Origin of the sequence: Marinomonas rhizomae (assembly GCF_024397855.1) — a bacterium.
Lineage (GTDB): Bacteria > Pseudomonadota > Gammaproteobacteria > Pseudomonadales > Marinomonadaceae > Marinomonas > Marinomonas rhizomae_A.
The window spans coordinates 3,516,686-3,978,058 of sequence record NZ_CP073343.1 but is presented as its reverse complement, the minus strand read 5'-3'; the positions used below and the strand labels follow the sequence as shown (position 1 = coordinate 3,978,058).

The following is a 461,373-nucleotide window of genomic DNA, read 5'->3' as shown; positions in this document are numbered from 1 at the left end:
AGTCAGCTTGGCGACACAGCTTGAGCGGGAAAATAAATGATTTCCACACGTCATTGGATTATTGCAGGTGGCTTGGCTATTTCTGTTCATACAGCTGCTTTCTATGCGGTATTTTACGCGCCATCCGTAGGTAGTCAGTCTGTGGGTTCACAAGGTATTGAGTTCGATCTAGGCATGGTTGGTGATCTTGGTGCTGCAGCTCAATCGACAGCCGCTCAAGAAGAAGTGAAAGAAGTTGATGAAGCAGTAGAAGAACCGATTGAAAAGGAAGAGGTTCAAGAAGAGGTAGAGCCAGACCCCGTTGTTGAGCCAGAACCAGAACCTGTGGTTGAGCCAGAGCCAGAACCTGTAGTTGAGCCAGAGCCAGAACCTGTAGTTGAACCAAAGCCAGTTGTTGAACCAGAACCTGAGCCTGTTGAAGTTAAGCAGGCGTCTCCAATTGAAGTGAAAAAGCCAGAGCCTAAGCCTAAGCCTAAGCCTAAGCCTAAGCCTAAGCCTAAACCAGAACCTAAACCAGAGCCAGAACCTAAACCAGAGCCGAAAAAAGAAGCGCCAGTTGTTAAAGCGGCTCCTAAGCAAGTTTCACCACCATCAATGGCGAACCAAAAAGCCACAACGGGAAGCGCAGCGGCTGCAACCAGTGGCGGTAATCCAGGCGCTAAAGCAAACTATTTTACCAAGCTAACATCGGTTTTAGCCCAGAATAAACGTTACCCAAGAGCGTCTCGTCGTCGTAATGAAGAAGGCGTTGTTTCCTTATCATTCGTGGCGCATGCGGATGGCTCTGTATCAAATGTAAAAATCACAGAGAGTTCTGGCCATAAGCGTTTGGATAATGCGGTATTGGACATGATAAAACGCTCAACGCCTTTGCCTAAATTCTCAAAGGATATGGTTGAAACGGAATTGCGAATTAACTTGCCAGTGTCCTTTAAGCTAAGTGATCTTAGATAAGATAGTGAACCTGAGATACTGAAGAATAAAAACGCCGCACTTTAATACTCAAAGCGCGGCGTTTTTGTTTCAAAAATAGCTTACTGAGCAATGAGAATTTTCGGCGCTGGATTCTTTGGTAGTAATAACCAAACCTTGCCAAAATGCTTTAGCTGGCCCGCATGGAAGTGCGCTTCTTCGCCTATCCCTTGGTACCAATCAATGTGCCCCGGCCCTTTGATCGCACCGCCTTTATCTTGCGCTAGCAAAAGACGAAACTCATGGCCAACTAGGTTACCGTAAGTGTCTAGCTTCGGAACTTGTGCCAATAAAATGGAGCCAAGTGGAATGACATTGGGGTCAACTGCGGCGGAATACAAAGGCGTTAATGGCACGTTAGCCGCACCAACTGGGCTTTTGGGGCCTTCGCTAAAAAACAAATAACTTGGGTTAGTGGATAAAATTTCACGGTTTCTATCTGGGTGATCACTTAGCCATTGGCGAATGCTTTGGGCGGAAATATGGGCTCGATCGATTTCACCTCGCTCAATCAGTTCTTTTCCTAAACTGCGATAAGCATGACCGTTTACTCCGCCCCAAGACAAGAGCTTCTGCTCACCATCTTCATATTGAACGACGCCAGAACCTTGCACATGCAAGAAAAAATTGTCGACCAAACTAGAGGTGTAAGCAATTTCTAATCCTTGTCCTGCGAGGGCATTTTCAAAATCTATTTCTTCGCGAGAAGGGTAAGTTCCGTCAACATTTCGTTGTGCCGGTTTACGATAAAGTGGGTAGCGATAGACCTCATCCGGTAAGTGTCGCACCGGTAAAACAGGTACATAGTATCCTGTGATTTGCACGTTGCCTCTTTGGTCTTGCCCTGATAATTGATGAGCAATGAGTTGCGGCTGTTGTGCGGGGTTGTGCAACCATTTACCAATTTCTTGAGCAACGATTTTTAAATCTGCCGCACTGGTTTGCGTGTTCTCAAGTACGAAATCTTTATCGCCAATGCGGTTCAAGTATTTTAGTTGTTGCTGTAAGCCATTTTCGAAGCTCTCGTCAGGCATGGGCAAGCCCGGTGGCAGACTTTCTTTCAAATACAATGTCTCACGTTTCAGTGACGTTGTGTCTCGGCCATTGTTTTCAAAGTCATTGGAGCTATCAATCTCGTTAACACTGCAGCTGCTCAATAAGGTAAAAGAAATGAGACAAAGAGGACGAATTAGGAAGCGGCGATGTGTTTTAGGCGGTAAAAGGTGTCGTAAAAAAGAAGAAAAAATCATAAGCCCTATTTCTATAAAATGAATCGGTAAAATAATAAATAGTTGAGTTTTGACCACGCCTGTTTTGACAATGAATAGCGGGCGAGGTTCATCTTGTGTTTTTATAGAAATGAAAGCAACGATAGGGAAAGGCTTTTACACTTTGCCAACGCCATAGAGATCAGAACATGAGGTATTCATAGGCTTGTCTGAGTCCAATGAAGATATCTTGGTCGCCACCTCTGTCTGGGTGATGCTTCTGTGCGAGCTTACGATACTGTTGCTTGATAATCGTCTTGGTAGGGTTGTTGCTGTCTATTTGCAGGGTTTTTAAGGCCGAATCTCGATTGCCCGATAAGCTTATTCCTTTGTAAAAACTATTAAGAAGGCGAGAAACTTCATCTTCATCGGTTTTTTCGTATTCTTCCCAGTCTAAGTAGTAAGCCGCTAACTTTGCATCGACGCTGTCGTTTAAACTGGTACTAGCAGACAATTGAATATCGGATGCGCTAACTAGGTGAATTCGAAGTGCACTGATGTTTAGCATCAGCTTTTCTTCTTGCCAGAGACTGCTTTGCAATTGATACAAAGCATTCATAATGAGAAAGTGCTGACGAAACAGTTGTAAATTAGGATCGTCCGCGAGCTGACTAAATTCTGTTAGCTGGATCTTTAGCTCTTTTAGTATGTCAAACTCACTCATACCATTTGGGTGGTTTTTTAGGATCGCGAGAATCGGACCAACTAAAGGATTTTTCATATCTAGCTCGTATACTTTAGGTATTTACTACAGTGTATGTGATGAACCTAAAAATGGTCAAAGTTGAGCCGGAACTTTTTTAACTTGGGTAATAGAAAGACAACGTTATGTTATGGATTGTGGGTATTGTTATCGCTCTTTTATTGTTTGTTGGGCCAAGCGCGTGGGTAAAATATACCTTAAAGCGCTACGCCACGGATCGCGAAGATTTACCTGGAACAGGCGGTGAGCTGGCGACACATTTGGTGAAACGCTTTGAACTAAATGAAGTAAAAGTAGAAGCCGCACAAGAAGGCCATGATCATTTTGACTTTGGTCAACATGCGGTTCGCCTTAGTCCGAGTGTCCTTAGTGGTCGCTCTTTAACGGCGGTTGCTGTGGCGGCTCACGAAGTAGGACATGCCATTGCCCACGAGAAGAAGCAAAAAATTTCCCACCTCAGCACTCGCTATTTGCCCTTGGCGCATTTTGCTCGACGAATCACCGCAGGTTTATTACTTGGCTGGCCCGCCTTGAGCTTGCTGCTACATATTCCCTACGCTGTGCCTTTGCATGCCTTGGTTGTTGGTTTATCCGGATTATTAGCGGTTATCGTGCAACTAGCGATATTGCCAGAAGAATGGGACGCCAGCTTCAACAAAGCACTTCCCATTTTGAGAGAAGGCAACTACATCCCACAGGAAGACCTACCCAAAGTGAAGAAAATCCTCACCGCCTGCGCCATGACCTACGTCGCTGCCGCACTTATCAAAGTACTCTTCGTATGGCGCTGGTTTAAGCGATAACTTACTTCTTCCCCCCACCTCGTAGGTCGGGATGAGGGAGGCACGACCGTGATCCGACATGTCACGTCCTCACAATACTCGAACCAAACGGCGTTTATCTTCGAAACTACCGCCTACCTCATCAAAACGCCGTTTGGTTCTTGCTCGCTTTTTACTGGTAGAAAGTAGGTAAGCGTTTTAGTATCAGTGAATAAGGATTAATGATTAGCTCAAAATAGGAATATTCATGAAATACCGAGAAAGCGATAAAGATAAAAAGCTAAGAGATTGGTTTTCAAATGACTACAGTCACGGACTTCTCAAACGAATTGAGCTAAAGAAAGGTAAGCTGCGAGGCTTGAGTGAAATGGATCTCAGCTTTGATTACCCAATTACTGCGATAGCGGGAAAAAATGGAGCCGGCAAATCAACTATTTTAGCTTTAGCTTGTTGTGCTTTCCATAACAAAAAAAAGGCATATAAGCTCAAAGATAGAAAAGCTACTTATTATACTTTTTCAGATTTTTTTATTCAGCATAGTAGCGAAATTTCTCCAGTAGGGGTTGAAATCAACTATTCTATTGCCTTTGATAGTTGGAAAAAATCACCAAGCCTACCAAACGGTTTGGGTGTTGGAGTACAAAAACGTTTTAAGAAGGAGGCTGGTAAATGGAATTACTATGCTGGTCGTGTTCATAGGACTGTTGTTTTTATTGGTATTAGCCGTGTAGTTCCTCATAGTGAAAGAAGCCAATCACGATCATACTCTAAACAGTTTTCGGAACAGGCTCCACTTGGATGGGAAGATGAAGTCAAAGATACTGTTGGCTATATCTTAGGTAAAAATTACGAATCATTGAGGTTCCTAGAACACTCCAAATATACACTACCAGTTGTGGAGGTGGCAGGAGTGAAATATTCAGGTTTGAATATGGGAGCAGGTGAAAACGCGCTATTCGAAATTTTTAGAGTTTTATATTCTGCAGGTAAGGGGGCCTTACTCGTTATTGATGAGATTGAATTAGGGCTTCATGCTGACGCTCAGCGAAAGCTAATTCAGAAGTTAAAAGAGTCCTGTATAAAACAAAAATCGCAAGTCATATGCACTACACATTCTAAGATTGTTTTCCAACAATTACCTCCCGATGGGCGTAGATATATAGAAGCGATTGGTGGTAAAACCAAAGTAACGTATTCTATTTCTCCTGAGTTTGCTATGGCAAAGATGGGAGCTAAAGAGGACGAAGAGCTAGAAATTTTCGTTGAAGATGGAGTGGCAAAGTCTCTTCTTTCTGCGTTACTACCAACAAAGCTTAGATCAAGGGTGTCAATTCGAGTGATTGGGTCTGCTGCTGCATTATCAAGACAGCTTGCGGCTGCATTCCTTAGACATCCTGAGAAATTAGTGTTGGCTATATTCGATGGCGACCAAAAAAATAAATACAATCAGCTGCTGAAGCATGCAAAAGATATGTCGGAAACAAGCAGCCCTGAGTTTGTTGAATGGTTTAAAGAAAAAGTATCTTTTTTGCCTGGAGATACTTGGCCAGAAGCTTGGATCGTTCAAAAGAACATTGAAACTTCGCAAACTTTAGCTCAGCAAGTAGATGCGGATGAGGATGAGCTATGTGAATTTTTGGAATATGGTCTTCAGGCCGGAAAACATAATGAATTTTATGAGATCGCTGAGCAATTAGGCTTCGACGAATTACATTGCATTCAAATTTTAACTTCGAATATTAAACAAAATTTCGAAACTGATTTTCGTGACATTTTTACCAAAATTGAAACTGCTTTACTTTAGATTAATAACTACATCAACTAAAGAAGAGGTCTTTAGTTGAAATAACTAAACCTTCTCAAAACCAACTGTCACAAAAAAGGCATGAAGTTCGCATAAAATCGTCTTACTATAAAAACTGACTTTTTGGTTAGTATTTTTTAATAAGAAAGATCTTTGTGAATGGAGTATTTTCATGACGTTTTTTGTTCCTAAGGGCGCGACTGTGTTCGCCTCTTCTTTGCTGTTTGCTGCGATGGCACAGGCTTCTACCATTGACCTGCGAGTCATGGAAACCACAGATATTCACATGAATTTAGTGGATTACGATTACTACGGCGATAAGCAAAGCGATGCAGTTGGCTTGTCTCGTGTGGCGACTTTGATTAAAGCTGCGCGTGGGGAAGTGACGAACTCTGTATTGGTGGATAACGGTGACTTATTACAGGGCACGCCGTTGGGTGATTATGTGGCGAAAGGTCGTGTATTGCGCTTCGGTGAAACGCACCCGGCGTTTAAAGCGATGAACTTGTTGGATTACGATGTGGGTAATATCGGTAACCACGAATTTAACTATGGCTTAGATTTTTTAATGAAAAGTTTAAGTGGCGCTAATTTCCCTTATGTTAACTCGAATGTGTATGTAGACGACGGTGACAACGATGCGTCTAACGATCAGCCGTATTTCCAGCCTTATCTGATTCAAGACAAAACCTTCGTCGATTCTGACGGCAAAGAACAAACGGTCAAAGTAGGTTACATTGGCTTTGTGCCACCACAAATTATGACGTGGGATAAAGACAATTTAACCCATAAAGTCATCGCCAAAGACATTATCGAAACCGCCAACAAATACATTCCTGAAATGAAAGCCAAAGGCGCGGATGTGATTATCGCGATTCCGCACAGTGGCATGATGAATTCCCCTTATATGAAAGGCGAAGAAAACGCGTCTTATCATCTTGCAAAAGTCGATGGTATTGATGCGATTTTGTTTGGTCACTCGCATCGAATATTCCCTGGCGACAAAGCATTAGACGCCTTTGAAGGTGTGGATGGCGAAAAAGGCACGGTATTTGGGAAACCTGCAACTATGCCCGGTTTTTGGGGTTCTCACCTTGGGGTGATTGATCTGAAACTTGAGCCTGCTGGCAATGGTTGGAAAGTCGCCGGTGGCAAAGCAGAAGTGCGCGCCATTGCGCGTCGTGAAGGCCGTAATACGGTGGCTTTGGTTGAAGCCGATGCGAGCATTAATGACGCGGTGAAAACCGAACACGAAGGTACTTTGGCTTATATGCGTCGCAAAGTGGGTGAATCCACTGCAGACATTAATAGCTTCTTTGCTCTCGTGCAAGATGATCCATCGATCCAGATCGTGAATAATGCGCAGATTTGGTACGTGGAAAATATTGTTCGTGGTACGTCTTATGAAGGTTTGCCTATCTTGTCTGCCGCAGCGCCGTTTAAGGCGGGTGGTCGCGGCGGTCCAGAGTATTATACCGATGTGCCAAAGGGTGACATTGCGTTGAAAAACGTCAGTGATTTGTACATCTATCCAAACGATTTAAAAGTCGTGAAGTTGACTGGCGAACAAGTAGTTGAGTGGTTAGAAGCGGCTGCCGGCCAGTTTAATCAAATCGATGCTAGCTCTGCTAAGTCACAAGAACTGGTAAATCAATCTTTCCCAACTTATAACTTTGATGTAATCGACGGTATCTCGTACAAGATCGATGTCACCCAGCCTGCTCGTTACAATGCGGACGGTGAGGTGGTTAATAAAGACGCACATCGCATTACCAAGGCGATGTTTAACGGTGAACCGTTAAGAATGAAAGATGAGTTCTTGGTGGCAACCAACAATTATCGTGCGGGCGGTGGTGGCCATTTCCCTAACCTTAATGGCGAGACCATTGTTATTGATGCGCCAGATAAGAACCGCGATGTGGTGGCAAATTACTTATTGAGCCAGACAACCATAAATCCAGCGGCCGACGGTAACTGGACGTTTGCGAGTTTCGGTAAAGCGAAGGTGTTGTTTACTACGTCGCCAAAAGCCAAAGAGGCAGCGAGTAAAAACATGTCCTACCAGTCTTTAGACGACAATGGTTTTGCTGTGTTTCAGATTAAATAGCTGAATTGAAATAACGGCTATTGAAATAGAGCGAAGCGCTTAAACGAAAAACGCCTGCTAGGATTTAGCAGGCGTTTTTTTATGGGCTTTTTTACTTTGTTATTAGCGCTGTTTGCTTTCAAACTCTGGGTGAATCCAAACGGGCGCATCTAAGCTTGGTAACGCTGCTTTGCCAAGAATCATGTCGGCGGCTTTTTCTGCCACCATGATGGTTGGCGCATTCAAGTTACCGTTGGTGATGGTCGGGAAAATAGACGAATCCACCACGCGAAGGCTTTCGATACCGCGCACTTGGCATTGCTCGTTCAGCACGGCCATTGGGTCGTTGTCATCGCCCATCTTACAAGTACAAGATGGATGATAAGCACTTTCGACGTTTTCTTTTACCCACTGGTCGATTTCTTCGTCGCTTTGGACGTTCATACCCGGCTGAATTTCATCGCCACGGTAATCGTCTAGTGCAGATTGTTGCAGCACTTCACGAGTTAGGCGAATCGTATCACGCCAGTCTTGTTTGTCTTGCTCGGTCGAAATGTAGTTGAACAAGATACGCGGCTTCGCCGCTGGGTTAGCAGATTCAATCCACACTTTTCCTCGGCTTTCAGGTTTGTTTGGACCAACGTGTACTTGGAAACCATGACCTTCAACTGCGGCTTGACCATCGTAACGCATGGCCGCTGGCAAGAAATGGTATTGGATATTTGGCGCTTTTAGTCCAGCACGAGAGCGAATAAAACCACAAGATTCAAAGTGGTTAGTCGCGCCAAGGCCCGTTTTGAAAAGCATCCAGCGTGTACCGATCAAGCCTTTGCTGATCAAACCAAGCTTGCTGTTTAGCGTCACAGGCTTCTTACAGTAGTATTGGAAGTAGACTTCCAAGTGGTCTTGCAGGTTTTCACCAACGCCCTGCAGTTCGTGAAGCACTGGTACGCCGGCTTTATCTAAGACGTCTTTCGGACCTATGCCAGACAGTTGTAATAACTGTGGTGAGCCAACTGAGCCAGCCGATAGAATCACTTCTTTGCTGGCGATAGCTTGCTGAGTTTGGCCGTTTTTGCTGAACTCAATGCCTGTGGCTTTTTTACCTTCAAAGATGACTTTGTGGCTCAATACACCCGTTTTGAGTGTCAGGTTAGGGCGTTGCATGGCACGACGTAAATAGGCGTTCGACGTAGAAGCACGCACACCATTTTTTACCGTCATGTGCATTGGGCCAAAGCCTTCTTGGCGGTAACCGTTGTAGTCGTCGGTTTTGCCGTAACCTGCTTCTTCGCCTGCATCGATAAAGGCTTGGTAAAGCGGGTTGTAAGTCATGTCGTTGCCGTTGTTGGTCGACAATGGGCCTTCGCCGCCACGGTATAAATCCGCACCGCCTTTCCATGTTTCGGCTTTTTTGAAGTAAGGCAGGCAAGTTTGGTAATTCCAGCCTTTGGCGCCGTTTTCTTCCCATTGGTCGAAATCACAGGCGTGGCCACGCACATAGACCATGCCGTTAATAGATGACGAACCGCCTAATACTTTGCCGCGTGGACAATGCATTTCGCGACCATCAAGACCTGGCTCTTTGTCTGTGTGGAACTGCCACGCGTATTTTGTCGTGTTCATTGGATAAGACAAGGCGGTTGGCATCTGGATAAAGACGCTCTTATCTGAGCCGCCCATTTCCAGTAGCAATACCTTGTGTTCGCCACTTTCTGTCAGTCGGTCTGCCAGCACACACCCTGCGGAGCCAGCACCGACGATAATGTAATCGTACGTTTCGTTTGCCATGACCTTTCTCATCTATTAAAAGTTAAGCGACCCGCCTAGTAAGGGCTTTGAATGTCGTTCAGATCGACAAAGACGCTTTTGTTTTGAGTGTAGTGGTACAAGGTCTCGATGCCATTTTCACGACCGATACCAGATTCTTTGTAACCACCTACAGGCATTTCAGCGGGTGAAGCACCCCATGAGTTGATCCAGCAAATACCGGCTTGTAGCTGGTTAATTACACGGTGAGCGCGAGCGAAGTCTTTAGTAAATACGCCAGCGGCCAAGCCTAGCTTGGTGTCGTTAGCACGAGCGATGGCTTCGTCTTCGTCGGTGAAGCTAAGTACAGACATTACTGGGCCGAAGATTTCGTCGCGAACTTGTGGCATGTCGTCGGTGCAATCCGTGAACACAGTCGGAGCAACAAAGGCGCCTTTGTCTAAGCCGTTTTCCGTGACTTGGTAACCACCACACAATAATGTCGCGCCTGCGTCTTTAGCGGCTTGAATGTAGCCAAGTACTTTTTGCATGTGGTCTTTGGAAATCAAGGCACCCACTTGCGTGTCCATGTCCATCGGGTCGCCAATGATCATAGCTTCGGTGCGTTCTTTTAATTCCTTGGTGAAAGCGTCCAACATGTCGGCGTGAACGAAAACTCGAGTACCATTAGTACATACTTCGCCTTGGGTGTAGAAGTTGGCGAGCATGGCGGCAGAAACGGCTTGATCTACTGGCATGTCAGGGAAGATGATCATAGGCGATTTACCGCCAAGTTCCATGGTCACTTGCTTCAAGGATTGCGCAGAAGCCGTCATGACTTTTTTGCCTGTGCCCACTTCACCAGTGAAAGAGACTTTGTCTATCCCTGGGTGAGCTGTGATCATTTGACCGGTGCGAGCATCGCCTTGAATGACGTTGAAAACGCCGTCGGGCAAGCCTGCTTGGGTAAATATTTCAGCTAATTTAAGAGCGGTAAGCGGCGTTTCTTCGGATGGTTTGAAGATCATGGCGTTACCCGCTGCCAGCGCTGGGCCAGATTTCCACATGGCGATTTGAATTGGGTAGTTCCATGCGCCAATGCCAGCGCAAATACCTAATGGCTCACGACGAGTGTAGAAGAAATTACCATTGCCAAGGTCTTGGTAATCGCCTTGGATCTTGTCGGTAAGACCTGCGTAATATTCGATTACGTCAGCGCCTGTTTGAATGTCTACGCAAATAGCTTCTTGAAGTGGCTTGCCTGTGTCTAATACTTCTAGACGGGCAAGTTCTTCGTTGTTTTCACGCAATAGTTCCGCCGCTCTTTTTAGAATACGGCCGCGCTCTACTGGGCTCATTGCTGCCCATACTTTTTGACCTTGTTTTGCAGACTCTACAGCAGCATCTAGTTCAGCTTGTCCTGCGTGTTCGACTGTTGCAATCACTTCGCCTGTGGCTGGGTTGATCGTCTCAAAGTGTTCTCCGCTGGTGGATGCATGGTAGCGGCCGTGAATGTATTGCTGCTGATGTGCCATGATGTGCCTCTTTAAGTCTGTTTTAACGACTCTGTTTAGAGTTGTTAAGGTATTTGATTTTTTATTAAACGCGCGTTCAATAAAAACAATTGTACATATTTTGGCTATAAATTGCAGCTCGAATCCATGAATTAGTGTCTTTGAGCAAAAAAATGACGTTATGGTGTCCGCTGTTAAGGGCGAATTTGAGAGGAAAAAAGAGGGAAATCGAGAGGTTAACGCCTCCACGTGAAATATGGAGGCGCATTGCCAGTGGCTTCTTTTAAGCTAAAATCGACTATTACAGGCTGATGACGCCGTTTGTGTCGTAGCTTATTGGGCTGGGAACATAGGCATCAGCCATGTCATCGTTTAGCCATTGTGTGTCGTCCAGAACATAGCGAAATTGGTACGAGGTTTCGATATCCAAGTTAAGCGTTGACGCAAAAACACCTGATTTTTGCTTTTTCATCGGGTTGGCTGAACTGTCCCAATTATTAAAGTCTCCAACCACAGAGACATGCTTGGCATCGCCAATAACGTCCGCAGGTAAGGCGAATTTTACTTTGCATTCGGGCTTTGTTTTCAAATACGTTTTTTCAATCATTTCCAGCTCCATGGTCTAACGATAGACAAATGTGTAAGGCTACTGCAAAAGCCTGAGGTCGTTGTTGAGCCCTGCGATTAAGCAGGCGTTTAGAATGAACTCTTTTTTAAAGACTCTTTTAGAAGTGAAGCAAAGCTTACGCCATATTTTCTAACTGATTAATTTCAATATTAAAAACCGTTATGCCTACGATTTAGGTTAGCCCTTTATAACCACTTTAGTCCCTGAAATAACGCTAAATGCGCTATTTCAGGGCTTAAGACAAATCCCTACAAACTTAAGACGTAAATTCACATTCAACGCCGTTTTCATGTCCTATACTCAAATGACACCAACAAAAATAATGAGGTGTTTTTATGGATATTCAAATGGTCGTTCTTATTGTGTTAAGTATTATGCTGGTCATTAAGATTGTTTATTTGGTTGTCTTTAAGCATTCTGAACAAGAAGCGGATGATCATTTCCATGACCATCATTCGCGCGTTCATCATTCGCGCGTTCATCATTCTCACAGTCGTCATTATCGTGATCATCACCATGATTCGTGATTATTAACTAAGCTTGAGAGCCATCGTTGTGACCTCGGTAACGTTTGTTTTTCGCTTCTTTGACTGTATTCAGGTCTACTAGGACCAAACCGTCCACGCAGTAGCCAAAGTCGGCATCGACACCAAAGTCTAAGAAGCGAACTCCGCCCGTTTCGCACAATTCACTGTATTGTTTGAACAGTGTTGGTACGCTGGCGCCAAAGTGGCTGAGCTGCTCTTTTAGTATCCTAAAGTCTTCTTCATAGTTATCGCCGCTGAACATGGCTGAAATAATATCAGCGTGTTCTGTGTTAACTTGATAAGGCGTGAAAGAGCGCGCTAAGTGTTCCTTATCGGCATAATAGAGTTGGTAAAAGGAAACAATGAAATCTTTTGCCACTTGAGGGTAGCTGTTGCTCAAACTCACAGGCCCAAACATGTAGCGAATTTCAGGGTGTCTGTCTAAATAGGCGCCAATGCCATACCACAAATAATCTAGGCTGCGTTTGCCCCAATATTTTGGTTGGATAAAGCTACGCCCGAGCTCAATACCTTGTTCAAAATAAGGTTCCATGTCGCACGAGTATTGGAACAGCTCAGAGCTATAGATGCGATTTGGTTTGTCTGACTTCATGTAGCGTGCGACTTCGCCAATACGATAAGCACCAACAATTTCTAGCTCTTCTTCATCCCATAGAATCAAATGGCGATAGTATTGGTCGAACTTATCTAAATCTGAACGCTCGCCAGTACCTTCACCTACTTTTCGGAAGGCAATTTCGCGTAAGCGCCCAATCTCTTTCATCGTCACCGACATTGGGTCGTAATCAAACAGGTAGATTTGCTTGTTGTCTTTGGTACTACCAAGATGTTCGGCTATTTTTAGTTCTTGTTTGATCATCTGTCTATTTTGCGGATGCTCAACGGTCTTTTCGGTTTTAAGTAGCGGTTTTTTGCCTTTGGCAATACGGTATAAATGGCGCTTTACGAGTTTGTTTTTTTCTTTATCGCTTAGTGGAAGTTGGGCTAGCTCTTGAATAGGAATGGCTTGGCCAACTTGCATGGGAATTTTGCGATTGCGTTGACGAAACATTTCGTTGGCGAGCTGAATGGTTGATAGTGGTCGATATAAAAGCGAGCTGGTGTAAAACAACATGGAGTTTCGTCCGCCAATATGAACCGGCAGTAACGGGCTGTTGGTCTTTTGCGCCAGCTTTAGATAGTTCTGATTCCATTGTTGATCTTTTACGCCGCTTGGCGACATGCGAGATACTTCGCCGGCAGGGAAAATAATCACCGCTTCTTCATTATGTAAGCAGCTCATGATGGCTTTGAGTTGCTGGCGTCCGGTTTTTCCACCGAGATTATCGACGGGAAGGACAAGTTGTTTTAAACCGTCAAATCCCATTAATAAATCATTAGCTACGATTTTCACGTCTGGGCGGATTTCACCGATTAATCTGAGTAAAGCGAGGCCATCTAAGGCGCCAAGAGGGTGATTAGCGATGATCATTACCCGGCCGCTGGCGGGAATGTTTCGACGATCAACTTGGCTTACTTGATAGCTAAAATTGAAGTGATCCAGAACTCGATCAATAAATTCGAAGCCGACACAGCCGTGGTTTTTTTCCAGGAATTGGTTTACTTCACTTTCGTGGAATAAGCGTTTTAACACGCTTAACGTTGGGCGAGTGATAAATGGGCTTTTGTCGAAAAAGTGAGGAGATTTACTGGCAATCATTTGCTCGACTTGTATCACAGTGACGCTCCGCTCTAATAAGTTTTTAGGTATCTTATTAATGAGAGTAGAGCGTTAATATGACAGCGTCGTGACGTTTATGTGTCGAAATTATGACCAGTTAATAAAGACGTTTGCGACTATTTTTTCGCCAACCATTAGTGAAAAGCCGCCAAATAATAAATAAGGCTAGATTATTTAGACGCTTGCTTTGCTGATTAGCTTGCTGGTGTGTTGTCTTCGTCTGTTTCTTCTTCAAACTTATAAAAGAAGTTCCATAGACAATATAGCGTGATGCCCGCTGCAATCATCGCCCAAATAGGTTCATTCGATACCCATTCAAGAATCGTCCATGCGAAACAGAATAAAGTCACAGTGACTCGACGCCATTTAGGGCGGAAAAACGCGCGATCAGATTCGCTCAGCATAATGTTCCTGTATCAATAAAAATTCTATTATTGTTTTCTTACATATTGTTAGTCACTTTTATAGACTAACTATTTGATTCGCCAATCTATTTACGTTTTACAGGAAGGCCTTGAAATCGCGTTTATAGAGTTGGCGTACAAACGAAAATAGCGAGGGATATTTACCGTTAGTAAAGTATCCCCAAAGCTTATTGTGCTTTCGTTTTGCTATTTCCTAGGGAAATGTGACGTGATCCTGTTAGCTGAGATTGTCCACTAACTCCTGAATCGATTTTATCTATGTGTCCACCGCGAGCTAGAAACTCTTGCATTTGCTTTTCAATGGATTCCGAGGTTTCCGAAGCGGCCGGCTGTTTCTTCTTAGTTGCCATGATAAATAGTCCTTGTTTTTAGTTTGAACAAGGACTATACCAGATTTTCACAATATTTGCTTGTTATTGGCTAACGTCTGCAAACGTGTACCTATCGTTGGCTTTACTGATAGGCACAGTGTCTGCATTAAGCGGAATGCGGATGGTATCGGCGAATGATAGGATTCAGTAGGCGCGTTAACCAGCCAGTAAATTCAATCGGTGCGTCTAACACGGTTAAACAGATGCATTCTGCATCTTTGGTGACGATTGGCTTATGTTTGTGGCTAGCGTCACGATTAATAAAATCACCTTGACGATAGACACCGCTTTCATCGGAAAAAGCCCCCTCTAATACAAGGGTAATTTCATCACCTGTATGAGTGTGAGTTGGCATGTGAGCGCCTGCTTTTACTCTGGTCAGTGCAATCTGAGCGCCGCCTTCTTCGTTATAAAGTGTGGCGATCTTGAAAGAAGGCGATAAGCGCATCCAATTTAGGTCGTCATAACTTTTTTTGATAAATTGACGAAGACTATTAGGAATGGTGTAGCTGTCCCAATCAACCGCAGTGGGTTCTTCTTCGATCTGCTGCGTCTCGTTTACTTGCTCGGCCTGTGCATTTAATTTTTCGAAAAAGCTGTCTTTTAAGTTGCTCAGCTGACGACTGTCTGTCTTCGTCTGATCAAAAAGGTGTGAGCCAAGCATCTCCAGCTTGCGAATTTGCTGTTGGCATTCATGGCAACGTTCCAGATGTGTAGAAACACATAAAGAATGAGCTAATGGTAATGAGCCGGCGGAGTAGTCGGTCAATATTTCAATCGATGGATGGTAGTTAATCATCGATACTACCTCTTAACGTAAATAGTGAGTTTGTGCAAAGCAAGGCGAACTCGAGACTTAATCGTTCCGAGAGGAAGAGATAACTCTTCCGCTGCTTCTTTGTGGGTTTTGCCTTCTAAGTAGACTTTGGCCAAAACCTGTTTTTGATCCGCAGGCAATTTGTCTAAGCCTTGTTGAATCCGTTCTTGATCTCTTTTTTGCTGAGCGTCTTTAAATGGGTCGGCATTTTCGTCGACAACATTTTGCCAAAGATACTCTGGGTCAATATCTGACTGATGGCGGCTGTTTTTACGCAAATAATCGATACGTGCGTTTCTTGCAAGCGTAAACACCCAAGTGTTCAAAGACGCGGATTCTGGCTTGTATGTGTGAGCCTTGTTCCATATGCGAATCATCACTTCTTGAGCAATGTCATCGGCCATTAAGTTGGCGCCAGGTTGTGCCGCGAGACAGAACGCTCTTACTTTTGGAACATAGTGATCAAATAGGCGAACGAGTGCCGTTTGGTCTCTGTGTTGTGCAATCGCAAAGATGTCCGCTACGCGTTGTTCATCTGGTTCTGTTTGTATTGCGCGTTCCATTTATTGCTCCAAAAGGAAGGCTGACATGTTGTTTCTAAGATATACGTGATAGATAGAAGCATGGATCACATTCTATCTATTTAATAGTAAAAAATTTCAGCTCTTCAATTCGTGAAAATAGAGTGATCCATAATTGGCTTCAGTGCGTTTAATCAGAATAAATGAAACGAGTTGATTCTCGGTCAATTCTCCATATCAAGATGGCTAAGGTAAGTGATGGACATGGCGGACTCTAAAGTGGATCCCAATTCTTTGTTGATAGAGCGTTTTAAGGCGTTTTATCTTGATGTGAAACATCCAAAGCTCGACAAAATAGATGAAGTGTACACAGAAGATGTATTGTTCAAAGATCCTGTCCATGAGTTACGTGGCGCAGACAAGTTACATGCTTATTTGTCTGAGATGTGTGTCAATGTTCACAGTGGCCGCTTTGAATACTTGGATCAAATTGTGTCCGAAAATACGGCGTACATAAAATGGAACATGCATTTTAAACACCCAAAATTAGGTAATAAAACCATTACGGTGCGTGGCATCAGTCAGGTGCAATTTAATGACCGTATCTACTTTCATGAAGATGTTTATGACCTGGGCCAGTTGATTTATGAACATGTGCCCCTGTTGGGTGCAATGGTGAAAGGCCTAAAGAAGCGCCTAGCGAATTAAGGAGAGCATTATGAGTCATGCCACGGATAAAAAAGTCGTTTGGATCACCGGAGCGAGTTCTGGTATAGGACTTGCTTTAACTAAGCGTTATCTAGAAGACGGCTGGCGAGTGTTGGCCAGCGCAAGAAAGTCCGGTGAGCTTGAGGGTCTATTGGAAGCCTTTGATAGTTTAACCTTTGTGCCCTTTGATATGACTGATGACAGTCAGATTGAAGCCGTTCACGATACTTTGAGTTCCTATTCTGCTCATTTAGATTGTGCTGTATTGAATGCCGGAACATGTGAATATTTAGAGATTAATGAGCCAGATTGGAAAATGATGGATCGCATTATGTCGGTTAATTTTTTGGGCTTAGTGAACAGTGTTGAAGTGTGTTTGCCTTTGCTTAAAAACGCATCAAGTCCGCATTTGGTGGGGGTGAGTTCTCAAGCGGTACAAGCCGCTTTCCCTCAAGCAGAAGCCTATGGCGCTAGTAAAGCGGCTATTCGATATTTCTTATCTTCTTTACGCATGGATCTGAAGCAGTTCAATGTGGATGTTACCTGTCTGTTACCTGGGTTTGTTGATACGCCTTTGACACAAAAAAATACTTTCGATATGCCATTTTTGATGTCGCCTGAAGAAGCCGCAAAGCGCATGTTTGGCGCCTTGAAATCTCGTCCGTATGAATTTGCTTTTCCTAAGCGATTAACCGCTATGTTATGGGTTGGACGACACTTTCCAAAGTTATGGCTTGATAAGTTAGCGCCGAAAAAATAACGATTTCACATTTAAAAAAACCAGTTTGGCTGGTCATAAAAATATGTTTTAAGGGGACAATGAGTGAAAATTGCCATTATTGGATCAGGGATTTCCGGTCTGACCAGTGCTTATCTTTTACAGCAACAACATGATGTGACGGTGTTTGAATCCGCAGAGCGTATTGGCGGTCATACTGCGACGGTACAAGTAGAAGAAGCCGGCAGTACTCGGGCAATTGATACCGGTTTTATTGTCTTTAATGACTGGACGTATCCAAACTTTATTCGTTTGATGGACGAGTTGGGAGTGAAGTCTAAAGCCACCGAAATGAGCTTTAGTGTTAGCTGTCAGCGTACAGGGTTAGAGTATGGTGGCAATAATCTAAACACCTTGTTTGCTCAGCGTCGCAACCTGTTGAACTTCTCTTTTATGGGGATGTTAAAAGACATCTTGCGTTTTAACAAAGAAGCCATCCTAGACTTAGAAAGCGGCCAATTGAAAGAAGGCGTGACGCTTGGTGAATATCTAAAAGAAAAAGGTTATGGCAATCGGTTTGCGAGCCATTATCTCATTCCTATGGGCAGCGCTATCTGGTCGTCTACTTTGGATGAAATGATGGAATTTCCATTGGTGTTTTTCGTTCGTTTCTTTAAAAATCACGGTTTGTTAAGTGTGAACGATCGCCCACAATGGCGTGTTATTGAAGGCGGATCGTCGGCGTATTTGCAGCCATTGGTGGAAACATTCGAAGATCGTATCCAGCTTGGGGCGGATATTACTCAAGTTCACCGCTCTGAAGATAAAGTCATCATTCATTTTGGTGATGGCTCTGCACAGATTTTTGATCAAGTGGTGTTTGCTTGTCACAGTGACGAAGCGTTGGCTTTGTTAGGGGACCCGTCTGCCGATGAGCAAGCCATTTTGGGCGCGATTCCTTATCGAAATAACGATGTGGTACTGCACACAGACACACGACTATTGCCAAAGAAAAAACTAGCTTGGTCGAGCTGGAACTATCATTTGGGTTCTGATCGGACTAAGCCAGCAACCCTCAGTTATAACATGAATATTCTGCAGCACTTTTCCAGTGATACAACCTATGTCGTCACCTTAAACCAGACGGATATGATCGCGGAAGACAAAATAGTTGGGCGCTTTCAGTATTCTCATCCTACCTTTACTTTGGAAGGTATCAAGGCTCAGGATCGTTGGTCAGAGATTAATGGTGTCAACAAAACATGGTTTTGTGGTGCGTATTGGCGTAACGGCTTCCATGAAGATGGTTGCTGGAGCGGTGTTCGTGTTGCGAATGGACTAGGTATTTCATGGTAGATTTTGTTCCTAAGCACAGTGCTATTTATCACGGCATGGTGCGACACCGCCGGTTTACCCCACGCGCACATGCGTTCCGCTATCGTGTTTTTATGATGTATTTCGATTTAGACGAGTTAGACGATGTGCTGGCGATGAGTCCTTGGTGGTCAATGAAGAATTGGTCTCTCGCTCGATTCTCGCGAAAGGATTATTTCGGGAGCCAATCTCTTTCCATTAAACAAGCGGTGTTGTCGGAAGTGAATGATCGTCTGGGGCTGAATTTATCGGGCTCAGTTCGTATGCTGACCAATTGCCGTTACTTTGGCTTCATCATTAACCCCATTACCATCTATTACTGCTTTGATGAAAATGAGCAACTGCAAGCCATGTTGCTTGAAGTGACTAACACTCCTTGGAAAGAGAAAATCCCTTACGTTTTAAAATGTGATCCAAGTGATCAAATGCAGCGTATTCAATTCAATAAGGCAATGCATGTGTCTCCGTTTCACCCGATGGAGCATTTTTATGATTGGCGCAGCAGTGTTCCGAGTAAAAAATTAGCGGTACACATGCAGAACAAAGAATTAGAGGGTGAGCAATGTGTGTTTGACGCCACATTGTCGCTAACTCGAATGACTCTAACATCAAGCTCTATGGCTAGGGTGTTGTTTCGTTATCCAGTCATGACCATGCAAGTGGCATTTGGTATTTATTGGCAAGCACTTAAGCTTTGGATGAAGAAAGTCCCTTTTTATTCACATCCGAATTCATCGTCTAACACGGCTACTAACAAAAGTAATAAGTAGCAAAATGCATTAGGAGACTAACAAGTATGAACTCCGTCAGTATGGATAATCAAAAAGTGAGAAAAAATCGCACGACAACATGGTTTGATAATGTGGCCCGTAAGATGGTTTTTACTATGTTGGGCAAATTAGAAGTGGGTCATCTTACTTTAGAAGAGAACGGTGAAACTTATTCTTTTGGGGAATCGAAAGATCATACTCAATATATTGCTCATATTCATGTTCACGATATTCATGCTTACCGCGATGTATTCCAAAATAGCAGTATTGGTGCTGGTGAAGCTTACATGAAAGGCTGGTGGTCTTCTTCAGACGTGGTTGGTGTTATTCGTTTGATGGTCGCTAACCTGAATTTAATTAATAAAATGGATGCGAAACGCCCTATCTGGAGCCGTATCGGTGCCAAAATTGTACACAAGTTAAATGCCAATACGAAGAAAGGCTCAAAAGATAACATTTCTGCCCATTATGATTTGGGTAATGATTTCTTCTCATTGTTTTTAGATCCGACCATGATGTATTCCTCTGCGGTATATCCTCAGGTGAATTCTTCTTTAGAAGAAGCCTCGGTGAATAAATTGGATCGAATTTGCCAAAAACTTCAGCTTAGCAAAGAGGATCACTTGTTAGAGATCGGTACTGGCTGGGGGGGAATGGCGATTCATGCCGCAAAACACTATGGTTGCCAAGTAACGACGACGACAATATCGAAAGAGCAGTACGAATTTGCCAAAGCTCGAGTGGAAGCGGAAGGCCTGCAAGACAAGGTTACTTTATTGCTTGAAGATTATCGTGATCTGCAAGGCCAATATGACAAGCTAGTGTCGATCGAGATGATTGAAGCCGTTGGTCACGAATACTACGACAGTTATTTCTCCAAATGCAGTGCACTATTGAAGCCGCACGGAGTAATGGTGATCCAAGCCATCACCATTGCTGATCAGCGTTACGATTATGCTCGCAGTTCAGTGGACTTCATTCAGCGCTACATCTTTCCAGGTGGTTGTTTGCCATCCAATCAAGTGATCGCTCATAAGATTGCTTCTAAAACTGACATGCAGATCGTCGGCTTAGAAGACATTACTGAACATTACGCGAAAACCCTTGCCGATTGGCGCACACGTTTTCATGCGGCACGTCGTGAAGTGACCGATATGGGATTTGACGATGTGTTTTGTCGCATGTGGGATTTCTATCTCGCCTACTGTGAAGGTGGTTTTAAAGAACGAGCGATCAGTACTGGGCAGTTTGTTTTTGCCAAACCTGATCATCGTTTGTCGATTTAACGGGTATGAAAGGAGTAAATGGCATGAAACCTGTGATGAATGCCATTTTGTTTCAAGTCGTTTGGTTCGTCTGTTTATTGGCGGGTAGCGCTTGGGCGCTTATCGCGACGGTTTGCTACTTGTCGTTACATCATCGCTATTTTATGACGGATCGAAGAGAGTGGCGTTTGTTGTTTGTCTTCTTAATCCTTGGTTTACTGATAGACGGAAGCCTATTTCAACTAGGTATTTTCTCGACAAGCACCGAGGTGCTAAGTGATATTAAAGTACCACCTGTGTGGTTACTGTGCCTTTGGGTTAGTGTCGGTACCTTGTTTGCTCATAGTTTGACTTTTCTACGCTCACGTTATCTTTTCAGTGCGTTACTTGGCGCGGTTGGGCCAACAATGAGTTATTTTGCTGGGGCAAATCTAGCAGGTATTGCATTGGCTGAGCCTGTTATTTTGAGTTTGTGCGTTGTCGCTATCGTCTGGTCTATGGTGTTACCACTGGGCGTATGGCTTTGTGAAAAATGGGCATTATTTCCAAAAGAAGGAGAAAAAAGGTAATGAAAGGTTTTCCTGCTCTACCGTTACCAACGCGGTCTCTTGTTATTGTTGCGTTGGCTGCTTTATGTAGTTCTTTTAGTTTCGCTGATGACGCTTTTTCTAAACTGGTTGGTAGTGCTTACAATATCGAAACCGGGGCCTTGCTTTATCGAGAAACACATCAAAAAATCAGCAAAGATATTTATAAAGTTGAATACTCTGAGCCTGATGGACGAGTGTTTGCGAATAAAACGATCGATTTTTCCAAGTCACAAACCACCCCTAGTTTTTCACAGCTTAATAAACGTAACGGTGAAAAAATTGATGTCACTCAGAGTGGTAATCAACTCCAAATACGTTATCAAGAAAACAGTAACGAAAAAGTTGAAAAAGACTCGGTGACATTGGCCCAAGGCATGGTGGTTGATGCGGGCTTTGATGCTTTTGTAAAACAATATTGGGATACCTTAATCTCTGGAAAAGAGATGGACATTGAGTATCTTGTGCCCAGTAGGCAGTCAACTTTTAGTTTTCGTTTTAGTCAGATTACCTGTGTAGACGGTACAAAAGAGGGGGCTATGTGTTTTGCCCTCAAGCCTGTTTCTTGGTTTGTTAGGATGGCGGTAGACCCTATTGTGGTCGCTTATGATCCAGTCGATAAGAGGCTATTGCGATTTACAGGACGAACCAATATTTGTGATGAGCAGGGTAAGTACTTAACCGCGGATATTAAATATCATTACATGTAGTTGTTTATTTAGTTTATAGGGGAAGCAATATGAGTTACTTATGGCGATCAATTTCGGGCAAAATGTCTATTTTATTGTGCGCGTTGTTGCTGACGGCTTGTTCTACACCTGAGGTGTCTTTATATGCCAAGAATGAACCTAAATTTGATATTCAGTCGTTTTTTTCTGGTTCTTTAACCGCTCATGGCACCCTGAAAAATCGCAGTGGCGAAGTAACTCGCTATTTCAATGCAACCTTAGAAGGTAGCTGGGATAAAGGGGTTGGAACGCTTGCTGAAGTGTTTGTGTTTGATGATGGTGAAGTGCAAAAAAGAACCTGGATAATGACACCAGATGCGCAAGGTAAATACACCGCAACCGCAAATGATGTGATCGGGAAAGGTGACATTAAAATTGCTGGCAATGCCTTGTTTATGAAGTATGTTCTACAAGTGCCTTACGATGGTGATTTAATAGAAGTGAATGTGGACGATCGCATGTACATGGTGAAAGACGGTGTCGTGATGAATGAATCAATTATGACTAAGTTTGGTTTTGAAGTAGGCTACTTGTCGATTGTTATACAAAAAACGCCACAGTAACGCTCGTTATTTGAGCGAATCCTAACAACTCATACAAAAATGAATAATGCTTCCAACGCTTTATCAATTAGTTGAATAGAGGTATCGGGTAAAGCACTTATTTTCGATGATATTAATAAAAGGCTGCCTTCGGGTAGCCTTTTTTATTGGTACATTTCAATATCTATGTAATTATCAACATATGCATACAATATATCTGTAAAAAAGTGCTTTTTTAGATCAGAGGGTAAGGACAAAAGGGGTTGCTTAGTGTTTAAAAACATCATAGAAGTAGTGCCTTCGAGAAAAAGGGTCACCTTTTTTTATGGCTTCTTTTCTTTGTTTATTATCCTCTTCGCTTTTACCCTCGGCCTGTATTTATCTTTATTGAATGACTTAGACGCTCGTACGGAGGCGGCGAAAAAAGCTTTGTCAGATAGAATGGATAATATTTTCACTGAGTTAAAACAAGTTGCAGAAGATAGTCGTTTGTCCTGTGAAAAGCCTGATTTAAAGCGCTTACGGCGCGCCACGTTTTATTCTCCTACCTTAAAAGAAATTGGCTTATTCAACTCGAATTTTGTTGTGTACTGTTCAAGTCTAGGGCCAACTAAGATCACAATTTATGACTCTATAGCCTCTAGAATCACCAATAGTGAAGGCCGTAAAACGGTCTCTTTGGTGAAGTCTAATACGCTGAGTGAGTCAACGTTCTTTGCTTTTTATCAAAGAATGGATGGCCTTGGTGTAAATGGATTAGCGCCGCCAGAGAGTATTGCTGTTAGTGTGGACCAAGTTTTATTACCTGATTATTTCTATGAATTGATGATTGGCAAGCAAGTCTTCTCTTCAAATAGAGAAGGGATGGATTCGAATGTAATTGCTAAGCAGGAGGTGTCGTTAGCTGATTGGTCAATGACACTAACTGTGTTTTTCCCAGCGAGCTTGTACTGGCAGAGTTTATGTTCGCTTTGGCCATTTATGTTATTGAGCTGGGGAGGCTTGTTCGCGGCTTTTTATATTGGTCATTTAGTATTGATTTATTATCGTCGTTCTTTGCGTCACTGTATTAAACGGGCAATAAAGAAAAATGCTATGGAGGTGTATTTCCAGCCTGTTGTGTCTTTAAAAGACGGTGGGTTTCATGAAATGGAAGCGCTGATCCGCTGGCGTTCCTTTCGTCATGGTCAGGTTTCACCATTAGTGATTGTTGATATGGCGGATAGACTTGGCTTGATTGATGATCTTACTTGGATGGTGGTTCGTAAGGTTGGGGAATTTTATCGAGAATACCCTGAGCAACTAAAACACATTAAAATCTCCGTCAATGTTGATAGGCATAGTTTACTTAAAGAATGTTTTGCGCTGAATTTGTCTCATATTCTTGATGAGTATCCTGAATTAAAAGGTAGACTTGGTCTTGAAGTAACCGAAACCAGCGCGCTAGATTCTGCTGAGTTACCTTTGATGGTGAGTCGTTTTGAACACATTAAAGCGATGGGGATTGGCTTATCCGTCGATGATTTTGGTACTGGTTATGCTGGGTTGGACTTTTTACGCCGTTTCCCATACGACACATTAAAGTTAGATCAAATATTTATCGCCAGCTTAAAAGATGACCAATTTACTCGTCAGATACTTACCTCGGTTACCAAATTAGCAAAAGAGCTAAACATGGAATTGGTGGCTGAAGGGGTTGAACGCGAAGATCAATTAAATGCGGTTCGAGAGCTTGGAGTGGATAGAGTACAAGGTTATTACTTCTGTCGCCCACTACCAAAAGATCAAGTGATTACTTGGCTCGAAGAAAACACCACAAAATAAACGCACTGCCATAATACTAGATTGTATTCTGAGTCGGCTTCTCTTACCCTCTACCGCTCAATTTCTATGCTCAAGGTCTTATCATATGGCAACTCTGGTTTTTCGGCTGAAATATGTCCCGGATGAAGAAGCGGACGATATTCGTCAATTATTAGCTGATCATGATATTGCCTTCTATGAAACTACCGCAGGACGCTGGCAAATTTCCATGGCTGGGTTGTGGGTAAAAGACAAAGAACAAGCCATTAAAGCGCGGGAGTTGATTCATCAAGACCAAATGGCTCGTGCTCAAACCATGCGCCCCATCACTTTTGGGCAATGGATATTGGGATATTTACAACACGCTCGTCAAAATCCAGCAGAAGCGTTTTTTACTCTGATTGCTGTGTTGATTATTTTAGGTATTTCCATCATTCCATTTACGTTATGGCTTTAATCGCTAAGTGTTGTGATAGAAAGCACCATCAATGAAAAGCTAAGTTGCTTCATTTAATGACAATGTTATTACTGCGGCTTTACGCTGAGCTCTAGCACTAATCAATTGAACGTTAATCGCGCTGACGATAACAATCAACATGCCAAATAAGCTTAGCCAATCAGCATGAGATGAGCTAATACTGTTTTTCCACCAACCAAGGGCGACACAGGATTCCGTTAGAATGAACGCCATTACAGGTGTTAATGCTACGGAAGCGCTTACTTGGACGGTTTGCCAATAGCGCATGGCTTGCGCAAATGCACCATAAGCGATGAGTGTATTAAGGCAGCAGAATGCCGCAATCCAAACCTCATCAGAAGACATTTTCAGTAGTTCACTTGGTGACGAAAACGGCAGCATAACGACCAAAGCGTAGGCATAAATCGCCAGTAAAATATTGGAAGGCGCTAAACGTTTGAACAAGGACTTTTGCAGTAACGCGTACATTGACCAAGCCGCGGCAGACATTTGCACAATAGCGAAGCCTACCCAGATAGAGCCTTGACCACCTTGCCCAAAAATAGGGTGGAAGAAAACTAGCATGCCCAAACCTATTCCCACAAAACATAGCCATTGCTGCCAGTTAATGCTTTCTTTTAAAAAGAATAAACCGCCCAAGGCGAGAAATAGCGGTGCAATTTGAAAACTCAGTTGTGCCGAGCCGGGTAACAAAAAATTTAAGCTCCACGCAAAGCTGGTGTAGTTCACAATCAAAAACGTGCCAGCAGCAACAAGGCGCAGCCAGTCATTTTTAGACAGGGACTTAAATTCGCCTAATTTTCCACGCTGCCATTGCCATAACCCCAAAATGATCCCCGCAACTGAAAAGCGTAACCAAGTCAGCGTGATAGGATCGGAAAAACCACCAGACAGCTTGAGAGCGATGGGCAGCATTCCCCAAAACAGCACTGTGACGGAGCTAAATAATAGTCCGTATAAGAAAGTCTGTTTGGCAGTTGGCATGGCTATGACCTTTTAATATGAAAAGAGACGGAGAGTTCATAATGGCTTTTCCTCTTTATTAAATCCAATGCATAATAGTTCTAATCATTATGCATAAATCGAGATTTAGTCATGATCCCCAACTCACTTCAACACTTGGATCTTAAGTCTTTAACTGGGCTTTTGTACTTATTGGAAGAGCGTAATGTTGGACGGGCGGCAGATCGATTGTATTTAAGCCAATCTGCTATGAGTCGGTTGCTAAATCGACTGCGTGATGCTTTTGACGATCCTTTGTTTATTCGTACCTCAAAAGGCATGGTGCCCACGTCAAAAGCCTTAATGTTAGAAGCACCATTAAAGTTAATGCTAGAACAGATTTCAGGGCTGGAATCCCCGCCAGACTTTCAGCCGCAAAGTAGTAATCGTGTATTTCGTTTACAAACAACGCACTATCAGGCCCAAGCTTACGTGCCAGCAATCGCTGAACGCTTTTACCAAGAAGCGCCATTAGCCTCGTTGGAAACGACGACGATCACAGAGACCAGCTTGGTCAGTCAAACTGAGCATTCTGCCGATGTCGTATTGTGTAGCGAATACATTGAAATCCCCAATACCTATCGCAAAGTATTATTGGGACGCGAAAAATTTCGCTGCATCATGTCGAATAACCACCCGCTGGCCAAACAAGATAAGATCAGCCTTGATGAGTATTTAAGCTTTTCTCATGTCTTGGTGAGTATGGGTGGAAATCGGCGCGTAGTGAGTGATTTGGTCTTGGCGGATAGGGCACATGAGCGGCGTTTTGCTTTTCGCACACCGTATTTTTTGTCGGCACTAGAAACAGTAGGTCGCACCTCGTTGCTGATTAGTACCAGTGGTTTACTTGCTGAGCGTTTCTGTGAACAGTTTAATCTCACTATGAAGCCGCTGCCTATTGAGTTTCCTGATTCTAAGTATTTTTTAAGCTGGCCAAAAAGTATCGAACGTGACCCAGCCGTTGAATGGTTTAGACGATTAACCGAAGAAGTGGTAAAAGGCTTGATTCCTTATCCTGAGTCGTAACTTTTAGAGTTATTACGAGTTAGCCCTGTGACATCTCAGCACATTTAGTCCAAGCCGAGGAATTCGGTTATACTCGCATTTTGGTTTAAAACAATGGCATTACAGTGGTCTTAAAAAGCAAGAATACGAAAAGCAAACGCAACAATAAATTAGAGCTTCATCCTCGTAACCCGCATCGTGCGCGTTATGATTTTGCTCTGTTGGCGGATTCTTGCCCTGAACTTTCTGGTTTTATTCAACTCAATCAATATGGCAATGAATCCGTTGATTTTGCCAACCCTGCTGCGGTGAAAACTTTAAACCGTGCTTTATTAAGTCATTTTTATGGTGTCGCTTTTTGGGATATTCCACCAGGCTATCTTTGCCCACCCATTCCTGGTCGAGCGGATTACATTCATTATTTAGCTGACTTGCTAGCGACCAGTAATCAGGGCGTTATTCCCCGTGGAAAAGGCATAAAAGTCTTAGATGTGGGCGTCGGGGCGAACTGTGTGTATCCGATTATTGGTCATCAAGAATATGGCTGGCAGTTTATCGGTTCCGATGTGAATCCTGTAGCCGTGGCGACCTGTGACACCATAGTGAAATCTAATCCTTGCTTGAAGGGCGCGATTAGTACGCGACTACAAACTCAGCCGGCTAAGCTGTTTGATGGTGTGTGGAAGGAAAAAGATCGCTTTGATTTGACCTTATGCAATCCGCCTTTTCATACCAGTGAGTCAGCGATGATCGACGAGTCCCAGCGCAAATGGCGCGGCGTTAAAGGCAAAAAACTGACAACCGAAAAACCGGTACTGAACTTTGGTGGAACGGCGGCCGAGTTATGGTGTGATGGTGGTGAAGCGGGTTTCGTCTCGCGCATGGTAAAAGAAAGTGTGCAATACGCTGATCGTTGCTTTTGGTTCACTTCTTTGGTGGCGCGTCAGGGAAATTTAGATGCGATTTATCGGATGTTAAAAGAAGTTGGCGCTCGCCAAGTGAAAACCATTGAAATGGCGCAAGGTCAGAAAATCAGTCGATTTGTCGCGTGGAGTTTCCTTGCTGATGACCAAATTGACTACTGGAAAGACAACTACTGGCAAAATTAAACGCATGCCAATAGTTGTCTCGCAGAATTTATAGCGCCGCTGCAATCTCGGCAGCAAGGCGAGCGTTGTTAAACACCAGCTGGATATTACTTGCTAAGCTGTCTCCACCTGTTAGTTCCGCTACCCGTGCCAGCAAGAATGGTGTGGACTCTTTACCGGCCACACCTTGTTCTTCCATTTCCGCTAATGCTTGATTAATGGCTGCATCTATAGCGGCTTTATCCATCGCAAATTCTTCAGGAATCGGGTTGGCGATAATCGCCCCACCGTGCAGCTGCATTTCCCATTTTGCCTTGATGAAATCTGCAATATCGCCAGCAGATTGCATATTATAATCCACCGTCTGATCACTTTCACGAGTATAAAAAGCAGGCAGTACATCTGTTTTATAGCCCAATACTGGCACGCCTTGCGTTTCCAAATATTCGCGTGTAAGCGCAAGGTCCAGAATCGATTTCGCCCCAGCACAAACAACCGCCACATCGGTTTTTGCTAGCTCTTGTAAATCCGCTGAAATATCAAATGTTTGTTGCGCGCCACGGTGCACACCACCAATGCCACCCGTAGCAAACACTTTAATACCCGCCATTGCCGCAATAATCATTGTCGCTGCAACCGTCGTTGCACCGTGTTGTTTTTGTGCGACAACAAGGGGTAAATCACGGCGTGAGCATTTGGTCACAGACAAGCCAGCTTTCGCTAAGGTGTCAATTTCGTCATTGCTTAGTCCCGCTTTCAGGCGACCATCAATGATCGCGATAGTCGCAGGAACGGCGCCATTATCACGGATGATTTGCTCTACTTTCTTGGCCGTTTCGGCATTTTGTGGCCACGGCATACCATGAGAAATAATGGTGCTTTCTAAGGCGACAACAGGTTTTCCTGCTGCAATGGCGGCGGCTACATCTGGGTTGATATCTAGGTATTGGTTCATAGTTTTTCTATCCATTGGGTGACATGTTGAATGGTAAGTTCTGGGTGATTGGCGTAAGGGCTTTCTAGTGTCATAGCGGCACAAGCTAATGCAAAAGACAAAGACTGGTCGAGATTTTTATTTTGCTGACGAGCGCTTAAATAGCCGGCCAATAATGCATCACCTGCGCCACTGTCGCTGACAGGGCAGCTCGGGTAACAAGCTTTACGTTGGCACTCGGTTGCGCTGAAAAATAAAACGCCTTCACTGCCTAAACTGAGTAATACTTCTTCTACGCCAGTATCAAGTATGGCTTTTGCAAGTTTTTCTGGGTCTGTTTCGTCGCAATCTAGAATGGCTCTGGCTTCGTCTTGATTGACTTTTAATAGTGCTAGTTGCGGTAAAATAGAGCGTAAGCGAGGTGCTTTTGCTGTGGATACCGCATCGGCAATGAAGCGAGTTGTTAGTGTTTGCTGTGCTAACCAAGAGATCACTTCGGCAGATAAATTAGCATCGACGATAATGCGATAAGCGCTCTGTAATAAAGACTGCTTACTGCTTAGTTTTTGCTGGTCTAATGTGTCAATGATACGCATATCGGCAATGGCCGCTTGCAGTTCACCATTGTCATTATTGATGGCTAAATATGTGCCTGTAGGTAAGGTATCAAGGCGCAGTACGTGATGCGTGTCGACACCGCTTAAGCGGGTTTGCTCAATGAGCCAGTCACCGCGCTGATCTAATCCAATAGGGGCAACCAGATGTACATTTTCTCCGAGCCGAGCCAAGTTCTCAGCGATATTACGGCCGACGCCTCCAGGGCTTTGGTTGATGGTTCCTGGGTTCGAATCATAGGGAGTTAAGTCAGTACTGCTGCGACCATGGATGTCGACATTGGCACCACCTATAACAACGTATGTGTTTTGTTCGGCGAGTAGGTAGCCTTTTCCTAGAATATACCCTTGTCGAGTGAGTTGCATGATGTGGCCAGCAACGGATTCTCTACTCATATTGAGTCGATCTGCAAGAGCTTGCTGCGATGCCAAAGGGTCGAGCTTGATGGCTTCGTATACGCGATAAGTTTGGTCTTTCATAAGGCTTATAACAGAAGTTTAAATAAATAACATATGTTATGATGAATAAATATACAAGAGCTTTGGGCTGATATGGTAAAAAAATGTTATAACCCCTATTATTGATTGCCACCTTATTGAGTTTTTGTCTCGTCAGCTGGCCACTTAAGGGCAGTATTAAAGAGGTTTTATAGTGTTAAAAAGCTTTCAAGCACGACTCATTATGTTTGTCTTAGTGTTGCTTGCATTGGTCCAGCTAGGAACAGCGTTAGCTGTTTTATCGTCGTTAAAAGAAGATAACTATAAACAGGGTGTTCATTCTATTGATGTATCACGCAACGTCTTTGATTTGTTTTTAGAAGCTCGTGCCGAACAGTTAACCAAGGGCGTTGAGATTTTGACTTCTGACTTTGGTTTTAAACAAGCAGTCGCAACCAGAGAAACGGGTACGATTCGTTCGGTGCTGCAAAACCATGGTGGCCGTATCAATGCGGATATCTCTCTTCTTGTTTCCCCGCAAGGTGAACTCATTACTGCTACCCAAGAACTGAGTATTAGTAATGCCATTGCGGAACTTGTCTTTGCTGCTCGCCGTTCTGGTGGTTCATCCATCAGTACCATGATTGCCTTTGATAATCGTGCTTATCAGTTGGTTTTAGTGCCGATTAAAGCTCCCAACGTGGTGGCATGGGTTGGTATGGCTTTTTTGCTGGACCAAGCCTTGGCTGAGCAGATTAAAAATGTAACGGGATTAGATATCAGCTTTGTCTATGAAGTGGATGATGAACACACTCTTGCTGGTGGATCGACCCTTCCATTAGACGAAAAAGAACGGTTACTGAAGGATATTGGAAACGTTGAAAGTATTCTCAAATCCCCCGTCTTTTCTAGTGATGAAAAGTATTTATCTCTTGGTGTGGATCTTGGTATGCCAAATCAATGGGGCATTATCCATTTGCCTTATGGCCCTTGGTTAGAAAGTTATCGCGACACACGTAATCAACTGATATTGATTTTTACTGGTGCCTTAGCTTTGGCCTTGTTTTTTGGTATCGCGTTGGCCCGAAATATGACGAAGCCGATCGGTCGTTTGGTAGATTACGCCCAACAAATTGGCTTGGGTGGAACGAAAGATAAAGTGAGTGCGCCGGATGTCGGTGGCGAGTTTGGTGTTTTGTCTCATACCATGAAAACGATGCAGGACTCTATCATCAGTAGGGAAGAAGAACTCAACTATCGGGCCTCCCATGATCAGCTGACAGGGTTATTCAATCAGAGTGCGGTAGAGCAGTATTTAAGCGACACCTTACCCAAAGAACAGGGAGGTTTAGTGCTGGTTAACATTCGTCACTTTAAAGATATCAATAATATGCTGGGTTTTGATGTCGGCAACTTGTTGTTATCAAAAGTGGCGGAGCGTCTTCAAGCGTGGGGACATGATGCCAAGAAGCTAGCAAGATTGAATGCAGATAAGTTTTTGCTGATTTTTGATCGCTCCATTACTCAGCAAGATTGTAGTGATTTAAAAGGCTTTTTTAATAACGAATTTGAGGTCGAAAAAGGTTCGGGTATTCGCTTAGATATCAGCATAGCCGTGCTTCCTTTTGAGCACGCTACGACAACGGTAAATAGTGCCATGCGACGTTTAGACATCGTTGCCGATGAAGCGCGTGAATCAAGTGATTTATGTGTTTTTTATGAAGTGGGTCAGGATGAAAACCATCGCCGTCAGCTGACAATTATTCGAGATCTACCGGCTGCGCTAGAAGGCGGTCAATTGTTTGTTGTTTATCAGCCCAAGGTTGGTTTAGCAGGTGATGATTGCCACGAAGCCGAAGCGCTAATTCGTTGGATTCATCCAGAGCTTGGTTTCCTTCCTCCCGATGAGTTTATTTCTTTGTTAGAACACGCCGGTAGCATCCAGCAGTTAACTAAGTGGGTGCTTAATACGGTTTTGTCTCAACTAAGCAAGTGGTGGACACAAGGGCATGAAATACGTGTTGCCGTGAACTTATCAGCCCATGACTTGTTAGATGATCAGTTGCCATTTATTGTCTCTGAAGCCTTGCAGGCGAATCGTTTACCGACTCGTGCACTGGCATTAGAAGTGACAGAAAGTGCGGTGATGAAAGACCGAGCGAAAGTTATTAATGTCTTGAAAGCATTTCAAAAAATGGGCATTCATCTTGCTATTGATGACTTTGGTACTGGGCAATCATCTTTATCTTACCTACGCGAATTGCCAGTTAATGAAGTGAAAATAGACCGAGCCTTTATTCAATATATTGATACGAATAAAGGGGATGAATTTATTACTAAGGCGACGATTGAACTGTCTCAGAGTTTAGGTTTTAAAGTGACTGCAGAAGGCGCAGAAAATGCCGCTGGCGTGGCGCTTTTAAGGCAGTATCATTGTGATAAAATACAAGGCTATTTTTTCTCTAAGCCTTTGGTTGCAGAAGAGTTTTTTAAATGGCGTGAGACATTTCATTCGCGTTAATCTCTAACCAATCTTACACGCTGTTAATGTGAGGTTTATTCCAATATGTTGCTTTTGATACGGATGACATTGCTATTATTGTTGGTGGTAGGCGTAACCCTTCTGGGGATTGTGTTTTGCCTGCTTACCTTATGGTCAAAAAATCGCGTGTACTATTTGGGCCGTGTGTTTGCAAAAGTCGGCCCTTTGTTTGGATTGTCGGTCGAAGGTCGAGTGGCTGAATCTGCAAAAAATATCCCCCAAGCTGTTTACGTGGCAAACCATCAGAATAATTTTGATTTGTTTACCTTAGCTGTCGTCGTACCCAAAGGGGTGGTTACCGTGGGCAAAACTAGCTTGCGATGGATTCCTTTCTTTGGTGCTTTGTATTGGGCCAGTGGTAATTTTTTGATCAACCGAGAGGATCGTAAGCAGGCGATAGCTACCATTGATCAGATCGTCTCTAGCATGAAAAAGACAGGCTTATCTATTTGGATGTTTCCAGAAGGCACTCGCAGCCGCGGACGTGGTTGGTTGCCGTTTAAACGCGGTGCTTTTCACGCTGCGGTTCAAGCGGGCGTCCCCGTTATTCCTGTTGTGTGCAGCAGTACGCATGGACAAATTGGTTTGAATCGTTGGAATAATGGCAAGGTGATCGTTGAAATGCTGCCACCAATTGATACAAGCGGCATGCATGAAACCGATGTGGTGAACTTATTAAAATCCTGTGAAGAGCAAATGCATAAAACTCAGCAGAGTTTGGATCAGGAATTGCTCAATCATTAACGTGAGTCTGGGGTTTTACTAAAACTCTTATCTGAATTCAGTGCTTTTTCTAACACTTGCTGTAAATCTTGCTTGCTTGGGAGAGAGTCAGACAAGGTCTGGTTTTCCCATTCTGGATGTTGCTGAGCCTGTTTCCAATAAGGTTTTATTTGATCAATAAGTTCATCGTCTTGGGTTTGGTTCGCCAGCTCGTAGGCTTGCTGTGAAGCGTGACCACGTTGATGCAAATGCCGGATGGCAGTCAAACCTCGAAGACACAGCAGAGTCAGTGTCGCTTTATCAAGACACAAATAATAACGCTTGGTGAATTTACTTTTTAGCGTGTCTTTATAATGTTGGCCTGTTTTCCATGTGGCACCTAAAATAGCACCAATCGTTGTTGCTGTGCCTAGCGTTAACCCTGCAGACATGACATCAATGCCCGCGCCAATCGCCGCACCCGTTAAGGCGCTGGTACTGGTTTCAACGCCCCATTCTTTTAGCGTTTCAGCATCAAAAATGTCTTGTTGCCAGCGGTCATTTTTAATGGCGAGCGGGGTGGCTTTTAAGTCTTCTGCTTGGAACTCATAAAGTCGCAGCAAGTTTTTAATGTAGCGACTTTCTAGAGCGCGTACTTTTTCTTCGAAAACGGAGGATTCCTCAGGCTTTGGTGGGTAACTTGAACATTCAAGACGAGTGCTCGCCGCTTTTAGTATTAATTCTGACAATTGGTTAGCCGCCATTGTCTGGCGAAGTTGTGCCGCTTCTTCTCGGGATTCGATAAGGTGTTTAATTGCGTCATACTTTTCTGGCATGAGGCTTTGAATGCTTTGATACAGACGTTTTTCATCCTCGAAATAAAACGCCACCGTGTCGTATTTTATCACCGCATGCAAATGGCGTTCTGCTAAGACTTTGCGCCAAGCTTCTAAATGTGCGCTGGGTGATGCACTAAAGTTTAAAATAGGAATAATGGGTTTGTTTGCACTGGCCAGTAACGCCAGTTCATCTAAATATTTACCCAGAGGGGCTTGGCGAATGTCTATCACGTATAAAATGATATCGGCTTGGGTTAATTGCTTAAGAATTTTTGCTTCTTGTTCAAACTCATCCTGCGCAAAGTGGCTTTCACAAAATGGCTTTAACCAATCGGCTCCTTGATATGAGCTAAAGGTGTCTGAATGGCGAATTTGCCAAAGGCCAATGGAATCTTCAAAGCCGGGTGTATCGGTTAAGGTAATAATGGCTTCTTGGCCAATATTGATCTTCACGCTTTCTACATGACGAGTGGTTCCAGCTCTATCGCTGACTTCGCCAAAGTCTTGTTTACGCAACAGGGTGCGGATCAATGAGGTTTTGCCTGTGTTTGCGTGGCCAACGACCAAGAGAGATATCGACACGGCTTAGTCCTTCTGCTTGAGTTGGGTAGAGTAAATGTGCGCTTCTTTGGCTAGGCGTTGCCAATCTTCAATAAATTTAGCCTGGCCTTGATCAGCAATGACCATGGTTAAAGCTGAATACACCTTGCTGACTTGGGTGAAAAATCGTCGTGTGCCACGATCTGGACTTTGCTCTGCATTGACCAAAATATACATAGTCTCGTCATTCGCAGAAGCAAGAAACCGATCTTGTTCTTCTCGACCATTTAATAAGGAAACAGAGCGAGCTGCGTGTAGATAATCCGGTCGCGCCTGGCTCCATTCAAACAAGGCCCAATGTTGTGAAAAAGCATCTTCTGCTAGTGTGTTGCTATTTGTGTCATTTGCAGGAGCCGACGAACCAGAGCGATGATGATCGGCATCTAAGATATTTCGGCTTTGCTTTTCTTGTTGTCGGTAACGATTCTGAATAATTTTCTCTTGTGTACTGAGTGGCTGAGCCGCTCGTTTGAGGTGATACATGGCCAAACAGGCGATGGTAAAAATCACCCTTGGTAAGACGCCGTAAAGGAAAATACTCGCGAGCAGGAAATTTGCCCAGTGTTGTCGAGTGGATGCCGTTTGTGAAACAAGATCGACACGGCTAGCGAGAATGTCCACTTGGTTTGGAAGGGCAATACCAAACCATTGTGGAATAGCGCTGAGCGTTTGCGTCAGCTGTACAAAGGCGTCGTCGCTTAATAGCGTGGTTTCCCAGACAAAGTTTACCTGATTGGTAAGTAGTAATAACAACGTCATGATCCAGCCTGCGAATAAATAACAACCCCAGGCACCATGAGAAATACTGCTGATTAACCATTTATTCGAGTGAGCGGGGCATTGCCAATGGATGTAAGCAGTACTCACGTCCGTGTTGATATGTGAGTGCTTACTTATTTTCCGATTTAAGAAAATCAGCAGGCTTAATAGCATGCCTTTGCTTTCAGTTTGCTGTTTCATGGTTGCCATCATGGTGACAAACCAAACGATAAAGTTCAGCGCATGGAAGCCTAATAGAATAATAAACAGCCAGAAAATATTGACCTGATTCGATTGGCTGGTGGCAAAGGCGGGCGGTACCGCCATTAAACCTAACAACAAAGAAACGATCAGCAAACCTAAAATTGCACGATTAAAGTATTGCTTTAGCTGTGTAAATTGAGCCAAGTAGCTAGTAGATTTAGGATATGTTTCTAGCTCTTTTAGTGCACTAGGTAGATCATTTGCGTGAGCTGACAAGCGAAACTCTGTATGAGTTTCTAGCCAAGCTGCTAGGGCAAGTTTTGCGTTAAGTGTTGGGAAAGTCATGTTATCGCGTTGCTCTTTTCATAGATTCGTATGCACTCCATTGTCCTCTTTATTACTTTGTTTTACTTGATGTTATTGATAAAGGCAAAGGTCAGTCACCTATCTTTAATTAAGTCTAATGTTAATGTTGTTGAGCTATATCAACAGGATAGTATTTATAAGTTAGTAAATGCAGTCTAAATGTAGGTAATTGTTAACCTCGATTGATTCCTCGGGCACAGTCAACCTAATATAAGGATATATTATGTAGGCACAGTGATTGTTGTTGGAGACAAAGTTATGCGTTTAAATTCTATTAGGGTGAAGAGCTCTTTGCCCGTACTTGTGATGAGCCTTACCTTTATTGCTGCTTTAGCTTCAATGGTATATATCATTAGTCAGCTAAGCGATGCTCTTAATGCGCAGGCTGACTCTTACGGAAAAGCCTCTGCAGTTATTCTGAATGCGGATAGAGATCTTTATCAGGCTAAGCTTGCTGAGCAGCGCCTTGTCGTAGGTGTTGGTAAGCGTGATGACGAAGAAAAGGATCGTGTTGAAAATGCCCAACAAGTAAAAGATCGTTTTAACCTTTTCCGTCAGTACCTGTCTGCAGAGCCTCAAGTCTATAAGTCTTTAGGGGACTTTGATAAAGCCTTTACTACTTGGTTAAACTCTTCTAATGCCTTTGTCGCACTAGACAAAGACGCACCGACTTTCAAAGCAGCAGAGCAAAAAGCCAATGCAGACTTTAGCGCTTTAAGGGGCATTCTTGATAAAGCGGGTGAAGCGGTAAATAACCATGCGGAAATGTCTAAAAAAGCCGTAATAGAAGAGGAAAAAGCTTTTGAGAAAATGGCGATTGTTGTTGTGGTTATCGGTTTGGTAATAGCTGCTTGGTTCAGCTACAAAACACCTAAAACGCTTACTAATCAAGTACGTTACTTAGGACAGCGTATTCGTGAAATATCGGAAGGTGATGGTGATTTAACTCAACGTATCGAGTTTTCTACTAAAGATGAACTGGGTGACTTAGCCAATGAATTTAACGACTTTATAGAGCGTCTAAGAAGCATCATCGGCAGTATTCATAAGCAGTCTGACTCCTTGGGGGAAATGACAGAACAGCTTAATAGTGTTGCTACTCAGACGTCTGGAATCACCACAGCATTGGCAAATGCATCCTCCTCTATTGTGAGCGCAGGCCATGAAATGGATATGTCTAATCAGCAAATGGCAACAGTGGCACGTGATACTGCAGACGAAGCGAAAAACTCTAACAGTTTGACGCAAAATGGTATGTCAGCCGTCAATAAATCTCAGCATGCAATTACCACACTAGTGGCTGATATCGAGATTGCTCTGGGTCGTTCTGGCGAGCTAGAGAAAAGCTCGGAAAGTATTGCGTCGGTATTAGAGGTGATTCGTAACATTGCAGAACAGACCAACTTGTTGGCATTGAACGCAGCCATTGAGGCTGCTCGTGCCGGTGAGCAAGGGCGTGGTTTTGCTGTGGTTGCGGATGAAGTTCGCACCTTAGCAACGCGTACCCAAGACAGTACCAATGAAATCGAAGGCATGATTGAGCAGCTAAAAATCAATGTGGCTGAATCTTCTAAAGCGATACAAAACAGCCGCGACAATGCAGGTTCTACCGTGGAGAATTTTGGTGAAGTAACCAGCGTTTTCAATAGTTTGCAGGAATCCTTCGCGAAAGTTCAGGAAATGGCGGCACAAACGGCACAAGCAACGCAGGAGCAATCCATTGTTGCTAACGACATCAATCAAAATATGGTGTCACTAAAGGATCAGACGGACTCTGTCCAGTCGGTATCTAATCTTATACAACAACAGTCAAAAGATATTACTAAGTTGTATAAAGCACTGGATCAACAGGTAGGGAGCTTTAAGGTTTAACCAAGCGCAGCCTTAGTATTGTTAAAACCGCTTATTGAAAAATAGGCGGTTTTTTTCGTTTATAGTCCAAGATAAGTCGTTTAAGACATTCTTGTTAATGGCAATGGTGCTGCCGTTTTTACAGAGCGAATGGCAAAATGACTTTGAATGTCTTTCACATGAGGTAAAGACTGTAGGGCTTTTAGAATACGCTCGTAGTCTTGTAAATCCACCGCGACCACTTCTAACCGATAATCTGCAATGCCAGAGACTAAGTGCGCGCTGATGATGTCTTCCATTTCTAAAATCGCTTGCTCAAACACGATGTGTTTGTCGTCTGCATGGCTTTTTAAGCGTACCTCGACAAATACCGTCATCGAGAATCCAGCTTTTTGGCGATCAATCCGTGCGTTATAGCCTTCGATCACGCCAGTGTCTTCAAGTTGTTTAACGCGACGTAAACAAGGCGAGGGTGATAAATGAATTTCCTCCGCTAAAGCAACGTTGGTTAGGCGTCCATCAGATTGCAAATGGGAAAGAATATCTCGGTCTGTTTTGTCCATATTGGCACACTCAGTCATTTATAGGTTTTAATTGGGTGTTATATGCTAAAAAATATCCTTTATTAAGGGTAAATAGCAAGGACATGCTCGGGAGTGAGGGTCGATAATAAGATGATCGATTTCCCACGAGGTAGTTATGCCCCAAACAGCGACACAAAACACATCATCCATATCGGCTGAAGAGCCACCAAAATACAAACAATACGCCACAGGTTGGGGTTTTCGTCTTGGTTTATTGGCTGCCTTTGTGAGTATTTTGATTTGGGCGTCTTGGTTGGTGAGTATGCGAGCTGGCATGATAAATACCTTGACGGCGTTTGATCTAGGCGTTTTGCGTTTCTCTCCACCAGCCTTATTGTTGCTTCCTTTTTTGTGGCGCGGTAGGGCGCAAGTCAAAGCGGTTTCTCCGATACTTTTGTTGGGTATTGTCTGTGGTGCCGGTTTGCCGTTTTTTTATCTCAGTGCGACAGGTTTGAAATACGCGCCAGCGTCTCATGCAGGTTTATTGATTCTTGGTGCCTTTCCTTTCTTTGTTACCTTGCTGGCTGTGCTTTTCTATCAAGAAAAAGTCAGCCGTGAACGCAAGATTGGTTTGAGTTTGGTTTGCATTGGCGTGATTGTTTTACTCAGCTTGTCATTGCTCACCGCGCCAGAAAACACCTGGAAAGGGGATTTATTATTGCTGGGGGCGAGCTTCTTCTGGGCTGTGTATACCGTCAGTTTGCGGATTGCTGGCTTACCGCCTTTGGTCTCAACCGCCTTGATGGGCTTGGTCTCCTTGATCGCGCTGGCTTTCTTATGGGCAACTGGGTTGGCCTCTAGCGGTTTGGCTGAGGCTTCTTGGGACATGCTGGCAGGACAAATCCTTGTACAAAGCCTACTGGTTGGTTTAATGACGGGATTCTCCTATGGCTACGCCATCCAAAAACTCGGTGCGGAAAACATGGCCGCCATCGGCGCCTTCACACCAGTACTCGCGGCACTCATCGCCATCCCCGTACTTGGCGAACATCTAGAAGGCTACTCCATCGCCGGACTCACCTTTGTTAGCATTGGTGTGGTTATCGCCAGTGGAATTTTTAAGAAGCGGTAGTTTTGTTGGTCTGACCAGACTTCTTTAACCGGAAATACTCAACCCTGTTTGCCAATGGTAAGCAGGGTTTTGTTTTTTATAGAGATTTTTATTTTCCTCGAAGTCATAGCTATTTATTTTAAGGGTTATTGGAGTTATTGTTCGTTTGGTTCAAAAAATAACCTATTGGAATTTTTGAAAACAAGCTCAGCTCAACTAGTTCATTAGTGGCTTTAGCAGCTTTAGCAGAGGTACGATCAATGAAATACCCAATTGTATTACATACCGACAATGGCGTTAGTTATGGCGTGACAGTGCCAGATGTGCCCGGCTGTTTTTCTGCTGGCGATACATTTGATGAAGCACTAGAAATGGCCGAAGAAGCAATCTTTTCTCACCTTGAACTCTTATTAGAAGATGGTGAAGACATTCCGACCGCAAGCCCAATCGCTACTCATAAAGAGAACCCAGACTTCGCTGATGGCGTGTGGGCGGTTGTGAATATAGATATCACGCCATTGCTGGGTAAAAGCGAGAAAATTAACGTGACCTTGCCGCATTTGCTCATTACCAAAATCGATAAAATGGTGGCCGCGAATCCGAAATACAAATCGCGTTCTGGGTTCTTGGCGGAAGCATCTAAGAAAGTTTTACAGCTAAGTTAAATGACTAAAAGGAGATCAACAGAAGTGAGTCATGTTCTGATTATAGGTAATGGGTTTGATTTAAATTTAAGGTTGAAAACCAGTTATCGAGATTTCATCGGTTCTACGTTTTTTACTAGAAACTTAGTGGATAGTAGTCTGCCGTTGTTTAAACACTTGGAAAAAATGGATAAAACCAACTGGATTGATATAGAGAAAGAGTTGGAAAGTTATTCTAAGAGTGAAGTTGAGACTTATGCTTTTTTATTGGAGTACAAGAAGCTATGTGAAGAGCTTAAATCCTATATAAAATCTATTAAACTTGAAGATGTGGATCAAAGCTCACATGCGTATCGGTTACTAGATAATATTAAAGGAGAGCAGTTCTTGATACTTAATTTCAACTATACAAATTCAGTTGAAGTTATTTTGAATAACTTAGGTGTGCCTAAGTACAAGATTGATAAATCAATTATTCATGTGCATGGAAGTGTTAAACAGGACGACATTATTTTCGGAGTCGATGATGATGCTTGTATAAATAACGAACACTCATTTTTAAGAAAAACCAGTAGTTCGCTTTATGATGGTGAGCAAGTTATGCAAGCGCTTAATGATTTTGAAAGCTTGTCAATATTTGGGCACTCTCTAGGTGAGTCAGACCATATGTACTTCAAATGCTTTCAAGATTTAGCTATAGGAAGGCAATCTCGAGCTAGAAACCAACGGGAAAGCCTAAATCTTTATTACTATGATGAGATGGCTAAATATCAGTTATTGTCACAAATTTATACATTAAGTGGACGCCAAATGGGGCAACTAAAAGATAACTTAGCATCATTTAAAGAGATAGATGTGTCGAAATAAAAAAGCCGCTCCAATGGAAACGGCTCTTTTATTTTCTAGGCGAAGTTGAACGAATTAAGCATCAATACGTTTGTATTTGATACGAGTTGGTGTGGCTTCGTTGCCGGTACGTTGTTTGTAGTCGGCTTCGTATTCTGCGTAATTACCTTCGAAGAAGACGGCTTTAGAATCGCCTTCGTACGCTAGGATGTGTGTCGCGATACGGTCTAGGAACCAACGGTCATGGGAAATAACAATCGCGGCGCCTGGGAAGGCCAATAGGGCGTCTTCCAGTGCACGTAAAGTTTCTACGTCAAGGTCGTTGGTCGGCTCATCCAGTAGCAATACGTTGCCGCCTTCTTTAAGCAGTTTGGCAAGGTGCAAACGGTTACGCTCACCACCAGACAAGTGCTTAACCAATTTTTGTTGATCTGACCCTTTGAAGTTAAAGCGACCAATGTAAGCACGAGACGGCACTTTGTAGTTGTGAACCGTGATCATGTCTTGGCCGTCGGCGATCTCTTCGAAGACGGTTTTGTCACCGTCGAGTTCACGCATTTGGTCAACGTAAGCAAGCTGAACGGTTTCGCCTATGGTGACGGTACCTGAATCAGGTTGCTCGATGCCGGCGATCATTTTGAATAGGGTAGATTTACCTGCACCGTTACCACCAACAACACCGACGATAGCGCCTTGTGGCACAACCATGTTGAAGTCTTCTAGTAGCATCTTGTGTTCGAAGCTTTTGCTAACGCCTTCGATTTCGATGACTTTAGAACCAAGGCGTGGTCCCGGTGGAATGTACAATTCGTTGGTTTCGTTACGATCTTGGAACTCTTGCGAGTTCATTTCTTCGAAGCGAGCCAAACGGGCTTTGGATTTAGACTGACGACCTTTGGCGTTTTGGCGAACCCACTCAAGTTCCGATTTAATGGCTTTTTGGTGAGAGGCTTGTTGCTTCGCTTCGGTTTGTAGACGCGCGTCTTTTTGCTCTAACCAAGAAGAGTAGTTGCCTTCGTATGGAATACCATGGCCACGGTCAAGTTCCAGAATCCAGCCAGCGGCGTTGTCTAGGAAGTAACGGTCATGGGTAATCGCCACAACAGTGCCTGGGTAATCTTTTAGGAAGCGCTCTAGCCAAGCAACGGATTCCGCATCCAAATGGTTTGTTGGCTCGTCTAGAAGGATCATATCTGGCTTGTTAAGCAATAGACGACATAAGGCAACACGACGACGCTCACCACCAGAAAGATGTTCTACTTTTGCATCCCAATGAGGCAGACGTAGTGCGTCGGCAGCAACTTCAAGAGCACGCTCTAGATTGTGGCCTTCTTTTGCTTCGATCAAGGCTTCAAGTTGGCCTTGTTCTTTTGCTAGGGCATCAAAGTCTGCGTCTGGCTCTGCGTATTCTGCGTAAACTGCATCCAAACGTGCCATGGCTTCGATAACGTCAGTGAAGGCTTCTTCAACGATGCCGCGCACGTTCTTTTCTGGATCAAGATGCGGCTCTTGCTCCAAGTAGCCGATTTTGATGCCCGGCATTGGACGTGCTTCACCATTATGCTCGGTATCAACACCCGCCATAATGCGAAGTAGAGTCGATTTACCAGAACCGTTAAGACCCAATACACCGATCTTAGCGCCAGGGAAGAATGAAAGAGAAATATCTTTTAGAATCTCACGTTTTGGGGGAACAACTTTCCCAACGCGGTTCATGCTGTATACAAACTGAGCCATAAAGAGTCAACTTATCCTGTTATTGAAGACCCTTGAACGAGTGTCATCGTGCAAGGGTTTCGTTAAAACGCTCCACGGGATTGCTAGAAAGGTCTAGCAAGTCGATGGAGAGCCAAATGCAATTAGTGAGGTAAGGATAGCACAGGGGATGATTGGGAAAAATACAGAGGTGAGTAAGAACCGCTATTTATTGTGGCGGTTCTTACTGCGCTTTTTTTACTAAGATGGTTTAGAGCTTAAAGTTTGATAAATCACTGTTAATGCTGGAGCTAAGAGAGTCGAGCTGATCACTCAGCTGTTCGATACTTGCTGCATTGTCGGTAATCACAATGGTGGCATTATTAATGATCAGCACTTTGTCGCTAACTTCAGATGCCACAGAGCTTTGTTCTTCTGTGGCGGTTGCTACTTGGGCGTTCATATCATTGATGACCACAATGTCCTGAATAATATCGTCTAGAGCGGTGATGGCGCCACCGGATTCATCAATGGTCTTTTGCAGCGTTGCGCTGGTGGATTGCATTAGCTTACTAGCGCCTTCCGAAGCGGACTGCAAATTGTTAATGATGCCTTCAATTTCTGTGGTTGAATCTTGAGTTCGTTGCGCTAATGAACGCACTTCATCGGCGACGACCGCGAAGCCGCGGCCCTGCTCGCCAGCACGTGCGGCTTCTATCGCGGCGTTCAGTGCCAGCAAGTTGGTTTGTTCTGCAACGCCTTTGATGACATCCAATACCGTATTGATTTGCGCACTTTGGTCTTTCAATTCAATGATTTTGTCAGACGTTGAATTAATTTCTTGGCCTAAGTTGTGAATATCATTGATGGTGTTTTTGACAATGGTATTGCCTTTGAGCGCCAGCTCGTTACAGCGTTGGGTTTTATCGGCCGTTTCGTTTGCGTTTCTAGCGACTTCTTGAGTGGCTGATGACATTTCGTTAAGTGCAGTAGCAACTTGTTCAATTTCTAACAACTGTTGCTCAGTGGACTTGGTGTTTTCATTAGCATTGGACTTTATACTTTGAGAACAATTTGATAGCTCGTTATTTGAATTAACAATTTTTTGTACCAAGGTATGAAGATTGGAAATGAAAGTATCAAAACCATGGGCCAGCGCACCCACTTCATCTTTACTCTGAATGTTTAGGCGTCTTGTTAAGTCACCGCCACCTTGTGCGATTTCAGCCATGGCGCTAGCAACCACTTTGATTGGGTTTACGACATAGCGAGTTAAAACGAACCAGTTGGTTACTTGTAGCACCAGCAATAAAATCACACCGATTAACAAAAACATAATCTGTATGGATGAAAGTAATTCTGCATTACTGTCCATTCGGTAGGTCACTTCAAGATGACCAATGACGCTTTTGTCACTCCAAACGATATCTATAGTATCGACACGTAAGTCCTTGGAGTCTGCTTTGGTACTTTGATCATCTTTCGCTGTACCTAGTAGCTTATCTCTTTGATCATACGCTTTGATGCCGTCAACAAAAGGGAGATTCATAAACGAGGACATGATGCGCTCAATAAGACCCGAATCATAAGAAAATATCGGCTCTTGCAGCGCAATCGATAAGGTGTTGTTTAAACCTTTTATTTGTTTGTTTAATGCTTCTTCAAAATGATTTTTTGCCAACATGTAACTACTGGAAAAAATAATCACCATCACGAGTAGTGAGGCTGTAGAAAGGAAAAGCATGGATTTCTGTTTGATTGAATTCATTTCTATCTCGTATCGTTGCTTTGGGAGTAAGGAATATGCCGTTAAATAGTTGGTTTAAAGGTTGTCTAAATCTAACCAAAATTCTTTGCGGTCAAAGGGCGTATCTGGATGCATGGTGGCATTTTTGATACGAATGACTGTACGTTGCTTTAAGTTGGCTTGCTCTAACACATCTTTAATCATCGGATGATTGAAGAAGAGTTTGTTATAGCTGCCATCAGCGATAGCCATTTCAAAGCCTTTGTAAATTTTGTCGTGCAACGTTTTGTTGGATTTTTCGACATAGAAATATTGCGCGAATGGGTAAATCAGCATGAGATGTTTTTCAATGGCTAAGTTCAGCTCCGGACGAGATTTTACTTCTACCCAAGGTTCATGAAGCGCTCTGGGGAAGTAGTCGAAACGGCCGCCTTCTAGCATCAAAAATAAGTTAGGGTATTTCATCGTAGTGACCGTCGGGATGTCGGCTAATTTCATTACCTTTGTGTCACCCCAAAGTTTGCCTAAGCCAGCATCGAGTTTCTTTAAATCTTCCAAAGAATGTATTTGGTTGAATTTTTCTTGGTCACTGGCGCGAATAATAAAGATTCGGTGTCCGAGCAGCCCTTTCAGTGCGGGAATTCGGATTGGGAGCATTTTATCTTCGTAAGTGGAGGTGGAGCCTCCCCACATTACATCGAGTTTTTTGGATTCGACGGCACCAATGGCTCGAGCTGTGTTTAGCTCTTGGTCGTTTTGAACGAAGGTAGTGTCAGGGTCAACCTTACTCATAACGAGCTTAAGGACATTAAACATAAGCGCTTCTTTTTCACCTACCACTTTGTTGACGTGGATGGTTTCGGCGCTTATTGAATAAAGGGAATGAAGCATCAGAGCTATCACTCCGATATATCTCAATATAATCACGTGATCTTATTTCCTTATTATTTTTTACATAAAATTACAATACTCTCAATCTTATGTCTTATAGCTTTTCTATTTCAAGTTAAACTTTTGATTCCTTCGTAATTAATTACTCTATGAGGTTAATGGCTTAGTAGAATAAGAAGAGCCGCACCAGCAAAAACGAAAATCGCACCAATCCATGCGCCAAATGCAGGACGTTGACCTGTGGTAATCCACAAGCCCGGCAGAATGAGTACAGGAACAACCGCAGACAGCGTGGTGACTATGCCCACATTAGCGTTGCCGACGCCCCAGACTAGGACGCTCATGCCGATTACCATACCAATGGTTGCGAGGGCCGCTATACCTATAAAATCAGAGCGAGTAAGTAACGCAAATGGAATCGCGTCGGCAGGTTGTTTGTGTCGATAGTACAAACCGTATGCTAGCGCTAGAGCGAAAGCGGCCGTGCCAACTCGCAATGCGGAGACGGCAATCGGATCGGCACCATCAATTAAAGCGGGTTTGCTAAGCAAGGCACCACTGGCCTGACCAAGCGCTGCGCCAAGAGCAAGCAAAATTCCAATGCTTAATTTGCCTTTAGTTTGCTCCCAAGCGTGAAGACTGACTCTACGGCCAAATAGAATAGCGATCACTACACCCATAAGCACTAAACCGCAGGCAAAGAGTTGATTAAAAGAAAGGTTTTCCCCTAAAAATAGCCAACCCAATAGAATCGACATGGGCGCGTTGGTAGCGAACAGAACCCCTGTGCGTCGAGGGCCAAGGCGATGAACCGCGGTAAACAACATGGTATCGCCAATGAAAATCCCCAACAGCCCAGACAGCATGACGATCTCAGCGTGTTGCCACAAAGTTGCATTGAAGCGTTGAGTGATTAAGCAAATGGCTAACAGAATCGAACTGGCAATCACAATACGAAAGGTATTAAAGCGCATGGTACCAAAGCGTTGGATCAAGTTTGGCGCCATCAGGCTCGAAATAGTCCAACACAAGGCGGCAATTAAGCCCGATAATTCTGCGAACGGCATATAAATCCTTATAAAATCATTCACTCTTATATAGAAGAATGATGCAAGCGCACACAGTCGCTTTGTAGCTATATTATGGCGGGGTTGGTATGATTTCACCCATCACGCGATGGCCTAGTCTAAGGCATTCTTACACCAAATTAGCGATATTGGAAGCACTATGCGATGCCCTTTTTGTGGAACTCAAGATACTAAAGTAGTGGATTCTCGATTGGTTTCTGAAGGCGCACAAGTGCGTCGCCGTCGTACCTGTAGTCATTGCCAAGAGCGTTTTACCACCTTTGAAGTGGCTGAATTGCAAATGCCAAAACTGATCAAAAGTGATGGCAGTCGAGAGGCATTCGATGAAGACAAGTTACGCAACGGGATAATTAAAGCCATTGAAAAACGTCCTGTTAGCATTGAAGCGGTAGAAACTGCGATCACCCGAATTAAAGAAAAAATGCAAGCGACTGGTGAGCGAGAATTACCGTCTCGTTGGACTGGTGAAGCGGTAATGGAAGAATTGAAGCGTCTTGATCAAGTGGCCTATGTGCGTTTTGCTTCTGTGTACCGAAGCTTCAAAGACATTAGCGAGTTCCGCGAGGAAATAGATCGTCTAGAAAACCACAGCATCTCTGTCCCAGAGTCGAAAAAAACTGCCCCAGAATTTAAAAAAGAAGATAAAGCATGACCGTTTACAACCACGAACATTGGATGGCGAAAGCCATTCAATTAGCGAAAAAAGGCCGCTATACGACTCATCCAAACCCACGTGTTGGTTGTGTATTAGTTAAAGATCAACAAATCATTGGGCAAGGCTTTCATGTAAAAGCCGGAGAAGGCCATGCGGAAGTCAATGCCTTGGCGGATGCGAACCAAGACGCTGTTGGCGCAACGGCTTATGTCACCTTGGAACCTTGCAGTCACCAAGGCAAAACGCCGCCTTGTGCCGATGCCTTAATTAAAGCGGGCGTTGCGTGTGTTGTTTACGGCATGCAAGATCCGAATCCTGAAGTGTCTGGCAATGGTCTGGCGAAAATCAAAAAAGCCGGTATCGAAGTAATTGGGCCAGTTTTAGAAGCGGAATGCGAAGCGCTTAACCCTGGTTTTATTAAGCGTATGCGAGAAGGTCTTCCTTATGTGCGAGTGAAGCTTGCCATGAGCATGGATGGCCGCACAGCAATGGAATCTGGCGAGAGTCAGTGGATTACTGATTCCGCTGCGCGTCTTGATGTACAGCGTTTGCGTGCGCAAAGTGATGCTATTGTGACGGGGATTGGCTCGGTGTTGGCAGACAACCCAAGCATGACAGTGCGTATCGACAATGATGACCAAGAAGCCGATCCGAAAAGCGTGCGTCAGCCGATTCGTGTTATTATGGATACGGCTTTGTCGATTCTTCCTGAAGCGAAAATCCTTTACCCTGGCAATCAAGCTTGGATGTTTTCGGTAGAAGAAGAGGTGGAAGCTGAGCATGTAGAAGTGCTCACTAAAAAAGGCGTGACGGTGCGCTTTGCCCCACGCGGTGAAGATGGTCGTCTCGACTTATTGGACGCGATGGAGCAACTTGCTGATGCAGGCATCAACGAAGTTTTATTAGAGGCAGGCGCGGAATTGGCTGGTGGCTTTTTGGAAGCCGGTTTGATCGACGAAATTGTTGTCTACATGGCGCCGAAACTATTGGGCTCCAGCGCACGTCCGTTATTCAAATTGCCTCTAGAGGCGATGGACGAAGCCGTTGATCTCACCCTTAAATCGGTTCGCCAAGTTGGTCAAGATGTACGTTTGGTTTATTTGCCAAAATACCTAGATGAAGATTTCGAAGGCGATTTTGACGAATAGTCAAAAGCTGAGTCATTGCTTTTTCAGGCTTTTTTTCAGAAAAGCCTGAAAATTGTTTTTTCTTACCAATATTTCGCCAACTTTGCCGAGAAACCTAGAATAAATGTTGCTATAATCGCCGCCTAAGACAACCCATATATTCGTACCTTTGGTCGATATGACTCAGCTGCTGTCTAAAGGCAGTAGCTAATATAGCTCTTTAACAACCAAGGGTACTTTCAAACAGACCAAAGCGTCAGCCCATAAGGCGGCGTAGTCTGGACAATTGAGGCAAAAAATGAGCGAAGTGGAAACAGCAAACGACCAAACTCCAGCACCAAAACGTAAAGAGAAAAAACCTTCACGTTCGCAATTGCGCAGTGCTTCTCGTCGTTTGGCATTACAAGCGGTCTATCAATGGCAGATGAACCAATCTGCAGTGAGCGAGATCGAAACTCAATTCGTGATGAACCAAGATCAAGAAATGGATTCTTGTGACAAAGTCTACTTCCGCGAATTACTACAAGGTGTAACAGCTAGCGCCAAAAAATTGGACGCTTTGTTTGAAGAACTATTAGACCGCCCATTAAGCGAACTAGACCCAATCGAATTGGCCGTTATGCGCATTGGTGCATTTGAATTGTCTCAGCGTTTAGACGTGCCATACCGAGTTGCGATCAACGAAAGCGTAGAGCTAGCAAAAGGCTTCGGCGCGACGGAAAGCCACAAATACGTAAACGGCATTCTAGACAAACTTGCACAGCGCGTGCGCCGCGAAGAAATCGCCGCTCGTCGAGATGCGAATAAAGAGTCGAAGAAGTAATCGATAGACGATTATTTAAACGCTTTTGAAAGAATTTCTGAAAGCGTAATTAAAAGACAGCTAAGAGCCCCGTTATTACTTGTTAATAACGGGGCTTTTTTATGCGCCATGGTTTTTACTGGCTCATACCCCTGAATACTCAATTCAATTAAAACGTGTGAGATAAGCAGCAACTCTAAATATTGTCTGTGTACGTTTTTGTCGGGTCTTATCGACTGAACGATGGCATAAGATTTTGCAGTATGTGTTGAACTTAATACTGTGACTAAAGACTAATTTTATGTGTGAAGATAATTTAATGACGAGTACAAGGATATAAAATGAGCTCAGATGCCGTTTTGTTGATGGTGTATATAGTTTCTGCAATAGGTTTTTCATTTCTCTGTTCTGTGGCGGAAGCGGTGCTATTAAGTATTACGCCTTCTTATATTGAAGGGCAGAAAGAAAAAGCACCAAAATACGCTGCGCGTTTGAAGCGACTAAAGCAAGACAATATTGACCAATCTCTTGCGGCTATTTTGACACTTAATACTATTGCACATACAGCTGGGGCGATTGGCGCAGGTGCAAAAGCTACTGCAGTATTTGGCAGCGCGTGGTTTGGTTTTTTTTCGGCATGCATGACCATGGCTATTTTATTTTTATCGGAAATTGTACCAAAAACCATCGGTGCTATTTATTGGCCAAAACTGGTTGTACCGACAATGTACTTTGTGCAGGGTCTTATCGTCATTCTGTACCCTATTGTATGGATTTCAGAAAAGCTGACTAAGCTGATAGCACACGGAAAAGAGATACAGCATTTTAACCGAGATGAATTTATTGCTATGGCAGAGCTTGGCAAAGAGGGCGGGCATATTAATGATAGAGAATCTCGAATCCTCGGCAATTTGTTTCGCTATGGTTCTGTGAAAGTGATGGATGTGATGACGCCTCGTATCGTTGCGTTTGTACTTTCAGAAGAAAAAACAGTGTCGGAAGTGTTTGAGCTTATTAAGAACAAGCCATTTTCACGTTTACCTGTGTATAAGTCAGGCTTTGACGATATTACCGGCTTTGTTCTTAGAGATGATATCTTATTAAGTAAAGCATCGGATCGACATGGCGAAACACTTAAGTCTTTAAGGCGTGATATTACAGCTGTTCCTGAAAAGGTGTCATTACCCATGCTATTGGATAGTTTTCTGAATGAGCGCCAGCATATTGCTTTGGTTGTCGACGAGTATGGCAGATCGAAAGGAATTGTGACTCTTGAAGATTTGGTTGAGACTTTACTTGGTGTGGAAATTATGGACGAAATGGACAGTGTTGAAAACATGCGAGTATTGGCGCGTAAAATGTGGGCGGTGCGGGCTAAAGCGCTTGGTATCGATGTTGAACGCATAGAATAGTAGAGCGCAGTTATTTATTGATAGCTGGATTATTCTTAACCCGTTATCATAGGGTATCAAGGTGGTTGTTACGCTGCCTTATCCAATATTTTTAGGATCATAATGAAAAAGAACTTTGTATTGTCTCACCCCAAAAAACCATATCAGCGCATTATTGAAGAAGCGAAAAATGAGGTTAAGCAATACATCAAAGCAGAGCGTAAAAAAGCCTTGCCTGATGGTGCGGATTTTTGGGGATTTAACTGCAAATTTGGTCAAACGGCTGATAAGGCAAGAGCTATTCATGAAGGTGATATCAATACCAACATTAGCTCGGCACAAAGCCAGCATTGGAAGACTTTTTATCTAGAAGTCATTCCAACGCCTAAACAGCGTGCTAAGCGTTCAGAAGACGAATAAAACGGCGAGTTTTTAGCCAAGGATTGACGATAAAAAAGGCAGATCTGCGTAAGTGGTCTGCCTTTTTTTGTTTCTAGCGATGGTGATATCTTTCCTATTCGCTTCTGACATCTTGCTGACAATACGGTATCCTCTTGGTCATTAAACTGGCTTGTCTTGATCGCTAGACGAATGTCTTGGTTGAGCCATTAATTAGGATAAAAGGATCTTCTGTTGAAAGAATTCGAGTTGATACAAAACATCTTTCAAGCGTCTGTGATGGCAAGCACGCAGGGACGTGGAGATCTTTTGTTGGGCATTGGTGATGATTGTGCTCAGGTGCAAGTGCCGCAAGGTCAGAGCTTGGTGTTTTCTATGGATACCTTGGTCGAAGGTCGACATTTTCCTTTCGATGCGGATCCTGTGGATATTGGTTATCGTGCGGTGGCAAGCTGCGTCAGTGACTTGGCCGCGATGGGCGCGAAACCGGCGTTTTTCACTTTGGGACTAACGCTTCCTGAATCTGATCCGCAATGGTTAGCAGGCTTGGCGCAAGGTATGGCAGAACTGGCTGAGCCGATCGGTTTGGCCTTGGTTGGCGGCGATACTACCAAAGGGCCGCTAACCATTACGCTGCAAGTGCATGGTTATGTAGAGCCAGACATGGCGGTAAAACGCAGTGGGGCAAAAGTCGGTGATGATATTTACGTCACTGGATTACTTGGCGATGCCGCAGCAGCGGTGCCGATTGTCACGGGTGAGTTGCAAGTATCGAGTGAGCGTTTTGATTATTTCTATGACCGCTTCTGGAGGCCAAAGCCAAGGCTGATAGCAGGCATGGCACTGAAGCGTGTAGTGCATGCGATGATGGATATTTCCGATGGTCTTGCTCAAGATATCCAGCATATACTTAAAGCCTCTGGCGTTGGAGCGAATATCGATGCTAATCGTGTGCCGGTTTCCTCTGAGTTAAGTCGTTGGCAGCCTGAAACAGCGGTGGCTTTGGCGTTAACGGGTGGCGATGATTACGAATTGTGTTTCACCGCACCAAAAGCACAAGCTGCTGAAATATCGTTGATTACTCAAACACTTAGCTTGCCTTGTACCAAGGTGGGGGAAATTGTCGAGAATGGTTTTGCGATTCAAAACTATGATGGCGACGTAACAGGTTGGCAACATTTTTAGGGGCCGTTACAGCGTCTACAAAATCTTTTAGTTTTTAATTTAAATAGGTAATGGTTTCATGGTGAATTCAGCCCCAGCGTCGGTATGGCGTAATCCGATACATTTTTTGGCGTTTGGCCTTGGTTCTGGTGCCGCGCCAAAAGCGCCGGGAACCTTTGGCACATTGGCCGCAGTGCCTTTGTTTATCTGGTTCCTACAAGATTTAACCGCAACCTCGTACTTCATTGTGCTGGTAGTGACATCGCTGGTGGGAATTTACCTTTGTGGTAAAACCTCGAAAGACATGGGCGTGCACGACCATGCTGGCATCGTCTGGGACGAATTCGTAGGTTTCTGGATCACTATGTGGCTTGCGCCAGCGGGGTGGTTTTATATCGTGCTGGGTTTTGTATTGTTTCGCCTATTCGATATTTTGAAACCTTGGCCTATCTCATGGGTGGATAAAAACGTCCACGGCGGCTTCGGCATCATGCTAGATGATATTCTGGCGGGGATTATGTCTTTTGTCGTACTACAGGCTTTGATCGAATTTGTTTTTTAGCTCTTGAACTGCCGCTCATCACCCCCTCCCAGCCTCTCCCTTAAAGACACAAGGGGGAGGAGCAGACCTGAACTGTTCCTTCCCCTTATTACTTCCAAGGGGAAGGCTAGGATGGGGTTGTTTTTGCTTATCTTTAACGCACAACTGCTTTGGGTTTGTTCAGTTCTTTGCGTTTTCTTAGGGCTTCGTAATAAGGTGCGTAAGCTGGACGATCTATGTATTTCCCATCGCCAGATTTGGTAAGTATTACATTGTCATGCCACGCAAGTTTGCCATTACAAATAGTCGTTTCTGGTACGCCATGGATTTCCATGCCTTCAAATATACTGTGCTCGATTTTCGAATGATGGGTTTTCGCGGAAATCGTTTTAGTTGCGGCAGGGTTCCAAATCACCAAGTCAGCATCAGCCCCAACACGAATGCAGCCTTTGTTTGGATACATGTTGAAGATTTTGGCTGTGTTAGTCGAGGTTAAGGCGACAAATTCATTCATGGTGATTTTGCCTTCGTTGACGCCTTTTTCCCATAACACCATCATGCGTTCTTCTACGCCCGCTGTGCCATTAGGAATTTGTGCAAAATTGTCTTTGCCCATGGCTTTTTGTTCCGCACAGAAAGCGCAATGGTCGGTGGCGGTGGTTTGCAATGTTCCCGCTTGTACACCCTTCCAAAGCGCGTCTTGGTGGTGTTTGGGTCTAAACGGAGGACTCATTACATGCGCTGCGGCCGTTGCCCAATCTGGGTTCTGATAAACGCTTTCATCCACGGTAAGATGTCCCGCCAGCACTTCGCCAAATACGGTTTGACCGTGATCTTTTGCGTAGCGAATGGCGTCGACCGCTTCTTCGGTGGAAACATGTACAAGGTAAATTGGCGCGCCAAGAGTGTTGGCAATGCTAATGGCTCTGTTAGCCGCTTCGCCTTCCACAGAAGAAGGACGAGACAGCGGATGGGCTTCTGGCCCCGTCATGCCTTCCGAAATGAGTTTGTTTTGTAAGTGATAAACCAGCTCACCATTTTCGGCGTGAACAGTGGGAATAGCGCCAAGCTCCAAGCATTTGGTGAAGCTCGACACCAAAATGTCATCGGTTGCCATGATGGCATTTTTGTAAGCCATGAAGTGTTTGAAGCTGTTTACGCCATGATCGCGTACCAGAATATTCATTTCTTCTGCGACGGTATCGTCCCACCAGGTAATCGCCACATGAAAGGTGTAGTTTGAATGGGCTTTTTTCGCCCAATCACGCCATTGATGGTAGGCATCTAATAATGACTGCTGAGGATTGGGAATCACGAAGTCGATTATCGTCGTGGTACCGCCTGCCAACGCAGCGACGGTGCCCGAAGCAAAGTCATCTTTTGCGACAGTGCCCATAAAAGGCAACTGCATGTGAGTATGTGGATCAATCCCGCCAGGCATAATGAGTTTGCCTGTGGCATCAATGGTTTCAACATCTTTTGGCAGTACGCTGATGTCACCTAGCTCGACGATTTTGTTGCCCTTACAAAGAATATCTGCTTTGAAGCTTTCTTCGTGGGTGACGATAGTCCCACCTTTTATTAATAGACTACTCATGTGTCGTCCTTTTCCAGTTGAGAAATATAAGCGGCACCGTAAGGCGCCGCTGAGAGAATGATGGTTAAGACTGCAACGCGTCAGTTTGAGTGGCAGAAGCGGTTTGCATGTTGGCAAGTACGAAGTACACAATCGCACCAGTAAATGCGCCAGTGAACCAGCCGTAGTTATAGAACCAGCCAAGCGCAGGCATATTCAGCGCCACTAGCGTAATCAATACAGGAACCGCAAAAGCAATTAGACCTGCGCTATTGAAGGCAGGGTAAAGGCTGTCTTTGGTATACAGTGCAACCAAATCTAAATGCTGACGTTTTATCAAAAAATAATCGACAATCATGATGCCAGCGATAGGGCCAAGTAAGCTTGAATAGCCCAGCAGCCAGTTGGAATACATTCCTTCAACACTGACATCAGATTCCAATAGACCTAACTTTTTGAGTAATTCCCAACCCATCAGCAAAATACCAATCAAGCCTGTGAGCAAAGCGCCACGAGTATGATTAATCAGCTTTGGTGCAATGTTTTGAAAGTCATTGGTAGGGGAAACCACGTTAGCAGCGGTGTTGGTAGACAGTGTCGCAATAACGATCAATATCATGGCTACGGCTACCCAAAATGGGCTATCGATTTTACCAATCAACGAAATCGGATCTGAAATGGGTTCACCCACCAGCGTTGTCGATGCTGCGGTGAGTACCACGCCCAAAGCGGCGAAGAAGAACATGGTGATAGGCAAACCAACAATCTGACCAATGACCTGATCTTTTTGTGATTTTGCATAGCGGCTAAAGTCTGGAATGTTCAGCGACAAGGTCGCCCAGAAGCCAACCATGGCCGTTAGACCGCCTAGAAAATACCCCATAAAACCAGCGTCTTCAGGACGGCTTGCTGGTGTGGCCAGTAGTTCAGTAAAAGATACCTTGTCGCTTGCCCAAAACATTAGGCCAATGGCAACGAGCAATAATAATGGCGCGGATAAGGTTTCCATCCATTTAATCGACTCTGCACCACGGATCACCACGTACATGTTCAGCGCCCAGAAAATGAAGAAGCCAATCACCTCGCCGACGCCACCCAAACTTGCCCAACCATCAGACACGGCAGACAAGAATAAATGAATTGCCAAACCACCGAACATGGTTTGAATACCGAACCAACCACAGGCCACCAAGGCGCGGATTAAACAGGGGAAGTTAGAGCCAATCATGCCAAAGGATGAACGTAATAACACAGGAAAAGGGATACCGAACTTAGTGCCAGGGTAGGCGTTTAGTGTTAGTGGCACCAGCAAGATAATGTTAGCGATAAGAATGGTGAATAACGCCTCCATTACCGACAGCCCAAAATAAGCCGTTAATACACCACCTAAAGTATAAGTTGGCACACAAATCGACATACCCACCCATAACGCGGCGATATTCCATTTGCTCCATGTGCGGTCTTTTACGTTGGTTGGCGCTAAATCGTCGTTATACGCTGAACTTTGCTGGAGATCGCTGTCGACCTCCAGCTCATAAAACTCACCTTGTTTAACAGACTTGCTGGTCATTGTTGCCACCTCTTCTATTTTTTGATTATGGGGTTGTTTTCATTCAATGGTTCTTTGCTTTCTTCATTTATTGGTCATCATCATTTATTAGCCATCATTAGTTATTGATGTTCTTTGGCGATGCGGTCACTGGCTTCGAGCATGGCGTGCAGTAGCACGTTGGCGCCAGCGGCACATTCTTCTGGCGAACTGTATTCAGCTTCGTTATGACTGATGCCATTCAAACAAGGCGTAAAAATCATCCCTGTTGGCACCAGATCCGCCATGTAGCAAGCGTCGTGTCCCGCGCCCGCGTAAATGTCCATATGGCTGTAACCGAGCTTTTCTGTGGCGGCTTTTACGTCGTCGGAAGCGTTAAACTCAACAGGTGCGAAATACCAGAAAGGATCAAGATTGACTTCTAGTTCATGCTCTAAGGCGATTTCCTTGCAAAACGCCACGAGTTCTTCGTGCATGGTGAGCAAAACATCAGGGTTTGGATTACGCAGGTCGGCGCTGAATTTCACATTGCCCGGAATGGTGTTGCGGGAGTTTGGCCAAACTTGCATAAAGCCCACTGTGCCTAAGCCGTTTTCATGGCGCAGTGCGATGGCATTCATTTCCGTCACAATGGCGGAAGCTGCGAGCATCGCGTCTTTACGTAAGTGCATAGGCGTAGTGCCAGAATGAGAAGGGCGACCGACCACTTCGACGTTGTACCAGCGAATGCCTTGGCCCAGTCGCACTATGCCAATGGCTTTTTTCTCGTCTTCAAGAATAGGCCCTTGTTCGATGTGCGCTTCGAAAAATGCGCCCATGTGTCGGCTACCCAGCTCCATGTCACCTAAATAACCAATGCGTTCCAACTCGTCGCCAAGGCGAATGCCATTGACGTCGGTTTTATTCAATTCTGTTTGCAGATCGAAGCGGCCAACATAGGTGCCAGACCCTTGCATCGCAGGTTGAAAGCGTGAGCCTTCTTCGTTGGTCCAAACAGAAAATTCCATGGCGGTAGGTGTTTCAATGTTGTTTTCATGAAGTGTGCGTAATACTTCAACACCAGAAAGAACGCCAAACACACCATCGAACTTGCCGCCCGTTGGTTGAGTATCAAGGTGGCTGCCAGTGCCGACGGCAGGTAAATCATTGTTTATTCCCGCGCGACGGGCGAAGATATTGCCGATCTTATCGACCTCAACGGAACAGCCGCAGGCTTCACACCAAGCAACAAACAGGTCGCGGGCTTGCTTGTCTAAGTCTGTTCCTGCAAGACGGTTGCAGCCGCCTTTTTCAGTACCGCCAATGTCACCCATTTCCATTAAAGTGTCCCAAAGGCGTTGTTCGTTGATATGAAGGTCTTGCATTACTAACTCCTACTTCTGCTTCCAATACCTTTACCAAAAGGTAAAAAATGACGATAAAAAAATATCAGACAACTTGTCTTTCCGGTCAGCAATAAGCAGGCCAAGTTTTAATCAAGTTTGCTGATAAAAACTCGTTTGAGTCATCTGAGTGTGTTATTTTAAAATTTAAAAATAAGATAATGTTTAATAAAAACAGCGTCTTATAGTACTCATTGGCGATATGAACTTTTTTATGGAAGGCGGATCAGGTTTTGACCGATAACAAAATAAAACGTACTAAGCAGTCGATTAATCGAGAAGAATTAGAGTCTCGGATATTGCGTTGTGCCGAGGTGGTGTTTGCTGAAAAAGGCTATAACGGTTCGTCGATGGAAGCGATTGCCGCCGCCGCCAGTATTTCCAAGCAAAACCTGATTTATTACTTTGCTAACAAAGAGTTACTGTATCAACGAGTGTTAAAAGAAATGCTCGATATTTGGATAGAAAAGCTTTCTTTTCTAGAAACTCAAGGCGAGACTCCCGAAGCGGTTATTCGTCGTTATGTACGTGAAAAAATGCAGCTCTCTCGGCTCTATCCGAATGGATCTAAAGTCTTTGCACATGAAATTATAAGCGGTGCGCCCGTCTTAAAAGAGTACCTAATTAGTCATTTAAAACCTCAGTTCGATCGTGATGTCGAATTAGTTAAGTTATGGATAAGTAAGGGATTAGTTGACGATATAGACCCTGAACATTTGTTTTTTACTATCTGGGCTGCCACCCAAACTTATGCAGATTTCTCGGTGCAAATGGAAGTGCTATTAGGTAAACATCGTTTGGATGAAGCCGACTTTGAACGAGCAGAATCAGCGGTGACGGATTTTGTTGTGCGCGCTCTTGGTGCCAAAAAAAATAATTAAAAATAATTCCGACTGATTTTCTTCCTTTATTCACGCTAGGGTGTCTGCTTTTTGTACAGTTAAAATGTGCAAAAAAACGCCACATTTCATCATCTTAACCTTTTGGTTAACTTTTCACTTAACTGAACTTTAGGGCGCTAGCCCTTTATCGGTGCGTGTTTTGCACTAATAAAAACAATTTACTCTACGCAAAATGATTGCTATTAATTTTTATACCAAATGGTAAAAAGTTAATTTAATCTCATTTAATTATTAAAGCGTGGAGTGACTATGATCTCTGATTCTGAAGCCATATCTTATGAGTTTGCGACTGGGCCAGACTTATACTCACTCTGCCAAGAAGCCGCTACAGCGCGTGATAATGCGTGGGGTAAACAGCTGACTTACTCAAAGAAAGTATTTATCCCACTGACGAATATGTGTCGCGACACCTGCGGTTATTGCACCTTTGTACAATCACCAGATTCACCTCATGCTAACTATATGACGCCAGAGCAAGTGCTAAACACCGCACACGAAGGTGCTGCGTTAGATTGCAAAGAAGCCTTGTTCAGTTTGGGCGAGCGACCAGAAGAACGTCATCAGAAAGCTCGCGAGATGTTGGCCAATCTTGGTTACGTCAGTACCTTAGATTATCTGCATGACCAATGTGAAAGTGTCTTAACGCACACCAGTTTATTACCTCACGTCAATGCAGGTGCTTTGTCTTTCGATGAGCTGAAACGCCTAAAGCCGGTTGCCGCTAGCATGGGCATGATGTTGGAAAACGTCTCCAACGATTTACTCAAAAAAGGCCAAGCCCATCATGCTTGCCCAGATAAAACCCCAAAACGTCGACTCGACACCATAGAGCAAGCAGGTCGCCTTGATATCGCCTTTACTACGGGGATTTTGATTGGCATCGGTGAAAGCTGGACAGATCGAGTGAACAGCCTTATTGCCATACGTGATCGTCATCTTGCTTATGGGCACATTCAAGAAGTCATCATTCAGAACTTTCGTGCCAAAGCAGGCACCGCCATGGCTGGTTATCAAGAACCGAATTTAGACGACATGAAACGCACCATCGCTATTGCCCGTTTGATCTTACCTGATGACATCAGCATACAAGCACCGCCCAATTTGGAAGTTGAATACGGTAGTTACATCAATGCTGGCATCAACGATTGGGGCGGCATCTCGCCTTTGACCAAAGACTTTATTAATCCAGAAAGAGCCTGGCCGCAGATCAGCAGTGTCGCTCAAGCTTGTGAAGGACTGGGTTATTCGCTGGCAGAACGCTTGACCATTTATGACCGTTTCCAGCAGCAGGACAATAAATACCTAACCCCTAATTTAACCCAACGAGTCGCGTCGCTGGTTAGCCGTGCTGCTCAAGTAAATGGAGGAGTCATCGCATGAACCTATTTCCGTTAATGCCAAACAATGCCCAAGTGAGCGACACCGTTCGAACAATTTTAGAAAGATCTTTGCAGGGTGAAGAACTGAATGTCGAAGACGCTTGTGTGCTGTTTGCTACGCAAGGCGCAGAAGCCCAAGCCGTATTAGACACCGCCGACAGAGTGCGTGAAAAACGCGTCGGCAATGTCGGAACCTTTGTGATTACGCGCAATATCAATTTCACTAACGTGTGTTACATGGGTTGCCGATTTTGCAATTTCGCCAAAGAAAAAGGCGACAAAGAAGCGGAATTCCTAACGATCGAACAAGTGGCAGATCGAGCCGAAGAAGCGTGGAATCGAGGCGCGACAGAAGTCTGTATTCAAGGTGGATTGCATCCAGACATAGGCGCTGATTATTACCGTAACCTCATAATCGCCGTGAAAAAGCGTGTGCCAGAGATTCATATTCACGCCTTTTCTCCGTTTGAAATTTGGTATGGCTGCAAAAAAGGTCGCCTTGAGCCAGAAGCCTTTTTGACCGAGTTAAAGAACCTTGGTTTGGGTTCTATGCCGGGCACAGCGGCAGAGATTCTAGATACCGAAGTACGTAAACAATTGACCAAAAATAAACTCACTACAGAAGAGTGGGTGCGCATTATCAAAGCCGCCCATTATGTTGGCGTGCCAACAACCTCGACCATTATGTACGGTCATGTGGATCAGCCAATTCATTGGGCAAATCACCTCAAATTATTGCGCGATATTCAAAAAGAAACCGGCGGATTTACCGAGTTTGTTCCCTTAGGTTTTATCCATTACGAAACCCGTTTATACAAGGACAACCCAGACAAGGTTCGCCCTGGCCCAACCCAAGACGAGCATTTTAAAATGCACGCCATTGCTCGCCTGATGCTGCAAGGTCATATCGATAACATCCAAGCCTCATGGGTGAAAATGGGCCCTGATGTGGCTGCCAGAATGCTACGTTCAGGTGCCAATGATTTGGGCGGCACTTTGATGAATGAAAGTATTTCTCGCGCGGCTGGGGCGACACATGGGCAAGAAGTTTTCCCAGAAGACATGGTTGCTAATATTCATGCAGCAGGTTTGCATGCAGTACAGCGCAGCACCAAATATGACATCGTAAAAGACTATCCAATAGCCGCCACTAGCATCAAAGCGCCATTAACGAACCGCATTGCGATTCAAGGAGTGGCTTAATGACCAGCTTAAATATCACCTTGTTGGCGGGTGGCGTAGGGGGTGCGAAAGCCGCCGAAGGTTTGGCAAAAAGCCAATACGCCAGCTCGACCAAGATCATTGGCAACATTGCTGACGACGATGAGTTTCATGGTCTTTGGGTCTCGCCAGATATCGATACGCTGATTTATTCCTTAGGCGATCAGATCGACCGCCAGCAAGGTTGGGGACGTAAAAACGAAACTCACCAAGTACTCACCGAGCTAAAAGCCTTAGGGCAAGACACTTGGATGACCCTGGGGGATTTGGATCTCGCCACGCATATTTACCGAACGAATTTAAAACACCAAGGCGTCAGCGCCAGTGAGATTACCAAATGCTTGGCGAAACGTCATGGCGTCAGCGTGCCGATTTTGTTGCCGACTAACGATGTGGTGCAAACCCGAGTGAAGACACCTCAAGGATGGTTGTCTTTCCAAGAGTTTTTTGTACGTGAGCATTGTCAGTCCGACGTGCTGGATATTGAATATCAAGGCATCGCAAACGCCAAGCCGACTCCTGAAGCCTTAGAGAAAATTGCTAACAGTGATCTGATTATCATCGCGCCGAGCAATCCTATCGTCAGTATTGGTGCCATTCTCGCTGTGCCGGATATTCAGCAAGCGATGGAAAAAAGCGGTGCTTATATCATTGCTATTTCGCCATTAATTGGCGGAAAAACGGTAAAAGGCCCTGCGGATAAAATGCTCGAAAGTGCGGGTAAAAGCATTGATTCAAAAGGTATTTATGACTGTTACAACACATTCTTGCAGGCCATGGTGATTGATGATGTTGATCAGCAAGAGGCCACTTGGTTGCAAGGGCAAGGCCTAGATGTCTTGGTCACGCCAACCCTAATGAAAACCCCTGAAGACAAAACAGCGTTGCTTACCAAAGTGGTTGAGTTCGCTCTATCTTGTAAAAAGCAGAGGGCGGCCTAATGACACATCATTCAGCTATGTATTCGCCAAGTATTTATCACTTAATCGATAAGCTTTGCGTAGTGATTCCGATGAAATCGCCCAAGCGTTCCAAACAAAGGTTGGTTGGCAGCTTGTCAGACTCAGCCCGTGAAAAGCTGTCTTTGACCTTGTTTGAAAACACCTTGGCGTTTTTTCAACGACATTTCCCCATGCTGGATGTGCTGGTGGTGAGCGAGTCCCTTGAAGTGCTTTCTCTTGCTCAATCCTATGAAGCCAATACCTTGTTTGATGATGGAGAGAAGGGCCTAAACAGTGCGTTAGATTTTGCCTGCGATTGGGTCAAACAGACGGGCTACGACAGCATGCTGATTGTGCCGAGTGATATTGCCATACTCGATCCTGCGGAGTTTGTCGCTCTAATGTCTGCAGCAGGAGACACAAACGTCATTATTGCGGTCGCCAAAGACGGCGGCACCAATGCGTTATTAACATCGCCTCCAGATGCGATTCACTTTGAATATGGTTGTGATTCGGCGTCTGCTCATAAGGCCAATGCTGTGAATAATCGTTTGGCCTGCCGTAGTTTGCATTTAGCGAATCTCGCGTTGGATATTGATCACAGCGAAGACCTGCAAGTAGCGGTGATTCGTCAACCTGAACGCTTCAAAGCATGGCGCGACAGTGGATCGCTATTCATAAATAAATCGCACATTAAGGAGCGTCACTATGCCTGACTCTATGAGCATGTTTCGTCTGATGGGCTTACCGAACTTTCGGGAAGGTGATGATTTAGCACAAAAAATTATTGATACCTTAACTACGCAAAATCAAACGCTGGTAGCTGGCGACATTCTGGTGATCGCGCAAAAAGTGGTGTCGAAAAGCGAAGGTGCATTTGCTTATCTAGATGACATCACGCCCAGCGAAGAAGCAATCGAGTTAGCGAAAACGGTTAATAAAGACCCACGCAAAGTCGAAGTTATTCTTTCGCAATCGACGCGCATTGTGCGAGCAATGAAGCGACCAGATCAAGAAGAAGGCGTGCTGATCGCCGAGCATAAAAATGGCTACATCTGCGCCAATGCGGCGGTGGATGAATCCAATGCTGACCATCCCGGCCAACTAATTTTACTTCCCGAAGACCCAGACAAAAGTGCGCGATTACTGTGTCACAAATTAGAAGCCCATTTTGGCTGTGATTTAGGTGTGGTGATCAGCGACACCTTTGGTCGTCCTTGGCGGTTGGGGCAAACCAACGTGGCGATTGGCTTAGCGAATGTGCCAGGCGTGACGCACATGTTGGGTGAGTTAGATGCTTATGGACGACCTTTGAGTGTTACCGCACCCGCCTTTGCTGATGAACTGGCAGCGGCGTCTGGGTTGTTAATGGAGAAAAGTGCGAAATCGCCAGTGATTATTTTTCGTGGCCTATCTTGGTCAAAAACCGACAGTTCGAGCCGTGACCTGATTCGTGCTCATAACGAGGATCTTTTTAGATGAAAAACGAAGTAAGCAATAAAGTCGCCATTATTGGCGGAACAGGCCCGCAAGGGAAAGGACTTGCGCTGCGTTTGGCGCTGGCTGGCGTCAACGTGGTATTAGGTTCTCGCGATCCTGCCAAGGCAGCAGAAACTGCGCAGCAGCTCATCGCCACCTTGGCAGAGCAGGATTGCAAGGCGGACATTACTGGCTTGTCGATGGAAGACGCGGCCAAAGCTGCAGAAGATCTGGTGATCTTATCAGTTCCTTATAGTGGTCACGATGCCACTTTGACCGCATTAGCGCCATTGCTCGTTGGTAAAACCTTGGTCGACATCGTTGTGCCATTGGCTCCGGGTAACCCAAAAGCCGTGGTGATGCCAGCAGCTGGCTCGGTGACAGAATCGGCTCAATTGCTATTGGGCGACGACATCCCGGTTGTTGGTGCCTTACATAACGTGTCAGCGGTGACCTTGAATGATTTATCGCGTGGCATCAATTGCGACATTTTGGTGTGCGGCAATGACCTTGATGCCAAAAAACGCGTCATGGCTTTGATCGAAAAAATGGGCACCAAAGCCTATAACGCGGGTTTGGCCGAAAGCGCCCGTTGCGTTGAAGCGCTAACGCCGATTTTGATTCGTCTGAATATTTCGAAAGAGGTGCCGTTTAGTCATGCGGGGGTGCGTATCTGCCCACCAGATGGACACTAGTTTATGGCTACTGCGCTCACCAATACTTTGTTAAAAACAGACTCGAAATGCTCATTTATGACTTATAAACTCCGCTTTCTAGTCTGTTTTTGCCTTGTCTTGGTTTTGCTCGTAACGCCCTAAAAGCGCCATCTAACTGTTAATAAAAAAATCTATTAAAAACATAATCACAAGAGGAACACATTATGGAATTCGGTATTACGTTTAAAGGCTTCGTCAGCCCAGATCGCGCACGAAATCTTGTTCGTCAGGCGGAAGCGGCTGGCTTCACTTATTGTTGGTTTTACGATTCTCACATTCTTTGGCGTGAGTCATTTGTGGCCATGGCAATGTGTATGGAGCACACCAAAACTATGCGTTTTGGCCCTTGTGTGACTAACCCAAATATTCGTGATTGGTCTTTGTCTGCCAGCTTGTACGCGAGCTTGGCGCATCAAAGTAATGGTCGTTTCGACATCGGCCTTGGTCGTGGCGATTCTTCCATGCGTGTCATGGGTAAAAAACCAGCGACGCTAGCGCGCCTCGCGGAATTTACCACCAAGGTAAAAGCCATGGTGCGCGGTGAAGAAGTGGAATATGGCGAATGCCCAGAACCAGTAAAATTGCCTTGGGCGACAGGCTATGAATTGCCTGTTTGGATTGGCGCTTATGGCCCGAAAGCCTTGGCGACAGCAGGCGAAGTAGGCGATGGTTTGATATTGCAGATTGGTGATCCAGATTTAGTAAAATGGTTTAAAGATCAATCTATTACGGCTGGTGAAGCTGCTGGACGTGATATGTCTAACTTTAAAGTCCAAGCCGCCGCGCCTGCTTACTTCGGCGACATGGATTATTGTATCGAACACACTAAATGGTTTCCTGCCATGGTGGGTAACCACGTAGCAGACATCGTTGAAAAATACGGCAGCGACTCCGGTTTAGTGCCAAAAAGCTTGACGGATTATATCGAAAAACGCCGTGGTTACGATTATTCAAAACATGGCCAAAGCGACAATCCATTCTTGGATTTCATTACCGAAGACATAGTGAAAAGCTTCTGTGTATTGGGTACACCAGAAGATCACATCGCTAAGATTAAAGACCTAGAAGCAGCGGGAACCACGCAGTTTAACATCTACCTAGACAGCGGCGACGAAGAAGAAATCATCGCCAAATACGGCAGAGAAATCATCCCCGTGTTTAATGGCTAAGCTACTGTTGTAATCATAGAGCGAATAACATTCTTTCTCGAAACTACCGCCTACCTCGTCGGAATGTTATTCGCTCATGATGTTTGAGTCAGCGGATATGTCTTTGCGGTCATCGACCGAATAACATTTCTCCTCGAAACTACCGCCTCCTTCGTCGAAATGTTATTCGCTCATGACTGCGGGCTATTGGCGGCGGATTTATTTTTGTTTTCATGTACAGCATTCAAAAGCCAACTTAGCGTTGGTTTTTTTGTGGTGGAAAGTGGAAAAGCGTCTTAGTATAAATTTGGAAGTGAACTTTTATAAAATGATAGACGTTTAAAAAGGATATTAAGGATGGGATGGAAAGGAACAGTTCGTTCAATTGGTGCTGCGGTTCGTGCAGCAGAGCGCGATGCCAAAAAGAGGCAGAGAGAGCTTGAAAGGCAGCACAAACAATACGATAAAATGCAGGCGCTTGAGCAAGCAGCATATGAGGTTGAGCTCTATGAAAATCAAATAGACATCATTCAGTCAGTCCATAAAGAGTGTAGCACTTCAATAGATTGGCATGAGATTGCTTTATCAAAACAGCCTCATAAACCTCAAATTGATAATGAAAAAGAATTAGAAGCACTTAAAGTATTAGAAGATTATAAACCTAGCTTTGTAGACCGATTATTTAAGCGAGAGGTAAGGAAAAAAGAACTATTTCAACAAAAAGTGACTGAAGCTATTGAAATTGATAAAGATCAGTATGAGCATGAATATGCTAAGTGGCAGGAACTCTTTGAAGAGTGGAAAGAAAGAGTAGAGATAGCTAAGGATCTTTTACTTGGTAAAGTGGAGACTAAAAAGGATGTCATTAAAAGTCTCGATCCGTTTTCAGAGATTTCAAATCTTGGATCAAGTTTAGAAATTTCTTTCTATGGTAATGGTGTTCTAGAAGCAACGATAAATGTGCACGGTACTGAAATAGTGCCAAGTAAATCAAAAAGTTTACTTGCAAGTGGTAAGTTATCTATTAAATCTATGCCAAAGGGGAGGTTTAATGAAATATATCAAGACTATGTTTGCAGTTGTGTATTACGTGTAGCTAATGAACTTTTTGCAACTCTTCCTGACGATTTAGTCGTCGTGACTGCTGTTGATGAATTACTTAATACACAGACAGGTCACTTAGAAGAAGCTCCCATTTTATCGGTATTAGTATCACGTAATACAATAAAGCGCCTCAATTTAGAATCTATTGATCCATCAGATTCTATGTCTAATTTTAAACATAATATGGAGTTCAAGAAAACTAAGGGATTTAGTCGTGTTGAACGAATCAATGTAGAAGAATTAGCTCTCGTTTAATCATTGTGCATTCCTTTAATTAGAATAGAGATAGTTACTCAGTTGTGTCTCTAGTCAATGATGATCATTGCGTCTTAAATGTGCTTCAAAGGCTCGGATCATGAGCGATAAGCTGAGTGTGAGTATGAGGTACATGAAGGCGACGACGTTGTAGGTTTCGAAGAATTGGAAGGTGGAGGAGCTGAATACTTTGCCGAGTTGGGTGATGTCTTGTACGCCGAGTACTGAAACTAGGGCAGAGTCTTTGATCATGGCGACAAGGTCGTTGCCAAGGGGCGGTAAGATTTTACGCATGGCTTGGGGTAGGGTGATAAGGCGGAAGCGGTGCCAGTTTGATAAGCCGAGTGCTTTGGCGGCTTCAATTTGACCTTTGCCGACTTCTTGAATACCTGCGCGGAATACTTCGGCAATGAAAGCGCTGTAGCTGATGGCTAAGGCAATAATGGCGCGCCACAGTAGGGTGAAGTCCCGTGTGCGGGCTTTTTCTATCCAGCCAGCTTCAATCGGAACTTGTAATACCCAGTTATAGAGTTTTACCATTTCCGGTGCGCCAACAAAGGCGATGTAGAACAGCAGTACGAGAACCGGCACGCCGCGGAAGATTTCTACATAAAAGCGGGCGAATTCACGAAGTATGCGATGACGAGAAAATCCTGCCAGTGCAATGAGTAACCCAAGTAAGCTTGCCAGTATAAAAGCGGTGAATGTTACGCCGATTGTGGTCAGTAACCCTTCGCTTAGTGCGCCTGCGATGCGTTGGTAGCTTTGGTCGGAAATCATGTTCCATAACAAAACCAGAGCGATAATGATGATGGTGACGAGCCACCACGGCGTGCGTTCTAGGGATTTCTTAAAGGGCATAATCAATTCATATTAGGACCATTCCTTGGTCATCTTCAATTAATAACGGAAGGCCTTGAGTAGACGTTCCGTTACTGTGTGGTTGTTTCTATTTACCGGAATTTTTTACTGGTTATAGTCGAAGAACCATTTTTTATTCAGCGCTTCTAAGGTGCCGTCTTGTTTCATGCTTTTGATTGCCGCATTGATCGGTTTAACAAGATCAGAACCTGGTGCCAAAATGAATCCAAAATCTTCAGACCCCAACGGGCCACCAACAATTTTAAATGCGCCAGGATTCGCTCCGATGTAACCGCGAGCTGAGGCTGCATCCATTAATACGCTGTCCACATCGCCAGATTTAAGTGCTTGGACTGACGCGCCAAAAGTGTCCAACAAGGTGATGCGAGGGTTGTTTTCATCACCATCAAGCACGTCGTATACCGCGACATAGAAATTAGTCGTGCCCGCTTGTGCGCCAAATTGTAGATCTGTGTTGGCGGCAAAGGATTCTGCATCGTTAAAACGATCTTCATCGGCGCGCACTAACATGAATTGCTGAGAGGTCATGTAAGGAATGGTGAAGTCGATTTGCGCGGCACGTTCTTCATTAATGGTAATGCCGTCCATGCCGACGTCGTATTGGCCTTGTTTGACGGCTTGAATCATGGTGTCCCAGCTGCTTAGGTGCCATTCAATGTTGGCGTTTAGGCGTTTGCCAATTTCGTTCATGGCATCGTATTCCCAACCAATACCTTCACCTGTTGCTGGGTCGACAAAGTTCAGTGGCGTGTAGGCATTTTCGGTGACAGCTAAAATAGTGCGACCTTTAAGGTCTGGCAAGCTGTCGGCGAAGCTGAGGCTGCTAATCGAAACGGCCGCGATCATCATCAAACGAGATAATAAGTGTGTCATGCTTTTACCTTTTATAGGGCGTTATATTAGGGAAATAGTTTAATAGGTTCAAAATTGGTTGCGATTATACACAGCCATCGTGCAAATATCTCTAGCAAGCTTCAGGCCATCAAGTGGCATCTCACGACGTAAGCGGGTATATTTGCTTACCAACATTCAATTCAATGAATGTGCACTTTTACGACTGCGATTAAGGTTATTATGTCCCGCGAATTACCACCTCAACAGGCTTTTCAAACGCATTGCTTAGCGCAAATGGGCGTGGTGTCTTGGTTGGCTGCTGCGGACAATGTAACTGGGACGGTTTTTATGCCGCCTCAGCCTTGGCCAATTGATATTGATGTCGCGGCGGATATCGCTTCGGTGCCGTCGTCAATGGGTTTTAAAGCGGCGGATCCTGAGCCTGCTCCTGTCCCTAAATTATCGCCAGAAGAAAAAGAGCCTTTGGTTCATAATCTTCGTGAGCAGTTAAATTCAGGACCGGAAATTATTGTGGAAGATTTACAGCCAATCGAAGAGTTGGCTGTCGATATCGTGGTTGAGCCAGATCCAACGCTAAATACCCAAATTACGCGATTGAATATTCACGCTTATGCTTTGTCTAATAAACTCTTGATTTTAAGTGATGTGCCTCAGGTGTTTTCTCAGGCGGAAGACATTGAGCGCTTGGCGTTAAAAATGGGACAAGCTTTGTTAAAGCAGCCGATTGATGAATGGCAGGGCAGTGCCTTTACTTGGCCTGGGCAGTTGCGTAACCCGTACTTTTTGAATCGTACTGATTGGCTGTTTGGCGCGTTAGAGAGCTATGTGGGGCGTTTGGTAAAAGGCTTCCCTGAAACACCATGGTTAGTACTCGCAGGTGCGCAAATTACTCAGTTGGTGGAAGATTTACCGCCTGAAAGTCTATTAAAGCAATATCCTACTGCACACATTGTTAGCTTGTCTGAATTACATCGTATTCCTGAACTGCGCAAAGAGGCGTGGCAAGTTATGCAGGCAAGCTTTTTCCGTTAATCTCTTTGCCTTTAATGAGGCGTGAAATTTTATGATTCCTTCCGTTTCTTTCCGTCTGGCGACCGAGTCAGATTTGTTTTCTATTGTTCAACTCGATGCCTTGTCTAACCCTCATCCTTGGGGGGAAAGTTTGATCACTGACGCCTTAAAAACGCGCAAAAATTGGGTGGTTGAGTTAGGTGATGCAACGCAAAAATCCATTGTTGGTTGGTTAACGGCTTCTGTGGTGCTTGATCAATCCGAATTAGAATTAATTGTGATTGATTCCTCTGTCCGTAGACAGGGGCTAGCCAGACAGTTGATGATGGTTTGGTCAGAAGCGGTCGTGCAGTTAGATGTCAGCGAGCTGTTATTGGAGGTGCGCGAGTCGAATCTAGGGGCTATTTCCTTGTATGAGTCTTTGGGGTTCGAACTGGTCGGTCGCCGCAAAAATTATTATCAAATAGAAAAAACAGGACAGACCGAGCAAGGTCAAGAAGCGGCCTGTTTGTTTACACTGAAAATAGAAAGGTCTTTAAACGAAGCTGTCGTAGAGACCTTAATGAATTAATGTATTTGAAAGAGGTGAAAGTATGAGCAAGGTATTAGTTCCTATTGCTAACGGCAATGAAGATATTGAAGCCATTACGATTATCGATGTGTTACGACGCGGTGGTGTCGATGTTACTGTCGCGAGTATTCATGAATCGAAGCAAATTGTTATGGCTCACGGTATTAAACTAGAAGCCGATGTTTTATTGACGGATGTGGCGGATCAGATTTTTGATGCTGTCGTGTTGGCGGGCGGTATGCCTGGAGCAGAGCATTTGCGTGATTGCGAGTTACTGATCGACATGCTGGAAAAACATGATATTGAAGATGCTTTATTAGCGGCTATTTGTGCATCACCCGCTGTGGTATTCGGTACCCATGGCTTTGTGGTGGACAAACAAGCGACCTGTTACCCAGGGTTTGAGGATGGGTTGACGGGGGCAGAGTATCTTGCCGATGAACCTGTTGTGATGGATGACAATATTTTGACTGGTAGCGGGCCTGCCGCTGCGATGGTGTTTTCATTGACAGTGTTGGGTAACTTAAAGGGATACGATGCAGCCAAAAATGTCGCTGATGGATTGTTGTGCTAAGCGATTAATTGACTTTATGCTTATTCTTGACTAAGAAGTCAAGAAAAAATACGTTGAAAAGCCGTGTTTTTGCCTGTTTTCTTGGCAATTCGGTGGACGCAAAATCCGTATCAGAGTAGAATTAGGCAGATTTTTTGAACGCGAGATCCATTGGTTATCCATCAATGGATGAACGGCAAAAACGCAATTTCTTAAAAGCGAGATGAGCCGCCGGTTTATCTCGCTTTTTTGCAACCTGATAGTCTCTAAATGGGAGGTTCCTTTGGCAACATCAGCGATTCTGGCTCTGGAAGACGGCACGATTTTTAAAGGGGTGTCGATCGGAGCAGATGGCTCCTCAACTGCCGAGGTGGTTTTCAACACCTCGATGACTGGTTATCAAGAAATTCTTACCGATCCTTCCTATGCTCGACAAATGGTCACCTTGACCTATCCCCACATCGGGAATACTGGCGTTAACTCTGAAGATGAAGAATCCGATAAAGTGTGGTGTGAAGGTTTGATCATTCGTGATCTTCCTTTGGTTGCTAGTAGCTGGCGCTCTGAAGAGTCTCTAGATTCTTACTTGAAACGCAAAGGCGTGGTTGGTATTGCCGATATTGATACGCGTAAATTGACTCGTATCCTTCGTGAAAAAGGCGCGCAAGCGGGTTGTATCATGGCAGGTGAAAACCTAGATGAAGCCGCTGCCGTTGCTGCTGCCAAAGCGTTCCCTGGCTTGAAAGGCATGGATTTAGCGAAAGAAGTTACTGTTGAAAAAGCGTACGAGTGGACGGAGTCTACTTGGGATCTTGTAAATGGTCATACGACGCCTGAATCTTTTGACTTCCACGTAGTGGCTTACGACTACGGTGTGAAACGTAACATTCTACGTATGTTGGTTGAGCGTGGTTGCCGTTTGACTGTTGTTCCTGCAAAAACGCCAGCAAGTGATGTTTTGGCGCTAAATCCAGATGGCGTATTTCTTTCCAATGGACCTGGTGACCCAGAGCCATGTGATTACGCGATTCAAGCCATTAAAGAGATCCTAGAAACCGAGATTCCTGTCTTTGGTATTTGTCTTGGTCATCAACTTTTGGCTTTGGCTTCTGGTGCGAAAACCAAGAAAATGAAGTTTGGTCACCATGGTGCAAACCATCCGGTACAAGCAATTGAAAAAGGCACAGTGATGATCACCAGCCAAAACCACGGTTTTGCGGTAGACGAAGACACTTTGCCAGCTAACCTTGTGATGACTCACAAATCTTTGTTCGATGGCTCTTTGCAAGGCATCGCACGTACAGATAAGAGTGCATTCAGCTTCCAAGGTCACCCTGAAGCGAGCCCGGGGCCACACGATGTTGCGCCGCTGTTCGATCAGTTCATTGAAAACATCAAAGCCACTAAAGCCTAAAAGTAGGAGCGGAGCGAAATATTATGCCAAAACGTACTGACATAAAAAGCGTCTTAATTTTAGGTGCTGGCCCGATTGTTATCGGTCAGGCTTGTGAGTTTGACTATTCTGGTGCGCAAGCGTGTAAAGCACTTCGTGAAGAAGGGTTCCGCGTTATTCTGGTGAATTCAAACCCAGCGACCATTATGACAGATCCATCAATGGCGGATGCGACTTACATCGAGCCAGTTGAATGGAAAACTGTTGAAAAAATTATCGAGAAAGAACGTCCAGACGCGGTTTTACCGACGATGGGTGGTCAAACGGCATTGAACTGTGCGTTGGATCTTGAACGTCACGGTGTGCTAGAAAAATACAATGTTGAAATGATCGGTGCGACAGCTGACGCCATTGATAAAGCGGAAGATCGTAGCCGTTTTGATCTAGCGATGCGTGCCATTGGCCTTGAATGTCCGCGTGCGGGTATTGCCCACAACATGGAAGAAGCGCTTAAAGTTCAAGCTGAAGTTGGCTTCCCTTGTATTATTCGTCCTTCTTTCACCATGGGCGGCACCGGTGGCGGTATCGCATACAACATGGAAGAGTTCGACGAAATCTGTACTCGTGGTTTGGATCTGTCTCCAACCAATGAATTGCTAATCGATGAATCTTTGATCGGTTGGAAAGAGTATGAGATGGAAGTTGTCCGCGACAAAAAAGACAACTGCATCATCGTTTGTGCAATTGAAAACTTCGACGCAATGGGTGTTCACACAGGTGACTCTATTACCGTTGCGCCAGCACAAACCTTGACTGACAAAGAATATCAAATCATGCGTAACGCCTCTTTGGCAGTATTGCGTGAGATCGGCGTAGAAACCGGTGGTTCTAACGTACAGTTTGGTATGGATCCACAAACAGGTCGTCTTGTGGTTATTGAGATGAACCCTCGTGTATCTCGTTCGTCTGCCTTGGCATCGAAAGCAACGGGTTTCCCAATTGCGAAAATCGCTGCGAAATTGGCGATTGGTTACACCCTTGATGAGTTGCAAAACGACATCACTGGCGGCCAAACGCCAGCGAGCTTCGAGCCAGCAATCGACTACGTTGTGACTAAGATTCCTCGTTTCACTTTCGAGAAATTCCCAACTGCTAATGATCGTCTAACGACGCAAATGAAATCTGTTGGTGAAGTCATGGCGATTGGCCGTACTTTCCAAGAGTCTTTGCAAAAGGCGCTTCGCGGTCTAGAAACTGGCTCCGATGGCTTTAACCCTCAGCTAGATTTCTCTGAAGAAAACAGCAAAGAGAAATTGGCTTACGAGCTTCAATCTCCAGGTTCTGATCGTATTTGGTACATTGGTGATGCTTTCCGTTCTGGCATGACGGTTGACGAAGTATACGCTGCAACAGGCGTTGATCATTGGTTCTTGGTACAAATCGAAGATTTGATCAAAGAAGAATTGGCGTTGGCAGACAAAGGTCTGATCGACATGACTTACGACGTAATTCGTCGTTTGAAGCGTAAAGGTTTCTCTGACGCGCGTCTTGCTAGCTTGTTAAGTGTGACTGAGAAGTCTATGCGTGAGCGTCGTTATTTGATGGATGTTCACCCAGTTTACAAACGTGTAGATACTTGTTCTGCTGAGTTTGCGACTGATACAGCTTACATGTACTCAACGTACGAAGATGAATGTGAAGCAGCCCCAACGGATCGCGATAAAATCATCATCCTTGGTGGTGGTCCAAACCGTATCGGTCAAGGTATTGAATTTGATTACTGCTGTGTACACGCAGCACTAGGTCTACGTGAAGACGGTTACGAAACCATCATGGTGAACTGTAACCCTGAAACCGTATCGACTGACTACGATACATCTGATCGTTTGTATTTCGAGCCAGTAACGCTTGAAGACGTGTTGGAAATCGTACGTAAAGAAAAACCAAAAGGCGTTATTGTGCAGTTCGGTGGTCAAACACCACTTAAAATTGCTCGTGCTTTGCAAAACGAAGGCGTGCCAATCATTGGTACAACGCCAGAGTCTATTGACCGTGCAGAAGATCGTGAGCGTTTCCAAAGCATGATCCAGCGTTTGGGCTACAAGCAGCCTCATAACGCGACAGTGCGTAGTATTGAGCAAGCTGCAGCGAAAGCCGCCGTAATCGGTTACCCACTTGTGGTTCGTCCTTCTTATGTATTGGGCGGCCGCGCGATGGAAATCGTGTACAACGAAAAAGAATTGATGCGTTACATGACCAGTGCTGTGAAAGTGTCTAACGATAGCCCTGTGTTGCTAGATCACTTCTTGAATGCCGCGATTGAGATTGATATCGACTGTATTAGCGATGGTAATCAAGTGGTTATCGGCGGCATCATGCAGCATATCGAGCAAGCGGGTGTTCACTCTGGTGACTCTGCGTGTTCTTTGCCTCCATACTCTTTGTCAAAAGAAGTGCAAGACGATATTCGTGAGATGATCACCAACATGGCGCTAGAACTTGGCGTTGTTGGTTTGATGAACACTCAGCTTGCCGTTCAGGATGGTGAAATTTACGTGATCGAGGTGAACCCTCGTGCATCACGTACTGTGCCTTTCGTGTCTAAGTGTATAGGTCGTTCTTTGGCGCAAGTGGCTGCCTTGGTTATGGCGGGTAAAACACTGGAAGAGCTTGGTTTCACCAAAGAAATCATTCCTTCTTACTACAGCGTGAAAGAAGCCGTTTTCCCATTCAACAAGTTCCAGGGCGTCGATCCGATTCTTGGGCCTGAAATGAAGTCTACGGGCGAAGTGATGGGTGTGGGTGATACCTTCGCTGAAGCATTCGGTAAAGCGGTTCTTGGTGGTGGTACGGAATTACCAACATCTGGTCGTGCTTTCATCAGTGTTCGCGATATGGACAAAGAAGGCGCGGTAGACGTCGCTCGTCGTTTGGCTGAACTAGGTTTCGATCTTGTCGGCACCGAAGGCACAGCGAAATATCTAACGGAACGTGGCGTTGAAGTTCGTAAAGTGAACAAGGTGAATGAAGGTCGTCCGCATATCGTTGATATGATGAAAAATGGCGAAATTGATTACATCATCAACACCACGTCAGGTACGCAAGCGATTGCAGATTCTTCTGTTATTCGTCGTACAGCTTTACAGCGTAAGGTTTGTTACACTACGACATTGGCTGGAGCTGAAGCAACGAGTATGGCGATTAGCCTAACAGGTGAAACGAAAGTTAGAAGACTGCAAGATTTGCACTTGGGGAAATAATGAAAAAAGTACCAATGACAGTAGAGGGTGAAGCTCGTCTTAGAGAAGAGCTTAATCACTTGAAAACTGTCGTCCGTCCTCGCGTGATTGCGGATATCGCAACCGCGCGTGAGCATGGCGACTTAAAAGAAAACGCAGAATATCACGCCGCTCGTGAAGAGCAGGGATTCGCTGAAGGTCGTATTAAAGAGATCGAAGGCAAACTTGCAGATTCACAAGTGATTGACGTGAAAACGCTGCCAGCATCAGGCAAAGTTATTTTTGGCACAACAGTGACACTTTTCAATGTTGATACCGAAGAGACGGTTACTTACAAAATTGTTGGTGACGACGAATCCGATGTGAAAGAGAAAAAAATCTCTTACGCTTCACCTATCGCGAAAGCAATCATAGGGAAAGAAGAAGGCGACGAAGTTGTCGTTAAAATCCCTAGTGGTGAAGCAACCTACGAAGTTGAGAAAGTCGAATACATCTGATGTGTTAGATCTTCTCTTAAAAACCACGGTGTGAAAGCACCGTGGTTTTTTTATATCTGAGAAAACGTTATAAAGATAGCTGATTTTTAAGCTTACTCCTTTTGTGACAAGAGAAATTGCCATGGCAAGCCGAATTTTGATCTCCCATTCTAATAATCCTCACTTTAACCTCGCGGTGGAAGATTGTATTTTCCGCTCCATGTCAGCAGACCAGCGCGTGTTGTTTCTATGGCGTAATGCCGACACGGTAGTGATTGGTCGCTCTCAAAATCCTTGGAAAGAATGCAATATTAATAAGATGGAGCAAGATAGTATTCATCTTGCTCGTCGCCAAAGTGGCGGTGGAGCTGTCTTCCATGATTTGGGTAATACCAACTTCACCTTCATGGCGGGTAAACCTGAATACAACAAAGAAGTGTCGACTGAGATCGTTCTGCAAGGCTTGAAGAGGCTTGGTATTGAAGGCTACGCTAATGGTCGAAATGACTTAGTGGTGGGGGAAGGCGAAGAAATGCGTAAATTCTCCGGCTCTGCTTATAAAGAAACCAAAGACCGAGGTTTTCACCATGGCACCTTATTACTGCATGCAGACTTAAGCCGTTTAGCCAATTACCTAAATCCAGATGTGAAAAAGCTCCAATCAAAAGGTATTACTTCTGTTCGATCTCGTGTGACCAACCTTGATTCGCTTTATCCACAGATTAACCATCAACTGGTGTGTGACGCTATTGTCGAAGCGTTTTGTGAATACTTTGATGAAACGCCAACCATAGAAGAAATTTCTCCTGAAGCCTTACCAGATCTGCCTGGCTTCCTTGAGAAATTCGAACAACAACAAAGCTGGGATTGGAACTTTGGCAAATCGCCCCAATTTACCCACACGCTAGACGAACGCTTCAAATGGGGCGGCGTAGAGGTTCACCTTGACCTGAGTAACGCGAAAATTACCGCCGCGCAAACCTTCACCGACAGCTTGTTCCCAGATCCAATTGAGCTGCTTGCGGATAAACTCGTTGGCGTTACCTACCGACCAGACGCCATTGCCACTTGTGTCGACTTGGTTATTGAAAGCTATCTAGACCATAGAGCGGATTTGGAAGAAATGAAAGCGTGGTTGGTTAAGGCGGTTTCTTAGCTATTTAGACTGAGCTGAGCCAAATAATAGCTTTATTCGGCTCATAAAGTAATGATATTCTGAGCCGAATAACTCACTTAATCGGCTCATACTATGAAATATAGCTGGCAACATCCTGATTGGCCAAACTTTACTTTTGACGAAACTCAATGCCGAGACGCTTTGTATCAGTATGCGCTAGAGGCTGGTCGTTTGTCCGGCGGAATGAGTCAGCTTGAAAATACTTTGCAGTACGATGCCTATATCGACCTCATGGTTAGCGAAGCCATCAACACCAGCCAGATAGAAGGCGAGCGTTTGGATCGAGAAGACGTGCGTTCCTCTATTAAGAACTTTTTAGGCTTGAGTAATCCACCAACGCGAGTCGCCGATCCACGGGCAGAGGGTATGGCCGCCTTGATGGTCGACGTGCGTAATAGCTTCGCTGGCGAGCTTACAAAAGCCACTTTGTTTCACTGGCATCAATTAGTCCTTCCACAACAAGAAAATAGCCTATTAGCTCGTAACCTCAACGTCGGCCAATGGCGAGATTCCGAAGAGCCTATGCAAATTGTCTCAGGCCCAATTGGCTATGAAAAAGTCCATTACGAAGCGCCGCCAGCACATCAAGTCGATACAGAAATAAACCGATTTCTAGATTGGTTTAACCGCTCCAACCCATTAAAAGCAGAGAAAGACATTGTTCTTTCTGGGCCTGTTCGCTCGGCTATTGCGCACTTGTGGTTTGAAACTATCCACCCATTTGACGATGGTAATGGCCGAGTGGGACGAGCGATTGCCGAAATGGCCTTGGCTCAAGACCTCAACCGCCCGCCATTACTCAGCTTGTCGACGATAATCGAGAAAGACAAAAACGCTTATTACGATAGACTAAACAAAGCCAGCCAACTCAATTTGGATATTACCGACTGGGTAAAATGGTTTGTCGACTCAGTTCTATTAGCGCAGCAAGAAGCTGCTCAGAAAGTCGACTTTGTATTGAAGAAAGCCAAATTCTGGGAAAAACATCAACACACTGAATTAAATGAACGCCAAAAGAAGGTGCTTAAGAAACTCTTTAATGCAGGATCTGACGGATTCGAAGGTGGACTCAGCGCCAAAAAATACATGGGCATCACCAGCAGCTCCAAAGCCACCGCCACCCGAGACCTCGGTGACTTAGTTGAAAAAGGTTGTTTATGCCGCTTAGAAGGTGGCGGCAGGAATACTAGGTATGGGTTGGATTTGGGGTAAAGGGTTTAGTTGCTGCAGTTATTCGTAGGTTCGGACAAATATCTTTGGCTCCCTAAATAGTCATCTATTTCGTATAAAAGCAGATCCATAGCTTCCCTAACTGCGGAAATGTATTTGATAATATTGGTCATATCCGGTTGTATGGCGTTCTCACCATGGGCGATACTATTTCGAATATGCACTAATCGATCAATGTCGATTAATTGGCTTTTAAACTTAGTACTATCAAAATTAAAAGCAATGCATAAATCATTAAAAACATTACTTTTCAGATTGGATTTGGTGTCAATTTTAATGTCAAATTTAACTGGTTGGGATAGTCGTTGATTAAAGCTATTTGTAAAATCGACTCTTTGTTGGAATGATTGTTTACCACTTAACTTTTTATAGGTATCACTTAGGCTAACTACAACCAGATTAGGTGATAAGTGACTTGAATTAAGATTTAATTCATTAAGATGCTTCAGCATAATTTTCAACGCATCAACAACAAAGCCTTCCCAATGAGCATAAATCATCGGGACGCACATTCTGCACCAGAGTTGCTCTTCAACATTTAAAGAGTTTGTTTTGTATTTTGCAAACTCTCCATCTCGCCAGTTATTATTTTCAGAGATCTCGTCGATTACATTATGCACTAACAAAAATCTCCATTGCCCTATCCATACGATCTCTAATTCTCATATTTGAAAAGGTACTAGTGCCAATAGAATTATATTTTTCGTCATCTAGTAATGCTCTGATAGCTCTTTCGATTTCTGCTTCATTTCCTTCGATTGATGTGTACGTTTTAGGTACTGCATATGCTAAAGAGTCAAAAATATGGTTTGCAAAATTTCCTTTAGGCCTAAATATTTCTTTCCCAAATTTCTCTAGTAAGAAATTAACAAACTTTATAAACTCATTTTTTTCACCTTCTATATCGAAGGCTATTGAGTTATTTGAGACGTCACGCATAAATTCTGTTAGAAACTGTGCAACCGTTTTTTTGAAGTTGCCTTCTAAATGTTTAAATGCAAAATAACGAAGTGCTAATTCTTCAAGGAACATCTCTTCTTTTTTCTTTGGGGATGGGCTGATAAGTTTTTCATATTCTGGAACTTGAGCCACATCTCGTAATACTTGATTAAGGTCAACAGGATAAGAGCGAAAGATACAGTTTCTTATTTCTTGTTCTGATAGTGGGCTTGAACCAGTATTTAAGCGATTAAATAGTTCATAGCGTATATCTTCTTGACTATCCCAGCGTACAATTTCAACACGACAAACTGACCTTTTAATAGTTGTCTTTAGCTTAAGAGACAAAGAATTGATAGTTATACCATCAAGTTCTTTAACCATTTCACCTTCTGTTAAAGTCGAGTTGTTTTTGTCTGCAACAGAGTTCAAGAGGCCAAAAAAAGCAAAAATTGTTGAAATGCGTTGTAAGCCATCGACGACTTCCCATTTTCCCTCCCCGTCTTCAGCAACAAAAATTGGTGGAATAGGGATACCTAATAATACTGATTCAATAAATCGAGTCTGTTGGAATAAGGACCATCTAAATACTCTTTGATATTCAGGAGTAATGAAAAGGTCATCCTCTTCATACATATTCATGAGTTCGCCAAATGACATATCAAGACGATCTGTCTTGAGTGAATTTCTCTTACTTGAGATAATTTCATCTAACATCTGTATACCCTTAGCCATTGGATCGAATATTTTATGTTAACACAGACATCAAATATTACCTCTAATCTGCCTTACGTATTAAATAGCAAGTATGTTTATTCAGAACATACAAAATAGTGAATGCAACTATTTTAAATAAATACGTTGTCTATAAGTCGAACAAGAGAAGAGAAGGGCTTGGTGTCATGTACAAAAGTCTGTGTCGTACTGATTGTGGATATGAAAGCTTCGCTTTCTTCGGCACATTACGCTGTCGCTTATGATGCCCTACGATTTTGTGTCATGTGATGTAGGGAAGTTGTCGGGCTGAAGCCGCGACCTACAGTTCAATAACCCCTCCCTAACCCTCCCCTTGAAGAGAAGGGGAGGGAACAGAGAAAACAAAAACACCAGCCGAGGCTGGTGTTTTTTATTGCGTTGCTAAAAAGTTTGGCAGTTAAGCCTGAGCTTTTTTGAACGCGTTGATCAGTGTTTGGGTCGAAGCATCCAGTGCGCTGTTGTCGCTGTCGCTAACAAGGCGGTTGTAGATGTCTGTACCCAATACTTTGCCAAGCTCTACGCCCCATTGGTCGAATGAGTTGATGCCCCAGATGGTGCCTTGTACAAATGTACGGTGCTCGTAGAGGGCGATCAAGGCACCCACGGTGGCGGGTGTCATTTTATCGGTCAATAAGGTGTTACTTGGGCGGTTGCCCTTGATCACTTTGTGCGGCGCAATCTTTGCGACTTGCTCGGCGGTTGCGCCGGCATCGCGAAGTTCCTGCTCTGCTTGCTCAAGGGTTTTACCGACCATCAAGGCTTGCGACTGGCTTAAGCAGTTAGCAAACAATTGTGTATGGTGTTCGCCAATGGGGTTGTGAGACGCCAATGGTGCGATAAAATCCACAGGCACTAGGCGTGTGCCTTGATGTAATAACTGGTGATAAGCGTGTTGGCCGTTGGTGCCAGCACCGCCCCAAATGATTGGGCCTGTGTCGGTTTCTACGCCGTCGCCATTCAATAGATTTGCTTTACCATTACTTTCCATATCAAGCTGCTGGATGTGAGCAGGCATGGCACGTAGGTAATGGTCGTAAGGAATCAAAGCGTGAGTTTGTGCGTTGTGGAAGTTGATATACCACACGCCAAGGGCGCCCATGATTACCGGTAGGTTTTCTTCAAATGGAGCGGTACGGAAGTGCTCGTCCATTTGGTGAGCGCCATCGAGCAAGGCGTAGAAGTTGTCCATGCCAACGGCGATGGCAACAGGTAAGCCAATGGCAGACCAAAGTGAGTAGCGCCCGCCAACCCAATCCCACATTGGGAAGATGTTCTCTTTCGCCATGCCAAAATCAACGGCTTTTTTCACGTTGGAGCTAACGGCTGCGAAATGTTTGCTGACGTTCTCTTGTGTGCCGCCGTTGCTTAGGAACCAGTCACGCGCAGCGTTAGCGTTAGACAAAGTTTCTAAGGTGCCGAAGGTTTTAGACGAAATAACAAATACGGTAGTTTCTGGGTTCAATTGCTTCAGTTTGCCGGTGATGTCTGAACCATCAATGTTGGCAACGAAGTGAACTTTAATATTGTCTTTTTTGTATGGCGTTAGTGCTTCAGCAACGACTTTTGGCCCAAGGTAAGAGCCGCCGATGCCGATCGATACGACGTCTGTAATGGTTTTGTCGCTGTAGCCTTTCCATTCGCCGCTGTGTAATTGCGCGACAAACTGTTCCATCTGCTTGAGAGTTGCGCGTACTTCTGCCAAGACGTTAACGCCATCGACCATTAATGATTCTTGTGCTTGGCTAGCGCGTAGGGCGATGTGCAATACAGAGCGGTCTTCGGTGTTGTTAATATGTGCACCGCTGAACATGCCTTTGATGGCGCTTTCAAGTCCCGCTTCTTTTGCTAGGTCTGTTAGTAGAGAAATCGTTTTTTCATTGGCGCGGTTTTTTGCGTAATCTAATGTCCAGCCAGCTGCTTGAGTGGTGTATTTTTCAGCACGGCTTGGGTCCGCTTCAAACAAAGACTTCATGCTGACAGCAGCCATTTCTTGCTTGTGCTCTGCTAGTTTCTGCCAAGTAGTTAATTCGGTGGGTGAGCCCATTACAATCTCCCTAGATCTCAAAGTGAATTAAGCAAGTTCTACACGTAAGTTATCAATTAAGCGTGCTTTGCCTAGATATGCCGCCGTTAATATAACGAGGCGCTTCTCTTCTTCTGATGGTGTTTGTAAGCTTTCTTGTGCGCGGATTTCGAAATAATCACGACGGAAACCAGCCGCTTCAAGCTTCTTTTGAGCTTGTTCGCAGATGTCCTCGTGACTCGCACTGTTTTTAATTAGCGCATCTTTCGCCCATAACAAAGTTTGATAAATTGTTGGTGCGATACGTCTTTCTTCTTCTGTTAGGTAACCATTACGCGAACTCATGGCTAGGCCATCTTCGTTACGTGCTGTGTCTACTCCGATGATGCGTACGTTAGAGCTTAGATCTCGCACCATGTCTTCAATAACTTTAAGTTGTTGAAAGTCTTTGTTACCAAATATGGCACAGTCTGGCTGAACAATATTAAATAATTTTGTCACGACAGTGGAAACACCAACAAAATGGCCTGGGCGAGACGCTCCACAAAGAATGTCAGAAATGCCGACGACTTCAATTTGCGTTTGGCTGCGTTTGCCGTCTGGGTACATTTCCAGTGCATCTGGTGCAAACAGGTAATGACAGCCATTGGCCTCAAGGACTCGTTTGTCTTCTTCCAAGGTTTTTGGGTAACGCTCTAAGTCGCTTTGATCCGAAAATTGCATTGGGTTGATGAAGATAGATGACACAATGACGTCGCCTTCTTCTTTTGCTTTTCGAATTAGTGACATATGGCCATCATGTAGGTTGCCCATGGTTGGGACAAACACAATATTTTTGTCTTTCAAGCGTTCTATTTTCAGTGCTGTTCGAAGCTCAGCGACGGTGTGGAATGTTTTCATGATTTGAATCCGTGCTCAGCCCCAGGGAATGTCATGTCTTTTACTTCTTTGACGTAGGCTTCAAAGGCTTCTGTCACATTGCGGCCATCGGTTAAGAAGTTTTTGACGAATTTTGGTGTGTGACCTAGGTTGATGCCGAGCATGTCGTGCATTACCAATACTTGGCCATCTGTGTGATGACCAGCACCTATGCCAATGGTGGGCACTGGAACGGCTTCTGTCAGTGTTTTGCCGAGTTCGGTTGGGATGCACTCGTATAGAAGAATGTCGGCGCCAGCAGCGACAAGATCCAGCGACTCCTGCAGTAGTAAATCGGCCGCATCTTGGCTTTTGCCTTGTACTTTGTAGCCACCAAATTTATGTACGGACTGAGGGGTTAGGCCTAAATGCGCACAAACAGGAATGCCACGCTGGCTGAGTAGTTTTACGGTGTCTGCTAACCAGCTTCCGCCTTCTAATTTGACCATGTTTGCGCCGGCTTGCATTAACTTTGCTGCGTTATCGAGCGCTTGTTCTGGTTTGCTGTAACTCATGAAAGACATGTCTGTGAGGATAAAAGCGTTGGTGTTGCCTCGTTTTACCGCTGCGGTGTGATAGCACATGTCTTCGATTGTTACGGGTAATGTGCTGTCTTGGCCTTGTATGACCATGCCCAAAGAATCACCGACCAAAATCGTTTCAACGCCTGCGACGTTCATGACATTGGTGAAAGAGGCGTCATAACTTGTTAAACAGGTAATTTTTTCTTTTTCCGCTTTCATTTTTTTGAGAGTGGATAAGGTAACAGGTTTGGTGAGTTTTCTTTGTGAGTTATCTGAGTACATAGTTTATTCTTCTTTGATAAAAACCAAATCGCTGGTATCAAGTTGGTGTAGCTGCTCTGTAACAGTTTTGCCATTTTCTAAGAGCATATCGGGAGCTAGGTCGCTAAGCGGCTTTATCACAAATCCTCGTTCTAGCATAAAGGGGTGTGGCACGTTTAGTCTTGGTAATTGTATTCTTTCTTGTCCGTACAATAACAGATCTAGATCTAGGGTGCGCGGTCCCCAATGACGTTCTCTGACTCGACGTTGTGACTGTTCAATACTTTGTAATAGATCAAGTAGGGCGAGCGGGGGAAGATCGGTATTAAATGAGGCGACGGCGTTAATGTAGTCCGGTTGATCTTGTGGGCCAACGGGCTTGCTGCCGTAAATAGAAGAAACACGAAGATTTTTTAGATCGTCGTGTTTCTTTAGGGTTTCAATGGCGCGATCAAGTTGCGCCACTGGATTTTCAAGATTACTGCCGAGGCCAATATAAGCGTGTATCAAGGCGCATCCTCTTACTCGTCAAAAGTTTCGCTTTGTGGTTTAGCTGTTTCGGATGTGTTGCCATTGCTCTTTCTACGACGACGAGGGCGGCGCTTTTTAGGGCCATCCTTGTCTTTCGTGAATGAATCGATACTTTTGATCAGGTCTCTTTGTTGGCTTTCTGTGCCGTGCTGGAATTTCTCCCACCAATCGCCCAATCCATCTAAGTCAGTACCGCTTAGTTCTCGAATCAACAAGAAGTCGAAACCCGCACGGAAGCGAGGATGTTCAAGTAGTAGAAACGCTCGTTTGCCGTAGCGCTTTGGTAGTCGGTACTGCATGTCCCAGATTTCACGCATTGGCGTGGAGAATCGGCGCGGGATAGCGGTGGATGCGACTTGGTTGTCTAGTACCATGTTAGCGGCTTGGTGCAAAGCCGGTGTTGCTGGCATGCCCTGCGCTTGAAATTCTTCATGACGAAGTGCAACGCTAGGCCAAAGCAGTACAGCATACAAGAAATATGGTGCAGTGGTTTTTCCGCTTTGGATGCGGTCGTCGGTGTTTTTTAGGCCTTGCAGAATGAACGCTTCAGGGTCGATGTCGTGACGCTTCCAACCACTTTGCAATAAGGCTTCAGCGTCTGGAAATAAGTAGCGGAACAAACCGTATTGGCGAAGTAAATGAAAAGTATCAATGCCATTGCCACTGCCAAGCAGTTTTAATACTTCTTCAAATAGGCGTGCAGGTGGAATGTGATCCAAAAGATGCGCCATTTCTTTGATTGGCGCCGCAGTGTCGGCTTCTAATTCAAATCCTAGTTTACCGGCAAAGCGAATAGCGCGCAGCATGCGAACAGGGTCTTCTTGATAACGCTGACGAGCATCACCAATGATGCGAATCTGTTTATTTTCAATGTCTTTCAGGCCACCGCAGTAATCGTGAATACTGAAGTCCTGGACATTGTAATATAAAGCGTTAAAAGTGAAGTCTCGGCGTTCTGCATCTTCTTCAATGTTGCCATAGACATTATCACGCAAGACGATGCCATGGGCGGATCGAGCGGAGTCTTTGCCTTTCAAAGAGGTGTTCTGTGCGTTGTCATCATTGCTGTCGTTTTGAGCGGAATTGGCTCTAAATGTTGAGACTTCGATGATTTCGCGCCCAAACGTGACATGGACCAATTTGAATCGGCGGCCAATGAGTCTTGAGTTTGAGAATATGGTGTGAACTTCTTCGGGGGTCGCGTTGGTAACAACGTCAAAATCTTTAGGCTCAATGCCAATAAGATGGTCTCGAACGCAGCCACCAACAAGAAAGGCGTCGAAGCCCGCTTTATTTAGGCGATACAATACTTTGACGGCATTTGGGCTTAAGTCTTGTCGAGATAAGCTGTGATCGCTGCGAGGGATGATAATAGGGTAAGTCTGTGCCTTTGGAGAGGCAAACAGTGAGGTAGCTTTACGTACCAGAGATTTTAATCCTGTAAGCATTAGACAACAAATTTTAAAGTTAACGAAAAGGGCATTCTACACGTGATAGACTAAAGTTACACGGATAATGGTATTGTTTGAGCAAAATGGGTATGTCGATATAGAAGAGATAACTGAAGCGATTTAATATTTACTAATGAGTAAATAAAATAATCGCTTTGGATACATGAAGATACTAGTTCCGAAAACAAAGTGGGTGCTGCTTCTGCAGTTCTACTCAGGTTTTATTTTTATTTTTGCATTGTTTTCATTGCCCGAAGGCTTGTATATCTAAAAAGATCAATTATCCAAAGCGATTTTCCATCCATAGCCTCAAATTTTTATTTTTATTTGAAGAGGCTACAGTGTTCCTATTTTTATTGTTGTTTTTAAGAACCTACATACGACGATTAACTTATTTTTATTCTTGGTCAATCTTCTTATCGTTGTGGTGTATATAAGGCATTTGTTGTGCCAAAAACAATAAAGTGCTGATTTTGTTGGGTTTTGGCATATTTTTGTACACTTTCTTTACAATTTTGCGTTTGTTTTTTGGGTATTTTGGTATCAAGTGTTACTTTTATGTTGTTACCTTTTTGGGTATTGCCAGTTTTTGTCGTCTTTCCCATAAACTTTTTCTTGATATGCCCAAGGAATGTGCAAGTTGTGTTTCTGTCATCTTGTGTTGGTGCGTAAGGACAAAATGTTTGAAGTAATCATCCAGTGTCGTGCCTGCCATTAAGTCGTTGTCTGTCGACTGTGGCATGTTCGTAGAATGTAAGCTTTGTTGTTGGCTGGAAAGCTTTAAGTTGGCTGCTTCGACTCTTTCAGGCGGGCTAAGAATGACGGCTCTTTCTATTGCGTTTTCGAGCTCTCGCACGTTTCCTGGCCAATTGTGTGCCCTGATAGCTTTGTCGAATGTTTGGTTGTATTTGTAGATCGGCTTGTTGTGCTTCTGGCAGGCTTTCTCAAGAAGAATTTTTGCCAACATGGAGATGTCATCACCCCTATCTCTTAGTGGCGGTAGAAGTAGCTCCATTACATAAAGGCGATAGTATAAATCCTCCCGGAACAGTCCGTTCTTGACCATATCTATTAGATTTCTGTGGGTGGCGGTGATGAGTCGGATGTTTACTTTGGTTGACTGTGTTGCGCCAACTTTGCGTATTTCTCCTTCTTGTAAGACTCGCAGTAGCCTTGCTTGAGCTTCTAGTGGCAGTTCGCCTATTTCATCTAAGAAGAGTGTGCCTTTGTCTGCGGCGTAAATAAGACCATCGTGAGAGGAGTTTGCACCTGTAAATGCTCCCTTTTCATGACCAAATAACTCTGATTCTATTAGGTTTTCTGGAATGGCGGCACAGTTTACGCTGATAATTGGGTGGTTATGGCGCTGGCTTAGGTTATGAAGCGCTTTGGCGACCAGTTCTTTACCTGTCCCTGATTCACCACGTATTAGGACGGTGACATGGGTACCTGCAATTTTACGCATATCACTGAAGAGTTCTTGCATTGGTGGGCACTGGCCAATAATGCCGCTTCCAGCGGAGCCTAAAACAATGCTTTCCTCCGCGGAGTTAGAGGAGGTTTGAGCTATGGATTCTGTTGTTTGTGTTGATTGTTCTTTTTTTTCTAGGGCATTGACGACATGTTTTAGTAGGCTTTCAGAGTCTGTTGGCAGGGGAAGGTAGTAAAGTGCACCTTGTGCCATGCTGCTAACGCCTGTGCTTAGGCTGGCTTTTGCGTCAAGTACAATGCGATGTGGTGTGCTAGGCAGTTCTAAATGACCTTCGGCTAATTGATTGATAGCCTCTTGATCAATGAGTAGGAGGTGAAATTCAGATAGCTCATAGTATCGGTTGGCTTGTTCTAGCGTGTTGCTGGTGTTTACTTGAAAGCCATATCGAGACAGCCATTTTTCTGATTCTTTTAGTGGTGAGCTGTCTGGGCAAATGATCATAATGCTGTGCATGAATTGTCACCTCTTGTAACTAGTGTAACGATTATACACATGCAGGCTGGTTGGTCGAGACTATAGATATCTAAATCAGTGTGAATGTTATTGCTTTGGTGTCGGATGGGTCGCTGCAGCTGTATTCAGATGAAGTGCAGGTCCTGTTTTTCGAGGGGAAGGTCTTTTATTCCTTTTAATTTGCTTGGATCCCAGGCTTCAATTGCTAGGGATATTGCTTCTGCTATAGAAGAGGGTTCCGTTAGGTCAATTTTTAGATAGTGGAGTGCACGCAATAGGGTGGGGAGGTGACCGTTTTCAATGGCTCTTGCGTGATTTTGTTTGCTGATTTTGTCGCCAGAATGGTTGATTATAAGTGGGATGTGGCAAATGCTCGGCGGTGTCCAGCCAAATAAATTATAGAGGTGTAGTTGTTGAGCCGTGGTTTCTATTAGATCAGCCCCTCTCACCAAATGGCTGATGTTTTGTAAGTGATCGTCAACCACGACAGCAAGTTGGTAAGAGAAGAAGCCGTCTTTTCGTTTTAAAACTGGGCAGTTGTTTTTGAGATCTTCAGAGAGCTGCAGGGAACCTTGAATATCATCTTGGCATAGATAAACCGCTGAGCTGGCTTTTAGTCGCCATGAATGAGGTTTACTAGTTGTGCTCTGGCATTCCTGAGGGTGGTTGCCATTATGCTGAGCAAGGGACTGGCGAGTGCAATTACAGGGGAATACGATTTGTTGTCTTTTTAATTCAGACAGCTTTTGCTCGTAAATTTCACTGTGCTGGCTTTGAACGCGAATTGGTTCGTCAGAAAAAAGCTGGTAACTTCTAAGGGTTTCGGTGATTTGCTCGGAAAAGCTAGGCTTGCAGCGTGTTCCATCCACATCTTCAATGCGAATGATCCAGCTGCCTTGCTGTTTTTTTGCGTCCAAATAGCTCGCTAATGCGCTGACTAGCGAGCCAAAATGGAGAGGACCGGTTGGCGAAGGTGCAAAGCGGCCACGATAGACAGTCGAAACGGGGTCGTCGTGGTTAGACATTGTGTTTAAGTACTGTTCTTAAATGCACAGTGCTTAGCCGCCGATTTGTCTCTCTTTGATTTCAGCCAGAGTTTTGCAGTCAATGCACATGGTCGCTGTTGGGCGAGCTTCTAAGCGGCGAATGCCGATTTCGATGCCACACTCTTCGCAAAAGCCATAATCGTCAGCATCAATTAGCTCGATTGTCTGAGAGATTTTTTTAACCAGTTTACGCTCACGATCGCGCGCGCGAAGCTCTAGGCTAAATTCTTCTTCTTGGCTAGCACGGTCATTTGGATCTGCATAGTTCACGGCCTCTTCTTTAAGGTGGTGAACGGTGCGATCAACCTCTTCCATAAGATTTTGCTTCCAGTTGAGTAGAATGCTTTTAAAGTGCGCCAACTGGTTTTCGTTCATGTATTCTTCGCCATCCTTAGCAACATAAGGAGTGAAGTCTTTCATTAATGATTCAGGGTTCATATTTGGCATACGCATTGCCTCACTTCGCAGGTTTCCATTGTGGTAGCCTGTAACCGATAAAATTAGGTGATTTATTTTCGGGCGGAAACTTACCAGATAATGTGGCTGTTAACCACATTTTTTGCGCAAAATGTCGCGATATTTTTGAAACAGGTAGATAAAGGTGGATAAAACGGGATGGAAAAACACAAGTTGGCAGCAAGAGTAGGGCAAATTTCACCCTTTCAGGTGATGGAGGTGTTGGCTCGTGCCAAGCAGTTGCAAGCTCAAGGTGAGGATGTGATTCACCTTGAAGTTGGGGAGCCTGATTTTGTTGCGGTGGATGCGGTTGCAGATGCTGGTGTTGAGGCGATTCAACAAGGTAAAACGGGTTACACTTCGGCAACCGGCTTGCCTGAATTGAAGCACGCAATTAGTGATTACTATCTTAGTCGTTATCAAGTTTCCGTTTCGCCAGAACGTATTATTGTTACACCCGGAGCTTCTGGGGCATTGTTGTTAATGGCGTCGTTGATGGTTAACTCTGGTGATGATGTTTTGATGCCAGATCCGTGTTATCCATGTAATCGCCATTTTTTGATTCAAGCGGGCGCGAAAGCGACGCTGGTTGAAACAAAACCTGAAGAAGGTTTTGAAATGGACTTGGGTTCTTTGGCTAATCACTGGAGTGAAAGCACCTCTGGTCTTTGGCTTGCTTCACCTTCTAACCCTACTGGAGCGGTGCTCAATAAATCCTATATTGCGCAAGCGTGGGAGAAGGTGAGTGAGCTTGGTGGTCATTTGTTGGTGGATGAAATCTATCAAGGCTTGGTTTACGAAGGCGATGATTTTTCGGCTTTGTCGATTGCTGATGATATTTTTGTAGTGAATAGCTTCTCGAAATATTTTGCTATGACTGGTTGGCGATTAGGTTGGTTGGTCGTGCCCGAGTGGGCTGTCGAGGGTGCGACAAAGCTAGCGCAAAACTTGTTTATTGCCGCGCCGAGTGTTTCTCAATATGCGGCAGTGCGTGCATTCTCGCCAGATGTATTGGCTGAGTGCGAAGTGCGTCGACAAACATTAGATGCTCGTCGCTTGGTTTTGCTAGAAGGTTTGAAGGCTATCGGCTTGCCTGTTGTTGCGCCGGCGCATGGGGCTTTTTACATATATGTGGATGTATCAAATGTGACACAAGATGCAATGGCGTGGTGTTTAGCGTTACTTGAGCAGGAAAAAGTAGCGCTTACTCCCGGAGCAGATTTCGGCATTAAAGACGCGCATAAATATGTGCGCTTTGCTTACACTTGTGATGAGCTTAGATTGCAAGAGGCGCTAGCGAGAATTGCTCGATTCATGGCTTCTTCGTTGAAGTGAAATAAAGTAAGGCTCTTTTTGTTAAGAATATAAACGCAGAGCCTAGCCTCTGCGTTTTACCAATATGATGCCCGCCAGTAAGCAAATAGCAATAGGAATGCTGACGCCAATAACCGGAGGGAAATCTATTGCGACACTCATTCTGCCAAACAAGTTGAGCGCGTTTTGGAACGCTAGGCCGATGATAACACCAGTAAATATTCGACCACCCATAGTGGAAGACCGTAATGGCCCAAATACACTAGATAGAGCAACCAGTACTAACGCTAATGAGGCGATGGGTCGTAGTGCTGTAATCCAGAATTCTAGCTCGTATTGTGATCCATCAAGCTTTTGTTGTTTCAGGTAAGCTTGATAGCTCTGCAGTTGGCTTAACGATAAAGAGTCAGGCTCTTGCGAAGCGAGGAATAAGTGTTCAGGTTTTATGCTGATGCTCCATTCGGCTTGCGGCATGCTTTTGGTCTCGATATGGTCTGCAGCAAATATGGTTTCTTTTACATTATTGAGTTGCCAAACAGAATCTTTAATGTGCTCGGCACTGGTCGCTGTTTTTATGTGTTTTAATTTCTGACCGTCAGGCGAAAAAATTTGTAAGTTATAGAGCTTTCCTGTGTCGTCGGCTGCATCGATATAAACAAAGCTATTATCTGCTTTTAGCCACACACCGCCAGTCAGTGAAAACGTGCCGCTTTCTTGTCCTTTGAATTTTTCTATCAAATTGGCTTTCTGCTCTGCAGCGGGGGCGACAAACTCCGAAATCCCCATTCCTATTAAAGAAACGAGTAATATTGGCTGGCATGCAGCAAAGCCAATGCGCCAAATAGGCATGCCAGCGGCGCGCATAACGGTTAATTCCGATGTGGCCGCAAGTGTGCCCAATCCTGTTAGTGTGCCAATCAGTGAAGCGACAGGGATGTATTCTGCGAATTTTCCCGGTAGGCGAAATAGGATAACTTGCAACAAAGATTGGATGGTGTAGCTGTCATTTACTTTCTTGATTTGCTCTATAAGAGTGAGGGCGAAATCCAATCCGAGCAGAACGACAGCGACGATCAAAAAGGCCCATAAAACGCTATTGCCAATATATCTGTCTATTTTAGTCATTTCTGTTACTCACTTGTGTTCGCAGTATGGGAAGGTCTAGCCTTACGGCGCTCAAATATTTGATTGTACTGTGCAAAAAGTACCGCAGCGATGAATATGAATATACCGTGTATCCACCATAAACCAAACTGGATCGGGAGTTTGCCTTTTTCGAGCGATGTTCGTCCCCAAATTAGAAGGGCAATGTAGAAAATCATCAAAAGAATTGCCGGTAGCATTTTGAAAAATCGGCCTTGCCTTGGATTTACTTGGCTTAACGATAGGCCGATCATGGCAAGTATCGGAATGATGATGACCAATGAAATGCGCCATTGGAGCTCGACTTTGTCCAGCAAGGAGTTGCTGTTAAGTAAGCTTAGCGTTGTTTTGGTGTAGGCGTCGTCAATGACTTTGTTGGTTTTGTCTTCCATGCGTACAGCGTAGGTGTCAAATTGGGTTATTCGATAATTTGCTGTACCTGGCTTGCCTTCGTAGCGTGTGCCGTCTTTGAAAACTAGATAGTTTCTGTCTCCTTGTGCGCTGACTCGTATTTGCTCTGCATTGGCTGCAAAGGTCAAAATGGGAACGCTACTGTTCTTCTTGCTTGTTACGTCGGACAGGAATATTTGATTCATCCAACCCTCGTTAGAGAAGCTGTCTATATAAGTAGTGCGCTGGCCGCTGCCTTCAAAACGCCCAGGTTTTAAAAGGTCGAAAGCAGACAGTTGGTCTTGCGCCTGCGAGGTTTCGGCCGCTTTGTATTCACTGTATGGGGCAAGCCAAAAGTTGATAGAAGCACTAACTGAGCTGATAATTAAGGCAATACCTAATGTGTAGCCAGCAAGTTTGATCTTGCTGATGCCGCTTGAAAACAGTACAGACATTTCGTTTTCTATATAAAGGCGCCCAAAGGAAAGTAGTAAAGCTAAGAAAAAGGCTAATGGTAGAATCATCTGTACGAAGCTAGGAATATGGTAGCCGAGAATTAAAAATAAAGATTCGAAGGTCATTTTTCCATCGGCAATACGACCTAAGTAGCTGGAAATTCGACCGCTTAAAATGACGAGCAGCAAAATTAGCGTGACGCCAGCTGTTGACACCAGCACTTCTTTCGCTAAGTATTTAAATAGTCTCAAAGTCACCTCTGGATGGATTCTGCTTTTTAAGCGTAGAGTTGATTACACATCTAAAGCCCCCATTATCTCGTGGTAAGAAGTATATTATCCAGTTTTTTTTAAAAGTGAGGATTTCGCACGACGATTGAGCTTGTGAATACCGTGTTAAAAATTGACTCTAGGTGCTCTTTTCATTAATAAAGTGGCATTTTTTCCAGTCTTTTGGTGTGTTTTTCTATTGCTCGCAGTTTAGTGTAAATATCTCTAAGTTATTTTTATTGAGGGTTTTTTCATGAATATGGCGTTATTTGATCGCTTGTCTACTGTTCAAGCAGATTTGCTTGTTGCCTTTGTTCCTAGTGAGGGCGACTTCCCTGAATCCACATCTTGGGTGGATGAAAATGCCAACGGACAAGTATCTCAGTTGCGTGAAACTGGTGTATTTAAAGGTGGCGTTGCGCAGACTTTATTGCTGCCAGCGGTGTCTCAAGATTTTGCTCAAGCCGTTTTGTTGGTTGGTATTGGTAAAGACGCTGAATTGAGCGACATGCAAGCTCGTAAAGTGATTGCTGCTGTAGCGGCTCAAATTAAAGGTTTGCCATTTGCATCGGTTGCTGTCGCAAGTGCTGGCCTAGTATTGAAAAACCGTTCTCAAGCAGATGTGCTTGCTTTAGTTGCTCAATGGCTAAATGAAGGTTTTTATAATTTCCTTGGCTTCAAAAAAGATGACGCTGAGAAGGCGACAAAAGTCACCGCTTTGTTGTTAGAGGGTACAGACGAAGCTGCTTTGGCGATTGGTACGGCAACGGCAAAAGGTTCTGCCTTTGCTCGTCAGTTAGGGAACCTTCCTGGTAATGTTTGTACGCCAAGTTACTTAGCATCCCAAGCTCAGCAGCTAGGTGAAGAATACAGTATCGGTGTTGAGTTACTAGACGAAAGCAAAATGGATGAACTCGGCATGCACTGCTTGTTGTCCGTAGGTCATGGTAGTGATCAGCCAAGTTATTTAATCGTGATGAACTATCGCGGTGGTGAAGAAGGTGACGCGCCTCATGTTCTTTTAGGTAAGGGTATTACCTTCGATACAGGTGGTATTTCCTTGAAGCCTGGTCCGAAAATGGACGAGATGAAATACGACATGTGTGGTGCAGCCAGTGTTTTTGGCACTATGAAAGCAATTTGTGAGTTAAAACCAAAACTGAACTTCACGGCCGTCATTGCAGCAGCCGAGAATATGCCAAGTGCTCGTGCGACTAAGCCAGGCGATATTGTGAAGACTATGTCTGGCCAAACGGTAGAAATTTTGAATACTGATGCTGAAGGTCGTTTGGTGCTTTGTGATGCATTGACTTACATTGAGCGCTTCAAGCCAAAATCGGTTGTGGATATCGCGACATTGACTGGTGCTTGTGTGGTTGCCTTGGGAAGCGTTAATTCTGGTATGTACGCGAACAATGACGGTCTAGCGTCTGAGTTGAAAACAGCGAGCCAAGTATCAGCTGATAAAATTTGGCAAATGCCTCTTGATGAAGAATATCAGCAGCAGCTTGATAGTAACTTTGCAGACATTGGTAATATCGGTGGTCCAGAAGCTGGTTCTGTAACGGCGGCTTGCTTCTTGTCTCGTTTTACGGGCTCATATCCTTGGGCGCATTTGGATATTGCTGGTACCGCATGGTCAGGTGGTGCAACGAAAGGTGCAAGTGGTCGTCCAGTCGCTTTGTTGACGCGTTATTTGCTTGGTAAAGCGTAACTAACTCGTTTTCTTACTAGCGCATAGTCTTTATTAAAAGCAGCAATCATTAGTGGTTGCTGCTTTTTTTATGCTGATTTTTATTGGAAAGTTTAGTCTGATCAAGGTGTTATTTTGTTTTGGGCTAGGTTGGGTTCATTAACTTCATTTGGAGAGGGTGGACTTTTGCGTTTTTCAATGCGAAAGTTGAGGGCTTCAAATGATGAATGAAGTGAATAAATTCGCTTCATTCTTGTATCCTGCTTTCTTAATATTGGTTTTTCTTATGTCAGATTTAGCCACTCAGTATGACGATGGTGTTTTTGAGCCAGATGAAGAAACCTTGATATCCGCATTGCGGAATCAAGATGATATTCCTATTTTGATGGATATCGTCGCTGAGAGAGAGTCTCTCTCTTCTAGTCAAGAAGCGCATTTGGAAGAATCTTTTAATGAGAATACCCCGGATGCTAATCACCAAGACCAAGATGCTCTTGGTGACAGCGCTTCCTTGGAAGCCTCTCAGAATGATTCTAAGGATCCGTCATTAGATGGCGTCGTTACGCTGGATGATGTGGTTACTGAATCTGCGTTATCGCAAGATTTGATCGCAAAAACCATTGCTGACGTACTTGAAAAACGTTTGCCAGAGCTGGTATCAGAAGTTATGCAAGCGTTGCAGGCGGCTGAGACGGCTCAAAAAGAGTAATGCAAATTAATAGCTGTCTAATGTGTTAGCAGACGGCTTAATTACCCACGTGTTATTCTTTATCTTGTTATGACACGTTATAATTCCTCAACTTACAATTGATCGCTACATAAGAGCCTTAAGACATCATAATGGAAAAGACCTACCAACCTCAGAGTATTGAACAGCCTATTTATAAACGTTGGGAAGAGGGTGGATATTTTTCCCCTCAAGGCAACGGTTCTCCATTCTCTATCATGATTCCACCACCAAACGTTACCGGCAGTTTGCACATGGGGCATGCGTTTCAGCATACCTTGATGGATGCGATGATTCGCCGTGAACGAATGAAAGGTAGCCGTACACTATGGCAGCCAGGTTGTGACCATGCTGGTATTGCAACTCAAATGGTGGTTGAGCGCCAATTAGCCGCTCAGAATGTGACTCGTCATGAGCTAGGCCGTGAAAAGTTTCTTGAAAAAGTTTGGGAGTGGAAAGGCCAGTCTGGCGGCACTATTTCTGACCAGATGCGCGTGTTAGGCGACTCTGTCGCTTGGGATAAAGAGCGCTTTACAATGGACCCTGGTATGTCTGCGGCGGTTCAGGAAGTGTTTGTTCGCCTATTTGACGAAGGTATCATTTATCGTGGTCAGCGTCTTGTAAACTGGGACCCTGTTTTACACACGGCTATTTCTGATCTTGAAGTGGTTTCTGAAGAAGAAAATGGCTTCATGTGGTACTTCCGTTACCCACTTGCTGATGGTGTAAAAACCGCGGAAGGTAAGGATTACATTGTTGTTGCGACCACACGCCCAGAAACTATGTTTGGTGATGCTGCCGTTGCTGTTGCGTTGGATGACGAGCGTTTTACAGACCTAGTTGGCAAATTTGTTGAACTGCCATTGGTTGGTCGTCGTATTCCAATTGTTGCTGATGAATACGTAGATAAAGAATTTGGCACGGGTTGTGTGAAAATTACGCCAGCTCATGACTTCAATGACTATGAAGTTGGCAAACGCCACGATATGCCATTGATCAACATATTGACCGACGATGCAGCGATCAACGATGTAGCCCCCGAGAAATATCATGGCATGGATCGTTTTGATGCTCGTAAAGCTGTAGTAGCCGATTTTGATGCGCTTGGTTTGCTTGAGAAAGTTGTCGACCATAAGCTAAAAGTACCACGTGGTGAGCGTGGTAATACGGTGATTGAACCTTACTTGACACAGCAGTGGTATGTGGCGGTTGAGTCATTGGCTAAGCCTGCGATTGAAGCGGTTGAAAATGGCGATATCCAGTTTGTTCCTAAGCAATGGGAAAATACCTACTTTGCTTGGATGCGCGATCTTAATGATTGGTGTATCTCTCGTCAGCTTTGGTGGGGGCATCAAATTCCAGCTTGGTATGATGCGGATGGAAAGCATTATGTTGGTAAAAATGAAGATGAGGTTCGCGCTAAATATAGCCTCGCGGCAGATGTTGAGCTAACTCAAGATGAAGACGTGCTAGACACTTGGTTCTCTTCAGCACTTTGGACGTTTGCAACACAAGGTTGGCCAGAAGAAACACAAGATTTTGCTGAATTTAGTGAATCAGACGTGTTGGTAACAGGCTTTGATATTATTTTCTTCTGGGTTGCCAGAATGATCATGATGACCTTGAAATTTACCGATAAAGTCCCTTTCAAAACCGTTTACATTACCGGTCTTATTCGTGATGAACGCGGCGATAAAATGTCGAAATCCAAAGGTAATGTTATTGATCCATTGGATTTGATTAATGGTATTGATATCGAGTCCTTGGTGGCGAAACGTACTTACGGCATGATGCAACCTCGCTTAGCGGAAAAAGTCGAAAAGAATACACGCGAAACCTATCCTGAAGGGATTCAAGCTTATGGTACTGATGCTTTGCGTTTTACGCTTTGTTCATTGGCGTCCGGTGGGCGTGATATTAAGTTCGACCTGAACCGTCTTGAAGGTTACCGTAATTTCTGTAATAAGATTTGGAATGCAACGCGTTATGTCTTGATGAATACAGAAGATCAAGACTGTGGTCAAAGTGGTGCTGAAGTTGAATTGTCGCTTGCTGATAAGTGGATTATTTCCCGTTTGCAGCATGCAGAAGATGCCGTCAACCGTGCTTTCGAGACGCATCGTTTTGATTTGGCTTCTCAGGCCTTGTATGAATTTATGTGGCACGAATATTGTGATTGGTATTTGGAGTTGTCTAAGCCTGTTCTTTGGGACGAAAACGCTACGCCTGAACAATTGATGGGGACTCGTCGTACTTTAGTGCGTGTGTTGGAAGCTTTTCTGCGTCTTGCTCACCCGATGATGCCATTCTTAACAGAAGAAATTTGGCAGCGTGTTGCGCCACTAGCGGGTGTTGAAGGTGACACTGTGATGCTGGGTGAATACCCAATGGCTAATGATGCGAAAAAAGATGCGCAAGCAGAAGCCGATGTAGAATGGCTGAAAGGTGTTATCGAAGGTATTCGTAATATCCGTGGTGAAATGAATATTTCTCCTTCTAAGCCGCTGACTATTTTGTTCCGTAATGGTTCTGAGCAAGATCAAGCGCGTTTAGATGCGAACTTAACCTTCTTGCAAACTCTGGCGAAGCTAGAATCTGTAACTTGGTTGAATGCGGGTGATGAAGCGCCAATGTCTGCTACTGCATTAGTAGGTGATATGGAAGTGCTTGTCCCAATGGCAGGCTTGATTGATAAAGAAGCAGAGCTTGCTCGTTTGCAAAAAGAAATTGATAAAGCGTCAAAAGAATTGCAGCGTATCCAGGGCAAGCTTTCTAACGACAGTTTTGTGGCGAAAGCGCCAGCAGAAGTGGTTGAGAAAGAACGCGCTAAGTGCGATGACTTGCAATTAGCGGTTAGTAAGTTAGAAGAGCAAAAGGTCAGTATTGAATCTTTGTAAATATGCATTGTAAAAACATAAGGTCAGAAGTCTTTTTGGGCCTCTGACCTTACGCTTACTTAATAAAAATAAAAAAGAGGCGAGACAGTAATGGAAAGATTAACTGGAAAAGTTAAGTGGTTTAACGACGCTAAAGGTGTGGGTTTTATTAAGCGAGAAGAAGACAGTGATGTCTTTGTTCACTACAAATCGATTATTTGTGATGGTCACAAGAGCTTAAAAAAAGGACAGTCTGTTAGTTTTGTTTTATCTACGACCGACTTTGGTTTGCAGGCTATTGAAGTGCGTTTAGAAAAAGAGGTGCAGATTGCATCCTCTGGTTCTAATCAGCAGCTTGAAAGTGCTTAGCTTACGCAGATTCTTGCAACATTTTGTGTGCGAGTTTAACAAAATCGACAGGTGTTAAAATTCCGACGAGTTTGTTGTCTTGAGTAACGGGTAGACAGCCGTATTTGTTTTCAATAAAAAATTCTGCAGCCATGTCTAAGTCTGTGTTGGGGCTGACAGTGAGTATGTCTTTGTTCATCGCGTTAGCAATAGGTGTCTGCTGTTCTTTCTTGGATATTTGCTGGGTGCCAAACTGGCTAACTAAATGAAAGGCATGACGTAAATATTCACGTTGCGTTAGCATGCCGACACATTCTCCTGCGTCGTTGATGATGGGGATGTTCCTAATGTTTTTTTCTTGCATCAATGCTTTGGCTTTCGCTAAAGAATCATTTTCTCTTAATGTTATTAAGTTAGTAATCATCAAGTCGGCCACTGTGCGCATGAATAAATCTCCATATGTCTATTTTAGCGTGTTTATTTTGACAGTAAGGTTCAGTGTAGAGCGGATTATAGATTAAAGGCAATTATGTTTTGTAAGGCAATTATAGTCGCCTTGAGGTAGATCAATAATGACAGATCAAGAATGGATGGAGTGCGCGATAGCGCTGGCTGCCAAAGCTGCATCTGAAAATGAGATTCCAGTTGGTGCGATTGTAGTGCTAGACGGTGAAATTATCGGTGAGGGTTACAATTCGCCTATTTCTCTTTGTGATCCTACCGCTCACGCTGAAATGCAGGCGATTCGAATGGCCTGCAAAGCCATGAATAACTATCGGCTACCTGGTGCGACTTTATATGTCACATTAGAGCCTTGCTCTATGTGCGCGGGCGCTATGGTTCATGCACGTATTGATAGAGTGGTTTATGCGGCGATGGAACCCAAAAGCGGTATTGTGGACAGTCAGGGGCATTTTTTTGAAGCGCCATTTCTTAATCACAAAGTGAAAGTTGAGTCTGGCGTATTGTCTGAAACAGCTTCCCTTCAGCTTACCCAATTCTTTCAATATCGCCGTGAACAAAAAAAGAAGCTCAAGGAACAGGCAAAAAAGGCCACTTAGGCAATTAATTCCATCATTTTGTGTAGAAATTTCATACTCTGCTGGCCTCTATTTGCCTCATTGATTTAAAATACCCGCACCATTTCCCCAAAACTACCAAGTGAGGCAATACTCAACATGCTAACTCTGCATGGTTCCGCAGCGCTATCGGCGTTTCGCAAGGCAAAGCTATTAGCCAATATGCAAGCATCTATTCCATCTGTCACAGATGTTGATGCTCAATTTCTCCATTTCGTGGAGTTGGTTGATAGTCAAACGCTGACTGCTGAACAGGAAACTGTTTTACAGCGCGCTTTGGCCTACGGTCCTAAATCCTCCCAAGTCAGTTCATCTGATCAAAGTGTTTTAGTAGTTCCTCGTTTAGGAACGATTTCACCTTGGTCATCGAAAGCAACCGATATCCTTCATAACTGTGGCCTTGCGGCCGTATCCCGCGTTGAACGTGGCGTGGAATACTTTATTCATAGCTCGGCGCCATTAGCGCTTGAAGAGCTAGATTTGTTGTCAGCTATGCTGCATGACCGCATGACAGAAAGCGTGCTTCCGGCATTAAGCGACGCTTCTGATATGTTCTCTCATGCAGAACCAGCACCAATGACAGCAGTCGATGTATTAGGCGGTGGCCGAGCGGCATTGGTTGAGGCAAACCAAACGCTAGGCCTTGCTCTTGCGGATGACGAAATTGATTACCTTGTTGAGTCTTTCATTGAGTTGGGTCGTAACCCAATCGATGTTGAGCTAATGATGTTTGCTCAAGCAAACTCTGAGCATTGTCGTCATAAAATCTTTAATGCGTCTTGGACGATTGATGGCGAAGAGCAAGAGCGCTCTTTGTTTAAAATGATCAAGAACACCCATGAACACAATCCACACGGTACCTTATCTGCATATAAAGATAACGCGGCCGTGATGGAAGGCCACTTTGGCGGTCGTTTCTTCCCATCCGCAGAAACGCGCGAATACGATTTTAGCCACGAACACATCGATATCTTGATGAAGGTTGAAACTCATAACCACCCAACAGCCATTTCTCCATTCTCTGGTGCGGCAACGGGTTCTGGGGGTGAGATTCGTGACGAAGGCGCGACAGGTATTGGCTCTAAACCAAAAGCAGGTTTGAGTGGTTACACGGTATCCGACCTTAAAATACCTGGTTTTGAACAGCCATGGGAAAGCTACTACGGCAAACCGTCTCGTATCGTAACGCCTTTGGATATTATGATCGAAGGGCCTATCGGTGGTGCTGCGTTTAACAATGAGTTTGGTCGTCCAAACCTATTAGGTTACTTCCGTACTTATGAACAAACAATCCAGGGTGCTTCACAAGAGGAAGTGCGTGGTTACCACAAGCCAATCATGTTGGCGGGCGGTATTGGTAATATTCGTCGTGAACACGTTGAAAAACAAGAGATCAAAGTAGGTGCTAAGTTAATCGTACTTGGTGGTCCTGCGATGTTGATCGGCCTTGGTGGCGGTGCGGCATCTTCCATGGCGTCTGCCGATGGTAACGAAGATCTCGATTTCGCTTCTGTACAACGTGGCAACCCAGAAATGGAGCGTCGTTGTCAGGAAGTGATCGACCGTTGCTGGCAAATGGGTGATAAAAACCCAATCAGCTTTATCCATGATGTGGGCGCTGGTGGTTTGTCTAACGCTTTGCCTGAATTGGTAAAAGACGGTGAGCGTGGTGGTAACTTCGATTTGCGTAAGGTTCTAAATGACGAGCCGGGTATGTCACCACTAGAAATCTGGTGTAACGAATCGCAAGAGCGTTATGTAATGGCCGTTTCTCCTGATCGTGTTGCAGAGTTTACTGCGATTTGTGAGCGAGAGCGTTGCCCTTTTGCCATTGTTGGTGAAGCGAAAGAAGAAATGCATTTGCAAGTAGCGGATGAGCATTTCGATAATAATCCTGTTGATTTGCCTATGTCTGTTCTATTTGGCAAGCCACCTAAAATGCATCGTGAAGCAAAGAAAGCCATTATTACAGGTGATGATTTCACGGCTGTTGATGTGGATCTTGCTGACGCAGCGAAGCGTGTTCTTAGCTTGCCAACGGTTGCGAGCAAAAATTTCTTAATCACCATCGGTGATCGTTCAATTACAGGTATGGTTGCTCGTGATCAAATGGTGGGTCCTTGGCAGGTGCCAGTAGCGGATGTAGCGGTAACAACGTCCTCTTTAGAAAGCTACACCGGTGAAGCCATGACCATGGGTGAACGTACGCCCGTAGCTTTGCTCGATGCGCCTGCATCTGGTCGCATGGCGGTGGGTGAAGCACTGACTAACTTGGCAGCAGCACACATTACCAAACGTAGTAGCATTAAGTTGTCTGCGAACTGGATGGCGGCGGCTGGTCACGAAGGCGAAGATGAGAAGCTTTATCAAACGGTAAAAGCAGTTGGTATGGAATTGTGTCCAGCATTGGATATTGCCATTCCAGTTGGTAAAGACTCTATGTCGATGAAAACCGTATGGAAAGAAGATGGCAAAGAAAAGGCCGTGACTTCTCCATTGTCTTTGGTTATTTCTGCATTTGCGCCAGTAACAGATGTTCGCAAGACGTTAACGCCAGAGCTAAAAAACAAAGCCGATACGCGTTTGTTGTTGGTTGATTTGGGTGCGGGTAAAAATCGTCTTGGCGGTTCTGTTATTGCTCAGGTTTACAATAAACTGGGTCAGCAAGCGCCAGATGTTGATGATGCAGCGACCTTAGCTGGCTTCTTCGATACGACTCAGGCGTTGAATGCTGCAGGCAAATTGTTAGCTTATCATGACCGTTCTGATGGTGGTGCGTTTGCTACGTTAGTTGAAATGTCATTCGCGAGTCATTTGGGTCTGAATATCGATCTTGATGAAACCATTACTAATCGTATGCAAGTAGCTCCAGCGTTATTCAACGAAGAGTTGGGTGCCGTCATACAGGTGAATGAGTCTGATGTAACGGACGTTATTTCTGCTTATGCTAGTGCTGGTGTGACGACGACACCGATTGCAACATTGTCCGGTGATGATTCGATCCGTGTTTGTTTTGCTGGTGAAGCATTATTAGAAGAAACGCGTATTAATTGGCAGCGTGTTTGGTCTGAAACCAGTTACCGCATTCAGGCATTGCGTGATAACCCAGATTCAGCACAGCAAGAGTTCGATAGCTTGTTAGATGCGAAAGATCCAGGTTTATCTGCGGATGTTCAATTTGATCAAAATGAAGACATTGTAGCCGCATTTATTGCCTCTGGCGTGAAACCTAAAATTGCCGTCTTGCGCGAGCAAGGTGTAAATGGCCAAGTCGAAATGGCTGCGGCCTTCCATAAAGCGGGCTTCATTCCTGTAGATGTACACATGAGTGATATCTTATCTGGTCGTACGACGCTGGACCAATTTAGTGGTTTAGTGGCTTGTGGCGGTTTCTCTTACGGCGATGTGCTAGGTGCTGGTGAAGGTTGGGCGAAGTCGATTCTTTTCAACCCTGTTGCTCGTGAGCAATTCGAAGCATTCTTCAATCGTCTTGATACCTTTACGCTTGGTGTGTGTAATGGTTGTCAGATGTTATCGAATCTATATGAATTGATTCCTGGTGCTGGGCATTGGCCGAAGTTTGTTCGAAACCAATCTTCTCAATTTGAGGCTCGCCTTGTTCAAGTGGAAGTTCAGAAATCGAATTCTATTTTGCTTGCTGGTATGGAAGGTTCTCGCATGCCTATCGTGGTTGCTCATGGTGAGGGTCTAACGGAATACCGTGAGGATCAAGATATGGCAACTTTGGCTGCGGCGAATCAGATTTCATTGCGTTATGTTGATAACTACGGCCAAGCAACTGAGCGTTATCCATTCAACCCGAATGGTTCTGCGCAAGGTGTAACGGGTCTAACATCGGAAGATGGTCGTGTAACTATCATGATGCCTCACCCAGAGCGTGTCTATCGCACGGTTCAGCACAGCTGGCACCCAAGCGAATGGCAAGAGCAAGCTCCATGGTTGCGTTTGTTCCAAAATGCGAGAAAGTGGTTAGGTTAATCTATTAGTCTAAATTGCTATTTTAAAAGGCCTCTAATCTTACGGTTAGAGGCCTTTTAAATATGAGGTGCTTTTTTTCTGTTTAATAAGTGATCAGGTTTGGTTGTTTTTGATCAATCTTTGAACGTAAGGTGTGAAAAACTCAATTAATTAAAAGAATTTTAAAAAAGAGGTTGCACAGAATTTTTTGGGATGTATTATACGCACCCACTGACACGGAGAACGACGCAAACAACGGTTTGCAACTTACTAAAGTAAGCAAGTTCAACGATGAATCAGACGCTCTTTAAAATAGATAATCAGATAATTTGTGTGGGCGCTCGCTGGAGGCTTCAGAAGATTGTCCGGATTGGTTTTAACCGATTCGAGATGATCAAAAAAATTGAAGTCTTGCGAAACGTCTAACACGTCAATTCGCTTTATGTTGTTTTGTTGTTCTTCGGGACGACGAAATGATTAAGTTATTGTTAGTGTAATAGATTTTGAGTAAGCAAACTTTTTAACTGAAGAGTTTGATCATGGCTCAGATTGAACGCTGGCGGCAGGCTTAACACATGCAAGTCGAGCGGTAACAGGGGAGCTTGCTCCTGCTGACGAGCGGCGGACGGGTGAGTAACGCGTAGGAATCTGCCTAGTAGAGGGGGACAACATGTGGAAACGCATGCTAATACCGCATACGCCCTAAGGGGGAAAGGAGGGGACTCTTCGGAGCCTTCCGCTATTAGATGAGCCTGCGTAAGATTAGCTAGTTGGTAGGGTAAAGGCCTACCAAGGCGACGATCTTTAACTGGTCTGAGAGGATGGCCAGTCACACTGGGACTGAGACACGGCCCAGACTCCTACGGGAGGCAGCAGTGGGGAATATTGGACAATGGGCGGAAGCCTGATCCAGCCATGCCGCGTGTGTGAAGAAGGCCTTAGGGTTGTAAAGCACTTTCAGGGGTGAGGAAGGGTAACTGGCTAATATCCAGTTACTTTGACGTTAGCCCCAGAAGAAGCACCGGCTAACTCTGTGCCAGCAGCCGCGGTAATACAGAGGGTGCAAGCGTTAATCGGAATTACTGGGCGTAAAGCGCGCGTAGGTGGTTTGTTAAGTCGGATGTGAAATCCCAGGGCTCAACCTTGGAATGGCACCCGATACTGGCAGGCTAGAGTATGGTAGAGGGGTGTGGAATTTCCTGTGTAGCGGTGAAATGCGTAGATATAGGAAGGAACATCAGTGGCGAAGGCGACACCCTGGACTAATACTGACACTGAGGTGCGAAAGCGTGGGGAGCAAACAGGATTAGATACCCTGGTAGTCCACGCCGTAAACGATGTCTACTAGCCGTTGGGTTGTAATGACTTAGTGGCGCAGCTAACGCAATAAGTAGACCGCCTGGGGAGTACGGCCGCAAGGTTAAAACTCAAATGAATTGACGGGGGCCCGCACAAGCGGTGGAGCATGTGGTTTAATTCGACGCAACGCGAAGAACCTTACCTACTCTTGACATCCAGAGAATTCGCTAGAGATAGCTTAGTGCCTTCGGGAACTCTGAGACAGGTGCTGCATGGCTGTCGTCAGCTCGTGTTGTGAAATGTTGGGTTAAGTCCCGTAACGAGCGCAACCCTTATCCTTATTTGCCAGCACTTCGGGTGGGAACTTTAAGGAGACTGCCGGTGACAAACCGGAGGAAGGTGGGGACGACGTCAAGTCATCATGGCCCTTACGAGTAGGGCTACACACGTGCTACAATGGCGTATACAGAGGGCTGCGAACTAGCGATAGTAAGCGAATCCCAGAAAGTACGTCGTAGTCCGGATTGGAGTCTGCAACTCGACTCCATGAAGTCGGAATCGCTAGTAATCGTGAATCAGAATGTCACGGTGAATACGTTCCCGGGCCTTGTACACACCGCCCGTCACACCATGGGAGTTGATTGCTCCAGAAGTAGCTAGCTTAACCCTTCGGGGATGGCGGTTACCACGGAGTGGTCAATGACTGGGGTGAAGTCGTAACAAGGTAGCCCTAGGGGAACCTGGGGCTGGATCACCTCCTTAAACGATAGAAACCTCTGGTGAGCGTTCACACAAATTATCTGATACCTATCTTAAAAGCATTAGCACAGAGTTCTAAGCAAGAGGTTTGAATGGTTTGTCCATCAAGCATCTGACTTAGTGCTTTGCACTAAACTTGCTCTTTAACAATTCGAATTTTGAAATAACGATGAATCAAGCGTTAAACCGGTGGAAGTTCACTTTAACCTAGTGACTTCTATTATCGTAAATCCAGAGAGACACAAAAGCTCTTTGGTATGTGATCCGAAACTATTTTGGGTTATATGGTCAAGTGACCAAGCGTGCACGGTGGATGCCTTGGCAGTCAGAGGCGATGAAGGACGTGGTAATCTGCGAAAAGGTTCGGGGAGTCGATAAACAGACTTTGATCCGAACATGTCCGAATGGGGAAACCCACTCTACTTGTAGAGTATCCCACAGTGAATACATAGCTGTGTGGAGGCGAACCCGGGGAACTGAAACATCTAAGTACCCGGAGGAAAAGAAATCAACCGAGATTCCCTAAGTAGCGGCGAGCGAAAGGGGATTAGCCCTTAAGTGGTTTTGGTGTTAGTAGAAGGCTCTGGAAAGTGCCGCGATAGAGGGTGATAGCCCCGTATACGAAAACACCTTAATCATGAAAACGAGTAGGACGGGACACGTGTTATCCTGTCTGAATATGGGGGGACCATCCTCCAAGGCTAAATACTCCTGACTGACCGATAGTGAACCAGTACCGTGAGGGAAAGGCGAAAAGAACCCCTGTGAGGGGAGTGAAATAGATCCTGAAACCGTGTACGTACAAGCAGTGGGAGCGGACTTGTTCCGTGACTGCGTACCTTTTGTATAATGGGTCAACGACTTATTTTCAGTAGCAAGGTTAAGCACATAGTGGAGCCGTAGGGAAACCGAGTCTTAATAGGGCGTTTAGTTGCTGGGAATAGACCCGAAACCGGGCGATCTATCCATGAGCAGGTTGAAGGTTGAGTAACATCAACTGGAGGACCGAACCCACATCCGTTGAAAAGGCTGGGGATGACTTGTGGATAGGAGTGAAAGGCTAATCAAGCTCGGAGATAGCTGGTTCTCCTCGAAAGCTATTTAGGTAGCGCCTCGTATCTCACCATTGGGGGTAGAGCACTGTTTGGGCTAGGGGGTCATCCCGACTTACCAACCCCATGCAAACTCCGAATACCAATGAGTGCAATTACGGGAGACACACGGCGGGTGCTAACGTCCGTCGTGGAAAGGGAAACAACCCAGACCGTCAGCTAAGGTCCCAAAGTTACAGTTAAGTGGGAAACGATGTGGGAAGGCTTAGACAGCTAGGAGGTTGGCTTAGAAGCAGCCATCCTTTAAAGAAAGCGTAATAGCTCACTAGTCGAGTCGGCCTGCGCGGAAGATATAACGGGGCTCAAACTGTACACCGAAGCTACGGATGCTTAATTTATTAGGCATGGTAGAGGAGCGTTCTGTAAGCCGTTGAAGGTCAAGCTGTAAGGCAGGCTGGAGGTATCAGAAGTGCGAATGTTGACATGAGTAACGATAAGGGGAGTGAAAAACTCCCCCGCCGGAAGACCAAGGTTTCCTGTCCCATGTTAATCAGGGCAGGGTGAGTCGGCCCCTAAGGCGAGGCAGAAATGCGTAGTCGATGGAAAACAGGTTAATATTCCTGTACCGATGTATATTGCGATGGAGAGACGGAGAAGGCTAGGCCAGCACAGCGATGGTTGTCTGTGTTTAAGGCGGTAGGCAAGTGACTTAGGCAAATCCGGGTCACTCTTTTAGAGAGAATGCCGAGAACTGATGACGAGCCCTCTTTTGGGCGAAGTGGTTGATGCCATGCTTCCAGGAAAAACTTCTAAGCTTCAGATATACATTGACCGTACCCCAAACCGACACAGGTGGTCAGGTAGAGAATACCAAGGCGCTTGAGAGAACTCGGGTGAAGGAACTAGGCAAAATGGTACCGTAACTTCGGGAGAAGGTACGCCGGCCGGTGTGAAGGACTTGCTCCGTAAGCACTAGTCGGTCGAAGATACCAGGTGGCTGCGACTGTTTATTAAAAACACAGCACTCTGCAAACACGAAAGTGGACGTATAGGGTGTGACGCCTGCCCGGTGCTTGAAGGTTAATTGATGGGGTTAGCGCAAGCGAAGCTCTTGATCGAAGCCCAAGTAAACGGCGGCCGTAACTATAACGGTCCTAAGGTAGCGAAATTCCTTGTCGGGTAAGTTCCGACCTGCACGAATGGCGTAACGATGGCCACACTGTCTCCACCCGAGACTCAGTGAAATTGAAATCGCAGTGAAGATGCTGTGTATCCGCGGCTAGACGGAAAGACCCCGTGAACCTTTACTATAGCTTCACAGTGAACTTTGAACCTACTTGTGTAGGATAGGTGGGAGGCTTTGAAGTGCAGACGCCAGTTTGCATGGAGCCACTCTTGAAATACCACCCTGGTATGTTTGAGGTTCTAACTCAGGTCCCTTATCGGGATCGAGGACACTGTGTGGTGGGTAGTTTGACTGGGGCGGTCTCCTCCCAAAGAGTAACGGAGGAGCACGAAGGTGTGCTCAGCATGGTCGGAAATCATGCATAGAGTGTAAAGGCAAAAGCACGCTTAACTGCGAGACAGACACGTCGAGCAGGTACGAAAGTAGGTCTTAGTGATCCGGTGGTTCTGTATGGAAGGGCCATCGCTCAACGGATAAAAGGTACTCCGGGGATAACAGGCTGATACCGCCCAAGAGTTCACATCGACGGCGGTGTTTGGCACCTCGATGTCGGCTCATCACATCCTGGGGCTGAAGCCGGTCCCAAGGGTATGGCTGTTCGCCATTTAAAGTGGTACGCGAGCTGGGTTTAGAACGTCGTGAGACAGTTCGGTCCCTATCTGCCGTGGACGTTTGAGATTTGAGAGGAGCTGCTCCTAGTACGAGAGGACCGGAGTGGACGAACCTCTGGTGTTCCGGTTGTCACGCCAGTGGCATTGCCGGGTAGCTATGTTCGGACGGGATAACCGCTGAAAGCATCTAAGCGGGAAGCCTCCCTTAAGATAAGATCTCACTGGGACATAAGTCCCCTAAAGAGCCGTTCGAGACTAGGACGTTGATAGGTTGGGTGTGTAAGTGCTGTGAGGCATTGAGCTAACCAATACTAATTGCTCGTGAGGCTTGACCATATAACACCAAAGTGGTTTTGGATGAGAAGAGTGAAAGCTCAAGATCATCAAAATGACAAAGACACATATACGATATTGAATAAGCTGGTTTATCGCTTGATACACGTTATTTCAAAATGAATTGTTAAAGATCCAAGCACGTATTCGCGTGTTTTGAGTCAAGTCGAAAGACAATGCAATAAACGCATACCTCAAAACAAACGCAAAACGAATTGCTTGACGATCATAGAGGCGTTGAACCACCTGATCCCATCCCGAACTCAGAAGTGAAAAGCGCCATCGCCGATGGTAGTGTGGGAGATCCCATGTGAGAGTAGGTCGTCGTCAAGCTTTACATTAAGAAGGCCCTGATAGCTAACGCTGTCAGGGCTTTTTTTCGTCTGGAGAAAACTTGAATACGAAGAGACTGAACCACCTGATCCCATCCCGCTTTTTACTCGCCACAGGCGTTCAGAAGTGACGCTTTATTCGCCGAGGGTGCTCGCCATCGCCGATGGTCGTCCCACAAGGGGATAGGCATCCCGCAAGGGGATAAGTATCATCAAGCTTTATATTAAAAGGCCCTGATAGCTAACGCTGTCAGGGCTTTCTTCGAATTAAGGAAATGTGAAGTCACCTTAGTAAAGCAGCGTAGTTAGCTGCTTTGTGTTCGGTTACTTGCGATTATTCTTTGGCTCAACGCGTCAGCGTGAATCCATTAGCAAATAAAACGTGTGCTTAGTTGTCTGTGCGAAGGTGTGAATGTGCGTTCTGGAAGTGTGTATGAGGGGATTGCCAAAACAAAAAGCCCTGGAAGTTGCTCTGCTCATAATAATGAGCGGCTTACTTTCAGGGCTTTGTGGAAGCTAGGTCTAATTACTGCTGATTAAACTCAGTTAAGATTTCATTGTAACGGCCAGAACCTTGAAGTGATATTAGGCCCTTATTAAAAGCATCACGAAGTGCTTCTGCATTTTGAGCTGATTTTGGTATCAATAGATATAAGTCATTTTCTTCTAAAGGAGGAAGAAGGATTTGTAGTTGAGAACCATCAATACCAGCAGCTTTAGCAGCTTCTTTTGCAACAGCTAAGCTATCTGCATATAGCTGAACTTCACCGGAATCTAGTGCTTTAACGGCATCAGAAACTTCTGCGTATTCCTTAATTTTTGAGAACGGAAAGTTATCAAATGATTCACCGATTACAGTTCCTTTCAGTTTAGCAATAGTGTATTGATCAAGCTCTTCAAATGAAGAGTAATTGCTCTGAGGAAAATCTGGCTTCTTGATTAGGCCAGCAAGAACGGTATAGATAGGAATTGAGAAATAGTAATCTTTTGCTCTTTCTTCTGAGTAATAACCGCCGACAATCGCGTCTTTATCACCATTTTTCGCGTTGTCCAATGCATTTTGCCAGCCTGTGAATTCGATTGTAGAGTCATAACCTGATTCAGCAAGCGCTTCTTCTACAATGGCTGTAATGAAGCCGCCTTTCTCTAGGCTTTCTGCATAGAATGGCGGCCAGTTCATTGTAGTGAGTTCAACGGTTTGAGCTTGTACTGTAAGAGGGATTGTTAATGCTAGAGCCGAAAAAAACTTTGTTAATTTGTTCATAACATGATCCTGTCATTATGGAAGAAATTTTCGTAATTATTACTCATTCTATTTGATGTTTTGTATGTTTAATATACAAGTGTCGTTAATAGGTTGAGTACAGTCGTATTTATAAGGCTAGTAAACAAACTCTGTTTAGATTAATAATTATTCCAGTTTAGAGAGGGGCTTTTGATAATCTTTAGCCATATTACAAACTTTAAGCTGATAATATGAAGTAAAGTATTGTTATTACTTGAAAGCTAGTGTGCTTGATTGTAAGGGTATGAATAAGTTTTTTGTAAAAAAAAGCCCAGCTTGAGATGCTGGGCTTTTATGTATATGTATAGTGGTGCTTTGAATTATCGAGTATTGTCAGCTAACTCACTAAGTAGTACTCGTTGAGCGCTACGATATTCACCTTTTCTGGGTTTGGATAACTGATATGAGCCATCGCTTTGTAGAATCCAGCTTTGCGTATTATCTGTTAGGTAATATTCAAGTTCCTTTTTCACTCGGCGAGTCTGTTTATAATCCTGAAGAGGGAAGGCGACTTCAATGCGGTTGTTTAAGTTTCGATCCATACCATCGGCGCTGGATAGATAAACCTGAGGATTACGGTTGTTGTAGAAGTAATACACTCGGGTGTGTTCTAGGAATCGCCCGATGACACTTCTCACGCGAATATTGGAAGAAATTCCTTTTATTCCTGGACGTAATGTACAGATACCGCGAACAATTAGGTCTATTTTTACCCCTGCTTGAGACGCTTTATAAAGAGATTGAACCAGTCTTTGTTCTGTTAACGAATTCACTTTAATGATGATCCGAGATGGGTCACCTTTAAGTGCGTTTTCTGCTTCTCTGTTTATCATGTCTAACAAACGGTCACGAAGGGTGAAAGGAGCGTGTAATAGCTTCTTCACTTTTAATTCTTTGCTCATCCCTGTGAGTTGCTGGAAAACGCGATGAACATCATCGCCAATCTCTTTATCGCAGGTCATAAAACTATAGTCGGTGTAGAGGCGAGCATTACCTGCGTGATAGTTACCTGTGCCCAAGTGAACGTAACGAGTTAGGTCTGCGCCTTCTCTACGGACGATTAGGATCATTTTGGCATGGGTTTTATGACGAACAACACCATAGACAACAATGGCACCAGCGTCCTGTAAGCGGCTTGCTAAGGCTAAGTTTTCTGCTTCATCAAAGCGAGCGCGTAATTCGATGACCACAGTGACTTCTTTGCCGTTACGAGCGGCCTCAACCAATGCATTGGCAATCGGCGAGCGAGACCCCGTTCTGTATAACGTCTGACGAATAGCGACAACGCTTGGATCTTTTGCTGCTTCGCTCAATAAATCAATAACAGGTGAAAAGCTCTCAAACGGATGCATCAGCAGATAATCACGTTGGCGAATTGCCTCGAATAATCCACCAGAGCTGGCCAGCTTTCTAGGCAAACCTGGTGAAAAAGGAGGGTACATTAGGTCTGGACGATCAACTAATTCTAGTACAGCCATAAGACGGCTAAGATTCACTGGACCATCAATGCGATACAAATCTTGCTGTTCTAAATCAAATTGCTTTAGCAAAGAATCGACGATATGAAGAGGGCAGTTTTCGGCAATTTCTAATCGCACCGAACTACCATAATGACGACTTTGTAACTCTGTTCGCAATGCACCGGCCAGGTCGACACCGATGTCGTCGGAATCTACTTCTAAATCCGCATTACGGGTAAGGCGGAATTGGAAACAGCCTTTGACTGTCATTCCAGGGAATAGCTGATCCGCATGGGCGTGAATGATAGAAGAAAGAAAGACAAGGTTATCCCCACCTTCACACACTTCGTCTGGTAATTTGACCAAACGAGGTAGCGAGCTTGGTGCTGGAACAATGGCGAGACCATTTTCTCGTCCAAAAGCATCGCGACCTTCTAATTCAACAACAAAGTTAAACGTTTTGTTTGCTAGTCTTGGAAATGGGTGTGCTGGATCGAGTCCAATTGGACTGATGATGGGCAACACATTGTCACGGAAATAGCGTTTTACCCAAGCCGCTTGTTTCTCATTCCAGACGGTGCGGCGAATGAATTTTACATTTTCAGTCGCCAGTTTAGGCAAAATGATATCGTTGAGAATACGGTACTGGCGACGTACCAGCTTGTGGGCATGGTCGCTAATTAACCCAAGCACTTTTTTCGGGTGCATGCCGTCTGGGCCATTTTTTTCACGGCTGTATTCTAATTGGCTTTTTAGACCCGCTACACGGATTTCGAAAAATTCATCCATGTTTGAGCTAAAGATACACAGAAACATCAATCTGTTTAGGATTGGGTGGTTTTCATCCATAGCTTGTTCAAGCACGCGCGCGTTAAATTGTAGGTGGCTTAACTCGCGGTTGAAGTAGAGTTCAGGATCAGCCAAGTCAATCTCTTCAGGTAAGCGTTCTTCAATTGCTACCTTATTAGGATCTTGTGGTTGTTCAGGAATGGGCTCTAAAACAAGCTCTGCATCCAATTCTAAAGGTGGACTAGGAATTGGTTCTTTTTTATCTATTTCGTTCACCGACTGCTCAGACATGCGCTTTAATTCTCTCTAAATACCGTTTTATTGTGTTGTTGGTATCATTGTTCCTTTGCCTACAGTATGTAGGCATATGATAACAAATTACACCAACGCAGCCTGCTGGTCACCGATTCTGTGTGTTTATTTGTACTAAAAGGCGTTAACTTTTAGATTTCAGCAGGCGTGCTGCATCTTTTGCAAAGTAAGTTAGGATGCCATCTGCACCAGCGCGTTTGAACACTAGGAGTGATTCCATCATTACCGTATCTTTGTCTAGCCAACCATTTTGAAAGGCGGCCATGTGCATTGCGTACTCTCCGCTTACTTGATAAGCAAACGTTGGTACTTCAAGTTCTGTTTTTACTCGGCGGACAATATCTAAATAAGGCATGCCGGGTTTTACCATGACCATATCCGCACCTTCCTCGATATCCAACATGACTTCGCGGATCGCTTCGTTAGAGTTAGCGGGATCAATCTGGTAGGTAAATTTATTGCCTTTACCAAGGTTGCCACTTGAGCCAATCGCGTCACGGAATGGGCCGTAATAAGCCGAAGCGTATTTAGCGGCATAGGCCATGATCAAAGTGTTAATAAGGCCTTCAGCTTCAAGTTCATCACGGATTTCGCCAATTCGTCCGTCCATCATGTCGGATGGCGCAACAACATCTGCACCTGCTTTAGCATGTGAAAGGGCTTGTTTTACAAGAGTGTCGACTGTGATGTCATTCAAGACGTAGCCTGAATCATCAATAATGCCGTCTTGGCCGTGTGTGGTATAAGGGTCTAGCGCTACATCTGTTAATACACCAAGTTCCGGGAAAGCTTCTTTTAAAGCGCGAACGGCGCGTTGGATTAAACCATTTGGATTATAGGCTTCTTCGGCGTGAAGTGATTTCTTGTCGGCTTCGATGTAGGGAAACAAAGCAATGGTAGGAATGCCCAGTTCAACTAATTCTTCAGCTTCTTTCAACAATATATCGATGGAAACACGATCAATGTTTGGCATGGAGGGAATGGCTTCACGCACATTATTGCCTTCAAGAACAAACATCGGGTAGATTAAATCGTCTACTGTAAGGTGATGTTCGCGCATCAGACGGCGAGAAAAATCATTTTTACGCATGCGACGCATACGAGTGTATGGAAATGTCATCCAATATCTCTCCTTTTCGCTGTGTAGGAATGTACTTTACTATTGTTACAATATTAAGTCAGTGCTAGATGAAAAGCTTTGTGTTAGGACAAAACTTTACGGATTTCTAGCACTTAGTCTTTGTTTATCCGTTCTTTTTTGGGTTTGAGCTTAGGCCAGTTGTGCTTCGGCTTCTTCTAGCTCCTCTTGCGCTTCGAACCAAGCTTCTTCACTCTCCGCTTGGGCTTTTTTCCATTTCGCTTCGTCACTTAGCAAGCTTTGCAATTTGTCTCTTTGGTCTGCCTCGTAAAGAGTGGAATCAGCCATTTCTTGCGCAATGCGATCAAGGTGCTCTTGTGCTGCTTGAGCGGCTTTTTCATATTTTTCTATTTGCTTGCGAAGTGGGCGAAGCTTTTCACGCATTTCTGCGGCTTTGCGGCGCTCTTCCTTGCGGTCTACTTTGTCTATTTTGTCGACTGCTAATTCGCCTTTTTCAAGTTGTGCAGCACTGGCTTGTCGTGCTTGCAGCCATGCATGGTACGTCGGTAAATCGCCATCGAACGCTTGGATTTGATGGTCAGCGACAAGATAAAATTCATCAACCGTACTATTAAGAAGGTGGCGGTCGTGGGATACCAGCAGGATTGAGCCAGGAAATTCTTGCAGGGCCTCGGTTAGCGCTTGGCGCATCTCTATGTCCAAATGGTTGGTTGGCTCATCGAGTACTAGTAGGTTTGGTTTGGTCCAAGAAATTAACGCCAAGGCCAAGCGTGCTTTTTCACCGCCTGAAAAGCCTTTGACCGCTCGTAGTGCGTCGTCACCAATAAACCCAAAGCCGCCTAAGTAACGACGAATGTCACTTTCTAGTACTTTTGGTGTTAAGCGTTGAATATGTAACAGCGGCGAGGCTTCTAAATCGAGAGCGCTAAGTTGGTGCTGTGAGAAATAACCGATTTTTAAGTTTTCCCCCAAGATTCGATCACCCGCAAGAATGTCGATTTCGCCGACAATGGACTTTATTAGAGTCGATTTGCCGGCGCCATTAGGGCCAAGCAGACCAATACGTTGCCCATCTCGAAGTGCGAAGTTGGTATTTCCAAGTTGAACGGTTTTCTCGCCAGCTTCGGAAGTGTAGCCCAAATCAGCTTGGGATAAATTAATCAGCAGCTGCGAGGTTTTCTCGGCAACAGGAATGGAAAATTCAAATTGTGAGTCTATGTGCGCAGGGCCGATAATCTCCATCTTCTCGAGCATTTTCAAGCGACTCTGAGCTTGTTTGGCTTTGTCAGCCTTATATCGAAAGCGGTCGACATATTGCTGTAGATGCGCACGTTTCTCTTGTTGTTTCTCATAGTTGGCTTGTTGTTGTGCTAGGTGTTCAGCACGTTGGCGCTCGTAGTCAGAATAGTTACCTTTATAAAGTACCAGTTGCTTTTGATAAAGGTGAACAATATGGCTACAAATGCCATCTAAGAAATCCCTATCATGGGATATCAATAGTAAGGTGCCTGGGTATTGGCGTAGCCAGTTTTCCAGCCACATCACGGCATCCAAATCCAAGTGGTTGGTAGGCTCATCTAGCAAAAGGACGTCGGAAGGGCACATTAAAGCTTTGGCAAGGTTAAGACGAATTCGCCAACCACCCGAGAAGTCCGACACAGGTCTTTGCATGTCTGACATCTTGAAACCTAGGCCTTGTAGTAGTGTCTCGCCACGTGATTGTGCTGTATAGCCATGAGCATTTTCGTATTCGCCTAGCCAGCTAGCATGAGCATGATCGTCTCCACTCGCCTGTGCTTTAGCAATATTATTTTCTATCTCTCTGAGTTTGTCGTCGCCATCTAGGCAATAATCCAAAGCACTGCGTTGTGTTTCTTCTACTTCTTGAGCCATAAAGGCGATACGGCGTTGGCCCGGAAGTATTACTTCCCCTGTGTCAGCATGTAGCTCACCTTTAATCATGGCGAATAAAGAGGATTTTCCTGCGCCATTGGCACCAATAAGACCGACTTTTTGACCTTCGAAAATGGTGAGGTCAGTGTCTTCAAGGAGGAACTGAGTACCGCGCTGTAAACTAACTTCAGTAAATTGGATCATAAAAACTAGGAATCTCTTATCTCTAATTAATGAGAAGTGATGTTGGCTGCTTTAAGCTTTTTTTCAATAAAAAGTACAATATGAACATTTTAGAGTGCCGACAGACTAAACGAAATAGCAAGCGTGCATATTCCCAGTTTATACACGGTTTAAAGTGGATGATTAGTCGCCCCAAGGGTAAAATAGCGACAATATTAATTTGAACTTTTTAAGTCGGGCTTTTTTAGTCTGATCAAGGTGTGTCTAGTGAACAATGTAACTATCAATGAAATTCAGCGTTTTTCCTTTGATAACAGTAATGTCCGTGGCGAGCGAGTATTGCTGAACGACGCGTATCAAGAAATTATTAAACGTAAAGAGTACCCGCTGTCGCTAGAAAAGCTCTTAGGTGAGTTTGTCGCAGCAATCGCCTTGTTAAGGGATATTATCAAAATAGACGGCGTGTTATCGATTCAAGCGAAGGGTAATGGCTTTTTGTCTACCTTGATGACGGAATGTGATGAAAATCAAAACCTGCGTGGTATTGCTCAGTGGGATGATAACCAAGAAGTACCTGAAGTCATTTCTTTAAAAGAAGTGCTTGAGGGTGGTTATTTAGCGATTACCATCCAGCCACGTAATGGGCAGCGTTATCAAGGTATTGTAGAGATTATTGGCGACACTTTGTCCGAATGTCTTGAACAGTATTTTTCCCAATCTGAACAGTTACCAAGCCGAGTATGGCTAGCTGCGAATGGCGCACAATGTGGAGGTCTGTTCTTGCAGCGTTTGCCTGCCGAGCAAGCAAAAGAAGGAGATGAAGATGCGTGGGATCGTTTGACTCACCTAGCGTCTACGGTCAAAGAAGACGAATTGCTTGGCCTTGAAACAGGTGAGCTACTTCATCGCCTATATCATGAAGAAGAAGTTCGCTTATACGACAGCAAAGTCATGCAGTTCGGCTGTTCATGCTCTCGTCAACGTACTCTAGATGCCGTCATGTCCTTGGGTGCAGAAGAGGTTCGTGAGATTTTAATTGAGCAAGGTTGTATAAAAGTCGACTGTCAGTTCTGTGCGGAAAAATATGAATTCAAAGAGGAAGATTTAATCGACTCTTTAGGCGATCAAGCTCAAACGCATTAATCTTTAAACGTGGCGTGACTAACAAGGTCGCGCCACGAAATAATGCCAATGACATGGTCTTCGTTGTCGGTTACTGGTAGACAGGAAATGTCTACTTTCTTTAACCAAGCGACAATCTCTTCTATCGGTGTTTCTGCTTTTACCGCAATCGGTTGTCGGGTCATGACCTGATGTGCCGCGCGATTTAACGTGTCTAAGTCTCTTGGTTGCTCAGAGACACTGTCTATAAAAGGGCTGATGAGGCGCAATAAATCTCTATCGGAAATGATACCAACCAGTTTTCCTTTTTCTATAACGGGTAGATGGTGGAAGCCATTTGTTTCCATAATTTGTCTGACATTGGGTAAGCGTTCATCCATTTCGACACAGATGACATTCTTCACCATGATATCTTTCGCTTTCATAGCCACACTCCCCAGCACATAAAATATAGAATTTAGTATATTTATACTGAACATTACTTTTTAAATATAGCAGCAAAATCGAAGCATGTTTTTTCTTAATGTTGTTAACATCGTCTTTCTTGTCGCTAAAGTCAATAAAATGACCACTATTGTGAAAGTTGAATTGTGAATATATCTACATTCTTATACTAAGGTCTCAAGACATTACTTTTAAAATCCGTATAATTGAATCACACCTGCTCAGAATCCCTTATTAAGCTGATTTTCTATTGTACTGTCAGCGTACGAGCAAAGGCGTTCTGAGGAGAGGGTGGAGAAAGTAAAGTAGTACATTCATAAATATTGCTGCTGGCCAAAAGCTCCTTTTCTGTATCCCTCTCAAATTCACAATTGGCTATGACACGGCGAAATCATATGACCTCAAATTCTGTAGACGTTTTACTAGTCGGGGGCGGTGCCATGAGCACCACCCTAGGAGTGTTACTAAAGCAATTGGATCCTAGCATGACCATACTAATGGTTGAGCGTTTAGGAGGTGTAGCAAAGGAAAGTACCGATGGTTGGAACAATGCCGGTACAGGCCATGCTGCATACTGCGAACTTAACTATACTTCCGAAAATACGGATGGCTCTGTCAATATAGACAAAGCGGTCACAATTAACGCTGCCTTTGAGATCAGTCTTCAGTTTTGGTCTTATCTTGTAAAGCAAGGCTTGATGCCAGCGCCTCAGGAGTTTATTCATCGTGTGCCGCATCAGAGTTTTGTATGGGGACAGCGTAACGTTGACATGTTAAAAGCACGTCATGCCGCAATGAGTGCCCATCCTGCTTTCAAAGAAATGCAATACACGGAAGACCGTGAAAAAATGAAAGAATGGATGCCTCTTGTCATGAATAACCGTGATGACAGTGAACCACTTGCTGCCACACGAATCGAACATGGCGCAGATGTAAACTTTGGCGCCATTGCTCGTAACATGAGCAAGCATTTAGAAGGCTTAGATAACTTTGAGTTAAGCCTAAACTGCGAAGTTAAAGATTTGCAAAAACGATCTGATGGCCGCTGGGATGTTGAGATTGAGCAAAGTGGTGCTCGTAAAACCATTGATGCGAAATTTGTTTTCCTAGGTGCCGGTGGTGGCGCTTTGCCTTTGCTACAGAAAGCAGAAGTTAAGGAAGGTAAAGGTTTTGGTGGTTTCCCTGTAAGTGGTCAGTGGTTAGTGTGTGAGAAACCAGAGTTGGTTGAACAGCATTTTGCCAAAGTATATGGCGCTGCGCCTATAGGTGCGCCTCCGATGTCAGTGCCTCACTTGGATACGCGTATTATCGACGGAAAAAAAGCCATTTTGTTTGGTCCATTTGCTGGTTTTACGACGAAGTTCCTAAAAACAGGTTCATTTTTTGATTTGCCTAAGAGTGTTCGCTTTAGCAACATCAAGCCAATGTTAAGCGTTGGTAAGAATAATATGGACCTAACTCGCTACTTGATCAGTGAAGTTATGCAATCTCATAAAGACCGTTGTAATTCTTTACGTCAGTTTTTCCCTGATGCGAAAGATGAAGACTGGGAGCTTGCATACGCTGGGCAACGTGTCCAAATTATCAAGAAAGATGATAAATTGGGCGGGAAACTTGAATTCGGAACCGAAGCAATTACAACTGAAGATGGTTCTCTTGCCGCTTTGTTAGGTGCTTCTCCAGGGGCTTCTACGACAGTGAATACTATGATTGGTATTTTAGAGCGTTGTTTCCCAGAGCGTATCGAATCGCCTGAGTGGAAAGGGAAAATGAAAGAAATGGTACCTTCTTACGGTGAATCACTGGTAGAAAATACCGACTTACTTCTTTCTATTCGAGCGAATACATTAGAGACGCTGAACTTAAAGCCTTAACGTAATTTACGTTGATAGAGTACGTTTTCAAAAAGCTGGGAATACCCAGCTTTTTTGTATATTAAATTAATATCATCATTGTGAGATTGAATATGACAATAACCTTTGCTGAGCGCGCAGATCAGTTGTGTGACAGATTACGAGATATGGAGCACCAAGCAGAAGAGGGCGATCAGCTATTTTACTGCGCTTATCTTCTAGGTCTTTTGGGCTTACATAGTAGTACAGAAGGAGTAGGGAGTGATGAGTTTGACCAAGCTTTCACTGAGATCTTGCAAGACACGCTGGAAGCCGAAGGTGTAACCGATGGCGATCAGGAAAATATTAAAGCGTTGTGGGAAACCGTCAATTCCGCCGCTTAGTGATTGATGATGTACGAGTAAATAAAAAGGGAGCACCAAATACGTTTGGTGCTCCCTTTTTTGATCAACCACATTTAGCTGATAGCAGCCTGATCAATTTCAATCTGTGAGACTAGAGCGCTGGCTTATCTGGGTGCGGAGCATAAGCAAAAACGTCTGAAAAGCAGTTTTCTTTGCTAAGACCTTTTAGTTCCAATTGATCAAAAGTGCCATACACCATGCCAACGGAACCGCTGATAAAGGCGGCACTTTTACTTAGATCTGGATGATCTTCCAGAACTGCTTCATATAGCCAGCCACTGCGACCATGCCAAGCGTCGCCCGTTTCGTTCACTATAACGTCTAGCGTAAATGGAGTGTACTTGTGTGCTTCTTCTAACCACTCTTGAGCAAAAACATCTTCTGAAGTTCTCAACCCCCAGTAGAACGAGACATGGCCAGTAAAATTCTGCTCGACTAAATGACTATACAAACTTTTAATTTGAGCAAAACCGGTTCCGCCAGCAATGAGTAAAATGTTTTCTGGATTTGAGTCCAGAATACCATTTGCAATATGGCAGTCACCGCCCGGCGCTTTAACGGTAATGTTATCGCTGGACTTGATGTGTTCAACTACCTTATTAGCAAGAGAAGCGGAGTCAGAGACAAGAACATACAGCGTTAAATAAGGTAGTTCGTGTGGAGCGCTACCAATGGAATAAGGAACTTGCTCGCCAGTTGGCAATACCACCATCAGATATTGACCAGCCTCGAAGGTTAGGTTTTCTACTTTTAAGGTAATCTGATATACATTTTTTTGGATTAATTCAACAGCATTTACCGTCGCGGTGATCTCTTTCATTTAAACGACTCCAATATAAGTCACGCTCACTTTAAGGTCGTGGCGGTGGAATTAGGTTGATTATTTAAGTAAAAAAAAACCACTTCAGGAAGTGGCTTTTTTACCGCAGGCTTTTTGCTGCAGAAATAACTACTTACTTATTTTTGCCTTTCATTGACTCAAAAAACTCATCATTGGTTTGAGTCACTTTTAGACGGTCAATCAAAAATTCTGTTGCTGCAACATCTTCCATAGGGTTCAACAGTTTACGAAGAATCCACATACGTTGAAGCTCATCTTCAGAGGTCAGCAAGTCTTCACGGCGAGTACCAGAGCGACGGATGTTGATAGCAGGGAAAGTACGTTTCTCAGCAATTTTACGATCTAGGTGCAATTCGGAGTTACCAGTACCTTTGAATTCTTCAAAGATAACTTCATCCATTTTAGAACCAGTATCGACAAGAGCCGTTGCAATAATAGTTAAGCTACCGCCTTCTTCGATATTACGTGCCGCACCAAAGAAACGTTTTGGACGTTCTAGTGCGTTTGCATCCACACCACCTGTCAATACTTTGCCAGATGAAGGGATAACAGTGTTGTAGGCACGAGCCAAACGTGTGATGGAATCCAACAGGATCACAACATCGCGTTTGTGTTCAACTAAGCGTTTTGCTTTTTCGATAACCATTTCAGCGACTTGAACATGGCGAGCTGGTGGCTCATCAAACGTAGAGGCAACCACTTCACCGCGAACGGTACGAGACATTTCGGTTACTTCTTCAGGACGTTCGTCAATCAGCAACACAATTAAATGACATTCAGGGTTGTTACGAGTAATGGCATTGGCAATATTCTGCAGCATGAATGTTTTACCCGCTTTTGGCGGAGAAACGACCAATGCACGCTGACCTTTACCCATTGGGGCAACAAGATCAATGATACGAGATGTTACGTCTTCAGTAGAGCCGTTGCCAGCTTCCATCAATAAGCGTTCATCAGGGAATAACGGTGTTAAGTTTTCAAAAAGAATTTTGTTACGAACGCTTTCTGGCTTATCAAAATTGATTTCGTTGACTTTTAGTAGAGCAAAGTAACGTTCGCCATCTTTAGGTGGACGAATTTTTCCGGCAATAGTATCGCCAGTTCGTAGATTGAAGCGTCGGATTTGGCTTGGTGATACATAAATGTCGTCCGGGCCTGCTAAGTATGAACAGTCAGGTGAACGAAGGAAGCCAAAGCCATCTTGAAGAATCTCTAAGATACCGTCGCCATAAATGTCTTCCCCACCTTTTGCATGACGCTTTAGGATTGCGAAAATGACATCTTGCTTACGCGAACGAGCCATGTTGTCTAGGCCCATCTCTGCTGCGATTTCTAAAAGTTCGTGTACTGATTTCTGTTTTAAGTCGGTAAGGTTCATAAACGGGTTTTGTATTTGCTCATTTGAGGGAAATTGACGGAATTAGAGTTAATCAATTAATAACAATAATTTGTGTCTGGAAGTATTTTACAATGTATCAGCTACTCGGCATTAAAAACAAAGAACAAGATGGTTATAATTTTGTTCTGGTTTAAACAAGCCCGGATAGGGCAAAAGCCAATACAGCGCGAAACAATTTGATTGGGATCTAAATGTGATCTGGTTACTGATTTATCACTATCGAGACCATCCATACTATAGTTCGACTTAAAGGCGAGGTCTATAGTGAAACTCAGGAAAAAAACACTTTCTGGTAATTTTTTGATCAAACACAGGTTTTCCGCGGCTTCAGCGGAGTGTTTTTTTAAAATTAAAGCATTAACGGGTCTTGATTTTCATTAAAAGGCGCTAATTTTTATAAAAAATTCATCAAATACTCCGTTGTTTTTGGCATTTTGTAGCCAATGACATCAGTAAGTAACTGATATACTCTTGTGCTTATTAAGACTTCGGCATCATAAGGCTTTCTGAATGCAATCACTCTTTTTGCAACAATCTCATGACTTCCCATTTGAAAAAATTGCGGCCATAGACTTAGGGTCAAACAGTTTTCATATGGTTATCGCTCAAGTAACTCATGGGCAGTTAAGAATTACTGGAGAATTTGGGGAAAAGGTTCAGTTGGCCGCAGGTTTGGTTAATGGTCATTTGGATGATGATTCCCAACAGCGAGGATTGGATTGTTTAGCCCAATTTGCTCAAGTCATCGAAGATATGCCGCCAGGCTCTGTTCGAGTGGTAGGAACCAATGCTTTGCGGGTTGCCAAAAATCGCTACGACTTCATTGGCAAAGCAATGGACATTATGAGCCATCCTGTCGAAATTATAGCCGGCCGAGAAGAAGCTCGTCTTATTTATGTCGGTGTCTCTAGAACCATGGACCACGGTGACGCCCAACGTCTAGTGGTGGATATTGGCGGCGGCAGTACCGAATTTATCATTGGTAAGCAGTTAGAACCAATCTTAACGGAAAGCCTCCACATGGGCTGCGTGAGCTTCAAGCAACGTTTCTTTGATGATGGGGTGATTAATAAATCTAATTTTCAGAAAGCGGTAACCGCAGCGCGTTTAGAGCTGCTCAGTATTCAAGATGATTATATTGACGAAACTTGGGATGTGGCAATTGGTTCGTCTGGTACAGCTAAAGCGGCTTTTAATATTGTTAAGGAAAACAATTGGAGCAAAAAGGGCATTACACCAAAGGCTCTGAAGCAAATCCAAAAAGCGCTATTTGCTGCTGGCCATTCCGATAACATTGACTTGCCAGGTCTTAAGCCTGAACGAAAAAGTACCTTTGCTGCTGGTATCGCTATATTAACGGCCGTGTTTGAGTGCTTTGACATTAAACAAATGGATTTCTCTAGCGGCGCATTAAGAGAAGGTGTGCTGTACGACATCATGGGACGTTACGCTGAAACCGATATTCGTGAGCGTACTGTTAATTATATGTTGAACCAATATCATATCGATACAGAGCAAGCAAAACTCGTCACACATACGGCTTTATCTGCATTGGCTCAAGTGAAAGACGATTGGAATCTTAACAGTATTTCCAGCGAAGATTTATTGCGTTGGGCGGGGCTGCTTCATGAAGTGGGGGCTGGCATTTCACACAGCCGCTATCATAAACATGGTGCTTATATTATTCGAGAATCGGATATGCCTGGATTTTCTCAGCAAGAACAGCAAGCGTTAGCGAATTTGATTCTGCGACATCGTCGTAAGTTTACTCAGTCTTTAGATTACCGTTTTACAAAAAGTGATCAACAAGACTTAGATCGCTTATCCATTTTATTGAGATTGTCTATTTTACTGCACCACGATAGAAAAGAAGGTGACATGCCGATTTTCACCTTAAAAGCGGATGACAAAAACCTCCATGCAGAGTTCTTACCTGAATGGTTAGATAGTAGGCCCCTTACTTTAGCCAATCTTCAGCGCGAAGCTGAATCTCTGGTTGTCAACGGGTACACTCTGACCTTTAGTTAAGTCTGGTAAAAAGTTGTTGCCCGAGCTTAGGTTAATTTATCAATTGATCGATACAAGGCAGCGACTTCTTCTCTCTGAAGTCCAGTGACTCGTGATAGTCGTCCAATGCTGGACGAAATTTGCACAGATTCTTTCCCTTCTTCGTCTTTCTCTTCTGATTCTTTAGGTTCAAGTTGTGTGGTTAGCAGTTGTTTCGCTCGATCAGACAGTTGAACGGAGTCTTGTAGTTGTCGATGAGATTCTTGGCGCGCAGCAGTATCCGCCGAAGCCGTCATGCTAGGCAGAGACAAAGGATTGCTAGACACAGTTGAGATCGACAAAACAGCCACCCGAGATAGTTGCTTGAGATATTCTATAGAATAGTACAAAAAACGAGCTAAGTGTATGTTTGCGGCTTTTATTATCTTAAATCAAGTATGGATGTCGGAGTAGTTTGTACTTTGTTAAACCGGTCTGCTGGCCTCTTTAAGACAGTTTCAAGCTTGTCATTTTTTCATTTATTTTGTGCACACATTCACCATATTAGTGTCATTGTTATGTAAGGATGATATTGTTTGTACAATGTCTATTAGCAAGACAATTAATTAAATAGTGCATTTAACAGGTGAGCATTCTGCTTTGTGTCATGTCGATATCATTGATAACGTGGATGATTATCTGTTGTAAGTTATTTGCTTCAAAAAGGATGCCACATGAGCCAAGATAATCTCCCAATAGAACATCTTTATTTTACTGAGACAAACTTAGAACAGATCTTAGAAAATCTAGACGTTGTTCGTAATCGAATCCATCCGCAGGTGACAGATGAAGAGGGCGCAAAGGAGCAGGTGTTTCCATCTGTTTGCCTAATTGGTTTGGGACGCTGTGGTTCTAATATCGCCTTAGATGTTGCATCGCTAGTTTACGATGCTAGAACAAGCTACATGCGCGAAGTAGAAAACCAAGAGATTTTAAATAGCGAGAGCGAATTCAGACCTATGCGCTGGATTCGTAAGCATTTGCCTCTTGAAGATAAAGACGGTTTTAAACCAGTTTTTCTTATTGAACCTATCGTTTTATTGGGCGATTTGGATAAAGATATTGAAGGTCGAATTCGTTTTTCTAACCAAGAAGGAAGAACGAAGTTTTTAGAAGAGTACACCAAATTACAAATAATGGACTTGTCTGAAGTGCATGCTGGTGGCGCAGGTAATGCTCCTATTTTAGGGCAATATTTAGCGAAGATTATTCTAAATAAAGACGCAACCACATTCCGTAATGAAAACTGGAAGCAGATGCACTCTTATTTGGTTGATTCCTGCGGAATTAAAGCCAACCAGTCACGACTGTATTTTTATATCTTTAGTGCTGGCGGCGGTACCGGTTCTGGTATGGCATCTGAATTTGGCTTGGCGCAACAATTTTCTTACTTGAGCAAAACTTTTGACTATCGCTCAGACCATAGCCAAGTGGCGGATAAGCGTCATAGTTTTGTATTTGAACCTATCTTCACGTCTGGTATTTGTATTCTACCGAATATCTCTGGAAAAAATGTTGAGATTTCCGAGGCCTTGCATATTAACGCTGGCCGTTTGCTGACTAAGTATATTTCAGAAGAATGGAATTTCTCTTACAACGAAGAGCGTGAAGACGACGAAGTGCCTGCCGATGTGATGGAGCGTATTCGCCCATGGAACTCTATGATGCTGATATCTAATGATATTATGCGTTATGCAGAAGAAGAGAACGGCGGTGATTCAGATAACATTGATGTAAATACCATGGAGAAATACGCTAATCAGTATATTTCCCAGCAAATTTTTAACATCTTGACAGCGCAAGCAGTCACAACCGATTACGACGAAGACTACTTCCGTCGAGCTGGTATTGATATTGCTGAAACCATTCGCTTGGACGCTAACGACTTGTTTATGAGTTTAGCGGGTCCTGTTGCCGTGGCTTATGCTGAAAGTGTCGTCAACGAAGGTACACGTCAAGATAGCGTTGATATCGATGACTTGTTCTGCCGCTCGATTGAGTTACCGCATTTTAATAACGACACATCCGCGATTGAGGGTGTTAGCGTGTTGCCGGTGGAATCGGATAGATACCGAGAAGCGATTAAGGATTATCGTAAGAGTGGTTATGATGCGAGCGCTCTAAACCACCTTCATTTCTTTAAGAACTGTTCGTCAATTGTCTCTATTATTTCATTGCCTAGAGACTACAAGTTATCTTTCACTGCATTGAATCGTTTAAAAATGCACTTGAACCGTCTATGCCCTAATACAACATTAAAGCGTTATGCGCTTGTTATTGGTGCATCGGCAAACTTGTCGTTAACGACGCTAATTGCCAAAAGCCCTTGTTTGAGTGATGACTTTTTGACTCTTATGGTTGCTTACATGAAGCGCTGTTTTGCCCGTGATGATTACCGATACACAGATGAAATTGATAAAGCAATTATTCAAATGATTCAAGATGATAAGTTTGATGATGCTTTGGTAGATAAGTACTTTACGACTTATGAAAATCCAGCGAAAATTCTTGACACTAATTGGTATGCAATTAAACCAATGTACGAGAAAAAGTACCGTGAATTGATTGATAATAACCAACGTTTTGTTTCTATCAACGATATTCGTTTGGATATAAACAATGTTAAAAACGCGATTAAATATCTTCGTGAAATTTATCGTCATCGTATCAGTAAAACGAATGTTCTTACTTTAAATGGATAATTCTATTTAGTTTGGTTACAAAATGACGGTTGTTTGGAAAAGGCTGCTCAATTACATTTGAGTGGCCTTTTTTGTTGTTCTGCTTTTTTATAATCGGCGAATTTCAATAGTTGGCTTAACTATTGAATAACTAAGATAGGGAAGGCGTGAATAAGTCTACTAAGCCTTAGTCTTTCAGGGAAATTGTCATATAAGACGCGGCTCTGAAGGAATCTAGTACCATTCGAAGAGTCGTAACGACATATGGCCTGTTATTTTTAATAGTAAGCTCTGAAAGACCTGTGTACCCACATGGATGTAGGTAATTAGGGCAATGCAGGAGGCGTTGCCGGGGATATAGTCTAAAAGTCTGTATTCTTTGGTGGGCACCTCGAAAATAGGTTAACTATTCACATTCGGTACTCGCTTCGAATAACCGGCTTTTATCTACATACTGAGGCAAGAGGGTATATTCGCACCTTCCTTTGCTGGGGCTTGTCTTTACACTTGCGCTCTTAGCTCTTGCGTGGTGCGTGTTGTTTATATCAGGTTACTTAATATGACCTTTTTTGGTGCGGCTTTAACTGTTTAGGATGTATATGGCAGAATATTATTGGTTGTTGGTGGCCTCTGCGCTCGTGTTTATGATGCAGGCTGGTTTTTTGTGCTTAGAAAGCGGTCGTATTCGCAGTAAAAATAGCATTAACGTTGCGGCAAAAAACATCTCCGATTTTATTATCTCGACCACGTTATTTTGGTTGTTCGGCTTTGGCATCATGTTTGGTGACTCGGTTGCGGGTTTGTTTGGTATCAGCGATTTCTTTTTTGATGATCAACACACGCCTTGGCAAATCAGCTTTTTCCTTTTTCAGATGATGTTTTGTGGTACCGCTTCGACGCTCACGTCGGGAGCGGTTGCCGAGCGCATGACATTTATCGGCTATCTCGCAATCACAGTTGTGTTAAGTGCGTTTATTTACCCGATTGTTGGGCACTGGACTTGGTCAGGCGTTTATCCTTCAGATGGTCCGAAGGGTTGGCTGGAGGCTCTTGGTTTTATTGACTTTGCAGGCTCTACCGTTGTTCATTCTGTTGGTGGCTGGGTTGCTCTGGCTGCGATCATCATAATTGGACCTCGAATGGGGCGCTTCGAAGAAGGCATCCGTTTACCGCCTGGTAATAATCTTCCTTTGTCTGCTTTAGGAACGCTATTAATTTGGTTTGGTTGGATAGGCTTTAATGGTGGTAGTACATTAGCACTAACCGATGACGTGCCGATTATCCTTCTGAACACCTTCATTTCTGCGGCGTGGGGGGCACTCATTGCCGCCGCTATTAATTATTTCCGTGATGGCTATATCGAAGTGGGTTTTGTATTAAATGGCACCATTGCGGGCTTAGTCGGTATCACGGCTTCTTGTCATGTGGTGTCGCCTGGAGCCTCCGTGATTATTGGTGCTGTTTCTGGTGTGGTTGTGTACTTCGGTAGTTTACTGATGGAGCGCTGGCGCTTAGACGATGCTCTTGATGTGGTTCCTGCCCATTTGTTTGCTGGGATTTGGGGGACTTTGAGTGTCGCGCTGTTTGGTCAAACGGATAAAATTGATAATGGTTTGGGAGTCTTAGGACAGCTTGGGGTGCAAGCACTAGGTATTGTGGTTGTTGGTATCTATTGTTTTGTAGTGGGCTATGCCGGCATGTGGTTGCTCAATCGTCTTATGCCGCTGCGAGCAAGCAAAGAGCAAGAAGAGCAAGGCCTTAATGTTGCTGAACATAGAGCGACGACAGAGCTATTTGATTTGCTGACCTCTATGCAATATCAACAAAACAACGCTGATTTTTCAAGACCTGTTCCTGAGGAGCCTTTTACAGAAGTGGGACAGATTGCTCGAAAATACAATCAAGTTATTGATCGAGTGAGTACTGAAATTGCGCAACGAGACAATGCTTTGATGCGCTTTCAAGAAAGTGAAATACGTAAGTCGGCGATATTAAATTCGTCAATGGATTGTATTGTGACAATTAACCGTTTTGGTTCTGTGATGGAGTTTAACCCAGCTGCCGAGAGAACCTTTGGTTGCCTGAAAAAACAAGTGGAAGGCAAAAGCTTTATCGGCCTATTTATACGAGAAGAAGATAGGAAGAAAATTTTTGAAAGCTTGAACTCTGGTTTCTCAACGTCAAATGGTTTGATCCTGAACCGACGAAACCCATTTCGTTTACAGCGTAGTCCGAATAATGACTTCCCAGCTGAAATAGCCATTACTAAAGCGAATACAGAAACTTCGCAAGAAAGTGAGTACACACTTCATATTAGAGATATGACACGTCATGTGAAGCTACAAGAGCGTTTGAAGTTTTTAGCTTACAGCGACCCATTAACCAGTTTGTACAATCGTACTTATTTAATGGAATCTTTGATTAGCGCCTTGCTCTTTGCAACTAAGCAAAAAACGTCTGTTGGATTGCTGTTCTTAGATTTGGATAACTTTAAGATTATTAATGACACATTAGGCCACAAAGCCGGTGATGAATTGCTATGTGAAGTTGCAAGGCGGTTAATTGGAGTATCGGATCAGTTTGATGTTATTGCTCGCTGGGGCGGCGATGAATTTGTCTTCATGATGACAGAGAATGTTACTGAAAGTCGTTTAGCTCAGCGAGCTCAGCAAATTTTGGAAGCGATGCGAGCGCCAGTGTATTTAAATGAACAGTATTTCACCATACCAACCAGTATAGGCATTACTCATACTCCTGAGGATGAGCCAAGCCTGGATGCTGAAAAGTTGATTCAGCAAGCGGATATTGCGATGTATTGGGCAAAGGAAAAAGGCCGTGATAATGCGCAGTTTTTCACGCCAGAAATGGCCAATATTGTCACGAAAAAGTTTGGCTTCGAGAAAGAAATTAATGATGCACTGGCATCTAAGCAGTTTTCTTTGGTCTTCCAACCAAAAGTGCTTATGGAGAAAAACAACATTCTCGGATTGGAAGCGCTTATCCGTTGGAATCATCCGAGTAAAGGGCTTATTTCTCCCGCTGACTTTATACCTATTGCAGAAGAATCTAATCTAATCATTAAAATTGACGAATGGGTGATCGATCAGGTTTTGCAACAGCAAAAGGTATGGCGTGAGCAAGGTTTGCATATTGTTCCTATCGCAGTAAATCTTTCAGGGCGACATTTGGTATCGGATTCTCTGGTGTCTTATATTTCACAGCAACTGAAAGCCTATGATATGGAAGGTCGTTTATTAGAGATTGAAATCACAGAGGGCGTTCTTCTACAGGACATTCAGCGCTGCATTGAAGTTATGGCCGAATTGAAGGCGTTGAATATTAAGATATCGATAGATGATTTTGGGACTGGGTATTCGTCATTAAGTTATTTGAAGCGACTTCCATTAGATATCTTGAAGCTCGACCAGTCGTTTGTTGAAGAGTGTGATCGGCATATTGAAGACGCAAAAATCTGTGAAACCATTATTCACTTAGCACGCAGTTTGGACCTTAGGATTGTCGCGGAGGGCGTAGAAACCGCTCCGCAGGCAGAGATGTTGAAATCGTTAGGTTGTGAGGTTTTCCAAGGCTACTATTTTCACAAACCTATGTTGAATGTTGATATCGCCAAGCTACTTACTTCTGGTCCTCTGGCTGATTAGGCGTTTCTCTATTACGGATTGTTTCCATAAGCTCTTGGTTTTTGGTTTTTTCTAAGGGCTTAGTGCGATAATGCAGTGCTGTTTTGGCAATCATATTTGCCGCCACAGGAGCGGTAATCAACAAGAACAAAGTAATCAAAAACTCTTGAATGGAAAGGAATCCTTTCAAGTGACTTTGGAAAATCATAGACGCTACCAAAACACCAGTGATGCCCAATGTTGATGCCTTCGTTGGGCTGTGCAAACGCATATAAATGTCAGGCAAACGCGCAAGGCCATAAGAACCTATCAGTAGAAAAGCGCCGCCAACAAGCAAAGACACACAAATGATAATTTCGAGATAAAAAGGCATAACTGATCCTTATTCTATGATGTCGCCGCGAAGTAAGTATTTACATAGTGCCGCAGTACTGACAAACCCAAGCATGGCGATTAATAGCGCCGCTTCAAAATACAAAGCGCTTCCCACATAAATGCCGTAGAGTAAAATAAGTGCGATGGCGTTGATGTACATGGTATCGAGCGCCAGAATTCGGTCTGATATGGTAGGGCCTTTTAAAAGACGCCATAAATTCAAAATCAGCGCGATGCAAATACACACCGCCACGATGGTGATGGTTATTTTTAGCATCCAAATATCTCCTTGATTGGCTTTTCATAGCGTTGCTTAACCGTTTTAATCAGTTCAGCTTCGTCATCTAGGTGAAGTGAATGCACATATAACCAGGCTTTGTCTTTCGATACTTCTGCGCTTACGGTGCCCGGTGTCAGAGACACTGTGCTTGCTAAAATAGTGATGCCTAAATCTGAGTCTATATTAATCGGAATCGCGACGAAGCCAGGTTTTAGCTTCTTGATTGGACCAATAATCAGTAGAGCTACTTCCACATTGGCAACCAAAATATCTTTCAGCACCATAAGAACATAGCGAATCGCCAACCAAGGCTTAAGGATTTTTGGGTGCTCATCACGCATACTATTCACAAGCAAAGGAATAGCAATGGCAAAAAACGCAGCCAACACCATGTGACCAGCACTGACGGAATTGTTCAATAACAACCAAACTACAAACAGTAATAAGCTGTGGAATGGCATAGGGAATAACTTCATTGGGCTACTCCTGGTAATAAAGCGTAAGCAGACCCTTGTATATCGTGAAGATGTTCTGCTGCTTGCTGAGTAAATTCACTAATATCGCCACCGAACAACACTAAAACAGGTGTGGCTAACAATAGCAGTGCAATACCTATGATCTCCGGTGTTTTAGCTGGCTCAGCTTCAGCGACAGCGCTGCCATTATGGCGCCAAAATAGTGTCGTACCTGCTCTTGAAAAAGTAATCAAAGCCGCCAAGCTACCAATCAAAATCAAAGGCCAAACCCACATGGTTTGCGCTGAAGATTGTGTGGCTTGCAGAATCATGATTTTGCCAACAAACCCAGACAGCGGCGGCATACCGACTAACGCCAAAGCTGCAATAGAAAACCCAAAGCCAAGTAGCCTAGGTTGAACGAATGGGCGTGAGCGCACAAAACGGTCTTCGGCTTTACCTCGTTGGCGAGACATAACGTCGGCTAGCAAAAATAACCCAGCGGATGCCAATGTACTGTGTACCATGTAATACAGAGCGGCTGATGTAGCTGCTTCGGAATTGATCGCGGCACAAGCGAGCAAACTACCGCTGGAAACAATGACTAAATTTGCGCTGAGTGTCTTGATTCCTGGGCTCGCAAACACGCCTATGGTACCAATGGCGATGGTTAGTAATGCTAAAGGCCATAACCAAGGCGTCGCAATATTAGCCAGTTCACCAGCATCGTCGCCAAAAACAACCGTATAGACGCGGAAAATACTGTAAATCCCCACCTTAGTCATAATGGCAAATAGTGCGGCGACTGGCGCACTGGCACTGGCGTAGGTTTTCGGTAACCAAAAATGCATTGGTAGCATGGCGGCTTTTAAGCCGAATACGACCAATAATAACAACGCACCAGTTTTTGCTAATGTCGCTGTTTCACCCTGTAATTGACCGACTTTGATTGCCATGTCCGCCATATTTAGCGTACCAAGCGTGCCATATAAAATACCAAGGCCGAACAAGAAGAGGCTAGAACCAACAAGGTTAAGAATGACATAGTGCAAAGCGGCCTGCGTTTTCTGTTTCCCGCCAGCGTGAATTAACAGCGCGTAGGACGCGATTAACAAGACTTCAAAAAAGACGAATAAGTTAAAGATATCGCCTGTTAAGAAAGCACCATTAATACCCATGATTTGGAACATAAATAATGGATGAAAATACGCCCCACCTTTGTCTTGTCCTGCGACAGCATAGAGCATCACACAGAAGGCCAAAAAGGCCGTTAACAATACAAGAAGACTAGATACCTTATCTGCCACTAAAGCAATACCAAAAGGGGCTTGCCAGCCACCTAATGCATAAAGCTGAACGCCTTCAGCATTTATTTTGTACAGTAAAACAGCGGACGAAATTAGTAAAAATAAGGTGCCAATGATTGAGGTAATACGCTGTGAATTGATGTCGCGTGAAATTGGCGGCAACAACATGATAGCGCCAAATAACAAAGGAATCAGAATCGGAAAAATGCTCAGGTGCTGCATTTATTGGCTCCCTCCAGATTTCTTCGAAGCATCGCCTGGACGGGCAGGCAAGGTACCATCAACATGATCGTTACCTAAATCGGCGCGAGCACGCATTGCTAAAATTACAGCGAATGCCGTCATGGCAAAACCAATAACAATGGCCGTTAGTACCAAGGCCTGAGGTAGCGGGTCACTGTATTGCTCCGATTCACCAAGCACAGCGGCCGCATTGAGTTTGAGCCGGCCGCTGGCAAACAAGAACAAGTTCACCGCGTAAGACAGTAGAGTTAAGCCGATAACCACAGAAAAAGTGCGGCCTCGTAATGCAAGAAAGATTCCGCAGGCAGTTAATAAGCCAACGCAAAACGCGTATAAACCTTCCATTAATCATGCTCCTTTTGAGTAGGACGCTCACTGGTGGTCAACTGACCTAGATTGGCAAGGATCAACATAGTTGCACCTACTACAGTGAGGAAAACACCAAGATCAAAAATCATGGCACTGGCTAATTCGAATTTACCAATCACTGGTAAGTAGAAGTAATCAAACCAAGACGATAGGAAAGTATGGCCAAAGACCCAGCTACCTAAACCGCTCAGGGTTGCAATACCAATGCCTGAACCAATCATCATTTGATAATCCAGCTTGATACGAGTCTTAATCCATTCAACACCGTGCGCTACATATTGCTGAATAATGGCAACCGATGTAATTAAGCCAGCAATAAAACCACCGCCTGGCATGTTGTGTCCGCGTAAGAAAATATAGGCTGACACCAACAAGGCTAATGGCAATAAACTTTGTGAGATAACCGCCAAAAGAATAGGGTATCTGTCTTCCGACCAAGCTAAGCCATTGCCGTCGCTGGATGGCATAAAGAGGCGCATTTTAGCGATCAACTTGTAAATCCCCAACGCCGCAATACCCAAAACGGTGATTTCGCCAAGGGTATCGAAGCCACGGAAATCCACCAAAATCACGTTTACAATATTGGTTCCGCCGCCACCAGTTTTACTGTTTTCGGTGAAAAAGGTCGAGATCGTATCAAGCGGACGAGTCATCAAGGCATAAGAAATGGTGCCGATCACCCCGCCAATTAATGACGCGAGACTTAAGTCGCGAACCACCCGACGGGGAGAAGATTCTTTCGGCGTGCTTTGTGGCAAAAAGAACAATGCCAAGATCAACAATATCACCGTCACAACTTCAACTGAAAGCTGAGTAAGGGCCAAATCTGGCGCTGAAAACTGAGCAAACGCCAAAGACACAATCAAACCGACAACAGACAAGGTAAGCAAAGCGATAACCCGTCTTCTGTGCCATATCACAGTGGCTAAAGCAGAAACACATAGCAACACAGCGCAAGTGATAGACAAAGCATCAAGCGGAATCTCAGGGCGTTGTCCTGCCGTGGTATTGAGTTTCATCAAAGTAGACGCTGTCATCACAATAGCGAAAGCTAAGACAAAGAAAATATAACGCTGCAATGAACCGTTCTCTGTGAAAGCAATAATGCGGCTGGCTTTGTTTGTCAGGTATTGAACCACTCCTTCAAACACCAATTTAGGATCACTGGTAGGAAATTGCGCTTGGAACTTAAACATGTGAGAGCGGTTGTGATACATATACAAACCGCCAATCAAGGCAATCAAACTCATTAATAGAGGGAAGTTAAAACCATGCCAAATGGCAAGGCTATAAGTGGGGGCCGGACCATTTAACGTTGCACCAGCGGCAGCAAATAATAGGTCGCCAACGATTAAGCTTGGGAAAATACCGACAACCAAACAAAGTCCAACCAAAATCTCTACTGGTACACGCATATAGCGTGGTGGTTCATGAGGGGTTTTAGGTAAGTTAATGGGCTCGCCATTAAAGAACACATCATGAATAAAGCGCATAGAGTAGGCAACCGCAAACACGCCGCCTAAGGTTGCTAATACTGGAATAAACCAAGACAAAGAACCAAGAGAGGCCTGATGCAGTGTTTCTGTGAAAAACATCTCTTTCGACAAGAAACCATTCATCAATGGCACACCCGCCATTGACGCTGACGCCACCATGGCCAAGGTCGCCGTATAAGGCATGTATTTCCATAGGCCATTCAGCTGACGCATATCGCGCGAGCCAGATTCATGATCAATAATGCCCGCCGCCATAAACAAAGAAGCCTTGAATATAGCGTGGTTGATAACATGGAAAATAGCAGCCACAGCCGCTAGGTCTGTCCCCATACCGAGTAATAAGGTGATTAAGCCTAAATGACTGATGGTCGAATAAGCCAACAAGCCTTTTAAATCATGCTGGAATATAGCGATGTAAGCACCAACAAGGAAGGTCGCTAAACCTGTTAGGCTGACAATTAAGAACCAAAGGTCTGTATCCGCCAGTGCAGGGTAAAAACGTGCCATCAAGAAGATACCCGCTTTTACCATGGTTGCAGAGTGAAGATACGCACTCACAGGCGTTGGCGCTGCCATGGCATTAGGTAGCCAAAAATGGAATGGGAACTGAGCGGATTTTGTAAAGGCACCAAGCAACACAAGAATCACAATGACGGGATAGTTCGCACTGGCTTTGATTAAGTCGCCACTGTCTAAAACATCCTGAAGGCTAAAGCTGCCCACAGTACTGCCTAGAATGAGCAAACCAGCTAATAATGCCAAACCGCCAGCGCCTGTCACCGCTAGCGCCATTCTTGCGCCTTTTCTAGCTTCTGTCTTGTGCCCCCAGAAACTAATCAGCAAGAATGAACTGATACTGGTTAATTCCCAGAAAAACCACAGCTGAATCAAGTTATCAGACAGTACTACGCCGAGCATGGCGAACATGAAGAGAATAAGGTACGAGTAAAACTTACCAATGGAGTCTGTCGCGGATAAATAATAGCGCGCATACAGAATAACCAGTAAGCCAATGCCCAGAATCAAAATAGAGAAGAGTAAGGCCAAACCATCTAAACGGAAGGCAAGCTCTAGGCCTATAGCAGGAATCCAGGGTATCGCAGCTAAAAAGCGTTCGCCTTGGAAAATATCACCCGCGTGAGAAAGCACTAAGAAAAGAGTTAGAGCTGGCAATGCAGCTGTCATAAACGCACAAGCTGTACGACTAAAACGAGCGGTAATAAGGGGGATTAACGTACCTAATAAAGGAAGAAAAGGTAGCCAGATAAGTGAACTCAAAGGCAAAACTCCTTTCTAGTAAGCCATAATATATTGTGAATGTGCTGTGCGAGCATGCTTGTTATCCTAACAATCGTTCTCTACGAGTAATACTTCAAAATAACTTACTCTACAAACTGGCAAAGTAATGATTCTGTAAGCATAGCCTTTTATCAATTTAATCAATAGCCTAAAACCGCAGTCAGAAGAAAAGTATCACAAATTAATGACAACAATAAGTAGGCATAAGAAAGCAAGCAGCGGAAAAAGTTCCGGTGCTTGCTTAAGAAAGGCGCGTTTTTTGCTAGTTTAGAAGGCTAAAAAGAACCCTATTGGAAGAAGCTCCACACAATACTGTGTTCCGAACCTAAGCTCCAAAGTAACACCACGGCGGCCAGCAAAGCTTCTAATACTAAAACCCCGATACCAAGTGTTGTGCTAGAGAGAATAAAGCCTTGTTTATGGCTAATACCCAGAAAGCTTGGTGTACCGCGATACAATAGATAACCGGTATAAGCCACACCCGCTACGCAGGCGAGCAAACACAGCCAAATGATCGGATAAATGGCAAAAATACCACTTAAAAACATAGGCGTAGCAATATAACCAGCAAAGACGATACATTCCTGACGTGGCGGGCGATTTGGAAAGTTTCGCGCCATCCAATGAATTAAACTGCCGACCATTGCCACTGCGAGCAGAATCAGTGCGTAAAACAACACACCTAAACCAAGGCCATCCATAATAGATACCTTAATGGCTTCCTCTCCGCCGAACGTCCAACCAAACTGCGTCGTCCCAATAAAGGTGCTGACAACCGGAATAGCCGCCATCCAAAGAACATGGTGTAAGTACAAGTGACTTACCGATTCATGCTCTTTGTTTATCTCGCGCCATTCCTTATCTGGATGATGAATAAGACCCCAAACATGATTGATCATGGATTCCCCCTTGCCTCACAGAGTGAGCGTAATGGATTTGGAAAAAGTCCTGATACAGCCACGCCCAAACAAAAGTGGCTTATACACAGTATAGATGGATACGTAGAAAGAGACTGAAAAGATGATAACGATTTCTTATAGATGCTTAACGGCTAAGATCAATAAGTAGTAAGCGGGATCAAAGAAAAGCGCAGCAGCAAAGCATAAAGCGAAATATAAAATAACAACAAGCCAGAAACGATACTTCTAGCTTGTTGATTTAGAATGGATTTACTCGCAGCTATAGCCTTCTTTCATTTCGACCGCATAAGGCTTGTCGACCGGATCATTAAAATTCGCCCTGGCGATGGTTTCTTTGGCTAAGAACTCAAACATTTTCCACTTGGAGCATGTCGGATGCACTACGGTGTTACTAGAATCTAAAATTAGATTGTTTTTCTTGTCTGTCAGCTTGTACTGAAAAGTATAAACCTTCGTAGGCGTTTCGACTTTATCGTAACCGCTGACAATAGGTTCCATAAATTGACGATAACGTGTGACGCAGGTTCGTGCGTCTGTCTTTGGGTTTCTATGGCATACGGTATAAGGAACGTTTCTGTCGTTGTTAAACACAGGGACTTTCTTCGTCTCAGTGGTTTCTTCCGACGTGAAATTTATCGACAGGTGATAATCAGGATTGCTTTGAGTGCCTGAGACATCAGTGAATCCACGCTCTTTCAACGCACTGACAATATCGGGAATGTAGCGCTTATTGGTCAGTTGATCGCCATCCTTACTCGGAACCACAGCAATGGCGGCTGATTTATCGATGTCTACACTGGCGTCAACATTACTGACATTTTGCCCTGCCAACTTCACATTCGACGAACAGCCTGAAAGAAGAGCCGAAAACAGCACAAAAAAAGTGAAAAGCCTCATGGTCGCGTTCTCCATTGCGTATCAAAAACAATTATCCAACAAACATAGAAACACAGATAGCTAACAAAGCCGAGATTGACGCCTCACCTTTCACGTGTTTTTCAAAAACCTTACTTTTAAAAGGCACTTATATGAAGAGCTTTTTAAAAAGCGGTGAAAGGCTGAACCTGTGTGAAAGTGGAATTTAGGCAATAAAAAAACCACCCGAAGGTGGTTTTTTTATTTGGTGCCTCATATGTGCACCGACTTCATTTTAAAAAGTGCAAACCCTTTTAAAATCAAGCCTTTAATTGGTGGAGGCGGGGGGGGTCGAACCCCCGTCCGTCAGTCCTCTGCCATCGGCTCTACATGCATAGTCACTTCTATTATTTGACCACGAACCGCCCGAAGGACAGGGTGTTAATGGCGAGCCTACTTAATCTTAGAACCTTATCCCTAGGCGGGGCATCAGTTAGCATCTTGTAATTTATGATACTGCAGAATCTCTGGCTACAAGCAACCTGAGGGCAGCACACTAGCAGCGGTTTAGGCTGCTAAAGCGTAGTTTTCGTCGTTTGCGACTATAAAATTGATGCGGGGGATTAACGAGATCACGCATCACTCTCGACATGCACCTTTGGGTTTGTAACCGACGTCGAAACCATGTCGCCCCCAAAAAGGTAACGCTAGTCTAGCGCAAACAATGTGCTTACGCTAGAGGTAACGCTGAAATGCTTAGTGTGTTCATATTCATACCGTATTAAGTATAGCCTATGAATATTAAATACTAAGCACTGTGTTTCATTAGTCGTTCTTTGTCTCTTGACCAATCACGATCACGTTCTGTATCACGTTTATCGTGTTCTTTTTTACCGGTTACCAAGGCGACTTCGCATTTGATCTTATTGCCTTTCCAGTACAGCGCCATGGCCGCACAGGTTTTGCCTTTTTGCTCGGTGACTTGGATGATCCGGTCAAGCTCTTTGCGGTTTAACAGCAATTTGCGTTGTCGCATCGGTTCACAAACGACATGCGTTGAGGCGCTAAGCAGTGGCGTAATACGCGCACCGACGAGCCATGCTTCGTTTTGGTGAATGATGACGAAGGAGTCTACTAATTGGGCTTTGCCTTCGCGCAGGCTTTTTACTTCCCAACCAGATAAAACCAAACCGGCTTCGAACTTCTGGTCGACAAAGTAGTCGTATTTTGCACGTTTGTTAAGCGCGATGGTGCCCGTGCTGCTGGATTTTTTCTTTACTTTACTCATAGTTGGAAATTATACGGTCGATAGTGGCAAAAACCTATGCTTTTCTTGAGGTATGCGCCTGAATGTTGGAAAATTCGCACTTGTTAATTAATTTGTCTGGTTAGGTAGCGCGTATGTGTTGGCCACGTATGCGTTTTATTCCTATCCTTAAACACATCTTGTGTATTTAGAGCCTAAATTTATGCCTGAAAGTCGATGTTTACAAGGTATCTGGTCAAGTCCGTGGATATTTATTTTTGCGGCCAGTGGATCGGCGGTGGGATTGGGGAACATTTGGAAGTTTCCTTATGTGCTCGGGCAAAATGGCGGTGGTGCATTTTTGTTTGTGTATTGCTTGTGTTTGTTGCTGGTCGGCTTGCCGGTATTGATGGCCGAAGTGGCTTTGGGTCGCACGGTTCGTTCTAACCCGATTGATACGGTAAACGATTTAAGTGAGCGTCGCATTGTTCACCCTGCTTGGGTGTTTGTGCCTTGGTTGGCTGGTATAACGGGTTTTTTGATTCTGACTTTTTACAGCGTGATTGCGGGCTGGTCTCTGGCTTATTTAGATCGCGCTGTGTCTGGTGATTTTAAAGACATTACGCAAGTTGGCGCATCCAGCATGTTTGATACTTTATTAGCCACACCAACAGAAATGCTGTTATGGCATTCAGTGTTTATGGGGTTAGTGGTATTAACGGTTGGGCAGTCGGTAACGCGTGGCTTGTCAGCTGTGGTGCGGATTTTGTTGCCCGTTTTGGTGGTGACCCTGCTGCTGCTGGCGTTTTATTCTATGACCATTGGTAACATGAATGCAGCGCTAGACTTTATGTTCCATTGGTCTTGGCAGGATATTACCTTTGATGTGGTGTTATCTGCGGTTGGGTTGGCTTTGTTTAGTCTGAGTGTCGGCATGGGAGCTATGTTTGCTTATGGCGCTTACATGAGTAAACGTATGTCCATTGCTCGCGCTTGTAGCATCGTGGTTGGCGTGGATTTGCTGGTGGCGATTTTGGCCGGTTTGGTCATCTTCCCATTGGTGTTCTCGTTTAATATTGATGTTGAAGCTGGGCCGAGTTTGACCTTTGTTTCTTTGCCTATCATTTTTGGTGGTTTGCCGGGCGGTCAATTTTTCGCGGGTGTATTCTTTTTATTGTTGGTGGTAGCAGCGCTTACGTCGGCTATATCCATGTTAGAATTGTTCGTTGCTTGGTTGCATGAGAAATTTTATATCGCGCGCTTAAAGGCCGCCCTATTTATGGGGATTGCGGTCTGGTTTGTTGGTATTGCGGTGCTGTTGTCTTTTAATCATTGGGACAGCAAAATTGTCTTTGGATTGAATTTCTTCGAATTGCTCGATGAGTTTACGTCTTTGATTCTTTTGCCGGTAGGGGCCATTTTGTTGTCTGTTTTAGTGGCTTGGTTTATTCCGCATTCCATGTTGCAAAATGAGATGATCACAAAGCAAGCAAGTCATTTTCAATGGTGGTATAAGACATTGAAATACATAAGTATTCCAGCAATGATTGTGATTACTCTTGCTGGCTGGATAGGAGTGTAGTTTGAGTCATATAGAACGATTTGCGCATGTGAATTACAGTTGCGAGCAAATGTTTGCCTTGGTAAACGATATTGATGGTTATCCTGAGTTTTTACCTGGGTGTTTGAGTTCTACATTAGTGTCGAAAACACCAACAGAAATTGTGGCGTCTTTAGAAGTTGGGAAAGGGCCGGTGCGACAATCCTTTACGACGAAGAACTTTTTGGAAGAGTTTAGTCGTATCGAAATGACCTTGGTAAAAGGGCCGTTTAAGAGTTTGCATGGCGTATGGACTTTCACGGAGTTGTCTCCAACGAGCTGCAAAATCATGCTAAGTATTGAATTTGAATTAAGCGGTATGCTGAAATTTGCCTTTGGTAGTGTGTTTAGCCAAATAGCCAATACCATGGTGGATTCTTTCAGTAAGCGTGCAAAAGTGGTATACGGTGAATAGTATGAGAGTTGAAGTAGCGTATGCTTTGCCTGAAAAGCAAAAAATTATTGCCCTAGAGGTTGAAGAAGGTTGTACGGTACGTGATGCCGTGCGCCGTTCAAATATTCAGGTATTTTTTCCTGATGTAGATGTCGAAACGGTAAAGGTCGGCATTTTTGGTAAAGCAGTGCGAAATGCTGAAGAGCAAGAATTAAAAGAAGGCGAGCGAGTCGAGCTGTATCGTGAGCTGAAGGTTGACCCAAAACAAGCTAGGGCCAACCGTGCAGCGAAAACAACGAAAGATTAGTTGTTTTTGATTTGTGTTAAAACGCCATCTTTGAAAGTGAGCACTAGGTCGGTTACATCACTTGTTTGGGTTTCTGGTGTGGCGTACAAAGCAGTATATAGGTAATGCCATTCGTTTGGCTTGAAGGTGTCTCTTAGCATTGGGTTACCCAGTAGGTAAGTTACCTGAGATTCAGACATGCCAATTTGTAACTGAGATAGCTGTTCTTTCGTTACAAGGTTTCCTTGTGTTACCGGAACCTTGTAAGGTGGTGGAAATAAACTGCATGCGCTGAGTGAAAGCGCTGCGCATAATAGTAAAACTGATTTTTTCATTTGTATTATCCTTACTCTGGTGTGCTAATGATAAAGTAATTATCAACAAGATCGAATAGAGAATGACTCATGACTAGCGAAAATCAAGAGCTAAAGAAAGCGGGACTTAAGGTAACTCTTCCACGAGTTAAAATTTTACAAATTCTTGAAGGTGCGGGCGACCGCCATATGAGTGCTGATGACGTCTATCGCACTCTGCTTGATCAAGGTGAAGATGTTGGTCTGGCAACAGTTTACCGTGTGCTAACTCAGTTTGAAACTGCAGGTTTGGTACAACGTCATCATTTTGAAGCAGGCACCGCTGTTTTTGAATTGGCGAAGGGGGATCATCACGATCACATGATTTGTCTAGAAACAGGCAGAGTCATTGAATTTGTTGATCCAATCATTGAAAAGCGCCAGCATGAAATCGCTGAAGAGCATGGCTTTGATATTGAAGACCACAGCTTAATTCTTTACGTGCGTCCAAAGAAGAAATAAACGTTTACATCCCATCAGGATGTAAATGAGAAGGGCCTAAATAGCAGAGTTTAGGCCCTTTTTTCGTTTTTACTCTTTCTCGATGACTGGCTGAGGCTACTGCAGTTGGACGTTACCAAGCATCTCGCGTGCGTGCGCTAGGGTTTGCTCTGTGAGTTCTAGACCACCTAATAGGCGTGCAATCTCTTGTGTGCGATCTTGATCCTTGAGTAGCTCTACTTGAGACGAGGTAGCCTCATCTTCAACCAGTTTGCTGACGCGTAAATGCTGATTGCCTTGGGCCGCCACTTGCGCCAAGTGAGTAACACAAAAGACTTGGCCACGTTTGCCAACAGAGCGCAGCATGCGACCAACCACCTCGGCGATGCCGCCGCTGATGCCCACGTCGACTTCATCAAATACCAGTGTTGGAATAATTGATGTATGAGCGGTAACCACTTGAATGCCTAAACTAATACGTGACAATTCACCGCCTGAGGCAACTTTGCGCAATGGCTGTGCGGGTTGTCCTGGGTTGGATGCGATCATGTATTCGATGTCTTCAAAACCATTGGCAGAAACTTGATTGAGCGGTTGGCATTGAATAAAGAAGCGCGCATGTGGCATGCCTAATCCATGTATTTGCTCTTCGACTTGTTGTGCTAATTCGTCTTTGGCGATAATGCGTTTTTCAGTCAATGTGGTCGCAAGCGCTGTGAGTTTTTCATAGGCTTGCTCTTCTTTTTCTTTGAGTGACTCTAAGCTTTCTTCACTGCCTTGTAGGCTGTTCAATTCCGCTTCGACACTTTCACGAAGGGAGATAAGGCCTTCTGGCAAGGTTCTGTGTTTACGAGCTGTGTCGTAAATATCAGAAAGACGTTGTTCTATATCGCTTAGACGTTCTGGGTTTTGTTCTAACGTGTCTTGGTAATGGTGCAGGCTGTCCGCGGCTTCTTGGGCTTGGATTAATGCCACATTCATCATTTCTAGTGCGTTTTCTAGTTCTTTGGTGGCCGGACGAATTTGGCTGGCGCTATTAATGGCTTGGTGCAATAAAGAGCAGACATTGCCTTCGTCGCTATCAATCAAAATACCGCTGGCTTGATAGGCTTTAAATTGAGAGTCAGCAATGTTCGATAAAAACGCTTGTTCGTTTTCTAGCGCTTCGATTTCACCTTCTTTTAGGTCAAGCTGTTGCAACTCTTGTGCTTGGTAAGACAAAAGTTGGATTTTGGCATCTTGTTCCGATGAGCGGTTTTGCTGAGCTGATAATTCTTCTTTGAGTTGTCGCCACGTTGAGTATTGCAGACTGACTTTTTTACTCAACTCCGTTAGTTGGCCATATTCATCTAGCTGTTGTCTTTGGGCGTTCTTTTTAAGTAACGACTGATGCTCGTGTTGTCCGTGGATATCGACCAGTTGGCTACCGACGTCTTTTAGGTCACTTAACGTGCAAGGGCGGCCATTGATGTACGCTTTGGAGCGACCTTCTTTGCTGATTACACGGCGTAAGATGCAGTGCTGATCGTGCTCTAAATCTCTTTCTTCTAGCCATTTATGGACGTGCGGATAATGTTGTATATCAAAGCTGGCACTTATATCGGCTTTTTTTTGTCCATGTCTTACAACGGCAGCATCGGTACGATCACCTAAACAAAGCGATAAGGCATCCACCATAATGGATTTGCCTGCTCCTGTTTCACCTGAGATCACGGTCATGCCTTTTTTGAATTCCAGTTCTAGGGATTCAACAATGGCGAAGTTGGAAATAGCGATGCTGGTCAGCATAGAGTGCTCCAAAGAGAGAATATATTTATATGGTTATTTATACAGTACTTGGTTGTTTTTTGACAAGTACTGTCAGTAAATTAAATTCCCATGAAATTAATACGGCTATAGTGTTGAAAGGTAAAAAGCTGTCCCCATATAACCTGCACAGACAAAGAATTGTTTCTGTTATTTGGAGTTGAAGAATGAGTGAGCAGCAAAAAAATCCTAATCTAGACGCGGAGCAAGATTTGAAAAGCGAAACGCAAAACGAATCAGTAGAAGAACTTTTAGAGCCTGAAGTAGAGACTTTAGAAGAAGTGACTGAAAATGATGAACTTGCAAAAGCGTTAGAAGAAGTCGCTCAGTATAAAGAAGCGGCACTTCGCGCTCATGCAGATGCACAAAATGTACGTCGTCGTGCAGAACAAGATGTCGAAAAAGCGCACAAATTTGGTTTAGAAAAGTTTGCTAAATCTATTGTGAACGTGGCGGACAATCTTGAGCGCGCTTTAACTTCTGCGCCAGACACAGGTGAGTCTGACCCTGTTCGTGAAGGTGTAGAACTGACGTTGAAAGATTTGCTTGAGACATTGGCTCGTTTTGAAGTGAAAGTGGTTGATCCACACGGCGAACCGTTCAATCCTGAGTTGCATCAAGCGATCACTATGGTGCCAAACCCTGAACTAGAAGCAAACACCGTTATGGATGTCGTGCAGAAGGGTTACACAATCAATGGCCGCTTATTGCGCCCAGCAATGGTTGTGGTTTCAAGCGCCGCTTAAAAATACTGTCATTTTTTTGACACTGGACGCTTGAAATACTTTTAAGCGTACCCAAATACAGAATTATCATCGTCATAAACGAATTTATTGGAGATACAAACCATGGGTAGAATCATTGGTATTGACTTAGGTACAACGAACTCTTGTGTTGCCGTATTGGATGGCGAAAAAGCTCGCGTTATTGAAAACGCTGAAGGCGATCGCACCACACCTTCTATCGTCGCATTTTCTGATGACGGTGAAGTTCTGGTTGGTCAATCTGCTAAGCGTCAAGCGGTAACAAACCCAACAAATACTTTGTTCGCGGTTAAGCGTTTGATCGGTCGTAAGTTTAAAGACGACGTGGTTCAAAAAGACATCTCTATGGTGCCTTACAAAATTATTTCTGCGGACAACGGTGACGCTTGGGTAGAAGTAAAAGGCGACAAAAAAGCACCACCACAAATTTCTGCTGAAGTTCTTAAGAAAATGAAGAAGACAGCAGAAGACTATCTAGGCGAGAAAGTAACAGAAGCGGTTATTACGGTTCCTGCTTACTTCAACGATTCTCAGCGCCAAGCTACAAAAGATGCGGGTAAAATTGCAGGTCTTGAAGTGAAACGTATTATCAACGAGCCAACAGCGGCTGCCTTGGCTTACGGCCTAGACAAGAGCTCTGGTGATTCTACTATCGCGGTTTATGACCTTGGTGGTGGTACGTTCGATATCTCTATCATCGAAATTGCTGACGTAGATGGCGAAAAGCAATTCGAAGTATTGTCTACAAACGGTGATACTTTCCTAGGTGGTGAAGATTTCGATATGCGCGTAATCGAATACCTAGCAGCAGAATTCAAGAAAACGTCTGGTATCGATCTACACAATGATCCACTAGCGCTACAACGTTTGAAAGAAGCGGGTGAAAAAGCGAAAGTTGAGTTGTCTTCTTCTTCTCAAACAGAAGTTAACTTGCCTTACATCACTGCTGACGCAACGGGCCCTAAACACTTGAACGTTAAATTGACTCGTTCTAAGTTGGAGTCTTTGGTTGAAGAGCTTGTGATGAAGTCTCTTGAGCCTTGCCGTCAAGCATTGAAAGATGCAGACCTTTCTGCTTCTGATATCGACGAAGTTATCTTGGTTGGTGGTCAGACTCGTATGCCACTAGTACAAGCGAAAGTAACGGAATTCTTCGGTAAAGAGCCACGTAAAGACGTGAACCCTGACGAAGCTGTTGCAATTGGTGCTTCTATTCAAGGTGCGGTACTTTCTGGTGATGTTAAAGACGTGCTTCTTCTAGACGTTACGCCTCTGTCTCTAGGTATCGAGACAATGGGTGGTGTAATGACGGCATTGATCGAGAAAAACACGACGATTCCTACTAAGAAATCTCAGACGTTCTCGACAGCAGAAGACAATCAAAATGCGGTAACAATCCACGCATTACAAGGCGAGCGTAAGCAAGCGTCTCAGAACAAATCTCTAGGTCGTTTCGACTTGGCTGACATTCCACCTGCTCCACGTGGTGTGCCACAAATCGAAGTAAGCTTCGATATCGATGCCAACGGTATCTTGAGTGTATCTGCGAAAGACAAGGCGACTGGTAAAGAACAGTCTATCGTTATCAAATCGTCTTCTGGTTTGAGCGATGAAGAAGTTGAAAAAATGGTTCAAGACGCTGAAGCGAATGCTGAAGAAGATCGTAAGTTCGAAGAGCTTGTACAAGTTCGTAACACAGCTGACGGCATGATTCACGCTACTCGTAAAACTTTGACTGATGCTGGCGATAAAGCAACAGCGGAAGAGAAAGAAGCGATTGAAACAGCGATCACTGAACTTGAAGAAGCGCTAACGTCTAACGACAAAGAGAAGATCGAAGAGAAAACAAATGCGTTGACTCAAGCATCTGGTACTTTGGCTCAGAAGATGTACGCAGAAGCTGAAGCCGGTGAGCAACCAGCTGAAGGCGAACAAGCTAAGTCTCAGGATGATGCGGTAGACGCGGAATTCGAAGAAGTGAAAGAAGACAAAAAATAAGCGCTAAGCTCTTATTTCCCCATTAATCATGGGGCTGTTTATAGCGAGCACGGTTTTAGACCGTGCTTTGCTATTTAAACTGTTTTAAATTGATTAGTTTTAAGCGGCATATATTTCAATTTCAGTTTTTTGATTCATACCTTCGTTTGAAACTCTTCAATTCATATTTTTAATTCAGACTTTTCAATTCGGGACTCCTGCGATGAGCAAAAGAGACTATTACGACGTTCTTGGGGTGGCCAAAGACGCGGATAAGAAAGACATTAAAAAAGCTTATCGTTCTTTAGCGAATAAGTACCACCCAGATAAGAACCCAGACAACCCAGAAGCACTTGATAAGTTCAAAGAGCTGGCTGAAGCCTATGAAATATTGTCTTCTGATGACAAGCGCGCTGCCTACGACCGATTCGGTCATGACGGTGTAAATGGTCAAGCTGGTGGCTATGGCGGCGGCGCTGGAGCGGGTGGTTTTAGTGATATTTTTGGTGATGTATTCGGTGATATTTTTGGCGGCGGTGGTGGCGGTCAAAGTCGAACTCGTCGCGGCTCCGATTTACGTTACACCTTAGAGCTTGATCTTGAACAAGCGGTTTGGGGATGCGAAGAAAAAATCCGCATACCAACCTTAGTAAACTGTAAGACTTGTGATGGTTCTGGTGCTAAGAAAGGTTCGACACCTAAGACGTGTGGAACTTGTGGTGGTGCGGGTCAAGTACGTATGTCACAAGGCTTTTTCTCTGTTCAACAGGCTTGTCCAGAATGTCATGGCGCAGGCCAAGTGATCAGTGATCCTTGCCGAGATTGTCATGGTCAAGGCCGTGTTCAAGAATATAAAACGCTGAATGTTAAAATTCCTGCTGGCGTAGATACGGGCGATCGTATTCGTTTGTCAGGTGAAGGTGAAGCGGGAACTCAGGGTGGTCCAGCGGGTGATTTGTTTGTTCAGGTCTCTGTTAAGCCACATGCTATTTTTGAGCGCGATGGTGCGAACTTATATTGTGAAGTGCCTATTAGCTTTACAACAGCGGCATTGGGTGGCGAAATTGATGTACCGACGCTAGATGGTCGTGTTCGACTAAAAGTCACTGCTGAGTGTCAGTCAGGTAAATTGTTCCGTCTACGTAACAAGGGCGTTAAGCCTGTTCGTGGTGGCCCAGTAGGGGACTTGATTTGTAAGGCTGTTGTTGAAACGCCGGTGAATCTTACTTCTCGCCAAAAAGAGCTGTTTACGGAATTGGCTGATAGCATGGGGGAAGGTACTGACCATTCTCCTAAGCAAAAAAGCTGGTTTGATGGTGTAAAACGTTTCTTTGATGATATTAAGAAATAGCTATTTTACTGTTGCAGTAATATAGAAGAAGGCGCCAATTTGGCGCCTTTTTTGTTTGATCTGAAGTACGATTTTGACCTTATTTTTTCAGGTTATTTTGAATGGTGTCTGTGTACCATTCTTGGAAGTTCATTACACCGAATTCGAATGTTTCAGAGTATGGGCCCGGTTGGTAACCTATGGAGTTAATCCCCAATTGGTTTTCCTCACCAAGAATTCTGTCTTGATCATTAGTGGCATCCCAAACTTGGCGTAGTCGATCTGGGTCGTAATCTTCACCTTCCACTGCGTCTTTATGCACGAACCATTTCGTGGTCACCATAGACTCTTGTGCGGAGATCGGCAGTACGCGGAACACAATAAAGTGGTCAGATTGCATGTGATTCCAAGAGTTGGGTAGGTGCAGTATACGCATAGAGCCAAGCTCAGGGTTTTTGATGTTGCCGAGCATTTTTTTGCAGCCTGCTTCACCGTCGATGGTCATCACTTTTGTGCCTTTCTTTAAGGGCATACGAACAATACGGTTACGCTTGCCTGGTCCGAAGCTACGGTGTTCATGTGGAATGCCTTCTTCATCCCATTTAGCGGCCTGATCTGCGTAGTGATCTAGGAAATCTTGTGGTGCACGTGGGTCGTTTGTGTCATCCCATTCTAGGATAGTATTTAGCAGTTCAGGATGGCTGCCAACACAGTGATAGCATTCACGGTTGTTTTCCAGTACGAGCTTCCAGTTGGCTTTTTCGTACATGTTCGATTCCGCGGCCAGCTTCGTATTTTCTACGTCGTAAGGAGCCATGTACTCTTCCAATGTTGCTAGGAACTCATCAAAGTCACCTTTAGGTTCTTCTTTTCCAAGAGCAATAAAGATGAAGCCACCTGCGGTTTTACAGTGTGCTTTTTTAAGGCCGTGCTGAGATTTGTCAAAGCTATCGCCCATCTCGCTACCTGCAAATAACAGGTTTCCTTTGAGATCGTAAGTCCACTGGTGGTAAGGACAGACTAGATTTGCCACTTTGCCGCGATGCTCTAAGCAGACGCGCGAGCCTCGGTGACGACAGGTGTTGTGGAATGCATTCACAGAGCCATCTGCATCGCGAACGATCAAGATTGGATTTTGTGCGATCTCAACGGTGAAATAATCGCCACGGTTTGGCACTTCGCTAGTCATACCAACAAACAGCCATTCTTTCTGGAATATTTCCTCTATATCGACGCGGAACATATGTGGGTCGTTGTATAGTGGGGCGTCCAACGAGTAGTTTGCAGGGCGAGCATCAAGCAGTTTTGACATTTCTGTACGTGCTTCTTGAACTGTCGCGTAACGTATATTTAGTAGATCATTTTGATTCATTAGAGTGACCCTTTATAACAAAGCTGAGTTAATGTCGCTTCTCTCGTTGAACCGATAATTTAAGGTTTGCTTTTATTAGGCATTCCTTGTTTACCGTTGTAATTATGGCGCTATCCTCACTGATATTTAGGGGGGAGATGTGACCAAATACGACATGTTCAAATTCAGATATCGACGATGCTTGTTATTCGGGGGATTTAAAGCTATTTCGTTGATTTAGATCAATAATAGCTTGCCTGAAATACAGGCTTTAAAGAGGATGTTTCTTTGGTTTTTTCTGGTGTGACATATATTGTCCAGTCAATATTGCTAATGCTGTGCTGGTTGGTGAAAAGTTGGTTTGGTAAGTTTTTGGATGTCAAGGCGCTTATTTCTGCAAATAAAGTTCTCGCAATTTGATGTGAGTTTTTTATAATGTTGTGTTCTCAATTCAGGCGGTATAAAAAATGCTGCTTTTTTAAAAAATAGTAAAAAGGATCATTGCTAATGAAATTACCAAGCCTACTAGCTAAGATTGTTATAACTGGCTCTATTACTGCATCTTTGGTAGGGTGTAGTGCTATTAATACGTCCCTAAATAAACAGGATTTAGTTGTAGATAGTCGCCTTAGTCATTCTATCGTGCTTGAGCCTGTGTCGCCTTCCAATCGTATTGTTTATGCACGAATTCGTGATGTATCGGGTAACGGTATGCGTTCGGATATGCAGAAAATGATAACTCAGCATTTAACTGATGAAGGTTTTGTTGTGACTGACGATCCTAACAAGGCTAACTTGATGTTGAATGCAACAATAATTTCAGCAGCTAAAACATCAATTGAGCAAGCTAATGCTTTACTTTCTTCTGGCTACAAAGGTGGCATTGAAGGTGCTGCAATAGGCGCAGGGGTTTCTTCTGTTAGCGGTGGTTCAGGGTCAGACATCAGGCAAGCTGGGCTTTTCGCTGGTGCTGCTGGTTTCTTCGCTGATGCGATAGTAGAAGATGCATACTTCACATTTGTGATGGATGTACAAATGCGAGAGCGCGCCCTAGCTGGTGATAGCGTAAGCAACAGTACGCAAAATAAGAGCATAAAGGGGATTTCTACTGGTAATGCTGCCAATCTGTCGGTGACAAAAAGTAGTGTAGAGCGTGGTGATGACTATAACTGGATTATCTACGAGACTCGCATTGTAACAACGGCAAATCAGATGAACCTTAAGATGGAAGAGGCTTTGCCTGCTGTACAAGAGCGTACAGCGTTGAGTTTGTCTGAATTAATGCTTTAAATTTATCATACTCAATCATTAGATAAAAAGCTTTCGAAGTCTCAACTTATTCAATAAACCCCAGTCATCTACTGGGGTTTATTCTTTAAAGTCCTTTAATAAGCTTAATTTTAAAAATGAATAATATGATATTTGGCTTCTCTAAGATAAGGCTTTTTGTGAGAAGTTAAGTGCAATAAAGTTACGATTCTAAATACTTGAATATTGTACTATCTTAGCTAATGAATTGATTTCAGCTGTCATACAGACTGAAATATGAAACAGGTGTTTCTATGTCATTTTAGAAATAGATACAGTGATTCATTTAAGGTGATGCTATGATGAGACAATACATGAGTTTTTTGTTATCAATTGATTCTTAAGTTTTTGTCAAAATTACATTTTGTGGCTGTCCTGCTTATTTAGCGCCTTTTTCTTTTAGTAAGTAGTCTATGTGGTTACGCAATAAGCTTGCTGCGTTGGTGAAGCTTTTGTTGTTTGGAATGATGAAATCCGCTTTGCTGCGAATATCGATCGTTTTAAGTGATGCCTGACGAACATGACGCATGTAACGGCTTGTTACCTCATTTACATCTCGTCCTCGTTCTGCAATATCGCGCTTCAGGCGACGTACAATGGCGATGTCCATATCCGTGTCGACATACAAAAGGTAATCAACGGCATCACGAATGCCAGGGTCTTGGAACATCATGTGACCTTCCACGAGAACAACGTGTGTTGGATCTAGATTGCGGTAGCCAGTACGTCTGTGTTGTGAGTGGTCATACACTGGAATTTCATTTGGCTGCTGGCGGTTTTTACAGTTGTGAATTGCCAGAGTGATGCTTTCAAGGTCTAGCGAGCTTAGATCATCAAAGTTATAAACGTCTGGATCGATACTGCCACACCCATTATAGAAACTGTCTTGGCATAGGACGGTGATTTTGTCACCTTGACCTTCCGCTAATAAAGAACAAAGTCGGCTTTTTCCGCTGCCAGAAACGCCGGTGATGCCAATAACAAGAGCCATGTATTACCTCAGAAAATAAAGTTTTGGTACTCCTTGAGTTGAAGGAGTTTATAGTGTTGTATTATATATCAAGTTTGGCAAATTTTGCTTGTCAAACTGTTGAATGGCATCTCAAAGGAAGGATTAATGCTTATTAAAATTGCCCCTACGCTCATTATGTTCGTTTTTACTTTTTTTATAGGGATTGCGACTTTGGCGAAGGCCGAATCAGATGCTGCCCCTAAGGTTGCTGAGGTGGCCGAACTGTTTGGTTTGCCATTGAATGATTTGAGTGTCTCTCAATTAAATAAACAACTGAACAGTATGGGCTTAAGCAGTTATCCGTCTTATAAGGATGGTGCCGTAAGTTACAGCCTGGGGCCTGAAGGTATTTTGGGAGTGACCAATGCGACGATTTACTCAAACGGGTCGGGTTACGTTCGTCAGGCTCTTTTGTCTGGTGTTGTGGAAAGTAAAGAAAAGCGCAAAGCGTTAGGTGACTTGCTTACCCGTAAGTATGGAAATCCTAGCGAAGGTGCTCTTAATAATGGTATTGGGCGTTCAAAATGGTTGTTTACAGATGGCACCATGATTGAGCTTCATAATACGACTTATGACGTGTCTTTAATGTATGTTGATGGAAGTCCAAAAGTGGTTGCCCGTTCTGGGCAAATTGATGTTGAAGCTTTGTCTCGTAAAAACCAATAACCCTTAGTTTGTTTATCATGTAGTTACTTATCTATGTTTATTCTTGATCTTAATCTTCGTTTTGCGCATTTCCTTCAGCCTTATCTTCAGGACATCTCTTTAGCGTTAGTTGCTACTTGTTTGGTCGTTTACGGCGATAAGGTAAATGGTTTTCTAAAAAGCTTGGTGTCTTCTTGGGTGTTTTTGGCTCGGGTGATGGCGTTTATTTTGATGTGTACTTTTGGTTATGGGCTTCTCACTTTATGGAGTCAGCCATTAGTTTACTGGGGGATTACGCGCGTTGATTTGGTATATCGCCCGGCTTTAATCCTGTTTTGTTTTTGTCTTTTGGGTGTTTTGGCTGAAAGAAAGCGTCATTTGTAAAATAATTCATGAAATTTCCTGTCAGTTTTCGTTGCCAAATTACAACATAATCGTGCCAATACTAGGTATCTTCCATGTAATGGCGTGATTATGTAGTAAAGTTTCTATACCTTCTTTGTTATTTCGTTATTTATATAAAAAAACACGCTAAACACGCGTTTTTAAAGGTTTTTTGTTGTCTTCTTACAATTTGTTTTTGTCTTAGCCTGCCGTTAGACTGCGCTCATATTGATATTACAGAGTCTTTTTTCGGGGGCAGAAAATGACAAGCACTTGGTTACAAGCACTTTCACAAGCAGAATCTATGATTCCTCTTTTAGGTAAACTTGGTCGTGAGAAAGCAGTAAAAATTCAGTTGGCAGGAAATACCTTAATGGCAGATTCTGTAACGGGTTTAATGGCGGCGTTTGATCAGCATCCTGAACTGGATCTTGCTCAAGTTTATCAAGTGTTAGAGCAAGTGTTGGCAAGTGACACCGCTAATGCCGTGGTAGAGCTAGAGTCTTTGATGGCCGAGGCGGATGTTGAATCTGTACTTGCGGCTCAGTCAAACGATGGTACTGAGACGCCTGTTGTTCTTTATGGGTTTGGCCGTATCGGTCGTTTGCTTGCTCGCCGTATGTGTACTCTTGGCCATACTACTCCTGGCATGTCATTAGCTGCAATTGTGGTACGCAAAGCGTGCGACAATGATCTTGCTAAGCGTGCTAGTTTGCTTAAATATGATTCTGTTCACGGCGTATATGATGGCTTGGTAAAAGTAGATGAAGAGAATCAAGCTCTGATCATCAATGGCTCACCGGTTAAAATTATTTATGCTTCTGATCCTGCTGAAGTTGATTACCAAGCCCATGGTATTAACAAGGCATTGCTTGTTGATAATACTGGCCGCTGGCGTGACCACGACGGTTTGAGTGTTCACTTGAATCGTCCAGGGATTGAGCGCGTTGTACTGACGGCTCCAGGCAAAGAAATGAAAAATATCGTATTCGGTGTAAACGATAGCGATATAAAAGACACTGACCGCATTGTTTCTGCAGCATCCTGCACAACAAACGCAATTACGCCTATTTTGTCTGTTTTGGAGCAATCATACGGTATCGAATCTGGTCATGTCGAAACGGTTCACGCTTACACAAATGATCAAAACCTAATTGATAATATCCACAAAGGTGATCGCCGTGGTCGTGCTGCGGGCATGAACATGGTTATGACTGAAACCGGCGCGGCAAAAGCAGTGTCAAAAGCGATTCCGTCTTTAGAAGGTAAGTTAAGCGGTAGTGCGATTCGAGTTCCTGTTATCAACGTTTCTATCGCAGTATTAAGTCTGAACTTGAAATCTGCAGCCTCTGTTGAAGCGATTAATCAGCTGTTGAAAGAAGCATCCAACAGCGCTGAATTGACAGGTCAAATTGGTTACAGCGAAGAGTGTGATGCAGTGAGCTCTGACTTCATCGGCTCACAGCAGGCAGGTATCTTGGACTCTTTGTCGACAAAAGTTCGTGGCAACCAAGCAACATTATACGTTTGGTACGATAACGAATACGGCTACAGCTGTCAGGTTGTGCGCTTGATGGAGAAGCTTGCTCAAGCAAATTTTACTAAAGCTGAAGTGATAAAAGACAAAGCAGCTTAAGAAATGATCGGACACATTTAACATGTGTTATTCAGCGGCAACCCTTAGGGTTGCCGTTTTTTTTGCTTCAAATTTTTAGGTATTTTTTTGAAGCAAAAAAAAGCCGGACAAGGTCCGGCTTCAACAAAAGTAACTAGCAGTTGCGAATAACATCATCCTGTGGGGAATGGTGATATTCATCTAAAACATGACTGTGGGGCATGTTTTAGAGGCAATACAGTTAGGGCTGTATTGATAAATATTAGGTCGCTGTTCAACCTAAGAGATTTGATAATTTTATCGATTTAGATAAGTGTTACAAACGATATAAATTGATTTGTTGGATTAGCTAAATTAATGCAAAATACACTAAGTTTTTTATTTTTATCATTTTTATATTTAATTGATTGAGTCTTTATTCTATTAAGTTGTTGTATATTAAAGACATTATTAAAATGCGTGATGATTTTTCAAATAATTTTTAATTTCGATGACTTTGCATTTTTGCAGTAGCTGAGATTGTCTTATGGTGATTGTTTTATGAAGTCTGTTCCATTGGCTGGGTTAGGTACTTTTGCTATCGCGGCACGTCATTTGAGTTTTACCAAAGCCGCGCAAGAAATGCATTTAACGCAGGGGGCTGTCAGTCAGCAAATTCGTCAGTTAGAAGAGCGTTTGAAGTTGACGTTGTTTGTTCGTTACCATCGACGTCTAGAATTGACGGTGGCGGGTGCTCGCTTAGCGGTGCAGCTCAATCATAGTTTTACTGAAATTAATGATTTAGTGTTAGAGCTACAGGAAGAAGAAACGTCTAATATTTTAACCGTTTCTGTCATGCCATCTTTTGCCACCAAATGGTTAATTCCTCGGTTGGGTAGCTTGCAGGAAGCTTACCCCGATTTGCAGCTTCGTATCCAAGCAAATGACAGAGAGGTGAACTTTCAGCGTGACCGCATTGATGTGGCAATCGTCCATAGTCATGTTCATAGCTCCAAAGGGCACATTGTTCCATTGATGAAAGATAAGGTCTTTCCTGTTTGCAGTCCTGCGTTTGTACAGCAGCGTGCTTTGGCTGAAGCCAATCAATTGGCGCAAGTGCCTTTATTAAACGATGACTCTGAGTGGCGCTTTTCTAGCCCTTATGCGGAATGGGAGAAGTGGCTGTTGCTGGCTAATGCAAAAGGCATTAAGCCTTCTCGCGGGATTAGTTTTAACCGTGGTGATCTCGCTGTCCAAGCCGCCATTGCTGGACAAGGCGTTGCTTTAGGTAGGACGCCTTTGGTGATGGATGATATTCAGCAGGGACGTTTAGTGATGCCGTTTTCGGAAACATTGGACGAAGGCCACGCTTACTTGTTCGTTTGCCCTGAAATGCAGCATCAACGGGAGCCAGTTCAGCAGCTGCTTAGCTGGTTGGTTGCTCAGTGCTACGAATATTCACCAGAGGATGCTTTGACGAAGCCCAATGATCTGAGCTAGTACTAATTAGTTATCCAATAGTAATTTAACGGAAATCGCCAAACACATAATAATCACCATAGGGCGAATCAGCTTCGCGCCCTTGGTGATGACAAGGCGAGAGCCAATTTGCGCACCAAACCACTGCCCAATTCCCATCACAATACCTAATGCCCAAATAAGGTGGCCGCTAAAGGCGAACATCGCCAGTGATGCTAAGTTACTGGTCGCGTTGAGTACTTTGGTGTGGGCGGTTGCTGAAACTACGGTCAGCCCCATCAAACACAAATAGGCGGTAGAGAAGAAAGCGCCAGTTCCTGGACCAATCAAACCATCGTAAAAGCCAATGCTGGTACCGATAATCACCGCAAACTGTATATGAGTGAGTGAAAATTTACTGGCAATATAAGGTTGAACTTTAGGTAAAAAGAAAAAGAAAATGGCAACGGCGATTAATATAATCGGGACGGCTTTGAGTAGTAAGCTACTGTCTAAATACGAGACTAATAGCGTGCCGCAAATAGCGCCGATGGCCGTCATTAAGATGGGCAACCACATATCAGACAGTTTAACTTGGCCTTTTTTTATAAAGTGATAAGACGCAGAGACGGTTCCTGCACAGCCTTGGAGTTTGTTCGTCGCCAATGCCTCTGCTGGAGAGAGACCAGCCGCCAATAAAACCGGTACTGTAATGAGACCACCGCCGCCCGCGATAGCATCTATTGCACCGGCAATAAACGCCGCGCCAAAGAGGGCAAGATAGATCCAAATAGAGATATCGAAGAAAACATAGTCCATTGCGTTTGGGGTCCTGTTAAATGGCAGCGGTGTAGTGTGCTTAGTAGAGCAAAAAAAGCCCGCATAAACAATCGTTTAGACGGGCTAATCAGAAGTGATTTAACGTTTCTCTATGGCGCTAAATTAAATCTTGCTCTGGACATAGCTTTCCAGTGTGTCCACTTGGTCTGGTGTAAATTCAAGACCAAGTTTGGTTCGACGCCATAGTATATCTTCGGCTGAGTGCGACCATTCATGATTAATTAAGTAGTCTACTTCTACTTGATAGAGCTGATTACCGAAATGCTGACCAAGATCGGCTTCTGACTTAGCTTCCTCTAGTAGGGTATTTGTCAACGTACCGTAGCTATTAGCAAAACGATGAGCAAGTTGTGCTCCGATAAAAGGATAATCTTGTTGTAGTTTCATCGCGAAGCCATCAAGAGACATACCTAGATCGCCACCTGGTAATGGTTTGCTGTGGGTCCATTCATCCCCAAGGTTATCAAAGTAAGGGGTAAGCTTTCTCATCGCGGATAGGGCTAATTTTCTGTAGGTGGTGATTTTTCCGCCAAAAATGCTTAGCAATGGAGCTTGGTGATCTTGGTCATCAAGGTGCAATGTGTAATCACGTGTTACGGCGGATGGATCAGAAGATTCATCTTCTAGTAAGGGTCTTACACCTGAATAACTCCAAACCACGTCAGCTGGAGAGAGTGTTTTTTTGAAGTGGTCATTTGCAACCTTTAAAATGTACTGAGTTTCTTCTTCAGAAATAGCCACCTCATTTGGATCACCTTTGTATTCCACGTCCGTAGTGCCTAGCAGTGTGTAGTGTTCACGGTAAGGAATTGCGAAAACAATACGCTTATCTGTGTTTTGCATGATGAAGGCGTTTGAGTGCTGATAAAGTTTTGGTACTACAATGTGGCTACCTTTGATCATGCGAATACCGTAAGGCGCTTTTCTTTCTACTTTGGTTTCGATGAATGACGATACCCAAGGGCCCGCCGCGTTGACTAACGCTGTGGCGGTAATTTCGCGAGTTTCTTTGGTAATTTGATCTTCTAGGCTGATGTGCCATTGGTTGTCGACACGTTTTGCTGATGTACAGCGAGTGCGAGCAAAAATAGATGCGCCATTTTGTTGGGCGCTTAAAGCATTGGTTACCACTAAGCGGGCATCATCAACCCAGCAGTCTGAATATTCAAACCCCTGTTTAATATCGTCTTTTAGTGGGCTGTCTGAGCCGTACTTAACGCCTTTTGATCCTAAAAGTGTGTCACGTTTTCCAAGGTTATCGTAAAGGAATAAGCCGATACGAATCAGCCAAGCTGGACGTAGGTGCGGTCTGTGAGGCATTTGAAAGCGCATCGGCGTGACAAGATGAGGAGCGACTTTTAGTAATACTTCACGTTCTGTTAGCGCTTCTTTTACAAGGCGGAATTCATAATGCTCGAGATATCGTAAACCACCATGAATCAGTTTGCTGCTCGATGATGATGTAGCATGCGCCAAATCTCCCATTTCACAAAGACCAACATGTAGGCCTCGTCCTGCAGCATCAGCGGCTATTCCTGTGCCGTTAATGCCGCCGCCAACAACAAATAAGTCAAAATGGGAGTGATTCATACTAAGCCTCACGATCAAAAATGCGAATGTTTATGTTCGAAAGTGAACATTTGTGTTCGATATTAAACCTCTGGAGCCATTATGACAACAATGCTTTGTGAAGTTTTGGTGAAGGTTTGATCTTTTTTGGGTTTGAAGAAGAGATAAAGTTGCTGTTGGATAATAGAGATGGTCGCAATAACGTGACGCCCAAGGGTTACTTGGGCGTGCAGATTTCTAATCGAACTTTGTGTTCTTTCATTAGTTTTATGATGGCTTTGGGGGGCTGTTCGTCAGTAAATACTCTGTCGACTTGGGTAATGTTGCCTAATCGCACAACGGCATTACGACCAAATTTTGCGCTGTCAGCAGCGAGAAAAACGGTACGTGAGTTATTAATAATGCTTTGAGCAACTCGTACCTCTTGGTAATCGTAGTCTAATAATGAGCCATCGTTAGGGTCAATGCCACTGATACCAATGATGCCAAAGTCCACGCGGAACTGGTTAATGAAATCGATTGTCGCTTCACCCATTACTCCGCCGTCCCGGGAACGAACTGTTCCACCGGCAATAATGACCGTAAAGTCTTCTTTTCCGCTTAAAATCGCAGCCACATTGAGGTTGTTGGTGATAACTTGCAAACCTTGATGGTTGAGGAGTTCCCGTGCAACGGTTTCTGTTGTGGTACCAATGTTGATAAACAAAGAGGCATGGTTGGGAATTTCGGCTGCGATTCGTTTGGCTATTTGCTCTTTCGCGGGAAGTTGTAGAATTTGTCGGGTAGCGTAGGCTACGTTGGTTGTGCTGGAGTCATAGCTCGCGCCACCATGGTGTCTGCGTATTTGATCAGCCTTTGCTAATTCATTAATATCACGACGAATGGTTTGCGGTGTGACGGCAAACTGGCTGGCCAATTCGTCTATTGTCACGTATCCCTTTTCTTTCACTATGGCGACAATATTGTCTTGGCGAGAAAGTTGGCCCATCTTGTTTTCTTCTCCTGGTAAAAGACATTACTTGTTAAACGAGGCTTGCTAAACGAGTGCGCATTGGTTTTTAATAGAGAATATTCGTATTTGAATATTTATGTTCAAAAAACAAAACAACAATTAAGTCGCTTACTTTCTTGAGTGACTGTGATTTCAAAGAGAATTCACCATGACACATTATATTCTGGCTATCGACCAAGGCACCACCAGTTCTCGGGCTATTCTGTTTGATGAAAAAGGCGCTCGTGTTGGCCAATCTCAGCAGGAGTTCCCACAAATATTCCCTAATGATGGTTGGGTTGAGCATAATCCCGAAGATATTTGGTCGTCTACTTTAGCCGTGTGTCGCTCTGTTCTCAAGGATACAGGGATAGATGCGCAAGCGATAGCAACCATAGGTATCACGAATCAGCGTGAAACAACGATCTTATGGGACACAGAAACAGGTGAGCCAGTTTATAACGCCATTGTTTGGCAAGATCGACGCACTAGTGTGTTCTGCCAGTCTTTAAGTGAACAAGGTCTGGGTGAAAAAGTACAAGAGAAAACGGGGTTGCTAATTGATCCCTATTTTTCAGCTACTAAGATTCGTTGGATTTTGGATAATGTTGATGGCGCCCGCGACAAAGCTCAAGCGGGTCGTTTGGCCTTCGGTACCGTTGACAGCTTTTTATTGTGGCGACTAACGAATGGCAAATCCCATAAAACCGATGCGACAAATGCGGCTCGTACTATGGCATTCAACATTCATACGCAAGAATGGGATGATGAGCTGATTGAGCTATTAGGTATTGGTGGCGTGCTGTTCCCAGAAGTGATGGATTGTAGTGCGGATTTTGGTGTTATTGATTCTTCTTGGTTGGGCGCAGAAATTCCAGTAAATGGCATCGCAGGTGATCAGCAAGCGGCATTGGTTGGGCAAGCATGTTTTACTCCCGGCATGGTAAAAAGTACCTATGGCACCGGTTGTTTCATGATTTTGAATACGGGTGATAAAGCCATTCGATCTGAACACAAACTGCTGACTACCGTAGGTTATCGTTTAAACGGAAAAGTTACTTATGCCTTAGAGGGCAGTATTTTTGTGGCTGGCGCGGCAATTCAGTGGTTACGTGATGGTCTGAAATTATTTGATGATGCCAAAGAAACGCAAAGTCTGGCTAAACAAGCATTGAATGACGACTCCGTTTATTTAGTGCCTGCTTTTACAGGATTAGGTGCTCCATATTGGGATCCTGATGCTCGTGGTGCCATGATTGGATTAACTCGTGATACGAGCGTTGCGGATATCGTTAGTGCTGGTTTGCGCTCTGTGTGTTATCAGACAAGAGATTTAGTTGGGGCGATGGCGCAAGATGGCGCGACCTTCAGTTCTTTGCGTGTTGATGGTGGCATGGTAATCAATGATGTTATGGTGCAGTTTTTAAGTGATTTATTAGAAATCACAGTAGAGCGCCCCTGTGTGACAGAAACCACGGCATTGGGTGCTGCATTTTTAGCGGGTTTGCAAGTTGGACTTTATCAATCTTTGGATGAGGTTGAAGTTTTGTGGAAGGCCGATAAGTGTTTCGAGCCTACAATGGAAAAAGGTACGGGAGATAAATTGTACCAAGGTTGGCAAAAAGCGGTGGATCGTGTGCGCACACGAGACTGATTTTTACGATTTGATACATGCTTTATCTTGTGCAAGAAGGCAAATATAGCTAACTTTAACAAAGGATGTTTTTTCACAAAGGGCTTAGAGAATGTCGAAACAGTTTGCCGAAGTACAACAAGATGATTTTATGAAGTTTGGTGGAGATCGCCCAAGCTACTTAGAAATTGAAGACGCACTAATGAACTTAGGTGGCCATGGCGTAAGCGGTAATCACTTCAAGAACGAAATGGTGAAGCTGGCTGGTTGGACTGGTGGAGCATTGACAACTTATGCGCAGCGTCCTGCGGTTGCTCAAGCGGCATTCAATCGTATTCGTGAGGTGTTGCCAAAAGCAAAAACACCAGAAGAATTAAAAGACATACTAAAAAGTTTGAAGTAAGTAGATCTTATAAAATAAAAAAGGGGAGTGACTCATCAGGTCACTCCCCTTTTTTTATGTCTGTTTTAATGGCTATTATTCTGCGTCAGCGATGGCTTTCATGCCATATTCTTCGTCTAGAATACGGCCGATCACGTTGTTACCTGCAAGATGATGGGCATATTGCATGTGTAAGCATCGTACTTGATCCCAATTTGCTATACCGCCGATACCTAACTTATCAAACAAAGGCTTAAAGCCTTTCTCTTCTATAATGGCTTTGTGCTCGTCGCTCATGACTTCCCAGCGTCTCGCAATGTAATCACGGTGGGAAGCGTAATGGGCTTCTCGTAATGTTTCGTCTTCTTTGATTCGCTGTTCAAGCTCTTTTACGACACCATGACTTTCTATTTTTGCCAACGCTTTGTCTATGGCTTTGCTAGAAAGCCAATAAAGGGTAGGGAATGGTTGTTCGAAAACCCAAGTTTCCATTTCCAATACTTGAGGAATACCGTTAGGTGAATAATGCGCAATGGCGCTGATGCCACTAGGAGTACGTCCGAGCTGTGTTGTGATGATATCAATATCACGCTGAGAAAGTGTTGTTGTCATAAAGTCTTATTGAATAGTGTCTTTTAAAAAGAGAAGAATTAAATAGTAAACGCAGGAAAACTGGCTGCGAATTTTTGTATCCATTCGGCGGCGGCTTCATTGTAGTTGAGTCGTCGACCTTCGGTTTTTGCTTGGCGTCGGTAATGTTCTATCTGAGAGAGTTGTTCGATCATGCGAACACAATAGCACTCTTCTTTGGTCGGAAATTCGATGGCGATGTGGTAGCCGTCTGTTTCTTTCGTGCACCAAGCTATACGGCCAGACACGCAAAAGTTTGGGTCGATTTCTTCCAATGTAATTCTTACCGAGCGTCCATTATCAAAAGGACGAAGGGTGACATATGTGATACCGACAAACCCAGCTCTATCTTCAGTCATTTGAGGAAAGGGCTGATCTTCTATTAGTGTAATGTCTAACGGAAGGTCTCTCGGATGTGCAACAAATTCCATCGCAACAAGCCAGCTACTATTTCAGATATTCATGTTATCGGCCAAGAAGGCAGAGTGTTTAAAAAAGAATGCGAATTGTACGCTTTTTGCCCTGTCTGTACAGACGAATTTTAGGATGTCTAACGCTTAAATCATAACTTTTACTTATATACAGAAAAACGCTTTCAGATACTTTGCAATTTTAATTTTGTAGAACTCTGTATTAGCCTAGCCTAGGGGGCTGAAGCTGGCAAAGTTTACCGAGTTCTTTTAGTGCGGCGTCGGTTTTATTGTCCCAATTTAGTGCGTAATTTAATCGAAAATGATGGTTGAATTGTGCCGTTAAACTGAACGCTAAACCGGGCAGGAGGCCAATGCCAATTTCTAAGGCTTGAGAATGGAGTGTCATGGCGTTTATCGTGTCTGGTAAGGTGACCCATAATAAAAATCCACCTTTTGGAGTGGAGGTTTTAGTGCCGGTAGGAAAGTGCTCTCGTATGAGTGCCTGACAGCGTGCAAGGTTGTCTTGATAAGACTGTCGGGTTTTTCGTAAATGACGATCATACGCGCCGTTTTCTAGGAAATTAGCGATAGCTGTTTGCGTTAATGTGGGGATCGCAAGAGATTGAACATACGCGTAATGTTCAATCTGCGTTTGAAAGGGGCCGCCGACAATCCAACCAATACGAAATCCTGGGGCGATACTTTTAGAAAAAGAACTGCAGTAGATGACAGTGTTGTTTTGATCGTCAGCCTTTAGTGAGCGTTCGCGTTTGTCTTTATAACTCAACTCACCGTAGACATCGTCTTCAATTAAAGTAAAGCCGTATTGAATTGATTGACTGAGAATGCGTAGTCTGGCTTGGTGATTGAGCGTAGCGCCAATCGGATTTTGATTATTTGGTGTTACCACACAGGCTTTAATATCCCACTCTTTGGCTGCGCTTTCCAATACATCTAAGTCTATGCCTGTTTCCGCGGAGCAAGGTATCTCAACGGCTTTTAAATTCAACACCTCAATAATTTGTAATACCCCATGATACGCTGGGCTTTCGATGGCAATGGTATCGCCAGCTTTTGCGACCGCCTGCAGTGAAAGCATTAAGGCGTTTTGGCAACCCAAGGTAATGGTAATGTCATCGGGTTGCAGTTGGCAGCCGCTGTCTAGCATGCGAATGGCTATCTGGCGGCGTAAGCTGAGTGATCCTGGGGTGAACTCATATGCGGCACATATTTCTGGTTCTAAACGCATTAGGCGCCCGACAGAGCGTTGTAGCTGCCTAATCGGTAAGAACTGGCTTTTGGGTATTGCTGCGCCAAATTGAATGATATTGCCGTCTTGAGAGGCGTGCAATAAGCGACGTAGTAAGGCATGAATAGTGCCATCGTTCTGAGTCGGTTCAATTTTTGCAGGCTCTATTGGCTGCAGTTGAGTCTCTTGAACGAAATAGCCTTTTTGTGGACGTGCTTTAATGACGCCTCGATCTTCTAACAAGCTATAAGCTTGTAGTACGGTAGCGACACTGACTTCCATTTGTTTGCTGGATTTACGAACCGATGGAATCTTTGCTCCTGGTAAGAAAATACCTTCATGAACTTGATGTTCAATCTGGTTGGCAATTTTTTCGTATAAGGGGCAATCCATAAAGTGCGGGTCGAATTCAAATAGAGAGACGGTAAATTTACCAGATTGGCGGGTTGAAAGAAATCAATGCAATACTCGATGTTCTTTTAAATAAATTCGCCTTCTTTAAGTAAATTTTAAGACTTTATAGTGTTAATAATTGTAAGTAAATTGTTATTATTTTCCTGTATGATTGGTCAGTTTTCATTGTTTTGTATGTGCTGTCACCGTGTGCGCAGGCGAGAAATACACTAGCTTTTATTTAGAGTAGAGGTCGATTTATGTCGTTATCCGTAATCCAAAGGATTCTGTTTGGCTTTGGTATTTTATTATTGCTTTTATTGATGATTGCCGCATCGGGTTTTTTTGGTATCAATAAAATTGAAGACAGATTAAATGTAGTGACAGGAAACGTTGCGTCCATCTCATCAACAAGTAATGCATTAAAAGAAGATTTAAATTTATCAAATGCGGCGGTGTTACAGTATTTATTGAGTAAATCGCCGGATTCATTAGAGAGTCTATCTGAACGTTTTTTGAATTATAAGCAAAGATTTAATGATGTTTCTGAACAGCTTTCCACTCAGTTGCAAGGTTTTCCTGCTATGAGCGGTGTCTTGGAAAATATCAATACAGAAGTGAAGGACTTTTTTAGTTCTACCGACATCGCCTTCTCTAATCACAAAAAAATGTTGGAGCTACAGGCTGGGATTCCAAATGAAAAGCTTGATTTAAAAGACTCTATCTTATTCGCTGCAGAAGACTTGGAGCTGTTGGTGACGGATGGAGATACCCCAGAAATTCAATTTGCAGCTTCTTATATGCATAGCCAAGTGGAAAGTTTACAGGTCACCGTGAATGATTATTTTGATCTGCGCAACTTAGAAAGGATGCAAGAGCTTCGAGACTCAATGGCGTCAATTATCACCAGCCTGAAGGATAAGCAATCTTACCTAAATGATGACAATATTAATGGCTTGGTTAGCGAAATTGAGGCAGGGGTTATTTCTGATGATGGGGTTATCGCTAAGTTTTACAAAAATGCTCGCTTAGTCCAAGAGTCCGAAGTACTTGCCAAGCAATTATCAGACAGCATGGACGTGGTGAATACATCGGTGCAAAAGTTACTTGCTGAAGCGTCTTCTATCGGGGATAAAGCAAAACAGGAAGCAAGTGATGCTGCGTCTTTGTCTACTTTGATTATTGAAGTAGTTCTCGTTATTTCTGTCATTATTGCTGTTTTGGTGGCGATATGGGTAAGTCGTAGTATTCGCCAGCCACTAAAAGAAGTGATGTCGGTATTAGGGAAGATCGCTGATGGCGATTTTACCCAGCGTAGTAAAGTAAAAACCAAAGATGAGTTTGGTGAGTTATCTAATTGGGTGAACGGGCTGGTGGCGAAACTGCAGACAGTTATGTCAGAAATAGACCGTGCATCGAATGAAGTGGCGGAATCTGCTGGCAGCAATGTTCGGTTGGCTAGTGACTCTAAGCGTTTGATGAGTGCGCAAAATGAAAGAACCACGGAAGTGGCTTCTTCTATGTCCGAAATGGTGTCTACGGTTGATCAGGTGGCACAAAGTTCGGAAGTGATTTTGCGTCAGATTCAATCGGTTGATCAAAGAGCCAATCAAAACCGTGAACAAATGGATACTAATATCCATAAGATTGAACATCTTCTTGAACAGATTGAAGCGTCCACAACTGTGGTGAATGAGCTTGATGAACATTCAAAAAGTATCGATCGTATTTTAGAAGTGATTCAAGGTATTGCAGAGCAGACGAACCTGCTGGCGTTAAATGCGGCCATTGAAGCGGCGCGTGCTGGCGAGCAAGGTCGAGGCTTCGCAGTGGTCGCTGATGAAGTACGGACTTTGGCTACACGAACTCACAGCTCTACTGAAGAAATTCAAACGGTTATTGCGCAGTTGCAGCAAGGCGTGACAAAGACCGTTGGCAGTATGGAGGAGAGTCGTAAAAGCGCTACTTCTAGCGTCGAAGAAGCGCGCACAGTGGGATTGTCGCTGGTTGAATTGCAAAGTAGCATGGCTGAGATTCGTGATTTAAGTACCCAAATTGCAACGGCTGCCGAAGAGCAATCTGCGGTTGCGCAAGAAATTAAGCAAAATGTATTAGAAATATCGGAGATGTCTGAGCAAGCGGCACAGGGCTCAGATCAGAGCGAAAGAGACAGCGAAGGCTTGTCCAAACTGGCTTCTCACCAGAAACAGCTACTTAGTCAATTTAAGATTGTTTAATGGTTTTTCTCAGTTAGGTTGCGTTAGTATTAGGGCAACCAAATTCTGTGGAGATAACGTTTATGTCGATTCTTATGGGTGATATGTTGCCGCATGGCTCTTTCCAAGTGATGGGTGAAGAAGGGCCAGAGACAATCGATGTTATAGAATTTTTTTCTGGTAAAACAATACTGATGTTTGCCGTACCTGGTGCTTTTACGCCAACGTGCAGTGCAAGCCATTTGCCCGGTTTTGTTGTGCATTTTGATGCGTTAAAAGACAAAGGAATAGACGAGATCGTTTGTCTTTCGGTAAACGATGTTTTTGTTATGAATGCTTGGGGTAAAGCGAACAACGCTGAAAACCTAATCATGGCTGCTGATGGTTTGGCTGAATTTACTTGTTCTATGGGATTAGAGCTGGATATTTCGGCGGCTAAAATGGGCATTCGTAGTCGCCGTTATGCGATGCTAGTGACTAATGGGATCATTCAGCATTTATGGTTGGATGAGCCGGGTGAATACAAAGTTAGCTCTGCAGAATACGTTTTATCTCAGTTATAAGTTTTTTATTAAATTTTTTTAGTTAGGTTAAAAACAGATAGCCAAAAAAAACGACGCATCGCGTCGTTTTTTTTATCTCTAAAATTTATGGCTAATTGCTTCCCGTCTCCCGTCAGTAACCAAATAACGTTGGTAAGAATGTTACCGTGCTTGGCACAAAGGTAATCAAGATCAAGACGGCCAGTTCTACTAAGAAAAGTGGCATGATCTGTCTCGAAATAGCAGCTATCCCTACATTGGCTATCGAGTTAGAAACGAATAGACAAATTCCCATCGGCGGTGTGACAAGTCCTATCATCAGGTTGAAAATTACCACAATGCCAAAGTGGACTGGATCAATACCAAGGCTCATTGCAATAGGGTGCAGAATCGGTAGCAATATTAGCATTGCTGCTATCCCTTCAAGGAACAGGCCAACAACTAACAAAATGACGTTCACTAGGATCAAGAACATCCAAGGGCTAGACACTTGTTCCAGCACCATTTGGCTGACCGTTTGAGGTACTCTTGAGAAGGTTAATAACCAGTTCGCTGCTGCGACCACACCTATCACAATCAGAATCACAGACGAGTCACGCATCGCTCGAATGAAAATGCGTGGCAGGTGCGATATTTTTAGGCTTTTCAGTATGAATATACCAGCTAACAAGGCATAAGCAGCGGCAAAAGCAGCCGCTTCTGTAGGTGTAACAATACCCGTTAGAATGGAGCCAACAATGAATATCGGCATGAACAGTGGAATCCATGCTTCAACAAAGGCCTTCCAGCGCTCTTTCATGGACAGTTTTTCTTTTAGTGGTGCGTAGTGACCAGCAAAAACATAAACATACACAGACAAGCCGACAGCAAGCAGCAAGCCTGGTGCCACGCCAGCAAGGAAGAGAGCAGGAACAGAGACGCCTGTGGTGATAAGTGCGTAAATGATGACCGGAATGCTTGGTGGAATCATCGGCCCAATAACGGACGATGCGGCCGTCAATGCCGCTGCAAAAGCACGCGGGTAGCCTTCTTTTTCCATAGTAGGGATAAACACACGTCCAAGTGCCGATGTATCGGCAACAGCTGAACCAGATAATCCTGCAAAAATGACCGACGCCCAGATATTTACGTGAGCAAGGCCCGCTTTCATATGACCAACTAATGCATTGGCAAAGTTGATGATTCGGCCAGTGATACCACTTTCATTCATTAGCTCTCCTGCCAGAACAAAAAGTGGGATCGCTAAAATAGAGAAAGAATCTAGTCCGCTAAAAATCCGTTGAGCGACGAGACTGACATTAAAGGGTAGTGTGTAAATATGACCTACAACGCCTAATAAAATGGCGAACGCAATAGGGCTGCCAATAAACAAAAGAACAAGAAGAATCCCAAAACCTAGCATGATTATTGCCCTTTCTCTAACGTTTCAGATTGAAAATACTCGACGAGACGGATAAGTGCAGCTATCGCAAGGCACGCACCACCGATAACCATGGCTACTTGGAAATAGTACATTTGAATGCCTGTGCCAGGCGCTTGTATTGCACCTCGTTTCATCATGAAAATGTAGCCGGAATAGGTTAGTACGCAGCCACTTACGAGTGCGATAACGTCAGATATGAAATGCAAGGCATGACGAATTTTGGCGGAAACCATATCTTCTAAAAAAGTAAAACGAATATGAATACCTTCTAAATAACACAATGCCATACCAAACATAGTGCCGTAGATCATGGCGTATTTTGCGACTTCCTCGCTCCATTGGATCGGTGAGTTAAATAAGTAACGGCTCAAGCTACTGACTAAAACAACGCCAAAGATAACGAATAAGGAGGTGCCAGTTAACATTGCGAGAGTATTTTTGTAGAGGCGCTTCATGGTGAGCTTTCCGGGTTGTGACAAAAGAAAAATAATCGAAAGCTATAAAATAGCTTTCGATTATTTGATATCAAGTACTGAACTTATTGCGAATTACTAACAACTTTTACAGACATTTGAGCGCGTTCGATCCACTCTGGCTGTACTTCACCTTTTAACCAGTTGATAACCGCTGGTTGCGCAACATCACGGAACTTAGCCATTTGTGCTGGTGTTGGAGTGGTGATTTGCATGCCGTTTGCTGCAAGAGATTTAAGACCTTTCGCAGAATTAAACTGCTGAACTGCGCGGCCTAAAGTGCCTGCAACTTTTGCTGCACGGTCAATAATAGCACGGTCTTCATCACTTAATGATTGATAAAGATCTTCATTGATTAGCAAGAAGTCTGTGCCGTATACGTGACCGTCTAGTGTTAGATATTTTTGGAACTCGTAGAATTTATTCGCTTCGATAACACTCACAGGGTTTTCTTGTCCGTCAACTACACCCGTCGTTAATGCTGATGGCACTTCAGGCCATGCGATTGGCGTAGGTTCTGCTCCCATCGCTTTTACCATTTCTACGTACAGAGGCAATGTTTGAACGCGGATTTTTAAACCACTCAAATCTTTTGGTTCAGCAACAGGACGCTTTGAGTTGGTGAAGTTACGGAAGCCTGTTTCGCCATAAGCCAGTGTGCGTAGTCCGCTTTCTTCTAAGCAATGTTCAGACAATGCTTTACCGAATTCGCCGTCTAGAACTTCCCAGGCCACAGGGGCTGATGGGAATAGGTAAGGAATTTCTAGTACAGATGCTTCTTTACATACTTTAGCAAAGGCGCCAGATACCATCGCCATGCTCAATGTGCCTTCCTGAGCAGACTGAACAAGATCAGTTTCACCGCCAAGTTGGCCAGAAGGGTATACATTGACTTCAATGCGACCGCCAGACTCCGCTTCAACTAAGTTTTTGAACACTTCAGTTGCGGCGCCTTTTTTAGAGGTTGTCCAATCTTGAGGATCTACGTGACCAATAGTCAGGGTTAGGTCAGCTGCACTAACACTGCTTACAGCACCAGCGGCAATTAAACCAAGTGTGATTTTTTTTGTTAGATTCATTTTAACGTCTCCAAGCTCGGGATCTTGTGCCCCGGTTGTTTTATTTTTGTATTTTCTACCCTGCTTTGCAGTAAGGTAGGCTGTCCTGTATTGAAACTAGCATTTATAAGCCCTCTAAATAATATAGGATCATTTTAAAAATGCCCTATATTTTTTCCTCGAGGCTCACAATTACCTCAATATGAGCTGGGTCTACATTTCGCCTTTGAGTTTCGCTCAAAATTTACTTTTCAGTCTGCTTTGATAAGCAACATAACCAAAATGTCGTAGTTTTTGCTTTTTTAGAAATGAATTTTTTATGTTCCTTGTATATCGAAAAAGGAATATAAAAAATTAATAAGTTTTTTGATATATGTAAAAATTTATAAAAATCATAGTCTTATGTATTTTTTCAAGAAAGCTCAGACGGTTTTTTGTGTCAGGTTCTTCCTGATAAATATATGAAATGAGCAGCTGTTCTCATTGTACTAAAAAACAGCTATATCAAAATGCAATACCCTTTTGGCCAAAATGAAATAGCCAAATCGATAGCATGCAAGAATACTCTGGACAGATTGTGATTGAACGGCTGTGCTCATAAAGTAAAGTTAAAGCATATCATTTATGCAATCCTTTTTACTTCGCAACGTTTGTTACCCTTAATAAGAATAGAGAGTAGTAACATGATTATAGATTGCCATGGACATTATACAACGACGCCGCCTGGTGTAGGTGAATACCGTGATAAACAAAAAGCACAGGTCGCTAAAGATCCTGCTTTTGTTGGTGAAAAAGGTAAAGTTATTGTTTCGGATGATGAAATTCGCGACAGCATTATCAATAACCAGCTGCGTTTACAGCAAGAGCGTGGCACTGATCTGACTATTTTCTCTCCCCGTGCTAGTTGGATGGGACACCATATTGGTAATGAATACACTAGCCAATACTGGACAGAACATCAGAACGATTTGATTCGCCGTGTTTGTGACTTGTTTCCTGAGAACTTTGCACCAGTTGCGCAATTGCCGCAATCTCCTGGTGTTGATCCAGGCAAGTCTGTTGCTGAGATCGTTCGTACGGTTGAAGAAATGGGCTTTATTGGTATCAACTTGAACCCAGATCCAAGCGGCGGTTACTGGCAAGATAAGTCTCTCGGTGATCGCTCTTTCTATCCTATCTATGAAAAAATGTGCGAATACGACATTCCTGCGATGATCCATGTAAGCGCGGCATGTAACGATTGTTTCCACACCACTGGCTCTCATTATTTGGGCGCAGATACCACTGGCTTTCAGCAATTGATGATGTCCGATGTTTTTAAAGATTTCCCGGAGCTAAAAATCATTATCCCTCATGGCGGCGGTGCTGTTCCTTATCATTGGGGACGTTTCCGTGGCATGGCGCAAGATCAAGGTTTTGACCTTGCTGAGCGCGTGTTGAACAACATCTACTTTGATACCTGTGTTTATCATCAGCGTGGTATTGATCTACTTCTTGATATTATTCCTACTAAGAACATTTTGTTTGCTTCTGAAATGATTGGTGCGGTACGCGGTATTGACCCAGAATCTGGTCACTATTTTGACGATACAAAACGTTATATCGACAACAACACCGTGTTATCCGCGGAGCAGAAACAAGCTATCTTTGAAGACAATGCTCGTAGCGTTTTTTCTAGATTAAAGGCGTAAGGCTAACGATTAAAGGGATAGGAAAGCATCATGCGAAACAATGTAGTAGTACAAAATATTGAACGAGCTGACCAAGCTGTCATTGACGGTTTGGCCGAATGCGGTGTAGCGACCATTCATGAATCTCAAGGTCGTGTTGGTTTATTGGCACATTACATGCGCCCAATCCAAATGGATAAAACCATTGCGGGGTCTGCGGTCACTATTTCTGGTGCGGCGGGCGATAACTGGATGATGCATGTTGCCATTGAGCAATGTAAAGCAGGCGATGTGATGGTCTTTGCGCCAACGTCTCCATCGAATCACGGTTTTTTTGGTGATCTGTTAGCAACATCTGCTCAGTCTCGTGGCGTCGTTGGCTTAATTATTGAAGGCGGTGTACGTGATACTCGTGACCTGCGTGAAATGCATTTTCCTGTTTGGTCAAAGGCCGTGTTTGCTGAAGGTACGATTAAAGAAACCGTCGGTTCTGTTAACGTGCCTATGGTTTGCGCGGATGCCTTGGTTAACCCAGGTGATGTGATTGTAGCCGACGATGACGGTGTGGTTGTTGTGCGTCGTGAGAATGCGGCAGAAGTATTAGAGTTGTCTCGTAAGCGTATGGCGAATGAAGAAGCAAAACGTGTACGTATGGCGAATGGCGAATTGGGCTTGGATATTTATGAAATGCGTCCACGTCTAAAAGAGAAAGGCTTGAAATATGTCTAAACATACAGGCGTTATAAAAAGTGCGCCTTGTATGTGGATGCGTGGCGGCACGTCGAAAGGGGCTTACTTTTTAGCGGAAGATTTGCCTACCGATATCGATGCCCGCGCGCAGTTTTTATTGCGGGTGATGGGCTCGCCAGATGAGCGTCAGATCGACGGCATCGGTGGCGCAGATCCATTGGCGTCAAAAGTAGCAGTGGTGAAAAAATCTGCACGTGACGACGCTGATGTAGATTATTTGTTTTTGCAGGTGTTTGTTGATCAGGCGATTGTGACCGATGCGCAAAACTGCGGCAATATTTTAGCGGGTATTGCGCCGTTTGCCATTGAGCGCGGCTTGGTTGAAGCGCAAGAGGGCGAAACCTCCGTACGTATCTTCATGGAAAATACAGGCCAAATTGCTGAGGCTCGTGTCACCGTAAATGACGGTGAAGTCCAATACGAAGGTGACGCTCGCATTGATGGTGTACCTGGTTTTTCTGCAGCGGTGCCTATTGTGTTTAAAGATACGGCAGGGTCAAGCTGTGGTGCTTTGTTGCCAACAGGTAATGTGGTCGATGTGATTGATGGTATCGAAGTGACTTGCATCGATAATGGCATGCCAGTGGTGATTATACGCGCTGCGGACATGGGCATTCAGGGTACAGAGTCTCGTGAAGAGCTGGAAGCCAATGACGTTTTACGCGCCAAGCTAGAGTCGATTCGCCTGCAAGTCGGTCCTATGATGAATTTAGGCGATGTGAAAGAGAAGTCTGTGCCCAAAATGACCATGGTGAGTGCGGCGACGAACGGTGGCGCCATCTCCACGCGTACTTTTATTCCTCATCGTTGCCATGCCTCGATTGGGGTCTTGGGAGCGGTGAGTGTGGCAACAGCGGCGGTTCTGAAGGGTTCGCCTGCTAATGAAGTGGCTAAGTTTGAAGCAAGTGCGCGTATGACGCTGGATGTTGAGCATCCGATTGGCGCGATGACAGTGATCTTAGATCAAGAAGAAAATGGTGATGTTGGCTCAGCGGCTATTCTACGCACCGCGAGAAAGCTGTTTGATGGGCAAGTGTTTGCTCATAGCAACGGCCTTTAGTTGTCTTTCTTCTATTGACGATATAACGACTGGTCAAACAGAAGACTGGTTAATTAGAACGAATAATAAAACAGGTATTTGAACATGATGGACAAAGATTATATTCCATTTCACGCAAACCCAAGCGTACCTACTTTTAAAGCGCCAGCTGGCGCGGTAGATGCGCATTGCCATGTTTTTGGTCCAGCGGATAAATTCCCCTATCATCCAAAACGTAAATACACGCCTTGCGACGCATCCAAAGAGCAGTTGTTTGCGCTGCGTGATCATTTGGGTTTTTCTCGTAATGTGATTGTTCAAGCATCTTGTCATAGTACCGATAATTCCGCGTTGATCGATGCCTTAGAGACAGCGGGTGATTTAGCGCGTGGTGTGGCGTTTGTTGATGACTCAATAACTCATGAAGATATTGAAAAAATGCATGCAGCGGGTGTTCGCGGTGTACGTTTTAACTTTGTGAAACGCCTTGTTGATAGCACGCCAAGAGAAGTGTTTTTCTCTATAGCTGAGAAAATTCGCCCTTTCGGTTGGCACATTGTTGTCTATTTCGAAGCGGCGGATTTAGAAGACTTGATTCCTTTCTTGAAAGAATTGAATACCACCATTGTAGTTGACCACATGGGCACGCCAAATGTTGCCAATGGTGTTGACCACCCTGACTTTCAGCGCTTTGTTAACTTCATGGCGGACAACGACAATGTATGGTGTAAGGTAAGTTGTCCAGAGCGTTTAACGCAACATGCGCCTGATTATTCTGATGTCTATCCTTTTGCCCGTACCTTGGTTGAGAGGTTCTCTGACCGTGTATTGTGGGGAACCGATTGGCCGCATCCAAATATGAAAGTAGAGGCGCCAAACGACGGTCACCTTGTGGATGTTATTCCACATATCGCGCCAACGCCTGAACTACAGCAAGCGTTGCTGGTGGATAATCCAATGCGTCTGTATTGGAAGTAATCCAAGCTTCGCCGAAAAGTATAAAAATAGAGGTTAGCAAGATGGCTAGTAACTATACAGATCGACAGTTTCAAGGGACGTACCTTTTTGATGGCCAAATGGCCAAGAAGGGCTACGGCTTAAATAAAATGTGTTACTCGTTTAATGAGCAAGTAGCACGTGATGAGTTTAATGCAGATCCAGAAGCTTACTGTGAAAAATTCAAACTCACAGAAGCGCAAAAAGAAGCCATTCGTAATAGAGATGTGATTGGGCTTTTGCGTGAAGGTGGCAGTATTTATTATTTAGCAAAGTTTACTGGTTTGCTAAAGCTAAACATGCAAGATATTGGTGGATTACAAACCGGTATGAGCACTGATGAATTCAAAGCAATGCTAGAAAAAAATGGGCGAGGAGAGGTCTAATGGCTAACATTATTGGTGCAATAACGACTTCTCATATCCCTGCGATTGCGAACGCAATGGCAAATGGGTTGGAAGAAACGCCGTATTGGAAACCGTTTTTTGATGGTTATCCGCCAGTACGAGATTGGTTAAATGAGAAAAAGCCTGACGTTATCATTTTGTTTTACAACGATCACGGTTTGGAATTTTTCATTGATAAAAAGCCGACCTTTGCGATGGGGGTTGCAGACGAATATTATAACGCAGATGAAGGCTGGGGGATTCCTACCATTCCTCCAGTGACTGGTGAGTCAGATTTGTCTTGGCACATTGCCAACAGCATTGTTGATGACGGTTTTGATATGACAATCTGCCAAGAAATGAAGGTCGATCATGGTTTAACGGTTCCGCTGAATCTTATGTGGCCAGGTCATAAATATGGCCATGTAAAAGTGATACCTGTCTGTATCAACTGTGAGCAATACCCAATGCCGCAACCTAAACGTACGTTTGAATTAGGCAAAGCGATCGGTCGTGCTGTTGCGTCTTTCGAAGAAGATCTTAACGTGGTTGTCTTTGGTACTGGTGGTATGTCTCATCAGTTAGACGGTGAGCGAGCGGGTATTATCAACCGTACTTTTGATATTGATTGTCTTGATAAATTGGTGTCTGACCCAGAAGCGTTAACGAAATACACTAACTTGGATCTTGTTGAGCAAGGCGGATCGCAAGCGGTAGAGCTGAATATGTTGATTGCAATGCGTGGTACTTTACTGGGTAAAGTGACCGAGCTGCATCGAAATTACCATGCGCCAATTTCGAATACAGGTTCTGGTTTGATGTTGTTAGAGCATGAAATGCCGAAGTAACGAATCTTCTTGTTAGAGCATTCCTTGGTCAATATAAAAAATATCCGCTGTCTATTATCTTAGACAGCGGACTTTTTTAGCTTTTCTCAATATCTAATAGTTTGTTAACGGTATTGGAGACGTGTATCGCGCCTTTCAGAATTTCATCAATGATGCCGGATGCTTCATCTATAAATTGCGCATTCTCTTTAGAGCGTTCACTCACCTTGCTCATACTGTCTTTGGCTTGACGAGTTAAGTTGCTGTTCTGTTTTACCATGTCATCAATTTCGATCGTTGATTTGCTTGTTCTTGCTGCTAGTGTTCGAACTTCATCAGCCACTACCGCAAACCCACGACCATTTTCACCAGCGCGAGCGGCTTCAATAGCGGCGTTTAATGCCAGTAAATTGGTTTGATCAGCAATAGACCCAATGGTTGTCACTATCTTGGCGATACTTTCAGACTGATGGTTTAATTGTTCGATCAACTCGGTAGAAACTTCAACATCGGCCACAATTTTGTCTGACGTTTCGACTGTGCGACGTAAAATTTGAGCGCCATTCTCTGAAACTTGAGCAGTTTCTACTGACGTGGAGTGAGCTACTTCTGCCGCGTGTTGAATAGCGAGTTGCGTGTTCACACGCTCTGTAATGTCAGAGGCAACTTTAAGGACTTTTACAACCTTACCAAATTGATCGAAAATGGGGTTATAGCTGGCTTCTAGCCACACAGTTTGACCTTGTTTGCTAACTCGCTCAAATTGTCCTGTTTTAAAGTCTCCATTCGCTAACTCTGCCCAAAAATTCGGATGCTTTTCATAGAACTCATTAGTACAAAATTTGCGATGCGCCTGACCGATAATTTCTTTGGTGGACTGATAACCCATTGCACTTAAAAAGTTATCATTGGCCGTAATTACTGTGCCGTCAGGGGTGAATTCAATAGTGGCAGATGACCTATCAATGGCGTTATACACGGCTAATTGACTATCTGCTGTACGCTTTTCTTTAGTGACATCCGTGGCAATTTTGACCACTTTGGTCACCACGCCATCGACTTCAACGGGAAAATAAGTTGCTTCAAGCCAGATTTCTGAGCCATCTTTACGTCTACGTAAGACGGTGCCTTGTTTGCTTTTGCCTGCAGCTAAATCTGACCAGAAATGTTTGTAATCTTGCCTCGATGTCACTTGAGAAGGGCAGAATAGTGCATGTTTTTGCCCTTTTACTTCTTCTAGGGAATAGCCTGTAGCGTTAAGGAATAACGAATTGGCATCGAGAATTGTTCCGTCAGGTAAAAAGCTAATGGTGGCGCAAAATTTTTCCATAGCGCTAATAAAGGCTTTGTTTTCATGTTGAGAAAGTGCCTGTTCTACCGCTTTGTTTTTGGCGATTGTTTTATCTTTATTGGTAAAAAACATGGTGCTTCCTCAATTAGTGTAGTCAGTGTGCTGTTTTGATTTTGTAGTCATTTCCCTACAAGGTGTATAGAATTTATACAGTTTGGTCTTGATTTAATGTTGGTGATTTGTTGTATACGTGTAATGTATGTGAATGGTTTATATATTTACGTAATAATCTATTTGAAAGAAGAATTGTTAAACGTATGCAATGATGTGGTTTTTATTAAAATGAGACGGACTATCTACTTTTCATTCTTGAGAACATGGCTTCAAACTGGCCGATATTTTGTTGAATATAATCAATAAAAGATCGCATCGCAGGAGTGGGGTGGCGTCCTTGTGGGTGGATCAAGCACCAAGATCGGCGAAGGGGGAAATCTTTAATCGGTACTTCGATTAAGGTTCCGAGTGTCAATTCAGAAAGAATACCAAGTTTAGGTAGTACTGCGACGCCAAGCCCTGCAATAACCGCGTGTTTTATGGCGTCGTTAGAACCAATTTCCATTTCTGCTTGTAAGCGAATGCGTTGTTTTTGGCAATGTAGTTCAAGAGCTAATCGACTGCCTGAACCCGCTTCTCGAAGCAATAAATTGTGTTCTAAAAATGCGCTCAATGATATGTCTTCTAGGGCGAGAAGAGGATGGTTTTGTGGTGCGACAGCGATAAGCTCATTGTTCAAAAATGGTATGCTAAACATAGGTTTATCATTGGGTACCATGCCCATTATGGCTAATTCATCATGATTCTCACCAAGACGCTTGATAGCTGCAGCGCGGTTCATGACTTTCACATTTATGGTGACGTTTGGATGTAGGCTAGTATAGGCCCGAAGCAAATAAGGCACCACGTACTGCGCTGTACTCACAGCTACTAAGTTCAACTCACCAGATATCAGCCCAGCTTCCTCAGATAAATCGTCCTGAAAGCGCTGTATTTCATCAAACATGGCGTGAATGCATTTGGCTAATCGCTTGGCCGTCGCAGTGCTGTAAAGTTGGCGACCAACGTATTCAAACAGCGGTTGTTCTAATGCATTTTCCAGCTGTCGTATTTGATTGCTCACGGCCGGTTGGCTTAGCCCCAGCATATCACCAGCTCGGCTGTAGCTACTCAATTCATAAACGCTTTCAAATACTTGTAATTGTCTAAAAGTAAGTCGGTTGACTAAACTTTGTACGCTTTGAGGCATTGTTTTTGTTTCCTCTCGGTTTATCTATCAGCTTTTATCTATCAGCTTTTATCTATCAGGTATAGCTTATACATAAATGTCGTAATATCAATTTTTACTTTGGTTGATCTTTGGGTAGTCTGAATATTCAGAGATATTTGTACAAAAGTTGTGCTCACTACGTTGTGCAGTGATCTCTTCAAACAAGAAAGGAGTGACTCATGTTAAAAAAAGTGTTGATCGCTAACCGAGGTGAAATTGCGGTTCGTATCATTCGCGCTTGCTCAGAGGCTGGGATTCGCTCTGTCGCGATATTTACGGAACCGGATCGATATGCATTGCATGCCAAGCGTGCAGACGAGTCTTACTCGTTGGGCGATGATCCACTTGCCGGTTATTTAGACCCTTTGCGTCTAGTGAACTTAGCCATAGAAACGGGTTGTGATGCGATCCACCCAGGTTATGGTTTTTTATCTGAAAATGCGCATTTTGCTGAATTGTGTGAGCAAAAAGGCGTTACCTTTATCGGCCCTCATTCGTCTGTTATTCATAAAATGGGTGATAAAACCCAAGCTCGTGACAGTATGCGTGCGGCAGGCATTCCGGTGACACCAGGCTCAGAAGGAAACCTGGCAAATCTCGACGAGGCATTAGCTTTAGCAGGGAAAGTGGGTTATCCAGTGATGATCAAGGCAACTTCTGGTGGTGGCGGTCGCGGTATTCGACGCTGTGATACCCCAGAAGAATTAACCTCTCAATACCCTCGTGTTATTTCCGAAGCGACCAAAGCGTTTGGTTCTGCAGAAGTGTTTTTAGAGAAATGCATTGTTGACCCTTGTCATATTGAAGTGCAAATTTTGGCGGATTCCCAAGGTGATGCGATTCATTTGTATGAACGTGATTGCTCGATTCAGCGTCGTAACCAAAAGCTCATAGAGATTGCACCAAGCCCACAACTCACTCCAGAACAACGCCAATACATTTGTGATCTCGCAGTGCGAGCAGCCAAAGCAGTAGGCTATGTCAACGCGGGTACAGTGGAGTTCTTATTGTCTGGTAATGAAGTGTATTTCATGGAAATGAATACGCGAGTTCAGGTTGAGCACACGATTACCGAACAAATTACAGGGGTTGATATTGTGCGTGAACAGCTTCGTATTGCGGCTGGTTCGCCGCTCAGCTTCCGCCAAGAAGACATAAGTTATCGTGGTTACGCGATGCAATTTCGAATTAATGCGGAAGATCCTAAAAACGATTTTCTGCCAAGCTTTGGGCGTATTACTCACTATTACGCACCGGGTGGTCCGGGTGTTCGTGTGGATACGGCGATTTACACAGGTTATGACATTCCACCTTACTTTGACTCCATGTGTTTGAAGTTGGTGGTATGGGCGCTGACCTGGGATGAGATGGTGGCGCGCGGTCGTCGGGCTATTGACGATATGCGTTTGCATGGCATTAAAACCACGGCCAATTATTATCAGCAAATTCTAAAACATCCAGATTTTATTAAGGGCGAGTTCAACACGGGATTCGTTCCAGCGCACCCTGAATTATTAAATTATTCCGTTAGACGCCATCCAAGTGACATCGCTTTGGTGTTGGCAGCCGCTATTGCAGCGCATGTTGGTCGATAATCCGCAGGAGGAAGAAAATGAGTCAAGTTAAACAAAAAATAGAAGTGACAGATGTTACCTTGCGTGATGCACACCAATCGCTGATTGCCACTCGTATGCGTACGGAGGACATGTTGCCGATTTGTGAGAAACTCGATCAAGTGGGCTTTTGGTCTTTAGAAGTGTGGGGCGGCGCGACTTTTGATGCCTGCGTACGCTTTTTGAAAGAAGACCCTTGGGAGCGTTTGCGTCAGCTTCGTGCGGCTTTGCCAAACACCCGTTTACAAATGTTATTGCGTGGCCAAAATCTACTGGGTTATCGCCATTATGCTGACGATGTTGTGGAAGCTTTTGTGCAAAAAGCCGCAGACAATGGTATCGATGTTTTCCGTGTGTTTGATGCGCTCAATGATCTGCGCAATATTGAAACAGCCATGAAAGCGGTGAAAAAAGCCGGTAAACATGCGCAAGGTACGATTTGTTATACGACCAGCCCAGTGCATACGCCAGCCTTGTTTGTCGAGCAAGCTAAAGCCATGCAAGCCATGGGGGCTGATTCTATTGCTATTAAGGACATGGCGGGTTTGTTAACGCCTTACGCTACGTATGACTTGGTAAAAGCGATCAAAGAAGCGGTTGATTTGCCTTTGGTGGTTCACAGTCATTCGACGTCAGGATTGGCACCCTTGTGTCAGCTTAAAGCCATCGAAGCGGGAGCGGACCGTATTGATACGGCGATTTCATCTTTTGCCAGTGGTACCAGCCACCCAGCGACTGAGACTCAAGTGGCGGCTTTAAAAGACACCGATTACGATACGGGTTTAGACTTGGCCTTGTTGTCAGAGATTGCCGATTACTTCCGTGATGTTCGTAAAAAGTACCATCAATTTGAAAGTGAATTTACTCGCGAAGATGTGTCTGTTCAGGTTAACCAAGTGCCGGGTGGCATGATGTCTAATTTGGCGAATCAGCTGAAAGAGCAAAATGCCTTAGATAAGATTCGAGAGGTATTTGATGAAATTCCTCGTGTGCGTGCCGACCTTGGTTATCCGCCCCTGGTAACGCCAACCTCGCAAATCGTGGGGACTCAAGCGGTTTATAACGTATTGGCAGGTCAGCGTTATAAAACTATTACCAATGAAGTAAAACGCTATTTGTTAGGTGGTTACGGTCAGCCGCCAGCAGCGGTAAACCCAGAAGTGCAAAAGAAAGCCGTAGGCAATGAAGCGGTTAACGACGCTCGCCCAGCGGATTCCTTGTCGCCGGAGCTATATAAGTTGCGCAATGAGATCGGTGAGTTAGCGAAATCAGAAGAAGATGTACTGACTTTTGCTATGTTTCCTGAACTAGGTCGTGAATTCTTACAGCAACGAGCTGACGGGACATTGGTTCCAGAAGTTTTGCTACCGCCAGAGCAAGCGGGTCAAGGCGCGGCGGCGGGTGGATTGGCAACCGAGTTCAAGATTGATGTGCATGGTGAGGTTTACAACGTGGAAATCACCGGCGTAGGCGATTTTGGTGTTGGTAAGCGCAAGTTGTATTTGTCTTTGGATGGCATGCCAGAAGAAGTGGTATTCGAATCTCTGAATGAATACGTTGCTGAAGGTGGCGCAGGTCGTTCTCGTGCCACAGAGCCTGGTCACGTCAGTGCGGCTATGCCGGGCAATATCATCGATGTCTTGGTAAAAGAAGGCGATACCGTTAAAGCGGGTCAAGCTGTGCTTGTTACAGAAGCGATGAAGATGGAAACCGAAGTACACGCTAATGTGGCGGGTACGGTAAAAGGGGTTTTTGTTAAAAAAGGCGACCGAGTCACACCGGGTGAAATGCTGATTGAGATTGCATAAATTAAAATTAGGTTAATAGCCTAATAACGCTTTAAGCAAAAGCCCCTTTGTTATCGACAAAGGGGCTTTTTGTTGGCTGGTTTACTGTGTTTAAAACTCTTCAGTATCAATTTCAGCTTGTTGGGCAGCGGTATAGCGTGTGCCATGGACGTTATGTTGATTGATCATCTCGTCTAACAAGCTCACTTGTTTGGCATCCAGCTTTAATTGCGCCGCTTCAAAATTGTCTCTCATATGATTAACCGAACGAGTGCCCGGAATAGGGACAATATTATCGTCTTTTGCTGTTAGCCAAGCCAGAGCAAGTTGTGCTGGTGTGCAGCCGATGTCTTTCGCTAGGGCAAAATAATCGTTCAACAAGGCAAGATTATTCGGGTAATGCTCGGCATTAAAGCGCGGCATGTTATTACGAATGTCTTTGGCTTCTAAATCCGCGATGTCTTTCAGAGTACCGGTTAAAAATCCGCGTGCGACTGGGCTGAAAGCGACAAAAGTAATGTCTAGTTTCTTACAAGCTTCTAGTACGGCGATTTCTGGATTGCGTGTCCACAAAGAGTATTCGGACTGAAGGGCGCTAATCGGGTATTCGCTATGGGCACGGGTTAACGTTTCAGCGGACACTTCGGATAAACCGATGGCGCCAATTTTGCCTTCTTTTACTAGCTCACCCAGTGCGCCAGCGCTTTCTTCTATTGGCACATTGAAGTCACGGCGATGCAAATAATACAAATCGATGTGATCTGTTTGCAGGCGCTTTAGGCTGTCTTCGCATTGCTTGCGGATGTTTTCTGGTCGGCCATTAATCTCTTTTTTACCATCGACCATTGCCATGCCGCATTTGCTGGCGAGGAATAATTCATCGCGGCGATCTTTTAGTGCTTTGCCAACCAAAAGCTCATTTTTGCCGCCGCCATATAAAGTCGCGGTGTCAAAATGGCGATAACCCATTTCAAAAGCCTGATGTAAGGCTTTAATGGCTTGTTCTTCTTCAACCGGTGAGCCATAAGCATGGGACAAATTCATGCAGCCTAAGCCTATCTTTGGATTGGCTAAGTGAGGGTGTTTTGACATAACAATATCCTTAAATAAAAACAAGGAGCCGAAGCTCCCCGTTTGAGTGTTGTTGAGTCACTTTAGCGTCTTGTCACTTTAGACTATTGCGATCTAGGCTTCTAGGCATTCTTCAAGGCGGTGCAGGGTTTCCATCGCTTCGATAGCCTGCGTAACACAAGAGTTTGGTGCACGACCTTCTTGGATCGCTGCAATGAACTCGCGATCTTGTAGCTCGATGCCGTTGTTTGAAACCGCAACGCCAGATAGGTCAATCTTGTTTTCGCTGCCATCAAATAGGTCGTCGTAACGTGCGATATAAGTACCATTGTCACAAATGTAACGGAAGAAGGTGCCGAATGGACCGTCGTTATTGAAAGACAAAGACAAGGTGCAGATTGCGCCGTTAGGTACTTTCATACCAATGCTCATGTCCATGGCAATGCCAAGTTCAGGATGGATTGGGCCTTGTAGTGCTTGTACTTTGCTGGCTGTTTCACCTGTTTGGTATTGGAACAAATCCACTGTGTGGCAAGCATGGTGCCAAAGTAGATGGTCGGTCCAAGAACGGGCTTTGCCAAGAGCATTTTTGTTCGAGCGACGGAAAAAGTAAGTTTGCACGTCCATTTGTTGAACGTTTAATTCACCCGCCATGATTTTATTGTGGATCCACTGGTGGGAAGGGTTAAAACGGCGAGTGTGACCAGCCATCGCTACTAGACCAGTTTTCTTCTGCACTTCAACCACTTTGCGAGCGTCTTCGATGTTGTCTGCCATTGGGATTTCAGACATAACATGTTTGCCGGCTTCAAGGCACTGAATAGTCTGCGCCGCATGCATTTGAGTTGGTGTTGCTAGGATGACAGCGTCAACGTCGTCACGGGCTAGGCTTTCTGCTAAATCTGTCGTGTAGTGAGGAACGCCGCGCTCTTCAGCAAAGGCTTTAATCGCATCGATTTTAGTGCCAACGACAGAAACGACTTCTGCACCTTCGATCGCCGCAATGGCGTCCATGTGTTTCATGCCGAAAGCGCCAGATGCGCCTGCGATACAAATTCTCATTAGTCTGCTCCTATTCAAGATTTCATGTCGTTATTATTGAACGAAATTTAGGTTTATATTAATAACAAATCTAACATTCGACATCTAATGGGCATAATCCATAAACCGCATAAGCTATTCATTTTTTGCAATGATGTCTTTCAAAAAAATCATCGAAAGCGTTCTGAGATATCGCGTAACAAGCTAAGAAAATGAGATTGTGTGACAGTCGGAAGCCAGCTTTTTCGGACACAAAGCCCAATTGGGCGACGAGTGTGATCCAGTGGGAAGTTGATGACATTGAGTAATTCAATATTAATTTCGCGCTCCACTTGGTGTGCAGAGATTAATGTTAGACGATCACTTTCGATTAATAACTCACGAATCAGTATCTGCGAACTGGACTCAACTAAGCGTGTAGGTAGTGCGATACCGGCGTCGTTGAAAATGTCTTCGAAGGCTTGTCGAGTGGGTGTGCCTTTGGCGGGAACAACCCAAGCAAACTCAGCGAGATCTTGTGCGCTGATATGTTGTTTGTTCATTAATGGGTGATCTTTACGAGCCACCACTGACAATGGCGGTGCCCATAACTCCTCTTGAACGACGTCGTCAGCTGGTGTTGGATGACGTAATGCACCTAAGATAATATCGATGTCACCTTGGCGTAAGTGGTGAAGCAAATCGGCGTAGGGACCTTCGGTGACATTGATGTTCACATCAGGGTGACGTTCGTTAAACTGCAAAATCGATTTAGGTAAAATAGTCATACGAGCCAATGGCATACTGCCAATGGTGATGGTACTGACATCTTTAAACTGTAAGGCGTTGATCTCATAAATGCCTTGGCGTAATTCGCTAAAGGCCAATTTGGTTGCTTTTGCCAAGGTTTGCGCTGCCTTAGTCGCGCTGGTTCCAAGGCTGTTTTTCTCAAATAACACAACGCCGAGTAAGCGCTCTAAATCGCGAGCGGCACGATGAACTGAAGATTGTGACACGGCCAGGTTTCGGCTGGCAATGCTGAAGTTTTGTGCTTCGCTCACGGCAATTAACGCTCTTAATTGAGTCGTGCTAATTAAGGCAATGAGATTTTTAGGCGAGCGTTCTTTTTGAGTCGTGTCTTTAACGATTTCTTGTGTAGCGGTTTGAATATGGTCGATAGCTCGGCCGACGCGTTTTTGCCACACTTCACCCGATGGGGTGGGATACATACCATCTGAATGACGTTCAAAAAGCGATGCGTTCAATAACCCTTCTAACTTGGCAATTGCTTGAGTGATGGCAGGCTGAGATAAAAAGATATTTTCAGAAGCTCGGGTGATGCTTTTTAGCTCTGCGACTGCAAGAAATACGCGCAAATGCCGTAGGTTGGGAATTGCTATCTCCATAAGACCTCCTTATTTTTTTACAGACTATATCAAAAATGAATATCAAATAAATCAAAATGAAGGATTAATTACGTATTTTTTCCTATATATGGCCAAAATCGGACTTTTATTTTAAAAATATAAAAATATAAAAATAATGCGTTCTATTTTTTAAATGGTAAAAAATAGATGTAGATCAAGGTTTGCACAGCTCGTTTGTTCTTATACTCGCTGCTAATGGGTATTTACATCATTGAATTAAATAGTTTTACAGCGAGGTAACAGGATGGGGCAGTTAGGGCATATTCCGGGCAATATTATGTTTGATGGGCCGATGGCAACGAAGGGCTATCCCTTAAATAAAATGTGTTATTCCTTTAATAATGCAAATGGGCGAGAAGCATTCCTTGCGAATGAAGACGAGTATTGTGAAAACTTTGGACTTTCTGCAGAGCAAAAGCTGGCTGTAAAAAAACGTGATGTCATTGCCATGTTAGAAGCCGGTGGAAGTATTTATTATCTGGCCAAATTTGCTGGGATCTTGGGCTTAAATGTTCAAGATGTTGGTGGTTTGCAGACGGGGATGACAACAGAGGAATTTAAAGCCTTCTTAGTACAGCAGGGAGAAAGATAATGGCGAAAATACTTGGCGGTATTGCCACATCACATATTCCTGCTATTGGTGTCGCGATGGACCAAGGTCTTGAGCAAACACCTTATTGGAAAGATTTTTTTGATGCCTACCCACCGGTGCGTGAATGGCTGTATAAGCAAGAGCCTGACATCGCCGTCATTTTTTATAATGATCACGGACTAGAGTTTTTTCATGATCGCAAACCGACTTTTGCTATTGGTGCTGCTGCTTTGTATGAAAATGCCGACGAAGGTTGGGGAATTGCTGAAATTCCACCAGTAACTGGGGAAACTGAGTTGTCTTGGCATATCGTTAATCAATTAATTGAGCACGAGTTTGATATAACCGTTTGCCAAGAAATGAAAGTGGACCATGGATTGACAGTACCTCTGACGCTCATGTGGCCTGGTCATAAATACGGTCATATTAAAGTGATTCCAATTGCGATCAACTGTGAACGTCATCCTATGCCAAAGCCCAGTCGATGTTTTGATTTTGGTAAGGCGATTGGTGACGCTATTCGTTCTTACTCTGGTAATCAGAAAGTTGTAGTGTTTGGAACCGGTGGTTTGTCTCATCAGCTAGATGGTCAGCGTGCTGGCTTCATTAATAAACCGTTCGATTTATATTGTATGGATAAAATAGTGAACGAACCGGAAGCGCTTACTAAATTCACTAATTTTGACTTGGTAGAACAAGCTGGCTCTCAAGGTGTTGAGCTGAATATGTGGTTAGCAATGCGTGGCGCATTACAGGGCGCGTTAACTGAGCTGCATCGTAGTTATCATTTGCCGATTTCAAACACAGGGGCTGGATTGCAATTGTTGGCTACAACAGATGCGATATCAAAAGGATCTATGCTGATATAATTTTTCCAATTAAAATACATGCCAAATTGTCATACAACAAATCATGAGTTTTGGTATACGCTTCCTCTACTTTAGTAAAGGGAGCGTTTTTTTATCCCCTTTACGACTCACGCAATAACATTATTACATTCTTTTTGGGAATACGTTGGAGGCAATTACAATGTTACATTTAGGTCTAATTGGTCAGGCTATTGCCGCTTCTCGATCTCCTTCTTTACACATGATGTTGGGTGAACTAAAGCAGTTGCCAGTGGATTATCAGTTGCAAGTGCCAGAAGATGATACGGCGGAATCCTTTAACGCCAAGCTTACCGAAATACGTGCTTTAGGTTTCGTCGGCACTAACGTAACTTTTCCTTATAAACAAATCGCCATCGACAGCGCAGACGAAGTAAACGACGCGGTAAAGAAAGTCGGTGCGAGTAATACTTTGCTGCTAAAAGACGGCAAAGTATGTGCTTTTAATACCGATTACACTGGTTTTATTCGCGGTTATAAAGGTCGAGTCGGGGATTTACCAGCAGGTAAAGTGCTGATGATTGGTGCTGGTGGTGTGGGTCGAGCGATTGGATTTGCCTTGTTTGAAGTGGGGGCGACAGAAGTATTAGTCACCGATTTGAGCGAACGTAGTGCACAATCTTTGGTTGATGCTATTAATGAAGCTGGCTACAAGGCGCGTGTTGTTGCCAAAGAAGACATTGCTGAAGCGGCAGCTGAAGTTGATGGTTTGGTAAACTGCACACCTGTAGGTCATTTGAAAAGCCCTGGCATGCCATTGGCGGCAGAGTTGATTCAAGGGCAAAAATGGGCGTTTGATGCGGTTTACACCCCAATGGATACAGAGTTTTTGATAGAAGCTAATAAAAAAGGTCTGCAAATTGTGTCTGGCTTTGATTTGTTCTTTTATCAAGGAATCGATGCTTTCGAAATCTTCACTGGTCAGGAAGTAACGGATGTGAAACCTGTTTGGGATCAATTCCGTGAAAAATACGATGTAGTGAGCTCATTGATCTAGAGAGATTGTTGGTAACTAAATAAATTCATAGAATGAGTGATGAAGAGAAGACGCCAAATGGCGTCTTCTAGTTTGGTTTATCCACTAAGATAACTTTGCTCGTGATATAGTGCAGAGGTCTTACAAGAAAAAGAAAAGGCCTTTAAAATTTTCTATGATTAACTCCGATGACCGTAAATTGGTTGGGCAATCTGTCTATGAGCAGCTACGTTCAGATATCGTAACGGGTAAGCTTTCTCCAGGTGAAAAGCTTAAATTAAACGCCTTGCGTATTCGTTACAGTGTCAGTGTGAATACCTTACGTGAAACCTTGATGCGCTTAGTATCAGATGGTTTTGTACTATTTGTAGATCAAAAAGGTTTTACGGTAAAACCCGTTTCTACCGCCGATTTGCGTGAATTATTAGAGCTGAGACAAATGTTGGAGTTGTCGGCAGTACGCAAATCAATGGAAAATAAAATAGGTCATATGGAATGGAAGTCCGCTTTGATCAGCGCGCATTTTCGTTTGAACTGTGTTGAAAAGCTGATGATGGAAGACGAAGGTAGCCATGTTCAGGCATGGGAAAAAGCCGACCGAGACTTTCACGTTACCATGGTGTCTCATTGTGGTTCTCAGCAGTTGATTCGTTACCACGCATCAGTGATTGAACTTTATATGCGTTATCAGGTGTTGGCGTTACACCGCCGGCCATTTCGCGGCCAAGCCTCTGTAGAAGAACATCAGAAATTGCTTAAACACCTTCTTGATGATGAAATTGAGTCAGTATTGACTATCTTAGATTCGCATATTCAGAAAGGGTTGGTCCTACCAGATCCTGAAAAAATATCACTCAATACAAAATCTAAAGCTATCGCTTAACGCTTATTCGATATGATTTCTATGATGAAAACTCTAGCCGAGTTAAAAGCATATAACGCAATAAACCACGAGGATATGGTGACATGGAAGCTGTAATAAACATCACAGCACCGATCTTTTTTTTGATATTTGTGGGATTTATCTGTGTTCGATATTCCTTTCTACCGCAAGCTGCAATTCCTGGGTTAAGTCGTTTTGTTTTGTATCTTGCCTTGCCTGCTTTGATTTTTATGAAATTATCTAGCATGGAGCTGAAAGAAGTCCTGCATTTTGACTATCTTACTGTGTATGCAGCGAGTGGTTTAGCGACTTTTTTTATTACTGTGTTACTGAGCTGGCGCCTACTTCAAAGTGGATTGGTAGAAGCTGGAGTGAGAGGTGTTGGGGCGACCATGTCAAACAGCGCCTTTATTGGTTTTCCTATCCTGTTGCAGTTCTTTGATGATTCATTGACGCAGGCTTTTGTGATGTCTTTGATGGTCGAAAATATTATCTTATTGCCAGTTTGCCTAATTTTTATCGAGACCATGCAGGGGAAAAACGAAAGTAATGGGAAAAACCTATTTATGGTCGTTCTGAAGCGTATTTCGACGAATCCGCTGTTAATTGCTTTGGGTGCAGGGTTGGTATTTTCTGTATTTGGATTGAGTTTGCCGAGCTTTGTAGGTAAAGGCTTTGATTTATTGGTATCGGCGGCTTCCTCGGTGGCTTTGATTGTTATTGGTGGGTCTTTGGTCGGTGTATCAATTAAAGGTCAATGGACTCCGATACTGCTGGTGGCGATTGGCAAGCTGATTTTGTTTCCTGTGATTGTTTCCTTACTCTTGTTCCTTACGCCTAGCATGCCCAACGAATTAAAAACGGCATTGGTTATATTTGCTTCGGTATCCATGTTTAGTTCTTATCCGATTGTTTGTGGAGAATATGGCGCGCGCAGTTTTTGTGCCAGTACCTTGTTAATCACCACTGTATTGTCATTTTTCACTTTGAGTGTCTTGCTGCGCTTCTTTGTGTGAATGTTTGGCGATACAGTGGATTGAATATTTACGCTGATTTTTAGGAGAAAGTAGTATGTCTACCATCATGGTATTAAATGGCCCTAATTTAAACTTACTGGGCACGCGTGAGCCTGCAACCTACGGCTATGAGACCCTCGCTGATGTGGAAGTTATGTGTCGTGAAGCTGCTTCGACGTTAGGTCATGAAGTGGAATGTCATCAATCTAATCATGAAGGCGTATTGATTGATCTTATTCATGAAGCGGGACGTCGTATTAAAGCGGGCGAAGTATTGGGTGTGGTATTCAACCCAGGCGCTTATACTCACACGTCCGTTGCGCTTCACGATGCGATAAAAGGCGCTGATGTGCCCGTGATTGAGGTTCATATCTCTAACGTACACGCTCGCGAAGCTTTCCGTCACCACTCTTATATCTCTCCTGCCGCGGCCGGAATCGTCGTTGGTATGGGCGTGCAAGGTTATGTGTTGGGGATTCAAGGGTTAGTGCACAAGCTTAAAGCTTAGCGTTTTGTTAATGCAATGCTGCTCCTTGTCTCTTGGGATAAGGGCAGCAAAGCAAAATACATTAATTTTCTTTCCTATTGTGGCGATAATCTATTGCTCATCAAATGGCTGGGCCATCTTTATGGTGGTGATCAATCGGTTTGTAATAGCTGTCTAAGGTTTGTGCCGTATCTCGAATGGCATTCATAAAGAGTTTAAGCGCCATAGACGGCACCGAGTCCGCTCGTGTTGTTAAACCAACCGCCCCTAGCGTTTCTTTTGTGTCGACAGGCAATTCATCCAGTTCACCATCTGAAATTTCTCGCGCGACTACGCCGCGTGAAATGATCCACACTGCATCGTTATTGCGAATAAACTCCTTACCAAACGAGTCCGATATGGTGTCTATTCTGTCGGTTAGCGTACCAACGCCTTGGGACAATAAAAAACGATCTACATAGGGTGCGGTGATAGAGCCTTTTGGTGGATAGAGCACAGTGTAATTAGCGATATCGCTGATTTGGAAGTTTTCTTTTGTTAGTAATGGGTGGTTCGGACGAACGGTAAAGGTGACCTGTTCCGAGTACAAATGCTGAAATGACAAGCCTGACATAGCTTCTGGAACACCTAAGCGACCAACTACTAAATCCAATTCGCCGACTCTTAGTTGGCTCATTAACAAGGCGTTTGGACCAGAGACCAAATGCAGACGAACATCAATACCACCAGTGCGAAAGCGCTTCACGGATTCCGGTAAAATACTGGTCGCTACGGTTGGTAAAACACCAATACTGATTCGGCTGATGCCTTTCTGTTGTGCTTGAACAACGCGTTCGGTGCCCTCTCGTAATGCTGCAACGCTGGTGCTGGCGTGCTCCAGAAATACATTGCCAAATGGAGTCAACTCAACGCCTTTTTTACTGCGCTCCAATAGCCTAACACCCAGGATGTCTTCTAATTCTTTGAGTTTTTTGGATACAGCGGGTTGGGTAAGCGCTAATACATCGGCAGCGCGAACAACGCTACCTTGGCGCGTGACTTCTAAAAAGCATTGAAGGTGGCGATATTTAATACGGTTTTCTAACATGAAAAGTCTCCCATCGTACACGCATGGTTTCGGTCGCAGCTAATTGGCTATTAGGTCGTCAGTCACTAAGTAAGAAACCCTAAGGAATCAGGCGCGTTACAAGCGCTAATAATGGAATAATTTTCCTATATTACACTCCTATGTTGCGCCATTGAAAAGGTGTCATGTATTCCTTTTTCGATATATTTTTGGCGCTTTATTTCATTCTTAAGATGGCGTCCAATCTCAAAATCTTGTGCTAGCATCAATATTAGTAAATATTGAAGCAAAAAACAGGTTTGTTTCTCATATATCGTTTTCGTTATGAAATATAGACAGTCAGGGCGTAAGAATGAAAACAGCACTCGCAACCGTAACCATATCTGGCACGCTGAGAGAAAAATTCGAAGCGGCGGCAAAAGCCGGCTTTAAAGGCGTGGAAATCTTCGAAAATGACTTAACTCAGTTCGATGGTACGCCAAAAGATGTGCGTCGTATGGCGCAAGACCTAGGCTTGGAAATTATCGCCTTACAGCCATTCCGCGATATGGAAGGTATGCCTGAGCCAATGCGCTCGCAAAAGGCAAAGATGTTGCAGCACAAAATCGATGTTGCTCATGAGCTGGGTACGAATCGTTTGTTGTTTTGCAGTAATGTGCAGCCTTATTCTTCTGCGGATCGTGATGTTTGCGCCGCGGACTTATTTGCTCTGGCTGAAATAGCCAAAAAAGAAGGCATCATGCTGGGCTATGAAGCTCTAGCTTGGGGTTACCATATTGCTGATTATCATGAAGCATGGGATTTGGTGAAGCGTGTTGATCATCCGAACTTGGGGATAATTTTGGATACCTTCCACATGTTTTCCCGTGGCAACACCTTAGATGTGTTACGTGATGACATTCCGCTAAACAAGATTGCCCTTGTGCAAGTCGCTGATGCGCCAAGTCTACAAATGGACGTGTTGCAATACAGCCGACATTTCCGTTGCTTTCCTGGCCAAGGCGACATGCCAGTGGTCGAGTTTTTACAAGTTCTGAAAGACAAGGGCTTTGATGACTATTTGTCTCATGAAATCTTCAACGACGAATTTCGTTCATCTTCTCCTTTAGAAAAAGCCATTGATGGCATGCGTTCATTGATTTGGCTTGATGATCAAACGGTGAGCAAACGTGAAGAGAAAACGGCTCCAATTGAAGCGCCACAAGTGAGCGAAGTTGAGTTTATTGAGTTTGCCATTGAAGGCGAAAGCGGAGAAGCGTTAACCAATACTTTGGCGCAATTAGGTTTCCATGAAACCCATAAACATCGCTCTAAAAATGTTAGCTTGATGCGCCAAGGAAATATCAATCTGATCCTAAACCGCGAACCGAAAAGCCAAGCCCACGAACATTTTAAAAAGCATGGTGTGTCGGTTTGTGCAATGGCCTTTGCTTCTGAAGATGTTAAAGCGACCTTGTCACTGGCTGAGCGTTATCGAGTAGAACGTTTTGAAAATCAAGCCGGTCCTGGAGAGTTAAATATCCCAGCACTTCGTGGTATTGGCGATAGCTTGGTTTATCTTGTTTCTGCAGACGCTGCGGTACGTTTTTTTGAAGTGGACTTTAAACCCATTCAAGGCATTCAAGGTGAAACGGGCGTTGGCTTAACTCGCTTTGATCACATTGGCCAAACCGTTTCCAACACTGACTTTTTGTCGGCGTCTTTCTTCTATAAATCCGTGTTTGGTTTCGATATCGATGCCAGCCAAGACTTGCCCGATATTCACGGGTTAGTCGTGAGCCGTACCGCATTAAGCAAAGACAAACGTGTGCGAATTCCATTGAACATGACCAATGCTCGTGATGCCTCGGCACAACGCTTCATTCAAAAATCTAAAGGTTCTGGCGTGCACCAAATTGCGTTTGCTTGTGATGATATTTTTGCCGCGGCAAAAAACATTGATAGCGAAAAACAGCTACCCATTCCACAGAACTACTATCGTGATATTGAAGCACGCTTTGGCTTGTCTTCAGAGATGATTAAGAAACTGCAGTCACACAACATCATGTATGACCAAAATGACGAAGGTGAATTCTTCCATTTCTATACAGAGGAAGTGCATGGCGTCTTTTTTGAAGTGGTACAACGAGTTGGTGATTACAGCCGTTATGGCGAAGCGAATGCATTTGTCCGTCTTGCCTCACAGGCGCGCCAAGAGAAAAAATAAATCATTGTCATTGCGGGGAATGATGTATTTTAGGCGTATCCTTTTGTGAGGAAACTATGCCGGAGGAAGGAAACTTCCTCCGGTTTTTTTTATGTTGAAAATAATACAACGATTAGGCTTTTCGTTTGGGTAACGAACAATCTTGTTTTAGCTTTTTACAGCGAGTTGGCAAAAGCGATACGAGTGAGGTTCTCGGGCTGGTCATTTTTCACCACGACATTGTCTTCAATACGGATGCCGCCATAAGGCATGAAGTGCTGAATACGTGCCATATCGCAACCGTGATTTGATACCTCTGCCTTCATCTTGTCGATCAGCATTGGAATAAAATATAAGCCAGGTTCTATGGTGATCACCATATTTTTCTCTAATGTTCTGGTGAGGCGCAAGAATGGAGCACTATCGTCTGGCTTGCTTAATGTACCCGCTTGATCAATTTGATGACCGCCCACATCGTGAACCTGCAAGCCAAGCAAGTGACCCAAACCATGGGGAAAGAAAACTTGTGGAATGCGCTTGGTTAACTGCTCCTCAACACTTAACGAGCAAACCTTATGCTCAAGAAGTAACGTCGCAATACCCACTAGTGTGTCTTGATGCAAATCTCGGAAGCTAACACCAGACATGGCGCTGCGGCAAAGCTTTTGCTCCATCGTATCGAGGTCATTGATCAAGGCGTTAAAGTCATCATCGTGGCGGGTAAAGGTGCGAGTGATGTCACTGGCATAGCCATGTTCGTTGGCGCCGGCGTCAATTAACAATGTGCGAGAGTCAGGTATTCTCGCTATGGATTTATGCTCATAGTGCAGCACAGCCGCGTGCTCATTTAAACCGACGATTCCTGGGTAAGGTTCTTGTGTGGCGGTTTGTTGGCTGGCTTGTAAAAATGCAAGATGGATCTCTAGTTCGCTCATGCCCGCTAAGAAAGCTTCTTTCGCCGCGATATGACCAGCTGCGCCGCGAATGCTAGCTTGGCGCATGGCTTGAATTTCGAAATCAGTTTTTACCGCTTTGGCAAAATCTACATAGGCTTTTAAGTCTTCACAGGCCACAGCGAATGGCATCGATTGTGGGCCAAGCCAAGCGGTTTGTTTAGGTAAGTCTGCAAACCATTTATCTGCTTTTCGTGCGGTAACAATGTTCCAATCGTGTTGCCAATCGCCGCTCGGAACGGGATTTGGAGCGTGCCAAAAATCATCACGAACAGGCCAAACCAAGGTCGGCTTTTCGCCCGTTTTTAGTACAACATAGGTTTCTGCACCTAGATTAAAAGGTAACCATTGCTGTGCGCCAGAATAGGCATGAAACGGGTGGTTATGATCATCCTGAAAATAATAACTTTTTTCCCCTGATGCTAAGACAATGCCGTCTAGGCCGAAATACGCCATGGCGTTTTCATATCGATTTATGAGAACAGTTAGGTGTTCTTGGTAGAGTGTGGTCATAGAAAAACTCATGTTGGTTGACAAGTGTTAGCTAGAACACAGAGTTTATATCCATTAAATCTGCGTCGTAATATTTTCAGGGGGAAGGATTAAAGCGCGCTATATTTTCAGTTTGTCATTCTTGTTTTTTGGCTGTTAGTTTGTTGAAGAGAAATACTAAACCACGGAAAGCTACGAAGCCACAAAGTACGGAAACGAAGGCCAATAACAAATCATTTTGTACATTCATGAAGTGCTTGAAAATATAGAAAAAAACGATGGTCAGCATGATGCGTATCACGCTGTCGATTAATGGATAAAGTTTTGTCACGTCTGCACTTCCTTACTTGTTAGGTTATGGTCATTTCAGATTAGACTGTCCCATAAAAAAGCGGCTAAGCCAATTATTTGATGGGTAAATATACCGAGGTAATGTAGTCCTTTGAGTTGTTTGTCTGAGCTGGCCCAACCTCGAAGATTTCTACACCGTAGTGTCTCCTATCTCGTTTTAAGTTTTGTATGCGCATAAAGTTGTATAAAACATGCCAAGCTAAGGAAAGGTTTTGGTAGTCGCCTTTATAGCGTAGATGCAAATAGTTGCCGCGCAAGACAATTCGCTCAGGGCACAGCTCACACGGCACTAAATTTTGCACAGGGATACCTAATCGGCCTGAGAAGTAATGGTGGCTAATATCGGCCTTTTCGTAAAGTGCAAAGCTTGGGCCTGCTGGTGGGTTTTCTGGACCAAGCTCAGTTATCAAATCATGGAAGCCTTGATCCATTTTTTGCGACATCGGCTGGTTGCTCACGATGAAGGGACGAGTCACCGCATCGATATTCTCTAGCTTGGATTTATCAAGCCACTCAAAGTTTGGCGCGTTGTATTCGTGGCTGGATGCTGTGCTGTATTTATTTAAGTAAGCCAATAATTTTAGTAGGGCGAGTTCCGCGTCTTTCTCTGCACAGATGCTGTAGTGTTTTTGCTTCCAGCGGCTGAAAAAAGGGAGCTTACCAGTGATTTGAATAGTAACCAAAGTGCGTTCTTTTTGCTTGGTGAGTTCAATATTGAAATGTACGTCGTTCGGATAAAATGCTGGGGCTTCTAATAAAGTATGAAAGTAATGAGCACCAGAGCGAGCCGGTTCTAATGTGATATAGCCCTTTTTAATAAGCGTACCTTGCCAAACTAAACAGGTGGGAAAAACGGAATGGATACCGGAATGTAAGTATTCATAATCAATATGGGCTTTAGGTTCGTAAACCAACCAAGGTAGCCAGTTTTGCCAGTTAGTAAGGTCGCTTAAATCTTCTGCCACCATATCAATAGGTGCACCAATTACGGCATTTTGTCGGTTATAGAAACGTCCCTTACAAGTTAGTAAGTATGTTAAAAACAACACAATGCAAAATGTAATCAGGAATACAATGACAACCATGTTTTTGCCTCGCCTTCGAATATTGATAACGCTCAGAGATACATGTTTATCGTCTAATCGCAGATATTAGGCAATCAGATTCTTGCTTTTCACAGCATAGTGTTTAATGTCTCTATATTGCAAGCGAGCGATTTTTGAGCAGTCTAGAGCACAATGAGGATAGTTAATATGAAGTCAACACTGGTATGGGATTGGCCTGTGAGAATTAGCCATTGGCTGATAGTGCTTTTGTTTACGGGTTTAATTGTCACAGGAAAATCAGAAAGCGATTATGTGCAGTATCATTTTTATATGGGCTATGGTTTGTCTGCGGTGATTATTGCCCGTGTGCTTTATGGCTTTTACGGTTCCTACTACGCGCGCTTTAGTCATTTTGTTAAGGGGCCAAAGGTTGCTTTTCGCTTTGCTATGTCGTTGTTATCAGGTCGACCCAAAAAATATTTAGGTCATAATCCAGTTGGTGCATTGATGGTGGTAGTTTTATTGCTTGCGCTTTCTGTGCAGTGGGGAACAGGGTTATTTACCAGTGATGAAGTGTTTTGGTTTGGGCCTTTTTATTCTCTTATTTCAGAAGATTTGGCTAGCCAATTGGCATCGATTCATCATTTCTTACCTAACGTCCTATTAGGGCTGGTCGCTATGCATGTATTGGCTGTGCTTTACCATGAGCTTTGCCTTAAAGAGCGCCTTATTAAAGCTATGATTCATGGTCGTAAAAAGCATCAAACAATGGCATCGGTTGACGTGAAGACGCCCCGCTGGGGCGTGATCTTTTCTTTATTGATGGGGCTTTCGTGGTTAGCTGCACTCTGGCTGGCACCTATTTAGTAGTGTATAGACAAGTTTATTGTTTGTTCTTGCCGACTCACGATATAATTTCCCCTTAAATTCATGAACATATGGAATCTCTAGTGTCTGACGTAACCGCTCCCAATTTAGCTAACTTGTTCGATGATTTACCAGATGCACCACAGCCTATTTATGCCAAACTAAAACAGGCTATCTCGTTAAAAATTTCATCGGGTGAGTGGCAAACGAATCAACGTATACCTTCGGAGGCGGAAGTCGTTAAGGCATTGGGTGTGAGTCGTATGACGGTGAATCGTGCATTACGTGAATTAACGGCAGAAGGCTACCTTGTTCGTCACCAAGGCTTAGGTACGTTTGTTGCGGAGAAAAAAGCTCATTCAGCGTTATTTGAAGTTCATAACATAGCGGAAGAGGTTGCTGCTCGTGGCCATAAACATCGTTCTGAATTATTAGTACTGGAATCTGCCAAAGCCTCCATGGAAGAGGCAATGACGCTCGGCGTTCGTACAAATCATGGCATTTTTCGCTCTGTGGTTTTGCACTTCGAAAACGATTTACCTATTCAAATAGAAGAACGAATTGTTAATGCAACGTTAGCACCAGATTACGATAAACAAGATTTTGCCAGACACACGCCTTATGAATACCTGATGAGCGTAGCACCGATGACGGAAGGCGAGCATTTAGTGGAAGCTGTCTTGCCTAATGCTGTCGAATGCGAACGCCTACAAATTCAAGCATCAGAACCTTGTTTACAAATCAAACGTCGTACTTGGGCGGGCGATGATATCGTAACGGCTGCTCGCCTATTACACCCTGGTTCGCGTTTTCAACTATTCGGACATTTTGGTCGTTAGTTTTTTGTTTTATTTTGGTGCGTCGAAGCCCTTTTTAGTGCATAGAAAGGGCTTTTTTATGTGCTGTACGACCTATCTTTTCTTATTTTCCTTTATTTCTTTCACGATTAGTTTGAAAAAAAATGTTGGCATATGGCTTGCTTGTATATACATGTTACTACCAGTTGTTGTATAAAATATTATTGATGCAATTAATTCCATTAGGTGTGGGTTAGCTGAGGCGCATCGATAACTTGTGGCCAAATTAAAAAAACGAACATGAGGAACGATCACATGAAAGTAATGAGCAAAGTAAAATGTGTTGCTGTGGGCCTTGCTTTAACTGCTGGCGCAAATGCCAGTTTTGCCAGTGATTGGTGCGATTCAGGTAAAGCGGTGAAATTTGCAGGACTGAATTGGGAAAGTGGCATGCTGCTAACTGAGATCATGCAAACACTTTTAAAAGAAGGTTATGGCTGTAAAGTAGATAGCTTACCTGGTAACTCTATCTCAATGGAAAATGCTCTTAGCACCAATGATATTCAAGTGTTTGCGGAAGAGTGGGTAGGCCGAAGTGAAGTGTGGAATAAAGCGGCTGAAGCGGGCAAAGTTGTAGGTGTTGGAGCGCCAGTAGTCGGCGCGGTAGAAGGTTGGTACGTACCACGTTTTGTGGTTGAAGGGGATGCTTCCCGTGGTATTAAAGCCAGCGCTCCTAATTTAAAAAATATTGCCGATCTCGCTCAGTACTCTGCTATTTTTCGAGATCAAGAAGAGCCCTCTAAAGGTCGCTTCTATAACTGTCCTGCTGGCTGGACATGTGAAACAGAAAACACAGAAATGCTAAAAGATTATGGTTTAGAAAACAGCTATACGAATTTCCGATCCGGCACGGGCCCTGCCTTAGATGCAGCAGTACTGTCTAGCTATAAACGTAAAGAACCTATTTTATTCTATTACTGGTCACCAACCGCGCTTTTAGGTCGTGTTGATGTAATCAAATTAGAGGAAAAACCGGGCGTAGACAAAAGCGTTACTATTCAAGTTGGACTATCTAAAACCTTTCACGATGAAGCGCCTGAGCTTGTGAATGTGCTTTCGAAAGTAAATATCCCTATTGATCTGTTAAATACCTATTTAGCGCGTATGAGCGTAGAGCATATTGATGCGCCTGAACTGGCCAAAACTTTCTTAAAAGAAAAGCCTGAGATTTGGACGACGTGGGTGAGTGCTAACGCGGCGAAAAACATTCAAAGCGGTCTTTAATCATGACGCCTTCTCTTAAAGGAAATGCAGAGAAGGCGCATTTTTCGAATAAAAATTAGGTACTGATATGTTTCCACAGCAGTTTACTTTTACAACCGCTAATTGGATCAACGCTTGGGTTGATGATCTTGTAACCAATTACGGTGATGTCTTTCGACATATTTCTGATGTCCTTTTAATTTCCATCGTGAATCTTGAAAAGTTTCTCCGCTTTGTACCCTGGTGGATGATGCTTATATTTGTGGCGGTCATTGCTTTTCATGCGACTAGAAAAATTTTGCCAACGGTGATTCTTACAGGCTTGCTCTTTTTTGTCGGAGCAGTTGGCTTGTGGGATAAGCTCATGCAAACCTTGGCGCTGATGCTGATTTCCACCTTTATTTCGGTATTGATTGGTATACCGATGGGGATACTTTCTGCGCGCAGTGATAGGTTGCGAAAAGTACTTATGCCGATGCTGGATATCATGCAAACCATGCCAAGTTTTGTTTACTTGATTCCAGTGCTTATGTTGTTTGGCTTAGGGAAAGTGCCCGCTATTTTTGCGACAGTTATTTATGCTGTGCCACCTCTTATACGGTTAACAGATCTGGGTATTCGCCAAGTGGATAAAGAAGTTATTGAAGCTGTGCATTCTTTTGGTGTGACTCGTTCTCAGCTGCTCTTTGGTGTGCAGTTGCCTTTGTCCTTGCCTAGCATTATGGCGGGTATTAACCAAACTACCATGATGGCTCTTTCTATGGTTGTGATTGCTTCTATGATTGGCGCTCGAGGATTGGGCGAAGATGTTCTTATTGGCATTCAGACACTAAATGTGGGGCGTGGGCTCGAAGCTGGATTGGCCATTGTTATTTTAGCTGTGGTGTTTGACCGAATCACACAAGCCTATGGCAAGCCAAAATACGGAGCATAAGTATGACCTCTTCAAAGCAAAAAATAATAATCGAAAACGTATTTAAGGTATTTGGCGACAATGTTCCCGCTGCAATAAAACTGATCGAAAGCGCTGAATCAAAAAGTGATATTTTGGCCAAAACCGGTTGTGTGGTTGGCGTAAATGACATTTCAATGAGCATCGACTCTGGCGAGATTTTTGTCATCATGGGTTTGTCTGGTTCAGGAAAATCTACCTTAGTGCGCCACTTTAATCGTCTGATTGACCCGACAAGTGGTCATATTTACGTAGACGGTGAAGACATCCTGCAATACAACTCAAATCAACTACGTCAGTTCCGCCGTAATAAAATCAGTATGGTGTTTCAAAGCTTTGGTTTATTGCCTCACAAAACCGTATTGGACAATGTTGGTTACGGCTTAAAAGTACGCGGTGAAACCAAAGCGTACCAAGAAGAAAAAGCCAATTATTGGATAGACACGGTTGGCCTGAAAGGTTATGAATCTCGTTATCCTGCACAATTATCTGGCGGGATGCGTCAGCGTGTAGGCTTGGCGCGTGCGTTAGCTGCGGATACCGATATTATTTTGATGGATGAGGCGTTTAGTGCCTTAGATCCGCTTATTCGTACAGAAATGCAGGACCAGCTTTTAACATTGCAAAGCACACTTCACAAAACCATCGTGTTTATCACTCATGACTTGGACGAAGCGCTGCGTATTGGTAATCGTATTGCGATCATGAAAGACGGGCAATTGATTCAGGTCGGCACGCCTCATGATATTTTGAATAATCCTGCGGACGAATACGTTGACCGCTTTGTTCAGCGTCGCGCCGCAACTGTGTGAAAATTGAGCGATATAATGAGTAATAGTGCAAAAGTAATAATTGGCGAACAAGCGATTCGTTGGCAAGACGTTGTGCAAGTAGCGCGTTATGGCGCCTTGCTAGAGTTATCGGACTCCATCTGGGAGAAAATTGATAACGCCCAGCTTATTGTTCAATGCATTGTTAAAAGTGGCAAAAATGCTTATGGCATTAACACAGGTTTAGGGTCGCTTTGTAGTGTGAGTTTGACGGCAGAGCAACTGAGTAAGTTGTCTCGTAACACCTTGCTCAGCCATGCTTGTGGCGTTGGGCCAATCTTACCCGATGAGCAGTGCCGCGCCATTATGTGCGCGGCGGTGGTGAATTACAGTAAGGGAAAATCTGGTATTCACCGCAATCTGGTTCAAGGCTTATTGGATTTCTTGAATCGTGGAATAACACCTCAGGTGCCTAGCCAGGGATCAGTCGGTTATTTAACGCATATGGCGCATATTGGTGTTTGCTTATTAGGTATCGGAACCGTTTCTTATCAAGGCAAGGTAGTACCAACCACCGATGCTTTTTTGGCGGAAGGGTTGGAGCCAATTAGATTGGGTGCAAAAGACGGTTTAAGTCTAGTGAACGGCACGCCATGTATGACAGGGTTATCTTGTCTTGCGATAGATGACGCATGGCGCTTAACCAAATGGGCAGATGTTATTAGTGCGTTAAGTTTTGAGGCATTAGAAGGCCAGCAAGATGCACTCGACCCAGAAGTCTTATCGTTAAAGCCTTATGAAGGTGTACAAACGGTTGGACGTAATTTACGAGGTCTGCTCAAAGGCAGTGAAAATCTAACGAGTCATCACGGCATTCGCACTCAGGATGCCTTAAGTGTTCGCTCTATTCCTCAAGTGCATGGCGCGGTAAGAGATCAACTTAAGCATGTTGCTATGCAAGTAAATACGGAGCTTAGTTCGGCTACTGACAATCCGTTGGTGCTTGGCACGCCGGAAAATTATCGTGTAGTCTCGCAAGCCAATCCTCACGGTGAGAGTGTGGCCATTGCGGCGGATTTGATGGCCATCAGCATTGCTGAGTTAGGAGGCATTTCTGAACGCCGCTTGGATCGACTGGTGAATCCATTGGTCAGCGGTTTACCTGCCTACTTGGTGTCTGAACCAGGTGTGAACTCTGGCATGATGATTGTTCAATATGTGGCTGCTTCTTTGTGTGCCGAGAACAAACGCTTTGCGGTACCTGCAGTGACAGATAATTATGTGACTTCTGCCTTGCAGGAAGATCATTTGAGTATGGGCACCATGGCTGCGCTTAAGTTATTAACCGTACTGGAAAACACTAACAAAATCTTAGCGATCGAGTACCTTTGTGCCGCCCAAGCCTGTGAGTTTATTGAACCTGGCAGCATGGGAGAGGGAACTTTTAAAGCGTGGGAGCTGATTCGTGAAAGTATTCCTTCTTATGATGAAGATCGCTGGTTAGCACCAGAAATCGAAAAAAGTAGTCTGTTGGTTCGCAGTAACGCGTTGCTAGCAACGCATTTTGCGGATGTTCAGTAATATTCGATAGTAAGAAAGTCGCTCTAAAAAAAGACCCTTTCAACTTAGATTGGTTGAAAGGGTCAAGGGAGTACTTTTTTAAAGTGTATGCTTGTCCGAGTGAAGCGTTAAATCGCGGTCACTTTTATCAATATGCCGTTTCCTTGAGCCAATGTCGCATTGATTTCTTCTGAAAAAATTACCATGCTGTGTGCTTTGATTAGCAAAGGAGTTGCGCTCTCTATATCCATCACAGTGTCTTCAGCAGCATAAAAACCACTGAACAAGGTGTCGCTAGTTGAGATCGAGGTATCGTTATTTGAAAGTAATACCGAGCAAGGTGCTGAGTATGCTTCTACTTTTGCTTGAGTGTCGGTGTCTCGCACCATGATATTCAGGTCTTCAATTTTGCCACTTTTCAGTGTGGCATAAGTTTCATCACCACCTGAGAAGCGCGCTATGTCTAGTAGCTTGTTTAAAATATGACTGCTTTTGCTGCTGCTATCTGTGTGTTCGAGTGTCATGCCTTCACCAGATAACAACACCAAGGTGCGATGCAATCCGCTGAAATCGGAAAACATGCCGTTTTCCACAACCGAAGCCTGGCTGATACGAAAACGTAGGCCTATTTTATCTTCATGACGTTGAATCTCTAGGGTTTCGCCAAGGCCGTTTTTCCATGGCATTCGCAAGAATTGTGATTGCTCGATAATAATGAAATTAGGCATGGTACATGGCCTTTTTAATGACTTGAGTAAAGGCCAGACGGCTGCTGTCTTCATGCTGGTGGTGGAAGTCTTTTATGGTGTGTTTGCCAGCGACAAAAACGTCTTTCACAAGGTTTTCATTAGTGGCGAATAGCCAGCGATTGAGTAGGTCTTTTGCTTCACTTGCGGCGATAAAAGGATGAGATTCGTCGAGTACTATAAAGTCTGCTCGGTTACCTTGGCTTAACCCTAATGACACATCGCAGGCTTGATTGCCACCCAACAAAGCTTGCTGATAAAGGTTGTCACCAATACTGGTTTGGTCGGCACGATATAAACGATTGCGTTGTTGGTCGCGTAGGCGCTGCCCGTATTCGTAAGTTCGTAATTCTTCGACAATCGACAAGCTCACATGGCTGTCTGAGCCAATACCCCAACGGCCTCCGTCTTGTTCGAACGCTACGCCTGGGAAAATGCCATCGCCTAAATTTGCTTCTGTCGTCGGGCAAAGCCCTGCTACCGCTTGGTTGCTGGCGATGGCTTGGCGTTCTGTATCGGTTAGATGAGTGGCGTGAACCAAGCACCAGCGACCATTTAGGCCGACTTCATTATGTAGCCATTCCACTGGACGTTGCCCGCTGAAAGCTAAGCTGTCTTGCACTTCTTTTTGTTGCTCGGCGATATGAATGTGTATCGGAACGTCTTGTTTTAACGCAGAAAGTACAGTCTCAATTTGTGGTTTGGTCACAGCGCGCAGCGAGTGAAAACAGATCCCCAATTTATGGCGAGGATGATTTGCTAATGCTTTATCGCAGGCTTGATGTAACGCCAAATAAGAATCTGTGCTGTTGATGAAGCGCGCTTGTCCGGCGTTCGGTGCTTGTCCTCCAAAACCAGAGTGCGAATACAGCACAGGTAGCAACGTTAAGCCTAGCCCAGACTCGTCAGCTGCAGCGATGATCTGATTCGACATTTCTCCGAGCTGGCCATAATGCTTTCCGCCAACATCGTGGTGTAGATAGTGGAATTCCCCGACTTGTGTATAACCGGCTTTTAGCATGTCGATATAAAGCTGTTTGGCAATGATATGAGCATCATCTGGCGTAAGCTTTTGCACGATCTTGTACATCAAATCGCGCCAACTCCAAAAACTATCATTCGGATTTAAGCTGACTTCTGCGGCTCCCGCCATTACTCGCTGAAAGGCATGAGAATGCACGTTGGCAAGTGTTGGTAAGACGGGGCCAGATAAAACATGGCAGTCTGCTGTTGGCACGCTGTCTGCTGCAAAAGAGTGAAATTGACCATTTTTAACAGAAAAAAGCACATCTTTCGCCCAGCCAGAAGAGAGCAAAGCGCGTTGCGCAAAATAGTATTGAGTGCTATCGCAATGAGTGGGGTTATGGCTAGTCACAAGTCCTGTCCTAATGAATATTGATGCTTTGAGTGTAATGGAAAATATAATGTATATACAAGTGTGTTTTTTATGAGTTTCTTTTTCATCTGGTGATTCACTTATGTCGTGCTTGATTGTTAAGGTTTTTTTGCTTTTTAGTGTGTGTCACTTGTCCTTTTTAATTTGAATTCGTTGGATTTATTTTCAAAAATGGCTTGCATCTAGAAAAATTAGATTTTATCTTTAGATGAATTGTATATACATGTTCGTTAAATCTTCCTTTTAATCAGAATCAAAAGACATTCTTTGATAGGTGAAAAAATGACTAAGCAAACACTCGCTCAAAAACGTTACCGCGCAGGTGTCGTAAAAGCAGCAACTGGAACAACATTGACAGCTAAATCTTGGTTCACTGAAGCGCCAATGCGTATGTTGATGAACAACCTGGATCCTGATGTAGCGGAAAACCCAGAAGAATTGGTGGTTTACGGTGGTATTGGTCGTGCGGCGCGTGATTGGGAATGTTATGACAAGATTGTTGAATCCCTAAAAGAGCTAGAAGAAGACGAAACCTTGTTGGTGCAATCAGGTAAGCCAGTGGGGGTATTCAAAACCCATAGCAACGCACCTCGTGTATTAATCGCTAACTCAAACCTAGTGCCACATTGGGCCAACTGGGAACATTTTAACGAGCTAGACGCGAAAGGCTTGGCGATGTACGGCCAAATGACAGCGGGCTCTTGGATTTACATCGGTAGCCAAGGCATTGTGCAAGGTACTTACGAAACCTTTGTTGAAGCAGGTCGTCAGCATTACGATGGTAAATTGGCTGGTCGCTGGGTATTAACGGCGGGTCTTGGTGGCATGGGTGGTGCTCAGCCACTAGCAGCAACCTTGGCTGGCGCGTGTTCATTGAATATTGAATGTCAGCAAAGCCGTATAGATTTCCGCCTACGTACTCGCTATGTGGATGAGCAAGCGACTGATCTAGACGATGCAATGGCTCGCATCAAAAAATACACAGCGGAAGGCAAGGCAGTGTCTATCGCGCTTTGCGGTAACGCTGCAGAAATTCTACCTGAAATGGTAAAACGTGGTATTCGCCCAGATATGGTGACAGACCAAACATCGGCTCATGATCCATTAAACGGCTACTTGCCACTAGGCATGAGCTGGGAAGAGTACCGCGAGAAAGCACAAACTCAGTCAAAAAAAATCGTAACTGCTGCGAAAAAATCCATGGCGAAACATGTACAAGCCATGTTGGATTTCCAAAAAATGGGTGTGCCAACGTTTGATTATGGTAACAACATTCGTCAAATGGCGATGGAAGAAGGTGTCGAAAATGCCTTTGATTTCCCAGGTTTCGTACCTGCTTACATTCGTCCGTTGTTCTGCCGTGGTATCGGTCCTTTCCGTTGGGCAGCTTTGTCTGGTGATCCAGAAGATATTTATAAAACCGATGCCAAAGTAAAAGAGTTGATTCCTGATGATGAGCATTTACACCGTTGGTTAGACATGGCTCGTGAGCGTATTCAATTCCAAGGTTTGCCAGCGCGTATTTGTTGGGTTGGTCTTGGTCAACGTGCCAAACTTGGCTTAGCTTTTAATGAAATGGTGCGTAGCGGTGAATTGTCTGCGCCAATCGTTATCGGTCGTGACCATCTTGACTCTGGTTCTGTATCTAGCCCGAACCGCGAAACGGAAGGCATGAAAGATGGCTCAGATGCCGTATCAGATTGGCCTCTATTGAATGCCTTGCTGAACACAGCATCTGGTGCGACTTGGGTATCTTTACACCACGGCGGTGGCGTAGGTATGGGCTTCTCTCAGCATTCCGGCATGGTAATTGTGTGTGACGGTAGTGACGATGCGGCAGCGCGTATTGCTCGTGTTCTTCATAACGATCCAGCGACTGGTGTGATGCGTCATGCGGATGCGGGTTATGATATTGCTATCGATTGCGCGAAAGAGCAGGGGTTAAATTTACCTATGATCACTGGTAAGTAATAGATAATTACTTGGTCTTTAGATATGACGTAGCACTTAAATATTATTTGTTTTAAGTGCTGCGTAATGCGTATAGAAGAAGCCTCACAAGGGCGTAAAACAATATAATAAAAATTATTTGATGGCAAAATATGACATCAAAATTGGAGAACACTATGTTTGAATTAACCATAAAACCAGGTCAATTGACTCTAAACGAATTGCGCCAAATTAGCCGTCGTCACGTTAAGCTGACGCTAGACGAAAGCGCTTTCCCCGCGATTCACGCCAGTACACAAGTTGTTAATGATGTAATTGCAGAAAATCGCACGGTGTATGGTATTAACACTGGCTTTGGTTTGTTGGCGAATACGCGTATTGCACCAGAAGATTTGGATGAGTTACAACGCAGTATCGTACTGTCTCATGCAGCGGGCATCGGTCAGCTAATGGAAGACAAAACCGTCAAATTGATTATGGCGCTGAAAGTAAACAGCCTTGCCCGTGGTTTCTCTGGTATTCGTCTTGAAGTGATTCAAGCGTTGCTAACGTTGATTAATAAAGAAGTGTATCCATGCATTCCGAAAAAAGGTTCGGTAGGTGCGTCGGGTGATTTAGCGCCATTGGCGCACATGAGTACGATTTTGCTAGGAGAAGGCAAAGCTCGCTACCGTGGTGAAGTCATTTCTGGTCAAGCCGCTTTGTCTATCGCAGGGCTTGAGCCAATTGCTTTAGCGCCAAAAGAAGGTCTAGCACTGTTAAACGGCACGCAAGCATCGACGGCGTTTGCCCTAGAAGGTTTATTTGAAGCGGAAGATTTGTTTGCGTCCGCTGTTGTGTGTGGCTCTTTGTCTGTGGAAGCAGCGCTTGGTAGCCGTAGCCCATTCGATGCGCGAATTCATGAAGTGCGCGGGCATCAAACGCAAATGGATGCCGCGGCAGCGTATCGTCACCTATTAGGGGAAACATCAGAGTTGGGCGATTCTCACCAAGGTTGTGAGAAAGTCCAAGACCCGTATTCTCTACGTTGTCAGCCGCAAGTAATGGGCGCGTGCCTAGAACAAATTCGCAGTACTGCAAAAGTCTTGTGTGTGGAAGCGAACTCAGTATCGGACAACCCATTAGTATTTGCCGCGGAAGGCGACATCATTTCTGGCGGTAATTTCCATGCAGAGCCTGTCGCTATGGCTGCAGATAACCTTGCTTTGGCGATTGCTGAAATTGGTAGTTTGTCAGAACGTCGTATGGCGTTGTTGATCGACAGTAACTTGAGCAAACTGCCTCCGTTTCTAGTAGACAATGGCGGTGTAAACTCTGGTTTCATGATTGCGCAAGTAACGGCAGCGGCATTGGCGAGCGAGAATAAAACCTACGCGCACCCTGCGTCTGTTGATAGTTTGCCGACTTCGGCGAACCAAGAAGACCACGTTTCTATGGCGACCTTCGCAGCGCGCCGCTTGAAAGACATGGCGGAAAATACCCGCGGTATCTTAGCAGTGGAAATTCTGTCTGCGGTACAAGGTTTGGACTTCCGCGCACCATTGAAATCCAGCAAACGTCTAGAAAACGCTCGTGCGACATTGCGTGCTCGTGTGCCTTTCTATGATAAAGACCGTTACTTCGCGACCGATATTGAAAAAGCGAATGAACTCTTGTTGGAAGCGGTTCATAACGACACCATGCCTGATGGCTTGTTACCAAGTTTGGTTGTGTAATCTGCTGAGTTAGATTTTAAAAGCAGTTCTTTAGGAACTGCTTTTTTCGTTTTTACTATGATGCTATGGCATCAATGATCGTTATAAAAATTGAGCGAAAAAGAGGGGCTATGGCACACAGCATGACAGAAAATATGACTCAAGATTCTTTTATGAAGTTAGACAGTTTATGGCGCAACGCGCACGTGGCGACCATGGCAAATGGTCGTTATAGCGTGATTGAAAACGCAGCGATAGGCGTCGTTGGTGGCCGTATTGCTTGGATTGGCGAAGCACATGACCTGCCAGCCTATGAGACTCAGGCTGAACATGATTTAGGCGGTGGTTGGGTTACACCGGGTTTGATCGATTGTCACACGCACCTTGTGTTCGGCGGCAACCGCGCAGGTGAATTCGAACAACGGTTGAATGGCGTAAGTTATCAAGAAATCGCCAAGCAGGGCGGCGGTATCGCTTCCTCTGTGAAAGCCACTCGTGACGCCAGCGAAGTGAAGTTAATTGCTAGCGCTTCTCGTCGTCTGAAAAGCTTAATAGCCGATGGTGTGACCACAGTTGAGATCAAATCTGGCTATGGTCTGTCCCTCGATGCAGAATTGAAAATGCTTAGCGTAGCGACGGAACTAGGAAAGCAATTTCCCGTGACGGTAAAACGTACTTGTTTGGCAGCACATGCCATGCCGCCAGAATATGACGATAAAGACGCTTATATTGATTACCTATGTGACACGGTTCTACCAAAAGTGGCTGAGCTTGGCGTGGCTGATGCGGTGGATGCTTTTTGCGAAGGCATTGCCTTTAGCACCGAGCAAGTGGCGCGCTATTTTAAAACCGCAGAGTCATTGGGCTTGCCAGTGAAAATCCATGCGGAGCAATTGTCTTCGTTAGGTGGAACTTCTATGGCATCGTCGTTCAAGGCGTTGTCGGCGGATCATATTGAATTTATTGAAGAATCAGACGTAAAAGCCATGGCAGAATCCGGCACGGTTGCGGTGTTATTGCCGGGGGCGTTTTTTACACTAAAAGAAACCCAACGTCCGCCGATCGCCTTGCTGCGCCAATATGGCGTGCCGATGGCGATTGCCACGGATGCAAACCCCGGTACCTCGCCTGCGTTGTCGCTTCGACTAATGATGAACATGGCGTGTACCTTGTTCGCACTGACGCCAGAAGAGTCGTTGGCTGGCGCGACCATCCATGCTGCAAAAGCATTGGGTATGGCGGATACTCATGGTAGCTTAGAAGTGGGGAAAGCCGCTGACTTTGTGTGCTGGGATGTAGAAAGCCCAGGTGAGCTAAGCTATTGGCTTGGCGGCAACCTAGTAAAAAATAGAATCTATGAAGGCAAAAGTAGTTAAGAGGAAACATAATGACAACGCATGACGTATTAGCCGTACCGGCATTTGATTTTATTCAGGGCGATTCGCCTTTGCTGGTCAGCATGCCGCATTCTGGTTTGAACTTAACGGCTGAGGTACAAGCTGGATTGACAGATCAAGCTAAAAAACTGCCCGATACGGATTGGTTTATTCCTGAGCTTTATGATTTTTTAGAGTCATTGGGGGTGGGCTTTATCAAGGCAAATTACTCCCGTTATGTTATTGACCTTAATCGTCCCTATGATGACAAGCCACTTTACGCGACGAAAACCACGGGTCTGTTCCCCGACATTTTATTCGAAGACACGCCTGTTTTTGCTGAAGGTAAAGCACCAAGTGACGAGCATAAAACCTTTTGTAAAGAGCATATTTGGAAACCCTATCACGGCACGATTGAGCAAGAACTCGCGCGACTCAAAGCCAAATTCGGCTACGCTATATTGTTCGATGCCCACAGCATCGCAGCGGAAGTGCCTATGTTGTTTGAAGGCACATTGCCAGATTTTAACTGGGGCACCAATGAAGGCAAAGCTTGTGACGAGACAATCGCAAACGCCGTCACGCAAATATTGCGACCAAACTACACGCAAGTACTCAATGGCCGTTTTAAAGGCGGCTACATTACTCGTCATTTCGGCCAACCAAACGACGGCATTCACGCCATCCAGCTCGAACTTTCCCAAGCAACTTACATTAACGACGAACTAGCGAAAGAATCTGAGTATCAGCTTGATAAGCAGAAACAGCCATTAATTACACAGCAGCTGAAAGACGTGATTGAGGCATTAACAGCGATTAGGCTGTAGTTTGCTGGAATATTAAAAATATAGTGATTGGAATTTAACAGTTCTAACCACTATATTTTTAGTTACTCTGTAAGTGCGAGGCGGACGTTATGTATCAAAGAGTATTGGATTTTTGGTTTAACGATATTGAACCAAATCAATGGTTTGAGAAAAACATCGACTTTGATAACACAATAAAAAATCGTTTCGGAGAACTTCATCAACAAGCCGTTCAGGGAGAACTGTCTGCTTGGCGTCATTCTCCTAAAAGCGCCTTGGCTGAAATAATCATACTGGACCAATTCTCACGTAATATTTACCGCGATAAACCAGCATCCTTTGCTGCTGACCCTATGGCTTTAGCCTTGGCTCAAGTGGCTATCTCCAAAGGTTTTGACCAAGAGTTATCGCTTTCAGAGCGAAGCTTTTTATATATGCCGTATATGCACAGTGAATCCGCTGTGATTCATGAGGAAGCAGTAACTCTATTTAGAGATTTGGGAATAGTTAATAATCTGGATTTCGAGTTAAAACACAAAAAAATTGTGGATCGTTTCGGCCGTTATCCACACAGAAATGCTATTTTAGGTCGTCAGTCTTCTGCAGAAGAGTTGGCATTTTTAGAAGAGCCTAATTCAAGTTTTTAAAAACAGTATATTAAGCTTATTTTGCGTGTGATATTTTTAAGTATAAAAAAGAGCAAGTCACTTTCATGGCTTGCTCTTTTTGCTTTTTAAATAAACTTTAAAGTACGGTTACTACGTCTTTCATTGCTAGACGCGATTTAGGTAATGCGGCGTTGTAGTCTTCGTCTTTGTGGTGATAACCGATCGCGAGTGCTACGTCGCATTGGTAACCTTCCAGTTCTGCACTGAAGATTTCTCCGATCAATTCTGGGTCAACACCTTCCATAGGCGTGGAGTCAATACCAAGGCGAGCGGCTGTATGCATAACATTACCAAGTGCGATGTAAGTTTGTGACTTTGTCCATGCTGCGTTGTTACCGTTTTCGTCCATGTTCATTTCTGCAAACACAAAACCGCCAAAAGCTTGCTCTCTGTTTTCGGGTTTGGTGCGGCCATCTTCAATGCCTTTATCCACCACATTTGCGTAGTCTTCACGGCTGTAGTGAGTTTTGTGTGCAAATAAAATAATGTGCGAAGCGCCTTTAGCGTGTTTTTGGTTGAACTGGAATTTGTTCGCAAAGGTATCGTGGAAGCGCTGTTTTGCCGCGTCGCTTTCAATCACGATAAATTTCCATGGCTGCGAGTTAATAGAAGAAGGCGATAGGCGCATTGCTTCGTAGATAACGTCTAAATCGGCCTGAGGAATTTTCTGCACCGCATCGTAATGTTTTGCTGTATGGCGTTTTTCTAGATCAGTAATAATCTGGTGTGACATCTTCTCTCTCCAAAATAAGTAAAACTGTTTGGCACCCTAGAAAGCTAGAGTCGTTCAATTCAATGGCGTTATAGTAACGAGACTCAGCTAAATGAAAAACAGGGTTTTCATTGAATTATTATCAAATATTAATTGATAATAAGTGGTGGTTTTCATATCCAATAGGGGGTAGTTCATGCAGCTTGAAGATCTTCGAGTCGTGCTTAAAGTCGCGGAGTTTCGCAGTATTACGGCTGCAGCCACGCATTTAGACATGCAAATGGCGACAGCGAGCGCCGCTGTTAAGCGAATAGAGGCTGCGCTTGGTGTCGAGTTGTTTGTGCGTACTACGCGCCATCTACGACTTTCTAGTGCGGGCGAGCGTTACTTGCCCCAGTGTATTTCTGCTATGTCTATGTTGGATCAAGCAAAACAAACTATTCATAATGATCTGGATATTATTAGTGGTGAAATTCGCTTAGCTGTTTCGTCTGACTTGGGGCGCAATATTGCGATTCCTTGGGTGGATGACTTTATGGTGCAACATCCAAAAGTGACACTGCGGGCACATATTAGCGACAGCAATGTCGATTTTTATCGAGATGCGTTGGATATTGCTCTGCGTTATGGTGCGCCAGCAGATTCCAATGTCTATGGCTTTAAAATTTGTAACGTACCGCGTTTATTGGTCGCCAGCCCAAGTTACTTGGAATTACAGAATGCACCGAAACACCCTAAAGATTTGCTCAATCACCAAGGTTTGTTTTATCAGCTGCAAAATATTTTGAACGATACATGGCACTTCTCTGGTAACGAGTCTGGGGCAGATAAGACTTACAAGGTTAAGCCTAAAGCCTATTGTGCGGCGAACGATGGCGACTTAGTGAGGCGTTGGTGTGTGGCAGGAAAAGGGGTAGCGGTTAAATCCTCTTTGGATATAGCTAATGATTTGCTTGCTGGTCGCGTAGTGCCCTTGTTGACAGATTATAACATCCCACAAGGTGAACTTTGGTTGATTTGTCCAAGTCGCCAGTCTATTACGCCAACGGTGCGTTTATTGCGAGATATGTTTCGTGAGCGCACCAAAGCTCTTTTGATGCAATTGGTCGAGCGAGGCTTTTTACAAAAAAACGTTCTGGCTGATTAAGGCTATTGATAAATCAGTGAATCTCTTACTGCTTCATTGGGTAAAATTGCTATAGTGATGAGAGAAGATTGTTTTTTATTGGAATGATGTCGAGGAAGGAATATGGCAGAGTTTCTTGTGTTGGGCGCAGGAATGGTTGGGGTGAGCAGTGCCTTGGCGTTGCAGGCAAGAGGTCATCAGGTGACTATCATTGACCGTACTGGTGCAGGGTTAGAAACCAGTTATGGCAACGCTGGTATGATCCAAGTAGAAGCGGCCGAGCCCTATGCGTTACCAAGAGATATGGTGACGCTGTTTAAATATGCGCTGGAAATAAGTAATGACGTGACTTGGAAAATGAGCGGAGCGTTACCTATGCTGCCTGCTTTATGGTCGTATTTTTGTCATTCATCAGCCGAAAAACACGCTAAGATTTCTCGTGTTCATTCCCAATTAACGATTCGTTCCACGGCAGATCATGCCCCTTTAATTCGTGACTCTGAGTCTGAGCATTTGATCTCTCGCTGTGGTCTTGTCATGTTGCACAGAGACGATGCTGAGTTTGAGAAAGCCTCTAAAAAAGCCAGTTTTTTGCTTAGTGAATATGGTGTCACCTCGAATATTTTTGACGGCAAAGGCTATTTGAAAGAAGAGCCCTCGTTGAAGAAAGCGCCAGCGGGCGCGGTGCATTATACGCAAAGCTGGAGTTGCACTTCTCCTGGAGCGTTAACCAAAGCCTACTGTGATTTATTTGTTAAGCGAGGTGGTCGTTTTGTCACGGGTGACGCCAATACCTTGCAGCATACAGCGAAGGGTTGGCAAATACTCACCAATGAGGGTGAGCTTAAAGCTGAGCAAGTGGTGGTAGCGCTTGGGCCTTGGTCACCAGAGTTATTAAAGCGCTTTGGTTATCGAATTCCTATGGTATACAAGCGTGGTTATCACGGCCATTTTAATGCGCCTAAAATACTGCAACGGCCATTTTTAGATGTAGCAAATGGTGTGCTGGCGGCGCCGATGGTGAAAGGTTTAAGGGTGACAACCGGTGCGGCTTTAGTTCCGCTGAATTCGCCAATGGACACTAGACAGCTTGAACGTGGGGCCGCGGCGCTTAATGACATGATTGATTTAGGTGAGCAAGTAGAAGAGCCTCAATGGATGGGTACGCGTCCTTGTATGCCAGACATGCTGCCACTTGTGGGTGAAGCACCAAACCATAAAGGCTTGTGGTTTCATTTTGGGCATGGTCATCAAGGTTTCACGCTTGGTCCGACAACATCACAGTTATTAGTTCAAGCGATCGAAGGCGAGAAAAGTGAACTGTTAGATGCTCTTTCACCTGCTGATCGTCTGTCATGAGTACAAAAAAAGCAGACGTTTATGAAAACGTCTGCTTTTTATTGGCCAATTCATTAACGCCTTGAATTAGTTGCTTTTCAAGTAGTTCAACATGGTGTCGGCATCAGACACTTCGAACGGATCGCTTGGTGCATCGTCTTGGAAGCCCGCTTCAGAAAACATTTTCTTGATTTCACCGTTTTCAACAAGCATAGAATAACGCCAGCTGCGCATGCCAAAACCGAGGTTGTCTTTTTTGACAAGCATGCCCATTTGACGAGTGAAGTCACCGTTGCCGTCAGGTAAAAGGAAAACGTTTTTTGCGTTTTGGCTTTTGCCCCACTGGAACATAACGAATGCATCGTTTACAGAGACACAGATTACCGCATCAACGCCTTGCGCTTTGAATTCTTCGTAAAGTTCTTCATAGCGAGGTAGGTGAGACGTTGAGCAAGTTGGGGTGAATGCACCCGGTAAAGAAAAAACAACGACTTTTTTGTTGTTGAATAAGTCTGCAGTAGTAACGTCTTTCCACTCAAATGGGTTTGGTCCGCCTAACTCTTCGTTACGAATACGAGTTTTAAAAACAACATTAGGTACATTAGAGATCATGTTCTTTCCTTTCCTTTAGAGAGTTAACAGTTGATTGATTACATATTAGCGTTTCAAAAAGCCACGCTTCTGTAAAAAGCTTAGCATATGTTCGCGTTTCTTTTTCTGTACAGCTGCGGCGGTTTGTTCTGACCAATTACTGCTTTTCTGATTATCGCCACGGCTCTGGTAGTATTTTTGCATTTGAGCATCGTAAGCTTTTACATCTTGAGCGCAGCGGTTGTTGTCATAGCTGTCCCTATGAAGGATAACATCCACTGGTAAGCGTGGTTTTAGATCCGGTTGCGCGTCAGGATAGCCAAGGCAAAGGCCGAAAATTGGATAGACTTGGTCTGGCAAGTTTAGCAGTTCAGCGACTTGTTCTGGGTCGTTGCGAATACCACCAATAAATACAGCACCAAGGCCAACGGATTCGGCGCCTAGCATTAGGTTCTGCGCAAAAAACGTTGCATCAGTTGTCGCTGCGATGAAATGTTCCGTATTTCCTTCTAGTTCACCTAAGCCTTGTTCTAAGCTGCAATGTTCTACACGAGTCAGGTCCGCACAAATTACCAAAAACTCCGCCGCCGATCCCACCCATTTTTGACCGCCAGCAAGTGTGGCAATTTTCTGGCGATTGTTTTGGTCTGTTATTTGAACAAGAGAGTAGGCCTGAATAAAACTTGAAGAGGCTGCGCCTTGAGCGCTTTGAATAAGCTGCATCAGTAACGCTTCATCAATGGCTTGCTCTGTGTATTGACGAATGGACTTGTGATTAGTTTGGGCTTGAAGAATGGGGTTCATATGCGACATCTTTTAAAAATGAGATGCATAGATACTAGAGATTTAGAAGAGAAGGGTCAAAGCTGATGACTAAAATGATCGTATCTTGGTTTTTTAATGCAATTTGTTGATGTACTTAGCAATATGAGAATTTAAATTCGTTTATCTATCGCTATTTAACGAATTGAATATTGTAGTACTTGATGGTTGCAGCAGATCAGGTAAAAAAACGTTACTTTACCTGATCTGCTGCTAGAATTAGTTTGCGTAGCGTTTGAAAATCAAGGAGGTATTAATACCTCCGAATGCGAAGTTGTTACTCATTACATAGTCTGTTTCTATCTCACGACCTTCCGCCATAATGTAATCTAAATCACCACACTCTGGGTCAATAGTGGTTAGGTTTACAGTAGGGCAGAACCAATTGTTTCTCATCATTTCAATTGAGCACCAAGCCTCTAATGCACCACAAGCTCCCAATGTATGACCTGTGTAGCTTTTTAATGAGCTTATCGGTACCTTGTTACCCATTATTTTAGCTTCAGCCGTTGGCTTCTTCTACATCTGCGTTGCGCTGTAGCGCTTATTATTTGATAGGGCTAAAATAGCCCCGCTAATTCCGAGCAGGCACTGGTGATAATCCCCAAGCCTCTTCTTTGGGTTCGGTGGCTAAGACTCTTGGGTTTTCCGACCAATGTATTAGGCTCATTTCCCCTGCAGTAGATTCTGTTAATGCTGTGCAATGTTCTACCCAATCGCCATCGTTGCAATAGAGAACATCGTCTTTGAGCTGAAAGGAGGCAAAGTGAATATGGCCGCAGATGTAGCCGTCGACTTTTTGGTTTTTGGCGGATTTTAGGGCGGCGGTTTCAAAGCGTTCGATAAATTCTTTTGCTTTGCTGATGTGGCTTTTTAAATAGCCTGCCAGTGACCAATAAGGTAAGCCTATCAAGCGTCTCACGCCATTTATCCATTGATTCAGCGATAACATGAGACCATGGGCTTTATCGCCTATGGCGAGCATGAGTGGGCTGATTTTTACCATTTGATCGAATTCATCGCCATGGCTGACATGGAAAGTACGACCGTTGGCGGTTTTATGACGCGCGTTGAGTTTTATCTCAATCCCAGAAAGGGTTTGTCCTACAAATTGACGAAAGAAGGCGTCATGATTTCCCGGAATATAAATAACTTTTGTTCCAGACTTTGCCATCTCTAGTATTTGCTCTACGACGCGGTGATGAGCATCGACAAAGTAGGCTTTATGACGCATTTCTTGCAGGTCGATAATGTCACCGACTAGATACAAGGTATCGGTTTTAATCGACTGTAAAAAATCCAATAGGTGTATGGCTTGGCAAGATTTTGTGCCGAGGTGTACATCAGAAATAAATACCGAACGAAATGTCGTCTGCATAAGCGCCTCCTCTAAGGTCTTTCTTAAAGGTAAAGCGCGTATATGACAAACTTATGAGGGCTTTGTGACAGTTCAATAAACCTTAATGCGCTGTATCAAGTACATGGGTATTTAGATACGGCTGTAGGTAGATATGATTGCCACCTTGCTGCTTGGCGGATTTTTTCGCTTGAGCTGCGAGCTCTGCTACTTGGTGATGATTGGTGCATTGCTTCGGATTGGGGTGAACCACACCAATAGCGAGGCTTAAAATAGGATGGAAGAGTGTGTCACCTTGGCGGTTTTTAGTCCAAACACCGCCGTCTTGTAAGGTGTCTTCGGTATAAAATTCGCGTACTTTTTGCCCAAAGATGTTTAATATGTTGTCACATTGCTGACGCCAATCCTGATCGCCAAAAATTACCACAAAGTCGTCGCCGCCAATATGACCAATGAAATTATTCTCAGGGTTTACCTGATTTTTTATTAAAGAGCCAACCAGCTGAATGACTTCATCACCAATGGAATAGCCAAAGAAGTCATTAAAAGGTTTAAAGTCATTTAAGTCGAAATAGGCTACATAAAAGTCTTCATTGGCTAGTAAACGACGACTGACTTCTCGATGAATCGGAACGTTGCCAGGTAATAGCGTCAGAGGATTCGAATAAGTAGCATTTTGAATTTTTAGTTCGGTAATGCGCTTTAAGAGATCTCGAAGGTGACCTGTGCCGATGAACTTACCCTCTCGGACCACAATGATTTCATTGTTCAGAGTGTCGGCTTCTTGGTTGGTCATCAAGGTGGAAACACTGGATAAGCTGACATTGCTTTCAACAATCAATACATCATCGCTGAGTAAGTTTGTGACGGGTTTGTGTTCGTACAAGGCACGTCCATAAGGCGTAGAGAAAAGCTCATGTAGCTGGTGACGGCGGACTACACCGATTGGTTTGTTGTCGCTGTTTACTACAGGAATCGCCACTAGGTCTTGTTGTTTTTTAAAATACTGAGACGCGTCTTCTAATAAGCTGGTTTCTTGCAAGCTTGGCGTAGGCCGACACAGTGTTTGAACAGTCTCTGAGTGGTCAACTTGAAATTGGGAGCGTCGTTGGGCCTGTTTTACCAAATACGGATGAGTCGAAAAAGCCGGATGCTCTACTGGGCGACCAAGAAAATAACCTTGTCCTAATGTGACACCTATTTCTATCAATTGATCGAGTTCTTGCTGTGTTTCTATGCCTTCAGCAATGAGGATGCAGTTGAGACGCTGGGCAATAGTCAGAATAGAGCGAACAAACTCACGTTTGATTTCGTCTTTATCGATTCCTTGAATGAAATGCTTGTCGACTTTGACGATGTCTGGTTGTAGTTCAGACCAAAGCTGTAAGCCCGAATAGCCCACTCCAAGGTCATCAATGGCGACTTGAAACCCCATTTCACGATAGTGATCGACACTGCTGCGCGGCAAGCCATTGTGGTCGTATGGATGTTGTTCAGAAAGTTCGATGACGATATCTTTTTGATCCAATCCCAGCTCGTTCAAAATCGCTAATGTCATGCCGGATTGATGGTCGGGTGATCCTAATAACGATGCGCTGACATTCAGAAATAAACGGCCCTTTAGCTCTAGCTTGGCGAATTTTGATAAGGCTTTTTCTCGGCAAAGCAATTCTAATTTATGCAGCTTTCCTTCCTGTTGAGCGAGCGTAAATAGTGGATCTGGAGAGAAAAGCGTCGAGTTCATTGGGCCACGGGAAAGTGCTTCATGGCCATATATTTCACCATTACTTAAATCATAGATAGGCTGAAAGTATGGTGTGATTAATCCATTCGAAAGAATTTTCTCTAGTAGAGCAATATTGTCCATTTGACTCATGATGTCTCAAATACGTCTAGATGAATGAAGTGGCTAGAACGATATTTTATGTCATATTTATGACACTTTGATGACTGTGCTGAGGTGAAAATGTTCTGCTAAGAGGGTGGGATCTATTAGGAACGTTGGGGTTTTATCGGTGTTTCTGGGAGGAGAAACCCGTTACCGGATCGATTTCTTATTCTTGCCTTTCGATCATCGGGAACATTGGGTTCTTTAATCGTCATGCCTTATTTGCTTTTATAACGGCTGTTGTTTTTTTTGTTCACAACAACGGAGATAAACCAGTCAAATACAGTTGACGTAAAAGTGTTGTACTGAAATTTTAGTGCTGAGGTTGAGCTGATTTCATTGAACGATTAGCAGTCAATTTTGCATAGAATGCTTTAACACCAGCAACCGTTTTTTTAGTCAATTGAGCGTAGTATTGACGACGTAGCTCATACGCTTTTTCCACATAGTAATCCGCATCAAGGTTACCGAAAGCATCATATTTAAGATCGTTATTCATAGTGATTCTCCTAAAAAGTTAAGTCATTTTTGACACTTGTTATTTTAGGTTTTGACCAATTATTCAGCAAACGATCAATTTTCAGCTAATAGATTAGATAAATTCATCTAATGACTTTTAGGTGGTTTCAAACACACCGTTATTGTTCAAAGGCTTCATATTGAGGGCTGATTGCTGAGGGCTCTATACTTTCCTGGCGGAATACCTGTGGAGCGTTTGAAAAAGCGTGAAAAATACCCTGGGTCTTTAAAGCCCAAATCGTAGCTAATTTCTTCCACCGAGCGTGCGGTATAAATCAGGCTACGCTTTGCTTCTAACAAAACTCGATCATGAATTAAGTCCAATACGCTTTGGTTAAAGGTGGTTTTGCTGAGCCTATTCAAGCGGCTGATGGAAGTGCCAAGCGCATCGGCATACTTGTGGTTGCTCCAGTGCTCGCGATAGTGTTTCTCAATGAGCTCTTTGAGTTGGTGTGCGTCACTGGCTTCGGTTTTGTTGGCGACATTGCTCTCGCCATTGCTATGTTGGCGGTGGAGCAGCAGTAAAATGGCTTTAATAAGATATTCACTCATTAAGGCGCGACCTTCACGGATAAGGGTAGATTCGCTTTCCAGCTGCTGAATTAACGGCCAAAGCTCGGAAAACATATTTCTATGGCCGTTAAAATCAATGTAACAGGCCCGACTAAGTAGCGGCTGAATAAACTTGGCGGCTTTTTCTTCGTACGTATCTTCAAGCAAAGGTTCGGCAATGGTGATGACTCGGCCATCGGTATCTGGTGCGAAGCGAAAACCATGGACAACACCAGCAGGCACAATAATCGCCCACGCACCTTGTAGTTTTTGTTGCTGCTCGTCGAGTTGAACTTTGGCTTCGCCTGATTTTAAAATCAGAATCTGGAAAAGCTGGGCGTGACGATGTGGACTGATCTTCCAGCCTAAGCCACCGCTGCGAGATTCTATGTCTTCAATATGGAAAAATTCAGAGTCATTAATCCAGCTGGATTCACCATAAAGCCCAAAGTGTGGGATGTCATTTTTTTGTTTTTGCATTTTGTTCTTCTTATTTAAAAGTGACATAAATGTACTTTCAGAGAGTATTTTTACTTTTCGTTAAAAAGTACAAATAAACAGGTATTTATCGATATTTATAGGGTAAAAGGCTGAAAATGTCACTTTTATTTGTGTATGTGATGATTTTCTATAAAATTGATTTTAATCAAAAAGTACAATTTTTTGAGTAAATATCACCTAACGCCTGATGTCTTTATCTTCCATTATGGTTGTTATAAAGAAGTTGATCACTGAATCGACATCGAAAATAACAATAATTGGAGAGAAACATGAAAACGCAAGTTGCCATTATTGGTGCAGGTCCATCAGGTCTATTACTGGGCCAACTTTTAGCAAAGCAGGGCATTGATAATGTCATTATCGAACGAGTCTCTGGTGAATATATTCTAGGTCGAATTCGTGCAGGCGTACTTGAACAAGGTATGACGGATTTGTTGCGTGAAGCAGGCGTTGGTGAGCGTATGGATCGTGAAGGCCAAGTGCATCATGGTGTGGAACTGGCGTTTAACAACAAACGCGTGCAGATTGAGTTGGAAAAACTCACTGGTGGCAGCACCGTGATGGTTTATGGGCAAACCGAAGTGACCCGAGACTTGATGGACGCTCGTGAGAAAGCGGGTTTAACCACTTATTACGAATCCAGCAATGTGGCGCTGCATGATGTGAAAAGCGACGCGCCTTATGTGACCTTTGAGCAGAGCGGTGAGTTACACAGATTGGATTGTGATTACATCGCTGGCTGTGATGGTTTCCACGGCGTGTCTCGTCAAACCATTCCAGAATCTTCCCGCAAAGAGTTTGAGCGTGTTTATCCGTTCGGTTGGCTGGGTGTGTTGTCTGATACGCCGCCAGTAAACGACGAATTGATCTACTGTAAAACGGATCGTGGTTTTGCCATGACCAGCATGCGCTCCGCTACACGTTCTCGTTATTATCTTCAGGTTCCTTTGACAGATAAAGTTGAAAACTGGAGCGATGAGGATTTTTGGACGGAGTTAAAACGCCGTCTGCCTGATGATGTGGCGGCGAAATTGGTCACTGGACCAAGTATTGAGAAAAGTATCGCTCCATTGCGCTCTTTTGTGTGTGAGCCTATGCAATACGGCAATTTATTTTTGGTTGGTGATGCCGCTCATATTGTTCCTCCAACAGGCGCGAAAGGTTTGAACCTTGCGGCTTCCGATGTGGCAACCTTGTATAAGGTAATGACACGGGTCTACAAAGAAGGCGATAAAGAGTGTATCTCTCAGTATTCGGATATTTGTTTGCGTCGTGTTTGGCACGGAGAACGTTTTTCATGGTGGATGACCAGCATGTTGCATGATTTTAGTCAGGGTGATGTGCATGACACTGATGCGGCAACCCATGAAAAATTTATGAGTTCTGAACTGAGTTTTTACACGGATAATGAAGAAGGGCGTCGTATTATTGCCATGCAGTATGTGGGTTTGCCTTATGAAGATTTGGCTTAATCTATAGCGATGGATCTATCGCAAAAAAATAGCGGCCATGTCATTTCTATCATGGTCGCTATTTTTTGTTTTGTAGCGGCTTATTTACTAGCCGCAGCACTTTTTGTATTTCTTGGAGCTTCCACATGGGCAAGGGTCATTGCGTTGTGGTGCTTTTTCAACGATTTGTGGCGCTGGTTTGTTAAGTACCATATCCAAAGACGTAATATCCTCGGTCACTTCGCTGTTAATCGTAACCTCTGCGATCAAGTCATTAGCGATCAAGATAGCGTTTATCTCGCTCTCACGCTCGGGAGTTTGCACTTGTAAAATGAGCGGATTCTCTTCGCTACCAGGTTTTACTTTAGGTTTAGGCTGATAATTGCCCAAATTATGCTTACCCATGATATCGGGTCTACCACGATAAAAGAATTTTGACACTGGTGTTCCTAATGGTATGTAAAACCACTCACGGCGAGTGGTTTAATGCAGCGCAGTCTAACAGAATTTAGAGCACATAGCGTATATCTTTCATGACCTTGAAAGGCGTTAATCCAAACGAGTTAACCAAGTAAACATGGCTTCTATGGCTTGTTTTGACCAGCTGTTAGACGCTTGCTTTTTGGCTTTGCCGAGGCTTTTTGCAATGCCTCTGGAGCTGACAGTCCAAGACGCCAAGCGAGAATCCGATGGGCCGATAAGTTCTAATGTGCCGTCTTCAAAGGCATAAAAACGTCCATCTTGTTCTTCTGTATGTTGCACGGTTTTGCTATTTAGTTTGAAAAGCGAGCCGCTTTTGGGCGTTAGGCCAAAATGCGAGAGCGCACTGGCTAATTGGTCGGCTTGCCTTGTCGACGAAACATCAAATCCATAATGGCTTAGAGCGAGATTAAGCCGCTTTTCTATTGCATTGATATCAGCGTCCGCTTTACCGGCGTTGGTGCGTTCGGTCGAATAGAGGCTGAGTTCATCTTCATAGGATTTGCGTTGGGCAAAATACGGAATAAGCTGCATGTATGTTTGCCAATCCTGAGGGGCAGGATATTGGTCGTCGGCCTTGCTTAGCAAAGCGGCTTGTTCACGAATTGTCGCGTCTGTGTCGTTTATCGCAACTTTGAGCTTGGCAACAATGCGGCTACGGTCAATGGATTGCATGGCGTAAACGTAGTTTTCCCCAGCAAAGCGTTTTTCGTTCTTAGTTTGTTCTAACTCAATTGGGGATGTAGTGACTTGAGTATAGGCCGTTTGTGTTTTTGAAACCTGTTCTTCGCCTTGTTCAGATCGAACTTGCGTATCTTGAGTATTAATCTGACTGACTTGTGTTCGCAGCTGTTGGGCGATCTGAGCATTACCGTTTTGCTCGGCCTGATTAAAGGCGAGCGCAATGTTTTCAATGCGCGGCGCACTGCCAACACCGTATAAATAGGTATTATCCCGAGGCGGTGACAATACCCAGTTTGGTATTGTCTCTGGTGCTTGTTCGGACTTGGTCATTAAACCTGTACAGCCCGTTAGACTGAATAATAGACCCGTTACCATTATCCAGTTATACGATGTTGGTAGAGCGGTAAGTTTCATAATTAGAAAAAGCCTTTGTCTGCCAGTTTTTTGATTTTCTTCTGACCATTCCACACTTCACGGTTTGTTGTCATATCAATCAATTTAAGGTCAACTTGGTAGAAGCTCACACGTTGGTCGCCATTAGAATCAACGATCGAGTTGATAGAGCCAGATAGGGCGAAACCTGCGCCTTGTTCTAGACCAAACTTAGCGACAGTGTCTGGTGCTGCGTTTAATTCTTGCTCTTCACGCTCACTACGAATTTCGTCGCGTTCTGCGCCAGAGACGACAAAATCGACTTTACCAGAACGTAATAGGCTGCGCTTGATGTCATTGATAAAGGTATCTACCGGAATATGTTCAGACGTTTTGTTACGGATGGTTTGGACAATAACTGTTGGGTTGCCTTTATTGCCGAAGTTGTAATCACGGAACCAAGGGAAGGTCAGCATGTCACTCATCATTTCTTCTGCTACTAGACGAGAATCTGTGTCATTCCAACGGTCAGACAACATGACGTCTTCATTCGTATCTAGGCGCTTTACACTACCGGAACACGCGGTTAATAACAGGGTCATAGATAGGGCAATGAACCCCTTCCAAGATAGAGAGATCAAATTAGACTGTTTAAGTGTACCGATGCGCATAATATTTTCCTTACGTCCGCTTTAGCCTGATGCCAAGCTGTTAGTGTAATCAATTTAATAGGGGTTGCGTAGATTCCAAAGTTTAATTTTATTGGCTTCTAAGTTGACCTTGCCTAGGGAAAACGCTTTTTTATTCACTGTATAGTCTGGATTGTATTCGCCCGGTGGTAATGGCTCACGAGTGAGCCTTACTTGTGCGGGTAGGGTCAGCCAGTTTCGGGTATCTGACGCAGATGAGGCAAATACCGCGACTTGTCCGATCAGATTCAAAATTAATGCTGCATTTTGATCTTTCACATTGGACGACACTTGATACGTTAACCAGCTGCGCAATAGCTCTCTGACCAAGCCTTCATAGATGTCACGTTGGGCCTGTGCCAGTTGTTCCTGAAAAGCGATGTCGGCGAGAGAGGTCATTCGTAAGCTATTATTAAAAGGCGCAACAGTGGGGGTATTTACCTGCAATGTTGGCTGATGTTGATCCAAAGTGAAGCGACGATAATAAGGGACCGTCACGCGTATGGTTTGCTCTGTTAGTAACTTGTCGACTTTAATGTCATTAAGTTGCTGCCAAACAGGACGTCCGAGAATTACGCGTTTGGTGAAGATGCCTGAAAAGGTTCCCCATGCGCCGCCAGCTTTATAGTTGGCAATTAGGTTGAGCGGATTAATGTCGGCATAAACCATAGTAAACCAGCGGAAGGCATCGTTTACTTCAACGTTTCCACCGCCGTGCAATGGCTCTAATACCAATGAATAAGCTCGTGGATCGGCATACAGCAACAAGGTCATTTCGCTTTTATCAGGGATAAAACCTTGGTGTTCTAGTACCACCAGTTCAGCATCACCTTGATGGTATTGTTTAAGGGTTGCTTGCATGTCAGCAGACAGTTTTGTGTCTATTTTTTGTTGAATTTCACTCTGACTAAAGCCGCCTTTTTGCATCATGCGAATCGCATCTAACCAAGCTCGTTCTGCTGTCGTGCTTGGCAAAGCGTATTGTTTTGCATAGCCGTCTTCATACAAGTTAGCCGCTTTTTCATAACTGACGCGCGCATCATCGAATTCGCCATCGATTTCGTATTGCAGACCAGCTAAGTAACGAGCCCAAGCATCATCACGATAGAGGAATTTATCTGTGTCACGTCCGCCAGTATAAAAGTCACCTAACCAGTTTAATGCCTTCATGTAAAAGGCTTGGTTTTCTTTGGCATTAAGGTCTTGATAACTTGGGGTTTGGGTGCGGATTTCATTAAGTTTGATGTCAATGCGTCGTACTTCTACTAAGGCGGCATCATTGAGTTGGCGTTTTTTAGAACTATTTTTTTCTTGCTCAGCCAGAGCGAGGTAGTTCAAAGATTTGAGATAGCTGATGTAAACGCGTTCTAGACCACTGCCGCGATAGTCGCCTTGTCTTGGGTTGCTGAGCAGCGCCCAGGAACGATTCGAAAAATTATCAGGAAAGAAGGTATCGCTTAATCGCTCTGCTTTTTCTAGTAATGTATTGCTGCGTTCAAAATTTCCTTGGTTTTGGGCAAGGGCGCCGATTTCCATATAGTAGAGTAGCTGGTCTTGTGAGTTGTCTAATACCCCTTCCAGTTTGTCTTCAGCGTCTTTCCATTGGCCTTCTTTTGCTAGGCTTAAACCTTCTTCAATATCTTGTTGATAGGTTGAGCAACCAGCCAGTAAGCAAATAGTTACCCAAATAAATACCCACTTCACTTTATATTCCTTTATCTAAAAACTGATCAGCGAACAGAAGGGCAAATAATGCAAAGCAAGCGAGGTAAAGGACTAACCAGCGCGCTCTGAGGCAATTTTGGCAGGTTTTCTTTTTCTTTTTCATCACAGCTTCCATATATTCTTGCGATACTAAAAGTACTGGCGATACTAAAAGGCGAGCGATTTCTATTATGCAATAAAAAAGGAAGCGCGTGGCCTCCTTTTTCGTAACTCTAATGGTTTTATTACTCAATGTTTTATTGAGTTGTTTCAGCCTGTTGCTTTTGTAGGCTTTCGACATAAAGCGCATCAAAGTTGATTGGTGCAAGCATGATCGCTGGGAAGCTGCCTTTTACTACAATCGCATCGATGTTTTCACGAGCGTATGGGAATAGAGTAGCAGGACAGAAAGCGCCCAAAGCGTGATGTAATTGCTGGTCATCAAGACCAGAAATAACGAATAAACCACCTTGTTGTACTTGAACCAAATAGCCAGTTTCTGTGCCATTTTTGACAGTGACAGTGATTTCTAATACAACTTCATAAACACTTTCACCAACTTGGCGACTTTTAGTATTTAATTCTAAGCCCACTTCTGGTTTCCATTCTTCTTGGAAAATCATAGGTGAACGAGGAGATTCAAAAGAAATATCTTTCAAAAACACGCGTTGCATAGAAAGTTGTGGTGCTTGCGCTTCTTGTGTTTGTGCTTCTGGTGTTTCAGCTGTATCGGACATCGTAGTTCCTTTTTTTAATAATTTATTAAAGTGATGAGGGCGCAGCTCATTTATACCCTGTGATAACTTATCTTCTTACTATTGTGTAAGTAAGGTATCTAGTTTTTGTTCACGTTCAAGGGCAAAAAGATCGTCGCATCCACCAACATGTTTTTCACCGATCCAAATTTGCGGAACGGTGTGTCGGCCACTTTTTTCCATCATTTCTTGTCGTAGTTCACGTTCTCCGTCCACGCGAATTTCGTTAAAGGCAACATTTTTTGCCGTTAACAGTTGCTTTGCTCTAACGCAAAATGGACAGTAATCGCTCGAGTAGATAGTGACAGTAGCCATAAATTTTTCTCTTATCCTTTAACCAGTGGCAGATTGGATGATTGCCATTCTGCAATGCCACCTTGTAGTTTGTAAACTTTACCAAAACCAGCTTTTTTAAGGTCTTTCGCGCTCGCGCCAGACGTTACACCAGATTTGCAAACTATAATAATAGGGGCGTCTTTGTGTTTCTCAAGGCGGTTCATGTTGTCTTTCATCTTAGTCGCAGGAATATTTAGCGCGCCTGTGATGTGGCCAGTGCTGAATTCTTTCTCTGGACGGATGTCGACAACAACAGCATCGTCGCTGTTCATTAGGTTCGTCGCAGCAGAAGGTGTAAGCCCTTGCGCGCCGCCTTTGCTTTCAACAAAAAGTAAAGTGGCAAGAATCGCAAAAAAGACTGCGACCATTTCCCAGTGGTTGATAGAAAATTCGATAAGTTGGTTAATCATAATAGTAGGCTCATATTTAAACTGCGAGCATTATACACGGCCTGATGGATCGGTACAGGCTCTCAAGAACTACTTTTGCTTGTCACATTACATAAAGGTTTTTATCACACAAAGATGACAAAGATATGATGCTACAAGGTTTAAAACGCAAAAACGAGCCACTAGGGCTCGTTATGTGATGAGTTTTTTTCAGTCCGTTACTTGGTGCTGGTTGAGTCAAAGATTTTGTCTGCGTTGCCTTCGATAAAGCTATCAAACAGCACGCCGTTTGGCATGGTGTGACGACGAGCGAACTCATAAAAGCAGCTAGGGATGGTTTTCTGTTGGCCATCAGTAAAGGTGTATTCGACTTTGTCGGCCATGGTGGAAGATTGCTCCAAGAAGGAATCAGGTGTGCCTTTTACTAAGCCACCCACTTGGTTTAATGCGTAACCTTCGTTTAACAATAGAGTATTTACATCTTCAATCGTAGGGAATTTCTGCAAGTGATTAATGCTGACAGTGAAATGGTTAGCTTGTAATCCCATGGTTGATAACCATGCAGCGTATTCACTGTGCTCCGCTAGCGTGAGATATTCGGCTTCTGTTGGTGTATCCCATAGCTTTCCAGCCCAAAAAATAGCTGGGGATTGCACTGCATCACTCGGAATTTGTGCGATAAATTTGGCAATGATGTCTTGGCAGTTTGCTGGCAGTTCTTCTACTAATAGCTCAGATAGGAAAACCTTTGGTGAATCGACATCCGTTTGATGTTTGTAACAACGGGCTTTTAGGTGTTTGCTCTCGAATAGAAATGCGCCGTAGGCTTTGTAACCAATAGCTTCTAGTTGTGGTTCAAGCTTTTCTAATGAGATTGGTGAGTTGTTAAAAGTACGAAAAGCCACGTGATCATTCAGCACGTTTTCGCCATGGCTTTTAAATAATTGCTGTATACGCTGAGCCTGTGGCGTGATGTTTGTGTAGTGATCCCACAAGGATGCGAAAAAATCGGCGGGCTTCATGGAGCGCTCCTGAGTTAGTCAATTTGGAAAGAGGTCATCTCTATCTAATAGGACTTACTCTAATCCACCGCTTACAAGAAATGCAAAAGGTAAAAACGCACCTTGTTATGCATAAAAGTTATGCGAGCCGTATTTCTGTTGGGTTCTTGTTGATTAATAACTGTTGCTTAGCGGTCAGGATAGTATTGATAAGATGAGCCGGAAAACTGCGTTCTTTTTTATGCGCCAAGCCTACCACACGTTTTAACTTCACATCGTTAAGTGGCCGTAAACATAGGTCATTTCGTCCCCGTGACGAGTGTTCAGGGATCAGAGAAATCCCCAAGCCTGCAGCGACTAAATCCAACGCGTACTCTTCTGTTTTTACTTGCGCACGAACATCGGTGGTGAGTTCCTGTTTTTGCATCAAGTAGTTCCAAGATTCCAAAATGTCGCATGGCGTGCGAGAAATAAAGGGTTGTTTGTCGATTTGCTTGATGGATAGCGAAGGGAAATCTGCTAACCAATGATCCAACGGCATGGCGATTACATAGTCATCTTCCCAAAGGGGATAAAACACGTCTTCTTCACTGGTGTAACGATGACAAGTAAAACGCAAATCGGCGCTTTCAGATTCATCAACGAGTTTTAACGCTAGTCCATGAACTTCATCAAGCATGGTTTTGATGACTTGGCTGATTAAAGCGCCAGATAAAAAGGGCGTTAATGAGATAGACAAAGCCAGCGGTGTGGGCGTTTCGGTAAATAAACTGCGCATGGCACTGAGGTCGCTGACCATTTTACAGGCGTGTGGATAGAGCTGGGAGCCGCTATCGGTAGGCGATACTCCTTTGGAATGACGTACAAAAAGCTTGGTGCCCAAATCCTCTTCTAATTGCGATACCGTGGTTGATATGGACGGTTGTGCCACAAAGCAACGCTTAGCAGCGGCGCTGAGGCTGCGTTCCTCGTAAACAGCAATAAAATAACGTAATGATCGAATGTCCATCGGCTTGCTCTTTTAAAAGATGACTCGGCTGATTAAAGATATTTAGTTCACCTTTCTAATATACCTATAGACATAATATCTAGCCATAGGAAAAAACTAGATCACTGGCAGGAAAACGGTATTTCTCATTCTGTACTAGGCTGGTTATGGTGAAGACATTCTCGTAACACTCATTAGATTTAATTTAGAGGTTCCTATGTCACTGACTTGCTTAGAAACACTGGGCGTAAATAGCCTAAAACAGGGCGATACTTTTTACAGCGTGCTCACTGGTAACACCCAGACTTTAGGTGAAGGCAGTGCATTTACAGCTTATAGCCCAATTGATGGTGAGGCTTTGTCTAGTTTTAAGAATGCAACACCAGCGCAGTTAGACAAGGCCAATGCTGAGCTGAAAGACGCGTTTAAGGTTTTGCGTACCATTCCTGCGCCACGTCGTGGTGAATTGGTTCGTCGTATTGGCGAAGAAGCCCGTAAGTACAAAAACGAATTGGCACAAGTGATCTCTTTGGAAGCGGGTAAAATTACCCCAGAAGCTTTGGGTGAAGTGCAAGAGTGGATTGACGTGTGTGATTTCGCGGTCGGTCAATCTCGTATGTTGCATGGCCTGTCTATCGTCTCTGAACGTCCTGGTCACCGAATGATGGAACAATGGCATCCACTTGGCCCTGTTGCGGTTATTACCGCGTTTAACTTCCCTATGGCGGTTTGGGCTTGGAATGCCATGCTTGGCCTTGTTTGTGGTGATCCGATCCTACTAAAACCTTCTGAAAAAGCGCCTTTGTGTGCCTTGGCTATGTACCAAATCGCGCAAAACGTTATTGCTGATATGCCTGATATCCCTAAAGCGGCAGTGTCTGTGATGATTGGCGATCGAGATCTTGGTGAAGCGATTGCCGCAAGCGAGACCTTCCCGCTGGTGTCTGCAACGGGTTCAACAGCGATGGGTCGAGCTGTGGCGAAAACTGTCGCGGGTCGGTTAGGTCGCTCTTTGTTAGAGCTGGGCGGTAATAACGCCATGATAGTGTCTGATACCGCGGATTTGGATCTTGCTCTGCGTGCGATTGTTTTCTCAGCAGCGGGCACAGCAGGTCAGCGTTGTACAACATTACGTCGTTTGATTACCCATGAATCTATCGTTGATGGCTTGGTTGAGCGTTTGGCGAAATCGTACGGTTCGCTTCGCGTCGGTAGCCCAATCGTTGAGGGTAATCTTGTTGGCCCACTAATCGATGAAGGCAGCTTTAACCGTATGCAAGCGGCTCTAGAAACAGCCAAGAAACAAGGCGGTGAAGTTGTCTGCGGTGGTGAACGTGTCACTGAAGGTGTTCCTGCTGGTGGTTTCTATGTGCGTCCAGCGATTGTTCGTATTGCTCACGATGCGCCAATCGTTCATGAAGAAACCTTCGCGCCTATCATGTATGTTTTGACTTACAAGACGTTTGACGAAGCGATTGAAATCCAAAATGAAGTGCCACAAGGCCTATCTTCCGCAGTGTTTACAGAAAGCATGCGTGAAGCAGAAATGTTTATGTCACCAGCGGGTTCTGACTGTGGTATCGCCAACGTTAATATCGGTACGTCTGGCGCTGAAATTGGTGGTGCGTTTGGTGGTGAGAAGGAAACGGGCGGCGGTCGTGAATCTGGTTCTGATGCATGGAGAAACTACATGCGTCGCACCACAAACACAGTGAACTACGGTGGTGATTTGCCGTTGGCTCAAGGGATCGTCTTTGAGTAAGGATGTTCTTTTGCGGAGTGTTCTTTAGGCAAGCGCTTTTTTAGGTCAGTTACAGGCGAGGCGTTCTCGCCTGTTTAGGTTTTGGCTAACAGTTTGGCCAATGTCTTTAATGGAGTCGTCTTATGTCAGAAAAAGTCTGCAATTCGTTATGGCGAGCAAGCTCTCCAGATGCGCCAATATTAACGCCTCTTGAAGGGCGCGTGGACGTCGAAGTAGTGATCGTCGGTGCAGGTTTTACCGGTCTTTCTGCCGCGTTGCATCTTGCTAAATTTGGTGTTTCCGTTGCTGTGGTTGAAGCGCAAGAGGTTGGCTTTGGCGGCTCGGGTCGAAATGTTGGCTTGGCGAACGCCGGTGTTTGGCTAGAACCAGATCAGCTGGATCAGGCTATTGGCGCAGAAGCGGGCAATGTTATGTACGAGGCATTGGCAGCGGCACCTGATTTTGTTTATAGCCTAATTAAAGAATACGACATTCAATGCGAACCTGTGCGAAACGGAACCTTGCACGCAGGCGTGGGGAAAAACGGTTTGGCGCAATTACAACGTCGTTATGAACAAATGAAAAAACGCGGAGCGCCCGTTCAGTTGTTGGATGCCGCAGAAGCCCAAGCTCGCATTGGTTCTGGCAAATTCAATTCTGCCTTGTTTGATCCAAGAGCTGGAACGATTCAGCCATTGGCTTACGCTCGTGGCCTTGCCCATGCGGCGTTAAAAGAAGGCGCTAAGCTTTTTGATCAGTCGCCCGTTAGCAAAATTGAACCTGCTGAAAATGGCTGGGTTTTGCACACGGAAAAAGGTCAGATCCATGCTGAAAAAGTGATTCTCGCGACGAATGCGTACAGCGAATTCGGAGTGAAAGAACAAGCACGTAAATTTGTGCCTATATTTTATTCCCAGTTGGCAACTAAGCCTTTAAGCGACGTGCAATTGGCCAGTGTGTTACCAAACAAAGAAGGCGTTTGGGATACCTGTACGGTAATGAGCTCTTTCCGCTTAGATCAGCAAGGCCGTTTAGTGTTTGGTGGCATGGGTGGCGAAGGCGGAGTTCATGCTAACTGGGCGACCCAGCGGATATCAGAATTGTTTCCTATCTTAACTAAAGTGGAATGGGATTATTGTTGGACAGGTAAAATCGCCTATAGCGAAGACCATTTGCCCCATTGTCAGCAGCTACAAAAAGGCTTGTTTAGTGTGGCAGGTTACAGCGGTCGAGGTATTGGTCCTGGTACTGTGGTGGGGGCAGAATTGGCTGAGTGGCTTTCTGGCCGAAGAGAGAATTTATCCATTCCAACCTCGGTGTTGAGAGATATTTCATTTCGAGAATTGAAGCGTTTATTTTATGAAGTGGGGGCGCATACGTATCATCTAGGTCAGCAGTCGCATGCTTTAGATTAGAATGATTACTACGCTCGCCAATACGTTGTTAAAAACAGGCTCGTCTTTGCTTCGTTCGCTACATGGTAAATGTTTCGGTTAGTTCGGCGGTTAAGTAAGTTTACTGCGATTAATCGCTCTTTCAAAACGCATCTTTATGGTGCGTTTTTTATTTTACTGGTTGGGAATAAGAGTGATATAGGATACAGTTATTGCTTTATTGTTTTTACTTTCTTTTTTGCCTTTATATTTATGTCTTTTAATTTATGTGAATGAGTAACGCCTACATGCGTCGTTATATCCCATCGTCAACTGCATTAAAATGTTTTGAAGCGTCCGTTCGACATTTAAGTTTCACCAAAGCCGCTGAAGAGTTGCACCTTACTCAGAGTGCGGTCAGTCGACAGATTCGCAACCTTGAAGAGTTTTTGTCACGAGATTTATTTATTCGTCTTAATAAGCGCTTGGTATTAACTGGAACGGGGGCGGCTTACTATAAAGAAGTGGTGCCACTACTGGATGGTATGGAAAACGCGTGTTTACGTATGTTGCATCGAGAAGATGAAAAAACCACGTTAACAATTTCGGCCTTGCCTACCTTGGCTTCTTATTGGCTGATGCCTTTACTGGCTGAATTTCAAACCGCTCACCCACAATTTCAAATTAAAGTTCGTTCTTTAGACGACGCCGCTAAAATAGACCCTGAAAGCATCGATATTATCTTGCATTACGGTGGTGACCATTGGCCTCGCGCTGTTTCTTATCAGTTGATGAAAGAAAGCGTCGTGGCTGTTTGCTCTCCTGAGTTATTGGCGCGTATTGATGACAAGCCACTGGAAGCATGGAAAGTTGAAGATGTTACGTCCTTCCCTTTCTTGCACTTGTCCTCTCGCATTAATGCTTGGCCAGATTGGATGGTTTCCCAAGGCTTGGAAAGTGGCTCTTTTGCTGGTGCTTCTTTTGCGCATTTTCATATGTTGCTTGAGGCGGCTAAGAGCAGCATGGGCATTGCTATTATGCCAACCATACTTGCCGAACGTAGTCTTCAAAATGGCGAGCTGGTGGCTCCTTTTGGTAAAGCGGTTTCCACTCCTCACGAATATCTTCTGTCTTACCCGATCGACAAGGCCGATCTTGAACAAGTGGTGATTTTTCGGGACTGGCTAATGGCGAAGCGAAATCAGTCTTAGGGACTCTATTAATTAAATTAATAGTCTGAATAGCTGTGCTGCTCTGTAACTAAATTACAAGCCTGTGATAGTATCGAGGCATAATCATGATCAATTTACGGGATAGATTAACATGAACAAAAAAACCACCGCTCTCTTTATTCTTGATGGATGGGGATACAGCGAAACCTCCAAATCCAACGCCATTGCTGCTGCGAACACGCCTAACTGGGATGCACTTTGGAATAATCAGCCACATACACTTATAAAAACGTCTGGTCTTGCGGTGGGTTTGCCCGAAGGTCAAATGGGTAATTCCGAAGTGGGTCACATGAATTTAGGTGCTGGCCGTGTGGTTTACCAAAACTTTACTCGTATCGGTAAAGCCATTGAAGATGGTTCATTTTTTGAAAATGATGCTCTTGTTAATGCGGTTGATAAAGCGGTAAGTGCAGGTAAAGCGGTACATATTTTAGGCTTGCTTTCTAATGGTGGTGTTCACAGTCACCATGAGCAAATCATGGCAATGTGTGAGCTCGCTGCCAAACGCGGTGCAAAAGCAATTTATGTTCATGGTTTCACTGATGGCCGTGATACGCCACCTCGTTCTGCTAAAACCCCAGCGGCTGAACTAGACGCTAAACTGGTAGAACTAGGCGTTGGCAAAATTGCTACCTTGACTGGTCGTTACTATGCCATGGACCGTGATAATCGATGGGATCGCGTGCAAACGGCTTACGATGCAATTGTCCTAGGTAAAGGTGAGTTCCAAGCTGATACGGCGGAAGCGGCTATTCAAGCTGCTTATGATCGTGACGAAAATGACGAATTTGTAAAAGCCACAATTGTTGGTGAGTCTGCGCCCGTTCAAGATGGCGATGCGATTATCTTCGCTAACTTCCGTCCAGATCGCGCTCGTCAGTTAACTCGTGCTTTTACCGAAGCTGACTTTGATGGTTTCACTCGCGCTGTTTATCCGAAACTGGCGTCTTTTGTTACTTTTACTGAGTTTGCTTCTACTATCAAAGCCGATGTGGCGTTTCCTCCTGTTGCATTGACAAATACCTTGGGCGAGGTGTTGGCGAAGCAGGGTAAGAAACAACTACGTATCGCGGAAACCGAAAAATACGCCCACGTCACCTTTTTCTTTAATGGTGGCGAAGAAGCCTTGTTTGATGGTGAAGAGCGCGAATTGATTCCATCGCCGAATGTGGCTACTTACGATTTGAAACCAGAAATGAGTGCGCCAGAAGTTACCGATAAGCTGGTGGAAGTGATCGAAGCGGGTAAATACGACACCATTATTTGTAACTTTGCCAACGGTGACATGGTTGGACACAGTGGTATTTTTGAAGCAGCAGTGAAAGCTGTAGAAGCCGTTGATGCTTGTTTAGGTCGTATTATTGAAGCCTTAAAAGTGAATGGCGGCCAATGTTTGATCACTGCGGATCATGGCAACGTTGAACAAATGTTAAGTGATGATGGGGCTCAGCCTTTAACGTCGCACACAATTGGTCCTGTGCCTTTGGTGCTGTTTTCTCCAACTCCAGGAGTAGGCATTAAAGAAGGGGCATTGTGTGATCTTGCGCCTACTTTGCTCGATATGATGGGAATGGAAAAACCTGCTGAGATGACGGGTGTCAGCTTGCTGACACGAGATTGAGGCAAGAATGACCGTATTATTCCGCCATCTTTTTTTGAGTTTATTCCTGTTGTCCAGCGTTGGCTGGGCGGCAGGTGAACCTCAAACGCCAGAAGAAGCGAAACAACAGATTCAGGCATTACAGAAAGACCTGAAAAAGCTTAATAGCTGGTTGAAAGAGGTGAAATCTGAGCGATCTGACGTGGAAAAGCAGCTTGAAACTAAAGAGAAAGACATTCAAGAGCTGCTTAAAAAGATCCAGAATATTCAAGATAGCTTAAAAAAAGGAGAAAAGCAGCTGGGGGAGTTAAGAGTACAGCAGCGGTCTCTCCAATTAAGTATTCAACAACAAAATGAACAAATAGCCGCCCAATTAAGGGCGGTTTATCGTTCCGGCAATGAAGAAAGTATCAAGCTGTTATTGAATGGCGATAACTCTGAAGAAGCTCAGCGTTTGGTGCAATACAATCGCTACTTTTCTAATGCTAGACAGTCCCTTATCAATGGCTTTGTGACCGAAGTGAGCGATTTGAACTTGGTTGAAAAGAGCATTCGTAGTCACCGAGCACAGCAAGCCAAAGAAGAAATTGAATTAAAAGCAGAGCGTAGTCGTCTGACTAGCCAGCAAGCGGATCGACGTAATTTATTGGCCAAATTGGACAAAGATTTAGCGAAGGGCGATAAGCGCTCTAAGCAATTAGTTCAAGATCAGAAAAACCTACAGGATATGTTGCAACGCTTGGAAGAAGCCTTGGCAGATATTCAGATTCCAGACCAAGATGTGCCTTTCTCATCGCAACGTGGCAAATTGGTTCGTCCTTTAAAAACACTCTCAGCTTTGTCATCCAACGGCAGTATTAACCTAGGTGGTGTTACTTTACGTGCGAAAGAAGGCGAACCTGTTCATGCTATTTTTTCGGGTAGAGTGGTTTTTTCTGACTGGATGCGTGGTTTTGGATTTTTACTTATTTTAGACCATGGTGATGGTTACATGTCATTATACGGCTACAACCAAAGTTTACTGAAAGAAGTGGGCGAATGGGTTGGAGCAAACGATACGATAGCCATGGTTGGTAGTACTGGTGGCCGTCCTGATCCTGCATTATTTTTTGCAATTCGACATAATGGTACGCCATTAAAACCACTTTCTTGGGTGAACGCAGGGTAATGACAGTACACACTAAAACTTGCGGTCAGCGCATAACGTTATAGGAAGAAAAATGATCAACACTTTGCGTCAACGCATCTCTTTTTTATTTATGGTGTTATTGGTTCAACCTGCCTTTTCAGCGCAGCTTACTGCCGATACTAAAGAGCAGTCTAAGTTGCCTACCGCTGAGATTCAGTCTTTTGTGGAAACCTTTGAGACGATCCGTGAGGGCTACGTTGAGGTGATGTCTGATCAAGATATTCTTCATAAGGCATTAAAGGGAATGGTATCAGGTCTTGATCCGCATTCTGAGTATTTCACCAAAGAAGAATTAGTCGACTTTAATGAACTAACCTCCGGAAACTACGCAGGCATTGGCGTTGAAGTTGAGATGAAAGATAAGCGTCTAACGATCGTAACGCCTGTTGATGGTTCGGCGGCGGCTGAAGCTGGGATCTTGCCAGGTGATGTCATTATAAAAATTGATAATACCTTGATCACAGATTTGGGAATGAAAGACATTGTAACGCTAATGCGTGGTGAAATTGGCTCTACTGTGACGCTGGATATTGAACGTGATGGTGAGCTGAAACACTATGAATTAACGCGCGGTTTAATAGAAGATGCAAGTGTCACTGATAAATGGTTAGGTGATGGTATTGCGTACTTTCGAATTAGTCAGTTCCAAGGTGACAGCGCCTCAGAATTTCACCAAGCCATTGATAAGCTTAGTAAAGAAAGTAAAATTCAAGGTGTTGTTTTAGATCTTCGTAATAATCCTGGCGGTGTATTACAAAGCGCGGTTGGTGTGGTGGATGCTTTTATCGATAAAGGCATGATTGTGTATACCAATGGCCGTCATGAATTGTCTAAAAATCAGTATATGGCGACAGAGAAAAACACCAAATTCGATAGTGTGCCAGTTGTTGTGTTGATTAATGAGGGCTCTGCATCGGCTTCAGAGATTGTTGCTGGCGCCCTGCAAGATCATCAACGTGCCGTGATTTTAGGAACAGAGTCTTTTGGTAAAGGTTCCGTTCAAACAGTAGTGCCCCTGTCTAATGGTGATGCGGTGAAATTAACCACCGCTCTGTATTACACGCCAAATGGCCGTTCTATCCAAGCGCAAGGTATTACGCCTGATTTGGTGGTTCCACAGGCTACTTTAACTTTTGATAAAGGGCAGTTTTTTGTCAAAGAAGCCGAGCTTAAAGGGCACTTAGGTAATGGAACAGGTGGAGAAGAGCGCACCAGTGCCGATGTAAAGTCGGATATTGGTGAGTTAGCAAAAACAGATTTTCAGCTATTCCAAGCAGTGACTATTTTGAAGACGCTACCTAAGCTAGCTCAGAAGTAGTGATGTCATTTTTCATATATATTGTTGGTAAAAACGCGCTTGTTTGATTTTAATAAATTTGTAGTGGTTATATTTAGTTTGCTTGTTCTTTCAGGTGGAGCAAACGCGTCAGAGACAGAGTTAGATCGTGTCGAATATGTTTCAGTGAGTGCTGCCAATGACATGGCTGGCCAAGGTGAGCCGACAGAAAATGAAACCTTTTTTGAGGTGCCAGAGGTTCTTCCTCAGCACCTTGGTCCAGTTTTGCCTACTTTAAAAAATGAACTGGAGAAGCCGTCAGAACATCCTGTAGTTACTGACTCGCCAAAATCGATCAGCCAGCCTATGTTTGAGGCTGTTAAGCCTTGGGTACCAGCGATTGTGCCTTTTTTAGATGCGCCCGCTCAATCTGATACGAAAGTGGTTTCACCCTCTATAAAGACCAACCTAAAAGATAAGAAGTCTAAGCAAGAAGTGGCTCCGGCCAAAAAATTAGCGGTTGATACCCATCCAAAAATGCCAAGAATTGCGATTTTGATTGATGACCTAGGTTACAACCGCCATGGTATGGAATCATCCTTGTCATTGCCGACAGAGGTCGCGTTGGCTATTTTGCCCAGTACGCCATTTGCGACTCAAACAGCATTAACGGCACAGAAGCAAAAGCGAATCACTTTGCTGCATGCTCCAATGGAGAATCAGCGCGAATTAAAGCTTGGCCCAGGTGGGCTATACGCCAAGATGACCGAACACGAACTAAAAGAGACGCTGATCAAAGACCTGGACGGTTTGCCAGGCATACAAGGCGTAAACAATCACATGGGGAGCCTGCTAACGACGAAAGCGGAGCCCATGAAATGGGTAATGGAAACCCTTAAAGGCCGTTCACTATTTTTTATCGACAGCCTTACCAGCCCAAAAAGTGTGGCTGAAAAGACAGCACAGGAGCATGGGTTGGAAACCGTTAGTCGAGATGTCTTCTTGGATAACATTCGTACTGAACAAGCAATCGATAAACAGTTTTCTCGATTATTGAAGCTCGCTAGATTACATGGAAGTGCTTTGGCAATTGGGCATCCATATCCGGAGACCATGGCTTATCTTAAAAAGCGTCTCAATCATTTAGATAAGGACGGTGTTCGTCTAGTGCACTTGTCTGACTTACTTACTTCTTCGCCGGTGTTGATACCTCCTTCTATTTCGTCTGAGAAATAAATAGATATTCAGATTTTTGATAAAACCAGAGGTTTTTGATAAAAAATCCGACCTTTTTAAAATACCTTTGCTGGTTTTTTGTACTAAATTATAAGACAACGATTATATTTGTAATGGATTCATCGAAGTCATTACACCCACCGATACAATATCTCCAATATTTGCTCTCGCTTAGTGCAGGGCTTTTCCTGTTTCAGAATAAAACACCACAAAACTTATAATACGCAGTGATTAATTTTTCTTATTTATGGAAAATTAGGTTTTTATCTAAGCTATTTTCAATATTTGCATGCACTACTATTGACCAAAGTTTAGTCTGATATTAATGTGTAGCATCATAAAGATGCACATTTTTTGAATAGTTGCTGTGAAAGTTCCATTATTTATGCCTTTTCTTTAGGGTTTAATTATTGGAACGCTTCTTGCTTTTGAATAATAACGATAAAACACAAAACGAGTAGAGGCTTTTCTTATGTCAAATGCGGTTGTTAGAAAAACATTAATTTCTCTTGCTGTTGCGGGGGCTGCGACATTGGCTCAAGCAGATGTTGTCATTGGTGTTGCAGGTCCTCATACGGGAGCTTATGCAGCTTTCGGTGAGCAATTATGGAAAGGGGCTGAAAAAGCAGCGATGGATATTAATGCTGCGGGTGGTGTTAACGGCGAAATGATCAAGCTTGTAAAAGCGGATGATGCTTGTGAACCTAAACAAGCCGTATCGGTTGCTAACCGATTGGTAGACTCTGATGGCGCGCTTGCTGTTGTTGGTCACTTCTGTTCATCTTCTTCTATCCCAGCTTCCAAAATCTACGAAGAAGCGGGTGTAATCATGGTAACACCGGCATCGACTAACCCAACGCTTACTGACCAAGGTTTGCCAAACGTTTTCCGCGTGTGTGGTCGTGATGATCAGCAAGGCGATGTGGCAGCAAGCTATATTGTGGATAAATTAAACGCAAAGCGCGTAGCCGTTATTCATGATAAAGACACCTACGGTAAAGGTCTTGCTGATGCTATGAAGTCAACGCTTAACGCTTATGGCGTAAAAGAAGTCATGTATGAAGGTTTGACTCGTGGCGAGAAAGATTTCAACGCCTTGATTACAAAAATCCGCTCTGTAGACGCTGATGTTGTGTATTTCGGTGGTCTTCATTCTGAGGCTGGTCCATTAGTTCGCCAGTTGCGTGAGCAAGGTTCTAAAGCAATCTTCATTTCTGGAGACGGTATCGTATCCGATGAGTTTGTTTCTGTTGCCGGTTCTCCTAAATACGTAGACGGTGTACTGATGACATTTGGTGCGCCACCAACCTCTTACCCATCAGGTAAAAAAGTTATCAAAGAATTCCGTGACGGCGGTTATGAGCCAGAAGGTTACACTCTGTACTCTTATACAGCGATGCAAGTTGCTGTCGCAGCTCTATCTAACAACAACTTAGACCCAATCAAAGGGGCTGAGTGGTTGAAATCTCATTCTATAGATACCGTAATGGGTAAGAAAAACTTTGATGATAAAGGTGATTTGACTGTTTCTGATTACGTTATGTATGAGTGGGACGGTCAAGGCAAATATCACGTAGTAGATTAATTTCTATTTAGTTTTTACATTTCAGTAATAACCTACACATGTTTACCAGCCAGGGATTGCGCTGGTAAACATGCTCTCTATATTAAAAAAATTCCCACGAGGTCTTACGATGGATATCGTTCTCCAGCAGCTGGTAAACGGTCTTACCCTTGGTTCTGTATACGGACTCATTGCGATCGGTTACACCATGGTATATGGCATCATAGGCATGATTAACTTCGCCCACGGCGATGTGTACATGGTGTCAGCTTATATCACCGCAATTGCTCTTGCGATTTTAACTTTTTTCGGTATCGAATCTTTTCCTATTATTCTTGTCGGCACATTGTTTCTTACCGTTGCTGTAACAGGGGCTTATGGGTGGGTAATTGAACGTATCGCATACCGCCCATTACGTAGCTCTAGTCGTTTAGCCGTATTGATTTCCGCAATCGGTATGTCTTTGATTTTGCAAAACTATGTACAACTTAGTCAGGGTGCTAATCAGCAAGGTGTACCGACTCTTTTAACGGGTGCATTGCGTTTTAATGTGGGTGATGGCTTTGTACAGATCACCTATATGAAGCTATTGATTCTGTTTATTTCTATCTTAGGCATGGGTGTACTTACCTATGTTATCCAAAAAACCAAACTGGGCCGTATGTGTCGTGCTACTCAGCAAGACCGAAAAATGGCGTCTATTTTGGGCATAGATACAGACAAAGTTATCTCAACTGTTTTTGTTATTGGTGCTGTTATGGCGGCATTGGCGGGTGTTCTGGTTACCCTAGATTACGGTGCTTTTGATTTTTATGTTGGTTTTATCATTGGTATTAAAGCCTTTACTGCGGCTGTGTTGGGCGGTATTGGATCTTTACCAGGAGCCATGTTAGGTGGGCTGATTCTTGGTTTGTCCGAGGCTTTGTTCGCTGGGTTGATTAGTTCTGATTATAAAGATGTATTTTCATTCTCTTTGTTAGTTCTCATTTTGATTGTTCGCCCAAGTGGCCTTCTCGGCAAACCTGAAGTGGAGAAAGTATAAATGAGCCAAACTGTAGGAATAAATTTTAAGAAAAGTAGTATTGATGCTCTGATTGCTGGCTTTATGGCGTTGATCTTGTTTGGTCCAATCGTTGGTGTTGTGCTGGATGGTTACGGTTTTAATACTGAGTTTGGAAAAGTGGCTTGGATGGTCGCAGCGGTTGCCATTGGACGTTTTGTTATGTCCAGTTTTTTGCAGACAGAAAGAGGCATCGCAATGGCCTTTCGTTATGCTAATAACGATGAAGGTGTAGAGGTTCTTCCGCCAGGGCATAAATCTAAAATGGTATGGATTATTCCATTAGTGATAGCGATTGGTCTTTTGGTGCCATTTATTGCATCAAAATATGTCCTAACCGTTATTATTCTTGGTTTGATATACGTATTGTTGGGGCTTGGCCTTAATATCGTTGTTGGATTGGCTGGCTTACTGGATTTAGGTTTTGTTGGTTTTTATGCCATCGGTGCTTACGGTCTCGCATTGGGTTATGAAAATTTAGGACTGGGTTTCTGGTCTATGTTGCCAATTGCCGCAATAATGGCAGCGATCGCTGGTGCAATATTGGGCTTTCCTGTGTTGCGAATGCATGGTGACTATCTGGCGATCGTGACGCTAGGTTTTGGTGAAATAATACGTCTTATTTTGACGAACTGGGCATCCTTCACTCATGGTCCTAATGGTGTATCTGCGCCTCTGCCAACATTCTTTGGCCTAGAGTTTAAACGTAGGTCGAGAGACGGTGAAACCTTCCACGAGTTCTTTAATATCCCTTATGATTCTGCCTATAAATACATGTTCATTTATATCGTATTGTTCGCAGTGGTATGGGCCGTGCTTTTTATTAAGCATCGTTTGGTGAAAATGCCAATTGGCCGTGCATGGGAAGCGCTTCGTGAAGATGAAATTGCCTGCCGTTCATTAGGTTTAAACCATGTATTGGTAAAACTTTCGGCATTTATGTTGGGCGCATCAACTGGTGGTTTAGCTGGTGTGTTTTTTGCGACATACCAAGGTTTCGTTAACCCATCGTCGTTTACCTTTTTCGAGTCCGCTTTGATACTGGCTATCGTGGTGCTTGGCGGTATGGGATCGACACTAGGTGTTGTTATTGCTGCCTTCTGTTTGACTGTGTTACCTGAAATGTTAAGGGAGTTCGCAGAATACCGTGTGTTGATGTTTGGTATTCTGATGGTAGTGATGATGATTTGGAAACCTCGAGGTATTGTTCGTGTTACTCGAACAGGTTTTGCTGCGAAAAAAGGGGTAGTGAAATGAGCCAAGAAAATATTTTAGCAGTTGAAAACTTGGTGATGCACTTTGGTGGTATTAAAGCACTAAATGATGTGACTTTTGATATTAAGCGCGGTTCTGTATCCGCTCTGATTGGACCGAATGGCGCTGGTAAAACGACGGTATTTAACTGTTTAACAGGGTTTTATAAGGCGACAGGCGGAAAAATTATTTTGTCGGCTGGCGGCAAAGAAACCAGCATTATTAAAGTGCTTGGCGAACCATTTAAGGTGACTGACTTTTTCTCACCTGTCGCATTTTTTGCTCGTCTTAAGTACAAAATGTTTGGTGGTTCTCACCTTGTAAACCGCGCAGGTTTGTCTCGAACCTTTCAGAATATTCGTTTGTTTAAAGAAATGTCGGTGGTTGAGAACTTGCTGGTTGCTCAGCATATGCGAGTCAATCGCAGCTTAATCTCCGGTATCTTGAATACGAAAGCGTATAGAAAAGCGGAAGAAGAAGCCTTAGAACGTGTTTTTTATTGGCTGGGTGTTGTTGATCTGGTCGAGTCTGCTAACCGTTTAGCTGGTGAACTTTCTTATGGTCAACAGCGTCGCTTAGAAATTGCGCGTGCCATGTGTACTAATCCTGAAATTGTTTGTCTGGATGAGCCTGCAGCCGGTCTGAACCCTTCTGAAACAGAAGCACTTACTAAAATGATTCGTGTGTTGCGTGATGAACATAACACGACGGTGTTGTTGATCGAGCATGACATGGGCATGGTTATGGACATCTCCGATTACATCGTTGTGTTGGATCATGGGGTGGTTATTGCCAAAGGTGGTCCAGATGATATTAAGAGTAATCCAAAGGTTGTTGCTGCTTACCTTGGTGCAGAAGAAGGTGAAGAGGTAACCCTATGACTACATTAATGGAATTTAAAAACGTTGACGTTCATTACGGCCCCATTCAAGCCTTGAAAAAAGTCTCTTTGACGGTCGAGGAAGGTGAAATTGTTACCTTGATTGGTGCGAATGGAGCGGGCAAGTCTACCTTGTTAATGTCTATTTTTGGGCAGCCGCGTATTTCGTCAGGTGAGATTATTTACCGTGGTGAAGATATTTCACAAAAATCGGCTCACTATGTCGCGTCCCATGGTTTGGCTCAATCGCCTGAAGGTCGCCGAATTTTTCCAGGCATGTCAGTAGAAGAGAATTTGCTGATGGGGACAATCCCAATCGGCATGGATCATGCGGAAGAAGACATGCAGCACATGTTTGATTTATTCCCTAGGCTGAAAGAGCGTCGCAATCAGCGCGCCTCAACGATGTCTGGTGGTGAACAACAAATGTTGGCCATTGCTCGTGCCTTGATGAGTCGTCCAAAATTGTTGTTATTAGATGAGCCTAGTTTAGGTCTGGCGCCCATTATCGTTAAGCAAATTTTTCAGATTCTGAAGGATGTTGCTAGCACAGGGATGACAATCTTCCTAGTTGAGCAGAATGCCAACCACGCCCTAAAACTGGCTAATCGAGGCTATGTGATGGTGAATGGTGAAATACGTATGACGGGAACTGGTCAAGAGTTATTGGTGAACCCTGAAGTGCGTGAAGCCTACTTAGGCGGTCATTAACATCTAGTTTCAGCATATAAAAGTAAAAACGGCGCTTCATTTGTACAAAAAATGAAGCGCCGTTTTTTTTATTTATGTGGATAAAAATAACGCTTTTGCACAGGATGTTCGCGCAATATCGCCTTTTAAGGTGTTTTTGATCCGCTTATTGAATTAAAAGGTTGATTCAATAGAAAGGGTTTAAGCTCGAAATAGCGTATCCGTCAAAATATCTCGAACCTGTGAGGGTTGCGTGGCCTTACCCAATGGTGCATTAAAAATAGCATCCACCTTGTCACCAAAATACGCATGCACTTCTTCTGCGCTCATAGCTGGATCTAGCCCTGCCGGGTTGGCAGATGTCGATACTATCGCGCCTTGGTAAGCGGCGCACAAAGACTGTACTGGCTGATGCTGTGACAAACGTATGGCAACGCTTTGATGCTCACCCCTCACCCAGCTTGGGGTAATGGTGGTATCTGGTACGACCCAAGAAGTGGGAATATCATTTTTGCTGATTAAGCGTTCAGCTGCTTTAGTATCTAGCATCTTTAGCCAAGGTGTTAGTTGGTCTTTTGCCCCAGCGATCAAAATCAGACCTTTGTATTCTGGGCGATTTTTTAGTGCCAGAATTCGCCTCACAGCAGACTCGTTATAAGGATCACAGCCTAAGCCCCAAACTGCTTCGGTTGGATAAGCTATGACGCCACCTTGTCGGATGATATCGGCAAGTTCTTCGACGGATGTTACAAGATGCATATAAATAAGCTTATAAAAGTATATGGGAAAACGGATAACGTTGGATTGTAGCGGGATTTTTGAAAGGGAGCCAGCAGGTATGCCTTTCGATTAATGACCTAAACATGGTGTCTTGATCGATGGAAAGGCGTTCCTGCTAGATAGAATTCTATTATTGCATAGATTCGATTTTTTCTTTGATTTCACTGATCTTACTATTCATTACTTTTTCTAAGTGTTCTAGCTCTTTGATCAGGTCATCTTTTGATGCTTTTGTTTCGTGTTGTCGACCAACAATTTGCTCTAGCTCTTCCATTGCGCGTAAAACGATTAGAGAGGGCTCTTGAACTTGACGGTAAGTTTGTTGACCACCATCCGCTAACACGGTTTTGGTTGAGCGACCAAACTTGAATTTCTTGCTTTTCGGAAGTAACGAGCCTTTTTCACGGCGGTAATAGATTTTTAAAACGTCGTGTCCGCCTTCGTAACGCAAAGTGAATTTTTCAATGTCCTGTATGCTGGTGATACCCATGGACTGAAGTGTTGGATACATAGCTAGCTTCCCGTTGATTAATAAACAAATTGTTGTCCTTAATTAGTAGGGGATTGTGTCCGTAAAAGCAAGTCCAAAACAGTAGAAAACTGAGATAATGCAGGCAAATTGCATATAGTTTTGCCTGCATTACATTTTCTTGATTAGCGTTATTTTAATCGCTGAAAATTAGTCTTCATCTTGCTCGGCGTGATCGATATTTAACTCTTTAATTTTGCGAGTTAACGTATTTCGTCCCCAGCCTAGTAGTAAGGATGCATCGCGTCGGCGTCCGCCAGTATGTGCTAGCGCTGTTTCTATCATGATGCGCTCAAACTTTGGCACGGCTTGATCGAGAATGCCTTTTTGGCCTGTTGCCAATGTGCTGTCCACCCAATTTTTAAGTGCTTCTTCCCATGATGCAAAGGGTTGTTCGTGAGGAACGGCAGCCAGTAATTCAGGTGGCAAATCCTCCACCAAAACTTCACGTCCAGAAGCCATAACAATCAACCAACGACAAGTGTTTTCTAATTGTCGAACGTTACCAGGCCATTCTAACTGTGTTAGATAGTTTTCGGTTTCTTTGCTGAGTTGTTTCGGTTCCACCGCTAGCTCTTCCGCTGCACGGCTTAGAAAGTGACGGGCAAGTTTAGGAATATCTTCGCGACGCTCTGCAAGCTTAGGCAAATGGATACGAATAACGTTTAGGCGGTGAAATAAATCTTCACGGAACGAACCTTTCTGTACCAAGTTTTCTAAGTTTTGATGGGTTGCTGCAATGATTCGCACGTCAACTTTGACTGGTGTATGACCACCAACACGATAAAACTCACCGTCTGCCAAAACGCGTAATAAACGAGTTTGTGTTTCGGCTGGCATATCACCGATTTCGTCTAAGAAAAGTGTACCGCCATTGGCTTGTTCGAAGCGGCCGCGACGTTGAGTGTTGGCACCCGTGAACGCGCCTTTTTCATGACCAAATAACTCAGACTCGATTAAGTCGTGTGGAATTGCTGCCATGTTTAAGGCAATAAAAGGGTTTGCTGCTCTTGGGCTATGAGTATGCAGTGCTTGTGCTACCAACTCTTTACCGGTACCAGATTCACCGTTGATTAAAACCGTAATGTTTGAGTTAGCAAGTCGACCAATGGCGCGGAAAACCTCCTGCATAGCAGGAGCTTCGCCGATGATTTCTTTATCGACTTCTGGCTCTTCTGCAATATCCATATTGTCAGTGCTGGGTCTTGCATTGCGGTGGTGGAGCATGGCTCGTTTCACCAGACTAACCGCTTCTTCTACATCGAAAGGTTTTGGCAAATATTCAAAGGCACCGCCTTGGTAAGAGGCTACAGCGCTTTCAAGATCCGAGTGTGCTGTCATGATAATAACAGGCAAATAGGGATGATCTTTCTGTAGCTTTTCAAGTAAAGCTAGGCCGTCCATGCCTGGCATTCTAATATCACTGATAATGGCGCTTGGTTGCTCTTTATCAATCATGTTGACTAGGTTTTCGGCGGAATCAAATAAACGACATTGGATGCCTTCTTGTTCTAATGTTTTTTCTAGTACCCAGCGAATAGAACGATCGTCATCAACAATCCATACTGTTTCTTCTGCTGTCATGAGTGTTTCTCCTGGTCTTGGACTGTCGTCTCAATGGGAATTAATATATTAAATTCGGTTTTTTTCGGGTAACTGTTACATTCAATAATGCCATGGTGCTGATGAATCACGGATTGCGCGATGGATAGCCCTAAGCCTGTTCCATCGGCTCGTCCACTGACCATGGGATAAAATAGTGTTTTAAGAATGGCTTCTGGTATGCCTGGGCCATTGTCTATAATGCTGATTTTGCATACTAGGCGATGGCGCTTAGAGCCAATGGTGAATTGGCGTAATGCTCGAGTCACCATATGAATGGTTTTATGGCGATTGTCTTCATCATCCAACAGCGCTTGCATGGCGTTTCTGGTGATATTGAGTAAGGCTTGAATCAACTGAGACTCGTCGCCGATCAAGTCTGGAATACTTGGATCGTAATCTCGAATCAGTTCAATTTGGTTGTCTGTTTCGACTGAAATAAGCTGTCTAACGCGCTCAATTACCTTGTGGATATTAAGAGGCTTGTTTTTAGGTAATTGTCTGGGGCCTAATAAGCGGTCAACAAGGTCACGTAACCGATCTGACTCTTCAATGATGACTTGTGTGTAATCGTTTAGCGCTTCGTCTGTGAAAGCGCGACTAATTAATTGTGCCGCACCACGAATACCGCCTAATGGGTTTTTAATTTCATGTGCCAAGCCTCGCACCAGCTCTTTGCTGCTTTCATGGTTCGCTATAATCTCGTCTTCTTGAGAGATGCGTTTCATTCTATCGCGAGGGTACAGCTCTATAATGAGGCTTTCAGTTTCATTCGATGTGCCCATAACAGGCGTGACGGTATAGTCACAAAAAAGCTTTCTGTTATTGCTGCTCTCTATTTCTGCCTCTCGCTTAGTGAAAGGGTGGCCAGATTTTATTGCGGCATAAAGGGCCTGAATGCTTTCTTCGTTTTCACGAAAAGCGGCGCCAATGTCATTGCCATAAATTCGTCGTCGGCTGACCGCCAATAGCATTTCAGCTGCAGGATTTAGATACTCGATCTCAAGTTTGTCGTTCAATTGAACAACTGCAGTGGATAAATGGTCGATTAATAAACTATACACAGACAGTGCCTCTCTATTGACTACTGCTTTTTATGATTTCCTTTAATAACAGTTGCAAAAAGCGAACCAACATTGGGCAGTCCGAGATAGCGTATTTATTAAGGTCTTTGTATTAACTAAAAAAAGTTCTATGCACAATTATAGTGCATCTTGGTATTGGTGTTTCTTTTCGTGCAAAAAAAGTTGTGCATTAAAAAGCTGTGCAAAAAAGTTGTGCATTAAAAGCCATACAAAAAAACCTACAAATGCGAGCAACAAAACAGGGCTAAAACGTTAGAGAAAAAAAAGCCTCGAACAAGGTCGAGGCTTTCGTATTTACTTAGCGATTAAGTATTAAGCGCTGTAGTAAAGTTCAAACTCAAGTGGGTGAGTCGTCATAGAAACGCGACGAGCTTCGCCAGTTTTAAGTTCGATGTAAGCATCGATCATGTCGTCAGAGAATACGCCGCCTTGAGTCAAGAACGTGCGATCTTCGTCTAGGCACTTAAGTGCTTCTTCTAGGCTGCTAGCAACCTGTGGAATCGCATGAGCTTCTTCAGCTGGAAGGTCGTACAAATCTTTGTCTGCAGCATCGCCAGGGTGAATCTTGTTTTTGATACCATCGATACCAGCCATCAACATAGCTGCAAATGCTAGGTATGGGTTAGCGGTTGGATCAGGGAAACGAGCTTCAATACGTTTGCCTTTAGGGCTTGCAACGTATGGGATACGAATAGAAGCAGAACGGTTACGTGCAGAGTATGCAAGCATTACAGGAGCTTCGAAGTGAGGAACAAGACGCTTATAAGAGTTAGTTGAAGCGTTAGTGAACGCGTTCAATGCTTTAGCGTGCTTGATGATACCACCGATGTAGTAAAGCGCCATTTCAGATAGACCAGCGTATTGATCACCAGCGAATTGGTTTTCACCGTTTTTCCAGAAAGACTGGTGAACGTGCATACCAGAACCGTTGTCACCAACGATTGGTTTAGGCATGAAAGTCGCAGTTTTGCCGTAAGCGTGAGCAACGTTGTGTACACAGTACTTAAGAATTTGAACTTCATCCGCTTTCTTAACTAGAGTGTTGAATTTAACACCGATTTCGTTTTGACCAGCGGTTGCTACTTCGTGGTGATGAACTTCAATAACCAAGCCCATTGTTTCCATAGCGCCACACATAGCGCCACGTAAATCGTGGTGAGAATCAACTGGTGGTACAGGGAAGTAGCCGCCTTTTACGAAAGGACGGTGACCCATGTTGCCGCCTTCAAATTTCTTATTTGAAGACCAAGCTGCTTCTTCAGAGTTGATCTCTACAGAACAACCTGACATGTCTGTTTTCCATTTAACATCATCAAAGATGAAAAATTCAGGCTCTGGACCAAAGAAAGCTGTGTCGCCAAGACCAGTCGACTTAAGGAACTCTTCTGCACGAAGGGCAACAGAGCGTGGGTCACGGTCATAGCCTTGCATAGTAGAAGGTTCGATGATGTTACAACGAACAATAACAGTTGATTCTTCAGTGAAAGGATCGATGATAGCTGTATCGTCCTGAGGCATCATGATCATGTCTGATTCGTTAATGCCTTTCCAACCAGCGATGGATGAACCATCAAACATTTGGCCGTTTTCGAAAAACTCTTCGTCTACCGTAATAGCTGGAATCGTTACGTGTTGTTCTTTACCTTTAAAATCGGTAAAGCGAAGGTCAACCCACTTCGCATCATGCTCAGCAATCAAGGCAAGGGTCTTGTTTGACATAGTTGTTCTCCAGTCGTAGTTAAAGCGAAATTATTTTTCGTTGTAAAAGGGGCTTTAATATTTAATACAAAGCGCCATTTGTCGAGTTATTTATCAAGCAGATAGTAAGCATAACTTGTGCCAGAAATCTGTGCGAGGTAATAAATGCTTATATTACAATGAGATAGAGTTTTTAAGATTAATATCGAGCTTAATGGTGGCCAAAAAGAAGCGTGCAAAAAGTCAGATTGCACCATAACGGTGCCTAAATTCGGTATTTTGTTCATTGTTGGTGCGAATTTAGCGTTTTCGTATCGACTGTCTTTTCTTTATACTATGCGCCTTCCCAATATCCGGTATAAATCACAACCCCTATGAAATTTATTGTTAAGTTTTTTGCAGAAATCACCATTAAAAGTCGTCCAGTTAGAAAGGCGTTTATTAAACAGCTTCGACACAATGTTAAGTTGGTTCTTAAAAAGTACGATGCCGATGTCGTTGTTTCTGGCAACTGGGATTTTATTGAAGTGTTTTCTGATAGGGATGAATTACGAGAAGACTTTATACAGGCACTTTCTAATATCTCCGGTATTGCTCATTTTCAGTATGTTCGTGAATTCCCATTAGTTGATTTGGATGACATTGTTGAACAGGCCATCGTTTCGTATGGTGATGTCATTAAAGATGCTGTGTTTGCTGTCCGTGTTAAACGTGTTGGTCATCACGACTTTACGTCGGTGGATGCTGAGCGACATATCGGCGGCTGTTTAAAAGCTCGTTGTGGCGCGTTGGCTGTTCGTTTGAAAAATCCTGAAGTATTGGTGCCTATCGATATTCGTGATAATCGAGTATGGATGATTGAACAACGTGTAGAAGGGCTAGGTGGTTATCCTCTAGGGTCGCAAGATTCTGTGTTGTCCCTGATGTCTGGCGGATACGATTCTACAGTGAGCTCCTTTTTGACCATGAGTCGAGGCTTGAAAACGCACTTTTGCTTTTTTAACCTTGGTGGTGACGCCCATGAAATTGGCGTGAAGCAAGTATCCAACTTCCTGTGGGAAAAATACGGCTCGGCGCTCAATGTGAAATTCATTACCGTGCCTTTCGAAGCGGTTGTCGGCGAGATACTAACAAAAGTCGATAACGCAGAAATGGGCGTGATTCTGAAACGTATGATGTTGCGAGCAGCGTCTCAGGTAATGTCTGAAGTTGGAGCGAAAGCCCTAGTGACTGGCGAAAGTGTTGCTCAGGTATCCAGCCAAACCCTGATGAACTTGAAAGTCATTGATCAGGTGACCGAAGAGTTAGTGCTTCGTCCTTTAATTACTACCAATAAACAGGTCATCATTGATAAAGCCATCGAAATTGGTACCGCGCCTTTTGCAGCCAGTATGCCTGAGTTCTGTGGTGTGATCTCGGTTAAGCCAACGACGCGAGCTAAAATGCACCGAGTAGAGAAGCAAGAATCTAATTTTGATTTTGCGGTATTAGAAGCCGCAATTGAAAATGCCCAAGTTATGTCTATTCAGAATGTGATGGACGATGTAGCGAAGCAATATCAGGGCGAAGTGCCGATTGTGCGTATGCCTGTAGGTGATGAAGTCATTATCGACATCCGTCACCCAGATGAAGCAAGCAATCGACCATTAAGAGTAAGTGGTCGTCCTGTCAAAGTGATTCCATTTTTTGCCTTGGAATCTAATTGGTCGGAATTAGAAAAAGATGTGCCTCATTTGCTGTATTGCGGCAAAGGGGTCATGAGCCGAATGCATGCTTCTTACCTATTGGGTAAAGGGCATGAAAATGTAGGTGTTTACCTACCGTAATAAGTACTAAAAAACGGTAGCATTTTTGTAGTATATGAGTGTTATCGTTTTTATTCGAATGCGCTTTTTACCCTGTTGAAGTATTTTTTGTGGACTTTTTTTGTCACTTTAATGGGATATTGATCAATATAAGGGTACAATTGCGCGAATTTTACCCCGCACCAAGATCCGAGACGCTTGAAGAGCATACCTGCCCGTATCAAGCGGCGGTATATCTTTTTGCTCACGCTAAATGCAGAGAACTATAAATGTCTAATGATATCAATAAGTTACGTAACGTAGCTATTATTGCCCACGTTGACCATGGTAAAACTACCTTGGTTGATCAGCTACTAAGCCAATCTGGTACACTAGATCGTAAGGACCTAGGTTCTGAACGAATCATGGATTCGAACGATCAAGAGAAAGAACGCGGCATCACTATTTTGGCGAAAAACACGTCAATCATGTGGCACGATTACCGTATTAATATCGTTGATACACCTGGACACGCCGATTTCGGTGGTGAGGTTGAGCGTGTATTGTCTATGGTTGACTCTGTACTTTTGTTGGTTGACGCTGTTGATGGCCCAATGCCACAAACTCGCTTCGTAACATCAAAAGCATTTGAGCGTGGTCTTCGTCCTATCGTTGTTATCAACAAAATTGACCGCCCAGGTGCTCGTCCTGATTGGGTTATGGATCAGGTTTTTGATTTGTTCGACAGCCTTGGTGCAACAGAAGAGCAATTAGATTTCCCTGTTATCTATGCGTCTGCAATCAATGGTATTTCTGGTGATGATCCAGAAAATATGGCGGAAGACATGACGCCTCTTTACCAAATGATCGTCGACAGCGTGCCTGTTCCTGATGTAGATCCAGAAGGTATGTTCCAAATGCAGGTTTCTGCATTGGATTACGATGCATACGTTGGTGTTATTGGTATCGGCCGTATTACTCGTGGTCTGTTATCTCCAAACCAGCAAGTTATCGTTAAATCTGCGGATGGCAAAGAGCGTAAAGGTAAAGTCCTAAACGTGAAGGGCTACCACGGTCTAGCGCGCGTTGATACTGATCAAGCGTCTGCAGGTGATATCGTATGTATCACTGGTATTGATGGTTTGAGTATTTCTGACACTCTATGTAACCCTGAGTGTGTTGAAGCGCTTCCTGCATTGACGGTTGATGAGCCAACAGTAAGTATGACTTTCATGGTGAACGATTCTCCGTTTGCTGGTAAAGAAGGTAAATACATTACGACTCGTAATATCTCAGATCGTCTTGAGCGCGAGCTTATCCATAACGTAGCTCTACGTGTTCGCCAAGGCGAAACGCCTGACAAATTCATTGTATCTGGACGTGGTGAGCTTCATCTGTCTGTATTGATTGAAAATATGCGTCGTGAAGGCTTTGAGATGGGTGTATCTCGTCCTGAAGTAGTTCAAAAGATTGTTGATGGAAAAGTTCAAGAACCATATGAGTTAGTGGTTATTGACGTTGAAGAGCAGCATCAAGGTTCTATCATGGAAGAGCTTGGCTTGCGTAAAGCTGAGTTGACTAACATGGAGCCAGATGGCAAGGGTCGTGTTCGTCTTGAATTCATGACGCCTTCTCGTGGTTTGATCGGCTTCCGTGGTTTGTTCCTAACGTTGACGTCTGGTTCAGGTATCATGACGAGCGTATTTGACCATTACGGACCAGTAAAAGAAGGTGATGTTGGTAGTCGCCAGAATGGTGTATTGATCAGTATGGTGACAGGTAAAACAGCAGCGTTTGCTTTGTTTAACCTACAAAGCCGTGGTCGCTTGTTCTTGGGTCACGCTGTTGAAGTTTACGAAGGTCAAGTAATCGGTATTCACTCACGTGATAACGACTTGTCTGTTAACCCAGTTAAAGGTAAGGCGTTAACTAACATGCGCGCCTCTGGTACAGATGAAGCCTTGACGTTGACACCACCGATTCGTCATACACTTGAGCAAGCGCTTGAGTTTATCGAAGACGATGAATTGGTTGAAGTAACACCAGAAAGTATTCGTGTTCGTAAGAAACTATTGACTGAAAACGAGCGTAAACGCGCTGGTCGTAAGTAATAGTCGCTATTCTATAAAGAGCAGCAGCAAATGAATTCATGCAAATGAATTTGTGAGCGACAGAAGCGCCTTCGGGCGCTTTTGTTTTTTCTGGGCTTTGGTAAAGTTGGTAGCCTTATTAATCTAGTCGAATAGGAGTGAAAGGGAATGAAGGTCTTAGTGCAGAGAGCCATAAACGCCAGCGTCGTCGTTGATGGTGACACCATAGGAGCGATTGATCACGGACAACTCGTGTTGGTCGGTATAGAAAAAGGTGACACGGAAGCCGATACCCAGCGACTCGCTGGCAAGCTTTTGAAATACCGTATGTTTGGCGATGAAGATGGCAAAATGAACTTAAATGTTCAGCAAGTGGCTGGCGGTATTTTGCTGGTGTCGCAATTTACTTTGGCGGCAGAAACTAAGAAAGGCCTTCGACCTGGATTTTCTACTGCAGCGGTTCCAGCAGAGGGCGAGAGGTTGTTTAACGACTTTGTTAGCAAAGTGCGTGCTCAGTACGATAACGTTGAAACAGGGCGCTTTGGGGCTGATATGAAGGTCTCATTTACTAACGATGGCCCTGTCACCTTTATGTTGGATTAAGTGGGCCGCTGACTCAGCATTTCGCAATAATGATGAGTCGCCTAGCTCGCTCTATTTGTTACCTCTTCTTCTTTTTCTTCACTGCCATCAACCACAACTTTCACTGTGCGGCCAGCAATAAGTCCAAGCTCAAAGAGCATCCACATTGGGATTGCTAGTAGGGTCTGAGAAAAAATATCCGGTGGTGTGATCAGCATACCGACCACAAAACAGCCTAGAAAAATGTAAGGACGTTTCTTTGATAGTGTCGCAACGGTGGTAACGCCGGCTTTAATCAGTAAGTAGGTAGCAACTGGGATTTCAAAGGTGACGCCAAAGGCAAAAAACAACTTTAAAACAAAGTTTAGGTAGTTGTTAATGTCTGTCATTACGGTGACTTCACCTGGTCCTACCGTGGTAAAAAAGCCAAAAATCAGCGGCAATACAACAAAGTAAGCAAACAAAACCCCCGCATAAAACAGAAAGATACTGGAAATGAGCAAGGGGATGGCAATTTGTTTTTCGTTTTTATATAGCGCAGGGGCGATAAAAGACCATGCTTGAAAAAGAGTGTAGGGAACCGAAATGAGTACTGCGACGGCAAAGGTTAGCTTGAGTGGTGCGAGAAAAGGAGAAGCCACTTCTGTTGCTATCAAAGAGCTACCAGCAGGCAGTAACAGTCGTAATGGTTCAGAGACAATAAGATATAAATCGTTGGCGAAAGAGTACAGGCCAAGAAAGAGAATCAGTATAGCCAGAACACATTTTAATAGACGATTTCTCAGCTCGATAAGATGAGCGACAAGTGGTGCTTGATTGGAAGAATCTGTACTCATAATGCGTCACATGTCCGCGTATAGTTTAATAATAATTAGGTTCGAGAAGCCGCTGTTTCGGACGTTTCTTTAATCTTATCTACGGCTTGTGGCTCAGCAGAGTCGATTGTATCTGTTGATGCTGACTCATTGTTTATTGATGGCTGGGCTTCTTGTTTAATGGTATCAACGTCTTCTGCTTTTGACGGCTCAGCAATGACGGGCTCAAGCTCGTCTGCTTTGGCTTCATAACCTTCAGGGTAAGGCGTAATGGTATTTTGAATCGCTTGACCTTCTTTCAGCAGGCGCTGATTGGTCTCGTTAATCTTCTGTTGCAGCTCTTCGTGATCTAGTTGTGCATTAATTTCTCTTTGCACAGAGCTGATACTGCGGCGAATTTTACGAACCCATAGCCCCGCCGTTTTGGCGGCATGGGGCAGACGTTCTGGCCCAAGAATTAAAAGGCCAACCACGAAAACAACAAGTAGTTCAGAAAAGCCAATGTCGAACACAGATTAGGCGCTCTTATCGTCTTTTTTGGCATCAGCATCAATGACTTTATGCTGGGCTGTTTTTTCGTCTTCGGTATCGCCGTCTTTATCGACGGCCTCTTTAAAACCTTTGACTGCACCACCTAGATCAGAGCCAAGGTTTTTAAGTTTCTTGGTGCCAAAAATAAGTACTAAAATGGCTAAAACGATTAATAATTGCCAAATGCTGATTCCGCCTAACATAAATTACTCCTACTGCTTATTTGGTGCGACTGGCCTTTTCTTCTAAGCCAGACAAATTAAATCTGCGTGCTAGTTCATCCAGTATAGCATCTGGGCCAATATCTAAATGAGATAACATGACAAGTGTATGAAACCATAGATCCGCTGTTTCATAAATTAAATCGGATTTATCGCCTGAAACGACAGCGTCTTTCGCGGCAATAATAGTCTCGATGCTTTCCTCACCAACTTTTTCTAGGATCTTATTTAACCCTTTTGCGTGAAGACTGGCAACATATGAAGAATCTGCTGCTGCGGCTTTGCGTTGTTCTAGAGTGGCTGCTAATTCAGCCAGTACATCGGATTTCATTATAGTCTCTCAAAGGTTACGGTTTTAAGACAAGCAGGTAAATCCCTACTAAAAGCAGCCCTAAGCTGGTTAAGTCTGCGTCTTTGATATGGTTTAAAGAAACAGGGTCAGTAATAACCCAAGCCGCCCCTAAGCTTAATATGCCAAGCAATCTAAAAGGGGTATTTTTTCGACCTTTTTTCAATTCTTTGCTTAACTGCTCAATGGCCTCGGTTTGCGCTTGCATGCGTTCTTCTTGATGCGACATTTGCGATAATGCAGTAAACACTAAATTCGGGATTTGTGGTAGTTGGCCTGCCCACTGTGGCGCTTGCTTGCGGACTTCTTCTATCACGCGTTTTGGTCCCATCTGTTCACGCATCCAGCGTTCTAGGAAGGGTTTTGCTGTTACCCATAGGTCCAAGTCGGGATAAAGTTGGCGACCTAAACCTTCAATATTGAGTAGAGTTTTTTCCAATAAAACCAGCTGAGGCTGAACTTCCATATTAAAGCGTCGTGCGGTTTGGAATAAACCAATCAGTACCTGACCAAAAGAAATGTCTTTCAGTGGTTTGGCAAACATAGGTTCACAAACACTGCGAATAGCAGATTCAAACGCATGAACAGGAGTGCCTTTAGGAACCCAACCACTTTCAACGTGAAGTTCTGCCACTAAGCGATAATCTCGCTGGAAAAAAGCCAATAGATTGCGTGCTAAATAGCTTTTATCAGCGTCATCTAGGCTGCCCATGATGGCACAATCGATGGCAATATATTTAGGTTTCTGTGGATTTGATACATCCACAAAAATATTGCCCGGATGCATATCAGCATGGAAAAAGCTGTGTGAAAAAACTTGGGTGAAAAAGATTTCCACACCGCGTTCTGCTAAGCATTTCATGTCTACATTGGCTTTGTTTAGCGCAGCAATATCGGCTACTGGAATCCCAGATATGCGCTCCATTACCATGACATTGCGGTGGCTATAGTCCCAATGGACTTGTGGCACATATAGTAGGTCGGAATTGGTAAAGTTACGTTGTAATAAGCCTGTGTTACCCGCTTCTTTGGCAAGATCTAATTCATCTAGAATGGTGTATTCGTAATCTGTGACTACTTCAACAGGTCTTAATCGGCGGCCATCGGCACTTAAATTAGCAACAAGGTGCGCCAAGGTGTAAAGCAGGCTAATGTCTTTGCTGATGGTTTTTTCTATGTTTGGTCGAATAACTTTAACAACCACCTCTTCACCAGAATGCAGCTTGGCAGTATGCACTTGTGCAATGGACGCAGAGGCAAGAGGTGTTGCTGAAAACTCAGCAAACAGTTCAGATACTGGTGCTTTTAAATCTCTTTCGACAATAGCTTGAGCGATATGGCCGGGAAAGGCGGGGACTTTGTCTTGCAGTTTTGCTAATTCATCGGCGATATCGTCGTCTAACAAGTCTCGTCGAGTCGACAATATTTGTCCGAACTTAACAAAGATAGGGCCAAGGCTTTCTAAAGCCAGCCGAAGGCGCTCACCTTTATTTTTGCTAGCGCGCTTACGGCCAATCGAGCAAACAAGGCCAAGCGTGCAACGGATATACCAAGGCAAAAGCGCGAAAGGAATAAACACATCAAGACGAAAGCGCATGACCGTATACAGTATGCGCAGTAAACGAAAAGTACTGATTAACATGACTAGAATTTAAATCCTTTATGAAGCGCAACGATGCCGCCTGTTAAGTTTTGGTAGCTGGTGCGTTCAAATCCGACTTCATCCATCATGCTTTTTAGTGTTTCTTGATCTGGATGCATACGAATGGATTCAGCAAGATAGCGATAGCTGTCGGCATCATTGGCGATCAGTTTGCCCATGGTTGGCAATAGACGGAAAGAGTATTGGTCATAGACTTGCGATAAAAGCTCAGATTCTGGTTTGGAAAACTCTAACACCAATAAACGACCACCAGGCTTTAATACGCGATACATGGAGGCAAGCGCCTTGGATTTATCGGTAACATTGCGAAGACCAAAGGCGATGGTAATACAGTCAAAAGTATCATCTGGGAAAGGCAGAGCTTCAGCGTTGGCTTGAACGAATTTAACGTTACCAACAATGCCTTGATTGGCGAGCTTGTCACGGCCTACTTTCAGCATGGAATCGTTAATGTCTGCAAGGACCACTTGGCCTTCACTGCCAACAAGACGAGAGAATTTAACGGTCAAATCACCTGTGCCACCAGCGATATCTAATACACAGTTGCCAGCGCGAACACCGGATTGGCTAATAGTGTGTCGTTTCCAGAGACGGTGAATACCACCAGACATCAAATCATTCATGATGTCGTATTTGGCGGCTACGGAATGGAAAACTTGCGCGACGGCCTTTACTTTTTCATCAGTTGGAATTTCTTTGAAGCCAAAATCGGTGGTTTTTTTCTGATCGTCTTGCATAAACTACTTCATCCTAATGGTGTAATTGCGCGCCATTCTCTTTAATTGGAAAATTTTATTGGATAGCCTTATTGAAAAGCTTTTAACCCTTGTATTTGGCAGCGCTGCATTCAATATAAGCCGTTATTGTAACCGCGACGGCAAGGCTCTGGTACTGCTTTACCAAAACTATTTATTTGCCATTACTCGATTGCGGCCAGCTTCTTTGGCTAAATAGAGTTGTTTGTCTGCTCTGGCAAACAGGGATTCTGGGTTTTCTTGTTCTTGTAGCTCTGCGATACCGACTGAAATTGAAATCGATACAGGCTCGCCTTGCATATTAAATGGCGTTTTGGCGACCGCTAAACGAATGGCCTCAGCGCGTTCAATGGCTTGTGTTAAATTTGTGTTTGGAAACGCGATAACAAACTCTTCCCCACCGTAGCGGAAAATGAGATCTTCTTTTGCTAGAGCACCACGAATTTGCTTGGGTACTAGACGTAATACTTTGTCGCCAGCTAGATGTCCCCACGTATCGTTTACTTTTTTAAAGTGGTCTATATCGCAGACGGCAAGGCAAATAGGTTTTTGTGTTTTCTGCATGATTTTACACAGCGGCAAAATAGCGTCTTGATAGGCCGTGCGATTTGGTAAATCGGTTAATGAATCTGTCATCGCTTGAGCGAGCTTTTCTTGTAATAAAGAGCGCAAGGACACAGTGTCTTTTTCCATCCGCGTTACTTTATTTTTTAGTAGCGTGATAGATTGAGTGGCGTGTTTTTCTTGCTCAACCATTTGTGTTTTGTATTCACTCATGGTGCTAGATATGGTGGATAATCTGTCGTTAATCAGCGTTTTTAAGCTCTCTAAATCGTCTGCGCTCTGAACGGCTTGAGAGGTGTCGGTGACTTGTTTTTGTAATTGGCTATTAAAGCCTTCGCGGCTATCAGACAGTGTTTTCTGTGAGTGGTAGCTGCTAGAGATAGACTCATTGATACTAGCAAGTTGTTTATTCAGTTGATTGAGATAGTTGGTCAAACTTTCTTGAGTTTTACCAATAGCGATCATGACCAAATTGATTACTTCATCGAGCAATCCTGGCAGTTGCTGAATATTATCATTGCCTAGCAGTGCTTTTTTCAGGTCCAGAATGTCTTCATCGTAATGGCTTGGCAAAGATAGGTTGTTCGTGAGCGCAGCAAGCGTATGGCTTATTTGCATCATGATTTCTTGATCGTTTTTCTGGGGCTTTGTCGCTAGATCACGATTAAATAAACGACTGAACAGGGAGCTTTTAGGTTGGCTGGACTCTGTTGGGGATAGTGTCTTTTCTGCAAGTGCCAAAAAGCTTTTTAGGAGGTTTGGCCATTGAGAAGATACTTGCCAGTGTAAGCGTATCTGCGCTTCAAGCTGCTTTTTTTCTTGATGAGGGACGTTTTTACTGTCTTGTTTTTCAAGGAGGTTAATGAGTTCTTGTAAGGTGCTTCTGACCTGTTTGGCGCGACTTATTTGGGCTTCGTCACTTTTTATGAGAAGTGGCTCCGCGTCATTCAGAGCATCTTGTATTTCTTGAGCATTCGCCCCTTTGGTTATGACTTGGCGAATCTGGCGAACAACGGAATCAAGTTCAGGGCCATTTCCTTCAGCAAGCATGCTGGTTCTAGAAACAGCTTTACGTAACGCTTCTATTAATTTGTCACTCGATGATTCCGTCATATCGCCTCATTTTTATTTTTTCTGACGTTCTTTTTCAATTAGAAAATCAACGACTTTATAGATGTTTTCATTGCCATTAGCAGTTTCAGCACTGACCAAATATTTGCCGTCTACAACCAATCCAGGTACACCACGAGCACCGTAAGCGCGTATTTTAGCATCAGCTTGGCTAAGACGGCTGTTCACCGCAAAAGAATTGTACTGCTTACGGAATTCATCTTCGCTGACACCATAATTTACGAAGAAAGCGGCCAGCGCATCTTCAGAGTTTAGGTTACGACGCTCAACATGGATAGCATTAAAAAGGTCTGCGCGGATTTTGTCTTCTATGCCAAGTAGGTCTGCAACATAGAAGGCTTTAGCGTGCGCTAACCAACCACGTCCGAAGACGGCTGGTAAGAATTTAAAATCCACATCGCTTGGCAAGTCTTTTTTCCAGGCTTGAGTAATAGGCTCAAGTTTGTAGCAGTGTGGGCAGCCGTACCAGAAAATCTCAGTCACTTCGATTTTACTAGGGTCACTGGTGCGAACGGGTGTTTTGATCGTTGTGTAGCCGTTACCGTCACTGTATTCAGCCGCCGCTGCCGTCAGTGGGATGAGAAGAGAAAGTACGAGTGCTGAAAACAGCTTTATCATGGATGGCTCCTAGTCGAATTAATGTTTGTTAACTTACTAAAGGTATTCTTACATCATGCACAGATTTACAACAGAATACGATTCCATCAAAGACTTAAGGTTCTAATTTTCCAGTAAGTTTACACAAAACTTACAAAGATAAGGCCTATCTCTTGGCCATTATTTGTCTTGTTTTGTAAATCTCTGTCTTGATTGTGTTGATTTGCCCAGATTTGGGCTGGCAGTCGAGTTTAACATGGCATATTTTCGTGTTTGCTGGCATTATATACAGCAATTGAAATAAACCTGAATGCAAATCCGAATCTATTGACGAATATCAACTTATGACACCTTTTGACTCCACTTTCCAATCCGCGCATTTTATTAAGAGTGCAGAGAAGCTTTCCCAATGTCCTTTAGACCAAGGTGTCGAAGTCGCATTTGCAGGTCGATCAAACGCAGGTAAATCCACTGCACTTAATACCCTCACGAATCAAAGAAAATTAGCTCGGACATCAAAAACACCGGGCCGAACTCAGTTGATTAACTGTTTTGGTTTGAATGTTGACGACCGTCGTCTAATTGACCTTCCAGGTTACGGCTTCGCTAAAGTGCCTATTGCCATGAAAAAAGTTTGGCAAGCACACATGCAAGATTACCTGATGAATCGTCGTTCTTTGGCTGGTGTTGTCTTAGTAATGGACGTTCGCCACCCTTTGAAAGAATTCGATGAAATGATGTTGGATTGGGCAAAATCAAATGGTATGAAAGTTCATGTGTTGTTGACCAAGTCTGACAAGCTAAAACGTGGTCCCGCAAAATCCACCATGTTGGCTGTACAGAAAGTTCTGAAAACACTGGGTGTTGATGGCTCAGTACAAACTTTCTCTTCTTTAAATGGTGACGGTGTTGATGACTTACGCATTAAATTGGCGGAATGGTTAGTGCTTGAAAATCTTGAAGGTATTCCGGTTTCACCAAACGCATAATAGAAGCCTTTTCAAGATAATATAGTATTAAAAAAGAGGCTCATGATGAGCCTCTTTTTTAGGTTTTATTTTCCTTTTTCTAAGCGATTTTTAGACTGTGTTCTGAGGATTTTCTTACTGAAGGTTTTCATATGCTGCTTCTGAGCATAGGCTCCTTGAGCTGAACGAGCATTAAATGCGTCCTCTTTTAGTAGCTTTTGGTAATTATCCCAATGAGATTTCGGTAATTCGCCGCTCTCCAACGCATACAAAACTTCACAGCCAGGTTCTGTTTGGTGACAGCAATTGTTAAATTTGCAGTGTTGGGCCAGTTGTACAATGTCGTGGAAGGCTATCTCTAAACCGTCTTGGGCATTAAGTAGCTGTAACTCACGGATGCCTGGTGTATCGATGAATAACACGCCGTCGGCATTAATCAGCAGTTGTCGAGACGTTGTGGTGTGCTTGCCTTTATCATCGTCTTCACGGATTTCACCTATTTCCTGAATGTCAGGAGAGCTAGATTGTCTGTGAAAGAGCGCATTTATTATCGATGATTTACCAACTCCAGAAGATCCAACCATTGCAATAGTTGTTCCTGTATTGAGATAGCTCGTCAATGACAAAAGTGTATCGGGCTGTAATGTAGAGAGACAGACAACATTTTGGACCTTTAGATCTCGAATTTGGTCTAAAAAGTCGTCCGTCTTGTCAGTCAAATCGATTTTGTTTAGCACAATGACAGGCTCGATATGAGACTCGTAAGCCATAGCGAGATAGCGCTCTAATCGTTTGAGGCTAAAGTCACTGTTTGCGCTGGTGACAATAAAAAGGTAGTCCAAATTCGCCGCCATGAGTTGCCGTTTCTGGTTGCTCAAGCGTTCTAGTTGGTTTTTCGCGTCTAATACTTCAATGATACGAAAGTGCTCATGAGCTTGTTCTATGATCACCCAATCACCGACACAAAAATGTTCGCTGACTGGTTGAAAGCTTTCTGGGCAAAGCAGTTCCACTTCGCCTTCTTCCCAATTGCCACCTAAGCCTTTGATGACCGAACGATGAATCGCACTGATTCGAAAGACCTGTAATTCGTTAGATTGTAGTTTTTCAAACGTTTGAGTGTCTGTTTGTTGCAGGAAAAAATGGCTCCAACCTAAAGGTTGTAATCTAGATATATTCAATGTTTTAGCTCCGGCTAAAGATACAAAAATTAGTTAGATAAAACTAAAAACGCCGGATGAGACAGTGCAAAGAAAGATATCCCGAAAGAAATCTTATAAGAGGGGCAGTTCAAAGAAAAACGGTAAAACGTCTAACGCTATTCTAAAGTCTGATACTCTGTGCAGTCTTAATCGGCGTTGAGTTGAATACAATCATCAATAATCTCCTTAAGTATTTAAATGAAGCTTAATATTGTGTGAGTTTTTGGGTTAGGTCAAGTTAATACGAGTGAGTGATTACGTCTTGCTGTATTTGAGGAAAACGCGTTAGAGTGGCAGAGCAGCATCAGCCTGTAACATGGCTTGCATGTTTTCTGCCGTCATTGGCTTGGCGTAATAATAGCCTTGGCCATATAGACAACCCATTTTGATCAGCATATCGGCTTGAGTTTTATTCTCGATGCCTTCTGCAATAGCTTCGCTGCCAAAAGAATTCGCCAGCATGATGGCAGTAGACACAACAGCTTGTTTTTTAGAATCTTGTTCGATGCCATTGGTAAAAGAGCGATCAATTTTTATGTGGTTTACATTGAGATTGCTGATATAAGACAGAGAGCTCATACCTGTCCCAAAATCGTCTATGGCCAATTTGATTCCAGCATTTTTAAAGTCACTTAAACGACTCGATATGTCATCTATGTTAATGCTGGTAGAAGATTCGATTAGTTCTATTTCTAGTTTACTTGGATCAATTTTATGCTTTTTAAGCAGCGTAATGGTGAATTCTAATAGACTTGGGTCAAGTAAATTGTATGGTGATAGGTTGATCGCGATTGGTGTCAATATGCCCTGAGTGTGCCAAATATCAAGTTGTTCAATGGCATTTAGAATTACATAGCGTCCAAACTCTTGAACGCGTCCACTTTGCTCTATAAGGTCAATAAAGTGTATTGGAGCAAGAAGTCCATCGGTGGGATGATGCCAACGAGCTAATGCTTCTACGCCAATAATATGGCCATTTTTAAGTGACACTTTTGGCTGATAGTGCAGTTTAATTTGTCTGTCTGATAATGCATTATCGAGATCCGCACGCAATTTTAAACGTTGGCGACCGCACTTTTTATTACTTTCACTAAACATACTCCAACCACTGCGTTTTTGCTTTGCTTCATGCATGGCGGTATCCGCGCAAATGATTAGGGATTCAGCATCTATTGCGTGGCTTGGGTAGTGTGAAAAACCTATGCTGGCTCCTGTACTGATTGAAAGATTGTTTACCATAACCGGCTCATTGCAGATAAGTATTAACTTCTGAACCAATTTATAGGCTTCTTCTATGCTTAATTCAGGAGACCAAATAATAAATTCATCGCCGCCAATACGAACAAGAGTTTGTGTTTCATTTAGCGCTTGCTTTAGTTTCTGCGCTACTTTTATCAATAGCGTGTCCCCCGCCGCATGCCCAAATGAGTCGTTTACTTCTTTGAATTTATCCAAATCAATAACGAAGAGGCTAGCTTGCTGAAGCGCTAATTTGTCAATATAACCTGATTTTAACGGTTTTGTGTCTATTGGGTTGGGGATGACGTTTTGCATCATATTGGTCAGAAATAGTCTGTTAGGTAGGCCTGTTAACGAATCATGAGTGGCCAAATGAGCAAGTGCATCGTTTTTACCCTGAACACGTTTATTCATCCACGATGATAGGGTGAGGGCGAACCAAGTTGCTAACCAGAAGACGATAATGGAGGTAATGATTAGGCGTTTCATGACAAAATTTAGCGTGTCATCGATATTTTTCGAGGTCTTAATAATGGTGATTTGGTATTGCTCTCCTAGAATCATCTGCCAAATAAATTGCTTATCGTCCAATACTTCCACACCGTTCGGCATATCTTTCATAGGCATACGCTTGTAGGTATGTGATGCTAATGCTGGCATCAAACGTTCTAACTGAAAGGGGGATATTTTATTAGTAATAGACCACTGTAAATTCGGGCCGGAGAGGTTTAAGTAAAATTCTGATGAGTCTAAATTATCATTGAAATACACCAGTTCGATAAGCTCAGATACCCGTTCTTTTGAATCTTCTTTATCTGTTAATAGAAGTTCGCCTTGCAGTAGCATGGCTTGGCGGTGCAGTGAATCCAGTTCTGTTTTTAATCCTAAGTCAGCGGCAAGGCGATAAGATACGACCACATAAATTGTAGAGACAGATAACGCAACACTCAGACAAATCATTATCAACTTTAAGCGAAAAGATTTATCCCTTTGCAATTCTGATAGTGGTGGCATAAAAACCTTGAAAGATAAGCGTATTTTTATTTTTTACTTTTGTCAGTACTAATACCTGCAAAATGGTAGACGGGACACCATCCAAACAGTAGAGATATTAAATTGAGGGCGCCAAATATACCTATGAGTACTTCTAAAATGGGTTCCTGTAGATAGTCGCCGTTGAAAACAGCAAAACCAGTAAAAACAATCCCAACAACACCTCGAATCGCTCTATCTAAAGGGTGTAAGTTTTTCTTCATTTTGGGACGGCCTCTTATTGATTAATATATCGACTACTATGAGATAGTCGACTTTGGGCAGATAAGAAACAAGATTAAGACTGTAAGGAATTGCATCGCAATGTAAGTCTGAGCAGTTTAATTTTATTAAACTCCTTTGATAATTTATTGTGAGCAATGTTTTTTTAGAAGCTCATAGACTATGCTTTTTCAGGTGTAGGTTGTTTTTCGTTATACGTGCTAATCACTTCTATGGTTTTAGGATAGACTTTACCGTTCTAATACAAGGTTATGCTTTTATGGTCGTACTGCTTCTTGCTCAGGTAATTCTATTTTCGATTTTTCCTCTGTATTTTTCTTTTCTTAGCGGTAGCTTACGGCGCACATCTTTTTATACTTACATTGCTTTAGTACTGCTAATTGGTGGCTTTTTTGGCAATGTGTACAGCCTTCCAATTACAGAAAAGATTAATATTTCTGGCGGAAATCTTTGTTACGGTGCTTTTATGATGGCATCTGTTCTGTTTGTGTTTGTTGAACGAGACATTTTTATACTTCGCCATTTAGTACGCCTTGTTGTGTTGGTTAATGTGTTCAATGTATCGCTGTCCTTGCTGGTGGGCAAAATTCTTACGACACCAGGCATCATCAACCCTCACAGTATTTCTGCAGCATTATTTGATGTCTCTATTGCTTTTATTATATTAGGTGGCTCGCTGATTATTGCGGAGCTGCTGTTTCTGTTTTATTGCTTTGATGCAGTGAAAAAATGTCAATGGTCTTATCCAGTGACGACTGCTGTTTATATTTTGCTGTTTATTTTTACCTTGTGTCTAGATGGTGTGCTGTTCCCATTTATTGCTTTCGGCATCAATCCTGTCGTGCTTGATATTGTTATCGGCGGATTGAGTGGCAAAATAGTCATGGCTTGTTCCTTTAGTATTCCTCTCATCTTTTTTGCCATCATAGGCCATCGTTCTTTGTCTGCTTACCTAGCAAACGACACGGTAAAATGGTCTTCATTATTTACGATTAACCGTCAGCTGAAACGTGAATTATCCGAGAAAAATTATGGCCTGAAGCAAGCCGCTACCGTGTTTAATAACGTAAAAGAAGGTCTTGCAGTTGTTGATACAAGTGGTCTGATTATCAAGGCGAATCCTGCGTTTTGCTCTATGGTTGGTCTATCTAAAGGGTTAATTCCTGGCGTGACACCTATTCATACACTCTTTTCATCCGCAGATTCAGATATGCTCCCTATTGATAAAAGTGGTCATTGGCGTGGCGAGGTTAAGTTTGGTAAGGCTTCTCAAGGATTATTGACAATTACACCTGTTGGCGCTGAATCTAGTCAGGCTGAAACCTATGTTTATTCATTAGTAAACATAGATGAGCTGAAGGAAACACAAAATGAACTTTTTTACTTAGCGCGCCATGACCCATTAACAGGCTTAGAGAATAGGCGTGTATTGGATGAGATAATCACCGACCTTTCTGCAGAGAGCATATGTTTGATTGTTGTCGATCTCGATCATTTTAAAGATGTAAATGACAGTTATGGGCATGGTGCAGGTGACATGGTGTTGTCTGTGGTTGGCCAGCGATTGTTGGGCACGTTAAGTAGCATTCCGACATTTACGGCTCATGTGTGCCGAACAGGTGGTGATGAATTTGCGGTCTTGATTGTTACATCAGATAAAGAGGTGATTGATCAATTAAGCCAAACTATTCAAGGTGCTTGCAAGTCAGTGATAACGCTTCCACAAGGAAGTGAAATTTATGTATCTGCAACCTTAGGCGTTAGTTTTCAAGGCCCTAGTGATAAAGGAGATATATTACAAAAAGCTGATTCTGCTTTGTATGCAGCTAAAAGTGAGGGGCGAGGCAGTATTGGCTATTATGAAGAAAAGTTAACCAGTGTGAGCCAGAGAAAAATACAGTTGAGTGTGAAGCTAAAGCAGGCACTTGAAGCCGAACAATTACAAGTTTTCTACCAACCTCAATACGCCAGCGCCACGAAAAAAATTGTTGGTGTTGAGGCTTTAGTGCGTTGGTATGATGCCGAGCTAGGGTGGATTGGACCGGATGAGTTTATCCCAGTCGCAGAAGAAATGGGCTTAATTGAAAAGCTTGGTGAATGGGTTTTGTTGACCGCCTGTAAGCAGGGTAAAGCTTGGCTTGATAGCGGTATAAAGGATATTAAAATGTCGGTGAATGTGTCCGCTCATCAGCTGCGTTTTGGTCAATTTATGAATACGGTCAAACATACTTTGTTAAAAAGTCGCTTACCTGCTTCGATGTTACAACTTGAGTTAACGGAGTCCTCGTTTATTGAGCGTGAGCAAGACGTCATTCCTCAACTTGTTGCGCTAAAAGCCTTGGGTATTCAGTTAGCAATCGATGACTTTGGTACAGGATATTCTTCACTTTCCTATGTTGCTATATTGCCTTGGGATACGTTAAAAATTGATCGCAGCTTTGTCAATCGTCTACCCGAAGACAAAGCACAACGCCAAATGACAGATACAATTCTACAGCTCGCTAGCAATATGGATTTAGTCATCGTGGTTGAGGGTGTGGAAACTCAAGCTCAATTTGATTATTTACAATCAAAAGGGTGCGAGATCATACAAGGCTACTATTTTTCTCCTGCTGTGCCAGCCGATAAAATTATTTTCCCGACAAATCGTTCGACATTTGTCAGAGATGAAGAGTTATAAAAAACATCAGCCCTTTATAAATAGATAAAGGGCTAATTAGTTTTTATTGAGAAACGCAAAATTTGATTTGAATAACCTTATTTGCGTCTTGCTTGATCAGTGTCTCCAATCTTATTCTGCTGATATAAAGGTTTCTATTTATATCATGGTGAGGATTCTATGCTGAACTGCATGCCTATATCATTATCAAAGGTTCTGTTATTCATAATAAGCGGAATATCCCTTGCAGCATGCTCCGGTAATCGTATTCCTGTATCGGATCATAGCGATGGAAAGATTTTCTATAATGAAGACCGTACGGCTGAGGTCGGGAAGAGTCTTTTTGACGTAATTAAGTGGAAACTATGGGGCGATGCCGAGCCATGGCCTGAATTCGTTGATGATAATTGGAAACCTAATTTTACTCAGCCCCTTATGCCGGGTGAAGGCATGGTTACTTTTATTAATCATGCAACAGAGCTTGTTCAATTTGAACGTCTTACCGTATTAACTGATCCTATTTTTTCCGAGAGAGCCAGTCCATTTTCATGGATAGGGCCGAAACGACACAGAAGTCCGGGGGCTTCTATAGAAGCATTACCAAAAGTGGATGTCGTTATTATTAGCCATAATCATTACGACCATATGGATCTTGATTCATTAGTCGCTATCAACAAGAAAGATCATCCCACCTTTATTGTGCCTTTAGGGAATAAAAAATACCTCGAAGATAAAGGCATTAAAAATGTTGTAGAGCTCGACTGGTGGCAAAACTATTCATCAAAAGATGGTTCTATTATTACACTTATTCCAATGCAGCACTGGTCTACCCGAGGGCTATTCGATCGCTTTGAAGCGCTTTGGGGAGGATATGTCATTGAGTCCTCAGATTTAAAAGTCTTATTTGCAGGGGACACCGCTTACAATCGTCAGTTTAAAGAAGTGCAAGAAAAAATGGGGCCGATGGATCTGAGTATTTTGCCTATTGGTGCTTATGAGCCACGTTGGTTTATGAAAAATCAGCATATGAATCCTGCAGAAGCGATTCAGGCTCACCTAGATCTTGAGTCTAAATTAAGCGTGGGAATGCATTTTGGTACGTTTCAATTGACCGATGAGGGTATTGATGATCCCGTGATGGATTTAGCCAAGGAACTGGCTGCTGAAAAACTTGATCCAAAAGAATTTATAGTGCAGAAAAATGGTCAAACTATTTTTTTTAATAATGTTAAATCTGATAATCAATAAGAGGAAATGTACTATTGAAAATACTATTTTTTCTAATTATGACTATATTAACAACAAGTGTCTTTGCTTCGACACAAGATGAAATAAATCATCTATTGGAGTATGTCGAAAAAACAAATTGCCAATATGAAAGAAATGGTTCCATGTATAATGGTAAGGAGGCGTTTGATCATATACAACGCAAGTACGATTATTATCAGGATAAAATCAAATCGGCAGAGGATTTTATCGATTATTCTGCTAGCAAAAGCGCGATATCTGGAAAGCAGTATCTCATTCATTGTGAGGGGAACAAGGTAGTGAAAAGCAGTGACTGGTTAGCTGCTGAACTCAAGCGTTTTAGAGCCGAGTATAGATAGAATGGGCAAACTGTCACATGCTTTCTTGAAAAGCCAACTCGTCGAGATTTCTTCACACCTCTCGACGAGTTGGCTTTTTCGTTTTGAGAAAAATACAAGAATAAAATAGCTGCGAAAAATACAAAATATGTAAGCAGAGGTTTTTCTTTGTTGTAGATAAGTAGATTTCATTTAGCACGGGAATCATCTAAGGTAAACTTTAGCTTAAAGTTTGCTGGAAAGGTCCATTTTTAATGTTTGTAAGGTTCCTGCGTCCAAACAATCTCTCCCAAAAAATGATGCGTGTGATTTTTTCCATTTATTTGGTTGTTACCCTTCTAATCACAAGTTTACAGTTTTTGAGCGAATATCTGAAAACGCAGGATGCTATTGTCAGCGAATTACAGCAATTGGAAGCAACGGTTCGGGGTCCAATTTCTACTAGCTTGTGGCAGTACAACCGCAACCAGTTAGATTCGCTTACCTCGGGGCTGATTCAAATGCCAATTATTGAAGGTGTGGATGTTTTAGACCAAAATTCGCAAAGTATAATATCGAAAAGATTCTACGACTCTAGCTCTGTTCCACTGTCTATTTTTGATTCGACATCAGCATTAAGCTGGACTCTAAATGGCGAAAGCATACCTCTTGGTACGCTGGTACTTTATTCATCCTCAGGTGTGGTGCTAGAACGAGTTTGGTTCGGCTTTGCTTTGATTGCTATTACCGCATTCATCAAGTTAACTGTCTTATTCTGGCTGTTTATTTGGGCCTTTGACCGCTATTTAGCAACACCTTTAAGAGAGCTAATGTCGCAAGTGAATGAGGTGCAGTTAAGCACAAGTATCAGTAAGCGCATTCATTTATCGAACGCTGAAAATAACGAACTTAGTCAGCTTCAAGAACATATGAATAATATGCTTTCCGCTATGTCTTCGGACAGAGAGCGATTGTTAGAAGACGAGCAAGCCAAGCGAGATTGGTTAGAGAATGCCGTGGCAAAACGTACCGAAGACCTACAAATTCTCAATGAAAAACTCAAATACCTCGCAACAAGGGATTCTTTGACGGATGTCTTAAATCGAGGAAGCTTTTTTGAAACAGCCCAACAGTTGTTGGTGCTTTCCCAGCGTCAAAAATCGACAGCGTCTTTTGTCCTGATGGATTTAGATTTTTTTAAGCGTATCAATGATACTTATGGTCATTTTATCGGGGACAAAGTACTCATCCACTTTACCCAAACACTTCAGGGCTTTTTAAGAAAATCAGACCTTCTTGGTAGAGTGGGCGGCGAAGAGTTCGCTATATTTCTTCCAGATACCGGATTGGATGCTGCCTGCCAGCTTGCTGATAAAATACGTCAAACTATAAGTGATGCTGCGTTAGAAGTGGAAGATAAGACAGTCACTTATACTGTAAGCCTTGGTGTTGAATCATCGGAGCCTGAAGATCAGTCAATTGATGAACTGTTTAAACGTGCCGATTTGAAGCTCTACGGAGCGAAAGATAAGGGGAGAGATCGTGTTGAAAGGTAATAAACTAAGAATGCTATCCCTCCTTATGTTTGCCTTGGTAGCTGGCGTGTCGAGTGTTAGTCATGCGAAGACACTAAAAGTGTGTTACGACCAATGGCCACCGATGACAATATTCCCAACAAAAGCAGCTCCTGAGCGTGGTGTCGTCATCGACATGGTTGAGCAAATATACTCTTCAAAAGGATATACCCTCGAATACTTTGAAGTACCTCTAGCAAGAGGGTTGGACATGGTAGCCGAAGGGTTATGTGATATGTTGCCAGAATATCTCTATTCGAAGAATTCAGAGAAAGGCTTTAGCTACGCCGATGAAGCAACTTTTTCCTACGCCAGTGCTTTTGTTGTTCGAAAGAATGATCCTTGGCGTTATCAAGGCATCCAATCTTTAAATGGCAAACGAATCGCAACGGGTCCTGGTTGGGATTACAGCTCGATGAGTGCTGGCTATCAAAACTATATCGATGACCCGAAAAACGCTAACTTTGTTGAAGTCATCGCGGGTTATGATGATGTCGTTGACCGTATCTTTCAGATGATTAAAGAAAACCGAGTCGACTTATATGCAGATAACGAGCTCGTCCTGCAGTATGTTTTAAACCAGCTGAACTTAAACGATGACCTCATAGTTGTGCGTCCAGGCTTAGAGAAAAACCTAGTTGAAATGCCCATCTTTTCAAATAAAATTCCCTCTGAAAAAAGACAAGAATTGATCAATGTTTGGAATCAAGGTCGCTTGGCGATGAAGGGCAAAAAAGAGCAAGCTCTGCTTAGCAAGTATAAGGTATCATTGGAAAAATAATGTAAGACAGTTTTATTCCTTTCGAATAGCTAGAAAACAACCGATAGATTCACTATCAGCTTAACTCATTGAAGAGTTGACCCACCTAGAATTGACTCGTTCGACGATCAGCCTGAGCCACTATTTGCATCAGCAAAGACATCGTCATGCACGGATATTGAAATGCTAAGTAATACAACCGAACTCAAGCTTGAACCGATTGATGCTGTCATCACTTGGGTCGATGGGAGTGATGCGAAACATAGACAAAAACGACAAAAATATATGGCAATGGAATCTTTGCCATTGAATGAAAATGCGTCGAATCCTCATAGGTGGATGTGTAACGATGAAATCCTGTATTGCATTCAATCGATTGAAAATCATGCTCCTTGGATAGGTAAAATCTGGATTGTCGTTGATGATAAAGGCCCTGATTTATCAGGTCTATCGGAAAGCATTAGGAATAAAGTGCATCTAGCTTATCATGCGGAAATCTTTGCTGGATTCACTCACGTGTTACCCACCTTTAATTCTTTGGCCATTGAAAGTATGTTGTGGCGAATTGAGGGGCTGAGTGAGCGATTCATCTACTTTAACGACGATGTATTCTTGGCTGCACCTTTAAAACCGACTGATGTGTTTGATGGACTAGCGCCTGTTTTGCGAGGCAAATGGGCTGATTTTAGTGAGCGAATTAGCGGCAGTGAAGCACGTATTGATCCCGCGAAATTTCATTACTTTATGCAGGTGAATGCGGCTAAAATGCTAGGCTTCTCTGCGTCAGAGTTGTATTCCGCGGCACATGTTGTCCATCCATTTCGACGTTCAAAAATGGCTGAACTCTTTGCTCGTTTTCCCGATTGCTTTGTTAACAATATCCAGTATAGGTTTCGGAATTTGGAGCAATTTTTCCCGCAAGGACTGCATAATCATGCTTGTATCATGGATAAAGAGGCCAAGATCAACACGTCAGATGACCACCTTCACATCTCAAGTGGATATGGAAAAGGGCAACCGCCTGCTGATACTTTGGCAATATTACAAAGAGCAACGGACCCTGACATCAAGTTTTTATGTGTAAATGACCTTCCTCAACTCATTGAGGTCATTCCAAATGCAGCAGAGTGGGTTGCTCAGGCCATTGGCGGCTTTTCGGGGCGCGTGAAAAATACCACAATGGATATGTCGTGTTTGAAAACAGATGAGACTGGGATAGAGTCAGTAGCGTAAGAGTAGAAAAGCAGAAAGCCGAAAATCTAATGACTTTCGGCTTTCTGCTTTTTAGTACTATGTGTTATTAGTACTGAGAGTCTTTTAGCACTCGTTCGCCATAAATGCCATTTTTCGGAATTGGCTTGTAGCTAGAGTTAGCCGCGCGCATTACTCGAATGCCTTCTGCGCCAGCATTACGAGCTGAAATAATGTCACCATCCGCATCACCGTAATAAATTTTAATGTCATTGTCTTTAATGTACTTAGTTTTCGTGTATTCAGTACGGCTTGATCCTGCAAAAATAACATCGTGCATATCTTTGATATCAAAAGTTTTTTTCAAATATTCGGTAGTGAAATTACAGTCAGAACCGGTACGACCAGTGATGAAATAAATGCTATCACCGCGTTCTTGGTGCATGGCAATCAATTCTTTAGCAATATTCTTAGGCATGCTGAATGCGTCCCAACCACAATTCGCCTTATCCCAAAAATCTTGATTCGATAGGTAAGAGTAACCATTAGGGGAAAATTCTTGCTGACCACGATAAAAAACTGGCGTACTGAATAAGCTAGTGTCATCAATATCTAAACCAACGGCAAAAGGCGCTTTGCCTTGCAGTTCTTTCTTGATATCCGCAACAGAAATCATCTTCACATCTGCTGGCATGCCCGCAGAGGTCATATCGATAGTGGAGTAGCCTTTATGCGTACCTGGTGTTTTTGGATCCGCGTTAGCAGACAAGCTAGCGACACAAGCCAGTGCAACAGTTATCGAGCGTAGAGTATGGTTCACAGTGTTCCCTATAGGTTTCATTGTTGATGACTTGCGTATCTTATCGCTAATAAATACGACTTTCTATCATCTTGTTTTTTTGTCAAAAACTTTTGAGAGGTCTTGCCTCATTTAGCTTTAAGCTAGTCGTTCTTCTTCAACCCCAAGTAGTTCTCTATCCCTTTGATCTGGTCTTCCGTGTGGTGGTTGACGTAGAGCACTGTGGTTTCTTTCCCTTCACAAATTTTCTCGATCAGCGCGAGGACAAGTTGGCGGTTCATGTCGTCTAGGCCGAGGCAGGGTTCATCTAGGATCAATAATGGCGGGTGTTTGACCATGGCGCGGGCGATGAGTAGTAAACGCTGGTCGCCGTATGAGAGTTTGTTGAAGGGCTGGTCGGCGCGGTCTTTCATGCCGAGTAGTTCAAGCCATTGATCTGCAATTTGCTTCTGGTTATCGGTAGATTTGCTGTACATGCCGATGCTGTCGTAGAAGCCGGAAATAATAACGTTTTTACAACTGGTGCTGACGCGGTATTCCCATTGCAGTGCCGTGGAAACATAGCCGATAAATTGTTTGATCTGCCAGATGCTTTCGCCGTTCCCACGCTGGAATCCGAAGACAAAAATGTCGTTGGTGTAGCATTGTGGATGATCGCCAGTGATCAAAGACAAGACGCAGGTTTTGCCGCTGCCATTGGGGCCGCTGAGTTGCCAATGTTGGCCGCGCTCAATGGTCCAATCCAGTTTATCGACAATGACAGTATCACCGTATTTGATGGTCGCTTGGTTCAGCTTGACGAGCGGTTGGCTTGGATCGAGTACTGGTAGTTTGTTCGCTGGGTCGGCCTCTGGCACGCTGAGATCGGTGGTTTTCAAATGCAGTAATTGATAAAGCTCGTTGAAGGCGTTTTCGTCTTTTTTGTCTACTGTAAGAGCCAGCTTGCCATTGTCCATATAGGCGACGTGAGTGATGAAGTCTGGCATCTCGTCAAAGCGGTTTAGCACCAGGACCATCGGTGTGGTGTCTATGATGGACGCTAGATGTGCTTGCAGCATGGCAAGCGTATCCACGTCTAAGCCATCGAAGGGTTCGTCTAAGATAAGCAAATCTGGCTTGCTGGATAAAGCGCGAATCAGCATGACTTTGCGGGTTTCGCCAGTAGACAGCTTACGAAAGGCGCGGTCGAGTAGTTTGCTTAGGCCGAACTTTTCTACAAGAGAGTGAGCCAGTTCAGAGTCTTGGCAGTTGTCGAAGATCATTTCATGAACGGGGGTGCCGAGGGAAATCACATCCATGATGTCGGCGTCGTCTTTTTTTAGTTCTTTAGCGATCAATTCGGCTTGGGCTTCAAAAGACACCAATCCGACGTTTTTTGGAAGACCAGTGACTGTACCGTTTTCAATATCGCCCACTCCAGCAAGCACGGCGGCCAAAGCCGACTTTCCTGATCCGTTGGTGCCAGTGATCACCCAATGTTGGTTAGGTTCAATGGTCCAGTTAATCTCACTTAGCGTAAAGCGATCATCAAAGTTCACAGTGACTTTATCAAATAGAATATTGTCTAAGCGGATGCTGTCCATGGTATTTCCTAATGTTTTGTTGATAACAAGTAGAGACAAAAAAGCCGAGTTTTGAAGCTCGGCTTTTATGGGTACATTACGATGTTATGAGTCCGCCAATACTTGGTTTAACAAAGTATTGGCGAGCGCAATAATCGTATTAAACGATCTTTTTCATATCCGCCATGTGGCCACGAAGAACCGAACCAACCGCTTCTACTGGGTGAGAGCGAAGTGCTGTGTTTACTTCGATCAAGCGCTTGTTATCAACGCCTGTGTCTTCTAAAGAAAGACCTTTACCGATCACGTCAGTTTTAATGTCTTTCATGAAGTCAGCCAATAATGGAACACAAGCGTGGTTGTATAGGTAGCAACCGTATTCCGCTGTATCAGAGATTGTCGCGTTCATTTCGTACAATTTCTTACGAGCGATGGTGTTCGCGATTAGTGGCGTTTCGTGTAGAGACTCGTAGTAAGCCGATTCAGCAATGATGCCTGCAGCAGTCATGGTTTCGAAAGCAAGCTCAACGCCCGCTTTAACCATAGCAACCATCAAGATACCGTTGTCGAAGAATTCTTGTTCAGAAATTTCTACATCGCCAGCTGGTGTTTTCTCGAAGTTAGTTTCCGCTGTGTCTGCACGCCATTGAAGAAGGTTTTTATCATCGTTCGCCCAGTCTTCCATCATTACGCGAGAGAAAGTGCCGTTGATGATGTCATCTTGGTGTTTGTTGTACAAAGGACGCATGATCACTTTTAGCTCTTCAGAAAGATCGAATGCTTTGATCTTAGCTGGGTTAGAAAGACGATCTAGCATGTTAGTCACGCCGCCGTATTTCAATGCTTCAGTGATAGTTTCCCAACCGAATTGGATCAAACGAGATGCGTAGCCAGCGTCGATGCCTTCTTCAACCATTTTGTCGAAGCAAAGGATAGAGCCAGTCTGCAACATACCACAAAGGATAGTTTGCTCACCCATAAGGTCGGATTTAACTTCAGCGATGAAAGAAGACATCAAAACGCCTGCTTTGTGACCGCCAGTACCAACAGCGTAAGCTTTCGCTAGTGCAAGACCTTCGCCTTTAGGGTCGTTATCTTCGTGAACCGCGATAAGTGTTGGAACACCAAAACCACGAACGTATTCAGCGCGAACTTCAGAACCTGGGCACTTAGGTGCAACCATGATTACTGTAAGGTCGTCACGTACTTGCATGCCTTCTTCTACGATGTTGAAACCGTGAGAGTAAGATAGGCAAGCGCCTTCTTTCATAAGAGGCATAACGGCTGTAACAACTGGAGTGTGTTGCTTATCAGGTGTTAGGTTCAATACAACATCAGCTGTTGGGATCAAATCTTCGTAAGTACCTACAACAAAACCGTTTTCAGTCGCATTTTTCCAAGACTGACGTTTTTGTGCAATCGCTTCAGGGCGCAATGCGTAAGAAACATCTAGTCCAGAATCACGTAGGTTCAAGCCTTGGTTAAGACCTTGTGCACCACAACCGATAACAACCATTTTTTTGCCTTTAAGCGCTTCTACGCCGTCTGCAAATTCAGAGCTGTCCATGAAGCGACATTTTGCTAGTTGAGCTAGTTGCTCGCGTAGCGGCAAAGTATTGAAGTAATTAGCCATGATAAACACACCTTTTAAATTAATGTATCAGCGATAAAAACACGCGGATATTAAAAATGGATGACACAGTCGCCAAGCAATGATTTTCCTGACATTCTGCGAGTAGGGTTAATCTATCCTAGTATAACCTTTTCGTAAATTGATATATTCGCAATATAGTATCCCATTTATTGCAATCATGATTTATGATGAGTAAACAGCAATAGGGTGCAGGCTTCATTATGAATATAAAAACGCTTAAGCAGTTTCTCGCCTTAGCGGAAACGTTGAATTTCGGACGCGCCAGTGACGAATGTCACATCAGTATTTCTGCCATGTCACGAAACATCCGACACTTAGAAGACGAGCTCGGCGTGGCTTTGTTTAACCGTGACAATCGTACAGTGGCATTGACTCAAGAAGGGCAGAAATTTCTTAAATACGCTCGCGATACCAGCCGACAATGGAATTTGATTCGTCATGAACTGACTGATAATTCCGACCAACTGAGCGGTGAAATCAGCCTGTATGGCTCAGTCACAGCGAGTTATAGTTTTTTGTATGAATTGCTGCGTCGTTTTCGTATTGCCTATCCAGCGATTGAAATCAAATTGCGTACGGGCGATCCAGAACATGCGATTGCACATATTCTGGATGGCAAAGAGGATATTACCATTGCTGCGCGTCCTGCGAATTTACCGCGAGGGTTAGACTTTAAACAGATCGCCATCTCGCCATTGTTGTTTATTGCGCCCCTGGAGCAGCAAGTGCCGAATGTTCCGACCAATACCCCAACGTCGCCAGAAGAGTGGGCAAATATCCCGATGATCCTTTCTGAAAGTGGAGTGTCTCGAACGCGTATTGATGAATGGTTTCGTCAACTCGACATCGCGCCACGGATTTATGCACAAGTCACAGGTAACGAGGCGATCGTGAGTATGGTGAGCTTAGGTTTTGGGATTGGTGTGGTGCCGAAAATCGTTTTAGATAATAGCCCGTTGGTAGATCGAATTAAGGTGTTGGACGTGCAACCTGAGCTGGAGCCATACGATATTGGTTTGTTTACACTGAAGAAAAGCTTGAAGAATCCGCTGGTAGAAGCGTTTTGGAGTTTAATGGAAGAGGAGGCTAAATAGCCTCCTCTTTTAAGTATTGCAGTTTAACGATTTGGCTGTAGCTGGAGTATTACTTCCAACCACCTTGGTCCATTAGTTTAACCGCTTGGCGGTTGTTTTCACCTAATACACTCAAAGACACTTTATCGGCTTTGAATTCACCAAACGTCGCTAAGCTTTTAGGTGGTGTCACGCCCTCAATCACGGCGTATTCGTTGTTCACGTTGGCGTACCATTCTTGGCTTTGCTTATTGGTTAAGAAATCGATTAATTGTTTGGCGTTGTCGGTGTTTTTAGAAGATGCTGTGATGCCAATACCGCTGACATTGACGTGAGCGCCACGCTCGTTGGCCGCTTGGTTAGGCCAGAACATTTTTAGTTTATCAAAAACAGCGTGTTCGTCAGGTTTGTCACTTAAACCTAAACGGCCAAAGTAATAGGTATTTGCGACAGCGATGTCACAAACGCCTGCGGCAGCTGCTTTGATCTGATCTGTGTCGCCGCCAGCTGGTGGACGTGCGAAGTTAGCAACTAGACCTTTGATCCATTCTAATGTTTGTTTTTCTCCATTTGCGTCGATCATTGAAGCAACCAAAGATTGGTTGTAGATGTTGCTAGAAGAGCGAATGCAGATTTTGCCTTTCCACTTAGGATCAGCTAGGTCTTCGTATGTCGATAAATCAGCAGCGGAGACGGTTTCAGGATTATAAAGTATCACGCGAGCACGCTGAGACAATCCGTACCAGTAACCGTCACGGTCTTTTAGATGCTCAGGTACAACTGTATTTAAGTTGCTTGTTTCAAACGCCTGGAGCACACCTGCTTCTTTTGCACGATACAAACGTCCGGCATCGACTGTGATAAATACATCCGCTGGGCTGGCATCACCTTCCGATTTGAGACGGCTCAATAAGGCATCTGCACTGCCGGTAATTAGGTTTACTTTGACGTTGTTTTCTTTTGCATATATGTCTAGTAAAGGAGAAATTAGCGCTTCGCTGCGCGCTGAATAGACATTAACCTCGCCACTGGCTTGGGCAGAAGTACTGCTTAAAGCGAGCATAGTAGTTGCACCAGCTAGGGTGAAAAGCGATGTTTTTATTGTTGGACGTTTCATTACAAGTACCTATTTACGTAGTGGGAAACTCGGTTGATTGGTGAATTACTTCCATTACGACAAACAGGAATGGAAATCGTTCCCGTTAATGTTAATTTTTAATATAAAAATATGCTACGTAAATACTGGGCAAACGCAGTTTCGACCGTCAGACTTTGCCTCGTATAAAGCTTTATCTACCTTGTCGAGAGAGCTTTCTAGATCTGTTGTTGGGTCTAATTCAATAACGCCTGCAGATAGTGTGATGTGAACAGCCTGTTGGTTGATCTGGAAGGAGTGAGTTGCCATGCCTTTACATAATTGCTTAGCAATCTCGAAGGCATTTTGTATGTCGGTATCTCGTATCAAAATATAGAATTCTTCGCCACCTATACGGAAGAGGCTGTCACTGGGGCGCAGTTTGCTTTGAAGCCATTTTGCGATGAGTTGCAGTGCTTTATCACCTCCTCCGTGACCAAATTTATCGTTGATTTTTTTGAAAAAATCCACATCGAGAGCCATTAGACAGTTCCTTTGTTCTGAATGTTTTCGCTTATCGAACTCGTCTTGAATAATGAGGTTAAACTCTCGGCGGTTTGATGTGCCTGTTAATGGGTCCGTACGTGTGGCTTTGTCTAGTTGATGGATAAGCTGGTTGCGTTCAGTAATGTCTAGCATAACGCCAACCTGGCCCGCTGGATGTCCTTTCGAGGTTGTAAAGACGGCTTTATTGAATTCGATTTCATGAATAGAACCATCGCAAAGTAGAGCTTCTGCTTCATAGCGTTGGGTGCCACCTTTGGCTAGTAGCTTACAGTCGGCTTCATAATATTTTTCTGCAAGGTGCTTGGGGGCGAGATCATAGACGGAGCATCCAATAATCTCTTCTCGTGAATGTCCTATAAACTGGCCAAATGCGGTATTACAGCCACGGTAAATATGTAAGTGGTCTTTGAAAAAGATTGGGGCTGGAATAGCATTAATGATGATTTGTAGCATGTCATCTTTAGTTTGCTCGGAACGGTTTACAGTAAATTTTGAAAGTTCGGAAATCAGCCAAGAGATAAGGTGTTCGTCATCATGGGCGAAGCAGTTTACAGCGCCTTTTAGTATCCATTTAATACTATTTTCTAAACACCATTCGTTAACAATGACGATGGTTCTTCGGGAGGCTATAAGCGGCCAATCAGATGTTTTTATGTCTTTTTCTGCTAGTAATACTATGGCAGAAGTTGGCGGCTGATCGATACTTTGCATCGCCTTCCATTCGACAGTTTGCTCATAAGTGGATAAGGCTGCATTTAACTGCGCTTTCCATGGTGCTAGCAAGGGGGAAAAATATAAAATAGAAGGAATCATTGGAACTCATGGTTGTTTGTTTATTAGTCAATATTGTCTCATAGCTGAAAAACGATTGTATAAAAGGAGTAGGCGTTTTAATGATCTATGTTCGTATTTTGTGGTGTTTTCTAATGGGGAAGAGGGAATATGATAGCTATGAAAAGCACCTAACAGTTTGATAACGGTCAGGTGCGTAAGGTGTTGTTTGGCTAGCCTGTCGTTAGAGTTTGAAGAAGCTTAGTTGTTGTTGCACATCAACACTGCTTTCGGCCATATTAATGCCAGAACGTTTGGCCATTTCCGCGCTTTGATTTGTTAGGCTTTGTACTGAATGCATTTTCTTGGTGATGTCTTCGGATACTTCCATTTGTTCTTCTATGGATTGGGCTATGTGTTGAGCTTGTTCAGATACTTGCTCAATGCCTGCTAAAATATTGCCAGTGAGCTCGTTGGTTTTTTCGACTTGTTCTTTGGAGGACTCTACTAGTTTGAAGCTGACTTCCATGCGGTTTACTGCTTGACCACTGGCTGTGCTTAACTGCGCTAGGAGGGTTTCAATTTCATTGACACTGTCTTGTGAACGTTGTGCTAGTGTTCGCACCTCATCAGCTACCACGGCAAAGCCTCGACCTTGTTCACCAGCGCGTGCTGCTTCAATAGCGGCATTTAGAGCAAGTAAGTTAGTTTGCTCTGCGATACTACGAATCACATCTAAAATGGTTTCTATGTTGCTTGTTTCTTGGCGTAGTTTAGTAACAACGTCACCCGTTTCTTTTAATGAAGAAACTAATTGGTTAATCGCATCTAAAGTGCCATTGGCCGTTGTTAAACTATTTTGTGCAACAGTGCGAATGTCGCTGGCGGCCTGAGCAGATTGCTGTGTATTGTCAGCAATGGTGCGGTTATTAGCAGACATCTGATCTAGTGCTACGACCACTTGAGTTGTGTTGTCCATAATGTGGACGGAATATTCACCAACTTCTTGGTTTACTTTTAAGACATCTTTGCTGTTTTCATTAACCTTTTCTACCGAACTAAGCACACCCTTAAGGACTTTTCGTAAGTTTTCAGCGGATGTATTTATCGCATTGCCAAGCTCTGCAATTTCATCACTGCCTGATACTTTCACGGGTTTATTGAGGTGGCCTTGTGCCATATTTTGCGCGGCGTCACGAACCGCTAAAATACCACGTACTATATTATTGGATATTAAATAGCTAAGCGTGATGGAAATAACCAAGGCGACTAAGATAGAAAGCCAGAAGCTAATATCTATTTCTGCAATCAGGCCTTCTGTTTGTTGTTTGGCATTGATGACCTCTTCATTTGTTTTGTCTGTGAGTGCAGTGAAGTAGGTCATTAGATCATTATAGGAGCCGATGAAAGCAGAAAAGACTGGGAAGGGGGCTTTGTGATCAGCCGAGTTTTCCATTGTGCTAACAAAAGTCTTTGTCTTGTTCTGAAAGTCTTTGACCAGAGTATGAAGCTTTTTCGATTCGTCTGATTGCTTAGGAAGACCTTTGTTAAGCTCATTCATAAGCGATGGTGTTGTATTGTAGTTTTTCGAAATAGCTTCTAGGTAACCTGGAATTTGTTTGTCGAGAGAGAGTAGATAAGCAATTTGTAAACCTCGTACATTGAGCACGATATTCACTTGCGCTTCTTTCACTCGTTCCAAATTGAGTGAGACATTATGGTTTTCTTCGTAGAATTGATCAAAGCGATCTGCTAACTGTGTGCTTTTGGTTTTTATTAAGCTTAATGCCACCAAAAATATAATAATGATGGATAAAATAAGCGTAATGAATTTCGCTTTGACGGATAAGTTATTCATATTGGTTCCTTCCACACAGGGTAATTGTAATGCATGGGGTTGTGCGGTTCTTGCATCACTTTAGATGCACTGTTGTATGGCATTTTCTATAAAAAATCAAAACAATTTATAGGTTTATCAAACGTATTTGACAGTTTTTATCTTATAAACCTATATGGCGTGTTTTAAGTTTTTTATTTATCCGGTTCTGCATTAATGAAACTATCAAGATACATTCATATTTCACTATTCCGTTATGCTTAAAAAAGTGGAAAATAGTCGCCTTTCTATTCGCTCATATTCCTGCAGGACACCATGATATCAACCTCTTCTAATGAGGATACGGCTTCTCGTCGTGTTCAATACTTGCGCGTTTTTGTGCTGGGTTTCAGTGCTTTTATTTTTAATACCACAGAGTTTGTGCCAGTTGGATTGTTGACGGATATCGCTGAGAGTTTTTCTGTTTCGCCTGCTCATGTTGGTTGGATGTTGACTGTGTATGCATGGATTGTGGCGCTGATGTCGCTGCCAATGATGCTGATGACACGTAAATTAGAGCGCAAGACGTTATTGTTAGGATTGTTCGGCTTATTTATTGCGAGTCATATTTTGTCGGTCGTCGCGTGGAGTTTTACGACTTTATTGATAAGTCGTATCGGAATTGCGTTTGCTCATGCGGTGTTTTGGTCGATTACTGCTTCTATTGCGATTCGTGTCGCGCCGCAAGGAAAACATACCTTTGCATTGAGTGTACTGGCAACAGGTACTGGCTTGGCCATGGTGCTTGGTGTGCCTGCGGGCCGTATTATTGGCCAACTTTTGGGGTGGCGAACCACTTTTGCGGTGATTGCGGTCATCGCATTAATCATCATGCTGGCCATGTATCGTTTATTACCTAATCTACCTAGTTTGTTTTCGGGGTCGCTGAGTAAGGTGCCAGAGGTGCTTCGTAATAAAGTATTGCTAGGCATGTATTTGTTTATCTTCATGATATTTTCTGCCCATTACACGGCTTACAGTTACATTGAGCCCTTCTTAAAAGAGGTCGGCTCAGCCAGTGGTCAATTCACTACGTTACTGTTGCTGCTATTTGGTATGGCTGGGATTGTCGGCAGTATACTGTTTAGCTACTTTGGTGAAAAAGCCAATACTTTGATGTTGGTTTGCAGTGTAGTTATTGCATCCTTGTGTATGGGGGCTTTGTATTTTGTGTCACCAAGTCCCTCTTTACTCATTACCAGTGTTCTTCTTTGGGGCGCGTCTCTGATGATTATTGGCTTGAGTATGCAAATACGAGTGTTGAAAGTAGATGATACGGCAGCGGATATTATTATGTCGTTGTATTCGGGCATTATTAATTTAGGAATTGGTGCGGGAGCACTGGTGGGCGGGCAGGTTATTCAGCTTGTTGGTTTAGAAAGTGTTGGCTTTACTGGCTCTATTCTAGGTATTTTTGCTTTGGTGATCATTTTGATACTGCTGAAGCGCATAGGAAAAGCCACAGCCTAAACGTTACGGATAATTATGTTATGTCATTGAAGTGAGTCGCTCTGTTACGGCCGTGATGTTTAGAATGATACAATGCCGTGTCTGCTTTTTTCATCAATGTGTCTGTGTCAGTGGTTTCTCCTTGATGTATCGTCACTATGCCTATGCTGATAGTGACGACGCTAAAAGCTTGGCTGTCAGCATGTTCTATATTGGCAAGGTTTAAAGCCTGTTGCATTTTTTGTGCGACTTGCTTGGCGTCAGCTGCGTTTTTACCCGATAAAATGACAACAAACTCTTCTCCGCCATAACGTGCGATCAAATCCGTTTTTTTATCAATTGTACTGTCTAATATCGCTGCTATTTTTTGTAATGCCTCATCGCCGCTAATATGACCATAATAGTCGTTGTATTGCTTAAAGAAGTCGACATCAATCAATAAAACTGACAAGTCATATGGGCCATTTTTTTGAATTGCGAGCTGCTCGAATAGATGTAGGTCAAAGGCCCTCCTATTAGCTATGTTAGTTAGGCTGTCGGTGAGTGACAATGCTTCTAAGCGTTGTTTTTGCATATCGATTGTTTGTGAAAATCCATCGAATGCTTGAAACAACTCATCGATCTCATCCATGTACAATGTATTATCATTTGAGTCTTCTGTCATACGATGGATTTTTCGAGTCAATTTTTTCAAACGCTTAATCGCATTAGAGTAAAAAGCCAATGTGGCTATCACCATTCCTGCCAATAAAAGAAATCCGCTAATAAACCAAGTTTTTTGATTATGCATTCCTTGGTCAAGTTCAGCCGCCTTGACTTGTAAGTTTTTATGTTCATTAAGAGAAAGTTGATTGGTTATGTTGCTGTAATCACTGATCATATTGCGAATAAAATGCTCGCGGCCGCGTGCTCGCCCCATGACGCGCAAGTAATTGGCTCGCAGCTCTGTTAGGTTTTCTGGGTCAGACAGGATATCTCTTAGGTTTGCGTTTATTGATTGGATTGTTACTTTATTTTTTTCCGATAGATTTGTCTCTACACTATCTAAAACGTTAAGGTGACGTTCAAGGTTGCGATGTATTTCTTGTAAATCACCGAGTCTTTCGGTTGTGGTTATGTGATAAGCGAGCGATATCACTTCTAGGAAGGCAACTTTCCATTGTATCAGTTGGTTGCGATCTTTTTCTTCTGATTTATCTTGTTTAATCTTAATGTATTCTGCGTGTTTTTTTAGATCCCATAAGGAACTTAAATCGATATTTATTTGATTGGCTAGATCAAGCTTCTGGTCAATCAGTTGATTGAGGCTTATGGTTTCCTCTCGAATGGATTTGAGTAGTAATATTTCTGTTTGATTTTTATACCCAATATCCTTAGTGGATTCATCAATCTTTTTTTGAACTTCTAGCTCAGCAATTCTTCTTTCCGCTGGCGATCTTGCGGAGGTCAGCGATTCAAGCGCTAATAACAACTCACTGGATTTTAATACGCCTCGTGTCGAACTGTTCATGGCAGGTATAGTCGTCAGGGTCAAATCATTAAGGACTAGCTGAGTTTGCTCTAAACGAGTTTGTAATACGAAGCCTACAGAAATGAAAAGCAGCAGGACGACGAGCATTAATATACTTAGCTGCTTACCTAGGCTTAGTCGACGACCTTGTTTCGCATTCGGTATCGGAAAAAATGTCGTTCGGTCTGGTTTATTCATAAGTCCATTGATACATCTTTTAAGCGCCCATCTACTTTAGGTTCTATGGTTTCTTGTTGTTGAATTTCAACGGTCATAATGTCTGATAGGGTTAAGTTTGAGATTTGTGAGTAGGTTAATATTTTGTTGTTCTTGAACATGTTAAAGCCATCGCCGCCCTTTAATAAATAATCAAGAATCGCTACCCTGTAAGTTTGTGTGGGATTAAGTGGTTTATCGTTTAGAGTGACAGACAATAATCTCTGTCCAACTGGCAGTGTTGAGTCATATGTTACCTTAATGCCAGCCACCTGTAGAAATTGTCCACTGTGTTGTTCCAATCCATTCAGTCCGTGTTCCAGCGCCTCGTTGATTTGTTGTCCATTCGCTTCAATGAGCTTAACTTTGTTTCGGTAGGGTAATATTAAACGAATGTCTTTGACGGTTATTTGCTCTCCTTCTTTGATGAGTTTGTTTCCACGGAATGTTCCGCTATTAATCAAGACGATTTGAGCCTCGGTAAAGTACTTAAAAGTATCCGCGACGAAATTTGCAAAGTTATTTTCAGATGTACGCAGTGTTTTTCTATCTAGATCAATGAGTATATTGGTCGTGCCCACTACTTCATTCAATAAGGAGTTGAGCCGACTGTCGTATTGTACTTCTTGCTGTAAAACCTGTGGTTTTGAAGGCAAGTTCGTAATGTTTACTATGGTGCTTTTTACGGTGAGGCTATCGCTTGGACTATCCTCTTGCCAAGTGAGCTGAATGACAGCCGCGTCGGTTTCTTCTGTAATCTGTATATTATTGTGGTGTTTTGGCTTTCTCTCACGGACATTTAAATCTAAGTTTTGATCTTTAAAGAGCGCAAAATCAATCACGCCTTCGGCCAGAAGCTGGTCAATAAGAGGGGTGTAGGTGGAGTAATGCATAACGATCAAGTCGACATTTTGCTCTCTGATTTTTTTAACGGTCTCTCTGATAACGCTTTCAGGTTCAGCGACTTCGAGCCTTTTCGTTGGGTATTTTTCTAGAATGATGGGGTCTAGGATAGACATAAAACCCAGTTTCACTTGGCCTTGTTGAAGTATGGTGTAGGCCTTAATACCTTCAGGAGCTTGCTGACTACCAGGTTCGAATAGATTGCTTGATACAATAGGGAAGGCTGCTTCGTACGTACGGAGAATGAGCTCATCTTCTTCATAGGTCAACTCACGTTTTGAAACGCCCATGACATTAGGAGCTAAACTGTTAAGCATATCAATAATATGGGCACCTCGATCCATAGACGAAATCATGCTTGGTCCTAGACTATCGCCACCGAAAATAAAAAATGTACTGGGGTTTTGTGCTCGATATTGGTCAATAAGGCTAGCCAGTTGCGCATAGCTACCTTTTAAGGGGGCGTTTATTCTTGGCATTTCAGCATCATAGATAATGGTTGCCTGCTTTTCAGCAAGAGCACCTTTTGGTACCAATACACTAAGAGTGAGAAAGAAGGTTAAGGTTAATCGGTAGAGCATTGGTTGTATATCCTTGGAACATTGTCCATTTTACGGCTAATTCTACTCGCCTATAATCATTTATAGCTAGTTTACCCCGTTCTGACCAATACTTTTACTGTATGGGGTTGTTAGCTTTTTTTAACCCTCCGTATAAAACTTATATATGTCCTTTCATCGCATTAAAAATGTAATTTTATGTTAAAGTGCGTATCTTAATGTTTCTTTTACAGGGCGGAATATTTGCCACATAAAGCTAACTCATATTCATCACATTTACTAAGACCTCTTTTATGTTTAGTTGGTTAAATGTCTCAATGACCCGAAAAATAACGAGCCTATCTTTTGTGCTTTTGTGCTTTTGTCTTTTCTTTTTGTAGTGATTCTTTATTCGGCTTATCAAACACAGAAAATCTACAAAGAAATGCAAGAAGTTGCTGAGATAGATATTCCGCTTTCTCAGATCATTGCTGATGTAGAAATTTTACAGCTCAAACAGCATTTACTAATGGAAACCATCCGCCAGCAAGGTGAAGCTTTTTTTACTAATGAAGTGCTGCAAGCTAAGAGCATGAAAGGTTTCGATGAATTTAGTCATAAATTGTCTGCACAGCTCGACAAAGCAATGAGCATTCTTCATGTGGGCATGAAGTTTGGCAGTGTGCGAATTAATGTGGCTGATCATCAGGCCTTAATCCAGCATATTAAAACACTGCAGGTCCATAGAATAAGTGTGGAAAACGCATTTTCGCTATTTTTAAAGCAAGCCAAGGAAGGCTTAGGTCACCCCTGGGATGAACTGGAAAAGCAATATTACCTACTGGATAAAGAGGCCGATGATTTGCTCGTTAATATTGATCAAATCACCATCAAAGTGGCGGCGACTGTTGAACAGCATGAACAGCATTTTATGATTGTGAATGCCATTCTCGGCTTTTTGGCGTTTACAATCGGTGGCTATTTGACGATTTACACCATCTTATCCTTTCGTCGTAAAGTTGGCTCTTTGCGAGGACACATCGATTCTCTCCATCGCTCAATTTCGGCTGATGAAAATGAGCGAGTTGTATTCAATAAGGGCTTTGATGAGCTAGATGAGCTGGAAAAAGATTTAAAAATCTTAATGACGCGTTTGTGTCTAGAAAAAGAAAACCGCGATGAAGTAGAAACCCAGCTGCTTGAGCTGGCAACACGAGACAAGCTGACTGGCGTATTTAATCGCCATAAATGGGATGAACATATTAAGGATGAATTAGCATTGGCGAACCGTGGTCATTATTTTAGTTTGATCTTGTTGGATGTAGACAATTTTAAAAAGATTAACGATAGTCACGGTCACGATGTAGGCGACAGTGTTTTAAAGCTATTAGTTAACTGTCTAAGAAGACGACTTCGTGAAACAGATATCTTGTTCAGAGTGGGTGGAGAAGAGTTTGCTATTTTGCTGAGAGATACACATCTTGCTGATGCCACTAAATTAGCTGAAATGTTGCGCAAAAACGTTGAGTCTTTACATGAAAACAAGGTGCCTGCTTTTACCGTTAGTTTGGGAGTGACTGAGTATCAAGACTCTGATGATCAAGATGGCATCGTAAAACGTGCAGATGTCTTGTTATACGAAGCCAAAGAGGCTGGACGAAATCAAACCAAAGCTGGCTAAATACTGGATTTTTGAGCCCTATATCCTCATTTTTAGGGCTTTTAATTATGCTAGTATGTAATTCTACTAAGAGAGCCTCTATTCCCTTTCGCTCTTTTTAACTTTATTTTTTTAACGTTGATCAAGAACCCTTTATGTTTAATTGGTTAAATGCCTCTATGACACGAAAAGTTAGCAGCTTATCGTTTATTCTTTTGTCATTTCTGTTTGTGGTGATTCTTTATTCAGCCTATCAAACGCAGAAAATTTATTCCGAAATGCATGAGGTTGCCGAGATTGATATTCCGCTGACTGAGCTTATTGCTGAAGTAGAAATGTTGCAGCTTAAGCAGCATATTTTAGTCGAAACGATACGCCAGCAAGGTCTAGCATTTTTTGACAATGAGTCGAATAAGGTAAAAAGTCTGAAAGGCTTTAACGACTTTAGCGAGCAACTTTCTGCTGGGCTTGATAAGGCCGTCAGCATACTTCATAGCGGCATGCAGTATGGTAGTGTTCGGATTAAGCGAAGTGACCATCAAACTTTAATAGAAAAAGTGAATGCATTACATAGCCACCGATTGAGCTTTGAAAATTTGTTCTTCCACTTCGTAGAGCAAGGGCGTGACCATTTTAAAAGCACATGGGCGGCATTGGAAAAGCAAGATACTCTTTTAGATACTCAAACGGATCATTTTCTTGCTGATATTGACCAGCTCACCATTAAAGTTGCCGCCACGGTTGAAAAACAAGAACGCGACTTCATGATCATTAATGCTCTATTAGGTGTTTCAGCCTTTGCTATTGGTGGATATTTAACGCTCCATACAATTTTGTCTTTTCGCCGAAAAGTAGGTTCATTACGCGGACAAATAGAAATACTGCATCGCTCTATTTCTTCTGATAAAAGTAACGAAACAACACGCTATAAAGGTTCTGATGAACTGGATGAGTTAGAAAAAGACTTAACGCTTTTAATGGGGCGATTTTCCATGGAAAAAGAAAGTCGTGATGAAGTAGAAACGCAATTAATAGAACTGGCGACCCGTGACAAACTGACCGGCGCTTATAACCGACACAAATGGGATGAACAAATCAAAGATGAGTTGGCGCTTGCCAATCGCGGCCACCATTTTAGTTTGATTCTGTTAGACGTCGATCACTTTAAAAAGATCAACGATACCTATGGTCATGATATTGGCGATAACGTACTTAAATTACTGGTTAACGTATTGCGAAAACGCTTAAGAGAAACCGACGTCTTGTTTCGAGTGGGTGGTGAAGAGTTTGCCGTGTTAGTAAGAGATACCAACCTAGAAGATGCTGGCATGTTGGCAGAGCAGCTTCGTAAGAAGGTCGAGGCACTTAATGAAGGCGACATGCCGCCATTCACCATTAGCTTGGGCGTGACCGATTATCAAGATTTTGATGATCAAAATAGCATTGTAAAACGTGCCGATATTTTACTTTACGAAGCTAAAGGAGCGGGGCGAAATTGCGTGATGGCAGGTTAGCCAGTCGATAAAAAGAAGCTCTTCTTCGCAACCGATTGGCCATTGATAATAATTTCCACCTCATGGAGACCATCATAATACACACGAGTCGTGATGTTTTTGAAAGGGTGTTTTTTACTAACAGATAGGTTTTTATTGGCCTGCAAAGTGGTTTTTTTCCACTTAAATACTTTAGGCGTGGTTTTGCCTGTCTTTTTTTGGTGATGAATAACGTAATCAATCATTAAGGATTGATCCTCTTCGCTGGCGGACTCAAGCTGCAATGAAAATTCTAGATGACTGTTCAATCTTACCTGTTCGTCATGTATTTCCAGTTTTATATGGCCGAGCTTTGGTTGAGTATAGCCAAAAACGATAAGTGCCTTAGGGTTGCCTTGTTTTAACAAGGTACGACAAGCATGACGTATCAGCTTCTGACGGTTTATATCCGCGCCTTGCATCCATACACTTGCAATATCGGCCACACGGTCTGGGTGATCCTTAGCGATGTCATTGAGGTTATTTGCCACCGAGCGTCGCACGTATTCTTCTGGGTCGTCTTTCAGTTCTTCAAGTAATTCAATTATTGGTGTTGGGTTTTCAATAAAGCGCGGTAACTGCATAGCCCAAGGTAAGCGAGGGCGAGTGCCTTCTGAGATAAGGCGTCGCACGTGTTTATTGCCATCTTGAAGCCAGCCTCTGAGTGTCGAGAGGGTTTCTTCCTGTGATGCCAATAAGAAAAAGCGAATGCTAAATTCAGCTGTGAAGCGACGTGTCATTGCATTCAGCAAGAGCATGGAACGTTCGTGATGAGCAAGACCATGAATGCCCACATAATCACCCATTGGCATTACTGCCCAGCCAGAAATACCATCACTTTCGACCGCTTTACCTTCTTCGAATTCTGGCGCTAAAGAGTCGAGTAAAATTTGACCCGCGTGTTCGAAATCTTTTGGCAAAAATTGGCTCATGGCGTCGGTAATTTGTTGTGAGCGTGCTTTTAGTTCTAGGGTCTCAAGCTGATGGCACGCAGTAGCAATAAACCCCTTTTTATCGAATGCTTCCCAATGGAGCTGAAAGTGTTCTGCCATCTTTTTAATTACACTGTTATTAAAGAGATTTTTAAAAGGCTCTGTCATGTGTTGAACTTCCTTACTAGTGGGTTATAGCGTCATTTTATCGGTGTGTTATGTCAGTTCTTGTCAGTATACGAAGTCGTTGGTTTGCCTGACTATTATTTCGGTGAATCATGTAGATATGCGTTTCTTCAACATGAAGTGAAGAGTTTTTTTGCTTTGCTTAAATGCCAAGGATATTATTTCAAAACTCTTCTTTGTAGGTGTCTTCATAAAGATTAGTGTGATTAATCTTCACTTCCCAGCAGCGGCGGTGAATTTTATAAGAATGGAATCGCATAAAAACAACGAGAGCTAATGATATGAATTTTTTTACAGAGCTGTTTTCTTCTGTTTTTGATCGTCGTTATCGCAAGGCGCGGTCCAACGAAGAAGATAATCGAACAGTAAAAGCCATGTGTCAGGATTTGCTCACTCGTCATGGTGAAGTTTCTGGTGGCGCGTTAGCGAGAAACATCCTCGATCGATATGATCACATGTCCAGTGATGAAAAACGTGAATTATTCGAGTTTATGACTCACGATTTAGAAGTCGTCTCTGATGATGTGATTGCTGCTTTGGCAGAATATCAAAAGCAGCCAAGCAAACAGACTTATAAGGCCTTTGCTTCTGCATCCGAGCCAAGACGACAGGAGCTTATTCGTCGTTTTAATCAAGTACCGGGGGCGACGCCTAAATTAGTAAAAATGCGCGAAGACCTATTAAAGGCCACCAAAGAAGATGCTTCATTGGGCATTTTAGACGTAGATTTTAATCATCTATTTACCTCTTGGTTTAATCGTGGCTTTTTGGTTTTACGTCCCATTAATTGGGATAGTCCCGCCAGTATTCTGGAAAAAATCATCGCCTATGAAGCTGTGCACGCCATTGATAGTTGGGATGATTTACGCCAACGTTTAAAACCCTCAGACCGTCGTTGTTACGGTTTTTTTCATCCTACTATGGCGGATGAACCATTAATTTTTGTCGAGGTTGCATTAACCAAAGGCACAGCAAACTCTATCCAATCTTTATTGACTACCGATCGCGACGTCATTGAAGCGGATGAGGCTGACACGGCGGTTTTTTATTCTATTTCCAACTGTCAGCCAGGGTTGGCAGGAATATCGTTTGGTAATTTCCTCATCAAGCAAGTCGCAGCGAATCTTGCTAAAGATTTGGAAAACCTAGAAACCTTTGTGACCCTGTCGCCAATACCCGGTTTAGCTAAGTGGGTTAATAGTTCTGGTGTGGGGACGTTAGGGCAGGGCAAAGACCAAGCTTTAGCAGCACATTATTTGCTAAATGCGAAGCATTCGGACGGCAAACCCTTGGATCCAGTGACGCGTTTCCATCTCGGTAACGGTGCGATGATTCAGGCTGTCCATGCGGATGCAGACATATCGCCGAATGGCTTGAAACAGTCAAACGGAGCCATGGTGAATTATTTATACGACCTAGATAAAGTATCAAAAAATCACGAAAAATTTGTCACTGAACAGAAAGTAGTAGCATCGGATGCGGTACATGCGATGAGTGCTTCAATCGCAACTAGAAAAAAAGGAGAGTAACAATGACAAACCCACTTTACGATCGCTTATTTGGTAAGCATAAAGGCAAAGCATCGGTTTTTTTACAACAGCCTGATGGCTCGACCATGACTCATAATGAGTTTCTTGAATTGGCCTCGCAATACGCCCATACATTGGTTCAGTTAGGTTTACAGCCTGATGATTGTCTCGCTGTGCAAATTGCTAAATCTCCTCAAGCCTTGGCAGTGTATGCCGCCTGCGCGCAAGCTGGCGTGGTTTTTTTGCCTTTAAATACCGCTTATACCGCGGATGAAGTGTCTTATTTTGTCGAAGACAGTTGTGCGAAAGTATTACTTTGTGACGAGAAACACGCGGTATCATTGCAACCAGTGGCTGCCGCTTGTGACGCGACATTGAAAACGCTAAACGAAGACGGTTCCGGTGAGTTTTCTGTATTAGCGCAATCTATGCCGACAGAGTTTGATACTGTGCCTCGTGAAGAAGATGATTTGGCTTCTTTCCTTTACACCTCTGGTACGACAGGTCGTTCAAAAGGGGCGATGCTGACACAGGGTAACTTGTTGTCCAACTCTCAGGCGCTTGCCAAAGAGTGGCGCTTTACTGAACAAGATGTGTTGCTTCACGCACTGCCTATTTTTCATACCCATGGTTTGTTTGTTGCAACCAACGTCTCATTGACGGCGGGCAGTAAAATCATCTTCTTGCCGAAATTTGACCTCGATATCATGTTGGATTTGATGCCTCAGGCGACAGTTATGATGGGGGTTCCAACCTTTTACACGCGTTTATTAAGTGATCCTCGTTTTACTAAGCAACTTGCTCAACCTATGCGTTTATTTATCTCAGGCAGTGCACCTTTATTGGCTGATACTCATATTGAGTTTGAAGAACGAACAGGGCATCGTATTTTGGAACGTTATGGTATGACGGAAACCAATATGAATACCTCTAATCCCTATGATGGAGAGCGTCGTGCCGGCACTGTTGGTCTTCCTTTACCGGGAACCGAGGTGAAAATTACTGATATGGATACGGGGGAAACGCTACCTCAAGGTGAAATTGGGCTGATCGAGGTTCGTGGACCTAACGTCTTCAAAGGCTACTGGCAAATGCCCGAAAAAACCGCTGAAGAGCTGCGAGAAAATGGTTTCTTTATTACTGGTGATCTAGGGCTTATTGATGAAGATGGCTATGTTCATATCGTTGGACGCAATAAAGATCTCATTATCTCTGGCGGCTACAATATTTATCCTAAAGAGTTGGAACTGTTGCTAGACGAAGAAGAAGGAGTGTTAGAAAGTGCTGTGATAGGCGTGCCACATACAGACTTTGGTGAAACGGTTGTGGCTGTTTTAATAGCAAAACCTGGTGTGGCATTAGATGTAGATTCAATAGAAAAAAATATTGCTCAATCTTTGGCGCGCTTTAAGCAACCAAAGGAGTTCGTTGTCATTGATGAGTTGCCAAGAAACACTATGGGCAAAGTTCAGAAAAATCTATTGCGAGACCAGTTCAAACATCTGTTCGCCGCATAAAGAAAACTCTTCAAGGTGGCACTATGTGCCACCTTTTCAACTGAGTGTGTATTTAATGCATCACATCCCTAATAATCTTTTCTAAAGTCAAAATCAAACTCAGTATACTGTCCGATTTTCTTTTAATGCCTAAGCTTTGCCTAAAATGCATGGATACCTTCGAATTATTCCGCTTTTTCGATGCCTTTTTGCGGCTTAACATCGTTCCATTCTAATGACAATGTGAAGAACTCACTAAGAAGGTATGGATGGAAGCATGTGATCTAAACGCAGCTGAAGCGCGCCGTTTGATGGCGCAAAAGTCATTGTCTGTTATGGAGTTGGCGCAAAGTTGTATTGCACGAATGAATGCGGTGAATCATGCGGTGAATGCCATTGTTGCTTGTGATCCAGAAGATTTGATGACTCAAGCAAAGCAAGCTCAAAAAGCCATTGATAAAGGCGAGCCGCTGGGTGCGTTACATGGTTTGCCTCTGAGCGTAAAAGACATGGTTGACCTTAAGGGGTTCCCAACAACATTCGGTAGCACAATTTACAAAGATAATATGGCTACATCCGATGACCCAATGGTCGCGCAGTTACGCCAAGCTGGTGCCTTGCCATTAGGCAAAGCCAATAATCCAGAATGGAGTGCGGGCGGTAATACACGCAATGCGGTTTATGGTGCAACGGCGAACCCATTTGATGTGACGCGCTCGGCAGCTGGTTCGTCTGGCGGCTCGGCGGTGGCTTTGGCTTGTGGCATGACGCCATTAGCAACCGGATCGGATACTGGTGGTAGCTTGCGTAATCCTGCGGCCTTTTGTGGCGTGGTTGGCTTTCGTCCGTCACCGGGCTTGGTGCCGGGACACAGTCGGCCAATTGGCTTAATTCCTATATCAACCAATGGACCAATGGCGCGTTCTGTCGAAGATGTTGGTTTGATGTTATCGCAGATGATTCGCCCTGATCGTCGAGACCCTTGGGTTTCTATAGTGGAAGGCGTTGGGCAGCATAACGCCGATGCTTATCGTCATTTGCCAGACTTTGATTTGAGCAGCGCGAAAGTGGCGTTTACCAACGACTTTGGTTTTGCCATGACGGAAAAACTGATTAGAGAATCCTTCCAAGAAAAAATCGACAAGTTTGGTGCTGTATTCGCCCAATGTGACAACGCCCATCCTAGCTGTGAGAATGCCGATCATATTTTCGCCATTCTAAGAGCACTTAATTTTTCGGGACATCATCGTGATTTGTCCCACAAATATCCAGGTCAAATGGGGCCAAATATTCTGATGAATATTGAAGAAGGCGAGTCATACAGCGCATTAGATGTGGTGAGTGCACTAAACAAACAAACCGTCATGTATCGAGAGTGGCAGATGTTTTTCGAAGAATATGACTTTATTCTTGCGCCAACCACCACCATTAGTCCGCGAGATTGGCATGAGCTTTATCCAGAGCAGATTGATGGCAAGCCGACACAAAGCTATTATCACTGGCTTTCTATGGCTTATGCATCGACCTTAACGGGTCATCCGTCTGTGACTTTGCCTGTTGGGCGAGACAAAAACAACATGCCGTTTGGTTTACAGATTATTGGCCGACGCGGTGATGATTTATCTACCTTGGCGTTTGCTAAAGCGTTAGAGGCCTTGTTAGAAAAAACGCCCGATCTAGCGCGCCCAAGAGTCGATATTGCTATGTTGTCTGGTTTGCCTGCATTGAAAAATACAGACGGTTTTATGGGATTCTAATTTATCGAAAGCTTTCATGGAGTATTTAAGTGACTGACTATATTTCTACCCCTGTTGTGCAGTCGCTCATTGCATTGCAGGAAATTACTTGGGTCAATCCGAAAAAAGTGCGTTTTGATGAGGTTCAATCCAAGCTGTCTCTGCAAATGTCAGACATGCTAGATGCGTCGGATCGACTCTCGCGTTTTGCGCCTTATCTTGCTCAAGTGTTTCCCGAAACGGCAGCTACTAATGGCATTATTGAATCTGAATTAAAGGCCATTCCTGCTATGCAGCATGCCTTGTCGGATTCGATGAATCTAGAAATCCTCGGTCGTTTATTGATGAAGTGTGATAATCAATTGCCGATTGCAGGCTCCATCAAAGCTCGCGGAGGAATTTATGAAGTCTTGTTGCATGCTGAGCGTTTGGCGCTAGAGAATGGCTTATTGCAAACCAATGACGATTATCGAGTATTGGATTCAGAGCATTTTCGAGCGCTGTTTGCCAAGCATCAGATCGTCGTCGGATCAACTGGGAACCTTGGCTTAAGCATTGGCATTATGAGTGCTAAATTGGGCTTTGATGTCACGGTTCATATGTCGTCTGATGCCCGTGAATGGAAAAAAGCTTTGCTGAGAAGTAAAGGCGTCAATGTCGTTGAACATACTGCTGATTATGGAGTTGCTGTAGAGCAAGGACGACAGGAAGCCATGCAAAAAGACACGGCGTATTTTATCGATGACGAAGATTCCACTTCGCTGTTTTTAGGCTACAGCGTAGCGGCGTTACGCCTACAAAAACAGCTAGTCGAGCAGGGCATTGTTGTCGATAAGGAGCATCCCTTGTTTGTCTATTTGCCTTGTGGCGTTGGTGGCGCACCAGGCGGTATTACCTTTGGTTTGAAGCAAGTGTTTACTGATCATGTGCATTGTTTCTTTGCTGAGCCTACGCATTCTCCTTGCATGGTATTAGGTATGGAAACGGGCTTGCATAACGGTATTTCGGTGCAAGAGTTGGGCATTGATAATCAAACCTGTGCTGATGGCTTGGCAGTTGGCCGACCTTCTGCTTTTGTTGGCCCTATGATGGATTCGCTGCTCAGCGGTATTTATACGGTTTCTGATGATAATATGTATCGTCATTTGGCCATGTTGGTGGATGCAGAAAGTATTCCAGTGGAACCGTCTGGCGCCGCGGGTGTAAGTGGCGTACTGCGAGTGTTAACTGAGGGCGGTGATTACCTAACGGCTCACCAGCTTGGCGATAAAATGTTGCAAGCAACACATATCATCTGGGCGACGGGCGGCGACATGGTGCCGAAAGAAGAAAGAAAAGCTTACTATCAAAAAGGCCAAGCCTTGCTGTCTTAAAGCACATTTGTCTTAATGAAAGAGCCAAAAGTAATGCTTTGGCTCTTTTCTTCCCCTCTATTTTTTCTCTTTAATAGCGGCGCAGCGGTGCTTTTACGACAGTGCCAAGTTTATATCCTCAATGTTCTCTTCATGCTGCATTTTTTCGATCATGTAATCTAAAAATACTCTCACTGCTGCGGGTAAGGTGCGGCCAGATAGGGTTTGTACTTCAATATTGCGGATGTCCATGCCTCGGTCACGAATCGGGATGGCAACTAGCTCGTTGCTGGCCAGTTGATGGCGCATGGAAATCTCTCCAGCAAGATGAACGCCACCTTCATAGGTCGTAAAGCGGTTTAATGTTGCCATGTTGTTGGATACCAGAACCGGATCGAATAATAGGTTTAAACGACTGCAACAGATATCAAACAGCTGTCTTACTGTGGTGTTTTCTTCTGGTAAGGCAATCGGATAGGGTTGTAATTGCGCGAGAGTGACGGTTTTTTTGTTTGCCAATGGGTGGTTTGGATGGACAACAGCAACGACGGGTGAGGGCTGTCGATAGGCGACTTGGATGTCTTTGGCAGGAGACAAATTTAAAGTAACGCCTATGTCAGCATCGCCATGACTAACACGCCGCGATACTTCCGCAGGTGAGCTGACATTGATATGAAAATGAATACCTTCATGTTTTTTTCGAAAATTTGCAATGTTACGTGGTAAGAATTCCATCGCAAAACCTTCCGAACATGAGATATTTACATGACCTCGATTTAAGCCTTCTAAAGCAGCTATTTCCGATACAACTCTGTCCGATTCTAGTGCGTTCTTACGTGCATACACGGCTAACATTTCACCCGCTGCACTCAATTCCATGCCGCGAGGGCGGCGTTCAAACAGGGTTGTACCAAGAATATCTTCTAGGCTATTTATCTGCCTACTTATAGCGCTCGCTGCTACATTTAGGTGCAATGATGCCTCACTAATAGAACCATATCTAGCGACCTCTAAAAAGTAACGCAGAGCAGTGTCTTGTAAACGTAATGCGGCTTTCATCGTGTTTTTCCTGCATTTTAGTGAATATTGGCGGTTTTTATAGCATTTTGATAATTCTGTCATTTCGCCATAGTCATGCTTTTTTGGCAACGATTCTTTGCATTTTTTTTAATTGTGGCAATGGTTTTTTTTGCATAGTGTGAATGAAAGTTGCATTGCATAAATATCATATTTAAAGGTCTAAAAGGAACGAAATGATGAAAAAAACCAGTCAGAATAAGTTTGCTCTATTTCCTGTATTAGATAACGCTCCACGTAGGACTTTGGTTAGTGTTCTTATTGCTTGCTCACTGGTTGGTGCTGCCGCGCCAGCATTAGCTAATAAGGCGAACGATACCTTGATATACGCGGTAGGACTTGAGCCAGAAAATGTCAGCCCTTATCACAATAATGTGCGAGAAGGGATTATTTTGTCGCATCTTGCTTGGGATACTTTGATTTATCGAGACATGGAAACAGGCGAGTATCAGCCTTTGTTGGCAACCAGCTGGAAGTGGGAAGATCCGACTCATTTGCTTTTCACTTTGCGTAAAGGCGTCACTTTTCAAAACGGCGATGCTTTTAGTGCAGCGGATGTGGCTTTCACCTTTAATTATGTCACTTCACCTGAGTCTAAAATCGTCACCCGCCAAAACGTCGATTGGATAGATCATGCAGAACAATTAGACGATTACACGGTACGTTTAGTTCTGAAACAGCCTTTCCCAGCGGCATTGGAATATTTATCTGGTCCAACGCCTATTTTCCCTGAAAAATATTTTAAATCCGTTGGCATTGAAGGCTATGCCAAAGCGCCAATTGGTACTGGCCCTTATAAAATTACCGAGGTGTTGAGTGGTGAAGGGGCGAATTTAGAGCGTTATGAAGGCTATTTTGAAGGTGGTCCAATTAAAAAGCCAGCCATCGGTAAAATCCAATTTAGAGTCATTCCTGACCCAGATGCTCGTCTTGCTCAGCTGATGACAGGCGGCGTTGATTGGACTTGGCGTGTGCCGTCAGACCAGGCGGATGAAATGAAAATGATGCCTAATTTGCAGGTGATTAGTTCCGAAACCATGCGCGTGGGTTATTTGGCAATGGATACCAGTAGTGAGGCGTTAAAGGATTCACCATTCCGCAATAAATTAGTTCGTGAAGCGGTGAATTATGCGATCAATCGCGATGCGCTGGCGAATGAACTCGTACGTGGTGGAAGCCGTGCTCTTTACACTCCATGTTTTCCTACGCAGTTTGGTTGTGACCTATCTGCTGCGAAAAAATACGCCTATGACCCAGCGAAAGCGAAAGTTTTGCTTGCTGAGGCCGGTTATCCAAATGGTTTCCAGACGGACTTTTATGCTTACCGAGATATGGACTTAGCCGAGGCTATTTTGGGTGATCTTCGTGCTGTTGGTATTACGTCTAAAATGCACATGTTGACCTATGCTGCGTTACGTAAAGAACAACGTTCAGGCAAGGTGCCTTTAGCGTTCCAGACGTGGGGTTCTTATTCTGTGAATGATGCATCTGCCATTATCAGTGTGTATTTCAATGGTGGCGCAGATGACATAAATCATGACAGTAGTGTTGTGAACTTGTTGAACGCGGCGGATACCAATGTTACCCCTGAGATTCGCAAGAAAAACTACAGTGACGCAATTAAAAAAATTACCCAAGAAGCCTATTGGGCGCCCATGTTTTCATACTCAAGTAACTACGCCTTCAGTAAAGAGCTGAATTTTACCGCTTATCCTGATGAACTTCCTCGCTTTGTAGAATCAAGCTGGAAGTAATAAGTAAGACGCTTACTACTTGATTTAAACAGGTGAAGTAAGCGTCGCTAGTTTGCGTTTAGGTGTATCGACACAAAGGTGCAAAGGCGTTTTGGGGAGAAGTTATGTTGGTATTTATAATTCGTCGATTACTGGTGGCGTTTAGTGTGGCAATCACTGTGTCTATTGTGAGTTTTATGTTGCTGCACTTGTCAGGTGATTTGGCTATTTCAATAGCAGGTCCAGAATCCACAGCTGAACAAGTAGAGCAGATCCGTATCGATTTTGGTTTGGATAAACCTATGGTTTATCAATATTTTGATTGGTTATGGGCGGCGGTGCAGTTGGATTTTGGCCGTTCTTATTATTTTCAAGATACCGTGATGTCGCTTATTAGTGACCGATTGCCTGTCACACTGACATTGGGTGGTTTGGCGCTTGCATTGGCGACAGTTATTGCGATTCCTCTTGGTGTGATTGCGGCGATTAAACAAGATACCTGGATTGACCGCTTGGCGTTGACCATTGCGGTTATTGGTCAGGCCATGCCGAGCTTTTGGTTTGGTTTAACCTTGATAGTTATCTTTGCGGTGAATCTGCATTGGCTGCCCGCGGGTGGCAATGCAACATGGCAGCATTTTGTTTTACCTGCTATTGCGCTGGGTTATTACGCTATGCCAGCCATGATGCGTTTGACCCGAACTGGCATGTTAGAAGTGTTGAATTCCGATTACATTCGCACCGCTCGTTCCAAGGGGTTGAATGAGTCCACTGTCATTTTTAAACACGCTCTGCGCAATGCAGTGATACCGGTTGTTGCCTTGGCAGCGGTTGAGCTGGGTTTTATGTTGGGCGGCTCGGTGGTCATCGAATCGGTGTTTTCTCTAAAAGGTTTAGGCCAGCTCGCGTGGGATGCGATTACCCGTAATGATTATCCCGTGGTGCAAGCCGTGGTTTTGATTATTGCGGTGTTTTATATCCTGTTAACTTTTTTAGCAGATGTGATCAACGCCATGCTTGATCCACGTTTGCGTGTCCGCTGAGGTGTCTACTATGTCTGATTCTACTTCTACTGTTTCAACAGCTTCGAGCCCCAATTCTTTTTTACCAGAGGTACCAGAATGGCGTCGCATGATGAATCTCTTCTTGGATCACCGTGGTTTGTTAATAGGGTCGATCATTCTTGGTGTGATTGTCATATTGGCGATTTTAGCGCCTTGGTTAGCGCCTCATGACCCTTATTTGCAGAATATTTCTCAACGCATGATTCCGCCAGTTTGGCACGATAAAGGCTCTTGGGAGCACGTGTTTGGCACCGACAAATTAGGTCGAGATTACCTAAGTCGTTTGCTTTACGGGGCGCGAATTTCCTTGACGATTGGTTTGTCCGCTGCACTTATTTCTGGGTTTATCGGCACCACATTGGGCGTATTGGCTGGCTATTTTGGTGGCAGAGTGGATGCGGTGATTAGTTACATCATTACCACGCGTTTAGCGATGCCAGTGGTTCTTGTTGCATTGGCAATGTCTGCTTTGGTGGGTGGTTCCTTGCAGATGGTGATCATCTTATTGGGCTTACTGTTGTGGGATCGATTCGCGGTGGTGGCGCGCTCCACTACCCAGCAATTACGTGATGCCGAGTTTATTGCTTCGGCCAAAGTGTTAGGTGCATCAACGACTTATATTTTGGTGCGTGAATTATTACCTAATATTTTAAGTGCACTGATTGTAGTGATGACCTTGGAAATGGCTCATGCCATTTTGCTAGAAGCGACCTTGTCCTTTTTAGGCTTGGGCGTACAGCCGCCCATGCCATCTTGGGGGTTAATGATCTCAGAAGGTAAGGCGTACATGTTTTTCAAAACGTGGGTCATTGCGATTCCCGGTATTGCACTGATGGTGTTGGTATTGGCGATTAACCTAGTAGGCGACGGTTTGCGAGATATGAACGCACCAGAAGGCCGGAATTAAGGCCAGAGGAGACATCATGAAACGAGTACTCGACGTAAAAAATTTACAAGTCAGTCTACCAACGCCAAATGGTAATTTGCGTGCGGTGCGCGGTATTGATTTGCAAGTGAATAAAGGTGAAATGCTCTGTATTGTAGGGGAATCAGGCTGTGGTAAATCCATGACGTCGATGGCGCTGATGGGGTTGTTACCGAAGCGTGCCGAAGTGACCGCTGAGACAATGCATTTCGACGGTATGGATTTATTGTCTTTATCGAAAAAAGAGCGCAATCAAGTACGCGGTATGCGCATGTCGATGATTTTCCAAGAGCCAATGACTTCACTGAATCCTTCTTATACCTTGGGCAATCAGCTTTGTGAAGGCATTATTAAACACAAAAAAGTAAGCAAAGACGAAGCCAAAAAACGCGCAGTGTATTTATTGGAGCGTGCTGGTGTACCTTATCCGGAGAAGCGTTTAGATCAATATCCACATCAATTATCAGGTGGTTTGCGTCAACGGGTGATGATCGCGATGGCGCTGATGTGCGAGCCAGATTTGATCATCGCTGATGAGCCAACCACAGCGCTAGATGTCACGATTCAAGCGCAGATATTACGTTTGATACGTGAGCTTCAACAAGAATTTGGCACCGCCGTTATTTTTATCACCCATGACCTTGGTGTGGTGGCGCGTATCGCTGATCGTGTGGCGGTGATGTATGCCGGCCAAGTGGTGGAAAGCGCTGCGGCAAAAGACTTATTTGCTGACCCACAACATCCTTATACCAAGGGCTTGCTTAACTGTATTCCCATTCCAGGTAAAACTTTACCTGGAAGTCACTTGGAATCTATTTCTGGCGTGGTGCCGAGTTTGATTGGCGAGCTCAAAGGTTGTGCATTTGAAAATCGTTGTAGCGCCTCTATAAGCGAGTGTTGTTACCGTTCGCCTAGCCTAGAAAATCATCTAGGTGCAGAGGATCATCAAGTACGTTGTCCGGTTGCGATGACGTCGTTTAAGGAGGCGATGTAATGTCAGAATACGCTTTGGAATTAACGAACTTGTCGCGTCATTTTCATCTTAAAAATGGCGCTTTTAAAGAGCCAACATTACTAAAAGCAGTGGACGGTATTTCATTGCGCATTCGTCCCGGTGAGACTTTAGGTTTGGTGGGAGAATCTGGCTGTGGCAAAAGCACCTTGGCAAAAATGATTCTAGGTTTGTTAGAGCCAACCGATGGTGATGTGTTGATTAATGACAAGATGCGCGGTGCTAGTTCTCGCTTATCTATGTCTCGTCAGCTGCAACCGATTTTTCAAGATCCTTATTCATCTTTGAACCCACGTAAAACCATCGAACAAATTATTCGTTTACCCTTGCAGCTGCATAAAATTGGTGACGCTAAGAGTCAGCAAAAAGCGGTGAAAGACATCAGCGATTTGGTGGGCTTACCTGAACGTTTGTTAAAAAATTATCCGGGTCAATTGTCAGGAGGCCAGCGTCAACGAGTTGCTATTGCGCGTGCTTTGATTCTTAAACCTAACATCTTGGTGTGTGATGAGCCTACGTCGGCGCTGGATGTGTCTGTACAGGCGCAAATTCTTAACCTCTTGATGGATTTGAAGAAAGAGCTAGGGCTGACATATTTATTTATCAGTCATAACCTTGGCGTAGTGGAACATTTAGTGGATCGCGTGGCGGTGATGTATCGCGGCAAAATTGTCGAGCAGGGCACCCGAGAAGGGATTTTTCAAAATGCTCAACATCCTTATACACAAGCTTTGTTGTCATCTGTTTTGACCCCAGAGCCGGCTTTGGGATTGCCTGATGTGTTGGATTCTAGTGCGTGGGATAGGGCTTCTTAAATACTTTTCATTTTGACTTGTTACCTATTTATTTTTTTAAGGAGAGATCATGAGTCGCCAATCTACTATTCAGGGAGCGGAGTTTTATTTCGATTCTGGTGCATTTTTTACGGCATTAGAACAGCGCGTTAGCGTTCACAGTGAAAGTCAAAATCACGATGCGTTTGATCAGTTACATGCATATTTACAAAACATTATTATACCGGAATTGGCTTCTTTAGGCTTTCAATCACGCATTGTGGCGAATCCTGTGACCGAACCAAACCAACCGGGGTCTTGGCCATTTTTGATTGCGGAACGAATCGAAGATCCAGCGCTATTAACGTTACTGACTTATGGTCACGGGGATGTAGTGCGCGGTTATGATGATCAATGGAAAACAGGATTGTCACCATGGAAGGTCGTGGTAGATGGCGACCGTTGGTATGGACGTGGGACGGCGGATAATAAAGGTCAGCACACCATTAACTTTGCGGCACTGAAGCAGGTGATAGAGGCGAAAGAAGGCCAGTTAGGCTTTAACGTCAAGGTGATTGTAGAAATGGGTGAAGAAGCTGGATCACCCGGATTGGCCGAGCTTTGTCAGCTTCATAAAGAGGAACTGGCAGCGGATTTGTTTATTGCCTCCGATGGCCCAAGGCTGAGTGCTGAGCATCCGACTATTTTCCTCGGTTCCCGTGGTGGCTTTAATTTTGATCTGAAAGTGTTGTTGCGCGATGGAGCGCATCATTCTGGTAATTGGGGCGGATTATTGAGTAACGCTGGCACACGTTTGGCCCATGCTTGGGCGTCTATGGTGGATGCTAAAGGCAAGATTTTAGTCAAAGGGTTGTTGCCAGCGCGTTTACCTGAGTCGGTTCGAGTTGCTTTAAAAGATATTCCCGTGGGGGAAGGCGCGAACAGCCCTGCTATTGATTCTAACTGGGGAGAGCCAGGTTTAACCTCAGCAGAGCGGGTTTTTGCATGGAATACCTTGGAAATGCTGGCCTGTAAAACCGGCAATCCAGATATGCCGGTGAATGCTATTCCCGGTTACGCCAGCGCCCATTGTCAGCTGCGTTTTGTGGTTGAAAGCGACAGCCAAAACTTCTTAAAACACATTCGAGATCATTTGGATCTACATGGTTTTAGTGATGTTGAAGTCACTGATAGCGGCCATACGATGGAGGCGACACGCCTTGATCCAGAAGATCCTTGGGTGGGTTGGGCTTTGGGTTCTCTTGCGAAAACAACGGGAAAGAAACCAGTGTTATTGCCTAATCTAGGTGGCTCATTACCAAATGATGTGTTTGCTAATATTCTCAATTTACCCACCGTTTGGGTGCCACATTCTTACCCTGCGTGCAGTCAACATGCGCCAAATGAACATGTTTTAGCATCCGTATGTCGTGAAGCTTTGCAGATTATGACGGGGCTTTTTTGGGATTTATCAGAACAAGGCGCCACGATTCAGGCAGCACGTTAAGGAGAGCAACATGACATTCGCAACAGCAAAAAAGCTAAGCAATAACGCACTCGCGCCTTATGCGGATTTACTCTGTGATTGGCTCGCCACTCAAGAGGACGAGATGATTCAGTGTCTGCAAGAATTAGTTGATACCGATTCTAACAGCTATGACAAAGAAGGCGTTGATGCGGCTGGGCGGTTAATGGCGGCTTGGTTAGAAGCCGACGGTATCGAATGCCACTGGCATAAATCAGATAGTTCTGGCGATGTGTTGGAAGCACGTATTGGCTCTGGATTTGATAAAAAAGATTCTCAGCCGGCCATCTTTTTGATGGGACACAGAGACACAGTTTTCCCAAAAGGCACGGTGGCAACACGCGGCTTTACTCGTGATGGTATGACCGCGTTTGGACCTGGGGTCGCGGATATGAAATCTGGTCTGGTGTTGAATTGTTTTGTGTTAAGAGGTTTGCAGTATTTGTTGAATAACTCTGACATTGAGGAATTGCCTCACCCCGTTGTTGGCTTGTTTACGGGCGATGAAGAAATCGGTTCGCCAGAAGGACGTCATGTTATTCAGCAAATGGTGAAAGGGGCAAAAGCGGTGCTCAATGCTGAACCGGGTCGCATCAGCGGCAATGTGGTATCGGCTCGAAAAGGCGGTGCGAGCTTTGAAATTGTCGTCAAAGGTAAAGCCGCGCATTCAGGAGTAAACCATGCCGATGGCGCTAGTGCGATTGGGGCGTTAGCTTTGATCATCACGGATTTACATGCTCTCACCGATTATAAAACAGGCGTCACGACCAATGTCGGTTTGATTAGCGGTGGCATGTCTTCCAATACCATTGCGCCGGATGCAAAAGCCAAATTGGATTTACGCTACATTACCAAAGAGCAAATGGTGAATGCCATGGACGCGATTCAGGCCATTGTCGATATTCCTAAAATCCCTGGTGTTACAGCGTCGGTAAAACTGATTTCAGCGTTTCATCCGTTTGAATCCAGCATGAGCGATACCTTGCTGAAGCATTACCAGGCGCAAGCAGAATCGCTGGGTTTCTCGGTTGAAGGAGAATTTACCGGTGGCTGTTCTGACGCGGGTTTTACGTCGTCAATGGGCGTTCCGACTTTGTGTGGAACAGGACCTGTGGGGGCGAAAATGCACACCGATGGTGAGCTTTGTTTGCTCGATACCTTTGTTCCACGTACTCAAGCAGTCGCCAAAAGTGTATTGCTTTTGCCGTAGAGGGTCCAATCTTCTAAAGGAGATATGTCATGCTTCATTCAATCGAAACCGAGTTGGCGCCATCCGAATCGGATGTTTGCTCTCAAGCAATAAAGTCTGGTAACTGGGCATTCCTATCTGGGCAAATTCCTCTTGTTGTTGGATCCAATCGTTTATTACAAGGCTCGATGGCCGAACAAACGGCTCAGGTTTTTCATAATTTAAATGCGGTGGCAATCGCATCGGGTGGTTCTCTTGAACAAGTGGTGAAACTGACTATTTATCTTAAAGACATGTCGAAACTTGCAGAATTTAATGAGGCAATGATTAAGTATTTAAGTTCGCCACTTCCTGCGAGGGCGGTTGTCTCGGTCAGTGCAATGCCAATGGATGCTGAAGTGCAGGTGGAAGCCATTATGATGATTCCAGATCCAGTTTGGTCGCTTGCAGTGACTTAAATTTATATTTAAATAGAAAAAGCGTTGACCTCCCTTAGGCCGCTGATACGATTCGCAAGAAGATCGTATCAGCGGTTTTTTTGTGCCTAGTTTTTCTGGTGCTATGCCCTGAAGAGGTATAAATAACTAGGATGGATGTCTGTTTTTAGTGTAGATAGAGTATTTCGTAATTTATTAATTTATGATAAAAATAAATTAATTTTTTATTGAATATTGGTTTTTATTTGTCAAAAAAAGACATTATTAGAAAGCACATTTCATTTCCTTTTCGGTACTCTGGTAACAACTTAAATCACAAACATAAAGCCAAAAGGAACGACCACTATGAATCTGAAAAAATTTGAACGTTACCCACTTACCTTTGGACCAACGCCAATTGAAAAGCTTCAGCGCCTGTCTGATCACTTAGGCAATATTGAAGTCTATGCGAAACGTGAAGACTGTAATTCTGGTTTGGCACTGGGCGGTAACAAGCTACGTAAATTGGAATACATTGTGCCGGATGCGATTGCATCGGGTGCGGATACCTTGGTCAGTATCGGCGGTGTGCAATCCAACCATACTCGTTTGGTCACCGCGACGGCGGCAAAAATTGGTATGAAATGTCGCTTGGTACAAGAAAGCTGGGTGCCATTTGAAGACGCCGTTTACGACCGTGTTGGTAACATACTGATGAGTCGTGTGATGGGCGCTGACATCGATTTAGTGAATGATGGATTTGATATTGGTATTCGTGAAAGCTGGAAAAACGCCATAGAAGACGTGAAAGCGAAAGGGGGTATTCCGTACCCAATTCCAGCAGGTGCGTCAGTGCATAAGTATGGTGGCTTGGGTTATGTAGGGTTTGCTGAGGAAGTGCGCGAGCAAGAAAAAGAATTAGGCTTCAAGTTCGATTACATTGTGGTTTGTACGGTAACGGGTTCTACTCATGCTGGTATGGCTGTTGGTTTTGCAGCTGATGGTCGTTCTAAAAATGTGATTGGTATCGATGCGTCTGGCACGCCACAGCAAACACGAGATCAAGTGTTGGCGATAGCGAAAAATACCGCCGAATTGGTAGAGCTAGGGCGTGAAATGACCGCTGATGATATCGTTATCAATGAAGATTATGCTTATCCTGCTTATGGCGTGCCATCAGACGAAACAAACGATGCTATTCGTTTAGTTGCTCGTTTAGAAGGTATGATGACAGACCCAGTATATGAAGGGAAATCTATGCAAGGTTTGATTGGTTTAGCGCAAAAAGGTTTTTTCCCTGAAGGTTCTAAAGTACTTTACGCCCACCTTGGTGGGGTTCCTGCTATCAATGGCTATAGTTATATTTATCGTAACGGCTAATGTGAGTTTTTAGCATTGCTCGTCATTTCGTGAAAAGGCTTCCATAGGGAAGCCTTTTTCAGTGTGCCGCGGAAAGACGCTTAAAACGCCAATGGCGCGTTATCTTTGACTTCTTTCATGACAAAAAAAGTGCGTAATTGCCGAACACTTGGCAACGCCAATAATTGGTCACTATGTAGTTTATTAAAGTCGGCCATGTCCTTCACTCGGACCTTTAGGAAGTAATCAAAATCTCCCGCGACTAGGTGGCAATCCAAAATGAAAGGTAACTTAGAAATAGCACCTTCAAACGTCGCAAAGCTCTCTTGTGTTGATCTATCTAAAACTACGCCGACTAACACCAAGGCACTGCGGTCTACTTTCTCAGGTGCAATCACAGCACGTACTTCGTTAATATAGCCCTCTTTAAAAAGTTGGTGTGTCCTTCGATGGCAAGTAGCCGGACTCACGTTGACCTGCTCTGCTAAATCCGCATTGGTAAGGCGGCCATCTTTTTGTAATAAGCGCAGAATTTTTTTATCAATTTTGTCCATATAACTGTCCTAAAAATTCTATATACATTAAATAGTTGAGAGACTTTTATTGAAAATATCAAAAACTTGCAATAAAAGGAATTTTTATAGCTGATATTTAAAATATCCACTTAGCAATGATTTTGTGATGATGTCGGATAGTTCAGAAGCTTGTAAGCTCACTCCGGATTCCTGTTTAGGTGGGGGATTGTTTGAAATAGAAGTATTTACTGAATGATTACTTTCTATGTAAGGTATGTAATCGATCTGAAAAGCAGAAAGCGTGCTTTACGGATAAGTAAGGAGGTGGATTTTTTTTGGTTGAAAAATTTGGTGGTCAGCATAATGGTTACTTTCTACCTTCAGAGGGGGCGAATAACATCGCATTAGCGTTATTTACATTCGAGAGCCTATCCGCATACGAAGAGTATCGTCACCAGTCTTTAAGCGATTCTGACTGTATTAAAGCATTTGAATTTGCGGATAGAGTGGACTGTATTATCAGTTACGAGCGTAGCTTTTTTAGACCTGTTCTTGGTTAAATAAGGTGTTCGGTAATATAAGGAGATAAGATGTTTATTGCGGTTTATGAGTTTGAAATCAAAGAAGGCACGGAAGTTTCTTTTCGTGCGGCATGGCTTGAAGTGACAAAAGCGATTTATAAGAACTGTGGCAGTTTTGGTTCAAGGTTGCATACGTCCGATAAATCCAATGTTTTGGTGGGCTATGCGCAATGGCCAAGCCGAGAGCAATGGGAAAAAATTAGCGACCTTGATGACGAGAGTTACCAACGTGCCCGTAAAGAAATGCGAAATTGTTTAGCTAAGTCGAAAACGGTTTATGAGCTAGATGTCTGTGATGATTACCTGCAAACCTCTTTGGCATCGTAGGGATAAAAAAAGCTTCTTCTGGCAAGTTGTTTTATCCCTACGGTCAGCTTACTCTGTTTCTAATATTTTATTTTAACTTCCATTCTTAGATACAGGAACAGCCCTATGCAGCATGCATCTCTTTCCGTGCATGTAACACGCGGCGGTATCGTTGAAAGTGAACACAGTATTAAAGCGGTTATTGTTTCTAGCACAGGTACAATCGTTGAATCTTGGGGCGATGTAGATGCCTTGGTTTATCCTCGCAGTGCGATTAAAGCAATGCAGGCGTTGGCTTTTATTGAGATGGGAGGGGCGGAACGTTTTGGGTTCAGTAACGATGAAATTTCCATTTGTTGTGCGTCTCATAATGGCGAACCAGAACATGTAGCAACTGTACAAAGTATGCTGGATAAACTGGCGTCGTCTGAGGCGGATTTTGAATGTGGTTGTCATTGGCCCATGCGTGCTGAAGCGGGTTATGTGCTAGCCGGTGAAGGAAAAGAGCCAAATCAGCTACATAACAACTGCTCTGGAAAGCACGCGGGAATGCTGGGGTTGGCGAAGTTGCTTGGTGTTTCATCAGAAGGCTACATTGGTATTGATCACCCTGTGCAGCAGAAGATTGCCGGTACCATGGCGGATATGTGTGAGTACGATTACAGCACAGCACCTTGGTCCCCAGACGGTTGCTCCGCACCTACATGGGCTATGCCGCTAACGAATCTTGCTTTAGCATTTGCTAAGTTTGCTAGTCCTGATAGCTTATCAACAGAGCGCCAGAAAGCCTGTAAAACCTTATATGACGCAGTAGTTGAGTATCCTTTTATGGTGGCTGGGACGGCGCGTTACTGTACCGATATGATGAGAATTTTACAGAAGCGCGTCTTTCTAAAAGTGGGTGCGGAAGGTGTTTATGTTGCAGCGATTCCAGAATTGAAGCTTGCCATAGCGCTAAAGTGTGAAGATGGCGCCGTTCGAGCAGCGGAATCTGTGATGACCGCATTATTGGATCATGTGGGTATTACCACCTTCGTTGCGGATAACATCATGCAAAAATACCGCTCTGTTACGTTGAAAAATTGGGAAAAGCGCACAACAGGTACGATTGTTTGCCAAATCTGATTCGTTAAACCTTCAATAAGGCTTTCTTCAACCATGATCGAATTCAAGTCTGTGAAAGATCTAGCTCGACTGCGTCGTCTTGCTTTGGCGTCCCAGGGGCTGTTACAGAAGAATCCGTTTGGTAGAGGTTTATCTGGTGCGCGTAAGGCGGTTGAACATATTGGTTATGTGCAGATTGATACCATTTCTGTAGTGGAGCGGGCGCATCATCATGTGTTGCACTCTAGAGTGCCGAAGTTTGAGCCTACGATGACCAATCAACTGTTGCTGGATGGCGATGTGTTTGAATATTGGTCCCATGCGGCAGCTTTTCTTCCGATAGGTGATTTTCGCTTTTCCTTACCTTACAAAAATGCCATTAAAGGCGGTCAAACCCATTGGTACAAAGAGCCAGATGAAAAACTAATGGCCGAGCTATTGGCTCGCATTGCTGCTGATGGGCCACTTCGTTCCCGAAATATCGAAACCAAATCCAGTAATAATGGCGCTGGCTGGTGGGATTGGAAACCCGCAAAAAAAGCACTTGAGCAACTCTATATGCAAGGCGACCTCATGGTCTGTTCTTGTGAAGGCTTTCAGAAAGTTTATGATTTAACCGAGCGAGTTTTACCTTCTCACATTGATACAACAGTGCCAAGCATGGACGAGTTTGCGAACCATCTACTTGAGCAGCAATTACGCTGTCATGGTCTGGTTTCGTTAAAAGGATTGACTTATTTACGTCGTAATACTGGGTTGCGTAAAGCGATGAAGAGCCTAGTTGATGAACGCTTGGCACAAGACTTGTTAGCGCAGGTAACCATCCCTAATGGCGATATTTTTGTAATAGAGGTGAACGCATTAGAGCGCCGTTTGCCTCGTTTGAATAATCGCTTATTAATACTGTCGCCCTTTGATAACAGCGTGATTCAGCGTGATCGACTAAAAAGCCTGTTTCAATACGATTATCAGATTGAATGTTATGTGCCGGAACCCAAACGCCAATATGGTTACTTTTGCCTACCGCTATTATTTCGAGGTGAGTTCATAGGTCGTATGGATTGCAAAGCCCACCGTAAAGAGCGACGGTTAGAAATAAAATCTCTGTATCTGGAGCTGCGAAATGAAACACAGCACTTTGATGACGACTTGGTAATTGGTGCCTTTGTTGAAGCTATCAAAGAGTTCAGTCAATTTCAGCAATGTGACTCCATATCCCTGACAGCTGTTGAGCCTAAGCATTTTGCTCAGCCTCTACGTAACCTATTCCTTCAAATGAACCTCGGTTGAGGATTTCACCGTTCGCAGTGATACCGAGGTTTGGAACTTTCGGATGTTGGCTTCGGTGTGAAGTACTCTATCGACAAAGCTTTCAAAAGCTTGGATATCTGGCACAGTGACGACCATCATAAAATCATAGCCGCCTGTGATTTGGTAGCAGTGCCTCACTTCTGGCGCTTTGCTAACGACGCGTTTAAAAGCATCGTACACATCTTTTCGATCCCGCTCCATTTCTACTGATACTAGAAGAGTCAATTTATTGCCACTTAATTCGGGGTTCACAATAGCAACGTCACCGACGATGATGTTGTCATCTCTCAGGCGTTTTACCCTTTTGTGGCAAGCTGGTGGCGATAGTCCTACTTCTTCGGCCAGTTCAACATTTGCGATGCGATTATTACGCTGCAAGATGACTAGAATTTTTCGGTCTATTTTGTCTAATTCCATAAATTTCTCAAAAAATAGTTATACGACTAGAAATTTCTTAATGGCTTTTATATTAAAAATATTAGGTGTTATCAATTATTAAATTGATCAACATATTTCTTCTTATCGCAATAGACTTCATTCATACATTGTTTGGAGCAAGAGAAGTGAATAAACGTATATCCCGTTGGATTGGACTTTTGTGGGATGGTCTCTGGAACGAGATCATTGATGTCACCTGGACGCTTTATAAGATCATGATTCCGATGATTATCGTGATCAAGGTTATTGAAGAGTTTGGTGGTATAGAACTGCTAAGTAGCTGGTTGAGTCCTGTTATGTCTTTGGTTGGCTTGCCTAGTGAAATGGGGTTGGTGTGGGCAACAACACTGGTTACCAATATGTACGCTGGGCTTGTGGTCTTTATGAGTATGGATGCCGACTTAACCGTCGCTCAAGTCTCTATTTTAGGGACGTTATTGCTGCTCGCACATTCATTGCCAGTAGAGGTGGCGGTGGCTAAAAAAGCTGGAGTAGGTATTGTGGCGACACTAGTGATTCGTCTGGGTGGTGGTTTATTAATGGGTTGGATACTTCACCATATTTATCAAAGCGGAGATCTATTAAACACAACTGCGCACACTGTGTGGAAACATACACCAACCAGTGATCCTAGCTATATGGCCTGGGCGCTTGACCAACTACAAAGCCTTGCGATGATTTTTGTGGTAATCGCCGCGTTAATGACACTGTTACGTTTGCTTAAATTACTGGGCATTGAAAAGCTCATGGGGATGTTACTTAAGCCGATCTTGTCTGTGCTGGGCATCAGCCGAGAGGCAACCAATTTGACGGTTGTTGGTATTACGCTAGGGGTGTCATTTGGTGGCGGTTTGCTCATTAACGAAGCAAAGCGGGGCCATATTTCTCCCAGAGATATTTTCGTCGCCATGATGTTGTTGAATTTATTGCACAGCTTGATTGAAGATACTTTGCTGGTTCTTTTAATAGGTGCAGATTTTATGACGATTTTTTGGGGACGAATTGTTTTTTCAGTGGCCGTGATTAGTGTGTTGGTCTTTGTACTTAACAGAATGGATGAAAGAACATGCCGTAAGTATTTGTATAAGGAAATAGGCTCTTAAAGAAAAACAATATCGTGTTTCTAAGTTAGTGTGTGTTGAAGCCAGTCCTTAAAATTTTTTACGGCTTGGTTGGCTTGCAAGCGCTTGGGTATAACTAAATAGTAATGCAAGCCAGTAATAGTAGCCGACATTTTTTCTGTGCCTTGGATTAACCAAGTATTTTTGACTGAGTTGGCGACAGCAAGTTGGCTTATTAGAGCAATACCTTGACCAGACAAGGCTGCCTGTGCGGTTAGGTTTTCATCATTGAAATAACGAATACTTGGTAGTGCGTTGGGAGTGGTTTTATTTATTGCCTCTTCTACCCCTAACATTGGTAGTTTTGGGTTTTTCCATTGAGTGCAGAAAAACACCGACGCGGCTGGATTTTCACGATGTTTTTCCCAATATTCTGGGGTCGCAAAAAAGCCAAGATATTCTTGAAGCAAGGGTTGGTTAATAAGTGCTTTCCTTTCATCTTCTTTAGGCAGTTCACCGTAGCGAATCGCCATATCTACACGTCTATCATGTTCTATATCTATGAGTGATTCTTCGGCTCTAATTTGAATGTCGATGTCAGGAGACTGTGCTTGAAAGTCAGCAAGATTAGGTACTAACCACATAGCAGCAAACGAACTGGTTGTGCTGATGGTTAAAGTGCGAGGTGAGCCTTTCAGCTGATTCACTGTTGATAGTAACTCTTGTAAAGATTGGTTTGCGGTTGCTGCCAGTAATTCACCTTCTCTCGTTAATGTGACTGCTCGCGTTTTTCGTTCAAATAATCGTATATTTAAGGTGTCTTCAAGTGCTCTGATTTGATGCGAAATCGCAGTCGACGTCACATTCAATTCATTGGCAGCGTCTTTGAAGCTGCTTAATCGAGCGGCAGCTTCGAAGGCTTTTATGGCATTCAATGAGGGTAGAAGCTGGAACATAAAATACTCTATAGATGAGAATATCTACTTTATAAGAAAAATATTGCCCTTTGTCACGACAATAATTACTGAACACACTGTGCCTACTACTTATGAGTTAGAAGAGGCCTAAAATATGAAAAATATCTTACATATCGATTCTAGTGTACGTCGTACTGATAATTCGACGGCAAGCTATAATTCGATTTCGAAGTCATTCGGACGGTGTTTTATAAAAACATGGATGAATAAAAATCATCAAGATAAAGTGGTCTATCGCGATCTAGGTCTTAATCCGCCAAGCTTTATATGCCAAGATTGGATTGCTGCGGCATTCACCCCAGAGCAAAACAGAAGCGAGTCACAGCAGCTAGTATTAGCTGAGTCCGATAGGTATTTTGATGAAGTGGCTCAAGCGGATATCATCCTCATTACTGCCCCTATGTATAACTACGGTATGCCAGCAGTATTGAAGGCATGGTTTGATCAAATGTTGAGAGTGAATAAGACTTTTACCTTTGATTTAGCGCGAGGAGACTTCCCGATTGAGCCTATTTTGTCAGGGAAAACCCTAGTACTACTAACATCATCCGGAGAGTTCGGTTTTGGCTTTGGTGGTGTTCGTGAACATATGAACCACTTAGGCCCTCATATTAAACAATTAGCCAAGTATTTGGGGGTAGATCGGTTTTATGAAATTGGTTCTGAGTACCAGGAATTTGCAGATGATCGTCATGCTGCGTCGCGCGAAAAAGCGAAGCAAGAAATTGTGGACTTGATTAAGCAGATAGGTTGAATCACTGGCAAGTGATTGGCGATGCCTGTGTTGTCTTGGTGAGCAATCAGTTATTAGGCTTTGCTGTAAAAGGAGGGCGGATTAGGCGGATAAAATCCGCCTAATCCTTTTTGTAGCTATTTTCGTTAACTATTTTTTGTAGCCTAGCTTCTCAGAAATACTGCTTGCTGCATCTTGTAGCAAGCTAACATATTGATCAAACTTTTCGCTAGAGTGGCGCAATGTCGGAAAGGATACGCTGAGCCCGGCTATAACATTGCCAAGACGATCATATATTGGTGCAGCAATGCAACGTAGCCCTTCTTCTTGTTCCTCATTATCGACACCATAGCCTTGGCTTTTCACGTCGTTTAGCTCTTCTAACAGCGAATCAACAGAGACATGAGTCTTTGCAGTGGATGGAATAAAGTCTACTTTTTCAAAGATTTGTCTAATATCACTCTCTGAGCGTTCTGCCAAAAGCACCTTACCAATTGCGGTTGAATACAACGGATTGCGCCCACCGATACGTGATTGCATTCGCAGATTGTATTGCGCATCGACTTTGTAGATATAGATAATACTATCGCCATCACGTACGCCTAAATGCAGTGCTTCTTTTGTCTTTTCGCCAATGCTAGCCATGTAAGGCTCGGTCAGGGACACCAGATCAACGTATTCTAATGCTTTTGAACTGACTTCAAATAATTTTAGCGTTAGCCAATAACGGTCATCGTCGCCTTCTTGGGAAACAAATCCCAGCATTTTCATGGTTTGTAGGAAACGATAGACAGTGCTCTTTGAGCTCATGACTATTTGAGATAATTCTGTAATACCAAGCGACTTGTGTTCAGCTAAAGCCGTGATAATGGCGAACATCTTCATCACAGATGAAACAGGTTCAATTTGCAGGGCGTTTTCTTCGTTCTTCATAAGTTTCATTTTTTTTGAAATGGGATTTTGTCTATTTACTATATGACATTTTTTTATTCAACAACACCCCATCCCATATAAATGCACGTTAACGTGCAAGCCAACCGCCATCAACGGCAATGGTATAGCCGTGGACATAACGAGAGGCTTCTGATGCTAAAAAGACGATAGGGCCAGCCATGTCTTCTGGTGTTCCCCAGCGGGCAGCAGGGATTCTGCCTAAAATTTCTTCGGACCTGCTTTCGTTTGCTCTTAATGCTTCAGTATTGTTGGTCGCCATGTAGCCTGGTGCGATGGCATTGACATTGATGCCATGTTTTGCCCATTCATTAGCGAGTGATTTTGTTACGCCCATAACGCCACTTTTCGATGCGGTGTATGAAGGCACTCGAATACCACCTTGGTAAGACAACATAGAAGCGATGTTAATAATATTACCAGGTGTTCCCTGAGCAATAATTTGTTTAGCAAAGCCTTGGCACATGAAGAAGAGTGATTTGATATTGAGATCCATGACCTCATCCCAGTCTTTTTCGGTAAAATCTAATGCGTCGTTACGACGAATGATGCCAGCATTATTGACAAGGATATCGACTTTTCCAAAGGCGGAAACGGCCTCTTTTATAACATGATCAACACTGTCCATCTTGCTCATGTCTGCATTTACGTTGTGAAATTTCCGACCTGCTTTTTGGATCAAATCGATTGTTTCTGCAGGGTCGCTTCTATTAACACCAACGATGTCTGCGCCTGCATTGGCTAGTGCTAGCGCCATGCCTTGCCCCAGACCTGTATTGCATCCAGTGACAATGGCTACTTTACCCGTCAGATCGAACATAGTACTTCCTCTTTATTATATTGATAGCAGCATGCATCGCGGCTGCTTTTCATATTGTAGAACTATACTAGAAGAACAATTTTGAAATAACAATGTTAATTTTATTTTATTGAAACATCATTTCATTTTTATTTTATTGTATTGTGAAAAATATTGAATATTGTTTTTCTATTGGTATAGTTGAGTGGTATGACTTATTAATTCAGGACTGCGACACCGTAGCCTCTACAACAATAATTGCTGAGAATTATTCAGACAAAATTAGGAGAGAATGATGAAAATTGCATTAATGATGGAGAATAGCCAAGCGGGGAAAAACGCAACGATTTTGGAGCAGCTCAATACAGCAGTAGAGCCATTTAATCATGATGTATTCAATGTCGGAATGGATGGCGAGAACGATCATCACTTGACTTATATCCACTTAGGTATCATGGCTAGCCTTTTGTTGAATTCAAACTCAGTGGACTTTGTCGTTTCTGGCTGTGGCACAGGACAGGGCGCTATGATGTCGTTAAATGCTCATCCAGGCGTGGTATGTGGCTATTGCTTGGAGCCATCTGACGCGTTTCTGTTTAATCAAATTAACAATGGTAATGCTATTGCCATGGCATTCGCTAAAGGGTTTGGTTGGGCTGCAGAATTAAACGCTCGCTATATCTTTGAAAAAGCATTCTCAGGTCCTCGTGGGCAGGGTTATCCAGTAGAGAGAAGAGAGCCGCAAGTGAAAAATGCGGGTATCCTTAATCAAGTGAAAGCCGCGACAATGAAAGACAGCTACTTGGATGGGTTAAAAGCGATGGACCAAGAATTGGTTCGCACAGCCGTAGCAGGAAGTCGCTTCCAGCAATGTTTCTTTGATAACAACCAAAACCCAGAGATCGAAGCTTACGTACGTTCACTGATTTAATCTAAGCAGTATTCGCTAGCTTTCAAAAATAAAGGCGCTTCAGCAATGAAGCGCCTTTATTATTTCCCACCTTTTTGTCCCAAATGATTTTTAATCGAGTTGTTTAGTCAATACCCTCATAGACCGAAAAAGGATGGTAAGAATAGCGTGATGACTGGAACGTAAGAGATCAGCGCGAGTAAGCTGAACAGAACAAGATAGAAAGGCGCGAGTGCGACAATGACTTTTTCGACTTTCACCTTGGCAACCGTAGCCCCGACGAATAAGCCAGTACCGACAGGCGGTGTGATCGTGCCGATAGCAAGGTTAAACACCATTACGACACCGAAATGCACAGGGTCGTAGCCTACTTTCATGGCAATCGGTAGCAAGATCGGCGTGAAGATCAAGATTGCTGGTCCAATGTCCATAAAGCAGCCTATCACCAGTAATAAGATATTGATGATCAGCATAACCATGATCGGATCGTTAGAAATCCCGAGGATCAAAGCGGATATCGCTGCAGGAATACCTGTGAATGCCATGGCAAAAGACAAGGTGGCAGATGCCGCTAAAAGCAACATGATGGTGCCAGTAATGTGGGATGTTTCGATTAGGAACTTAGGCAAGGCACGAAGTGGTGTGGTTTTATGGATGAAGAACGCCAAAATCATGGTGTAAATGACCGCAATACCTGAGGCTTCTACTGGCGTCACCACGCCCATAACAATCCCACCAATAATAAAGACGATGAGAAATAAGCTAGGAATTGCATCAAGAGTGATCTTAACAGCTTCTTTAAAAGGCACTCGATCTGATAAAGGGTATTTGCGCTTTTTAGCAATAATAATTGTGACCAACACCAAGCCCAGTGCCCAAATAACGCCCGCTACAGCGCCACCCAAGAACAACGCAGCGACAGAAGTGCCACCAGAAATTAATGAGTAAATGATAAAAGCCGTGGTTGGCGGCACCAGCATGCCCGTTGGGGCCGAGGCGATATTCACTGCCGCAGCAAACGATCTGTCATAGCCTTCTTTGGCTTGAATCGGCACCATAACGCTACCAATTGACGTAGACGCCGCAATGGCCGAGCCTGAAATACAGCCAAATAATACGTTACCCGCGATGTTGGTTTGCGCTAAAGAGCCAGGAATACGCCCAGCCATGAGTTTTGCGAAGTTAACCAAGCGAATGGCAATGCCGCCGGAGTTCATGATGACGCCAGAGAGAATGAAAAAAGGTACGGCTAACAGAGAGAAACTGTCTAAACTCGCCACCATTTTTTGGGCAGAAGTAAAGAGCGCCATATCCACTGGCACCATCATGGTGACTGCTGCCAATGACGAGGCAACCAAGGAGATAGCCAGTGGTAACCCTAAAAGAGACAGGATAGAAAACGTAATAATGAGCACAAGGCTCGCTTCACCCGCCATGTTTATTCTCCCATGCTTAGTGGTTGATCGATATCAGAGCCAGTCTTGCTGTTCATTGGCTCTTTTAATACATCAATCAAATTCAAAATAGCGTACAAAATCAGCAATACTCCGCAGACGGGTAAAGCCGCGTAAAAACTCGACATCGGCATTTGCAGTACAGCGGTGAGTTGTTTCGAAGCGATTTGCATGCTGTGTAAACCGCCCAGAATCAGTACGTAAATGCTGAAAATAATAAAGCTGATAGGGACTAACATCTTAAGGAGTTTTTGAAATCTACCGCGCGAAATATCGCGCAGTAGATCAATGGCCATATGAGAACCGCGGCCAGCAGAATAAGCAGCTCCTAATAGAGACAACCAGACCAATCCTAACCTTAGTAACTCTTCGGTGTAAGTCGAAGGGTCGTTGAAAACATAACGGCTGATTACCTGCCAGCTAAGTATCACGACCATACTAAGGAGTAAGAGAGAGCACGTTGTCCCTAGACAGATGTCCAGGAAACGTCTTATTTTGGGCATTATTTTGACTCCGCTTGCTGGCGGATTGCCTGATAAACCTTATATTTTGCCGGATCGGATTTTAGCTCTTCATACATTGGCTGAACGGCCGCTTGAAACTCACTAACATCTGGGTAATAAAAGGTCACACCAAATTTTTCTTCGCTCATGGTTTTTGCGTCGTTAACGGCTTTTGTCCAGGCTTTCTTTTGAAACTCAGTAGACTCTTTTGCCGCTTCTTTAACCGCTTTACGCTGGTCTGGTGTTAAGCGATCCATGGTTGCTTTAGAGATCAACACGATATCTGGCACACGAGAATGCACGTCATAAGAATAATGTTTCGCGACTTCGGCATGACGAGCAATCGTTAGGGCAAACTCATTGTTCTCCGCGCCATCTAGTACGCCTTGTTGAATTGACGAGTAGACGTCAGCTTGTCCCATAGCGATAGGTGAGCCACCCAGCATTTTTACCATCTTGATAGACGTTGGGCTTTGCATTACGCGAATTTTGAGACCTTTTAGGTCGTCCACATTACGGATGATTTTTTCTGAGGTATAGAAACTACGAGCGCCACTGTCGTAATAGGTTAGCCCCAAAATCCCTTCGCCTTTTGAAGATTCATAAATCGGTGTGGTGATTTTTGGATTATCCATCACATTGTAGAAATGCTCTTGGCTATCAAATAGGTACGGCATGGAAAAGACACCATAAACAGGAGCAAAGCTTTCCATTAAGCCGCCACTGACTTTGGTCATGTCTAGCAGACCAGCTTGTAGTAACTCGACCATTTCACGTTCGCCACCTAATTGGCTGTCAGGAAAAAAGGTAACAGTGACATCGCCTTTTGTTTTCTGATCCACTAATTCGGCAAATTTTTTCATGGCTTCAACGGTTGGTGTCGCGTTACTCGCGTAGCCAAAACGTAAGTTCTCCGCATAAGCGGATGCCGAGGCTAGCCCTAAGCTTATTAGGGTAAGTGCTGTGGTAAATAATTTAGTTTTCATTTTCTTATCCTTCTTATGTTTATTGTTTTTTAAGAAATTGATAGTGGGTTTTGCTTTTTTAAAATATAGCTAGATATAGCGACGTAGACTCTCGCTAAGACATAAAATCGCCATGGCTTGCCCATAAGGCATAGAGGTGATTTTAATGTTTTTGTAATACTCCAAGTCGTCACCCATGGCGGTGCCAAAGGAGGTGTTTTGCAGTTCGCCTTGCGCGTCAATGTTGCCATAGACCGCTTTGATGGCTTTTTCCGCAATAGGTAAATAGTCACTAGAGAGATAGCGTTTGCGTACGGCTTTTAAAATGCCATAGGCGAATCCCGCGGAGGCGGACGCTTCTAGGTAAGTGCTGCTATCGTCTAACAAGGTGTGCCAGAGGCCATCGCTGTGTTGTAGTTCGCTCAAGGCTTTGACTTGGCGTTCTAAAGTAGATAACAAGAAGCGGCGAATCGGATCGTTTTCATCCAAATCCAATAATTCAATAAATTCAGGAATCACAATGGTGACCCAGCTATTACCGCGAGCCCATAAAGCATCGGCAAAGTTGTGGTTACCTTCGAACGTCCAGCCGTGAAACCACAGGCCGCTTTTTGAATCCATTAGGTATTGAATGTGAGTCAAAAATTGGTATTTTGCTTCTTCTACATAGTCGGGTTTATTAAGTAATTTGCCTATTTTGGCGAGCGGCAGGACGCTCATCATTAAGGTGTCGTCCCACATTTGGTTGTGGTTTACGCTGTTATAAACGATGTGCTGAAGACCGCCTTCTTGCACGCGGGGCATTTCGTACATGACCCATTCTGCCCATTCTTCCAAATACGGCTGCCAAGACTCTTTTGGCGTACGTTCATGCAAACAAGCCAGTGTTAAAAAAGGTGCAACCGTGTTGATGTTTTTAGTTGGCGTGCCTTCACTCAGGCGTTGTTCAAACCAATCGTGAATAATTTTTAGCGTGTCTGGGTTGTTGGTGATTTGCCAATACTTGAATAAACCATATAAGCCAATGCCATGAGTCCATTCCCAGCCTGCCCAACCTTTGGTGTCGATCACTCGACCGTCTTCAAGGCGTAGCAGAAAGTCACCGGTAGTGTCTTCAATATTAATGAGATTTTGAGTTAAAAGATCGATTGCTTCGACGACTTGATCGCGTGAAACAACATGCTTCTTTTCTCTTAGTAATTCATGCATTTTTAATCCCTTTGTTATTTTTGGATTGGCTTCATGTCTTGTTTAATATAAATCACAATATTTCTATTTGAAATGAATATCTAAATTTATATTTTTAAATAAATATTTTTAATGAAACATCGTTTCTAAAATTAAAATAGTTAAAAAAATATAGCCTCTACGAAAGACTATATTTTCTGATAGCTACTCTATTTCGTGTGCGCTTTTGTCCGCTAGTTATACAATTCCTGAGCCTGTTTTATTCGGGTCTGCAGGTCGAGATTTGGCAACGGCAGCACGGTAGCCACTCGCTCGGTAACAGCTCACTGGATCGATGGCACCACCTGCTTGTAAACGGGCCATTTGTAAGATTGGCTCAACGTCCAGGTTATAGGCTTGCTTTAAGCTGGCCTGCGCCATCATTGGGTCGTTTGCTTCTTGGTATTGAGTTAAGGCTTTGCGATCTACTAATAAGCTTTTCACGAAAGCGCGCTGCACTTCCGCCGCACTGTACATCAAACTTTCCACAGGGTCGGTTACGTTGTGGGATTGATCCAACATGTAGAATGGGCTGTAGGCAGGATCTTGCGCTCGAATGTCTGTTAGCTCGTTGAAGATCAAGAACAGCTGGTAAGGATTGATAGAGCCGCTGTCTAAATCGTCATCACCGTATTTACTGTCGTTAAAGTGGAATCCACCAAGCTTGCCGAATTGCGCAAGACGGCTAACGATCATTTCAATATTGACGTTCGGTGCGTGGTGTCCCAAATCCACCAATGACATACAGCGCTCGCCCGTTTCTTTTGCTGCAAGGTAGTTACTGCCCCAATCTTGAATTACGGTAGAGTAAAACGCCGGCTCAAAGATTTTGTGTTCCAACAGCATGTTCCAGTCGTCTGGTAGGCTTTTGTAAACCTCTTTAATGCTTTCTAAATAGTGCGTGAAGCTGTTTTTAAAGTGTTGTTGGCCTGGGAAGTTTGAGCCATCACCCACCCACACAGTAAGTGCTTTTGAACCTAGCTTTTGGCCAAGTTCGACGACATCGATATTGTGAGCAATAGCTTGTTCGCGCACGGCTTTATCCGTATGGGTCAAACTACCGAATTTGTACGACTCTTCCTGACCAATTTGATCTTGGAAAGTATTGGAATTCATCGCGTCAAAATGCAGGCCGTATTGTTCGGCATACTGGCGAAGTTCGTTTGGATCTTTTGGGCGATCCCAAGGAATATGTAGAGACACCGCCGGTGTAGCTTGTGATAGCAATTGAATAACAGAACAATCATCCAGCTTTTCGAAAATATTGCGTGGTTCGCCTAAACCAGGGAAGCGAGCGAAACGCGTGCCACCTGTGCCTACTCCCCAAGATGGAACAGCGACGGTAAATTGCTTAGCTTGCTCTAAAATAGTGTCGATTTTGATGCCGGAGCGATCCAGTTTTTCCGCCAGCGCGTTGTAATCACTAGTGACGGCGGCTTCCTGTTTGGCGTTGTGTTCTTGCAGCAAGTTTTGATCAATGAGCTGTTTCATGGTGAATCCTTTTTTATTTTTTAGGGACTTTGCGCTAAGTGTCTAAATGCGCAAAGTCCTCGTTGCTCTTTGGAGACAAGGTTTTTTTCACTGAACTAGCGAGTAAAAGATGGCGCATGCCCCGCATCAACATTCAGAATATTACCTGTCGATTTAGACGACGCGTCAGACGCAAAGAAGTAAATGGCCTCGGCGATGTCTTCAGGGAAAACATTCAGCTTCAGCATACTGCGTTGGCGATAATGCTCTTCTAAATCATCGGTCGATAGTTTGTAAGCGCTGGCCCTTTCTTCTTTCCATTTACCAGTCCAAATTTTTGAGCCACGCAACACCGCATCTGGGTTAACCACGTTTGAACGAATGCCAAGTGGTGCACCTTCTAGTGCAACGCAGCGCGCAAGCTGAATCTCAGAAGCTTTTGCTACGCAATAGGCGCTGGCGTTTGCACTGGCAACCAAACCGTTTTTACTGGCAATAAATACCATGTTGCCGCCCATATCCTGTTGTTTTAACAGACTAAAGGCTTCGCGAGCAACCAAGAAATAACCTGTAGATAAGATGCTTTGGTTTTTATTCCATAGTGCAAGAGACGTTTCTTCTAATGGTGCGGAAGAGGCGATGCCTGCATTGGAGACAACAATGTCCAAACCACCAAAGGCGACAGCGCAATGTTTTACTGCACGGATAACATCGTCTTCGTTGGTCACATCCATCTTGATGCTCGAGGCGGAATCTTTACCAAATTCGCCGATGATGTCTGCTTGTGCCGTCGTCAGAGCGTCTTCGTCTATGTCCATCAATACTATGTTGGCACCTTCTTTGGCTAGACGTTTAGCCGTCGCAAGACCAATACCGCCAGCCGCACCCGTTACCAAAGCGATATGACCTGCTAAGGATTTTGGTTTTGGCATACGTTGCAGTTTGGCTTCTTCCAATAACCAGTATTCAATGTCGAAGGCTTCTTGTTCTGGCAAGCCAACGTATTCGCTCACGCTGTCTGCGCCACGCATTACATTAATCGCATTAACATAGAACTCGCCAGCAATTCGTGCCGTGGCTTTGTCTTTTGCGAACGACAACATGCCAACGCCTGGAATTAGATAAATGACTGGGTTTGGATCGCGCATAGCTGGGCTGTTATCGCGTTTACAACGGTTATAATAGCCCGCGTAATCTTCACGGTAATCAGCAAGGCTTTTATCTAGCGATTCGATGACTTCGTCTAGGTTGTCTTTTTGCGGATCATAAGCCACAACAAATGGACGAATTTTCGTGCGTAAGAAGTGGTCAGGACAAGAGGTGCCAAGTTTAGCAAGACGGTCTAAGTCTTTCGAATTGACGAACTGCAACACTTCTTCGGATGCATTGAAGTGACCAATTTGACGTTGTTTTTCGCTGGTTTTGCCTCGAATGAGTGGCATTAAGCTCGAAACCACTTGTTGGCGTTTTTCATCAGGCAGAGTCTTGAATAGCTCGCCACCAAAGGCGGCTTTGCCAGCACTTTTTTGTTCTAGCCACGTTTGCGCTTTGTTAATAATATTCAGCGAGTTTAGGTAACAATCTTTGTTGCCATTCGACCACGTAAACAGGCCGTGGCTTTCTAGTACGACACCTTTTAGGTGTGGATTTTCAGTGGCGATTTTGTGTAAATCCATGCCCAGCTGAAAACCTGGACGGCGCCAAGGAAGCCAGCCAATCTCACCGTTGAAAATGTCTTCTGTCAGTTGTTTGCTGTTTTTGCTTGCCGCAATAGCAATCACCGCGTCTGGGTGAAGATGGTCAACATGAAGGTAAGGTAAATAAGCATGAAGCGGTGTATCGATACTGGCTGCGCGGGAGTTTAGGTTGTAAGTACAGTGTGGCAGGTAAGCCACCATTTCATCTTCAAACTCTAAGCCGCGGTAAAGCGGTAAAAGCTGATTCAGCTTATCCATATAAAGTGTTGAAAAGCCATCTAACCCCATAGAACCAATGTCGCCGCCAGAACCTTTTACCCACAATACAGTGGTTTTTTCTCCGGTAAGCGTGTCGTTCATTTCGATTTTTGCTGAGGTATTGCCGCCACCGTAGTTGGTCACGCGCATGTCAGAACCAAGCAAGTTTGATCGATATTGCAATAATTCTGGTTCGCTTAGAAGAGCCGCTTCAGCATCGTTCCAAAGATTGGGGAGTAAATTAGTAGACATCGTTTAACCTCAAGTTTTGTCTTATTTAACAGCCTAAAGCTCTGTTTTATGGCCATTTATCAAAGACTTAAATTTTATTTTTGTTATGAACAATCAGCGGGTTAGAATGATTGATAGATTTCATGTTAAAACAAAAATAATCATTTTCAAGCATTTTTTATCTTTTTATGTGTTTTTGTGATCAATAGTGCTTGATAATGATTGAAAATTAATTATATTGATTATCGAGGGATTTAATCGATGCACGAAATTGAAAGGCATAGAGTGATCTTGTCTGAAGTTGAAGCTCGACCGATTGTGACGGTAGCGCACCTAGCCGACGTGTTAGGCGCTTCAGAAGCAACAGTTCGAAGAGATATCAGCTTTTTAGACAAGCAAAAGAAACTGCGTCGGGTGCGAGGTGGGGCGGAAGCCATTAATCCTCCATCTGATGTGAGTTTATTGGGAAGGCCTTACTCGGTTAGTCAAACGATTAACATGGACATAAAGCGTTGTATTGCGAAAGCGGCGGTGGATTTATTATCGGACAATATGTCAATAATGATCAGCGGCGGCACAACGACAGCGGCTATGTCTGAGTTTATGCGTGGCTTAAAGCTGCAAGTGCTGACCAATTCGTTTTCCATTGCCGATCAATTGATTAAAAAGAGTAAGTGCAGCGTGACCGTGCCGAGCGGAAAAATCCATCGGGAACAGAACATTATTTTGAGTCCGTTTCCAGATGATATTTCCAACCACACCTACGCTGATGTTCTTTTTATCGGTGCATATGGCATTAATTCTCATGGTGTGATGGAGACAGATCCACAAATCGTACAAGCGGTAATGAAATTGATAAATCGAGCAGATCAGCGGGTGCTTTTGGTTGATAGTACAAAGTTTCAAAACCGATCAAGTATGATCATTTGTCCTCTCTCACAGATAGATATCGTCATCACGGACGATGGAATAGATAACAAGAGTAAAGAAGTGATCAAAGCGGCAGGGTGTCGATTGATCATAGTAGAAAAACAAAAACAATAAACCGCGTCTCGGATACGACAACTTCTTGTTGTGTGACGATGAGCGCGCTCTTGGAGATAATTATGAAAAACAAACTCATCACGGCATGTGTGTTGGCTTCTGCAACTTTATTTGCTTCTGGTACGTATGCAGCGGATCAGGTTCGAGTGGCGTTGTTAGTGAAAGCATTAGGTATTGGCTTTTTCGAAGCGGCGTACCGCGGTGCAGAAGAAGCTAAAAAAGAGTTAGGCGATGTGGAGATTATCTACACTGGGCCAACGTCTACTACCGCTGAAGGCCAAATTGAAATCATCAACTCGCTGATCGCGCAGCGTGTTGATGCGATTGCGGTATCTGCAAACGATGCGGATGCCTTGGTTCCTTCCTTGAAAAAAGCCCAACAGCGTGGCATTAAAGTCATTTCTTGGGACTCTGGTGTTGGCAAAGAAGGTCGCCAAGTTCATTTAAACCCTTCTAGTAATAGTCTGATTGGCGAAATGAATGTGCAGCTTGCTGCTGATGCTATTAAAGCCAAAGGCAAAAAATCTGGTACTTTTGCCATCCTGAGCGCAACGCCAACCTCGACCAACCAAAATATTTGGATTGGTGAGATGAAAAAATCCCTTAGCAAATTTCCTAACCTAAAACTTGTCGATACCGTTTACGGTGATGACTTAGCGGATAAGAGTTTCCGTGAAGCCACCGCCTTGATCAAAAACCACCCTGATCTAGATGTTATCGTGGCACCAACGACTGTCGGTATTTTGGCCGCAGCGCAAGCTGTTAGCGATTTGGGATTAACAGGCAAAGTGTATGTGACTGGTTTAGGTCTTCCTTCTGAATTGGCAGGTCATGTGCACAGCGGTGCCATTCATAGCTTTGCTATCTGGAACCCAATCGATCTTGGTTATTCAGCAACCATGCTGGCGTACAACCTTGTGAAAGGCAAAGGTACGAAAACCGAAATTCCAATGGGTCGTATGGGCACGCTTGAGCTAGACAAAAATGGCGACGGCGCAATGGCGAAGCCCTTTATTTACGATGCTTCAAACGTTGATGAATTCTCTTCTATTTTCTAGTCGCTACTAACCCGCTCCCAACCTCCCCCTTAGCATGAGGAGGCGCTAAGAGCTTTTGTTCTTTCTACTTATGAAGGGAGGGCTAGGTTGGGGGGTTATAACAGAGCTTTCCCAACCTCCCCCTTAGCATGAGGAGGCACTAAGAGTTTTTGTTCCCTCCCCTTATGAAGGGGAGGGGGTGGGGTTTTACTCGTTCAATAATTTCATAATGAATAACAATAAGAGCAGCCGTTATGAACAATGCAATTTTTAGTCTAAAAAAGGTGAGTAAGGTTTTTCCAGGTGTGAAAGCACTGGATGGTGTCGACCTTCATCTTTATCCTGGCCAAGTGACCGCTTTGATCGGTGAAAACGGCGCAGGTAAATCGACTCTAGTAAAAACCATGACTGGCATTTATCAGCCGGATGGTGGGGAAATTATTTTTAATGGCAAGTCTGTGCAGTTTCATTCCCCTCACGATTCTCATGCTTTAGGCATCACTGCGATTCATCAAGAAACCGTGTTGTTTGATGATCTGACGGTGGCGGAAAACATTTTTCTAGGGAACTATCCGCTGACTAAACGCTTTTCCATTGATTGGCCTGCGATGGAGACGAGGTCACAAGAAATTCTGTCGTCAATCAATGCTCACATGAACCCTAATCAAATCTTACGCGAATTAAGTATTGGCCAAAAACACATGGTCGGTATCGCTCGCGCTTTGTCTGTTGATGCCAAAGTAGTGATTTTAGATGAGCCCACGGCGGCGTTATCTCATCATGAAATTCACGAGCTTTATGAACTGGTAAATACCTTAAAAAGCCAAGGTAAGGCGATACTTTTTATTACCCACAAGTTCGATGAGATTTTCACTCTGGCAGATCGCTATACCGTGTTCCGTGATGGTTCTTTTGTGGGCGAAGGTTTTATCAAAGACACCAACGAGGCGAAGTTAGTGGAAATGATGGTAGCGCGAAGCATCGAAGCCACTTATCCGAAAAAAGACGTAGAAATTGGCGAGACACTATTAGAGGTGAGTAACTTATGTCACACAACAGAGTTCGCCAATATTAGTTTTAGTTTGAAAAAAGGCGAGATTCTTGGTGTTTATGGTCTGGTAGGGTCTGGCAGAACGGAAGTGATGCAAGCTTTGTTTGGTACTACGGATCATGTGACAGGCTCTGTCAAAATGAATGGTAAAGAAGTGATTATTCACTCACCCAAAGAGGCTATCGATAACGGCATTGTGTATGTGCCAGAAGAACGTCAGAAACAAGGTATCGTGTTGGAATTGCCTATTTATCAAAACGTTAGTTTGCCACAGATGGAGCGTTTGGCGAAACACGGACAAATCGACCAAGAAGGCGAAATGGCACTGGCTCGCCAATATTGTGAGCGTTTGCAGGTTAAAGCGTCTTGTTGGAATGAAAAGGTGATGAACCTATCGGGTGGTAATCAACAAAAAGTCGTTATCGCTAAATGGCTCGCCACCAACCCGAAAGTCATTATTTTAGATGAGCCAACCAAAGGCATCGACATAGGGTCGAAAGCGGCGGTGCATGAGTTTATGTCTGAACTGGTGGATTCAGGCTTGTCTGTGATCATGGTGTCGTCGGAGTTACCGGAAATTCTTGGTATGTCAGATCGTATTTTGGTGATGAACGAAGGTCTAATGGTCGGTGAATTATCACGTGCTGACGCAACGCCTGAGAAGGTGGTTTCGCTTGCGACGGGAGGCAGTGTGACATGTTAAAACGTTTAATTTACTCCCGTGAAGGCGTGCTCAGCATCATTGTGCTGGCGATGTTTTTTGGTGTTGGCGTGATCAGCCCTGATTTTATTAGTCTATCGAACAGTGTCAGCATTTTTAATGATACCTCAATTCTGATCATGCTAGCGCTGGGGCAAATGTTGGTCATTCTAACGCGTTGTATTGATTTGTCTGTGGCGGCCAACGTGGCCTTTACTGGCATGTTTGTCGCTATGGTGAATCAATATTTCCCCGAGCTCCATATGTCATTGTTGATATTTTTATCGCTGTTTATTGGCGCCTTGTTAGGGGCGATTAACGGCTTATTTGTTTGGCTATTAAAAGTGCCTTCTATTGTGATTACCCTTGGTACCATGAGTATTTATCGTGGCGCGACGTTTCTATTATCAGACGGTGCGTGGGTGAATTCTCACCAAATGAGCGAGTCTTTTATAGGCTTACCCCGCTATGAAATTTTATCCATGCCTGTGCTTGGCTGGATGGCCGTCGCTGCCATTATCTTATTTTTCTGGGCAATGAAGTTCAGTGTTTGGGGACGTAACTTTTATTCGGCAGGCGGCAACCCAATGGCCGCATTTTACTCCGGTGTAAACGTGGGTAAGGTGCAGTTTTATGCTTTTTTAGTGTCGGGTACCTTATCTGGTTTATGTGGATATTTGTGGGTATCGCGCTTTGCGGTTGCCTATGTGGATGTAGCCAATGGCTTTGAACTGCAAGTAATCGCGGCGTGCGTGATTGGTGGTGTGAGTATCGTTGGCGGTTTGGGCACTGTGGTGGGGTGTGTGATTGGTGCCTTGTTTATCGGCGTGGTGAATAACGCCTTGCCCATTATTGGTGTCTCACCGTTTTGGCAAATGGCGATTTCAGGTTTGGTGATTATTATCGCCGTCATTGCCAATGCAACATCTGGCAAAGATAAGGCGCGGATTATCTTACGTAACCCCAATGCAAATGACGAAATACGAGCTAATTAGAGGCGCATATGGATACAACAATAAAAAAATCAGCAACGCCAGATTCAATGTTTACCAGCAAACTACAGGGCTTGCTACGCTGGGAAAGTTTTTTGGTCTTAATCGTCTTTTTAGTGTGCGTGATGAATTCTTATTTATCCCCTTATTTTTTAGACCCTTGGAATCTATCGGATGCGACCTTTAACTTTACCGAAAAAGCCTTAATCGCTTTGCCGATGGCGATGCTGATTATCGCCAAAGAAATTGATATTTCTGTGGCAGCTATTATTTCGCTTTCCAGTACCTTGATGGGGTTAGTCGCACAAATGGGCGCACCCGTTTATGCGGTCGCATTTGTTGGTATTTTGGCGGGGGCGGCTTGTGGTCTGTTTAATGGCGTCTTGGTGACGCGTTTCAAGATTCCCTCCATTGTGGTGACAATCGGTACCATGAGTTTATTTCGTGGTATCAGTTATATCTTGTTGGGCGACCAAGTTGTACGTGACTATCCAGATGGCTTTGAGTTCTTTGGGCAGGGGTATGTTTATTGGGTATTCTCGTTTGAACTGGTGTTGTTTGCCTTCTTTGCTTTGGTGTTTTATTGGTTGCTGCATCGCACTACGTTTGGCCGTTACACCTATGCGATTGGTAATAATCCGACGGCGTCTTATTATTCGGGGATCAAGGTGGATAAGCATCGTTTGATCCTGTTTACCTTGGTCGGTGTGATGTCTGGTGTTGCCTCTATTCTGCTTACTTCACGTTTGGGCAGCACGCGCCCAAGTATCGCCATGGGTTGGGAACTCAGTATTATTACCATGGTGGTTCTAGGGGGCGTGAGCATCCTTGGCGGTAGCGGAAGCATTGCTGGTGTGGTGTTGGCGGTGATTCTAATGGGTTTGGTCACCTTTGGTATGGGGCTGTTGAATATTCCAGGCATCGTCATGACGATTATCGTTGGCGTGATGTTAATCACTGTTGTGAGTTTACCAGTACTGATTACTCTATATAAAAACAAAAAGGCAAAAGCGTTATGAGATATGCCTCAGTAATGTATTTACACAAAGGCTGTGAAGAAGAATACAAGAAACGTCATGATGAACTCTGGCCAGAGCTTGCTGAGCACCTTAAGCAACATGGCATCCGTAATTATTATATTCACTTGGATGCTAATGAGAGTGATCAAAACGCAAACCGATTGTATGCCACCTTTGATGCGGATGATCTGGATTCACAAGCCTTAGCTGACCATCCCGTTATGCAGCGTTGGTGGGAATACATGGCGGACATCATGGAAACCAAAACCCCATCGTTTGAACCTGTCGCTGATGCGCTGCAAGAAGTGTTTCGCTTTAATGTGTTGCAACCTAATAAAACACGCGTGGTAGCAGTGTTAGACATTGGTAAAACCAACATTAAGATCTGCCAGATGGATGGGCAAACTGGCGCGTTATTGCATATTGAAAAACGTGTTAATGGCGTCGTTGACGCGCCGCCATATCCTCATGTGGATGTGGATTCTATTTGGCAATGGATCAAAGACACCCTTGCCGATTTAGCCCAGCGCTATTTTATTGCCAGCATTGCGATTACCACTCATGGCGCGACCATTGCGTGCATGAAGGGCGACCAACTTGCCTTGCCGATACTGGATTATGAATACGATGGCGTGTCTGACCTAAAAGCAGAGTACGATGCGGCACGTCCAGACTTTAGTGAGTCTTTTAGTCCTAGATTGCCCCAAGGCTTGAACTTAGGTGCGCAATTGTTCTGGCAGCAAAAACGCTTTGCAGATGAGTTCGCAACAGTCGATTCGTTACTCTTGTATCCGCAATATTGGGGCTATAAACTCAGTGGAAACAAAGCCGCTGAAGTCACCTCGTTAGGTTGTCATACCGATCTGTGGAATCCGACCAGCTGTCAGTTTTCTACTTTTTGTGAACAACAGCAGTGGGCAGAGCGCTTTCCAGAAGTCATGGAAACGGGCGCAAAACTGGGCACCATTTTGCCAGACTTAGCCAAAGAAACGGGCTTGCCGCCGAGTTGCGTTATCTTCAACGGTATACATGATTCCAACGCTTCGTTGGTGCCTTATATCGGGCAACCGATGGAAAAGCTCACTGTCGTGTCTAGCGGTACTTGGACGGTCATCGCCACCATTAACGGTAAGCTGGATTCGCTACAAGAAGACAAAGACATGCTCGCCAATGTGGACGCTCTCGGGCGTGCTACACCGACGATTCGCTTTATGGGCGGGCGTGAGTGGGAGCAGCTGCGCAGTGACAGCAAAGCGACCTTGAGCGATGTGAACTTCATTTTAGAAAACGGTATTTTGGCTATTCCTGCCTTTGCCAAAGGCGGCGGGCCATTTGCCCACTGCGAAGGGCGTATTATTGACCGAGGCATTGAATTAACGCCTGCTCGGCAGTCTGCTTTGGCGGATGTGTACGTGGCTTTGATGACGGATTATTGTCTGGATCTGATGGACAGCAGCGACACCGTTATCGTCGAAGGCGCATTTAGCAATAATGTTAATTTCCTCACCTTATTGGCTTGTATGCGCAGCCAAAATGAAATTTATGCCTCTCGTGATGTTACCGGCACCTCCGGCGGCGCGGCCTTGCTGTCTAACAAAAGCTTAAAGCTAAAAGGCCGCCTCAGCCTAGCTATGTGTGACGTACAAATAAAACCACTGCTGAACCTGTATCGTCAGCAATGGCGGGATTTAGTGGGGGAGTTGTAGTTTTAGCTGTGTGACAAAAGGCTGCAAACAATGTCTCACTTTGACACTGGCGCGAATATGTTATGTGGCGTTGTTGGTGGTTTTCTGTTGCTTTGCTGATGAAAAAATCACGCCAAGCGAACTTCTAGTTTTTTCCCCAGAGCGTTAGTAAAACGCTCAAGAGTCGATGATTTCACATTATCCGAATGGTTCTCAATGCGAGATATAGCACTTTTTTAAGGAGTGTGACTTGCGCATCTTGATGCAAACGCTACAATAAATGTTGCAACTGCATCATAATTTGGAGGTTTTATGGCAATTCGAGCTTTTAAACCCAGTAAAAAAGAAAAAGTAGGGCTTCTGCCTGCATTAGCTTTGTCTAATGATCCAGTGAGTGCGTCAAATCAATTAGCAGAAGGGTTCGACTTTGCTTTTCTTGGACGCATTGTTAAACAGGCACAGATCAAGCAGGCTACCGTGCTGAAAGCGGCAGGAGTTGATAGAGGGACTTTAAGTCGCCACACTAAAGCGCGTACAAAATGGACGGGGGCTTCTGCAGTCAAAGTTTATAATGCTGCTCGAATCATTGATGCCGCATTAAATTTGTTTGATCAAGACAAACAAAAGGCCGAAAACTGGCTTAATACACCAGCCATTGCGCTCGGTGGCATAAGCCCTGCTGATTACGCGAAATATCCGCTAGGGCAAGAAGCGGTGATAGACCTTATCGGTAGAATTAAACATGGGGTAATCATCTAATGAAGCTCTATCGTTTGTGCAAAATGGAGTTTGCTGATACGGCGTTTGATGGTTATGGCGCAAGAACTTATGGCGGTCGCTGGAACCCAAAAGGATTTGATTGTGTGTATTTAGGTGAATCAAAGTCTGTCTGTCTACTTGAAACAGTTGCGCATTTAACGGATGCAAAAGCCTTGGATCAGTTCGCGATGTTGTCCATCGATGTTCCAGAAGAACTGATCATGGCGTTTCAAGAGAGTGATTTACCAGACAATTGGAGAGATTATCCAGCTCCGCAAGAATTAGCCGATATGGGGGCGGAATGGCTAGAAAGTGCTGAAAGCCTTGTATTATTGGTACCCAGTGTTATATCGGGTGACTTTTATGCGTTACTAAATCCTAAACACCATAAATGTCGAGAATTTACGGAGACTGCTCAACGAGTCGCCTTTTCTATTGATCCAAGATTAGCTCCACGATAGTCGTTGCAGAGCCAAATCTATTAACCAATATGTCGAAGGCTAAGACCTAAACCGCAAGTTCTCTTTTGTTAGTTGATCAATTGATGTTTTGCCCATGAGTTTCATGTCTCGTTCGAGTTCGGCTTTCATGAGTCCAAGTGCGCGTTCTACGCCGGGTTGTCCAGCGGCGGCGAGTGGGTATAAGTACATACGGCCGATGCCGACGGCTTTGGCGCCTAGGGATAAAGCTTTGAGTACGTGTGTGCCCCGTTGTACGCCGCTGTCGAAGATAACGTCTATTTCGTCACCCACTTCATCAACAATTTCTGCTAGTTGGTCAAAGGAGCTGCGCGAGCCATCAAGTTGACGTCCGCCATGATTGGAAATAATCACGCCAGTGCAACCAATTTCCACCGCTTTGCGGGCGTCTTCTCGGCTCATGATGCCTTTTAAGCAAAACTCTCCGTCCCAGAATTTCACCATTTCCGCTACGTCGTCCCAGTTCATTGATGGGTCGAGCATGTTGGTAAAGTAGTCGCCAATCGAAGTTGCACCTGATCCCATGTCGACATGTTCGTCGAGCTGCGGCAAACGGAATTTCTCATGGGTCACGTAGTTAATGCCCCACATGGGTTTGAGGACAAATTGCAGCATGCCTTTTAGGTTCAATTTAAAAGGAATGGCGAATCCTGTACGAAGGTCGCGTTCTCGGTTGCCGCCAGTAATAGAATCGACTGTTAACATCATCACTTGCACGCCTGCGTCTTTGGCGCGTTGCATCATGGCGCGGTTCAGTTCGCGGTCTTTATGGAAGTAAAACTGATAGACCTGAGGCGTGGTAGTTTGCTTTGCGATTTCTTCCATGCTCACTGTGCCAAGAGATGATACGCCAAACATGGTGCCGTATTTTTCCGCGGCATTGGCGACGGCTCTTTCACCATCGTGATGGAATAATCGCTGTAAGGCAGTAGGCGAACAGTATATTGGCAGGGCGAGTTTTTGCCCCATAACGGTAACTGACAAGTCCACGTCTTTTACGCCAGTCAGGACGCTGGGCACTAGGTCGCAGGTTTCAAATGCGGCCGTGTTGCGGCGGTAAGTTGTCTCGTCGTCGGCACCACCATCAATGTAATTGAAGATCGGACTTGGTAGGCGTTTTTTGGCTAGGGTGCGAAAGTCTTGGAAGTTGTGGCAGTCTTTGAGACGCATGGATTCTGCTCCTTTTATTTTGTTCATTCACTATAGTCTCAGTTCTATTTATAATAAATACGACATAAACTAATAAACTATTTCTAAAAACGTCTTAATTAAAAGGGCACAACATTGAACGCAGCCGATTTAACGCTTTTTGTGAATGTAGCCGATGCGGGGTCGTTTAATAAAGCGGCTCAGCAAGCCGGGTTGTCGACACCAGCCTTAAGTAAGCGCATTAGTAAGCTTGAACAAGACCTTGGTGCACAGTTGATTCATCGAACGACAAGACGGCTCAGCCTTACCGAAGCAGGAGAGAGTTTGTATGTTCACGCCAAGAATATAGAAGGCCAAGTGAGCGACGCAATTGCTTCTGTGTCGGCGTTTAGTCAAGGGCTCACAGGCACGATAAAGATGTCCGTGCCGACGATTTCTGGGGAATTGTTATTGGCTGAAGCGGTGGCGGATTTTTGTCAAAAATACCCGAATATTACCGTGGATATGCGCCTTGAAAATGACTTTGTGGATCTGGTTGGCGAAGGATTAGATCTGGCGATTCGAACCGGCAAGTTGGAAGATTCAAGCCTAATTGCCAAGCCTTTGATTCAATCAAATTGGGTAATCTGTTGCTCGCCAAGTTACATCGAGCGTCATGGTGACGTCAGCAGCTTAGAAGCACTGAAAGATCATAATTGCTTAGCTTACACCTACCAAGCCCAAGGCTCGTTTGATTGGCGCTTTACTCGAAACAACATTGAAGAAAGTGTACGCATCAGCGGTAGTTTCGCCACGAATAACGCCCAAGCATTACGCAAGGCCGCCTTGGCGGGTTTTGGAATCGTCTATGTGCCGCGTTGCTGTGTGTATGAAGATTTACAGCAAGGCAAGTTAGTCACCATTTTACCGGATTACCAACCCCGGCAACTGGGCGTTTACGCTATTTACCCTTTTACTAAATACCTTCCGGAAAAGTTGAGGCTATTGATAGAGCACATCAAACAAGCCTATCAGGATAAGAAAGCGTATTTTTAGTAATGGCTGGTAATGGAAGTTGCTTTTCATTTATCTGTTTTGTCCTTATTCTTAATTTTTTAGTGGTTTTATGATGGGAGCTCTTATGTCTGGTCAAGGTTCAGGTGGCAATGTGATTGCTGCACTTTGTAATGTTTTTATTCCTGGATTAGGTCAGTTGGTGCAGGGACGTATCTTTATGGCGCTGTTCTTTTTTGTAACCGTCTTTGTGAGCTATGCATTAGGGGCAACGGTGATTTTGTTCTTTATGTGGTTAGTTGGCGGAATTTTACATCTTTGGTCAATTATTGATGCCGCGCGTTTTTCTCGATTTCGTTCGGTTTTATAACGGGGCGCAGGTAAAGTATAAGCTGATAAAGAAGAGCTTTATTAATGATTGAAGGGAAGCAAAACGTAAAGAAAAGAAGCCCTATTTGGGCCTTGATGTTGTCGATCTTATCGCCGGGATTTGGACATGTGTATGCAGGGAATTTGAAAAAAGGGTTATGGCTGTTTTTTCTACAATTTGGTGGGTTATTTGTATTTGGTAAGCTTGGCTGGCTTTCAACTGCCTATGGTATTTGGTTTTTCATAGCCTTTTTACTGTGCCTTTATTTGTATGCCATGCTCAGTGCTGTGAGACTTGCCTTGGCAAATAAAACCTACGAACTGAAGCCTTATAACCGCTGGTATTGCTACCTGATTATACTGGCTTTGATCTTGTTTCTTGGTCAAACGCTTATCTCGTCTCGTGGTGCCTTGTTGGGTTTTGAGCTTTATCAGGTTCCCTCCCGTTCTATGATGCCGACGCTTCAGCCTGGCGATTACATTGCTGTTGATACAAAAGATTTGTCTTTAAACGTGGGTGATGTCGTGGTGTTTCGTTATCCAAATAACAGACAAACCTTGTTTACTCAACGAGTGGTAGCCCTAGGGAATGATAGAGTGGCTATTGAAAATGGCCAAGTGATATTAAACGGTAAACCCGAGCTTATTGCTTCAGTTGATGAGCGCTTTAGACGCAACGAAGTCTCTATGTCTATGTCCGAAACTGTGGTGCCAGAAGGGCAAGTATTTGTCTTAGGTGATTGGCGAGATAACAGTAATGACAGTCGCTATTGGGGGGCTTTTTCTGAGTCTGATATTATTGGTAAAGTGACTTATATTTGGCTTTCTAAAGAGTTTAGTCGTCTGGGCAACAAGATTAATCTGTAAGAGGTTCAAATACAATTTTGAGACTCAACATAAGTAAATTAAATGAGTAGTGATATTAGGGACGTTCTTACCCAAGCAAGAGAATTAGCAAAAAAAGAAAAATACTCGGAAGCTCTAGTCCAATACGAGTATTTCTTCGATCATGCCTTAGCTGAAGATATTTCATTAAGTGGCATTCGTGCGTCTTATTGTTTGTCTGAATGGGCTGCTCTTGGGAATAAACTGCCTGAGGCCAAAATCCATTTAGAAGTGAGGAAAAATGAAGCGCTACGCTTGTTCGAAGAAACAAAGAGCTTTGATTTTTTTCGCGATTATGTCTCTATTTGCCGAGCGCTAGATTGCGATGATGCTATTGCTACATTCGAGCGCTACTCTCAAATCGACAAGTCATTGGCTGAGAAGGTATTTTCTTCACTGGATGAGCTTCTCATTGATGCTGAACGCTGGGACCTTTGTAAACCGTATGTAGAATGTCGGTTGAATAAATACGACCTTTTGGTTCGCGCGCTTGATACGGATATGACATTGAGTGAACCCCTAATAACTGTATTGAAGGGGAACTTGATTGGGGTGGTTAATCGTACCTTAGTGATGTTACATCATTGCGGGGATGGCGATAAAGAATCGACGTTCTTTAATCACGTATCTAAGAGTTTAGATGAGCTTGGCTTTTCTGAACTAAAAGACAAGATGGTTGTGCTTTAGTTTTTTATTTAGAAAGACAGAATAAGAGTTAATGAAAGGAAGAGGTGGTATACATCTCTTCCTTTTTTATGGAATAAAGCCTTAGAACTGTTTCTTAAACAGGCGGTCTAGCGAGAAATAGCCCCCGCCAAACGCGGCAAGTAATAGGGCGCCAGCAGTCCAGAAGATAGAAGCCAGTTCTGCTTTTAGTTGTACAGAAGAAAGAAACGCGCCACCGCCATCAGCCAAACGTTTTATACCATTTTGTGTGAAGAAGTCACTTCCAGCGTTTAGTGCGTCTATACCAGCTTGAGTTAATAAAGCGTCGCCATAAGGGTGAGCAGCATGGAACCATAACGTAATGGCCAACATAACCGCGTTCGCGATTGCGATTGGTCGGGTGATTAATCCCACGGCAATGAACATACCACCAAAGAACTGCATGCCAGCTAACATGGGTGACCAAAGCCAACCTGGATAAAAGCCTAAGTTTTCCACAAAGCCCACTTGAGCAAAAGGAGCAATGATTTTTGGCCAGCCTTCCACAACCAGCATGCCGCCGATAATAATGCGGAACAGCGCCCAGCCAAATGGTTGAGCGAAGGCATTATAGAAGCTGCTCATAAATGGCAAATAAAGATGATCTTTTTCGTTTTTAAATACCGGTAAGTTAGACATTTTATCCCTCTCGACTATAGTGGTTTCCATAAGTGAAAGAGTAGCATTAGTCATTTTTATGGCTGCTGACTTGGGTCAAGTTATTGTTCTTAGAAGGAGAAATAGAGTAGGTATGGGGCTGTAGATAGCCAAAAGGCTATCTACTTAACAAATGTTGATTGGCGCAGTTCTGCGAGATATCACCATTGAGTGCATTGATCAGGTTGTCGACTGCACAGGTAATCATAGCAAGACGTGTTTCTGCCGTTGCTGATCCTATGTGTGGGAAAAGCACCGCATTGTCCAGTTTGCAAAGCGGTGAGTCGCCAGGTAAAGGTTCGACTTCAAAGACATCTAAACCCGCAGCGCGAATGGTGCGTTTACTGAGAGCGTCGATAAGCGCTGCTTCATCAATAACTTTGCCACGAGACCCATTAATGAAAATGGCATTTGGCTTCATCATAGCGAATTCTTTTGCGCCGATTAATCGTTCAGTTTCCGCGGTTAATGGCGTCATCACGCAAACAAAATCGGATGTTTTGAGTAGTTCTTCCATGTCCATGTAAGTAGCGTTTAGATCTTGCTCGGCGTCTGGTTTGCGACTGCGGTTGCTGTACTGGATCTTCATGTTAAAACCAAAATGTCCGCGTTTAGCGATGGCATAACCTATGCGGCCCATGCCAATAATACCAAGGGTTTTTCCGTGTACATCAGTGCCGTAAAGCGACTCACCTATGTTACTGTTCCAGCGACCTTCTCGCACCATGTTAGATAATTCAACAGCACGTCTTGCAGTACACATGATCAGCGTAAACATAGTATCGGCGGTGGTTTCGTCTAATACGCCTGGCGTGTGCATTAAGGGAATGCCACGCTCGGTGAGGTAATTCAAATCATATAGATCTGTGCCAACGGAAATCGTCGATGCGGCTTTGAGCCTAGGTGCAAGGCTCAATAGCTCTGCACCCATTTTAGTGCTGGTGCCTATTAAGCCTTCCGTGTCAGCAAGGGCAGCTATGAAGGCATCTTTGTTATCTTCATTGATATTATTAAAGAAGGTCACGTCATACTGTGCTTCAAGTCGCTGGCGCTCTTCTGCTGGAATGTCTCGGTATAAAATGACCTTTTTCTTCATCTCGTTACTCCCTTTTGGCTGTCTTCGTATAGGTCGCTTTTCTCTTAATTATTTTTCTAAACTATTGAGGCGCGCACGAGTTGGTAAACCTTCACTGTCACCACGAACTTGCACAGTTAAAGAGCCGAGCAGGTTTCCGCGACGAGCAGCTTGCTCCATGGTTTTTCCATCGAGTAATGCTGAAATTACACCAACAGCAAAGCTATCGCCAGCACCCACTGTATCGACCACTTTTTCCACTGGGAAGCCTGCAACCGTTCCTGATTCACCAGTACTGGTTTTGAAGAATGCGCCTTTGCTACCTAGTTTAACGATAACTGTTTTGACGCCTTGCTGCAGATAAAAGTCGGCAATCACTTCTGGTTGATCACTACCCGCGAGGATTTTGCCTTCTTCTATACCCGGCAAAACGATGTCGCTGGAAAAGGCAAATTCATTAATATTCGCAATCATAGTGGCTTCATCAGGCCATAAAGTTGGTCGTAAATTTGTGTCAAAAGACACACTGCAGCCTCGCTCTTTGGCTAGGTTTAAGGCGTGTTTTGTCGCCTCACGCATTGAGCTAGATACTGCTATCGAGATGCCAGTTAGATGTAAATGGGAACCCGCTTTGAATAAATTTTCGTCTATGTCTGTAGCGCTTAATGTGGAAGCGGCAGAGTTTTTGCGGAAGTATTCTACCTTAGGGTCGCTGCCGTCGGTTACGTTGGATTTCAGCATAAAACCAGTAGCGTGATTAGCGCTTTCAGAAATCCGGTCTGTGTGAATATTCTCATTGCTAATTGCTTGACGAATAAATTGACCAAAGCTGTCTTTACCGACTTTGCTAATGTAGCAGGCTTCAAAACCTAAGCGAGCCATACCGATAGCGACGTTAACTTCCGCCCCAGCTAAAGAGCGGTGGAATTCTTCAATGTCAGCAAGTTGGCCTGGCGTTTTGGCCACAAACATAGCCATGGCTTCGCCAAGTGTGACAAAAGAATGTGATTGATTATTTTGCATGTAGATTGCCCCTGAGGTTTTTGTGTTTATGGAGGTCAAATAGTATTCGATGAAAGTATCATGGAATCGATTCCATGAATAGGGTTTGTGAATTGCTTTTAAAAAAATATATGGTTGTTTTTTAATCATATAATTTTTATTTAAATGTTTTTTTGTAAAGGCGCTAGGTGGAATGACGAATAACGAGTTCGGCTTTGAGCTTTATGTGCTGTGGGGCTTCGTTGTTGCCTTGAACTCTAGCAAGCAATCGCTCGCAAGCGGTTTGACCTATGAGTTGCGTTGGCTGGCGCATGACGGTAATACCGCCTTCGAACAATTGAGCCCATTCTGGGTCGTCTATGCTGATTAAGCCTATTTGCGAGCCGATACGAATGTCTAACTGTTTCAAGGCTTTCGCGGTACTCATCATAGCGACACCATTGGTGGTGAATATGGCTTTTTTGCGCTTTGGGTGAGCGGCGATGAAGTCTTCAATGACCTTGACTAACAAACTAACGCTCATCTTTTCAATTTCAATGACATCGCACGTAATGTTGTCGTTTTCTTTTATGAAGGCTTGGATCGCATCGACCCTTGCTTGGCGAGGATCAATCGCGATGGATTCGGTCACCACCAAGATGGATTCGTAAGCGTTGGCTTGTAAGTGCTCGCACGCATCGTTTGCGGCGGCTTCGTTGTCGAGTCCGATAGTATCGAACCCTAAAGACGTATTGATTCTATCAACCAATACCAAAGGGCAAGATAGACGTTTTAAATTGTTTACTTGTTTTTGTGCCATGCCAGCAGTGTTGACTATGATGCCATCGACTCGGTGAGCTTCGAGTAAGGATAAATAGCTGTCCTGTAAATCTTCTTTGTTGTCAGTATTACAGACCATCAACATGTAGCCTTCGCGACGGCAAATATGTTCAATCCCTTGCAGTACATCGATGGAATAGGGGTTAGTCACATCCGCGAGTAACAGACCGATGAGTTTTGAGTGTCCCGCTCTGAGCATTCGGGCCGAATGGTTAGGACGAAAATCTAGGTGAGTGATGGCTTGCGCAATTTTTTCTCGTAGCTCATCTGATAATTTGTCTTGTTCCCCATTGAGGTAACGTGAAACACTGGTCTTACCCACTTTGGCGTATTTCGCAACGTCTGAAATAGTTGTGAAGCTCTTGTTATTTTTCTTCAGCAATGTGTCGTCTCAATAGTTGTATTTAGTGAGTATAAGAGTAGGTGATTTGCCGTACTGTAAACTATGATCCTAGCAGGACGCAATTATAGACAATTTTTTAATAGCAGGAGTTTTATGAAAATTTTTAGCTGCCAGCAATGCGGACAAACGGTGTTATTCGAAAATACTCACTGTGAGCAATGTTCCTCTTCGTTGGGTTTTTTGCCTGATCAGTTGGTGATTAGTGCGCTAAAATCAGTTGATAATGCTTGGTATGCTATGGCTGACAAATCCATTCCCGCAAAGCGTTGGTATTACTGTGAAAACCATCAGCACCAAGTCTGTAACTGGATGGTGGAAGAAGGCGGCAGTACGTTTTGTATGGCTTGTGAATTGAACCGCCATATTCCGAATTTAGAGAAAATTGAAGAACGTCAGGCATGGCAACAACTGGAGTTTGCTAAGCATCGCTTGGTGTATTCTCTGCTGCGCCTTGGCTTGCCTTTAGTGAGTAAAAAAACAGAACCAGAAGACGGTTTATCGTTTGATTTTATTTCTGAAAATAACGTGGTGCCAGAAGATGTGAGCGCAATGACAGGCCACGCTTCTGGACAGGTGACGATTAATGCCGCAGAAGGCAACTCGGTTGACCGTGAGCAAATGCGCGAAGACATGCAAGAATCCTATAGGACAGTCATTGGTCATTTTCGTCATGAAATTGGCCATTATTATTGGGATTGGTTGGTGTTTGATGATGAGCAGGTTTTGGCTGACTTTCGATCTGTTTTTGGTGATGAAACGGTTAGTTATGCAGATGCATTAGAAGCGCATTACAAAGCGCCCAATCCAGATTGGCAGCAATCCTTTGTGAGTGTGTACGCTTCTTCTCATCCTTGGGAAGATTGGGCAGAAACATGGGCGCATTATCTGCATATTGTCGATACTTTAGAGATGGCAAGCGATTTTGGTTTGAGTCTTCAGCCCGCAGGGGGGAATCGCCAGAACCTCGCAGTGATGGTGAATATCGACCCATATCGACACGATAATTTCGACGATATTCTAACGCAATATGTGCCGTTAACGTTTGCTGTAAACAACTTGAACCGTGGCATGGGACAACCGGATTTGTATCCTTTTGTCTTGGTTCCAGCGGTGCGGGAGAAGTTGGCTTTTATTCATCGTTTGTTGCGATCTTATACGGCAGAATAATTGGCGTAGCAGAGATTTTATCGACTTATTCATGGCGACAAATAAGTCGATCCGTTATCATGCTCGGCAATTTGGAGTATGCAATAACTTCTCCTGACTTTTAATCCTTTAGGATCCCAATGAAAAAGACATTTAAACTATCTCATCCAACCATCAAATACCCACGTTTAATTGAAGCAACAAAGAACGAAGTTAAGAAGTATCTAAAAAGAGAGCGCAATAAAAAATTGCCAGAATACGCTGATTTTTGGGGATTTGATTGCCGCTTTGGTCAAAATGAAGCGCTTGCTGAAGAGATTCATGTCGCTCAAATTAATGAAAAAATTAGCTTTGCTGAAAGCCAAGAATGGACTGAGTTCTATCTTGAAATTCTAGCCGCACCAGCACAACGCACAAAACGTGATGCGACTGATGAGCAAGATGAAGATCTAGAAAACCTAGAAAGCGACGAAGAGCTCTAAGCTCAGCAACTAGGTTACTGACATTAAAAAACGCCAGATCAAGCTCGCTTGATCTGGCGTTTTTTTGTTGTTGTTCTTTAGATAATCCAATTAAGTAAAAATCTCAATCTTCCTCCAAGCCTTGTTTCCTTTTTCCTGACTCTTTAATCACTTGTTCGCGCATTCCCTAGCCTTATCATTAAGAGATTGCAGGCCCCTTTTTTTTCATTTGCCTGCTGACTATTTTTAGTTGGAGACAAGAACATGAGTAACGACGCAAACGGTTTAATTGATAGTTTGTTTGAGCGTATTAATACGGCAGAGAAAAACACTGGTGAGCGAGACAAAGCAGCAGAAGCACAGATTAATAAACATCTCGTGGCGAATCCCGCAGCGCCTTACTACATGGCGCAAACGATTATTATGCAAGAGGCTGCGTTAAAGCAGTTAAATGCTCGTGTTGAAGAACTGGAGCGTAATGTATCAGCTAAGCCTAGTTCTGGCGGTTTCTTATCTGGGCTATTTGGTGGCGAGCAGGCTTCTTCTCAAGGATCTGTTCAACAAGGTTCAGGTTGGGGGAGAGGTAATGGCTCTCAACAAAGCTTTGGTCAATCAAGCAACCAACAGACAAGAGGGCAACAATCAAGGAATCAAGCTGACAGTCAATCGCAAAGTGTTGGTCGAGGTCGTTCCGGTGCTGGTAGCTTTTTAGGTGGCGCCTTGCAAACCGCTGCTGGTGTGGCTGGTGGTATGGTGGTTGGTAATATGTTGATGAACATGTTTAGCCATCACTCCGAAGCAGACATGGCCAATGTTATTAACGAAACACCTGCGGCTTCTGATATTGGACCTGCATCAGATGCTGGGCAGGACAGCTTTGCCGATAGCGGTAGCGCAGACCAAAGTGGATTCGGTCAGGCAGGTTTTGATCAATCAAGTGATGGTTTAGATCCTAACCGAGGCTTTGGGCAGGCCGGATTCGACCAAGCCAATATGGATCAAAGCGATATTGATTCAGGCGGCTTTGATCAAGGAGGGTTCGACGATATGGGCGGCTTTGATGATTTTGGTAGCGATGACTTTATTTAGTTATGAGTACTGATTAATAAATACCAGATCAACTTTTGTCTAATTGATCTGGTATTTATTGTCTGTTTTACGTCACTTCAACAAAGCTCATAAAGCCTGTCTTTAAGTGTTCGATGATATGGCAGTGATACATCCAACGCCCCGGATTATCGGCTACTAGGGCAGCAAGTACGGTTTCATTCTGACCCAGCAAGACGGTATCCGAATGGAATGGTGTAATGGCTTTTTTGTTCGATTTCAAAACCGTGAAAGTATGACCGTGGATATGAATCGGATGGTGATATTGGGTCAAATTCGACAGCTCGAAAATATAGGTTTTACCACGCTCTAATGTGGCAAGAGGATCTGGAATATGGCCTTTTGACATGCCTTCCCAAGAACGGCGATTCATCGTCCAGAAGTTGTAGCTCACCTTGCCATCTTTCTCTATCGGCGTGATGTTGGCGTTCCATTCAAACGCAAATTTAATGGTTTCCGCGTTCTCTAAATCTAGCGCAGGGATGGGGTTGAGTGGCAACTTAGGTAAACCGCGGTCTTTAAGTTGGCTCGCCACGGCTTTGATGGTCACCATTGGCTTGTTCTTGTGTTTAAAGGTGACAGTTTCTCCGACCTTGCTCGGAGCTATTACGCCAAGATCAAGGCGCATCCCCGGTGCGGCCATGTGATTGGTTAACGCTGTGGGCTCTGCAATTGGGTTGCCATCAATAGCAAGGATCTGAGCGGCTGGATCGGTTGAATTTATTTGGTACATCACTGTGTTATCGACGTTTAACAAGCGTACTCGAATCGCTCCGCCAGCAGGGACTTCATAAGTTGGATGGATTTCACCATTGATGGTCATGACGCGACCGGGTGTTCCCATGCGAAAGGCATTCTGTGGCGTCGTCAAAGCGGTAAAAGAACCATCGTCTTTGATGTGCCAGTTCTTCATACAAAGCACCAGATCTTCATCAAAGTCTGGCTTCTCAGCTTCATCTACGATCAATGCGCCAACCAAGCCTTTGCCAAGCTGTTCGACGCTGTTCATGTGTGGGTGATACCAGAAAGAGCCAGCATCGGGTGGCGTGAACTCATAGTCGAAGGTTTCGCCGGGCATGATAGGCGGTTGGCTTAAAAACGGCACGCCGTCCATGGCAATCGGGATTCTCATGCCATGCCAATGGATTGTCGTCGGCTCGTTTAACTTGTTGATCACACGAATACGTACGGGCTGATGCTGCTTAGCGCGAATCACAGGTGCCGGATAACCGCCATTAAAGCAAAGTGCTGGCGTGCTGCCGCCAGATACGATATTCACATCGGCCGCTTCGACGATTAATTCATAGTCGAAACCAGCAGAAGGCGTAGCGGCAAGAACGACTCTCGGCAGTGAACTGCTCATGGCGACTAAAAGGCTAGATTTTATAAAGTTACGTCGGTTCAAAACGGCTGTTCCTGTGAGTTATTCTCGTAAACTTCGCCAAAGAGCGAATTTGATGAGACAAAGCATAACAAAAAAGCCGACTTCATAGGTTGGCCTTGATCAGACTTTTAGCGATATCCCTGCGCCTGCAAGGTAAATAAATGGGCGTATTGACCTTGTTGCGCTAATAATGAATCGTGGGTGCCGCGTTCTTTAATTTGCCCATGTTCCATGACAATGATCTCGTGCGCGAGACGCACAGTGGAGAAACGATGTGAAATCAGAATCGCCATTTTGTCTTTGGTATGTTCTTGGAAATGCTGGAAAATATTGGCTTCGGCCTGAGCATCCATTGCCGCTGTCGGTTCGTCTAACACCAAAATATCGGCGTCTTCGCGCATGAAAGCGCGTGCCAAAGCGATTTTTTGCCATTGCCCACCAGACAATTCTTGTCCGCCACGGAACCAGCGGCCAAGTTGGGTTTGGTAACCTTGTTCCAGCTCATCAATAAAGTCGGTGGCCTTGCCAAGTTCGGCCGCTTTTTTCCAGCCGGTTTGATCGTTAAATCTGTCGTTGTCGCCAGCGCCGATGTTTTCACCAACAATAAATTGATAGCGCACAAAGTCTTGGAATATCACCCCAACACGTTTTAGTAGTGCGCTTTCTTCCCATTCCAGCAAATCCAAGCCGTCTAGCAAAATGCGCCCTTGTGTTGGGTTATACAGTCGCGTTAATAGTTTGATTAGTGTGGTTTTACCTGAACCATTTTCACCGACAATCGCGAGGCTGTGGCCGGGGCGAATGTGTAAGTTGATATTGGCAAGTGCGGGTTTTTCATTGCCTGGATATTGGAAAGAGACGTTTTCAAAACGAATACCATCGTTTGGAATGGGTCCTTTCGTAAGACCAGAAGTCGAAAGCGGTGTTTCTTGTTCTAGGTATTCGTAGAGGTTGGATAGGTATAAATTGTCTTCGTACATGCCACTAATAGAAGTAAGTGATGCGGAAACAGAGCTTTGACCTTGTTTGAATAACAGTAAATACATGGTCATTTGACCCAAAGTAATCGCGCCAATAATGGTGTCACTGACGATCCAGCCATAGGCGCCATAAAACACCAAGGTACTTATCACGCCAAGGGCGAAGCCCCAGCTTTCACGGCGCAAAATCAGTCGCTTACTTTCTCTGAATAGCTTGATGAATATTTCGGTGTAGCGTTGCAAAAAGCGGTCGCCCAGTTGGTACAGACGAACTTCTTTGATGTTGTCTTCCCGAGCGAGCAAGGTTTCTAAATAGTTTTGCTGGCGCACTTCGGGGGAGCGCCAACGAAACATCAAAAAGGCATCGCCAGAAAATTTAGCCTCGGCGATAAAAGAAGGCAAAGCCCCACAAATTAATAACGCCAGAGCCCACGGTGAAAAATGCCACAGCAAGACTGCAAAACTGGATAACGTAATGGCATTTTGCAGCAGGGCAAAGGTTTTATTCACCAGAGCAAGCGGGCGGCTGGAGGCCTCACGGCGAGCACGAACTAATTTGTCGTAAAATTCTGAATCTTCAAAATGCGAGAGTGTTAGGCTTTGGGCTTTCTCTAAGATCAGTAAGTTGACTTTTTGACCTAATAAACCTTGTAAAATGGCCTGCTGAGCGGTTAATGCGCGTTGCGCGGCAGCAATGACCAAAACCAAAATGCCTTCCAATAACACGTAGCTTAGAGCAGTTTGATAATGCAAGACTTGGTCTTGTTTGTAGCTTTCCATAGCGGCAACAACCGCATCCACGATCAACTGTCCCACATACGCCATGGCGGCTGGCGTGACACCGGCAACTAGAGTTGCCATGGCCAAGCCGATGGTTAACGCTGGGGAAGTTTTCCAGACCAAATCAATGGCGCGACGGCTGTAGCGAAACACGCCAAGCATATTTTTATCGACAGTATTATTTGGCGAAGCGGCAGGTTTCATTAAAGGCCTTAAACGTTATGAAATACATGTAGAGGAACGAATAGTATAAGTCATTCTGCTGACGTTTTATCCATTAAAAAAACCGACCCTTAGTGCTTGATAAGATGATTTCTCGCGTTTTCCTCATTTGGCTATAGTGGAATCTGATTGAGTCTGTAATGGCTGTTTAGTTGTTGAGCGTGAGAGATGTGTAATGAGTAATAAAGTGGCGAAGCCTACCTTTGATCAGGCGGGAAGTGGAACGCGTTCGGTGTGGAGCGGCGAACAAGTTGAGCATCCATATCGTGCGACGCAAACTCCGATTGTTGCGAGTGCCGCTTATGGCTACCAAGATATTGATGAATGGTACGACGTTGCTTTGGGTGCTGCCCCCGGTTTTATTTATAGCCGCATGAGCAATCCAACCGTAGAAACATTAGAAGCAAAAATTTGCGGTTTAGAAAATGCCGAGTCGGCGGTGGCCTTTAGTACGGGCATGGCGGCGATCAGCGGTGTGCTGTATACCTTTTTATCGAATGGCTGCCGCGTGGTATCGACGAAAGACAGCTATGGCGGCACCAATAAAGTTTTTGAAGAGTTTTTACCGCGCATGGGTGTGAGCGTGACGCTTTGTGAAACGCACAGCCACGAGCAAATAGAAGCCGAAATCGCTAAAGGTTGCGATGTCTTGTATTTGGAAACGCCAACTAACCCGACGTTGAAAGTTGTTGATGTAAAGCGCCTTGTGGCGGCGGCTAAAAAAGTAGGCGCCTTGGTGATTGCAGATAACACTTTTGCGACGCCAATGAATCAAAGTCCTTTGGCGTTAGGTGTCGATATTGTAGTACATAGTGCAACCAAGTTTTTGAGTGGTCACGCCGATGCCATGGGCGGTTTGGTCTGTGGTTCGGAAAAATTAATGACTAAAGTTCGTCATTATCGAGAAATTAATGGTGCGTCGTTGGACCCGTTTTCTGCCTATTTGATTATTCGTGGCATGAAAACCTTGGCACTGCGAATGCGTCAGCAACAAAGCAGCGCACAAGCGATTGCAGAATACTTATTAACGGAAACTCTGGTGGAAGCGGTGAATTACCCTGGGTTGGTCAGTCATCCGAATCATGCTATTGCCTGTGAGCAAATGCGAGGCTTTGGGGCGATTGTGAGTTTTGTCCTGGTTGGTGGCATGGATACAGTGAAGGTGTTATTGCCGCAATTACAGTACGCGCATTGTGCGGGTAATTTGGGGGCAGTAGAAACTATTTATGGGCCAGCCAGAACCACGAGTCATGTTGAAAACACGTTAGAAGAGCGTTTGGCTTTGGGAATTTCAGAAGGTTTAGTGCGGATATCTGTGGGGATTGAAGACACTGAAGACTTAATTGCGGACTTACAGCAGGCGTTTGAACAAGTTAGGGCACTTACTTCATTAGAAACAGAGTTGGCTTAACTTTGAGCAAAATGAAAAATACGATGGAATACATTAACGTTTCAATAGGACTGTTAGTGTCAACTCCTGTATTATGCGCCGCTAGAAAATGGCGTTAGGGTCATGCATTTAAAACAAATTAGGGTTTGTTTTTTTACATAAACTGGGGACATATAAGAATGAAAAAAATATTTATAACAGCATTGGCTCTATGTGGCGCAACACTAGCATCAGCTTCAGATAATGATTTGTGGGAAAAGTCGACTTTAAATCAAGTGCTTAACCGTGGCGAGTTACGTGTTTGTGCAGAAGCGGGTTACATGCCGTTTGATATGCGCGATAAAAAAGGCGACATCGTTGGTTTTGACGTTGATATCGCGAAAACCATGGCCAAAGCGATGGGTGTAAAGCTAGATATTCGTAACACAGCATGGGATGGCATTATCCCTGCGTTGTTAACTGATAAGTGCGATATCATCATTTCTGGCATGACGATCACGCCAGAGCGCAACTTGAAAGTGAACTTTACTGACCCCTACATTGTGGTTGGTCAAACGATTCTTTTGAGCCCTAAGCTAAAAGGTAAAATCACCAATTATCGTGATTTGAACGATGCTAAATACACGGTAGCGACTAAATTGGGTGCGACATCTGATTACGCTGTAAAACGATACATGAGCAGAGCCAAGTTGAACCTGTTTGAAACAGAGTCAGAAGCGGCTCTAGAAGTGGTAAATGGTAATGCCGATGCTTTCGTTTATGATTTGCCATATAACGCGATTTACGCGTCACAAAGTGAAGGTAAGGTTGTGCATTTAGACGAGTCCTTCACTTATGAGCCTCTAGGTTTTGCAATTCGTAAAGGTGATCCGGATTTCATGAATTTCTTGAACAACTACCTTGCGCAAATTAAAGGTGATGGTACTTACGATAAAATCTATCAAAAATGGTTTGCTAGTAATTCTTGGTTAAGTAACGTTCAGTAAGATTCATATCAATAAAAAGTGGCGCAGTTTAGCGCCACTTTTTATTTCTTTGATTTATTTTCTGTGAGTAAAAAAACGACGGGGCTCCTCATCGATGGAAAAACAACCTCATTTGCTTTTGTGGAAAGCGGTCTTTGTTCTAATCATTATAGGGCTCGGCTTTGGCATTTATGTTGGCAGCAAAAGTATTGATTACACTTGGCGCTGGGAACGTATTCCGCAGTACATAATCAACACCGAAGCGACAACGGTTCGATCTCCTTTTGATGGTTCCGCAACGATCGAAAAGGGAAAGTTGGTTGTTACTTCCGATTACGGTGATGATCCGTTAGTGATCAAGAAGTTTGATAATTTGTTGGTTAGTAATGGTGATTTGGTATTTGAAGGCGATCCTGTCGCTGAAGTAGAAAACTGGAATATTGGTCCTCTCACGTGGGGGCTAGTAATGACATTACAATTATCTGTGGTGTCTTTGGTCTTTGCTGTGATTATCGGATTGTTTGCGGGGTTAGCTCGAATATCGACCAATCCTGCGTTGCGTTATTTGTCCGTGACTTACATTGAGCTGATTCGTGGCACTCCCTTGTTAGTACAGATTTTTATCTTCTACTTTTTTATCGGCACGGTATTGGATCTAGATCGTTTTACCGCGGGTGTGGCGGCCTTGTCTGTGTTTACTGGCGCCTATATCGCTGAAATTGTACGTTCAGGTATTCAGTCCATTAGCCCAGGTCAAATGGAAGCGGCGCGCAGTTTAGGAATGAATTACGTTCAGGCTATGGTTAATGTGATTTTGCCGCAGGCGTTTAAGCGTACTCTACCGCCAATGGCCGGACAGTTTATTAACCTGATTAAAGACTCGTCTTTGGTGTCGGTTATTTCCATCACAGATTTAACCAAGGCTGGCCGCGAAGTGGTGAGTTCTACGTTCGCACCATTTGAAGTATGGTTTGCGGTTGCACTGATGTACTTGGTGTTAACCGGTACTTTGTCTTGGGTTATTCAGCGACTTGAAAAGAGGTTATCTGCCAGTGACTAATATGACCGATAAGAGCATCATTCAAGCTCGTAATATTGATAAGATTTATCCGAACGGTTGCCATGCTTTAAAGAATGTCTCTCTCGATATTAATCGTGGAGAAGTGGTGGTGATCATTGGGCCAAGTGGCTCAGGTAAATCGACATTTTTACGCACCTTGAATCAGCTAGAGACCATTTCTGATGGCACAATTCATATTGATGAAGTGAGCCTGACGGATCGCAAAACCAATATTAATAAAGTGCGCGAAGAAGTGGGCATGGTGTTTCAGTCTTTTAATCTGTTTCCGCACAAAACGGCGCTGGGGAATGTGTCTTTGTCACCGATTAAGGTGAAGAAAAAGCCTCGTGCTGTCGCTGAGCAGGAAGGCCGTGAGTTGCTTAAAAAAGTAGGGTTAGCTGAACGCATGAATAACTACCCATCGCACTTGTCTGGTGGTCAGCAGCAGCGCGTAGCAATCGCGCGAGCGTTAGCTATGCATCCTAAGATTATGTTGTTTGATGAACCAACCAGTGCCCTTGACCCAGAAATGGTGGGGGAAGTGCTGGACGTTATGAAAAGCCTTGCTGGTGACGGTATGACTATGGTGGTGGTGACCCATGAAATGGGCTTTGCTCGTGAAGTGGCTGACCGCGTGGTGTTCATGGAGGACGGTGAGTTAGTTTTCGAAGAAAGCCCTGAGCGTTTCTTTAGTTCTGAAAATCCACGCCTACAGCGTTTCCTTGGGCAAGTCCTCTAGGGAAGGTGCGAACAAGTCCTCTTGTCTCAGCATGTGGATAAAAGCCTGTTTTTCGAGGCGAGTGCCGAATGGGAATAGTGGTTCTATTTTCGAGGTGCTCAACAAAGAATACAGGCTTTTAGAGCATGCCCTGCGGGTCTTTCAGAGAAAACGCCACATGTTGTTGCGACTCTTTGAAAGGTACCTACATTCCTTCAGAGTCGCGCCTTATTTGACGATTTCTCTGAAAGACTGAGTCTTAGTAGACTTATTCGCACCTTCCCTAGTATTGATGACAAATCTTGGCCACAATTGTTGGTCAAGATTCTCTCCTTTTTTGGGTATTCATCATGAGTAAGAAATCCCTTCCTCCATTAAATTGGCTGCATACCTTTGAGGTATCGGCTCGATGTCTTAATTTCACGCATGCAGCGGAAGAGTTATGCTTGACCCAAGGGGCAGTAAGTCAGCAGATTCGTTTGTTAGAAAGTCATTTGGGTGTGTCATTATTTAAACGTCTGCCACGTGGTTTGAGTCTAACTGAAGAAGGGCGTTCTTACTTTCCTGTGGTAAAAGATGCGATTTCTCGTTTGACAGTTGGCACGAACGAGATCTTTACTCAGCACGATAAACAAACAATCAAAGTGTGTGGCAGTTTGTCGTTCTTTTCTCACTGGTTAGCGCCCAAACTTGCGGATTTTAGTGCCGCTTATCCCCATTACGATATTCGCTACGTGAGTAACATTTGGGTTCAAGCACTAGACGATGAAGACGATATGGAAATTCGCTGGGGACATGGTGAATGGCCTGGGCTAATCTCGCAACGACTGACTTGGGATAATTTGGTTCCGGTATGTTCTCCTGAATTGATGGAAAAATCGCCTTTGTTGGAACCTGAGGATTTGGTGAATCATGCGCTTTTGCATGTTATTGGCTACGAAGAAGGTTGGGGTTATTGGCTGAATATCATGGGCGTGGATAATGTCGATTCGTCCGTCGGGATGCAATTCGATACGCTTGTTTCGACTTTGCGCATGGCGGAACTTGGACAAGGTGTGGCGTTGGCTCGTTCTTCTATGGTGGAGGGTATGTTGAACGAAGGCAAACTGGTCGCTCCGTTTGGCCAGCCGTTTAGAAAAGATATTGAAGCCAGCGAATCGTTTTATTTAGTGCGTCGATCTGGGACGGAATTACATGGCGCAGCGATGGTGTTTTTTGATTGGTTAGTAAGGCAGGCTGGTAATTCTCCGCGATAAATAATTGCAGCCAAAAATAGTTGATCCGTTGACTTCATCCCTTCGTATAACGCTCATCATGTTTATTACTTAAGGAATGATTTTGTCTACAGACTATATTTTGGCTCCAGACATGTCACGAATTATCGAAATGGCTTGGGAAGATCGTACGCCATTTGAAGCCATTCAAACACTTTATGGGCTTTCTGAGCCGGATGTTATTTTATTAATGCGAAGTAATCTTAAATCTAAAGCCTTTAGAAACTGGCGGGCTAGGGTGTCAGGGCGCGCGAGTAAGTATTCGGCATTGCGCAATCCCGATATTTCTCGCGGCTATTGCAAAACCCAGTATAAAATTCGTGCTAATAAAGGGCGTTAGACATTTAAACCTTTGTTAGCTTTGTAATAGTGAAAGTGATGCTCTGTTACGCAGCATCACTTTCACGGTAGTTTGTTAACTCATCATCAAAGGAAAGGGTGCTTTCTTCGTCATACACCACATCTTCATCAGGCTCTATGACTAAGTCTTCAAGCGACTTTTTAGGAGTGTCTTCCGCTAGGTCAAGCTGTGTACTGGATGACTTATTTGTTTTTTTTGTTTTCTGAGGGCTTTTCTTTTTATTGCTAAAAATGTCCAAAATAGAGTCTTTGCTTTGTGCAAGGTACATGGAAAGTGCTTCTTTTTGGCCATGGTCTCCTGCTAGTTCACTTTGATCTAGGATTTCATACAGCGCTTCGGCAGTATCCAACAGTTTGTCGTACGCATCGGCTTCTGCTTTCGAAGTAAACGTCATTTTTTCAATTCCATCGCGTTCTACAACATATTTAATAATTACAGGCATAATCCACCTCGTGAAAAATAATACTGTATAAATATACAGTTATTTTTCATCTCTTGTCTAGCGCTTTTGTTTGTTGATCCTAACAATGATTGTTAAAGTAGCGGGCTTAATAAAGGAAACACTTTTATGTCTGTTGATTTTTCCCAATTAGATTTTTCCATTCTGATGGATCATGTTGAGATTGTTTTAACAGTCGCTTGGATTTTATTGTCTTACATTGTTCGACGTTACACCAAGCGTGCTATTCGACTTCATCAAAAGATTGAACACGATAAAAAACGCCAAAGAATTAATACTGTCGACAACATATTTAATTTGTTTTTAGTTGTCGGTCTGGTTCTTATTTGGTCATCTGAACTTCAGAATATTGCCATCTCAATTGCTGCTTTCATGGTGGCATTGGTTATCGCAACAAAAGAATTTATTGCTTGTATCGTTGGGGCTTTTTATCGTGCCAGTACAAGACCGTATCAGGTTGGGGACTGGATACGCATTGCCAATTATGAAGGGGAAGTAACCGACAGTGATTGGCTCTCGACGACATTATTTGAAGTCGATTTGAAAGGCGGCAGTTACACATATACTGGTCGCACTACAGTGGTTCCTAATAGTGTTTTACTACTGCATACCGTACAAAACTTGAATTACATGCGTCGATACGTGACGCATACTTTCTCAATTTCTCGTGCTACTGACGATGTGAATTTATTTTTAATTAAAGAGCATATCCTCAATAATATTCGTGAATACAGTGAGCATTTTCATGAGGTGGCCATTCGTTATAACAGTCTTATTGAGAAACGTTTGGACATAAAAATATCGGGCCCCGAGCCCAGAGTTCGAATCACGACCACGATTGAAGGGTTTAATATTTTTACTGTCTCACTATTTTGCCCAACCGATGAAGCGGTCGAAATAGAGCAAAAAGTCACAGAAGATTTTATGCGGTTTTGGTATGAAAAGCGTGACTTGAGTGTGATGAAAGGAGAGCGGAATGAGTAAATACATTCGAGCCTTTACGACATTTTTATTGGTATCCATTTCTGTGTTTTTAGCGGGTTGTAACAGTTTTCGTGTCAGCGAAGATGATGTGAATAAGGAAGTGGCTAAGCAATTGGCAGAGCCGCAACAGAACCAAATTCAGCTAACTGTAGACAGTAATACACTCAACTTGGATCTTGTGGTCACATCGGCACATATTGATTTTACCGAGCGCGATGGCGGTTTAGTGCTGGTTGATTTGATTAGTAAAATGACAGGTACCTTGACTGCATTTGGTCAAGAATTTTCACTCACAACGAGAGTGAATCCTTCTTTTGAATCCGGTGTGCGGATTGAAGAAGACCGTCTATATTTGGTGGCGCCAAAAATCACTAAAATTGAGGTGGAAGGTTCAAGCTTTAATGACAAAATGCTGCGATCCACTTTAGGGTCTTTGCATGATGATTTTGAAAAAGCCTTAGTGCAGTATTTCGATGAACATCCCGTTTATGTGCTGGACCATTCTCCTTTTGAGAAAACCGCAGCTTCATTGGTGAAAGACATCATTATTAAAGAAGATTTCTTAGAGCTTTCTATCTTTTAGATGAAGGTGGGTCTAGGTAAGTTTCGATAGAGTCACTATAATGCTCGGATACAGTAGAACCAGACAAAATAAGCGCTAGCGCTCAATTATTGAATTAAAAATGAGGAAACAGCATGTCGATTGCAGACAATCAAGTCGTTCAATTCCACTATACTTTGCGTCATGGCGAAGAGTTGATCGAAACTTCGGCGGGTAAAGATCCAGCGGCGTATTTGCATGGTCACGGTAATGTTATTCCAGGGCTTGAAAAAGCCATGGAAGGAAAAGAAGTTGGTGACGAGTTTGAAGTCACTGTTGCTTGTGCTGATGCTTACGGCGAACGCCATGAAGATCGTCAGCAACAAATGCCAGTAAAACATTTACAAGGTGCGAAACGTTGGAAAGCCGGCATGGTGGCTATGGTACAAACTGATAAAGGCATGCGTCAGGTGACGATTGTTAAAGTTGGCCTGAAGCACGCTACTGTTGATTTGAACCACCCATTGTCTGGTAAAGATCTAACTTTCAACATTCAGATCGTAGACTCTCGTGAAGCGACGAATGACGAAATTGCGCATGGCCATGCTCACGGTGTTGGTGGTCATCATCACTAAGAACAAGACTTTTTAAGAATCAAGAGAGTAACTTCCTTGAAGCCCCTGTTATGGACGACATAGCAGGGGCTTTTGTGTTTCTGGTACCTTCTAGTGATTGATTTTGATCAACTAAGCGCAGCAAATACTGAAAATTAATAAGAATCGTTATCATCAACTTGACAGATCAGACCTTTCTGCACATTATTGATAATAGTTATCATTTATATTTTGTGTGTAGGAATCTACAGAGGGCGAATCAATGAGTCATTATTTAGTACCATTTTCAGTACTCGAGCAAACCATTCAGGGCGGGCAGTGTGCAGATTCCCCAGAAGTGCTCTATCATTATTTGAACCTAACAGAAGAGTACGCTGAGCGTTTGAGTATTACCGATGCCACTTTACTGCATCAGAGGGTATTTAATGTTTTGCTGGATACGGTTTGTGATAGCAGCATTGCGCCTCACTGGCGTCAGACCTGTTTAGATAAAGTGTATTTGCCCTTGTCGAATCTTAAGCACCTAATTGTAACGTATCAAGATGCTAAGAATTACTTCAAGATGGAGCACAGTTTACGAATATTGAGCCATTACTTTATTTCTTCTTTCGAGCAATAAGGACATCATTTACCAATGAAAATGCGTATTGAAAAAGACAGCATGGGCGAATTAGAGGTCCCAAAAAAAGCACTCTATGGTGCCCAAACACAAAGAGCCATTAATAACTTTCCAATTAGCGATGAGCCATTGCCGGAAGCCTTCATTCGTTCACTTATCTTAATCAAAGCTGCAGCGGCACGCGCCAATGAATCTCTTGAATGCCTAACGCCAGAAATGTCGAAAGCGATTCAAAGTGCCTGTGATGAGCTGTTAGACAGCGACAATCTTATGCAGCATTTTCCTGTGGATGTTTTTCAAACGGGCTCTGGCACCAGCTCAAACATGAATGCCAATGAGGTGATTGCGACATTAGCGAGCACTCATCACGGTTCAGCAGTGAATCCCAATGACCATGTAAATTATGGCCAGAGCAGCAACGATGTCATTCCGAGCGCCATCCATGTGAGCGCAACGTTAGAATTAACTGGTCACCTGTTGCCTGCTTTGACCCATTTGAAAGAGACGATTCTTGAGAAAGGCACTGCGCTGGCTGAGTACACTAAAACAGGCCGCACGCATTTAATGGATGCCATGCCTGTGCGCTTGGATCAAACATTTCATGCGTGGGCCGCACAGCTACAAGACAATATTGATAATTTAACCTATCTTGAAGCTAAGACAACCAAGCTTGCCCAAGGCGGAACGGCTGTCGGGACGGGGATTAATGCTCATCCAGAATTTGCTGAACTATTTGCTAAAGAGTTGTCTTATTTAACAAACGTGACTTTTAGCAAAGGCGACAATTTTTTTGCTCTGATAGGATCCCAAGATACAGCGGTTGCTTTATCCGGCCAGCTAAAGGCGGTTGCTGTGACTTACATGAAAATTGCTAATGACCTGCGCTGGATGAATTCTGGCCCATTGGCGGGATTAGGTGAGATTTCTCTACAAGCCTTGCAACCAGGTTCTTCCATTATGCCTGGTAAAGTAAATCCCGTGATTCCAGAAGCAACAGCTATGGTCGCGGCCCAGGTGATAGGTAATGACGCAGCTATTACTATTGGCGGTCAATCAGGTAATTTTGAACTGAATGTTATGCTGCCAATGATTGCTAAGAACTTATTAAACAGCATCAAACTATTGGCAAACAGCGGGCAGCTATTGGCAGATAACGCCATCGCCACGCTAACGGTCAATGAGGATAAATTGAATGAAGCATTGCATCGTAATCCTATTTTGGTGACTGCGCTAAACCCAATTATAGGTTATGGAAAAGCAGCGGAAATCGCGAAAAAAGCCTATAAAGAGGGGCGGCCAGTGGTGGATGTTGCAGAAGAAGAAACAGAGTTAAGCCGAGACGAATTGCTCTCCTTACTCGATCCTGCCAAGTTAACTCATGGTGGGCTGTAGTTTCTTTATTTGGTTGTTCCCTTTCCAAATATAGAAAACCCGAGCCAGCGTTCGCGCTGGCTTTTTTTATGCTTAATTATTTATTCTAATGCCTTATCTACAGCGGCTTTAGCATGAATGTATGTGGTGTCAAACAAAGGCACAGCGACGTGTTCTTGCTTTAGTAATAAAGTGATTTCCGTGCAGCCTTCGATAACAGCTTGTGCCCCGCTGGCTTGTAAGCGATTTACAATATCGATATAGATCTGTCTTGATTCAGGAAGAATTTTCCCAAGGCATAACTCTTCGTAAATAATTCTATGTATCTCGTCCCTGTCTTGCTTCGATGGAGTAATAACCTCTAAGCCATATTGATCCTCTAGACGCTTAATATAGAAGTCTTCTTCCATCGAATAGCGTGTACCAATAAAGCCTACTTTTTGATGCTTCTGCTTCACAAGCTCCTTGGCTGTTGCATCGGCAATATGCAGCAAAGGGGCGTGTATTGCACTTTGAACAACGTCCGCTACCTTGTGCATAGTGTTGGTAGCAATAAGAATGAAATCTGCCTGAGCTTGCTCTAATCGCTTGGCTTCTAGAGCGAGTATTTCGCCTAACTGTAACCAATCGCCTTGATGTTGTAAGCGCTCAATTTCCGCAAAATCGACACTGGATAAAACAATCTTGGCGGAATGTAATCCGCCAAGGCGCTGTTTGGTTAACTCGTTGATGGTTTTGTAATATAAGGCGGAAGATTCCCAACTCATGCCACCAATAATGCCGATCGTTTTCATGCCCGTCTCCTTCGCTCTTCATCGTGAATACTAAAAGTTTAGCGGGCTTATTTAACAGCTGTAATGTACAGATGGAGAAAATAAACCATGGAACTGTAATGGCTTATTCGATTAAAGTGAATCGCCACTAATTAGCTAGACACCTTTTAGTTAGATAAAATGATCTAATTGAGAGGTATTTATGAGCAAAACACGTTACCCAGAACAATTCAAAATTGAAGCGGTTAAGCAAGTGACTGAAGCAGGCTTTAGTGTTGCTGAAGTCGCTAATCGCTTAGGCACCACCACTCACAGTTTATACGCTTGGATTAAACGATATGGCCCTGAGGCAGAATCGTTTGCAGAGGCTTCTGCTGAGTCGAGCGAGATCCTTCGTCTTCGGAAAGAACTCAAGCGAGTGACGGAAGAGCGCGACCTGTTAAAAAAAGCCGCGGCGTACTTCGCAAGCCACCCAGACTAAGATACGCCTTTATCAGGGACCACTGTGCCGATTTTTCAGTAAGGCGACTGTGTAATCTCTTCGATGTTCATCCCAGTGGCTATTACGTTTGGTTGAAAGAGCCAAAATCAAAACTTGCTAAGGAAAATGAACAGCTAACAGGTCTTGTTAAACAACTTTGGCTGGAATCGGGTTGTGTCTACGGTTATCGAAAGATCTATCAAGACCTGAGATCCTTGATGAATCTTGTGGTATTAAATCGAGTGCATTATCTGATGCGAAGAGCAGGCCTTAAGGCTCAGGTGGGTTACCGAAAGCCTAGAGCTCGGTCAGGAGAAACACATACAATAGCCAACAATGTGCTTGAAAGACAGTTTAATCCAGAAAGCCCGAATACAGCGTGGGTTACAGATATCACCTATATCCGAACTCACGAAGGCTGGCTATATTTATCTGTCGTGCTTGATCTCTATTCCCGTCGAATAATAGGCTGGAGCATGGGACCAAGAATGGTGAAGGAACTTGTTCTTGATGCACTGATGATGGCTGTGTGGAGAAGAAAATCAAAGCAAAGGGTAATAATCCATTCAGACCAAGGCAGTCAGTTTACGAGCTATGAGTGGCATAGATTTTTGGACGATCACAATTTACAAGCCAGCATGAGTCGACGTGGGAACTGTCATGATAATGCTGTTGCTGAAAGCTTTTTCCAGCTTTTAAAGAGAGAGCGAGTGAAGCGAAAGATTTACTCGACAAGGGGCGAAGCCAAACAAGACATTTTTAATTATATAGAAATGTTTTATAACCCTGTCAGACGCCATAGCGCTAATGATATGTTGTCACCTGTTGAGTATGAGAAACTGTTCGAAAAGATGACTGAGAAGTGTCTACTGAACTAGTGGCGATTCAAAGCGCTCTGGTCATAAATACGCTGTAAGGGTCCAGTTTGTAATCGGAGAAGGGGCCGCATTCACTAAAGTCATGCTTGGCGTAAAGCTTTCTAGCTGGCTCGAAAAAGTCTTGTGACCCGGTTTCTAGGCTGATTTTATTGAGTCCTTTTTGCTTGGCTGTATCGAGAATATGACGTAGTAGGGTAGAGGCAACGCCCTTGTTGCGAGCGGCGCTAGTAGTACGCATGGATTTAATTTCACCGTGAGTGCCATCTAGTGTTTTAAGTGCACCACAGCCGAGTAATTGGCTGTCTTCCCAAACGGTCCAAAAGGTAATGTTTGGTTTTTTTAGTCCTTCTAGATCTAATGCAAAAACGCATTCTGGTGGAGATGTGGCAAACATATCTTCAAGGTGATCTGTGAGTATTTGTTTGACTTCTGGGGCAGATAGATCGTCGATTCTTATGTCCATTTAGTGTATTTTCCTTGTCATAATGTTGATGTAGTAAGTGTGGAATTAAGCAAAATTTATACCTTAATTTATTACTCTGGTGAGAGAAAGCAAAGGTGTATACTCAGATTCAAACAGACTTAAAATTAAGGAAAATGCATAAGGTGTAATATGACAGATCGAGTGAGTTTACGACCTGCCAATATGAAAGACGCTGAAAAACTTTTTATATGGCGCAATGATCCAGAAACCCGTCACGCGTCTCATAACACCGATGAAGTCGTGTTGGAATCACATTATACATGGTTAAAAGCATCCTTGAGCAATCCTGAGAAAAGGCTTTTGTGGATAGCTGAAGTAGATGGAATCGCGGTTGGGTCTTGTCGAGCGGACCGTTTGGGAAATGCGTGGGAGCTATCATGGACCATTGCACCGGAAGCGCGCGGAAAAGGCTTGGCCCATCAAATGTTGTCTAAATTGGTGCGCTACTTTGATGAGCCCCTGTTGGCGGAAGTTAAAGCAGATAACATTGCTTCTATCAAAGTGGCAGAAGGTTCTGGATTCGTTCTAAAGAGAAACGGAAATAAAGACGGCAATACATTAATTTATAGCCGAAAGCCTAATGAAAAATCTTAGAAAATGTAGGATTGGAAAGTAGGCGTTTAATCATCAAAGCGAATGCGAACCTTAGGTTCGTCTGGCTTTTTCTCGGTCGGTTTACGCAAGGGATCGACCAGTTTTTCCAAACCATTAATTTTGATTTCCAGCGCGAGCTGCAACCATTGCCCTAAATTACCATTCGGCCAACCTTCGTGGGCAAACCATAGTAAATAGGCTTCTGGCAGATCGATCAACACACGGCCTTGGTATTTACCAAATGGCATAGTTTGACGAGCAACTTGAATGAGATCTTCTTGTGAAAACATGGGCTTCGCTTAATGATGCTTAAAAGTGGGTATGTGGAGCGTATTTAACCATACGTGAGTTATTTGGCAAATGGTGGATCTTGTTTAAAACGTTGAATGAGATAATCACATATACTTTGTAGCTTCGGCGACGGCTGACGTACCTTAGGGTAAACCAACCAAACACCGCTGTAGGGATACTGATATTGCGTTAACAAGGGGATGAGCTTGCCACTGGCAAGGTCATCCCCGACGTAATAGTCTGGTAGCTGAGCAATTCCCAAGCCTTTTCTAACCGCATCTAGTAAAGCTGGGCCTGAATTACTGCGCCAGTTGCTGCTCACTTTTACTTCTTTACGTTGCCCATCTTGCTGAAACAGCCAGTGGGTTTTTGAACCAATTAGGCAGCTGTGTTTGCTTAATTCCGCCAGCGTGTGCGGCATGCCGTGTTGGTCTATGTATTCCCGCGATGCACAAAGGTATTCCTCACGGTCACATAAACGCCGCGACAAATGGCTGGAGTCCTTCATGGCGCCCATGCGAATAGCAAGGTCGTAACCTTCCTCTATCAAATCTACCGAGCGGTTCGTTAGATGAAAATCCAGTTCTATTTTTGGATGATTCAGCAGAAAGTCATTCATTAATGGTGCAATGTAACGTTCGCCAAAGGTCGTGGCACAGGTCATTTTGAACGAGCCAATAGGAGCTTGATTGAGCGTTGAAATGACTTCTTCGGCGCTGCTTAACGCTTCTGGCAAGCCGCGACAATGCTGATAGTAAAGCTCGCCCGCGTCACTTAAACGAATACGGCGTGTGGTTCGAAATAGCAGGGTAGTTTCAAGCTCCGCCTCTAGTTGGGTGATCAATCGACTAATGTGCGAAGCGGATACGCTAAGCTTTATCGCTGCGGCTGAAAAGCTGCCTTGTCTGACAACTTCGACGAACGCTTCCATGGCTTCCCAGTTTTTCATAGTCTTTTTGTACCGTTAAAAGAGGTTTGGCTTGATGCTTGAGTTGTTACATTATAACTAAAATGAAGGTTTTTAAAATGATTATTGCTATATGGCAATAATCATTTTCCAAATTGGGCATTATCCTTGTAATCATTTGCGTCTACACTGATTGCATCGAAAATGAATCAAAACACACTTTGGAGTACGCAATGAAATGTAAAGCAGCTGTTGCTTGGGGCCCAGGCCAACCTCTTAAAATCGAAGAAGTTGACGTTCAAGATCCGCAAAAAGGCGAAGTGCTAGTTCGCATGGTTGCTACGGGTGTTTGTCACACTGATGCGTTCACTTTGTCTGGTGAAGATCCAGAAGGTATTTTCCCTGCAATCCTAGGCCATGAAGGCGCGGGTGTTGTTAAAGCGGTAGGCGAAGGCGTTACGACTCTAAAAGTGGGCGATCATGTTATCCCACTTTACACAGCTGAATGTGGCGTGTGTAAATTCTGTAAGTCTGGCAAAACTAACCTTTGCCAAGCGGTTCGTGAAACACAAGGTAAAGGCCTTATGCCAGATGGCACAAGCCGTTTCAGCATCAATGGCGAGCCTATTTTCCATTACATGGGGACGTCTACTTTTTCTGAATACAGCGTTGTCCCAGAAATTTCTTTGGCAAAAATCCACGTTGATGCGCCATTAGAGAAAGTCTGCTTGCTAGGTTGTGGTATCACAACAGGTATCGGTGCGGTACTAAACACAGCGAAAGTCGAAAAAGGCGATACCGTTGCTATCTTCGGTCTTGGCGGCATTGGTCTGTCTTGTATCCAAGGTGCTCGCATGGCTGGTGCTTCTCGCATTATCGCGATCGACATTAACGAATCTAAGTTCGAAATGGCGCAACAGTTCGGCGCGACCGATTGCGTTAACCCGAAAAACTTCGACAAGCCTATCCAAGAAGTTATCGTTGAAATGACGGATGGCGGTGTAGATTACTCTTTCGAGTGTATCGGTAACGTACAAGTTATGCGCTCTGCACTTGAGTGTTGCCATAAGGGTTGGGGTGAATCCATCATCATTGGTGTTGCTGGTGCTGGCCAAGAAATCTCCACTCGTCCGTTCCAATTGGTAACTGGCCGAGTCTGGAAGGGTTCTGCTTTTGGTGGTGTAAAAGGCCGCAGCCAATTACCAGGTTACGTAGAAGACTACATGAACGGCAAAATCGAAATCGATCCATTCGTAACGCACACTATGCCGCTTGAGCAAATCAACGAAGCATTTGATTTGATGCACAAAGGCGAGAGTATCCGTACTGTCATCCTTTTTGACCAAAAGTAATCGCTAAGATCAGTTGAACTAATCCCGTTAGCCATTTTGTTGCCGCTATTTAGCTGTGTAACAAGTCAATGGCTAACGTTTAGGAGAAGAATATGGAACTTTTATCTAGCACGAAAAGCTTCGGCGGTTGGTTGAAGCGTTATAAGCATGAAAGCTTGTCAGTGAAAGGGGAAATGACGTTTGCTATTTACCTACCACCACAAGCAGAAACGCAAAAAGTGCCTGTTTTGTATTGGTTGTCAGGTCTGACCTGTAACGATGAGAACTTCACGCAAAAAGCCGGTGCCTTTCGTAAAGCAGCAGAGCTAGGCTTAGCTATTGTTTGTCCAGATACCAGCCCTCGTGGCACGGATTATCCAAACGAACATGAAAGTTACGATTTTGGTTCCGCTGCTGGTTTTTATATTAATGCGACGGTTGAGCCTTATTCGCACACGTATCACATGTACGATTACGTTGTTCAAGAGCTGCCGCATTTGGTTGAAGCCAACTTCCCTGTAACAGACAAGCGTTCTATCTCTGGTCACTCCATGGGTGGTCACGGAGCCTTGATTTGTGCGTTGAAAAACCCAGGCAAGTATCAATCTGTCTCAGCGTTCGCACCGATCGTTAATCCAACTAATTGTCCTTGGGGCGAAAAAGCCTTTACTGGATATCTAGGTGAAGACAAAGCCACTTGGAACGAATGGGACGCCACTTTTCTGATCGAGAACGCAAGTGAGCGCTTACCATTGTTTATTGATCAAGGCGAAGCCGATAACTTCTTGGTAGAACAACTTAAACCAGAAGCCCTAGAAGCAGCCTGTGAAAAAGCCGGACACCCGATTACGCTACGCCGTCAACCGGGCTACGACCACAGCTACTTCTTCATCGCCAGCTTTATCGACGATCATTTAGAGCATCATTCCAGAGCCTTGGGTTAGCACTTAGTTTTCTCTTTATTGGAATCGAAAAAAGCGAGCTGCGGCTCGCTTTTTTATTGCCTGAAAACTTATTTAAAACAACGCGTAGGGCGGCATGAGCGAAGCGTGATCCGCCACTTTGTAGCTTGGCCTTTAGGGCAACAATTTCAGATAGAGCTAGTTAGGAGGAGACTCAAACCAAGCGGCGTTTCTTCTGAAAAGACCGTTTAGTTTGCCCAGATTCTCTTAACTCTCTTGGCTCTTTTAACAAAAAAACTCTCTTTATAAACTTATAAAGAGAGTTTTGATTCAATCTAGACTCAAGCTGGTAATGAGCGATAGTGACCGCATACGTGCTCTAAGCGTCCATTCTTCATACGGACATAAGGGCTAACATAGACGTTTTTTTCTTTCATGTTTACTCCAGATATAACTACACTAATAATTATCTTGTAAGTCCTTCGCAACATGGGTAACGTACACTTTCTGACGATGCTGTTACTTGGTTTTAAAGCTTACAATTTAACTTTTAGCTGGGTGATAGTTCATAGCGATGAGGGTACTTTTGTACTCCATCGCCCCCTCTTTTCTAATCCTCTTGTTATATTATTACTCCATGATGTTTTCTCCTCGCTGATTGTGTGCATAGAGATTACTGTACTTATATTAATGTTGTTAACAAGCTTATCAACAGGTAATGGCTTGTTTATTAATAGCTTGATGTTTGCATCAACAGGCTAAAGGTTTTTTGTTTTTTTTGTGGATAACTTTTTTGATTTTAATTTCCAGTGAAACTTTATTTTTTGTGTTTAATGTTTTTTAGTCTAAGGTTTTTTTAAAGGTTCTTTTATAGCAATGTGTAAAACTGTCTACTCTTGCTGACTGAGTCTATATTTCTATTAAGAGGTAAATGAAAAATGAAAATCAAAAAAAGCGTCCGTCTTGACGTACGTGCCATAAAGCGTACAATTTGCTTATTATTTAAACGATTTTGAGGTGTGTGATGGCTGGAATGACGGCAACAGAAGCACGTAGTAATTTGTATCGACTGATTGATGAAACGGCAGATTCTCATCAGCCTATTGTTATTACAGGTAAGCGCAATAATGCGGTTTTGGTATCGGAAGAAGACTGGTCAGCGATTCAGGAAACCCTGTTTTTACTATCAGTGCCTAATATGCGTGAATCGATTCGCGAGGGAATGGATACTCCCGCTAGTGAATGTGATGAGGAGTTAGATTGGTGACATGGAAGTTGATTTATACTAAGCAAGCTCAGAAGGATGCAAAAAAATTAGCGTCTATTGGGCTGAAACCAAAAGCTCAAGAGTTACTCAGTTTGGTCGCGCAGGACCCTTTTCAAAAACCACCTCCGTTCGAAAAGTTAGTCGGTGATCTTTCTGGTGCTTATTCGCGCAGAATTAACATTCAACATAGACTCGTTTATCAAGTGTTAGAAGCAGAGAAAATGATAAAAGTGCTTCGGCTTTGGACTCATTACGAGTAGATTGGCCTTGTCGCCAAAAGTGGCTTAAGGCCAGATCAAAAGTTCATCTTTTAAGCAAAGGAGGGTGAAAATATGCCTCGTCTCTTAAAAACTGAAAATACTCTGCGTTTTTTAACTATTCCCGGCGGTGGTGGTTCTCCATCCAATCATTGGCAATCCTATTGGGAAAATGATTGCTCGACTATGGAGCGTGTTTATCAAGAAGATTGGGATACACCTGCTAAGTCAGATTGGGTTGCGACTTTAGATAGTGTCATAAGGCGAAGCGAAAAGCCTACAATATTGGTGGCTCACTCTGTTGGCTGCATTGCAGTGATACATTGGACTGCGGTGTTGGCAAGCCAAGTCATCGGTATTTTCTTGGTGGCACCTGCTGATGTTGAGGCTGAGTGGGCGGAACCACCTGCTCCTTATGCCAGTTTTCGTTCCATTCCTTTAAGCAAACTTCATATACCTTCTCTTGTTGTTGCGTCAAGCAATGACCCTTATCTTTCATTATCACGAGCCAAGTTACTATCAGAAGCTTGGGGAAGTGATCTTAAGGTGCTAGGTGAATGTGGGCATATTGGCTCAGAAAGTCATCTAGGGCAGTGGCAAGAAGGAATTGATTTATTGGATGGTTTTAGTGTCCACTGTTTGGAAGTAAGTAAGATTCGTTAGCTTGATTAATGATCATTTTATCGTCATCAAAAGGAAAGGTGTGCATCGGTACACCTTTTTTGATTCTGCTTTCGATTGTTCTTGTCGCTTTTCAATAATGGCTCAAAGTTCAGCTGTTGATCCCTGAGTTCGACTAGTAAGGGTACGAACTTCTTCTGCAACTACATAGTAAAGCCGCGTCTGGTTTCGCTTGCTCGAGTGCTTTCAATAGCTGCATTTAGGAGCTATAAATTGGTTTGTAATCATCCCGAGCAAATCGCTCATTATCTCAATACTCATCTTTATGCTGGAAAAGCCATAGCATAGAATCAAAGCCAAGGCGCTGCCTTGCTTGAGATACGCCACTCTTAGCAAGAAGTTGCTCCGATGCTAATCCTTCTGAACAGATATTTAAGCGCCTAGCCACTTCTTCAATCGCCTCACCCCGAAAGAACTTGATGTACAGGTAACGTCATTTGATGTTTGCTTTTGAAGAGATAGTTAATGCGGGCTCGATCTATTAATTTTAGCCCTTATGTGAATAGTATTAGGTCCCGTACCTGCTTTTTTTTGTGGTGTGTACGTTAAAAAATGTAGGTTCTATGGTTTCTTAAGGCATATCCCTCTATGATTATTTTTTAGGTTTGGCATTAAATAGGACTGTCACGATATGTTGATTTGGCAATGGGGACTTATTGCTTCGAGTGCACTTTTGTCCGTGGTGTTTGTATTTGTCTTGATGAAATATTTTTCTCTGCGGAAAATGGTGCCAGACCGAGGTACTGATGATGCGGCGGAGCCTGTTGAGTTGCATGATGATAATCATGATGCAACGGAAAGTGAAAAAAGACAGTGGCTGTCGTTGCTTGAGCAACAGAAAAGCATATGTTCTCAACTCCTTGTTGAGTTGCCTAAATCTGACTTCCAGGGGCGTGCGGCTTTGTCGTGTTGGGCTATTTTTTTGGATGTCGAGATAGACATCATTGAGCGCTCAGTATCTCATTCTGAAGCGTTAGCGCTTTTGGTAGCATTCAAAAGCCTTTTAGATAAAGTGGATCATGCACAAGAAATTGATGCGCTTTTGAAGTCATTAAAAGTGAATCAGTCCTTACTTCAAGAGCTAAATAAAGTGATTCAGAAGGCAGGAGAAAAGGTCTTTGCGCAAGTAAATGTCACGTCTAATTTAAACCTTGAACTTGGGAAACTTCAAAAGCAGTTGGATAAAGAAGTCGAGCTTGACGACTCACTTGCTTCACTTCGATCTGAGATGGCGAGCTTATATGAATTTGCAGAGCGCTTAAAACTGCATTTAGCGGAAGTCAAAGAGGAAAACGATAACTCGCTTTATATTGATGCTTTAGAAGAGTATTTGAATAGTGCTGATCAGTCTGATTTTGTGCACTCTGTCCGTTCAGAGTTAGATGAAAAGGTGTCTGATCTTAAGCAGTTGGCAGCTTACCAAAAAACGATAATTGCAGATTTAAAAGATCAAGTTCGTAAAGTGAAAGTGGATCATGAGGGGGATGGTAAGCACATTGGTATTCACGATATCTCCATTGTTCGATTAGAAAAAACATTATTAGAAAGTAGTCGTGTGGTTAAGCGCTTAGAAGGAAAATTAGACAGTTTACAGGCCATTAAATATAACCTTAATATTGATATGATTAAGCGTGACGAGGCGCTAAAACAGAAAGCAGCATTGCTTGAAAAACAAAATAAAGATGATCGTCAAGGAATTGATATCTATGGTGTTATGGAGGAAGAGCGTAGTGCCATGAAAAATATGGAAGACTTACTTCATCAAAATTCATTTACTGAAGAGTCTGATGCTTTTGCGAATGACCAAGCGTCAAAACTAAGCTCTTTGCGTTTAATGGTCAATGAGTCTGAGTTGTATGTTGAAATGCTTGAGCGAGACTTAGATAAGGCGAGAGTTCTACGTGAAAACTTAGAGAACAAGCTACTTCACCCTGAGCTGATAGGTGATGAGGTTGTGGATGATGAAGATGTTTTAGCCAGTCAAAACCAAGAGGAGGTTGAAAACCTTCGTGAAATTAATGAAGAGCTAGAAGAGGAGCGAAAGCGTTTAGAGGCGGAGTTGTTTGATAAGCAAGATCAGCTAGAAGAATTCGAGGTTCTTCAGAAAAAAATAAACGAATTGGACGAGAAGATAGAATCCGTTCAAAAAAATTATGTTGAGATGGAAGAGCGCTATTTAGCAGCACTAATGGAAAAAGAAGATAACGTATAGCATTAAGTTTCCTATTATGTGTACTAGCTTTAGCCTGACCTGACAGATGCATTATTTTTGAACCAGACACTCTCAATACTCATCTTGGGAGGATATGGCGTATTTGATTTGATCGAAGTCAAACCCTCTATATTGAAGGTAGCGTGATTGTTTGGCTTTTTCTTTAAAGTCAGTGCTCGCTTCTTCCCCGAACCTTCTCTCTTTTAATTGCTTTGCTAACTCGAACCAATCTGCATCCGCTTCTAATATTGCTGTTTTTGCTAACTCACTATTAATGCCTTTTTGTAATAGTTCTTGCTGTATTCGACTTGCTCCAAGCGGTTTACTTAAGCGGCTTCGGACAAAAATTTCTGCAAAGCGAGCGTCGTTGAGATAGTTCATTTCTTCAAGACGCTCAATGGTCGCTTCAATCTCTTCTTCCTCGTGACCTCTTGACTTTAATTTTGTGGTTAATTCCTTTTTGCTGTGTTCTCTGTGACTTAGCAGTGACATGGCTTGTTCGAAAATGGATGTTTGGTGCTCTTTCATGTCTTTCTCGCTGCATATTTGGATTAAGCCGCTATTTTATCAGTCAAATAAATTTTTTACATTTAATTTGTAATAGACTTTATTTTTGTTTATTTGTGGGTTTTTATTCTTCTATATGAATGTAAATTAGGTGATAAAACTATATATCTTGTGTAAATATAGATGATACGACTTTACTTATGTTTGGGGTTTTTCTATGCGTGTTTGCGTGTTGGGTGCGGGGGTTGTTGGTTTAACGTCAGCCTATTACTTAGCGAAAAAAGGGTTTGATGTGACGGTAATTGACCGTCAGGAAGGTGTGGCCTTAGAGACGAGCTTTGCTAACGCAGGGCAAATTTCTCCTGGCTATTCTGCACCTTGGGCGGCGCCAGGTATTCCTCTTAAGGCTATTAAATGGCTAATGCAAAAACACGCACCGTTAAAAGTGAGCGCCGATCCTGAGCTTAAAAAGCTGGCTTGGATGGGGAAAATGTTGGCGAACTGTACTGAAAAAGCCTATGACGTGAATAAATCTCGTATGGTGGCACTGGCGGAATACAGTCGAGATCAATTTATTGCCATGCGCAAAGACATTGGTATTAAGTACGATGATGGGCAGGGTGGTCTGACTCAGTTATTCCGCAAGGATGAGCAAGTAGAAGCGTCTGAAAAAGATATTAAGGTGCTTAAAGCTTTGAATGTTCCTCATCAAGTGTTAACACCAGCGCAAATTTTAGACGTGGAGCCAGGTCTCGCTCCTGTCATTGATAAGTTTAAAGGTGGACTTAGGTTGGTAGGCGATGAGACGGGTGACTGCTTTGTTTTTTGCGAGGAGCTTAAAAAGCACTGTGATGAATTAGGAGTAACATTTAAATTTGGAGTGGCAGTTGAGCGCTTGGTTGTAGAAGGTGGTAAAATACGCGCCGTTAAAACCGATCAGGCTGACTTTGAGTTTGATAATGTCTTGGTGTCTATGGGTAGCTACTCAAAAGAGTTACTTAAAGCGATTGATATTTCTATTCCTGTTTATCCCGTGAAAGGGTATTCCTTAACTGTGCCAATTACCGATTCACAGTTCGCGCCTATTTCTACTGTGATGGACGAAACTTATAAAGTAGCGGTGACGCGATTGGGTGGTCGGATTCGTGCTGCCGGAACCGCGGAGCTAAATGGCTATAATCTTGATTTACCTAAAGTACGCACAGAAACCATTACGCATGTGGTGCATGATTTATTTAATCAAGGTTGTGAGTTATCTCAAGCAGACTATTGGACGGGACTTCGCCCAATGACGCCAGATGGCACACCAGTTGTTGGTCGTACAGGTATTGATGGTTTGTATTTGAATACAGGGCACGGAACATTGGGTTGGACAATGAGCTGCGGCTCAGCTGCCGTAATTGCGGATATTATGTCTGGCGATAAAACGGAGATCGACTCACAAGATCTTTCTGTACAACGTTATAAATAGTAAAACGCTTTGAAAGTTTAAGGGGCAAAAATGGCAAGGCCACTCACGGCAACGGTAGATTTGGAGGCGATCCTACAAAACTATCATTATGCAAAAAAGTTACAGCCGACTTGTAAGGCGTTCGCTGTTGTTAAAAGTAATGCGTACGGACATGGTGCGGTTGAAGTGTCACGTTACTTAGATGAAGAAGTCGATGCTTTTGCGGTGGCCGCCATTGAAGAGGCGATTGCTTTGCGTGAAGCAGGTATCGTTTCACCTATTTTATTATTAGAAGGCGTATTTGAAGGTGAAGAGTGGGCGCTTTGCGAGAAATATGGCTTTTGGGCCGCTTTGGAAAATGCTCAGCAACTTGATGAGTTGCAGGCGAGCCATGCAAGAATTGAAAAAATTTTTCTGAAGTTAGATTCTGGTATGCATCGCCTTGGTGTGGATAAGGAAACAGCGCCCGTGTTTGTTGAATCGTTGAAAAGCAGCGGTCAAGTGGGAGAGGTTGTTTTGATGACACATTTTTCTTGTGCGGATGACTTATCTGATCTAACGACGATGCAGCAGTTGGCTTACTTTGAACAAGCGCGCCAATCGATTGGTGATATTGAGGCCAGTGTGGCGAATTCTGCAGCGATTATGAAGTGGAGCGTGCCAGAAGGTGGTTGGATTCGACCAGGTATAATGTTGTACGGAATTTCGCCTTTTGCTGAAGTGAGCGGTCGAGCGTTGGGTTTGCGTCCAGCGATGACTTTGTCGTCAAAAGTGATTTCGACGCGTCAGCTTAAACAATGCGATAAAGTCGGTTATGGCCTTGGTTATGTTGCGGCGGAAGATCATGTATTAGCAACCGTCGCGGTGGGTTACGGTGATGGTTATCCGCGCCATGCTGTAAATGGCACTCCATTAAATATCGATGGCCAACCAGCCAGTCTAGCTGGTCGAGTGTCCATGGATATGATTACGGTACGCATGCAAGATTCAGCTGTTGAACCTGCTATGGGGCAGGAGGTTGTTCTTTGGGGTGGCGATGTGCCTGTCGAACAGGTCGCAGATTATGCTGGTACTATAGGTTATGAATTAGTGACCAGAATGACTTCCCGACCTCATTATCGCTATATTCGTGGCGAAGACTCTCAGTAATACCTTCCTATAAACGTTAAGCAAAAGTAGGTTTACATCCATAAATCCTGCTTTTGCTTAAGTTATGCACAAAATAAGCTTTAAATTACTACAGTTTCTTTTGAAAACACCTATCCTTTGCGTGTACTATTTTGTGCTTTTCGTTGCATCGAATCGGCACATGTTAATCTGCCATTCACGCAATCCAATTCGTCCAGAAAATAGAGATAGAGACTCATCCCATTATGAAGAGTTCTGAGTTACGCCAGTCATTTTTATCGTACTTTGAAAGTAAGCAGCATCAGATTGTGGAATCCAGCTCATTGGTTCCAGGAAATGATCCAACATTGCTATTCACTAACGCTGGTATGGTCCAGTTTAAAGATGTGTTTTTGGGAGAAGATCTTCGCCCATATTCACGAGCAACGACGTCTCAACGTTGTGTGCGAGCGGGTGGTAAGCACAATGACCTAGAAAATGTTGGCTATACTGCACGCCATCATACTTTCTTTGAAATGCTCGGTAACTTCAGCTTTGGTGATTACTTCAAAAAAGACGCGATTCATTACGCGTGGGAGTTTCTAACGGTTGTGCTGAAGTTGCCAACAGAAAAATTGTTGGTAACTGTTTACGCAGACGACGATGAAGCCTTTGATATTTGGAATAAAGATATCGGTCTTCCTGCAGAAAAAATTATCCGTATTGGTGATAACAAAGGCGGTCGTTACCAGTCTGATAATTTCTGGGCGATGGGCGATACTGGTCCTTGTGGTCCTTGTTCTGAAGTCTTCTATGATCACGGCGATCATATTTGGGGCGGGCCTCCAGGTTCTCCTGAGGAAGATGGTGATCGTTTTATCGAAATCTGGAACGTGGTTTTCATGCAGTTCAATCGTTCTGCTGATGGTGTTATGGCGCCTTTGCCTAAGCCTTCTGTTGATACGGGAATGGGTTTAGAGCGTATTGCTGCTATTTTGCAGGGCGTTCATAGTAACTACGAAATTGATTTATTCCAAAACCTCATCAAGGCGGCGGCACAAGTGGTGGGTGCTCAAGACCTGAGTGCGCAGTCATTGCGTGTTATTGCTGACCATATTCGCTCTTGTTCATTCATGATTGTTGATGGTGTGATTCCGTCAAATGAAGGTCGTGGTTACGTTTTGCGTCGTATTATTCGTCGCGCGATTCGCCACGGTAACAAGCTAGGTCAAAAAGGTGTGTTCTTCCATAAGTTGGTAGAAGCGCTTGATGTTGAAATGGGGCAAGCTTACCCAGAGTTGACCAAGTTAAAAGATCGTGTTGCTTCTATTCTGTTAAAAGAAGAAGAGCAGTTTGCCAAAACCCTTGATCAGGGCATGAAGATTCTTGAAGAAGCGATATCCGAATTAGGCGATAAAAAAGTTATCCCTGGCGAGACAGTTTTCAAGCTTTACGACACGTATGGCTTTCCTGCCGATTTAACCAATGATGTTGCCCGTGAGAATGACTTAGAAATAGATGAAGCTGGATTTGAAGTTGCTATGGATGCACAGCGTGCTCGTGCTCGTTCAGCCAGTAACTTCTCTATGGATATGTCGAGTGGCGTTAAGTTGGATTCTGTTACTGAATTTACTGGGTATGAGAATCTAGATGGCACGTGTGAAGTGGAAATGATCCTGGTTGATGGTAGCGAAGTTCAAGCTATCGAGGCAGGCCAAGTTGCGGCGGTGATTTTGAAAACGACGCCGTTTTATGCTGAATCTGGTGGTCAAGTTGGCGATCAGGGTTGGTTGCGCGGTGCTGGTGCGTTTAAAGTCTCTAATACAACGAAGCAAGCTAAAGCGCATTTGCATTACGGTGAGCTGAAAGAAGGCCGTTTGGCGGTTGGTGATCAGGTGACTGGTGAAGTGGATCGTACTTTGCGTATGGCAACGACATTAAACCACTCTGCTACTCACTTAATGCACGAAGCTTTGCGTCGTATCTTAGGTGATCATGTACTGCAAAAGGGCTCTTTGGTGAATGCTGAGCGATTGCGTTTTGACTTCTCGCATTTTGAAGGCGTTACGGCGACAGAAATCGAACAAATTGAAGACATGGTTAACGAGCAGATTCGCTTAAACCGTTCAGTAGAAACAGACATCATGGATGTTGAGTCGGCGAAGGCTAAAGGCGCTATGGCGTTGTTTGGTGAAAAATACGACAGCGAAGTACGTGTATTGACAATGGGGGCTGATTACTCGATTGAGTTGTGTGGCGGTACTCATGTTAGTCGAACAGGTGATATTGGTTTCTTTAAAATTGTAACAGAAAGCGGTATTGCTGCTGGTGTCCGTCGTATTGAGGCGGTTACTGGTAAGATGGCAATAGATACGACTCGTCAGACAGAATCTGTTCTTGATGGTATTGCTAGCCTTGTTAAAGGTAATAAAGACAGTGCGCTTGATAAAGTGGCTGCTTTGAACGAGCAAACGCGTAGCTTGCAAAAAGAGTTGGATGTGTTGAAAGGTAAAATGGCGGCATTGGCAGGCGCTGATTTGGCTTCTCAAGCTGTAGATATTAACGGCGGTAAGCTTTTGGTTGCTCAGGTCAAGGTGGAAGATCCAAAAGCATTACGGGACTTGCTTGATGAACTAAAAAGTAAGCTTGAGTCTGCCGTTATATTATTGGCTGCGGTGAATGATGGCAAAGTAAGTTTAATTGCTGGCGTAACCAAAGAACTGACTAAAAATGTGAAGGCTGGAGATCTTATTAAGATGGTCGCGCCTTATGTTGATGGTAAAGGTGGTGGTCGCCCAGATATGGCTCAAGCTGGTGGTAATAATCCAGATGGCTTGTCTACAGCTCTTGAGTTGGTGCCTGGCTGGGTTGCTGAAAGAGTTTAAATTGAATCGTTCCTTAAGAGCTTGGAATTCGGCTTTTTTGATTTAAATAGTGGAAAAATTATGGCGTTGTTAGTTCAAAAATACGGCGGCACCTCGGTAGGCACAATAGAGCGTATCGAGGCCGTTGCAGATCGAGTGTTAAGGCATAAGCAACAAGGTGATGACATAGTCGTTGTGGTTTCAGCTATGAGTGGTGAAACCAACAGGCTGATTGATCTTGCGAAAAGTATTAATGCTTCACCAAGTGCGCGTGAAATGGACGTGCTACTGTCGACCGGAGAGCAGGTTACTATTGCTCTTTTGTCAATGGCATTGATGAAGCGTGGTCTTGATGCTCGTTCTTATACAGGCTCTCAGATTCGTATTACAACTGACAGCGCTCATGGTAAGGCTAGAATTCAAAAGATCGATACCGATGCGATGCGTACAGACTTAGATGCTGGGCGAGTGATTGTGGCGGCTGGTTTTCAAGGGGCTGATGAGTTTGGCAACATTACGACATTAGGCCGAGGTGGCTCTGATACGACGGGTGTTGCGCTTGCTGCTGCGTTGAAAGCGGATGAATGTCAAATCTACACCGATGTGGATGGTGTTTATACAACGGATCCTCGTGTTGTAGATAGTGCTCGACGTTTGGATAAGATCACCTTTGAAGAAATGTTAGAGATGGCTAGCCTTGGCTCGAAGGTGTTGCAAATTCGTTCTGTAGAGTTTGCTGGTAAATATCAAGTGCCGCTTAGGGTGCTATCTAGTTTTGTTGAAGGTGAGGGTACGTTGATTACAACTGAGGGGAATACGAATATGGAGCAGCCAGCGGTTTCTGGAATTGCATTCAATAGAGATGAAGCTAAATTAACTTTGAAAGGCGTTCCTGATATTCCGGGTATTGCTTCTCGTATCCTGGGTCCTGTTAGTGATGCCAACATCGAAGTAGATATGATTGTTCAAAACGTATCTGTTGATGGCACAACGGACTTTACCTTCACCGTGCATCGCAATGAATATGATCAGGCTTTGTCTACTTTAAATGTCATTGCAAAAGAGCTCGGGGCGAATGCTGTGCTGTCTGATGCCAAAATTGCGAAGGTGTCCATTGTTGGTGTCGGAATGCGCTCTCATGCCGGTGTGGCAAGTACGATGTTTAAAGCTCTGGCAGCTGAGTCTATTAACATCCAGTTGATTTCTACTTCAGAGATTAAAGTGTCTGTCATTATTGACGAGAAATACATGGAATTGGCGGTTCGAGCACTGCATTCTGCTTTTAAGTTAAATGAGGCGGCATCCGGAGTTCGAGAAGCTTAACAATTGGATACATAAAATCCTTTGGTTATGCATAGTTTAATTTTTATTGAGAGGCTACAATTGATTTTGTAGGAATTGCCCTACAATAGTTGTCGGGCAATTCATCTGAGTGAATCTTAAAAGCTATAACAGGGAGATATTCTTATGCTTATTCTTACTCGTCGTGTTGGTGAAACTTTAATGGTTGGTGATGAAGTTTCTGTCACTGTGTTGGGTGTAAAAGGAAATCAGGTTCGTATTGGCATCAATGCACCTAAAGATGTGTCTGTTCACCGTGAAGAAATTTATCTTCGCATTCAAAAAGAGCAAGACGATCAAGTTTCTGAAGATTAATTTTTAAAAAAGTCTTTACAAGACAAATGTGTCGTATATAATGCGCCCCACTTGTTACGGAGAGTTGGCCGAGTGGCCGAAGGCGCGCCCCTGCTAAGGGTGTATGGGTTAACACTCATCGAGGGTTCGAATCCCTCACTCTCCGCCATTTCAAGTTTGTCTTTTAGAGACTATCCTCTCTAATAATAAAAGACTGGAATTATCGTTATGCACCCGTAGCTCAGCTGGATAGAGTACTCGGCTACGAACCGAGCGGTCAGAGGTTCGAATCCTCTCGGGTGCACCATTCCAAAAAACATTTTAAAGCTATCCTCTTTAAAGTGTCGTTGTTAAAAAAAATATTGCTATGCACCCGTAGCTCAGCTGGATAGAGTACTCGGCTACGAACCGAGCGGTCAGAGGTTCGAATCCTCTCGGGTGCACCAATATCAAAATAATGATTTTAAGCTATCCTCTTTAAGTCATTTAGTAAAAGCAAAATATTGCTACGCACCCGTAGCTCAGCTGGATAGAGTACTCGGCTACGAACCGAGCGGTCAGAGGTTCGAATCCTCTCGGGTGCACCATTACTATCTCCCTCCTTATTTTAATTTCCCACTTTTTATATCTGTTATAAAAATTAACTTTTTCTGTTTTTCTTCATTGCTTTGTTGTTATCACGCTTTCGAATGTTTGTGTTAATTCGCTTGTGCTTTTGCAGCGTCTTAGTGTTTGAAGGTTGTCTTTTATTTCCTCAAAACCAAATCTTAAATGTCCACACCACTGTTTTAGTCTACCGAGCGTAGCAACTTCGTCATAATATTCTTGTAGTTCTGTGCTGTAATTAATAAATAGGCTATTTAGGCTTGCTGCGTTGGTTGTGCATTCTTGCCCATTGAGTTCTTCTCTTATTTGTTGGAAAACAAATGGGTTGTTGAGCGAACCTCGTCCGATCATAAAGTGCTGGCAGCCTGTAATGGATTGGCATCGCAACAAAGACTCTGCATCTGTGATATCCCCATTGGCAACCACTATCATTTTTGTTTTATCTTGAATCTCGCCTATTTTCTCCCATCTGGCTGGTGGCTTGTAGCCATCTTTTTTTGTGCGGCCATGAATAGTAAGTGTTCCGACTCCGGCAGCCTCAATGGCGGCGACATTGTCAAATAAGAGCTCTTCATCCTCGAAGCCTAGGCGTATTTTGGCGGATACGGGGATATCGCTGGATAATGTTTTTCGAATCGTGCTCATTATGTCATACAGTGTGTCGGGTGTTTGTAGTAAAACCGATCCTCCTCCATGGCCATTTACGCGTTTGGCGGGGCATCCAAAGTTCACGTCGATATGTGTGGCGCCGGCTTCAATTGCATTTAAGGCACTTTCTGCCATTAGCCCTGCATTGCTACCAAGTAACTGAGTGTGAACGGGGTGGTTGTGTGCTGTTCTTGCTTTGTTGGTATTTTCAGGGATGAGGCGCTTGAATGAGTGTGTAGGGATTGGATATTGGGTGACCCGAATGAATTCTGATACTAAATAGTCCATGCCGCCAATTTGTGACAACAATGCTCTCATTGTGTGATCCATAACACCTTCCATAGGTGCAACGGCTAGTACCATGTTTGTGTTAATTGGTTTTTTCAAGGTGGGGTCGCTTTTTGTAGAATTGTTCACGAAATAAGTATAACTGTTATGCAATAAAAATATGAAACTGTTCTGGTTTGTGGTAAAAAACTAACTATCAAAAATAAACAGCGTTCTTGGGTGTGCATCTGATCACATTAGATCTGTACAAACAAGACGAGAAAAAAGGTGATGATGCTATGAGTGGGTTGCTGGAAGATGGTGTGGGGTTGATGGTGTTAGGAATGGGATTTGTATTCCTGTTTCTGGTGGTGTTGATTTTTGCGACGGGTTATATGTCGAGACTGCTGAATTATTTATTTCCTGAAGCTCCTGTGCCTGCGGTGTTAAAGCCTGTTTCTAAAAATATTGCTTCTTCTGGTGTGGATGCGCAAATGACAGCGGTTATTACAGCTGCTGTTCACCAACACAGAAACAGTAAAAACTCTTAATTTCCTAATATTAATTTTTCTAATTTCTTTGAGGCTGAAACATGACAACAACAAAGCAACCTCTTGGCATTACGGATGTCGTTTTACGTGATGCTCACCAATCTTTGTTTGCTACCCGTATGCGTATCGACGATATGCTTCCTATCGCTGAAAAACTTGATCAAGTTGGTTTTTGGTCTCTTGAATCTTGGGGTGGCGCAACATTCGATTCTTGTATTCGCTATATTGGGGAAGATCCTTGGGAGCGTATTCGTGAGCTGAAAAAGGCAATGCCTAAAACGCCTCAGCAAATGTTGTTGCGCGGGCAGAATCTTCTTGGCTATCGTCATTATGCCGATGATGTTGTGAATAAATTTGTTGAACGAGCCGCTTTCAATGGTGTTGATGTTTTTCGAATTTTTGATGCAATGAATGATCCGCGCAATTTGGAAACAGCCATTAAAGCTGTTAAGCAGCAAGGTAAGCATGCTCAAGGAACAATTTCTTACACCAAGAGTCGAGTTCATACCACTAAGAACTGGGTAGACTATGCAAAGACTCTGGAGGATATGGGGGCAGACTCTATCGCTATAAAAGATATGTCTGGCATTTTGACTCCATACGATGCTTTTGAAATGGTTGGTTTGTTGAAGGCGCAAACTCAACTAGAGGTGCAGTTACATGCGCATGCTACGTCTGGCCTGTCTGATATGACTATTTTGAAGGCGGTTGAAGCTGGTGTGGATCGAGTCGATACAGCTATTTCTTCTATGTCGATGACTTATGGTCATAGTGCGACAGAGTCTGTTGTTGCCGCTTTGCAAGGGACAGATAGGGATACAGGCTTAGATCTAGAGTTGTTAGAAGAGATTGCGGCTTATTTCCGAGAAGTTAGAAAGAAATACGCGAAATTTGAAGGGTCTCTTCGTGGTACAGATTCTCGAATATTGATTGCCCAAGTGCCTGGCGGTATGTTGACCAATATGGAAAGCCAGCTTAAAGAGCAAGGTGCGGCTGATAAGTTTGACGAAGTATTAAAAGAAATTCCAAAAGTCCGCGAAGATTTAGGCTTGATTCCACTTGTCACGCCGACGTCACAAATAGTTGGTACCCAGGCGGTTTTGAATGTTCTTACTGGTGAGCGCTATAAATCTATCTCAAAAGAGACGGCGGGTATTTTGAAGGGGGAGTATGGTGCAGCTCCTGCGGAGTTTAATAAAGAGTTACAGGCGAGAGTTTTAGATGGGGCTGAGGCGATTACTTGTCGACCAGCGGATTTGCTATCACCAGAAATGGATAAGTTGACTGAAGAGTTGGTTGATCTATCGAAAGAAAAAAATATTCAGTTATCTGATGATCAGATTGATGATGTGTTAACTTTTGCTTTGTTCCCTCAAATAGGTCTTAAGTTCTTACAGAATCGTGGTGACGCTAGTGCGTTCGAACCTGTTCCGACACTTGAGGATGCAGGTGATAGTAAGCCTGCGGTTGCAAGCGCTTCCTCTGGTGATGCGAGTGTATATACGGTTTCTGTTTCTGGGCAGAGTTTTGTTGTTCAGGTATCGGAAGGTGGTGATGTTAGTGATATCCAGCCTGTTGCGAATGTTCAAAAAGCTGCAAGTCAAGCGCCTACGGCTCCTGCTGCGTCATCTGGTGAAGATGTTCCCTCTCCATTGTCTGGAAATATCTTTAAAGTGTTGGTATCTCAAGGGCAGCAAGTTGAAGAGGGTGATACTGTCATGATTCTCGAAGCGATGAAGATGGAAACAGAAATTTCTGCTCCTAAGTCCGGTGTCGTTGGTTCTATTAATGTAAAAGAAGGTGACTCCGTGCAAGTTGGTCAGTCACTTCTTACGTTGTAATCAAGGGAATTAATCGACAATGGAAAATAAATTATTAAATCTTTATCACGATACAGGGATTTATCAGCTGGAACTTGGTCAGTTTGTGATGATCTGTGTTGGTTTGCTGTTGGTTTATTTGGCAATAAAAAAAGGTTTTGAGCCGCTCCTTCTTTTACCTATTGGTATTGGTGCAGTTTTAGTTAATATTCCTGGTGCAGGCTTTATGGCTGCACCTGTTTATGATGCGACTGGGCATATGGTGTCTCCGGGCGGCCTTCAATATTATATTTATCATGGTGGTATTGAGACAGGCTTGTTTCCTTTGATTATCTTTATGGGCGTTGGTGCTATGACGGACTTTGGTCCTATGCTTGCCAACCCGAAAACGTTGCTTCTTGGTGCAGCTGCACAGTTTGGTATCTTTGCTACTGTTATTGGTGCGGTGCTATTGAGTGCATCTGGCATTATGGATTTTTCTTTAGCTGATGCGGCGGCAATAGGTATCATTGGTGGTGCCGATGGCCCAACCGCTATTTTCGTTGCTAGCCGACTGGCGCCAGATTTATTGGGGGCGATTGCAGTAGCTGCTTACTCTTATATGGCGCTAGTACCGCTTATTCAGCCGCCAATCATGCGAGCGCTGACATCGAAAGAGGAGCGTTCCATTAAGATGGAGCAGCTTAGGCCTGTTACGAAGAAAGAAAAAATAGTCTTTCCAATCGTAGTTATTATTCTGGTTGCGATGTTTTTACCGTCGGCCGCTCCTCTGCTTGGGATGTTCTGTTTTGGTAATTTAATGCGTGAGTGTGGTGTTGTTGACCGCTTAAGTGATACTGCTCAAAATGCGTTGATTAATATTGTGACGATCTTCTTGGGTTTGGGGGTTGGCTCTAAGTTGAGTTCAGAAGCTTTTTTAAATCTGGAAACGTTAGGTATCTTGAGTTTAGGTTTGATCGCGTTTTCTATCGGTACAGCCGCTGGTGTCTTAATGGCGAAGTTAATGAATCGATACTCGAAAGAAGCAATTAACCCATTGATTGGCGCAGCGGGTGTGTCGGCTGTACCAATGGCTGCACGTGTTGCTAATAAAGTGGGGCTTGAAGCGAATAAACAAAATTTCTTATTGATGCATGCTATGGGGCCAAACGTAGCTGGAGTTATTGGTTCAGCTGTTGCTGCCGGTGTAATGCTTAGTTATGTCGGCGGTTAATCGGCCCTGACTGAGTGACTACTTAGAAAAAGACACTTCGGTGTCTTTTTTGTTATTTGGTGTTTTTTTAATTAATTTCAAAATTAGTTGAAAAAAGGGTTGCACAAAATCTGTAGATCCTTAATATACGCCCTCGCTGACACGGACAAGGCTTCAGAGCAACGAAGACCAAGTTCAACTAACTAAATGAAGATTTGGTTAGCCATTCAAGTTAGCACGCTCTTTAAAATAGATAATCAGATAATTTGTGTGGGCGCTCGCTGGAGGCTTCAGAAGATTGTCCGGATTGGTTTTTAACCGATTCGAGATAATCAAAAAAATTGAAGTCTTGCGAAACGTCTAACACGTCAATTCGCTTTATGTTGTTTTGTTGTTCTTCGGGACGACGAAATGATTAAGTTATTGTTAGTGTAATAGATTTTGAGTAAGCAAACTTTTTAACTGAAGAGTTTGATCATGGCTCAGATTGAACGCTGGCGGCAGGCTTAACACATGCAAGTCGAGCGGTAACAGGGGGGCTTGCTCCTGCTGACGAGCGGCGGACGGGTGAGTAACGCGTAGGAATCTGCCTAGTAGAGGGGGACAACATGTGGAAACGCATGCTAATACCGCATACGCCCTAAGGGGGAAAGGAGGGGACTCTTCGGAGCCTTCCGCTATTAGATGAGCCTGCGTAAGATTAGCTAGTTGGTAGGGTAAAGGCCTACCAAGGCGACGATCTTTAACTGGTCTGAGAGGATGGCCAGTCACACTGGGACTGAGACACGGCCCAGACTCCTACGGGAGGCAGCAGTGGGGAATATTGGACAATGGGCGGAAGCCTGATCCAGCCATGCCGCGTGTGTGAAGAAGGCCTTAGGGTTGTAAAGCACTTTCAGGGGTGAGGAAGGGTAACTGGCTAATATCCAGTTACTTTGACGTTAGCCCCAGAAGAAGCACCGGCTAACTCTGTGCCAGCAGCCGCGGTAATACAGAGGGTGCAAGCGTTAATCGGAATTACTGGGCGTAAAGCGCGCGTAGGTGGTTTGTTAAGTCGGATGTGAAATCCCAGGGCTCAACCTTGGAATGGCACCCGATACTGGCAGGCTAGAGTATGGTAGAGGGGTGTGGAATTTCCTGTGTAGCGGTGAAATGCGTAGATATAGGAAGGAACATCAGTGGCGAAGGCGACACCCTGGACTAATACTGACACTGAGGTGCGAAAGCGTGGGGAGCAAACAGGATTAGATACCCTGGTAGTCCACGCCGTAAACGATGTCTACTAGCCGTTGGGTTGTAATGACTTAGTGGCGCAGCTAACGCAATAAGTAGACCGCCTGGGGAGTACGGCCGCAAGGTTAAAACTCAAATGAATTGACGGGGGCCCGCACAAGCGGTGGAGCATGTGGTTTAATTCGACGCAACGCGAAGAACCTTACCTACTCTTGACATCCAGAGAATTCGCTAGAGATAGCTTAGTGCCTTCGGGAACTCTGAGACAGGTGCTGCATGGCTGTCGTCAGCTCGTGTTGTGAAATGTTGGGTTAAGTCCCGTAACGAGCGCAACCCTTATCCTTATTTGCCAGCACTTCGGGTGGGAACTTTAAGGAGACTGCCGGTGACAAACCGGAGGAAGGTGGGGACGACGTCAAGTCATCATGGCCCTTACGAGTAGGGCTACACACGTGCTACAATGGCGTATACAGAGGGCTGCGAACTAGCGATAGTAAGCGAATCCCAGAAAGTACGTCGTAGTCCGGATTGGAGTCTGCAACTCGACTCCATGAAGTCGGAATCGCTAGTAATCGTGAATCAGAATGTCACGGTGAATACGTTCCCGGGCCTTGTACACACCGCCCGTCACACCATGGGAGTTGATTGCTCCAGAAGTAGCTAGCTTAACCCTTCGGGGATGGCGGTTACCACGGAGTGGTCAATGACTGGGGTGAAGTCGTAACAAGGTAGCCCTAGGGGAACCTGGGGCTGGATCACCTCCTTAAACGATAGAAACCTCTGGTGAGCGTTCACACAAATTATCTGATACCTATCTTAAAAGCATTAGCACAGAGTTCTAAGCAAGAGGTTTGAATGGTTTGTCCATCAAGCATCTGACTTAGTGCTTTGCACTAAACTTGCTCTTTAACAATTCGAATTTTGAAATAACGATGAATCAAGCGTTAAACCGGTGGAAGTTCACTTTAACCTAGTGACTTCTATTATCGTAAATCCAGAGAGACACAAAAGCTCTTTGGTATGTGATCCGAAACTATTTTGGGTTATATGGTCAAGTGACCAAGCGTGCACGGTGGATGCCTTGGCAGTCAGAGGCGATGAAGGACGTGGTAATCTGCGAAAAGGTTCGGGGAGTCGATAAACAGACTTTGATCCGAACATGTCCGAATGGGGAAACCCACTCTACTTGTAGAGTATCCCACAGTGAATACATAGCTGTGTGGAGGCGAACCCGGGGAACTGAAACATCTAAGTACCCGGAGGAAAAGAAATCAACCGAGATTCCCTAAGTAGCGGCGAGCGAAAGGGGATTAGCCCTTAAGTGGTTTTGGTGTTAGTAGAAGGCTCTGGAAAGTGCCGCGATAGAGGGTGATAGCCCCGTATACGAAAACACCTTAATCATGAAAACGAGTAGGACGGGACACGTGTTATCCTGTCTGAATATGGGGGGACCATCCTCCAAGGCTAAATACTCCTGACTGACCGATAGTGAACCAGTACCGTGAGGGAAAGGCGAAAAGAACCCCTGTGAGGGGAGTGAAATAGATCCTGAAACCGTGTACGTACAAGCAGTGGGAGCGGACTTGTTCCGTGACTGCGTACCTTTTGTATAATGGGTCAACGACTTATTTTCAGTAGCAAGGTTAAGCACATAGTGGAGCCGTAGGGAAACCGAGTCTTAATAGGGCGTTTAGTTGCTGGGAATAGACCCGAAACCGGGCGATCTATCCATGAGCAGGTTGAAGGTTGAGTAACATCAACTGGAGGACCGAACCCACATCCGTTGAAAAGGCTGGGGATGACTTGTGGATAGGAGTGAAAGGCTAATCAAGCTCGGAGATAGCTGGTTCTCCTCGAAAGCTATTTAGGTAGCGCCTCGTATCTCACCATTGGGGGTAGAGCACTGTTTGGGCTAGGGGGTCATCCCGACTTACCAACCCCATGCAAACTCCGAATACCAATGAGTGCAATTACGGGAGACACACGGCGGGTGCTAACGTCCGTCGTGGAAAGGGAAACAACCCAGACCGTCAGCTAAGGTCCCAAAGTTACAGTTAAGTGGGAAACGATGTGGGAAGGCTTAGACAGCTAGGAGGTTGGCTTAGAAGCAGCCATCCTTTAAAGAAAGCGTAATAGCTCACTAGTCGAGTCGGCCTGCGCGGAAGATATAACGGGGCTCAAACTGTACACCGAAGCTACGGATGCTTAATTTATTAGGCATGGTAGAGGAGCGTTCTGTAAGCCGTTGAAGGTCAAGCTGTAAGGCAGGCTGGAGGTATCAGAAGTGCGAATGTTGACATGAGTAACGATAAGGGGAGTGAAAAACTCCCCCGCCGGAAGACCAAGGTTTCCTGTCCCATGTTAATCAGGGCAGGGTGAGTCGGCCCCTAAGGCGAGGCAGAAATGCGTAGTCGATGGAAAACAGGTTAATATTCCTGTACCGATGTATATTGCGATGGAGAGACGGAGAAGGCTAGGCCAGCACAGCGATGGTTGTCTGTGTTTAAGGCGGTAGGCAAGTGACTTAGGCAAATCCGGGTCACTCTTTTAGAGAGAATGCCGAGAACTGATGACGAGCCCTCTTTTGGGCGAAGTGGTTGATGCCATGCTTCCAGGAAAAACTTCTAAGCTTCAGATATACATTGACCGTACCCCAAACCGACACAGGTGGTCAGGTAGAGAATACCAAGGCGCTTGAGAGAACTCGGGTGAAGGAACTAGGCAAAATGGTACCGTAACTTCGGGAGAAGGTACGCCGGCCGGTGTGAAGGACTTGCTCCGTAAGCACTAGTCGGTCGAAGATACCAGGTGGCTGCGACTGTTTATTAAAAACACAGCACTCTGCAAACACGAAAGTGGACGTATAGGGTGTGACGCCTGCCCGGTGCTTGAAGGTTAATTGATGGGGTTAGCGCAAGCGAAGCTCTTGATCGAAGCCCAAGTAAACGGCGGCCGTAACTATAACGGTCCTAAGGTAGCGAAATTCCTTGTCGGGTAAGTTCCGACCTGCACGAATGGCGTAACGATGGCCACACTGTCTCCACCCGAGACTCAGTGAAATTGAAATCGCAGTGAAGATGCTGTGTATCCGCGGCTAGACGGAAAGACCCCGTGAACCTTTACTATAGCTTCACAGTGAACTTTGAACCTACTTGTGTAGGATAGGTGGGAGGCTTTGAAGTGCAGACGCCAGTTTGCATGGAGCCACTCTTGAAATACCACCCTGGTATGTTTGAGGTTCTAACTCAGGTCCCTTATCGGGATCGAGGACACTGTGTGGTGGGTAGTTTGACTGGGGCGGTCTCCTCCCAAAGAGTAACGGAGGAGCACGAAGGTGTGCTCAGCATGGTCGGAAATCATGCATAGAGTGTAAAGGCAAAAGCACGCTTAACTGCGAGACAGACACGTCGAGCAGGTACGAAAGTAGGTCTTAGTGATCCGGTGGTTCTGTATGGAAGGGCCATCGCTCAACGGATAAAAGGTACTCCGGGGATAACAGGCTGATACCGCCCAAGAGTTCACATCGACGGCGGTGTTTGGCACCTCGATGTCGGCTCATCACATCCTGGGGCTGAAGCCGGTCCCAAGGGTATGGCTGTTCGCCATTTAAAGTGGTACGCGAGCTGGGTTTAGAACGTCGTGAGACAGTTCGGTCCCTATCTGCCGTGGACGTTTGAGATTTGAGAGGAGCTGCTCCTAGTACGAGAGGACCGGAGTGGACGAACCTCTGGTGTTCCGGTTGTCACGCCAGTGGCATTGCCGGGTAGCTATGTTCGGACGGGATAACCGCTGAAAGCATCTAAGCGGGAAGCCTCCCTTAAGATAAGATCTCACTGGGACATAAGTCCCCTAAAGAGCCGTTCGAGACTAGGACGTTGATAGGTTGGGTGTGTAAGTGCTGTGAGGCATTGAGCTAACCAATACTAATTGCTCGTGAGGCTTGACCATATAACACCAAAGTGGTTTTGGATGAGAAGAGTGAAAGCTCAAGATCATCAAAATGACAAAGACACATATACGATATTGAATAAGCTGGTTTATCGCTTGATACACGTTATTTCAAAATGAATTGTTAAAGATCCAAGCACGTATTCGCGTGTTTTGAGACAAGTCGAAAGACAATGCAATAAACGCATAGCTCAAAACAATACGCAAAACGAATTGCTTGACGATCATAGAGGCGTTGAACCACCTGATCCCATCCCGAACTCAGAAGTGAAAAGCGCCATCGCCGATGGTAGTGTGGGAGATCCCATGTGAGAGTAGGTCGTCGTCAAGCTTTACATTAAGAAGGCCCTGATAGCTATGCTGTCAGGGCTTTTTTTCGTCTGGAGAAAACTTGAATGCGAAGAGACTGAACCACCTTCTCCCATCCCGAACTCAGAAGTGACTCTTTGCAAGCCGCGGGCGCTCGCCATCGCCGATGGTAGTATAAGCATGTGGGATAAGTATCCCGCAAGGGGATAAAAATCATCAAGCTTTAAATTAAGAAAGCTCTGATAGCTAATGCTATCAGAGCTTTTTTCGTTTGCAGGAATGTCATCTTGTTATTTCATTTGCTTACGCTTGTTTCGTACCTAAACGTATTGGTGTGGATCCAATACTTAGGCTCTTTATTCGTCTCAGGTGCTCGCCGTCACCTATGGTCATCCCGCTGAGATGAGCATACTAAAAGAGGGATAGAATAGGTGTATACATGATTTTATTTGAGATTTGCAGAATGGATAAAAACTCATGAGAAAGAATATTTAAGAGAAGTAGTGCTGTTAATTATTTAGTCTCTTTCAAACATTTCTCTATGATTTAGTGAATTATACAAATACTTTTCTTGCAGAAGCGGCTTATTTTCGCTAAGTTATTTTGCAGACAGAGAGTGATTGGACTCGCTCATGCCTCTAGGATGGAGGCTCTGTCTCTTATCAGGATGAATTGTGCTGCATGGACGCAGCGGAAAATCTCTTCATGCGATACTTCTAACTCTCTCATTACCTTTATTCTTTTTTCAAAAAATCATTCGCACCTTTAGTTTATTTCGTGTCGCCCATACTGAAGCTTAGTCATTGAGCATAATAATTATGCAAATTATGATTTTTTTTAGAATTTAATTCTGAGTTTAAGGGTAGCTAGGTTCTTGTATCAGCAGGTCGGTTGCTTTTTTTTCAATTCAAACGATTACTTCGAATTTTGATTGCGAGTACAAGCGATTAATTACTTGCATAGGGACAGATAATGTCCGCTCTTGAGCCTTGGAAGCTGGGCAGTTCAAGAGATTAACCCCTTTTCAGAAAAGGCATTCGTATTGCCCTATACGTCAAATGACGTATCCCTGTAAGTCATTTCGCGCATACCTTTCTTCCAGTGATTTTTTAATACTGGCTCTACAGATTTGAGGTTTTCTAAAAACCTTACCTGAAGACTCAAAAATATTATAAATCACAATAGGACGGCTCCAACTATGAAAATCAAAACGCTTACTTCTGCGATTGTGCTCTCTGGTGCAACGCTTATTGCGCTTCCTTCGCTAGCAGCAGACACAATCAAGGTCGGTGTGTTGCACTCCTTGTCTGGCACCATGGCGATTTCTGAAACCACGCTAAAAGACACTGTCTTGATGATGGTGGATGAGCAAAACAAAAAGGGTGGTTTGTTAGGTAAGAAGATCGAAGCTGTGGTGGTTGACCCAGCATCAAACTGGCCATTGTTTGCAGAAAAAGGTCGCGAGTTATTAACCAAAGACAAAGTGGATGTGATTTTTGGTAGTTGGACATCGGTTTCTCGTAAATCGGTATTGCCAGTATTGGAAGAGTTGAACGGTTTAATGTTCTACCCAGTTCAGTACGAAGGCGAAGAGTCGTCTAAAAACGTGTTCTACACAGGGGCTGCGCCAAACCAACAGGCGATTCCTGCGGTGGATTATTTGATGAACGATCTTGGCGTAGAGCGCTTTGTGCTCGCTGGAACAGATTACGTTTACCCTCGTACCACCAACAAAATTCTTGAGGCGTACCTAAAAGCCAAAGGTGTTGCAGCAAAAGACATTATGATCAACTACACGCCATTTGGTCATTCTGATTGGCAGTCTATTGTCTCTGACATCAGTAAATTCGGTAGCGAAGGTATGAAAACTGCCGTGGTGTCTACTATCAATGGTGACGCAAATGTACCTTTCTACAAAGAATTGGGTAATCAAGGTATTTCATCTGAAGACATTCCTGTTGTGGCTTTCTCTGTTGGTGAAGAAGAGCTTTCTGGTTTAGATACAAAACCATTGGTTGGTCATTTGGCGGCTTGGAACTATTTCCAAAGTGTTGAAACACCAGAAAACGAAGCCTTTATTAAAGCGTGGCATGCCTACACTAAAAACTCTGATCGTGTAACCAATGACCCAATGGAAGCGACTTATATCGGTTTCAAAATGTGGGCGAACGCAGTAACGAAAGCGGGCACAACAGATGTTGATGCGGTTGAGCAAGCCATGATCGGTCAAACAACGCCAAATCTAACCGGTGGTGTTGCGGTAATGAACAAAAACCATCACTTGAGCAAACCTGTGCTAATTGGCGAGATCCAAGACAATGGTCAGTTTGAAGTGGTTTGGGAAACCGATGGCGTGGTGGCGGGTGATGCGTGGTCTGACTTCTTACCAGGTTCTAAAGATCTGATTTCAGATTGGACGGCGCCGATTAAGTGCGGTAACTACAACACCAAAACCAAGTCGTGTTCTGGTCAGAATTATTAATTTGACCCATCCCCAGGGGTAACCTCGACTCTCTGTATAGCGGCTGAATAGCTTGTCTATTCAGAGAGTCATTTTTCTCTTCAAATCGAGTTCTGATTTAAAAACCTTCCGATACATGGAGTATGACCTTGAGACGTATCACCGTGAAACATTGCATCGCACTTTGCTGCTGTCTTTTTGGGCTTTTATCCTTTCCCAGCTATGGCGCGGAGTCGACGTCTTTGGACCCTCTTTTAGTCGAGTTGGGTGAAGCCAAAATGAAAGAAGTAGAGCCGATTCTGGTCAGAATTGAGGCCGCATCTGACGACAGTGTTTTGCCCCTTTTCCGTACTTTATTAGAGGGCAATTTGTATTACATCGAAGCGGAAGGTCAGGTTGTTGGTCAGTCCGATGTGAATGGTGAAACTGTTTATAAAGATGTATTTACTCAACAAACTCGAACGGATCTTCAGAAAGGAGATGTGGATAAAATTCGAGTAAACAATAAATTACGTGGCTATTTACGCAATGCCATGGCCCGAATTCAACTCACTGCGAAGTCGCCTGGTGTGCGTGAAAGTGCGGTTAGAGAGCTCTTGTCTAAATTAGATGACGACACGGTCGAGGTTTTAGAAGGCCTTTACCCGAATGAGCCGAACAAAAAAGTTAAAGAAGCCATGGGATTGGCGCTTGCTATGAATACGGCATCACAAACGGGGTTGGCACCTTCTAATCGCATTGCGGCGATTGAAAAAATGTCCACAAGCTTAGAAAGTGATGTACGAAACCTGCTGACTCGACTTACCCGCGACGACAGCGCCGCTGTTGTGAGTGCTGCCAATGTGGCGTTAGAAAAAATCGCTCAACGAGTGAATCGTTTTGCCTTTGTCGATCAGTTGTTTTTTGGTTTGAGCCTTGGCTCGGTATTGTTGCTGGCATCTATTGGCTTAGCGATTACTTTTGGTGTGATGGGCGTTATCAATATGGCCCATGGCGAAATGATCATGTTGGGTGCTTACACCACCTATGTGGTGCAGCTGATCATGCCGAATTACATCGATTACTCGATTTGGGTAGCGATTCCAGCTGCCTTTTTAGTATCTGGCTTGATGGGCGTATTGATAGAGCGCTTAGTTATTTGTCGTTTGCATGGCCGCCCATTGGAAACCTTGCTGGCCACTTTTGGTATTAGTTTGATCTTGCAGCAATTGGTACGGACGATTTTCTCACCGCTTAACCGTCAAGTATCCACGCCTAGCTGGATGAGTGGCTCTTGGGAAATTAACCCCGTTTTATCTTTAACGCTAAACCGTTTGTATATTTTAGCCTTTGCCTTGTTGGTGTTCATCGTCTTGGTGATTGTATTGAAGAAAACCTCTCTGGGGCTAAACGTTCGTGCAGTCTCGCAAAATCGCAATATGGCAAAAGCCATGGGTGTAAAAACCAATTGGGTCGATGCGATGACCTTTGGTTTGGGGTCTGGTATCGCAGGTATTGCTGGTGTGGCGTTAAGTCAGCTGACCAATGTTGGACCAAACTTGGGTCAATCTTACATTATCGATTCCTTCATGGTGGTGGTGTTCGGTGGCGTGGGCAACTTGCTTGGCACCTTGGTAGCGGCCTTTACATTGGGTATCGCGACGAAATTTCTTGAGCCAACCACGGGGGCAGTTCTCGCGGCTATTCTGGTGTTGGTGTTTATTATTCTCTTTATTCAAAAACGTCCTAAGGGACTCTTTCCACAAAAAGGGAGGGCGGCAGAATGAAACGTCTTACAGCTTGGTTTTCTGAAGGACGCTCGACGGGCAAACACACTCTGCCATTTGTGGTGATTTTATTGAGTGTGACTATTTTGGCCTCGGCGGCGAATCTATTGTTACCCGCTGACTCAGTTTTTTATGTCAGTACTTACACCATCACCTTATTGGGCAAGTATTTATGCTACGCCATGCTGGCGCTAGCAGTGGACATTATCTGGGGTTATTGCGGTATTTTGAGTTTAGGTCACGGGGCATTTTTCGCCTTGGGCGGTTACGCGATGGGCATGTATTTGATGCGTCAAATTGGTGATCGCGGGGTTTACGGTAATCCTTTGTTGCCTGACTTTATGGTGTTTTTAGACTGGAAAGAATTGCCTTGGTTTTGGCTGGGCATGGATCAGTTCTGGTTCGCCATGTTAATGGCAGTGCTAGTGCCTGGTTTGTTGGCCTTTGTGTTTGGTTGGTTAGCGTTCCGTTCTCGTGTAACGGGCGTTTATCTTTCCATCATGACGCAAGCCTTAACCTATGCCTTGCTGTTGGCGTTCTTCCGTAACGAAATGGGCTTTGGTGGCAACAATGGCCTGACCGATTTTAAAGAAATTCTTGGCTTCAGTTTACAGGCCGACAGCACGCGAGTTGCCTTGTTCTTGATCACGGCTATCTTGCTGGCTGTGGTGTTTGTTGTAAGCCAAAAGATTTTGTCTTCTCGTCTTGGCAAGGTGGTGTTGGCGATTCGTGATTCAGAATCCCGTTCACGTTTTATCGGCTATCGTACTGATAGATACAAAGTGTGGTTGTTTGTTTATTCCGCTGTCATCGCTGGCATTGCTGGCGCTTTGTATGTACCGCAAGTGGGCATTATTAACCCAGGTGAATTCTCCCCGATTAACTCGATCGAGATGGTGATTTGGGTAGCGGTAGGTGGTCGTGGCACCTTGATTGGCGCGGTGATTGGGGCCTTGTTAGTGAACTACGCGAAAACTCGTTTTACTGCCATCATGCCCGATGCTTGGTTGTTCGCCTTAGGTGCTATGTTTGTGTTGGTTACTTTGTATTTGCCAAAAGGTTTGATGGGGCTTTATGGGCAGCTAAAGGCTAAGCGAAATACAGTGATGAATAAGGAGTCACAAGCATGAGTACGTTAGATAGCACCCGTGAACTCTTCCGTCGTGATCAGGTTTGGCCATTTTTGGCTCCAGCGCAGGCCGAGGTAAATGTCGGTAATCAGATGATTCTGTACGTGGAAGATTTGAATTTGAGCTTCGACGGCTTCAAAGCGCTAAACAATCTTAATCTTTATATTAACGATGGCGAATTACGCTGTTTGATCGGTGCCAATGGAGCGGGTAAAACCACTTTGATGGATGTGATTACGGGTAAAACCCAGTGTGATTCTGGCACGGTTTTCTTTGGGCAGAATCACAACTTATTAAATAAAGACGAAGCGGAAATTGCTCAGCTTGGTATTGGTCGTAAATTCCAAAAGCCAACCGTGTTTGAAGAACAAACTGTGTTCGATAATTTGGAGTTGTCTCTTAAGACTGACAAGCGTGTCTTGCCGACCTTGTTCTCGCGTTTAACACCGACACAAATCGACCGCATTGATGAAGTATTAAAAACCATTGGTTTAGCTAAGCATAGATTCATGTTGGCGGGTGCCTTGTCTCATGGTCAAAAACAATGGTTAGAAATCGGTATGTTGTTGGTGGCAGAGCCAAGACTTTTGTTGATCGATGAGCCTGTAGCTGGCATGACAGCACAAGAGACAGAACGCACGGCGGAGCTACTAACCTCTCTGGCTGGAGAGCGAACTGTGATTGTGGTCGAACACGATATGGAATTTGTGCGCAGTATTGCTCGCACAGTCACCGTTTTGCATCAAGGCTCAGTGTTGGCCGAAGGCACAATGGACCAGATTCAAAGTAATAAAGACGTGATTGAAGTGTACCTTGGTGAAGAGGCTGCGGCAGGAGAACAGGCATGATATCCATTAACAAGGTTGATCAACTTTACGGCGGCACACAGATTCTTTGGGGCTTGGATTTAGACATAGTCCCCGGTTCGATAACTTGCATCATGGGCCGCAACGGTGTGGGCAAAACCACCTTGCTAAAAGCCATCATGGGGTTACTGCCGATTAAAAGTGGCGAGATCACTATGGAAGGCGAAACCCTAAACAAGCAAAGCGCAGAGAAGCGCGCTTACTCAGGTATTGGTTACGTTCCCCAAGGTCGAGACATTTTCCCCATGCTCACGGTGGAAGAAAATCTGCGCATTGGTTTGCCAGTGCGAAGTAAGCGCACCAAAGGCACTCTAAACGATAATCCAAAAGAAATCCCTGAGAAAATCTTTGAGCTTTTTCCTGTATTGAAAGACATGCTACATCGTCGTGGTGGCGATTTGTCTGGCGGTCAGCAACAGCAACTGGCGATAGGTCGCGCCTTGGTATTAGAGCCAAAAGTCTTGATCTTAGACGAGCCAAACGAAGGCATTCAGCCCAACATTGTTAAGCAAATTGGCGATGTGATCTTAAAGCTCAATGCAGAAGAAGGTTTGACCGTCATATTGGTAGAGCAAAAGCTTGGCTTCGCTCGTCGTGTGGGTAAAGAGTTTCGTTTGATGGAAAAGGGACGCATTGTAGCGGCGGATAAAATGGAGAACCTTAACGATACTTTGATTAAGCAGTATTTAGCGGTCTAGTTTTTGCATTATCTAGCGATTAGGCGATACGCAAAAAAACGCTATAGGGCATCAATGAATAATAAACATAATCTTGCTTTAGCAGAAAAATTTGAACAAAAGCCGCTGATAGAAACGTCCATGTTGCCCGAAGTTGGTGCTTCGCAGTGGCATGCGTTTCTGACGTTGGGTTTTGATAAGACCACTCGCGGAACCGTGTTGAAAACCTGTGACCATAAAGGGCCTTTGTATGTGCAAAAGCCTTTTTACCCTGAGGGTCGAGATACGGCACACGTCTATTTATTGCATCCACCGGGCGGTTTGGTTTCGGGGGATCGCCTCACGATTACAGCAAACTTATCTCAAAATACACACGTTTTAATCACCACGCCTGGGGCAGGTCGTGTTTATCGTGCTCGTAAAGACAAAACCTTACAGCATCAAATTACCCAGTTAAACGTCGCTGAAAACAGCTTAATGGAATGGTTGCCACAAGAAACCATTTTGTATCCTAATGCCCACACACGCCTTGAAAACCGTATCGAGCTTGCGGATAACGCCAAGTTCATAGGCTGGGAAATTACCTGTTTTGGTTTGCCAGCCAACCAAGAAGATTTTGGCGAAGGCCACGCAGAACAAGGCTTTCAGATTCGTCAGAACGGTCGTCTTAAGATGCGTGAACGATTGGTTATTGATGATAGTAGCCGTGCTGTTTTTTCGGCCAAAGCGGGATTAGATGGTAAGCCAATTAATGGTTTGATGATCGCAGGGCCGTTTGATTTAAAGGAACCTTCTAATTCAGTCAATCATGACGAACTGATCGACTCCCTACGCCAGCACTGTAACCAACATGGGTCATTAAGTGGCGTGAGTCTTGTAGGTGAATACATCTTAGTTCGCAGTCTTCACGATGATTCGGAACAAGTAAAACAGCTATTTATTCAGTGTTGGCGAGATATTCGCCCGGTATTAATCAACAAAAAATCCAATGAACCGAGAATTTGGTTGACCTAAAAAGGTGCGTACGCTCTTTTTTGGTTCAACGAAAACAATCATAAAGATAAGTAACGGAGCATAAAAATGGAACTCCTCCCAAGAGAAAAAGACAAGCTGTTGGTATTTACCGCTGCCTTACTAGCCGAACGACGTTTGAATCGCGGCCTTAAATTGAATTATCCCGAAGCCATGGCGTACATCACTATGGAAATTATCGAAGGCGCTCGCGATGGTAAAACCGTGGCGGAATTAATGGCCTATGGCAAAACCTTATTGAGTGCGGAACAAGTAATGGACGGTGTGGTTGAGTTGGTCCATGAAGTGCAGGTGGAAGCGACGTTCCCAGATGGGACCAAGCTAGTTACCGTTCACAATCCAATTAATTAATGACTACTCGTTACGTCATTAAAAGTGTGTGTCAGGTTCTTTTTTTTAAAAGGAAAACATCATGATTCCAGGTGAAATACAGGTAGCCGCTGGCGATATTGAGCTCAATGTGGGCCGTAAAACGGTGAAAATTCGCGTCGAAAATACCGGTGATCGTCCTGTACAAATTGGCTCCCATTATCATTTTTTTGAAGTGAATCCCGCTTTGTCTTTTGATCGTGCAGTGACTAAGGGCTTTCGCTTGAATATTGCTTCTGGTACCGCAGTGCGATTTGAACCCGGCCAAGGCCGTGAAGTAGAGCTGGTCGAATACGCTGGCACGAAAACTATTTATGGCTTCCGTGGCGACGTCATGGGCACATTGGTAGGAGCAGAATAATGGCGACGATGGACAGACAAAGTTACGCGCAGATGTTCGGTCCGACTACGGGCGACCGTGTGCGTTTAGGCGATACCGATATCTGGATTCAGGTGGAAAAAGATTTTACTGTCTATGGCGACGAAGTGAAATTCGGCGGCGGCAAGGTTATCCGCGACGGCATGGGACAAAGCCAAGTGACCAACGACGTGGCTGTGGATTTAGTGATTACCAATGCCTTGGTGTTAGATCATTGGGGCATAGTAAAAGGCGATGTTGGCATCAAAGACGGTCGCATTTTTAAAGTCGGTAAAGCCGGCAACCCAGACGTGCAAGATAACGTCGATATTGTGGTTGGGCCGGGAACGGAAGTCATCGCTGGTGAAGGCTCTATTTTGACTGCCGGTGGCATTGATGCACACATTCATTTTATTTGTCCGCAACAAATTGAAGAAGCCTTAACCTCTGGCGTCACCACCATGATTGGCGGCGGCACAGGGCCTGCAACGGGAACTAAAGCAACGACTTGTACGCCTGGGCCTTGGTATCTTGGCAAGATGTTACAAGCCACGGACAGCATGCCGATGAACTTGGGCTTTTTGGGCAAAGGCAACGCCAGTTTGCCAGAAGCTTTAGAAGAACAACTGGAAGCAGGTGCTTGTGGACTGAAACTGCACGAAGATTGGGGCACCACGCCAGCGTCGATTGATTGCTGTTTGAGTGTCGCTGAAGCCTACGACGTGCAAGTGGCGATTCACACTGACACCTTGAACGAATCTGGCTTCGTCGACAGCACCATTGATGCCTTTAAAGATCGAGTGATTCACACTTATCACACCGAAGGCGCAGGTGGCGGTCATGCCCCTGATATTATTCAAGCCTGTTCCAATCCGAATGTCTTGCCATCCTCAACTAATCCAACGCGCCCTTATACTCACAACACGGTCGATGAGCATTTAGACATGCTGATGGTGTGTCACCATCTGGACAGCAATATTGCAGAAGATGTGGCGTTTGCAGATTCACGTATTCGCAAAGAAACCATTGCAGCGGAAGACATTCTTCATGATCGTGGTGCTTTCAGTATGATTTCGTCTGATTCCCAAGCCATGGGACGCGTTGGTGAAGTGGTGACGCGTACATGGCAAACCGCCCACAAAATGAAGCAGCAGTTTGGTTTGTTGGCAGAAGATCAAGAATTGGGCGCGGATAACTTTCGGGCTCGTCGCTATATTGCCAAGTACACCATCAACCCTGCCATTGCTCATGGTATTAGCCATGAAGTCGGATCGATTGAGCTGGGAAAAATGGCGGATTTAGTCTTATGGAAGCCAGCCTTTTTTGCTGTAAAACCTTCGATGATTATTAAAGGCGGCATGATTGCCAGCGCGCCAATGGGTGACCCAAATGCCTCAATTCCGACGCCACAGCCAGTGCACTATCGTCCTATGTTTGGTTCATTCGGCAAAGCTGCTGCAGCGACGTCTGTGACCTTTGTTTCACAGGCAGCATTGAACAATGGCTTGAAAGAATCCCTTGGTTTAGATCGTACCTTGGTGGCCTGTAAAAACACTCGCAATATTTCCAAGCTCGATATGATTCACAACGATTGGTTGCCGAACATTACCGTTGATCCGCAAACCTATGAAGTGCGAGCGGATGGGGAATTATTAACCTGTGAGCCAGCTGAAGTATTGCCCTTGGCTCAGCTTTATACTCTCTTTTAGGGGCGTTTTTTTAGGAACAGCATATGCTAGATATTTACGAAAGGTTAGGCACCCATTGTCACGATCCAGTCCACACCACAGTGACGCTAACCCATGAACAGCGTGATCGTGGTAGATTGAAACTTATAGGTGACAATGACGAAGAGGTTCGAGTTTTTCTTGAGCGTGGTAAGCCGCTGTTAGTCGGTGAATTTTTAAAGTCCGAATGCGGAAGGATAGTTCAAGTGACTGGCGCAGTAGAAGACGTCGCTCATGCTAGCTGTGAAGATTGGGAAGCCTTCTCCAAAGCCTGCTACCACTTGGGCAATCGTCACACCAAAATTCAAATTGGCGAACGCTGGCTACGCATCAAACCTGACCACGTTTTAGAAGACATGTTGCACATGCTTGGCTTGATCGTTACCCATGAAGAGGGCGTTTTTGTCCCAGAATCTGGAGCTTATAGTCATGGGCACAGTCACCACTAACATTGATACCACTGATATTAGCTTGCTGCGGCTTTTGCAGTTAAGCAGCGTCGGTTTGCCTGTGGGCGGCTTTGCTTTTTCTCAAGGCATGGAATACGCCATTGATCAAGGCTGGGTAAAAAACAAAGCTGAGGTGTCTGACTGGATTAGCTTGCAGTTGCAACAGTCGGTAGCACGTGTGGATTTACCTGTGCTGCGGTTATGTATGGATGCCGCTAAGCGGCAAGACACAGAAAGATTATTTGAACTGAATGATTTAGTACTGGCCTGCCGAGAAACCAAAGAGCTGCGACTGAATGATACTGCGATGGGTGAAGCCTTGTTTCGTCTAATGGGCAGCCTGCAAATCGATACGCCGTTTAAGCGTTTAGACGAGATGAGCTTTGTCACCTTATTTGCTATTGCAGCCAATTATTGGGGGGTGAAAATAGATCTTGCTTCACTCGGCTTTGCTTGGTCTTGGTTGGAAAACCAAATTGCCGCCGCTACCAAGCTGGTTCCCCTTGGGCAAACCCAAGCACAAGAATTGTTAGGTGAATTACAGACAGACATTCGACACGCCATTGCCATGTCATTAACCATTGAAGAAGACCGTGTTGGCGCAGGCCTACCGGCCATTGCCATAGCCAGTGCTCAGCATGAAACACAATACTCACGGCTATTTCGGTCTTAGGCGAATCGGTCAACTTAGCCTTATCTACCATAATGAGGAATTAGTTTTGTAGGTCGCGGCTTTAGCCCGACAAGGCGTGATTTGTTGTGGCGAGTTTTTGTCGGCATAAATGCCGACCTACAAGTGATTGGTCTAACCATAAGATTTCGAATTTATTTTTAAAAGGAACCTAGTATGAAAAAACAAACCTTACGAATTGGTGTGGGTGGTCCAGTAGGATCAGGTAAAACCGCGTTGCTGCGTTCTTTATGTAGCGCGATGCGTGACTATTACAACATTGCCGTGGTGACCAATGATATTTATACCCAAGAAGATGCGAAGTTCTTAACCCAGCATGAAGCCTTGGATGCGGACCGTATCTTGGGAGTGGAGACAGGTGGTTGTCCGCACACGGCGATTCGTGAAGATGCATCAATGAACTTGGCGGCGATTGATCAATTGCTAGAGCGTCATGGCGAATTGGATGTGGTGTTTGTGGAAAGTGGTGGCGACAACTTGAGTGCGACCTTTAGCCCAGAGTTATCCGATTTTACCATTTATGTTATTGACGTTTCTGCAGGTGACAAGATTCCTCGTAAAGGCGGTCCTGGTATTACGAAATCGGATTTGTTGATTATTAATAAAACGGACTTAGCGCCTTTGGTTGGTGCGTCTTTGGATGTGATGGCGCACGATGCCAAGATTCAACGAGGTGATCGTCCGTTTATCTTTTCGAATCTCAAAAAAGCCCAAGGCTTGGATGAGATTATTCAGATCATTGTGTCTGAAGGGATGTTGGAAGCAAAAGAAATACCTGCAGCGAAAGCTGTCGTTTAAATGGCTACTGTGCTCGTAACGTCGTTGGGAAGTATTAAGTTCAGGTTTACGAAATATTAGGAGAAAAATTATGAATGCGTTGAAAGAAAGAGCATTGAAAACAAAAGGTTTGTTGGTAGCGGCTTCAGTATTGGCTTCTGGTTCCGTTTTTGCTCATCCGGGGCATGAACAAGCTTCTAGCTTTATGACGGGATTTGCTCACCCAATGGGCGGTTTGGATCATCTTTTGGCCATGGTGGCGATTGGTCTTTGGGCGGCGAGCATCGGTGGCCGCGCTTTGTGGGCGATCCCTGCGGCGTTTGTCGTGACTATGTTGTTGGGCGGCGGCTTAGCCGTGGCCGGTTTGAACGTACCATTCGTTGAACAAGGTATTCTATTGTCTGTCGTCGTATTGGGTGCTTTGGTGTTGTTTGCTAAGCGTTTACCAACAGCGGCTTGCATGGCGATTGCAGGGGCTTTTGCGTTATTCCACGGTGCAGCGCATGGTATGGAAATGCCTTTGAGTGCCAATGGTCTGCAATATGCGTTGGGTTTTGCTTTGGCTACGGCGGGCTTGCATGCGGTTGGTCTGGGTTTTGGTCAGCTGATGACGAAAATTGGTACGCCTTTAGCGACGCGCATTAGTGGCTCTGCTATTGCGCTAGCGGGTTTGGTACTTGCTTTTGCCTAACTCATTTTTGTTTCCTAAGCCAAAGAGCGTCATTTTATCGTCTAAGCACGAGATTCTATGACGGCGGCACAAAAGATCTTTAAGGTGCGACGCCACTACAATAAGTGGGTCGCCGATCAAACCATGGAAGATTACGCTCTACGCTACACTTCTCGGCATGACAACGGCTCCAAGCAGGGCCATGCGATGAGTATTGAGCGTGTTGGTCATACCGCGCTTGGTGCAACCGCGTTTTTGGCGTTGGAAGGACTGGCTGCGGTTATTACCCTCGCTTATGGTTTTACCAACGCGGTGGCAGCTATTCTCACTGTGTTGGCGGTGTTTTTCGTCACGGGTTTCCCCATTGCTTATTATTCCGCTAAGCATGGTTTGGATATAGACTTATTGACCCGAGGCGCGGGCTTTGGTTACCTTGGATCGACTATTACCTCGCTGATTTATGCGACTTTCACCTTTATATTCTTTGCCATTGAAGCGGCTATTTTGGCCTCTGCAATGGAGGTTCTATTAGGCATTCCTTTGGCTTTGGGTTATGCGCTCTCGGCCATATTTGTTATTCCCATTGTAACACACGGTATTCGTGCTATTAGTCGCTTTCAAAACGGTACCCAGTGGATTTGGTTGGTGTTACAAGTAGCGGCGATTGGCGTAGTGGTGACGCAGGAATACCAAAACTTCGAAGGCTGGACACAATATGCACCAGCTGATTTGCCGCAAAGCACGCATTTTGATTGGGTTTTGTTTGGCGCAGCAGCATCTGTGCTGTTTGCCTTGATGGCGCAGATTGGCGAGCAAGTCGACTACTTACGCTTTTTTCCTATAAAAACCAAACAAAACCGCCGACGCTGGTGGTTTTGGCTGATTTTAGCGGGTCCAGGTTGGGTATTTATTGGTGCCATCAAAATGTTATTGGGTTCGTTTTTGGCTTACTTGGCGATTTCCGATGGCGCTTCAGCGATACAAGCCACCGATCCAACCTATTTGTATCAGCGCATCTTTTTCTTTTTAACCACATCGCCTACCACCGCTTTGCTTTTGGCGGCGGTGTTTGTGTTTATCTGCCAGATGAAAATCAATTTAACCAACGCCTATGCGGGTTCTATTGCTTGGTCGAATTTTTTCTCACGCTTAACTCACTCTCACCCCGGTCGTGTTGTCTGGTTGGTATTCAACGTAACTATTGCATTATTGCTGATGGAATTGGGGATTTATCAGGCTTTGAGCGCTATTTTAGGCGTGTTTGCCATCGCTGCGGTGAGTTGGTTAGGTAGCTTGTCAGCGGATTTATTAATCAACAAACCGTTGGGTTTAAGCCCTAATTATGTCGAGTTTAAACGCGCGCATTTATACGACATTAACCCTGTCGGAACGGGCTCGATGTTGATTGCGACCACGTTAGGTTTAGTGAGTTATTTAGGTGTCTTTGGTGAAGTGGCGAAAAGCTTGTGTCACTTTATATCCTTAGGTTCGTGTTTTGTGTTTGTGCCGCTGATTGCGTGGCTCACCAAGGGTAAATATTACCTAGCGCGCCAAAGCCCTGAATTGATTCCGATGATTGAGCTGGCAAAACAACACAGCCCTAAGTATGTCACTCTGACTTGTGGGATTTGTGAGAATGCGTTCGAAACGGAAGACATGAGTTTTTGCTCTGCCTACATGCAGCCGATTTGTTCTTTGTGTTGCTCCTTAGATGTACGCTGTTTAGATAGCTGTAAACCACAGGCAAGCATTGGGCAGCAGAGTGACTATTTCTTAAAGCTTTTTTTACCTAAGAGACTCGTTAAGGCGCTGAGCTCTCGCTTTGGTCGTTTTGCCTCTTTGTTGCTAATAATCAATATTATCAATGCCGCACTGATGATGTTGATTTATACGCAAATGGCACCGACATCGCTGAATGAAGAAGTCTTGTTAAAAGAGACTATGTTGGCGCTGTTCTTTACTCTGTTGATCGTTTCTGGTGTCTTATCATGGTTGTTTGTTCTCGCTCATGAAAGTCGTGTGGTGGCGCAGAAGGAGTCTAATAGGCAAACAAGAAAATTGATTCGTGAAGTTGATGCTCACCAAGAAACCGACCGAGCCTTGCAAGGGGCAAAAGAACAAGCTGAGCGAGCAAATGAAGCAAAAAGTCGCTATCTCACCGGTATTAGTCATGAATTACGCACACCGCTGCAATCTATTATTGGCTATGCACAACTCTTATCCGAGAAAGCTAATACACCTTCTGGGCACCAGAATGGTTTGGATATTATTCATCGTAGTGGTTTGTATTTGGCGGATTTGATCGAAGGTTTATTGGATATTTCCAAGATCGAAGCAGGGCGTTTTGATCTATATCGCAATACGGTGGATTTGCCGAAGTTAATCGATCAGCTAAACAGCATGTTTGCCATGCAAGCGCGTGACAAAGGCATTCAATTGCAGTCAAAAATTCTCGCACCATTGCCTCAACATGTCATAACAGATGAAAAGCGTTTACGGCAAATTTTGATTAACTTGTTGTCAAATGCCGTGAAATACACGCCAAAAGGCTCGGTATTGTTCGAAGTCAATTATCGTAATCAAGTGGCTGAGTTTGTTATCCGAGATACGGGTGTAGGCATTAAAGAAGGCCACTTAAAACGTATTTTTGATCCTTTCGAGCGAGTACGTGACATCAGTACTGGTAATTTACCTGGCACAGGCTTGGGCTTGACCATAGTGAAACTGTTAACAGACATCATGGGCGGCGATTTGCAGGCACATTCTGTGGTGGGCGAAGGCAGTGAATTTCGCGTCAGTTTGATGCTACCTTGGGTGAGCCAAGGAGATGGCTCTGCTTATGAATACAAACGCATCGTAAGTTACCGTGGCTATCAGCGTACTCTTATGGTGGTAGACGATGACCCTGTGGTACGTGGTTTGTTGTCGGATATTCTCGTGCCGCTGGGCTTTAATGTTTTGGAAGCCTCCGACGCTGAGGCTTGCTTGGATGAGCTGGATTCTTGCTCGCCAGATTTATTCGTATTAGATGTCTCCATGCCCGGTATGGATGGGTTGAGTTTAGCTAAGTTGCTACGTGATCGAGCTTATAGTGCGCCAATTATTATGTTGTCTGCTGATGCCAAAGAGAACCAACGTAAGCCAGATGAGCAAGCAGCGTTTAATCAGTATCTTGTTAAGCCTGTGAACAACAGTGATTTGTTGGATGCCATCAAACATTGGCTAGTGTTGGAATGGGTCTATCAAGAAACCGACGTCGATGTTGCTGTGCCTAGGCTTGTGGAAAAGTTCGCTGACAGCAATGAAGAGCACGAGCACAATCGGCTAGAAGAGCAACAAACTGCCGGCATTCCAGACCATGAAAGTGTGCGCGAACTGATGGCGTTTGCGGAGATGGGTTATAAAAAAGGCGTCGGCGGTTTGCTAGATCAGCTGGCTAAAACAGATGTCATTGACTCGAGCCATTTACAACAATTGGAAAGCTTGTATCAAAGTTTTCAGTTCGACGCGATTGCCCAATACATACAAACACACTCACGTTTAATCAGTGATGTTAGCGAGAAATCCAACTATGAACCCGAGTAATAAAAGTGACATTGTTTTAGTGGTCGACGACTCGCCAGATGCGTTGAGCCTAATTCATGACACTTTGGAAGCTGCTAATATGGATGTGCTTGTTGCCCTTGAAGGCAAGCAAGCCTTAACCATTGCTCGACGAATTCGTCCCGACATCATTTTGCTCGATGCCATAATGCCGAATATGGATGGTTTTGACACCTGCCGAGCGTTGAAAGCAGAGCAAAGTCTGGCGTCGATTCCAGTTATTTTCATGACAGGTTTGAGCGATACCGACGACATTGTACGTGGCTTAGAAGCGGGTGGTGTGGATTATCTTACCAAGCCGATTCAGCCCAATGAATTGATTGCTCGCATGCGTGTACATTTGTCTAATGCGCGTTTGAGCAACAACGCTCAGTCCGCACTGGACAGTATGGGACAGTATTTGATGACGACAACCTACGCCGGTGAAATTGCGTGGGCGACGCCACAAACCTACGCCTTACTTGCTAAGGCGCGAGCAAGCAGTGAATGGCAAAGTACTGAGCTGGCTTTGCAAATACGCCTCTGGTTAGCTCATCAGCCTGCCGTGGGGAACCTGCTGAAACTCAGTGGATTAGAGTACCCCTTAGCGCTGAAAATGATGGGCGTCACCGAACAAAAAGAAGTGCTATTACGTCTTGAAGACGGAGACAAACCCACCGGCCCTGCTTTATTAAAGAAAGAACTCGACCTTACGGATCGCGAGTCAGAAGTCTTGCACTGGATTGCCAATGGGAAAACTAACCGTGAGATCGCTGAAATTCTTGAAATGAGCCCGCGCACAGTCAACAAGCACTTAGAGCAAATTTTCCCAAAACTAGGTGTCGAAAACCGTACTTCAGCTGCCGCTGTTGCTCTGCGAATTTTATCGGCAGATCGATAGTTTTGGATGAGTGTTTACTATTGTTTAGGCTTAACTTTAGGTAAGTGCTTTCTTATTTAATAAACGCATAAATTACTTTATGCTGCCGTTTTACCGCATCGAAAAAGGTGTCCTAATGTCTATTGAGCAATCCATCGAGTTATCGCTTCCTATCGTTTATAAGGTGAATCAGGCTATTACGGCTAAGCAGTTTGTTGAGTTGCTGGCGAAAACGACATTGGGCGCGCGTCGTCCTATCGATGAGCCTGAAACAATAGAGGCTATGTTGGAAAATGCTAATTTGTTGATTACGGCATGGCAAGGCGAGGCCTTGGTCGGCGTGGCGCGTTCGGTGACGGATTTTGCCTTTTGTTGTTACTTATCGGACTTGGCAGTGGATGAATCTGTGCAGGCAACGGGGATTGGTAAAACGCTGATCCGAATGACCAAGGAAGCCTTACAACCCAAGTGTTCGTTAATTTTATTGTCTGCGCCTCAGGCAGTGGATTACTACCCTAAAATTGGTTTTACTCAACACAATAGTGCGTGGGTGCTGACGGATATTACGATGTTAAAATAGTCCCCGAAAGTAACTTATTGTTTTGAAAAGAGTACAAAAACATTTTTACTTAATACGCTACTTTCGTGACTTTTAGTGACAGCTTCTTACTAATTGTCATCAAAATACACAAAATATCCTGAACAAGATAAGAATGTTCATGATGTCTTGTGCGCATTGTTTTAGATCCATTTTCTTCCTATCATTCCCACATCTTGAAGTCTTTTGATCTTGAGTGAGCTTATTTAGTTCATCTGTTAGATCGCCTTCAATGTTTTGAATTTTCTCGAGTTTGATCGAAGTTTTAAGCTCGAAAAAGAATCTGTGCTCCACGCTATTTTGTGTTTTTTACTTGTTAGCTAGAGTCAGTAGCCCTTTTTAAGGGTGATGTTTCTTTTAATCGCTAAAGATTCATTTTTGTACTTCCCTTTTTTTTTAAGTGATGCCTCATTTATGAGCCATCACTTTTTTTTGTCTAAAATTTGAGGCGCTTCTGGTGAGGTTCGTTATGCTGGTGAAATGTTAGGCGTAAAAAAGCCCCTTGCGGGGCTTTGGTTGAAATAAGATTCAATTTTTAGTGTTACAAGCTTAGATCTGGAACTGGCCGACTTCGCTGTCTACTTGCTTGGCAAGTTGGTTAAGTCGTTTTGATTGTTCTACACCCGTTTTACTTTCAATGGCTAAATCGGCCGCCACTTGGCGAATGGTCTCGCTGTTTTGGCTGATTTCATTGGTCACGGCTGTTTGTTCTTCTGCAGCGGTAGCAATTTGCGTCGCCATGTCTGAAATGCTGATGATGGCATTGGCAATTTCTTCTAGGCTCTCTGTCGCTGCATCAGCATCCGCAACACTGGTTTGTGCTTTGGCGCTGCTGTTTTGCATTGAAGTAACCGCTTTTGATGTTTGCTCTTGTAGTAGCTCAATCATTTTTTGAATTTCTTCGGTCGAAGCGTGAGTACGTTGAGAAAGCGTACGCACTTCATCTGCAACCACGGCAAAACCACGACCATGTTCGCCGGCACGAGCCGCTTCAATCGCGGCATTAAGGGCTAGCAAGTTGGTTTGTTCTGCGATGCCTGTAATAGTCGATAGAATGCCACTAATTTGTTGAGCGTGATTATCTAATTCAGAAATCTGTCCAGTAGCAAGGCTCACTTCGTTGGCAAGTTGGTGAGTCGAATTACGACTTTTTTGTACTTGCGCACTGCCTTTTTGTCCCAGCTCAACAGAGTGACCAGCGGCTTTGGCTGTTTGCTCTGCGTTGCCCGCGATTTCGTGAGTTGCTGCCGCCATTTCAGTAACAGCAGAAGCGACCATGTCGATTTCTTGCTGTTGAGTGGCAACACGAGAGGCGCTTTGAGTCGACGAGTTCGATACATTTTGAGCTTCGTTTGCGACGTCTTTAGAAAGTACTTTTAAGCGTTCAACTACGCCATGCATGTGACCCACAAAGTCATTAAAACCTTGTGCTAAGACGCCAATTTCATCGTCACGTTTTACCTCTATGCGAGCGCGTAAATCGCCTTTGCCTTTAGATATATCTTGTAGTGCTTTAGAAACGCGCGTTAAGTCGCTAAATATCACTTTAAATAACCAATACAAGAAACAGCTAAATGCCACAAGCAGAACCAATGCAGTGATGATCTGACGAACCAATACTTTATAAACTGGCGCCATTAGTTCACTTTTGTCCATGGTGAAGACTAAGGTCCAATCTGTATTAGGAATATTCTGAGCGTAAGCAAATACATCTCGCTCATTTAATGTTTCTTCGGCTAGCCTATCTTCTTTTGCAAGCTTGGATAGTGCGCGAGGTGCGAAAATAGAGGAAATAGATTCGGCTTTTTTCATCACCATATCTTTGTCAGCATGGGCAATAATGTCGTTGTTGGATGCGACCATCATGGCAGAGCCTGAACCCGGGATATCAAGCTCAGCAACTTGTTTGGACAGCTGATCCAAACTTAGATTTGCGCCGACCGTACCAAAGTTTTGACCATTTTTAGTCACAGGATTAGTTAAGATAATAACCAATTCTTTGGTCGTAGAGCTGATGTTTGGTCCAAGAATACTTGGCTGACCAATACTCATTGCTTCTTGATACCAGCTCTTTTGGCGAGGATCGTAACCTGGGCGTTTTGCGTCTAACGCTGGGTCTTGGCGGTACATTTTGCCATCATTATTGCCGTAATAGGTTAAGGCAAATTTACCACTGTCATAAGCTTGTTTAATCGCGATGTAAGGTGATTGATCAGGTGCTCGTTCTAGCGTGTTAGCAAGCGAAGCCGCAATGACTTTTCGGCTGTTCAGCCACTCGCTTGTGTTATCGCCATAGGCTTTTGAGAAATGACGAACATCTTTTACTAATGAATCGCGCATTTGTTGCGTCAGAGAAAGGGTCGTTTCTGTGACTAGATATGCCGTTGTGATAACAACAGCAAGAATGCTGACACTCAGTATCCGAGTGCGCAAAGAAAGAGTCATGAGGGTATCTCCATATATGTAAAAAAAGGCGCAGCACCATAGTGATGCATACGCCCAAAGAGGTTATCCGTTACTAAAGCACAAAAGTGATTAGCAAATTAAATAGTAGGGCCGCAGCAAAGCCCAGTGGGGCAGCGCGGAACAGAAGTTGAGGGAACAGTTTTGTTCGACTTTCTTCTGTTGGGCAAGCCCCTAGAATCAAACTTCCTCCAGAAGAGAAAGGCGATATGGCTGTGGCCTGAGCACCGACTACGATACAGATGAATAGCATCATCGGATCCAATGACAGACTTTGTGCAATTGACGGTACGATTGGGAAAAGCGCTGGCGTAACCACGCCCAATGTACTGGCAAAAAGGGACATGAAAGCAGCAACAATACCGAATACAACGGGCACCAAAGCGGCTGGGATTGAAGTACCAATCCAAGAGGCAAGGTCATTGATTGTACCGGCTTTTATCGCTACCGAGATCAACATACCTACGCCACAGATCATAATAAGCGTTGACCAAGGCACAGAGGCAAAGGCTTTACGCTCGTCTCCAAGTTTCAATAATAATGCGATAACAGAGAACACGCTGGCGATTAGGCCTATGTTCATCTTGGAATTAATAAAGTTAATCGTCTCATTATCAGGCAATAGAAGATGCGAAATTGGTGCAAGTAGCACTAAGCCCATCATGATAAGAGTTAGAGTTAAGGTTTGTGATTGCTCTTTATTGAACGGCGTAGGGCGTTCTACTTGGAAGTCATTTTTGGCGACATTAGCACGGTGCTTAGTGAAGAACACTAATGCGGTGATCACAATTAAAGGAATAATAGCCGTGCTTAAGAAAATGCCAATAGAGTTTATGAAGGCTTGGTTTTCGGTAACACCAGCGCTGGCCATGATGCCGCGGAAGATAATGCCGCTTTGGCTAGACATGAAATTCGCGCCCGTTAATGCGCCGTAACCAACCGACATAGAACCAACTACCATGCTCATGCCTGTACGTTGGCACAGTAGTAAGGTAATCGGAGCCATAAAGGCTAAGACTGTGTAGTAGCCTGCTCCAAGCGCTGAAATGATAGTTGTCGTAATATAAATTGCGTATGGCAATAAGTGAGGAAAGCGGCGGCAACGATACATAAGATGCTCGGCGAGCTTTTCTAACGTGCCATTGATAATGGCAAAGCTGTAAAACAAGGACACAGAAAAGATAATAAAGAAGATCTTCAACGGCCACATTTTAATAATGTCGTTAGGACTTAGTCCTAGTGCAAAGCTGCCGATTAAATAGGCGAAGGCGATAGCGAAAAGACCAATATTGATACGGGTTTTATACCCTAGAATGATGGAGAGGAGGATTGCTCCAACAACAAGTAGACTCATAATAATAGTTTCTCTTATTTGTTTTTATCGAGCGGTTGAAATCCAAACAATCTGCTTGGGTTCGTAACCAATACTCTACTGCGCTCATCCATGTTGGGTAGTAGTGCTTCCATAAAGCGACACTGACTTGTGTAGTCGGTGCGTTCTTCAAATTGCGTATTTGGCCAGTCACTGCCCCATAAAAAATAGTCTGAATGGCCATAGGCCAAACGCAAGACTGCTAGCATATCTTTTGCTTGTTCAATATTGGCATTACAGCGGTAAGCCGCCGACACTTTTGTCCAGATTGGCGCGCCACTGCTCAATAAATCTAAAAAGTCTTGATGGGCTGGGTTAAATGGATCTATTCCTTCATTTGTACGCGCAAAATGATCAATGACTACTTCGACACCAGACTCCAAGATAGCGGGTAAGAAGCTGGCTAAATCGTCTATTTCTCGCTGTACTTCCACGACCCATTTACGCTTTGCTAATTTGCTTAAAAAAGTTTGCCAAGCTTGAGATGTGTAGTTTTCCAATGGTTTTTTAATCAAATTGAGGCGAATACCAACGACACCTGCTGCATCCAATTCATCTAATTCAATATCGCTAATAGCTGGATCAACAACCGCAATGCCTTTGAGCTTCAGAGGGTGTTGACGTAATGCTCGCACCATAAAACTGTTGTCAGTGCCTAAAAAACTAGGCTGAACCAATACACCATGAGAAATACGATGACCTGCTAAATGCGTTAAGAAGTCTTCAGGCAGCGCATTATAGTCTGGCGCGTACCTGCGTTCAGCTGTCATAGGCAAATCAGTGCGAAAAATATGCGCATGTGTGTCGATGCCTGTTACTGGCAGATTGGTGTCGGAAATCATTAAAAAACCTTTACCTGCATGTTGTTAAATTTATTGGTGTAAGGATAAATGTATACTTATGTAATTCATATAGATGAATATATGTTTATATGAATATTAAGTCAACAATCATAGACGCTTCGCTGCGCTGGGATTAGAATGGTGCAATTTACTAAAGAGAGAAGAAAATGGCGCTGTTTAAGCATGGGCGGGATCATAGGTTGCCGCTGTATCAACAGGTACGTGATGAATTGCTAGACAATATTAGTTCAGGAGCTTGGTTACCGGATGTGCCAATTCCAACGGAAAGTGAACTAACAAAAAAATATGAAGTGGCTATCGGTACTATTCGTAAAGCGGTAGATACTCTAGTTAACGATGGCTTGCTTTATCGTAGTCAAGGTCGTGGCACTTTTGTGCGTCGTCCTGATTTTAATGCCTCTTTGTTTCGCTTCTTCCGTCAAATGTCTTCCGATGGGCGTTTTGTTATGCCCGAAAGTCAACTGCTGTCCAGAACTTTCAAAAATCCACCACAGCAAGCTGCTGACGCCTTAAAAATAGATGTTAATGACAAGGCGATTTGTCTTGAACGTTTGCGTTTATTGGAAGACCGCGTGGTGTTAACGGAAGAGATTTGGCTGCCTGCGTCATTATTTACTAGTTTGATCGATTTAGAATTGTCTGAGTTTGGTAATTTGCTATACCCATTTTATGAGCAACAATGTGGGCAGCTTATCGCTTCGGCGAAAGAAACCTTAACGATAGCCTCTGCCAGCACGAGCATTGCTATGGCTTTGAACACGGTGGAAAATAGTCCTGTTGCTGTTATTGAGCGAGTGGCTTATGGCTATGACAAAACGCCTTTAGAATACCGAATTTCTCATGGTTCGGCAGAGACATTTTGTTACCAAATAGAGATCGCTTAACCATTCAATATAGTACTTGACCTTACCCGTCTGCTAACGCTTACTACTTCTCATGTTATGCCGCTGAAATAGAGCGGCATTGTTCTTGTTAGTAGAAGGATTTTAAGGCGTCGTTATGAAGATTACAGATTTACCCTTTGGCGTAACAGATTGGCAAGGTGTCGAAAAAACGACCCACAAAGGTGAAAGCGGTTTTGCCTATTGGCAGACCAAGCAGTTCGGCGATATTCGCGTTAGAATTGTGACCTACTCTGCTGGGTATTTAGCGGATCATTGGTGTACCAAAGGTCACATTCTTTTTTGCATGAGTGGCGAGCTGAAAACAGTATTAAAAGACGGTCGTACTTTTGTATTATCTGCGGGCATGAGTTATCAGGTAGCTGATGATGCCGAGCCGCACCGTTCATCCACCTCTGAAGGCGCAACGCTGTTTATCGTTGATTGAGTTGTGTCGATAGAATTATCTCCACTGAATAGTAGCGATTGAGAGCAAAGCAAAACTCTTTTTGGTTTTGCTTTTTTTAGCTAACCGCTTAATTAGCCAGATATTGACGATACAAAACGCTGACGAAACGCACTGGGTGTTAACCCCATTATCTTCTGAAAAGCTTTACGGCAACTTCCCACATCTTCATAACCCACTTGCAGCGCAATACTTTCGAATGGCAATGTTGTTTGCTCCAACGTATCGCAAGCAGCCTGAATACGAACGCGCTGCAGATATTCATTTGGGTTGAGTTCTGTGCATTTTGAAAAGCGTCTTAAAAAAGTTCTTGGTGTGAGCTTTGCCAAAGCGGCCATGCTTTCTGTGCGCTGCCGTTTGAAAAAATGCCCTTGTAGGTGATGCTGAACGGTCAGAATCGCGCCGTCGCCGTGATCGAAATTTGGCTGAAACTGCTGATAATAGCGCTGTTCTCTGTTGCCTGTATCAATTACCAAGGTTTTGCCTAGCTGACGAACGATATGAGCATTGGTGAGAGCTTGTACTAATTCCAGCGCCAGATCCATCCAAGACATCATGCCGCCAGCGCTAATGATATCGCCTTGATTGATCAAAATCTTAGACGTATCTATTGCTTGTTTCGGAAAGCGTTCCTTGAATAACGTTTCTAGTGCCCAGTGCGTCGTCAATTGGCGTTTATCTGTGAGGCCAGTGTAAGCCAAAAAGAACGCGCCAGCGCAGGCACTGCAAAGTATGGCGCCTTGTTGATGCTGTGCGATTAAAAAATCATTGATGCCGATATTCATTTCGCCATAACTGGCTTTATTTAAGCTAGGGGGCAACAAGACTGCGTGATAGTGCGATTGCGTGCCTAAGTCTTTCTGTAGATCTGCCTCGTTTAAAATATGCGTAGTGATACGAACTTCTAAATCTGATTCTTTACAGGCTTCATTAGCTAGCTCGAATGTTTCTGCAAAACCATAAACAGCTGACAAAAGAGAATGAGGATAAGCAAGCACAGCGATTTGATAGTGTTTCAAGGATTTATCCTGTTTGTCATTTTAGCCTTCTAATATGTCAAATTTGACACTGTAATGGAATCCATCGTTTTGCGATTCTAGGATTCTTGATACAGTCTTTGTAAACAACAGAATAGGAGCCAACAATGAGCCGCACCGCATTATTAGTGATTGATCCACAAAACGACTACTTCACCAATGGTAGCTTTCCTTTATGGAATGCAGATGAAGCCCTAAAAGAAATACTTAACGCCATTCACGCCGCGAAAGAGCAAGATGCAGCCGTGATCCTTGTGCAACATGTCGCTGCAAGCGAATCTCCGCTATTTGCTGAAGGCAGCGAAGGGGTGAAATTACACCAAGCTATCTTAGATGCCGCACCAGATGCGCCTATCGTAACAAAAACACACGCCGATGCATTTCAAGAGACAAACCTGACGCAAGTGTTAGAAGAGCTGGAAGTCGACCGCTTGGTTATCTGCGGCATGATGACGCAAAACTGCGTAACGCATACCGCTATTTCGGATGCCGCCGATCCATATCAAGTCAGCATCTTGCCTGATGCCTGTACTACTCGTGAACAGCTACTGCACCTAATTGCCTTAGAAGCGATTAAGACCAAAGTGACTTATACCGAAATAAAGTACGCTTTTGAACGAGTTTAAATTTTCTTGTAGCGACAAATCGAAAGTGCGGAAAGGCAGAAAACAAGAGGGCTGGGCAAGTGGTTGATTGAAAAACAGCCTGTTTATCAACCACTTTCGAAGATTTATTACACTTAAATCGCATCGACTTCTTGGCAAGCGGCAAGCATATCGCTATAATCTTCAACGCTTTTAGGGCCTGTAGCTCAGTTGGTTAGAGCATCCGACTCATAATCGGCAGGTCCCCAGTTCAAGTCTGGGCAGGCCCACCATATAAAATAAGCCCCGATAGGTTAGTGAAAACTGACGTATCGGGGCTTTTTTATTGCCTACGATTTTTGGGTGTTCTAATAGATGGCCTACACTAAATTGTGTAAGCCATTACCCTCACTTTCATATCGACTGATATGTCATTAATGCTTTCTCGACATTAAGTTTTTTACTTCTTCTCGTTGGTTTATCTGATGATGTATTTTTAATACCATGGGTATTAAAATTGTCTTTAATATAAACTGGTTAGTAAGATTTTAGATGCGATTAGCACACAGGTGTTTATGACGGATAAGAAAACAGCGTTGGCTGGGTTGAAGGGAGAGGTGTTCCTGTTAACCGAGCAGCATAAACCTTTTGCGTCGGCGCAGATTGAGTTGTTGGCAGCGATTAATGCGTGTGGCTCTATTTCTAAGGCGGCGAAGCAGGTGGGGATCAGTTATAAAACCGCGTGGGATCGTATTGATGCGATGAATAATATGTCGGCTCAGCCTTTGGTTGTTCGCTCTACGGGTGGCGCGCAAGGCGGCGGAACTTTGTTAACTGAGTTGGGCCATAGGGTGATTTCAGGTTTCCAAGCCTTGCAGGATGAGCATCGAAAATTCATTGAGCGCTTAGGCGATAAACTGCATAACCTGAACGATGTGGCGAGTTTTATGAGGAGTGAGAGTGTGAGAACCAGTGCAAGAAATCAATTTAGAGGCACGGTTAGCAATATTACTCTTGGGGCTGTGAATACTGAGGTGGAGTTGGATATTGGTACTAATCAATCCATCATTGCGATGATCACTCAGGAAAGCGTTGAGCAGCTTGGGTTAGAGAAGAACAGCGATGTGGTGGCTTTGATTAAGGCATCCTCAGTGATTTTAAGCACGAATACCAAGGTGGTCACCAGCGCTCGAAATAAGTTGGTCGGTACGATTTCTCGTTTGTTGCCTGGTGCGGTGAATACGGATGTGACATTAGACATTGGCGGTGGTAAGTCTGTGTCTGCTGTTATCACGAATATAAGCGCAATAGAGCTGGAACTGGAAGTAGGGCAGGCAGCCTGTGCCTTGTTCAAAGCGCCAAGCGTTATTCTACTGAAAGATGAGTGACGCAGGTTCGATTATCTGACCAGTGCCACACTTTTAATTTGCGCCCAGAGTGTCTTTCCTGCCACCAAGGCTAGGTGATCAACGGATCGATAGGTCAATCTTGCAATAAGCGTGTTTTGCTCTGTCTGTAAGCGGACTAACGCCATGGCTGGGTCTTTGTCGGCAACAATATCTAGCACGGTGACGGACAGTCGATTCAATATGCTGGAATCTTCATGACGCGTAAGCGTTAGACTCACATCGGTGGCGAGTATTCTGACTCGAACCTGCTGTCCAAGACTGTCGCCGTTGTTACGAATCCATAAGTCACTGCCAGCACAAGATACTTTTGATAAGTGCCATTTCTCATCTTGTTCGACAATCTGGCCTTGCCAGATGACGCCAGTGTTATTATTAAACAGCAATGGTGATGTTAGTTGTGAGAAAACCTCTTCTACCTGTCCTTGAGTGGCGACTTCGCCATCTTCCATCAGTACAACATGATCCGCTAGGCGCATCACTTCTTCGACTGAGTGACTGACATACAAAATGGGCGTGTTGAGTGTGGACTTCAGCTTTTCTAGGTACGGTAAAATCTCTTGTTTTCTTGCATTATCCAGTGAGGCTAAGGGCTCATCCATCAGTAATAATTTGGGTTGAATCAATAAGGCACGCGCGATAGCAACACGTTGTTTTTCACCGCCAGACAGTTGCTGTGAATTATTCTTTAGTATGGATTCAATGCCCATTAAGTCGATGACTTGGTCATATAAACCAGTTGGTAAGGGAATACCGCTGCGTTTAATGGCGTAATCTAAATTGCCTTTTGCGGTTAAATGGGGGAAAAGGCTGGGTTCCTGGAAGACATAGCCTAATGGCCGTTTGTGTGTCGGTAGGAAAAAATTATCGTTTTGCCATGTTTCCCCCTTCATCACAAAATACCCTTGTTGCGCTTTCTCTAATCCGGCAATACAGCGCAATAGCGTTGTTTTCCCTGAGCCTGATTGCCCGAAAATAGCGGTGACGCCACTGTCTGGCAACGTGAGATCAACGTTTAAAGCAAAGCGAGATTTTGGGTGCTGTAGGTGAAATTTAGCGTGCAGGTCTTGTTCTTTGTTTTCTATGGCGATTTTGTTGGTTGGCATGGCTATTTCGCTCCCCACAGGGTGTTTTTGCGTTGGAAGCTATAAAGGCTGAGCAACACCACAAAAGAAAAGATGATCATGATGGCAGCGAGCTTGTGAGCTTGGTCATATTCCAAGGCTTCAACATGGTCATAAATTTGTACGGATACCACGCGAGTTTGTCCGGGAATGTTGCCGCCTATCATTAAGACAACGCCAAATTCGCCGACCGTGTGCGTAAATCCTAAAATAGCAGCGGTAATAAAGCCTGGTTTCGCTAATGGTAAAACAACGGTAAAAAAACGATCCCAGCTTCCTGCTCGCAAGGTGGCGGCCACTTCTAATGGTCGCTCGCCAATGGCTTCAATGGCGTTTTGTATGGGCTGAACAACAAAAGGCAGAGAATAAAATACTGACGCGACTATTAACCCCCAAAAAGTAAATGGCAGTGTTCCTATACCTAACTCTTGAGTTAATTGACCAATAAAACCGTTGGGTCCCATGGCGATCAGTAGATAAAAGCCTAATACGGTGGGTGGGAGTACAAGCGGTAGGGCAACGATGGCGCTGATGGGGCCTTTTAAACGCGAACGAGTGCGTGCTAGCCACCAAGCGATTGGGGTGCCGATGAGTAGTAGAATCACCGTAACTGTGGTTGCTACTTTAAAGGTTAGCCAAATGGCTTCTAAGTCTGACGCAGAAAGCATATTGGCTGTTATTCCGTTTTATAACCGTATGAATGGATGATGTTACGGGCTTTGTCGCTGCGTAGATAGTCAAGCAGACCTTTTGCTGCGGCGTTATTGTCTGCCTTTTTCAATAGCACGGCATCTTGGCGTATTGGGCTGTATTGATCCGAGGGGATGATCCAGCTTGAGCCTGATTTAATGTGTCCTTTGCTCATTATTTGTGACAGGGCGACAAATCCTAAATCGGTATTCCCCGTGCTGACAAATTGATAGGTTTGCGAGATGTTTTCGCCCATTACCCATTTTGATCGTGTCTTTTCTGTGAGTCCTAAGCCTTTTAGCACTTCCATTGCTGCGACACCATAAGGCGCCAGCTTTGGGTTGGCTAAGGCCAGTTTATTAAAATCTCCGTTTTTTAAACGAGCGGCATTGTTGTCGATGAAATCGGCTTTAGACGACCACAAAGCCAAGGCGCCAATGGCATAGGTGAAGCGACTGTTTGGGATTATGGCGCCTGCTTTTTCTAAGGCATCGGGTTTGTTTTGATCCGCGGATAGAAAGACATCAAAAGGTGCGCCATGTTGGATTTGAGCAAAGAACTTACCGGAAGATCCGAAGGATAAAATAACTTTATTTCCAGATTCTTCCTCGTATTGTTTGGCGATGTCTTTCATGGCAGCAGTGAAGTTAGATGCAACGGCAGCGTGGACTTCTTCGGCATAGCTCGAAGGGCTAAACATCAAAAAACTGAGTAGTATGGTGCTGAGAGAGTTAAATAATCGCATGGTTTTACCCTGATCTACCTGTTTGGAAATAGGATGAATATCGATGCGTTATATATTGCGTTATATAGCGAGGTGGCGCAAGAAGGATTGTGCTCTGTTGACGTTCTCAGTCAGCTTTCTGTTTTCTCTGTCATTCTTCTAAGTAAGGAGTGATATCCACTTTATCTATTTGACTCTCGGGTAAGAATTTTTCGGCGTATGCTAAGTAAGTGCCGCTGGTTAGAAAGAAGCGGAATAGTTGTAGGTCTAGGTGACCTTCTTGGCACATGTTAAACATGATGTTGATGGCAACGCTGATTGGCTTGGCCTTTTTATAAGGCCGATCTGCAGCGGTGAGCGCTTCAAATACATCGGCGATCATTAGGACTCTGTCGGGAATGCTGAGCTGTTCAGCATTGAGTTTTCGTGGGTAACCTTTGCCATCCATTCTTTCGTGGTGAGTGGAGGCGTAAAGCGGTACTCGACTTAATTCTGGCGGGAACGGCAAGCTGTCTAGCATGGTAATGGTGCTGATCATGTGTTCGTTGATCTTGAATCTGTCTTCTGTGGTCAGTGTGCCTCTTTGTATGGTGAGGTTGTAGATTTCACCTTGGTTATATTGGTGTTCAGGTATTGTCATTTTGATACCTAGCGATGCGTCAAACTTGATCTCTTTATGCCGTGGAATGATGTGCTCTGGTTTGTCTGACATTAGGGTTTCTATGGCGCTAGGTTGGTCGCTGTCTAGCTTGTTATTTTGCTCTTGTTTGGCAAACATCATTTCTTCTGCAGGAGATAATCCTAGGCGATTATTAAAATTTCGAGCCCACTCTTGCGCTCCAATGGTTTTGATTCTTTCCCGGTCTTTTTCGCTCATAAATTCACTGCCAACGTTGGCTTTGGCTACGAAAGCAAATTCTTCTTGAAGCCTTGTTTGGTTTTCTTGCCATGTTGTTAAAGCGACGGTTGGATCTTGTTTTTCAATGTGCACGGCGCGTAAATACTCTATTTCGGCATCACGCCATAAGACTTCAAATCGCATGCGAACTTCATGAATGCGATTATAAATACATTCCAGCTTGGAACCTTTGTCTATGATGTGTTCTGGCATGGTGATTTTGCCGCAGTCGTGCAACCAAGCAGCAACGCGGAATTCTAAACGTTCATTATCATTGGCAAAGTGAAAGTCTTTATACGGCCCTTCTTTGGCTTTTTCTAAAGCGTCAGAGATCATCAGACCAAGTTCTGGAACACGATAGCAGTGACCACCAGTATGAGCGGATTTGTCATCGATGGCGGTAGCGATAAGACGTATTAATGCCTCCATAAACTCTTTTTGGCTGGCTTCGTGCTGTTTAATGTCTTCCGTCATAGAAACAAAGGAGTTAGACAGTTGCCAAATTTCTTTAATGTATGAGTCAGTAAAGGTCACATCATCAAATTGACGTTGCTTTATTTTCTCTGTTTCGAGCTGTAAATGTCGAATTGGGCGCACGATAGGTGAGCTGAAAAGCCAGACAATGGGTAATAGGATTATCATTGCCAAGGCATTTAATAATGTAGAACGAAGCGCTTCCTTGGTTGCTTGCTGAAACAGCTTCTCTTTTGGTAGGGCGACAGCGATATATTGCTGGTTGAGTATGTCATTGCCGATGGCAGTGACAAAGGCATAGTATCTAGACGTGTCTTCTTTTTCGATAAGGGTTGGCTGCTTTGCCTTTGGGTTGTTGGCAATATCGATTAATTTTTTAGGGTCTATGCTGAGGTGATCTTGTATATATTGGGACTGTGGCAATTTGTCTAAGTCATTATGTGTGGTGTTTGATGCAATGATGTTACCACTTTGATTGAATAAAAAAGCTTGCTCTTGGCCATTTATAATCTTTGAAGAAGACATGGACAATTGGTCTGATAAAGAAGACAGCAGAATGTCCAAGCCAATTACTTGTTCTGTATTGCGAATTCTCTTGGCGTACGTTTGTCCAGATACTTGTAAGTGCTCAAAAAGGTAAGGTGGTATTTTATAAATATGATTCTGCACGGATGCTGCAAACCATGGCCGTTTAGTCGGAGTAAAATCGCTGCGTTCTGTTTTTTGGTGGTTCAGGTGAAAGGTGCTGGAATAATAATAAGTCTTGCGTAAGCGGTTTTCTCCTCGACCGGAAATATCGATAGCAGCCCAGCGGTCATCTGCTTGTGCTTTCATTAATTGTCTTGTGTCTTTGGCGGAATCTAGGTTGATAAGCTGAAAGAAGTTTTCTTGTATGTCACCAATATAAAGGCTGTATAGCTCGGGACGCTTTTGTAGAAACTGAGCAAATAGACTGCTTTTTTGTTCTATGCTGGTGCTGGATAAATCTGAGCTGATTAGCTCGGCAAGTAGATTAACGGTTTGTTTGGCATCGTTGTCGAGATGAGAAACACTTTCGCTCATATGATCAGAAAGTAAGTTAATACTTGATAGCATGTGATCAACAGCGGCTTTTTTACTGGCACTGTATTGCAGCGTAATTGCAATGCTTGCAGTAATTACTATGGCGAGAAGAAACATGTTAGTGACAAGGATTCTTATAGGGAATCGCCACGATTTTTGTCTAGTCACTGTTTACTTCCTTGTAATATGTTTTGTTGGTTAGCTATTTTTAGTGCCTCTAATAAAAGTCGAATTTATGCATTTTGGCAAATGGATAAGTGTAGTGATTTGTGATTTCTGGATGTGTTTATAAGGCGTTCAAGTTTTTTCCTTATTTGTTTTTCTTATATAAGGTAATGATTTTTCCTTCTTATCCATTTAGTCAAGATTTTGTTAACATTGCCGCAACTTGTCGGTTTTCAGTGTTTATTGATGTTTAGATAAGCAAGGAGCCGGTGTTCAATGACTAATTTGTTAAGGTTTTTTCTCCATGTTGTATCCCATTATTAACTTAGCGGTGTTCGCTTTGTTAATCGCGTTGTTGTTCAAACTGCAAAAAGCGAAAAAGACGTTATCCACGCAGGTATTCACTGGTTTGGGTTTGGGTGTTGCCTTTGGTGCCGCATTGCAATTTATCTATGGTGTTGGCAGTACAGAAGCTAACGAAACATTAGAGTATGTGAATATCGTCGGTTATGGCTATGTTAGCTTGCTGAAGATGATCATTATGCCGTTGATTTTAGTGTCTATCATTGGCGCGATCGTCAAGGTGAAAGACACGGGCTCATTGGGCAAAATGTCTGGCGGTATTATCGGTATCTTGTTGGCGACCACTGCGGTTTCTGCTTTGATCGGTGTTTTTGTCAGTAATCTATTTGGTTTGTCGGCTGATGGTATTGTGCAAGGTGCTCGCGAAATGGCGCGTGGTGCGGCATTGGAGACACGTCTTGATGGTCTGGCTAGTGTGTCTTTTGCTGATATGATTACGTCTTTCTTCCCGGGTAACCCTTTCGCTGATTTAGCGGGTAGCCGTCCAACTTCAACCATTGCTGTGGTTATCTTTGCTGCGTTTGTTGGTGTGGCAGGTGTAACAGTTGCTCGTAAAGAGCCAGAATTAGGCGCTAGTTTTGAACGTTTTGTTGATGTAGCTCAATCTATTGTTAGAACCTTGGTTCGTATGGTGTTAAGCCTTACGCCATATGGTATTTTGGCGCTGATGACTAAGGTGGTTGCGGGTTCTAATGTTGATGACATCTTGACGTTGCTTAACTTTGTTGTGGCATCTTATGTTGGTCTAGCATTGATCCTCGTTCTGCATTTATGTCTGTTAGCGTTCAACGGTATTTCGCCGCTGCGTTACTTTAAGAAAGTCTTGCCAGTATTGTTGTTTGCTTTCACCTCTCGCTCTAGTGCGGGTACGATTCCGCTGAATATCGATACTCAGGTAAAACGTCTTGGTAATGGTGAAGGGGAGTCAAACTTCTCGGCATCTTTTGGTGCGACGATGGGGCAAAATGGTTGTGCTGGTTTATACCCAGCCATGTTGGCCGTGATGATTGCACCAACCGTGGGCATTAATCCATTGGACCCTAGCTTTATTATTTCACTGATTGCCATCGTTACCATTAGTTCATTTGGTATTGCAGGCATTGGTGGTGGCGCGACGTTCGCGGCTTTGATCGTTTTGTCGGCGTTGGATATGCCTGTTGCATTAGCTGGCTTACTGATCTCTATTGAGCCTTTGATCGATATGGGGCGTACCGCTGTGAACGTTAATGGTGCCATGACCGCAGGCAGTATCACCTCGAAATGGCTTGGTCATACTGATTCGAAAGTGTTTGAACAAGATGAAGTGCCAGAAGCTGAACTGAAACACAGTTAATAGCAGAGCGTTATTTTGTTTATATAAAACCACCTTCGGGTGGTTTTTTTGTTTTCAACATATCGAATTAAATAGACATCTAGGAAGTAAGAAAATTACTTGAAATCTAGATAATGTAAAAAAAATAAGTACTGGGCATGCAAAGTGCATAATTTAATCTAAGCTTTCTTAAAACAATGACAAGGAGAGGCTAGTGTCCTTATTCTCAAACCTTAAAGTGTCTCAATCGGTAGCTATTGTTGGTATTTTACCATCGCTGTTTGCCATTATTATTGTTGGCTTTTTAGTTAACGATTTAAATGAAGGTGTTCATGAAGGTCATGTCGCAGAAGACATGGTGAAGTTGTCGTCTGTTTTAGATGGTGTGGCTCATAATTTTGCAGTTGAACGGGGTTTGAGTGCGGGCTTTTTAGGCAGTAAAGGTAATAACGGAAGAGATGCTTTATTGGCCCAGCGTAAAATTGCGGACAATGCGGAAGCCGCATTGAGAAACTTAGAGAGTGGTTCTTTTGAAGAGCTTACTTCTGAGCGTCTAAATCGTTTACGAATGTCTGTTTTGGCTATGTTGAAAGACAAGAATCAAGTTCGGCAAAAAGTCGATGCTTTGGCAGCAGATAATGGCGCGTTTGATTTTTATTCAGAGGTGAATCGCCAAGCATTAAATTCCATTCAACGCGTTATTTTGGACATTAGCAATCGAGATATTGCCAAAGCGCTAGAGGCTCGCTTAAGTCTATTGTGGATGAAGGAGCGTGCAGGTCAATATCGTGGTGCTTTAAATGGTGTGTATGCAGCTAAGTCTACAACATTAAAGCGTCAGTCTCAGATTGCAGCTTTCATTGAAGATGAGAATCATCAGTTAGAACACTTTATGGTGACGGCGTCAGATAAAGAAGAAGCATTACTGAATGCGGCGATGAAAAATGATAATTGGAAGGCCGTCACACAGGCTACAGATGCTTTTTTGGCGATGAAGGATGTTTCTACTGTAAATGGCCCAGCAGATTGGTTTGGACTTGCTACGGCGAAAATAGGTTTGATAAAAGGAGTTGCAGATAAAATTAGCTCCGAAATTAATAATCTCAGTGCTGCGTTAACGTCTCGCAGTGAACTTTATCGTAATGGTTTGATTATTGGTTTTATTGTACTGATTACACCGGTGATTTTCTTGGCGTTCTCGTTGACACGTTCTCTGTCCAAACGGGTGGAGCGTATTAGCCAAGCGTTATCAAATGTCTCTTCAGAGCGTAATTTGGTGGGACGAATTGAGAATACGTCAAAAGATGAGTTGGGCGAGATTATTCAATATTTAAACATGCATTTAGACCATTTGAGTGAATCTTTTCATTTGATGGTAGATATGGCGTCTGAATCAAAAGAAAGTATGAATGTACTAAGTGGCTATTCGAAAACTGCACTACAAGAAACCAAAGACCAATTTAATCAAACGGATCTGATGGCATCCGCAGTAGAAGAGATGTCGCTTACCAGTAATACGATTTCCCAAGATATGCTGTCTTCAGCAGACGCTACCGAGAGTATTCGAGAGCAAAGTACCCAAGGGTCAGCGCGTATGCAGACGATTCTACAATCCATCGCTAATTTGTCTTCAGAAGTGAATGGTGGATATAAAGCGGTGCAGTCTGTTACGAGTCATACAGAGCAAATTAGCACTATCTTGCAAACCATTGAATCCATTGCTGAACAAACCAATTTATTGGCATTGAATGCTGCTATTGAAGCGGCTCGTGCAGGTGAACAAGGTCGAGGCTTCGCCGTAGTTGCTGATGAAGTAAGAACGCTTGCTCAGCGCACGCAGAACTCTACAGAAGAAATACGCTCTATGATCGAAGCCTTGGTAGGCTCTGGCAAGAGCGCTCTGCAATCTATGGATCAGTGTGCGAGCATGGCCACGCAAACTTCCGACATAGTAAGCGAAAACGTCACCATGATGCAGGGCTTGTTTGATGCGATTGAGCAATTAGCACAAACTATCGAGCGTGTCGCTACTGCGTCAGAAGAACAATCTCAGGTGTCGGAAGAAATTAATAAGAATATTCAAAATGTCAGCGAGCGTTCTGAGCGAATTCTGGATATGGTGAACAAAACGGATGAAGGTTCTGTTCAGGCTGGAGAGCGTTTTGAAAGTGTATTGAAAGAAATTAGCTCTTATAAGCTGAGCTAGTTTTTGTTCAAAGTGACATCTGTTTCTAAAATTGAGAATCAGATGTCACCCTCTTCTAATAGGTCTGCTCAATATTGTTTTTTTCCATAAAAGCTTCGCTACCAAAAGCGCCTAGCAAGGTTCCTAAAGAAATAGACAATGCGATGATGAAAATAAGAGATTTGATCGATGGGTTTTTTATTCGTTTTCTTAGGATGAAGTAAGATAGCAGTGCGGCTAAGTATAGGGCGGCGGCATCAAGGTTAAATAAGAAGTAAAAAATTATCTCAAATGCCCAAAGCGACTCACTACTTTCAAACTGGTTGATCGAGTGCTTCATATACAGAAAGGCGAGAAGGATGGCGGCAATCGTTGGTAATATTTTATAAGCAAACAGTTTTTCCTCTTTCAATAAGACATAACCCATTCGAAAAGAGAAAAGAAAGCAGACTAGCCAAAATAAAAACAGCGGAAGGATGATTATGCCCATAACACGTCCTTGATGATGGTGAGTTTCGTTAAGCGTTTTTGCAAAAAAGCCACAGAGAGATAGTCTCACTGTGGCTTCATATATACTAGCAGATTAGTCGAGTATTAATCTGGTTTACGGTTACGACGTGCTGGCGCTAGAGGCTTGCTACGTAGACCTTGTCCCGGTGTCATTTCAGCTTTCGGGGCGGCTGGGCGACGGTTACCAGACTTAGGTGCATTACCTTTAGCTGGATTGCCACCTTGCTTTGCGCCATTGCCTTGTCTTGCTGCACCCTGTTGATCACGTGGTGATTTCGGCTTTTTAGGCTTGTTTGGTTTGATCGGGCGCGTATCCAGAGTGGTATCAGGCAACATGTGTGTTGGCATGAAGTCATCTTCATAGCGGCGTTCAATAAGCTTCTGAGTTAAGCGTTCAATAGCGCGTAATTGATCCAGCTCGTCAGCGGCAACCAATGAAATTGCTTTGCCTGTCGCGCCTGCACGGCCAGTACGACCAATACGGTGAACGTAATCTTCAGCCACGTCTGGTAAGTCAAAGTTGACCACGTGAGGTAGCTGTTCGATGTCTAGTCCACGAGCGGCGATGTCAGTAGCCACAAGAATACGAATGCGGCCTTCTTTAAAGTCTGATAAAGCGCGAGTACGTGCGCCTTGGCTCTTATTGCCGTGAATCGCACTAGCACGAATGCCGGCGTCTTCTAGTTGTTTGGTGATCTTGTTGGCACCGTGTTTGGTGCGAGAAAATACCAAGGCTTGATCCCAGCGGCCTTGGGCAATCAGTTGAATTAACAATTCAGTTTTACGTTTTTTGTCGACAGGGTGTAACCATTGTTCAACAGAAACGGCTGTCGCGTTGCGTGGCGTAACGGAAATTTCAACAGGGTTGTTTACCAAGCCCTTTGCTAGCTGGCGTATTTCTGGAGAGAAAGTCGCAGAGAACAATAAGTTTTGGCGTTTCTTCGGCAAAATCGCTAGGATTTTTTTGATGTCATGGATAAACCCCATGTCCAACATGCGGTCGGCTTCGTCAAGAACAAGAACTTCTAGTTTGTCGAAACGTACCGCTTTTTGGTTGTACAAATCCATCATACGGCCAGGCGTAGCGATAAGAATATCCGCGCCGCGGCGAAGGGCCATCATTTGAGGGTTGATTTTTACGCCACCAAATACGACGGTCGATTTAAGGCCTAAATGTTGGCCGTAGTTCTTTACGCTTTCTGCGACTTGAGCGGCGAGTTCTCGTGTTGGTGTTAGTACTAAGGCACGGACTTGATTGCTTTGCGCGTGTTCGCCTTTACTTAGAATTTCAAGCAAGGGTAGGGTAAAACCGGCTGTTTTGCCTGTCCCTGTTTGGGCCGCGGCCATCACATCTTGGCCTTCAAGAATGGCAGGTATTGCCTGAGCCTGAATTGCAGACGGCTCAGTATAGCCTTGATCTTCAATGGCTTTTAGGATGGGGGCAGAAAGCCCAAGTTTGTCGAAACTCATAGATGTTCTCATGTTTTATAAAGGCAGGTGCAAAGCTGAAAAATCAGGTTATGCAAGAATTTCGCGAAGCTTACCTTATATCGGCTCTACATGCTATGTAGTATGACTTTTGTCCGATAATTGTACACTTTTAAACGGTGCTGCAATTGGGGGTTATGCCCTTATTATGATGAGCAAAGAGCTGGTGTTCGTTAGACTCGTCTTACGTCCACTGATACGGCCAACTGCTGAGAACCTCCGCCTTCAAAGATAACACCTTGCAATGGTGTGACATCGGCATAATCTCGTCCCCATGCGGTGACAATATGTTGGTCGCTTGGCATCAAATCATTAGTTGGATCAAATTCTACCCAGCCTAATTCTGGAATAAGTACGGCGAACCAAGCATGAGACGCATCAGCACCAACAAGCTTTTCTTGCCCCGGTGGTGGCAAGGTTTCTAAGTAGCCGCTCATATAGCGTGCTGGAATGCCAACCGAGCGCAAGCAGCCAATCGCTAAGTGGGCGAAATCCTGACACACACCACTGCGTTGTTTAAGTACTTGTTCAAGTGGTGTCGCAACGGTGGTGGTGGTTGGGTCAAATTTGAACTCGGTGAAGATCTTATGGGTGAAAGCCAGCGCCGCTTGCAAGACTGGTTTGTCATCAGCAAAAGTACTTTGCGCATAAGCTTTTAGGTCTTCTGAGCAGCGTATTTGCGGTGAATCCAGTAAATACTCTTTTGCCATGCGCAGTTCGGGAGTATTTGGATTGTCTAATTGGGCACGTAATTGGCCACAAGTCAGAGTGCTTTGTGCCTGCCATTGTAGTACGTCTAGTGGCGAAATTTCAAAGTCGGTGGTGACATCAATGACCAACTTTTTATGAGCTTCTTGAATTGAAAAATAGAACGTTTGATTACCAAAATAATCTTCGCCATCGTTTTGATAAACTGGCGGCGGATTGATTTGTATTTTTTGATTTAAACAGCGTTGATTGCGTGTATCTCGCGGCAATAAGTGAGCCATGTTGTAGCATAGACTCACAGGTGCCCCATAGCTATATGCTGTTATATGACGAACGCGGTATCTCATACATTGGATCCTCTGATGGCTGCCGTCAATGACTGCGGGCCAGCGGTATGGTCAAAATACTTATCGCTAATGAGGACAGTGAATTGCTCAAGCTGATCTAAAAGCTCGGTCATGAGTTGCTCTAGTTTTTGACGGCTTTGGCTATCTGGGTCAATCGTGGCAAGCTCTTCCAAATCGGCAAGCTGAATATCATTGAGTGATTTTAAAATGATTTTATTTTCAGGGCTTAGACCTGCTGTAGTTGTCTCATTTCTGGGCAGTTCTCTGATGTATTTGCGCAGTTGTTCTACTTGATAAAGTAAAGAACGTGGGTTCGTGCCATCGATCATTAAGAGATCTAATCCATAAGCCACACGAGCACGATTCCGGTAGCGACGACGGAAGGAAATAAGGGCTTCTACGCTTAATAAAACAGATTCTAGAATCTGCTGCTGCGGCCCTGATGATAAGGGCTTGGTCAGTGCTGAGCGTAACAAGGTAGCGGTTTGCAATGCGCGTTCAGTACGGCGGCCAATTTCCTGAAACGTCCAGTCTAGTCCGCGCAACATGCTTTCATGGTTCAACCCCGACAGTGCCAATAGGGAAGTGACTAGGCTGTCTAGCGATTCTTCCGGCGCGGGAGGTAAACCATTGGTATAAGAGCGATCTAGCTCATGAATATGATCACGCAACTCATTGATGATGATACGAGTGTCAGCAGACAGCATTTCTTTAACTTGCTCACCACAACTTAACATGGCTTGCAGGTTGGCTTTGACCGATCCCGCACGACTGCCATCCGTAATGATTGAAACGAGCTCGGCATCAGGGTTGGCAAGCAGTTTTTCATCCGCTTTTATAAAACCGGGTAAGCAGCCAGTTTGTGTCGATACCATTTCAAGCAACATGCGACGGCTTTCTTCTGGTAGTGGATCAATACCATTCATTTGTTTAAAAATGGTACGCAGCAAGCGCATACTGATTTCGGCGCGTTCGGCATAACGGCCCATCCAGAATAAGTTTTCTACCACTCGGCTTGGTAAATTTGATTGTAAGGCTTCGTCTTGCAGCAGCACTTGGTCTGTGAGCAAGTTACTTGGCGCTTCGGGTTCCGCTGCGATGATCCAAGTATCTTTACTTTTGGAGCTGGACATATTGGTGACGATGGCTTCTTTCGTCGATTCACCAGCACGAGACAAACCGCCGGGCATAACCGTGTAGCCTGTTGGGCTAGCAACGGTGAAAGCGCGTAACAGGCTCGGTCTAGCTTGTATCTTTCCATTTAACCAAATGGGTGACATGGAACCCGGTACATAGTTTTGTGCTGCATATAAATGCGGGGCTTTTTTAATTTTTTCTATCGTATTAAGTTTTTGCTTTTCGCTTAGCGTGTGGCCATAAATACTGTTGCTGCTATTGCTACGAATCGCAGGCTTGATAATCAGGTTACTAAGATTGGCGATCACATAATTTAAATCGTCTTTATCACCACACCACCAAGTTGCTACAGAAGGTAAAGTAAGTTGTTCGCCTGTCAAAAACTCACTGATGGCAGGCAAAAATTTTACTAATGCTGGCGCTTCTAAAATACCGCTTCCCAATGGGTTAGCAAGTACAACATTGCCTGCTCGAACCACTTCTAATAAGCCTGGAACACCAAGGAAAGAATCCGCTCTTAGTTCGGCTTGATCGCAATAGGCATCATCGACACGACGCAAAATTACATCGACACGAGCTAAGCCGTTTAAGGATTTCATCCAAACTGCGCCATTACGTACGGTTAAATCGCTGCCTTGAACTAATGGAAAACCAAGGTAGTTTGATAAGTAAGCTTGCTCGAAATACGTGCTGCTGTAAGCGCCGGGAGACAGCATGACGATACGTGGCGTATCAGTCCATTGGCTGGCAAGAGACGACAGCATGTTTTTGAAGGATTGAAAAAATCCTGCCAGACGACGTACTTGACTATCACGGAAACTGTTTGGAATAACGCGAGATACAACAGTGCGATTTTCCAGTGCATAACCAGCGCCATTTGGCGCTTGGGTCCGATCGCCAATAACTTGAAATTGGCCATTATGGTCACGAACCAGATCCACGGCATGGTGCAGTAATTGATGAGCCCCTGGAACCATAACTCCGTGGCATTGGCGTAAAAAACCGGGATGACTAAAAATAATCTCAGAAGGAATAATGCCGTTTTTCAGTAGTTCCTGCGGGCCATAAAGATCTTTTAAAATGAGATCCAGTAAGTTTGAGCGCTGAGCTAAGCCCTGCTCAATCTCAAGCCACTCATCGGTTGGAATAATATTGGGAATAAGGTCCAGCGACCAAACACTGGGTGTAAGCGGGTCGCTGGTTAAATTGTAGGTAGCTCCGTCTTCACGAAGAATACGCTGGACACGACGTTGTCGGTCGAGCATTTCTTCGTCTGAAAGACTGCTTATGTTGCGCAGCAAGGTTTCCCAATGCGCGCGCGGTTGGCGATCTTCCGTGAAGGCCTCATCATAAGCATTTATCGGTTTATCATAGGCGGAAGATAACGTCGTTTTTTCATCGATTAACGACGTTATAAAAGTACCTGTTTGAAGTTGCATAATGAGCTTGAGCCTAAAAAATTAATTATTAGAGAACATTATACTGCTTCCTTAGATCTAATGTATGAGGATATTCATTTATTGGCTCTTCTGCTGGTGGCGACATAGCGCGAGGCTCGTCGCCATTAGGGTAAAAAGAGCGCAGTGCACTAAAGGCCGGTGGTGGAGATAGTGTGCCTTGAGTGAAGCCATGATCCCAAAAACGGTTAACCCGACGTGCTTCTGCTTCGTTGCTGTTGACCGGTACATTATCGTAGGTTCGTCCACCAGGATGAGACACATGATAGGTACAACCGCCAACAGATAAGCCGTTCCAAGTATCAATCAAATCAAATACTAACGGCGCATCAATGCCTAAAGTTGGGTGCAAGGCAGATGGTGGCGCCCAAGCTTTATAACGAACCGCACCCACATATTCGCCTTTACGGCCAGTGGAACGAATCGGCACGCGGCGACCATTACAGCTCAGCACGTAACGTCCATCGGTTAAACCGGATAGTTTCACCTGCAAACGTTCAACGGAAGAATCCACATAGCGAGCGGTGCCCGATCCGGTGATTTCTTCGCCTAGTACGTGCCAAGGTTCAATCGCCCAACGAAGCTCAATTTCCATATCATCGATTTTCTGACGACCGTAATGAGGGAAACGGAACTCTTCAAATGGAGCCAACCATTCTAATTTGAATGGGAAACCATGGCGCTGAAGGTCTTCGACCACTTCTTTCACGTCTTGCCAAACAAAATGCGGCAGCATGAATTTGTCATGAAGGCTTGTGCCCCAACGTACCAAAGGCTTTTTGTACGGTTCCTTCCAGAAACGTGCCACGAGGCAGCGCAACAGCAGCATTTGCACGAGCGACATATGCGGATGTGGCGGCATTTCGAAGCCACGGAATTCTAATAAACCTTGGCGACCACTGGCGCTGCCAGCCGCGTAAAGCTTATCAATACAAAATTCAGAGCGATGGGTGTTGCCTGTGATGTCGACCAGCAAATTTCGCATTAAACGATCCGCTAACCAAGGTTCATCTACTAAGCCTTCCGGCATGTTTTGGAAAGCAATTTCCATTTCATACAAGGCTTCATCACGGCCTTCGTCTGGGCGCGGCGCTTGGCTGGTTGGGCCAATGAACATGCCAGAGAAAAGGTAGGACAAGCCAGGATGATGCTGCCAGAAGGTGACTAAACTTTGTAATAATTCAGGGCGGCGCAACAAAGGACTGTCTGCTGGAGTGCGACCACCCAGTGTCACGTGGTTACCACCACCAGTGCCTGTATGGCGACCATCCAGCATGAATTTTTCTGCGCCAAGGCGAGAAAGATAAGCTTGGTGATACAGGGTTTCAGTATTGTGAACCAATTCTTTCCAGCTTGCCGCTGGGTGAATGTTCACCTCGATAACACCTGGATCTGGCGTGATCAAAAACTTTTGCAAACGTGGGTCTTTTGGTGGCTCGTAACCTTCGACAACGATAGGTTTATCAAGGGCTTTTGCTACCGCTTCAAGATGCTCAAGAACTGCGACAAAATGTTCAAGATGCGTCATGGGGGGCATGAACACATGCAAGCGCCCATCTCGTGGTTCGATACACAATGTGGTACGAATCACGTTTTTAAGTGTTTTCTCAGGAGCTAACGCTGGTTTTGATGGTGCTGTTTTTTTAGCGAAGTGCTGTTTGGCGACGCTGTCTAGTACTGCGTTGTCTTTTTTGTTCGCTAAAGGTTGACGAGGATCGAACGGATCTCGTTCAGGAATGCGATCTTCTTCCGCTTGCGCAGGTAAAGAATTCAGCGGCAAACGATAGCCCATTGGGCTGTCGCCTGGAATCAAGGTGATAACGTCACTGCGCATCGGCCAAAGTGAACTGTTCCAACGATTGTTTACTGTATCGAATTCTAACGGTAAAACGTAGCCTGTAGTAGTGCTTAAACCACGGCTAAGCAGTTTCGCTAGACGGCGGCGTTCTAAGTCGTCTTTTAAATCGGCTTTGGTTGGGTCTGCATCTGCGGGAAGCGATTGCTCCATCCACAAATAATACAGGGTGTCTTCGTAAGTACTTTGAAGGTATTGCTTATCCAGCGCGAGCTTATCACACAAGAGTTCACCAAAGGCTTGTGCGTCTTTGATGGTGTGTTTGTAGTCTTTGTCTACGCGTGCTAAATATTTCGGATCATTCCACAGGGCTTCGCCGTCGGTGCGCCAGAAACAACCCAGTGCCCAACGCGGTACTTCTTCGCCCGGATACCACTTGCCTTGGCCATAATGAAGTAGGCCGTTAGCACCGAATTCTTGCTTCATTTTGATCAGTAAGTCTTTGGCTAATTTGAGTTTTTCTGCACCCAATGCGCCGGTATTCCACTGTTCTGAATCCATGTCGTCGATGGATACGAACGTTGGCTCACCACCCATTGTCAGACGGACGTCACCGTCTTCAAGCTGTTTGTCGACCGCAAAACCTAGGGCTTTGATGGTGTCCCATTCGCCTTCGGCATAGGGTTTGGTTACACGAGGATCTTCATGAATACGAGTCACAATGTTGCTGTAACTAAATTCGCATTCACATTCGTCTATTAAGCCTGTGATCGGTGCTGCGGAAGCTGGCTCTGGAGTACAAGCTAATGGAATGTGACCTTCGCCAGCAAACAAACCAGACGTTGGGTCTAATCCAACCCAGCCTGCGCCTGGTAAAAAGACTTCACACCATGCGTGTAAGTCGGTGAAATCTTCTTCGGGGCCTGATGGGCCGTCGAGTGCTTTTACATCAGAGGTTAGCTGAACAAGATAGCCAGATGCGAAGCGCGCTGCTAAACCTAGGCTGCGAAGAATTTGTACCAATAGCCAAGAGGTGTCTCGACAAGAACCTTTTTTCAGGGTCAGAGTTTCTTCGCAGGTTTGAACGCCAGGCTCTAGGCGGATTCCGTAGCCAATATCGGCCGCTAAGCGGCTGTTAATCGCAACTAGGAAATCGTTGATTGGTGTGTTTTTACGGTCAACGGTCGAAAGCCATTTATCTAATAAAGAGCAAGATTCGGTGACTTGTAAATAAGGTTCTAGCTCTTTTTTCAGGGCTTTGTCGTAGGCAAATGGATACTCTTCCGCGTAGCTTTCCACGAAAAAATCAAATGGATTGATCACTGTCATATCAGCGATCACTTCCACGTAAAACTCTAACTTATTGGTTTTTTCAGGAAACACTAAGCGAGTTTGAAAGTTACCAAATGGGTCCTGTTGCACATTAAGAAAATGCGTTTCTGGCAGCACTTTCAATGAGTAAGCGTGAATTTTTGTTCGTGAGTGCGCCGCCGGTTGCAGTCTTAACACGTGGGGTGCCACGTTGATAAAACGATCAAACTCGTAGGTAGTCTTGTGCTGTATTGCGACTCTAATGGTCATGCAGCGTCTCCTTGCCGAAAATGAAACCAGTTTTCGGTGATCTGGTGATTTATTTCGATAATGGCAATCTGTATATCATTGAGATGGTTATGAAAGTCTTCATCCAAATCTTCTGAACTATTGATTGGGTAATCAAACTCTAAAAGTTTATCTACCTGAGCGGTAATCAAACCTGCGCGGGGTAATTTTGTCGCTGCTTCACCTATTTGTCCCAAGCAGTAAGCTAAAGATCTTGGGAAACAAAGGTCATTCATCAAGAATGTCGTTGCTTTCGCTCCGTTGATAGAAGTTCGAACGGTGCGACGATAATCCAAATACGCACTTTGAGATTTTAATACTTTTGACCAAGTCACTTGGCCAAGTTGGATTCGCGCCTCTGGCTCTGATTGCAGCATTAATGACACAGCGGCATCCAGAATACGGGTTCCCATGTCGGCTCGCTCTAGATAGCGGCCCATAATGAGAAAGTGCCAGCCTGAATCACGTCTCATGGCGCCAGCAAATAGGCCGATGATTTTTTGACAGCCTTCAATGATGGTATTGAGAAAATCATGGCGACCCGAGCGGTTGATGCCTTGTTTTATATTCTGTTGTGCGTATAGATCCAGCTCGTTTATCAGTTCCCACGTTTCTCTGGGAACAGCATCACGTGTGGTACGAATATTTTCTTTAACCATTTTCAATGATGACAACATGGAGTTGAAGTTGGTGTCATCGGCTAAAAGAAATTTCACCACGTTGCGTTCGTCTTTGACTTTATAGCGTTGTTCGAATAATTCTTCGCCACTGAGTATCTCGATTAAGTTATACCAAGATACTTCGATGTTTTTTGGAAGGTCGAACAATAGGTCGTCATAAACACTGACCAAGCGGGCCGTGTTTTCAACGCGTTCCAAATACCGTGCGCTCCAATACAAGCGTTCTGCGACTCTAGATAACATGATTACTGCCCCTTTGTTTCAACAATCCAAGTGTCTTTACTACCACCACCTTGTGACGAATTAACGACCAAGGAGCCTTTTTTCATTGCGACGCGGGTTAAGCCACCAGTGGTAACGTAAGTATCCTTGGCTTGTAAGATGAATGGACGAAGGTCTAAGTGGCGAGGTTCTAACACACCTTTGGATATAAGCGTTGGTGCGGTTGATAATCTTAATGTTGGTTGAGCAATGTAATTACGAGGATTTTTAGTAATTAGCTCAGCAAACAGTGCTTGTTCTTTTTTTGTTGAATGAGGACCAACCAGCATGCCATAACCGCCAGATTCGTTGGCTGGTTTAACCACCAATTTATCTAGGTTAGCAAGGACGTAGGCTCGCTGTTCAGGATCGTCACATAAGAAAGTTTCGACGTTGTTAAGAATTGGCTCTTCGTTTAAGTAGTAACGAATAATAGCTGGAACATAAGCGTAAACGACTTTGTCATCGGCAACACCAGCGCCCGGTGCGTTTGCTAAGGCGACATTGCCTGCTCGCCATGCACGCATGAGACCCGCAACACCCAGTACAGATTCTGGATCAAAGGCTTCTGGATCGATGAATAAGTCGTCAATACGACGGTAGATCACATCCACACGCTCTGGCCCATCGATGGTTTTCATATAGACGCAGTCGTCGCTGTCGACAAACAAATCACTGCCTTCTACTAATTCCGCGCCCATTTGTTGCGCCAAGAAAGCGTGTTCAAAATAAGCGGAGTTATAAATACCCGGTGTTAACACTACGATCTCAGGGTTTTCTATGTCTCTTGGAGACAAAGACGCCAAGGTGTCAAACAATTGCGAGGTATATGAATCGACCGGTAAGATGGATTCGTTTTCAAACAATTCAGGGAGAACACGCTTGGTAATGGCGCGGTTTTCTAGCATGTATGATACGCCAGAGGGCACACGTAAGTTATCTTCTAAAACAAAGAAGTCGCCGTTTTCATCTCGTACTAAATCGGTACCACAAATATGTGCCCATACGCCGTAGGCTGGCGATACGCCAACGCATTCTGGTCTAAAATTTTTGGAGTCTTTAATGATGTGTTCTGGAATGATGCCGTCTTTGATGACGTTTTGATCGTGGTAGAGGTCGTTGATGAAAAGGTTAAGGGCGGTGAGGCGTTGTTTTAATCCTGCTTCAGCTATTTTCCAGTCTGAGGCTTCTATCGTGCGGGGAACTATATCGAAGGGCCATGCTCTGTCTATATTGCCTTCCTCTGTGTAGACCGTGAAGCTGATGCCCATTTCTTGTATTGTTGCTTCGGCAGTGAGGCGCCTCTTTTCTAGCTCATCTTCTGAAAGACTGTCTAGATATCCCAAGAGTTGTTTTGCAGGAGATCTTGCTGTGCCTTTGTCATCAATTAACTCGTCAAAAAAATCAGCTGACTGATAATGGCTCGTTAGTTTTTCCATGTATACCTCGTTCTCTTTATCAAGCCGGAGGTGGGTGCTTTAAACTTGCACACATTTGCGTGCTCTTTTTGTGCATCCGCCCCACATTGGGGAGACTTCTTTAGTTTGTAAGGTGGAATCTAGCTATATCGTTACCCTGATTTGCTAGGCTACTTATAATGTTTTCGCACTACTGGAGAAATATAGCAAGGATCGAGCCATAGTATTTGAAAAGTATTTCCATATTTTTTGTTTCACCATAAGTGATATAGATCGGTTTTATTTAGGTAAGAATTCGCTACTATGGCGCTTTTGATTCTTGCAAAAATCAGCATTAACGAAGAGGGCAGGTGAGTGGATCAGGTGAATAGTGTTGTGATTGCTGGGGCTGGGATTGGAGGCTTGTGTGCGGCATTGGCGCTGGCTAAGCAAGGTATTCAAGTCGTGGTGTGTGAGCAAGCTGCGAGCCTAGGTGAAGTTGGCGCTGGACTGCAAATAAGTCCCAATGCTTTAAAAGTTTTGCGACACTTAGGGTTAGAAGCTGAATTGAGCCAATTCGCCTTTGTCCCACAACACGCTGCGATCCGTGATTATAAGTCGGGTGAGTATTTTCTGAAGTCGCCATTGGGGGAACATGCCGAAGCTCGTTATGGTGCTCCTTACTGGCATTTGCATCGTGCTGATTTACATCAGGTTTTAGCTGAAGCTTGTGCAAACGCAGGGGTCGAATTGGTATTAAATGCAGTCGTGGTTGGCTATCGAGACAATACTGAGCTCAAGCAGGTTTGTTTGTTGCTCGAAGAGGGTCGAGAGTTTTACGCCGATTTGTTAATTGGTGCCGATGGTATTCGTTCAAAAGTACGTGAGAAAATGTTAGGGCAAGAGCGCCCAGCCTTTATGGGGCAAGTTGCATGGCGTGGTGTTATCCCGGTCAGTGATCTAACGGTTGATATCAAGCCGGATGCCTGTGTTTGGGTGGGTCCGGGCCGTCATTTTGTGAGCTACTATTTGCGCGGCGGTGACTATGTGAACTTTGTTGCCGTGGAAGAGCGCAGTGATTGGCAATCTGAATCATGGCGTGAAGAGGGCGATGTAAACGAGTTGAAGCGTGCTTTTGCAGATTGGCACCCTGAAGTAAGCGAGTTAATAAAATCCGCGAGCCATACTTTTTTATGGGCTTTAAATGGCAGGGCTGAATTATCAACTTGGCATCAAGGTCGAGTGGTTTTACTGGGGGATGCTTGTCACCCTATGTTGCCTTTCATGGCGCAAGGTGCCGCGATGGCTATTGAAGACGGATATGTGCTCGCTGAGTGTTTATCACGTTATGTTTTGGAGGAGGCTCTGCAAAGATACGAGCAATCTCGTAAACCTAGAGCAACTAATATTCAGAATATGTCTAAAGCCAACACCGGTTTATATCACATGCACGGCGGTGTGTTTGGGAAGATGAAGCTAAAGGCGCTTCAAGCCGCAGGGCGCTTTGCACCGAATGTTATTCAGTCTAAGTTAGATGCTGTATATGGCTATGACGTTACTAAGATTTGATCCTTGTTATAAGTATTATTTGATAAATATGTAAGAAAAAAGTCTATTTTGTCATTTTATGCTCTACGCTTTTACTTTGAGTTGTAATCATCTATGGTGAATAAGTGGCTGAGCGGCTGTTTTGCGGTCGCCTTGCTGCTGATTTACTGGATTCAATGAACGAATTAAACTCGAAGGGATTGTGTCATATGATTGTTCTCTCGGTACTCTTTTTAGCCATTGGTTTGGCTTTGTTAGTAGGTGGCGGCTGGCTAGTTTCGTTAGATGGCAGTCTTTATTATGTTGTTGCTGGCGTTGCTTTTATCGCCGTTGCTTTGTTATTAAAAAAACGCAATAAAGTCGCAAACCTTATTTATGCTTTGTTGTTAATTGGCACCTTAATCTGGTCGATTATGGAATCCGGCTTAAGCTGGTGGCCTTTAGCTTCACGAATGGGGCTTTTCTTGGTGTTGGCGGTCCCTCTTATCTTATTGGCGTACTTTAAACGTCAAAGTGGCGGGCGCTTATTGTTTCCCGTTTGGCTTGCAGCCGCCTTGGTTACTATTTCTCCTTTATTCATGACATCACCAACTACCGTTGAAGGCACGATGACGCGTTCAGTCACTATGTCTGATGCGGATACTGGCGATGTTAATCAGGGGGAGTGGAATGCGTATGGGCGTAGTAACTTAGGTCAGCGCTTTTCGCCATTGGCTCAAATTACACCGGATAATGCAGACCAGCTTCAAGTCGCTTGGCAATATCAAACAGGTGATAAAAAAGGCCCACAAGACGTTGGTGAAACGACTTACGAAGCTACACCGTTGAAACTTGCTAACGCTCTTTATGTCTGTACGCCACATAACTGGATTGTGGCATTGGATGCGGATACGGGCGAAGAACAGTGGGTATATGATGCAAAAGTGCCAGCTGAAAGTCAGCGACAGCATCAGACTTGTCGCGGAGTATCTTATTTACCGCCCTCTAATTCAGCCAAACTCCCGCCTGTTCAAAAGTCATCAGTACCAGCTGAAAGCTTAACCAGCATGCAGTGTGATGCTCAGTTGTTCTTGCCAACATCCGATGCGCGTTTAGTTGCCGTCGATCCAACGACCGGTGCCCGCTGTGCTAATTTTGCGGATAATGGCGAATTAGATTTAATGCATAATATGCCATTCAAGCAGTCTGGTTATTACTATTCAACATCACCACCATTAGTGGCTGGTGGCGTGGTCATTGTCGCGGGTTCGGTAAATGATAACTATGATATCAATTCCCCGTCTGGTGTTATTCGAGCTTATGATGCGAAAACGGGTGAGTTGAAGTGGAACTGGGACTCTGGACATCCAGATGATACGACGCCTATTGGGCCAGACGAAACTTATGCGACAAGTTCGCCGAATAGTTGGTCTGTTGCCAGTGCGGATGAAGAGCTTGGTTTAGCGTATTTTCCAATGGGGAACCGCACACCTGACCAATTAGGTATGTACCGTTCACCTGCAGAAGAGAAATATGCGACTTCGGTGGTGGCTTTGAGTCTCGAAACAGGTCAGGTCGCTTGGGTTCAGCAGTTTGTTCATCATGATTTATGGGATATGGACACACCAGCTCAACCCGCGTTGTTGGATTTAGACACGCCAACGGGCAAACAGCCTGCTTTAGTTGTGCCCACCAAACAAGGTGATGTTTACGTGTTGAATAGGAAAACAGGTGAACCTATTTTTCCTATTACTGAGGAACCTGCACCGCAGGGTACCATTCCTGGCGATTACGCAGCGAAAACTCAACCGACTTCGGCTTTATCTTTTAAGCCTGCTAAGTTAACGGAAACTGATATGTGGGGCGCGACTCCTCTGGATCAATTAATGTGTCGGATTCAATTTAAGCAGTTGCGTTATGAAGGTCGATACACGCCACCATCTGAGCAGGGAACCATTGTTTACCCTGGTAACTTTGGGGTGTTTAACTGGGGTAGTATCGCTGTAGATCCTAAGCGCCAGCAAATGTTTGGTATGCCACTTTACTTAGCTTTCACCTCAACGTTGCAACCAAGAGAGGGAGCGGATTTGAGTGGAGCAAACAAAGGTGAGCAAGGCATTAACTCTAATGAAGGTGCAGACTATGCGGTTGAGTTAAAACCTTTCTTGTCACCATTAGGCGTACCTTGCCAGCAACCACCTTGGGGTTATGTGGCTGGGGTTGACCTTAAAACAGGTAAAACGGTTTGGCAGCATAAAAACGGTACCATTGAGGACATGACGCCACTGAAGTTGCCAGTAGAAATGGGCATGCCCGGTATTGGTGGTCCAGTGATTACAGAAGGCGGTGTGGTTTTCATGGCGGCATCTGTTGATAACTACTTGCGAGCTTATGACTTGTCTACTGGTAAAGAATTATGGAAAGGTCGTTTACCAGCGGGTGGCCAAGCAACACCAATGACTTATTTAAATAGTAAGGGTGAGCAAATGGTTGTTCAGGTTGCAGGTGGCCATGGTTCCATTGGCACCACAATTGGCGATTATGTGGTTGCCTATAAGTTAAAAAAATAATGTTCAGGCCGAATTTTTCTTATAAATAGGCTGTCTTTAATAGCGTACAACAAAGTCCAGTATTGGAATGGCCAGATAGCGGGCGGTTTTAATACTGGACTTTTTGTTGTCTTAATATCTTATATAGCGATATTGAATAAAAAACATTATTACATGTTGTTTTTGTTATAACGTTTTGTGACAACGACATTGCTAATTATTATTGGTCTCGTGGACTACTTTTTACTATCATTCCCGCCTTTCTTCCCTATGACCAAAAGTTGCAGGGTTAACTCAATCTGGAATCCTCAGACGATATGACTTCTAAATCTCCTCTGGCATTGTTGCCATTGTTACTTTTCCTCGTTCTTTTTGTCGGCAGCGGCCTTTGGTATCAGTCTGAAGGTGTGGATTTTGCCTTCTATCAGATATCAGCGCCTGTTGCTATTTTGCCAGCTATTGCATTGGCAATTTTATTAGGCAAAGGGCACTTTAATCAGCGCATCGAAACCTTTATTGAAGGTGTGGGCGACAACACTATTGTGACCATGGTGCTGATTTATTTATTGGCTGGGGCCTTCGCTAGCGTTGCAAAAAGCGTTGGTGGTGTTGATGCCACCGTTAACTTTGGCTTAAGCGTGGTTCCGCCTTCGCTATTATTACCCGGTTTGTTTGTTATCACCGCGTTCGTTGCAACGTCTATGGGAACGTCCATGGGAACGATTGCAGCCATCGCTCCAATCGCTATTGGTGTTGCTGAAGCCGCCGATTTGCCTTTGCTGTTAACGGTAGGTACGGTCATTGGTGGCGCGATGTTTGGCGATAATTTGTCGATTATTTCTGATACCACTATCGCGGCAACGCGAACTCAGGGTTGTGACATGCGTGATAAATTTCGCATGAATTTTAAAATTGCCTTACCTGCCGCCTTGGTGACTTTAGTTTGGTTGTTTTTCCAGAGCAGCAATGCGCAGATTACGGATATTAAAGACTATGACTTGATTCGCGTTTTGCCTTATGTCGTTGTCTTAGGTTTGGCGGTTGCTGGTGTTAATGTAATGTTAGTGCTGTTCAGCGGTATTATTTTAGCGGGTGTGATTGGTTTGACCATGCAGCCTGGTTATTCTGTAGCATCTTTGTCTGCTGATATTTATGCGGGTTATACTGGGATGCAGGAAATTTTGATTCTATCCTTGTTGATTGGTGGTCTTGCAGCACTTATGAAATCCCAAGGTGGTTTGAATTGGTTGGTGGGTGCAATAGAGCGTATAAGTAAAGCCTTAGGCGCAAAAGCAGGATCAACTCGAGCTGGTGAGTTGAGTATCAGTGCAGCAGTAGCATTAACCAATTTGTGTACAGCCAATAACACTGTCTCTATTCTAATTAATGGTTCTGTCGCAAAAAATATTGCCGAACGTTACAATGTCGATCCGAAGCGCAGTGCGAGTTTGTTGGATATTTTCTCCTGTGTCGTGCAGGGGATTTTGCCTTACGGTGCGCAAATTTTACTAGCGTCGTCTTTGGCGAAGGTGTCGCCATTAGAGCTTATTGGTTATGTTCAATACAGCTGGATATTGGCTGTCGCTGCTTTGATTTCTATTTTTATTGCTTGGCCAAAAGGCGCTAAATAAGGTCTTAGCTAGTACAAATATTTGATAGGAAAGCCCACACAGCCAGTGAATATGACGGGTTGTGTGGGCTTTTTTGCGTCATGCTCATTGGTTTGTTTAATTATTGAACTGTTATTTTTTTGTACGTTTTACTGTAAGGAAAGCTCTTGAAACACGGTACTCATTTAAAAGCCGAATTGATATTGGTGCTGGTGACTATTCTGGCGGGCTTTGGCTGGATTTTTTCAAAAGAAGCGTTGGCTGGTTTGCCGCCTCTTTTTTTCATGGGGGTGCGCTTTATTGTTGCTGGTTTTGTGTTGTTTCTTGCTGGGCAAAAGTATTTTCGTGGTTTAGATTGGCAAGACATTAAGCAAGCGAGTTTGGTCGGCTTGGTGATGGGCGTCACCATGATGTTTTGGGTTACTGGTCTAGATCAAGGCTCAAACCTAGGAGTGGGTGCTTTCATTACTAGTCTTGGTGTTGTGCTGGTACCTGTTATTGCGCGTTTTATGTTTGGTGCAAGGCCTCCTTTAAGTATTTGGATTGCGTTGCCTATTGCTGTGGTTGGTTTGGGTTTTTTGGCCTTAAACAATGGATTGGATTTTGAGTTTTCCCACCTGTATTTTTTGGGGGCTGCTTTAGGCTCGGCATTTCAATTAAATTTATTATCTCGCTTTTCCATGCGTATGCATGCACTTGTGTTAACAGCCATTCAATTGAGTGTGGCTGGGTGTTTTTTACTGTTACTTTCTCTGTTAACAGAAACGCTTCCACACAGTGTTAGTATGGCCGTGGCAGGATGGTTTTTGCTCAGTACTTTGGTGGCAAGTAGTTTGCGTTTCTTGTTGCAAACTTATGGGATGAGTCTAACCCCGGTAAGTCATGCGGCTGTTATTATGAACTTGGAGCCGGTTTGGACAGCGATTTTTGCCGTTTTCTGGTTTAGTGAATCTATGGCGTCAGGCCAAATTCTAGGTTGTTTTTTGATTTTTATCGCAATGCTGGTGAGTCGTTGGCCTCAAATTAGAGCCATTTTTAAACCAGTATAATCTGTCTAGTTAAACGCTATCGGGCAAGATGTTGTCGAGCGTTTGTCGGTAGATTTCGACTGTTTCTGTGGTAAATGGTCTGGTTTGAAAATCCCAGCGGACGAGTAATCCTTCCGTTAACGTTACCAGCATTTCAATCCGAGCGATGGCTTCATTTTCTGTCATCGTTGGATGGCGTGATCGTAGAATAGCGACGGCACGATTTTGTAGTCGAAGATGAGATTCGCTGTAGATTTTAGCAATCACTGGGTTGCGCGTGGCTTCTGCTTGGATCTCTGTATGTATGATTCTCATGTTGTGAGTTTCTGGGTTGTCTTCAGAAAAGTGTCTTTCTAGCCAATCTTTTTTATCTAAAAAAGACGCCATAAACTGTAACCTTTTTTGTGTAAGCTGCTCTACTAAAGCACAAATAATGTCATCTTTGTGGGCATAGTAACGATAAATTTGGCCGACACTTAATCCTGCTGTTTTTGCAATCTCACTCATGCTTGCCTTATGAAAGCCTTTGGTCAGGACGTGTTGCTCCATGGCATCAATAATGCATTGTTTTCGTAGATCGTTATTGCATGGTAATTTAATAGTTCTCATTTATTTGCACGATTTGTCATATATTAGGTGTATTGCTTATATTATAGTGCTTGTGAATGATCATTCTCAATATTTCGAAAGGAAGTCTCCTCAATGTTGTCTAAATTTAAATTTGCTTCAAGTGTCTTACTTGTTTTGTTGCTGGCTGGCTGTCAGGAGGAGGCTCCTAAGTCTGCGGCTGCACCATCTGCACCACCTAAAGTCCAAGTGGGCGTTGTAACAATTGAGCCTCAAAAAACAGATTTAATCGCTGAACTGCCAGGACGAACTACATCAAGTTTGGTGGCGGAAATTCGCCCTCAAGTCGGTGGGATTGTAAAGAAGCGCTTCTTTGAAGAAGGTCAAAACGTTAAAACAGGTGACTTGCTTTATGAATTAGATGACTCCACATATGTCTCTTCTTACAATCAGGCTCAAGCCGATCTTGAGTCTGCGAATGCAAGCCTAGAGTCTGCTCAGTTGAAAAAAGAGCGTTACACTTTGCTGCGTAAGCAAAACAATGTTTCTCAACAAGATCTGGATGATGCTCAAGTGGCTTACTTAGAAGCTAGGGCAAAGCAAAAAGGTTCTGAAGCGGCTTTGGAAAACGCTAAAATCAATTTAGGCTACACCAAGATCAGATCACCTATTGATGGGCGAATTGGTATTTCGCGTGTGACTGTTGGTGCCTTGGTAACGGGTAGTCAAGCAACGGTAATGACAACAGTCCGCTCTTTGGATCCTATTTTTGTCGATTTATCCCAAACCAGTTTAGACCAGTTGAAACAGCGTAGTTTTCTAGCTCAAGATGATGTTGAGAAAGGTTCTAATAAAGTATCTTTGATTCTTGAAGACGGCAGTAAATACCAATACCAAGGCAGTCTGAAAGCGAGAGAAGTTAGCGTGGATGAGTCTACTGGTAGTGTAACTTTGCGCGCTGAGTTTCCAAACCCAGATAACCTATTATTACCGGGAATGTTTGTCCGTGGCTTGATTCATGAATTAACTCATAATGCGGCTCTTCTCGTGCCTCAACAAGCGGTATCACGAGATGTGAAAGGGAACCCAATTGTTTTGGTTGTTAACGATAAAAATGTGGTTGAACGTCGTGTTTTAAGCGTTGAGCGTGCGTTAGAAAATCAATGGTTGGTTCTGTCTGGTATTAAAGCTGGCGAAAAAGTGATTGTCGAAGGCTCTATGAAGGCAAAACCAGGTAATGAAGTCACGACTGTTGCGATGAAACGAGACAGTAAAACTGGTGCTATTGTCGACGCTAATGGTTCTGCGGCTCAAGGGAATTAATCTATGTTAGCTCAATTTTTTATAAATCGTCCGGTATTCGCGTGGGTTATTTCCATCGCGATCATGCTGGCAGGCCTTGGTGCGATAACGACCTTACCTATATCTCAATACCCCAATGTTGCACCGCCGACTATTAGTATTTCTGCTACTTATTCAGGTGCGTCAGCCGAAACGGTTGAGAACAGTGTTACTCAGGTATTAGAGCAACAACTTACGGGTCTTGATGGCCTGTTGTATTTCTCGTCATCCAGTAGTTCTAGTGGCCGAAGTAGCATCAGTGTGACCTTCGAGCAAGGTACGGATGCCGATATTGCTCAGGTGCAAGTACAGAATAAGATTCAACAAATTACGTCTAATCTGCCCACGTCCGTTCAGCAGAACGGTGTTTCTGTTAAAAAAGCTAACTCAGACTTTTTGATGGTTGCTGCTGTTTACGATGAAACGGATAAAGATTCTGCAAATGATATCTCAGATTTTTTAGTATCAAGTATTCAAGATCCAGTATCTCGTGTTGATGGTGTTGGTAGTATTCAGGTGTTTGGTGCTGAATATGCAATGCGTGTCTGGTTAGATCCGCTAAAACTTGCGTCATATAGCCTAATGCCTTCTGATATTTCTGCGGCTATCAATGCGCAGAATACGCAAGTTGCAGCCGGTAGCCTCGGTGCTTACCCAATCATTAAAGGGCAAGAGCTAAACGTTACAGTAACCGCACAATCGAAACTTCAGACCGTTGAGCAGTTCAAAGACATTATTCTGACTTACGATGACAGTGGTGCAACGGTTCGTTTAAGTGATGTAGCAAGAGTTGAGCTGGGCAGTGAGTCCTATGGATATATCCCTCGTTTGAATGGGCATCCTTCTTCTGGTTTAGCGGTTATGCTAGCACCGGGCGCGAATGCCTTATCGACTTCTGAAGCGGTTAAGAAGACATTAAGCGATTTATCCAATAGCTTGCCTGAGGGGTACAAGTTTTCTTTCCCTGTTGATAACACGGACTTCATTAAAATATCCATTGAGGAAGTGGTTAAAACACTTTTTGAGGCAATTGCTCTCGTTATCATTGTCATGTTCATTTTCTTGCAGAACTGGCGTGCAACACTGATACCGGCGATTGCGGTGCCTGTTGTCCTTTTAGGTACATTTGGTGTTTTAGAGTTGTTTGGTTTCTCTATAAATACGTTAACTATGTTTGGTGTTGTGTTGTCTATCGGCTTACTGGTGGATGATGCCATTGTAGTGGTAGAGAACGTAGAGCGTGTCATGGAGGAAGAGAAACTGTCTCCTAAAGAGGCGACGATCAAATCCATGAAAGAGATTACCAGTGCCTTAATTGGTATTGCCGTTGTTTTGTCTGCGGTATTTTTGCCGATGGCATTCTTTAGTGGCTCAACTGGTGTTATTTATCGCCAGTTCTCTATCACTATTGTTGCATCGATGGTGCTGTCTGTTGTGGTGGCTTTAACCTTAACGCCAGCCTTGTGTGCCACCTTGTTGAAAGCCAATCACGAAACTAGCAAAAAAGGCCTTGGTGGTTGGTTTAACCGTAATTTTGATCGTGTTACTGGCAAATATTTCAATGGTGTTAGTCGCATTATTAAAAAGCCTGTTCGTTGGATGCTGGTATACGGGTTAATTGTTGCTGGCTTGGCTGGATTGATGACGAATTTGCCGTCAGGCTTTTTACCAACAGAAGATCAAGGTCGAGTGATGGTGATGGTGTCTTTACCAGAAGGGGCATCTATGTCCCGTACCGATAAGGTTATGAGAGAGATTGAAACCTATTTCCTAGAGACAGAAAAAAAGAATGTTAATGCTATTTTTACCATCTCAGGTTTTAACTTCATGGGAACTGGTCAAAATGCAGGCTTAGCATTCATCGCCTTAAAAGATTGGAGTGAGCGAGTTGGACCAGCAAATAGCGCTAGCGCTATTGTTGGGCGTTCATACGGTGCTTTTGCTGGAATACGTGACGCGCAAATTTTTTCTTTGATACCACCTTCTATCCAAGGTTTGGGTCAAAGTAGCGGCTTTACATTCCAGCTTCAGGCAACGGGTAATACCACACGTGAAGATTTATTAGAAATGCGAAATGCTTTGTTGAATGATGCGAATGCAAGCCCGCTTTTGACAGGTGTGCGTTTGGGATCTCAGTCTGAAGGGCCGCAATTGCATATTGATATAGACCAAGAAAAAGCGTCAGCGCTTGGTTTGTCAATGTCTGATATTAGTTCGACTTTGAGTAGCGCTTGGGCTGGTCGTTACGTTAATGATTTTATCGACCGTGGCCGAGTGAAGACGGTTTACATGCAGGGCGATGCTGAATATCGTTCTTCACCAGAAGATTTGCAACACTGGTATGTTCGCGGTAATGACAATACCATGACGCCATTTTCTGCCTTTGCTAAGAGTGAGTGGACGTATGGACCGAAAAGCTTATCGCGCTTTAATGGCTTAGCGTCTTATGAAATTCAAGGTTCTGGTGCGCCTGGCGTAAGTTCTGGCGCGGCAATGGATGAATTACAACGTGTGACCAACGCTCTACCGGGCGTAACTGGTTCATGGAGTGGATTGTCTTACCAGGAACGTTTATCTAGTGGTCAGACACAACTGCTTTATGCTATCTCCATTCTTGTTGTGTTTTTATGCCTTGCTGCTCTATATGAGAGCTGGACTGTGCCTTTCTCTGTGATTTTAGTTATTCCTCTTGGGGTAATAGGCTCAGCGGCTGCTGCGCATTTGCGTGGCCTAGAAAATGATGTGTATTTTCAGGTCGCTCTATTAACCACCATAGGTTTGTCTTCTAAAAACGCGATCTTGATTGTTGAGTTTGCGGAAGCGGCTTATCGTCGTGGGGTCAATGTATGGGATGCTGCGGCTCAAGCTGCTCGTTTGCGTCTACGTCCTATCATTATGACGTCAATGGCGTTTATGGTGGGAACCTTGCCGCTGGCTCTTTCTTCAGGAGCTGGTGCTAACAGCCGTATCTCAATTGGTTCAGGTATTGTTGGTGGTACGTTAACTGCTACCGTATTGGCGATCTTCTTTGTACCTTTATTCTTTGTAATTGTACGTCGTATTTTCTCCAAGCGTCCTGAAGCATTATCGAGTGATGAAAGTACAAAATAATTCGTTGCTTAGTTAAAATGAAAAGGAGCCGACTTAGGCTCCTTTTTTGTGCAAAAAACTTCTTACAGAAGAGTGTTAAAGTAAGCGTTTACGAATATTTACCACAACAATTTCAGCCAATATGACGATGACAAAAATAGCCAAAAGAGACATAGCAACTCTATCCCATTGAAATAAGTTCATTGAATCATCCAGCACCACGCCGATACCGCCAGCTCCTACCAAACCTAAGACAGCAGACTCTCGGACATTAATATCCCAGCGAAATAGTACGATACTAAAGAAAGCCGGTAACACTTGAGGCCAGTAACCCTTAAGTAAAATAGACATCCAAGAAGCGCCCGTGGCTTTTAATGCTTCGATAGACCCCATATTTACTTCTTCGATGGCTTCGCCAAGTAACTTGCCGACAAAGCCGATAGAGCGAAAGGCAATGGCTAAAACGCCAGCAATAACGCCTGGACCGAAGATAGAGACAAAAAGCAGTGCCCAAACTAATGAATTAACTGATCGAGAAGACACTAGAAAAAACCGAGATATCCAGTGACACCAAGCTGAATTAACAATGTTGCTGGCATTCATCAAGGCTAATGGAATAGCAAAAATCAATGTGATGAGAGTGCCTAGCGTCGCGATATTGAGTGTCTCTATCATGGCGTCATGAACAGCGACCGGGTAGTAAGCAAAGTCTATTGGCCACATGCGGGTAAACATGTCCGCCATTTGTTCAGGTGCATCTAATAGAAATTCAGGAATGACCTCTACAGACTGAATAGACTGTACAAAGGCTATAACGAGTACTAAATAAACGGCATAGCGTGACAGTTTTTGCTTAAGCGTGAAACGTTGCCAGTGATGATCTATTGTGTTCATAAAATTAGCTCCTAGGTCAAACTAGCGGAAAATGCGTCGAACAATGTTGGATAGGAATTCACCAAACATGATAAGAGCGATAATGACGATAAGGATGGCCGCGACAAAGTCATAGTCGAAACGCTGGAAGGCAGAAAAAAGTGTGCCGCCTAAACCGCCAGCACCGACAATTCCCACCATGGTTGAGTTACGTAAGTTAGAGTCGAGTTGATAGGTGGAAAAACCGATAAAGCGAGAAAACACCTGTGGCATGACAGAAAATAAAATAATACTAGTAAAACCTGCGCCAGTAGCTCGAATGGCTTCCACTTGTTTAAGTGATATTTCTTCAATCGCTTCTGCAAAGAGCTTGGCAATAAAGCCGATTGAGGCCACCACAAGGGTAAGAATCCCTGCCAAAGCGCCAAATCCCACACTTTTAACAAACAAGATCGCAATGATCACTGGATGAAAGGTACGACAAAGTGCAATTAGCGTTCTTACTGGTGTACTGACCCAGCTTGGCATCATATTGCGAGCTGCAAACAGCCCTAAAAATAATGAAATGAAAATACCGCAAATACTGGAAATGATAGCAATTTCAAGGCTCTCTATCAGTCCGCTCATTAGCAATGACCAGCGACTAAAGTTAGGTGGCACCATGCGCCCTAATAAGTTGCTTGCGTGTCCTAAGCCATCGTTAAAGCGTTCCCAGCTTAGGCCCATAGCGTTAAAAGAGTACAGCACATAACAAATGACCAGTAGCCAAGTTGCGGTGACAAACCAATTTTGTTTAAACGGGTTTTCTCTATTTTGGGGAGTGTTTATACCAGCCATGATTCACCCCCATAAATTTGTTTTAGGTGTTCATCAGTAATACCTTCTGGAGGTCCGTCGTAAACCACAACACCGTTGCTCATACCTATCATGCGCTTGGCAAAACGGCTGGCCAGTTTTACATCATGAATATTGACCAGAGCAGGAATGTTTTTTTCTGCTGAGAAGCGCTCTAGCAGCTCCATGATTTCTACGGCGGTTTTTGGATCGAGAGAAGAGGTTGGCTCATCAGCTAAGAGGATTTTAGGGTTTTGCATAACCGCTCTAGCGATGCCAACGCGCTGTCGTTGGCCGCCAGACAAGCTATCTGCGCGTTTGCTAGCATGTTCTGTTAAGCCAACAGCGTCTAATAATTCAAAGGCCGTATTAATGTCTTCTTGGCTGAACTTTCTTCGCCAAGCATGCCATGCAGACATGTAACCGAGTCGACCTGTTAGAACATTTTCAATGACGGTTAATCGTTCAACAAGATTGTATTCTTGGAATACCATGCCGACTTGACGGCGCAGTTTACGTAGTTGGGCTCCTTTGGCTAAACACAAATCGGCTTCATCAAATAAAATTTGTCCATCTGTTGGATCGATTAAGCGGTTGATGCAGCGAAGTAGTGTGCTTTTGCCTGTTCCAGAAGGTCCTATGATGGCAATGATGCCAGGTTCTGTGATGCTAATATCTATCCCTTTTAAAATGGGATTTCCAGCGGTGTATTCTTTTTTTAAGTTTCGAATTTCTAAAAAGTTTGAACGCTCAGCTGTGTTTTGAGTAACAGACATGATGATTTCCTACAGGCGAATAGGTCCAATAGCCTGAATTATCAGGCTATTGGAGTCCTTATAAATAAGTCTTTTAAATTAAGTTAAACGAGTAGAATTAATCGTTTATTGGCTTTTAGTTGCAGCTTCTTTTTTACGTTTAGCTGCTGCGGCTTTAGCAGCATCAGCTTCAGCAAGTTGCTTAAGTCCTGCTTTGGTGTAAGCGGTACCAGACGAATGAGCAATGTCGCGGATAACTTGCCAATCTTCTTTGTATGTCACAGGAAAGAAGCGATCTGCACCACCGAAGGTTTTTTGCATCTCTGGCGGAAAGCGGAAGGTGAAGAAGGCTTTTTTGATTTTCTCAACCAGTTCAGGATTGAGGTCATAAGCGTAACCGAAGGATGAGGTTGGGAAGCGAGGACTGGTATAAATAATACGGAAGTCATCTTTGCTCACGCGTTTTGCATCAACCATACGTTTGAAAACATCTGAGGCGACAGGCGCAGCATCATAGTCTCCTGATAATACACCCATAATAGATTGATCATGCTTGCCTGAATATTTCACTTCATAATCTTTATCTGGTGTTAGTCCTAATGCTGGGAAGATGGCGCGAGGCGCTAAGTTGCCAGAGTTTGAAGATGCAGACGTATGAGCAACCACTTTGCCTTTTAGGTCTGTCATTTTCGTCATGTTGCTGTCTTTGCGAACAATGGTGATCAGGTTGTAGCCTTGGAAAGATTCCTCTGTGCCTTTGACAGCGATTGGCACTAAGCCGCCTAGGTTTACAGCGTAGCCGGTTGGGCCTGTAGAAAAGCCTGCTATGTGTAATCTGCCAGATCGTAACGCTTCTACTTCGGCAGCATTGGAATGAACCGTGTAATACACCACTTTTTTGCCAGTCACTTCACTGAGATATTTTTGGAAATCACTGAAAGCGTCTTTATAAACCGCAGGGTCTTCCACAGGAGTGTAGGTGAATACTAAGGTGCTTGGATCTCTCCACTGGCTTGAATCTTTTGGTAGATCGGCAACAAGGTCGTAGTTTTCGTCGCAGAACTTATCGTCCAGAACGCCACGGTAGCTGCAATCATCGGCTAGGGCGGAGCTGGCACCGAATAGTAAAGAACTAGAGAGCACTAAACCTGTTAATAATTTAATAGGCATTATTTTTTCCTCGTGATGTATTTTTTTATTGTTATCACCGGTCGGGAGGTTCCGTTGTCGGAGATGGATCAATCCTTCACACATGAAGGATTGATCCAGATAGAGCAAGGCTAATGCCAATAGTTTTAAATCCTTTTAAAACAGTGGCTTATGAATTTCCTTTAGGTGAGGATAGGATCTTTGGGACGCTTTAGTCTCATTGGAAAATGTCAAATGGGTCATTCCTGTCCTTCGTCTTCTAGTATTTTAAACTGCTGTTTTTCTAGTTGGTGTTTCTTCATTTTACGGTAGAGCGTTTTACGAGACATATCTAATAGTTCGGCCGCTTCATTTAATAGGCCGTTTGTGGCTCTGAGCCCTTCTTCTATTATGTGGCGCTCGAATTGGTCCATACGTTCTTCATAGCTGCCGTTTATGTCATCATCCCGTTTAATCGATGCGAGAGAGGTTTCGCTTATCCCGAGTACAAACCTATCCGCTGAGTTTTTTAATTCACGGACATTGCCTGGCCACTGGTGCTGAATTAAATAATCCAGATAGGCTGGTGTGATGCTTGGTAGGTCTCTGGAAAAATGATCTGCCGCTTTTCGGGCATAGTGATGAAATAACGGTAAAATGTCTTCTGGTCTATCTCTAAGCGGTGGAATGGTCAGGCTGGCAACATTGAGACGGTAAAATAGATCTTTACGAAATTTGCCTTCATCACCCAGTTGAGCGAGATTGTCTTTGCTGGCTGCAATAACCGTGAGTTCGACCGGAATTGGCATGGTGCTGCCGACTCGCTCAATGGTGCGCTCTTGTAATACACGCAGTAGTTTTATTTGAACCGGTAGTGGCATGGTTTCTATCTCGTCCAGAAACAGTGTGCCGCCATTGGCTGCTTCAATTTTGCCGATATGACGCTTATTAGCTCCTGTGAACGAGCCTGCTTCATGCCCAAAAAGCTCGCTTTCAATCAGGCTTTCGCTGATGCCGCCACAGTTAATCGCAATGAATCGTCCATTGTTACGAAGACTGAACTGGTGAAGAGCTCTGGCGACCACGTCTTTGCCGCAGCCTGTTTCACCATAGATAATAGTGTCAATGTTTGCCTGCGCCAGAGAGGATATATGTTGGCGAATATTCTTGATTGCCGCAGACTCGCCAATAATAAAGGCTGCTAAGCCTGTTTGTTGAGCGAGATTTTGTTTTAGTTTCCGGTTCTCTAGCACTAAATGTCTTTTTTCTGCAGCACGTTGCAGCTTGCTTATCAGTTGGGCTGGTTGTAATGGTTTTTCAAGAAAGTCGTAAGCGCCTTCTTTCATCGCTTCTATAGCCATTGGGATGTCGCCATGACCGCTCATGAGCAAGACCGGCAATTCATTGTCTAGTTGTTGAAGGCGAGTCAGTAAACTCATGCCGTCCATTTGGGGCATTCTGACATCGCTAAGCACGACCGCGGCGCTATTTTTATCAAGTAGATTAATGGCTTTGTCTGCTCTGAAATAGCTTTCTATCAGGAAGCCTTCAAGCTCGAGCATTTCGGTTAATGCTTCGATGATGGTTTGATCATCGTCGATAATGATTATTTTTATTGTATTAAGCATTTATTTTTCTGCCTTTGTTAATTCCAAGGTAAATCGGCTGCCGGCTTCTGGTGTGGATGTCACTCTTATTTGGCCGCCAAAATCTTGAACTATGTTGTAGCTAATCGATAAGCCTAAACCGAGCCCTTGGCCAACTTCTTTTTGAGTGAAAAATGGATCGAAAATTTGTTCTAACTGACTCTCATCTATGCCAATTCCAGTGTCACAAACGTCAATCATTATCCTTTCGTCTTGTTCATATACTCTGATAGAGAGCTGTTTCACTGGAGCACTTGATAGGGCGTCAACGCCATTGCTTATTAGATTCACCATGACTTGTTCTAGCCTGATTGGCTCGGCAAGAACATAGAGTGACGCTGAGTTTGTTTGATAATCTAGTGTGCAATGTTGGTCGACGATCTGGCTCGACATGAGCTCGATGGCGTCTTGGATTACTGTGTCTAAACAGATGGGAGTCAATTCAGTGCCTGCAACGCGAGCAAAGGCTTTAAGGTGTTTGGTTATCCGAGTGATTTTGGTAAGCAATAAGCCAATTTTGTCTAAGCTATTTCGCGCTTTGTCCACTTGATCTTTTTCCATGTGTCGCCCAGCTGTGTGTAAGTGGCTGGCGATGGCGGTTAATGGCTGGTTGATTTCATGGGTGATACCAACGCCAAGCTGACCTAATGCCGCGAGTTTTCCTGCTTGTACCAGCTCGTTCTGAGCCGCTTTTAGCTGCGCTTCTGCCGCGACTCTTTCTTCTATTTCTGCGGCAAGAACTTGGTTGGTTTTTTCTACTTCTATGGCCGTTTTCTGGAAGTATTGTAAGTCTCTAGCCATGCTGGAGACTTCATCGTGTCCCACAATGCGTATTTTCGTATCCAGTTGAGAGCTTGCAATGGCACGCATATTTCTTTGTAGTTCGATGATGCGCTGCAACACATTGCGTCGAACATAAAACCAAGAGATAGCACAAGCAATGCTTAGGCTGATGAGAGACAGTAATAGAATATCGCGAATGCTGTTGTTGATGGATTTGATAGCACCTTCAAGAGAGCCTCGAATACTGGTGTTGGTGTAATTTGTATATTGATTGATTTGGGCTGCTAGCTGTTGGATATGTTGTTGGCTATTTTCCAATAGAAAACTTTGTTGATAAAGCAAGTCTAACTCTTCATTTTTAAGTTGGAAAAGTTCGCCTTGTCGAGAGCTCATGATTAATAAGTCGAGTAACGATTGGCGCAATGGTAGAGGCACCTGTGGCAGCAGGGTGAGGTATTGGGCAATCTCTGAACCTAATTTTTCAAGTCGTAAAAAGGTGTAATCTAGTTCATTAAAAGAGGCATCATTGCTGACTTTTTCTATTAATGCGGAGAAATAGTAAAGGCGATTAATGACTTGCTCTAATTCTGCAGAGCCTTCCAATTGACCCACTTGAAAAATAAGATCTTGAAATAAAGGGAAAATCAGCAATGACTGTGTTGCCAGCTCGCGTCTTATAACTTCGCGACGTTCAACACTTTGATTTAAGAGCGTTAGACTGTTTTGAATTTGGGCCATCAGTTCAAGAAAATATCGGTTGTAGTCTGGTAGATTGCGCATGAGAGCATCCATTTCATTAATGGCAACTCTCAATTCGTTCATGGTTTTTTCTCTAGAGATAGAGGCATCGCTGGTCACGAGCATCGGTGCAGTCGCGACGATTTGGCGGCTTTTATCGTTTAATCGAGCCGCAGCATCTAGCCCCGGAATGTCCTGATATTTCAATAAAAGAAGGCGATCACTGAGTTGTAAATACGTATTTGTCGCCAAGCCGCTGGCAACAATGGTGATGGAAGAAATTAAGACGAAAGCCAAAAAAAGCCTGCCGCCAATGCCTATATTGCGAAGCCGTAAAAAAGTGGGAATTCCCATCTGTATTTGTCCTATTGTTTTTATTATCAAGCAACCTAATGAAAAATCAGTGCCAACTTTGATTGGCACTGATTGCTAGGTTTGAGCTTATATTGAGGACAAAAATGTCCCATAACAAGCTTTTACTCTGTTTTGTTTTTAACTTTCGTTTTTAGGAATCAATCTCATCTTAGCGTGTTATTATTTATGTATTTTATCGTGATAGGTTTGCATGGTGTTGAAACGCTTTATAAAAGGAAAATGAAAGATGGATGCTATTGATGCATTAATGACACGTCGCTCTTATGCGCGAGGCAGTCTTTTACAGCCTGCGCCAAATAGAGAGGAATTAGCACAGATTTTACAGACTGCTATGACGGTTCCTGATCATGGCAATTTAAAGCCGTGGCGATTTGTGGTGATTCAGGGACAAGGCATGAAAGATTTAGAGGGACTGCTTCGTACTATTTACGATGGTGAAGTGGAAAATGAAGTCTACTTTCAGCGTTTTATTGAAGAGATCATTAATACGCCAATGATGATTTGTGTTTATACCGCTATAAATCAAGATACGAGTGTTTCGGTATTAGATCAGCAGTTGGCGGGGGCAGCGGCGTGTGAGCATATATTGTTGGCTGCTCACGCAATGGGCTTTGGCGGGATTTGGCATACTCAAGAAACGGATGACGCGCTTCGTCAGGTAATGGGTATGGATGAAAAAGACCAAGTGCTTGGGATTATATCCTTGGGAACGCCAAAGCGTACTTCTCGAGCTAAGCGAAAGTCCTTTGTAGATTATACTTTTGAATGGAATCAAGAAAGTGGCTTACAGCCTTGGGAATAGCATGACATTGACGATCGCATTTAGTGAAAACGCTTTCCCTGTAGATAGCATGCTTGATGACAGCGAAAAGAAACGTGCCTCAATGTTTCGCTTTGAACACTTACGTGAGCAATATGCTTTTGCACATGCTTTTAAACGACGGACTTTGAGTCATTACTTTCCATTCAAAAACGCATCTGAATGGTATTTTGATCAAACTCCATTTGGTAAGCCTTTTGTTGAAGAATGTATTGCCTTTAACCTTAGTCACAGTGGTAATTCTGTTGCGGTTGCTCTTGTTGAATCCACTGATAAAAGTGTTATCGGCGTGGACATTGAGTGCTTTCGGGAAATGGCGGATCTTGAGTCAATGATTGAAATGGTCTGTCACCCAGATGAGATACAGCAACTTGACCGTTGTCTTGATCGAAGCAAAAGCTTTTTTACGTTGTGGACGGCGAAGGAAGCACTGCTCAAAGCTTGTGGAAGCGGTTTGATAGACGACTTGAATAGTATTAATTGTCTGCCAAGCTTATTAAGCGATTTGTCTTATTCATTGCATTGGCAGGGCCGGCAATATGGTCTAAAAAGCTTTTCTTTTGACTGGGGCGTGATTACTGTCGCTTGGTCTGAAAGCCTATTTATATCGACTATTAGACTCGATGATTGGACTTCTGGAGTGCCTGAATCCTCTCATTTACACCTTAAGTGAATCGATAAAAAAGAGCCTAGTATCGTTTAATACTAGGCTCTTAGATTTGGAATACTCTTTTAAGCTAAAAGAGTATTGGCACGATTACCAGTCGTAAGTCACGCTGGCCATGATGTTGCGGCTATCACCGTAGTAGCAGAACCCACTACAGGTAGCGATGTATTCCTTATCGAGTAGGTTTTTTGCGACTAATTGGAACTTATAATTATCTACTCGGTAGCTTGCCATGGCATCGACAAGGGCATAAGACGGTACTTTGTTGGTTTCTGTATTGTCTGCATAGGTTTCACCGATATAGCGCACGCCAGCCCCCACTTTTAAGCCATCTAGTATGCCGTCGATAAAGCGGTAGTTACTCCAGACAGAAGCCAGCTTACTGGCGATTTGAGCCGGTGTTTTGCCGACATTTGCGCTATTGGTGTCTTCGGTAACTTCCGAGTCTACATAGCTCAATGTGCCGACTAACGTGACAGCTCTGTTTAGATTAGCAACCGCTTCAAATTCAATGCCTCGGTTACGCACTTCCCCTATCTGTCGGAAGCTGGCTGTACCGCTGTCACCGCTCTTTAGATTTTCTTTGGTTACTTGATAAGCTGCTATGCCAAATTGCCCATCAAAGCTTTGTGGTTTGAATTTTATACCCACTTCGTAGCTGTCTGATTTTTCTGGTTTTGCTGGATTGTTGTCTGCATCCAAAGCAAGAACCGGGTTAAAAGATTGCGCGTAATTGGCATAAGGCACCAGACCGTTATCCAGCTGATAAGATGCGCCTAGGTTTCCTGTCCACTGGTGGAGGTCTATGTCCGTTTTTGTATTGGTAGACGTATTGTTCGTTTCGTTGCTGGTGTCATCATAACGAGCGCCCGCAATGACAGTGAACTTGTCTGTGATGTTGGCTTTGTCTTGAAGGTAGAAACCTAACTGGCGATTTTTGGTCTTTGTGGTTTGCAGATCGGCATCTGTCATGGTTGCTAATGTAGTAGGGTTTAGCAAAACAATGTTGTTGCTATAGCTTGGGTTATAGATATTAAAATTAGGGTTCCCAGCAACGGTACCGATACCTGGTACGGCTAGGGGGGTGTTGCCATCTGCAGTAATCGGGTCTGATGCATAGTCTTTATTATTAATATCGATACTCTGATAATCAATACCTGCTAGCAAGGTGTGTTTTGCAGCGCCAGTATTAAATTTATAGATAAAACGGTTATCAATATTGAAGGCATCAGAATCGCCATCTGCGGTAGAAGCGGCTCTAACAATGTTACTTCTTGCTCCTGTTGGATCAAGCAAAGGCCCAACTTGATTAACATCAGCTGAATATTGGCCAAAGTACATTTGACGCAGGTTAATATCCATATGGCTAAAACGCGCAGACTGCTGGAAGCTTAAGCTGTCATTGAACGCGTGCTCTAGCTCATAGCCTACAGAAGTTTGCTCGCGTTGAAAGGTTTCCCAGTCAGCATTTCCTAAGGCGGTATCATAACCAATTTTACCATTTGGGTTAGATGTTAAGGTGCCTTCCATCGGTAAAAATTGCAGGTAGGGATCCGAGTCGTCTTTTTGATAACTTGCAAGCACGGTTAGCTTAGTATCATCGCTGATTTTCCAGGCTAAAGAGGGGGCAAGTAGTGTGCGGTTCGCTTCTACACTGTCGACCTTGGTGCCATTCTCACGGGTAACTGCCACCATGCGAAACGCTAGTTTATCGTTGATGGCTTTGTTCACATCAAGATTGATTTCTTTGCGATCGTAGGAGCCTACCGTGCCTGTTACGGAACCAAAGTCCTCTTCAAGTTGAGCGCGTTTACTGATGACATTAACCACGCCGCCAGGTGGCGTTTGACCATTCAGTGTGGAAGCTGGTCCACGTAAGACTTCGATACGTTCCAACATAAAAGGGTCAATTTGCCAGCTATAAAAGCCAGATGAATAAAGGCGTGTGCCGTCTTGGTATAAACCGTTATTTGCTTGTTTAAATCCACGAATCACAAACCAGTCTTGTTTGTTGTCTTCACCATAGAAGTTGGTCTGAATGCTTGGCGTATATTGCAAGGCATCAGAGATACTGATCGGTGCGCGATCATCCATTTGTTCGCGAGTTACAACGGAAACGGCGCGAGGAATCTTGGTGATTTTTTCGTCTGTTTTTGTCGCCGTTTGGGCAACGTTGCTTACATAGTTGAAGTTATTGGTAGTAGAACTTTGTTCTGTATCACCTTCTATAACAAGTGTTCCCATTTCTTCTGCATGAGCCGTGTTGATTGATAGCGCCAAAGCAATAGCAAATGACAGTGGGGTCAGGGTAAAGCGCGGTTTCATGTCTTTTCCTTTTTTTATATGTTGAGGGTTACATTTCTAAGAAATGATCTGTGAAAAAATGGTGTTGTTTTGCTGTGGTTCAGAAACGCTGAGCTCGGTTAGGGAGCCTAAGTCCATTTTGAAAATTCGATCAGCAGAATCGAAATACTTGTCATCATGGGTAATTGCGATGACAGTGACACCACGTTCTTTTAATCGTGGTAGGAGTGATCGGTAGAATATTTTTCTAAATCTTGGATCTTGATCGGCCGCCCATTCATCAAGAAGAATACAGCCGCGCTGCTCCATGACCGCCATGAGCAATGCGAGTCGTTTACGTTGTCCTTGAGAGTAGCGAGTGTCTGATAAATGTCCTTTTTTATGTGAGACTTTATGGGACATTTCTAGATGACCTAACCATTCATCAATTTCTGCGTCGTCGATATTCTCACCATGGCCATTGGCGATCTGGCGAAAAAGATAATAATCACTAAAAACAGCGGAAAATTGCAGACGATATATTGGCCATTGCTCGGCTAGGACCGGAGCATTGTTAATAAGTATTTCGCCAGAATGAGGGCGATAGAGGCCAGTCAATAACCGAGCGAAGGTTGATTTCCCGCTGCCATTTCCGCCAATAATGAAGATTGTTTGTCCTTGCTGGACAGAAAAATTGATGGGACCAACTTGAAATGGTTTGTCTGTTGAATCTGTTTGATATTGATAAGTGACCTGTTTCAGACTGAGTGTTTTGAATGGGGCTAATGTTCTTTGTTGTGGAGTAAACCCAGCGTTATTGTCCAGAGCCAAGGATTCTAGTTTTTTGATTGAAACATTCGCTGTCACCAAGGTTGGTAAGGAAGCTATTGCCGTCATTAAAGGGGCGCGCATGAACAGAATAACGAGGGCAAAAGAAGAGGCGACTTCGAAACTGGCCCAGTTAAAGCTCAGAGCCGCATAATAATTTAAGCCAACGAGCGCTAAAATTAAGGTGTTTGCCATATTAGCGCCAAAGCCATTATAGGTATCAGCTTGCGTTATCTGATTTCGATAGTGTTGTGCATTCGGGGAAAACTCTTCTTCGAAGTAGCGCTTTGCTTTATGTGGGTTGAGTGCCAGCTCTTTGCGGCCATCAATAATGGCTTGATAATCTTTGTACAGTTTATCGTCATAGTCACGTACTTGTTTGATATGAAATGTAATTTTCCCGACGAGGCTAAAGCCAATTAAGGCGGTAAGAGAAAGTATCAGTAAGCTGATTGCAAATAGCGGAAGTGATAAAAAAGCTAGGTAAGCCATTGCTGCTATGGTAAGTACAACGCCGTAAATAAGCTGGGGCAGATGGACAAACCCCACAGTGACATTGCGAATGTCAGTGCTCAATGATGCGAGCAGGCGAGCGCTACCAATATTGTCGATTTGCTCAATATCAGTATTGATCAATTGCTTGATGAGTTGGCAGCGTTTCAAATAGACAAACTGATGACCAAGCTTATGTAGTGACACTTGAGCCCACGTTGCTATGGTTAGCAATACCACTAAGAGTAATAAAAACTGCCACATGACAGTCGATGTTAGGTTAGCCGCATCTAATAATTTGTATTGGATAAATGCGATGACGCCTAGAGTAAGTAAAGCGCTGGCTACACTAAATAACACGACAAGAAAGAGTGCCTTAAATTGGTTATTGGCGAGTTGACGAAAGAGGTTCATAACAACTCTGTAAAATTAGTGTTTTCGATTTGCATTATTATTCTCATTTGCTTTGTGTATTGTCACTCATTTTAAATAAGTAAGATGGCTTAGAGTCGTCGTAGCCCCCACATTAAATACAGTCCGCCTATTATAGAGGCGACCATTCCAGCCGGAATTTCTTGTGGATATAACCATTGGCGGCCAAGCCAATCTGATAAAAGCATGAGAAAGCCCCCGACTAAAGCGGCAGCGATAAGGTGCTCTTTAGCACGGCTGAAGCCAAATAGACGCGCCAAATGAGGCGCCATTAAACCAACAAAACTCAGTGGTCCAACGACTAGTGTTGCAGCGACGGTTAAGCAAGCGGCCAAAAACAATAGAATTAATCGAGATGAAGCTGTTCGTATACCCAAAGCGCTAGCCGTTGCTTGACCTAACGGTAAGATGTCTAACCATTTGGAAAATACAAAAGCAACGCAGGTAAGTAGCACTGTAATAATCAGCAGAGGCAATAAAGTGTCTACTGTTACGTAATAGGTAGAACCGGAAAGCCAAGCAAGGAATTCATAACTGCGAGGGTCTCCACCCGCTAAAATTAAGCTTTGTATGGCATTCATCAGTGCGGTAATAGCAACACCAGTTAAGAGCACTCGTTCCGGTTGAAAACCAGACTTTCTGTTTAAAAGTATAATCAGAAGCATGGTGGCCAATGCGCCTAATAAGCCGCCAATATAAAGCCCTGTTGTGCTGGTGGCTAAGCCTGCATAAAGCGTCACTATCAGGCCGATTGCTGTACCTGAGCTGATGCCTATCACTTCTGGGCTTGCCATCGGGTTTCCGCTGAGTCGCTGAATAATGGTCCCTGCAACGGCAAGCATAGTTCCGGCTAGTAATGCTGTTATTAGTCGTGGCAGTCGCCACTCCAACATCGACCAGTCGCCATTGAGCACTAGCCATTGCCAACCATCACTTTGTATTGAGACGCTGGAAAAAATAAATAAGCCAATAATAAGAACGCAACAAGCCCATAAGATGGCGGATTTGTGTAGTCTTTTAACTTGGTTAACGTGCCTGGTTAATACCGTTTCTACTTGAGTTTGGCTGCGTATTGAGAGTTTTGGAAGGAGCCATAACATCAACGGGGCGCCAAGTGCTGCTGTGGCCGCCCCTGTTTGGATAACCATTGCCATTATTCCGGGTAGTTGCTGTACTAGTAAATCCGCTAGGGTGAGTAATAGTGCGCCAATAATCATGGAAGTGATCAGTTTAGGAACGAGTCGATGAATGCCTACTAACCGTGTTATAGCGGGAGCGGCGAGACCAATAAAGCCAATGACACCAACACTTGCAACGACCCAAGAAGTAAGCAACACCGCTAAGCCAAGGCAAACAAAACGTAGTTTAGCCAAGGATACGCCTAAGCTTTTTGCGCCTGATTCAGTTAATCCTAATAGGCTCAATGGTTTAAGAAAAATAAAGGCAACAATAACGGCGGCTATAATTCTGGGGAATAAATAGCTGACATTGTCCCAGCCTGTCTGTACTAAAGAGCCAGCCCCCCAAATCATCAAGCCTGATAATTTTTCTTGGT

General features: G+C 44.0%; 396 protein-coding genes, 5 tRNA genes, 6 rRNA genes, 1 other RNA gene and 1 pseudogene (2 of these 409 only partly in view). 235 read left to right on the top strand and 174 right to left on the bottom strand.

From position 1 onward, the window contains the following. Together KDW99_RS18655 and KDW99_RS18650 are read left to right on the top strand one after the other, a co-directional pair. Positions 1–40: the 3' end of an ExbD/TolR family protein gene (locus tag KDW99_RS18655; RefSeq protein WP_255826855.1), read on the top strand. Its footprint begins 392 nt before the window's first position; only the last 40 of its 432 coding nucleotides appear in the window; its start codon lies beyond the left edge, outside the window; its stop codon occupies positions 38–40. Then, positions 37–954, top strand: a complete 918-nt coding sequence (locus KDW99_RS18650) for an energy transducer TonB (protein ID WP_255826853.1) — start codon at positions 37–39, stop codon at positions 952–954. Before KDW99_RS18655 ends, KDW99_RS18650 begins: the two co-directional genes overlap by 4 nt. Before the next feature lie 80 nt (positions 955–1,034). Here the strand turns inward: KDW99_RS18650 and mltA are convergent, their stop codons facing one another. Together mltA and KDW99_RS18640 are read right to left on the bottom strand one after the other, a co-directional pair. Next, entirely contained in the window at positions 1,035–2,222 is a 1,188-nt protein-coding gene (gene mltA / locus KDW99_RS18645) for a murein transglycosylase A (protein WP_255826851.1), read from the bottom strand. A gap of 160 nt (positions 2,223–2,382) precedes the next feature. Continuing rightward, positions 2,383–2,961: a DNA-J related domain-containing protein gene (locus tag KDW99_RS18640; RefSeq protein WP_255826839.1), complete on the bottom strand. Its 579-nt coding sequence runs from the start codon at positions 2,959–2,961 to the stop codon at positions 2,383–2,385. Between the two features lie 107 nt (positions 2,962–3,068). On the opposite strand from KDW99_RS18640, the gene KDW99_RS18635 reads away from it, so the two are divergent. The 3 genes from KDW99_RS18635 (at position 3,069) to KDW99_RS18625 (ending at position 7,636) form a co-directional block, all read left to right on the top strand. After that, entirely contained in the window at positions 3,069–3,746 is a 678-nt protein-coding gene (locus KDW99_RS18635) for a zinc metallopeptidase (protein WP_255826818.1), read from the top strand. A gap of 226 nt (positions 3,747–3,972) precedes the next feature. Continuing rightward, on the top strand, positions 3,973–5,529 hold the full coding sequence (locus KDW99_RS18630) for an ATP-dependent nuclease (RefSeq protein ID WP_255826817.1): 1,557 nt from the start codon (positions 3,973–3,975) through the stop codon (positions 5,527–5,529). Between the two features lie 172 nt (positions 5,530–5,701). Continuing rightward, complete coding sequence (locus KDW99_RS18625; protein ID WP_255826813.1) at positions 5,702–7,636, top strand: bifunctional 2',3'-cyclic-nucleotide 2'-phosphodiesterase/3'-nucleotidase; 1,935 nt, start codon at positions 5,702–5,704, stop codon at positions 7,634–7,636. Between the two features lie 102 nt (positions 7,637–7,738). Here KDW99_RS18625 and betA read toward each other — a convergent pair whose 3' ends face one another. The 3 genes from betA to KDW99_RS18610 form a co-directional block, all read right to left on the bottom strand. Beyond that, positions 7,739–9,406: a choline dehydrogenase gene (gene betA / locus KDW99_RS18620; RefSeq protein ID WP_255826812.1), complete on the bottom strand. Its 1,668-nt coding sequence runs from the start codon at positions 9,404–9,406 to the stop codon at positions 7,739–7,741. Positions 9,407–9,441: 35 nt separating this feature from the next. Beyond that, complete coding sequence (gene betB / locus KDW99_RS18615) at positions 9,442–10,899, bottom strand: betaine-aldehyde dehydrogenase (RefSeq protein ID WP_114411523.1); 1,458 nt, start codon at positions 10,897–10,899, stop codon at positions 9,442–9,444. A 280-nt stretch (positions 10,900–11,179) separates the two neighbouring features. Continuing rightward, positions 11,180–11,485 (bottom strand): isoamylase early set domain-containing protein, encoded by a 306-nt coding sequence (locus tag KDW99_RS18610; protein ID WP_255826811.1) that lies wholly within the window; start codon positions 11,483–11,485, stop codon positions 11,180–11,182. 356 nt (positions 11,486–11,841) lie between these two features. On the opposite strand from KDW99_RS18610, the gene KDW99_RS18605 reads away from it, so the two are divergent. Beyond that, the gene (locus tag KDW99_RS18605; RefSeq protein ID WP_255826810.1) at positions 11,842–12,033 is read left to right on the top strand and encodes a hypothetical protein; all 192 of its coding nucleotides are present in this window, start codon (positions 11,842–11,844) and stop codon (positions 12,031–12,033) included. Between the two features lie 7 nt (positions 12,034–12,040). On the opposite strand, the gene KDW99_RS18600 is transcribed toward KDW99_RS18605, so the two are convergent. The 5 genes from KDW99_RS18600 to KDW99_RS18580 all read right to left on the bottom strand — a co-directional run bounded on the left by KDW99_RS18600 (position 12,041) and on the right by KDW99_RS18580 (position 15,950). Continuing rightward, complete coding sequence (locus KDW99_RS18600) at positions 12,041–13,771, bottom strand: GNAT family N-acyltransferase (RefSeq protein WP_255826809.1); 1,731 nt, start codon at positions 13,769–13,771, stop codon at positions 12,041–12,043. Positions 13,772–13,968: 197 nt separating this feature from the next. Next, the gene (locus tag KDW99_RS18595; protein ID WP_255826808.1) at positions 13,969–14,178 is read right to left on the bottom strand and encodes a hypothetical protein; all 210 of its coding nucleotides are present in this window, start codon (positions 14,176–14,178) and stop codon (positions 13,969–13,971) included. A 188-nt stretch (positions 14,179–14,366) separates the two neighbouring features. Further along, positions 14,367–14,549, bottom strand: a complete 183-nt coding sequence (locus tag KDW99_RS18590) for a hypothetical protein (RefSeq protein ID WP_048814147.1) — start codon at positions 14,547–14,549, stop codon at positions 14,367–14,369. Between the two features lie 127 nt (positions 14,550–14,676). Then, entirely contained in the window at positions 14,677–15,369 is a 693-nt protein-coding gene (locus KDW99_RS18585) for a ChrR family anti-sigma-E factor (RefSeq protein ID WP_255826807.1), read from the bottom strand. Between the two features lie 5 nt (positions 15,370–15,374). Beyond that, positions 15,375–15,950, bottom strand: coding sequence for a sigma-70 family RNA polymerase sigma factor (locus tag KDW99_RS18580; RefSeq protein ID WP_255826806.1), 576 nt, complete (start codon positions 15,948–15,950; stop codon positions 15,375–15,377). Positions 15,951–16,172: 222 nt separating this feature from the next. On the opposite strand from KDW99_RS18580, the gene KDW99_RS18575 reads away from it, so the two are divergent. The 10 genes from KDW99_RS18575 (at position 16,173) to KDW99_RS18530 (ending at position 24,860) form a co-directional block, all read left to right on the top strand. Continuing rightward, positions 16,173–16,616 (top strand): nuclear transport factor 2 family protein, encoded by a 444-nt coding sequence (locus KDW99_RS18575; RefSeq protein ID WP_255826805.1) that lies wholly within the window; start codon positions 16,173–16,175, stop codon positions 16,614–16,616. Between the two features lie 10 nt (positions 16,617–16,626). Beyond that, positions 16,627–17,376 (top strand): SDR family NAD(P)-dependent oxidoreductase, encoded by a 750-nt coding sequence (locus KDW99_RS18570; protein ID WP_255826804.1) that lies wholly within the window; start codon positions 16,627–16,629, stop codon positions 17,374–17,376. Between the two features lie 63 nt (positions 17,377–17,439). After that, positions 17,440–18,690, top strand: coding sequence for an NAD(P)/FAD-dependent oxidoreductase (locus KDW99_RS18565; RefSeq protein ID WP_255826803.1), 1,251 nt, complete (start codon positions 17,440–17,442; stop codon positions 18,688–18,690). Continuing rightward, on the top strand, positions 18,684–19,478 hold the full coding sequence (locus KDW99_RS18560; RefSeq protein WP_255826802.1) for a DUF1365 domain-containing protein: 795 nt from the start codon (positions 18,684–18,686) through the stop codon (positions 19,476–19,478). Before KDW99_RS18565 ends, KDW99_RS18560 begins: the two co-directional genes overlap by 7 nt. A 26-nt stretch (positions 19,479–19,504) precedes the next feature. After that, positions 19,505–20,764, top strand: a complete 1,260-nt coding sequence (locus KDW99_RS18555) for an SAM-dependent methyltransferase (protein WP_255826801.1) — start codon at positions 19,505–19,507, stop codon at positions 20,762–20,764. A 23-nt stretch (positions 20,765–20,787) separates the two neighbouring features. Continuing rightward, complete coding sequence (locus KDW99_RS18550) at positions 20,788–21,312, top strand: DUF2878 domain-containing protein (RefSeq protein ID WP_255826800.1); 525 nt, start codon at positions 20,788–20,790, stop codon at positions 21,310–21,312. Further along, the gene (locus tag KDW99_RS18545) at positions 21,312–22,040 is read left to right on the top strand and encodes a hypothetical protein (RefSeq protein WP_255826799.1); all 729 of its coding nucleotides are present in this window, start codon (positions 21,312–21,314) and stop codon (positions 22,038–22,040) included. The genes KDW99_RS18550 and KDW99_RS18545 overlap by 1 nt, the downstream gene beginning before the upstream one ends. A 29-nt stretch (positions 22,041–22,069) precedes the next feature. Continuing rightward, positions 22,070–22,621: a DUF3833 domain-containing protein gene (locus KDW99_RS18540; RefSeq protein ID WP_255826798.1), complete on the top strand. Its 552-nt coding sequence runs from the start codon at positions 22,070–22,072 to the stop codon at positions 22,619–22,621. Between the two features lie 249 nt (positions 22,622–22,870). Further along, positions 22,871–24,424 carry an EAL domain-containing protein gene (locus KDW99_RS18535; RefSeq protein ID WP_255826796.1) on the top strand — a complete coding sequence of 518 codons (1,554 nt, stop codon included), beginning with the start codon at positions 22,871–22,873 and terminating at the stop codon, positions 24,422–24,424. Between the two features lie 85 nt (positions 24,425–24,509). Then, positions 24,510–24,860, top strand: a complete 351-nt coding sequence (locus KDW99_RS18530) for a DUF6164 family protein (protein WP_255826795.1) — start codon at positions 24,510–24,512, stop codon at positions 24,858–24,860. Between the two features lie 39 nt (positions 24,861–24,899). Here KDW99_RS18530 and KDW99_RS18525 read toward each other — a convergent pair whose 3' ends face one another. Then, positions 24,900–25,865: a DMT family transporter gene (locus KDW99_RS18525; RefSeq protein WP_255826794.1), complete on the bottom strand. Its 966-nt coding sequence runs from the start codon at positions 25,863–25,865 to the stop codon at positions 24,900–24,902. A gap of 111 nt (positions 25,866–25,976) precedes the next feature. On the opposite strand from KDW99_RS18525, the gene KDW99_RS18520 reads away from it, so the two are divergent. After that, the gene (locus KDW99_RS18520) at positions 25,977–26,909 is read left to right on the top strand and encodes a LysR family transcriptional regulator (protein WP_255826793.1); all 933 of its coding nucleotides are present in this window, start codon (positions 25,977–25,979) and stop codon (positions 26,907–26,909) included. Positions 26,910–27,013: 104 nt separating this feature from the next. Next, positions 27,014–27,997: a 23S rRNA (adenine(1618)-N(6))-methyltransferase RlmF gene (gene rlmF, locus KDW99_RS18515; RefSeq protein WP_255826792.1), complete on the top strand. Its 984-nt coding sequence runs from the start codon at positions 27,014–27,016 to the stop codon at positions 27,995–27,997. 28 nt (positions 27,998–28,025) lie between these two features. Here the strand turns inward: rlmF and KDW99_RS18510 are convergent, their stop codons facing one another. Beyond that, positions 28,026–28,931 (bottom strand): pseudouridine-5'-phosphate glycosidase, encoded by a 906-nt coding sequence (locus tag KDW99_RS18510; RefSeq protein ID WP_255826790.1) that lies wholly within the window; start codon positions 28,929–28,931, stop codon positions 28,026–28,028. Next, on the bottom strand, positions 28,928–30,004 hold the full coding sequence (locus KDW99_RS18505) for a carbohydrate kinase (protein WP_255826789.1): 1,077 nt from the start codon (positions 30,002–30,004) through the stop codon (positions 28,928–28,930). Before KDW99_RS18505 ends, KDW99_RS18510 begins: the two co-directional genes overlap by 4 nt. Positions 30,005–30,176: 172 nt before the next feature. On the opposite strand from KDW99_RS18505, the gene KDW99_RS18500 reads away from it, so the two are divergent. Both KDW99_RS18500 and KDW99_RS18495 read left to right on the top strand, forming a co-directional pair. After that, positions 30,177–32,483: an EAL domain-containing protein gene (locus KDW99_RS18500; RefSeq protein WP_255826788.1), complete on the top strand. Its 2,307-nt coding sequence runs from the start codon at positions 30,177–30,179 to the stop codon at positions 32,481–32,483. A gap of 45 nt (positions 32,484–32,528) precedes the next feature. Continuing rightward, positions 32,529–33,248, top strand: a complete 720-nt coding sequence (locus KDW99_RS18495; protein WP_255826786.1) for a 1-acylglycerol-3-phosphate O-acyltransferase — start codon at positions 32,529–32,531, stop codon at positions 33,246–33,248. Here KDW99_RS18495 and KDW99_RS18490 read toward each other — a convergent pair. Together KDW99_RS18490 and KDW99_RS18485 are read right to left on the bottom strand one after the other, a co-directional pair. Beyond that, positions 33,245–34,627, bottom strand: coding sequence for a DUF3482 domain-containing protein (locus KDW99_RS18490; protein WP_255826785.1), 1,383 nt, complete (start codon positions 34,625–34,627; stop codon positions 33,245–33,247). The two genes, KDW99_RS18495 and KDW99_RS18490, sit on opposite strands and share 4 nt — an antisense overlap. Before the next feature lie 3 nt (positions 34,628–34,630). Then, complete coding sequence (locus KDW99_RS18485; RefSeq protein WP_255826784.1) at positions 34,631–35,953, bottom strand: DUF2868 domain-containing protein; 1,323 nt, start codon at positions 35,951–35,953, stop codon at positions 34,631–34,633. Between the two features lie 279 nt (positions 35,954–36,232). Here KDW99_RS18485 and KDW99_RS18480 point away from each other — a divergent pair, with 279 nt between their 5' ends. After that, positions 36,233–37,846 (top strand): methyl-accepting chemotaxis protein, encoded by a 1,614-nt coding sequence (locus KDW99_RS18480; RefSeq protein ID WP_255826783.1) that lies wholly within the window; start codon positions 36,233–36,235, stop codon positions 37,844–37,846. Positions 37,847–37,926: 80 nt separating this feature from the next. Here KDW99_RS18480 and KDW99_RS18475 read toward each other — a convergent pair whose 3' ends face one another. After that, the gene (locus KDW99_RS18475) at positions 37,927–38,388 is read right to left on the bottom strand and encodes an Lrp/AsnC family transcriptional regulator (protein ID WP_255826782.1); all 462 of its coding nucleotides are present in this window, start codon (positions 38,386–38,388) and stop codon (positions 37,927–37,929) included. A gap of 136 nt (positions 38,389–38,524) precedes the next feature. Here KDW99_RS18475 and KDW99_RS18470 point away from each other — a divergent pair, with 136 nt between their 5' ends. The 3 genes from KDW99_RS18470 (at position 38,525) to KDW99_RS18460 (ending at position 40,971) form a co-directional block, all read left to right on the top strand. Then, the gene (locus KDW99_RS18470; protein WP_255826781.1) at positions 38,525–39,481 is read left to right on the top strand and encodes a DMT family transporter; all 957 of its coding nucleotides are present in this window, start codon (positions 38,525–38,527) and stop codon (positions 39,479–39,481) included. A gap of 239 nt (positions 39,482–39,720) precedes the next feature. Beyond that, positions 39,721–40,125, top strand: a complete 405-nt coding sequence (locus KDW99_RS18465; RefSeq protein WP_255826780.1) for a type II toxin-antitoxin system HicB family antitoxin — start codon at positions 39,721–39,723, stop codon at positions 40,123–40,125. A 24-nt stretch (positions 40,126–40,149) separates the two neighbouring features. Beyond that, positions 40,150–40,971, top strand: coding sequence for an AbiH family protein (locus tag KDW99_RS18460; protein ID WP_255826779.1), 822 nt, complete (start codon positions 40,150–40,152; stop codon positions 40,969–40,971). Positions 40,972–41,025: 54 nt separating this feature from the next. Here KDW99_RS18460 and ettA read toward each other — a convergent pair whose 3' ends face one another. The 4 genes from ettA to KDW99_RS18440 all read right to left on the bottom strand — a co-directional run bounded on the left by ettA (position 41,026) and on the right by KDW99_RS18440 (position 46,350). Next, positions 41,026–42,687: an energy-dependent translational throttle protein EttA gene (gene ettA, locus KDW99_RS18455; RefSeq protein ID WP_255826778.1), complete on the bottom strand. Its 1,662-nt coding sequence runs from the start codon at positions 42,685–42,687 to the stop codon at positions 41,026–41,028. Between the two features lie 229 nt (positions 42,688–42,916). Beyond that, positions 42,917–44,413: a methyl-accepting chemotaxis protein gene (locus KDW99_RS18450; protein ID WP_255826777.1), complete on the bottom strand. Its 1,497-nt coding sequence runs from the start codon at positions 44,411–44,413 to the stop codon at positions 42,917–42,919. Between the two features lie 54 nt (positions 44,414–44,467). Further along, on the bottom strand, positions 44,468–45,208 hold the full coding sequence (locus KDW99_RS18445) for a transporter substrate-binding domain-containing protein (protein ID WP_255826775.1): 741 nt from the start codon (positions 45,206–45,208) through the stop codon (positions 44,468–44,470). A 230-nt stretch (positions 45,209–45,438) separates the two neighbouring features. Continuing rightward, positions 45,439–46,350, bottom strand: a complete 912-nt coding sequence (locus KDW99_RS18440; RefSeq protein WP_255826773.1) for a DMT family transporter — start codon at positions 46,348–46,350, stop codon at positions 45,439–45,441. A 160-nt stretch (positions 46,351–46,510) separates the two neighbouring features. Between KDW99_RS18440 and nrdR the strand changes: the two genes are divergently transcribed. The 7 genes from nrdR (at position 46,511) to KDW99_RS18405 (ending at position 52,471) form a co-directional block, all read left to right on the top strand. After that, positions 46,511–47,023 (top strand): transcriptional regulator NrdR, encoded by a 513-nt coding sequence (gene nrdR / locus KDW99_RS18435; RefSeq protein ID WP_255826771.1) that lies wholly within the window; start codon positions 46,511–46,513, stop codon positions 47,021–47,023. Further along, on the top strand, positions 47,020–48,174 hold the full coding sequence (ribD, locus tag KDW99_RS18430) for a bifunctional diaminohydroxyphosphoribosylaminopyrimidine deaminase/5-amino-6-(5-phosphoribosylamino)uracil reductase RibD (protein ID WP_255826769.1): 1,155 nt from the start codon (positions 47,020–47,022) through the stop codon (positions 48,172–48,174). Before nrdR ends, ribD begins: the two co-directional genes overlap by 4 nt. A gap of 277 nt (positions 48,175–48,451) precedes the next feature. Then, positions 48,452–48,976: a transcription antitermination factor NusB gene (nusB, locus tag KDW99_RS18425; protein ID WP_255826767.1), complete on the top strand. Its 525-nt coding sequence runs from the start codon at positions 48,452–48,454 to the stop codon at positions 48,974–48,976. Between the two features lie 320 nt (positions 48,977–49,296). After that, positions 49,297–50,367, top strand: a complete 1,071-nt coding sequence (locus tag KDW99_RS18420) for a CNNM domain-containing protein (protein ID WP_255826765.1) — start codon at positions 49,297–49,299, stop codon at positions 50,365–50,367. Positions 50,368–50,469: 102 nt separating this feature from the next. Beyond that, on the top strand, positions 50,470–50,766 hold the full coding sequence (locus KDW99_RS18415) for a DUF6172 family protein (protein ID WP_255826763.1): 297 nt from the start codon (positions 50,470–50,472) through the stop codon (positions 50,764–50,766). A gap of 213 nt (positions 50,767–50,979) precedes the next feature. After that, positions 50,980–51,930 carry a thiamine-phosphate kinase gene (thiL, locus tag KDW99_RS18410; protein WP_255826761.1) on the top strand — a complete coding sequence of 317 codons (951 nt, stop codon included), beginning with the start codon at positions 50,980–50,982 and terminating at the stop codon, positions 51,928–51,930. A 58-nt stretch (positions 51,931–51,988) separates the two neighbouring features. Continuing rightward, a complete protein-coding gene (locus tag KDW99_RS18405; RefSeq protein WP_255826759.1) occupies positions 51,989–52,471 on the top strand; it encodes a phosphatidylglycerophosphatase A family protein in 483 nt (160 codons plus the stop codon). Between the two features lie 133 nt (positions 52,472–52,604). On the opposite strand, the gene hydA is transcribed toward KDW99_RS18405, so the two are convergent. From hydA to KDW99_RS18390, 3 genes are all read right to left on the bottom strand, one after another. After that, on the bottom strand, positions 52,605–54,047 hold the full coding sequence (hydA, locus tag KDW99_RS18400) for a dihydropyrimidinase (protein WP_255826757.1): 1,443 nt from the start codon (positions 54,045–54,047) through the stop codon (positions 52,605–52,607). Between the two features lie 64 nt (positions 54,048–54,111). Continuing rightward, the gene (locus tag KDW99_RS18395) at positions 54,112–55,596 is read right to left on the bottom strand and encodes an NCS1 family nucleobase:cation symporter-1 (RefSeq protein ID WP_255826755.1); all 1,485 of its coding nucleotides are present in this window, start codon (positions 55,594–55,596) and stop codon (positions 54,112–54,114) included. A gap of 101 nt (positions 55,597–55,697) precedes the next feature. Continuing rightward, a complete protein-coding gene (locus KDW99_RS18390; RefSeq protein WP_255826753.1) occupies positions 55,698–56,939 on the bottom strand; it encodes a Zn-dependent hydrolase in 1,242 nt (413 codons plus the stop codon). A gap of 251 nt (positions 56,940–57,190) precedes the next feature. Here KDW99_RS18390 and KDW99_RS18385 point away from each other — a divergent pair, with 251 nt between their 5' ends. The 9 genes from KDW99_RS18385 (at position 57,191) to KDW99_RS18345 (ending at position 66,102) form a co-directional block, all read left to right on the top strand. After that, positions 57,191–57,838 carry a TetR family transcriptional regulator C-terminal domain-containing protein gene (locus KDW99_RS18385; protein ID WP_255826751.1) on the top strand — a complete coding sequence of 216 codons (648 nt, stop codon included), beginning with the start codon at positions 57,191–57,193 and terminating at the stop codon, positions 57,836–57,838. Positions 57,839–58,108: 270 nt separating this feature from the next. Further along, the gene (gene cofG, locus KDW99_RS18380; protein WP_255826749.1) at positions 58,109–59,239 is read left to right on the top strand and encodes a 7,8-didemethyl-8-hydroxy-5-deazariboflavin synthase CofG; all 1,131 of its coding nucleotides are present in this window, start codon (positions 58,109–58,111) and stop codon (positions 59,237–59,239) included. Then, positions 59,236–60,441 carry a 5-amino-6-(D-ribitylamino)uracil--L-tyrosine 4-hydroxyphenyl transferase CofH gene (gene cofH, locus KDW99_RS18375; RefSeq protein ID WP_255826747.1) on the top strand — a complete coding sequence of 402 codons (1,206 nt, stop codon included), beginning with the start codon at positions 59,236–59,238 and terminating at the stop codon, positions 60,439–60,441. The genes cofG and cofH overlap by 4 nt, the downstream gene beginning before the upstream one ends. Beyond that, entirely contained in the window at positions 60,441–61,400 is a 960-nt protein-coding gene (gene cofD, locus KDW99_RS18370) for a 2-phospho-L-lactate transferase (protein ID WP_255826745.1), read from the top strand. The genes cofH and cofD overlap by 1 nt, the downstream gene beginning before the upstream one ends. Next, the gene (cofC, locus tag KDW99_RS18365; RefSeq protein WP_255826743.1) at positions 61,400–62,116 is read left to right on the top strand and encodes a 2-phospho-L-lactate guanylyltransferase; all 717 of its coding nucleotides are present in this window, start codon (positions 61,400–61,402) and stop codon (positions 62,114–62,116) included. The genes cofD and cofC overlap by 1 nt, the downstream gene beginning before the upstream one ends. Then, positions 62,109–62,882 carry a coenzyme F420-0:L-glutamate ligase gene (gene cofE, locus KDW99_RS18360; RefSeq protein ID WP_255826741.1) on the top strand — a complete coding sequence of 258 codons (774 nt, stop codon included), beginning with the start codon at positions 62,109–62,111 and terminating at the stop codon, positions 62,880–62,882. The genes cofC and cofE overlap by 8 nt, the downstream gene beginning before the upstream one ends. Further along, on the top strand, positions 62,879–63,574 hold the full coding sequence (npdG, locus tag KDW99_RS18355; RefSeq protein ID WP_255826739.1) for an NADPH-dependent F420 reductase: 696 nt from the start codon (positions 62,879–62,881) through the stop codon (positions 63,572–63,574). The genes cofE and npdG overlap by 4 nt, the downstream gene beginning before the upstream one ends. 185 nt (positions 63,575–63,759) lie before the next feature. Then, the gene (locus tag KDW99_RS18350; protein WP_114411567.1) at positions 63,760–64,764 is read left to right on the top strand and encodes a TIGR03842 family LLM class F420-dependent oxidoreductase; all 1,005 of its coding nucleotides are present in this window, start codon (positions 63,760–63,762) and stop codon (positions 64,762–64,764) included. Between the two features lie 336 nt (positions 64,765–65,100). After that, complete coding sequence (locus tag KDW99_RS18345; RefSeq protein ID WP_255826735.1) at positions 65,101–66,102, top strand: hypothetical protein; 1,002 nt, start codon at positions 65,101–65,103, stop codon at positions 66,100–66,102. Positions 66,103–66,156: 54 nt separating this feature from the next. Here the strand turns inward: KDW99_RS18345 and KDW99_RS18340 are convergent, their stop codons facing one another. After that, positions 66,157–66,963 (bottom strand): amino acid ABC transporter permease, encoded by an 807-nt coding sequence (locus KDW99_RS18340; protein WP_255826734.1) that lies wholly within the window; start codon positions 66,961–66,963, stop codon positions 66,157–66,159. 105 nt (positions 66,964–67,068) lie between these two features. Next, positions 67,069–67,857, bottom strand: a complete 789-nt coding sequence (locus KDW99_RS18335; RefSeq protein WP_255826732.1) for a transporter substrate-binding domain-containing protein — start codon at positions 67,855–67,857, stop codon at positions 67,069–67,071. 201 nt (positions 67,858–68,058) lie between these two features. On the opposite strand from KDW99_RS18335, the gene KDW99_RS18330 reads away from it, so the two are divergent. The 8 genes from KDW99_RS18330 to KDW99_RS18295 all read left to right on the top strand — a co-directional run bounded on the left by KDW99_RS18330 (position 68,059) and on the right by KDW99_RS18295 (position 77,471). Then, a complete protein-coding gene (locus KDW99_RS18330; RefSeq protein ID WP_255826730.1) occupies positions 68,059–68,871 on the top strand; it encodes a hypothetical protein in 813 nt (270 codons plus the stop codon). Positions 68,872–68,902: 31 nt separating this feature from the next. Then, complete coding sequence (locus KDW99_RS18325) at positions 68,903–69,421, top strand: GNAT family N-acetyltransferase (protein WP_255826728.1); 519 nt, start codon at positions 68,903–68,905, stop codon at positions 69,419–69,421. Between the two features lie 22 nt (positions 69,422–69,443). Then, entirely contained in the window at positions 69,444–69,995 is a 552-nt protein-coding gene (locus KDW99_RS18320; protein ID WP_255826726.1) for a DJ-1 family glyoxalase III, read from the top strand. Positions 69,996–70,257: 262 nt separating this feature from the next. Further along, positions 70,258–71,388, top strand: coding sequence for a glutamine-hydrolyzing carbamoyl-phosphate synthase small subunit (gene carA, locus KDW99_RS18315; protein ID WP_255826724.1), 1,131 nt, complete (start codon positions 70,258–70,260; stop codon positions 71,386–71,388). Between the two features lie 23 nt (positions 71,389–71,411). Continuing rightward, positions 71,412–74,627: a carbamoyl-phosphate synthase large subunit gene (gene carB / locus KDW99_RS18310; protein WP_255826722.1), complete on the top strand. Its 3,216-nt coding sequence runs from the start codon at positions 71,412–71,414 to the stop codon at positions 74,625–74,627. Next, a complete protein-coding gene (gene greA, locus KDW99_RS18305; protein WP_255826720.1) occupies positions 74,627–75,103 on the top strand; it encodes a transcription elongation factor GreA in 477 nt (158 codons plus the stop codon). Before carB ends, greA begins: the two co-directional genes overlap by 1 nt. A 121-nt stretch (positions 75,104–75,224) precedes the next feature. Then, positions 75,225–76,238 carry a lipoate--protein ligase gene (locus KDW99_RS18300; RefSeq protein ID WP_255826718.1) on the top strand — a complete coding sequence of 338 codons (1,014 nt, stop codon included), beginning with the start codon at positions 75,225–75,227 and terminating at the stop codon, positions 76,236–76,238. 93 nt (positions 76,239–76,331) lie between these two features. After that, entirely contained in the window at positions 76,332–77,471 is a 1,140-nt protein-coding gene (locus KDW99_RS18295; RefSeq protein ID WP_255826716.1) for a Fic family protein, read from the top strand. A 5-nt stretch (positions 77,472–77,476) separates the two neighbouring features. Here KDW99_RS18295 and KDW99_RS18290 read toward each other — a convergent pair whose 3' ends face one another. From KDW99_RS18290 to dksA, 10 genes are all read right to left on the bottom strand, one after another. Beyond that, positions 77,477–78,109 carry an MAE_28990/MAE_18760 family HEPN-like nuclease gene (locus KDW99_RS18290; RefSeq protein ID WP_255826714.1) on the bottom strand — a complete coding sequence of 211 codons (633 nt, stop codon included), beginning with the start codon at positions 78,107–78,109 and terminating at the stop codon, positions 77,477–77,479. Then, entirely contained in the window at positions 78,102–79,145 is a 1,044-nt protein-coding gene (locus KDW99_RS18285) for a DUF262 domain-containing protein (protein WP_255826712.1), read from the bottom strand. Before KDW99_RS18285 ends, KDW99_RS18290 begins: the two co-directional genes overlap by 8 nt. Positions 79,146–79,581: 436 nt before the next feature. Next, positions 79,582–81,228, bottom strand: coding sequence for a glucose-6-phosphate isomerase (pgi, locus tag KDW99_RS18280; protein WP_255826710.1), 1,647 nt, complete (start codon positions 81,226–81,228; stop codon positions 79,582–79,584). A 27-nt stretch (positions 81,229–81,255) separates the two neighbouring features. Further along, on the bottom strand, positions 81,256–82,107 hold the full coding sequence (gene panC / locus KDW99_RS18275) for a pantoate--beta-alanine ligase (RefSeq protein WP_114413659.1): 852 nt from the start codon (positions 82,105–82,107) through the stop codon (positions 81,256–81,258). Beyond that, complete coding sequence (gene panB, locus KDW99_RS18270; RefSeq protein WP_114413660.1) at positions 82,104–82,931, bottom strand: 3-methyl-2-oxobutanoate hydroxymethyltransferase; 828 nt, start codon at positions 82,929–82,931, stop codon at positions 82,104–82,106. Before panB ends, panC begins: the two co-directional genes overlap by 4 nt. A gap of 3 nt (positions 82,932–82,934) precedes the next feature. Continuing rightward, positions 82,935–83,417 (bottom strand): 2-amino-4-hydroxy-6-hydroxymethyldihydropteridine diphosphokinase, encoded by a 483-nt coding sequence (folK, locus tag KDW99_RS18265; protein WP_255829314.1) that lies wholly within the window; start codon positions 83,415–83,417, stop codon positions 82,935–82,937. A gap of 14 nt (positions 83,418–83,431) precedes the next feature. After that, positions 83,432–84,889: a polynucleotide adenylyltransferase PcnB gene (gene pcnB / locus KDW99_RS18260; protein ID WP_255826704.1), complete on the bottom strand. Its 1,458-nt coding sequence runs from the start codon at positions 84,887–84,889 to the stop codon at positions 83,432–83,434. 559 nt (positions 84,890–85,448) lie between these two features. Further along, on the bottom strand, positions 85,449–86,837 hold the full coding sequence (locus KDW99_RS18255; RefSeq protein ID WP_255826703.1) for a sigma-54-dependent transcriptional regulator: 1,389 nt from the start codon (positions 86,835–86,837) through the stop codon (positions 85,449–85,451). Positions 86,838–86,962: 125 nt separating this feature from the next. Continuing rightward, positions 86,963–87,862: a tRNA glutamyl-Q(34) synthetase GluQRS gene (gluQRS, locus tag KDW99_RS18250; RefSeq protein ID WP_255826701.1), complete on the bottom strand. Its 900-nt coding sequence runs from the start codon at positions 87,860–87,862 to the stop codon at positions 86,963–86,965. A gap of 33 nt (positions 87,863–87,895) precedes the next feature. Beyond that, positions 87,896–88,330 carry an RNA polymerase-binding protein DksA gene (gene dksA, locus KDW99_RS18245; RefSeq protein WP_012071672.1) on the bottom strand — a complete coding sequence of 145 codons (435 nt, stop codon included), beginning with the start codon at positions 88,328–88,330 and terminating at the stop codon, positions 87,896–87,898. Between the two features lie 168 nt (positions 88,331–88,498). Between dksA and KDW99_RS18240 the strand changes: the two genes are divergently transcribed. Then, positions 88,499–89,674, top strand: a complete 1,176-nt coding sequence (locus KDW99_RS18240) for an aminotransferase class I/II-fold pyridoxal phosphate-dependent enzyme (RefSeq protein ID WP_255826697.1) — start codon at positions 88,499–88,501, stop codon at positions 89,672–89,674. A 42-nt stretch (positions 89,675–89,716) separates the two neighbouring features. On the opposite strand, the gene lptG is transcribed toward KDW99_RS18240, so the two are convergent. Beyond that, a complete protein-coding gene (gene lptG, locus KDW99_RS18235) occupies positions 89,717–90,778 on the bottom strand; it encodes an LPS export ABC transporter permease LptG (RefSeq protein ID WP_255826696.1) in 1,062 nt (353 codons plus the stop codon). 5 nt (positions 90,779–90,783) lie between these two features. Next, complete coding sequence (gene lptF / locus KDW99_RS18230) at positions 90,784–91,899, bottom strand: LPS export ABC transporter permease LptF (RefSeq protein ID WP_255826694.1); 1,116 nt, start codon at positions 91,897–91,899, stop codon at positions 90,784–90,786. A gap of 265 nt (positions 91,900–92,164) precedes the next feature. Between lptF and KDW99_RS18225 the strand changes: the two genes are divergently transcribed. The 4 genes from KDW99_RS18225 to KDW99_RS18210 all read left to right on the top strand — a co-directional run bounded on the left by KDW99_RS18225 (position 92,165) and on the right by KDW99_RS18210 (position 97,576). Then, on the top strand, positions 92,165–93,625 hold the full coding sequence (locus KDW99_RS18225) for a leucyl aminopeptidase (protein ID WP_255826692.1): 1,461 nt from the start codon (positions 92,165–92,167) through the stop codon (positions 93,623–93,625). Between the two features lie 265 nt (positions 93,626–93,890). Then, on the top strand, positions 93,891–94,313 hold the full coding sequence (locus tag KDW99_RS18220) for a hypothetical protein (protein WP_255826690.1): 423 nt from the start codon (positions 93,891–93,893) through the stop codon (positions 94,311–94,313). Between the two features lie 131 nt (positions 94,314–94,444). Further along, on the top strand, positions 94,445–97,228 hold the full coding sequence (locus KDW99_RS18215) for a valine--tRNA ligase (protein ID WP_255826688.1): 2,784 nt from the start codon (positions 94,445–94,447) through the stop codon (positions 97,226–97,228). Between the two features lie 90 nt (positions 97,229–97,318). Beyond that, the gene (locus tag KDW99_RS18210) at positions 97,319–97,576 is read left to right on the top strand and encodes a cold-shock protein (protein WP_255826686.1); all 258 of its coding nucleotides are present in this window, start codon (positions 97,319–97,321) and stop codon (positions 97,574–97,576) included. A gap of 1 nt (position 97,577) precedes the next feature. Here the strand turns inward: KDW99_RS18210 and KDW99_RS18205 are convergent, their stop codons facing one another. Then, on the bottom strand, positions 97,578–98,000 hold the full coding sequence (locus KDW99_RS18205) for a CBS domain-containing protein (RefSeq protein ID WP_255826684.1): 423 nt from the start codon (positions 97,998–98,000) through the stop codon (positions 97,578–97,580). Positions 98,001–98,127: 127 nt separating this feature from the next. Here KDW99_RS18205 and tadA point away from each other — a divergent pair, with 127 nt between their 5' ends. The 5 genes from tadA to rrf (KDW99_RS18180) all read left to right on the top strand — a co-directional run bounded on the left by tadA (position 98,128) and on the right by rrf (KDW99_RS18180) (position 108,185). Continuing rightward, a complete protein-coding gene (gene tadA / locus KDW99_RS18200; protein ID WP_255826682.1) occupies positions 98,128–98,616 on the top strand; it encodes a tRNA adenosine(34) deaminase TadA in 489 nt (162 codons plus the stop codon). Between the two features lie 117 nt (positions 98,617–98,733). Beyond that, a complete protein-coding gene (gene purL / locus KDW99_RS18195; RefSeq protein WP_255826680.1) occupies positions 98,734–102,633 on the top strand; it encodes a phosphoribosylformylglycinamidine synthase in 3,900 nt (1,299 codons plus the stop codon). 500 nt (positions 102,634–103,133) lie between these two features. Continuing rightward, positions 103,134–104,673: ribosomal RNA gene (locus tag KDW99_RS18190) — 16S ribosomal RNA — on the top strand. A 283-nt stretch (positions 104,674–104,956) separates the two neighbouring features. Continuing rightward, positions 104,957–107,855 (top strand): 23S ribosomal RNA (locus KDW99_RS18185). A 215-nt stretch (positions 107,856–108,070) separates the two neighbouring features. Continuing rightward, positions 108,071–108,185 (top strand): 5S ribosomal RNA (gene rrf, locus KDW99_RS18180). The 16S, 23S and 5S rRNA genes sit together here, the layout of an rRNA operon. A gap of 525 nt (positions 108,186–108,710) precedes the next feature. On the opposite strand, the gene KDW99_RS18175 is transcribed toward rrf (KDW99_RS18180), so the two are convergent. The 4 genes from KDW99_RS18175 to KDW99_RS18160 all read right to left on the bottom strand — a co-directional run bounded on the left by KDW99_RS18175 (position 108,711) and on the right by KDW99_RS18160 (position 115,226). Beyond that, on the bottom strand, positions 108,711–109,448 hold the full coding sequence (locus KDW99_RS18175; protein ID WP_255826678.1) for a substrate-binding periplasmic protein: 738 nt from the start codon (positions 109,446–109,448) through the stop codon (positions 108,711–108,713). A 341-nt stretch (positions 109,449–109,789) separates the two neighbouring features. After that, positions 109,790–112,009: a polyphosphate kinase 1 gene (gene ppk1, locus KDW99_RS18170; protein WP_255826676.1), complete on the bottom strand. Its 2,220-nt coding sequence runs from the start codon at positions 112,007–112,009 to the stop codon at positions 109,790–109,792. Positions 112,010–112,154: 145 nt separating this feature from the next. Beyond that, positions 112,155–113,150 (bottom strand): porphobilinogen synthase, encoded by a 996-nt coding sequence (gene hemB, locus KDW99_RS18165; protein WP_255826674.1) that lies wholly within the window; start codon positions 113,148–113,150, stop codon positions 112,155–112,157. A gap of 150 nt (positions 113,151–113,300) precedes the next feature. Further along, a complete protein-coding gene (locus KDW99_RS18160) occupies positions 113,301–115,226 on the bottom strand; it encodes an ABC-F family ATP-binding cassette domain-containing protein (protein ID WP_255826672.1) in 1,926 nt (641 codons plus the stop codon). A 246-nt stretch (positions 115,227–115,472) separates the two neighbouring features. Between KDW99_RS18160 and hslO the strand changes: the two genes are divergently transcribed. Further along, positions 115,473–116,348 (top strand): Hsp33 family molecular chaperone HslO, encoded by an 876-nt coding sequence (gene hslO, locus KDW99_RS18155; protein ID WP_255826671.1) that lies wholly within the window; start codon positions 115,473–115,475, stop codon positions 116,346–116,348. On the opposite strand, the gene KDW99_RS18150 is transcribed toward hslO, so the two are convergent. Further along, positions 116,345–116,752 carry a CBS domain-containing protein gene (locus tag KDW99_RS18150; protein WP_255826669.1) on the bottom strand — a complete coding sequence of 136 codons (408 nt, stop codon included), beginning with the start codon at positions 116,750–116,752 and terminating at the stop codon, positions 116,345–116,347. The two genes, hslO and KDW99_RS18150, sit on opposite strands and share 4 nt — an antisense overlap. 342 nt (positions 116,753–117,094) lie before the next feature. Here KDW99_RS18150 and mqo point away from each other — a divergent pair, with 342 nt between their 5' ends. Both mqo and KDW99_RS18140 read left to right on the top strand, forming a co-directional pair. Then, the gene (gene mqo, locus KDW99_RS18145) at positions 117,095–118,645 is read left to right on the top strand and encodes a malate dehydrogenase (quinone) (RefSeq protein WP_255826667.1); all 1,551 of its coding nucleotides are present in this window, start codon (positions 117,095–117,097) and stop codon (positions 118,643–118,645) included. 92 nt (positions 118,646–118,737) lie between these two features. Beyond that, positions 118,738–119,007, top strand: coding sequence for a hypothetical protein (locus KDW99_RS18140; protein ID WP_255826665.1), 270 nt, complete (start codon positions 118,738–118,740; stop codon positions 119,005–119,007). Positions 119,008–119,119: 112 nt separating this feature from the next. On the opposite strand, the gene KDW99_RS18135 is transcribed toward KDW99_RS18140, so the two are convergent. Beyond that, complete coding sequence (locus tag KDW99_RS18135; protein WP_255826663.1) at positions 119,120–119,848, bottom strand: NAD(P)H-flavin reductase; 729 nt, start codon at positions 119,846–119,848, stop codon at positions 119,120–119,122. Positions 119,849–119,981: 133 nt separating this feature from the next. Beyond that, positions 119,982–121,247 (bottom strand): transcription termination factor Rho, encoded by a 1,266-nt coding sequence (gene rho, locus KDW99_RS18130; RefSeq protein ID WP_255826661.1) that lies wholly within the window; start codon positions 121,245–121,247, stop codon positions 119,982–119,984. A gap of 531 nt (positions 121,248–121,778) precedes the next feature. Between rho and ppx the strand changes: the two genes are divergently transcribed. Beyond that, the gene (gene ppx / locus KDW99_RS18125) at positions 121,779–123,296 is read left to right on the top strand and encodes an exopolyphosphatase (protein WP_255826659.1); all 1,518 of its coding nucleotides are present in this window, start codon (positions 121,779–121,781) and stop codon (positions 123,294–123,296) included. A 26-nt stretch (positions 123,297–123,322) separates the two neighbouring features. Here ppx and KDW99_RS18120 read toward each other — a convergent pair whose 3' ends face one another. Further along, a complete protein-coding gene (locus KDW99_RS18120) occupies positions 123,323–123,616 on the bottom strand; it encodes a hypothetical protein (RefSeq protein WP_255826657.1) in 294 nt (97 codons plus the stop codon). Positions 123,617–123,988: 372 nt separating this feature from the next. Here KDW99_RS18120 and KDW99_RS18115 point away from each other — a divergent pair, with 372 nt between their 5' ends. Together KDW99_RS18115 and amt are read left to right on the top strand one after the other, a co-directional pair. Next, positions 123,989–126,016, top strand: a complete 2,028-nt coding sequence (locus KDW99_RS18115; RefSeq protein ID WP_255826655.1) for a hypothetical protein — start codon at positions 123,989–123,991, stop codon at positions 126,014–126,016. A 578-nt stretch (positions 126,017–126,594) separates the two neighbouring features. Continuing rightward, positions 126,595–129,657 (top strand): ammonium transporter, encoded by a 3,063-nt coding sequence (gene amt / locus KDW99_RS18110; protein ID WP_255826653.1) that lies wholly within the window; start codon positions 126,595–126,597, stop codon positions 129,655–129,657. Here the strand turns inward: amt and KDW99_RS18105 are convergent. The 10 genes from KDW99_RS18105 to smpB all read right to left on the bottom strand — a co-directional run bounded on the left by KDW99_RS18105 (position 129,632) and on the right by smpB (position 138,523). Continuing rightward, positions 129,632–130,009, bottom strand: a complete 378-nt coding sequence (locus KDW99_RS18105; protein ID WP_255826651.1) for a Na+/H+ antiporter subunit G — start codon at positions 130,007–130,009, stop codon at positions 129,632–129,634. The genes amt and KDW99_RS18105 overlap by 26 nt on opposite strands. A gap of 9 nt (positions 130,010–130,018) precedes the next feature. Beyond that, a complete protein-coding gene (locus KDW99_RS18100; RefSeq protein WP_255826649.1) occupies positions 130,019–130,288 on the bottom strand; it encodes a K+/H+ antiporter subunit F in 270 nt (89 codons plus the stop codon). Beyond that, a complete protein-coding gene (locus tag KDW99_RS18095) occupies positions 130,282–130,767 on the bottom strand; it encodes a Na+/H+ antiporter subunit E (protein WP_255826648.1) in 486 nt (161 codons plus the stop codon). Before KDW99_RS18095 ends, KDW99_RS18100 begins: the two co-directional genes overlap by 7 nt. Continuing rightward, on the bottom strand, positions 130,764–132,275 hold the full coding sequence (locus tag KDW99_RS18090; RefSeq protein WP_255826647.1) for a monovalent cation/H+ antiporter subunit D: 1,512 nt from the start codon (positions 132,273–132,275) through the stop codon (positions 130,764–130,766). The genes KDW99_RS18095 and KDW99_RS18090 overlap by 4 nt, the downstream gene beginning before the upstream one ends. Further along, positions 132,276–132,641, bottom strand: coding sequence for a Na+/H+ antiporter subunit C (locus KDW99_RS18085; RefSeq protein ID WP_255826646.1), 366 nt, complete (start codon positions 132,639–132,641; stop codon positions 132,276–132,278). Next, the gene (locus KDW99_RS18080; RefSeq protein WP_255826645.1) at positions 132,641–135,439 is read right to left on the bottom strand and encodes a monovalent cation/H+ antiporter subunit A; all 2,799 of its coding nucleotides are present in this window, start codon (positions 135,437–135,439) and stop codon (positions 132,641–132,643) included. Before KDW99_RS18080 ends, KDW99_RS18085 begins: the two co-directional genes overlap by 1 nt. Before the next feature lie 308 nt (positions 135,440–135,747). After that, the gene (locus tag KDW99_RS18075; RefSeq protein WP_255826644.1) at positions 135,748–136,359 is read right to left on the bottom strand and encodes a Yip1 family protein; all 612 of its coding nucleotides are present in this window, start codon (positions 136,357–136,359) and stop codon (positions 135,748–135,750) included. A 270-nt stretch (positions 136,360–136,629) separates the two neighbouring features. Beyond that, entirely contained in the window at positions 136,630–137,277 is a 648-nt protein-coding gene (locus tag KDW99_RS18070) for a hypothetical protein (RefSeq protein ID WP_255826643.1), read from the bottom strand. 291 nt (positions 137,278–137,568) lie between these two features. Next, positions 137,569–137,930, bottom strand: a transfer-messenger RNA (tmRNA) gene (gene ssrA, locus KDW99_RS18065). Positions 137,931–138,043: 113 nt separating this feature from the next. After that, positions 138,044–138,523, bottom strand: a complete 480-nt coding sequence (gene smpB / locus KDW99_RS18060) for an SsrA-binding protein SmpB (protein WP_212916627.1) — start codon at positions 138,521–138,523, stop codon at positions 138,044–138,046. 181 nt (positions 138,524–138,704) lie between these two features. Between smpB and KDW99_RS18055 the strand changes: the two genes are divergently transcribed. Genes KDW99_RS18055 through KDW99_RS18045 form a run of 3 tightly spaced genes read left to right on the top strand, consistent with a single transcriptional unit; the run spans position 138,705 to position 140,782 of the window. Then, positions 138,705–140,063: a sodium-dependent transporter gene (locus KDW99_RS18055; RefSeq protein ID WP_255826641.1), complete on the top strand. Its 1,359-nt coding sequence runs from the start codon at positions 138,705–138,707 to the stop codon at positions 140,061–140,063. Position 140,064: 1 nt separating this feature from the next. After that, positions 140,065–140,496: a type II toxin-antitoxin system RatA family toxin gene (locus KDW99_RS18050; RefSeq protein ID WP_255826640.1), complete on the top strand. Its 432-nt coding sequence runs from the start codon at positions 140,065–140,067 to the stop codon at positions 140,494–140,496. 1 nt (position 140,497) lies between these two features. Then, positions 140,498–140,782, top strand: coding sequence for an RnfH family protein (locus tag KDW99_RS18045; protein WP_255826639.1), 285 nt, complete (start codon positions 140,498–140,500; stop codon positions 140,780–140,782). Here KDW99_RS18045 and KDW99_RS18040 read toward each other — a convergent pair. After that, positions 140,779–141,096: an outer membrane protein assembly factor BamE gene (locus tag KDW99_RS18040; protein ID WP_255826638.1), complete on the bottom strand. Its 318-nt coding sequence runs from the start codon at positions 141,094–141,096 to the stop codon at positions 140,779–140,781. The genes KDW99_RS18045 and KDW99_RS18040 overlap by 4 nt on opposite strands. A 69-nt stretch (positions 141,097–141,165) precedes the next feature. On the opposite strand from KDW99_RS18040, the gene fur reads away from it, so the two are divergent. Further along, positions 141,166–141,576 carry a ferric iron uptake transcriptional regulator gene (gene fur, locus KDW99_RS18035; protein WP_255826636.1) on the top strand — a complete coding sequence of 137 codons (411 nt, stop codon included), beginning with the start codon at positions 141,166–141,168 and terminating at the stop codon, positions 141,574–141,576. Positions 141,577–141,672: 96 nt separating this feature from the next. On the opposite strand, the gene recN is transcribed toward fur, so the two are convergent. Next, entirely contained in the window at positions 141,673–143,343 is a 1,671-nt protein-coding gene (gene recN / locus KDW99_RS18030) for a DNA repair protein RecN (protein WP_255826635.1), read from the bottom strand. A gap of 185 nt (positions 143,344–143,528) precedes the next feature. On the opposite strand from recN, the gene grpE reads away from it, so the two are divergent. The 3 genes from grpE (at position 143,529) to dnaJ (ending at position 147,453) form a co-directional block, all read left to right on the top strand. Then, entirely contained in the window at positions 143,529–144,107 is a 579-nt protein-coding gene (gene grpE, locus KDW99_RS18025) for a nucleotide exchange factor GrpE (protein WP_255826634.1), read from the top strand. 102 nt (positions 144,108–144,209) lie between these two features. Beyond that, positions 144,210–146,123, top strand: a complete 1,914-nt coding sequence (dnaK, locus tag KDW99_RS18020) for a molecular chaperone DnaK (RefSeq protein ID WP_255826633.1) — start codon at positions 144,210–144,212, stop codon at positions 146,121–146,123. 202 nt (positions 146,124–146,325) lie between these two features. Then, positions 146,326–147,453, top strand: coding sequence for a molecular chaperone DnaJ (gene dnaJ, locus KDW99_RS18015; RefSeq protein ID WP_255826632.1), 1,128 nt, complete (start codon positions 146,326–146,328; stop codon positions 147,451–147,453). A 79-nt stretch (positions 147,454–147,532) separates the two neighbouring features. On the opposite strand, the gene KDW99_RS18010 is transcribed toward dnaJ, so the two are convergent. Beyond that, entirely contained in the window at positions 147,533–148,804 is a 1,272-nt protein-coding gene (locus KDW99_RS18010; protein ID WP_255826631.1) for an aromatic ring-hydroxylating oxygenase subunit alpha, read from the bottom strand. Between the two features lie 486 nt (positions 148,805–149,290). Between KDW99_RS18010 and traT the strand changes: the two genes are divergently transcribed. Continuing rightward, entirely contained in the window at positions 149,291–150,073 is a 783-nt protein-coding gene (gene traT / locus KDW99_RS18005; RefSeq protein ID WP_255826630.1) for a complement resistance protein TraT, read from the top strand. 397 nt (positions 150,074–150,470) lie between these two features. Here traT and KDW99_RS18000 read toward each other — a convergent pair whose 3' ends face one another. Further along, complete coding sequence (locus tag KDW99_RS18000; protein WP_255826628.1) at positions 150,471–151,082, bottom strand: uridine kinase family protein; 612 nt, start codon at positions 151,080–151,082, stop codon at positions 150,471–150,473. A gap of 126 nt (positions 151,083–151,208) precedes the next feature. Between KDW99_RS18000 and KDW99_RS17995 the strand changes: the two genes are divergently transcribed. The 4 genes from KDW99_RS17995 to gcvA all read left to right on the top strand — a co-directional run bounded on the left by KDW99_RS17995 (position 151,209) and on the right by gcvA (position 155,226). After that, a complete protein-coding gene (locus KDW99_RS17995; protein ID WP_255826627.1) occupies positions 151,209–151,769 on the top strand; it encodes a uridine kinase in 561 nt (186 codons plus the stop codon). Between the two features lie 33 nt (positions 151,770–151,802). Further along, positions 151,803–152,132: a DUF3392 family protein gene (locus KDW99_RS17990; protein ID WP_255826626.1), complete on the top strand. Its 330-nt coding sequence runs from the start codon at positions 151,803–151,805 to the stop codon at positions 152,130–152,132. Positions 152,133–152,394: 262 nt separating this feature from the next. Beyond that, positions 152,395–153,768 carry a glyceraldehyde-3-phosphate dehydrogenase gene (locus KDW99_RS17985; protein WP_255826625.1) on the top strand — a complete coding sequence of 458 codons (1,374 nt, stop codon included), beginning with the start codon at positions 152,395–152,397 and terminating at the stop codon, positions 153,766–153,768. Between the two features lie 519 nt (positions 153,769–154,287). Then, positions 154,288–155,226 carry a transcriptional regulator GcvA gene (gene gcvA, locus KDW99_RS17980; protein ID WP_255826624.1) on the top strand — a complete coding sequence of 313 codons (939 nt, stop codon included), beginning with the start codon at positions 154,288–154,290 and terminating at the stop codon, positions 155,224–155,226. A gap of 6 nt (positions 155,227–155,232) precedes the next feature. Here the strand turns inward: gcvA and KDW99_RS17975 are convergent, their stop codons facing one another. The 3 genes from KDW99_RS17975 to KDW99_RS17965 form a co-directional block, all read right to left on the bottom strand. Next, positions 155,233–156,003 carry a TSUP family transporter gene (locus tag KDW99_RS17975; protein WP_255826623.1) on the bottom strand — a complete coding sequence of 257 codons (771 nt, stop codon included), beginning with the start codon at positions 156,001–156,003 and terminating at the stop codon, positions 155,233–155,235. 123 nt (positions 156,004–156,126) lie between these two features. Beyond that, positions 156,127–157,614 carry a glycerol-3-phosphate dehydrogenase gene (gene glpD / locus KDW99_RS17970; RefSeq protein WP_255826622.1) on the bottom strand — a complete coding sequence of 496 codons (1,488 nt, stop codon included), beginning with the start codon at positions 157,612–157,614 and terminating at the stop codon, positions 156,127–156,129. 196 nt (positions 157,615–157,810) lie between these two features. Beyond that, the gene (locus KDW99_RS17965) at positions 157,811–158,581 is read right to left on the bottom strand and encodes a DeoR/GlpR family transcriptional regulator (protein ID WP_255826620.1); all 771 of its coding nucleotides are present in this window, start codon (positions 158,579–158,581) and stop codon (positions 157,811–157,813) included. Between the two features lie 172 nt (positions 158,582–158,753). On the opposite strand from KDW99_RS17965, the gene glpK reads away from it, so the two are divergent. Both glpK and KDW99_RS17955 read left to right on the top strand, forming a co-directional pair. Beyond that, the gene (gene glpK / locus KDW99_RS17960) at positions 158,754–160,238 is read left to right on the top strand and encodes a glycerol kinase GlpK (protein WP_255826619.1); all 1,485 of its coding nucleotides are present in this window, start codon (positions 158,754–158,756) and stop codon (positions 160,236–160,238) included. Positions 160,239–160,329: 91 nt separating this feature from the next. Further along, positions 160,330–160,620, top strand: a complete 291-nt coding sequence (locus tag KDW99_RS17955; protein ID WP_255826618.1) for a hypothetical protein — start codon at positions 160,330–160,332, stop codon at positions 160,618–160,620. A 75-nt stretch (positions 160,621–160,695) separates the two neighbouring features. Here KDW99_RS17955 and KDW99_RS17950 read toward each other — a convergent pair whose 3' ends face one another. The 3 genes from KDW99_RS17950 to KDW99_RS17940 form a co-directional block, all read right to left on the bottom strand. Next, the gene (locus KDW99_RS17950; RefSeq protein ID WP_255826617.1) at positions 160,696–161,211 is read right to left on the bottom strand and encodes a DUF501 domain-containing protein; all 516 of its coding nucleotides are present in this window, start codon (positions 161,209–161,211) and stop codon (positions 160,696–160,698) included. Between the two features lie 38 nt (positions 161,212–161,249). Next, a complete protein-coding gene (locus tag KDW99_RS17945) occupies positions 161,250–161,660 on the bottom strand; it encodes an energy transducer TonB (RefSeq protein ID WP_255826616.1) in 411 nt (136 codons plus the stop codon). Between the two features lie 202 nt (positions 161,661–161,862). Then, positions 161,863–163,284 carry an aminotransferase-like domain-containing protein gene (locus KDW99_RS17940; RefSeq protein ID WP_255826615.1) on the bottom strand — a complete coding sequence of 474 codons (1,422 nt, stop codon included), beginning with the start codon at positions 163,282–163,284 and terminating at the stop codon, positions 161,863–161,865. Between the two features lie 260 nt (positions 163,285–163,544). On the opposite strand from KDW99_RS17940, the gene KDW99_RS17935 reads away from it, so the two are divergent. Then, positions 163,545–165,521, top strand: coding sequence for a methyl-accepting chemotaxis protein (locus KDW99_RS17935; protein WP_255826614.1), 1,977 nt, complete (start codon positions 163,545–163,547; stop codon positions 165,519–165,521). A gap of 62 nt (positions 165,522–165,583) precedes the next feature. Further along, entirely contained in the window at positions 165,584–166,063 is a 480-nt protein-coding gene (locus tag KDW99_RS17930; RefSeq protein ID WP_255826613.1) for a peroxiredoxin, read from the top strand. 112 nt (positions 166,064–166,175) lie between these two features. Here KDW99_RS17930 and KDW99_RS17925 read toward each other — a convergent pair whose 3' ends face one another. The 3 genes from KDW99_RS17925 to KDW99_RS17915 all read right to left on the bottom strand — a co-directional run bounded on the left by KDW99_RS17925 (position 166,176) and on the right by KDW99_RS17915 (position 169,017). Beyond that, on the bottom strand, positions 166,176–167,444 hold the full coding sequence (locus KDW99_RS17925) for a TRAP transporter large permease (protein WP_255826611.1): 1,269 nt from the start codon (positions 167,442–167,444) through the stop codon (positions 166,176–166,178). Positions 167,445–167,446: 2 nt separating this feature from the next. Further along, a complete protein-coding gene (locus KDW99_RS17920) occupies positions 167,447–167,920 on the bottom strand; it encodes a TRAP transporter small permease (RefSeq protein ID WP_255826610.1) in 474 nt (157 codons plus the stop codon). Positions 167,921–168,003: 83 nt separating this feature from the next. Then, the gene (locus tag KDW99_RS17915; protein ID WP_255826609.1) at positions 168,004–169,017 is read right to left on the bottom strand and encodes a DctP family TRAP transporter solute-binding subunit; all 1,014 of its coding nucleotides are present in this window, start codon (positions 169,015–169,017) and stop codon (positions 168,004–168,006) included. A gap of 662 nt (positions 169,018–169,679) precedes the next feature. On the opposite strand from KDW99_RS17915, the gene KDW99_RS17910 reads away from it, so the two are divergent. The 6 genes from KDW99_RS17910 (at position 169,680) to KDW99_RS17885 (ending at position 174,685) form a co-directional block, all read left to right on the top strand. Continuing rightward, entirely contained in the window at positions 169,680–170,687 is a 1,008-nt protein-coding gene (locus KDW99_RS17910; RefSeq protein WP_255826608.1) for an amidohydrolase family protein, read from the top strand. 30 nt (positions 170,688–170,717) lie between these two features. Next, positions 170,718–171,395 carry a 4-carboxy-4-hydroxy-2-oxoadipate aldolase/oxaloacetate decarboxylase gene (locus tag KDW99_RS17905; protein WP_255826607.1) on the top strand — a complete coding sequence of 226 codons (678 nt, stop codon included), beginning with the start codon at positions 170,718–170,720 and terminating at the stop codon, positions 171,393–171,395. Continuing rightward, positions 171,388–172,476 carry a 4-oxalomesaconate tautomerase gene (locus KDW99_RS17900; RefSeq protein ID WP_255826605.1) on the top strand — a complete coding sequence of 363 codons (1,089 nt, stop codon included), beginning with the start codon at positions 171,388–171,390 and terminating at the stop codon, positions 172,474–172,476. The genes KDW99_RS17905 and KDW99_RS17900 overlap by 8 nt, the downstream gene beginning before the upstream one ends. 84 nt (positions 172,477–172,560) lie before the next feature. Further along, complete coding sequence (locus KDW99_RS17895) at positions 172,561–173,433, top strand: amidohydrolase family protein (RefSeq protein ID WP_255826604.1); 873 nt, start codon at positions 172,561–172,563, stop codon at positions 173,431–173,433. A gap of 41 nt (positions 173,434–173,474) precedes the next feature. Continuing rightward, on the top strand, positions 173,475–173,837 hold the full coding sequence (locus tag KDW99_RS17890) for a protocatechuate 4,5-dioxygenase subunit alpha (RefSeq protein ID WP_114411300.1): 363 nt from the start codon (positions 173,475–173,477) through the stop codon (positions 173,835–173,837). Beyond that, a complete protein-coding gene (locus tag KDW99_RS17885) occupies positions 173,837–174,685 on the top strand; it encodes a class III extradiol dioxygenase family protein (RefSeq protein WP_255826602.1) in 849 nt (282 codons plus the stop codon). Before KDW99_RS17890 ends, KDW99_RS17885 begins: the two co-directional genes overlap by 1 nt. Before the next feature lie 76 nt (positions 174,686–174,761). Here KDW99_RS17885 and KDW99_RS20480 read toward each other — a convergent pair whose 3' ends face one another. Together KDW99_RS20480 and KDW99_RS17870 are read right to left on the bottom strand one after the other, a co-directional pair. Continuing rightward, entirely contained in the window at positions 174,762–176,087 is a 1,326-nt protein-coding gene (locus KDW99_RS20480) for a methyl-accepting chemotaxis protein (protein ID WP_304941367.1), read from the bottom strand. 220 nt (positions 176,088–176,307) lie between these two features. After that, positions 176,308–177,258 (bottom strand): LysR family transcriptional regulator, encoded by a 951-nt coding sequence (locus tag KDW99_RS17870; RefSeq protein WP_255826601.1) that lies wholly within the window; start codon positions 177,256–177,258, stop codon positions 176,308–176,310. 200 nt (positions 177,259–177,458) lie between these two features. Between KDW99_RS17870 and KDW99_RS17865 the strand changes: the two genes are divergently transcribed. Together KDW99_RS17865 and oadA (KDW99_RS17860) are read left to right on the top strand one after the other, a co-directional pair. Beyond that, positions 177,459–178,874, top strand: coding sequence for an acetyl-CoA carboxylase biotin carboxylase subunit (locus KDW99_RS17865; RefSeq protein ID WP_255826600.1), 1,416 nt, complete (start codon positions 177,459–177,461; stop codon positions 178,872–178,874). 17 nt (positions 178,875–178,891) lie between these two features. Then, entirely contained in the window at positions 178,892–180,700 is a 1,809-nt protein-coding gene (gene oadA, locus KDW99_RS17860; protein WP_255826599.1) for a sodium-extruding oxaloacetate decarboxylase subunit alpha, read from the top strand. Positions 180,701–180,790: 90 nt separating this feature from the next. On the opposite strand, the gene KDW99_RS17855 is transcribed toward oadA (KDW99_RS17860), so the two are convergent. From KDW99_RS17855 to KDW99_RS17845, 3 genes are all read right to left on the bottom strand, one after another. Further along, positions 180,791–181,771 carry an aldo/keto reductase gene (locus tag KDW99_RS17855; protein ID WP_255826598.1) on the bottom strand — a complete coding sequence of 327 codons (981 nt, stop codon included), beginning with the start codon at positions 181,769–181,771 and terminating at the stop codon, positions 180,791–180,793. Positions 181,772–181,864: 93 nt separating this feature from the next. Further along, positions 181,865–182,812: a Gfo/Idh/MocA family oxidoreductase gene (locus KDW99_RS17850; RefSeq protein ID WP_114411294.1), complete on the bottom strand. Its 948-nt coding sequence runs from the start codon at positions 182,810–182,812 to the stop codon at positions 181,865–181,867. Positions 182,813–182,961: 149 nt separating this feature from the next. Beyond that, complete coding sequence (locus KDW99_RS17845) at positions 182,962–184,176, bottom strand: LysR family transcriptional regulator (protein ID WP_255826597.1); 1,215 nt, start codon at positions 184,174–184,176, stop codon at positions 182,962–182,964. Between the two features lie 265 nt (positions 184,177–184,441). Between KDW99_RS17845 and KDW99_RS17840 the strand changes: the two genes are divergently transcribed. From KDW99_RS17840 to aroQ, 6 genes are all read left to right on the top strand, one after another. Next, entirely contained in the window at positions 184,442–184,789 is a 348-nt protein-coding gene (locus tag KDW99_RS17840) for a protocatechuate 4,5-dioxygenase subunit alpha (protein ID WP_255826596.1), read from the top strand. After that, complete coding sequence (locus KDW99_RS17835) at positions 184,789–185,658, top strand: class III extradiol dioxygenase family protein (protein WP_255826595.1); 870 nt, start codon at positions 184,789–184,791, stop codon at positions 185,656–185,658. Before KDW99_RS17840 ends, KDW99_RS17835 begins: the two co-directional genes overlap by 1 nt. 160 nt (positions 185,659–185,818) lie before the next feature. After that, positions 185,819–186,673, top strand: coding sequence for a shikimate dehydrogenase family protein (locus KDW99_RS17830; protein WP_255826594.1), 855 nt, complete (start codon positions 185,819–185,821; stop codon positions 186,671–186,673). A gap of 154 nt (positions 186,674–186,827) precedes the next feature. Then, complete coding sequence (locus KDW99_RS17825) at positions 186,828–187,535, top strand: GntR family transcriptional regulator (RefSeq protein ID WP_255826593.1); 708 nt, start codon at positions 186,828–186,830, stop codon at positions 187,533–187,535. Positions 187,536–187,618: 83 nt separating this feature from the next. Next, positions 187,619–188,551, top strand: coding sequence for an AEC family transporter (locus tag KDW99_RS17820; protein WP_255826591.1), 933 nt, complete (start codon positions 187,619–187,621; stop codon positions 188,549–188,551). 55 nt (positions 188,552–188,606) lie between these two features. Then, positions 188,607–189,059, top strand: coding sequence for a type II 3-dehydroquinate dehydratase (gene aroQ / locus KDW99_RS17815; RefSeq protein ID WP_255826590.1), 453 nt, complete (start codon positions 188,607–188,609; stop codon positions 189,057–189,059). 100 nt (positions 189,060–189,159) lie between these two features. On the opposite strand, the gene pcaQ is transcribed toward aroQ, so the two are convergent. Beyond that, positions 189,160–190,125 (bottom strand): pca operon transcription factor PcaQ, encoded by a 966-nt coding sequence (pcaQ, locus tag KDW99_RS17810; protein ID WP_255826589.1) that lies wholly within the window; start codon positions 190,123–190,125, stop codon positions 189,160–189,162. 331 nt (positions 190,126–190,456) lie between these two features. Between pcaQ and KDW99_RS17805 the strand changes: the two genes are divergently transcribed. Continuing rightward, a complete protein-coding gene (locus KDW99_RS17805) occupies positions 190,457–192,310 on the top strand; it encodes a bifunctional sugar phosphate isomerase/epimerase/4-hydroxyphenylpyruvate dioxygenase family protein (protein WP_255826588.1) in 1,854 nt (617 codons plus the stop codon). A 155-nt stretch (positions 192,311–192,465) separates the two neighbouring features. Here the strand turns inward: KDW99_RS17805 and pepQ are convergent, their stop codons facing one another. The 3 genes from pepQ to KDW99_RS17790 form a co-directional block, all read right to left on the bottom strand. Beyond that, positions 192,466–193,755 (bottom strand): Xaa-Pro dipeptidase, encoded by a 1,290-nt coding sequence (gene pepQ, locus KDW99_RS17800; protein WP_255826587.1) that lies wholly within the window; start codon positions 193,753–193,755, stop codon positions 192,466–192,468. A 115-nt stretch (positions 193,756–193,870) separates the two neighbouring features. Then, a complete protein-coding gene (locus KDW99_RS17795) occupies positions 193,871–194,065 on the bottom strand; it encodes a hypothetical protein (RefSeq protein ID WP_255826586.1) in 195 nt (64 codons plus the stop codon). A gap of 73 nt (positions 194,066–194,138) precedes the next feature. After that, entirely contained in the window at positions 194,139–195,170 is a 1,032-nt protein-coding gene (locus tag KDW99_RS17790; RefSeq protein ID WP_255826585.1) for a GyrI-like domain-containing protein, read from the bottom strand. A gap of 168 nt (positions 195,171–195,338) precedes the next feature. Here KDW99_RS17790 and KDW99_RS17785 point away from each other — a divergent pair, with 168 nt between their 5' ends. The 6 genes from KDW99_RS17785 to KDW99_RS17760 all read left to right on the top strand — a co-directional run bounded on the left by KDW99_RS17785 (position 195,339) and on the right by KDW99_RS17760 (position 201,361). After that, positions 195,339–195,998: a cytochrome b/b6 domain-containing protein gene (locus KDW99_RS17785; RefSeq protein ID WP_255826584.1), complete on the top strand. Its 660-nt coding sequence runs from the start codon at positions 195,339–195,341 to the stop codon at positions 195,996–195,998. 83 nt (positions 195,999–196,081) lie between these two features. Beyond that, complete coding sequence (gene hutC / locus KDW99_RS17780) at positions 196,082–196,837, top strand: histidine utilization repressor (protein WP_249411627.1); 756 nt, start codon at positions 196,082–196,084, stop codon at positions 196,835–196,837. A gap of 273 nt (positions 196,838–197,110) precedes the next feature. Next, entirely contained in the window at positions 197,111–198,079 is a 969-nt protein-coding gene (locus KDW99_RS17775; RefSeq protein ID WP_212916572.1) for a glycine betaine ABC transporter substrate-binding protein, read from the top strand. A gap of 67 nt (positions 198,080–198,146) precedes the next feature. Next, positions 198,147–198,992: an ABC transporter permease gene (locus tag KDW99_RS17770; protein WP_212916571.1), complete on the top strand. Its 846-nt coding sequence runs from the start codon at positions 198,147–198,149 to the stop codon at positions 198,990–198,992. Between the two features lie 2 nt (positions 198,993–198,994). Then, a complete protein-coding gene (locus KDW99_RS17765; protein WP_370646846.1) occupies positions 198,995–199,822 on the top strand; it encodes a quaternary amine ABC transporter ATP-binding protein in 828 nt (275 codons plus the stop codon). A 15-nt stretch (positions 199,823–199,837) separates the two neighbouring features. Continuing rightward, positions 199,838–201,361, top strand: coding sequence for an HAL/PAL/TAL family ammonia-lyase (locus KDW99_RS17760; protein ID WP_255826583.1), 1,524 nt, complete (start codon positions 199,838–199,840; stop codon positions 201,359–201,361). A gap of 107 nt (positions 201,362–201,468) precedes the next feature. On the opposite strand, the gene KDW99_RS17755 is transcribed toward KDW99_RS17760, so the two are convergent. Next, the gene (locus tag KDW99_RS17755) at positions 201,469–202,068 is read right to left on the bottom strand and encodes a HutD/Ves family protein (RefSeq protein ID WP_255826582.1); all 600 of its coding nucleotides are present in this window, start codon (positions 202,066–202,068) and stop codon (positions 201,469–201,471) included. Further along, positions 202,061–203,461 carry a formimidoylglutamate deiminase gene (locus KDW99_RS17750; protein ID WP_255826581.1) on the bottom strand — a complete coding sequence of 467 codons (1,401 nt, stop codon included), beginning with the start codon at positions 203,459–203,461 and terminating at the stop codon, positions 202,061–202,063. Before KDW99_RS17750 ends, KDW99_RS17755 begins: the two co-directional genes overlap by 8 nt. 303 nt (positions 203,462–203,764) lie before the next feature. On the opposite strand from KDW99_RS17750, the gene hutU reads away from it, so the two are divergent. The 5 genes from hutU to KDW99_RS17725 all read left to right on the top strand — a co-directional run bounded on the left by hutU (position 203,765) and on the right by KDW99_RS17725 (position 209,955). Further along, entirely contained in the window at positions 203,765–205,453 is a 1,689-nt protein-coding gene (gene hutU, locus KDW99_RS17745; protein ID WP_255826580.1) for a urocanate hydratase, read from the top strand. A gap of 155 nt (positions 205,454–205,608) precedes the next feature. Then, positions 205,609–207,147: a histidine ammonia-lyase gene (hutH, locus tag KDW99_RS17740; RefSeq protein ID WP_255826579.1), complete on the top strand. Its 1,539-nt coding sequence runs from the start codon at positions 205,609–205,611 to the stop codon at positions 207,145–207,147. 134 nt (positions 207,148–207,281) lie between these two features. Further along, a complete protein-coding gene (gene hutI, locus KDW99_RS17735; protein WP_255829312.1) occupies positions 207,282–208,502 on the top strand; it encodes an imidazolonepropionase in 1,221 nt (406 codons plus the stop codon). An 11-nt stretch (positions 208,503–208,513) separates the two neighbouring features. Then, entirely contained in the window at positions 208,514–209,329 is an 816-nt protein-coding gene (gene hutG / locus KDW99_RS17730) for an N-formylglutamate deformylase (protein ID WP_255826578.1), read from the top strand. Between the two features lie 89 nt (positions 209,330–209,418). Continuing rightward, positions 209,419–209,955, top strand: coding sequence for a DUF924 family protein (locus KDW99_RS17725; RefSeq protein ID WP_255826577.1), 537 nt, complete (start codon positions 209,419–209,421; stop codon positions 209,953–209,955). A 97-nt stretch (positions 209,956–210,052) separates the two neighbouring features. Here KDW99_RS17725 and KDW99_RS17720 read toward each other — a convergent pair whose 3' ends face one another. Continuing rightward, on the bottom strand, positions 210,053–210,709 hold the full coding sequence (locus KDW99_RS17720; RefSeq protein ID WP_255826576.1) for an NAD(P)H-dependent oxidoreductase: 657 nt from the start codon (positions 210,707–210,709) through the stop codon (positions 210,053–210,055). 175 nt (positions 210,710–210,884) lie between these two features. On the opposite strand from KDW99_RS17720, the gene KDW99_RS17715 reads away from it, so the two are divergent. Further along, complete coding sequence (locus KDW99_RS17715) at positions 210,885–211,835, top strand: LysR family transcriptional regulator (protein WP_255826575.1); 951 nt, start codon at positions 210,885–210,887, stop codon at positions 211,833–211,835. A gap of 102 nt (positions 211,836–211,937) precedes the next feature. Further along, positions 211,938–213,173 (top strand): NAD(P)/FAD-dependent oxidoreductase, encoded by a 1,236-nt coding sequence (locus KDW99_RS17710; RefSeq protein WP_255826573.1) that lies wholly within the window; start codon positions 211,938–211,940, stop codon positions 213,171–213,173. 66 nt (positions 213,174–213,239) lie between these two features. Here KDW99_RS17710 and KDW99_RS17705 read toward each other — a convergent pair whose 3' ends face one another. The 7 genes from KDW99_RS17705 to KDW99_RS17675 form a co-directional block, all read right to left on the bottom strand. Beyond that, positions 213,240–213,764, bottom strand: coding sequence for a peroxiredoxin (locus tag KDW99_RS17705; protein WP_205113452.1), 525 nt, complete (start codon positions 213,762–213,764; stop codon positions 213,240–213,242). A 45-nt stretch (positions 213,765–213,809) separates the two neighbouring features. Next, on the bottom strand, positions 213,810–214,547 hold the full coding sequence (nfsA, locus tag KDW99_RS17700) for an oxygen-insensitive NADPH nitroreductase (RefSeq protein WP_255826572.1): 738 nt from the start codon (positions 214,545–214,547) through the stop codon (positions 213,810–213,812). 237 nt (positions 214,548–214,784) lie between these two features. Then, positions 214,785–215,057 carry a hypothetical protein gene (locus KDW99_RS17695; RefSeq protein ID WP_370646845.1) on the bottom strand — a complete coding sequence of 91 codons (273 nt, stop codon included), beginning with the start codon at positions 215,055–215,057 and terminating at the stop codon, positions 214,785–214,787. 82 nt (positions 215,058–215,139) lie between these two features. Continuing rightward, a complete protein-coding gene (locus KDW99_RS17690) occupies positions 215,140–215,943 on the bottom strand; it encodes a UDP-2,3-diacylglucosamine diphosphatase (protein ID WP_255826571.1) in 804 nt (267 codons plus the stop codon). Positions 215,944–216,025: 82 nt separating this feature from the next. After that, positions 216,026–217,798, bottom strand: coding sequence for a GGDEF domain-containing protein (locus KDW99_RS17685; protein ID WP_255826570.1), 1,773 nt, complete (start codon positions 217,796–217,798; stop codon positions 216,026–216,028). Between the two features lie 325 nt (positions 217,799–218,123). Beyond that, the gene (locus tag KDW99_RS17680; protein ID WP_255826569.1) at positions 218,124–218,309 is read right to left on the bottom strand and encodes a hypothetical protein; all 186 of its coding nucleotides are present in this window, start codon (positions 218,307–218,309) and stop codon (positions 218,124–218,126) included. Positions 218,310–218,464: 155 nt separating this feature from the next. Further along, on the bottom strand, positions 218,465–219,361 hold the full coding sequence (locus tag KDW99_RS17675; protein WP_255826568.1) for a helix-turn-helix domain-containing protein: 897 nt from the start codon (positions 219,359–219,361) through the stop codon (positions 218,465–218,467). A gap of 290 nt (positions 219,362–219,651) precedes the next feature. Between KDW99_RS17675 and pobA the strand changes: the two genes are divergently transcribed. Next, positions 219,652–220,854, top strand: coding sequence for a 4-hydroxybenzoate 3-monooxygenase (gene pobA / locus KDW99_RS17670; RefSeq protein WP_255826566.1), 1,203 nt, complete (start codon positions 219,652–219,654; stop codon positions 220,852–220,854). A gap of 87 nt (positions 220,855–220,941) precedes the next feature. On the opposite strand, the gene KDW99_RS17665 is transcribed toward pobA, so the two are convergent. The 9 genes from KDW99_RS17665 to KDW99_RS17625 all read right to left on the bottom strand — a co-directional run bounded on the left by KDW99_RS17665 (position 220,942) and on the right by KDW99_RS17625 (position 228,252). Then, positions 220,942–221,274, bottom strand: coding sequence for a PBPRA1643 family SWIM/SEC-C metal-binding motif protein (locus KDW99_RS17665; protein WP_255826565.1), 333 nt, complete (start codon positions 221,272–221,274; stop codon positions 220,942–220,944). A gap of 108 nt (positions 221,275–221,382) precedes the next feature. Continuing rightward, positions 221,383–222,411 carry an LPP20 family lipoprotein gene (locus KDW99_RS17660; protein ID WP_255826564.1) on the bottom strand — a complete coding sequence of 343 codons (1,029 nt, stop codon included), beginning with the start codon at positions 222,409–222,411 and terminating at the stop codon, positions 221,383–221,385. A 2-nt stretch (positions 222,412–222,413) separates the two neighbouring features. Continuing rightward, positions 222,414–223,040 carry a penicillin-binding protein activator LpoB gene (locus KDW99_RS17655; RefSeq protein ID WP_255826563.1) on the bottom strand — a complete coding sequence of 209 codons (627 nt, stop codon included), beginning with the start codon at positions 223,038–223,040 and terminating at the stop codon, positions 222,414–222,416. A gap of 54 nt (positions 223,041–223,094) precedes the next feature. After that, the gene (locus KDW99_RS17650; RefSeq protein ID WP_255826562.1) at positions 223,095–224,762 is read right to left on the bottom strand and encodes a hypothetical protein; all 1,668 of its coding nucleotides are present in this window, start codon (positions 224,760–224,762) and stop codon (positions 223,095–223,097) included. A gap of 257 nt (positions 224,763–225,019) precedes the next feature. Next, positions 225,020–225,499, bottom strand: coding sequence for a protein-export chaperone SecB (gene secB / locus KDW99_RS17645; RefSeq protein WP_255826561.1), 480 nt, complete (start codon positions 225,497–225,499; stop codon positions 225,020–225,022). Between the two features lie 78 nt (positions 225,500–225,577). Beyond that, on the bottom strand, positions 225,578–225,832 hold the full coding sequence (gene grxC / locus KDW99_RS17640; RefSeq protein ID WP_255826560.1) for a glutaredoxin 3: 255 nt from the start codon (positions 225,830–225,832) through the stop codon (positions 225,578–225,580). A gap of 11 nt (positions 225,833–225,843) precedes the next feature. Beyond that, entirely contained in the window at positions 225,844–226,263 is a 420-nt protein-coding gene (locus tag KDW99_RS17635; protein ID WP_255826559.1) for a rhodanese-like domain-containing protein, read from the bottom strand. A 197-nt stretch (positions 226,264–226,460) separates the two neighbouring features. Continuing rightward, a complete protein-coding gene (locus KDW99_RS17630; protein WP_255826558.1) occupies positions 226,461–227,264 on the bottom strand; it encodes a DUF1338 domain-containing protein in 804 nt (267 codons plus the stop codon). 118 nt (positions 227,265–227,382) lie between these two features. Continuing rightward, entirely contained in the window at positions 227,383–228,252 is an 870-nt protein-coding gene (locus tag KDW99_RS17625; protein ID WP_255826557.1) for a LysR family transcriptional regulator, read from the bottom strand. A gap of 196 nt (positions 228,253–228,448) precedes the next feature. On the opposite strand from KDW99_RS17625, the gene amaB reads away from it, so the two are divergent. The 12 genes from amaB to KDW99_RS17565 all read left to right on the top strand — a co-directional run bounded on the left by amaB (position 228,449) and on the right by KDW99_RS17565 (position 243,347). Next, positions 228,449–229,993 (top strand): L-piperidine-6-carboxylate dehydrogenase, encoded by a 1,545-nt coding sequence (gene amaB, locus KDW99_RS17620; protein ID WP_255826556.1) that lies wholly within the window; start codon positions 228,449–228,451, stop codon positions 229,991–229,993. 122 nt (positions 229,994–230,115) lie between these two features. Next, positions 230,116–231,387 carry an NAD(P)/FAD-dependent oxidoreductase gene (locus KDW99_RS17615; RefSeq protein WP_255826555.1) on the top strand — a complete coding sequence of 424 codons (1,272 nt, stop codon included), beginning with the start codon at positions 230,116–230,118 and terminating at the stop codon, positions 231,385–231,387. A 266-nt stretch (positions 231,388–231,653) separates the two neighbouring features. Continuing rightward, positions 231,654–232,556 (top strand): LysR substrate-binding domain-containing protein, encoded by a 903-nt coding sequence (locus KDW99_RS17610; protein WP_255826554.1) that lies wholly within the window; start codon positions 231,654–231,656, stop codon positions 232,554–232,556. Between the two features lie 112 nt (positions 232,557–232,668). After that, complete coding sequence (gpmI, locus tag KDW99_RS17605) at positions 232,669–234,198, top strand: 2,3-bisphosphoglycerate-independent phosphoglycerate mutase (protein WP_255826553.1); 1,530 nt, start codon at positions 232,669–232,671, stop codon at positions 234,196–234,198. 7 nt (positions 234,199–234,205) lie between these two features. Continuing rightward, entirely contained in the window at positions 234,206–235,345 is a 1,140-nt protein-coding gene (locus KDW99_RS17600; RefSeq protein ID WP_255826552.1) for a murein hydrolase activator EnvC family protein, read from the top strand. 52 nt (positions 235,346–235,397) lie between these two features. Continuing rightward, on the top strand, positions 235,398–236,684 hold the full coding sequence (locus tag KDW99_RS17595) for a S41 family peptidase (RefSeq protein ID WP_255826551.1): 1,287 nt from the start codon (positions 235,398–235,400) through the stop codon (positions 236,682–236,684). A 78-nt stretch (positions 236,685–236,762) separates the two neighbouring features. Beyond that, positions 236,763–237,878 (top strand): divergent polysaccharide deacetylase family protein, encoded by a 1,116-nt coding sequence (locus KDW99_RS17590; RefSeq protein WP_255826550.1) that lies wholly within the window; start codon positions 236,763–236,765, stop codon positions 237,876–237,878. A 472-nt stretch (positions 237,879–238,350) separates the two neighbouring features. Beyond that, positions 238,351–239,463, top strand: coding sequence for a branched-chain amino acid ABC transporter substrate-binding protein (locus KDW99_RS17585; protein ID WP_255826548.1), 1,113 nt, complete (start codon positions 238,351–238,353; stop codon positions 239,461–239,463). A gap of 109 nt (positions 239,464–239,572) precedes the next feature. Continuing rightward, positions 239,573–240,484, top strand: coding sequence for an ABC transporter permease subunit (locus KDW99_RS17580; protein WP_255826547.1), 912 nt, complete (start codon positions 239,573–239,575; stop codon positions 240,482–240,484). Further along, positions 240,485–241,759: a high-affinity branched-chain amino acid ABC transporter permease LivM gene (gene livM / locus KDW99_RS17575; protein WP_255826545.1), complete on the top strand. Its 1,275-nt coding sequence runs from the start codon at positions 240,485–240,487 to the stop codon at positions 241,757–241,759. Then, on the top strand, positions 241,756–242,637 hold the full coding sequence (locus KDW99_RS17570; protein ID WP_255826543.1) for an ABC transporter ATP-binding protein: 882 nt from the start codon (positions 241,756–241,758) through the stop codon (positions 242,635–242,637). The genes livM and KDW99_RS17570 overlap by 4 nt, the downstream gene beginning before the upstream one ends. After that, positions 242,634–243,347, top strand: coding sequence for an ABC transporter ATP-binding protein (locus KDW99_RS17565; RefSeq protein WP_255826541.1), 714 nt, complete (start codon positions 242,634–242,636; stop codon positions 243,345–243,347). The genes KDW99_RS17570 and KDW99_RS17565 overlap by 4 nt, the downstream gene beginning before the upstream one ends. Positions 243,348–243,527: 180 nt before the next feature. Here the strand turns inward: KDW99_RS17565 and KDW99_RS17560 are convergent, their stop codons facing one another. From KDW99_RS17560 to glnA, 5 genes are all read right to left on the bottom strand, one after another. Beyond that, positions 243,528–244,085, bottom strand: coding sequence for an L-threonylcarbamoyladenylate synthase (locus KDW99_RS17560; protein WP_255826539.1), 558 nt, complete (start codon positions 244,083–244,085; stop codon positions 243,528–243,530). 151 nt (positions 244,086–244,236) lie between these two features. Further along, positions 244,237–244,617, bottom strand: coding sequence for a DUF3461 family protein (locus KDW99_RS17555; protein ID WP_255826537.1), 381 nt, complete (start codon positions 244,615–244,617; stop codon positions 244,237–244,239). A gap of 168 nt (positions 244,618–244,785) precedes the next feature. Then, entirely contained in the window at positions 244,786–246,219 is a 1,434-nt protein-coding gene (gene ntrC, locus KDW99_RS17550) for a nitrogen regulation protein NR(I) (RefSeq protein ID WP_255826535.1), read from the bottom strand. After that, complete coding sequence (glnL, locus tag KDW99_RS17545) at positions 246,216–247,301, bottom strand: nitrogen regulation protein NR(II) (RefSeq protein ID WP_255826533.1); 1,086 nt, start codon at positions 247,299–247,301, stop codon at positions 246,216–246,218. The genes ntrC and glnL overlap by 4 nt, the downstream gene beginning before the upstream one ends. 333 nt (positions 247,302–247,634) lie before the next feature. Next, entirely contained in the window at positions 247,635–249,041 is a 1,407-nt protein-coding gene (glnA, locus tag KDW99_RS17540) for a glutamate--ammonia ligase (RefSeq protein ID WP_255826531.1), read from the bottom strand. 353 nt (positions 249,042–249,394) lie between these two features. On the opposite strand from glnA, the gene thiI reads away from it, so the two are divergent. The 3 genes from thiI to dtd all read left to right on the top strand — a co-directional run bounded on the left by thiI (position 249,395) and on the right by dtd (position 253,497). Continuing rightward, positions 249,395–250,846, top strand: a complete 1,452-nt coding sequence (thiI, locus tag KDW99_RS17535; protein ID WP_255826529.1) for a tRNA uracil 4-sulfurtransferase ThiI — start codon at positions 249,395–249,397, stop codon at positions 250,844–250,846. 248 nt (positions 250,847–251,094) lie between these two features. After that, positions 251,095–252,915 carry a translational GTPase TypA gene (typA, locus tag KDW99_RS17530; protein WP_255826527.1) on the top strand — a complete coding sequence of 607 codons (1,821 nt, stop codon included), beginning with the start codon at positions 251,095–251,097 and terminating at the stop codon, positions 252,913–252,915. A gap of 147 nt (positions 252,916–253,062) precedes the next feature. Then, a complete protein-coding gene (gene dtd / locus KDW99_RS17525; protein WP_255826525.1) occupies positions 253,063–253,497 on the top strand; it encodes a D-aminoacyl-tRNA deacylase in 435 nt (144 codons plus the stop codon). Positions 253,498–253,538: 41 nt separating this feature from the next. Here the strand turns inward: dtd and tatC are convergent, their stop codons facing one another. The 8 genes from tatC to KDW99_RS17485 form a co-directional block, all read right to left on the bottom strand. Further along, a complete protein-coding gene (gene tatC / locus KDW99_RS17520; protein ID WP_255826523.1) occupies positions 253,539–254,312 on the bottom strand; it encodes a twin-arginine translocase subunit TatC in 774 nt (257 codons plus the stop codon). A gap of 35 nt (positions 254,313–254,347) precedes the next feature. Then, a complete protein-coding gene (gene tatB / locus KDW99_RS17515; RefSeq protein ID WP_255826522.1) occupies positions 254,348–254,803 on the bottom strand; it encodes a Sec-independent protein translocase protein TatB in 456 nt (151 codons plus the stop codon). Positions 254,804–254,806: 3 nt separating this feature from the next. Next, positions 254,807–255,025 carry a Sec-independent protein translocase subunit TatA gene (tatA, locus tag KDW99_RS17510; RefSeq protein ID WP_255826521.1) on the bottom strand — a complete coding sequence of 73 codons (219 nt, stop codon included), beginning with the start codon at positions 255,023–255,025 and terminating at the stop codon, positions 254,807–254,809. 16 nt (positions 255,026–255,041) lie between these two features. Further along, positions 255,042–255,374, bottom strand: a complete 333-nt coding sequence (locus tag KDW99_RS17505) for a phosphoribosyl-ATP diphosphatase (RefSeq protein ID WP_255826520.1) — start codon at positions 255,372–255,374, stop codon at positions 255,042–255,044. Positions 255,375–255,390: 16 nt separating this feature from the next. Continuing rightward, positions 255,391–257,034 (bottom strand): ubiquinone biosynthesis regulatory protein kinase UbiB, encoded by a 1,644-nt coding sequence (gene ubiB / locus KDW99_RS17500; protein ID WP_255826519.1) that lies wholly within the window; start codon positions 257,032–257,034, stop codon positions 255,391–255,393. Positions 257,035–257,036: 2 nt separating this feature from the next. Continuing rightward, entirely contained in the window at positions 257,037–257,792 is a 756-nt protein-coding gene (ubiE, locus tag KDW99_RS17495) for a bifunctional demethylmenaquinone methyltransferase/2-methoxy-6-polyprenyl-1,4-benzoquinol methylase UbiE (protein ID WP_255826518.1), read from the bottom strand. A gap of 168 nt (positions 257,793–257,960) precedes the next feature. After that, positions 257,961–259,487, bottom strand: a complete 1,527-nt coding sequence (locus KDW99_RS17490; RefSeq protein ID WP_255826517.1) for a GGDEF domain-containing protein — start codon at positions 259,485–259,487, stop codon at positions 257,961–257,963. Between the two features lie 12 nt (positions 259,488–259,499). After that, positions 259,500–260,123: a thiol:disulfide interchange protein DsbA/DsbL gene (locus KDW99_RS17485; protein ID WP_255826516.1), complete on the bottom strand. Its 624-nt coding sequence runs from the start codon at positions 260,121–260,123 to the stop codon at positions 259,500–259,502. A 323-nt stretch (positions 260,124–260,446) separates the two neighbouring features. Here KDW99_RS17485 and yihA point away from each other — a divergent pair, with 323 nt between their 5' ends. Further along, complete coding sequence (yihA, locus tag KDW99_RS17480; protein ID WP_255826515.1) at positions 260,447–261,091, top strand: ribosome biogenesis GTP-binding protein YihA/YsxC; 645 nt, start codon at positions 260,447–260,449, stop codon at positions 261,089–261,091. A gap of 65 nt (positions 261,092–261,156) precedes the next feature. Here yihA and rsgA read toward each other — a convergent pair whose 3' ends face one another. From rsgA to KDW99_RS17465, 3 genes are all read right to left on the bottom strand, one after another. Next, positions 261,157–262,251: a ribosome small subunit-dependent GTPase A gene (gene rsgA / locus KDW99_RS17475; protein ID WP_255826514.1), complete on the bottom strand. Its 1,095-nt coding sequence runs from the start codon at positions 262,249–262,251 to the stop codon at positions 261,157–261,159. A 306-nt stretch (positions 262,252–262,557) separates the two neighbouring features. Next, positions 262,558–264,471, bottom strand: coding sequence for a putative bifunctional diguanylate cyclase/phosphodiesterase (locus KDW99_RS17470; RefSeq protein ID WP_255826513.1), 1,914 nt, complete (start codon positions 264,469–264,471; stop codon positions 262,558–262,560). 80 nt (positions 264,472–264,551) lie between these two features. Beyond that, entirely contained in the window at positions 264,552–264,767 is a 216-nt protein-coding gene (locus tag KDW99_RS17465) for a YgaP family membrane protein (RefSeq protein ID WP_212916540.1), read from the bottom strand. A 278-nt stretch (positions 264,768–265,045) separates the two neighbouring features. On the opposite strand from KDW99_RS17465, the gene KDW99_RS17460 reads away from it, so the two are divergent. The 6 genes from KDW99_RS17460 (at position 265,046) to KDW99_RS17435 (ending at position 272,577) form a co-directional block, all read left to right on the top strand. Next, positions 265,046–267,466 (top strand): sensor domain-containing protein, encoded by a 2,421-nt coding sequence (locus tag KDW99_RS17460; RefSeq protein ID WP_255826512.1) that lies wholly within the window; start codon positions 265,046–265,048, stop codon positions 267,464–267,466. 159 nt (positions 267,467–267,625) lie between these two features. Then, entirely contained in the window at positions 267,626–268,693 is a 1,068-nt protein-coding gene (locus KDW99_RS17455; RefSeq protein ID WP_255826511.1) for an MBL fold metallo-hydrolase, read from the top strand. A 14-nt stretch (positions 268,694–268,707) separates the two neighbouring features. Continuing rightward, positions 268,708–269,052, top strand: a complete 345-nt coding sequence (locus tag KDW99_RS17450; protein WP_212916537.1) for a DUF5329 domain-containing protein — start codon at positions 268,708–268,710, stop codon at positions 269,050–269,052. A gap of 338 nt (positions 269,053–269,390) precedes the next feature. Next, complete coding sequence (locus KDW99_RS17445; protein WP_255826510.1) at positions 269,391–270,566, top strand: sensor domain-containing diguanylate cyclase; 1,176 nt, start codon at positions 269,391–269,393, stop codon at positions 270,564–270,566. Then, entirely contained in the window at positions 270,553–271,365 is an 813-nt protein-coding gene (locus KDW99_RS17440) for a substrate-binding periplasmic protein (protein ID WP_255826509.1), read from the top strand. Before KDW99_RS17445 ends, KDW99_RS17440 begins: the two co-directional genes overlap by 14 nt. A gap of 162 nt (positions 271,366–271,527) precedes the next feature. Next, the gene (locus KDW99_RS17435; RefSeq protein WP_255826508.1) at positions 271,528–272,577 is read left to right on the top strand and encodes a Stealth CR1 domain-containing protein; all 1,050 of its coding nucleotides are present in this window, start codon (positions 271,528–271,530) and stop codon (positions 272,575–272,577) included. A 67-nt stretch (positions 272,578–272,644) separates the two neighbouring features. Here the strand turns inward: KDW99_RS17435 and aphA are convergent, their stop codons facing one another. The 3 genes from aphA to ilvC form a co-directional block, all read right to left on the bottom strand. Beyond that, complete coding sequence (gene aphA / locus KDW99_RS17430) at positions 272,645–273,355, bottom strand: acid phosphatase AphA (protein ID WP_255826507.1); 711 nt, start codon at positions 273,353–273,355, stop codon at positions 272,645–272,647. A 122-nt stretch (positions 273,356–273,477) separates the two neighbouring features. Then, positions 273,478–274,917 (bottom strand): molybdate ABC transporter ATP-binding protein ModF, encoded by a 1,440-nt coding sequence (gene modF, locus KDW99_RS17425; protein ID WP_255826506.1) that lies wholly within the window; start codon positions 274,915–274,917, stop codon positions 273,478–273,480. Between the two features lie 139 nt (positions 274,918–275,056). Then, the gene (ilvC, locus tag KDW99_RS17420) at positions 275,057–276,529 is read right to left on the bottom strand and encodes a ketol-acid reductoisomerase (protein WP_255826505.1); all 1,473 of its coding nucleotides are present in this window, start codon (positions 276,527–276,529) and stop codon (positions 275,057–275,059) included. Between the two features lie 221 nt (positions 276,530–276,750). On the opposite strand from ilvC, the gene ilvY reads away from it, so the two are divergent. Then, positions 276,751–277,644: an HTH-type transcriptional activator IlvY gene (gene ilvY, locus KDW99_RS17415; RefSeq protein ID WP_255826504.1), complete on the top strand. Its 894-nt coding sequence runs from the start codon at positions 276,751–276,753 to the stop codon at positions 277,642–277,644. A gap of 49 nt (positions 277,645–277,693) precedes the next feature. On the opposite strand, the gene KDW99_RS17410 is transcribed toward ilvY, so the two are convergent. The 3 genes from KDW99_RS17410 to KDW99_RS17400 form a co-directional block, all read right to left on the bottom strand. Continuing rightward, a complete protein-coding gene (locus KDW99_RS17410) occupies positions 277,694–278,740 on the bottom strand; it encodes a Fe(3+) ABC transporter substrate-binding protein (protein WP_255826502.1) in 1,047 nt (348 codons plus the stop codon). Between the two features lie 114 nt (positions 278,741–278,854). Further along, positions 278,855–280,078 (bottom strand): GGDEF domain-containing protein, encoded by a 1,224-nt coding sequence (locus KDW99_RS17405; RefSeq protein ID WP_255826500.1) that lies wholly within the window; start codon positions 280,076–280,078, stop codon positions 278,855–278,857. 202 nt (positions 280,079–280,280) lie between these two features. Continuing rightward, the gene (locus KDW99_RS17400; RefSeq protein ID WP_255826498.1) at positions 280,281–281,894 is read right to left on the bottom strand and encodes a methyl-accepting chemotaxis protein; all 1,614 of its coding nucleotides are present in this window, start codon (positions 281,892–281,894) and stop codon (positions 280,281–280,283) included. Positions 281,895–282,188: 294 nt separating this feature from the next. On the opposite strand from KDW99_RS17400, the gene KDW99_RS17395 reads away from it, so the two are divergent. Beyond that, on the top strand, positions 282,189–283,382 hold the full coding sequence (locus tag KDW99_RS17395) for a sugar transporter (RefSeq protein ID WP_255826497.1): 1,194 nt from the start codon (positions 282,189–282,191) through the stop codon (positions 283,380–283,382). A gap of 13 nt (positions 283,383–283,395) precedes the next feature. Here KDW99_RS17395 and KDW99_RS17390 read toward each other — a convergent pair whose 3' ends face one another. Both KDW99_RS17390 and KDW99_RS17385 read right to left on the bottom strand, forming a co-directional pair. Next, a complete protein-coding gene (locus KDW99_RS17390; protein WP_255826495.1) occupies positions 283,396–285,069 on the bottom strand; it encodes a GGDEF domain-containing protein in 1,674 nt (557 codons plus the stop codon). Next, complete coding sequence (locus tag KDW99_RS17385) at positions 285,066–286,571, bottom strand: bifunctional metallophosphatase/5'-nucleotidase (protein WP_255826493.1); 1,506 nt, start codon at positions 286,569–286,571, stop codon at positions 285,066–285,068. Before KDW99_RS17385 ends, KDW99_RS17390 begins: the two co-directional genes overlap by 4 nt. 340 nt (positions 286,572–286,911) lie before the next feature. On the opposite strand from KDW99_RS17385, the gene KDW99_RS17380 reads away from it, so the two are divergent. Continuing rightward, positions 286,912–288,210 carry a GGDEF domain-containing protein gene (locus tag KDW99_RS17380; RefSeq protein WP_255826491.1) on the top strand — a complete coding sequence of 433 codons (1,299 nt, stop codon included), beginning with the start codon at positions 286,912–286,914 and terminating at the stop codon, positions 288,208–288,210. A 134-nt stretch (positions 288,211–288,344) separates the two neighbouring features. After that, entirely contained in the window at positions 288,345–289,703 is a 1,359-nt protein-coding gene (locus KDW99_RS17375) for a GGDEF domain-containing protein (protein ID WP_255826489.1), read from the top strand. On the opposite strand, the gene KDW99_RS17370 is transcribed toward KDW99_RS17375, so the two are convergent. Then, a complete protein-coding gene (locus tag KDW99_RS17370; protein WP_255826487.1) occupies positions 289,700–290,821 on the bottom strand; it encodes a DNA alkylation repair protein in 1,122 nt (373 codons plus the stop codon). The two genes, KDW99_RS17375 and KDW99_RS17370, sit on opposite strands and share 4 nt — an antisense overlap. 299 nt (positions 290,822–291,120) lie before the next feature. On the opposite strand from KDW99_RS17370, the gene KDW99_RS17365 reads away from it, so the two are divergent. The 4 genes from KDW99_RS17365 to KDW99_RS17350 all read left to right on the top strand — a co-directional run bounded on the left by KDW99_RS17365 (position 291,121) and on the right by KDW99_RS17350 (position 296,973). Continuing rightward, the gene (locus KDW99_RS17365) at positions 291,121–292,368 is read left to right on the top strand and encodes a malonyl-CoA decarboxylase (protein ID WP_255826486.1); all 1,248 of its coding nucleotides are present in this window, start codon (positions 291,121–291,123) and stop codon (positions 292,366–292,368) included. A gap of 2 nt (positions 292,369–292,370) precedes the next feature. Beyond that, entirely contained in the window at positions 292,371–293,885 is a 1,515-nt protein-coding gene (locus KDW99_RS17360; protein WP_255826484.1) for a malonate--CoA ligase, read from the top strand. Positions 293,886–294,133: 248 nt separating this feature from the next. Beyond that, positions 294,134–295,621, top strand: a complete 1,488-nt coding sequence (locus KDW99_RS17355) for an amidase (protein WP_255826482.1) — start codon at positions 294,134–294,136, stop codon at positions 295,619–295,621. A gap of 29 nt (positions 295,622–295,650) precedes the next feature. Beyond that, positions 295,651–296,973, top strand: a complete 1,323-nt coding sequence (locus KDW99_RS17350) for a D-serine ammonia-lyase (protein WP_255826480.1) — start codon at positions 295,651–295,653, stop codon at positions 296,971–296,973. Between the two features lie 93 nt (positions 296,974–297,066). Here the strand turns inward: KDW99_RS17350 and KDW99_RS17345 are convergent, their stop codons facing one another. After that, complete coding sequence (locus KDW99_RS17345) at positions 297,067–298,011, bottom strand: LysR family transcriptional regulator (protein ID WP_255826478.1); 945 nt, start codon at positions 298,009–298,011, stop codon at positions 297,067–297,069. A 194-nt stretch (positions 298,012–298,205) separates the two neighbouring features. Between KDW99_RS17345 and KDW99_RS17340 the strand changes: the two genes are divergently transcribed. The 9 genes from KDW99_RS17340 (at position 298,206) to KDW99_RS17300 (ending at position 308,046) form a co-directional block, all read left to right on the top strand. Next, positions 298,206–299,783, top strand: a complete 1,578-nt coding sequence (locus KDW99_RS17340; RefSeq protein WP_255826476.1) for an ABC transporter substrate-binding protein — start codon at positions 298,206–298,208, stop codon at positions 299,781–299,783. A gap of 104 nt (positions 299,784–299,887) precedes the next feature. After that, positions 299,888–300,805, top strand: coding sequence for an ABC transporter permease (locus KDW99_RS17335; protein WP_255826474.1), 918 nt, complete (start codon positions 299,888–299,890; stop codon positions 300,803–300,805). Positions 300,806–300,815: 10 nt separating this feature from the next. Further along, on the top strand, positions 300,816–301,733 hold the full coding sequence (locus KDW99_RS17330; RefSeq protein ID WP_255826472.1) for an ABC transporter permease: 918 nt from the start codon (positions 300,816–300,818) through the stop codon (positions 301,731–301,733). A gap of 16 nt (positions 301,734–301,749) precedes the next feature. Next, positions 301,750–302,745, top strand: coding sequence for an ABC transporter ATP-binding protein (locus tag KDW99_RS17325; RefSeq protein WP_255826471.1), 996 nt, complete (start codon positions 301,750–301,752; stop codon positions 302,743–302,745). Next, positions 302,745–303,578, top strand: a complete 834-nt coding sequence (locus KDW99_RS17320) for an ATP-binding cassette domain-containing protein (RefSeq protein WP_255826469.1) — start codon at positions 302,745–302,747, stop codon at positions 303,576–303,578. Before KDW99_RS17325 ends, KDW99_RS17320 begins: the two co-directional genes overlap by 1 nt. A 49-nt stretch (positions 303,579–303,627) precedes the next feature. Next, entirely contained in the window at positions 303,628–305,043 is a 1,416-nt protein-coding gene (locus KDW99_RS17315; RefSeq protein ID WP_255826467.1) for a M20 family metallopeptidase, read from the top strand. Between the two features lie 10 nt (positions 305,044–305,053). Continuing rightward, positions 305,054–306,271: a M20 family metallopeptidase gene (locus tag KDW99_RS17310; RefSeq protein ID WP_255826465.1), complete on the top strand. Its 1,218-nt coding sequence runs from the start codon at positions 305,054–305,056 to the stop codon at positions 306,269–306,271. Between the two features lie 29 nt (positions 306,272–306,300). Continuing rightward, entirely contained in the window at positions 306,301–306,708 is a 408-nt protein-coding gene (locus tag KDW99_RS17305; protein WP_255826463.1) for a Rid family detoxifying hydrolase, read from the top strand. A gap of 324 nt (positions 306,709–307,032) precedes the next feature. Next, positions 307,033–308,046: a 1-aminocyclopropane-1-carboxylate deaminase gene (locus tag KDW99_RS17300; protein ID WP_255826462.1), complete on the top strand. Its 1,014-nt coding sequence runs from the start codon at positions 307,033–307,035 to the stop codon at positions 308,044–308,046. Between the two features lie 80 nt (positions 308,047–308,126). Here the strand turns inward: KDW99_RS17300 and KDW99_RS17295 are convergent, their stop codons facing one another. Next, on the bottom strand, positions 308,127–308,579 hold the full coding sequence (locus tag KDW99_RS17295) for an Lrp/AsnC family transcriptional regulator (protein WP_255826460.1): 453 nt from the start codon (positions 308,577–308,579) through the stop codon (positions 308,127–308,129). 296 nt (positions 308,580–308,875) lie between these two features. Between KDW99_RS17295 and KDW99_RS17290 the strand changes: the two genes are divergently transcribed. The 4 genes from KDW99_RS17290 to KDW99_RS17275 all read left to right on the top strand — a co-directional run bounded on the left by KDW99_RS17290 (position 308,876) and on the right by KDW99_RS17275 (position 311,821). Beyond that, on the top strand, positions 308,876–309,100 hold the full coding sequence (locus KDW99_RS17290) for an NIPSNAP family protein (protein ID WP_255826458.1): 225 nt from the start codon (positions 308,876–308,878) through the stop codon (positions 309,098–309,100). Between the two features lie 30 nt (positions 309,101–309,130). After that, complete coding sequence (locus KDW99_RS17285; RefSeq protein WP_255826456.1) at positions 309,131–309,448, top strand: antibiotic biosynthesis monooxygenase; 318 nt, start codon at positions 309,131–309,133, stop codon at positions 309,446–309,448. Between the two features lie 105 nt (positions 309,449–309,553). Further along, on the top strand, positions 309,554–310,552 hold the full coding sequence (locus tag KDW99_RS17280) for an asparaginase (protein WP_255826454.1): 999 nt from the start codon (positions 309,554–309,556) through the stop codon (positions 310,550–310,552). A gap of 33 nt (positions 310,553–310,585) precedes the next feature. Then, positions 310,586–311,821 (top strand): winged helix-turn-helix domain-containing protein, encoded by a 1,236-nt coding sequence (locus KDW99_RS17275; protein WP_255826452.1) that lies wholly within the window; start codon positions 310,586–310,588, stop codon positions 311,819–311,821. Here the strand turns inward: KDW99_RS17275 and KDW99_RS17270 are convergent. Next, a complete protein-coding gene (locus KDW99_RS17270) occupies positions 311,795–312,259 on the bottom strand; it encodes an Lrp/AsnC family transcriptional regulator (RefSeq protein ID WP_255826450.1) in 465 nt (154 codons plus the stop codon). The two genes, KDW99_RS17275 and KDW99_RS17270, sit on opposite strands and share 27 nt — an antisense overlap. 146 nt (positions 312,260–312,405) lie before the next feature. Here KDW99_RS17270 and KDW99_RS17265 point away from each other — a divergent pair, with 146 nt between their 5' ends. Continuing rightward, complete coding sequence (locus tag KDW99_RS17265; protein ID WP_255826448.1) at positions 312,406–313,383, top strand: hypothetical protein; 978 nt, start codon at positions 312,406–312,408, stop codon at positions 313,381–313,383. Positions 313,384–313,403: 20 nt separating this feature from the next. Here the strand turns inward: KDW99_RS17265 and KDW99_RS17260 are convergent, their stop codons facing one another. After that, a complete protein-coding gene (locus tag KDW99_RS17260; protein WP_255826446.1) occupies positions 313,404–314,297 on the bottom strand; it encodes a LysR substrate-binding domain-containing protein in 894 nt (297 codons plus the stop codon). A 115-nt stretch (positions 314,298–314,412) separates the two neighbouring features. Here KDW99_RS17260 and KDW99_RS17255 point away from each other — a divergent pair, with 115 nt between their 5' ends. Continuing rightward, positions 314,413–315,072 carry an FMN-dependent NADH-azoreductase gene (locus KDW99_RS17255; RefSeq protein ID WP_255826444.1) on the top strand — a complete coding sequence of 220 codons (660 nt, stop codon included), beginning with the start codon at positions 314,413–314,415 and terminating at the stop codon, positions 315,070–315,072. A 129-nt stretch (positions 315,073–315,201) separates the two neighbouring features. Here the strand turns inward: KDW99_RS17255 and kdgR are convergent, their stop codons facing one another. Together kdgR and kduD are read right to left on the bottom strand one after the other, a co-directional pair. Then, positions 315,202–315,984 carry a DNA-binding transcriptional regulator KdgR gene (kdgR, locus tag KDW99_RS17250; RefSeq protein WP_114411241.1) on the bottom strand — a complete coding sequence of 261 codons (783 nt, stop codon included), beginning with the start codon at positions 315,982–315,984 and terminating at the stop codon, positions 315,202–315,204. Between the two features lie 88 nt (positions 315,985–316,072). Further along, positions 316,073–316,822 (bottom strand): 2-dehydro-3-deoxy-D-gluconate 5-dehydrogenase KduD, encoded by a 750-nt coding sequence (kduD, locus tag KDW99_RS17245; protein WP_255826441.1) that lies wholly within the window; start codon positions 316,820–316,822, stop codon positions 316,073–316,075. A 274-nt stretch (positions 316,823–317,096) separates the two neighbouring features. Between kduD and KDW99_RS17240 the strand changes: the two genes are divergently transcribed. Next, positions 317,097–317,732, top strand: a complete 636-nt coding sequence (locus tag KDW99_RS17240; RefSeq protein WP_114411239.1) for an RpiB/LacA/LacB family sugar-phosphate isomerase — start codon at positions 317,097–317,099, stop codon at positions 317,730–317,732. A 116-nt stretch (positions 317,733–317,848) separates the two neighbouring features. On the opposite strand, the gene KDW99_RS17235 is transcribed toward KDW99_RS17240, so the two are convergent. The 6 genes from KDW99_RS17235 to KDW99_RS17210 all read right to left on the bottom strand — a co-directional run bounded on the left by KDW99_RS17235 (position 317,849) and on the right by KDW99_RS17210 (position 325,537). Further along, entirely contained in the window at positions 317,849–319,147 is a 1,299-nt protein-coding gene (locus KDW99_RS17235) for a TRAP transporter large permease (RefSeq protein ID WP_255826438.1), read from the bottom strand. A 2-nt stretch (positions 319,148–319,149) separates the two neighbouring features. Beyond that, positions 319,150–319,602, bottom strand: coding sequence for a TRAP transporter small permease (locus tag KDW99_RS17230; protein WP_255829311.1), 453 nt, complete (start codon positions 319,600–319,602; stop codon positions 319,150–319,152). 65 nt (positions 319,603–319,667) lie between these two features. Continuing rightward, on the bottom strand, positions 319,668–320,654 hold the full coding sequence (locus tag KDW99_RS17225; RefSeq protein ID WP_255826436.1) for a TRAP transporter substrate-binding protein: 987 nt from the start codon (positions 320,652–320,654) through the stop codon (positions 319,668–319,670). 69 nt (positions 320,655–320,723) lie between these two features. After that, the gene (bglB, locus tag KDW99_RS17220; RefSeq protein WP_255826435.1) at positions 320,724–321,842 is read right to left on the bottom strand and encodes a beta-galactosidase BglB; all 1,119 of its coding nucleotides are present in this window, start codon (positions 321,840–321,842) and stop codon (positions 320,724–320,726) included. Positions 321,843–322,058: 216 nt separating this feature from the next. Beyond that, entirely contained in the window at positions 322,059–323,351 is a 1,293-nt protein-coding gene (rhaI, locus tag KDW99_RS17215; RefSeq protein ID WP_255826433.1) for an L-rhamnose catabolism isomerase, read from the bottom strand. A 95-nt stretch (positions 323,352–323,446) separates the two neighbouring features. Continuing rightward, positions 323,447–325,537: a bifunctional rhamnulose-1-phosphate aldolase/short-chain dehydrogenase gene (locus tag KDW99_RS17210; RefSeq protein ID WP_255826431.1), complete on the bottom strand. Its 2,091-nt coding sequence runs from the start codon at positions 325,535–325,537 to the stop codon at positions 323,447–323,449. A 240-nt stretch (positions 325,538–325,777) separates the two neighbouring features. On the opposite strand from KDW99_RS17210, the gene KDW99_RS17205 reads away from it, so the two are divergent. The 8 genes from KDW99_RS17205 to KDW99_RS17170 all read left to right on the top strand — a co-directional run bounded on the left by KDW99_RS17205 (position 325,778) and on the right by KDW99_RS17170 (position 334,264). Further along, positions 325,778–326,560 carry a DeoR/GlpR family DNA-binding transcription regulator gene (locus KDW99_RS17205; protein WP_169459278.1) on the top strand — a complete coding sequence of 261 codons (783 nt, stop codon included), beginning with the start codon at positions 325,778–325,780 and terminating at the stop codon, positions 326,558–326,560. Positions 326,561–326,622: 62 nt separating this feature from the next. Continuing rightward, a complete protein-coding gene (gene rhaS / locus KDW99_RS17200; protein ID WP_255826426.1) occupies positions 326,623–327,618 on the top strand; it encodes a rhamnose ABC transporter substrate-binding protein in 996 nt (331 codons plus the stop codon). Between the two features lie 233 nt (positions 327,619–327,851). Beyond that, entirely contained in the window at positions 327,852–329,351 is a 1,500-nt protein-coding gene (locus tag KDW99_RS17195) for a sugar ABC transporter ATP-binding protein (RefSeq protein ID WP_255826424.1), read from the top strand. Continuing rightward, a complete protein-coding gene (locus tag KDW99_RS17190; RefSeq protein ID WP_255826422.1) occupies positions 329,345–330,343 on the top strand; it encodes an ABC transporter permease in 999 nt (332 codons plus the stop codon). Before KDW99_RS17195 ends, KDW99_RS17190 begins: the two co-directional genes overlap by 7 nt. Positions 330,344–330,351: 8 nt before the next feature. Continuing rightward, a complete protein-coding gene (locus KDW99_RS17185; RefSeq protein WP_255826420.1) occupies positions 330,352–331,359 on the top strand; it encodes an ABC transporter permease in 1,008 nt (335 codons plus the stop codon). Next, on the top strand, positions 331,356–333,065 hold the full coding sequence (locus KDW99_RS17180) for an L-rhamnose mutarotase (protein WP_255826418.1): 1,710 nt from the start codon (positions 331,356–331,358) through the stop codon (positions 333,063–333,065). The genes KDW99_RS17185 and KDW99_RS17180 overlap by 4 nt, the downstream gene beginning before the upstream one ends. A 291-nt stretch (positions 333,066–333,356) precedes the next feature. Continuing rightward, entirely contained in the window at positions 333,357–333,803 is a 447-nt protein-coding gene (locus KDW99_RS17175) for an antitoxin Xre/MbcA/ParS toxin-binding domain-containing protein (protein ID WP_255826416.1), read from the top strand. Beyond that, positions 333,803–334,264 (top strand): RES family NAD+ phosphorylase, encoded by a 462-nt coding sequence (locus tag KDW99_RS17170; RefSeq protein WP_255826414.1) that lies wholly within the window; start codon positions 333,803–333,805, stop codon positions 334,262–334,264. The genes KDW99_RS17175 and KDW99_RS17170 overlap by 1 nt, the downstream gene beginning before the upstream one ends. Before the next feature lie 39 nt (positions 334,265–334,303). On the opposite strand, the gene KDW99_RS17165 is transcribed toward KDW99_RS17170, so the two are convergent. Continuing rightward, positions 334,304–335,452, bottom strand: coding sequence for an alpha-hydroxy acid oxidase (locus KDW99_RS17165; RefSeq protein WP_113917879.1), 1,149 nt, complete (start codon positions 335,450–335,452; stop codon positions 334,304–334,306). A gap of 114 nt (positions 335,453–335,566) precedes the next feature. Here KDW99_RS17165 and KDW99_RS17160 point away from each other — a divergent pair, with 114 nt between their 5' ends. The 4 genes from KDW99_RS17160 (at position 335,567) to KDW99_RS17145 (ending at position 338,365) form a co-directional block, all read left to right on the top strand. Then, positions 335,567–336,466, top strand: coding sequence for a LysR family transcriptional regulator (locus tag KDW99_RS17160; RefSeq protein WP_255826410.1), 900 nt, complete (start codon positions 335,567–335,569; stop codon positions 336,464–336,466). Between the two features lie 85 nt (positions 336,467–336,551). Further along, positions 336,552–336,794: a hypothetical protein gene (locus tag KDW99_RS17155; RefSeq protein ID WP_114411221.1), complete on the top strand. Its 243-nt coding sequence runs from the start codon at positions 336,552–336,554 to the stop codon at positions 336,792–336,794. Positions 336,795–336,838: 44 nt separating this feature from the next. Further along, a complete protein-coding gene (gene lepB / locus KDW99_RS17150; protein ID WP_255826407.1) occupies positions 336,839–337,660 on the top strand; it encodes a signal peptidase I in 822 nt (273 codons plus the stop codon). Between the two features lie 42 nt (positions 337,661–337,702). Beyond that, positions 337,703–338,365 (top strand): hypothetical protein, encoded by a 663-nt coding sequence (locus KDW99_RS17145; RefSeq protein WP_255826405.1) that lies wholly within the window; start codon positions 337,703–337,705, stop codon positions 338,363–338,365. An 81-nt stretch (positions 338,366–338,446) separates the two neighbouring features. Here KDW99_RS17145 and KDW99_RS17140 read toward each other — a convergent pair whose 3' ends face one another. From KDW99_RS17140 to KDW99_RS17125, 4 genes are all read right to left on the bottom strand, one after another. Continuing rightward, positions 338,447–339,022, bottom strand: coding sequence for a DoxX family protein (locus tag KDW99_RS17140; protein WP_255826404.1), 576 nt, complete (start codon positions 339,020–339,022; stop codon positions 338,447–338,449). Positions 339,023–339,158: 136 nt separating this feature from the next. After that, entirely contained in the window at positions 339,159–340,136 is a 978-nt protein-coding gene (locus KDW99_RS17135) for a 2-hydroxyacid dehydrogenase (protein ID WP_255826402.1), read from the bottom strand. A 48-nt stretch (positions 340,137–340,184) separates the two neighbouring features. Continuing rightward, a complete protein-coding gene (locus KDW99_RS17130) occupies positions 340,185–341,138 on the bottom strand; it encodes a sugar kinase (RefSeq protein ID WP_255826400.1) in 954 nt (317 codons plus the stop codon). A 163-nt stretch (positions 341,139–341,301) separates the two neighbouring features. After that, positions 341,302–342,318: a LacI family DNA-binding transcriptional regulator gene (locus KDW99_RS17125; RefSeq protein ID WP_255826398.1), complete on the bottom strand. Its 1,017-nt coding sequence runs from the start codon at positions 342,316–342,318 to the stop codon at positions 341,302–341,304. 114 nt (positions 342,319–342,432) lie between these two features. Here KDW99_RS17125 and KDW99_RS17120 point away from each other — a divergent pair, with 114 nt between their 5' ends. From KDW99_RS17120 to KDW99_RS17110, 3 genes are all read left to right on the top strand, one after another. Then, entirely contained in the window at positions 342,433–343,506 is a 1,074-nt protein-coding gene (locus KDW99_RS17120) for a zinc-binding metallopeptidase family protein (RefSeq protein WP_255826396.1), read from the top strand. Between the two features lie 119 nt (positions 343,507–343,625). Continuing rightward, positions 343,626–343,967 (top strand): DUF6172 family protein, encoded by a 342-nt coding sequence (locus KDW99_RS17115; RefSeq protein WP_255826394.1) that lies wholly within the window; start codon positions 343,626–343,628, stop codon positions 343,965–343,967. A 243-nt stretch (positions 343,968–344,210) separates the two neighbouring features. Further along, a complete protein-coding gene (locus tag KDW99_RS17110) occupies positions 344,211–345,035 on the top strand; it encodes a DUF2076 domain-containing protein (RefSeq protein WP_255826392.1) in 825 nt (274 codons plus the stop codon). A gap of 67 nt (positions 345,036–345,102) precedes the next feature. On the opposite strand, the gene KDW99_RS17105 is transcribed toward KDW99_RS17110, so the two are convergent. Together KDW99_RS17105 and KDW99_RS17100 are read right to left on the bottom strand one after the other, a co-directional pair. Beyond that, positions 345,103–346,458, bottom strand: coding sequence for a multicopper oxidase family protein (locus tag KDW99_RS17105; RefSeq protein WP_255826390.1), 1,356 nt, complete (start codon positions 346,456–346,458; stop codon positions 345,103–345,105). A gap of 107 nt (positions 346,459–346,565) precedes the next feature. Continuing rightward, complete coding sequence (locus tag KDW99_RS17100; protein ID WP_255826388.1) at positions 346,566–348,401, bottom strand: ABC transporter ATP-binding protein; 1,836 nt, start codon at positions 348,399–348,401, stop codon at positions 346,566–346,568. Between the two features lie 193 nt (positions 348,402–348,594). On the opposite strand from KDW99_RS17100, the gene KDW99_RS17095 reads away from it, so the two are divergent. The 6 genes from KDW99_RS17095 to KDW99_RS17070 all read left to right on the top strand — a co-directional run bounded on the left by KDW99_RS17095 (position 348,595) and on the right by KDW99_RS17070 (position 354,166). After that, a complete protein-coding gene (locus KDW99_RS17095; RefSeq protein WP_255826386.1) occupies positions 348,595–349,830 on the top strand; it encodes a cystathionine gamma-synthase family protein in 1,236 nt (411 codons plus the stop codon). 158 nt (positions 349,831–349,988) lie between these two features. Further along, positions 349,989–350,795, top strand: a complete 807-nt coding sequence (locus tag KDW99_RS17090; protein WP_255826384.1) for a transporter substrate-binding domain-containing protein — start codon at positions 349,989–349,991, stop codon at positions 350,793–350,795. A 94-nt stretch (positions 350,796–350,889) separates the two neighbouring features. Then, a complete protein-coding gene (locus KDW99_RS17085) occupies positions 350,890–351,834 on the top strand; it encodes an amino acid ABC transporter permease (protein WP_255826382.1) in 945 nt (314 codons plus the stop codon). 1 nt (position 351,835) lies between these two features. Further along, positions 351,836–352,573: an amino acid ABC transporter ATP-binding protein gene (locus KDW99_RS17080; RefSeq protein WP_255826380.1), complete on the top strand. Its 738-nt coding sequence runs from the start codon at positions 351,836–351,838 to the stop codon at positions 352,571–352,573. Between the two features lie 329 nt (positions 352,574–352,902). After that, positions 352,903–353,808 carry a LysR substrate-binding domain-containing protein gene (locus tag KDW99_RS17075; RefSeq protein ID WP_255826378.1) on the top strand — a complete coding sequence of 302 codons (906 nt, stop codon included), beginning with the start codon at positions 352,903–352,905 and terminating at the stop codon, positions 353,806–353,808. Positions 353,809–353,920: 112 nt separating this feature from the next. Continuing rightward, positions 353,921–354,166, top strand: a complete 246-nt coding sequence (locus KDW99_RS17070) for a TIGR03643 family protein (protein ID WP_255829309.1) — start codon at positions 353,921–353,923, stop codon at positions 354,164–354,166. A 46-nt stretch (positions 354,167–354,212) separates the two neighbouring features. Here KDW99_RS17070 and KDW99_RS20520 read toward each other — a convergent pair whose 3' ends face one another. After that, the gene (locus KDW99_RS20520) at positions 354,213–354,629 is read right to left on the bottom strand and encodes a YebG family protein (protein ID WP_370646836.1); all 417 of its coding nucleotides are present in this window, start codon (positions 354,627–354,629) and stop codon (positions 354,213–354,215) included. Positions 354,630–354,755: 126 nt separating this feature from the next. Between KDW99_RS20520 and KDW99_RS17060 the strand changes: the two genes are divergently transcribed. The 5 genes from KDW99_RS17060 to KDW99_RS17040 all read left to right on the top strand — a co-directional run bounded on the left by KDW99_RS17060 (position 354,756) and on the right by KDW99_RS17040 (position 358,797). Then, complete coding sequence (locus KDW99_RS17060) at positions 354,756–355,631, top strand: mechanosensitive ion channel family protein (protein ID WP_255826376.1); 876 nt, start codon at positions 354,756–354,758, stop codon at positions 355,629–355,631. Then, complete coding sequence (locus tag KDW99_RS17055) at positions 355,624–356,214, top strand: DUF1439 domain-containing protein (RefSeq protein ID WP_255826374.1); 591 nt, start codon at positions 355,624–355,626, stop codon at positions 356,212–356,214. Before KDW99_RS17060 ends, KDW99_RS17055 begins: the two co-directional genes overlap by 8 nt. Before the next feature lie 113 nt (positions 356,215–356,327). Next, on the top strand, positions 356,328–356,807 hold the full coding sequence (locus KDW99_RS17050; RefSeq protein ID WP_255826372.1) for an FKBP-type peptidyl-prolyl cis-trans isomerase: 480 nt from the start codon (positions 356,328–356,330) through the stop codon (positions 356,805–356,807). Between the two features lie 241 nt (positions 356,808–357,048). Then, positions 357,049–357,405 carry a hypothetical protein gene (locus tag KDW99_RS17045; protein WP_255826370.1) on the top strand — a complete coding sequence of 119 codons (357 nt, stop codon included), beginning with the start codon at positions 357,049–357,051 and terminating at the stop codon, positions 357,403–357,405. Positions 357,406–357,420: 15 nt separating this feature from the next. Further along, positions 357,421–358,797 carry a class II fumarate hydratase gene (locus KDW99_RS17040; protein ID WP_255826368.1) on the top strand — a complete coding sequence of 459 codons (1,377 nt, stop codon included), beginning with the start codon at positions 357,421–357,423 and terminating at the stop codon, positions 358,795–358,797. Between the two features lie 80 nt (positions 358,798–358,877). Here the strand turns inward: KDW99_RS17040 and KDW99_RS17035 are convergent, their stop codons facing one another. Beyond that, positions 358,878–359,570, bottom strand: a complete 693-nt coding sequence (locus tag KDW99_RS17035) for an aspartate/glutamate racemase family protein (RefSeq protein ID WP_255826366.1) — start codon at positions 359,568–359,570, stop codon at positions 358,878–358,880. A 181-nt stretch (positions 359,571–359,751) separates the two neighbouring features. Here KDW99_RS17035 and KDW99_RS17030 point away from each other — a divergent pair. After that, positions 359,752–360,908, top strand: a protein-coding gene (locus KDW99_RS17030) for an IS3 family transposase (protein ID WP_370646834.1) whose coding sequence is annotated in 2 segments (ribosomal slippage) — positions 359,752–359,997 and positions 360,000–360,908 — 1,155 coding nt in all. Because the reading frame shifts where the segments join, the coding sequence is not laid out codon by codon here. Positions 360,909–360,915: 7 nt separating this feature from the next. Here KDW99_RS17030 and KDW99_RS17025 read toward each other — a convergent pair. Then, on the bottom strand, positions 360,916–361,371 hold the full coding sequence (locus tag KDW99_RS17025) for a GNAT family N-acetyltransferase (protein ID WP_255826363.1): 456 nt from the start codon (positions 361,369–361,371) through the stop codon (positions 360,916–360,918). Positions 361,372–361,521: 150 nt separating this feature from the next. Here KDW99_RS17025 and KDW99_RS17020 point away from each other — a divergent pair, with 150 nt between their 5' ends. After that, positions 361,522–361,986: a GNAT family N-acetyltransferase gene (locus tag KDW99_RS17020; protein ID WP_255826361.1), complete on the top strand. Its 465-nt coding sequence runs from the start codon at positions 361,522–361,524 to the stop codon at positions 361,984–361,986. Between the two features lie 26 nt (positions 361,987–362,012). Here KDW99_RS17020 and KDW99_RS17015 read toward each other — a convergent pair whose 3' ends face one another. Both KDW99_RS17015 and KDW99_RS17010 read right to left on the bottom strand, forming a co-directional pair. After that, positions 362,013–362,276: a DUF3820 family protein gene (locus tag KDW99_RS17015; protein WP_255826359.1), complete on the bottom strand. Its 264-nt coding sequence runs from the start codon at positions 362,274–362,276 to the stop codon at positions 362,013–362,015. A 59-nt stretch (positions 362,277–362,335) separates the two neighbouring features. Beyond that, on the bottom strand, positions 362,336–363,226 hold the full coding sequence (locus KDW99_RS17010) for a LysR family transcriptional regulator (protein ID WP_255826357.1): 891 nt from the start codon (positions 363,224–363,226) through the stop codon (positions 362,336–362,338). Between the two features lie 191 nt (positions 363,227–363,417). Between KDW99_RS17010 and KDW99_RS17005 the strand changes: the two genes are divergently transcribed. The 5 genes from KDW99_RS17005 to KDW99_RS16985 all read left to right on the top strand — a co-directional run bounded on the left by KDW99_RS17005 (position 363,418) and on the right by KDW99_RS16985 (position 367,604). Further along, complete coding sequence (locus tag KDW99_RS17005; RefSeq protein WP_255826355.1) at positions 363,418–364,536, top strand: S-(hydroxymethyl)glutathione dehydrogenase/class III alcohol dehydrogenase; 1,119 nt, start codon at positions 363,418–363,420, stop codon at positions 364,534–364,536. Positions 364,537–364,628: 92 nt separating this feature from the next. Beyond that, positions 364,629–365,459 carry an S-formylglutathione hydrolase gene (gene fghA, locus KDW99_RS17000; protein WP_255826354.1) on the top strand — a complete coding sequence of 277 codons (831 nt, stop codon included), beginning with the start codon at positions 364,629–364,631 and terminating at the stop codon, positions 365,457–365,459. Between the two features lie 982 nt (positions 365,460–366,441). After that, the gene (locus KDW99_RS16995; protein ID WP_255826352.1) at positions 366,442–366,684 is read left to right on the top strand and encodes a type II toxin-antitoxin system Phd/YefM family antitoxin; all 243 of its coding nucleotides are present in this window, start codon (positions 366,442–366,444) and stop codon (positions 366,682–366,684) included. Continuing rightward, positions 366,681–366,944, top strand: coding sequence for a Txe/YoeB family addiction module toxin (locus tag KDW99_RS16990; protein WP_255826351.1), 264 nt, complete (start codon positions 366,681–366,683; stop codon positions 366,942–366,944). Before KDW99_RS16995 ends, KDW99_RS16990 begins: the two co-directional genes overlap by 4 nt. 72 nt (positions 366,945–367,016) lie before the next feature. Further along, entirely contained in the window at positions 367,017–367,604 is a 588-nt protein-coding gene (locus tag KDW99_RS16985; protein WP_255826350.1) for an RBBP9/YdeN family alpha/beta hydrolase, read from the top strand. Positions 367,605–367,890: 286 nt separating this feature from the next. Here KDW99_RS16985 and KDW99_RS16980 read toward each other — a convergent pair. After that, positions 367,891–368,037: pseudogene (locus tag KDW99_RS16980) on the bottom strand (transposase domain-containing protein); the annotation flags it as partial. A 216-nt stretch (positions 368,038–368,253) separates the two neighbouring features. Here KDW99_RS16980 and KDW99_RS16975 point away from each other — a divergent pair. Continuing rightward, positions 368,254–369,834, top strand: coding sequence for a coiled-coil domain-containing protein (locus tag KDW99_RS16975; RefSeq protein WP_255826348.1), 1,581 nt, complete (start codon positions 368,254–368,256; stop codon positions 369,832–369,834). A 72-nt stretch (positions 369,835–369,906) separates the two neighbouring features. Here the strand turns inward: KDW99_RS16975 and KDW99_RS16970 are convergent, their stop codons facing one another. Beyond that, positions 369,907–370,362, bottom strand: coding sequence for a regulatory protein RecX (locus KDW99_RS16970; protein ID WP_255826347.1), 456 nt, complete (start codon positions 370,360–370,362; stop codon positions 369,907–369,909). Between the two features lie 196 nt (positions 370,363–370,558). On the opposite strand from KDW99_RS16970, the gene KDW99_RS16965 reads away from it, so the two are divergent. From KDW99_RS16965 to KDW99_RS16925, 9 genes are all read left to right on the top strand, one after another. After that, positions 370,559–371,812 (top strand): D-amino acid dehydrogenase, encoded by a 1,254-nt coding sequence (locus tag KDW99_RS16965; RefSeq protein ID WP_255826346.1) that lies wholly within the window; start codon positions 370,559–370,561, stop codon positions 371,810–371,812. A 30-nt stretch (positions 371,813–371,842) separates the two neighbouring features. Beyond that, positions 371,843–372,940: an alanine racemase gene (gene alr, locus KDW99_RS16960; protein WP_255826345.1), complete on the top strand. Its 1,098-nt coding sequence runs from the start codon at positions 371,843–371,845 to the stop codon at positions 372,938–372,940. 224 nt (positions 372,941–373,164) lie between these two features. After that, entirely contained in the window at positions 373,165–375,783 is a 2,619-nt protein-coding gene (gene alaS / locus KDW99_RS16955) for an alanine--tRNA ligase (protein WP_370646833.1), read from the top strand. A 60-nt stretch (positions 375,784–375,843) separates the two neighbouring features. Then, positions 375,844–377,085 carry an aspartate kinase gene (locus KDW99_RS16950; protein WP_255826344.1) on the top strand — a complete coding sequence of 414 codons (1,242 nt, stop codon included), beginning with the start codon at positions 375,844–375,846 and terminating at the stop codon, positions 377,083–377,085. Positions 377,086–377,229: 144 nt separating this feature from the next. Further along, entirely contained in the window at positions 377,230–377,418 is a 189-nt protein-coding gene (gene csrA / locus KDW99_RS16945; protein ID WP_255826343.1) for a carbon storage regulator CsrA, read from the top strand. Between the two features lie 58 nt (positions 377,419–377,476). Next, positions 377,477–377,566, top strand: a tRNA-Ser gene (locus KDW99_RS16940). A 61-nt stretch (positions 377,567–377,627) separates the two neighbouring features. After that, positions 377,628–377,704: transfer RNA gene (locus KDW99_RS16935), tRNA-Arg, on the top strand. A gap of 62 nt (positions 377,705–377,766) precedes the next feature. Next, a tRNA-Arg gene (locus tag KDW99_RS16930) sits at positions 377,767–377,843 on the top strand. A gap of 64 nt (positions 377,844–377,907) precedes the next feature. Further along, positions 377,908–377,984: transfer RNA gene (locus KDW99_RS16925), tRNA-Arg, on the top strand. A 73-nt stretch (positions 377,985–378,057) separates the two neighbouring features. Here KDW99_RS16925 and KDW99_RS16920 read toward each other — a convergent pair. Then, positions 378,058–379,038 (bottom strand): tRNA dihydrouridine synthase, encoded by a 981-nt coding sequence (locus KDW99_RS16920; protein WP_255826341.1) that lies wholly within the window; start codon positions 379,036–379,038, stop codon positions 378,058–378,060. Between the two features lie 179 nt (positions 379,039–379,217). Between KDW99_RS16920 and KDW99_RS16915 the strand changes: the two genes are divergently transcribed. From KDW99_RS16915 to KDW99_RS16810, 22 genes are all read left to right on the top strand, one after another. After that, positions 379,218–379,469 carry an OadG family protein gene (locus KDW99_RS16915; RefSeq protein WP_255826340.1) on the top strand — a complete coding sequence of 84 codons (252 nt, stop codon included), beginning with the start codon at positions 379,218–379,220 and terminating at the stop codon, positions 379,467–379,469. A 41-nt stretch (positions 379,470–379,510) separates the two neighbouring features. Next, on the top strand, positions 379,511–381,310 hold the full coding sequence (gene oadA / locus KDW99_RS16910) for a sodium-extruding oxaloacetate decarboxylase subunit alpha (RefSeq protein ID WP_255826339.1): 1,800 nt from the start codon (positions 379,511–379,513) through the stop codon (positions 381,308–381,310). Between the two features lie 19 nt (positions 381,311–381,329). Beyond that, entirely contained in the window at positions 381,330–382,502 is a 1,173-nt protein-coding gene (locus KDW99_RS16905) for a sodium ion-translocating decarboxylase subunit beta (RefSeq protein ID WP_113917733.1), read from the top strand. A gap of 438 nt (positions 382,503–382,940) precedes the next feature. Continuing rightward, positions 382,941–384,480 (top strand): 16S ribosomal RNA (locus tag KDW99_RS16900). 283 nt (positions 384,481–384,763) lie between these two features. Further along, positions 384,764–387,662, top strand: a 23S ribosomal RNA gene (locus tag KDW99_RS16895). Positions 387,663–387,878: 216 nt separating this feature from the next. After that, positions 387,879–387,993, top strand: a 5S ribosomal RNA gene (rrf, locus tag KDW99_RS16890). 1,176 nt (positions 387,994–389,169) lie between these two features. Beyond that, on the top strand, positions 389,170–390,453 hold the full coding sequence (urtA, locus tag KDW99_RS16885) for an urea ABC transporter substrate-binding protein (protein ID WP_205113563.1): 1,284 nt from the start codon (positions 389,170–389,172) through the stop codon (positions 390,451–390,453). A gap of 122 nt (positions 390,454–390,575) precedes the next feature. After that, positions 390,576–392,198, top strand: a complete 1,623-nt coding sequence (gene urtB, locus KDW99_RS16880) for an urea ABC transporter permease subunit UrtB (RefSeq protein WP_255826338.1) — start codon at positions 390,576–390,578, stop codon at positions 392,196–392,198. Continuing rightward, positions 392,195–393,328, top strand: coding sequence for an urea ABC transporter permease subunit UrtC (gene urtC / locus KDW99_RS16875; RefSeq protein ID WP_255826337.1), 1,134 nt, complete (start codon positions 392,195–392,197; stop codon positions 393,326–393,328). The genes urtB and urtC overlap by 4 nt, the downstream gene beginning before the upstream one ends. Further along, on the top strand, positions 393,325–394,176 hold the full coding sequence (gene urtD / locus KDW99_RS16870) for an urea ABC transporter ATP-binding protein UrtD (protein WP_114412366.1): 852 nt from the start codon (positions 393,325–393,327) through the stop codon (positions 394,174–394,176). Before urtC ends, urtD begins: the two co-directional genes overlap by 4 nt. Next, the gene (urtE, locus tag KDW99_RS16865; protein ID WP_255826335.1) at positions 394,173–394,892 is read left to right on the top strand and encodes an urea ABC transporter ATP-binding subunit UrtE; all 720 of its coding nucleotides are present in this window, start codon (positions 394,173–394,175) and stop codon (positions 394,890–394,892) included. Before urtD ends, urtE begins: the two co-directional genes overlap by 4 nt. A gap of 54 nt (positions 394,893–394,946) precedes the next feature. Continuing rightward, complete coding sequence (locus tag KDW99_RS16860; protein ID WP_255826334.1) at positions 394,947–395,885, top strand: urease accessory protein UreD; 939 nt, start codon at positions 394,947–394,949, stop codon at positions 395,883–395,885. Positions 395,886–395,951: 66 nt separating this feature from the next. Beyond that, positions 395,952–396,254, top strand: coding sequence for an urease subunit gamma (locus KDW99_RS16855; protein ID WP_255826333.1), 303 nt, complete (start codon positions 395,952–395,954; stop codon positions 396,252–396,254). Between the two features lie 61 nt (positions 396,255–396,315). Beyond that, positions 396,316–396,633, top strand: a complete 318-nt coding sequence (locus KDW99_RS16850; protein ID WP_255826332.1) for an urease subunit beta — start codon at positions 396,316–396,318, stop codon at positions 396,631–396,633. Then, positions 396,633–398,339, top strand: coding sequence for an urease subunit alpha (gene ureC / locus KDW99_RS16845; protein WP_255826331.1), 1,707 nt, complete (start codon positions 396,633–396,635; stop codon positions 398,337–398,339). Before KDW99_RS16850 ends, ureC begins: the two co-directional genes overlap by 1 nt. A 23-nt stretch (positions 398,340–398,362) precedes the next feature. Further along, positions 398,363–398,806 (top strand): urease accessory protein UreE, encoded by a 444-nt coding sequence (locus KDW99_RS16840; protein ID WP_114412360.1) that lies wholly within the window; start codon positions 398,363–398,365, stop codon positions 398,804–398,806. After that, a complete protein-coding gene (locus KDW99_RS16835; protein WP_205116822.1) occupies positions 398,787–399,479 on the top strand; it encodes an urease accessory protein UreF in 693 nt (230 codons plus the stop codon). The genes KDW99_RS16840 and KDW99_RS16835 overlap by 20 nt, the downstream gene beginning before the upstream one ends. Before the next feature lie 174 nt (positions 399,480–399,653). Further along, positions 399,654–400,295, top strand: a complete 642-nt coding sequence (gene ureG, locus KDW99_RS16830) for an urease accessory protein UreG (protein ID WP_205113570.1) — start codon at positions 399,654–399,656, stop codon at positions 400,293–400,295. Positions 400,296–400,365: 70 nt separating this feature from the next. Continuing rightward, entirely contained in the window at positions 400,366–400,965 is a 600-nt protein-coding gene (locus KDW99_RS16825) for a HupE/UreJ family protein (protein WP_255826329.1), read from the top strand. Between the two features lie 57 nt (positions 400,966–401,022). Continuing rightward, positions 401,023–404,529 carry a hybrid sensor histidine kinase/response regulator gene (locus KDW99_RS16820; RefSeq protein ID WP_255826328.1) on the top strand — a complete coding sequence of 1,169 codons (3,507 nt, stop codon included), beginning with the start codon at positions 401,023–401,025 and terminating at the stop codon, positions 404,527–404,529. After that, positions 404,516–405,427 carry a response regulator transcription factor gene (locus KDW99_RS16815; RefSeq protein ID WP_255826326.1) on the top strand — a complete coding sequence of 304 codons (912 nt, stop codon included), beginning with the start codon at positions 404,516–404,518 and terminating at the stop codon, positions 405,425–405,427. Before KDW99_RS16820 ends, KDW99_RS16815 begins: the two co-directional genes overlap by 14 nt. A 115-nt stretch (positions 405,428–405,542) precedes the next feature. Beyond that, entirely contained in the window at positions 405,543–405,986 is a 444-nt protein-coding gene (locus KDW99_RS16810) for a GNAT family N-acetyltransferase (protein WP_255826325.1), read from the top strand. A 567-nt stretch (positions 405,987–406,553) separates the two neighbouring features. On the opposite strand, the gene KDW99_RS16805 is transcribed toward KDW99_RS16810, so the two are convergent. From KDW99_RS16805 to KDW99_RS16795, 3 genes are all read right to left on the bottom strand, one after another. Beyond that, a complete protein-coding gene (locus KDW99_RS16805) occupies positions 406,554–408,449 on the bottom strand; it encodes a methyl-accepting chemotaxis protein (RefSeq protein WP_255826324.1) in 1,896 nt (631 codons plus the stop codon). A 73-nt stretch (positions 408,450–408,522) separates the two neighbouring features. Continuing rightward, positions 408,523–409,821, bottom strand: a complete 1,299-nt coding sequence (locus tag KDW99_RS16800; protein ID WP_255826323.1) for an SLC13 family permease — start codon at positions 409,819–409,821, stop codon at positions 408,523–408,525. Positions 409,822–409,835: 14 nt separating this feature from the next. Further along, positions 409,836–410,681: an amidohydrolase family protein gene (locus KDW99_RS16795; RefSeq protein WP_255826321.1), complete on the bottom strand. Its 846-nt coding sequence runs from the start codon at positions 410,679–410,681 to the stop codon at positions 409,836–409,838. A gap of 167 nt (positions 410,682–410,848) precedes the next feature. Here KDW99_RS16795 and KDW99_RS16790 point away from each other — a divergent pair, with 167 nt between their 5' ends. Both KDW99_RS16790 and KDW99_RS16785 read left to right on the top strand, forming a co-directional pair. Next, on the top strand, positions 410,849–411,586 hold the full coding sequence (locus KDW99_RS16790; RefSeq protein ID WP_255826320.1) for a GntR family transcriptional regulator: 738 nt from the start codon (positions 410,849–410,851) through the stop codon (positions 411,584–411,586). A 115-nt stretch (positions 411,587–411,701) separates the two neighbouring features. Further along, entirely contained in the window at positions 411,702–412,031 is a 330-nt protein-coding gene (locus KDW99_RS16785; RefSeq protein ID WP_137169199.1) for a DHCW motif cupin fold protein, read from the top strand. A 92-nt stretch (positions 412,032–412,123) separates the two neighbouring features. Here the strand turns inward: KDW99_RS16785 and KDW99_RS16780 are convergent, their stop codons facing one another. Beyond that, the gene (locus KDW99_RS16780) at positions 412,124–413,068 is read right to left on the bottom strand and encodes a GlxA family transcriptional regulator (protein WP_255826319.1); all 945 of its coding nucleotides are present in this window, start codon (positions 413,066–413,068) and stop codon (positions 412,124–412,126) included. A gap of 125 nt (positions 413,069–413,193) precedes the next feature. Here KDW99_RS16780 and KDW99_RS16775 point away from each other — a divergent pair, with 125 nt between their 5' ends. From KDW99_RS16775 to KDW99_RS16765, 3 genes are all read left to right on the top strand, one after another. Then, on the top strand, positions 413,194–413,712 hold the full coding sequence (locus tag KDW99_RS16775; protein WP_255826318.1) for a cysteine hydrolase family protein: 519 nt from the start codon (positions 413,194–413,196) through the stop codon (positions 413,710–413,712). Between the two features lie 174 nt (positions 413,713–413,886). Further along, positions 413,887–413,963, top strand: a tRNA-Ile gene (locus KDW99_RS16770). Between the two features lie 282 nt (positions 413,964–414,245). After that, a complete protein-coding gene (locus tag KDW99_RS16765) occupies positions 414,246–415,058 on the top strand; it encodes a TOBE domain-containing protein (RefSeq protein ID WP_255826316.1) in 813 nt (270 codons plus the stop codon). 11 nt (positions 415,059–415,069) lie between these two features. Here KDW99_RS16765 and modC read toward each other — a convergent pair whose 3' ends face one another. From modC to KDW99_RS16745, 4 genes are all read right to left on the bottom strand, one after another. Further along, the gene (gene modC / locus KDW99_RS16760) at positions 415,070–416,182 is read right to left on the bottom strand and encodes a molybdenum ABC transporter ATP-binding protein (protein WP_255826315.1); all 1,113 of its coding nucleotides are present in this window, start codon (positions 416,180–416,182) and stop codon (positions 415,070–415,072) included. A gap of 2 nt (positions 416,183–416,184) precedes the next feature. Further along, complete coding sequence (gene modB / locus KDW99_RS16755) at positions 416,185–416,868, bottom strand: molybdate ABC transporter permease subunit (protein WP_114412330.1); 684 nt, start codon at positions 416,866–416,868, stop codon at positions 416,185–416,187. Positions 416,869–416,876: 8 nt separating this feature from the next. After that, entirely contained in the window at positions 416,877–417,635 is a 759-nt protein-coding gene (gene modA, locus KDW99_RS16750) for a molybdate ABC transporter substrate-binding protein (protein WP_255826314.1), read from the bottom strand. 130 nt (positions 417,636–417,765) lie between these two features. Then, the gene (locus tag KDW99_RS16745; RefSeq protein ID WP_255826313.1) at positions 417,766–420,216 is read right to left on the bottom strand and encodes an HD domain-containing phosphohydrolase; all 2,451 of its coding nucleotides are present in this window, start codon (positions 420,214–420,216) and stop codon (positions 417,766–417,768) included. Between the two features lie 301 nt (positions 420,217–420,517). Between KDW99_RS16745 and KDW99_RS16740 the strand changes: the two genes are divergently transcribed. Both KDW99_RS16740 and KDW99_RS16735 read left to right on the top strand, forming a co-directional pair. After that, positions 420,518–421,909 carry an L-cystine transporter gene (locus tag KDW99_RS16740; protein ID WP_255826312.1) on the top strand — a complete coding sequence of 464 codons (1,392 nt, stop codon included), beginning with the start codon at positions 420,518–420,520 and terminating at the stop codon, positions 421,907–421,909. 193 nt (positions 421,910–422,102) lie between these two features. Further along, the gene (locus KDW99_RS16735; RefSeq protein ID WP_255826311.1) at positions 422,103–424,094 is read left to right on the top strand and encodes a methyl-accepting chemotaxis protein; all 1,992 of its coding nucleotides are present in this window, start codon (positions 422,103–422,105) and stop codon (positions 424,092–424,094) included. Positions 424,095–424,149: 55 nt separating this feature from the next. Here the strand turns inward: KDW99_RS16735 and KDW99_RS16730 are convergent, their stop codons facing one another. From KDW99_RS16730 to KDW99_RS16700, 7 genes are all read right to left on the bottom strand, one after another. Further along, positions 424,150–424,563 (bottom strand): hypothetical protein, encoded by a 414-nt coding sequence (locus KDW99_RS16730; protein WP_255826310.1) that lies wholly within the window; start codon positions 424,561–424,563, stop codon positions 424,150–424,152. Positions 424,564–424,667: 104 nt separating this feature from the next. Then, a complete protein-coding gene (locus tag KDW99_RS16725; protein ID WP_255826309.1) occupies positions 424,668–426,053 on the bottom strand; it encodes a DEAD/DEAH box helicase in 1,386 nt (461 codons plus the stop codon). Positions 426,054–426,244: 191 nt separating this feature from the next. Then, positions 426,245–427,126, bottom strand: a complete 882-nt coding sequence (locus KDW99_RS16720; protein ID WP_255826308.1) for a transglutaminase family protein — start codon at positions 427,124–427,126, stop codon at positions 426,245–426,247. Beyond that, on the bottom strand, positions 427,123–429,702 hold the full coding sequence (locus tag KDW99_RS16715) for a circularly permuted type 2 ATP-grasp protein (RefSeq protein ID WP_255826307.1): 2,580 nt from the start codon (positions 429,700–429,702) through the stop codon (positions 427,123–427,125). The genes KDW99_RS16720 and KDW99_RS16715 overlap by 4 nt, the downstream gene beginning before the upstream one ends. A gap of 28 nt (positions 429,703–429,730) precedes the next feature. Then, positions 429,731–433,096: a transglutaminase family protein gene (locus KDW99_RS16710; RefSeq protein ID WP_255826306.1), complete on the bottom strand. Its 3,366-nt coding sequence runs from the start codon at positions 433,094–433,096 to the stop codon at positions 429,731–429,733. After that, positions 433,093–434,037: an alpha-E domain-containing protein gene (locus KDW99_RS16705; protein WP_255826305.1), complete on the bottom strand. Its 945-nt coding sequence runs from the start codon at positions 434,035–434,037 to the stop codon at positions 433,093–433,095. Before KDW99_RS16705 ends, KDW99_RS16710 begins: the two co-directional genes overlap by 4 nt. A 2-nt stretch (positions 434,038–434,039) precedes the next feature. Continuing rightward, positions 434,040–435,494, bottom strand: coding sequence for a circularly permuted type 2 ATP-grasp protein (locus tag KDW99_RS16700; protein WP_255826304.1), 1,455 nt, complete (start codon positions 435,492–435,494; stop codon positions 434,040–434,042). Between the two features lie 333 nt (positions 435,495–435,827). Here KDW99_RS16700 and KDW99_RS16695 point away from each other — a divergent pair, with 333 nt between their 5' ends. The 4 genes from KDW99_RS16695 (at position 435,828) to KDW99_RS16680 (ending at position 442,187) form a co-directional block, all read left to right on the top strand. Further along, complete coding sequence (locus tag KDW99_RS16695; RefSeq protein WP_255826303.1) at positions 435,828–437,021, top strand: FAD-dependent monooxygenase; 1,194 nt, start codon at positions 435,828–435,830, stop codon at positions 437,019–437,021. 188 nt (positions 437,022–437,209) lie between these two features. Continuing rightward, entirely contained in the window at positions 437,210–439,549 is a 2,340-nt protein-coding gene (locus KDW99_RS16690; RefSeq protein ID WP_255829307.1) for a glucose/quinate/shikimate family membrane-bound PQQ-dependent dehydrogenase, read from the top strand. Positions 439,550–439,845: 296 nt separating this feature from the next. Beyond that, on the top strand, positions 439,846–441,159 hold the full coding sequence (locus KDW99_RS16685) for a Na+/H+ antiporter NhaC family protein (protein WP_255826302.1): 1,314 nt from the start codon (positions 439,846–439,848) through the stop codon (positions 441,157–441,159). 146 nt (positions 441,160–441,305) lie between these two features. Beyond that, the gene (locus KDW99_RS16680) at positions 441,306–442,187 is read left to right on the top strand and encodes a DMT family transporter (RefSeq protein ID WP_255826301.1); all 882 of its coding nucleotides are present in this window, start codon (positions 441,306–441,308) and stop codon (positions 442,185–442,187) included. A 9-nt stretch (positions 442,188–442,196) separates the two neighbouring features. Here KDW99_RS16680 and KDW99_RS16675 read toward each other — a convergent pair whose 3' ends face one another. Next, positions 442,197–442,775: a TetR/AcrR family transcriptional regulator gene (locus KDW99_RS16675; protein ID WP_255826300.1), complete on the bottom strand. Its 579-nt coding sequence runs from the start codon at positions 442,773–442,775 to the stop codon at positions 442,197–442,199. 93 nt (positions 442,776–442,868) lie between these two features. On the opposite strand from KDW99_RS16675, the gene KDW99_RS16670 reads away from it, so the two are divergent. Next, the gene (locus KDW99_RS16670) at positions 442,869–444,056 is read left to right on the top strand and encodes an efflux RND transporter periplasmic adaptor subunit (protein WP_255826299.1); all 1,188 of its coding nucleotides are present in this window, start codon (positions 442,869–442,871) and stop codon (positions 444,054–444,056) included. A gap of 3 nt (positions 444,057–444,059) precedes the next feature. Beyond that, on the top strand, positions 444,060–447,185 hold the full coding sequence (locus KDW99_RS16665; RefSeq protein ID WP_255826298.1) for an efflux RND transporter permease subunit: 3,126 nt from the start codon (positions 444,060–444,062) through the stop codon (positions 447,183–447,185). Positions 447,186–447,260: 75 nt separating this feature from the next. Here KDW99_RS16665 and phnE (KDW99_RS16660) read toward each other — a convergent pair whose 3' ends face one another. The 6 genes from phnE (KDW99_RS16660) to KDW99_RS16635 form a co-directional block, all read right to left on the bottom strand. Next, entirely contained in the window at positions 447,261–448,058 is a 798-nt protein-coding gene (gene phnE, locus KDW99_RS16660; protein WP_255826297.1) for a phosphonate ABC transporter, permease protein PhnE, read from the bottom strand. A gap of 21 nt (positions 448,059–448,079) precedes the next feature. Next, the gene (gene phnE / locus KDW99_RS16655; protein WP_255826296.1) at positions 448,080–448,874 is read right to left on the bottom strand and encodes a phosphonate ABC transporter, permease protein PhnE; all 795 of its coding nucleotides are present in this window, start codon (positions 448,872–448,874) and stop codon (positions 448,080–448,082) included. Next, the gene (phnC, locus tag KDW99_RS16650; RefSeq protein ID WP_205113596.1) at positions 448,862–449,647 is read right to left on the bottom strand and encodes a phosphonate ABC transporter ATP-binding protein; all 786 of its coding nucleotides are present in this window, start codon (positions 449,645–449,647) and stop codon (positions 448,862–448,864) included. Before phnC ends, phnE (KDW99_RS16655) begins: the two co-directional genes overlap by 13 nt. 105 nt (positions 449,648–449,752) lie before the next feature. After that, on the bottom strand, positions 449,753–450,796 hold the full coding sequence (phnD, locus tag KDW99_RS16645) for a phosphate/phosphite/phosphonate ABC transporter substrate-binding protein (protein WP_255826295.1): 1,044 nt from the start codon (positions 450,794–450,796) through the stop codon (positions 449,753–449,755). Between the two features lie 218 nt (positions 450,797–451,014). After that, on the bottom strand, positions 451,015–452,382 hold the full coding sequence (locus KDW99_RS16640) for a sigma-54-dependent transcriptional regulator (RefSeq protein WP_205113598.1): 1,368 nt from the start codon (positions 452,380–452,382) through the stop codon (positions 451,015–451,017). Further along, positions 452,383–454,275: an ATP-binding protein gene (locus KDW99_RS16635; RefSeq protein ID WP_255826294.1), complete on the bottom strand. Its 1,893-nt coding sequence runs from the start codon at positions 454,273–454,275 to the stop codon at positions 452,383–452,385. A gap of 247 nt (positions 454,276–454,522) precedes the next feature. On the opposite strand from KDW99_RS16635, the gene KDW99_RS16630 reads away from it, so the two are divergent. Together KDW99_RS16630 and KDW99_RS16625 are read left to right on the top strand one after the other, a co-directional pair. After that, positions 454,523–455,098, top strand: a complete 576-nt coding sequence (locus tag KDW99_RS16630) for a nitroreductase family protein (RefSeq protein WP_255826293.1) — start codon at positions 454,523–454,525, stop codon at positions 455,096–455,098. A gap of 1 nt (position 455,099) precedes the next feature. Next, positions 455,100–455,789: a 4'-phosphopantetheinyl transferase family protein gene (locus KDW99_RS16625; RefSeq protein WP_255826292.1), complete on the top strand. Its 690-nt coding sequence runs from the start codon at positions 455,100–455,102 to the stop codon at positions 455,787–455,789. An 84-nt stretch (positions 455,790–455,873) separates the two neighbouring features. Here the strand turns inward: KDW99_RS16625 and KDW99_RS16620 are convergent, their stop codons facing one another. The 3 genes from KDW99_RS16620 to fhuB all read right to left on the bottom strand — a co-directional run. Continuing rightward, a complete protein-coding gene (locus KDW99_RS16620; protein ID WP_255826291.1) occupies positions 455,874–458,108 on the bottom strand; it encodes a TonB-dependent siderophore receptor in 2,235 nt (744 codons plus the stop codon). 36 nt (positions 458,109–458,144) lie between these two features. Next, on the bottom strand, positions 458,145–459,800 hold the full coding sequence (locus KDW99_RS16615) for a multidrug ABC transporter permease/ATP-binding protein (protein WP_255826290.1): 1,656 nt from the start codon (positions 459,798–459,800) through the stop codon (positions 458,145–458,147). Between the two features lie 89 nt (positions 459,801–459,889). After that, positions 459,890–461,373 carry the 3' portion of a Fe(3+)-hydroxamate ABC transporter permease FhuB gene (gene fhuB, locus KDW99_RS16610; RefSeq protein WP_255826289.1) on the bottom strand. It continues 493 nt past the right edge of the window, so the window shows 1,484 of its 1,977 coding nt (coding positions 494–1,977); its start codon lies off the right edge, out of view — the gene reads right to left on this strand; it ends in the stop codon at positions 459,890–459,892.

What these genes read in the sequence shown, in the direction of transcription:
- KDW99_RS18650 (WP_255826853.1), top strand. Translation starts at nt 37, where the DNA reads ATGATTTCCACACGTCATTGGATTATTGCAGGTGGCTTGGCTATTTCT.
- mltA (WP_255826851.1), bottom strand. Translation starts at nt 2,222, where the DNA reads ATGATTTTTTCTTCTTTTTTACGACACCTTTTACCGCCTAAAACACAT.
- KDW99_RS18640 (WP_255826839.1), bottom strand. Translation starts at nt 2,961, where the DNA reads ATGAAAAATCCTTTAGTTGGTCCGATTCTCGCGATCCTAAAAAACCAC.
- KDW99_RS18635 (WP_255826818.1), top strand. Translation starts at nt 3,069, where the DNA reads ATGTTATGGATTGTGGGTATTGTTATCGCTCTTTTATTGTTTGTTGGG.
- KDW99_RS18630 (WP_255826817.1), top strand. Translation starts at nt 3,973, where the DNA reads ATGAAATACCGAGAAAGCGATAAAGATAAAAAGCTAAGAGATTGGTTT.
- KDW99_RS18625 (WP_255826813.1), top strand. Translation starts at nt 5,702, where the DNA reads ATGACGTTTTTTGTTCCTAAGGGCGCGACTGTGTTCGCCTCTTCTTTG.
- betA (WP_255826812.1), bottom strand. Translation starts at nt 9,406, where the DNA reads ATGGCAAACGAAACGTACGATTACATTATCGTCGGTGCTGGCTCCGCA.
- betB (WP_114411523.1), bottom strand. Translation starts at nt 10,899, where the DNA reads ATGGCACATCAGCAGCAATACATTCACGGCCGCTACCATGCATCCACC.
- KDW99_RS18610 (WP_255826811.1), bottom strand. Translation starts at nt 11,485, where the DNA reads ATGATTGAAAAAACGTATTTGAAAACAAAGCCCGAATGCAAAGTAAAA.
- KDW99_RS18605 (WP_255826810.1), top strand. Translation starts at nt 11,842, where the DNA reads ATGGATATTCAAATGGTCGTTCTTATTGTGTTAAGTATTATGCTGGTC.
- KDW99_RS18595 (WP_255826808.1), bottom strand. Translation starts at nt 14,178, where the DNA reads ATGCTGAGCGAATCTGATCGCGCGTTTTTCCGCCCTAAATGGCGTCGA.
- KDW99_RS18590 (WP_048814147.1), bottom strand. Translation starts at nt 14,549, where the DNA reads ATGGCAACTAAGAAGAAACAGCCGGCCGCTTCGGAAACCTCGGAATCC.
- KDW99_RS18585 (WP_255826807.1), bottom strand. Translation starts at nt 15,369, where the DNA reads ATGATTAACTACCATCCATCGATTGAAATATTGACCGACTACTCCGCC.
- KDW99_RS18580 (WP_255826806.1), bottom strand. Translation starts at nt 15,950, where the DNA reads ATGGAACGCGCAATACAAACAGAACCAGATGAACAACGCGTAGCGGAC.
- KDW99_RS18575 (WP_255826805.1), top strand. Translation starts at nt 16,173, where the DNA reads ATGGCGGACTCTAAAGTGGATCCCAATTCTTTGTTGATAGAGCGTTTT.
- KDW99_RS18570 (WP_255826804.1), top strand. Translation starts at nt 16,627, where the DNA reads ATGAGTCATGCCACGGATAAAAAAGTCGTTTGGATCACCGGAGCGAGT.
- KDW99_RS18560 (WP_255826802.1), top strand. Translation starts at nt 18,684, where the DNA reads ATGGTAGATTTTGTTCCTAAGCACAGTGCTATTTATCACGGCATGGTG.
- KDW99_RS18555 (WP_255826801.1), top strand. Translation starts at nt 19,505, where the DNA reads ATGAACTCCGTCAGTATGGATAATCAAAAAGTGAGAAAAAATCGCACG.
- KDW99_RS18550 (WP_255826800.1), top strand. Translation starts at nt 20,788, where the DNA reads ATGAAACCTGTGATGAATGCCATTTTGTTTCAAGTCGTTTGGTTCGTC.
- KDW99_RS18545 (WP_255826799.1), top strand. Translation starts at nt 21,312, where the DNA reads ATGAAAGGTTTTCCTGCTCTACCGTTACCAACGCGGTCTCTTGTTATT.
- KDW99_RS18540 (WP_255826798.1), top strand. Translation starts at nt 22,070, where the DNA reads ATGAGTTACTTATGGCGATCAATTTCGGGCAAAATGTCTATTTTATTG.
- KDW99_RS18530 (WP_255826795.1), top strand. Translation starts at nt 24,510, where the DNA reads ATGGCAACTCTGGTTTTTCGGCTGAAATATGTCCCGGATGAAGAAGCG.
- KDW99_RS18525 (WP_255826794.1), bottom strand. Translation starts at nt 25,865, where the DNA reads ATGCCAACTGCCAAACAGACTTTCTTATACGGACTATTATTTAGCTCC.
- KDW99_RS18520 (WP_255826793.1), top strand. Translation starts at nt 25,977, where the DNA reads ATGATCCCCAACTCACTTCAACACTTGGATCTTAAGTCTTTAACTGGG.
- KDW99_RS18510 (WP_255826790.1), bottom strand. Translation starts at nt 28,931, where the DNA reads ATGAACCAATACCTAGATATCAACCCAGATGTAGCCGCCGCCATTGCA.
- KDW99_RS18505 (WP_255826789.1), bottom strand. Translation starts at nt 30,004, where the DNA reads ATGAAAGACCAAACTTATCGCGTATACGAAGCCATCAAGCTCGACCCT.
- KDW99_RS18495 (WP_255826786.1), top strand. Translation starts at nt 32,529, where the DNA reads ATGTTGCTTTTGATACGGATGACATTGCTATTATTGTTGGTGGTAGGC.
- KDW99_RS18485 (WP_255826784.1), bottom strand. Translation starts at nt 35,953, where the DNA reads ATGACTTTCCCAACACTTAACGCAAAACTTGCCCTAGCAGCTTGGCTA.
- KDW99_RS18480 (WP_255826783.1), top strand. Translation starts at nt 36,233, where the DNA reads ATGCGTTTAAATTCTATTAGGGTGAAGAGCTCTTTGCCCGTACTTGTG.
- KDW99_RS18475 (WP_255826782.1), bottom strand. Translation starts at nt 38,388, where the DNA reads ATGGACAAAACAGACCGAGATATTCTTTCCCATTTGCAATCTGATGGA.
- KDW99_RS18470 (WP_255826781.1), top strand. Translation starts at nt 38,525, where the DNA reads ATGCCCCAAACAGCGACACAAAACACATCATCCATATCGGCTGAAGAG.
- KDW99_RS18465 (WP_255826780.1), top strand. Translation starts at nt 39,721, where the DNA reads ATGAAATACCCAATTGTATTACATACCGACAATGGCGTTAGTTATGGC.
- ettA (WP_255826778.1), bottom strand. Translation starts at nt 42,687, where the DNA reads ATGGCTCAGTTTGTATACAGCATGAACCGCGTTGGGAAAGTTGTTCCC.
- KDW99_RS18450 (WP_255826777.1), bottom strand. Translation starts at nt 44,413, where the DNA reads ATGAATTCAATCAAACAGAAATCCATGCTTTTCCTTTCTACAGCCTCA.
- KDW99_RS18445 (WP_255826775.1), bottom strand. Translation starts at nt 45,208, where the DNA reads ATGTTTAATGTCCTTAAGCTCGTTATGAGTAAGGTTGACCCTGACACT.
- KDW99_RS18440 (WP_255826773.1), bottom strand. Translation starts at nt 46,350, where the DNA reads ATGCCGTTCGCAGAATTATCGGGCTTAATTGCCGCCTTGTGTTGGACT.
- nrdR (WP_255826771.1), top strand. Translation starts at nt 46,511, where the DNA reads ATGCGATGCCCTTTTTGTGGAACTCAAGATACTAAAGTAGTGGATTCT.
- ribD (WP_255826769.1), top strand. Translation starts at nt 47,020, where the DNA reads ATGACCGTTTACAACCACGAACATTGGATGGCGAAAGCCATTCAATTA.
- nusB (WP_255826767.1), top strand. Translation starts at nt 48,452, where the DNA reads ATGAGCGAAGTGGAAACAGCAAACGACCAAACTCCAGCACCAAAACGT.
- KDW99_RS18420 (WP_255826765.1), top strand. Translation starts at nt 49,297, where the DNA reads ATGAGCTCAGATGCCGTTTTGTTGATGGTGTATATAGTTTCTGCAATA.
- KDW99_RS18415 (WP_255826763.1), top strand. Translation starts at nt 50,470, where the DNA reads ATGAAAAAGAACTTTGTATTGTCTCACCCCAAAAAACCATATCAGCGC.
- KDW99_RS18405 (WP_255826759.1), top strand. Translation starts at nt 51,989, where the DNA reads ATGGTGAATTCAGCCCCAGCGTCGGTATGGCGTAATCCGATACATTTT.
- hydA (WP_255826757.1), bottom strand. Translation starts at nt 54,047, where the DNA reads ATGAGTAGTCTATTAATAAAAGGTGGGACTATCGTCACCCACGAAGAA.
- KDW99_RS18395 (WP_255826755.1), bottom strand. Translation starts at nt 55,596, where the DNA reads ATGACCAGCAAGTCTGTTAAACAAGGTGAGTTTTATGAGCTGGAGGTC.
- KDW99_RS18390 (WP_255826753.1), bottom strand. Translation starts at nt 56,939, where the DNA reads ATGCAAGACCTTCATATCAACGAACAACGCCTTTGGGACACTTTAATG.
- cofG (WP_255826749.1), top strand. Translation starts at nt 58,109, where the DNA reads ATGATCTCTGATTCTGAAGCCATATCTTATGAGTTTGCGACTGGGCCA.
- cofH (WP_255826747.1), top strand. Translation starts at nt 59,236, where the DNA reads ATGAACCTATTTCCGTTAATGCCAAACAATGCCCAAGTGAGCGACACC.
- cofD (WP_255826745.1), top strand. Translation starts at nt 60,441, where the DNA reads ATGACCAGCTTAAATATCACCTTGTTGGCGGGTGGCGTAGGGGGTGCG.
- cofC (WP_255826743.1), top strand. Translation starts at nt 61,400, where the DNA reads ATGACACATCATTCAGCTATGTATTCGCCAAGTATTTATCACTTAATC.
- cofE (WP_255826741.1), top strand. Translation starts at nt 62,109, where the DNA reads ATGCCTGACTCTATGAGCATGTTTCGTCTGATGGGCTTACCGAACTTT.
- npdG (WP_255826739.1), top strand. Translation starts at nt 62,879, where the DNA reads ATGAAAAACGAAGTAAGCAATAAAGTCGCCATTATTGGCGGAACAGGC.
- KDW99_RS18350 (WP_114411567.1), top strand. Translation starts at nt 63,760, where the DNA reads ATGGAATTCGGTATTACGTTTAAAGGCTTCGTCAGCCCAGATCGCGCA.
- KDW99_RS18345 (WP_255826735.1), top strand. Translation starts at nt 65,101, where the DNA reads ATGGGATGGAAAGGAACAGTTCGTTCAATTGGTGCTGCGGTTCGTGCA.
- KDW99_RS18340 (WP_255826734.1), bottom strand. Translation starts at nt 66,963, where the DNA reads ATGCCCTTTAAGAAATCCCTAGAACGCACGCCGTGGTGGCTCGTCACC.
- KDW99_RS18335 (WP_255826732.1), bottom strand. Translation starts at nt 67,857, where the DNA reads ATGACACACTTATTATCTCGTTTGATGATGATCGCGGCCGTTTCGATT.
- KDW99_RS18330 (WP_255826730.1), top strand. Translation starts at nt 68,059, where the DNA reads ATGTCCCGCGAATTACCACCTCAACAGGCTTTTCAAACGCATTGCTTA.
- KDW99_RS18325 (WP_255826728.1), top strand. Translation starts at nt 68,903, where the DNA reads ATGATTCCTTCCGTTTCTTTCCGTCTGGCGACCGAGTCAGATTTGTTT.
- KDW99_RS18320 (WP_255826726.1), top strand. Translation starts at nt 69,444, where the DNA reads ATGAGCAAGGTATTAGTTCCTATTGCTAACGGCAATGAAGATATTGAA.
- carB (WP_255826722.1), top strand. Translation starts at nt 71,412, where the DNA reads ATGCCAAAACGTACTGACATAAAAAGCGTCTTAATTTTAGGTGCTGGC.
- greA (WP_255826720.1), top strand. Translation starts at nt 74,627, where the DNA reads ATGAAAAAAGTACCAATGACAGTAGAGGGTGAAGCTCGTCTTAGAGAA.
- KDW99_RS18300 (WP_255826718.1), top strand. Translation starts at nt 75,225, where the DNA reads ATGGCAAGCCGAATTTTGATCTCCCATTCTAATAATCCTCACTTTAAC.
- KDW99_RS18295 (WP_255826716.1), top strand. Translation starts at nt 76,332, where the DNA reads ATGAAATATAGCTGGCAACATCCTGATTGGCCAAACTTTACTTTTGAC.
- KDW99_RS18285 (WP_255826712.1), bottom strand. Translation starts at nt 79,145, where the DNA reads ATGTTAGATGAAATTATCTCAAGTAAGAGAAATTCACTCAAGACAGAT.
- pgi (WP_255826710.1), bottom strand. Translation starts at nt 81,228, where the DNA reads ATGGGCTCACCCACCGAATTAACTACTTGGCAGAAACTAGCAGAGCAC.
- panC (WP_114413659.1), bottom strand. Translation starts at nt 82,107, where the DNA reads ATGAAAACATTCCACACCGTCGCTGAGCTTCGAACAGCACTGAAAATA.
- panB (WP_114413660.1), bottom strand. Translation starts at nt 82,931, where the DNA reads ATGTACTCAGATAACTCACAAAGAAAACTCACCAAACCTGTTACCTTA.
- pcnB (WP_255826704.1), bottom strand. Translation starts at nt 84,889, where the DNA reads ATGCTTACAGGATTAAAATCTCTGGTACGTAAAGCTACCTCACTGTTT.
- KDW99_RS18255 (WP_255826703.1), bottom strand. Translation starts at nt 86,837, where the DNA reads ATGCACAGCATTATGATCATTTGCCCAGACAGCTCACCACTAAAAGAA.
- gluQRS (WP_255826701.1), bottom strand. Translation starts at nt 87,862, where the DNA reads ATGTCTAACCACGACGACCCCGTTTCGACTGTCTATCGTGGCCGCTTT.
- dksA (WP_012071672.1), bottom strand. Translation starts at nt 88,330, where the DNA reads ATGCCAAATATGAACCCTGAATCATTAATGAAAGACTTCACTCCTTAT.
- KDW99_RS18240 (WP_255826697.1), top strand. Translation starts at nt 88,499, where the DNA reads ATGGAAAAACACAAGTTGGCAGCAAGAGTAGGGCAAATTTCACCCTTT.
- lptG (WP_255826696.1), bottom strand. Translation starts at nt 90,778, where the DNA reads ATGACTAAAATAGACAGATATATTGGCAATAGCGTTTTATGGGCCTTT.
- KDW99_RS18225 (WP_255826692.1), top strand. Translation starts at nt 92,165, where the DNA reads ATGAATATGGCGTTATTTGATCGCTTGTCTACTGTTCAAGCAGATTTG.
- KDW99_RS18220 (WP_255826690.1), top strand. Translation starts at nt 93,891, where the DNA reads ATGTCAGATTTAGCCACTCAGTATGACGATGGTGTTTTTGAGCCAGAT.
- KDW99_RS18215 (WP_255826688.1), top strand. Translation starts at nt 94,445, where the DNA reads ATGGAAAAGACCTACCAACCTCAGAGTATTGAACAGCCTATTTATAAA.
- KDW99_RS18210 (WP_255826686.1), top strand. Translation starts at nt 97,319, where the DNA reads ATGGAAAGATTAACTGGAAAAGTTAAGTGGTTTAACGACGCTAAAGGT.
- KDW99_RS18205 (WP_255826684.1), bottom strand. Translation starts at nt 98,000, where the DNA reads ATGCGCACAGTGGCCGACTTGATGATTACTAACTTAATAACATTAAGA.
- tadA (WP_255826682.1), top strand. Translation starts at nt 98,128, where the DNA reads ATGACAGATCAAGAATGGATGGAGTGCGCGATAGCGCTGGCTGCCAAA.
- purL (WP_255826680.1), top strand. Translation starts at nt 98,734, where the DNA reads ATGCTAACTCTGCATGGTTCCGCAGCGCTATCGGCGTTTCGCAAGGCA.
- KDW99_RS18175 (WP_255826678.1), bottom strand. Translation starts at nt 109,448, where the DNA reads ATGAACAAATTAACAAAGTTTTTTTCGGCTCTAGCATTAACAATCCCT.
- ppk1 (WP_255826676.1), bottom strand. Translation starts at nt 112,009, where the DNA reads ATGTCTGAGCAGTCGGTGAACGAAATAGATAAAAAAGAACCAATTCCT.
- hemB (WP_255826674.1), bottom strand. Translation starts at nt 113,150, where the DNA reads ATGACATTTCCATACACTCGTATGCGTCGCATGCGTAAAAATGATTTT.
- KDW99_RS18160 (WP_255826672.1), bottom strand. Translation starts at nt 115,226, where the DNA reads ATGATCCAATTTACTGAAGTTAGTTTACAGCGCGGTACTCAGTTCCTC.
- KDW99_RS18150 (WP_255826669.1), bottom strand. Translation starts at nt 116,752, where the DNA reads ATGAAAGCGAAAGATATCATGGTGAAGAATGTCATCTGTGTCGAAATG.
- KDW99_RS18140 (WP_255826665.1), top strand. Translation starts at nt 118,738, where the DNA reads ATGACAATAACCTTTGCTGAGCGCGCAGATCAGTTGTGTGACAGATTA.
- KDW99_RS18135 (WP_255826663.1), bottom strand. Translation starts at nt 119,848, where the DNA reads ATGAAAGAGATCACCGCGACGGTAAATGCTGTTGAATTAATCCAAAAA.
- rho (WP_255826661.1), bottom strand. Translation starts at nt 121,247, where the DNA reads ATGAACCTTACCGACTTAAAACAGAAATCAGTACACGAACTTTTAGAA.
- ppx (WP_255826659.1), top strand. Translation starts at nt 121,779, where the DNA reads ATGCAATCACTCTTTTTGCAACAATCTCATGACTTCCCATTTGAAAAA.
- KDW99_RS18115 (WP_255826655.1), top strand. Translation starts at nt 123,989, where the DNA reads ATGAGCCAAGATAATCTCCCAATAGAACATCTTTATTTTACTGAGACA.
- amt (WP_255826653.1), top strand. Translation starts at nt 126,595, where the DNA reads ATGGCAGAATATTATTGGTTGTTGGTGGCCTCTGCGCTCGTGTTTATG.
- KDW99_RS18105 (WP_255826651.1), bottom strand. Translation starts at nt 130,009, where the DNA reads ATGCCTTTTTATCTCGAAATTATCATTTGTGTGTCTTTGCTTGTTGGC.
- KDW99_RS18100 (WP_255826649.1), bottom strand. Translation starts at nt 130,288, where the DNA reads ATGCTAAAAATAACCATCACCATCGTGGCGGTGTGTATTTGCATCGCG.
- KDW99_RS18095 (WP_255826648.1), bottom strand. Translation starts at nt 130,767, where the DNA reads ATGAAGTTATTCCCTATGCCATTCCACAGCTTATTACTGTTTGTAGTT.
- KDW99_RS18090 (WP_255826647.1), bottom strand. Translation starts at nt 132,275, where the DNA reads ATGCAGCACCTGAGCATTTTTCCGATTCTGATTCCTTTGTTATTTGGC.
- KDW99_RS18085 (WP_255826646.1), bottom strand. Translation starts at nt 132,641, where the DNA reads ATGGAAGGTTTATACGCGTTTTGCGTTGGCTTATTAACTGCCTGCGGA.
- KDW99_RS18075 (WP_255826644.1), bottom strand. Translation starts at nt 136,359, where the DNA reads ATGATCAATCATGTTTGGGGTCTTATTCATCATCCAGATAAGGAATGG.
- KDW99_RS18070 (WP_255826643.1), bottom strand. Translation starts at nt 137,277, where the DNA reads ATGAGGCTTTTCACTTTTTTTGTGCTGTTTTCGGCTCTTCTTTCAGGC.
- smpB (WP_212916627.1), bottom strand. Translation starts at nt 138,523, where the DNA reads ATGAGTAAAGTAAAGAAAAAATCCAGCAGCACGGGCACCATCGCGCTT.
- KDW99_RS18055 (WP_255826641.1), top strand. Translation starts at nt 138,705, where the DNA reads ATGCCTGAAAGTCGATGTTTACAAGGTATCTGGTCAAGTCCGTGGATA.
- KDW99_RS18045 (WP_255826639.1), top strand. Translation starts at nt 140,498, where the DNA reads ATGAGAGTTGAAGTAGCGTATGCTTTGCCTGAAAAGCAAAAAATTATT.
- KDW99_RS18040 (WP_255826638.1), bottom strand. Translation starts at nt 141,096, where the DNA reads ATGAAAAAATCAGTTTTACTATTATGCGCAGCGCTTTCACTCAGCGCA.
- fur (WP_255826636.1), top strand. Translation starts at nt 141,166, where the DNA reads ATGACTAGCGAAAATCAAGAGCTAAAGAAAGCGGGACTTAAGGTAACT.
- recN (WP_255826635.1), bottom strand. Translation starts at nt 143,343, where the DNA reads ATGCTGACCAGCATCGCTATTTCCAACTTCGCCATTGTTGAATCCCTA.
- grpE (WP_255826634.1), top strand. Translation starts at nt 143,529, where the DNA reads ATGAGTGAGCAGCAAAAAAATCCTAATCTAGACGCGGAGCAAGATTTG.
- dnaK (WP_255826633.1), top strand. Translation starts at nt 144,210, where the DNA reads ATGGGTAGAATCATTGGTATTGACTTAGGTACAACGAACTCTTGTGTT.
- dnaJ (WP_255826632.1), top strand. Translation starts at nt 146,326, where the DNA reads ATGAGCAAAAGAGACTATTACGACGTTCTTGGGGTGGCCAAAGACGCG.
- KDW99_RS18010 (WP_255826631.1), bottom strand. Translation starts at nt 148,804, where the DNA reads ATGAATCAAAATGATCTACTAAATATACGTTACGCGACAGTTCAAGAA.
- traT (WP_255826630.1), top strand. Translation starts at nt 149,291, where the DNA reads ATGAAATTACCAAGCCTACTAGCTAAGATTGTTATAACTGGCTCTATT.
- KDW99_RS18000 (WP_255826628.1), bottom strand. Translation starts at nt 151,082, where the DNA reads ATGGCTCTTGTTATTGGCATCACCGGCGTTTCTGGCAGCGGAAAAAGC.
- KDW99_RS17995 (WP_255826627.1), top strand. Translation starts at nt 151,209, where the DNA reads ATGCTTATTAAAATTGCCCCTACGCTCATTATGTTCGTTTTTACTTTT.
- KDW99_RS17990 (WP_255826626.1), top strand. Translation starts at nt 151,803, where the DNA reads ATGTTTATTCTTGATCTTAATCTTCGTTTTGCGCATTTCCTTCAGCCT.
- KDW99_RS17985 (WP_255826625.1), top strand. Translation starts at nt 152,395, where the DNA reads ATGACAAGCACTTGGTTACAAGCACTTTCACAAGCAGAATCTATGATT.
- gcvA (WP_255826624.1), top strand. Translation starts at nt 154,288, where the DNA reads ATGAAGTCTGTTCCATTGGCTGGGTTAGGTACTTTTGCTATCGCGGCA.
- KDW99_RS17975 (WP_255826623.1), bottom strand. Translation starts at nt 156,003, where the DNA reads ATGGACTATGTTTTCTTCGATATCTCTATTTGGATCTATCTTGCCCTC.
- glpD (WP_255826622.1), bottom strand. Translation starts at nt 157,614, where the DNA reads ATGAATCACTCCCATTTTGACTTATTTGTTGTTGGCGGCGGCATTAAC.
- KDW99_RS17965 (WP_255826620.1), bottom strand. Translation starts at nt 158,581, where the DNA reads ATGGGCCAACTTTCTCGCCAAGACAATATTGTCGCCATAGTGAAAGAA.
- glpK (WP_255826619.1), top strand. Translation starts at nt 158,754, where the DNA reads ATGACACATTATATTCTGGCTATCGACCAAGGCACCACCAGTTCTCGG.
- KDW99_RS17955 (WP_255826618.1), top strand. Translation starts at nt 160,330, where the DNA reads ATGTCGAAACAGTTTGCCGAAGTACAACAAGATGATTTTATGAAGTTT.
- KDW99_RS17950 (WP_255826617.1), bottom strand. Translation starts at nt 161,211, where the DNA reads ATGACAACAACACTTTCTCAGCGTGATATTGATATCATCACAACACAG.
- KDW99_RS17945 (WP_255826616.1), bottom strand. Translation starts at nt 161,660, where the DNA reads ATGGAATTTGTTGCACATCCGAGAGACCTTCCGTTAGACATTACACTA.
- KDW99_RS17940 (WP_255826615.1), bottom strand. Translation starts at nt 163,284, where the DNA reads ATGGATTGCCCCTTATACGAAAAAATTGCCAACCAGATTGAACATCAA.
- KDW99_RS17935 (WP_255826614.1), top strand. Translation starts at nt 163,545, where the DNA reads ATGTCGTTATCCGTAATCCAAAGGATTCTGTTTGGCTTTGGTATTTTA.
- KDW99_RS17930 (WP_255826613.1), top strand. Translation starts at nt 165,584, where the DNA reads ATGTCGATTCTTATGGGTGATATGTTGCCGCATGGCTCTTTCCAAGTG.
- KDW99_RS17925 (WP_255826611.1), bottom strand. Translation starts at nt 167,444, where the DNA reads ATGCTAGGTTTTGGGATTCTTCTTGTTCTTTTGTTTATTGGCAGCCCT.
- KDW99_RS17920 (WP_255826610.1), bottom strand. Translation starts at nt 167,920, where the DNA reads ATGAAGCGCCTCTACAAAAATACTCTCGCAATGTTAACTGGCACCTCC.
- KDW99_RS17915 (WP_255826609.1), bottom strand. Translation starts at nt 169,017, where the DNA reads ATGAATCTAACAAAAAAAATCACACTTGGTTTAATTGCCGCTGGTGCT.
- KDW99_RS17910 (WP_255826608.1), top strand. Translation starts at nt 169,680, where the DNA reads ATGATTATAGATTGCCATGGACATTATACAACGACGCCGCCTGGTGTA.
- KDW99_RS17905 (WP_255826607.1), top strand. Translation starts at nt 170,718, where the DNA reads ATGCGAAACAATGTAGTAGTACAAAATATTGAACGAGCTGACCAAGCT.
- KDW99_RS17900 (WP_255826605.1), top strand. Translation starts at nt 171,388, where the DNA reads ATGTCTAAACATACAGGCGTTATAAAAAGTGCGCCTTGTATGTGGATG.
- KDW99_RS17895 (WP_255826604.1), top strand. Translation starts at nt 172,561, where the DNA reads ATGATGGACAAAGATTATATTCCATTTCACGCAAACCCAAGCGTACCT.
- KDW99_RS17890 (WP_114411300.1), top strand. Translation starts at nt 173,475, where the DNA reads ATGGCTAGTAACTATACAGATCGACAGTTTCAAGGGACGTACCTTTTT.
- KDW99_RS17885 (WP_255826602.1), top strand. Translation starts at nt 173,837, where the DNA reads ATGGCTAACATTATTGGTGCAATAACGACTTCTCATATCCCTGCGATT.
- KDW99_RS20480 (WP_304941367.1), bottom strand. Translation starts at nt 176,087, where the DNA reads ATGTTTTTTACCAATAAAGATAAAACAATCGCCAAAAACAAAGCGGTA.
- KDW99_RS17870 (WP_255826601.1), bottom strand. Translation starts at nt 177,258, where the DNA reads ATGCCTCAAAGCGTACAAAGTTTAGTCAACCGACTTACTTTTAGACAA.
- KDW99_RS17865 (WP_255826600.1), top strand. Translation starts at nt 177,459, where the DNA reads ATGTTAAAAAAAGTGTTGATCGCTAACCGAGGTGAAATTGCGGTTCGT.
- oadA (WP_255826599.1), top strand. Translation starts at nt 178,892, where the DNA reads ATGAGTCAAGTTAAACAAAAAATAGAAGTGACAGATGTTACCTTGCGT.
- KDW99_RS17855 (WP_255826598.1), bottom strand. Translation starts at nt 181,771, where the DNA reads ATGTCAAAACACCCTCACTTAGCCAATCCAAAGATAGGCTTAGGCTGC.
- KDW99_RS17850 (WP_114411294.1), bottom strand. Translation starts at nt 182,812, where the DNA reads ATGAGAATTTGTATCGCAGGCGCATCTGGCGCTTTCGGCATGAAACAC.
- KDW99_RS17845 (WP_255826597.1), bottom strand. Translation starts at nt 184,176, where the DNA reads ATGGAGATAGCAATTCCCAACCTACGGCATTTGCGCGTATTTCTTGCA.
- KDW99_RS17840 (WP_255826596.1), top strand. Translation starts at nt 184,442, where the DNA reads ATGGGGCAGTTAGGGCATATTCCGGGCAATATTATGTTTGATGGGCCG.
- KDW99_RS17835 (WP_255826595.1), top strand. Translation starts at nt 184,789, where the DNA reads ATGGCGAAAATACTTGGCGGTATTGCCACATCACATATTCCTGCTATT.
- KDW99_RS17830 (WP_255826594.1), top strand. Translation starts at nt 185,819, where the DNA reads ATGTTACATTTAGGTCTAATTGGTCAGGCTATTGCCGCTTCTCGATCT.
- KDW99_RS17825 (WP_255826593.1), top strand. Translation starts at nt 186,828, where the DNA reads ATGATTAACTCCGATGACCGTAAATTGGTTGGGCAATCTGTCTATGAG.
- KDW99_RS17820 (WP_255826591.1), top strand. Translation starts at nt 187,619, where the DNA reads ATGGAAGCTGTAATAAACATCACAGCACCGATCTTTTTTTTGATATTT.
- aroQ (WP_255826590.1), top strand. Translation starts at nt 188,607, where the DNA reads ATGTCTACCATCATGGTATTAAATGGCCCTAATTTAAACTTACTGGGC.
- pcaQ (WP_255826589.1), bottom strand. Translation starts at nt 190,125, where the DNA reads ATGTTAGAAAACCGTATTAAATATCGCCACCTTCAATGCTTTTTAGAA.
- KDW99_RS17805 (WP_255826588.1), top strand. Translation starts at nt 190,457, where the DNA reads ATGAAAACAGCACTCGCAACCGTAACCATATCTGGCACGCTGAGAGAA.
- pepQ (WP_255826587.1), bottom strand. Translation starts at nt 193,755, where the DNA reads ATGACCACACTCTACCAAGAACACCTAACTGTTCTCATAAATCGATAT.
- KDW99_RS17790 (WP_255826585.1), bottom strand. Translation starts at nt 195,170, where the DNA reads ATGGTTGTCATTGTATTCCTGATTACATTTTGCATTGTGTTGTTTTTA.
- KDW99_RS17785 (WP_255826584.1), top strand. Translation starts at nt 195,339, where the DNA reads ATGAAGTCAACACTGGTATGGGATTGGCCTGTGAGAATTAGCCATTGG.
- KDW99_RS17775 (WP_212916572.1), top strand. Translation starts at nt 197,111, where the DNA reads ATGAAAGTAATGAGCAAAGTAAAATGTGTTGCTGTGGGCCTTGCTTTA.
- KDW99_RS17770 (WP_212916571.1), top strand. Translation starts at nt 198,147, where the DNA reads ATGTTTCCACAGCAGTTTACTTTTACAACCGCTAATTGGATCAACGCT.
- KDW99_RS17765 (WP_370646846.1), top strand. Translation starts at nt 198,995, where the DNA reads ATGACCTCTTCAAAGCAAAAAATAATAATCGAAAACGTATTTAAGGTA.
- KDW99_RS17760 (WP_255826583.1), top strand. Translation starts at nt 199,838, where the DNA reads ATGAGTAATAGTGCAAAAGTAATAATTGGCGAACAAGCGATTCGTTGG.
- KDW99_RS17755 (WP_255826582.1), bottom strand. Translation starts at nt 202,068, where the DNA reads ATGCCTAATTTCATTATTATCGAGCAATCACAATTCTTGCGAATGCCA.
- hutU (WP_255826580.1), top strand. Translation starts at nt 203,765, where the DNA reads ATGACTAAGCAAACACTCGCTCAAAAACGTTACCGCGCAGGTGTCGTA.
- hutH (WP_255826579.1), top strand. Translation starts at nt 205,609, where the DNA reads ATGTTTGAATTAACCATAAAACCAGGTCAATTGACTCTAAACGAATTG.
- hutI (WP_255829312.1), top strand. Translation starts at nt 207,282, where the DNA reads ATGACTCAAGATTCTTTTATGAAGTTAGACAGTTTATGGCGCAACGCG.
- hutG (WP_255826578.1), top strand. Translation starts at nt 208,514, where the DNA reads ATGACAACGCATGACGTATTAGCCGTACCGGCATTTGATTTTATTCAG.
- KDW99_RS17725 (WP_255826577.1), top strand. Translation starts at nt 209,419, where the DNA reads ATGTATCAAAGAGTATTGGATTTTTGGTTTAACGATATTGAACCAAAT.
- KDW99_RS17720 (WP_255826576.1), bottom strand. Translation starts at nt 210,709, where the DNA reads ATGTCACACCAGATTATTACTGATCTAGAAAAACGCCATACAGCAAAA.
- KDW99_RS17715 (WP_255826575.1), top strand. Translation starts at nt 210,885, where the DNA reads ATGCAGCTTGAAGATCTTCGAGTCGTGCTTAAAGTCGCGGAGTTTCGC.
- KDW99_RS17710 (WP_255826573.1), top strand. Translation starts at nt 211,938, where the DNA reads ATGGCAGAGTTTCTTGTGTTGGGCGCAGGAATGGTTGGGGTGAGCAGT.
- KDW99_RS17705 (WP_205113452.1), bottom strand. Translation starts at nt 213,764, where the DNA reads ATGATCTCTAATGTACCTAATGTTGTTTTTAAAACTCGTATTCGTAAC.
- nfsA (WP_255826572.1), bottom strand. Translation starts at nt 214,547, where the DNA reads ATGAACCCCATTCTTCAAGCCCAAACTAATCACAAGTCCATTCGTCAA.
- KDW99_RS17695 (WP_370646845.1), bottom strand. Translation starts at nt 215,057, where the DNA reads ATGGGTAACAAGGTACCGATAAGCTCATTAAAAAGCTACACAGGTCAT.
- KDW99_RS17690 (WP_255826571.1), bottom strand. Translation starts at nt 215,943, where the DNA reads ATGCAGACGACATTTCGTTCGGTATTTATTTCTGATGTACACCTCGGC.
- KDW99_RS17685 (WP_255826570.1), bottom strand. Translation starts at nt 217,798, where the DNA reads ATGAGTCAAATGGACAATATTGCTCTACTAGAGAAAATTCTTTCGAAT.
- KDW99_RS17680 (WP_255826569.1), bottom strand. Translation starts at nt 218,309, where the DNA reads ATGAATAACGATCTTAAATATGATGCTTTCGGTAACCTTGATGCGGAT.
- KDW99_RS17675 (WP_255826568.1), bottom strand. Translation starts at nt 219,361, where the DNA reads ATGCAAAAACAAAAAAATGACATCCCACACTTTGGGCTTTATGGTGAA.
- pobA (WP_255826566.1), top strand. Translation starts at nt 219,652, where the DNA reads ATGAAAACGCAAGTTGCCATTATTGGTGCAGGTCCATCAGGTCTATTA.
- KDW99_RS17660 (WP_255826564.1), bottom strand. Translation starts at nt 222,411, where the DNA reads ATGAAACTTACCGCTCTACCAACATCGTATAACTGGATAATGGTAACG.
- KDW99_RS17655 (WP_255826563.1), bottom strand. Translation starts at nt 223,040, where the DNA reads ATGCGCATCGGTACACTTAAACAGTCTAATTTGATCTCTCTATCTTGG.
- secB (WP_255826561.1), bottom strand. Translation starts at nt 225,499, where the DNA reads ATGTCCGATACAGCTGAAACACCAGAAGCACAAACACAAGAAGCGCAA.
- grxC (WP_255826560.1), bottom strand. Translation starts at nt 225,832, where the DNA reads ATGGCTACTGTCACTATCTACTCGAGCGATTACTGTCCATTTTGCGTT.
- KDW99_RS17635 (WP_255826559.1), bottom strand. Translation starts at nt 226,263, where the DNA reads ATGATTAACCAACTTATCGAATTTTCTATCAACCACTGGGAAATGGTC.
- KDW99_RS17630 (WP_255826558.1), bottom strand. Translation starts at nt 227,264, where the DNA reads ATGAAGCCCGCCGATTTTTTCGCATCCTTGTGGGATCACTACACAAAC.
- KDW99_RS17625 (WP_255826557.1), bottom strand. Translation starts at nt 228,252, where the DNA reads ATGGACATTCGATCATTACGTTATTTTATTGCTGTTTACGAGGAACGC.
- amaB (WP_255826556.1), top strand. Translation starts at nt 228,449, where the DNA reads ATGTCACTGACTTGCTTAGAAACACTGGGCGTAAATAGCCTAAAACAG.
- KDW99_RS17615 (WP_255826555.1), top strand. Translation starts at nt 230,116, where the DNA reads ATGTCAGAAAAAGTCTGCAATTCGTTATGGCGAGCAAGCTCTCCAGAT.
- KDW99_RS17610 (WP_255826554.1), top strand. Translation starts at nt 231,654, where the DNA reads ATGCGTCGTTATATCCCATCGTCAACTGCATTAAAATGTTTTGAAGCG.
- gpmI (WP_255826553.1), top strand. Translation starts at nt 232,669, where the DNA reads ATGAACAAAAAAACCACCGCTCTCTTTATTCTTGATGGATGGGGATAC.
- KDW99_RS17600 (WP_255826552.1), top strand. Translation starts at nt 234,206, where the DNA reads ATGACCGTATTATTCCGCCATCTTTTTTTGAGTTTATTCCTGTTGTCC.
- KDW99_RS17595 (WP_255826551.1), top strand. Translation starts at nt 235,398, where the DNA reads ATGATCAACACTTTGCGTCAACGCATCTCTTTTTTATTTATGGTGTTA.
- KDW99_RS17585 (WP_255826548.1), top strand. Translation starts at nt 238,351, where the DNA reads ATGTCAAATGCGGTTGTTAGAAAAACATTAATTTCTCTTGCTGTTGCG.
- KDW99_RS17580 (WP_255826547.1), top strand. Translation starts at nt 239,573, where the DNA reads ATGGATATCGTTCTCCAGCAGCTGGTAAACGGTCTTACCCTTGGTTCT.
- livM (WP_255826545.1), top strand. Translation starts at nt 240,485, where the DNA reads ATGAGCCAAACTGTAGGAATAAATTTTAAGAAAAGTAGTATTGATGCT.
- KDW99_RS17570 (WP_255826543.1), top strand. Translation starts at nt 241,756, where the DNA reads ATGAGCCAAGAAAATATTTTAGCAGTTGAAAACTTGGTGATGCACTTT.
- KDW99_RS17565 (WP_255826541.1), top strand. Translation starts at nt 242,634, where the DNA reads ATGACTACATTAATGGAATTTAAAAACGTTGACGTTCATTACGGCCCC.
- KDW99_RS17560 (WP_255826539.1), bottom strand. Translation starts at nt 244,085, where the DNA reads ATGCATCTTGTAACATCCGTCGAAGAACTTGCCGATATCATCCGACAA.
- KDW99_RS17555 (WP_255826537.1), bottom strand. Translation starts at nt 244,617, where the DNA reads ATGTATCCAACACTTCAGTCCATGGGTATCACCAGCATACAGGACATT.
- ntrC (WP_255826535.1), bottom strand. Translation starts at nt 246,219, where the DNA reads ATGACAGCAGAAGAAACAGTATGGATTGTTGATGACGATCGTTCTATT.
- glnA (WP_255826531.1), bottom strand. Translation starts at nt 249,041, where the DNA reads ATGTCAAACAAGACCCTTGCCTTGATTGCTGAGCATGATGCGAAGTGG.
- thiI (WP_255826529.1), top strand. Translation starts at nt 249,395, where the DNA reads ATGAAATTTATTGTTAAGTTTTTTGCAGAAATCACCATTAAAAGTCGT.
- typA (WP_255826527.1), top strand. Translation starts at nt 251,095, where the DNA reads ATGTCTAATGATATCAATAAGTTACGTAACGTAGCTATTATTGCCCAC.
- dtd (WP_255826525.1), top strand. Translation starts at nt 253,063, where the DNA reads ATGAAGGTCTTAGTGCAGAGAGCCATAAACGCCAGCGTCGTCGTTGAT.
- tatC (WP_255826523.1), bottom strand. Translation starts at nt 254,312, where the DNA reads ATGAGTACAGATTCTTCCAATCAAGCACCACTTGTCGCTCATCTTATC.
- tatA (WP_255826521.1), bottom strand. Translation starts at nt 255,025, where the DNA reads ATGTTAGGCGGAATCAGCATTTGGCAATTATTAATCGTTTTAGCCATT.
- KDW99_RS17505 (WP_255826520.1), bottom strand. Translation starts at nt 255,374, where the DNA reads ATGAAATCCGATGTACTGGCTGAATTAGCAGCCACTCTAGAACAACGC.
- ubiB (WP_255826519.1), bottom strand. Translation starts at nt 257,034, where the DNA reads ATGTTAATCAGTACTTTTCGTTTACTGCGCATACTGTATACGGTCATG.
- ubiE (WP_255826518.1), bottom strand. Translation starts at nt 257,792, where the DNA reads ATGCAAGACGATCAGAAAAAAACCACCGATTTTGGCTTCAAAGAAATT.
- KDW99_RS17490 (WP_255826517.1), bottom strand. Translation starts at nt 259,487, where the DNA reads ATGACGGAATCATCGAGTGACAAATTAATAGAAGCGTTACGTAAAGCT.
- KDW99_RS17485 (WP_255826516.1), bottom strand. Translation starts at nt 260,123, where the DNA reads ATGATAAAGCTGTTTTCAGCACTCGTACTTTCTCTTCTCATCCCACTG.
- yihA (WP_255826515.1), top strand. Translation starts at nt 260,447, where the DNA reads ATGACACCTTTTGACTCCACTTTCCAATCCGCGCATTTTATTAAGAGT.
- KDW99_RS17470 (WP_255826513.1), bottom strand. Translation starts at nt 264,471, where the DNA reads ATGATTTGTCTGAGTGTTGCGTTATCTGTCTCTACAATTTATGTGGTC.
- KDW99_RS17465 (WP_212916540.1), bottom strand. Translation starts at nt 264,767, where the DNA reads ATGAAGAAAAACTTACACCCTTTAGATAGAGCGATTCGAGGTGTTGTT.
- KDW99_RS17460 (WP_255826512.1), top strand. Translation starts at nt 265,046, where the DNA reads ATGGTCGTACTGCTTCTTGCTCAGGTAATTCTATTTTCGATTTTTCCT.
- KDW99_RS17455 (WP_255826511.1), top strand. Translation starts at nt 267,626, where the DNA reads ATGCTGAACTGCATGCCTATATCATTATCAAAGGTTCTGTTATTCATA.
- KDW99_RS17435 (WP_255826508.1), top strand. Translation starts at nt 271,528, where the DNA reads ATGCTAAGTAATACAACCGAACTCAAGCTTGAACCGATTGATGCTGTC.
- modF (WP_255826506.1), bottom strand. Translation starts at nt 274,917, where the DNA reads ATGGACAGCATCCGCTTAGACAATATTCTATTTGATAAAGTCACTGTG.
- ilvC (WP_255826505.1), bottom strand. Translation starts at nt 276,529, where the DNA reads ATGGCTAATTACTTCAATACTTTGCCGCTACGCGAGCAACTAGCTCAA.
- ilvY (WP_255826504.1), top strand. Translation starts at nt 276,751, where the DNA reads ATGAATATAAAAACGCTTAAGCAGTTTCTCGCCTTAGCGGAAACGTTG.
- KDW99_RS17410 (WP_255826502.1), bottom strand. Translation starts at nt 278,740, where the DNA reads ATGAAACGTCCAACAATAAAAACATCGCTTTTCACCCTAGCTGGTGCA.
- KDW99_RS17405 (WP_255826500.1), bottom strand. Translation starts at nt 280,078, where the DNA reads ATGATTCCTTCTATTTTATATTTTTCCCCCTTGCTAGCACCATGGAAA.
- KDW99_RS17400 (WP_255826498.1), bottom strand. Translation starts at nt 281,894, where the DNA reads ATGAATAACTTATCCGTCAAAGCGAAATTCATTACGCTTATTTTATCC.
- KDW99_RS17395 (WP_255826497.1), top strand. Translation starts at nt 282,189, where the DNA reads ATGATATCAACCTCTTCTAATGAGGATACGGCTTCTCGTCGTGTTCAA.
- KDW99_RS17390 (WP_255826495.1), bottom strand. Translation starts at nt 285,069, where the DNA reads ATGAATAAACCAGACCGAACGACATTTTTTCCGATACCGAATGCGAAA.
- KDW99_RS17385 (WP_255826493.1), bottom strand. Translation starts at nt 286,571, where the DNA reads ATGCTCTACCGATTAACCTTAACCTTCTTTCTCACTCTTAGTGTATTG.
- KDW99_RS17375 (WP_255826489.1), top strand. Translation starts at nt 288,345, where the DNA reads ATGTTTAATTGGTTAAATGCCTCTATGACACGAAAAGTTAGCAGCTTA.
- KDW99_RS17370 (WP_255826487.1), bottom strand. Translation starts at nt 290,821, where the DNA reads ATGACAGAGCCTTTTAAAAATCTCTTTAATAACAGTGTAATTAAAAAG.
- KDW99_RS17365 (WP_255826486.1), top strand. Translation starts at nt 291,121, where the DNA reads ATGAATTTTTTTACAGAGCTGTTTTCTTCTGTTTTTGATCGTCGTTAT.
- KDW99_RS17360 (WP_255826484.1), top strand. Translation starts at nt 292,371, where the DNA reads ATGACAAACCCACTTTACGATCGCTTATTTGGTAAGCATAAAGGCAAA.
- KDW99_RS17355 (WP_255826482.1), top strand. Translation starts at nt 294,134, where the DNA reads ATGGAAGCATGTGATCTAAACGCAGCTGAAGCGCGCCGTTTGATGGCG.
- KDW99_RS17345 (WP_255826478.1), bottom strand. Translation starts at nt 298,011, where the DNA reads ATGAAAGCCGCATTACGTTTACAAGACACTGCTCTGCGTTACTTTTTA.
- KDW99_RS17340 (WP_255826476.1), top strand. Translation starts at nt 298,206, where the DNA reads ATGATGAAAAAAACCAGTCAGAATAAGTTTGCTCTATTTCCTGTATTA.
- KDW99_RS17335 (WP_255826474.1), top strand. Translation starts at nt 299,888, where the DNA reads ATGTTGGTATTTATAATTCGTCGATTACTGGTGGCGTTTAGTGTGGCA.
- KDW99_RS17330 (WP_255826472.1), top strand. Translation starts at nt 300,816, where the DNA reads ATGTCTGATTCTACTTCTACTGTTTCAACAGCTTCGAGCCCCAATTCT.
- KDW99_RS17325 (WP_255826471.1), top strand. Translation starts at nt 301,750, where the DNA reads ATGAAACGAGTACTCGACGTAAAAAATTTACAAGTCAGTCTACCAACG.
- KDW99_RS17320 (WP_255826469.1), top strand. Translation starts at nt 302,745, where the DNA reads ATGTCAGAATACGCTTTGGAATTAACGAACTTGTCGCGTCATTTTCAT.
- KDW99_RS17315 (WP_255826467.1), top strand. Translation starts at nt 303,628, where the DNA reads ATGAGTCGCCAATCTACTATTCAGGGAGCGGAGTTTTATTTCGATTCT.
- KDW99_RS17310 (WP_255826465.1), top strand. Translation starts at nt 305,054, where the DNA reads ATGACATTCGCAACAGCAAAAAAGCTAAGCAATAACGCACTCGCGCCT.
- KDW99_RS17305 (WP_255826463.1), top strand. Translation starts at nt 306,301, where the DNA reads ATGCTTCATTCAATCGAAACCGAGTTGGCGCCATCCGAATCGGATGTT.
- KDW99_RS17300 (WP_255826462.1), top strand. Translation starts at nt 307,033, where the DNA reads ATGAATCTGAAAAAATTTGAACGTTACCCACTTACCTTTGGACCAACG.
- KDW99_RS17295 (WP_255826460.1), bottom strand. Translation starts at nt 308,579, where the DNA reads ATGGACAAAATTGATAAAAAAATTCTGCGCTTATTACAAAAAGATGGC.
- KDW99_RS17285 (WP_255826456.1), top strand. Translation starts at nt 309,131, where the DNA reads ATGTTTATTGCGGTTTATGAGTTTGAAATCAAAGAAGGCACGGAAGTT.
- KDW99_RS17280 (WP_255826454.1), top strand. Translation starts at nt 309,554, where the DNA reads ATGCAGCATGCATCTCTTTCCGTGCATGTAACACGCGGCGGTATCGTT.
- KDW99_RS17275 (WP_255826452.1), top strand. Translation starts at nt 310,586, where the DNA reads ATGATCGAATTCAAGTCTGTGAAAGATCTAGCTCGACTGCGTCGTCTT.
- KDW99_RS17270 (WP_255826450.1), bottom strand. Translation starts at nt 312,259, where the DNA reads ATGGAATTAGACAAAATAGACCGAAAAATTCTAGTCATCTTGCAGCGT.
- KDW99_RS17260 (WP_255826446.1), bottom strand. Translation starts at nt 314,297, where the DNA reads ATGTTCCAGCTTCTACCCTCATTGAATGCCATAAAAGCCTTCGAAGCT.
- KDW99_RS17255 (WP_255826444.1), top strand. Translation starts at nt 314,413, where the DNA reads ATGAAAAATATCTTACATATCGATTCTAGTGTACGTCGTACTGATAAT.
- kdgR (WP_114411241.1), bottom strand. Translation starts at nt 315,984, where the DNA reads ATGAAGAACGAAGAAAACGCCCTGCAAATTGAACCTGTTTCATCTGTG.
- kduD (WP_255826441.1), bottom strand. Translation starts at nt 316,822, where the DNA reads ATGTTCGATCTGACGGGTAAAGTAGCCATTGTCACTGGATGCAATACA.
- KDW99_RS17240 (WP_114411239.1), top strand. Translation starts at nt 317,097, where the DNA reads ATGAAAATTGCATTAATGATGGAGAATAGCCAAGCGGGGAAAAACGCA.
- KDW99_RS17235 (WP_255826438.1), bottom strand. Translation starts at nt 319,147, where the DNA reads ATGGCGGGTGAAGCGAGCCTTGTGCTCATTATTACGTTTTCTATCCTG.
- KDW99_RS17230 (WP_255829311.1), bottom strand. Translation starts at nt 319,602, where the DNA reads ATGGTCGTGATACTTAGCTGGCAGGTAATCAGCCGTTATGTTTTCAAC.
- KDW99_RS17225 (WP_255826436.1), bottom strand. Translation starts at nt 320,654, where the DNA reads ATGAAAACTAAATTATTTACCACAGCACTTACCCTAATAAGCTTAGGG.
- bglB (WP_255826435.1), bottom strand. Translation starts at nt 321,842, where the DNA reads ATGCATGAATTACTAAGAGAAAAGAAGCATGTTGTTTCACGCGATCAA.
- rhaI (WP_255826433.1), bottom strand. Translation starts at nt 323,351, where the DNA reads ATGAAACAGCTCATTGATCAAAACTTGCTGCAAGAACACAACGCCAAA.
- KDW99_RS17210 (WP_255826431.1), bottom strand. Translation starts at nt 325,537, where the DNA reads ATGTCTACTAATTTACTCCCCAATCTTTGGAACGATGCTGAAGCGGCT.
- KDW99_RS17205 (WP_169459278.1), top strand. Translation starts at nt 325,778, where the DNA reads ATGCACGAAATTGAAAGGCATAGAGTGATCTTGTCTGAAGTTGAAGCT.
- rhaS (WP_255826426.1), top strand. Translation starts at nt 326,623, where the DNA reads ATGAAAAACAAACTCATCACGGCATGTGTGTTGGCTTCTGCAACTTTA.
- KDW99_RS17195 (WP_255826424.1), top strand. Translation starts at nt 327,852, where the DNA reads ATGAACAATGCAATTTTTAGTCTAAAAAAGGTGAGTAAGGTTTTTCCA.
- KDW99_RS17190 (WP_255826422.1), top strand. Translation starts at nt 329,345, where the DNA reads ATGTTAAAACGTTTAATTTACTCCCGTGAAGGCGTGCTCAGCATCATT.
- KDW99_RS17185 (WP_255826420.1), top strand. Translation starts at nt 330,352, where the DNA reads ATGGATACAACAATAAAAAAATCAGCAACGCCAGATTCAATGTTTACC.
- KDW99_RS17180 (WP_255826418.1), top strand. Translation starts at nt 331,356, where the DNA reads ATGAGATATGCCTCAGTAATGTATTTACACAAAGGCTGTGAAGAAGAA.
- KDW99_RS17175 (WP_255826416.1), top strand. Translation starts at nt 333,357, where the DNA reads ATGGCAATTCGAGCTTTTAAACCCAGTAAAAAAGAAAAAGTAGGGCTT.
- KDW99_RS17170 (WP_255826414.1), top strand. Translation starts at nt 333,803, where the DNA reads ATGAAGCTCTATCGTTTGTGCAAAATGGAGTTTGCTGATACGGCGTTT.
- KDW99_RS17165 (WP_113917879.1), bottom strand. Translation starts at nt 335,452, where the DNA reads ATGCGTCTCAAAGACTGCCACAACTTCCAAGACTTTCGCACCCTAGCC.
- KDW99_RS17155 (WP_114411221.1), top strand. Translation starts at nt 336,552, where the DNA reads ATGTCTGGTCAAGGTTCAGGTGGCAATGTGATTGCTGCACTTTGTAAT.
- lepB (WP_255826407.1), top strand. Translation starts at nt 336,839, where the DNA reads ATGATTGAAGGGAAGCAAAACGTAAAGAAAAGAAGCCCTATTTGGGCC.
- KDW99_RS17145 (WP_255826405.1), top strand. Translation starts at nt 337,703, where the DNA reads ATGAGTAGTGATATTAGGGACGTTCTTACCCAAGCAAGAGAATTAGCA.
- KDW99_RS17140 (WP_255826404.1), bottom strand. Translation starts at nt 339,022, where the DNA reads ATGTCTAACTTACCGGTATTTAAAAACGAAAAAGATCATCTTTATTTG.
- KDW99_RS17135 (WP_255826402.1), bottom strand. Translation starts at nt 340,136, where the DNA reads ATGAAGAAAAAGGTCATTTTATACCGAGACATTCCAGCAGAAGAGCGC.
- KDW99_RS17130 (WP_255826400.1), bottom strand. Translation starts at nt 341,138, where the DNA reads ATGCAAAATAATCAATCACATTCTTTTGTCACACTTGGCGAAGCCATG.
- KDW99_RS17120 (WP_255826396.1), top strand. Translation starts at nt 342,433, where the DNA reads ATGAAAATTTTTAGCTGCCAGCAATGCGGACAAACGGTGTTATTCGAA.
- KDW99_RS17115 (WP_255826394.1), top strand. Translation starts at nt 343,626, where the DNA reads ATGAAAAAGACATTTAAACTATCTCATCCAACCATCAAATACCCACGT.
- KDW99_RS17110 (WP_255826392.1), top strand. Translation starts at nt 344,211, where the DNA reads ATGAGTAACGACGCAAACGGTTTAATTGATAGTTTGTTTGAGCGTATT.
- KDW99_RS17100 (WP_255826388.1), bottom strand. Translation starts at nt 348,401, where the DNA reads ATGAAACCTGCCGCTTCGCCAAATAATACTGTCGATAAAAATATGCTT.
- KDW99_RS17095 (WP_255826386.1), top strand. Translation starts at nt 348,595, where the DNA reads ATGAGTAATAAAGTGGCGAAGCCTACCTTTGATCAGGCGGGAAGTGGA.
- KDW99_RS17090 (WP_255826384.1), top strand. Translation starts at nt 349,989, where the DNA reads ATGAAAAAAATATTTATAACAGCATTGGCTCTATGTGGCGCAACACTA.
- KDW99_RS17085 (WP_255826382.1), top strand. Translation starts at nt 350,890, where the DNA reads ATGGAAAAACAACCTCATTTGCTTTTGTGGAAAGCGGTCTTTGTTCTA.
- KDW99_RS17080 (WP_255826380.1), top strand. Translation starts at nt 351,836, where the DNA reads ATGACCGATAAGAGCATCATTCAAGCTCGTAATATTGATAAGATTTAT.
- KDW99_RS17075 (WP_255826378.1), top strand. Translation starts at nt 352,903, where the DNA reads ATGAGTAAGAAATCCCTTCCTCCATTAAATTGGCTGCATACCTTTGAG.
- KDW99_RS17070 (WP_255829309.1), top strand. Translation starts at nt 353,921, where the DNA reads ATGTCACGAATTATCGAAATGGCTTGGGAAGATCGTACGCCATTTGAA.
- KDW99_RS20520 (WP_370646836.1), bottom strand. Translation starts at nt 354,629, where the DNA reads ATGCCTGTAATTATTAAATATGTTGTAGAACGCGATGGAATTGAAAAA.
- KDW99_RS17060 (WP_255826376.1), top strand. Translation starts at nt 354,756, where the DNA reads ATGTCTGTTGATTTTTCCCAATTAGATTTTTCCATTCTGATGGATCAT.
- KDW99_RS17055 (WP_255826374.1), top strand. Translation starts at nt 355,624, where the DNA reads ATGAGTAAATACATTCGAGCCTTTACGACATTTTTATTGGTATCCATT.
- KDW99_RS17050 (WP_255826372.1), top strand. Translation starts at nt 356,328, where the DNA reads ATGTCGATTGCAGACAATCAAGTCGTTCAATTCCACTATACTTTGCGT.
- KDW99_RS17045 (WP_255826370.1), top strand. Translation starts at nt 357,049, where the DNA reads ATGAGTCATTATTTAGTACCATTTTCAGTACTCGAGCAAACCATTCAG.
- KDW99_RS17040 (WP_255826368.1), top strand. Translation starts at nt 357,421, where the DNA reads ATGAAAATGCGTATTGAAAAAGACAGCATGGGCGAATTAGAGGTCCCA.
- KDW99_RS17035 (WP_255826366.1), bottom strand. Translation starts at nt 359,570, where the DNA reads ATGAAAACGATCGGCATTATTGGTGGCATGAGTTGGGAATCTTCCGCC.
- KDW99_RS17025 (WP_255826363.1), bottom strand. Translation starts at nt 361,371, where the DNA reads ATGGACATAAGAATCGACGATCTATCTGCCCCAGAAGTCAAACAAATA.
- KDW99_RS17020 (WP_255826361.1), top strand. Translation starts at nt 361,522, where the DNA reads ATGACAGATCGAGTGAGTTTACGACCTGCCAATATGAAAGACGCTGAA.
- KDW99_RS17015 (WP_255826359.1), bottom strand. Translation starts at nt 362,276, where the DNA reads ATGTTTTCACAAGAAGATCTCATTCAAGTTGCTCGTCAAACTATGCCA.
- KDW99_RS17010 (WP_255826357.1), bottom strand. Translation starts at nt 363,226, where the DNA reads ATGAAAAACTGGGAAGCCATGGAAGCGTTCGTCGAAGTTGTCAGACAA.
- KDW99_RS17005 (WP_255826355.1), top strand. Translation starts at nt 363,418, where the DNA reads ATGAAATGTAAAGCAGCTGTTGCTTGGGGCCCAGGCCAACCTCTTAAA.
- fghA (WP_255826354.1), top strand. Translation starts at nt 364,629, where the DNA reads ATGGAACTTTTATCTAGCACGAAAAGCTTCGGCGGTTGGTTGAAGCGT.
- KDW99_RS16995 (WP_255826352.1), top strand. Translation starts at nt 366,442, where the DNA reads ATGGCTGGAATGACGGCAACAGAAGCACGTAGTAATTTGTATCGACTG.
- KDW99_RS16985 (WP_255826350.1), top strand. Translation starts at nt 367,017, where the DNA reads ATGCCTCGTCTCTTAAAAACTGAAAATACTCTGCGTTTTTTAACTATT.
- KDW99_RS16975 (WP_255826348.1), top strand. Translation starts at nt 368,254, where the DNA reads ATGTTGATTTGGCAATGGGGACTTATTGCTTCGAGTGCACTTTTGTCC.
- KDW99_RS16970 (WP_255826347.1), bottom strand. Translation starts at nt 370,362, where the DNA reads ATGAAAGAGCACCAAACATCCATTTTCGAACAAGCCATGTCACTGCTA.
- KDW99_RS16965 (WP_255826346.1), top strand. Translation starts at nt 370,559, where the DNA reads ATGCGTGTTTGCGTGTTGGGTGCGGGGGTTGTTGGTTTAACGTCAGCC.
- alr (WP_255826345.1), top strand. Translation starts at nt 371,843, where the DNA reads ATGGCAAGGCCACTCACGGCAACGGTAGATTTGGAGGCGATCCTACAA.
- alaS (WP_370646833.1), top strand. Translation starts at nt 373,165, where the DNA reads ATGAAGAGTTCTGAGTTACGCCAGTCATTTTTATCGTACTTTGAAAGT.
- KDW99_RS16950 (WP_255826344.1), top strand. Translation starts at nt 375,844, where the DNA reads ATGGCGTTGTTAGTTCAAAAATACGGCGGCACCTCGGTAGGCACAATA.
- csrA (WP_255826343.1), top strand. Translation starts at nt 377,230, where the DNA reads ATGCTTATTCTTACTCGTCGTGTTGGTGAAACTTTAATGGTTGGTGAT.
- KDW99_RS16915 (WP_255826340.1), top strand. Translation starts at nt 379,218, where the DNA reads ATGAGTGGGTTGCTGGAAGATGGTGTGGGGTTGATGGTGTTAGGAATG.
- oadA (WP_255826339.1), top strand. Translation starts at nt 379,511, where the DNA reads ATGACAACAACAAAGCAACCTCTTGGCATTACGGATGTCGTTTTACGT.
- KDW99_RS16905 (WP_113917733.1), top strand. Translation starts at nt 381,330, where the DNA reads ATGGAAAATAAATTATTAAATCTTTATCACGATACAGGGATTTATCAG.
- urtA (WP_205113563.1), top strand. Translation starts at nt 389,170, where the DNA reads ATGAAAATCAAAACGCTTACTTCTGCGATTGTGCTCTCTGGTGCAACG.
- urtB (WP_255826338.1), top strand. Translation starts at nt 390,576, where the DNA reads ATGACCTTGAGACGTATCACCGTGAAACATTGCATCGCACTTTGCTGC.
- urtC (WP_255826337.1), top strand. Translation starts at nt 392,195, where the DNA reads ATGAAACGTCTTACAGCTTGGTTTTCTGAAGGACGCTCGACGGGCAAA.
- urtD (WP_114412366.1), top strand. Translation starts at nt 393,325, where the DNA reads ATGAGTACGTTAGATAGCACCCGTGAACTCTTCCGTCGTGATCAGGTT.
- urtE (WP_255826335.1), top strand. Translation starts at nt 394,173, where the DNA reads ATGATATCCATTAACAAGGTTGATCAACTTTACGGCGGCACACAGATT.
- KDW99_RS16860 (WP_255826334.1), top strand. Translation starts at nt 394,947, where the DNA reads ATGAATAATAAACATAATCTTGCTTTAGCAGAAAAATTTGAACAAAAG.
- KDW99_RS16855 (WP_255826333.1), top strand. Translation starts at nt 395,952, where the DNA reads ATGGAACTCCTCCCAAGAGAAAAAGACAAGCTGTTGGTATTTACCGCT.
- KDW99_RS16850 (WP_255826332.1), top strand. Translation starts at nt 396,316, where the DNA reads ATGATTCCAGGTGAAATACAGGTAGCCGCTGGCGATATTGAGCTCAAT.
- ureC (WP_255826331.1), top strand. Translation starts at nt 396,633, where the DNA reads ATGGCGACGATGGACAGACAAAGTTACGCGCAGATGTTCGGTCCGACT.
- KDW99_RS16840 (WP_114412360.1), top strand. Translation starts at nt 398,363, where the DNA reads ATGCTAGATATTTACGAAAGGTTAGGCACCCATTGTCACGATCCAGTC.
- KDW99_RS16835 (WP_205116822.1), top strand. Translation starts at nt 398,787, where the DNA reads ATGGGCACAGTCACCACTAACATTGATACCACTGATATTAGCTTGCTG.
- ureG (WP_205113570.1), top strand. Translation starts at nt 399,654, where the DNA reads ATGAAAAAACAAACCTTACGAATTGGTGTGGGTGGTCCAGTAGGATCA.
- KDW99_RS16825 (WP_255826329.1), top strand. Translation starts at nt 400,366, where the DNA reads ATGAATGCGTTGAAAGAAAGAGCATTGAAAACAAAAGGTTTGTTGGTA.
- KDW99_RS16820 (WP_255826328.1), top strand. Translation starts at nt 401,023, where the DNA reads ATGACGGCGGCACAAAAGATCTTTAAGGTGCGACGCCACTACAATAAG.
- KDW99_RS16815 (WP_255826326.1), top strand. Translation starts at nt 404,516, where the DNA reads ATGAACCCGAGTAATAAAAGTGACATTGTTTTAGTGGTCGACGACTCG.
- KDW99_RS16810 (WP_255826325.1), top strand. Translation starts at nt 405,543, where the DNA reads ATGTCTATTGAGCAATCCATCGAGTTATCGCTTCCTATCGTTTATAAG.
- KDW99_RS16805 (WP_255826324.1), bottom strand. Translation starts at nt 408,449, where the DNA reads ATGACTCTTTCTTTGCGCACTCGGATACTGAGTGTCAGCATTCTTGCT.
- KDW99_RS16800 (WP_255826323.1), bottom strand. Translation starts at nt 409,821, where the DNA reads ATGAGTCTACTTGTTGTTGGAGCAATCCTCCTCTCCATCATTCTAGGG.
- KDW99_RS16795 (WP_255826321.1), bottom strand. Translation starts at nt 410,681, where the DNA reads ATGATTTCCGACACCAATCTGCCAGTAACAGGCATCGACACACATGCG.
- KDW99_RS16790 (WP_255826320.1), top strand. Translation starts at nt 410,849, where the DNA reads ATGGCGCTGTTTAAGCATGGGCGGGATCATAGGTTGCCGCTGTATCAA.
- KDW99_RS16785 (WP_137169199.1), top strand. Translation starts at nt 411,702, where the DNA reads ATGAAGATTACAGATTTACCCTTTGGCGTAACAGATTGGCAAGGTGTC.
- KDW99_RS16775 (WP_255826318.1), top strand. Translation starts at nt 413,194, where the DNA reads ATGAGCCGCACCGCATTATTAGTGATTGATCCACAAAACGACTACTTC.
- KDW99_RS16765 (WP_255826316.1), top strand. Translation starts at nt 414,246, where the DNA reads ATGACGGATAAGAAAACAGCGTTGGCTGGGTTGAAGGGAGAGGTGTTC.
- modC (WP_255826315.1), bottom strand. Translation starts at nt 416,182, where the DNA reads ATGCCAACCAACAAAATCGCCATAGAAAACAAAGAACAAGACCTGCAC.
- modB (WP_114412330.1), bottom strand. Translation starts at nt 416,868, where the DNA reads ATGCTTTCTGCGTCAGACTTAGAAGCCATTTGGCTAACCTTTAAAGTA.
- modA (WP_255826314.1), bottom strand. Translation starts at nt 417,635, where the DNA reads ATGCGATTATTTAACTCTCTCAGCACCATACTACTCAGTTTTTTGATG.
- KDW99_RS16740 (WP_255826312.1), top strand. Translation starts at nt 420,518, where the DNA reads ATGTTGTATCCCATTATTAACTTAGCGGTGTTCGCTTTGTTAATCGCG.
- KDW99_RS16730 (WP_255826310.1), bottom strand. Translation starts at nt 424,563, where the DNA reads ATGGGCATAATCATCCTTCCGCTGTTTTTATTTTGGCTAGTCTGCTTT.
- KDW99_RS16725 (WP_255826309.1), bottom strand. Translation starts at nt 426,053, where the DNA reads ATGAGTTTCGACAAACTTGGGCTTTCTGCCCCCATCCTAAAAGCCATT.
- KDW99_RS16720 (WP_255826308.1), bottom strand. Translation starts at nt 427,126, where the DNA reads ATGAGATACCGCGTTCGTCATATAACAGCATATAGCTATGGGGCACCT.
- KDW99_RS16715 (WP_255826307.1), bottom strand. Translation starts at nt 429,702, where the DNA reads ATGCAACTTCAAACAGGTACTTTTATAACGTCGTTAATCGATGAAAAA.
- KDW99_RS16710 (WP_255826306.1), bottom strand. Translation starts at nt 433,096, where the DNA reads ATGACCATTAGAGTCGCAATACAGCACAAGACTACCTACGAGTTTGAT.
- KDW99_RS16705 (WP_255826305.1), bottom strand. Translation starts at nt 434,037, where the DNA reads ATGTTATCTAGAGTCGCAGAACGCTTGTATTGGAGCGCACGGTATTTG.
- KDW99_RS16700 (WP_255826304.1), bottom strand. Translation starts at nt 435,494, where the DNA reads ATGGAAAAACTAACGAGCCATTATCAGTCAGCTGATTTTTTTGACGAG.
- KDW99_RS16690 (WP_255829307.1), top strand. Translation starts at nt 437,210, where the DNA reads ATGATTGTTCTCTCGGTACTCTTTTTAGCCATTGGTTTGGCTTTGTTA.
- KDW99_RS16685 (WP_255826302.1), top strand. Translation starts at nt 439,846, where the DNA reads ATGACTTCTAAATCTCCTCTGGCATTGTTGCCATTGTTACTTTTCCTC.
- KDW99_RS16675 (WP_255826300.1), bottom strand. Translation starts at nt 442,775, where the DNA reads ATGAGAACTATTAAATTACCATGCAATAACGATCTACGAAAACAATGC.
- KDW99_RS16670 (WP_255826299.1), top strand. Translation starts at nt 442,869, where the DNA reads ATGTTGTCTAAATTTAAATTTGCTTCAAGTGTCTTACTTGTTTTGTTG.
- KDW99_RS16665 (WP_255826298.1), top strand. Translation starts at nt 444,060, where the DNA reads ATGTTAGCTCAATTTTTTATAAATCGTCCGGTATTCGCGTGGGTTATT.
- phnE (WP_255826297.1), bottom strand. Translation starts at nt 448,058, where the DNA reads ATGAACACAATAGATCATCACTGGCAACGTTTCACGCTTAAGCAAAAA.
- phnE (WP_255826296.1), bottom strand. Translation starts at nt 448,874, where the DNA reads ATGGCTGGTATAAACACTCCCCAAAATAGAGAAAACCCGTTTAAACAA.
- phnC (WP_205113596.1), bottom strand. Translation starts at nt 449,647, where the DNA reads ATGTCTGTTACTCAAAACACAGCTGAGCGTTCAAACTTTTTAGAAATT.
- phnD (WP_255826295.1), bottom strand. Translation starts at nt 450,796, where the DNA reads ATGCCTATTAAATTATTAACAGGTTTAGTGCTCTCTAGTTCTTTACTA.
- KDW99_RS16640 (WP_205113598.1), bottom strand. Translation starts at nt 452,382, where the DNA reads ATGCTTAATACAATAAAAATAATCATTATCGACGATGATCAAACCATC.
- KDW99_RS16635 (WP_255826294.1), bottom strand. Translation starts at nt 454,275, where the DNA reads ATGGGAATTCCCACTTTTTTACGGCTTCGCAATATAGGCATTGGCGGC.
- KDW99_RS16630 (WP_255826293.1), top strand. Translation starts at nt 454,523, where the DNA reads ATGGATGCTATTGATGCATTAATGACACGTCGCTCTTATGCGCGAGGC.
- KDW99_RS16625 (WP_255826292.1), top strand. Translation starts at nt 455,100, where the DNA reads ATGACATTGACGATCGCATTTAGTGAAAACGCTTTCCCTGTAGATAGC.
- KDW99_RS16620 (WP_255826291.1), bottom strand. Translation starts at nt 458,108, where the DNA reads ATGAAACCGCGCTTTACCCTGACCCCACTGTCATTTGCTATTGCTTTG.
- KDW99_RS16615 (WP_255826290.1), bottom strand. Translation starts at nt 459,800, where the DNA reads ATGAACCTCTTTCGTCAACTCGCCAATAACCAATTTAAGGCACTCTTT.